Source organism: Cronobacter sakazakii, from assembly GCF_000982825.1.
Lineage (GTDB): Bacteria > Pseudomonadota > Gammaproteobacteria > Enterobacterales > Enterobacteriaceae > Cronobacter > Cronobacter sakazakii.
Map to the genome: position 1 here is coordinate 570,627 of NZ_CP011047.1, position 461,373 is coordinate 1,031,999.

The following is a 461,373-nucleotide window of genomic DNA, read 5'->3' on the forward strand; positions in this document are numbered from 1 at the left end:
GGCGTTGGGTACAGAGCCGTGGATCATCTGGCCATCACGCTACCACGATCCGATCACGCACGAATTCATCGATCGTTCGCAACTGATTCGTCATCGCTGACAGCACCTGCTGCGGAGCTTCACTTCCAGCCCATAAAAAAAGCCTGCCGGGAGCGGCTGAGTATCAGCGTATCCCGACAGGCTTACTACAAGCGCTGTAATCGCGAAAAGGGCTTATTCGCCTTTTATACGCTCAATGTTAGCGCCCAGCGCACGCAGCTTATCTTCAATGCCTTCATAGCCGCGATCGATGTGATAGATGCGATCCACAACCGTTGTGCCTTCCGCAATGCAGCCCGCCAGCACCAGGCTTGCGGATGCGCGCAGGTCAGTCGCCATTACCTGCGCGCCGGAAAGTTTCTCAACGCCGTGGCAAATCACGGTATTGCTTTCGATTTCCGCATGCGCGCCCATACGGATAAGCTCCGGCACGTGCATAAAGCGGTTTTCAAAAATGGTTTCAGTGATAACGCCGGTGCCTTCCGCCACCAGGTTCAGCAGTGTGAACTGCGCCTGCATATCGGTCGGGAAAGCCGGATGCGGCGCGGTACGCACGTTCACCGCTTTGGGGCGTTTGCCGTGCATATCAAGGCTAATCCAGTCTTCGCCGGTTTCGATATCCGCGCCCGCTTCGCGCAGTTTCGCCAGTACGGCATCCAGCGTGTCAGGACGCGTGTTGCGGCACATCACTTTACCGCCGGAGATCGCAGCGGCGACCAGGAATGTCCCGGTCTCGATACGGTCCGGCAGAACGCGGTAAACGCCGCCACCGAGACGCTCGACGCCTTCAATGGTGATTTTATCGGTGCCCTGACCGGTGATTTTCGCACCGAGGGTGTTGAGGAAATTCGCGGTATCGACAATTTCCGGCTCGCGCGCGGCGTTCTCAATAACCGTGGTGCCTTCAGCAAGCGTCGCGGCAGACATGATAGTCACGGTCGCACCAACGCTCACTTTATCCATCACGATATGCGCGCCTTTCAGGCGGCCCTGCACAGAGGCTTTAACGTAGCCCTCTTCCAGTTTAATTTCGGCACCCAGTTGCTCAAGACCGGTAATGTGTAAATCGACCGGACGCGCGCCGATAGCGCAGCCACCCGGCAGCGACACCTGGCCCTGACCGAAACGCGCGACCAGCGGGCCCAGCGCCCAGATGGAGGCGCGCATGGTTTTCACCAGTTCATACGGCGCGCAGAAGATATTGACCTGGCTTGCATCGATCCAGACGGAGCCGTTACGCTCCACTTTGGTCCCGAGCTGGCTCAGCAGCTTCATGGTGGTGTCGATATCTTTAAGCTTCGGTACGTTTTGAATTTCTACAGGCTCTTCAGCCAGCAGGGCGGCGAAAAGGATCGGCAGGGCCGCGTTTTTCGCGCCCGAGATCGTCACTTCGCCAGAAAGGCGGCCTGGCCCCTGCACACGGAATTTATCCATCAGAACTGTTCTCTGTTATTCAATCAATTGCTGTCGGCGCGACGCCCACAGCTCAAAAACCGTTGAGTTTGCGCTCGCGCTCCCATTCCTGGGGCGTAAACGTCTTGATGGAGACCGCATGAATGCGGTTATCGGCGATGAACTCCATCAGCGGGCCATAGACCGCCTGCTGTTTCTTCACGCGGCTCATCTCGCCAAACAGCTCACCCACAGCAATGACCTGAAAGTGGCTGCCATCGCCGGAGGAGACGTGGACTTCCTGGAGAGGCAGTGCGTTCATCAGCACCGTCTGAATTTCATGATTTTCCATGGGCTTTATTCATTATTCAGTGAAAACAGCCCAACATCTTAGAGCAAAGTGGCGCTGTCTTAAACAAGCAAAAAAGCCCCGCCAGAGACATGGACGGGGCTTCATCAGTAACGTGCTGAAAATATTAGCCTGTCGTGATCGGCAGAAGGTTTTCAGGCAGGTTATAAAGTTTTGCAAGCGTGGTCAGATTCTCGCTCATTCCTTCAAGCGTCACGCCGCGTCCACCCGCCTGCGTCAGCGCGACCAGATGCACCAGCAGCGCCAGCCCGGCGGTGTCGACACGCTCAAGACCGCTGAGATCGATTCGCTGCAATCCGTCCGTGATGGACTGCCGTTGTTCCCACAGCGGCGTCAGCGTTTCGCGATCCAGCGTGCCGTTTAAGCGCAACTGCGCTTCCTGGCGCTCCCAGTGCAGTTCCGCGGACATTACTGTTTCTGATCCAGCGTAATCGGCTGACGAGCAATAGATTTCAGCTGTTCGGTCAGGCCGTCGATGCCTTTCTGGCGCAGCAGATCGCTCCACTCGTTCTGTTTGGTCGTAATCATGCTCACGCCTTCCGCGATCATGTCATACGCCTGCCAGTTACCGGTCTGGCTGTTTTTACGCCACTGGAAATCCAGACGTACCGGCGGACGGCCATTCGGGTCGACGATGGTAACGCGAATCGGAATGATATTGGCGTCGCCCAGCGGCTGCTCCGGCGCAATCTGATAAGTCTGGCCGTGATACATCGCCAGCGCCTGACCGTATGCCTGTTTCAGGTATTCGCGAAACGCGGCGAAATAGGCTTCACGCTGCGCAGGCGTCGCTTCTTTGTAATAGCGGCCCAGCACCAGCGCGCCCGCGTATTTCACCTGAACATACGGCAGCAGTTCCTGATCGACGATATCGCGCAGGTGGTTCGGGTTCTGACGGATTTGCGGCTGTTCGTTTTTCAGGCGATCAAACGTTTTCTTTGCCGCCTCGTTCATCAGCTTATACGGGTTGGATTGATCCGCCGCGGTAGCCGTAGCAAGCGGCGCAATCACCAGCATGGCGACCATTAAAAGACGTTTAAACATATCCGTTTCTCCTGATTAGTTCGTCGCGCCGGCAGGCGGCGTCACGTTATCCGGTTGGGCAGCAGAGCCCTGCTCGCCGCCCTCTTTCTGGTTGTCGCCGCTGTTGCTCTTATAGAGGAACTGGCCAATCAGATCTTCAAGCACCATGGCAGATTTCGTGTCCTGAATGGTGCCTCCATCTTTAAGGATAGTGGTTCCCAGCTCAGGATCTTCAAAACCAACGTTCAGCGCCAGATATTGCTCCCCCAGCAGGCCGGAAGTCCGAATCGCCAGCGAGCTGGTATCGGGAATATGATCGTAGCGCTGTTCGATATCCATCGCGACGCGCGGCAGGTAGGTTTTCGGATCCAGCGTAATGTCAGAAACGCGGCCAATCACCACGCCGCCAATGCGCACCGGCGAGTGCGGTTTCAGGCCGCCGATATTATCAAAGGTGGCGTAAAGCCGGTATGTCGGTTCAGCCCGCAGCGAAGTGACATCCGCCACTTTCAGACAAATGAACAGCGCGGCCAACAGCGCCACCAGCATGAAAGCGCCAACCCAAATCTCAAATTTCTTCGTTTGCATGCGTTAGTTCCCAAACATCAATGCGGTAAGCACAAAATCAAGGCCAAGCACGGCCAGTGAAGCGTGCACAACGGTACGTGTAGTTGCCCGGCTGATCCCGGCCGACGTCGGGATCGCGTCGTAACCGTTAAAGAGCGCAATCCAGGTCACCGTGATGGCAAACACCACGCTTTTAATCAAACAGTTAATCAGATCCATACGCCAGTCGACGGCGTCCTGCATGGCGGACCAGAAAAACCCGGCATCAATGCCTTTCCAGTTTACGCCGACGAGAGAACCGCCCCAGACGCCCACCGCCACGAAAATTACCGTCAGCAGCGGCAGCGAGATAACGCCCGCCCAGAAGCGCGGCGAAATCACGCGGCGCAGCGGGTCGACCGCCATCATCTCCATGCTGGAAAGCTGCTCGGTCGCTTTCATCAGCCCAATTTCCGCGGTCAACGCCGAACCGGCGCGGCCTGCGAACAGTAGCGCGGCGACAACCGGTCCCAGCTCGCGCAGCAGTGACAGCGCCACCAGCATGCCGAGACTCGTTTCCGCACTGTAGGTGGTCAGCACCAGATACCCCTGCAGGCCCAGCACCATACCGATAAACAGCCCCGAGACGATGATGATAATCATCGACAGGACGCCCACGTTATAGAGCTGGCGCACCAGCAGCGGGCCGTGTTTGCGAAATTCCGGCTTGCCGACGATGGCATTGAATAGCATCAACCCGGCGCGGCCGAAGGAGGCGCTGAATTTAAGCCCGCGTTGCCCCATCGACGCCAGTAAATTTAACAGCATGAGCAGACTAACTCCCTGTTGGCGAAATCAGATCGTGGTGATAATCCCCGGCGGGATAGCGGAAAGGCACCGGCCCGTCGGCGATACCATCAAGGAACTGGCGCACACGCGGATCGGTATTCTCTTGCAGCGCCTGCGCGCTGCCCTGCGCGACAATCCGTTTGTCGGCGACGATATACGCGTAATCCGCGATGCTTAAGACTTCCGGCACATCATGCGACACCACCACGCAGGTGACGCCGAGCGCGCTGTTTAGCTCGGAAATCAGCTTTACCAGCACGCCCATGGTGATAGGATCCTGACCGACGAACGGCTCGTCGAACATAATAAGATCCGGCTCCAGCGCAATCGCGCGCGCCAGCGCCGCCCGGCGTGCCATACCGCCAGAGAGTTCGGAAGGCATCAGTTTCGCGGCCCCTCTTAACCCCACGGCTTCAAGCTTCATCATGACGGTGCTGCGCAACAGCGGTTCCGGCAGACGAGTATGTTCGCGCAGCGGATAGGCGACGTTTTCAAACACATTCAGATCGGTAAACAGCGCACCGGACTGAAACAGCATGCTCATGCGCTTGCGCACTTCATAAAGCCGCGAGCGGGACATGGCGGGAATATTTTCGCCGTCGAACAGAATTTCCCCGCGATCAGGCGCAATCTGCCCGCCAATCAGGCGCAGCAGCGTGGTTTTACCGATCCCTGACGGCCCCATAATGGCCGTTACCTTACCGCGCGGGACGGTAAGCGAGATATTGTCAAAAATAGATCGGTTGCCGCGCGTAAAGCTCACGCCACGCACGTCAATCAATGTCTCACCGATCTGGCTCATCAACGCATCCTTTATGGTTCGCAGAGTTGTTCATAATGGCGCCAGCCGACACCGCAAAGAGGCTATTTTTACAGAATATCCCCATATGAGGTTAGCGAAAGCTGGCATTTGTTTTACTTTTGGCCCGCATCTGGTCAAAATTAAGAATTTACTTCGTTCATAAACGATCTGTATGCGCGGCCAGCAACTCAGGCACAGTGGACCGGCGATTATACCTGAAGAAAGGACTTTGCATGCTTTTAGCTACGGCGCTGTTGATTATTGGTTTGCTATTGGTGGTCTATAGCGCCGATCGTCTGGTTTTCGCCGCCTCGCTACTCTGCCGCAGTCTGGGCGTGCCGCCGCTCCTGATTGGCATTACCGTCGTCGGTATCGGTACCTCTCTGCCTGAAATCATGGTTTCTGTCGCCGCCGCGCTGCATGGCGAAACCAGCCTCGCCGTCGGTACGGCGATAGGGTCGAATATCACCAATATTCTGCTGATAGCCGGTTTAACGGCGCTGCTGCGTCCGCTGGCGGTGCACTCGTCCATGCTGCGTCGTGAGCTCTCCGCCATGTTGCTGGTGAGCGCCCTGGCGGGTCTGGTGCTGTGGGATGGCATGCTCACCCGTGCTGAAGGTATCTGGCTGTTACTTATCGCCGCCGCCTATTTATGGTTTATCATCCGCCTGGCTCGCCGTGCGGAGCGTCAGGGTAACGACAGCCTGACGCGCGAGCAGCTTGCCGAATTGCCGCGCGAAGGTGGACGCTCGGTCGCGTTTCTCTGGCTTGCCGTGGCGCTTATCATTATGCCGATGGCTACACGTATGGTGGTGGATAACGCGACCGTACTGGCTCAGGGTTTCGCCATCAGCGAGCTGACCGTCGGCCTGACCGCCATCGCTATCGGCACCAGCCTGCCGGAACTGGCGACCGCCATCGCGGGCGCGCGTAAAGGCGAAGACGATATCGCCATCGGCAATATTATCGGATCGAATGTTTACAATCTGGCTATCGTCCCTGGCCTGCCCGCGCTGCTCGCGCCCGGTCATTTCGATCCGCTGGCGTTTACGCGCGATTACGGCGTCATGCTGCTGGTTAGCGTGATTTTCGTGATGCTGTGCTGGCGTCCTGAGCGGTATCTCGGTAAAAAAACCGGCGCCGGATTATTATGTGGGTTTATCGTTTGGATGGTGATGCTGTTCTGGGCGTCGCCGCGTCTCGTTGGATGAATCGGAATCGCATTATGTCGCAACTAGATTTACCGCCAGGGTTTGACTTTGAACAGGCCGGGAAAGAGGTCCTGACTATTGAGCGCGCAGGCCTAGAACAGCTGGATCAATATATTAACGCCGATTTTGCCCGCGCCTGCGAAAGCATGTTCTACTGCCGCGGCAAAGTGGTCGTGATGGGCATGGGCAAGTCAGGACACATCGGTAAAAAAATGGCGGCCACGCTCGCCAGCACCGGCACACCGTCATTCTTTGTGCATCCGGCCGAGGCGAGCCACGGTGATTTAGGCATGGTGAGCGCGCAGGATATCGTGATAGCGATTTCCAATTCCGGTGAGTCCAACGAAATTCTGGCGCTGATCCCGGTGCTCAAACGTCTGCAGGTACAGCTTATCTGTATGACAGGCCGTCCGGAGAGCGCCATGGCGAAAGCCGCGGACATTCACCTGTGCGTGAAAGTCCCGCACGAAGCCTGCCCGCTCGGTCTCGCGCCGACGTCCAGCACCACCGCGACGCTGGTAATGGGCGACGCGCTCGCCGTCGCGCTGCTGAAAGCGCGCGGCTTTACCGCTGAAGATTTCGCGCTTTCGCACCCAGGCGGCGCGCTCGGGCGCAAGCTGCTGCTGCGCGTTAACGATATCATGCACACGGGCGATGAAATTCCGCACGTCAGCAAAGAGGCCTCTTTGCGCGACGCGCTTTTGGAAATCACCCGCAAGAATCTTGGCATGACCGTCGTGTGCGATGACCTGATGAAAATCGAAGGCGTCTTTACTGATGGCGACTTGCGCCGCGTCTTTGATATGGGCGGCGATCTGCACCAGATGAAAATTGTTGATGTGATGACGCCCGGCGGTATTCGGGTGCGTCCGGGCACGCTCGCGGTCGATGCGCTGAACCTCATGCAGTCGCGTCATATTACTTCCGTCATGGTGGCTGATGGCGACCAGTTGCGCGGTGTGATACATATGCATGATTTGCTGCGCGCAGGCGTGGTGTAACAAAGGAAAGGTTTAATGAGTAACCCTGATGGCGCCCTCTCTACCTGCTACGGGCCGGTGAGCGCGCAGGTCATTGAGCGGGCGGCGCAAATCCGCCTGCTGATTCTGGATGTCGACGGCGTAATGTCTGACGGCCTGATTTACATGGGCAACAGCGGCGAAGAGCTGAAAGCCTTCAACGTGCGCGACGGCTACGGCATTCGCTGCGCGCTGACGTCCGGCATTGAGGTCGCGATTATCACCGGTCGTAAAGCGAAGCTGCTGGAAGACCGCTGCGAGACGCTCGGCATTACGCATCTTTACCAGGGGCAGTCCGATAAGCTCATCGCTTACCGTCAACTGCTCGAAAAACTGGCGCTTTCTCCAGAAAATGTCGCCTATGTAGGCGATGATTTAATTGACTGGCCGGTTATGGCACAGGTCGGGCTGAGCGTCTCGGTAGCGGATGCGCATCCGCTGCTCACGCCGAAAGCCGATTACGTCACGCGTATTGCTGGCGGGCGCGGCGCGGTGCGCGAAGTGTGTGACCTTCTGCTGCTGGCGCAGGGCAAACTAGATGAGGCCATAGGGCAATCCATATGAGTAAGACCAGACGCTGGGTCATTATCCTGCTGGCGCTGGCCGCGCTGGTGCTGATTGGCATTAATCTGGCCGATCAGGATGAAAGCGGCCCGACGACGGTAAACAGCAACGAACCAACATACCAGAGCGAACAGTCGAATACGCTGGTCTATAGCCCGGAAGGCGCGCTCAACTACCGCCTGGTCGCACAGCATGTCGAATATTTTTCTGAAGACGGCGTCTCCTGGTTTACGCAGCCGGTGATGACGACCTTCGATACCAATAAAGTGCCGACCTGGTCGGTCAAGGCGGATCGTGCCAAACTGACCAATGACAGGATGCTCTATCTGACCGGTCATGTGGAAGTGAACGCGCTGACGCCCGATTCACAGTTACGCAAAATTACGACCGACAAGGCGGAGATCAACCTGGTCACCCAGGACGTTACCTCTGATACGCTTGTTACTCTTTACGGCACCAGCTTTAATTCCAGCGGCCTGAAAATGCGCGGGAACCTTCGCAGCAAAAATGCCGAGCTGATTGAAAAGGTTAGAACCTCCTATGAAATCCAGAATAAACAAACTCAGCCTTAATCTCGTACTCACCAGTACGCTGCTGGCGGCAGGCTTCCCGGCGTTCGCGCTGACGGGCGATACCGAACAGCCTATTCACATTGAATCTGACCAGCAGTCTCTGGACATGCAGGGTAACGTGGTCACGTTTACCGGCAACGTCGTGGTGACGCAGGGTTCGATCAAAATCAACGCCGATAAAGTTGTCGTGACGCGTCCTGGCGGCGAGAAAGGTAAAGAAGTGATTGACGGCTATGGCAATCCGGCCACGTTCTATCAGATGCAGGACAACGGCAAGCCGGTGAAAGGCCACGCCGCCAAAATGCACTATGAGCTGCAAAACGACTTTGTGGTGCTGACCGGCAACGCCTATCTTGAGCAGCTCGACAGCAATATCAAAGGCGACAAAATCACCTATCTCGTGAAAGAGCAGAAAATGCAGGCGTTCAGCGAGAAAGGCAAACGCGTCACCACCGTACTGGTGCCGTCGCAGCTGCAAAATAAAGACGGCACCTCTCAGGCGCCAGCCCAGAACAAGAGTAACTAAACCCTTATGGCAACACTCATTGCGAAACACCTGGCGAAAGCCTACAAAGGCCGCCGCGTAGTGGAAGATGTCAGCCTGACGGTGAATTCAGGCGAGATTGTCGGCCTGCTTGGCCCGAACGGCGCGGGTAAAACCACGACATTCTATATGGTGGTGGGCATCGTGCCGCGCGACGCGGGCGATATCATCATTGATGATGAAAATATCAGTCTGCTGCCGCTGCACGCCCGCGCGCGTCGCGGTATCGGCTATCTGCCGCAGGAGGCGTCGATCTTCCGCCGCCTGAGCGTCTATGACAACCTGATGGCGGTCCTGCAAATTCGTGACGATCTCAGCACCGAGCAGCGTGAAGATCGCGCCAAAGAGCTGATGGAAGAGTTTCACATCGACCATCTTCGCGATAGCCTCGGCCAGTCGCTCTCCGGCGGTGAACGTCGCCGTGTGGAGATCGCCCGCGCGCTCGCGGCGAACCCGAAGTTTATCCTGCTGGATGAGCCGTTCGCCGGTGTCGACCCGATTTCGGTTATCGACATCAAACGCATTATCGAGCATCTGCGCGACAGCGGCCTCGGCGTGCTGATTACCGACCACAACGTGCGTGAAACGCTGGCCGTCTGCGAACGCGCCTACATCGTAAGCCAGGGCCACCTGATCGCCCACGGCACGCCTGATGAAATCCTGCAGAACGAACAGGTTAAACGCGTATACCTTGGGGAAGAGTTCAGACTCTGATAGGGTAGGGCAACAGGCAGAAACGGCGCGCGACCCGGCGCGCCCTGCTGCACAGGTCTTTTTGACGTTTACACCTGAGGATTTTTGCTCTGAATATGAAGCAAGGTTTGCAACTAAGGCTTAGCCAACAGCTCGCCATGACGCCGCAGTTGCAGCAGGCCATCCGCTTGTTGCAATTGTCCACGCTGGAGCTTCAGCAGGAGCTGCAACAGGCGCTGGAGAGTAATCCCCTGCTTGAACAAACCGACATTCACGACGAAATTGCCACTCAGGAAACGCAGGACAGCGAAGGGCTGGACACCGCCGAAGCGCTGGAGCAAAAAGAGATGCCGGACGAACTGCCGCTTGACGCCAGCTGGGACGAAATCTACACCGCGGGTACGCCTTCAGGCACCGGCACCGACTATATCGACGACGAACTGCCCGTTTATCAGGGCGAAACCACCCAGAGCCTGCAGGATTACCTGATGTGGCAGGTGGAGCTGACGCCGTTTTCCGATACCGATCGCGCCATCGCCACGGCGATCGTCGACGCGGTGGATGATACTGGCTATCTCACCGTGACGGTGCAGGATATTCTCGACGGCATGGGCGACAGCGATGGTGATATCGGCCTCGAAGAGATCGAAGCTGTACTGAAGCGCGTTCAGCGTTTCGATCCGGTCGGCGTCGCCGCCCGGGATCTGCGCGATTGCCTGTTGATCCAGCTTTCGCAGTTTAGCGCCGAAACGCCTTTTCTTGCCCAGGCGCGCCAGATAGTCAGCGATCACCTCGACCTGCTGGCCAACCATGATTTCCGCAGCCTGATGCGCGTTACGCGCCTTAAAGAAGATGTGCTCAAAGAAGCCGTTAATCTGATCCAGTCGCTCGATCCGCGCCCCGGCCAGTCGATCCAGACCGGCGAGCCGGAATATGTTATTCCCGATGTGCTGGTGCGCAAGCATAACGGCCGCTGGACGGTCGAGCTTAACGCCGACAGCATTCCCCGGCTTAAAATCAATCAGCAGTACGCCGCCATGTCCGGCAGCGCGCGCAATGAATCCGACAGCCAGTTCATCCGCAGCAACCTCCAGGAAGCCAAATGGCTTATCAAAAGCCTGGAGAGTCGTAACGACACGCTGCTGCGCGTCAGCCGCTGTATCGTCGAACAGCAACAGGCGTTCTTTGAGCAGGGCGAAGAGTATATGAAGCCGATGGTGCTGGCGGATATCGCGCAGGCGGTCGAGATGCATGAATCCACCATCTCCCGCGTCACCACGCAAAAATATCTGCACAGCCCGCGCGGCATCTTTGAATTAAAGTATTTTTTCTCAAGCCACGTGAACACCGAGGGCGGCGGCGAAGCCTCGTCCACGGCTATCCGCGCGCTGGTGAAAAAGTTGATTGCAGCGGAGAACCCCGCGAAACCCTTAAGCGACAGCAAGTTAACGTCTATGCTGTCAGAACAGGGGATCATGGTGGCCCGCCGTACCGTTGCGAAGTATCGAGAATCTTTATCCATACCGCCGTCAAACCAGCGCAAACAGCTGGTCTGACCCAACCGATAAGGAAGACACTATGCAGCTCAACATCACAGGACAAAACGTCGAAATCACTGAAGCGTTGCGCGAATTCGTTAACACCAAGTTCGCCAAGCTGGAGCAGTATTTCGAAAGGATTAATCAGGTCTATATTGTGCTGAAGGTGGAAAAGGTGACGCAGGTCGCCGACGCCACCCTGCATGTGAACGGCGGGGAGCTGCATGCCAGTTCGGAAGGGCAGGATATGTACGCCGCCATTGACGGTTTGATTGATAAACTGGCGCGGCAGCTCACTAAACACAAAGATAAACTGAAACAACATTAATTGTCCGGGCGTTTCGCTGGGACATCGGCGGCTCGTGGCCCGTGCGGCGAGCCGTCGCACCAGAAAACGCTTAGGTGAAATTATGATGAATAATGATTCGGCTCTGCCATTGAGCAATGTATTAAACCAGGAATGCACTCGCAGCGGCGTACACTGCCAGAGCAAAAAGCGCGCCCTGGAAATTATCAGCGAGCTGGCGGCAAAGCAGCTCAGCCTGCCGCCGCAGGTCGTTTTTGAAGCGATCCTCACGCGTGAGCGGATGGGCAGTACCGGCATCGGCAATGGCATCGCCATCCCGCACGGCAAGCTCGAAGAAGATACGCTGCGTGCCGTTGGCGTTTTCGTCCAGCTCGAAACGCCTATCCCTTTCGACGCCATTGATAACCAGCCCGTCGATTTACTTTTTGCGCTGCTGGTGCCGGCGGATCAAACCAAAACGCATCTGCATACGCTCTCTCTGGTGGCGAAGCGGCTGGCGGACAAAACGATTTGTCGCCGTCTGCGCGCCGCGCAAAGCGATGAAGAGCTCTACCAGATAATCACTGAAACCAGTGAAGAGAATGAATGACCGTGCCGACAGGCACAATCCAGGAGGCGCCGGTTACCCGGTCTGAAGTGTGGAGAAACAGCAGATGGTTCTGATGATCGTCAGTGGACGTTCAGGGTCAGGGAAATCGGTCGCCCTGCGTGCACTGGAAGATATGGGGTTCTACTGCGTCGATAACCTGCCTGTCGTGCTGCTGCCTGAACTGGCGCGCACGCTTTCGGAAAGGCAGATATCCGCCGCGGTGAGCATTGATGTTCGCAATATGCCGGAATCCCCGGAGGTGTTTGAGCAGGCGATGAACAACCTGCCGGACGCGTTCTCTCCGCAACTGCTGTTCCTCGACGCCGATCGCAACACGCTTATCCGCCGCTACAGCGATACGCGTCGTTTGCATCCGCTCTCCAGCAAAAATCTCTCGCTGGAAAGCGCCATCGATGAAGAGAACGATCTGCTGGAGCCGCTGCGCTCGCGTGCGGATCTGATCGTCGATACCTCGGAAATGTCGGTGCATGAGCTGGCGGAGATGTTGCGTACGCGCCTTCTTGGCAAGCGCGAGCGCGAACTCACGATGGTGTTTGAATCGTTCGGCTTTAAACACGGCATTCCTATCGACGCCGATTACGTTTTCGACGTCCGTTTCCTGCCGAACCCGCACTGGGACCCGAAACTGCGTCCAATGACCGGCCTCGATAAGCCCGTCGCGGCGTTTCTCGACCGCCATACCGAAGTGCATAACTTCATCTACCAGACCCGCAGCTACCTGGAACTCTGGCTGCCGATGCTGGAAACCAACAACCGCAGCTATCTCACCGTCGCGATTGGCTGCACCGGCGGTAAACACCGCTCTGTTTATATCGCCGAACAGCTGGCGGATTACTTCCGCTCGCGCGGCAAGAACGTTCAGTCCCGCCATCGCACGCTGGAAAAACGCAAATCATGACCGTAAAACAGACCGTTGAAATCACCAACCGGCTCGGGATGCACGCCCGCCCGGCCATGAAGTTGTTTGAACTGGTGCAGAGCTTTGACGCGGAGGTGTTATTGCGTAATGAAGCGGGCACGGAAGCGGAAGCCAGCAGCGTTATCGCGCTACTGATGCTGGATTCCGCCCAGGGCGGGCATATTGAAATTGAAGCCACCGGCCCGCAGGAAAAAGAAGCGCTGGCGGCCGTCATCGCGCTGTTTAACGCAGGCTTTGACGAAGACTGACCGCCCAGCCCTCAGCGCAGCTTATGCTGCGCCATAAACCCTTCCCCACCGAGCTGGCGCATCTGGCGCAAAATCCACTGCTGACGCGCACGCACGTAGCCTGACGGCGCACTCGCCTTATAGCGCAGCGGGTTAGGCAGCACCGCCGCCAGTAGCGCCGCTTCGGATGCCGACAGGCGGCTGGCGGGCTTATTGAAATAGCGCTGTGACGCCTCTTCCACGCCAAACACGCCGTCGCCGAATTCTGCGATATTCAGATAGACCGTCAGAATGCGGCGCTTGCTCCAGACGGTTTCAATGCCGAGCGTTAAGCCCGCCTCCAGCCCTTTTCGCAGCCAGCTGCGTCCGTCCCATAAAAACAGGTTTTTGGCCGTTTGCTGCGACAGCGTGGACGCCCCGCGGATGCGGCGGCTGTTTTCATTATGCGCGACGGCTTTCTGAATCGCCGCCACGTCAAAGCCCCAGTGCTCCGGGAACGTCTGATCTTCCGCCGCGATCACCGCAAGCCCCATCCAGGGCGAAATCTCATCCATGCTCACCCAGTCGGAGTGCGCCACGTAGCCAAAATCGCCGCTCAACCACGCGGAGAACTGCCGCTCGACCATAACCGCTGAAAACGGCACCGGCATCACGCTGAACAGCAGAATGCCCGCGATCCAGACGCCGAGCACCGCCAGAATGGCGCGCAGCGCCAGCCGACGCAGACGCACAAACAGCGAGCCGCGCGCTTTACTCATTCGCACATCGCCACCAGGCGCGCCACCAGCTTCTCAATGCCCGCCGCCGCCTCGTCGATGCTTTCCGCCAGCATATAGGCGGGCGTGGTCAGCACTTTGTTATCTTCATCAACCACAATATCGTCCACCGGGCACGGCACATGTTCGCCACCCATCTCTTCCACCAGTTCGGCAGTATCGATATCGGTGCCGATGGTCAGTCGCAAAGGCGCGGCGATAATTTTCGGCAGCATCGCGGGCGCGATACAGATAAACCCGAGCGGTTTACCCGCGTCGTGCATCACACGTGCCAGCGCCAGAAGCGCCGGATCAACCGAACATTCGCTGCCACGCGTGGCGAAATCGCACAGGTTTTTGGCGGCACCGAAGCCACCTGGCACCACCAGCGCATCGAGTTCTTCCGCGCGCGCCTGTTCCAGCGGCGTTATCTTGCCGCGGGCGATACGGGCCGCCTCAACGAGCACATTACGCGTCTCGCCGGTCGGTTCGCCCGTGACGTGATTAATCACGTCCGCTTGTGGTTTATCAGGCGCAAAGCAGACAGCCTGCGCGCCATTACGGGCCAGCGCCAGCAGGGTTATCACCGCCTCATGAATTTCTGAACCGTCATAAACGCCGCAACCGCTTAAAACCACTCCGATTTTTTTCATGATTTATCCTTACGTTAAGCCGTTGAAACCTGGAGTAAAATGTTATTTAAACGTTATGCTTCACACATTTTACTGATTCACATAACAAATCATTTAAGATTTGCTATCTTATGTACGAGCGCCTTGATCACTCAGGCCGCGCCACGTAGTTAAAAAGATCAACATCATTAATCAATGGCGAGGCCACGATTTCCCTGGTGTTGGCGCAGTATTCGCGCACCCCGGTTTAGCCGGGGTCATTTTTTTCCGGCGCCGGCAACCCACGCTTTCAGCGCACCGACGTCGTGTTGCCACTCCTGCTTCAGCTCTTCAATCCATTCCCCAACGTTATCCCACCACGCTGGCAGATCGGGCGACTGGATTTTTTGCGCCAGCTGCTGCAAATGACGCAGCCCGACCGCACCGGCAGCGCCTTTGATTTTATGGCCCTCTTCGACAATGCCTTTTTGATCGCGCGCGGTGAGGTTAGATTCCAGCACGCTCAGGTAGCCCGGCATCATTTTTTCAAACATTGCCAGACCGTCGGTGATGAGTTTAGGGCCAACCAGCTCCAGATACTGTTCCAGCATCGGGAGATCGAGCAGCGCCTGCTGCTTGCCGTCATCGCGTGTCGTCACGTCTTGCTCCTCATCATCAGCTTGCGTATCCCAGAATTTTTTGATGGTCGCGGTCAGCGCCGGCACCGCCAGCGGTTTGCTCAGCACGTCGTCCATCCCCGCTTCCAGATACTCTTTTTTATCTTTGAGTACGTTGGCGGTCAGCGCCACCAGCGGCGGCAGCGCGTCGCGGGTATAACGGCGGTTCAGTTCGCGAGAGATATCAAGCCCGGTCATGTCCGGCAACTGGATATCCAGCAGCACCAGATCAAACTCGCCGGGGCTGAACATCTCCAGCGCCGCTTTGCCGGTCATGGCCACCTCGACGCTGCAACCCAGTTTTTCCAGCACCGACGTCGCCACGATAACGTTGAGCTCAATATCTTCCACCAGTAACACATGCAGCGCTGGCAGCGGCATCTCGTCGTCGTTGAGCGTATCTTCCACTTCTTCCGCCACGCGCGGTGCCTGCACCGTCAGAACAAACGTCGAGCCCTGCCCCGGTTTGCTGGATACCGTGATATCGCCGCCCATGCTTTTCGCGAGACGGCGCGACACCGCAAGCCCAATCCCTGTGCCCGTCGCCGGTTTGCCGCCCTGGCTGTCTTTCACCTGGTAATACATGGCGAAAATCTTGTCCTGCTCCTCCTGCGGAATACCGATGCCGGAATCTTCCACTTCAAAGCGTAGCTGCTCGTTTTCGTTATAGCTGACGCGCACCGTCACCTGGCCCTGTTGGGTAAATTTCACCGCGTTGCTGATAAGGTTCCAGAGGATCTGCCGCAGGCGCGTGCCGTCGGTCAGCACTTTATGCGGCACCGGACGCACCGGCTCCATCACGAAGCGCAGCCCTTTCTGCTGCGCCTGCAGGCCGGAGAGGTTTTCCAGGTCTGCCAGGAAGCTGGTGAAATCGACGGGCTGGTTATCAAGCTGCACTTTACGGCGCTCAATTTTATCCATGTCGATAATATCGTTGAAGATATTGCCAAGCGTCACGGCGGAAACGTGAATGGTCTTGAGGTATTTTTCCTGCTCTGCGCTGAGTTCGGTATCCAGCAGAATGCGGCTCAACCCCACAATACCGTTAAGCGGCGTGCGCAGCTCATGGCTGATGGTGGAGATAAAGGTCGTCTTATCGCGGCTGGCGCGCTCCAGCGCGTCCTGATAGCGCTTACGCTCGGTAATATCGCGCCCGAAACCCATCAGCCCGTGGCGTTTACCCACGCGGTCGTAATACGGCACTTTGCGGATTTCAAAGCACGCTTTGCGGCCATCCGGGTAGTCGAGCCACTGCTCGTAAGTCAGCGACACATTATGGCGGAAGACTTTTTCATCGGTCTCCAGCACTTTTTCCGCCGCCTCGGGCGCATAGACCTCATGCGGCTTCAGCCCAATCAGCTGTTTTTCGCTTTTACCGGTGAGTAGTTCCATCGCCCGGTTGCAGCCCGAAAATTCTTTATCTTCATTACGGTAGAACACCAGATCCGGCGAGGCGTCGAGAAACGAGCGCAGAAAAGAGGATTGCTGCTCCAGCTGAATTTGCGTGACCTCACGCTCTTTCATCTCCACTTTTAGCTGCTCCAGCATATTCTGGCGCTCGGCTTCCGCTTTTTCACGGTCGGCGATTTCCTGATTAAGCTGGGCGATGTTGTCTTTAAGCTTCACGTTGAGCTTGAGATCGCGCTCGCGCATCTCTTCGAGCTTATCCACCAGCTTTGAGAGCCGCTGGCGCGACTCCTCAAGCTGCTCGACCACCACCGACAGAAAGTAGACTGCCCAGGGCGTGATCAACAGACCAAAGAAAATCGAGCGAATAACATCAATGCTTTCGACCTGGCCGTGCAGCACCATTGTCACGGCCATTTGCACCGCCATCGCCAGCACGACCAGCGCAAGGGCCAGCAGCAGCGAAAAACGCACCAGGCCAAGCTTTACCAGTAAATCGACGTAGTACTGCGCCAGCATGCGGATCTGTTTCATAAAGGATTCCTGTACTGATATTCCGTTCAATAATACCTAAATCCGCCCCTCTGGCGGAAACTCAGGCAAAAAAGTGCGGGGTGAGCAGGCGAGCGATCGAAAAAACAGCGTTTAAAGGGCGTCAGGCGCGCCGCGCCAGGGGCGACCGAGCGCCGAGCCCTGCGCGCCGTGCTGGTTGAGATAGCGGTCAATCTCGACCATGCCGGTCCAGCGGTTCTCGCACCACAGCGGCGCAAGTAAGGTCGGATGGCGGGCGCTGGCGGAAATGCGATGGTAGATGATGTCCGGCGGCGTATGGCGGATCATCTCACCCGCCGTGACGGTATAGTCATCCAGCGCAATGCCGCTAAGCCGCCCGGCCCGCCAGGCTTTCGCCATAATGCTGCCCTCGACAATATGCAACGGATGGAGCTTGATGCCATCCACGCCGGTCTCTACCACGCGCTCAAGCGACGCCAGCGCGTCGCTACGGGTTTCACCCGGCAGCCCGACGATAAGATGTGTGCACACCCGAAGCCCGCGCGCCCGCGCCCGACGCGCCGTCTCCTGGTAACAGGCGAAATCGTGCCCGCGGTTAATCCGGTGCAGGGTTTTATCCTTCGCGCTTTGCAGCCCCAGCTCCAGCCAGACTTCATAGCCTTGCTCATGGTAGCCGGCGAGCAGATCCAGCACGCTCTCCGGCACGCAGTCCGGGCGCGTGCCGACGCACAGCCCGACAATATCCGCCTGGCTTATCGCCTGCTGGTACATGGCGCGTAAAACGTTAACTTCCGCAAAGGTGCTGGTGTAGGCCTGAAAATAGGCAAGGTAACGGCGGGCGCGGTCGACGCGCGCGACCTGCTGCGCCAGCTGTTGTTGAATGGAGAGATGCTGCTGGGTTTCATCGGCGAACGACGCGACATTGCAGAAAGTGCAGCCGCCGCGCCCCAGCGTGCCGTCGCGGTTCGGGCAACTGAAGCCGCCATGCAATGACAACTTATGAACTTTCTGACCGTAGCGACGCGTCAGGTCGCCGCCAAACATATTGACTAATTTTTGTAACTGCATAATCTGAAAAGCCGCCCGGCGAAAGGGCGACAGCCTGCCATTTTTACTTCTTTACGGCGATGACCTGGATCAAGCGCCCCGCCCCGCCTTTATCTGATGAATAATCATTCAACATAAACGGTGTTTTAGTCACCAATACACTAATTACTTTTCCTTATGATCGTGCCGATTATTTAAGGAATATGACGGAGCGTAAAAAACAGAGCGTTTATGCGGCTTGCAGGCGCTTCACAACAGATCATGCTGCTTTAAAACCCAATAACAGTGCGGTATCCACTTCCAGCCGCTTTCTTATAGTGAGTCAGATCACACATCACCGGGGCTTATTACCCGGAAAACCTAATGTAAAAAAGGTTAAAAGTTTTTATTTATCAATGAAATGGTTGCGCTTTAGCACACTTTTGAATAAATAAGAATGACATTTGACCTGTGTGCGGATTCCCGATAAGTTGGAAATTCGCTGGAAGCTTTCTCGATGGGCGTTCTGCCCATCATATTTATGCAGTAAATGAGATTCCCTCTTAAGTAAGTCCTCAACGACGATGTACCGATGAAAAAGGATATCAGGAGGGCGACACGCAAGGTGTGCGTTTAACGCCATACCCTGTCGCCACACCCTTTTTGCGCCCGCGCGCCATCGGTACAGGAGGGAGTCCCGCAGAGCCTGGGGAGGTTCACTGATATGTTGTACGATAAATCTCTTGAGAGAGATAACTGTGGTTTCGGCCTGATCGCCCACATAGAAGGCGAACCTAGCCACAAGGTTGTGCGTACCGCGATCCACGCGCTGGCCCGTATGCAGCACCGCGGCGCTATCCTCGCGGATGGTAAAACCGGTGACGGCTGCGGCCTGCTGCTGCAAAAGCCGGATCGCTTTTTCCGCATGGTCGCCGAAGAGCACGGCTGGCGCTTAGCCAAAAATTACGCCGTTGGCATGCTGTTCCTGAATCAGGATCCTGAAAAAGCCAGCGCCGCGCGTCGCATCGTTGAAGAAGAGCTGCAGCGGGAAACCCTGTCTATCGTGGGCTGGCGCGTGGTGCCGACCAACGAAGGCGTATTGGGTGAAATCGCGCTCTCCTCGATGCCGCGCATCGAACAGATTTTTGTGAACGCCCCGGCAGGCTGGCGTCCGCGTGATATGGAGCGCCGCCTGTTTATCGCGCGTCGCCGCATTGAAAAACGTCTGGTTGACGATAAAGAGTTCTACGTCTGTAGCCTCTCAAACCTGGTGAACATTTATAAAGGCCTGTGTATGCCGGCAGATCTGCCGCGCTTCTACCTGGACCTGGCGGATCTGCGGCTGGAGTCGGCCATCTGCCTGTTCCACCAGCGTTTCTCCACCAACACCGTACCGCGCTGGCCGCTGGCACAGCCGTTCCGCTATCTGGCGCATAACGGTGAAATCAACACCATTACCGGCAACCGCCAGTGGGCGCGCGCGCGTACCTATAAATTCCAGACGCCGCTGATCCCCGATCTGCACGACGCTGCGCCGTTTGTAAACGAAACCGGCTCTGACTCCAGCTCCATGGATAATATGCTTGAGTTGCTGCTGGCAGGCGGGATGGATATCGTGCGCGCCATGCGTCTGCTGGTGCCGCCGGCCTGGCAGAACAACCCGGATATGGACCCGGAGCTGCGCGCATTCTTTGACTTCAACTCCATGCATATGGAGCCGTGGGACGGCCCGGCGGGCATCGTGATGTCAGACGGTCGTTTCGCCGCCTGTAATCTTGACCGTAACGGCCTGCGCCCGGCGCGCTACGTCATCACGAAAGACAAGCTCATCACCTGCGCCTCCGAAGTGGGTATCTGGGATTACCAGCCGGATGAAGTCGTGGAAAAAGGCCGCGTGGGGCCGGGCGAGCTGATGGTTATCGACACCCGCGGCGGGCGCATCCTGCACTCGGCGGAAACCGACAACGATCTGAAGAGCCGCCATCCGTACAAAGAGTGGATGGAGAAAAACGTTCGCCGTCTGGTGCCGTTTGAAGATCTGCCTGACGATCAGGTCGGTACCCGTGAAATGGACGATGCCCTGCTCGAAAGCTACCAGAAGCAGTTCTTCTACAGCAATGAAGAGCTGGATTCCGTTATCCGCGTGCTGGGTGAAAACGGCCAGGAAGCGGTGGGTTCGATGGGCGACGATACGCCATTCGCCGTGCTCTCCAGCCAGCCGCGCATTATTTACGACTACTTCCGCCAGCAGTTCGCCCAGGTGACTAACCCGCCTATCGATCCGCTGCGCGAAGCGCACGTGATGTCGCTTGCGACAAGCATCGGCCGCGAGATGAACGTCTTCTGCGAAGCTGAAGGCCAGGCGCACCGCCTGAGCTTTAAATCGCCGATTCTGCTCTACTCCGACTTTAAACAGCTCACCACGCTTGAAGAAGAGCACTATCGCGCCGATACGCTCGATATCACCTTCTCGCCTGCACAGGCGACGCTGGAAGAGACCGTTAAAGCGCTGTGCGATAAAGCCGAACAGATGGTGCGCAACGGCACCGTGCTGCTGGTGCTCTCGGATCGCAACATCGCCAAAGATCGTCTGCCGGTACCGGCACCGATGGCCGTCGGCGCTATCCAGACGCGGCTGGTGGAACAGAGCCTGCGCTGCGACGCCAACATTATTGTGGAAACCGCCAGCGCGCGCGATCCGCACCACTTCGCCGTGCTGCTGGGCTTCGGCGCCACCGCTATCTATCCGTATCTCGCCTACGAAACGCTGGCGAAACTGGTGGATACCGGCGCTATCGAAAAAGATTACCGCAGCGTGATGCTGAACTACCGCAACGGCATCAACAAAGGGCTTTACAAGATCATGTCCAAAATGGGCATCTCTACCATCGCCTCTTACCGCTGCTCCAAACTGTTTGAAGCCGTCGGCCTGCACCGCGACGTCTCCGAGCTCTGCTTCCAGGGCGTGGTCAGCCGCATCGGCGGCGCGGGCTTCGCCGATTTCGAACAGGATCTACTGAACCTGTCGAAGCGCGCCTGGCTTGCGCGCAAACCGCTCGTGCAGGGCGGATTGCTGAAATATGTTCACGGCGGCGAATACCACGCCTACAACCCGGATGTGGTGCGCACGCTCCAGCAGGCGGTGCAGAGCGGCGACTACAGCGACTATCAGCAATACGCGAAGCTCGTTAACGAACGTCCGGCGGCGACGCTGCGCGATCTGCTGGCGCTGAACCCGCAGGCGGACGCGGTGCGCGTGGAAGATGTCGAACCGGCAAGTGAGCTGTTCAAACGTTTTGATACCGCGGCGATGTCTATCGGCGCGCTGAGCCCGGAAGCGCATGAGTCGCTGGCGGAGGCGATGAACAGCCTCGGCGGTTTCTCGAACTCCGGCGAAGGCGGCGAAGATCCGGCGCGTTACGGCACCAATAAAGTCTCGCGCATTAAGCAGGTGGCCTCCGGCCGCTTCGGCGTGACGCCCGCGTATCTGGTCAACGCCGATGTGATTCAGATTAAAGTGGCGCAGGGCGCGAAACCGGGCGAAGGCGGCCAGTTGCCTGGCGATAAAGTCACCCCGTACATCGCGCGTCTGCGTTATTCGGTACCGGGCGTGACGCTGATCTCCCCGCCGCCGCACCACGACATCTACTCGATTGAAGATTTGGCGCAGCTGATTTTCGACTTAAAACAGGTCAACCCGAAGGCGATGATCTCCGTGAAGCTGGTGTCTGAGCCGGGCGTGGGCACCATCGCCACCGGCGTGGCGAAAGCCTATGCGGATCTCATCACCATCGCAGGCTACGACGGCGGTACGGGCGCAAGCCCGCTCTCCTCCGTGAAATACGCGGGCTGCCCGTGGGAGCTGGGTCTGGTGGAAACGCAGCAGGCGCTGGTCGCCAACGGTCTGCGCCATAAGATCCGCCTGCAGGTGGACGGCGGCCTGAAAACCGGCCTCGATATTATCAAAGCGGCCATTCTTGGCGCGGAAAGCTTTGGCTTCGGCACCGGCCCGATGGTGGCGCTGGGCTGTAAATACCTGCGTATTTGCCACCTGAACAACTGCGCCACCGGCGTGGCGACCCAGGATGACAAACTGCGTAAAAACCACTACCACGGCCTGCCGTTCAAAGTGACCAACTACTTTGAGTTTATCGCCCGTGAAACGCGTGAAATCATGGCCCAACTGGGCGTGACGCGTCTCGTGGATCTGATTGGTCGCACGGATCTTCTGAAAGAGCTGGAAGGCTTTACGGCGAAGCAGCAGAAACTGGATCTGGCGAAACTGCTGGAAACCGCCGAGCCGCATCCTGGCAAAGCGGTCTACTGTACCGAAAGCAACCCGCCGTTCGATAAAGGCGATCTGAACGCGCAGCTGCTGGCCCAAGCGAAACCGTATGTCGACAGCCGCCAGAGCAAAACGTTCTGGTTTGATATCCGCAACACCGACCGCTCGGTTGGGGCGCTGCTGTCGGGCTATATCGCGCAGTCGCACGGCGATCAGGGGCTGGCTTCCGATCCCATCAAAGCGTACTTCACAGGGACTGCCGGACAGAGCTTCGGCGTCTGGAACGCAGGTGGCGTGGAGCTACACCTGACGGGCGATGCCAACGACTATGTCGGCAAAGGCATGGCGGGCGGCTTGCTGGCGATTCGTCCGCCGGTAGGGTCGTCATTCAAGAGCTATGAAGCGAGCATTATCGGCAACACCTGCCTGTATGGCGCGACGGGCGGCCGTCTCTATGCTGCAGGCCGCGCGGGCGAGCGTTTCGCGGTGCGTAACTCCGGCGCGATTACCGTTGTGGAAGGCATCGGTGATAACGGCTGTGAATATATGACCGGCGGCATCGTCTGTATTCTCGGCAAAACCGGCGTGAACTTCGGCGCGGGCATGACGGGCGGTTTCGCTTACGTGCTCGATGAAGACGGCGAGTTCCGTAAACGCGTGAACCCGGAGCTGGTGGAAGTGCTGAATGTCGACGAGTTAGCGATTCACGAAGAACACCTGCGCGGGCTTATCACCGAGCATGTTCAACAGACCGGTTCACACCGCGGCGAAGAGATCCTGGCGAACTGGCCGGCGTTCTCAGCCAAATTCGCGCTGGTTAAACCGAAGTCCAGTGATGTAAAAGCATTGTTGGGTCACCGTAGTCGTTCCGCAGCCGAGCTGCGGGTGCAGGCGCAGTAAGAGGTCACGATTGATGAGTCAGAACGTTTACCAATTTATCGACTTACAGCGCGTTGATCCGCCAAAAAAGCCGCTTAAGATCCGTAAAATTGAGTTTGTGGAAATCTATGAGCCCTTCTCAGAAGGCCAGGCCAAAGCGCAGGCAGATCGCTGCCTGTCGTGCGGCAACCCTTACTGTGAATGGAAATGTCCGGTCCATAACTACATCCCTAACTGGCTGAAGCTTGCCAATGAAGGGCGCATTTTCGAAGCCGCAGAGCTGTCTCACCAGACCAACACGCTGCCGGAAGTGTGCGGCCGCGTCTGTCCGCAGGATCGCCTGTGCGAAGGTTCCTGCACGCTGAATGACGAATTCGGCGCGGTGACCATCGGCAATATCGAGCGCTATATCAACGATAAAGCATTCGAAATGGGCTGGCGTCCCGATCTTTCCGGCGTGAAGCCGACCGGCAAGCGCGTCGCTATCGTGGGCGCAGGCCCGGCGGGCCTCGCGTGTGCCGACGTGCTGACGCGCAACGGCGTGAAAGCGGTCGTGTTTGACCGTAACCCGGAAATCGGCGGCCTGCTGACTTTCGGTATTCCGGCCTTTAAGCTCGAAAAAGAAGTCATGACGCGCCGTCGTGAAATCTTCGCCGGCATGGGGATTGAATTCCGGCTTAATACCGAGGTGGGCCGCGATATCCAGATGAACGACCTGCTGGGCGACTACGACGCGGTCTTCCTCGGCGTCGGCACCTATCAGTCGATGCGCGGCGGGCTGGAAAACGAAGACGCGCCGGGCGTGTATGAAGCGCTGCCGTTCCTTATCGCCAATACCCGTCAGATTATGGGCTTTGAAGAAGACGCGCAGCAGCCGTACATCAGTATGGAAGGCAAACGCGTGGTGGTGCTGGGCGGCGGTGATACCGCGATGGACTGTGTGCGTACCTCGGTGCGCCAGGGTGCGACTCACGTCATCTGCGCTTACCGTCGTGATGAAGAGAACATGCCGGGCTCCCGCCGCGAAGTGAAAAACGCACGGGAAGAAGGCGTTGAGTTCCAGTTCAACGTGCAGCCGCTTGGCGTTGAAATTAACGCCAACGGCAAAGTGTGCGGCGTGAAAATGGCGCGCACGCAGATGGGCGAGCCGGATGAAAAAGGCCGTCGTCGCGCCGAAATCGTGCCGGGCTCCGAGCATGTGCTGCCGGCTGATGCCGTGGTGATGGCGTTCGGCTTCCGTCCGCACAGCATGGAATGGCTGGCGCAGCACAGCGTGGAGCTGGATTCGCAGGGCCGCGTGATTGCGCCGGAAGGCAATGAAAACGCCTTCCAGACCAGCAACCCGAAAATCTTCGCGGGTGGCGATATTGTGCGTGGCTCCGATCTGGTGGTGACCGCAATTGCTGAAGGCCGTAAAGCAGCAGACGGCATCATGAACTACCTCGAAGTCTGACCGTTTCGTCTGACGTTATAAAGGGAAGCCTCGCGCTTCCCTTTTTTATTTCATTTATCAATAAAGCAACCTTTTTTTCATTCCAGAAAAAGACTTCTGAAAGTAATCAATCATCGGATAACGCCTCCCGGTTGATTCCTTTTCCTGACTTTTCTCACCGACTATATTCCTCCGAGCGCCTCATTATTCACCGATTATTTACAGCATCTATTAATATGGTCACAGTATGAAATAAGACAGTCTCAACCATAAGTTTCTTATATTTATAAATTCCGTATCTTTCGGAAAGCATGTTATTTACGAGGACAATGAAATAAGCTGCCGCGACGCCGACACTTAATTCAACGCATTATTATATTGGACGTAATTATGGATACTTCTAAAACATTCAGGAAAAATAGAATTGCAAAAATTATGGCGGGCGTTTTCCCGGCCATGATCCTTTTTACGCCTGCGATCTCGCACGCGGTAACCAATATTGATGAAGATACAGAAGACACTTACTTTTTTAGCGGTGACAAAGAGTATGTGATTGCCGATGGTGTGACGATGTCGTCTTTAACCACAGATCCTGCAGCGCTGGTGAAAGGCAAAAGCGTAGAGTCCATTATTAATAACGGCACGATTAAAAATGAGAATGGCGGTGCTGTTCTGATCGATATTTCAGGCCAGACATCTGACATGATGACGCTTGAAAACAAAGGTGCCGTTAATAGCACTGGTATCGCCATCGATGTTATTAACGGAAGCAATATCACCCTCGTTAATACCGGCACTATCTCCGGCAACGATTACGCGATTTCGGTGATGCTGCCAACTTACTGATTTAGTGTATGATGGTGTTTTTGAGGTGCTCCAGTGGCTTCTGTTTCTATCAGCTGTCCCTCCTGTTCAGCTACTGACGGGGTGGTGCGTAACGGCAAAAGCACCGCCGGACATCAGCGCTATCTCTGCTCTCACTGCCGTAAAACATGGCAACTGCAGTTCACTTACACCGCTTCTCAACCCGGTACGCACCAGAAAATCATTGATATGGCCATGAATGGCGTTGGATGCCGGGCAACCGCCCGCATTATGGGCGTTGGCCTCAACACGATTTTCCGCCATTTAAAAAACTCAGGCCGCAGTCGGTAACCTCGCGCATACAGCCGGGCAGTGACGTCATCGTCTGCGCGGAAATGGACGAACAGTGGGGATACGTCGGGGCTAAATCGCGCCAGCGCTGGCTGTTTTACGCGTATGACAGGCTCCGGAAGACGGTTGTTGCGCACGTATTCGGTGAACGCACTATGGCGACGCTGGGGCGTCTTATGAGCCTGCTGTCACCCTTTGACGTGGTGATATGGATGACGGATGGCTGGCCGCTGTATGAATCCCGCCTGAAGGGAAAGCTGCACGTAATCAGCAAGCGATATACGCAGCGAATTGAGCGGCATAACCTGAATCTGAGGCAGCACCTGGCACGGCTGGGACGGAAGTCGCTGTCGTTCTCAAAATCGGTGGAGCTGCATGACAAAGTCATCGGGCATTATCTGAACATAAAACACTATCAATAAGTTGGAGTCATTACCCGCGATTTCTTTCGAAAACGACGGTAATAATGCGCTGGTGCTTAAAGCAGGCTCCAGCCTCGGTGGCGATGTTATTACCACAGGCTCTGCCAACACGACGATTACCCTGAACGACAGCGGTAACGAGGACAGCAATTTTACCGGCGCGAACAAAGGCGACGGTTTTAAATCGCTAACGATGGACGGCAGCGACTGGACGCTGACCGGTAATGTCGATCTGACGGGTGAAGGCGACAGCCTTATCGTCAAAACCGGCAACCTGACGCTCGGCGGTGACGTAAAAAACAGCGGCGCAACGTTAATTAACGATGCGGCCTCGCTGCAAATCGGTACTGGCACGGGCGACAACGCGTCGCTGGAAGGTAACGTCACTAACAACGGTACGCTGATTTTCAACCAGGCGGCAGATTACATCTTCGCGGGCGATATTTCCGGCACCGGTAACCTCGTCAAAGAAGACGCCAACACGCTGACGCTCACGGGTAACAACAGCTTTAGCGGCGACGCCACGCTTAAAGGCGGCACGACCCTTGTGGCCGAAAACGCCACGATGGGGCCAGACGGCGGCACCAGCATCATTAATATCGACAGCGGTGCCACGCTCGCGTCGGCGGGCACCGTCAACAGCAGCGTGGCGATTGCCGCAGGCGGCGTACTGGCGTCCTGGAATGCTGTCAGTGGCAATGAAAACGCCTCTACCCCGGCTACGGGTAACACCATCAATGGCGACGTGACCAACCAGGGCACGCTGCAAATCGCGGGCAATAACAGCGTTGGTAATGCCTTTACGATTAACGGCAACTACACCGGCGATGAGAATAGCCGCATCGTCATGAATACCGAGGCGGGTGCAGACTACTCTCCAACCGATCATCTCGTCATTACCGGTAATAGCGCTGGCAGCTCCTCACTTGAAGTGGCCAATATTGGCGGTCAGGGCGCACAAACCATCAACGGTATTGAGCTTATCAGCGTTGGCGGCGCGTCTGATGCATCCTTCACGCTCGGTAAACCCGTCGTGGCGGGCATGTGGGAATACGATTTGTATAAGCACAACGACGGTAACTGGTATCTGGAGTCCAAAGCCAGCGATACGCCAGACCCGACGCCTGATCCAACGCCAGACCCGGATGATAATGGCGGCGATAATGGCGGTAACGATGACGGTGGTGATAACGGCGGTAACGATAATGGCGGCGGCGATACGCCACCGGCTCCGGAGGTTTATCGTCCGGAGGCTGGCGTCTATATGGCGAACTACCTGGCCGCACAGCAGATGTTTATTCACAAGCGTGACGACCGCGATCAGCTGATGCTGCGCGACGCTGACGATCTGAATACCTGGATGTACGTTAAAGGCGAGTATAACGACGGCAACTTCGCGGACAGCAATCTGAAATATAAAATCCGCTCCGCCGTGGTGCAGTTAGGCAGCGACTTCCTGAGCAAAGATCTCTCCACCGGCACGCTGCACAGCGGTTTTATGCTGGGCGCAGGCTACAGCGACACCACTGCAGATGCGCGCCATAATTCGCGCTCGGCAGATGGCCGCGTTAACGGTTATAACGTCGGCGTGTATGCCACCTGGCAGGAAGATCAGAAACTGCGTCTTGGCAGTTATATCGACAGCTGGGCGTCTTACAGCTGGTATAACAGCCAGGTGAATGGCGACGATATGCCGGGCGAGAAGTATGACAGCCAGGGCTATGCCGCGTCTCTGGAAGTCGGCCATGCCTGGCTGGTGCCGTCAGAGAAAGCGCGCACCATGAAGTTTGAACCGCAGGGCCAGGTGGTTTACAGCAATCTGGATCAGGATGACCACGTTGAATATAACGGCACGCGCATCAATACGCCGGATAATGACGCTGTGCTGGGCCGTATTGGCGTCAAGGCAAGTTACGTGGATCAGAAATCTGTAGAAGCCTGGCAGCCTTACGGCGCGGTGAACTGGCTCATCGGCAACGGTATGAGCGATCTGAACTTTAACGACGAGACGCTGGACTCAAACGTGCCGTCTAACCGCTTCCAGCTGGAAACGGGCGTCAGCGGTAAAGTAAATGACGCAACCACCGTTTCCTTCCGGGTCAGCAGTGAATGGGGCGATAACTCCTATAACGCGTATTCTGGCCACATGCTGGTGAACTATCGCTGGTAATTGCAGGCACAGAGACTAGTAATCAGCCCGGTAGAAACGACCGGGCTTTTTTTATGCCTGTAGCGCGCTGCGATGAAGCTTTAAGACGACCTTTTTGATTTCCGCTGGCTGTCTGATACTGCATCCGGGTTTATGCGGCTCACCCGGCATAAAAACGATAAACATGCCAGGCTCCATGATAATGGTCTGCTCTGCCTCAATGCGCGCGCAAAGTTGATAGTCCTCGGCCTCATGCCGCTCGCCGCACTCCCGTGCGCTGCCCGCGAGGCCATAACGCACCTGTTCCTGACCTTCCAGCAGAATCTGAATGTCTATGTAATCCTGATGAAGTTCAGCACGCTTTTCCTGCGCAGCCTGTGTTGTAAAACACATCACGTTCATTAATAACCGCTCGCCCAACACATAACTGCCGGGCGCTTTGTTCGCCGGATGGCTCTCCAGCGCCTGCATGATAGCGTCAATCATTACCGGCGGCAGCCCTGCGGCATCAACGTTCTTAATATGTCCTGTAATCATACGTTTTCTCCCTGAGCGAGTAGCGCGGCCCCGATTAAGCCAGCATCGTGACGATAATGTGCCGCCGCAAGAGGCGTCTGAAACGCTGCAGGCTCACGAGCAAGAGCGTCGCGCACCCGCGGCAAATAACCGTCCGCCAGGCCGATACTGCCGCCTATCACCGCGAGCTGACAGTCGGTAACCGCTTTGAGATCGGCAATCAGCCGCGCCAGCGTCCGGGCAGAGCGCCCCACGAGCGCTATCGCCGCAGGCTCGCCCTCGCTGGCTTTCGCAAAAATCGCTTTCGCGTCGAGCCCGGCAAGCGTGTCTGTCGCCGCCGCCGCAAGCGCACGCCCGGAGGCGATAGCCTCCACACACCCTGTTCGCCCACAGCCGCAGCGCGGTCCGCCAGGATCGGCAAGCGTATGACCAAAATGCCCCGCCAGGCCGCTCTGCCCTGTCTGCAGTTGCCCATGAATAATGACACCGCCGCCAACGCCGGTAGATACCGTGATAAACACCATCTCGCTCACTATGCCTTTACGCGCATGGTATTCTGCCCAGGCAGCCGCCTGCGCATCATTGACGGCAAGACACGGTAAGCCGGTCATCTGCGACACGGTTTCAGTCAAAGGGAAATGCGCAAGACCGCCGAGATTGTCGGGATTCATCGCTGTCAGCACGCCGTGGTGAATGACACCGGTAGCCGCAATCGCCACCCGATCTGCGTACGCTTTCAGTGGGGAGAGTAACGCCTCAAGCGCCGCGCTGAGCGCTTGCGGCGTTTTGCTGGCAGGCGTGGGTATTTCCCGCCGCCCGCTGATACGCAGTGACGCATCAACCGTTGCGGCAGCCAGTTTGGTGCCACCTATGTCTATCGCCAGTACGTTCATGGCCTCTCCTTTTGCATCACATTGCAATACCACAGGCGATGCGTAGGCCCGCGGATAAGCGCCCGTGACACACCGCTGGCGTTATTTATTAGACAGAGTAAAGGCATAGACACTCCTTGTGGGTGAAACGCCCCGGCGCACCGCCGGGCGCCGGTTAACTTTTACTTTTGACCAGACCACGCTTACGCCCGCTAACAGCCTGCGCGCCGCTAAGCGGCTTTCCGTCCGTCGCGTCGTGCGTGCGTAACGCCTCTGGCCGAAGCCAGCGTTGCACCCGCGAAGGCATATCAAGCCCAATCAGCAGGACAACGACAAACGTCAGGCCGAACGAAAGTGAACAGAGCGCAGCGCCGAGATGTAGCCGCTCGGCAATCAGCGCGCCAAGTACGGGCGCCAGCGCGCCGCCTAACGCACCGACGTTATAGGTAAACCCGAGCCCCGCGGCACGCTGGTCTGTATCGAAATAGCCGCCAATAAGCTTCGGTAAAATGCCGGAGATCCCTTGCCCAAGCATTTGCTGAAAGAAAAGCAGCAGGCCCAGCACCCAGACATTTGCGCCGCCAATGGCGAAAACAGGAATGATGAGTACCTGCGAAGCCAGCAGGCTGTACACATAGGCACGGCGCGTACCGAGCCAGTCACCGAGAAAACCGCCCACGCAGCAGCCCACCGCCGCGCCAAAGCCGCTGAAGAATAAAACGCGTGCCACGGTTGCCGGTTCGTACGCCAGTTCGGTTTTAAGATAGGTCGGCAGTAGCGCCTGAATAGGCCATGAATAAAGAAAAGCGAACAGGACGATAACCATCAGCGTAACGCCGGTCGGCCACCGCGGGCCGCTACTTTGCACCATGAAGCTGATAAAAATTGCGGCGCAGACCAGCCCGAGTGCCGCGACAATAACCGCGCTGTTCAGCTCGCCGGTAAAGCAGAGCCAGAGTGAAACCGAGGCGAGCAGGGTTAATACGATGTTGATAATGCGGTGTTCGCCACGATACAGGATATCGACCATCGTGCGCACCGGGGTCTTTTCGCTACGGCGCGCCTCCCAGTCGTGCGCTTCAGGAATATTTTTACGCAGCCAGAGCGCAAAAACGATCGGCAGAATGCCGATGAAAAAGAGCGCACGCCAGCCCCAGACCGGCACCACAAGACTGTAGACAAAGGCGGCGACAACCGCGCCGACAGAGAATCCTGAGATAAGAAAACCGCTGGCTTTGTTACGCAACGCCTTCGGCCAGCTTTCAATGACATAGGTTGCGCTGGCACCATATTCACCGGCCATGCCAATGCCTATCACCAGACGCGCGATAAACAGGGTGGTATAACCCGGCGCTAAACCGCAGGCGAGTGTGCCGACGGAGAAAAGTACGATGCTTGAGATCATCGCAAGGCGTCGTCCATAGCGGTCGCCCATCGCGCCCAGCATTAAACCGCCGAACCAGCGAGAGATAAACGCGGCGGAAATCAGGCTCGCTGCCTGAATCGTAGTGAGGCCAAATTCATCCTGAATTTCGGTTAATACCAGTGCGATTAAGACAAAATCGAAACCATCAAGCAGATAACCCAGCCAGGCGGCGGAAAACGCCCGCCATTGTGCCCGGTTAAGGTGACGATACCACGGGATAAGTTGTGTCGTTTTAGTCATATGACGCTCCCGCGATGGGCTGTGCCCATACGCTGTAAGGTAAGGTACCGGGTGAAGCGGAGTCATGCCTGACACAAACAGGCCTGACAGAGGTCATTAGCTCAGCTGTGCTTTTTCTTGTTGTAGCTGAGCCGCCAGCGCCTTGAGTGCCGGCAGATACTGTTCCGCTACTGGCGCAAAAGGCTTGCGGCATAGCGGCACGGAAACCACATCCATGTAGTGAAGAACGGTTTTCAGGCCACGAAAGACGCCTGTTTTGATAAGCAGATCGATAACCTGATTGCAGTCACGCTGCAGCCGTTGCGCGGTGGCGATATCGCCTTCGTTTAACGCTTTCACGATGTGCATGTAGCGCCAGCCCATGATGTTGTAAGTGCTGCCAATGCCGCCGTCGGCACCTGCCAGCAGCCCGGATGCGAAGATCTCGTCATAGCCGTTGTAAAGCACCAGATCCGGATGCGCGCGACGGATCTGCTCCATCTGGTAAAGATCGCCTGAAGTTTGCTTTAACGCGCCGACGCCAGGAAGCGTGACCAGCGTGCTGATTTGATCAAGCGACAGCCTGACGCCGCTTAGCGCCGGAATGTTATAAACCACCATCGGCAGACCGTCCGCTGAGGCAATAATGGCGCGGTAGTGGTCGCAGTGTTCTTCAAAACTAAACGGGTAGTAGAACGGCGTGACGGCAGACACCGCGTCAAAGCCGTAGCGACTGGCGGCAGCGGCCAGTTGCTGGCTTTCCGCCGTGCTTACGCAGCCAACATGCGCTATCAACGTGACTTTTCCCTTAGCCTCTTCAGCGACAATTTCCAGTACCTCTTCGCGTTCCGCGCAGCTTTGAACAAACGCTTCCCCTGTCGAACCACCGACATACAGGCCGTCAATGCCCTGACTGATGTTAAAGCGCACCAGACGGCGCAGGCTCTCTTTGTCCAGGCGCTGCTGCTGGTCAAAAGGGGTCAGAAGTGCGGGCATCACCCCGCGTAATGGTGCGGTCATAAGAACATCCTCATCTGTAAAGTGAGAATGACTATATACCTTTATACCTGTTATACCAGATCAAATATTCACCAGCCTGCCACATAAGCGCGGTTATGCGATCGGCTTCACTCTTTGATCAAGGAGGATCGAAATTATTTGCGGGATTTTTTCTTCTGGCTGAGCGTCTGCCAGGTCGCAAAAACGCTGTTCAGATGCGTTTGTAGCGCGCGGTCAGCTTCATCAGGATCGCGTTTGCGGATAGCGTCAACAATCGCAATGTGCTGCTGGTAACTGATATTGTTGTGCTCAATCAACTCTGCGTCAGGCACGGCAGGACGCGCAGCGATAAGCCAGTCCAGCAGGGCCACATGAATGGCCATAAAAATGGGATTACCGGGGATTTCAGCCAGAACGCGATGGAACTCTACATCCGAGCGGATAAACTGCGCGTTATCCGCGAGCGACTGGCGATTAATGTCCAGTGCTTTGGTCAACCGTTCGAGTTGTTCGTCGGTGGCTTTTTCAGCCGCGTAGCGCACCAGGCTGGATTCAAAAAACAGTCGTAGCTGTTCGAAATGGGCGATGCCGCCCGGATGAGAAAGGAAATCCTTCGCCATACCGGAGAGCTCGCTAATGATTGTGTCTGCGGAAGGGCGCGATACGCGGGCGCGCTCGCCGTTACTGATTTGCACCAGCCCTTTACGCTTCAGCGCCGCCAGCGCCTCCCTGACAGAAGGACGCCCCACGTTGAAAAAAGCCATTAACTCACGCTCGGAAGGCAGCGGCTCCCCTTCCGCAAATTCACGGCGGCGGATCATCTGCTCCAGTTCTTCCTCTACCATTTCAGAAAGCTTTTTGCGCGCCAGCGGACGGCGGCCCAGGCTGCGCCCGATAGCGTCGGAAGCATCTTCAGATTGTGAGTCGAATGGGTTCATAGACGGCATGCTATTGAAAGGTGACACTTTACTCATCCTATCACAGGATTTTCAGGCTGGCGAAACACCGGGCGGATAACAAAACAGGCCCATCGGGCCTGTCAGGAACTACTTCACCACGCGCAGCGCAGGGCGTCCGCCACGCGGCGGCGGCTCGTCACCCGGATCGTTATCATCCGCATCGTCAGGCTTATCGCCATCAATGACAGACATGACCGTTTCCGGCTCTTCCGCGCTGTTTTCGTCGTTCAGGCTCGCCATCTCTTCATCATAAGCGGCTTCGGGCTCGAACATCGTACCGGCGCCGTTTTCACGGGCGTAGATAGCCAGCACGGCTGCCAGCGGCACGGTGACCTGACGCGGTACGCCGCCGAAACGGGCGTTGAAACGCACTTCGTCATTCGCCAGTTCCAGATTACCGACCGCGCGCGGCGCGATATTGAGAACAATTTGCCCGTCGCGCGCGTACTCCAGCGGCACCAGCACGCCCGGCAGCGTCACATCCACGACCAGGTGCGGCGTCAGCTGGTTATCCAGCAGCCATTCATAGAAGGCACGCAACAGATAAGGACGACGTGGAGAGAGCTGAGAGATATCCATAAGGTTTAGCCCCGGGTTTGCAGACGGATTTCGCGCTCGGCTTCGGTCAGCGAAGCCAGGAACGAATCACGCTCAAACACGCGAGTCATATAACCTTTGAGCTCTTTAGCGCCCGCGCCGCTGAACTCAACACCTAACTGCGGCAGACGCCACAGCAGCGGTGCCAGATAGCAATCCACCAGGCTGAACTCATCGCTCAGGAAATAGGGCTTCTGACCGAATACCGGCGCGATAGCCAGCAGCTCTTCACGCAGCTGTTTACGCGCGTTATCGGCTTCCTGGGCGGAACCGCTGACAATCACGTTCATCAGCGAGTACCAGTCTTTCTCGATACGGTGCATATACAGGCGGCTTTCACCGCGGGCCACCGGGTACACCGGCATTAACGGCGGGTGCGGGAAACGCTCATCAAGATATTCCATAATGATGCGCGACTCCCACAGAGTCAGTTCACGGTCTACCAGCGTCGGCACGCTTTGATTTGGGTTGAGGTCAATCAGATCCTGCGGCAGGTTATCCGTTTCCACATGCTCAATTTCAAAGCTGACACCTTTCTCAGCCAGCACAATGCGGACCTGATGGCTGTAGATATCAGTAGGACCAGAAAACAGCGTCATTACCGAACGTTTGTTGGCAGCGACAGCCATGAAAACCTCCAGGTATATTCAGAAAGTTACTGCTACCAGCCGCAAACACGACTGGCCTTATTAATCACCCTTCCGTGCCGAACTTTCTTCCGTCTCTAAAACGAACAAAACGTGAACAGTTACCAGCATTTGGGCACAAAATTGGATGATAGTTTACCAGATTTTGCGCAGCTTGTGGTGAGAGGTTTTATCCGATTGCCGTAAATGGGCGGGATTTCAGTAGATTAGCGGCCAGATAAAAATTCCGGGCATAAAAAAACCCGGCGTTGTGCCGGGTTTTTCGCCAATTCGATTCTGCCAAAGCAGAAAAGGATTAACGTTTGGAGAACTGCGGACGACGACGTGCTTTACGCAGACCGACTTTCTTACGTTCAACCTGACGAGCGTCACGAGTAACGAAGCCAGCTTTACGCAGTTCAGAGCGCAGAGACTCATCATATTCCATCAGAGCGCGGGTGATACCGTGACGGATCGCACCAGCCTGACCGGAGATACCACCACCTTTAACGGTGATGTACAGATCCAGTTTCTCAACCATGTCGACCAGTTCCAGCGGCTGACGAACTACCATGCGGGCAGTTTCGCGACCGAAGTACTGTTCCAGAGAACGCTGGTTGATAACGATTTTACCGTTGCCCGGTTTGATAAACACACGAGCGGCGGAGCTTTTGCGGCGACCAGTGCCGTAGTATTGATTTTCAGCCATTGCCATAATCCCGATTAGATGTCCAGAACTTGCGGTTGCTGCGCCGCGTGGTTGTGCTCGTTGCCCGCGTAAACTTTCAGTTTACGGTACATAGCACGGCCCAGAGGGCCCTTCGGCAGCATGCCTTTAACCGCGATTTCAATTACGCGCTCAGGACGGCGGGCAATCATCTCTTCAAAGGTCGCTTCTTTGATACCACCGATGTGGCCAGTGTGGTGGTAGTACATTTTGTCAGAACGCTTGTTGCCGGTTACAGCAACTTTTTCTGCGTTCAGAACGATGATGTAATCACCGGTATCAACGTGCGGAGTGTATTCCGCTTTGTGCTTACCGCGCAGGCGACGAGCCAGTTCGGTAGCCAGACGGCCCAGAGTTTTACCGGTCGCGTCAACAACGTACCAGTCGCGTTTTACGGTTTCTGGTTTAGCTGTAAAAGTTTTCATTAAAAGCTTACCCAAATATAGAGTTACACGTTGGCGAACACCCAAACGCTTAAATTGAGTTGAGGTTCACACGACAAAGTCCGCAAACCTACCCCCTCGGATATGTTTTCGGCACACAAAAGTTTCGGGAAAAAAACTTTGTTGTAACGTGGGGTCGCAAGATTATAGAGAAGTCGAGTATAAAGATCGACCCCTTTTATGAGGAAAGTACCTGAATTCGCTCCCCTGCGGGCAGAGGAGCGGTCAGGCGTCAGGCCAGATGCGGGCGTTTGAGGTATTCCTCGCTCTGCATCTCCTGCAAACGCGACAAACAACGCTTAAATTCAAACTGCAGTTGCTCGCCCTGATAGATGTCATCCAGCGGCGCATCCGCCGAGACCACCAGCTTCACCTGGCGTTCATAAAACTCATCCACCAGCGCGATAAAGCGCCGCGCCGCGTTCTCGGTGGAAGTGGTCATCACCGGCACGTCAAACAACAGCACGGTATGGAACTGGCGCGACAGCGCGATGTAGTCATGCTGGCTGCGCGCGTCCACGCATAAGGTGGCGAAGGACGCGGCCAGCGTCTGGTTTTCCACACCAAGCGTCGGCAGCGGGCGATGGTTAATCTCAAGCGACGGTGCCGCCGCGGCGTTACGCGGTGCGCCCGCCAGCGCCTGCCAGAGTTTGTCCATCTGGCGCGCCGTCTCTTCACTGCGCGGCGAGAGCCACAAATGCGCCTGAGTCAGCGTGCGCAGGCGGTAATCGATACCCGCATCGACGTTCATCACATCGCAGTGCGCTTTAATCGCCTCGATAGCCGGCAGAAAACGCGTGCGCTGCAGGCCGTTGCGGTACAGCTCATCGGGCGGAATATTTGACGTCGCGACAAGCGTAATGCCGCGCGCGAACAGCGCCTGCATCAGGCCGCCAAGCAGCATGGCATCCGTAATATCGGAGACAAAAAATTCATCGAAGCAGATAACGTCCGCCTGCGCTTTAAAGCCGTCAGCAACCACTTCCAGCGGATCGGTCTGCCCTTGCAGCGCGGCGAGCTCTTCATGCACGCGCAGCATAAAGCGGTGAAAGTGCAGCCTGAGTTTGCGCTCGCCCGGCAGGCTATGAAAGAACAGATCCATCAGCCAGGTTTTTCCGCGCCCGACGCCGCCCCACATATATAAGCCGCGTACCGGCGCTTCACTGGCCGTCTCTTTGCGTTTTCCAAACAGCTTGCCGACTTTGGTCAGCAGGCCGCCACGAGCAGGCGCTGGCGCGTCGGTTTTCTGCGAAAGCCCCTGCCAGATAAGATTCAGACGATTTACCGCTTCATGCTGGACGTCGTCCGGCTGATGGGTGCCCTCTTTCAGGGCCTGTTGGTAGCGCGATGTCGGAGAGATGCTCTGCATATATTATTCTTACTTCCTGAAAACGTTCGCCGCAGCGTTATTTTGGCCAAAAAAAGGCCGCTCTACACTACGCCATGCCGCTCCAGGATTCCACTTCTCCTGAATTAGCGGTTATAGTGGGTTTACCGGTCGACGGCACGCAGACGAGAAACCAAGCCTCGCCGTTACCACCCTACGGAATCACAAGACAACGGGAGATGTTCATGACCTGGGAATATGCGCTTATTGGGTTAGTCGTCGGCATCATTATCGGCGCCGTCGCTATGCGTTTCGGTAACCGCAAATTACGTCAACAGCAGGCTCTGCAGTACGAGCTTGAGAAAAACAAAGCGGAGCTTGACGACTACCGCGAAGAACTGGTCAGCCACTTCGCCCGCAGCGCCGAACTGCTGGATAACATGGCGCACGACTATCGTCAGCTTTATCAGCACATGGCGAAAAGCTCCAGCAGCCTGCTGCCGGAAATGTCCGCAGAGACCAACCCGTTCCGCAATCGCCTTGCGGAATCGGAAGCGAGCAACGATCAGGCGCCGGTCCAGATGCCGCGCGACTATTCGGACAGCGCGTCTGGTCTGCTGCGTACCGGCGCGAAGCGCAACTGATTCAGCTAACTATCCTTACCGTCGGGCGCATTTGCGCCCGCTTTTCTTTGGGCGCTGACTATGCTTATTCTGAGCGCTGCCGTCCCGATGACAGCATTGTTACGACATTGAGAATTCAATAATATCCGTGTTTTCAGGTGACTTTTATAACCAGGTTGCGAGAGCTGCGTTCATGAAAAAACAAACCCTGCTGTTAAGTGCGTTAGCGTTAAGTCTCGGTTTATCTCTGTCGGCGCCCGCGCCGGTGCTCGCTGCGCTGCCATCGCAGGTACCGGGCCAGCCTGCGATCCCAAGCCTCGCGCCGATGCTGGAAAAAGTGCTGCCTGCGGTTGTCAGCGTGCGGGTGGAAGGCACCGCCGTGCAGGAACAGCGCGTGCCGGAAGAGCTCAAAAAGTTTTTCGGCGAATCGATGCCAGACCAGCAGGCGCAGCCGTTTGAAGGTCTCGGCTCCGGTGTGATTATCGACGCCGCGAAAGGCTATGTGCTCACCAATAATCACGTGATTAATCATGCCCAGAAAATCAGCGTTCAGCTCAATGACGGCCGCGAGTTCGACGCCAAACTGATTGGCGGTGACGACCAGAGCGATATCGCGCTGATCCAGCTGCAAAACGCCAGCAACCTGACGCAAATTCAGATAGCGGATTCCGATAAACTGCGCGTCGGCGATTTCGTGGTGGCGGTTGGCAACCCGTTCGGGCTCGGCCAGACGGCGACGTCCGGCATTGTCTCGGCGTTAGGCCGCAGCGGGCTCAATCTCGAAGGCTTCGAAAACTTTATTCAGACCGATGCGTCCATTAACCGCGGTAACTCCGGCGGCGCACTGCTGAACCTCAACGGCGAGCTTATCGGTATCAACACCGCGATTCTCGCGCCGGGCGGCGGCAGCATCGGTATCGGTTTCGCTATTCCGGCGAATATGGCCCAGACCCTCGCCAAACAGCTGATGCAGTCAGGCGAGGTGAAACGCGGTCTGCTCGGCATTAAAGGCACCGAGATGAGCGCTGATATCGCCAAAGCGTTCAACCTGAACACCCAGCGCGGCGCGTTCGTTAGCGAAGTGCTGCCAAACTCAGGCTCCGCTAAAGCGGGCATTAAAGCGGGCGACGTGATCGTAAGCCTCAATGGCCGCCCGCTGAACAGCTTCGCCGAACTGCGCTCGCGCATCGCCACCACCGAGCCTGGCACGAAAGTGAAGCTGGGGCTGCTGCGCGACGGTAAAGCCCAGGAAGTGGAAGTGACGCTTGATAAAAGCACGTCTTCTTCCGCCAGCGCCGATATCATCGCGCCAGCCTTACAGGGCGCGACGTTAAGCGACGGCCAGCTTAAAGACGGCACCAAAGGCGTTACCATTAATAGCGTCGAAAAAGGCAGCGCCGCGGCCCAGGCGGGCCTGCAGAAAGATGACGTGATCGTTGGCGTAAACCGAGCACGCGTCAGCTCCATCGCTGAAATGCGCAAGCTGCTGGAGAGTAAGCCTGCCATTATCGCGCTGCATATCGTGCGCGGTAACGACAGCCTCTATTTACTGCTGCGTTAATAAACTGAGACAACGGACATCACGCCGCGTGTGATGTCCGTTTAACTCATGATATGCTGCGCCCGTCCCCTGACTACTTATTCCATACACATGTTTCTGAAGCTTTTACGCTCGGTTATTGCGGGGTTGATTGTCGCCGCGTTGCTGCTGACGCTCGTACCTTCCCTGCGCCCTTATAATCCGCTGTTGCAGCAAAAGCTCGACAGCGTCGATGAAACGCCCGTGAGTTATAACCGGGCGGTGCGCCGTGCTGCGCCTGCGGTCGTGAACGTCTATAACCGCAGCCTCGGCGGCAGCAATCGCAGCCAGCTGGAAATTCGCACGCTCGGCTCCGGCGTTATCATGGATCAGCGCGGCTATATTCTGACTAACAAACATGTCATCAACGACGCCGATCAGATTATCGTGGCGCTGCAGGATGGCCGCGTGTTTGAAGCGCTGCTGGTAGGTTCAGACAGCCTGACCGATCTGGCCGTGCTGAAAATTAACGCGACCGCCCTGCCGGTAATTCCCATCAACCCACAGCGAATGCCGCATATTGGCGATGTCGTCATGGCAATAGGTAACCCGTACAACCTCGGGCAGACCATTACGCAGGGGATTATCAGCGCCACCGGGCGAATCGGCCTGAACCCGTCCGGACGCCAGAATTTCCTGCAAACCGACGCCTCCATCAACCACGGCAACTCCGGCGGCGCGCTGGTGAACTCGCTTGGCGAGCTGATGGGTATCAACACGCTCTCTTTTGATAAGAGCAACGACGGCGAAACGCCGGAAGGCATCGGTTTTGCGATCCCAACACAGCTTGCCACGCGCATTATGGAAAAACTTATCCGCGACGGGCGCGTGATCCGCGGCTATATCGGTATCAGCGGACGTGAAATTACGCCTATGCACACGCCAGCGGCGGGTATCGATCAGATACAGGGGATTGTGGTGAACGACGTGGCGCAGGACGGCCCTGCCGCGCGCGCAGGCATTCAGGTGAATGATGTGATTGTGTCGGTTAACAACAAGCCCGCCATCTCCGCGCTGGAAACCATGGATCAGGTGGCGGAAATTCGTCCTGGCTCAGTGATCCCGGTGGAAGTAATGCGAAACGATCGCAAGCTCACCATTCAGGTGACGATTCAGGAATACCCGGCGACGCCGGAATAACGGAATCGCAGACATAAAAAAACCGGAACCTGCGTTCCGGTTTTTTTTGCTCGTTAACGCTTACTTGTTAACGAACTCTTCGCCCAGGGCGATATCTTTTTTCAGCGTATCCAGCATGCCTTCCAGCGCTTGCTGTTCATAAGCGCTCAGCGTGCCGATCGGTTTACGCTCTTCAATGCCGTTTTTACCCAGCAGGAGCGGCTGAGAGAAGAAGCGGGCATATTCGCCGTCGCCTTCCACATAGGCGCATTCCACCACGCCCTGCTCGCCCTGCAGTGCACGCACCAGAGAGAGACCGAAACGCGCAGCCGCCTGGCCCATAGAGAGGGTCGCAGAGCCCCCGCCCGCTTTCGCTTCCACCACTTCGGTACCCGCGTTCTGAATGCGTTTGGTCAGATCGGCCACTTCCTGGTCGGTGAAGTTCACGCCCGGGATCTGGGAGAGCAGCGGCAGAATGGTCACGCCTGAGTGGCCGCCGATTACCGGCACGTCCAGCTCAGCCGGTTTTTTACCTTTCAGTTCCGCCACAAAGGTGTTGGAGCGGATGATGTCCAGCGTGGTCACGCCAAACAGTTTGTTCTTGTCGTATACGCCTGCTTTTTTCAGCACTTCTGCCGCGATGGCGACAGTGGTGTTCACCGGGTTGGTGATGATGCCGATGCACGCTTTCGGGCAGGTGGTCGCCACCTGCTGAATCAGGTTTTTCACAATGCCTGCGTTCACGTTGAACAGGTCAGAGCGATCCATACCCGGTTTACGGGCAACGCCTGCGGAGATCAGCACCACATCAGCGCCTTCCAGCGCCGGTTTGGCGTCTTCACCGGAGAAACCTTTGATTTTCACGTCGGTCGGGATATGACTCAAATCCACCGCAACCCCTGGGGTCACCGGCGCAATGTCATACAGAGAGAGTTCTGAACCTGAAGGCAGTTGGGTCTTGAGTAGAAGGGCAAGCGCCTGGCCGATACCGCCTGCCGCGCCGAGGACTGCAACTTTCATCCTAAACTCCTTATTATGGTTAGCAATTGTGTGCCGTTACTCCATGAGGTGGCGACCATAATCATCCTGGGAGGAAGTTATAGCACTCTTTTCGCCCGCAGTTTGCGATCGTAGCGCGGTTTAACTGAAAGCGATGCGGCCTTCTCGCCCGGGTGCAGATGACGCGAATACCGCCGGGTCACTACCGAAGCAACATCTCAACAGGCGGTTACATTACACCCTCTTTAAGCATCAAAACAACATCATTTTGATAACATTTAGTTTACTTAAAGCCTTATTTGCGAGTCGTGACGCAGGCATGTTCCTCGATAACGTAATTTGATAAAATTCGTCTCTTTCATAACATTATTTCAGCCCGCCGCAAGGCAGACCATTTGCATAAAAATTCATCACAATGCATAATAATGTTGTTTATTGGCCTGTATACGGGTGATATATGCGTAGCTCCGCAAAACAAGAAGAATTAGTCAAAGCCTTCAAGGCGTTACTAAAAGAAGAGAAGTTCAGTTCTCAGGGCGAAATCGTCCAGGCGCTTCAGGATCAGGGTTTCGAGAACATCAACCAGTCCAAAGTCTCCCGCATGTTAACGAAATTTGGCGCCGTGCGTACCCGCAACGCCAAAATGGAGATGGTGTACTGCCTGCCGGTTGAGCTTGGCGTGCCGACGACCTCCAGCCCGCTGAAAAACCTGGTGCTGGATATCGACTATAACGACGCAGTGGTGGTGATTCATACCAGCCCCGGTGCCGCGCAGCTTATCGCGCGTCTGCTGGATTCTCTCGGCAAAGCCGAAGGGATTCTGGGCACCATTGCCGGTGACGACACTATCTTTACCACGCCTGCGCGTGGCTTTACGGTGAAAGATCTCTACGAAGCCATTCTGGTATTGTTCGAGCAGGAACTCTAAGCGCTGTGCCGCCGCCGGATCTTCCGGCGGTTATCCTCTTCCCTTCGTATTTCCACTTTCTTTTAATACCCGAACCGCGTCATCCACCTGTTTTTTGCCGCTACGGCTGCGCGAACGTCTGAAGACCGCACAAATCGTCAAATTCACTCAATCTATTGATTTATCGAAAAAATGATCTGAAAACGGACTTTTTACCCTCATTTTTATAATGATCGGTAATAAAAAGCATGCCCGGACCGAACAAAGTTTCATAGTAAATAATTAGGATCGTATTAATTTTTCGGGTAACTAGTGTATACTTATTTTTGTGATGAGGGTCACACAATAAGACCCCACCGATAACAATTACGACGAGGAAAAGAACATGAAAACTAAATCTACTGTAACAGCCCTGACACTTCTCTCCATGCTGTCCTTCGGCGCTTTCGCGGCGGACTCCATCAACGCAGAACAGGCGCAGAATCGTCAGTCTATCGGTACCGTTTCTGTTGACGCCGTAAACGCGGCTCCGATGGATCTGCGTGCGATGCTGAATGAAAAAGCAGAAGCGAAAGGCGCAACCGCGTATCGCGTGATTGAAGCCCGTACTGGCGACCACTGGCACGCCACTGCTGAGCTTTATAAATAAGCGTTATAACCGTCAGGCGTTTACGCACGACGAAAGTAATACCTCTCAGCGGCCCGATAAAAATCGTACGCTAACCATTAAGGCCGCTGAACACACCTGCATGAGGAATGAATAATGAAAACGACATTTACCATCGCTGCTCTGGGCCTTGCATCCGTACTCTCTTTTGGTGCGAGCGCCGCAGTACAACAAGTCAACGCGCAACAGGCGCAAAATCTCCAGCCGATGGGCTCCGTCTCCGTGACACAGCTGAGCGGCTCGCCGATGGATGTTCGCCAGCAACTGGCCGCTAAAGCAGAAAAAGAAGGCGCAAGCAGCTATCGCATCACTGAGCTGACTCAGGGCGATCACTGGCACGCCACGGCAGAACTGTACAAATAAACCCTCGTCGTCTTCTCCGACGACTTTTGCCCCTGCTTCGCGGGGGCCTTTTTGAGGGTTTGGAGTATGGCTATTGCCGGATATTGAAGAGGAGCTGACCTTCCAGCTCCTCTTCTGCTTCATCAAACAGCAGAATCAGCGCGCCAAAGCGGCGTTTCACTTCCGCCGTCACATGCAGGAAGACAATCTCCAGCGGTAACGGCAGCCCCTCTTCCATCACCACCTTCCACAGACTATCCAGATCCGTTACGCGCGCGGCCCCGATGCCAAACGTGTCGGCAAATGCCCGATAGAAATCCTGCTGACTGGCAATTGTACTGAAATCAAAACTGTAGCTTTTCATTGTCGCCACCACGTTTAGCGGGCGGCTGTGATGCCGCCCCCACGCTTATAACCCGCCAAGATGCAGCGTTTTCACTTCCATAAACTCATCGAGGCCCAGCACAGAGCCTTCGCGCCCAAGCCCTGACTCCTTCACGCCGCCGAACGGCGCCACCTCGGTCGAAACGGCACATTCGTTAACGCCAATCATGCCGCTTTCCAGCTGCTGTGAGACGCGGAACACGCGCTGAAGGTTCTGAGTGTAAAAGTAAGCGGCGAGGCCATAAGGCGTATTGTTGGCCCGCGCGATAACTTCCTCTTCGGTTTTAAAGCTAAAGCAAGCCGCCAGCGGGCCGAACGTCTCTTCCTGCGCCAGCTTCATGTCGTCACTGGCATCAATAAGCACGGTCGGCTGCCAGAAATTACCGCCGAGCGCATGCGGTTTGCCGCCGGTCAGCACTTTCGCGCCCTTCGCGACCGCGTCTTCCACATGCTCACGCACTTTATCGATCGCCGATTGCTCGATAAGCGGCCCGACGATCACGCCGTCTTCCATGCCGTTGCCCACTTTTAGCGCTTTTACCGCTTCCGACAGTTGATTGACGAAACGGTCATAAACGCCTTCCTGGATGTAAAAACGGTTAACGCTGACGCACACCTGGCCTGCGTTACGGAATTTATTGGCGACCGCGCCTTTGACCGCCGCGTCGATGTCGGCATCGTCAAACACGATGTACGGCGCATTGCCGCCAAGCTCCATCGACACTTTCTTCATCGTTTCAGCGGCGTTGCGCATCAGCGTTTTGCCAACAGCGGTCGAGCCAGTGAAGGAGATTTTGCGGACATCCGGGCTTGCCATAATGGCGTCGCTGATTTCCGATGTACTGCCCGCCACCGCGTTCAGCACGCCGTCCGGCACGCCTGCCTGTTGCGCCAGCGCCACCAGCGCGAAGGCGCTGAGCGGCGTATTGTTAGCGGGTTTAATCACGCCGGTGCAGCCCGCGGCGAGCGCCGGGCCAAGCTTGCGGGTCAGCATCGCCATCGGGAAGTTCCAGGGCGTGATCGCCGCCACCACGCCGACCGGCTCGCGGGTCGCCAGGATACGCGAGCCAGGCTTCACGGGTGGAATGATTTCGCCGTTGGCGCGTTTGGCCTGCTCGGCGAACCACTGAATAAAGCTCGCGGCGTATTCCACTTCGCCTTCGGCTTCTTTCAGCGGCTTGCCCTGCTCACTCGTCATCAGCTCGCCAAGCGCGCGCTTGTTTTCAATGATGAGTTGATACCAGCGATAGAGAATTTCAGAACGTTCTTTCGCGGTTTTGGCGCGCCAGGCAGGGAACGCGCGGCTGGCGGCGGCGATAGCGGCCTCGGTCTCTTTTTTTCCCGCTTTCGCAACCTGCGCGATGACGTCGCCCGTCGCCGGGTTCAGCACATCGAAGGTCTCCTGCGCGCTGTGCCATTTCCCGTCGACAAAATAGCCGGTTTTGAAAAACGCATATTCTGCAAATGCTTGTGCGGTCATTGTCCCCTCCTGCACGTGAAATTCCGTGGATGGAGGTAAGTATAGACAGAAAAAAACCGACGCTTTGGGCGTCGGTTTTGGCATTACGTGTTGGTAAAAGCCTGCTGATATTTATGAAGCATATCGGTCAGCCGCTTCACAGAATCAATCACCGACTGCGGCGCTGCCCAGACATGTAACTTCTCCTGGTAGACGGCCAGCTCATCCAGCAACTGGCGGAACGTCGCGCGTCGTTTTTCATCGCTGGAGGCGGAAATGACCCGGTCCGCCGTGCGTCTCAACTGACGGTGAAACGCCGAGAGATCGTCATTGACCGGCACCGGCGCTTCGCGCAGGCGCTGGTGCGCGATGATGAGATTCAACGCCAGGCGAAACTTCGCCACGTCATCCGGGAATTTGCTCAGCAGTAAAAAGAGCTGCTGATACAGCGCAGGCAGATGGTTTTCTTTGCGCCGCGCTTTGTTAGTGGTGAGCGAAGAAACCGCCGCCGAGACAAACTGGTTCAGCAACATGCGGCCGGTCTGCGCCTGCGAATTATCGCGGATCACCAGAATCACCATCATCGCCAGCACACAGCCCACCAGTTGCCCGAGCGCGCTGTCGAGGAACTGGCTGAAATGAAAGGTCATCGGGTTATCCAGCACCAGAATATTGATGGTGCCCGCCAGCGCGCCCATGGAACCGAGCCGCCGCTTTTGCACTTCGATGCCGATAAAAAAGCCGAGCAGCGCCAGGCTGATACACAGCAGCAACATGCTCTGCTGAGTCGAAGGGAGCACGACCAGAAAATAGAACGCCCCGAGCGGCAGCGCGACGAGCATCCCGTAGAGAAAATCGAGCGACACCATGCGCGGGTTCGGCAGGCGCATCGCCAGCGCCGTCACAACCGCAATCATGATCATCGCGCCGCTGCCGGAGGTCCAGCCGGTCCACAGCCAGAAGAGCGTGCCCAGCAGGCACGACACCGTCGTGCGCCAGAAGTTGATCATGGCGTGGTGGCGCTCCGCCGACGGCGCTTTAACCACCACTTCGTCGGTCAATACGTCCTCTTCCACCGCGCTGATTTTCGCGTTGGTGATCACGCCGCGCTTGAGCAGCAGATAACGTGTGGCCGCGCCCACCCAGGTGTAAATCGTCACCGGCGTGTCGTGCTCGCCGGTCCAGGAGAGCACGCGGCGGATGAATTTCAGGCGGCGATGGACGTCCGCGGCAGTTTCCACCGGCTCGACAAACAGCTCGCGGTATTCCGGCGCTATCGACTCCGGGCGGGTGTTCTGGATGAGATACGTCTCGCAGGCCTGGGTAATGAGCGTCAGCGAGAGCGTATTGAGCGCCTTAAGGCGGCGGTTCGCACGCACCCAGCGCGACGACTCCATATTCAGGTTCACCCGCATGCCGTCGAGCGCGGCGGTGCGGCGCACCAGCGCGCCCCAGGCTTTGTCCACCGCTTCGCTGTCGCCGTGGGCCATGCAGAGCTGCATCAGGCGAAACTGCTCCACCAGCAGCGCGTCCAGCTCACGGTCGATCTCTTTTTTAATGGAGCGTGGTGAGAACAGCAGATCGGCGATAATCGCGCAGAAGATCCCGAGCACGATTTCACTGCAGCGCTCCAGCGCGAACTGCGGCGCGAGCAGCGGTTCAGTCTGGATCGTGATGACGATAATCAGCGCCGTATAACCCGCAAGCCCCCAGGCGTACGAGTTTTCGACTTTCACCAGCGACGAGACCCAGGTGCAGAAACCGGCCCAGACGCAGCAAAGCGTCAGCATCACGACCGGCGCGCGAATGGTGCCAATGATCATCACCAGCGCGGCGATACAGCCGATGAATGTCCCGATGATGCGGAGCATCCCGCGATAGCGGATAGCGCCGGACCACGGCTCGCCGCCTGCGGCAAACGCCGGACCCGCGGCTACAATCGCCGCGGTCAGCACCGCCCAACGCGGCGTCTCAAGCTGAAAGTGAAACCCGACGAACAGCGCCAGCACAATGGCGGTGGCGAGCTTTATCGCAAAGCGCAGATGCCGGGGATCGATTGATAAAAAGCCCATCATCATTAGCCGAATTCGCGCAGACGGTGCATCAGCTTGTTAAAAGCCGATTCCTGGCTGCGGTCACGATCCCGCTCCCCCGTCACCACGACGGTCGCCGTCGTGCCAGCCGGGTAGAGGTTGCCGGGCTGTTTATCGAGGCGAATGCGTACCGGTACGCGCTGTGCCAGACGCACCCATTCAAGGTTGGAATCGACGGTCGCCATACCTTTGGCATCACGGGTGCTACTCGCGTTTGTCACGCCTGCCGAGACGCTGTCGACGGTGCCATGCAGCACGTTATTGCTGCCAAGCGGCGTAATCTCTACGCGAAAGCCAGGACGCACGCCTTCAAGCTTGGTCTCTTCCATATAAGCCTGAACGTAGAAGCTGTTCTGCTTAACCAGCGCCACCGCCGTGGAGCCGCGCGTAATAAATTCGCCGGTGTAAACGTTAAGGTTGGTGACCCAGCCATCCGCCGGTGCACGGATCACGGTGCGTTGCAGGTCAAGCTTCGCCAGATCGCGCGTCGCTTCGGCTTTCGCCAGCTGATGCAGCACGGTTTGCAGCACGTTGTTCGCCTGGTCTATCTCTTCACGCGACATCGCCTGAATGCCGAGCTGGTTACGACGGCCCGCCTCGCGGCGTTTTTCATTGGCCAGCGCCTGGTAATACGCGACATCGGCTTCGGCTTCTTCCAGCGCCTTCTGGTAGCGCGGCTGGTCTATAGTGAAAAGCACCTGATCTTTTTTCACCAGCTGGTTGTCATGCACGTCCACCGATGTGATAAGCCCGGCGACGTCAGGCGCGATGGCGACCACATCGGCGCTGAAGCGCGCATCACGCGTCCAGGGCGATTCGGTATAAAAACTCCAGGCGCGAAAAATGGCGATGAAGGCGAGCACGACCAGCACCACGGTGATGGCTGTGCGGGTGATTTTTGTTGTTAGTAGTTTCACATCAACCTCAGACAAACAAGCGCGACAGCAGATAAAACAGACAGCAGTAGAGCGCCGTATTAAATAACGCCGGATGCCAGACGAAATCGTAAATCCCGGTCGGGATCAGCGCGCGGCGCACCAGCCAGAAAATCGCCAGCGACAGCAGAAGCTCAAAAAAGATCGGCGGAAAGGAAAGACCGAATATCACAATGACCGGAAAAAGACTCATGTTGACCTTGATTTGCGTGCAGGCGATTGATTTTTAAACTATATTCCGCAACGAGTGACCAGGAATGGCCGGGCGAGAGTGCGGTGTAGTTATGTTGGAAATAATATATTAGCGTAACTGATAGTAAGTTATCTATGATATGTGATCTAAATCACTTTTAAGCCAGAGTGAATAATGGAACGACTAAAAAGAATGTCGGTGTTCGCCAAAGTGGTGGAGCTGGGCTCGTTTACCAGCGCCGCCAGGCAGCTTGAGATGAGCGTCTCCTCTATCAGTCAGACGGTATCGAAACTGGAAGATGAGTTGCAGGTCAAGCTGTTAAACCGCAGCACCCGCAGCATTGGCTTAACCGAGGCAGGCCGGATCTACTACCAGGGCTGCCGTCGTATGCTGCATGAAGTACAGGAAGTGCATGAACAGTTATACGCTTTTAATAATAGCCCTATCGGCACGCTGCGGATCGGCTGTTCTTCAACCATGGCGCAAAATGTGCTGGCGTCTCTGACCGCCGAAATGCTGCGCGACTATCCGGGGCTGTCGGTCAACCTGGTGACCGGTATTCCGGCACCCGATCTCATCGCCGACGGGCTGGACGTGGTGATCCGCGTCGGTGCGCTGCAGGATTCTAGCCTGTTTTCGAAGCGCCTCGGCTCAATGCCGATGGTTGTCTGCGCGGCCAAAAGCTATCTCGCCCAGGCGGGCACGCCGGAAAAACCCGCCGACCTCGCCAATCATTCATGGCTTGAATATAGCGTACGCCCGGACAATGAATTCGAGCTTATCGCGCCGGAAGGCATTTCCACCCGTCTGCTGCCGCAGGGGCGTTTTGTCACTAACGATCCGATGACCCTCTCCCGCTGGCTGAAGGCGGGCGCCGGCATTGCGTATGTGCCGCTGATGTGGGTGATCGACGAGATCAACAGCGGAGAACTGGAGATCCTGTTTCCGCGCTACCAGTCCGACCCGCGTCCGGTCTACGCGCTCTATACCGAAAAGGACAAACTGCCGCTTAAGGTGCAAGTGTGTATAAACGCGCTCAACGACTATTTCGTGAAAGTGGCGCAGGTATACCAGGAGATGCGGGGAAGAAACGTGAAGGGAAAAGAGAGCCGCGCCTGAGTGTCTCGCCCCTCGCAAACGGAGGGGCTATACCACATGCTTACGCCGTGCCGCCGACCGTGAGGTTATCGACCTTCAGCGTCGGCTGACCGACGCCCACCGGCAGGCTCTGGCCTTCTTTACCGCAGACGCCGACGCCGTTATCAAGCTTCACGTCGTTACCGACCATCGAAATCTGCTGCATCGCCTCGATGCCGGAGCCGATAAGCGTCGCGCCTTTCACCGGCTTCGTCACTTTACCGTTTTCGATGAGATACGCTTCCGACGTCGAGAAGACGAACTTACCGGAGGTGATATCCACCTGGCCGCCGCCGAAATTCGGCGCGAAGATCCCGTAATCCACGGATTCGATAATCTCCTGCGGCGTGGATTTCCCGGCCAGCATGTAAGTATTGGTCATGCGCGGCATCGGCAGGTGCGCGTAAGATTCGCGGCGGCCGTTACCGGTCGGCGCGACGCCCATCAGGCGCGCGTTGAGCTTATCCTGCATATAACCTTTCAGGATGCCGTTTTCGATCAGCACGTTGTACTGGCCCGGCACGCCTTCGTCATCAATCGCGAGAGAACCACGGCGATTGGCAAGCGTACCATCATCCACCACAGTACAGAGTTCAGACGCCACAAGCTCGCCCATTTGACCGCTGAAAACCGACGTGCCGCGACGGTTGAAGTCGCCTTCCAGACCGTGACCGACGGCTTCATGGAGCAGCACGCCCGGCCAGCCCGCGCCCAGCACAACCGGCAGCGTGCCGGCAGGTGCCGCCACCGCGCTCAGGTTTACCAGCGCCATGCGCACCGCTTCTCTCGCCCAGGCTTCAGCACGTATTTCGCCGTCGGTATTCTCCATAAACCACTGGTAGCCGAAACGGCCGCCGCCGCCGCTGGAGCCGCGCTCACGCTTGCCGTCTTCTTCCACCTGTACGCTCACGGAAAGGCGCACCAGCGGGCGCACGTCAGCCGCCAGCGTACCGTCCGTCGCCGCCACCAGAATCAGTTCATAGACGCCGGTCAGGCTCGCGCTTACTTCCTGGACGCGCTTGTCGGCGGCGCGCGCGGCGTTATCGACACGGCGCAAAATATCGAGCTTCTCTTCACGGCTCATGCTTTGCAGCGGATCGAGCGTGGTGTAGAGCGGCGAATAGTCCACGGCGCTCAGGGTTTTAATGCGCCCTTCGCCTTGCTCGCGCACGATGCTGCGCGCGGCCTGCGCGCTCTGCTCCAGCGCCAGCAGGCTAATCTGATCGGCATACGCGAAACCGGTTTTCTCGCCGCTGATGGCGCGTACGCCAACGCCCTGGTCGATATTGTAAGAGCCGTCTTTGATGATACGGTCTTCTAAAACCCAGGATTCGTGATAACTGGACTGAAAGTAAAGATCGCCGTAATCCAGGCGGCGCTCATAAAGCTGGCCCAGGATGGAGAAGAGATCCTGATGGCTCAGGCCATTGGCAGACAGTAGCTGCTCACTTACCAGGTTCAGACTCATTATTTGCTACTCTCTTGGTCCTGCCCGCACGGGCAATGAAAAAGGTTATCAGGCGAGCTTGCGGTAATTCCGCCGCGGCGTCAAATCATTGCGCCGCTTGCGCACGCGGCTGGCGCATCACTTCGTTGATTTGCGGCTTATCGATTGGCCCGGTGATGTGATAGCGCAGTACGGAGATTTTATTCCACAGCGGGCCGAGCACTTTGCTGGCGGCAAACACCGCCGCGCCGACAATCGGGTTCACGGCGAACGCCGCCGCCACGCCGACCGTCGCGGAGATTTCTGGTGCCACAACCGCTTCCATATCCAGCGTCCGGGCGGGCAGGTTAACGGAGCCTTTCATGGCGATATCCGCTTCCAGGCCATCCACCAGCGTATCTTCAGTGTGCATGATACCGTCTTTGATCCAGACCGTGCTGCGAATCGAGTCGTAATAAAAACCTTCGCCGAAGGTATCGCTGAAGTCAAAGCGCAGCTTGCGCAGCAGCGCATCGAAGCTCAGCAGGCGCAGCAGTTGCCCCGCGTGGCCGGTGCCCAGATCGGCGATCTGTCCTTTGCCGAGGCGAGTATGCAGCACGCCATTCAGTGAAGCTTCATCCGGTTTCCACGGCGCGTCGCGCCAGTGGAGATCGTAATCGACATTAAACGATGATCCCTGAAGCGGCGTTTTCACGCCGAAGAAATTGGTCGCCGCATCAAGCTGTTTGCCTTTCAGCACGCCTTTTACCGAGGTGCGCATGGCATCCTGACGGTTAACCCATTCGCCTTCCATCGTCAGGCGCGCGAAGCCGGTATCCAGCAGACCGTTCGCGAGCGACAGCGTATCGCCATTGATGGTGAAATCGCCGTCGATGCGGCCATATTTCTGTCCCCAGAGCCAGCACTCGGCGCAGCGCAGCGCCAGATTTGGCCAGTGGCTGAAATCCACGGCCTGCGTTTTTTGCCCGGAGGACGTGGTCAACACCGTGGTCGCTTCATCCGCGTGGCTCGGGTTGTAATAGAGATAGTCGATATTCGCAAGCCACGGCGCGCCGTCGCGCATCAGCAGGCGACCGTTAATTTCACGGCCCTGAGCGGAAACTTCCGTACCGCCTGTCTGCGGCTTCGTCATGATGCTGAGGTTATTCCAGCGCTGTCCGCCGAAGGTCAGCGCCGGGGTGCGCAGCGTTATCGCTTCCGGGAACAGCGTCGTGCTGCTGACCTTCTCGGCCGCGCCCTGGTTAAAGAGCGCCAGCCACTGCGCACCATCCATCGCAGGCAGATTCAGCTCAACGCCGCGGTTTTCCGGCAGCGGCGGCGTGGTGCGGCTGTCAGAGGCCCAGATAGCCCTGTCCAGCGTCAGTTTGCGCCCGAGCAGCCAGCGGCTGTTGAAATGGTTTTCCGCCCCGGCGTTGCCGGTCACATCAAAGCTTTTGAGATCGCCTTTCGCGCGCACTTTAAACGGCAGCGCTTTACCTGCGGGCTTTTCAACCGGCTCAGGTAAGTGACTGCTTACATTCTTCAGATCGCCGGTGATATCGACCTGATAATTTACGCCCGCATGATAAGGCAGCGAAATCGCCACTTTGCCGTTCCAGGGAATGCTGCCGCTAAGCGCGTCGTTCATCGGCTTCGGCAGAAGGCCGGTGCGCGTGGGCTGCCAGTCGCCGTTCATGTTCACTTCCACCTGATAAGCTTTCGGCTCTTCACGGGTCGAGAAGTCGATATTCAGCGGCTGGTTAAACCAGGTGGCCGTTAACGGTTCGCTCTGCAGATTGCCGTTCACGAAGCTGAATTTGCCGTTCAGGTTATGCAGCGTACTGTTCAGCGGCTTCACAAACAGCGCGTTATTGCGCAGCCAGACGTCGCCCTTCGCGGTCGTCATGGTGCCATCCAGCGGAATGTCGAGATGTAAGCGAGCATTCACATCGCCGTCGAGCTGGAGCTCGTCCAGCGTCGTGCCCAGAGAATCTGCAAGCGGCGTCTCTTTAAAGTAAGGCCCGACTGCTTTACCCGGCCCGGCGATATCGGCATCGATAAAGAGTTTTTCCTGCGAGTAGTCCGGGATAACGGCCGTCAGGTTTTTACCCGTAACGCCGCCAAGCATGACCTGCGGCGCCGCCATCCACAGCCCGTCATTGCGAAAATCGAGATTAATAGCGAAATCTTTCAGCGCGGGCCAGTCCGGCTGGAACGCGTAGGTGGCGTTGTGCAGCGGCACATAGACTTCAAACTGACCGTCGTTTTGTTTATATGGGAAGTGCTGCGGGTTACCGACATAGACCAGCGTGGCGTTCTCCACCTGTCCGCCCTGAATCGCGCCGCTCAGGTAATCGACGAGATCTTTACCCATCAGGTTTTCCGGGAAGTAGCGCCAGGCCTGGGCGGCATCGGAGGTCTTAATGCCTGCCAGTATTTCCAGCCAGGGCTGGCCGTTTTTCGGCTGCTGATAGCGGAAATCACCACGCGCCCACAGGGAATGCGCCTGCACATCAAGATGTTTACCGGCAAGCGTGAAGCCTTGCGCATCGTTGCGCCAGTCCAGCGTCGCCTCACCGCGCGCAATCTCCAGCGGCGCGCGGAACACCGTCTGGTACGGCATCCGGGCGTCAGTCATATTGACCGTCGCCTGGCCATGCTCCAGCGTGCCGGAAACTGAGCCGGAGAAATGCTCCGCGCCAGGCAGAAGTTTCCACTGCTGCCAGGAGAGATCGCTCCAGCGGGCCAGAAAACGCGTTTTGTCGGTCGCCTGAAGTGGGATATCGAGCGCCAGCGCATCAATTTTCCCTTTCGGGCGCGTGCTGCCCCACACTTCGCCAAGCGAGGGCGCAAGCCTTGTTGCAAGCGGTAAAAACCCTTCAAGCCCGCTCAGTTCAAGATGGCTGGCGCGTACGCGCAGTTCGTCGCTGCGCCGGACTTTGTCGCCGTCGACCGGTTGATCGGCAAGCCAGGCCAGATTCAGCGAACCTGCGGGCCAGGGCTTATCGTCCACGGTCACGCGCGTCTGCGGGATGGCGACCTGCCAGGCGTCATCGGCACGGCTGATGTGCGCGGTCAGATTATCCACCGAAAGACGATGATTGCGATCCTCGCCACGCCACGTTGTGCCGCCCTGCTTAAGCCAGATATCGCCGCCCGCCACTTCGCCGTCACGCAGCGTCATCCACGCTTCGAGGCTGAACTGCGCGCTGGTCAGATCGACGTTATCTTTCATCCACTGGCCAAGCCAGGGCTTAACATCCACATCATCCGCCTGCATCCAGACCGTACCGCGATTCAGCAGGCCGTTGTCATCGCGCAGATCCATGCGCACCTGCATCACGCCATGCTGACCGGTAAGACTGGAGAGGCTGACCTGGCCTTCGGCGCGGTGACGATTTTTCCCGTTAAGCCAGGTTAACTGAGGAACAGCGAGTTCGGCGCGCTGGCCGGATATCGTGATAAAGCTGAGTGTACTGTCGCGCAGATCGAAGTGATCGAACTGACGGAAGAAGAGATCGCTGAGTTTGTTGCCTTCCAGCGGGTTGCCGCCTTCGCGCTGTTTGATTGGCGTGTTGGTACGCACCTGGAGCTGGTAAAAGGTGAGATCGCGAAACTGCCAGCGCAGATGCAGCAGGCTTTGCCAGACATCCAGCGCGACCGTGACGCGCCTGACGGAAACGTTGCCGCCGTCGCTGAGCTGCGCGCGGATATCACGCACGTCGAGCGTCGGGCCGAAGGTTTGCCAGGCGGCGTCAACATGGCTCGCCTGTACGGGAACGCCGGTCGCGCTGGAGATTTTCTCCAGCAGCGTGGGCCGCCAGGTGTTGAGATGTGGCAGCGCGAGGCGCAGTCCACTCACCATCAGTGCGACGATAACAATCAGCGTTGCGCCTGTGAGTAGCAAAATGCCCGGCAGTCGCCTCACCCTTCTCTCCTTGTCAGCCGCCGCGGCGGTACCTTCACTCACACAGTCGACCGCTGTGCGCTACATCATGACCACGTCGAACTGCTCCTGGTTATAGAGCGGTTCGATTTGCACCTTAACCTGTTTACCGACAAAAATCTCCACTTCGGCCAGCGCATGGGATTCATCGCTTTTCAGCGCCTCCGCCACCGCAGGCGACGCGTAAACCAGGAAGCGGTCAGAGTCGTAAGCGTGATGCACGCGCACGATTTCGCGCATGATTTCATAGCAGACGGTTTCTACCGTTTTCACGGTGCCGCGACCATGACAGGTTGGACAGTCATTACACAGCACATGTTCAATACTTTCGCGGGTACGTTTGCGGGTCATTTCCACCAGGCCGAGCTGCGAGAAGCCGTTGATGCTGGTTTTCACGCGATCCTTGCTCAGCGCCTGCTCAAGCGAGTGCAGCACGCGGCGGCGGTGATCTTCATTACTCATATCGATGAAATCGATGATGATAATGCCGCCGAGATTGCGCAGACGCAGCTGGCGGGCAATCGCCTGCGTCGCTTCGATATTAGTGTTGAAAATGGTGTCGTCGAGATTGCGATGGCCGACAAAAGCGCCGGTGTTGATATCAATCGTCGTCATCGCTTCGGTCTGATCGATGATCAGATAGCCGCCGGATTTCAGCTCCACTTTACGCTCCAGCGCGCGCTGGATTTCATTCTCAACGTCATAGAGATCGAAAATCGGCTGACGGCCGCTATAGTGTTCAAGCTTGCTGGTCATCTCCGGCATATACTCCGCCGTAAATTCCAGCAGCATTTCATAGGTCAGACGGGAATCGACGCGGATGCGGTCAAGCTGGGCGACCGCGAAATCGCGCAGTACACGCTGGGCCAGCGCCAGTTCACCGTAAAGCTGATAGCGCGTCTGGTGGCGCTTTTTACGCTCCATCACTTTGGTCCAGACGCGTTTCAGATAGGCGGCATCAGACGCCAAATCTTCTTCGCACACACCTTCGGCGGCGGTACGAATAATAAAGCCGCCCTGCTCGTCGCAGTAATCCGCCACGATGCGTTTCAGGCGCTCGCGCTCGGTTTCGCTTTCAATACGCTGAGAGACGCCGACGTGCGATGCGCCCGGCATAAAAACCAGATAGCGCGACGGCAGCGTGATGTCGGTGGTGAGACGCGCGCCTTTGGTGCCGAGCGGATCTTTCACCACCTGCACCATGAGATCCTGCCCCTGGCGCACCAGCTCTGAGATATCGCGAACGGTGAAGTTTTTCTGCTCGTCGCCCGCCACGCATTCGGTGTGCGGCATGATGTCGGAGGCGTGAAGAAACGCGGCTTTATCGAGGCCAATATCTACAAATGCCGCCTGCATTCCCGGAAGAACGCGACTGACCCGACCTTTGTAGATATTGCCTACTATCCCGCGGCGCGCTTCACGCTCAATGTGAATTTCCTGCAAAATACCGCCATCAATGTACGCCACCCGGGTTTCCGACGGGGTAACGTTAACCAACAATTCAGCCGTCATCTTGTTTATCCCTCACGCAGTGAGTTGAATTCGCTCAGCAATTCCCAGGTTTCTACCAGCGGAAGCCCTACCACCGCGTGGTAGCTTCCTTCTATACGTCTGACAAAACAGCCGCCCAGCCCCTGAATCCCGTATGCGCCCGCTTTGTCCATCGGCTCGCCGCTTTCGACATACGCCGCGATGTCCTGCGCCGTCAGCGCCCGGAACGTCACGCGGGTAATGACCAGACGCTCACACACGCGCTGTTTATCAGCAAGCGCGACGGCGGTCATCACTTCATGCGTTTGCCCGGAGAGCCTGCGCAGCATCTCTGCCGCATGGGCGGCGTCGCGCGGTTTTTCCAGCGCGTCGCCATCCAGCACGACGATCGTATCGGCGCCAAGCACAGGGAGATCGCGCGCGGCCAGCACGACGCCAGCACGGGCTTTGTCGCGGGCCAGACGGGTGACATAATCCTGCGGCGCTTCCTGCGCGCCGCGCTGTTCCTCAACTCCCGGCACCAGACGTTCAAACGTAACGCCCAGCATTCCCAGCAGCTCCTGACGACGCGGTGAGCCCGAGGCGAGATAAAGATCTGTCATATCTGTCCTTTATTGTACAGCAAACTGTTGGCGTACTTTGCGCATCAGCAGGAATATCCACGGCCAGAGCACGCCATTCACAACGCTGCTCCAGAAGACTTCAGGCCGGAAAGCCACATCGATAACCAGGAATTCCGCCCAGAAGACGATAATATCCGCCGCCAGCGACAACAGCATCACGACCAGCGCCTGTTGCCAGAGCGCCAGGTTGCGGAAAAGCTGAAATTTCAGCGCGACCAGATAGGCGATGATACTCAGTGAAAGGGCGCGAACCCCCAGCGTAGAGCCGCTGATAAGATCCAGTATGGCACCCATCACAAAACCCGTGCCAACATTTACGCGATGCGGCAGCGCGAGGATCCAGTACAGCAGAATCAGCAGCACCCAGTTAGGCCGGAAAACGATAATCGCATCCGGCCAGGGCATAATCTGCAACAGCAGCGCGATTAAAAAAGAGAGCCAGATAACCCAGCGCCCCTGACTACGGTAGCTCGCCACTACTGTCCTCCCTGTGCGGGAGTCGCGCCGCCAGACGGCGTCGCGGTGGGTGATCCCGCGTTTGGCGCAGCAGGCGCAGGCGGCCCCATCGCATCCGGCGATGGCAGTACCTGCGGCATCATCTGCATCAGGCGTTCGTTCGCCACGCGATGCACTTCCTCCGGCGTCATCGGATTTTTACCTTCGCGATCGGCTCCCCACAGCAGCAGCAGATAACGCAGACGTTGCAGACCGGCGGTCGGACGCGCCTGAATGACGGTATACGCGCGCTGGGTGTCGAGCTTCACGGATGAGACCACGCCAACCGGATACCCTTCCGGGAAACGGCCGCCGAGACCGGAGGTCACCAGCACATCGCCGACGCGAATATCGGTATTGGCAGGAAGATGCTCCAGCTGTAAATCGTCGGTACAACCGCTACCGGCCGCAATGACGCGAATGTCATTACGCAGCACCTGAACAGGCAGCGCGTGGGTGGCGTCGCAGATAAGCAGCACACGGCTGGTAAGTTTCGCCACGGCGACCACCTGACCCACCACGCCTTTATCGCTGATGACCGGCTGGCCTTCATAAACGCCATTGACGCTGCCTTTATCGATCACGACCTGATCGCTGTAAGGATCGTTGACGGTCGAGATCACCTGCGTCACCATTTTCTGTTCATCCTGACGCAGCGGCGAGCCGAGCAGTTCGCGCAGGCGCGCGTTTTCCTGCTTGTACTGGCCAAGCATCAGAATTTCGCTGTTCTTCAGCAGCAACTCCTGACGCAGCGCCCGGTTTTCCAGCTCAAGCTGATCGCGGGACGCCAGCGTTTGCGAGACGCTGTCGAGTAATTCACGTGGACCGTTGGAGATAAAGTAGAAAGGACTGACGGCGGTATCCATGTACGTCCGAATCTGACTGAACGTACCGAGGCGGCTGTCGGCGATGATGACACCAAGCGCCACCAGCACCGCCAGAATAAGGCGAATCTGTAGCGACGGGCCACGGCTAAAAATTGGCTTCATAGGCTATGCGTATTCCCAAACCAACAAGAAGGGCAACCTGAGTTGCCCTTTCCTGCGGCTGTTACTCTTCGCTGAACAGGTCGCCGCCGTGCATGTCGATCATTTCCAGCGCCTTGCCGCCGCCTCGGGCCACGCAAGTGAGCGGATCTTCCGCCACCACGACCGGAATGCCGGTCTCTTCCATCAGCAAACGGTCAAGGTTACGCAGCAGCGCGCCGCCGCCGGTCAGTACCATGCCGCGCTCGGAGATGTCGGAAGCCAGTTCTGGCGGGCACTGTTCCAGCGCGACCATAACGGCGCTGACGATACCAGTCAGCGGTTCCTGCAGCGCTTCGAGAATTTCGTTAGAGTTCAGGGTGAAACCGCGCGGAACGCCTTCTGCCAGGTTACGGCCGCGAACTTCGATTTCGCGGACTTCGTCGCCCGGGTAGGCGGAGCCGATTTCATGTTTGATACGCTCAGCGGTGGCTTCACCGATAAGCGAGCCGTAGTTACGGCGCACATAATTAATGATGGCTTCGTCAAAACGGTCGCCGCCGATACGCACGGAGGAGGAGTACACCACGCCGTTCAGGGAGATAACCGCCACTTCGGTCGTACCACCACCGATATCCACCACCATAGAACCGGTCGCTTCAGACACCGGCAGACCCGCGCCAATCGCGGCCGCCATCGGCTCTTCAATCAGGAACACTTCACGCGCGCCTGCGCCCTGTGCGGATTCGCGGATAGCACGGCGTTCAACCTGAGTCGCGCCGACCGGCACACACACCAGCACGCGCGGGCTCGGGCGCATAAAGCTGTTGCTGTGCACTTGCTTAATGAAGTGCTGAAGCATTTTTTCCGTGACAAAGAAATCGGCGATCACGCCATCTTTCATCGGGCGGATAGCGGCGATATTGCCCGGCGTACGGCCAAGCATCTGCTTCGCTTCATGACCAACGGCCGCAACGCTCTTCGGCGAGCCGGCACGATCCTGGCGAATGGCGACCACGGAAGGCTCATTCAGTACGATGCCTTGCCCTTTTACATAGATAAGGGTATTCGCGGTACCCAGGTCAATGGACAGGTCATTGGAAAACATGCCACGAAATTTTTTAAACATACTAAGGGATAATCCTGAAAGCTGGGGCGGAAAACAAAATCCGCTTACTTTACCAACCACACGAAGCAGCGACAAGGCGCAAAAAATGTTCTGCATCGGTGAAAAATAGTGCGGCTTTTCTTCTGTTAAACCGTCGTCGCCCCGGCCTTTCCGGCTGACGATTTCGTGAGCGTTGCTGGCCCGACGACGTCTTATACGTGAAGAATGAAAGCCTGCGTTAATATGCTGCGACACTCTGGCCGGCAGGCGTACGCCCCCTTAAGATGCAGCGCGCGTTATTCTACGTGAAAACAAGTTAAACGGCAGGTCAAACCGAGTATCTTTGCGAATATTTTTTCACATTAGTATCGAGAGGTTGCGAGGCGGCAAAAAAATCGCCCTGACCTCCCGTCACGCCACGCTCGACCAGCGTCTGCCATTCACTTTTGGTTCTGACGCCGGCGGCAAAAACCCGCGTCTGCGTTCCGTTGCACGCCTCCACCAGACTCTGTACAAAAAGCTGGTTTTCGGTGCGCTTGTTGATATCCCGCACCAGCCCCGGATGCAGCTTGATAATTTCCACATCCAGCGCTTTTATCCAGGCCGTGCCGACCACCGTTAATCCCGCCTGGACCACCGCGATGCGAAGCCCAAGCGCCCTGATTAAACGCACAACCGGTTGTAAACGGCTGAGATGTTGACAAACATCTGCCTCGGCAAGTTCAAAAAGAATGCGTTTTCGATGCGATTTTTCGCACTGCATCAATGTGTCGCGCAGCCAGCGCTGGAACGGCGGACGGATCAACGACTCGACCGTGACCGGCAGCGCCAGCGTTTCGTCCGGCCAGAAGCGCAGGAAAGGCAGAACGCGGGTAATCAGCTGGCGATCATACTGTTCTGCCAGACCAAACTGCTGCACCATCGGCATATACTCTGCCGCCAGCACCTCTTCTTCACCGTCAAAAATACGGCACATTAATTCGCGATGATGCACATAGCCGTCGCGCAATACGGCCGGTTTTTGATAAAAACGCGGGCCGCCGCGCTGCAGTGCGTTTTCAATTAAAGTGCGCCAGCGCACGTTGCCGCGCCCTTTTTCCGGCAGCGTACTGTCATAGACCGCCCAGCCGTTGCCGCCCTGCAATACCGCGTTGCGGGCCGCCACTTCGGCGTGTTCCATGACCTGTTCGGTCGTCTGTCCGCTGCGCCAGGCGCAAATGCCGATATGCAGCATATCGCTGCTGTCCAGCATCCGGGTCGGCGGCAGCGCCCCCACCGCTTTCAGTAACTGGCTGGCGATGCTGTCGGCTTCTTTAAGCGTGCGATGCGGCAACAGTACGGCAAAATCGCTGCGGAAATACCGCGCCAGCAGCGCGCCGGGGTAGCGCATAATAAAAGTAGAAAGCATGTTGATAAGCGTGAAGAGATACTCTTCAACGGCGGTTTTTCCCCAGCTATCACGCAGCATGTCGAAATCTGGCAGGCGGATCATCATCACCACGCCGTGCGTCACGGCGTTATCCTGCTCTTCCAGCAGGGTCGCCAGTTGATTATCAAAGAAGATGCGGTTGCTCAGCCCGGTTTTGGCATCCTGGGCTGCGAAGGCACGGATCAGCGTATCCATGCGGCTGCGCTGTTCTCCGGCACGCTGTAATTCGGTCAGCAAGACATCCAGCGCGCTGCTGGCGTGGGTGGGCCATTCATGAATATTGCCGCGCGCATTCGCGCCACGTTCGCCATTGAGGATGCGCACCGCGCGGCCTTCCAGCAGTTCCTGCCCTGCGAGCTGACGTTTGATCCAGCGTACAGAGATATAAATGATGACGACCATCAGGGCAAAAGCCAGCGTCAGCGGCGCGGTAGTCAACAGAGAACGATAATAGTTGGCCAGCGGATCCTGCCAGGTTAAACGCAGCGTCATGCCGGGGTGTTTAATCAAAGGAACAGAAAGCTGGCGGGCACGGGTCTGAAAGGGCGATTCCCGATAGCTTTCGGGTCTCGTATGGCTGAACACAATTTTATCGCCCAGCGCGAACTCGATTCGCACGATATCCAGTGGCACCATAATTTCATCAAGCCGGGACTGCATCATCTGCGGAGACTGGGAAACCAGTTCGTTATCCACAATGGAAGCCACCGACGCGACGCGCTGCGTCACTTTATGCTGAATGGCGTTAAAAAAGCTGAGTGAGCAGCCAAGCAGCGTCACCAGCATCGCCATACCGACCAGCAGCGTGACAAAGGCGGAGAATTTCGTCGTTAAGCGCATCCTTGTGTTAACTCCGTGGTTGGGTGTCACGCGGGGGAACCGCCTTTCGGTTCTTCACGCTAATGGACAGGTTGAAAGTGAGTGCTAACTTTGAATATCGAACCGCGCATACTACCAGAAATGGTGGCGCGGCTATGCAGTTTTCTTGCGGCAAATCGGCATAAGGTTTCAATATGCGAGTATAGTCCTCAGGAATGATTTTCCCACTTAAGTCGTTTTTAAGGAGCGTTAACATGAAGGCGTTACTTCTCGAACAGCAGGATGGCAAAACGCTGGCCTGCGTGAAACCAGTAGAAGAAGCGATGCTGCCGCAGGCAGAAGTGACGGTCGATATCGACTGGTCAAGCCTTAACTATAAAGACGCCCTGGCGATTACCGGCAAAGGCAAAATCATTCGTGAATTTCCGATGGTACCGGGTATCGATTTCGCAGGCGTCGTGCGCGACAGCGCGGACGCGCGCTTTACGCCAGGCCAGCAGGTGCTGCTGACCGGCTGGGGCGTTGGCGAAAACCACTGGGGTGGCCTTGCCGAAACGGCGCGAGTAAAAGCCGACTGGCTGGTGCCGCTGCCGCAGGGGCTGGATGGCCGTCAGGCGATGATCATCGGCACGGCGGGCTTTACCGCGATGCTGTGCGTGATGGCGCTGGAAGACGCGGGTGTGCGACCGGAAAGCGGCGAGGTGCTTGTCACCGGCGCAAGCGGCGGCGTAGGCAGCACGGCGGTGGCGCTGTTGCATAACCTCGGGTATCAGGTTGTGGCGGTTTCCGGGCGTGAAAGCACACATGATTACCTGCAAAGCCTCGGCGCCAGCCGGATTGTGGGCCGTGACGAATTCACAGAAAGCCGCCCGCTGGAGAAACAGCTGTGGGCAGGCGCGGTAGACACCGTCGGCGATAAAGTTCTGGCGAAAGTGCTGGCGCAGACGAATTACGGCGGCTGCGTGGCGGCCTGCGGCCTTGCGGGCGGTTTTGCGCTGCCCACCACGGTGATGCCTTTTATCCTGCGCAACGTGCGCCTCCAGGGCGTGGATTCCGTGATGACGCCTGCGCCGCGTCGCCTTGAAGCATGGCAGCGCCTGGTGCGCGATCTGCCATCCTCGTTTTATCAGCAGAGCGCGACCGAAATCACGCTCGATCAGGCGGCTGAATTCGCTGAAGCCATTATCAGCAACCGCGCGCAGGGCCGGACGCTGGTAAAAATTCGCTAAGCTAAAATTTATTTACAGATAATTAACCTCTTCACTCGCAGGCTGACTTGAGCCCTGTCATGATTAAGCGGTAGCGTTACGTATCGTTTTTGCGGAGCCGGTCATGAAAAAAGTCAGCCGTTTAACCGAAGCCGATGTCACCGCCGAGTCGGCTTTCTTTATGCAGCGCCGTCAGGTGCTGAAAGCCCTGGGTATCACTACCGCAGCGCTCTCGCTGCCCACCGCCGCACACGCGGATGTGCTCTCCTGGTTTAAAGGAAACGACCGGCCTAAAGCGCCCGCCGGCGCGCCGCTTGATTTCACGCGTCCTGCGCAATACCAGGCGAAGCTTGACCTGACACCGGAAGATAAAGTCACCGGCTATAACAACTTCTATGAATTTGGGCTGGATAAAGCCGACCCGGCCGCGAACGCCGGCAGTCTGAAAACCAACCCGTGGACGCTGAAAATAGGCGGAGAAGTGGCGAAACCGCTGACGCTGGATCACGACGACCTCACTAAAAAGTTTCCGCTTGAAGAGCGCATCTACCGGATGCGCTGCGTCGAAGCCTGGTCGATGGTGGTGCCGTGGATAGGTTTCCCGCTGCATAAACTGCTCGCGCTGGTGGAGCCCACCAGCAATGCGAAATATGTCGCGTTCAAAACGCTCTACGCGCCCGATATTATGCCGGGCCAGAAAGACCGCTTTATCGGCGGCGGGCTGGAGTATCCGTACGTCGAAGCGCTGCGCCTTGATGAGGCGATGCACCCGCTCACGATGCTGACGACCGGCGTCTACGGTAAAGCCCTGCCGCCGCAAAACGGCGCGCCGGTGCGTCTCACCGTACCGTGGAAATATGGCTTTAAAGGCATTAAATCGATCGTCAGCATTACGTTGACCCGCGAGCGCCCGCCAACGACGTGGAATATGGCGGCACCGGATGAATATGGTTTTTACGCCAACGTGAATCCGCATGTCGATCATCCGCGCTGGTCGCAAGCCAGCGAGCGTGTCATCGGCGCAGGCGGCGTACTGGATGTGAAGCGCCAGCCGACGCTACTTTTTAACGGCTACGCCGATGAGGTGGCGTCGCTCTATAAAGGCCTCGATCTGCGGGAGAACTTCTGAGTGCGTTTAACGGCAAAACAGATTACCTGGCTGAAAGTGGCGCTGCATCTCGCCGCATTTTTACCGCTGGTGTGGCTTTTTTATGCCGCAAGCCAGGGCTTGTTCAGCGCCGATCCGGCGAAAGATATTCAGCATTTTACCGGCAGAATGGCGCTAAAACTGCTGCTCGCCACGCTTCTGGTGACGCCGCTTACGCGCCTTCTTAAGCAGCCGCTGCTTATCCGCACCCGGCGTCTGCTGGGCTTATGGTGTTTTGCGTGGGCGACGCTGCACCTGGTGAGCTATTCGCTGCTGGAGCTGGGGCTTAGCAATCTGTCGCTGCTTGGCAGCGAACTGGTTTCGCGCCCTTACCTGACGCTGGGTGTTGTCAGCTGGCTTATTCTGCTGGCGCTGGCGCTCACTTCTTTCCAGGCGGCGCAGCGAAAACTGGGTCGCCGGTGGCAAACATTGCATAACTTCATCTATCTGGTTGCGATCCTCGCCCCGATTCACTACCTGTGGTCAGTGAAGATTCTGTCGCCGCAACCTGTCCTTTACGCACTGGGCGCGATCGTTCTGCTGGCATGGCGCTATAAAAAGCTGCGCCAATGGTGGCGAACGTGACGCGTTTATGTGCGTTTTCCCGCACTTCTGTTATTACCCGATAACGTTTTCCTGAGGGTGGTTGATAATCTTCCCTGATAAGACCAGTATTTAGCTGCCAAATGCTACGAAATCGTTATAATGTGCGACTTTGGTTTTTCACCCACGGCTTTTTACACGCCGACGGGTGACAACCAGACGATGAAGGTATATTTTGACATTTACCGGAAGATGGCAGGAGATAGCGCCAGGATGACCGAGAAATTTCACATTTTGCTTTTAAACGGCCCGAACCTTAACATGCTGGGCACGCGTGAGCCGGAGAAGTACGGTACACAGACGCTTGAACAAATTGTTAACGAGCTCGCCGCTGTTGCAAAGCAGTTGAATGTCTCGTTCGATCACCTGCAATCCAACGCTGAATATGCGCTTATCGACCGAATTCATCAGGCTAAAGACAAGATTGACTATATCCTGATCAATCCGGCCGCGTTTACGCATACCAGCGTGGCGCTGCGCGACGCGCTGCTGTCGGTGAATATCCCGTTTATCGAGATCCACCTGAGCAATGTGCACGCCCGAGAGCCTTTCCGGCATCATTCATACCTTTCGGATATTGCCGCCGGCGTCATCTGCGGATTAGGTGCCGATGGCTATACCTATGCGTTACAGACGGCGGTCAAACGCCTGTCACAATCACACTAAACAAGAGTACGGAACCCACTCATGGATATTCGTAAGATTAAAAAACTGATCGAGCTGGTTGAAGAATCAGGCATCGCTGAACTGGAAATTTCTGAAGGCGAAGAGTCTGTACGTATCAGCCGCTCCCCGGCCAATACAGGCTTCCCGGTGATGCAGCAGGCGTATGCCGCGCCGATGATGCAGCAGCAGCCGCAAGCCCTGTCCAACGCTGTTGCTCCTGCCGCCGCTCCGGCAGCAGAAGCGCCGGCTGCCGCAGAAGTCAGTGGTCACATCGTACGTTCCCCGATGGTTGGTACCTTCTATCGTACCCCGAGCCCGGATGCGAAAGCGTTTGTGGAAGTAGGCCAGAAAGTCAACGTAGGCGACACCCTATGCATCGTTGAAGCGATGAAAATGATGAACCAGATCGAATCCGACAAAGCGGGCGTCGTGAAAGCGATCCTGGTGGAAAGCGGTCAGCCAGTAGAATTTGACGAGCCGCTGGTTGTCATCGAATAACGAGGCGAACATGCTGGATAAAATTGTCATCGCTAACCGCGGCGAAATCGCACTGCGTATTCTTCGTGCCTGTAAAGAACTGGGCATCAAGACCGTCGCTGTGCATTCCACCGCGGATCGCGACCTGAAACACGTACTGCTGGCAGACGAGACCGTGTGTATCGGTCCGGCGCCGTCAGTCAAAAGCTATCTGAACATCCCGGCCATCATCGCTGCCGCTGAAATTACCGGCGCCGTGGCGATTCACCCGGGCTATGGCTTCCTCTCTGAGAACGCCAACTTCGCCGAGCAGGTTGAGCAGTCCGGCTTTATCTTCATTGGCCCGAAAGCCGACACGATTCGCCTGATGGGCGACAAAGTGTCTGCGATTACTGCCATGAAGAAAGCGGGCGTACCGACCGTACCGGGCTCCGACGGCCCGCTGGGCGATGATATGGATAAGAACCGCGCCCATGCGAAACGCATCGGCTACCCGGTCATTATCAAAGCGTCCGGCGGCGGCGGCGGTCGCGGTATGCGCGTTGTGCGCAGCGATGCTGAACTGGCGCAGTCTATCTCCATGACCAAAGCGGAAGCGAAAGCCGCTTTCAACAACGATATGGTCTACATGGAGAAGTACCTGGAAAACCCACGTCACATCGAAATTCAGGTGCTGGCGGACGGTCAGGGCAACGCTATCTATCTGGCGGAACGCGACTGCTCCATGCAGCGTCGTCACCAGAAAGTCGTCGAAGAAGCGCCGGCACCGGGCATTACCCCGGAACTGCGCCGCTACATCGGCGAGCGCTGCGCGAAAGCGTGTGTCGATATCGGCTACCGCGGCGCGGGTACGTTCGAGTTCCTGTTTGAAAACGGCGAGTTCTACTTCATTGAGATGAACACCCGTATTCAGGTAGAGCATCCGGTGACCGAGATGATCACAGGCGTTGACCTGATCAAAGAGCAGCTGCGTATCGCTGCCGGTCAGCCGCTCTCTATCAAACAGGAAGAAGTCGTAGTCAAAGGCCATGCGGTCGAGTGCCGTATCAACGCCGAAGACCCGAACACGTTCCTGCCAAGCCCGGGTAAAATCACGCGCTTCCATGCGCCGGGCGGCTTTGGCGTTCGTTGGGAATCGCATATCTACGCCGGTTATACCGTACCGCCGTATTACGATTCCATGATCGGCAAGCTCATCTGCTATGGCGAAAACCGCGACGTGGCCCTGGCCCGTATGCGTAACGCCCTGCAGGAGCTGATCATCGACGGCATCAAAACCAACGTTGATCTGCAGACCCGCATCATGAACGATGAAAACTTCCAGCACGGTGGCACAAACATCCACTATCTGGAGAAGAAACTGGGCCTGCAAGAGAAATAAGCCCCGTTTCCCTGCACAAGGCCAGCTCTGCTGGCCTTTATTTTTTGTGCCTCCCCGAAAGTGCCAGGGTACAATCGCCGCTTTCTTCACTGACAGGGTATGACAATGGACAAACGTTTTGTTCAGGCCCACAAAGAAGCGCGCTGGGCGCTGTGGCTGACCCTCCTCTATCTCGCCGCCTGGTTAGTGGCCGCTTACTTACCTGATTCGCAACAGGGCTTCACCGGCCTGCCGCACTGGTTTGAGATGGCCTGCCTGCTGGTGCCGCTGCTGTTTATTCTGCTTTGCTGGCTCATGGTGCGCGTGATTTTCCGCGACATTCCTCTGGAGGATAACGATGCAGCATGACGTCATAGTGCCGCTTGTCGCCTATTTGCTGGTGGTATTTGGCCTGTCGCTGTATGCGATGAAGCGCCGCAGCAGCGGCAATTTCCTGAACGAATATTTCCTCGGTAGCCGCTCGATGGGCGGTGTGGTGCTGGCGATGACGCTGACCGCGACCTATATCAGCGCCAGCTCGTTTATCGGCGGGCCGGGTGCGGCTTATAAATATGGGCTCGGCTGGGTGCTGCTGGCCATGATCCAGTTGCCCGCCGTCTGGCTGTCGCTCGGCATTCTCGGTAAAAAATTCGCTATCCTCGCGCGGCGCTATAACGCCGTGACGCTCAACGATATGCTCTACGCGCGGTTTCAGAGCCGCCTGCTGGTGTGGCTGGCGAGCCTGAGTCTGCTGGTCGCTTTCATTGGTGCTATGACGGTGCAGTTCATCGGCGGCGCACGTCTGCTGGAAACGGCGGCGGGGATCCCTTACGAAACCGGCCTGCTGATTTTCGGCATCAGTATTGCGCTCTACACCGCGTTCGGCGGCTTTCGCGCCAGTGTCCTCAATGACACGCTTCAGGGGCTGGTGATGCTTATCGGCACTATCGTCCTGCTGGTGGGCGTAGTCCATGCGGCGGGCGGCCTGCACGACGCGGTCGATAAACTTCAGCATATCGATCCGAAGCTGGTATCGCCGCAGGGCGCGGACGATATTCTGTCGCCAACGTTTATGACTTCATTCTGGGTGCTGGTCTGCTTTGGGGTGATTGGCCTGCCGCACACGGCGGTGCGCTGTATCTCGTATAAAGACAGCAAAGCAGTGCATCGCGGCATTATTCTCGGCACGATTGTCGTGGCGATACTGATGCTGGGGATGCATCTCGCCGGCGCGCTGGGCCGCGCGGTGCTGCCTGACCTGCACGTTCCGGATCTGGTTATCCCAACACTCATGGTGACCGTGCTGCCGCCCTTCGCCGCCGGGATCTTCCTCGCCGCGCCGATGGCCGCGATCATGTCGACGATCAACGCGCAGCTGTTGCAGTCCTCCGCGACGATCGTCAAAGATCTGTGGCTGAACCTGCGTCCGGCGGAGATCCACAACGAGAAACGCCTCAAGCGGATGTCGTCGCTGATTACGATAATCCTGAGCGTCCTGCTGTTGCTGGCCGCCTGGCGTCCGCCTGAAATGATTATCTGGCTCAATCTGCTGGCCTTTGGCGGTCTGGAAGCCGTGTTCCTCTGGCCGCTGGTGCTGGGCCTCTACTGGGAGCGTGCCAATGCGGCAGGCGCGCTTTCGGCCATGATTGTCGGCGGCGTGCTTTACGCACTGCTCGCCACGTTTAAAATACAGCTGTTCGGCTTTCATCCGATTGTGCCGTCCCTGCTGCTAAGTCTGCTGGCTTTTGTGGTGGGCAACCTTTTTGGTCGCCCGGTTCCGCAGGCCACGCCTGTTTCCTCTGTTAATGAATGAGTAATGCCATGCCCTGGATCCAACTGAAAATAAACACCACTGGCGCTAATGCCGAAGAGATTAGCGATGCGCTGATGGAAAGCGGCGCGGTCTCCGTGACCTTCCAGGACACCCACGACACGCCGGTGTTCGAGCCGCTGCCGGGTGAAACGCGCCTGTGGGGCGATACGGACGTGATCGGCCTTTTTGACGCGGAAACGGACATGCAGGACGTGGTCGCCATGCTGGAAAACGCCCCGCTTCTCGGTGCGGGCTTCGCCCATAAAATCGAGCAGCTGGAAGATAAAGACTGGGAGCGCGAGTGGATGGACAATTTCCACCCGATGCGCTTCGGCGAGCGTCTGTGGATCTGCCCGAGCTGGCGCGACGTGCCGGATGAAAACGCTGTAAACGTGATGCTCGATCCGGGTCTGGCGTTTGGCACCGGCACACACCCCACTACTTCCCTCTGCCTGCAATGGCTCGACGGGCTGGATCTCACCGGTAAAACTGTGATTGATTTCGGCTGCGGCTCCGGCATTCTGGCTATCGCCGCGCTGAAGCTTGGCGCGGCGAAAGCGATCGGTGTGGATATCGATCCGCAGGCGATTCAGGCGAGCCGCGATAACGCCGAGCGCAACGGCGTCTCGGAGCGTCTGGAACTGTATCTGCCGGAAAACCAGCCTGCCGATATGCGGGCTGACGTTGTGGTTGCCAATATTCTCGCAGGCCCGCTGCGCGAACTGGCGCCGCTGATTAGCGTGCTGCCGGTACAGGGCGGCTTACTCGGGCTTTCCGGTATCCTGGCAAGCCAGGCACAGAGCGTATGCGAGGCGTATGAGCCGCTGTTTACGCTCGATCCGGTCGTAGAAAAAGAAGAGTGGTGCCGTATTACCGGTGTGAAGCGCTAAGGTTGCCACGCCTTCTGAAAGTGTGATGAGCTGAAAAGCGCGGCCTGTCCGCGCTTTTTTATTTCTCTCACGGTCTGACATGCTGATAGTTTATCGGTACGCAGTGTTGTTCACAGGGAGCCGCGCGCCGTCAAACGGGTAATGATTCACCACATCAATATGCAATGGAGAGCATTACTTCAACCCATACAGGAAGCAGAATAATTCACTACGGGTGAAAACCTTCACATCCCTTTTCCCCAGCGCCGATGCCCTTCACAGAACGATTCACCATGCCAACAACGAGACGCGGATCGCATTTTATCGCCTGATTTGCGCAATTTATCGCCGTTTATCCCGCTTGCGCGCCTGCCGTTTCGTTAAAAAAAGCACGATTTCAGGGATTTTTTTTGCGCACGTTTTTTCGGCGATTCTTCTTAACTTTATGATTGTTAAGTTTAATTTATTAGGGGAATCGGTACAGATGCCGATTCATTGATCTGTCGCATCGGATTGTTCAAAGTTTGGCCTTTCATCTCGTGCAAAAAATGCGTAATATACGCCGCCTTGCAGGCACAGTATGGTCATTTCTTCACTCATGCGTATCGGACACTACCAGCTCAGAAATCGCCTGATCGCAGCCCCGATGGCTGGCATTACAGACAGACCGTTTCGGACGCTGTGCTACGAGATGGGAGCAGGATTAACCGTTTCTGAGATGATGTCCTCTAACCCGGAAGTCTGGGCGAGCGATAAATCCCGGTTGCGGATGGTACATGTGGATGAACCGGGTATTCGCACCGTGCAAATCGCCGGCAGCGTACCCGAAGAGATGGCGGAAGCCGCACGTATTAATGTGGATAACGGCGCCCAGATTATTGATATCAATATGGGTTGCCCGGCTAAGAAAGTGAATCGCAAGCTGGCTGGTTCAGCCCTTCTGCAATACCCCGATCTGGTGAAGTCTATCCTGACCGCGGTAGTCAACGCAGTGGACGTTCCCGTTACGCTGAAAATTCGCACCGGCTGGGATCCGGCTAACCGTAACTGTGTAGAAATTGCCCAATTGGCTGAAGAATGTGGTATTCAGGCGCTGACGATTCATGGCCGCACGCGCGCCTGCTTGTTTCAGGGCAACGCAGAATACGACAGCATTCGGACAGTTAAGCAGAAGGTTTCCATTCCGGTTATTGCGAATGGCGACATTACTTCCCCGCATAAAGCCAGGGCTGTGCTCGACTATACAGGGGCTGATGCTCTGATGATAGGTCGCGCGGCTCAGGGAAGACCCTGGATCTTCCGGGAAATCCAGCACTATCTGGACACTGGGGAGTTGCTGCCCCCTCTGCCTCTGGCAGAGGTTAAGCGTTTGCTTTGCGCGCACGTTCGGGAATTGCATGACTTTTACGGCCAGGCAAAGGGGTACCGAATCGCGCGTAAACATGTGGCCTGGTATCTCCAGGAACATGCTCCAGATGACCAGTTTCGGCGCACATTCAACGCCATAGAGGATGCCAGCGAACAGCTGGAGGCGTTGGAGGCATACTTCGAAAATTTTGCGTAAACAGAAATAAAGAGCTGACAGAACTATGTTCGAACAACGCGTAAATTCTGACGTACTGACCGTTTCTACCGTTAACTCTCAGGATCAGGTGACTCAAAAACCCCTGCGTGACTCGGTAAAACAGGCACTGAAGAACTATTTTGCTCAACTGAATGGTCAGGATGTGAATGACCTGTATGAGCTGGTACTGGCTGAAGTAGAACAGCCCCTGTTGGACATGGTGATGCAATACACCCGCGGCAACCAGACCCGCGCTGCGCTGATGATGGGTATCAACCGCGGTACGCTGCGTAAGAAACTGAAAAAATACGGCATGAACTAAGTTCGCTTAGTTAAGCTGATTAAAAAGGCGCGAACCGGCATGGGGAAGCGCCTTTTTTGTTTTCCACTCTCCCGCCGCCGCTCTCCCGCCTGGCCTGACAAATACCCGCTCCGCGCTACACTAATGACAGTATCGTGCCAGAAATATCGGCGCCGTAGCGACATTGCTGAACACGGTTATACCTGTCAAATCCATTGTCATTAAGGGGTCTTAAATCGCTTTCGCCGGATTTTCGGCAGTGATAATGTTCAGCGCTCCTCTCTACCCCGCAGGCCCGCCAGGCAAGGCCTGAGGATGCACGACCCTATTTTGGATGAGACGCCATGCTGGTTAGTCATTACGACCATATTCTTGTTGTCACCTCGTTTGTTGTCGCCATTCTGGCGTCAAGCACCGCGCTGAATATGGCCGGTCGCGTCACCACCAGCAGCGGCAGCGCCGCACGCATCTGGCTGGTCGGCGGCAGCGTCGCAATGGGCATAGGCATCTGGGCGATGCATTTTATCGGCATGCTGGCGATGAGCCTGCCCGTCACGCTGAGCTATGACCCTCTGATTACCGCGGCATCGTTGCTTATCGCCATCGGCTCTGCGCTGTTTGCGCTGTGGCTCGTGTGCGGTGCTGAACTGAAAGTGTCGCGACTGATACCGGGCTCGCTGGTGCTGGGATGCGGGATTGCGGCGATGCACTATACCGGTATGGCAGCGTTGCTGGTGGAGCCTGGCATTGTCTGGGCCTGGGGATGGGTGGCATTGTCGATAGTCATTGCTCTGCTCGCCTCCGTCGCCGCGCTGTGGCTGACATTTCGGCTGCGTCAGGATGTCGGCAACGTCGCGCTGATGCGCGCAGGCGCCGCCATTATTATGGGAATTGCCATCGCGGGTATGCACTATACCGGCATGATGGCGGCCAATTTCCCCGGCCATACGCACGCCACACATATGGGCGTCAACACCCGCTGGCTGGCGCTGGTCGTGACGCTGGTGACGCTCGCCATCCTCGCGATTTCACTGCTCGTCTCAATGTTCGATGCGCGTTTACAAGCGCGCACCTCGCTGCTCGCTTCTTCACTTGCAGAAGCCAATAAAGAGCTCGCCCAGCTCGCGCTGCACGATACGCTCACGCGACTGCCGAACCGTATTCTGCTGGAAGATCGTCTCGATCAGGCGATTCGCAAAGCCGATCGTGAAGGAAGCCGCTTTGCATTGATGTTTATGGATCTCGACGGTTTTAAGGCCGTCAATGACGCCTACGGCCATAACACAGGCGACCAGTTGCTGATTGCCGTGACCGAACGTCTCAAGGAGCAACTCAAAGGGCAGTTTACGCTTGCGCGCATCGGCGGCGATGAGTTTGTCCTGCTTGCGGAAACCGATCAGCCCAACGACGCGGCGGCGCTCGCCAACGCGCTGGTGCACGCGATTGACGGTCCTTTTGCCGTTGAGCCCTATGAACTGGTAGTAACTATCAGCATCGGCATCGCCTTCTACCCGCACGATGGCAAAAATGGCCGCGAACTGCTGTTTAATGCTGACGCCGCGATGTATCACACCAAACATACCGGCCGTAACGGTTATAGCTTTTTCCAGCCGTCGATGAATACCCAGGCGCAGACCCAGTTGCAGCTGATGAACGATCTTTGGCTTGCGCGCGAGCGTAAAGAGCTGCGCCTTGTTTATCAGCCAAAATTCCAGGCACCGTCCGGACCGGTCGTGGGCTTTGAGGCGCTGCTGCGCTGGCAGCATCCGCAATACGGATTACTGTCACCTGACGCATTTCTCCCGCTCGCCGAAAAAACCGGGATGATTATCAGCATTGGCGAATGGGTGCTGGACGAAGCCTGCCGTCAGTTGAATGAATGGCATCAGGCGGGCCACCACGCCTGGTCGGTCGCGGTTAATCTCTCGACCATGCAGTTTGAACAGCCCGGTCTGGTGGAGATGGTGATGAGCTGTCTTGAGCGTCATCAGATAGCGCCGGAGAAACTGATTCTGGAAGTGACCGAAACCACGGCGATGAGCAATCCAGATGAAAGCGTGCGCCTGCTGACCCGGCTTACCGAGCTTGGCGTTAAAGCGTCGATTGATGATTTCGGCACGGGCTATTCGAGCCTGCTCTATCTGAAGCGGCTGCCCGCCAGCGAGCTGAAAATCGACCGCGCGTTTGTTAATGAGCTGCGTGCCGAGGGCGAAGACGCGACTATTGTTTCCGCCATCGTGGCGCTGGCGAAAACCCTGAATTTGCGGGTGGTCGCGGAAGGCGTGGAAACCGTTGAGCAGCAGCAGTTCCTTACTGAACTTGGCTGCAATACCTTACAGGGCTATCTGCTCGGTAAACCGCTGGCACCGGAAGTGATCACCCGGGAAGGCGACAATCTTGAGCATCCGCAGTCAGCCACGGCCACCGAAGAAAACGGATAACGCTAACCGTCACGCCAGCGGCGACGGCACGGCTGGCGTGACGGTTATTTTTCATTTTCCCGATTGAGAGCCGTTATTTTCCGGCCGCGGCAGCATGCGCAAAATGTTGTCCACCAGCGCGGGAGCTTGTCTGAAAAGATCGCACGCGTCGGGCTGAAATAACCAGTTTTTAAGAATACCACTCAGGCAGCCGTGTAAAATCGTTAACATAATATCGACATCCAGAGAACCGGCTATCTGTTTATCCGCAATGCCCCGCCGTAATAATTCCCCAATATAATGCCGACTGAAACCAATTCGCTCGCGGATTTCACTCTCCGGCATCATCTCTTCATCAAATTCACATTTACGATAAAGAATTTGCAACAACGCGCGCTGTCGCGGACTGCTGGCGATATATTGCAGCACGGCAATAAACGTTTCGCGTAATAATCGTAATGGATCCCGCCATGCCTCTTCCGGAATGTTTGGGCGAATAATCTCCCTGACGGGTAATTGCTGCTGCCAGATTTCATTAAACAGATCCGCTTTGCTGGCGAAATGCCAGTACACCGCGCCACGCGTCACCTGCGCAGCCTGCGCGATGTCCGTAAGCGTGGTATGCGCGACACCGCGCTCAGCGAACGTAAAGATGGCGGCATCGATGAGCTGCTGACGCGTCTTAAGCGCCTCTTGTTTGGTTCTCCGGGCCATAAATCACCTTGCCTTTTCCTGGCGGGGGACGAATCAAATAATTGCCGTCGTTTTTTATCACAGCTTTAATGTTGAAGCGTGTGATTTTTATATATAGATTTTGATGATATTTGAGATAATAAAATAAAAACAATAAATATATTTCAACCCAGAAAGAATTATTCGCAGCTGGTAACAAAAGCTTTTCGGAAATCATAAAAACAAAAATAAATGAAGCGCTTCCTTTGCTTTCTGGTGCTTTTCCCCGTCCGAATAAATAAGGAATACTGACACAGACGCAAAATTATTTGTACGATAGCGCCCTGTTAATTTTATCTCACCCGTATTCCTGCTACCGGCCCGACGGTGGATTTTGTATTTATGCTAATCAAGGAACAGCAATGACCAATTATGCCAGGCTTCTGCTTATGCCCCTTGGCCTGTACCTCTGTGTGTCAGGGATGACAGGTTGTGATAATCAAACGAATGAAGCACCTGCCGCTGCCGCACCGCAGGTGACCGTGCATATCGTAAAACCTTCTCCCGTCGCGGTCGTGACCGAATTGCCGGGACGCACCCGCGCTTTTCGCATAGCCCAGGTTCGCCCACAGGTGAGCGGCATTATCCTCAGCCGTAACTTTACTGAAGGCGCGGATGTGAACGCCGGTGACTCGCTGTACCAGATAGATCCAGCGGTGTACCAGGCCGCGTGGCAAAACGCCAAAGGCAGTCTCGCGAAAGCGCAGGCAGCCGCCGAGATGGCCCGCCTGACCGTAAAACGCTACGCGGCGCTGACGGGCACGCAGTACATCAGCAAACAGGAATATGACGAGGCGGTGGCGAACGCGCATCAGGCCGAGGCGAGCGTGACGGCGGCCAAAGCGGCGCTGGAGAGCGCCAGAATCAATCTTGCCTGGACGAAAGTGACCTCGCCAATCAGTGGTCGCATCGGCAAATCGAACGTCACCGAAGGAGCGCTTGTCACCAGTAGCCAGGCGAGCGAACTGGCGACCGTTCAGCAGCTCGATCCGATTTATGTGGACGTCACTCAGTCCAGCACCGATTTCCTGCGCCTGAAAAACGCGATGGCGCAGGGGAACGTTGAAAAAGAAGCCAATGACGGCAACGTCGAACTGGTGATGGAAAACGGCGACACCTACCCGCTGAAAGGCCAGTTGCAGTTCTCTGATGTGACGGTGGATGAGAGCACCGGCTCGATTACCCTGCGCGCCATTTTCCCGAACCCGCAGCATCTTCTGCTGCCCGGCATGTTTGTACGCGCCCGCATTCACGAAGGCGTTCAGCCTGACGCCATTCTGGTACCGCAGCAGGGCGTGACGCGTACGCCACGCGGCGAGGCGATGGTAATGGTGGTTAATGAGAAAAACCAGGTGGAAAACCGCAGCGTGACCACAAGCCAGGCGATTAACGATACCTGGCTTGTCACAAGTGGCCTCAAAACGGGCGAAAAAGTGATTGTCAGCGGGCTGCAAAAAGCGCATCCAGGCGCTGTTGTCACGCCTGTTTCTGCGCCTGCGAAGTAAGGTGACGTCATGGCTAACTTTTTTATTCAACGCCCCATTTTCGCCTGGGTTCTGGCGATCATCATGATGATGGCGGGCGCGCTGGCGATTCTGCAACTGCCCATCGCCCAGTACCCGACCATCGCTCCACCGGCCATCGCCGTCTCAGCCACCTATCCGGGCGCAGACGCGCAGACGGTACAGGACACCGTGACGCAGGTTATCGAACAGAATATGAACGGCATCGATAACCTGATGTATATGTCCTCCACCAGCGACTCCGCGGGCGGCGTGACGGTTACGCTCACCTTTACCTCCGGGACAGATCCGGATATCGCCCAGGTGCAGGTACAGAACAAGCTGCAGCTCGCCATGCCGCTGCTGCCGCAGGAGGTTCAGCAACAGGGCGTGAGCGTCGAGAAATCCAGTAGCAGCTTTCTGCTGGTCGCCGGTTTTATCAGCGACAACCCGTTGCTGACGCAGGAAGATATCGCCGACTACGTCTCTTCCGATGTGAAAGATACCATCAGCCGTACCAACGGCGTCGGCGACGTGCAGCTGTTCGGCGCGCAGTACGCCATGCGCATCTGGCTCGATACGCATGCGATGAATAATTATCAGCTGACGCCGCTGGATATCATCAACCAGTTGAAAGCGCAGAATAACCAGATAGCCGCAGGCCAGCTTGGCGGCACGCCTGCCGTACCGGGACAACAGCTTAACGCCTCGATCATCGCCCAGACGCGTCTGAAAGATCCGCAGGAGTTTGGCCGGGTAATGCTGAAGGTTAACCCGGACGGCTCGCAGGTGCGTCTGCGCGACGTGGCGCGCATTGAGCTTGGCGGTGAGAACTACAATATGCTGACCAAAATTAATGGTCAGCCTGCCACCGGGCTTGGGATCAAACTCGCTACCGGCGCCAACGCGCTGGATACCGCAAAAGCGATTAAAACCACGCTTGCCGACCTGCAGCGCTATTTCCCGCAGGGCATGAAAGTGGTTTACCCCTACGACACCACGCCGTTTGTGAAAATCTCTATTCACGAAGTGGTGAAAACCCTGTTTGAAGCCATCATTCTGGTTTTCCTGGTGATGTATCTGTTCCTGCAAAACCTGCGGGCGACGCTCATTCCTACCATTGCCGTGCCCGTCGTACTGCTCGGTACGTTCGCCGTGCTGTCGGCGTTCGGCTATTCCATTAATACCCTGACCATGTTCGGCATGGTGCTGGCGATAGGGCTGCTGGTCGATGACGCCATTGTGGTGGTCGAGAACGTCGAGCGCGTGATGGTGGAAGAAAAGCTGCCGCCCAAAGAGGCGACACAGCTGTCGATGTCCCAGATTCAGGGCGCGCTGGTGGGTATCGCGATGGTGCTCTCCGCCGTTTTCGTGCCGATGGCGTTCTTTGGCGGTTCTACCGGCGCTATCTACCGGCAGTTTTCTGTCACCATCGTCTCATCCATGGCGCTTTCCGTGCTGGTGGCGCTGATCCTCACTCCCGCGCTGTGCGCCACGCTGCTCAAACCGGTAAGTGACGATCATCACGCGAAAAAAGCGAAATTTTTCGTCTGGTTCAATGCGCGTTTTGATTTAAGCGTTAATCACTACACGCAGAGTGTGAGCGGCATCCTGCGTAAAACCGGGCGTTATCTCGTGCTTTATCTGCTCATTGTCGCCGGTATGACGGTGCTGTTTGTGCGCCTGCCGACTTCCTTTCTGCCGGAGGAAGATCAGGGCGTCTTCATGACGATGGTGCAGTTGCCGTCAGGCGCGACGCAGGCGCGTACCCAGCAGGTTCTCGACCAGGTAACCCATTACTATCTCAACGATGAGAAAGCGAATGTGGAATCGGTGTTTACCGTCAGCGGCTTTAGCTTCAGCGGCCAGGGTCAGAACGCCGGGATTGCGTTTATCAGCCTGAAACCGTGGGAAGAACGCCCCGACCATGAAAACAGCGTCGAAGCCATTGTCGCCCGCGCGGGGCGGGCATTCGGCAAGATTCAGGACGGGCTGGTTTTCCCGTTTAACCTTCCGGCTATTTTTGAGCTGGGCACCGCGACCGGCTTTGACTTCGAGCTGAAGGATCAGGCTAACCTTGGGCATAACGCGCTCACTCAGGCGCGTAACCAGCTACTCGGTATGGTACGCGAACATCCGGATCTGCTGACGCGCGTGCGCCCGAACGGGCTTGAGGATACGCCGCAGTTCAAACTGGATGTCGATCAGGAGAAAGCGCAGGCGCTGGGCGTGTCGATTCCGGACATCAACCAGACCATTACGACAGCGCTGGGCGGCACCTACGTGAACGACTTTATCGACCGTGGCCGCGTGAAAAAAGTCTACGTACAGGCCGATGCGCCATTCCGCATGCTGCCGTCAGATATCAATACGCTATACGTGCGCGGCAGTAACAGCGACATGGTGCCGCTCTCGGCGTTTACCACCGCGCACTGGATCTACGGTTCGCCGCGCCTGGAGCGTTATAACGGGATGCCGTCGATGGAAATCCTCGGCGAGGCGGCACCTGGCAGAAGTACCGGTGAGGCGATGGCGCTGATGGAAAGCCTCGCCGCTAAGCTGCCCACAGGCATCGGCTATGACTGGACCGGGCTCTCTTATCAGGAGCGGCTCTCCGGCAATCAGGCGCCGGCGCTGTATGCCATTTCACTGATTGTAGTGTTCCTGTGTCTGGCGGCGCTTTATGAAAGCTGGTCGATTCCGTTCTCGGTGATGCTGGTCGTGCCGCTGGGGATTATCGGCGCGCTGCTCGCGGCATCGCTGCGCGGTCTTAATAACGACGTCTATTTCCAGGTCGGCCTGTTGACGACCATTGGACTCTCCGCGAAAAACGCCATTCTGATTGTGGAGTTCGCCAAAGATCTGATGGAAAAAGAGGGCCACAGCCTGATGGAAGCGACGCTTGAGGCGGTGCGCTTACGTCTGCGTCCGATTCTGATGACATCGCTGGCATTTATTCTCGGCGTACTGCCGCTGGTGCTGAATAGCGGCGCGGGCAGCGGCGCGCAAAACGCGGTCGGCACTGGCGTCATGGGCGGCATGCTGAGCGCCACGCTGCTGGCGATTTTCTTCGTGCCGGTCTTTTTTGTGGTGATCCGCCGACGTTTTATAAAACCGAACGGCAATGCCTGAATGCGAATTACAGGGCGCCAACATGGCGCCTTGTTTTATTCCGCTTATCTGATTTTGTATTTTGTTTTATCATTGCCAACACCATAACTCCTTATTGCCATTAGCTTATTATTCCCGGCATCGTAACGGTGCGTGATAACGTAAAGCGCTATTCTTCATATTTTCTTCACATTAACCCCGTTTCACGCCCTGTTCATCCATCATTTTTACATTTCACATGAATTGCAATTATTGTCTGCTCAACGCACAGCAGAACGCGTGATAACCTTCTTTTATTGGCCGATGCTGATGCACGATTTATTAATTCGAATCGTTTCGGGACGGCGATTTATTCTGTAGAGGTGCATGATGAAAAAAGTAATTCCCGCCGCATTGCTGTGTACGTTACTGGCTGGCTGCGCCCATGATTCCCCTTGCGTGCCGGTTTATGACGATCAGGGCCGTCTGGTGCATACCAATACCTGTATGAAAGGCACGACTCAGGATAACTGGGAAACCGCAGGTGCCGTCGCGGGCGGTGCTGCCGCGCTCGCCGGGTTGACGATGGGCATCATCGCGCTGAGTAAATAAACGGATATCGGCGGGCCAGAGCGCCCGCCTCTCTGCTTTAAAACGGTGCAGAGGATTTTTATAAAGTAAAATTTTGGCATTGCTTTGGCGCATAATAAAAATGCCATCATTATCAGACGCGTTTTTAAGACTGAATGTATTGTTAATTTAATTGCCTGCGTGAGTTATCTCACAGGTTTCTTCTGTAATTGCCCCCGCAATATTAACGCAGGAAATCATCTTTATTCCCGCACCGATAAAACGCCGCTTATTTTGCTCCAAAATGTGGCGCGCATTGTCTTTTTGCACTTTTTCAGTGCGCTTATTTTTTTCTTTTCTGTCTACACTTCGCTTATTACATCAGCGCGCGGCTTTTTATGCCTGATGTAAACCTGGCATTCCCTTTGCTTTATCCCCTGCGGCTTATGCCACAGACAGCAAACTGGCGCCTCCCGGTCGCCTTATATCTATAACGATAATTCTCGCCACACAGGATGCATTATGAAGAAGATGATGATCGCCACTCTGGCCGCCGCGGGCGCGCTGTTCGCCGTTGCTAACCAGGCCCATGCGGGCGCCACGCTGGACAGTGTGAAAAAGAAAGGTTTTGTACAGTGCGGCATCAGTGACGGTTTGCCGGGCTTTTCCTATGCGGATGCCGGCGGCAAGTTTACCGGTATTGACGTTGATGTCTGCCGCGGCGTGGCTGCTGCTGTCTTTGGCGACGCCTCAAAAGTGAAATATACCCCGCTGACCGCGAAAGAGCGTTTCACCGCGCTGCAATCCGGCGAAGTGGATGTGCTGTCCCGTAACACGACCTGGACATCATCCCGTGATGCAGGCATGGGGATGTCGTTCACCGGCGTTACCTATTACGACGGCATTGGCTTCCTGACCCACAACAAAGCGGGCCTTAAAAGCGCAAAAGAGCTGGATGGCGCGACCGTCTGTATTCAGGCCGGTACCGACACTGAGCTGAACGTGGCGGATTATTTTAAAGCCAACAATATGAAATATACGCCGGTGACTTTCGATCGCTCCGATGAGTCAGCCAAGGCGCTGGAATCCGGGCGCTGCGATACGCTGGCGTCTGACCAGTCTCAGCTTTACGCGCTGCGCATTAAGCTCAGCAACCCGGCCGAATGGATTGTTCTGCCGGAAGTTATCTCCAAAGAGCCGCTCGGCCCGGTCGTGCGCCGCGGCGATGACGAGTGGTTCTCGATTGTGCGCTGGACGCTGTTTGCCATGCTGAACGCCGAAGAGATGGGCATCGACTCTAAAAACGTCGATGCTAAAGCGGCTAACCCTTCCACGCCGGATATGGCGCACCTGTTAGGCAAAGAAGGCGACTACGGCAAGGATCTGAAGCTCGACAATAAGTGGGCGTATAACATCATCAAGCAGGTCGGTAACTATGGCGAGATCTTCGAGCGTAACGTGGGCCAGGAAAGCCCGCTGAAGATCAAACGTGGCCAGAACAATCTCTGGAATAAAGGCGGGATTCAGTACGCGCCGCCGGTACGTTAAGCAGTATGCCGTTACGGGCGTCGCGGTTGCGGCGCCCAGCCCAGAGTTATGGTTGCCTGAGGTTTACCTATGTTCCATCGACGCCCTGGCGTGAAGGGCCCTCTTTCCCTTTCCAGCCCTGCGGTTCGCGCATGGCTGTACCAGATTGTGGCGATTGCTGTCGTGCTTGGCATCGCCGCGTATTTAATTCATAACACCATTACTAACCTGAATAATCGGGGCATTACCTCAGGATTCGCGTTTCTCGATCGCAGCGCCGGGTTTGGCATTGTTCAGCATCTGATTGATTACCAGGAAGGCGATACGTATGGCCGCGTTTTCCTGGTCGGTCTGATGAATACGCTGCTGGTTTCCGCGCTCTGTATCGTTTTCGCCTCGTTTCTCGGCTTTTTTATCGGCCTTGCGCGGCTCTCTGATAACTGGCTGCTGCGTAAACTCTCTACGATTTATATTGAGACGTTCCGCAATATTCCGCCGCTCTTACAGATCTTCTTCTGGTACTTCGCAGTGCTGCGCAACTTGCCAGGCCCACGGCAGGCAGTCAGCGCGTTCGATCTGGCGTTTTTAAGCAACCGCGGGCTTTACCTGCCCTCGCCCGAGGCGGGGGAAGGCGCGCTGGCTTTTGTGGCGGCCCTGGTCATCGCGCTCGCGTTGTCCGCCGGGCTGTATCGCTTCAATAAGAAACATCAGATGAAAACCGGCCAGTTGCGGCGTACCTGGACTTCGCTTTTACTGCTGATCGTCGTGCTGCCGCTGCTGGCACATCTGATATTTGGCCCCGCGATGCACTGGGATGTGCCTGCGCTGCGTGGGTTTAACTTCCGCGGCGGGCTGGCGCTTATACCGGAGCTGGCAGCGCTGACGCTGGCGCTTTCGGTTTATACCTCTGCCTTTATTGCTGAGATTATCCGCGCCGGGATTTTATCTGTACCGCACGGCCAGCATGAGGCGGCCCGCTCGTTAGGTCTCCCAAACCCGGTCACGCTGCGCCAGGTTATTATCCCGCAGGCGATGCGCGTCATTATTCCACCGTTAACCAGCCAGTACCTGAACATTGTGAAAAACTCGTCGCTGGCGGCCGCTATCGGTTACCCCGATATGGTGTCGCTGTTTGCCGGTACGGTGCTGAACCAGACCGGACAGGCGATTGAAACGATCGCTATCACGATGTCGGTGTATCTCATTATCAGCCTGTCGATTTCGCTGCTGATGAACCTTTATAACCGGCGTATAGCCCTGGTGGAGCGTTAATCATGACGACGAATGCGATATCGCCTGCTCCTGCGCGTCCGGTTAACCGTGGCGCGTTGGTCTGGATGCGCAAAAATCTGTTCTCCAGCTGGAGTAATAGCCTGCTGACCCTGTTCTGTCTCTGGATGATGTGGGAGCTGATTCCGCCGCTGCTGAACTGGGCGTTTTTGCAGGCCAACTGGGTGGGCAGCACCCGCGCCGACTGCACCAAAGAAGGTGCCTGCTGGGTATTTATTCACGCTCGCTTCGGCCAGTTTATGTATGGGCTTTATCCGCATGACGAACGCTGGCGCATTAATCTGGCGCTGATTGTCGGTCTGGTGTCGATTGTGCCGATGTTCTGGAAAGGCCTGCCGCAGCGTGGTCGTTACATCACGTGCTGGGCCATCGCGTATCCCCTTGTGGTGTGGTGGCTGATGTATGGCGGTTTTCTTGGCCTTGAGCGGGTTGAAACCCGTCAGTGGGGCGGGCTTACGCTGACGCTGATTATCGCCTCGGTGGGGATAGCCGGCGCGCTGCCGCTGGGGATCCTGCTGGCGCTGGGGCGTCGCTCCCGAATGCCAGTCGTGCGAGTGCTCTCAGTGATTTTTATTGAGTTCTGGCGTGGCGTACCGCTGATTACGGTGCTGTTTATGTCATCTGTCATGCTGCCGCTCTTTATGGCGGAAGGGACAAGCATCGATAAGCTTATCCGCGCGCTGGTCGGGGTGATTCTGTTCCAGTCCGCCTATGTGGCCGAAGTAGTTCGCGGCGGCCTGCAGGCGCTTCCCAAAGGCCAGTACGAGGCCGCGGAATCACTGGCGCTGGGGTACTGGAAAACGCAGGGGCTGGTGATCCTGCCACAGGCGCTGAAACTCGTGATACCGGGCCTGGTCAATACCATCATCGCCCTTTTTAAAGACACCAGTCTGGTCATTATTATCGGGCTTTTCGATCTGTTCAGCAGCGTCCAGCAAGCAACCGTCGATCCCGCCTGGCTCGGGATGTCGACGGAGGGCTATGTTTTTGCCGCGCTGATCTATTGGATCTTCTGCTTTAGCATGTCGCGCTACAGCCAGCATCTGGAAAAGCGCTTTCACACCGGGCGTACGCCGCACTGAGGATAACCATGAGTCAAATTACACTGCAGCCTGCCGACGCGATGATTACGCTGGAAAACGTGAACAAATGGTACGGTCAGTTTCATGTGCTGAAAGATATTAACCTGAAGGTGAAACAGGGGGAGCGCATCGTACTGTGCGGGCCATCCGGCTCCGGTAAATCGACAACGATCCGCTGTATCAATCATCTGGAAGAACATCAGCAGGGGCGCATTGTGGTCGATGGCATTGAGCTGAACGACGATCTGCGCAACATCGAAAAGGTGCGCACCGAAGTGGGGATGGTGTTCCAACACTTTAATCTGTTCCCGCACCTGACCGTATTGCAGAACTGTACGCTGGCACCGATCTGGGTGCGTAAGCTTCCGAAAAAAGAAGCGGAAGCGCTGGCGATGCATTATCTGCAAAGAGTACGCATCGCAGAACATGCGCATAAATTTCCGGGGCAGATCTCCGGTGGACAGCAGCAGCGCGTGGCGATAGCTCGCTCATTGTGTATGAAGCCGAAAATTATGTTGTTTGATGAGCCGACATCAGCGCTCGATCCCGAAATGGTCAAAGAGGTACTCGACACGATGATTGGTCTCGCAGAGTCAGGTATGACGATGTTATGCGTCACGCATGAAATGGGTTTTGCGCGCACGGTGGCAGACCGGGTGATCTTTATGGATCGCGGCGAGATTGTCGAACAGGCACCGCCACAGGAGTTTTTCTCGAATCCGCAGTCAGAACGTACCCGCGCTTTTCTCTCTCAGGTTATTCATTAATCGGTCTTTCGCCCTGCCGTTCTGGTGGGGCGTACTCTCTTTTTTCTTTTACCGTGACGATGTGGCTGGAGCGCGCCGTTTTTTGCCGTTTCGAATTAGCGTTTGGAGAACGTGTCCTGCTATTCAGGTGTAAGAACAGGGATAAGGCGGGAAGTTGATCGGTCGGCTTTTATAATGGAGCAGTGAAGCGCTCAAAAGTAAAACCCTGCATAATTGGGCTGAGAGATTTTCTGTGAATGTCGAGACGCTGGAGCCAGTGCTCTGTTCGCTATCTTCGGGAGCGTTGCTCGAAACGTTAAAATCCAGGTGTGGTGGATTTATTCTTCTTAAGCTGGCGATTCACCGACAAGCAACGCAAAAGCAAAAGGCCCAGTCTGTCGACTGGGCCTTTTGCTTTATTTGATGTCTGGCAGTTCCCTACTCTCGCATGGGGAGGCCCCACACTACCATCGGCGCTACGGCGTTTCACTTCTGAGTTCGGCATGGGGTCAGGTGGGGCCACCGCGCTACAGCCGCCAGACAAATTCTTTTTAAATGCCGAACATTAACCGAAAAACTGGTGCTGATACCCAGAGTCGAACTGGGGACCTCACCCTTACCAAGGGTGCGCTCTACCAACTGAGCCATATCAGCACACTAAATTTGATGCCTGGCAGTTCCCTACTCTCGCATGGGGAGGCCCCACACTACCATCGGCGCTACGGCGTTTCACTTCTGAGTTCGGCATGGGGTCAGGTGGGACCACCGCGCTACAGCCGCCAGGCAAATTCTGTCCGTTCACCGCTTACGCCATGAACGTTTATCCGTCACAAGCTGAATATTGTCTCTCAACACGCCAGACTTCTTTGGCGTTGTAAGGTTAAGCCTCACGGTTCATTAGTACCGGTTAGCTCAACGCATCGCTGCGCTTACACACCCGGCCTATCAACGTCGTCGTCTTCAACGTTCCTTCAGGAGACTTATAGTCTCAGGGAGAACTCATCTCGGGGCAAGTTTCGTGCTTAGATGCTTTCAGCACTTATCTCTTCCGCATTTAGCTACCGGGCAGTGCCATTGGCATGACAACCCGAACACCAGTGATGCGTCCACTCCGGTCCTCTCGTACTGGGAGCAGCCCCCCTCAATTCTCCAGCGCCCACGGCAGATAGGGACCGAACTGTCTCACGACGTTCTAAACCCAGCTCGCGTACCACTTTAAATGGCGAACAGCCATACCCTTGGGACCTACTTCAGCCCCAGGATGTGATGAGCCGACATCGAGGTGCCAAACACCGCCGTCGATATGAACTCTTGGGCGGTATCAGCCTGTTATCCCCGGAGTACCTTTTATCCGTTGAGCGATGGCCCTTCCATACAGAACCACCGGATCACTATGACCTGCTTTCGCACCTGCTCGAGCCGTCACTCTCGCAGTCAAGCCAGCTTATGCCATTGCACTAACCTCCTGATGTCCGACCAGGATTAGCTGACCTTCGTGCTCCTCCGTTACACTTTGGGAGGAGACCGCCCCAGTCAAACTACCCACCAGACACTGTCCCCACGCCAGATTATGGCGCCAGGTTAGAACATCAAACATTAAAGGGTGGTATTTCAAGGTCGGCTCCACGCAGACTGGCGTCCACGCTTCAAAGCCTCCCACCTATCCTACACATCAAGGCTCAATGTTCAGTGTCAAGCTGTAGTAAAGGTTCACGGGGTCTTTCCGTCTTGCCGCGGGTACACTGCATCTTCACAGCGAGTTCAATTTCACTGAGTCTCGGGTGGAGACAGCCTGGCCATCATTACGCCATTCGTGCAGGTCGGAACTTACCCGACAAGGAATTTCGCTACCTTAGGACCGTTATAGTTACGGCCGCCGTTTACCGGGGCTTCGATCAGGAGCTTCTCTTGCGATAACCCCATCAATTAACCTTCCGGCACCGGGCAGGCGTCACACCGTATACGTCCACTTTCGTGTTTGCACAGTGCTGTGTTTTTAATAAACAGTTGCAGCCAGCTGGTATCTTCGACTGACTTCAGCTCCACCCGCAGGGGCTTCACCTACATGTCAGCGTGCCTTCTCCCGAAGTTACGGCACCATTTTGCCTAGTTCCTTCACCCGAGTTCTCTCAAGCGCCTTGGTATTCTCTACCTGACCACCTGTGTCGGTTTGGGGTACGATTTGATGTTACCTGATGCTTAGAGGCTTTTCCTGGAAGCAGGGCATTTGTCACTTCAGCACCGTGGTGCCTCGTCATCACGCCTCAGCCTTAACTTTCCGGATTTGCCTGGAAAGTCAGCCTACACGCTTAAACCGGGACAACCGTCGCCCGGCCGACATAGCCTTCTCCGTCCCCCCTTCGCAGTAACACCAAGTACAGGAATATTAACCTGTTTCCCATCGACTACGCCTTTCGGCCTCGCCTTAGGGGTCGACTCACCCTGCCCCGATTAACGTTGGACAGGAACCCTTGGTCTTCCGGCGAGCGGGCTTTTCACCCGCTTTATCGTTACTTATGTCAGCATTCGCACTTCTGATACCTCCAGCATGCCTCACAGCACACCTTCGCAGGCTTACAGAACGCTCCCCTACCCAACAACGCATAAGCGTCGCTGCCGCAGCTTCGGTGCATGGTTTAGCCCCGTTACATCTTCCGCGCAGGCCGACTCGACCAGTGAGCTATTACGCTTTCTTTAAATGATGGCTGCTTCTAAGCCAACATCCTGGCTGTCTGGGCCTTCCCACATCGTTTCCCACTTAACCATGACTTTGGGACCTTAGCTGGCGGTCTGGGTTGTTTCCCTCTTCACGACGGACGTTAGCACCCGCCGTGTGTCTCCCGTGATAACATTCTCCGGTATTCGCAGTTTGCATCGGGTTGGTAAGCCGGGATGGCCCCCTAGCCGAAACAGTGCTCTACCCCCGGAGATGAGTTCACGAGGCGCTACCTAAATAGCTTTCGGGGAGAACCAGCTATCTCCCGGTTTGATTGGCCTTTCACCCCCAGCCACAGGTCATCCGCTAATTTTTCAACATTAGTCGGTTCGGTCCTCCAGTTAGTGTTACCCAACCTTCAACCTGCCCATGGCTAGATCACCGGGTTTCGGGTCTATACCCTGCAACTTAACGCCCGGTTAAGACTCGGTTTCCCTTCGGCTCCCCTATACGGTTAACCTTGCTACAGAATATAAGTCGCTGACCCATTATACAAAAGGTACGCAGTCACCCTCTTACGAAGGCTCCCACTGCTTGTACGTACACGGTTTCAGGTTCTGTTTCACTCCCCTCGCCGGGGTTCTTTTCGCCTTTCCCTCACGGTACTGGTTCACTATCGGTCAGTCAGGAGTATTTAGCCTTGGAGGATGGTCCCCCCATCTTCAGACAGGATATCACGTGTCCCGCCCTACTCATCGAGCTCACAGCCTGTGTGCCTTCGTGTACGGGGCTGTCACCCTGTATCGCCGGCCTTTCCAGACCGTTCCACTGACACACAAGCTGATTCAGGCTCTGGGCTGTTCCCCGTTCGCTCGCCGCTACTGGGGGAATCTCGGTTGATTTCTTTTCCTCGGGGTACTTAGATGTTTCAGTTCCCCCGGTTCGCCTCGTTAGCCTATGTATTCAGCTAACGATGATGCACCGAAGTGCACCGGGTTTCCCCATTCGGACATCGCCGGTTATAACGGTTCATATCACCTTACCGGCGCTTTTCGCAGATTAGCACGTCCTTCATCGCCTCTGACTGCCAGGGCATCCACCGTGTACGCTTGTTCGCTTAACCTCACAACCCGAAGAAGTCTTCGTGCTGCGAGTTTGAGAGACTCTGACACACCGCGCATTTCTTATTACGGAGAAATACAGCAGCGTGTCTGTTTCAATTTTCAGCTTGTTCCGGATTGTTAAAGAGCAAATACTTCGCAGTATACTCACTGAGTACACTCTGAAGTGATGGTGGAGCTATGCGGGATCGAACCGCAGACCTCCTGCGTGCAAAGCAGGCGCTCTCCCAGCTGAGCTATAGCCCCATCGTAGTTAAACCTCTTCAACTCCTGCGGAGTTGGTAGGCCTGAGTGGACTTGAACCACCGACCTCACCCTTATCAGGGGTGCGCTCTAACCACCTGAGCTACAAGCCTGTAGAGGTTTTGCTTCTTTACTTTCTATCAGACAATCTGTGTGAGCACGCGAGGTTGTATCTTTCAGGTAAGGAGGTGATCCAACCGCAGGTTCCCCTACGGTTACCTTGTTACGACTTCACCCCAGTCATGAATCACAAAGTGGTAAGCGCCCTCCCGAAGGTTAAGCTACCTACTTCTTTTGCAACCCACTCCCATGGTGTGACGGGCGGTGTGTACAAGGCCCGGGAACGTATTCACCGTGGCATTCTGATCCACGATTACTAGCGATTCCGACTTCATGGAGTCGAGTTGCAGACTCCAATCCGGACTACGACGCACTTTATGAGGTCCGCTTGCTCTCGCGAGGTCGCTTCTCTTTGTATGCGCCATTGTAGCACGTGTGTAGCCCTGGTCGTAAGGGCCATGATGACTTGACGTCATCCCCACCTTCCTCCGGTTTATCACCGGCAGTCTCCTTTGAGTTCCCGGCCGAACCGCTGGCAACAAAGGATAAGGGTTGCGCTCGTTGCGGGACTTAACCCAACATTTCACAACACGAGCTGACGACAGCCATGCAGCACCTGTCTCAGAGTTCCCGAAGGCACTCCCGCATCTCTGCAGGATTCTCTGGATGTCAAGACCAGGTAAGGTTCTTCGCGTTGCATCGAATTAAACCACATGCTCCACCGCTTGTGCGGGCCCCCGTCAATTCATTTGAGTTTTAACCTTGCGGCCGTACTCCCCAGGCGGTCGACTTAACGCGTTAGCTCCGGAAGCCACGCCTCAAGGGCACAACCTCCAAGTCGACATCGTTTACGGCGTGGACTACCAGGGTATCTAATCCTGTTTGCTCCCCACGCTTTCGCACCTGAGCGTCAGTCTTCGTCCAGGGGGCCGCCTTCGCCACCGGTATTCCTCCAGATCTCTACGCATTTCACCGCTACACCTGGAATTCTACCCCCCTCTACGAGACTCAAGCTGACCAGTTTCAAATGCAGTTCCCAGGTTGAGCCCGGGGATTTCACATCTGACTTAATCAACCGCCTGCGTGCGCTTTACGCCCAGTAATTCCGATTAACGCTTGCACCCTCCGTATTACCGCGGCTGCTGGCACGGAGTTAGCCGGTGCTTCTTCTGCGGGTAACGTCAATTGCTGTGGTTATTAACCACAACACCTTCCTCCCCGCTGAAAGTACTTTACAACCCGAAGGCCTTCTTCATACACGCGGCATGGCTGCATCAGGCTTGCGCCCATTGTGCAATATTCCCCACTGCTGCCTCCCGTAGGAGTCTGGACCGTGTCTCAGTTCCAGTGTGGCTGGTCATCCTCTCAGACCAGCTAGGGATCGTCGCCTAGGTGAGCCGTTACCCCACCTACTAGCTAATCCCATCTGGGCACATCTGATGGCATGAGGCCCGAAGGTCCCCCACTTTGGTCCGTAGACGTTATGCGGTATTAGCTACCGTTTCCAGTAGTTATCCCCCTCCATCAGGCAGTTTCCCAGACATTACTCACCCGTCCGCCACTCGTCAGCAGAGCAGCAAGCTGCTCCCTGTTACCGTTCGACTTGCATGTGTTAGGCCTGCCGCCAGCGTTCAATCTGAGCCATGATCAAACTCTTCAATTAAAAGTCTGATGCTCAAAGAATTAAACTGTTAGTTCGTAATGAATTAACTGTTGTTCACTTGAGACTTGATATTCGTTTATCGTCCGTAGACGTTAAGATATCAGTGCCCCGAGTGCCCACACAGATTGTCTGATAAATTGTTAAAGAGCGGTGCGACGCGGCCTTCAGCCTGCTGTCGCGAGGTGGCGTATATTACGCTTTCCTCTTTCAGAGTCAACCCTTAATTTCAGGATTTTTCTCTTTCCGACTCACCGTCGCTGTGGGATGTTTCTCATCAGCGCCGTGTCGATGGAGGCGCATTATAGGGAGTTCTCTTCGCGCCGCAATACCTAAATCGCAGAAAAATGACTGACTGCTGCATTCCCCAGCAAAACCCCGGTTTATACGCATTTGCGCACAGAGTTATCCACAGACAGCCCGCACGCCGAAAATTTGCGAGCGCCACGCAAACGTTTTCGCTACAATGCGGGCCTGTTAGCGCCACACGCTTTTTCAGGAGCGTGAGCTACATTTCAGTAAAAAATGGCTGGAATTTAGCTAACGCTCTTCTGTAATGATCAAATCCAGGGGATTTATACATGCAACAACCTCGTCCTGTACGCCGCGCTCTGCTCAGCGTTTCTGACAAAGCCGGTATCGTCGACTTCGCCCGCGCCCTCTCAACGCGTGGGGTTGAGCTCCTCTCCACGGGCGGCACGGCTCGTCTGCTGGCGGAAGCTGGCCTGCCGGTAACGGAAGTCTCCGATTACACGGGCTTTCCGGAAATGATGGACGGCCGCGTTAAAACCCTGCACCCGAAAGTCCATGGCGGCATTCTGGGACGCCGCGGTCAGGACGACGACATCATGGCGCAGCATGCTATTTCCCCCATTGATATGGTCGTGGTGAACCTTTACCCGTTCGCACAGACGGTCGCACGTGAAGGCTGCACGCTGGAAGACGCGGTTGAGAATATCGATATCGGCGGCCCGACGATGGTCCGCTCCGCCGCCAAGAACCATAAAGATGTCGCCATTGTGGTGAAGAGCAGTGACTACACCGCCATTATTGATGAGCTGGATGCGAATAACGGCTCGCTGACGTTTGATACGCGTTTCGATCTGGCGATCAAAGCTTTCGAACATACGGCCGCATATGACAGCATGATAGCCAACTACTTCGGCAGCCTGGTTCCTGCCTATCATGGAGAAACCACTGCCCCTGCTGGCCGCTTCCCGCGCACTCTCAACCTGAACTTTATCAAGAAGCAGGATATGCGTTACGGCGAGAACAGCCATCAGCAGGCTGCCTTCTATATAGAAGAAGAAATAAAAGAAGCGTCTGTCGCGACCGCCCGCCAGGTTCAGGGTAAAGCGCTCTCTTATAACAACATCGCCGATACCGACGCCGCGCTGGAGTGCGTGAAGGAATTCAGCGAACCGGCCTGCGTGATTGTGAAGCATGCCAACCCGTGCGGCGTTGCTGTCAGTAGCTCAATTCTCGACGCCTATGATCGCGCATATAAAACCGACCCGACGTCCGCCTTTGGCGGCATTATCGCCTTTAACCGCGAGCTGGATGCCGAAACCGCGCAAGCGATCGTTTCCCGCCAGTTCGTTGAAGTCATCATTGCGCCGTCCGCCAGTGACGACGCCCTGAAAATCACCGCCGCGAAGCAAAACGTGCGCGTACTGGTGTGCGGCGAATGGCAGTCTCGCGTACCGGGCCTCGATTTCAAACGCGTTAACGGCGGCCTGCTGGTTCAGGACCGCGATCTGGGCATGGTGACCGAAGCCGATCTGCGCGTGGTGACAAAACGCCAGCCAACCGAACAGGAGCTGCGCGACGCGCTCTTTTGCTGGAAAGTGGCGAAGTTCGTTAAATCCAACGCGATTGTTTACGCGCGCGACAACATGACCATCGGTATTGGCGCAGGGCAGATGAGCCGCGTCTATTCCGCTAAAATCGCCGGTATCAAAGCAGGCGATGAAGGCCTTGAAGTCAAAGGCTCGGCGATGGCCTCCGACGCGTTCTTCCCGTTCCGCGACGGCATCGACGCCGCAGCGGCTGTGGGCATTACCTGTGTTATCCAGCCGGGCGGCTCGATTCGCGATGATGAAGTCATTGCCGCCGCCGACGAACACGGCATCGCCATGATCTTCACCGACATGCGCCATTTCCGCCATTAATTACGGAGCTACGATGAAAGTATTAGTTATTGGCAACGGCGGGCGCGAGCATGCGCTGGCCTGGAAAGCCGTCCAGTCGCCACTCGTTGAAACCGTTTTTGTTGCCCCCGGCAACGCCGGTACGGCGCTCGAGCCTGCGCTGCAGAACGTGGCGATAAGCCCGACCGATATTCCGGCGCTGCTGAGCTTTGCGCAGGCGGAAAATATCGATCTGACAATTGTCGGGCCGGAAGCGCCGCTGGTGATTGGCGTGGTGGACGCGTTTCGCGCCGCGGGCCTGAAAATTTTCGGGCCGACCAAAGGCGCGGCGCAGCTTGAAGGATCGAAAGCCTTCACGAAAGATTTCCTGGCGCGTCATCGCATCCCGACGGCGGAATACCAGAACTTTACCGAGACCGAACCGGCGCTTGCCTATATTCGTGAAAAAGGCGCGCCGATTGTTATCAAGGCCGACGGCCTCGCGGCCGGTAAAGGCGTTATCGTGGCGATGACGCTTGCCGAAGCCGAAGCGGCCGTGCTCGATATGCTGGCAGGCAATGCGTTTGGCGACGCGGGCCACCGCATTGTTGTTGAAGAGTTTCTGGATGGCGAAGAGGCAAGCTTCATCGTCATGGTGGATGGCGAGCATGTTGAGCCGATGGCCACCAGCCAGGATCATAAACGCGTGGGCGATGGCGACACCGGCCTCAATACCGGCGGTATGGGCGCTTACTCACCTGCCCCGGTCGTCACCGATGAGGTTTTCCAGCGCACGATGGAACGCATCATATGGCCGACCGTGCGTGGCATGGCGGCGGAAGGCAACACCTACACCGGCTTTCTGTATGCGGGTCTGATGATCGACAAGCAGGGCAACCCGAAAGTTATCGAGTTTAACTGCCGCTTTGGCGACCCGGAAACGCAGCCGATCATGATGCGTTTGCAGTCCGATCTGGTCGAGCTTTGCCTGGCGGCCTGCGAGGGCAAACTCGATACCGTGAAATCGCAGTGGGATGCGCGCCCGGCACTGGGCGTCGTCATGGCCGCAGGCGGCTATCCGGGCGATTACCGCACCGGCGATGTGATCCACGGTCTGCCGATTGAAGAGATCGCGAACGGTGACGGCAAAGTCTTTCATGCCGGCACGACGCTGCGCGACGACGACCGCGCCGTAACCAGCGGCGGGCGCGTGCTGTGCGTGACCGCGCTGGGCGACAGCGTCGCACAGGCGCAGGCGCGCGCTTACCGATTAGCGGAAGATATTCACTGGGATGACTGCTTCTGCCGTAAGGATATCGGCTATCGCGCTATCGCGCGCGAGCAGGAGAAATAAACGCCTGCACGCTACAAAGGCGTAAACGCAAAAGCGACGGTAAATCCGTCGCTTTTTTATGGGCTCAGAAGCTGTCAGGCTTCGGCTGCCAGGCGCAAAAATCTTCATTTGCCACCAGTAACAGTTGCGTGCCTTCCGGCGCCTCCAGCCAGGCGGCGCTAACGCGCGCTTTCGCATGACGCTGACGTTCTGAGAGACGCTCCTGCGCCCTTCTGTCGAACTCAGGCTGCACAATCTGCCCTTCACAGGTCGTTATCGTGCCATCAGGGTTCCAGCGCCCCTGACGCAACACCACGCGCCCTGCGCGCAGCGCATCGCTGGTATTACGCATCTGCGTGGCGCGATATTGCCACAGCGCGACCTGATCGCTGGAAAGCTGCTGTTTCTGCCCGTTGACTTCACGCTGCATGAAGCTCAGCCCGCCGCGATCGTCAAAACGCACTTTGACCTGTTCAGGCTGTTTACCCTGAAGCTGGTAGTCCACGGAGGTCAGCGCATCGTTCTGCCAACGATAATCGCTCGTCGATGTCTTATCGCCAGACCAGGGGCTGAACGCCGCCAGCAGGTGAACGGAGCCATCGTTATTGTCTTTACGCCACAGGCGTACGACACCGTCATCGGCCAGATAGCCGCTGGCGGTAAAAGGGGGAATTTCCGGGGTGGAACGACAGGCGGAGAGGAACAGCACGCCCGCCAGCGCCAGCATACGCCAGCCAAACAAAAGGGGCGATCTCGCCCCTTCGTTAAAACCTTTCACTGCCACGCGGTTTACTTAACAGCGTCTTTCAGTGCTTTGCCAGAAACGAATGCCGGCACGTTAGCTGCAGCGATTTTGATTTCTTTACCGGTCTGCGGGTTGCGGCCAGTACGCTCAGCGCGGTGGTTCACTTTGAAGGTACCGAAACCAACCAGCTGTACAGCATCGCCTTCTTTCAGAGACTCAGTAATCGCAGCCAGAGTGGATTCCAGAGCAGCTTTCGCTTGCGCTTTAGACAGGTCAGCCTTGTCTGCAATTACATCAATCAGTTGAGTCTTGTTCATAAGTTATCCTTACAATGTGTTTATCGCTTGCTAAGCATCGAGTGCGACGGAAATGCCTTGAAAGCACTCTCCTGCATACACGCACCGATAGCCACTTTTTTTCGCCTCCCAAATGTAGACCAGACGGGGGGCTAATTGGAAGCCTTCAGGTGAGACAAAACAGGCTGTAAATCACGTTTTGTTGTCTCATTGCTGCAAATTTATACCGATATTACTGGTTCCATCCTCACGCAGGTCTGCGCGCAGACCTTTTATCAGCTCAATATCGCGTTCTTCGCAGGCAGCAAGCAATCGGAAAATTTCCCACTGAATATCCCATTCCTGCTCCACAGCCGGGTTTGCTTTCAGCTCATCATCGGTCATTTCACGGCCCGCCTGAGTCATCTCCAGCATCGCTACGGTGGTGATGGATGTCTCGCTGACTTCAATCGCGTGCTCCAGCGTCTCGCCGCTCAGGCGCGAATGCACCAGCTCACTCAACGCGACGCAAGCGTCGATAGCCGGGTAAACGCCATAGAGGTCATAATCTTCCGCCGCCGGAATCGCTTCTTCGAGCTTTTCGAGCTGGCTGTCGAAATTCACTTTGGCGTCTTTGACCGTCAGCGTCTCCCAGATGAGATCGAGAATACGGCGATAGAGCTGCGCATCGCCGAAACCGGTCTGCTGGCAGAACATGGCGTAGTTCGGGTACATGCGCTCGCAGAGCGAGGCCATGAACGTCACATGCTGCCAGGCTTCGAGCTTTTCCAGCCGCAGGTGAATTGGGTTTTGTAACATAGTGGTGTCTCACAAACCGAAAATTAGCGGCAGTGTACCTGAATCACCCCTGAATTTCCTGCCATCGTAGAAAGGCGGGACGACCGGAGGCCACGGCATCCGCCCAGCGCGTCGGCTCCGGCAGCCGGTAGCCTTTCGTGCAACGCTGCACCCAGCCGAGCGCCGTATCGATGCTGACGCGATGCCCCGTCGAAACGAACAGCGGATTGCAGCGCGCTTTGCTGCGCCACACCCACGCCAGCTGCTCGCCTTTGTCCATCAGCGGCGAAACTGCGCCGGGCTCGTCGCTGAGCGGCTCAAACTTACCGCACAGCCGCTTTTTAGCGACGCCTATCGTCGGCACATCCACCAGCATCCCGAAGTGGCTCGCCACGCCGAGACGTCGCGGATGCGAAATACCGTGCCCGTCGACAAACAGCAAATCCGGTTTTCTGGAGAGCATCTCCCAGGCCGTCAGCAGCGCCGGGTATTCACGAAACGACAGAAAGCCGGGGATATACGGCATGGTGGTGGGAATGCGCGCCACCTGGTACTCCAGCAGCTCCAGAGACGGGTACTTCAGCAGCACCATCGCCGCTCGCGTCACTTCGCCGCCCTGCTCGAATCCGACATCCGCCCCACCGATTATCGTCGGCGGATCGACGTTCAACCGGTCCTCGCGGACCACATTAGATGCCAGTTCGATTTGTTGTGCGCGAAGCGTCGCGAGATCCATAGTTTCTCCTTACAGGTGATAAGGCGCCGATAAGCGGTGAACCGCCTCGACGAAGGCCCCCGCATGTTCAGGAGGCACATCCTGATGAATACCATGCCCCAGGTTGAACACATGGCCTTCACCATTGCCGAAACCAGCAAGTATAGACGCCACTTCTTCTTCGATACGGGCAGGCGACGCATAAAGCATGGACGGATCCATGTTGCCCTGCAGCGCGACCTTGTGGCCCACGCGACGGCGCGCGTCGGCGATATCGGTCGTCCAGTCGAGTCCCAGCGCGTCACAGCCGGTCTCCGCTATCGCTTCCAGCCACTGGCCGCCGCCTTTGGTGAACAGCGTTACCGGCACACGGCGGCCTTCGTTTTCGCGCAGCAGCCCGTCGACGATTTTATGCATGTAATACAGTGAGAACTGCTGGTAGTCGCGCCCGGTCAGCACGCCGCCCCAGGTATCGAAAATCATCACCGACTGGGCGCCCGCGCGGATCTGCGCGTTCAGATAGAGCGTGACGCTTTTCGCGAGCTTATCGAGCAGTAAATGCAGCGTCTGCGGCTCGGCATACATCATTTTTTTAATGACGGTAAACGCCTTGCTGCCGCCGCCTTCCACCATGTAAGTGGCGAGCGTCCAGGGGCTGCCAGAGAAACCAATCAGCGGGACTTCGCCTTTCAGCTCGCGGCGGATGGTGCGCACCGCGTTCATCACATAGCCCAGTTCCTGTTCCGGGTCCGGCACCGGCAGTTTTTCTACGTCCGCTTTGCCGGTAATGGGCGATGTGAAGCGTGGGCCTTCGCCCGCTTCAAAATAGAGCCCCAGCCCCATTGCATCCGGAATCGTCAGAATGTCCGAAAAGAGGATCGCCGCATCAAGCGGATAGCGACGCAGCGGCTGTAGCGTCACTTCGCACGCCAGCTCGGCATTTTTACAAAGCGACATAAAATCGCCCGCCTGCGCGCGGGTGGCCTTATATTCCGGCAGATAACGCCCAGCCTGTCTCATCATCCACACCGGCGTGACATCCACAGGCTGGCGTTGCAGGGCGCGCAGGTAACGATCGTTTTTCAGTTCGGTCATTTTTCTTATTCCTCAAGCGACAGGCCGCTATTGTATCACGTCATTCATCGTCTGCCCGGCAGCGCGCCACCGTATCTTCTATCAGGCGGCGTGCCACGGTGCCTGGCGCTGGCAGCAGCGGCAGCTGGTCGTAGCGATACCAGCCCGCATCGATGAGTTCTTTTGTGTCTATCTGAATTTCACCGCTGTCATAATCCGCCGTAAACGCGGTCATCAGCGATTGCGGGAACGGCCAGGGCTGAGACGTCACATAGCGCAGGTTTTTGATGCGTATATTGCTCTCTTCCATAACCTCACGCGCTACCGCCTGCTCCAGCGTTTCGCCCACTTCGACAAACCCGGCCAGCACGGTGTAAACGCCGTTGCGGTGTCGCGTATGCTGCGCCAGCAGGATTTTATCGTCACGGCGGATAGCCACGATGATGCACGGCGCGATTTGCGGGTAGTAGCGTTCGCGGCAGTGCCCGCAGAGCATCGCCCACTCGGTTTTGCTCGGGTGCATCTCATGGCCGCAGTAGCCGCAATATTTGTGCGAGCGGTAAAACTCGGCGAGCTGTACGCCCCGCCCCGCCAGTTGAAACAGCCCGGCGTCCTGGTCGATAAGCTGTCGCACCGAAGCCATGTCTTTTTCGCGCTTTTGCAGAACCAGCCAGACCGGCGCGTCCTCCCAGAGACCAATTTGCAGCGCCTTTTCGCCCGTCAGACCAAAATCCGCGGCCCGGCCGTAAGGTAATTCTGCTTTTGGCAGCCATAATTTCTGTTCATGGCTGACTATCCACCAGCCATGGTCTAAATTTTCTAGTGTACGTTCCATAATTGATTGCACTACCTCTGCTTCACTGGCACGTTATTAACATTGTTCTTACATATTTTGGGTCATTTGCGTTTTTACATCTTATATCTCATGGAGTCGATCATGCTAAACCAGCTAAAAAGTCTGACGGAACGCGTTGGTGGGAGTAATGAGTTAGTTGATCGTTGGCTTGCTGCCCGCAACCATCTGTTAGTCACCTATTACAAGATGGTCGGCATCAAACCCGGCAAGGAGCCGATGACTGCGCTTGATGAACAGGCGCTGGACGATTTCTGTCACTGCCTGGTGGATTACCTCTCCGCCGGACATTTCAATATTTATGAGCGCGTCATCAGCGAAATGGAAGGCACCAGCCCGCTGGTCGCCGCCACGCAAATCTATCCTCAGCTGGAATCCAACACCCAGCAAATCATGGATTTCTACGACACACATCTGGAAAGCGCTATCGACCACGATAACTGCCTGGAGTTTCAGGAAGCGCTTTCCGGCATTGGCGAGGCGCTCGCCGCCCGCTTCGCGCTGGAAGATAAGCTCATTTTGCTGGCTTATGACAACAACCTCGGCGAAAGCGCCAATGATGAAACCGGCCTCGCCAAACCGGCTTGAGTTCGGCTGTATTAACGAGTAGTTTAAATATGCCCCCGCGGTTTTAGCGGGGTTTATCTTGTCGGAGTGCCCAGTGCGACAGCACGGGCTGAGACCGTTAATTCGGGATCCGCGGAACCTGATCAGGTTAATACCTGCGAAGGGAACAAGAGTAATTCCATTTTGCCCCGCTCAGGGTGTCGTTTCGCCCTGATGCCCTGTTAAGGGTGCCCGGGCGCACGCCATTACTCCTCCGTTGTTCTGACAAGCCACTTCCTGACCGTTAACTGGAATGCGCTATGTCTGTATCAAACAAACCTGGCCGCCGCGAGCAGCGCGCCGCCGCACAACACTTTATCGACACGCTGGAAGGCACCGCTTTTCCTAACTCTCACCGCATCTATCTCACCGGTTCGCGTGAAGATATCCGCGTGCCAATGCGCGAAATCCGCCTGAGCCCGACGCTTGCGGGCGGCAGCAAAGAGAACCCGCGCTATGAGCCTAACGAACCGGTGCCGGTGTATGACACCTCCGGCCCTTACGGCGATCCGGCGGTGCGCATCGACGTTCGCGAAGGGCTGGCTAAACTGCGCAGCGCCTGGATAGATGCGCGTAACGATACCGAAACCCTGGATTCCCTCAGCTCCGCGTATACCCGCGAGCGGCTCGCCGACGACGGTCTGGATGAGTTGCGCTTTCGCGGGCTGCTGACGCCAAAGCGCGCAAAGGCGGGCAAGCGCGTCACCCAGTTGCACTACGCGCGCCAGGGTATCGTGACGCCGGAGATGGAATTTATCGCCATTCGTGAAAACATGGGCCGCGAGCGCATTCGCACGGCGGTACTGCGCCAGCAGCATCCGGGCCACGGCTTTGGCGCGCGCCTGCCGGAGAACATCACGCCGGAGTTCGTGCGTGACGAAGTGGCCGCCGGGCGCGCCATTATTCCAGCCAACATCAATCACCCCGAATCGGAGCCGATGATTATCGGTCGTAATTTCCTGGTAAAGGTCAACGCCAATATCGGCAACTCGGCGGTGACGTCGTCTATCGAAGAGGAAGTCGAAAAACTGGTCTGGGCGACCCGCTGGGGCGCGGACACGGTGATGGATCTCTCCACCGGCCGCTACATTCACGAAACCCGCGAATGGATCCTGCGCAACAGCCCGGTGCCGATCGGTACGGTACCGATCTACCAGGCGCTGGAGAAGGCCAACGGGATCGCCGAAGATCTGAGCTGGGAGATGTTCCGCGACACGCTGCTTGAGCAGGCCGAACAGGGCGTCGATTACTTCACCATTCACGCGGGCGTGCTGCTGCGCTATGTGCCGATGACCGCAGGCCGCCTGACGGGCATCGTCTCGCGTGGCGGCTCGATCATGGCGAAATGGTGCCTGTCGCATCATCGTGAAAACTTCCTCTACGAGCATTTCCGCGAGATCTGCGAAATCTGCGCCGCCTATGACGTCTCGCTGTCGCTCGGCGACGGTCTGCGCCCCGGCTCTATTCAGGATGCCAACGACGAGGCGCAATTCGCCGAACTCCACACGCTCGGCGAACTGACGAAAATCGCGTGGGAATATGACGTCCAGGTCATGATCGAAGGCCCAGGCCACGTGCCGATGCAGATGATCCGCCGCAATATGACCGAGGAGCTGGAGCACTGCCACGAAGCGCCCTTCTACACGCTCGGGCCGCTCACGACCGATATCGCGCCCGGCTACGATCACTTCACCTCCGGGATCGGCGCGGCGATGATTGGCTGGTTCGGCTGCGCGATGCTCTGCTACGTGACGCCAAAAGAACACCTCGGCCTGCCGAATAAAGAAGATGTGAAACAGGGGCTCATCACCTACAAAATTGCCGCCCACGCCGCCGATCTCGCCAAAGGGCATCCAGGGGCGCAGATCCGCGACAACGCCATGTCCAAAGCGCGCTTTGAATTCCGCTGGGAAGATCAGTTCAATCTGGCACTCGATCCGTTCACCGCCCGTGCCTACCACGACGAAACGCTGCCCCAGGAGTCCGGCAAAGTCGCGCACTTCTGCTCCATGTGCGGCCCGAAATTCTGTTCAATGAAAATCACCCAGGAGGTGCGCGACTACGCCGCGAAGCAGGCGATCGACGCGGGTATGGCTGAGATGTCGAATCGTTTTCAGGCGCGCGGCGGCGATATTTATCTGCGCCAGGAGGAGGTGGAGTGATGACGCCTCTGTTCGTCCCCGTCCCGCACCGTCTCGGGCTCTATCCGGTTGTGGATAGCGTTGAGTGGGTCACACGTTTGCTTGACGCTGGCGTGCGCACGCTGCAGCTGCGCATTAAAGATAAAACCGAGGCTGAGGCGGAAGCCGATGTCGCCGCCGCCATTGCGCTGGGGCAGCGCTACCACGCCCGGCTGTTTATCAACGACTACTGGCGTCTTGCGATAAAGCATCAGGCCTATGGCGTTCATCTCGGGCAGGAAGATCTGGAAACGGCCGACCCCGACGCCATCCGCCGCGCTGGCCTGCGGCTTGGCGTCTCTACGCATGATGATATGGAAATCGACGTGGCATTGGCGGTGCGCCCTTCTTATATCGCGCTCGGCCACGTCTTTCCCACGCAAACCAAACAGATGCCCTCCGCGCCGCAAGGGCTTGCACAACTGACCGCGCATGTAAAAAGGCTCGGCGACTATCCGACGGTCGCCATCGGCGGCATCAGCCTTGAGCGCGCGCCAGCGGTGCTGGAAACCGGCGTCGGCAGTATCGCGGTGGTGAGCGCTATCACCCGGGCACCCGACTGGCGCGCCGCCACGCAAGAGTTACTCAAACTGGCGGGGGTGGGCGATGAATGACGCCGATTTCATGCGCTACAGCCGCCAGCTGCTGCTGGAGGATATCGCCATCGACGGCCAGCAAAAACTGCTGGCAAGCCGCGTGTTGCTTGTCGGCCTAGGCGGTCTCGGCTCGCCCGCCGCGCTCTATCTGGCGGGCGCTGGCGTGGGCTCGCTGTGGCTTGCCGATGACGACGCGGTGCACCTCAGTAATCTCCAGCGGCAGATCCTGTTTGGCGTGGGTGATATCGAACAGCCGAAATCGCGCGTGGCGGCGCGTCGTTTACAGGCGCTCAACCCGGCCATCAACAGCGTGGCGCTGAATAAACGGCTGGAAGGCGACGCGCTGCGTGAAGCGGTGGCAGGCGTCGATCTGGTGCTGGATTGCAGCGATAACATGACCACACGCCAGGCCATCAACGCCGCCTGCGTGGCGCACAGCACGCCGCTTATCACCGCCAGCGCGGTTGGCATGGGCGGACAAATCGCCACCTTCGCGCCGCCCTTTGATTACGGCTGCTACCGCTGCCTGTGGCCGGATGACAGCGAGCCTGAGCGCAACTGCCGCACCGCTGGCGTGCTCGGCCCGGTAGTGGGGCTGATGGGCACGATGCAAGCGCTGGAGGCTATCAAGCTATTGTGCGGCATCACGCAAGAGCACGACGAGCTGCGCCTCTTCGACGCCCGCGCCAGCCAGTGGCGCACCCTGACGCTACAGCGCGCGGCAGGCTGCCCGGTTTGCGGAGGCAAGCATGCGCATTGAACTCAACGATGAAGCCATGCAGTGCGTCGAGGGAGTAAGCGCGGCGCAACTGCTGGCGCAGTTAAAACTCGACAGGCCCGGTACGGCGCTCGCGGTCAATCAGACCATTCTCCCGCGCAGCCAGTGGCCCGACTACACCCTGCAGGAAGGCGACAGCCTGCTGCTGTTTCAGGTTATCGCAGGAGGCTGAGATGTTACGAATCGCGGATAAAACTTTTCAATCACGCCTGTTTACCGGCACCGGTAAATTCGCGTCGTCATCGCTGATGCTGGAGGCGATACGTGAGAGCGGCAGCGAGATGGCGACACTCGCTATGAAGCGTGTGGATCTGCTGCGTCGTGATGATGCGCTGCTGGCGCCGTTGCAGGCATCCGGCGTGGCGTTGTTGCCAAACACGTCCGGCGCGAAAACCGCCGAAGAGGCGGTTTTCGCCGCGCAGCTCGCCCGCGAGGCGCTGGGCACTCACTGGATCAAGCTTGAGATCCATCCGGACGCCCGCTGGCTGCTGCCGGACCCGATAGAAACGCTGCGGGCGGCGGAAAAACTGGTCGCACAGGGGTTTGTGGTGCTGCCCTATTGCGGCGCGGATCCGGTGCTCTGCAAGCGCCTTGAAGAAGCGGGCTGCGCGGCGGTGATGCCGCTCGGCGCGCCGATTGGCTCCAATCAGGGGCTGCAGACGCGGGCGCTGCTGGAAATCATCATCGCCCAGGCGAGCGTGCCGGTGGTGGTGGATGCGGGCATCGGCGCGCCAAGCCATGCCGCCGAGGCGCTGGAGATGGGGGCCGATGCGGTGCTGGTAAATACGGCGATTGCCGTGGCGCGCGATCCGGTGGCGATGGCGCGGGCGTTCCGCCAGGCCGTTGAGGCAGGTCGTACCGGATTTGAAGCCGGGCTCGGCGCGCGCGCGTTTCAGGCGCAGGCCACCAGCCCGCTCACCGGTTTTCTGGAGGCGCAGTCATGAACACCTTTACCGACCGCTGGCGCACGCTTAACTGGGACGACATCCGGCTGCGCATTCACAGCAAAACCGCGCGCGATGTCGAACGGGCGCTCGCCGCTGCGCATCCTGACCGGGAAGATATGATGGCGCTGCTCTCCCCGGCCGCGCTGGATTATCTCGAACCGCTGGCGCAGCGCGCGCAGCAGCTCACCCGCCAGCGCTTTGGCAACACCGTCAGCTTCTATGTACCGCTCTATCTTTCTAATCTTTGCGCCAACGAATGCACCTATTGCGGTTTCTCAATGAGCAACCGCATCAAGCGTAAGACGCTGGACGAAGAGGAAATTGCACGCGAATGCGCCGCCATTAAAGCGCTCGGGTTTGAACACCTGCTGCTGGTCACGGGTGAGCACCAGAATAAAGTGGGCATGGACTATTTCCGCCGTCACCTTCCGGCGATTCGCCGCCAGTTTGCGTCGCTGCAAATGGAAGTGCAGCCGCTCGCGCAGGCGGAGTATGCCGAACTGAAAGCGCTCGGGCTGGACGGCGTGCTGGTCTATCAGGAGACGTATCATGAAGCGGTCTACGCCCGCCACCATCTGCGCGGCAACAAGCAGGATTTCTTCTGGCGGCTGGAGACGCCGGACCGGCTCGGGCGCGCGGGCATTGACCGCATCGGGCTTGGCGCGCTCACCGGGCTGTCGGACTGCTGGCGCACCGATAACTATATGGTGGCGGAGCATTTACTCTGGCTGCAACAGCGCTACTGGCAGAGCCGCTACTCTGTGGCGTTCCCGCGCCTGCGGCCCTGTGCAGGCGGCATTCAGCCAGCGTCCGTGATGGATGAACGCCAGCTGGTGCAGCTCATCTGCGCCTTTCGCCTGTTTGCGCCGGAGGCGGAGCTGTCGCTCTCGACTCGCGAATCGCCGCATTTTCGCGATAACGTGGTGCCGATTGCGATCAACGCCGTCAGCGCCTTTTCGCGCACCCAACCGGGTGGCTATGCCGACGGACATACCGAACTGGAGCAGTTTGCGCCACATGACGGACGTCGCCCGGAAGCGGTTGCGGCCAGTCTGATACAGCGCGGACTGCAACCGGTGTGGAAAGACTGGGACGGATATCTGGGAAGAGGCACGCAAAACGCCTGAAACCAAACGCAAATCGGGCGATATCTTTCGGGATGTTACGCAAAACGGAAAGTTGCGCGTTGAGGGGAAACGCCTACGGTTTTACTCTGCGCCTGCCGGCCCGGGATGGCTGGCCGGGGCGGTTCCTGATGCTCTCTCATTGCCGCCCCGCCTCTTAATGCTCGGGCGGTAGCAAAGCAAACGGACTTTGGAAACCGGTTTCCCTTTTTGCGGCTTTCTTTGTGATGGGTAACACACAATCACATCAAAGCGGTTGTTGGGACCGGAGGTGGGGGATAAATATCAGGAAAACAACAGTCACAGAGAGCGGATTATGAAAAATATCGTTTTATGCTGTGCCGCAGGTATGTCCACCAGCATGCTGGTTCAACGGATGAAAGATGCTGCTCAGAAAAAAGGCGTCGAGGTGGATATCAAGGCCGTTCCGGTCGCGGAGTTTAAAGATATTATCGGCACCGCCGACATTGTACTGCTTGGCCCGCAGGTCAAATATGAACAGCCCAAGTTTCAGGAAATTGCCGATCCGCTGGGTAAAAAAGTCGCCGTTATCGACATGATGGATTACGGCATGATGAAAGGCGACGTGGTGCTGGATAAAGCCCTTAAGATGCTGGAGCAATAAGGACATGGAAGATTTAGAGTCGATTATCATGGAGCTGCTGGTTAACGCCGGTAGCGCGCGCAGCCAGGCGCTGACTGCGCTGCAACTGGCCCGTAAAGGCGATTTCGAAGGTGCCGAAAAAGCGATGGAAGAGTCGCACGAATTCGTGAAGCATGCGCATAAAATCCAGACGCAGCTTATCGGGCTCGACGAAGGCAGCGGTAAACTGCCGGTCAATCTCATTACTGTTCACTCCCAGGACCATCTGATGAACGCGATGGTCATTCAGGATCTGGCGGGCGATCTGATAGAGCTTTACCGCCGCCTGCCGCTGGTAAAATAACGCTTTGCGACGCGCCTCATATCGCAATCATGCCCGGTGTCGCCGGGCATTTTTATATCCATGACGCAAGTCTGTTTGCAAGCCGCTAAACCGGGCGGTGTCTTTTATACACGCTTTATGGCACAACGATGTTCTCATGTGCCGTCAGGCCCGTTAATGATAAGACAGGTTTTGCCATGCCCTCGGTTCCCGTTCCGGTTTTTACCCTTGCCATTCTTTTAATGCTGCTGGCGAAAGTCTCGTTATCTGGGAGCGGTCATTATCGTCGGGCAACGATGTTTCTCGCCGGATGCGCGCTGCTGGTGATTATCTCCGCGCTGCGCTGGTCGTTCGATTTCCAGGCCTTACGCCAGCTGCAATCGCTGGCGGCCATCGCCCTGCCGCCGCTCGCCTGGCGCTGTTGTAGTGAACGCCCCTCACCTCAGCCGTTACGGCGAAATATCATAATATCTGCGCCCGCCGTGGTGGCGCTTATCGTTAACCTGATGTTTCCTGCAGCAACAGATGTTGCGCTCGCCGCACTTTATCTCGGTTATGGTATTGCCCTGCTGCGCAATGCTCGCAAAGGATCGGATGCCTTCCCGCAAAGCCGCCTGAGCGATGCGCCGATGGCGGCGAGGCTTGCTTTTGGCGCAGGTGCGTTTCTCTGCTTTAGCGGACTGACCGATATCGCCATCGCGGCAGACTTCAGCTTTTTTCATGGAGAGCAGGCACCTGTACTGGTAGCCACGTCGCAGATGATATTGCTGCCGTTTATCTGCCTCGCCATCGTGTTACCCGTCAGAAAACGCGCACAGCCTGCGCCCGCAGACGTCACCGTTCCGGACACGAGCGAGAAAACCAGCGATGCCTTTCAGGATGCACAGCGCTGCGCGCAGCTTGAAGAGACGCTGCGCGCGCGGTCGCTTTATCTGAGCCCTGATCTCACACTGGATCTGCTGGCGCGAAAAACCGGCACCCCTGCCCGTCATATCTCGCGGGCGGTGAATGCCACCCGGGGTTGTAACGTCTCGCAGTGGATTAATAGCTTTCGCATCGCGCACGCGCAGCAGCTGTTGCGCCAGACCGCTTCACCCGTTACGGAGGTGATGCTCGCGTCAGGCTTCAATACCAAATCCAATTTCAATCGCGAGTTTTCGAGGATTGTGGGGATGAGCCCGGTGGAATATCGCCGCGCGGCGGCTGATAACGCAGCGCCTGATTCAGAAACCCGCTTATCTGCGCCGTGAGCTGCTGGTGTATTTTCTCACGGCTGACGCCAGCACCATCACGGCACACAATCCCTTCTCCCGGCTCCTGCGCTTCTATCACCGCTTGCGCGCCTGGTTTACAAAGCTGCATGAAGCTAAAGTGTGTCGCACCTGGCACGCTAATGGTGCGGGCGAGTTGGCCGGGCAGACCGTGAGTCAGATAGCCCGACTCCAGCGCGGCAGGCACATCATCACCGTCACTTCCCGCGCTCATCACCAGTACCGGCACCGCTATGTGCGCCAGGCTTTGTGGCGTAAAGCCACGCGCGAGCCCCAGATCTAACGACACCACGGCCTTGATGCGGTTATCGCGCTGGCTTTCTGCCAGCCGGTTCTGCGCGCCCGGTAAATCGATACCAAGCGTATGGGCAACGATGCAGCCACCCAGTGCGGGATAACTTTTACAATCCGCCAGAAAACGCGGCGCAGAGAACCGCGCGCCTGCCAGTTCCATCACCGTCCATCCGCCCAGTGAATGCCCGGCGGCAGCGATTCGCTGCTCATCAAGTTTTCCGATTTTTTCCGGGCTGGCGATAAGCGCGTCCAGCACACGCGTGACATCTTTTGGGCGTTGCCAGAGCGCCTGCGCCTGAGCAGGCGATTTGTTACGTGTCGTGGTACCCGGATGATCCACCGCGGCAACGATATACCCCTGCTCTGCCATCGCATACGCCAGCCAGTTCAGGTTGCGCCAGTTGCCGCCAAAGCCATGTGAGAGTAACAGCACCGGGTGCACGCCGGGTGCAGGGGTGGCGTCACGCTGCACGTTAACGCCCCTGAATACGATGTTATCGCCCACTGTCTCCGACGGGCGGTTATCAGGAGTGGGGTACCAGACAGCGACATCCAGTGGACGCGTGGCAGGCAAGTCGATGGTGGACTGACGAAAGCCGATACCCGCTGACGCGGCGGCGCTTAACAACAGCAGGGTTATAAAGGTAATGCGTCGATACATAGCAATGCTCTCCGTTTACAGGTGACGGAGTTGTAGCATCGGAGCGGTGTGCGGGCGTCCTGAAACGCGATCGAGGTCTTTTTAGTGGATTTCAGACATAAAAAAACCCGCCGAAGCGGGTTTTTAATCAGGCTAAGAACGATTACTCGTTGTCGTTGCCGCCCAGACCTGCGTTCAGCAGCTCTGCCAGGCTTGCAGAAGCGTCTTCCGCAGTCACCTGCGGTGCTGCCGGGAGTTCACCCGCAGCGCGACGGCGCATACGATCCTGGTGGTACGCGTAACCGGTACCAGCCGGGATCAGACGACCCACGATAACGTTCTCTTTCAGGCCGCGCAGTTCGTCGCGTTTGCCCGCAACGGCTGCTTCGGTGAGCACGCGAGTGGTCTCCTGGAACGATGCCGCGGAGATGAAGGACTCGGTAGCCAGAGACGCTTTGGTGATACCCAGCAGGTCGCGCATGTAAGTCGCGCTGACTTTGCCGTTCGCTTCCAGTTCGCGGTTAGCGATCTTGACGCGAGAGTATTCAACCTGCTCACCTTCCAGGAACTCGGAGCTGCCCGCGTCCATGATGGTGGCTTTACGCAGCATCTGACGAACGATAACTTCGATGTGCTTATCGTTAATCTTAACGCCCTGCAGACGGTAAACGTCCTGCACTTCGTTAACGATGTAACGGGTCACCGCCTGAACGCCACGCAGACGCAGAATGTCATGCGGCGCTTCCGGACCATCGGAGATCACGTCACCACGTTCCACACGTTCGCCTTCGAACACGTTGAGCTGACGCCATTTCGGGATCATCTCTTCGTATGCGTCACCGCCGTCAACCGGGGTGATAACCAGACGACGTTTGCCTTTGGTTTCTTTACCGAAGGAGACGATACCCGCCACTTCAGCAAGGATTGCCGGCTCTTTCGGACGACGCGCTTCGAACAGATCCGCAACGCGCGGCAGACCACCGGTGATGTCCTTGGTACCGCCGGATTCCTGCGGAATACGCGCCAGGGTGTCACCGGAACTGATCTGAACGCCATCTTCCAGCTGAACAATTGCTTTACCCGGCAGGAAGTACTGAGCCGGCATGTCGGTGCCCGGGATCAGAACGTCGTTACCGTTAGCGTCGACAATTTTCAGCGCCGGACGCAGATCTTTACCGCCCGCGGTACGTTCTGAAGAATCCAGAACCACCAGCGAAGACAGACCGGTCAGCTCGTCAGTCTGACGAGTAATGGTCTGGCCGTCGATCATGTCGGTGAAACGAATGTAACCCGCCACTTCGGTGATAACCGGCATGGTATGCGGATCCCAGTTCGCGACGGTTTCGCCGCCTGCGACCTGCTCGCCGTCACCTTTCGCCATAACAGCACCGTAAGGCACTTTATAGCTTTCTTTAGTACGACCGAATTCGTCGATCAGTTTCAGCTCGGTGTTACGGGAAGTAACAACCAGCTTACCGCTGGAGTTAACAACCGACTTCGCGTTGCTCAGACGGATGCTACCTTTGTTTTTCACCTGGATGCTGGATTCAGCAGCCGCACGAGATGCCGCACCACCGATGTGGAACGTACGCATCGTCAGCTGAGTACCCGGCTCACCGATGGACTGTGCTGCGATAACGCCGATGGCCTCACCTTTGTTGATGATGTGGCCACGCGCGAGGTCACGACCATAGCAGTGCGCACAGACGCCGAAGTCGGTGTCACAGGTTACTACGGAGCGAACTTTAACGCTGTCTACGGAGTTAGCTTCCAGGATGTCACACCACTGCTCGTTGAGGAGCGTGTTGCGCGCAACCAGAATGTCCGCAGTGCCAGGCTTCAGCACGTCTTCTGCCGTTACACGACCCAGAACGCGATCGCGCAGCGGCTCTTTAACATCGCCACCCTCGATAACCGGGGTCATGGTGATGCCTTCCAGCGTGCCGCAATCGTCTTCGGTCACAACCAGATCCTGCGCGACGTCAACCAGACGACGAGTCAGGTAACCGGAGTTCGCGGTTTTCAGTGCGGTATCCGCCAGACCTTTACGAGCACCGTGGGTCGAGATGAAGTACTGGAGTACGTTCAGACCTTCACGGAAGTTCGCGGTGATCGGCGTTTCGATGATGGAGCCATCCGGCTTCGCCATCAGACCACGCATACCCGCCAGCTGACGAATCTGTGCCGCAGAACCACGCGCACCGGAGTCGGCCATCATATAGATGCTATTAAAGGAAACCTGCTGCTCTTCTTCGCCGTTACGGTTGATAACGGTTTCGGTCTGCAGGTTGTCCATCATCGCCTTGGATACGCGATCGTTCGCCGCGGCCCAGATATCGATGACTTTGTTATAGCGTTCGCCCGCGGTAACCAGACCAGACTGGAACTGCTCCTGGATTTCGGCCACTTCCGCTTCGGCTTCGGCGATGATCTCGGCTTTTTTCGCCGGGATAACCATATCGTCGATACCAACGGACGCACCAGAACGTGCTGCATACGCAAAACCGGTATACATGGTCTGGTCAGCAAAAATAACGGTCGGCTTCAGGCCCAGAATGCGGTAACAGGTGTTCAGCATTTTGGAGATCGCTTTTTTACCGAGCGGCTGGTTCACGATAGAGAACGGCAGACCTTTCGGTACGATCATCCACAGGATGGCACGGCCAACCGTGGTGTCGATCAGGCTGGTTTTCGCAACGAACTCGCCGTTCGCGTCTTTTTCGTATTCAGTGATACGAACTTTTACGCGAGCGTGCAGTTCAGCCTGGCCTGAGCGGTACAGACGTTCCGCTTCTTTCGGGCCAGTCAGCACCATGCCTTCGCCTTTGGCGTTAATCTTGTCGCGGGTCATGTAGTACAGACCCAGTACAACGTCCTGAGACGGAACGATGATTGGTTCGCCGTTCGCCGGAGACAGGATGTTGTTGGTAGACATCATCAGCGCACGCGCTTCGAGCTGGGCTTCCAGCGTCAGCGGTACGTGAACAGCCATCTGGTCACCATCGAAGTCGGCGTTATAAGCCGCACAAACCAGCGGGTGCAGCTGGATAGCTTTACCTTCGATCAGTACCGGTTCGAACGCCTGAATACCCAGACGGTGCAGGGTCGGCGCACGGTTCAGCAGTACCGGGTGCTCACGGATAACTTCGTCCAGGATATCCCAAACGACCGCTTCTTCACGCTCAACCATTTTCTTGGCGGCTTTGATGGTGGTCGCGAGGCCACGCAGTTCCAGCTTGCCGTAGATGAACGGTTTGAACAGTTCCAGCGCCATTTTCTTCGGCAGGCCGCACTGGTGCAGACGCAGGTACGGACCTACGGTAATTACGGAACGACCAGAGTAGTCCACGCGCTTACCGAGCAGGTTCTGACGGAAACGACCCTGCTTACCTTTGATCATGTCTGCCAGTGATTTCAGCGGACGCTTGTTGGAACCGGTGATCGCACGACCGCGACGGCCGTTATCCAGCAGGGCGTCTACCGCTTCCTGCAGCATACGTTTTTCGTTGCGTACGATGATGTCCGGCGCCGCCAGATCCAGCAGACGTTTCAGACGGTTGTTACGGTTGATCACGCGACGATATAGATCGTTCAGATCCGACGTTGCGAAACGACCGCCATCCAGCGGAACCAGCGGACGCAGATCCGGCGGCAGCACTGGCAGCACGGTCAGGATCATCCACTCCGGCTTGTTGCCAGACTGTACGAACGCTTCCAGCAGCTTGATGCGCTTGGTCAGCTTTTTACGCTTGGTTTCGGAGTTGGTTTCGTTCAGCTCTTCGCGCAGCTGCTCGCACTCGGCTTCCAGGTCCATGCTTTTCAGCAGAGCCTGAATAGCTTCGGCGCCCATTTTCGCGTCGAACTCGTCACCGAACTCTTCCAGCGCGTCCAGGTACTGCTCTTCAGTCAGGATCTGGCTGCGCTCGAGGTTGGTCATGCCACCCTCGATAACCACGTAAGATTCGAAATACAGTACACGTTCGATATCGCGTAGCGGCATATCCAGCAGCAGACCGATACGGGACGGCAGTGATTTCAGGAACCAGATGTGCGCGGTCGGGGAAGCCAGTTCGATATGGCCCATGCGCTCACGACGCACTTTAGTCTGGGTCACTTCAACACCGCACTTCTCACAAATCACACCGCGGTGTTTCAGGCGCTTGTACTTACCGCACAGGCACTCATAGTCTTTTACCGGCCCAAAGATACGGGCGCAGAACAGACCATCGCGCTCCGGTTTGAAGGTACGGTAGTTAATGGTTTCCGGCTTTTTAACTTCACCGAAAGACCAGGAACGGATCATGTCTGGCGACGCCAGAGCAATTTTGATCGCATCAAACTCTTCGGTTTTAGTTTGCGCTTTCAGAAACTTTAATAAGTCTTTCACGGATTGGCTCCCGTCGGAGTTAGCACATTCCGGCGTCGGGTGTTACCCCGACGCCAGTGACCTGTTTGAGCGAGAATTACTCGTCTTCCAGTTCGATGTTGATGCCCAGCGAGCGAATCTCTTTCAACAATACGTTGAACGATTCCGGCATGCCCGGTTCCATCTGATGGTTGCCATCCACGATGTTCTTATACATCTTGGTACGGCCGTTCACGTCATCAGACTTAACGGTAAGCATTTCCTGCAGGGTGTAGGCGGCGCCATAAGCTTCCAACGCCCACACTTCCATCTCACCGAAGCGCTGGCCACCGAACTGCGCCTTACCACCCAGCGGCTGCTGAGTAACCAGGCTGTAAGAACCGGTGGAACGAGCGTGCATCTTGTCGTCAACCAGGTGGTTCAGCTTCAGCATGTACATGTAACCTACGGTTACCGGACGTTCGAACTGTTCACCAGTACGGCCATCGAACAGGGTGATCTGACCGGAAGTCGGCAGGTCGCCCAGCTGCAGCAGCTCTTTAATTTCAGCTTCTTTCGCGCCGTCGAATACCGGCGTGGCAAGCGGCATACCTTTACGCAGGTTTTCAGCCAGACGCAGTACTTCGTCATCGCTGAAGGTGTTCAGGTCAACTTTCTGACGAACATCCTGGCCGAGGTCGTAGGCTTTCTGGATGAATTCACGCAGTTTCGCGACTTCTTCCTGACGCTTCAGCATGGCGTTGATCTTATCGCCGATGCCTTTCGCCGCCATACCCAGGTGAGTTTCCAGGATCTGACCGATGTTCATACGAGACGGTACGCCCAGCGGGTTCAGTACGATGTCTACCGGCGTGCCGTTTTCATCGTAAGGCATATCTTCGATCGGGTTGATCTTGGAGATAACACCTTTGTTACCGTGGCGGCCTGCCATCTTATCGCCCGGCTGGATCTGACGTTTAACGGCCAGATACACCTTAACGATCTTCAGCACGCCCGGCGCCAGATCGTCACCTTGGGTGATTTTGCGGCGTTTCGCTTCGAGTTTCTTCTCAAACTCGTGCTTCAGTTCGTCGTACTGCTCAGCCAGCTGTTCCAGCTGATTCTGTTTCTCTTCGTCGGTCAGGCCGAGTTCCAGCCAGCGGTCGCGCGGAAGTTTGTCGAGCTTCTCAGCTTCAACGCCGCCTGCGATCAGTACAGCGCGAATACGGCTGAACAGACCGGCTTCGAGGATCTGCAGTTCTTCAGACAGGTCTTTTTTGGCCTGCTTGAGCTGCATTTCTTCGATTTCCAGCGCACGTTTGTCTTTTTCCACGCCATCGCGAGTAAAGACCTGAACGTCGATAACCGTACCGGAAACGCCGTTCGGCACACGCAGAGAAGAGTCTTTAACGTCAGACGCTTTCTCACCGAAGATAGCACGCAGCAGTTTCTCTTCCGGGGTCAGCTGGGTTTCACCTTTCGGCGTTACCTTGCCCACCAGAATGTCGCCGCCGGTCACTTCCGCGCCGATGTAGACGATACCGGATTCATCCAGTTTAGAGAGCGCGGCTTCACCCACGTTCGGGATGTCAGCGGTGATCTCTTCCGGCCCCAGCTTAGTATCACGAGATACGCACGCCAGTTCCTGGATGTGAATCGTGGTGAAACGGTCTTCCTGGACAACACGCTCGGAAACGAGGATGGAGTCTTCGAAGTTGTAGCCGTTCCACGGCATGAACGCTACGCGCATGTTCTGACCGAGCGCCAGTTCACCGAGGTCGGTGGACGGACCGTCTGCCAGCACGTCGCCGCGCTCAACCGGTTCATTCAGAGACACGCATGGCATCTGGTTGATGCAGGTGTTCTGGTTAGAACGGGTGTATTTAGTCAGGTTATAGATGTCGATACCTGCTTCGCCCGGGTACATCTCGTCTTCGTTAACTTTGATAACGATACGGGACGCATCCACGTACTGAACGATACCGCCACGTTTGGCCACGGCGGTTACACCGGAGTCAACGGCAACAGCACGTTCCATACCGGTACCTACCAGCGGCTTATCAGCGCGCAGGGTCGGAACCGCCTGACGTTGCATGTTCGCACCCATCAATGCACGGTTGGCGTCATCGTGCTCAAGGAACGGGATCAGGGACGCACCGACAGAAACCACCTGCTGGGTGGAAACGTCCATATAGTCAACCTGGTCTGCGCTGAAGAGGCTGGATTCGCCTTTGCTGCGGCAGGTGACCAAATCATCGGCGAAGCGGCCTTCTTCGGTCAGGTTGGTGTTCGCCTGCGCGATAACGTAGTTACCTTCTTCGATAGCGGAGAGGTAATGAATTTCATCAGTCACCACACCGTCGGTCACTTTACGGTACGGCGTCTCAAGGAAGCCATACTCGTTAGTCTGTGCGTACACGGACAGGGAGTTGATCAGACCGATGTTCGGACCTTCCGGCGTTTCGATAGGACATACGCGACCGTAGTGGGTCGGGTGAACGTCTCGAACTTCGAAGCCTGCGCGCTCACGCGTCAGACCGCCCGGGCCAAGAGCAGAGATACGACGCTTGTGCGTGATCTCAGACAGCGGGTTGTTCTGGTCCATAAACTGAGAAAGCTGGCTTGAACCGAAGAACTCTTTCACCGCCGCGGAGATAGGCTTGGCGTTGATCATATCCTGCGGCATCAGGGTATCCAGATCGCCCAGAGACAGACGCTCTTTCACCGCACGCTCTACACGCACCAGGCCAACGCGGAACTGGTTTTCCGCCATTTCGCCAACGGAACGGATACGACGGTTGCCGAGGTGGTCGATATCGTCCACTTCGCCTTTACCGTTACGGATATCGATGAGCTTCTTCATCACGTCGATGATGTCAGCTTTGCTCAGGATACCGGAACCTTCGATCTCGTCGCGCAGCAGAGAACGGTTGAACTTCATGCGGCCAACCGCAGACAGATCGTAACGGTCTTCAGAGAAGAACAGGTTCTCAAACAGGCTTTCTGCCGCTTCACGCGTCGGCGGCTCGCCAGGACGCATCATGCGGTAGATCTCAACCAGCGCGCTCAGGCGATCGGTGGTCGGGTCGACGCGGACAGTCTCAGAAATATACGGGCCGTGGTCGAGGTCGTTGGTGAACAGCGTCTCGATACGTTTGTGACCAGACTGGCTCAGTTTCGCCAGCAGATCCAGGGACAGTTCCATGTTGGCCGGGCAAATCAGCTCGCCAGTGGAAGCATCCACATAATCTTTCGCAGCGACTTTACCGGCGATGTATTCAACCGGAACTTCGATGTGTTTGATTTCGTCTTTTTCAAGCTGGCGGATATGACGCGCAGTGATACGACGGCCTTTTTCTACGTAGATTTTGCCGTTTGCTTCGATATCAAAGGACGCGGTTTCACCACGCAGACGCTCCGGAATCAACTCCATCTGCAGCTTGTTGTCGCGGATTTCGAAAACCACTTTCTCGAAGAACAGGTCAAGGATCTGCTCAGTGGTGTAATCCAGCGCGCGCAGGATGATAGTTGCCGGCAGCTTACGACGACGGTCGATACGGACAAACAGGTTGTCTTTCGGATCGAATTCGAAGTCCAGCCAGGAGCCACGGTAAGGAATGATGCGTGCGTTATACAGCACCTTACCAGAGGAGTGGGTTTTGCCCTTGTCGCTGTCAAAGAACACGCCCGGGCTACGGTGCAGCTGAGAAACGATAACACGCTCAGTACCGTTAATGACAAAGGTACCGTTATCGGTCATGAGCGGGATTTCGCCCATGTAAACTTCTTGCTCTTTGATGTCTTTAACGGTGCCTTCCGGCGCTTCGCGCTCGTAGATCACCAGACGCAGCTTAACGCGCAGCGGTGCCGAATAGGTCACGCCACGGATTTGGCATTCTTTAACATCAAAAACCGGTTCGCCAAGACGGTAGCTGACGTATTGCAGTTCCGAATTGCCGCTGTAGCTCTGGATCGGGAATACGGAGCGGAAAGCTGCTTCCAGGCCGTACTGACCCTCAGGATCTTGCTCGATAAATTTCTGGAACGAGTCAAGCTGGATAGAAAGGAGATAGGGAACATCCAGAACTTGTGGACGTTTACCAAAATCCTTACGAATACGTTTTTTCTCGGTATAGGAGTAAACCATAGGGTTCCTCAGCTCGCTGACAAGTCGACCCACTCTGTCCATCGAAGGGACAGTTTATGCAACACCATTTTGTTGACCGAAAAGTGGAACACTTTTCGCAATACCTGTTGCTATCACGCTTAAACCATTTCATTGCGATTTACACAGTGCCGAAACCCTGTCGCAGTATATTAAGTCGTCGATAGAAACAAGCATTGACGGGTAACCAGCAGTAAAACAGTGTGAAACGCTACTGGTCCCCTAGCGCAAAAAGGCTGGTGACCAAAAAGTCACCAGCCATCAGCCTGATTTCTCAGGCTGCCACCAGAAGGGTTGGCTTATTTAACTTCAACTTCAGCGCCAGCTTCTTCCAGAGATTTTTTCAGAGCTTCAGCGTCATCTTTGCTCACGCCTTCTTTCAGAGCGGCCGGAGCAGATTCTACCAGGTCTTTAGCTTCTTTCAGACCCAGGCCAGTCGCGCCACGTACTGCTTTGATAACAGCAACTTTGTTAGCGCCAGCGGCTTTCAGAATAACGTCGAATTCAGTTTTCTCTTCAGCAGCTTCAGCCGGGCCAGCAGCAGCAACAGCTACAGCAGCAGCAGCGGAAACACCGAATTTTTCTTCCATTGCAGAGATCAGTTCTACAACGTCCATTACGGACATAGCGGATACTGCTTCAATGATTTGATCTTTAGTGATAGACATTTAATTGTTCCTGAATATCAGAATAAGTTTTATACGTAAGCAAATGCGTTGCGAGAGTAAGCGCTATTAAGCAGCTTCTTTTGCGTCGCGTACAGCAGCCAGAGTACGAACCAGTTTGCCGGCAGCGGCTTCTTTCATGGTCGACATCAGACGTGCAATTGCTTCTTCGTAAGTCGGCAGAGTTGCCAGGCGATCGATCTGGGACGCCGGGATCAGCTCACCTTCAAAGGCAGCGGCTTTAACCTCAAATTTTGCATTCGCTTTCGCGAACTCTTTGAACAGACGAGCAGCAGCGCCCGGGTGTTCCATAGAGTATGCAATCAGGGTCGGACCAACGAACGCGTCTTTCAGGCACTCAAAAGCAGTACCTTCAACAGCACGGCGCAGCAGGGTGTTACGAACAACACGCATGTATACGCCAGCTTCGCGACCTGCTTTACGCAGTTCGGTCATTTTATCTACGGTTACGCCACGGGAATCCGCAACAACCGCAGACAGCGCGCCTTTGGCTACTTCGCTGACTTCAGCAACAATCGCTTGTTTGTCTTGAAGATTTAAAGCCATTAGCTTTTGCTCCTGGATTTTAGCCGGGACACGTCCCGGAACTCACTTCACTCAATCATAAGAAAGAGCGTCGAAATACGGTGAGCAGAAACAAGCCAAAGACTACTTAAAAAATATTCTTCAGGTTCTGTCACCGTCTACGCAGGGAATTAAGCTTCTTACGAAACACCTGCGGTCTTGGACGGAGGCCTGGATAAGGCCAGGCTCCAACCGAAAATCTTTTGTGCTCTGCTTAGCAGAACAATGGGCGTAAGATTGTAGACAAATCCGACGCCCACGTAAAGAGGCGAATTAGTTCGCCGCTGCGCTCAGACCAGACTGGTCTACCGCAACACCTGCGCCCATGGTGGTGGACAGGCTAACTTTCTTGATGTACACGCCTTTAGCAGAAGACGGTTTTGCTTTTTTCAGAGCAACCAGCAGCGCTTCCAGGTTTTCTTTCAGTTTGTCAGCGTCGAAATCCACTTTACCGATGGTGGTGTGAATGATGCCGTTTTTGTCGTTACGGTAACGAACCTGACCCGCTTTAGCGTTTTTAACCGCTTCAGCAACGTTCGGCGTTACAGTACCAACTTTCGGGTTCGGCATCAGGCCACGCGGACCCAGAACCTGGCCCAGCTGGCCAACAACGCGCATTGCATCCGGGGAAGCAATAACAACGTCAAAGTTCATTTCGCCTTTCTTGATCTGCTCAGCCAGATCTTCCATACCTACCAGCTCAGCGCCAGCCGCTTTAGCAGCTTCAGCGTTCGGGCCCTGGGTAAATACGGCAACGCGAACAGAACGGCCAGTACCGTGCGGCAGTACAGTCGCACCACGTACGTTCTGGTCAGATTTACGAGCGTCGATGCCGAGGTTTACAGCAACGTCAACGCTTTCTACGAACTTAGCGGTAGCCAGTTCTTTCAGCAGAGTGATGGCTTCGTTGATGTCGTACTGTTTGGTCGCATCAACTTTGTCACGGATCACACGCATGCGCTTGGTCAGTTTAGCCATTTCTTAGTCCTCCACTACCAGGCCCATGGAACGTGCAGTACCTTCGATGGAGCGAGTCATCGCTTCAATGTCGGCGCCAGTCATGTCAGCAGCTTTGGTCTGTGCGATTTCCTGCAGCTGAGCGCGGGTAATGGTACCCACTTTGTCTTTGTTCGGCTTACCGGAACCAGACTTGATACCAGCCGCTTTTTTCAGCAGTACTGCTGCCGGCGGGGTTTTGGTAACGAAGGTGAAAGAACGGTCAGCGTAAACGGTAATAACTACCGGAATCGGCAGACCTTTTTCCATGGAATCAGTCTTCGCGTTGAACGCTTTACAGAATTCCATGATGTTAACACCCTGCTGACCCAGAGCCGGACCGACCGGCGGGCTCGGGTTAGCCATACCAGCTGCAACCTGCAGCTTAACGTAGGCTTGTACTTTCTTGGCCATGAAAATTTCCTCAGTTGGGTCTAGCGCCTCGACGAGGCTCCCCGTGATTAAAACGTTTTATGGGTTGGCCCCATAAAAACAAAAGGCGCGAAATTGTATTCCAATCTCGCGCCCTGTGCAACGGTTAACCGCTGCTTTTTCGAACTCAGCTTACGCTTTTTCTACCTGGCTGAAATCAAGCTCAACCGGCGTAGCACGACCGAAGATAGAAACCGACACTTTCAGGCGGCTCTTCTCGTAATCGACTTCTTCCACCACGCCGTTGAAGTCAGCAAACGGACCGTCGTTAACACGAACCATCTCACCTGGCTCAAACAGCGTTTTCGGACGCGGTTTGTCGCCAACCTGCTGCAGGCGGTTCATGATAGCGTCAACTTCTTTGTCGCTGATTGGCGCAGGACGATCAGACGTACCGCCGATGAAACCCATCACGCGAGGTACGCTACGCACCAGATGCCAGCTTGCGTCGTTCATGACCATCTGAACTAACACATAACCGGGGAAGAATTTGCGCTCGCTTTTGCGACGCTGGCCGCCACGGATTTCCACTACCTCTTCGGTAGGAACCATGACTTCGCCAAACAACTCTTCCATGTTGTGTAATTTGATATGCTCGCGCAGCGACGTTGCTACGCGGCCTTCAAAACCGGAAAACGCCTGAACGACGTACCAGCGCTTTTTAGGTGCTTCAGACATCTCAGAACCTCAGGCCAGTGATAAAGGATACCAGGCGGACCAGAATACCATCCAGCCCCCACAGGATCAGTGACATAACAGCGGTCACTGCAGCCACGATTAATGTGGTGTGCAACGTTTCCTGGCGAGTCGGCCAAATAACCTTACGGACTTCGGTTCTCGCTTCACGGGCAAAGGCGACAGTAGCTTTACCTTTTGTCGTCAACAGCGCGACACCACCCGCTGCAGCAATCAGAATAACTACCGCAAGAGCACGCAGCGGCAGAGTCACCTCACGGTAAAGAAAGTTGCCTACGATAGCTACGATCAGCAGCGCAGCGACAACCAACCACTTCATCACTTCCAGGCCGCGCCCGCTTCCCTGAGCTTCGGTATTCGCACTCATAAACCAACCTGTCATAGTAAATCAGACAAACATTTTTGCCCCGCAGCACGTGCGAGGCAAGCCAGACCGAATTGCTCTTTTTACATTGCGCTTCGGAGTTACGCTATCTGCAGAGCCTGTCTCAGCAATGATTATGTGGAATAAATCACTGATGAGCCAGGTTCTGGGCCGAGAGCGTGCAAAAAGGGCATCAAATGATGCCCTTTTATTGCGCATTGCGTCAAATGTTATCAGCGATTAGCCGAGAACTTTAGCAACCACGCCCGCGCCAACGGTACGGCCGCCTTCGCGGATTGCGAAACGCAGACCGTCGTCCATCGCGATCGGGTGGATCAGGGTAACAACCATTTTGATGTTGTCGCCCGGCATTACCATCTCCACGCCTTCCGGCAGTTCGATGGTGCCAGTCACGTCAGTTGTACGGAAGTAGAACTGCGGACGGTAGCCTTTGAAGAACGGAGTGTGACGGCCGCCTTCATCTTTGGACAGAATGTACACTTCAGATTCGAACTTGGTGTGCGGCTTGATGGAGCCCGGCTTAGCCAGTACCTGACCACGTTCGATTTCTTCACGTTTGATACCACGCAGCAGAACACCTACGTTCTCGCCCGCACGGCCTTCGTCCAGCAGTTTGCGGAACATTTCAACGCCGGTACAGGTGGATTTCGCGGTGTCTTTGATGCCCACGATTTCAACTTCTTCACCAACCTTGATGATACCGCGCTCTACACGACCGGTAACAACGGTACCACGACCGGAGATGGAGAATACGTCTTCGATCGGCAGCAGGAACGGCTTGTCAATCGCACGCTCCGGTTCCGGGATGTAGGAATCCAGGTGACCTGCCAGCTCGATGATTTTCGCTTCCCACTCAGCGTCGCCTTCCAGCGCTTTCAGAGCAGAACCACGAACGATCGGGGTGTCGTCGCCCGGGAAGTCGTACTGAGACAGCAGCTCACGCACTTCCATCTCAACCAGTTCCAGCAGCTCTTCGTCATCAACCATGTCGCATTTGTTCAGGAACACGATGATGTACGGAACGCCTACCTGACGACCCAGCAGGATGTGCTCACGGGTCTGCGGCATCGGGCCGTCAGTCGCAGCAACAACCAGGATAGCGCCGTCCATCTGAGCAGCACCGGTGATCATGTTTTTCACGTAGTCGGCGTGGCCCGGGCAGTCAACGTGCGCGTAGTGGCGAGTCGGGGTGTCATATTCAACGTGAGAGGTGTTGATGGTGATACCACGAGCTTTTTCTTCCGGCGCGTTATCGATCTGGTCGAATGCACGAGCAGAACCACCGTAGGTTTTCGCCAGAACGGTAGTGATGGCAGCGGTCAGCGTTGTTTTACCATGGTCAACGTGGCCGATAGTACCGACGTTAACGTGCGGTTTTGTACGTTCAAACTTTTCTTTAGACATCGATTGTCCCTCTAAGACACGGATAAATCGGTGGTATCACCACATCAACCAGGCGTTTGCCTGAATTTGTTGAATACATCTACAGAAGAGAAACAGGGAGGAGATTGAGAAGTGGTGCTGATAGGCAGATTCGAACTGCCGACCTCACCCTTACCAAGGGTGCGCTCTACCAACTGAGCTATATCAGCACATCCTGGAGCGGGCAGCGGGAATCGAACCCGCATCATCAGCTTGGAAGGCTGAGGTAATAGCCATTATACGATGCCCGCATCCTGAAACTCGGCTACCCAGTTCTTTCTGTACAAAAAAGAAATTCTTTTTTGCTTGAGCTGGCAGGCTTACCGACCAACTCTGGCATCGCAGCGCGAAGCCGAAAATGGTGGTGGGGGAAGGATTCGAACCTTCGAAGTCTGTGACGGCAGATTTACAGTCTGCTCCCTTTGGCCGCTCGGGAACCCCACCTGAACTTGATGGTGCCGGCTACCGGAATCGAACTGGTGACCTACTGATTACAAGTCAGTTGCTCTACCTACTGAGCTAAGCCGGCATCAAGTAGCGCGCATTCTAGGAATAGCGGCGCGCGCATGCAACAAAAAAATTGCTTAATCCGCTCTCTTGCTCACATTTTGCGCATCAACGCGCATTTCTGATGCCTTTTCAGCCACTCATGGTGAAATAATCCACACCTGGCGGCAGCATTTGGTGGATGGTCAGGCTAAGAAACAAAACGCCAGTTCGCTCTTTAGCGGGTAAAGGCGACGTATTACTCTCTTATGCGTCAAAAGGGCTGCTGATTTAAGCATCACAATTACTGCTTTAATCGTCTCGTTCGCCGTTGAGTGTTATCTCAGTAGAAAGCTAACCCCACACAGGCGGACAAGCTTTATACAATTAAGGTTAAGAAGCGTGATGCTTTTCGGAGAAAGGAAAGTGAGGAAGATTTTTTCTTATTATTCCTTTTGATCTGGTGTTACCCTCCTGCCCATTGTGAAATTCTCGCTTACCCGGCGTGCCATTAAGCGGTCTACGATGAAAGCATCACAGCGCTGAGCAAAGGGTTTTCATTTTGTCCTGAATGACAGGCAGAAGCATGCTTATGAGTAATAAAGATCAAATCTTAACGTCCCCCTATCTCCAGTTTAACCGGAGCCAGTGGGCTGCCTTGCGCGACTCTGTACCGATGACGCTTACTGAAGGCGAAATCGCGCGCCTGAAGGGTATTAACGAAGACCTTTCTCTTGAAGAAGTCGCGGAAATTTATCTGCCGCTATCGCGTTTGCTTAATTTTTATATTAGCTCTAACTTACGCCGGCAGGCTGTACTCGAACAATTTCTTGGCACTAATGGCCAGCGTATTCCTTATATTATCAGCATTGCAGGTAGCGTAGCGGTAGGTAAAAGTACGACTGCGCGCGTATTGCAGGCGCTTTTAAGCCGCTGGCCTGAGCATCGTCGCGTTGAGCTGATTACCACCGACGGCTTTCTACATCCGAACGCGGTTTTAAAAGAACGCAATCTGATGAAGAAGAAAGGCTTTCCTCAGTCATACGATATGCACCGCCTGGTTAAGTTCGTTTCTGATATCAAGTCAGGCGTGCCGAATGTCACCGCGCCGGTTTATTCACACCTCATTTATGATGTCATTCCTGATGGGGATAAGGTCGTTAATCAACCGGATATTCTTATTCTTGAAGGTTTGAACGTGCTGCAAAGCGGTATGGATTATCCTCACGATCCGCATCATGTTTTTGTTTCAGACTTCGTCGATTTCTCTATTTATGTTGATGCGCCAGAAGATTTACTGCAACGCTGGTATATCAACCGTTTTCTGAAATTCCGTGAGGGCGCGTTTACCGATCCTGACTCTTATTTCCATCACTACGCCAAACTGTCAGAAGATGAAGCGGTTAATATCGCAACGCAGTTATGGAAAGAGATTAACTGGTTGAACCTTAAAGAGAATATCCTTCCGACACGTGAAAGGGCCAGCCTCATCATGACCAAGAGCGCGAACCATGCCGTCGACTGTGTCCGCTTAAGGAAATAAAGCAGAAATGAACGAAGGGAGCCTGGCTCCCTTTTTTATTCTGCGCTGCGTAATGAAATCTCGCCGCACATCCAGGGTTTTATCACGCCGTTTTGTTCCAGCAGTAACGCACCCTGATTATCTATACCACGAGAGATACCGTATATTTCGCGATCGCCGATAATGAGTTTGACCTGACGATGAATAAAATTGTCCAGTTTTTCCCAACGCGATAAAAAGGGAGCTAACCCTTCCTGTTCAAACTCCCGCAGAGACGCGCGTAGTTTTTCTATCAACCTGACGGCCAGCTCATTTCTGTCGACTTTAATTCCCGCTTCCTGAAGGTTGATCCAGCCCTGATTCACGATATCGCTTTCGACCTGACGCATCGCGAGGTTGATACCAGCGCCAATAACAATCTGTGCCGCATCTCCGGTTTTCCCCGTAAGCTCAACGAGAATACCCGCCAGTTTTCTGTCATGTAGATAGAGATCGTTAGGCCATTTTACCCGCACCTGTCCGGCACCAAGTTCATGAAGCACTTCAGCCATAACAATGCCGATAACCAGGCTTAAACCAATGGCGGCAGCTGGTCCCTGTTCAAGGCGCCAGTACATGGAAAGATAAAGATTTGCTCCAAACGGCGAGAACCATTTGCGGCCACGACGTCCGCGACCTGCCTGCTGATACTCCGCGATACAGGCATCGCCAGATTCAAGCTCAGACAGCCTGTCCAGTAAATACTGGTTTGTGGAGTCGATAACAGGCAGCACCGTTACCGATCCCGATTTAATATGGGAATGAATAAAAGATTCGTTAAGCAACTGAATCGGGCCCGGCAGGCTGTACCCTTTACCTGGCACCGTGAAGACATCAATGCCCCAGTCACGCAGCGTCTGGATATGCTTATTGATAGCAGCACGGCTCATCCCCAGCTTTTCGCCAAGCTGCTCACCAGAGTGAAATTCGCCGTCAGCAAGAAGCGAAACCAGTGTTAACGGAATAGTATTATCTTTCAAGAAATCGTCTCCACAGCGTTTACCTCACCCACCGCACCAATAAAACGGACTTCAGGCTCCAGCCAGATATTGAATTTTTCGCCGACGCGCTGACGGACTTCGTGCGCGAGTTTTACGACATCCTCACTCGTCGCATTATGCTCATTGATGAGCACCAGTGCCTGCTGACGATGCACCGCCGCGCCACCGACACGATGACCTTTCATTTCACAGCGATCGATAAGCCAGCCTGCAGCCAGTTTTACCTTTCCATCATTTTGTGGGTAACGTGGCGCATCTGGATAATGTATAAACAGCGCACTGGCCTCTTCAGCAGTAATAACCGGGTTTTTGAAGAAGCTGCCTGCGTTACCATATTCCTTAGGATCGGGAAGCTTTGTTTGACGCATGTGGCATACCGCATCAAAGACCTGCCGGGGCGTGACGGTATCAGCGGACAAGCGTGTCAAATCGCCATAAGTCAGTACCGGTGACCATACTTTAGGAAGACGAAGCCCTATACCTGTAATAGCGTATCGATTCTGGTAATCATGCTTAAAGATGCTATCGCGATAACCGAAGTGGCAGTCACTGTTACCCAGACGAACCGACTCACCCGACGCCAAATCAATGCAGTCCACATACAGACATAATTGTTTGAACTCTACGCCATAAGCGCCAATGTTTTGAATCGGTGACGAACCCGCGCATCCTGGAATAAGGGCAAGGTTTTCAAGGCCGGCCATATTATGATCCAGCGTGAATTCTACGAGACGATGCCAGTTTTCCCCCGCGCCAGCATGTATTAGCCAGGCATCATTATGTTCTTCAATCTGGATACCCATAATACGGTTAAGAATGACCGTACCGTTGAAATCATCAAGAAACAGTACGTTGCTCCCCTCGCCCAGAATTAAAACCGGCCGGGACACTGCTTGCGCCTGCTGCCATGCATCAGCCAGCGCCCCGGCAGTATTCGCCGTCACGATCTGCTGCGCGCGTTTTTCAATACCAAATGTATTGTAAGGTTTTAGGGAGTTATTCATGCCATTAGTCCTGATGTCAAAACCCGAACAGTTTAACCGATTAGCAGGTTTATAGCTTCTCTGCGAAAGGATGAGCACACAAAAGGGGAGGCGAACGAGGCTTATTTTTTGATATACAAGGGAAGGTTTATAAAACTCATAAAGCAAAAACCCCTCAGCGGTGCTGAGGGGTTCTTTATTTGATGCCTGGCAGTTCCCTACTCTCGCATGGGGAGGCCCCACACTACCATCGGCGCTACGGCGTTTCACTTCTGAGTTCGGCATGGGGTCAGGTGGGACCACCGCGCTACAGCCGCCAGGCAAATTCTGTTCCGTTCACCGCTTCCGCCATGAACGTTTATCCGTCACAAGCTGAATTGTCTCTCAACACGCCAGACTTCTTTGGCGTTGTAAGGTTAAGCCTCACGGTTCATTAGTACCGGTTAGCTCAACGCATCGCTGCGCTTACACACCCGGCCTATCAACGTCGTCGTCTTCAACGTTCCTTCAGGAGACTTATAGTCTCAGGGAGAACTCATCTCGGGGCAAGTTTCGTGCTTAGATGCTTTCAGCACTTATCTCTTCCGCATTTAGCTACCGGGCAGTGCCATTGGCATGACAACCCGAACACCAGTGATGCGTCCACTCCGGTCCTCTCGTACTGGGAGCAGCCCCCCTCAATTCTCCAGCGCCCACGGCAGATAGGGACCGAACTGTCTCACGACGTTCTAAACCCAGCTCGCGTACCACTTTAAATGGCGAACAGCCATACCCTTGGGACCTACTTCAGCCCCAGGATGTGATGAGCCGACATCGAGGTGCCAAACACCGCCGTCGATATGAACTCTTGGGCGGTATCAGCCTGTTATCCCCGGAGTACCTTTTATCCGTTGAGCGATGGCCCTTCCATACAGAACCACCGGATCACTATGACCTGCTTTCGCACCTGCTCGAGCCGTCACTCTCGCAGTCAAGCCAGCTTATGCCATTGCACTAACCTCCTGATGTCCGACCAGGATTAGCTGACCTTCGTGCTCCTCCGTTACACTTTGGGAGGAGACCGCCCCAGTCAAACTACCCACCAGACACTGTCCCCACGCCAGATTATGGCGCCAGGTTAGAACATCAAACATTAAAGGGTGGTATTTCAAGGTCGGCTCCACGCAGACTGGCGTCCACGCTTCAAAGCCTCCCACCTATCCTACACATCAAGGCTCAATGTTCAGTGTCAAGCTGTAGTAAAGGTTCACGGGGTCTTTCCGTCTTGCCGCGGGTACACTGCATCTTCACAGCGAGTTCAATTTCACTGAGTCTCGGGTGGAGACAGCCTGGCCATCATTACGCCATTCGTGCAGGTCGGAACTTACCCGACAAGGAATTTCGCTACCTTAGGACCGTTATAGTTACGGCCGCCGTTTACCGGGGCTTCGATCAGGAGCTTCTCTTGCGATAACCCCATCAATTAACCTTCCGGCACCGGGCAGGCGTCACACCGTATACGTCCACTTTCGTGTTTGCACAGTGCTGTGTTTTTAATAAACAGTTGCAGCCAGCTGGTATCTTCGACTGACTTCAGCTCCACCCGCAGGGGCTTCACCTACATGTCAGCGTGCCTTCTCCCGAAGTTACGGCACCATTTTGCCTAGTTCCTTCACCCGAGTTCTCTCAAGCGCCTTGGTATTCTCTACCTGACCACCTGTGTCGGTTTGGGGTACGATTTGATGTTACCTGATGCTTAGAGGCTTTTCCTGGAAGCAGGGCATTTGTCACTTCAGCACCGTGGTGCCTCGTCATCACGCCTCAGCCTTAACTTTCCGGATTTGCCTGGAAAGTCAGCCTACACGCTTAAACCGGGACAACCGTCGCCCGGCCGACATAGCCTTCTCCGTCCCCCCTTCGCAGTAACACCAAGTACAGGAATATTAACCTGTTTCCCATCGACTACGCCTTTCGGCCTCGCCTTAGGGGTCGACTCACCCTGCCCCGATTAACGTTGGACAGGAACCCTTGGTCTTCCGGCGAGCGGGCTTTTCACCCGCTTTATCGTTACTTATGTCAGCATTCGCACTTCTGATACCTCCAGCATGCCTCACAGCACACCTTCGCAGGCTTACAGAACGCTCCCCTACCCAACAACGCATAAGCGTCGCTGCCGCAGCTTCGGTGCATGGTTTAGCCCCGTTACATCTTCCGCGCAGGCCGACTCGACCAGTGAGCTATTACGCTTTCTTTAAATGATGGCTGCTTCTAAGCCAACATCCTGGCTGTCTGGGCCTTCCCACATCGTTTCCCACTTAACCATGACTTTGGGACCTTAGCTGGCGGTCTGGGTTGTTTCCCTCTTCACGACGGACGTTAGCACCCGCCGTGTGTCTCCCGTGATAACATTCTCCGGTATTCGCAGTTTGCATCGGGTTGGTAAGCCGGGATGGCCCCCTAGCCGAAACAGTGCTCTACCCCCGGAGATGAGTTCACGAGGCGCTACCTAAATAGCTTTCGGGGAGAACCAGCTATCTCCCGGTTTGATTGGCCTTTCACCCCCAGCCACAGGTCATCCGCTAATTTTTCAACATTAGTCGGTTCGGTCCTCCAGTTAGTGTTACCCAACCTTCAACCTGCCCATGGCTAGATCACCGGGTTTCGGGTCTATACCCTGCAACTTAACGCCCGGTTAAGACTCGGTTTCCCTTCGGCTCCCCTATACGGTTAACCTTGCTACAGAATATAAGTCGCTGACCCATTATACAAAAGGTACGCAGTCACCCTCTTACGAAGGCTCCCACTGCTTGTACGTACACGGTTTCAGGTTCTGTTTCACTCCCCTCGCCGGGGTTCTTTTCGCCTTTCCCTCACGGTACTGGTTCACTATCGGTCAGTCAGGAGTATTTAGCCTTGGAGGATGGTCCCCCCATCTTCAGACAGGATATCACGTGTCCCGCCCTACTCATCGAGCTCACAGCCTGTGTGCCTTCGTGTACGGGGCTGTCACCCTGTATCGCCGGCCTTTCCAGACCGTTCCACTGACACACAAGCTGATTCAGGCTCTGGGCTGTTCCCCGTTCGCTCGCCGCTACTGGGGGAATCTCGGTTGATTTCTTTTCCTCGGGGTACTTAGATGTTTCAGTTCCCCCGGTTCGCCTCGTTAGCCTATGTATTCAGCTAACGATGATGCACCGAAGTGCACCGGGTTTCCCCATTCGGACATCGCCGGTTATAACGGTTCATATCACCTTACCGGCGCTTTTCGCAGATTAGCACGTCCTTCATCGCCTCTGACTGCCAGGGCATCCACCGTGTACGCTTGTTCGCTTAACCTCACAACCCGAAGAAGTCTTCGTGCTGCGAGTTTGAGAGACTCTGACACACCGCGCATTTCTTATTACGGAGAAATGCAGCAGCATGTCTGTTTCAATTTTCAGCTTGTTCCGGATTGTTAAAGAGCAAATATCTCAAACGTGACTTTACAGTCAGTTTTGAGATATCAATCGGTAACGCCTTTCACTCATTACCAGCAGGTGGCGTCCCTTAGGGGATTCGAACCCCTGTTACCGCCGTGAAAGGGCGGTGTCCTGGGCCTCTAGACGAAAGGGACTTCGCTTTCGCAGACAACCCTGCTTCTTTACTTTCTATCAGACAATCTGTGTGAGCACGCGAGGTTGTATCTTTCAGGTAAGGAGGTGATCCAACCGCAGGTTCCCCTACGGTTACCTTGTTACGACTTCACCCCAGTCATGAATCACAAAGTGGTAAGCGCCCTCCCGAAGGTTAAGCTACCTACTTCTTTTGCAACCCACTCCCATGGTGTGACGGGCGGTGTGTACAAGGCCCGGGAACGTATTCACCGTGGCATTCTGATCCACGATTACTAGCGATTCCGACTTCATGGAGTCGAGTTGCAGACTCCAATCCGGACTACGACGCACTTTATGAGGTCCGCTTGCTCTCGCGAGGTCGCTTCTCTTTGTATGCGCCATTGTAGCACGTGTGTAGCCCTGGTCGTAAGGGCCATGATGACTTGACGTCATCCCCACCTTCCTCCGGTTTATCACCGGCAGTCTCCTTTGAGTTCCCGGCCGAACCGCTGGCAACAAAGGATAAGGGTTGCGCTCGTTGCGGGACTTAACCCAACATTTCACAACACGAGCTGACGACAGCCATGCAGCACCTGTCTCAGAGTTCCCGAAGGCACTCCCGCATCTCTGCAGGATTCTCTGGATGTCAAGACCAGGTAAGGTTCTTCGCGTTGCATCGAATTAAACCACATGCTCCACCGCTTGTGCGGGCCCCCGTCAATTCATTTGAGTTTTAACCTTGCGGCCGTACTCCCCAGGCGGTCGACTTAACGCGTTAGCTCCGGAAGCCACGCCTCAAGGGCACAACCTCCAAGTCGACATCGTTTACGGCGTGGACTACCAGGGTATCTAATCCTGTTTGCTCCCCACGCTTTCGCACCTGAGCGTCAGTCTTCGTCCAGGGGGCCGCCTTCGCCACCGGTATTCCTCCAGATCTCTACGCATTTCACCGCTACACCTGGAATTCTACCCCCCTCTACGAGACTCAAGCTGACCAGTTTCAAATGCAGTTCCCAGGTTGAGCCCGGGGATTTCACATCTGACTTAATCAACCGCCTGCGTGCGCTTTACGCCCAGTAATTCCGATTAACGCTTGCACCCTCCGTATTACCGCGGCTGCTGGCACGGAGTTAGCCGGTGCTTCTTCTGCGGGTAACGTCAATTGCTGTGGTTATTAACCACAACACCTTCCTCCCCGCTGAAAGTACTTTACAACCCGAAGGCCTTCTTCATACACGCGGCATGGCTGCATCAGGCTTGCGCCCATTGTGCAATATTCCCCACTGCTGCCTCCCGTAGGAGTCTGGACCGTGTCTCAGTTCCAGTGTGGCTGGCCATCCTCTCAGACCAGCTAGGGATCGTCGCCTAGGTGAGCCGTTACCTCACCTACTAGCTAATCCCATCTGGGCACATCTGATGGCATGAGGCCCGAAGGTCCCCCACTTTGGTCCGTAGACGTTATGCGGTATTAGCTACCGTTTCCAGTAGTTATCCCCCTCCATCAGGCAGTTTCCCAGACATTACTCACCCGTCCGCCACTCGTCAGCAGAGCAGCAAGCTGCTCCCTGTTACCGTTCGACTTGCATGTGTTAGGCCTGCCGCCAGCGTTCAATCTGAGCCATGATCAAACTCTTCAATTAAAAGTCTGATGCTCAAAGAATTAAACTGTTAGTTCGTAATGAATTAACTGTTGTTCACTTGAGACTTGATATTCGTTTATCGTCCGTAGACGTTAAGATATCAGTGCCCCGAGTGCCCACACAGATTGTCTGATAAATTGTTAAAGAGCGGTGCGACGCGGCATTCAGCCTGCTGTCGCGAGGTGGCGTATATTACGCTTTCCTCTTTCAGAGTCAAGCGTTTATTTTCGCTTTCGTCTGCCTGACGGGCCGGCTCGTTTGCCGTTGTGCCGTGTCAGTGGAGGCGCATTATAGGGAGTTCTTTCCGCCTGACAACCCCTAATTTCAAAAAACTTTTCGTTCGCTTACTTTCCAGGCAATGCGCCGGAAAATGATACTAATCGCGGCTCAGACGGGCGATTTCCTGCGCAAAAAGGGCCACCTGAGGCCAGTCCGTGTAGACCACTTCTTTTGAGGTATCCGTTTCCCCGCCCGTCATTTTCATAATCAGGCGAATCATGAAGCGGTCAAACCAGCGATACCGCGGATAACGCAGCGCACCCGCAAAGACAGCGCAGCGATCAGGCTGCCACGGCGAGTTCAACAGAAACTTGCGCGTATAGCTGTTGGTCTGCGGCGTTCGCTTCTCTGGCTTACGCGCCACAAGGTTTACCGAAAAGAACGCGCCCGGCAGCGCATTAAGCGCCTGTTGATGCTGCTTCACAAACGCGTCCAGCGTCGGGTGAAAATGGCCATAGCGAATCGACGCGCCTATCACCACCTTCTTATATTGCGTCCAGTCTGGCGCTTCGGCGCGATGCAGGTTAACCACATCCACCGCCTCGCCCATTTCCTGTAGCTGGGACGCGATATAAAAAGCGATTTCACGCGTTTGTCCGTCGCGGGTGGAAAACAGAATTAAGGTTTTCACATTTATCTCCTTATTCGCGCCAGAAAGTCGGGGTGAACAGCACCAGAAGCGTAAACACCTCCAGACGCCCGAAAAGCATATTGGCAATGAGTATCCACTTAGCGACGGGATTCATACTGGCGAAGTTATCCGCTACGACGCCAAGACCAGGCCCAAGGTTATTGAGCGTCGCCACCACAGAGGCGAATGCCGAGAAGTCGTCCACGCCGGTCGCGATAATCGCCAGCATGCTGACCAGAAACACCAGCGCATACGCCGAGAAGAATCCCCACACCGCTTCAAGGATACGTTCCGGCAACGCGCGGTTGCCAAGCTTAATACTGTAAACCGCGTTCGGGTGCACCAACCTTTTCAGCTCGCGGTTGCCCTGTTTAAAGAGCAGCAGAATACGAATGACTTTGAGACCGCCGCCGGTTGAACCCGCGCAGCCGCCAATAAACGCCGAGCAGAGCAACAACACCGGCAGGAAGAGCGGCCACTTCGCGATGCTGTCCGTCGTAAAGCCTGCGGTCGTCGCCATCGACACCACCTGGAAAAACGCCTGGTTGAGCGTCGTTATCGCCGAATCGTAGGTATCGTGGAACCAGAGCACCAGCGTACAGATAAAGACCAGCGTCAGCTGCACGCCGATAAACATGCGAAATTCCGGGTCGCGGGAGTAGACCTTCAGGCTACGCCCGCTGAGCAGCGAAAAGTGCAGGCCGTAGTTACAGCCGGAGATCAGCAAAAAGATAGCAATGATGGTGTTAATGGCCGGGCTGGCGAAATACCCCACGCTTGCGTCATGCGTGGAGAACCCGCCGATAGCGATAGTGGCAAAGCTGTGGCCAATCGCATCAAACGCGGGCATTCCGGCAAACCACAGCGCCAGCGCGCACGCCACCGTCAGCAAGACATATATCAGCCACAGCGTTTTCGCCGTTTCGGCAATACGCGGGCGCATTTTGTTGTCTTTGAGCGGCCCCGGCATTTCAGCGCGGTATAGCTGCATCCCACCGACGCCGAGAATAGGCAGAATCGCCACCGCCAGCACAATGATCCCCATCCCGCCGAACCATTGCAGCATCTGGCGATAGAAAAGAATGGCATGCGGCAGAGAATCAAGGCCCACCAGCGTCGTCGCGCCCGTGGTGGTCAGCCCAGAAAAGGATTCGAAAAAGGCGTCCGTGATGGTGAGGTTTGGCCGCTCGGAAAAGATAAACGGCAACGCACCGACGCTGCCAAGCACCGTCCAGAAGAGCACGACGATAAGAAACCCTTCGCGCGATTTCAGTTCGCGCTTCTGATGACGGTTCGGCCACCAGAGCGCCGCGCCGATAGCCAGCGCGACAAAAAAGGTTTGGGTGAAAGCGCGTCCCGCGCCGTCGCGGTATAGCAGGGCTACCAGGCCGGGAATGATCATTGTCCCGGAAAACAGGATAACCAGTAGACCAACGATTCGGGTAATGGCGCGAAAATGCATCTGCCGTTTCCTTTGGAATCAAAATGAAGGAGAGGATTATTATTCAACCGACAACAAATGCAATGCACCACGGCTAAAGTCGGCAAGCTTTGCCGAAAAAGCCGCCACCTGCGTATGCGGAAGCGCCACGCGCAATGCCACATTGGCCTGAAACGCGCTTTCAACCACCTTGCCGTTAAACTGACCGAGCAGCCCTTCTACACCCGCGAGCTGCGCGTAATCGCACAGCAAAGTATATTCCGTCAGCGGCACTTTGAGTGTCGTTTCAAGCCGCGTTAACGCCTGTTGAACGCCGCCACCATAGGCTTTGACCAGCCCGCCGGTGCCAAGCTTGATGCCGCCGAAGTAGCGCACCACCACGGCGGTGATTTCGCCAACGCCGCTGCCCATCAGCTGCGCCAGCATCGGTTTTCCGGCCGTGCCCGCTGGTTCGCCGTCGTCCGAGAACCCGAGTTGCTGCGAATCATCGGGCGCGCCCGCCACCCACGCCTGGCAATAATGCCTGGCATCCGGGTAATCGACGCGCGCCTGCGCAACAAACGCTTTGGCCGCTTCCACGCCCTCGGTATGGCCGAGCAACGTAATAAAGCGGCTCTTTTTAATCTCTTCCGTAAAGATCACCGGCGAGGCCGGAACAGGCCAGCTCTCCATCAGGCGAGCTTCAGATCCCGGGTCATGTTTTCCACGCCGTGCTCGTGAATCACCACGTTATCCTCAATACGGATACCGCCGAACGGCTTCAGCGCCTCGATTTTCTGCCAGTTGAAGTGCTTGCTGAACGGGCCTTCTCGCCACGGCACCAGCAGCGACTCAATAAAGTAAATGCCCGGCTCAATCGTCAGCACCATACGCGGCTGCAATACGCGCGTGCAGCGCAGATACGGATATTTCGCCGGTGCAGCCAGATGCGTGCCGGTATCGTCCTGCATAAAGCCCGCGACATCATGCACCTGCAAGCCCAGCGGATGCCCGATACCGTGCGGCATAAACGGCCCGGTAATGTCGGCTTCCACCATCGCTTCTTCGCTAATGTCCGTGACAATCTGATGACGGCGCAGCAGCTTCGCGATGCGCTGATGGAACTGAATGTGGTAATCGATATAACTGACGCCCGCTTTCATGGTGCCAATCAGCGCCAGCTGTTCTTCATTCACGTCTTTAATCAGAGCCGCGAAATCGCTGTCGCCGTCGGCCGCCCAGGTGCGGGTCAAATCGGCTGCATAACCGTTATATTCGGCGCCCGCGTCCAGCAGGAAGCTGCGCATCTCAGACGGCGCGCGATGATCGAGCCGGGTGTAATGCAGCACGGCGGCGTGCTCATTGAGCGCCACGATATTGCTGTAAGGCACATCGGTATCGCGATGGCCGGTCGCGGTCAGGTACGCGAGGTTAATATCGAACTCGCTCATGCCGGACAGAAACGCCTCATGCGCAGCGCGATGGCCGTTAACTGCCGTCTTCTGCGCTTCACGCATGCAGGCCAGTTCGTAATCTGTCTTATACGCGCGGTAAAAGTGCAGATAATCAATCACGCCTTTCGGGTTAATTTTATCCGCCGGGACGTCCAGCTTCAGCGCGCGCTCCGACACCGGGCCGATATAGGCGATGTTGCCACGCGCGGCAGGCAACTGACCGCCGATGTCATCGGCTTTCGGCAGCGCGATAATGTCTATCTCTTCCGTCCAGAACGCGCTCGGCAGCGGCTCGACGTTATGCCAGTAATCCACCGGCAGGTAAAACCACAGCTTCGGCTTGTTCACGCCATCCACCAGCAACCAGCAGTTTGGCACCTGCGTCACCGGCACCCACGCTTTGAACTGCGGATTCACCTTAAACGGATACGGATAATCGTCTAAAAAGACATTAAACAGCTCCCCGGAATGGATAAGCAGCGCGTCCAGATTAAAGCGGGCAAGCACGTTGCGGGTACGCTCCTGGAGCGTATCCAGATGATTTTTATAGAGGGTGGTCAGCGAATCCATACTTTACCTTTAAAGTTTGAGCTCTCAACTCCGGCATCTTAGCACACCGGTTTATTCCCTGAGCGTTTTCCACCATCCGTGATCGCGTTTGCAAATATTTAAACAGTAATTTGCATTTCATTAACATCAACCCCACACTCCGCTTCATCTGGTACGACCAGATCCCCTTGCTGGATTCAGGAGACCGACATGCTCTACAAAGGCGACACCCTGTACCTTAACTGGCTGGAAGACGGCATTGCCGAACTGGTGTTCGATGCCCCCGGCTCGGTGAATAAGCTTGATACCGCGACCGTAGCAAGCCTCGGCCACGCGCTTGATGTGCTGGAAAAACAGCACGATCTCAAAGCCCTGCTGCTGCGCTCGGAAAAAGCCGCGTTTATCGTCGGCGCTGACATTACCGAATTCCTCTCGCTGTTCCAGGTGCCTGCTGAGCAGTTAAGCCAGTGGCTGCATTTTGCCAACAGCGTATTTAACCGTCTTGAAGATCTACCGGTGCCGACCCTTTGCGCCATTAACGGCTACGCGTTAGGCGGCGGCTGTGAATGCGTGCTGGCGACCGATTTCCGTCTCGCCACGCCGGACGCCCGTATCGGCCTGCCGGAAACCAAACTTGGCATCATGCCAGGCTTTGGCGGCTCGGTACGCCTGCCGCGCCTGCTGGGTGCTGACAGCGCGCTGGAAATCATCGCGGCCGGTAAAGACATCACCGCCGACGCGGCGCTAAAAGTGGGCCTGGTTGATGCGGTCGTGAAACCGGAAAAACTGATCGAGGGCGCGCTGCGTATGCTGCGCCAGGCCATCGACGGCGAGCTCGACTGGCAAGCCCGCCGCCAGCCGAAGCTTGAACCGCTGCGCTTAAGTAAAATCGAAGCGACTATGAGCTTTACTATCGCCAAAGGCATGGTGATGCAGACCGCGGGCAAACACTACCCGGCACCGATGACGGCGGTGAAAACCATCGAAGCGGCCGCAGGGCTGGGCCGTGATGAAGCACTGGCGCTGGAGAATAAAAGCTTTGTGCCGCTGGCGCGCTCCAGCGAAGCGCGCGCGCTGGTCGGCATCTTCTTAAACGACCAGTACGTCAAAGGCCTTGCGAAAAAACTGACCAAAGAGACCGAGACGCCGAAACAGGCGGCGGTACTGGGCGCAGGCATCATGGGCGGCGGCATCGCCTACCAGTCAGCCTGGAAAGGCGTGCCGGTCATAATGAAAGACATTAATGAGAAATCACTGACACTCGGCATCAGCGAAGCCAGCAAGCTGCTGAATAAACAGCTGGAGCGCGGCAAAATCGACGGGCTGAAGCTTGCAGGCGTTATCGCCACCATCCATCCGACGCTGGATTACGCCGGCTTTGAGCGCGCTGACGTGGTCGTCGAGGCGGTGGTCGAAAACCCAAAAGTGAAAAAAGCGGTGCTGGCGGAAACCGAAGAAAAAGTCCGCCCGGATACCGTGATTGCCTCCAATACCTCGACGATTCCTATCAGCGAGCTGGCAAGCGTGCTGAAGCGCCCGGAAAATTTCTGCGGCATGCATTTCTTTAACCCGGTGCACCGTATGCCGCTGGTTGAAGTGATCCGCGGCGAGAAAACCTCCGACGCCACGATTGCGAAAGTGGTGGCCTGGGCCAGCAAAATGGGCAAAACGCCGATTGTGGTGAATGACTGCCCTGGCTTCTTCGTCAACCGCGTACTGTTCCCCTACTTTGCCGGTTTCAGCCAGCTGCTGCGCGACGGCGCTGATTTCCGCCAGATAGACAAAGTGATGGAGAAACAGTTCGGCTGGCCGATGGGCCCGGCGTACCTGCTGGATGTCGTCGGCATCGATACCGCGCACCACGCGCAGGCCGTGATGGCGGCGGGCTTCCCGCAGCGCATGCAAAAAGATTACCGCGATGCTATCGACGCGCTGTTTGACGCCGGTCGCTTCGGACAGAAAAACGGTAAGGGTTTCTATGCCTATCAGGAAGACAGCAAAGGCAAACCGCGCAAAGTGCCGGATGACGCGGTAGACAGCCTGCTTGCCGAAGTGAGCCAGCCGAAGCGCGCGTTCAGCGATGAAGAGATCGTGGCGCGCATGATGATTCCGATGGTCAACGAAGTGGTGCGCTGCCTGGAAGAAGGCATTATCGCAAGCCCGGCCGAGGCGGATATGGCGCTGGTCTACGGTCTCGGCTTCCCGCCGTTCCACGGCGGCGCGTTCCGCTGGCTGGATACGCAGGGCAGCGCGAAATACCTTGATATGGCGCAGCACTATCAGCATCTCGGCCCGCTTTATGAAGCGCCAGCGGGGCTTCGCGATAAAGCGAGCCACAATGCGCCTTATTATCCCCAGGTTGAACCCGCCCAACCGGTGGGCGAACTGCAAACGGCTTAAGGAGTGACGAATGGAAAAGGTTGTAATTGTTGATGCTATCCGCACCCCGATGGGCCGTTCCAAAGGCGGCGCGTTCCGTCAGGTGCGGGCAGAAGATCTTTCCGCACACCTGATGCGCAGCCTGCTGTCGCGTAACCCGCAACTGGAAGCCAGCGCTATCGACGACATCTACTGGGGCTGCGTGCAGCAGACGCTGGAGCAGGGTTTTAACATCGCCCGCAACGCCGCGCTGCTGGCGGAAATCCCGCACAGCGTGCCCGCTGTGACGGTCAACCGTCTGTGCGGTTCGTCAATGCAGGCGCTGCACGACGCCGCACGCATGATCATGACCGGCGACGCCAGCGTTTGTCTGGTGGGCGGCGTGGAGCATATGGGCCATGTGCCGATGAACCACGGCGTCGATTTTCATCCGGGTTTAAGCCGTAACGTCGCGAAAGCGGCGGGCATGATGGGGCTGACGGCGGAGATGCTTTCGCGTATGCACGGCATCAGCCGTGAAATGCAGGACGCTTTCGCCGCTCGCTCGCACCAGCGCGCCTGGGCCGCCACACAGGCCGGGCATTTTAAACAGGAAATCATTCCGACCAGCGGCCACGACGCCGACGGCGTGCTTAAGCGCTACGACTTTGACGAAGTGATCCGCCCGGAAACCACCGCCGAAGGGCTGTCGCAGCTGAAACCTGCGTTCGACCCGGCAAACGGTACGGTCACGGCGGGCACCTCGTCAGCGCTCTCCGACGGCGCGGCGGCGATGCTGGTTATGAGCGAATCGCGCGCCCGCGAACTCGGCCTGACGCCGCGCGCGCGCATTCGTTCGATGGCGGTAGTGGGCTGCGATCCGTCGATTATGGGTTACGGCCCGGTGCCCGCCTCCAGGCTGGCGCTGAAAAAAGCCGGTCTGACCGTGAGCGATATCGATCTGTTTGAGATGAACGAAGCCTTTGCCGCGCAGATCCTGCCCTGCATTAAAGATCTGGGCCTGATGGAGCAGATCGACGAGAAGATCAATCTTAACGGCGGCGCGATAGCGCTCGGCCACCCGCTTGGCTGCTCCGGCGCGCGTATCAGCACCACGCTGATTAACCTGATGGAGCGCCGTGACGCCGAGCTTGGCCTTGCCACGATGTGTATCGGCCTGGGCCAGGGCATCGCGACGGTCTTTGAGCGAGTGTGAGTCAGACAACGCGCCTGGTATCAGGCGCGAAGAGAGAAAGTTTAGTTGCCGTTCTTCCCGCCTGTCAGGGGCGGGTTTTTTATTTTCCACATTTGTGCCAGGCTTTTTTAACGACTCTACACTTCAGGGAAAACCATGAAGGGATGCTTTATCTTCGCGCCGCTTGCCGCCGCGCTTTTTTGCACCACTTCTGCACGGGCAGAGCTGTCAGAGGAGACGCTGGCGTAGCGCTGCCTGACCTCGCTTATCAACACATGGCAGGATCACGCGTATATGCAAAAAGTCCTGACTGAATCGCGCGTTGTACCGGAAAGCGTGGTGGTGGAACGGTATGACGAAAACGTCGGCCAACAGCATATCGCGACCCAGCTCACCGCGAAGCTCGATCATCCAGTGCGCAAAAACATTACGCTGCTTTGCCTGCTGGAAAACGATAAACCGTTATATGTCTGGTCAGGAAAGGAGATTGCCGCCAGCCCGTAAACAGGGCTGGCGTTATGCGGACACGACTCAGATAAACGCAAAGGCGTCGCCGAACAGGCGGTCTTCGCGCGCGGCGCGCTCGTTGCAGAACAGATCGCGGGCGATCTTCGCCATCTCGAAACGTCCCGCGATGTAGATATCGTGTCCGGCAAGCGTACCGAAATCCTGCATCACTGCCGTCAGTACCGTGCCGCTGCGACCGCGCCACGTCTCATCCGGCTGCTCGACCACCGGAACAATCTTCAGGTTCGGATGGTCAACCGACAGCGCTTCCAGCTCTGACAGATCGTAAAGGTGTTTCTCTTCGCGCCCGCCCCAGTAAATCGTGATATCGCGATTCGGGTTGCGCGCCAGCGCCGTCAGCAGAATTGAGCGCGCGTAGGAGAAGCCCGTACCGCCAGCAATCAGGATCAGCGGACGCTCTTCGTCATCGCGCAGCCAGGCGTCACCATGTGGAATATCGACCACGATTTCACGCTCTTTGAGAATGCGGTCCATCACCGCCATCGCGTAGAGGTTAAGTTCCGACGCGCCGATATGCAATTCGATAAAGCCCTGCTCATCCGGCGTGGAGGCCATAGAAAAAGGGCGCTTGTCCCGCTCATCCATTACCACCATCAGGTACTGACCTGCGCGAAACGAAAAGGCCGCTTCCGGCACTAAACGAACGCGATAAACGGTATCCGTGATGGCTTCTACCGAGGTCACTTTACAGCTTAAGGTTGTCATGCGTTCCCTCTGTCGGGTCAATAATGCAACTGCAACGGCGGCGCGTCAGGCGCCTTTTCCGTCATGAAAAATCGCGAGCTCATCCCAGATGGCGTCGATACGCGCCGTCACGTTGGGATCTTTCTTAATGGGAATTCCCCACTCGCGCTGCGTTTCGCCCGGCCATTTGTTGGTCGCGTCGAGGCCCATTTTGGAGCCAAGTCCCGATACCGGCGAGGCGAAATCCAAATAATCGATCGGCGTGTTCTCCACCATCACCGTGTCGCGCGCCGGGTCCATGCGTGTGGTGATCGCCCAGATCACATCGTTCCAGTCGCGCGCGTTAATGTCATCATCACAAACGATCACGAACTTGGTATACATGAACTGGCGCAGGAATGACCAGACGCCCATCATCACGCGCTTCGCGTGGCCAGCGTACTGCTTACGCATGGTCACGACGGCAAGCCGGTACGAGCACCCTTCCGGCGGAAGATAAAAATCCACGATTTCCGGGAACTGTTTTTGCAGGATAGGCACCAGCACTTCATTGAGCGCCACGCCCAGCACCGCAGGTTCATCTGGCGGGCGGCCCGTATAGGTCGAGTGATAAATCGCGTTTTCACGCTGCGTCACATGCGTCACGGTAAAGACCGGGAAGTTATCTATCTCATTATAGTAACCGGTGTGATCGCCATACGGGCCTTCCGGTGCCATTTCGCCGGGTTCAATATAGCCTTCCAGCACGATTTCAGCGCTGGCCGGGATCTCAAGGTCGTTAGAAAGACACTTCACCACTTCAGTTTTGGTGCCGCGCAGCAGGCCCGCGAATGCGTATTCGGAGAGCGTATCCGGCACCGGCGTCACCGCGCCCAGAATCGTCGCCGGGTCAGCGCCCAGCGCGACAGCGACCGGGAAGCGTTCGCCCGGATGCGCCTGGCACCACTCCTGGAAATCGAGCGCGCCGCCGCGATGCGACAGCCAGCGCATAATGAGTTTGTTTTTGCCGATTAACTGCTGACGATAGATGCCCAGATTCTGGCGCTCTTTATGCGGGCCGCGAGTGACCGTCAGGCCCCACGTAATAAGCGGCGCGGCGTCATCCGGCCAGCACTGCATGATGGGAATGCGGTTCAGGTCGACCTCATCGCCCTGCCACACTTTCTCCTGACAAGGCGCGTTACGCAGGCGCTTCGTTGGCATGTTCAGCACTTGCTTAAACTGCGGCAGCTTGTCGAAGAGATCGCGGAAGCCGCGCGGCGGCTCCGGCTCTTTCAGGAATGCCAGCAGCTTACCGACTTCACGCAGCGCGGAGATATCGTCCTGCCCCATGCCCATCGCCACGCGTTTCGGCGTGCCAAACAGGTTGCAGAGCACCGGCATGGTATGGCCTTTCGGGTTTTCAAACAGCAGCGCCGGGCCGCCCGCGCGCAATGTGCGGTCGGCTATTTCCGTCATCTCCAGGTAAGGATCGACAGGCAATGTAATGCGCTTGAGTTCGCCTTGCTGCTCCAGCAGCGCCAGAAAATCGCGTAGGTCGTGGTATTTCATGCAGTTATTCGTGGCTTTAAAATAAGCTTTTTATTATACGGTGTTCGCCGCAGGCATGCCGTAATTTTGTTAAATTAACGTGAATCATCACCACAGGCTATAGCACTGCGCGGTATAATGCCCTTAGCGATCCTGAGGTGGTTTTGTTATGCTGGCGCGTCCGGCCATGTAAGAAGAGTCATTATGCAATCCTGGTATTTACTGTACTGTAAACGCGGGCAGCTTCAGCGCGCTAAAGAGCACCTTGAACGACAGTCGGTGAACTGCCTTACGCCAATGATTACGCTTGAAAAAATGGTACGAGGCAGACGCACCTCCGTCAGCGAGCCGCTGTTTCCGAACTACCTTTTCGTTCGCTTTGACCCGGAAGATATTCATACCACGACGATAAGCTCCACCCGCGGTGTCAGCCATTTCGTTCGTTTTGGTTCGCACCCGGCCGTGGTGCCGCAGACGGTCATCGAGCAGTTGCTCGACTGGCACCCGGAAAACGTGACTGATCCGGATACGCCGCATACCGGCGATATGGTGGTGATTACCGAAGGCGCGTTTGAAGGGTTGCAGGCAATTTTTACCGAGCCCGATGGCGAAGCCCGTTCTATGTTGCTGCTGAATTTGCTGAACAAGCAGGTGCTGCAAAGCGTGAAGAATACCGAATTCCGTAAAGTCTGACGCGCAACGCAGACAGCAAAACGGCGGCTCAGTGCCGCCGTTTGTCATTAGTGCGTCGCTTCGCCAATAACGCCGCCCGCGCCTGCGCCAACCGCTGCGCCTTTCAGCACGCTTTTCCCGGTTGCTGCGGCAACGCCCGCGCCCACGACCGCACCCGCAACGCCACCTTTACGCGCCGCTTTGCCTTTATCGCCCTTTTTCAGCATCGCGCCGGTGCCTGCGCCAATGACCGCGCCGCCCACGGCGCTTTTGACATCTTTGCCTGCAATGGCACCCGCTGTCGCGCCAAGCACCGCGCCGGTCGCCGTTTTATCCATCGCCATCACCGGCGCGCTGGTGAGCAGCATCAGTGTCACAATGCCCGTAATTGTCTTTTTCATTATTGTCCCTCAGCTGTGTAATACAGGGGAAATCCCCGGCGGGAAGCATATCACCGGGCTTTGAGAGGGAAAGGCACCAGCAGCGTGCAAAAATCCACACTCTGCCGGTTTCAGCAGGCAGCGTTACGCAGGCGACGCGTTTTTCAGAAACAGACGGGCGGCATTGGCATCCGTCGTGGCCTCAAGCCAGGCGGGATCTTCACCGCGCCACTGCGCGACTTGCTTAAGAATATGCGGCAGCCAGCATGGCTCGTTGCGACGCGATTTTGGCCTGGGGGCGAGATCCCGAGGCAGCAGATAAGGCGCGTCTGTTTCCAGCAGCAGGCGATCGGCGGGAATAACCGGCAGCAGGGCGCGTAGTTCAAGCCCGCGACGCTCGTCGCAAACCCAGCCGGTAATACCGAGGTAAAGACCGCGTGCCAGTGCCTCTCGTGCCTCCTGTTCGGTGCCGGTAAAGCAGTGCAGTACCGCGCCCGGCAGTTTATCGAGCCACGGATCGAGCAACTCAAGAAAGCGCGCATGGGCATCGCGACAGTGCAAAAACACCGGCAGCGCCAGCTCTGCCGCCAGCCGCAACTGTTCTGTAAAGGCATGCTCCTGTTCGGCAGGCGTTGAAAAATTCCGGTTGAAATCGAGCCCGCATTCGCCAATCGCCACGACCTGCGCCTTCCCTGCGAGCGCACGCAGCCGCGCCGCGCTTTCATCATTCCAGCTACTGGCGTCGTGCGGGTGAACGCCCGCGGTCGACCAGCAGCCCTCGTAACGCCTGGCGAACGCGCAAGCCTTTTCGCTTTCCTCAAGCGACGTGCCGGTAAAGAGCATATTGCTGACGCCTGCCGCACGGGCGCGGGCAATCATCTCATCCCTGTCATGGTCAAACTGAGAGCTGGTTATATTCAGGCCAATATCAAACATTGCGCTTTCCATATGAAAACCGCCCTGACGGGCGGTTACGTTATTCTTCTGCTTCTTCTTCGGCATCCTGCTCTCGCGGACGCCGTTTACCGACGTAAAAGCGTGAGAAGAAAATCCCGACTTCAAACAGGCAGTACATCGGTATCGCCAGCAGCGTTTGCGAGAACACATCCGGCGGCGTGAGCAGCATGCCGACGACGAACGCGCCGACGAGCACATACGGGCGTTTGGCACGCAAGTCCTGCGGCGTGGTCACGCCCATCCAGCACAGCAAGACGATAGCGACTGGCACTTCAAACGACACGCCGAAGGCCATAAACAGCGCCATGACGAAATCGAGATAGCTGGTGATATCGGTCGACACCACAACGCCGACAGGCGCGGTTTTCGTTAAGAAGCCGAACGCCAGCGGGAACACCACGAAATAGGCGAAGGCCATACCGATATAAAACAGCAGCGTACTGGAAACCAGCAGCGGGATAATCAGGCGTCGCTCATGCTTGTACAGCGCCGGGGCGACAAACGCCCAGACCTGATACAAAATCACCGGTGCGGAGAGGATCACCGACACCATCATGGTCAGCTTGATAGGCGTGAAAAACGGCGACGCCACGTCGGTAGCAATCATACTGGCACCGTGCGGCATCTGGCTTATCAGCGGGGCAGCGACCAGCTGATAGATATCGTTGGCGAAGTAGACCAGCGCCAGAAAAATCACCAGCACCGCGACGATGCAGTTCAGCAGTCGCTTACGCAGTTCAATCAGATGACTGATTAGGGGTTGGGTATCTTCAACAGCCATGTCAGGATTTATCACTCACGGTGGATGCGGCTTCAGGTTTCCGCGTGCTGGCGGACGCGTCCGGCGACGTATCAACGCCATTTTCAGGCTCGACAGGCGCTGCCCCGGTCTCTTCCGCGTGCGCCGTCTCCGTCACAGGCTTCTGCGCAGGTGACTGCGCCTGATGCTCAGCTTTCGCTGGCGTAACGCCTTCATGCTGCGCTTCGTTGCCTTTCACCAGCGGATTATGAATGGTGTGGGCGTCGTCGCTCGCTTTTTCCGGATCGTTAACGCTGTAAGAGCGCTTCATCGATTCCGCCGCTTCGCGTAGTTCGTCCATCGACGCTTTCAGCTCTGGCGTCAGGTTATCGATGCTCGCTTTTTCCACTTTCTTCAGGCTTTCCTGAAACTCCTGAAGCTTAAGCTCCTGGGTCAGTTCATTCTGCACGGTGGTTGCAAGCGATCGCAGCGCACGAACCCAGCCTGCAACCGTGCGGACAGCCACAGGCAAACGCTGCGGCCCCAGCACGATAAGCCCGATAACAAAAACCAGCAGCAGTTCGCCAAAACCAATATCAAACACGGATTACACCTGCTCTTTATCACGTTTTTTCGCGTCGTCAGCGGTGACGTCGCTTTTGGTTTCGCCGATTTGTTTATCCTGCGCAGAAGGCGCGGTGAAATCCGCATCCTGCTGGTGCTTTTGTTTGTCGTCGTCACCCATCGCTTTTTTAAAGCCTTTGATGGATTCACCAAGGTCAGAGCCCAGCGAGCGTAGTTTTTTGGTGCCAAAAAGCAGAACAACCAGAACCGCGATAATCAATAACTGCCAGATACTGATGCCACCCATACATTTCCTCAGTTACCAGTGATAATGGTATTCATCAGGCCACAGTATACCTGTGGCCGTTTCATAACAATGTCTGCGCTAGTCGGTACGCCGCCAGCCGATAAGCCAGACGAGAATACCGCCTGCCATCAGCCATCCGGGCGACATGCCCCAGTCAGGACGGTTGATAAAGAGCAGCGTGCTGCTCAGCATTAGCGTGGCGCCAATGCCGAACAGATAGCGCGACTGCCCTTGCTTCACACGATGCTCCTGCAGCTCATGGGCAATCTTATCAACACTTTGTTGCAGTTGTTTGCCTTGCCGCAGGCTGTTGTAGACCAGTTCAGGAATTTCCGGGATTTTTTCCGCCCAGAATGGCGCTTTCTCTTTAAAGGAGCGCACCAGCGCCGGGAAGCCCACCTGATCTTTGATCCAGCTTTCCAGAAAAGGTTTCGCCGTTTTCCACAAATCGAGCTGCGGATAGAGCTGACGCCCTACGCCCTCAATATACAGCAGCGTTTTTTGCAGCAGCACCAGCTGCGGCTGCACTTCCATATTAAAGCGGCGCGCGGTGTTAAAGAGATTCAGCAGCACGTGGCCAAACGAGATTTCCGCAAGCGGCTTTTCAAAAATAGGTTCGCAAACGGTACGAATGGCGGATTCGAACTCTTCTACATTGGTATCCGGCGGCACCCAGCCCGAATCCACATGCAACTCCGCCACGCGGCGATAGTCGCGGTTGAAGAAAGCGATAAAGTTTTCCGCCAGATAGCGCTTATCTTCTTTATTGAGCGAGCCCACGATGCCGCAGTCGATGCCAATGTATTGCGGATCGTGCGGGTGATCGTGGCTGACAAAAATATTCCCCGGATGCATATCACCGTGGAAAAAGCTATCGCGGAAAACCTGGGTGAAGAACACCTGAACGCCGCGCTCAGCCAGCAATTTCATGTCGGTGCCGTTGGCTTCCAGCGCCGCGACATCATTGACCGGGATGCCATAGATGCGTTCCATGACCATCATCGTCGGGCTGCAATAGTCCGAATAGACTTCCGGCACGTAGAGCATCGGGCTGTTTTCGAAATTACGGCGCAGCTGAATGGCGTTCGCCGCTTCGCGCAGCAGATCGAGTTCATCCAGCAGCGTTTTTTCATACTCGCGCACCACTTCCATCGGGCGCAGGCGGCGGCCATCCGGCAGCAGGCGCGGCACCCAGCGCGCGAGACGGTAGATAAGCTTCATATCCGCCTTGATGACCGGCAGGATATCGGGGCGGATCACCTTAATGACCACCTCTTTGCCGTTCTCTTTCAGCCGGGCGGTGTGCACCTGCGCGATTGAAGCGGAAGCAAGCGGCGTAATATCGAAATCATCAAACCACTCCTCGACGGGACGATCGCCCATGGCTTTTTCGATCTGCTGTTTAGCGAGCTTACCGTCAAAGGGTGCGACGCGATCCTGCAACAGTGCCAGTTGATCGGCGATTACCGGCGGAAAGAGATCGCGACGCGTCGACAGCATCTGACCGAACTTAATCCACACCGGCCCCAGCTCCTGCAACGCCAGACGAAGTCTCGTACCAAGCTCAAGATCTTTGTGCCGGTTCGGCATCCAGAACAACCCGCGACGCCAGATCCGCAGCGGCAGCGTCAGGCGCATGCGTGGAATCAGCTCATCCAGGCCGTAGCTCAGGAACGTTTTGATAATGAAATAAAGGCGCCGAATTTCACCTGGCGTCATTTGCCCTCCAGTTTATCCAACCGTTTGGTTAACGCTTCCAGTTGGCGCTCGACGGCCGAAATCTCTTCGGCAAACCAGGCGATTTCCAGCGCGCCCGGCGCGACGCGCCACTCTTCGGTAATCGCTTCCGCCAGATAGCGCTGATTACGCGTAAAGCCTTTTTGCAGCAGTTGCCCGCCGCGACGCATAACGCGCCCGATGCCTTCCGCGGCGATATCGCCAACCCACGGGGCCAGCAGCCCGGCGGGATCAAATTCGGCCATGTCCATCAGCGCCACAAAATTTTGCACCACCTGCAGATCGCCCTGCACTTCCAGCTCGCCGCTGCGAATAAGCGCAGTCAGCTGCTGGCGGTCCTGGAGCTTCGGCAAAACGGAAAGGCGTGTGATAACGGTACAGTCCGCCTCGCCTTCCCATTTACTGAGCACATCCAGTTGTTGCTCGCTGAACACCAGCACCAGCGGCGTGGAAAGCTCTTCAAGCGTGATGCGCAACACTTTGCCCTGCAAACGCTGGCGCGGCGCTTTCAGCGCGCTCTCGCGGTACAGAAAAGTGTTCAGCGCGCCTTCAATGCCAGCCATCATTAGCGGTGTGAAAGGCATCCGGCACCTCCTCAGAATTTGTAGCCGCGATGCAGCGCTACGATCCCGCCGGTCATGTTGTAGTAGTTGACGTTCTCGAAGCCCGCGTCGTTCATCATCGCTTTAAGGGTTTCCTGATCCGGGTGCATACGGATGGATTCAGCGAGATAACGGTAGCTGCCAGCGTCTTTCGCCACCAGCTCGCCGACGCGCGGCAGAATGTGGAAAGAGTAAGCGTCGTAGGCTTTGTTCAGCGGCTCGAACACCGGTTTGGAGAACTCCAGCACCAGCAGACGGCCACCCGGCTTCAGCACGCGAAACATGGAACGCAGCGCTTTTTCTTTATCGGTGACGTTACGCAGGCCGAAGGAAATCGTGATGCAGTCAAAGGTGTTATCCGGGAACGGCAGCGCTTCCGCGTTGGCCTGGACATACTCGACGTTGCCGACGATGCCGATATTGCGCAGCTTCTCGCGCCCCATTTTCAGCATCGAATCGTTGATATCCGCCAGCACCACTTTGCCGCTCTCACCCACCAGACGGGAGAATTTAGCGGTTAAATCGCCGGTGCCGCCCGCGAGATCCAGGACTTTCTGGCCGCGACGCACGCCGCTGCAATCGATAGTGAAGCGCTTCCACAGACGATGAATGCCGAACGACATCAGATCGTTCATGACATCATATTTCGCCGCCACGGAGTGGAAGACCTGCGCCACCATATCCGCTTTTTGCTCTTTCGCTACGGTCTGGAAGCCAAAGTGCGTTGTATCTTGTGAATCTTCAACCATCTCAGTGCCTGCTTATCAAGGAAATGTTTGTGAAGTGTAACAGATTGGCCGCAATTGCCCTACGATTCAAGGCGGCATTAGCGCGCCGCTCAGCGCTCGCCCGCAACGCGAAACGCTGCTAAGTGGCTGTTTTCATCAGGGGCGCTGGCAAGCGCTTCGGCATCGGGGAGCGCAAACGCTTCATCATCCTGCACCGCCTGCTCGGCCAAATCCGGATTAATCTCGCGCTTTACCTCAACGCCCATACCGCGAAACGCCTCCGCCTGCGCAAGCAGGTTGCCGCGCCCGCTGGCGAGTTTTTTCATCGCCTGGCGATAGCTGTCGCTCGCTTTGTCGAGGTTCTGGCCGATGGCGCTCATGTCGTCAACGAACAGCCGCATTTTGTCATACAGGCGGCTCGCGCGATCGGCTATTTGCTGGGCGTTGCGGCTTTGATGCTCATAGCGCCAGAGGTTGGAAATGGTGCGCAGCGCCACCAGCAGCGTGGTCGGGCTCACCAGCATAATATTGTTTTTTAACGCCTCGGTGATGAGCTCCGGCTGTTTATCGATAGCCAGTAAAAAGGCGGGCTCGACCGGGATAAACATCAGCACGTAATCCAGCGTGCGCAGCCCCGGCAACTGCTGATAATCCTTGCGCCCCAGCAGACGAATATGATTGCGAAGCGAAGCGATGTGTTCGTTTAACGCCAGCTCGCGGCTGTAGTCATCTTCGGCGTTGAAGTAACGCTCATAGGCCACCAGCGTCATTTTGGCGTCAATCACCACATCTTTGCCCTGCGGCAGACGCACAATGACATCCGGCTGCATCCGGCTGCGGTCGGCAAGCTGAATATTGACTTGTGTTTCATACTCATGCCCTTCGCGCAGGCCCGAGGCTTCCAGTACGCGCGCGAGGACCACTTCGCCCCAGTTGCCCTGAGCCTTGTTGTCGCCTTTTAACGCGCGCGTCAGGTTGATGGCTTCCTGCGCCATTTGCGCATTCAGTTGCTGGAGGTTACGGATTTCATGAGCCAGCGTATGGCGCTCGCGTGCCTCCTGGCCGAAGCTTTCCTGCACCTGTCGGCGAAAGCCGTCGAGCTGCTCGCGTAGCGGAGAAAGCAGGCCGTTCAGGCTCTGGCGATTTTGCTCATCGACCTGACGACGGCTCTGCTCAAAGATACGGTTAGCGAGGTTTTCAAACTGTTCGCTCAGGCGCTGTTCGCTGCTCATCATCTGGCGCAGTTTTTCTTCGGCATGGACCTGGGTGGCCTCCAGGCGCGTGGTGACTTCGCGCAGATCGGACTCCAGCGAGCTGTTGATCTCCCGCAGGTTGCGCAGTTCGTTATTGAGCAGATCGCACTCATCGCGCCAGTGCTGGTTATGCGCCAGCGCCTCGCGGGCCGCGCTGAGCTCGCCATAAATATCGCGCTGCTGCGCCAGCAGATCCGCTTTTTGCTGGGCGGTTCGCAGGCCTGACATCAGCCAGCCCACCACAACGCCTGCCAGCGCAACCACGGCTAACACCAGATATGAGATTTCCACCACGCCTCCTGCCTGAACTGCTCATCACGCCAGAGGGGATTGTGCTGTACATAATTCCAGACGAAAAGCGTTTTTCTGTAAGGATCGTCAATCCTGCGAGACATTACGCAAAAAGGCCGGCGGAGCGCCGGCCTGAAAGGAAGCTATCAGAGAAGGCGGCGCGCCGCCTCCACCACGATTTTCACCGCGTGGCTTTCGGTTTGTTTCATGGTTTCCGCGTTCGGGATCTCTTGCTGGGTGCGGTTGACGATAACGCCCGCCACCATGCCCGCGCGCAGCCCCTGGCTTGAGCACATGGTCAGCAGCGTGGCCGATTCCATTTCATAGTTCATCACGCCCATCGCCTGCCACTCTTTCATGGAGCCGTTAAAGCGGCTGACCACGCGGCCAGAGAAGGTGTCGTAGCGCTCCTGGCCTGGGTAGAAGGTGTCGGAAGAGGCGGTCACGCCGATGTGCGTGGTCGCGCCGACCGCTTTGGCCGCTTCCACCAGTGCGGTGGTACAGGCGAAATCGGCAACGGCCGGGTATTCCATCGGCGCGAAGTGCAGGCTGGCACCGTCAAGGCGTACGGAGGCGGTCGTTACCAGCACGTCGCCGACGTTGATGTGCGGCTGGATAGCGCCAGTGGTGCCTACGCGCAGGAAAGTACGAATGCCAAGCTGCGCCAGCTCTTCTACCGCAATAGACGTTGACGGGCCGCCGATACCGGTTGAGCAGATGATGACCGCTTTGCCATCAAGCTCAGCGCGCCAGGAGGTGAATTCACGGTGGGAGGCCAGTTTGACCGGCTTATCCATCAGCGCGGCGATCTTTTCCACTCGCTCCGGGTCGCCCGGGACAATCGCTAATTCTGCGCCCTGAAGATCGCTTTTTTTAAGGCCGAGGTGAAAAACATCAGACATAGGTGACTCCTCTGTGGGTCGGTTTGTCAGGAGAAGCAAAACGGTACTTTACAGAACCTTTCCGGCGTTTTTCGTGACCGGATTCACTTCAAAAGAAAGGAGTTGCATTAATTTTCCATAATTTCGTGATTATGGTCACATATAGAGCGCATGAATGGAAATCCCGCGCGCCGAATGCCTGCTTTTGCCACCTCCACTCCCGCCACACGCAGGCTATAGTTAGGGATGCGCTAAAACAATAACGGGTACGGAGAATGCCATGACCAACAACACTGACCATCCGGCGGGCTTTGCCGCTGCAGTTTCACCTGTCGCTTCAACGGTAGTGCATACGCCGCAGGATGCCATTATCGCGGGCGAAACCTCGATTCCCACGCAGGGCGAAAATATGCCTGCTTACCACGCCCGCCCGCGCGCTGCTGATGGCCCGCTGCCGGTGGTGATTGTGGTACAGGAGATTTTCGGCGTACATGAACATATTCGCGATATATGCCGTCGCCTGGCGCTGGAAGGGTATCTGGCGGTGGCGCCGGAACTCTATTTCCGTCAGGGCGATCCGAATGAGTATGACGATATTTCGTCGCTGTTGAGCAATCTGGTGTCGAAAGTGCCGGACGCGCAGGTGCTGGCGGATCTGGATCATGTGGCAAGCTGGGCGTCACGCAACGGCGGCGACGCGCATCGTCTGATGCTGACCGGTTTTTGCTGGGGCGGGCGTATCGCGTGGCTGTACGCCGCGCATAATCCGCAACTGAAAGCCGCCGTGGCGTGGTATGGCAAGCTGCTGGGCGACAAAACGTTAAACTCGCCGAAGCACCCGGTGGATGTCGCCACCGATCTGACCGCGCCAGTGCTGGGGCTTTACGGCGCGCAGGATACGGGTATTTCGCTTGAGAGCGTGGAGACCATGCGTCAGGCGCTGCGCGCCGCCAATGCGAAAGCTGAAATCATTGTTTACCCGGATGCGGGCCATGCGTTTAACGCCGATTATCGCCCGAGTTATCACGAGGCGTCGGCAAAGGATGGCTGGGAGCGCATGTTGGGGTGGTTCAAAACCTACGGCAGTAAGAAAGGATAAAAAAACGCCCGGGAAACCGGGCGTTTTTTGGTGGCGCGGTGGGTGCGCTGCGCTTACCCACCCTACAAAATCACAAACCGCATCACACCGTTTTCTGCGGACTGCGGTGGGTGCGCTACGCTTACCCACCCTACAAAACCACAAACCACACCATACCGTTTTTCGGTTTGCGGTGGGTGCGCTGCGCTTACCCACCCTACAAAACCATAAACCACACCATGCCTTTTTTCCGGGTTGCGGTGGGTGCGCTGCGCTTACCCACCCTACGAATGACCCACCCTACGCAACGCATAACTGGCCTTATCGTAGGGCGGGTAAGCGTCGCGCACCCGCCATCACAAAACCGTTACGCCTGACGCAGGTTCTGCGCCGCTTTCACCATGTTGGCGAGCGCCGCGCGGGTCTCCGGCCAGCCGCGGGTTTTCAGGCCGCAATCCGGGTTCACCCACAAACGCTCCTGCGGAATGCGCTGCGCGGCTTTCTTCAGCAGCGCTTCAATCCACGCTACATCCGGCACGTTCGGCGAGTGGATATCATATACGCCCGGCCCGATTTCATTCGGGTATTCAAACTCCTCAAACGACTCCAGCAGCTCCATATCTGAACGTGACGTTTCGATGGTGATCACGTCCGCATCCAGCGCGGCGATAGAATCCATGATGTCGTTGAACTCGCAATAGCACATATGAGTGTGGATCTGCGTGTCATCCTTCGCGACCGCCGCGTTCAGGCGGAACGCCTCCACGCCCCAGGCGAGATACGCGTCCCAGTCGCTGCGCTTGAGCGGCAACCCTTCACGCAGCGCCGGTTCGTCAATCTGAATAATGCCGATGCCCGCGGCTTCGAGATCCGCCACTTCGTCACGCAGCGCCAGCGCAATCTGTTTGGCGATGGTTTCGCGCGAGACATCCTCACGCGGGAACGACCAGCAGAGAATAGTCACCGGGCCGGTCAGCATGCCTTTCACCGGTTTGTCGGTCAGCGACTGCGCGTACTTCGCCCACTCGACGGTGATCGGCGCAGGGCGGCTGATGTCGCCGATAACCACCGGCGGCTTCACGCAGCGGGAGCCGTAGCTCTGCACCCAGCCGTTCTGGGTAAAGACAAAGCCATCAAGGTGCTCGCCGAAATACTCCACCATGTCGTTACGCTCGGCTTCGCCGTGCACCAGCACATCGAGACCCAGGCGCTCCTGTTCGGCAATAGCCTGCTTAATGTGTTCGGCGATACCGGTGCGGTAGTTCGCCGCATCGAGATTGCCCTTTTTGAAATCCAGGCGCAGGCCGCGAATTTCGGTCGTCTGCGGGAACGAGCCGATGGTGGTGGTCGGCCAGGCTGGCAGGTTAAAGCGGGCGCGCTGCGCTTCGGCGCGTACCGGGTACGCATGGGCGCGCTGGCTGTCCTGCGGCGTAATGGCCTTAAGGCGCTGTTCCACCGCCGGGTTATGTACGCGGGCCGAGTGTTTACGGGCCTGAATCGGCGCGCTCCACTGCTCGATTTTTGTTGTGTCGCCGCTGTTCAGCGCATCGCGCAGCAGCGCCAGCTCTTCGCATTTTTGCAGCGCAAAGGCGAACCAGCTTTTCACTTCCGCATCCAGACGCGTTTCGACGCTCAGGTCGATAGGGCTGTGCAGCAGCGAGCAGGACGAGCCCACCCACAGTTCACGCTGGCTGGCGATCGCTTTCAGTTGCGCGTATTTCTCGGTGAGATCGGCGCGCCAGACGTTGCGGCCATTGATAACGCCTGCGGAGAGTAACCACTCCTGCGGCAGGCGGCGATGCAGTTCGTTGACATCGTCATGGCCGTGAACCAGATCGACATGCAGCCCCTGCACCGGCAGCGCGGTGATGGTATCGAGATTATCGGTCACGCCTTCAAAATAGGTGGTGAGCAGCAGTTTGGTCTGGCCTTTCAGCGCCTCGTAGGCCGGTTTAAACGCGTCCAGCCACGCCTGCGGCAGCTCCAGCACCAGCGCCGGTTCATCGATTTGCACCCACTGAATGCCACGTTTCGCAAGCTCGGCGATCACCTGCTGGTAGACCGGCAGAATGTCGTTAAGCAGAGAAAGACGGTCAAATTGTTCACCCTTCACTTTGCCAAGCCACAGGTAAGTGACGGGCCCGAGCAGTACCGGTTTAACATGGTGACCAAGCGCCAGCGCTTCGTCGACTTCATCGAGCAGCTGCGTCCAGGTGAGGCTGAACTGCTGGCCTTTGGTGAATTCCGGCACCATGTAGTGATAGTTGGTGTTAAACCATTTGGTCATTTCAGCGGCGGCGGCAGGTTCGCCGGTCGGCGCGCGGCCACGACCGATGCGGAACAGCGTGTCGATATCCACCGTGCCGTCCGCATTTTGGTGGCGCGCCGGAACGTTGCCGAGCAGCAGACTGGTGGTGAGCACATGATCGTACCAGGCGAAATCGCCGACCGGCAGCAGATCGATGCCCGCCGCTTTTTGTTGTTCCCAGTGGCGGGCGCGCAGTTCGCGGCCCACCGCCAGTAATTCTTCACGGGTGCTTTTGCCCGCCCAGTAGCTCTCTTGCGCTTTTTTCAGCTCGCGACGCAGGCCGACGCGGGGAAAACCGAGGGTGTGGTTATGGATAGTCATGATGTTCTGCCTCTCTTAAGAAGGAATCCCGTGTCAGGAGATGAATCTGTTCGTTTTATCTGCTCGTCTAATTAATTAATCCGTATGTATTTCGGATTCTCCCCGAGGGGGAGAACTCTAAATAATTCGGCTTGCAGAAAGGCGGCGACGCAGCGAGTCCCCAGGAGCTTACTCCAGTAAGTGACTGGGGCGAGCGAGGAAAGCCAACGCATCTGCAAGTCGAATTATGACGAGTTTGGACGTCCAGATGTTTACACATCCATAATTGGCAGTTACTGTATATTCCTCAAGCGCAAATTATTCATGCTGAAGTGAAGGACATTCATGATCGAGATAAAACACCTGCGAACGCTTCAGGCGCTGCGTAATTGCGGCTCACTGGCGGCGGCGGCGGCATCGCTGCATCAGACCCAATCCGCGCTTTCACACCAGTTCAGCGATCTGGAGCAGCGCCTCGGCTTCCGATTATTCGTGCGTAAGAGCCAGCCGCTGCGCTTCACGCCGCAGGGCGAGATCCTGTTGCAGCTGGCAGCCCAGGTGCTACCGCAGATAAGCCGCGCATTGCAGGCGTGCAATGAACCGCAACAGACCCGCCTGCGCATCGCGATTGAGTGTCATAGCTGTATTCAGTGGCTGGCCCCGGCGCTGGAGGCGTTTCGTAAACGCTGGCCGCAGGTGGAGATGGATTTCAAATCGGGCGTGACGTTTGATCCGCAGCCTGCGCTGCAACAGGACGAGCTCGATCTGGTGCTGACGTCAGACATTCTGCCGCGCAGCGGCCTGCACTATTCGCCGATGTTTGATTTTGAAGTGCGTCTGGTGGTGGCGCCCGATCATCCGCTGGCGACCAAAACGCAGGTGACGCCGGAGGATTTCGCCAGCGAAACTTTGCTGATTTACCCGGTGCAGCGCAGTCGTCTCGACGTCTGGCGTCACTTTTTACAGCCGGCGGGCGTCAGCCCGACGCTAAAAAGCGTGGATAATACGCTGCTGCTTATCCAGATGGTGTCGGCGCGCATGGGCATCGCCGCGCTGCCGCACTGGGTGGTGGAGAATTTCGAGCGTCAGGGGCTGGTGGTCACACGTGCGCTGGGCGAAGGATTATGGAGCCGGCTGTACGCTGCGGTGCGCGATGGCGAGCAGCGTCAGCCGGTGACGGAGGCGTTTATTCAGCAGGCGCGTCAGCACGCCTGTGATTCGCTGCCGTTTGTGCGGAGCGCGGCGCGACCCAGCGTCGGTGGACCCACAGAGAAGCCACTATCACCGCTCCCCCAATGATAAAGCTCGGCCAGTGGGGCTGCTGCTGCCAGATGGCGAGGTTAACCAGCAGCCCGGCGGGCACATGCATGTTATTCATGATGCCGAGCGTACCGGCGTCCACCTGCGTGGCACCATAGTTCCACATAAAGTAGCCAAGCCCCGAGGCCGCCACGCCAAGCCACACCAGAATGCCCCATTGCAGGCCGGTGGTCGGCAGTTTCTGTGGGTTGCCGAGCGCGAACCAGGCGATTACCGCCACCACGAACGCGCCGAGATAGAACCACGAAAACGCGCTGTGCTGCGGCATCGGATGCGTCTCCATCAGGCGCTTATAGCCCACCATACCGATAGCGAAGCTGATATTCGCCAGCTGTACCAGCAGCAGCCCGGTCCAGAAGTGATCGCTCACTTTGTCATAGCGAATAATCGCCGCGCCGATGACCGCAAGCCCGGCGCTTAATGCATAGCCCCAGCGCAGCCGACGGCGGCTCAGCAGATCGTAAATCAGCGTGATATAGAGCGGCGTAAGCACCGTAAACAGCAGGAACTCCGAGACGGTCAGATAGAGATACGCCCGGAAACTCAGCAGGTACGTCACGCCCAGCTGCAGTGCGCCCACCACCATATAGAGCGCCAGCGTCTTCAGGCTCTGCCCGCGCGCGCGTAAGAAAGGCAGGAAAACCAGCGCCGCCAGCCCGACGCGCATCAACACTGAGAAGTAGCTGTCTACATGGCCCGCCAGGTATTCGCCAATCAGGCTAAAAGAGAACGCCCACAGGATAGTGGTGATGATAAGTAACGCCACAATGATCATCTCAACAGAAAACAAGACGGGCATTGTAGCGAAGGCGCTGGCGAAAAGTTGCACTATTTGGTTGACAAGTGGTTATCGATAAACCACTTGTCACCCGGATGGTTAATCCAGAAACAGTTTACGCAGGTAGTGTGGAACGGCATCTTCAGCGTTAGTGCCGATGACTTCCAGCTCCGGCAGCAGATCTTTCAGGCGCTGGTGGGCATTGCCCATGATGCAGCCTTTGCCCGCCATGGAGAGCATCTCCGCGTCGTTCATCCCGTCGCCAAACGCGATGCAGGACTCCAGCCCAAAGCCCATCGCTTTGGCAACCGCCTCCAGCGCGTGGCCTTTGGAGACGCCGCCCGCCATCACTTCAAGGCAGGTGAGAGTCGAAAAGCTCACGTTAACACGATCGCCCCAGCGGGCGTTGATGGCCTGCTCCAGCGGCAGCAGCTTTTCGTGAACGTCGCAGGTGAAGAAGACTTTGCTGACGCCCTGCGGCTCCAGCAGCGCCGGTTCAAAGAGCGAATATTTAAAAACCGCTTCTTTAAAATATTTCAACTCGTCCGGGCGCTCGCGGCTCATAAACCATTCGTCGTCGCGATAGACGTTAGTGATGATATCGGGGTTATCGCGCACCACGCCGAACAGATCGGCGGCGATGTCGGTATCAAGGTTATGGGTAAACACCAGATTGCCGTCGGTGTCGTGCACCCGCGCGCCGTTGGAGGTGATCATATAAGCCTTGATCTCAAGGCCGTCACGGATCTGGCCGACGTCGATATGGTGGCGGCCGGTGGCGAAGACAAAGTTCACGCCGCGGGCAGTCAGTAATTTGAGCGTTTGTTTGGCAAACGGCGTCAGTGCATGGTCAGGGGCTAAGAGTGTGCCGTCTAAATCAGACGCAACGACCTGATACATAATAAAAACAACCTCTGGTGGAGCGACCGAACGCTCCGGTCGCGAGTAATCAGTTATGCTCGTCGAAAAAATCGACAATGGCATTCAGCGCTTCGGCGCGCATAGCGTCCTGCTCAAACAGGATCTCATGGTACGCACCTTTGATGACGTAGGGTTTACCCCCCCAACACGGGTGGCCCGCCGCGGCGCGAAGTTCACAGAAGCGGTCGTGCGAGCGGTTATCCACCACACGTTCCAGCTCTGCCTGGAGTAACAATAGCGGCGTGGTGCTGTCGGTGGCCCCCGCCAGCACCTGTTCTCCTGCCTGGATGCCTTCCCGCACCCAGTGATACGTAGGCCCGCCGACGCGCAGCTGCGGTTCATCGGCGTAAAAACGCAAATTGCGCCGGTAGCGCTCGTGGCTGTGCGTCAGCATGTTGAGACTAAAGGGCAGCGGTCGCCAGCGCCCGGTGCCGATAGCGTAACCATCGCGCAGCGACGGATACTCTTCCGCCCAGTCGAGGATCGAGCGCAGCATCCAGTCCGGGAGGCGGATAATAATGCCGAACATCGGCGCGCAGAGCGCCACGGCATCAAACGCTTTTGGGTTACGCAGCAGAAACAGCGTGCCAATCGCGCCCCCCATCGAATGCGCCAGCAGATAGCGTTTCCGCCACGGGCCGGTCGCCACCTCCTGCTGCCAGAAACGTTCGAAATCATCGACATAATCGCTGAAATTCACCACGTGGCCGCGGTGGGTATCTTCCAGCAACCGCCCGGAGCGCCCCTGCCCGCGGTGGTCGATAATCAGCACATCAAACCCGCAGTGGAACAGATCGTATGCCAGTTCCGCATACTTAACGTAGGTTTCGATGCGGCCGGGGCAGACGACGATAACGCGATCGTGGTTTTCCGCACGAAAACGCACAAAGCGCACCGGAATATCATCCACGCCCAAAAACTCATCTTCTTCGCGCTGTTGCCAGAAATCTGTCAGCGCACCCATGGTGAACGCCGCGAATCCGGCTTCCCGTGAAAACCAACTGTTCCTGTGTCTGGTCATGGTCCTTATTGCTCCGCATCCACGCCTGTCCGGGCTTTTTTGTGATTCGTAGCACATACCTCAACAATAGCGTATTGTGGCATAAAAGTGCGCAATCAGGGAGCTTCGCATGACCTTCGAGTGGTGGTGTACCTACCTTCTGACGACCCTTATTCTCAGCCTCTCGCCGGGTTCTGGCGCCATCAACACGATGAGCACCGCCATCAGCCACGGCTATCGCGGCGCAGCGGCGTCCATCGCCGGGCTACAGGCCGGTCTTGCGCTGCATATCGTGCTGGTTGGTATTGGTTTAGGCGCGCTCTTCTCCCGCTCCCTGATGGCTTTTGAAATCCTGAAATGGGCGGGTGCCGCGTACCTTATCTGGCTTGGCATTCAGCAGTGGCGCGCGGCGGGCGCCATCGATCTCAACGCGCTCGCGCAGAGCCAGCCGCGCAGCAGACTGTTTAAACGCGCGGTGTTTGTGAATCTCACCAACCCGAAAAGCATCGTGTTTCTCGCCGCGCTCTTTCCGCAGTTTATCGTGCCGCATCAGCCGCAGGCGATGCAGTATGTGGTGCTCGGGGTAACGACTATCGTGGTGGATATCATCGTGATGATTGGCTACGCGACGCTTGCAACAAGGATTCGCGGCTGGATCAAAGGCCCGCATCAGATGAAGGCCTTAAATAAAATCTTTGGTTCGCTGTTTATGCTGATTGGCGCGCTGCTTGCCACCGCGCGCCGCGCCTGATTAGCGAGAGATAATGAGATGAATGCCGAAGCCGGTGAACAGCGCGCCGGCGGTGCCGTCGATCCACTTCGCCAGACGCTGATAACCCTGGCGCATTTTCGGCAGCGCAAAGACGCTCGCCACCAGCGCAAACCACGCGAAAGTCTCCAGCGCTATCAGCACGAAAATGCCCCAACGCGCGCTGGTGCCGACGCTGTCGCTGACAAACAGTGAAAAAACGCTGCCGAAGTAGATAACCGCTTTCGGGTTCGCCAGGTTGGTCAACATTCCTTTCAGAAAACTGCGCCCGCGCGCCGCCAGCTCAACTTGCGGCGTCTCGCCCGTCGGCGCACTTTTCTTCAGCGCGCCGCGCAGCATCTGATACCCCATCCAGCACAGATAAAGCCCGCCGCCCACCACAATAATGTTATGCAGCCAGGCCATTTTTTCGAGGATCAGGTGCAGGCCGAGCAGCGCCACGCCGGACCACACCATGACGCCTGCGGTAATGCCCAGCACGCCCATCAGCGCCTCTTTGCGCGAGCGGCTGGCCGCCGTTTGCGAGACAAAAAAGAAGTCGGGGCCGGGGCTTGCCAGCGCCACCAGATGTACCATCGCGACGGTAAAGAACAGCGTTAACATAGAGGTTTGCCAGGTCAGAATCAGAGAACATTCATCCTGGCATGTTTGGGCGGGGCTGACTACTCTTCGTCGTCGCCGTCGACGTGCTCGCGGATGAGCGTCATAAACGGCCTGCCGAAGCGCTCCAGTTTACGGGTGCCGACGCCGTTAATGCCAAGCATTTCGCCGGGGCTGAGCGGCATCTGCTCGGCCATTTCAATCAGCGTCGCGTCGTTAAAGACGACATATGGCGGGATGTTTTCTTCATCAGCGATGGCTTTGCGCAGTTTGCGCAGTTTCGCGAACAGCTTGCGGTCGTAATTGCCGCCGTACGATTTTTGCGCCACGCGCGGTTTGAGCGCCGCGACGCGCGGCACCGCCAGCATCAGCGGCGCTTCGCCACGCAGGAACGGGCGCGCCGCTTCGGTCAGCTGCAATGCCGAATGCTGTGCGATGTTCTGCGTCACCACGCCCAGATGAATAAGCTGGCGGATAACGCTGACCCAGTGCTCCTGGCTCTGATCGCGCCCGATGCCGTACACCTTGAGCTTGTCGTGGCCCAGTTCGCGGATGCGCTGGTTGTTCGCGCCGCGCAGCACTTCCACCACATAGCCCATCCCGAAGCGCTGCTCCACGCGCGCGATAGCCGACAGCGCTTTTTGCGCGTCCACCAGGCCATCGTAGCGGCGCGGCGGATCGAGGCAGATATCGCAGTTGCCGCACGGTGCCTGACGCCCTTCGCCGAAATAGTTCAGCAGCACCAGACGGCGGCAGGTTTGCGCCTCGGCGAACGCGCCCATCGCGTTCAGCTTGTGACGTTCGATATCCTGCAGCGGGCCGGGCGCTTTTTCTTCCAGACAGCGGCGCAGCCACGCCATATCCGCCGGATCGTAAAACAGCATCGCTTCGGCAGGCAGGCCGTCGCGCCCGGCGCGACCCGTCTCCTGATAGTAGGATTCAATATTGCGGGGAATATCGAAGTGCACGACAAAGCGCACGTTGGGTTTGTTGATGCCCATACCGAACGCCACGGTCGCCACCACAATCTGTAAATCGTCGCGCTGGAATTTCTCCTGCACCGACGCGCGCACCTCATGCTCAAGGCCCGCGTGATAGGCGGCGGCGCTGATACCGCGGCTTTGCAGACGCGCGGCGGTGTCTTCCACTTTCGCGCGGCTGTTGCAGTAGATAATGCCGGATTTGCCGCGCTGCTCCTGCACATAGCGCATCAGCTGATCGAGCGGTTTGAATTTTTCCATCAGCATGTAGCGGATGTTCGGGCGGTCGAAACTGCTGATTTCAATCAGCGGATCGTCAAGGCCCAGAAGACGCACGATATCGCGCCGCGTCGTGTCATCCGCCGTGGCGGTGAGCGCCATAAACGGCACCGCCGGGAAACGCGCGCGCAGCTGGCCGAGCGCCGCGTATTCCGGGCGGAAATCGTGGCCCCACTGGGAGATACAGTGCGCCTCATCCACCGCCACCATCGCCAGATCCCAGTAACCCAGCGTGTCGATGAAGTTATCCATCATCAGTCTTTCCGGCGCGATGTAGAGCAGGCGCACCTGGCCGGTACGACAGCCCGCCAGCACCGCCTGCTGCTCCTCGCGGCTCTGCGTCGAATTGAGGCACGCCGCGGCCACGCCGTTCGCCAGAAGCTGATCGACCTGGTCTTTCATCAGAGAAATCAGTGGAGAAACCACGATGGTCAGGCCGGTTTTCACCAGCGCCGGGATTTGATAACACAGCGATTTGCCGCCGCCGGTGGGCATCACCACCAGGCAGTCGCGCCCTTCAAGCACCGCGTCGATAATGGTGGCCTGGCCTGGACGGAACTGCTGATAGCCAAAGGTTTCCTGTAAAACCTGCTTAGCCAGCGTTTCCTGACTGTAAACTTCCGCCTGCGCCACACTCACTCCAGATACTGAAAATAAAACAGGCGCTATTTTCAGCGCCTGCGTCGGAAACTGCAATGCCTCAGAAGAGATCGTTAAGCATAACCCCAAAGCCAAAGCGCGTCTGGTTAAAGTTGTAATCAATTAACGATTCGCCGTAGCCGCTGTAGAGCTGGGTGTAGAGGCGCACGTGTTTCGTAATCGGGTAGCTCAGGCCAAGCTCCGCGCCGCCGTAACCGGTGTTCCAGTTATACTGGCCCTTCACGCTCCAGATTGCCTCACCCCACTGATAGCCCACCTTAAGCTGGTAGTAGCCCATATATTTGGTGATGTCCGGATTGTCGTCGGTATTGCCCACCACATACCACGGCTTCACTTCCACCAGCCAGTCGCCATTCTGCGCCATCAGGCGCGTATAGAGACGGTTCCAGCTGCGGGAGGTTGGGTCCGAGCGGCCATTCGACTGGTGGTTATAGCCAAATTCCACATCGCGCAGCGTCCAGCCCGCCAGCTCGTAGTCGGTCGCAAAGCCCAGGAACAGCTGCGGCTCATAGTTGGTCTCGCGAAACGGCGACGACTGGCCGCTGTTAGAGAGCTGCCACCAGGATTTCTGCGTATAGGAGCCGCCCAGTACCGAGTTCGGGCCCATGATCCCACGCCAGAACGGAAACGCGAGGCTCAGCTGGAATTTCACTTCGTCTTTACGCGCGTCATCCGCCCAGTCGTAAGACTTAATGGCTTCTTTATTGAGATCGTCGGTCACGGTGTAGAGCAGGTAGTTGCTCTCGTACGGGTAAAGCGTAAACGGGTTATCGTGATCCTGAAGCAGGTTGGCGATGATGCTGCCGCGAACGGCAGGCGCATCATGCACCTCTTTAATCGTCGCTTCCTGTGCTAATGCTGTGCATGGCAGCAACGTTGCCGCCATAAACCAACCCAGAAACGTGCGCATTTGGCAGTGTTCTCCTGAACGAATATTTCGATGGTGAATTATTATCCGGCAGACATTCTACATATTTATTTCGCGTCTGCTTAGTCCTGCTTTCTTAAACTGGAAAGCAACAAATGGGAAGCATAAAATCAACATTCATTTAACCTTATGTGCCCACTCTTTTTGGACGAGGAAACCATCATGTCCGCAACTCTGCTGACCCCGGAAGCGGCTCTGCAACTGGTCGGCGAAATCTTTGTTTATCACATGCCGTTTAACCGTGCCCTGGGGCTGGAACTGGAACGTTACGAAAAAGAATATGCTCAGCTCGCCTTTAATAATCAGCCGATGCTGGTGGGCAACTGGGCGCAAAGCATTCTGCACGGCGGGGCGATTGCGTCGGCGCTCGACGTGGCGGCGGGCCTGGTGTGTGTCGGCAGCACGCTGACGCGTCATGACAGTATCAGCGAAGAAGAATTGCGCCAGCGGCTCTCCCGGATGGGCACGATTGATATGCGCGTCGACTATCTGCGGCCCGGCCGCGGCCAGCGCTTTACCGCCTCCAGCACGCTGCTGCGCGCGGGCAATAAAGTGGCGGTGGCGCGCGTCGAATTACATAACGAAGAGCAGGTTTATATCGCCAGCGCCACGGCCACCTACATGGTAGGGTAAGTCGCGCAATACTGATAAACTGCTCACACTTTTCTCATACCACGAGTTTCACATGGATGCTAAGCAGACGCGTCAGGGCGTGTTCTTTGCGCTTGCCGCTTATTTTATCTGGGGCATTGCCCCCGCGTATTTCAAACTGATTCAGGCGGTTCCGGCCGATGAAATTCTGACGCACCGCGTTATCTGGTCCTTCTTTTTTATGCTGGCGCTCATCAGCCTGAGCCGCCAGTGGGGATCGGTGAAGCGGCTGTTCGCCACGCCGAAAAAAGTTTTTAGTCTGGCGCTCAGCGCCGTGCTGGTGGGCGGCAACTGGCTGCTGTTTATCTGGGCGGTGAATAATCATCACCTGCTGGAAGCGAGCCTCGGTTATTTCATTAATCCGCTGGTCAACGTGCTTTTGGGAATGATTTTCCTCGGCGAGCGTTTTCGCCGGATGCAGTGGCTGGCGGTGCTGCTGGCAGCCTGCGGCGTACTGGTACAACTCTGGACGTTCGGCTCGCTGCCGGTTATCGCGCTGGGCCTCGCGTTTAGCTTCGCATTCTATGGGCTGGTGCGTAAAAAGATCATGGTCGACGCCCAGACCGGCATGCTGATGGAAACCCTCTGGCTGCTGCCGGTTGCGGCGATTTATCTGTTCGGCATCGCCGACAGCCCGACCAGCCATATGGGCAGCAATCCGTGGTCGCTGAATCTGCTGCTGATGGCAGCGGGTGTGGTGACGACCATTCCGCTGCTCTGCTTTACCGCGGCGGCGACGCGCCTGCGCCTCTCCACGCTTGGATTTTTCCAGTATATCGGCCCGACGCTGATGTTCCTGCTGGCGGTCGTTTTTTACGGCGAAGTGCCGGGGCCGGATAAAATGGTCACCTTCGGGTTTATCTGGCTGGCGCTGGCGATATTTATTATGGACGCGCTTTATACCCAACGGCGTTTACGCCAGCATTAAGAAAGACTTTTATAACAGGGCGTTACTGACGCCCTCTTTTCTTTCCTTACACCAAATAATCCTGTTTCTCACCTACTGATATTAGCCGGGACGCGCGCCTTGCAACCCGATGCCCCTTACCTATAATCCGGCCTTTATGCATTACGCCATCTGCTGTTTCGTGATAACAGAGGCGCAAAAGGTATTTTCATGTCAGCCCTGTTTGCTTTCTTTTTCCCGCCGCGCACGGCCACCCTGCGCCGTCTGCCTTATCTGGGATGGCTGTTCGGTTTGCTGTTCGGTCTGGGCCTGCTACTTGCGATTACGCCTGACGATGTGGCGCTGGCTCTCTTTTTAATGGCTCTCTTGCTCTATTACCGCGCCGGTGCGCTGCGTGCCCGTGACGCCGGTCTGAAAGCGCGGCGTTACCTTCTGCTTTCGCTGGCCATGTTTCTCATTGGGTTTGGGCTGGCCTGGCTGCGTGATTTCGGCGCGGACAGCATGCCGTTCATGAAATTCGGCTGGGGTTTTCAGGTAATAATGACGCTGCTCTTACTGGCCGCCCCGTCGCATCAAACAGTGACAAAGACCGCATAATATCGGGCGGCATCGTCGCCCGAATCAACGACTATTTCAGGCGTAAAGGAGCCTTACTGATGTCCAATATGGAAAACGACAAAAAGAATTACGACTACATGGCCGATCCGAAATTAAGCGACAAGTGGAAATTTCGCTTTAAGTTCATTGAAGATCACGGTTATCCGGCCGTGCTGGTTCCAACGCCCGCGTGGCGTGACGCGCTGAAAAAAATGAGCATTAAGGAACGTCTGACAGTATCCCTTAATTTCATCACCTATTTTTTCAGCTTCATCTATCTGGCCATTCTGGGGCTGTGGAAGAAAAGTATTATTTGCGTGCTGGCCATCTTTGTCGTTGCAATTATCAGCGACCTGCTGAATATGAGGTCGCTGATATATATCGTCCCGTTCTATTTCGCCTGTCGCACCAACGTCTGGTATTACGATCTCAAGGTCAAAGGCAAGCACGACTGGAGCCTGTAAGGTTCTGCGCCTTGCCCTGTAAAAAAAGCCTCTTCATGGAAGAGGCTTTTTTGTTTTTATAACCAGTTCTTACGCTTGAAGTAGAGATAAGGCGCCAGCCCCGCCAGCAGCATCGCGACAATCGCGCCGGGGTAGCCGTAGCTCCAGTGCAGTTCGGGCATAAACTCGAAGTTCATCCCGTAGCTGGAGGCCACCAGCGTCGGCGGCAGGAAGACCACGGACACCACCGAGAAGATTTTGATAATGCGGTTCTGCTCGATGTTGATAAAGCCCATCGCCGCCTGCATCAGGAAGTTCACCTTCTGGAACAGCGATTCGTTATGCGGCAGCAGGGATTCGATATCGCGCAGGATCTCACGCGCCTGCTCCAGCTGACCGCCCGGCAGACGCGCCTTGCGCACCAGGAAGTTCAGCGCGCGCTGGGTATCCATAAGGCACAGGCGCACTTTCCAGCCGGTATCCTCCAGCTCAGCCAGCGTCGAGAGCGCCTCGTCATATTCATCGCCCTGATGCCCTTCCATAATGACGCGGCTCAGGTTTTCGAGATCGCTGTAGATGTTTTCTATCTCGTCCGCCAGCTGTTCGATTTTCGTTTCAAAGAGATCGAGCAGCAGTTCGTAGGCGTTGCCGTCCATCATCGACTGGCTGCGCGCGCGCATGCGGTACAACCGAAACGCCGGCAGCTCGCGTTCGCGCAGCGTAAACAGCCGCCCGTTACGAATGGTGAACGCCACGGTGGAGTTGCCGCCGTGATCTTCCGCGTCTTCATAAAAGAAAAACGAGTGAATATGCAGCCCGTCTTCATCTTCGAAGAAGCGGGCGGAGGCTTCGATATCCTCCAGTTCCGGGCGTGTCGCCAGGCTTTGGCCAAGTTCCGTTTGCACGCGCTGTCGTTCGCTCTCTTCCGGCTCCACCAGGTCAACCCAGATGGAATCTTTCAGCGAAACGGCCTCGTCAACTTCGAGGCGGGACAGTTTGTTGTTTTCCAGTTGAAATGCGCTCAGCATGACCGGGACTCCCAAAAAAACAAATTCTGGACAGTTCGGTTGGGCACACAGAAACAGATTGGGTTTCAGACCATTAAACAGCCTGACTCAGCGCGACGGGAGAGAAAACGGTCGCTGACAACCACTAAGGCCATCAGCGTAAGAGGATAGCCTTAGGAGTTGTTCCTGTTTGACAGGTTTTTGAGCCAGCATCTACTGGGTGTGTCCAAGGCGAATGTCCTCTTAGCGTAATCGTGGGCGCATGTTACGCCACCAAAAATTAGGCGTCAACACGTACACTTAAGATAAAACACCTCAATGATTGACAAGAATTATAGTGCCTGAGAGCGCCTTTTGCCGGACCGTTTTCGCGCTCCGCTTTCTGCCATTCCCGGGCGATTATCGCCGCGCCAGATGACAGAAAATCCAGCGCGCGATGAAGAAATAAAAAAGCCGCCGACGCGACGCGCCAGCGGCCTGAGTGCCCTGCACAGAAAGACGTCAGACGGTTTCGAGGCGCGCGTAAGCGGCCACCAGCCATTTAATGCCCTGACCGTTGAACGCCACCTGCAACCGGCTGTGTTCGCCGCTGCCTTCGAGATTCACGATGGTGCCTTCACCGAATTTCGGGTGGCGCACGCGCTGGCCAAGCTTATAACCGGAGTCGTTCTGCGCTATCGGCGCGCCCAGCTGCTTATGGCTGACCGGACGGCTCACGCTCGCGCGCAGGCGCACCTCTTCCACACAGCCTTCCGGCAACTCAGCGATAAACCGCGACGGACGGTGATACGCCTCTTTGCCGTACAGCCGACGGGTTTCCGCATACGTGAGCGTCAGCTTCTGCATGGCGCGGGTAACGCCCACATAGGCCAGGCGTCGCTCCTCTTCCAGACGCCCGCCTTCATCAAGCGACATCTGGCTTGGGAACATCCCCTCTTCCATCCCGACGATAAACACCTGCGGGAATTCCAGCCCTTTGGCGGAGTGCAGCGTCATCAGTTGCACCGCGTCCTGCCAGGCGTCGGCCTGCCCTTCGCCCGCTTCCAGCGCCGCGTGGGACAAAAACGCCTGCAGCGGCATCAGATCTTCGTCTTCTTCGTTGTAGCTGAACTGGCGCGTCGCCGTGACCAGTTCTTCTAAGTTTTCGATACGCGCCTGGCCCTTTTCGCCTTTTTCCTGCTCATACATCAGCCACAGGCCGGAATCTTTAATTACCCGGTCAGTCTGCACGTGCAGCGGCATATCGATGGTTTCATGCGCCAGCGCTTCGATAAGCTCAAGGAAACGCTGCAAAGCGCTGGCGGCGCGGCCGGCCAGGGCTTTCTCCTGCAACAGCTGGCGGCACGCCTGCCAGAGCGTCAGTTGGCGGTCTCGCGCGGTCTGGCGCACGACATCCAGCGTGCGGTCGCCGATGCCGCGCGTCGGCGTGTTCACCACGCGCTCAAAGGCCGCGTCGTCGTTACGGTTGGCGATAAGACGCAGGTAAGAGAGCGCGTCTTTGATCTCCTGGCGTTCGAAGAATCGCATACCGCCGTAAATGCGATACGGCATGCTCGCCTGTAACAGCGCCTCTTCCAGCACGCGCGACTGGGCGTTACTGCGATAGAGGATGGCGCAATCCTGCAACGCGCCGCCGTTCTCCTGCCATACCTTGATGCGGTTGACCACAAAGCGCGCTTCATCCAGCTCGTTGAACGCGCAGTAGAGAGAGATAGGCTCGCCGTCGCTGCCGTCGGTCCACAGCTCTTTACCAAGACGCCCGGCGTTATTGGCGATCAGGGCGTTCGCGGCGTTAAGAATATTGTTGGTGGAGCGGTAGTTTTGTTCGAGGCGAATAGTCTGCGCGCCCGGAAAGTCATTCAGGAAGCGCTGAATATTCTCCACCTGCGCGCCGCGCCAGCCGTAAATCGACTGGTCATCATCACCCACGATCATCACTTTGCCGGTGTCGCCCGCCAGCAGGCGGATCCAGGCGTACTGAATGCCGTTGGTGTCCTGGAACTCATCCACCAGAATATTGGTGAAGCGCTCGCGGTAGTGATTGAGAATATGCGGTTTATTGAGCCACAGCTCGTGGGCGCGCAGCAGCAGCTCGGCGAAATCCACCAGCCCCGCGCGGTCGCAGGCTTCCTGATACGCCTGATACACCTTCTGCCAGGTCTGCTCTACCGGGTTGCCGTAGCTCTGAATATGGTGCGGGCGCAGGCCGTCATCTTTTTTGCCGTTGATGTACCACATCGCCTGGCGCGGCGGCCACTGCTTCTCGTCGAGGTTCATCGCCTTGATGAGACGCTTGAGCAGGCGCAGCTGATCTTCGCTGTCGAGGATCTGGAAATCCTGCGGCAGGTTGGCGTCCATATGGTGCGCGCGCAGCAGGCGGTGGGCGAGACCGTGGAACGTGCCGACCCACATGCCGCCCTGGCTGGTGCCCATCAGCTGGCCGATGCGGTGGCGCATCTCCGCCGCCGCTTTGTTGGTAAAGGTCACCGCCATGATGGAGTACGGCGAACAGTTTTCTACCATCATCAGCCAGGCGATACGATGCACCAGCACGCGCGTCTTTCCGCTGCCCGCGCCCGCCAGCACCAGCATATTGCTGCGCGGCGCGGCTACGGCTTCGCGCTGTTTATCGTTAAGGCTGTCGAGCAGGTAAGAAACGTCCATTGATTGGCACCGCCGCGTTAAAAACAGAAAAAACACAAAACGCCCGCAGGCGTCTCGCTAACCAGGCTGACGGGATATCAGGCAGCGATACACATGCCGCCTGCCGAAAAACCTGGAATTATATACAGAGTGGTGATGATTATATCAGCGAGGTCAGGGATGCCAACCGCGAAATCTCCAGATGCGGTAACAGGCGGCTGTCATCTATCTGCATCAGGTCGCCGTCAAGCAGGTTTATCCAGCACGCCTGCACGCCGGAGCGGATAGCGCCCGCCACGTCGGTAGTCAGGTCATCGCCCACGTGCAGAATAGCCTCGGGCGCGACGCCAAGCTTCTGCGCGGCGAGATGATACATATCGCTGTACGGCTTGGCGCGGCCGTGCGGCCCGGCGCGCAGCACAAACTGAAACAGACCGCCTAAGCCGAACTGTTCCGGCTCGGCGTTACCGTTGGTGATGGCCACCAGCGGCCACTTTTTCGCGAGCTGCTGCAACGCCTCAAGATTTTCCTCAGGCACCTCGATGCGGCTGCGCCAGCGGGCGAAGTTCAGCATCGCCTCGTTCGCGCCTTCAGACGCCTCATGGGCAGAAAGCCCGGCCTCCAGCATCACGTGTTCAATGGCGCGCCGCCGCCATTCGGTCACATCGTGATAAATCTCCGGCTCCTGCTGGCGCAGCGCCGTTCGGGCGCGGTGCAAATCCGCGGCGGTGAACGCGCTGAGCCGCGGGTGATAGCGCTGCATAAACGCCAGCGTCTCTTGCTCGGTGCGGGCGATAACCGGGCGGTTATCGTAGAGCGTATCGTCAAGATCGAACGTCAGGGCGGCAATCGCGCCCAGCGGACGGTAGAAGTACATTACGGTTTTCCTCGTCTGGCGCGTGGGTGCGCCGCGTCGTAGACCGAAGCCAGATGCTGGAAATCGAGATGCGTATAGATCTGGGTGGTCGAGAGATTGGCATGGCCCAGCAGCTCCTGAACCGCGCGCAGATCGCCGCTGGATTCCAGCATATGTGTCGCGAAAGAGTGGCGCAGCTTATGCGGATGAACATGGCTGTTCAGCCCCTGTTTGATGCCCCACTCCGCAAAACGTTTTTGCACGTTACGCGCCGAGATGCGCTTACCTTGCTTAGATAAAAACAGCGCGTCGTCGTCGGGGCCAAACAGCTCGCGCAGGTTCAGCCAGTGTTCAATCCAGGCGACCGCGCTGCGGCCTATCGGCAGGCGGCGCTCTTTGCTGCCTTTTCCCATCACCCAGACTTCACCGCTGGCGAGATCGAGATGATTACAGTCGATATTGACCAGCTCGGACAGTCGCAGCCCGGCGCCGTACATGATTTCAAGCATGGCGCGATCGCGTACGGCCAGCGGATCGTTAAGATCGATATCCAGCAGCCGGTTGACGTCATCCACGTCGATGTTTTTCGGCAGATGGCGCGGCGTTTTCGGCGTGCTGACGCCTTTCGCCGGGTTCGCTTTGAGCTCGCCCTGGCTTACCTGCCAGTCGAAAAAGCTTCGCAGCGCGGAAAGACGCAGCGCCAGGCTCGACGGCCCCAGCCCGGCGCGACGGCTGCGTACCGCAAGCGATCGAACCATCGCGGCGTCGCACTGCGCCCAGCTTTTAAGCCCCGCCTCGCCCGCCAGAGCGACAATCGCCGCCAGCTGTCGCTCATAATTGAGCAGCGTCACCGGGCTTAACTGGCGCTCCACTTTCAGATAACGCAGAAAGCGCGTAATGGGCGGGTGCAGCGGTGAGTCGGTCATAGGCGTTCTATCCAGCGTGCAAGAAGCTCCGGCAGCATCAGCGACAGCTCATGCAGCAGTTGCGTGCCCTGACCTTGCTGATAGTGCTGCGGGTCGCGGCTGCTGAAAATCAGCACGCCAAGCTCGCCATGTTCGCCAAGCAGCGACATCGCCACCGATCCGACGGCTTTCGCGTCCGGCAATACCACCAGCAGTTCCGGGCCGTTCAGCGGCCCCAGGTAGTGCATCTGCTGGCCAAGGCGCTGAATGCGTACCGGTTCGAACGCCTGACGCGAGAGCGCCAGATGCGTAAAGCCGGAGGGCGCGCCAAGCCGCCAGCGCTCCGGGAACAGGCGAATGCTCGCGCCCGCAAGCCCCATATCGCGCGCCCAGCGGTTAAGGCGCTCCAGCATCTCCTGAAGACTGCCAGCGCAGGCGAGCCGCCCCTGCAATTTCAACAGGCGATAAAACAATCCTTCGTTGGCGCTCGCCTGTTCCATCAGCAACGTCATGTTTTCTTCCAGTTCGTTGATGTGGTTACGCGCGCGCGTCATGTGCCACTCCACCAGCGAAACCGTTCCGCGCACCGGGTGCGGCACGCGGATCTGCTCCACCATCGCGGCGTTGCGGATAAAAAAATCGGGATGGCGCAGCAGATAGTCGAGCACCGCGTCGTCATCAAGCGTTGCCAGCGTCTCCTGCTGTTCTCCAGCCTTACTCATAAGTGAATAAATCCATCATAAACGTGGGTGGCGGGGCCAGTCATAAAGAGCGGATTGCCAGGCCCTTTCCAGGCGATGTCGAGACGACCACCAGGCAAGTCGACGCGCACCTGCGCGGCCAGCAGCCCCTGCTGAATGCCGACCGCGACCGCGCCGCACGCGCCGCTGCCACAGGCCTGCGTTTCGCCCGCGCCGCGCTCAAACACGCGCAGCCGGATGTGTTCCGTATTCATCACCTGCATAAAACCGATGTTGGCGCGCTCCGGAAAGCGTTCATGGCTTTCCATTAGCGGCCCGAGCGTCTCCACCGGCGCGGTGGCGACGTCATCCACCTGAATCACGCAGTGCGGGTTGCCCATCGACACCACGCCGCACAGCACCGTTTGCTCGGCAGCGCGCATGATGTAGGTCTTCTCAGCTTTGTTGGCGCGAAACGGCACCAGCGACGGCTCGAAAACCGGCTCGCCCATGTTCACACGCACCAGCTCGTCTTCATTGACCGTTAACACCATGCGGCCATTCGCGGTGCTGACGCGGATTTCCCGCTTGTTGGTCAGCCCTTTGAGGCGCACGAAACGGGCGAAACAGCGCGCGCCGTTGCCGCACTGCGCCACTTCGCTGCCGTCGGCGTTAAAAATGCGGTAGTGAAAATCGAGATCGGGATCGTAGGGCGGTTCGACCACCAGCAGTTGATCGAACCCCACGCCCTGATGCCTGTCCGCCAGGCGGCGGATCATGTCAGGCGAAAAGAAGACGTTTTGCGTCACCGCGTCCACGACCATAAAGTCGTTACCCAGGCCATGCATTTTAGAGAACTGCATTGTTGTACTCCGTTTGCGCGGTTACGAGTCGGTTACTGCCTGCTGACCTGCGTCGGGCCATCGGTATCGCCACGGTTGTTGGTATCCGGGATGGTCGTCTCGGTTTGCTGTTCCGGCGCTTTCTGCGGCTGGGCTTTGCTGTCTGCTGGCGGGAAGTAAAGCGGGCCTTTCAGACCGCAACCAGTGAGGCTAAACAGGGTCAGCATCACTGCCAGAGAGCGAAAAATCGTTTTCATTTATCGGTGCCTGTTGTTCATTCATCTGTTTTCTATCATCGCAGGTGAAGATGCAAAAGCAAGAGTTTGCGTAACGCCGGATGACACAAAAGCCGTTCCGCCCGCCGGTTTCTATTCCCGGCTATTGCTTTTATACTGCCGCCATCGCGTACAACAGGAAACCAACATGAACGACAGTGAATTTCACCGCCTGGCCGACGGCCTGTGGATGACCATTGAAGAGCGTCTCGACGCGTGGGATGGCGACAGCGATATCGACTGCGAAATCAACGGTGGCGTGCTGACGCTCTCGTTTGAAAACGGCAGCAAAATCATTATCAACCGTCAGGAGCCGCTGCATCAGGTGTGGCTGGCGACCAAACAGGGCGGTTATCACTTCGATTATAAAAACGACGAATGGATTTGCGATCGCAGCGGTGAACGCTTCTGGGATCTGCTGGAAACGGCCGCCACGCAGCAGGCGGGCGAGGCGGTCAGCTTTCGTTAATCAGGACTGATATTGCTGTAACAGCGGCGTGGCGCTGTCGTCATCGTTGAGCGGCGTCACGGCTTTGATGGTCTGTGTGCGGAAGGGAATCACCTGCTGGCGGCCATCGACCTTCACAATCTGGTAGAACTGCGGCAGGTTGAAGTTGACGAAGCTTGAACCGTAGGTAAAGCGGTCATGCGATGACGAGTAGAACCGGCTGACGTCACGCACCAGCTCCTCTTTGCTGCCTTCGCAGTGGTGATACACCTCGGCGCGGTTGCTTTCATCGAGAATATAGATGTTAAAGCCGTCGTCGTTGGTCTCTTCAAAGAAGAACTGAATAATCCCTTCGCTCGCAAAGCCATCGACCACCGACGGCAGTTCAACGTGATCGGTTTCCACCTGAACAGACAGACCGTGCAGTTTGTTATGCGAAATCGCGCCGTAAAACTCAATGGCGTTTTCCAGCTTCTGTACCGAGACATTAAGCCGCTCGAAGAACAGGCCCCAGGTCTGGCCCGCCACGCGCAGCGCTTTGAAGCGGCCCGGCTCCAGACGGGTGCTGGAGAGACGAAACTCAATACACTCGGACACCAGCTGCTGCACGCGTGTGCGGATAAGCCCGCGCAGGTGCTGGCTATAGCAGAACACTTCGACGCTGTCCGGCGGCGCGGCGTCCTGATGCATTTTGCCAAGAATCGTTTTCAGCGCCTCGATCATCGCCTGTTCGCCGTTGAAATGCAGCGTACGCACTTCGTTCCACGAGTTGCGATACAGCAGGTCGATACTGCCGACCAGGCACTGCTGCTGCTCGCCGAAGCTGAACACATCAAGCTTACGGAAATCGAAATGCACCACCTGATTGCGGAACGCCGTCGTCGGGTCATATTCCAGGTTGACGATGATCGCCAGATGGCGGATTTCGCACGGGCTGTAGAGCGCTTTTGGCGTCGGTGCCGGTAACCGCAGCGGGAAATGGTGCGACACATCCGCCACCAGTTCCTGGAGTTTCGGCAGGTCACAAATGCCGTTGCCCTTAATAAACAGGCGGGTGCGCGACGTCAGCAGGCCGTTAAACCACGCCCAGGCCACCAGCTTATTAAGATAACGGTTATATTCCAGCGGCTGATGGCTGATGATGGAATCCATGCTCGGCGCGCGGTTGTAGAGATACCACCCGGTGCGGTTGGCGCGGCCCGGCGGCACATGGATGAAAGTGAGCGTCGGCTCAGAGAGATCCGGCGAAATCTGCGGGTTCACCAGCGTCACTTTCCCCGGCAGCGCTTCAAACGCGGCATAGAGTTTGCGCGTCAGCACGCCGATATCCTGCGGGCTTGCGGAGACGCTCAGGTTATTGCGGCGCGCGAAGCGGATCAGGTTACGGTAGCTCTGCATCATCGCGTCGAGCAGCTCGTTATGCGCCTCGCGCACCTGGTCGATTTTCCAGTTGGCGCGATTATCAAGCATCGTCAGGCGCGCTTCATCCCAGCCCCACTCTTTCACCAGCTGGCTTACCACCTCGCGACGCCAGCCGACACAAGCGCGCTCGCGGGAAAGTTTTTCGCACACTTTCAGGTAGAAGCAGCGGCGCACAAGATCGAGGCGCGCGCTGTCGTCGATAGCCGTCAGATAGTGCGTGACGCGCTCCAGCATCATGCAGTAAGGATCGAGCCCGAACGAGACAATTTCGCCATCGTGTAGCCGCTGTTTGATATCTTTCGCGAGCAGGCGAGTGTTCGGATATTCCCAGGAATAGGCTTCCAGCAGCAGCGTTTTCAGCACGGCTTTATACGGAGAATCGATGCTTTTATAGAGCTGCCAGAGGCTCGCGCCGAAATATTCTTCGGCGGAAAGGGAGCTTAAGCCGCCCAGATCAAGCCATTCGTTTGGCGTCAGCACGCCCTGCGCGTAGAGCGTCATCACGTAGTCGTCGTAATGCTCTTCTTCGTCGCACGGCACCATGTTCCAGAGAATACGTTTGCCGGCCATACGCACGGCGGTGCGGTAGAACTCGTCCAGCAGCAAAATATGCTGCGTCGAGCCGCAGTCTTCGCCGCCGAGGCTACCGCTTTCGTTATGGCGGAAGCGGTTTTCATCAATCAGGAAGAAACTGACCTCAACGCCCAGCGACGCCGCCCAGCTTTCCAGCAGGCTGCATTTACGCTGCAGCAACTGGCGCTCGTCGTTATCAAGCCAGGCCTGATGGCAGACCCAGATGTCGAGATCGGACGAACAGCTCTGCCCCACAGAGGAGGTGCTGCCCATCGAATAGATGCCGGTAATCGGCAGTTCGCCCTGTACCGTTTGCTGCGCAGGCATGCCGCGCTGGGTTTCCAGCTCGTTCAGGTAGTGGCGTTGGGTTTCATCAGGCGTGTAGAGGCAAATGCCGTAGGGAACGTTACCTTCAAGGTAACCCGGCATCAGCGGATGGTGATAATGCAGTAATGTTGGCAGCAGACTGTAGACCTGTTGGAAAGCAGGCCCCATGGCAGCAAGCGCGCGATCCACACGCAATTGATTGATGGCATCCAGTCTCTGCTTCAGTGTCTCAATATAGAGGTACAAGACGTATCGCCTGATGGTTACAGAATGTAAACAGTGTTCACCGTTGTGTCGCCCTTGTGATTATGGTGTGACGGGCAAACAAATGGCTCAAAACGTGATCAATCTAACACCTTGTAGATTGACCGTAAAGAAAGATGCGCTACAGATAATTATAGCACCGTTCCCCTGCCCTTAGCGCCTTTCTGTGTGGCGTCTGCACGCCGCGCCTCGCCGCCGTTTGACCTGACAGCCTTCCGCTAACAGTGGTAGGATGATCGGCAGACGACATTTACGGTATGAAGCATGTTAGACAATGTATTAAGAATTGCCACCCGCCAAAGTCCGCTGGCGCTCTGGCAGGCACAATATGTGAAGCAGCGGCTGGAGGCCTGTCATCCGGGGCTGACCGTCGAGCTGGTGCCGATGGTGACGCGCGGCGATGTGATCCTCGATACGCCGCTGGCGAAAGTGGGCGGCAAGGGGCTGTTCGTAAAAGAACTGGAGCTCGCCATGCTGGATGGCCGCGCCGATATCGCCGTGCACTCTATGAAAGATGTGCCGGTCGAATTCCCGGAAGGGCTTGGGCTGGTCACCATCTGTGAACGCGAAGATCCGCGCGACGCCTTTGTGTCCAGGCAGTATAAAAGCCTTGATGAAATGCCTGCGGGCAGCATCGTCGGGACATCGAGCCTGCGCCGTCAGTGCCAGATCGCCGCGCGCCGCCCGGATCTTATCATCCGTTCGCTGCGCGGGAATGTCGGAACGCGCCTGAGCAAACTCGATAACGGCGACTACGACGCCATTATTCTGGCGGTCGCGGGCCTCAAACGTTTGCAACTCGACGCACGCATCACAAGCCCGCTCGCACCGGAAATTTCGCTGCCCGCCGTAGGCCAGGGCGCGGTCGGCATTGAGTGTCGCCTTGACGATACCCGTACCCGCGAACTGCTCGCCCCGCTCAACCACGAAGAGACCGCCGTGCGCGTGCGTGCGGAACGCGCCATGAACACGCGTCTGGAAGGCGGCTGTCAGGTGCCTATCGGCAGCTATGCGGAGCTGAAAGACGGCGAGCTGTGGCTGCGCGCGCTGGTCGGCGCGCCGGATGGCTCGCGTATCGTGCGTGGTGAACGCCGCGGCGCGCCAGAGGACGCACGCCAGCTTGGCATCTCACTGGCGGAAGAGCTGTTAAACCACGGCGCGCGGGAGATCCTCGCCGACGTTTATCAGGGGGATGGCCCCGCATGACGATTCTGGTCACCCGCCCCTCTCCCGCCGGGGAGGAATTAGTGAGCCGCCTGCGCGCACTGGGGCAGGAGGCCTGGAGTTTTCCGCTGATCGAGTTCTGCCCTGGCCGGGAGTTGCCGCAACTGCCCGCGCTGCTCGACGCGCTCGCGCCGCACGATCTCCTCTTTGCGCTATCGCAACACGCGGTGAGTTTTGCGAACGCGCACTTACAGCGTCTGGGGCTGCGCTGGCCTCGCGCCGTCGAGGCGTTCGCCATCGGGCGCACCACCGCGCTGGCGCTGCATCAGGTCAGCGGTTTGCACGTCCATTACCCGCGCGATCGGGAAATCAGCGAAGTCTTGCTACAATTACCTGAATTACAAAACGTTGCCGGTAAGCGCGCGCTCATCCTGCGCGGCAACGGCGGACGCGAACTGTTAGGGGAAACCTTAACGGAGCGCGGCGCAACCGTGACGTTTTGCGAATGCTATCAACGTAGCGCGAAAATTTACGACGGCACCGAGGAAGCGCACCGCTGGCATACGCGCGGCATTACCACGCTGGTGGTGACGAGCGGCGAAATGCTGCGCCAGCTGCATGACCTGATGCCGCCGTGGTATCGCGAAAACTGGTTGCTGCGCTGTCGGCTGGTGGTCGTCAGCGAGCGTCTGGCGACGATTGCCAGGGAGCTTGGCTGGCAGAACATTCTGGTCGCTGATAACGCCGATAACGACGCGCTGCTGCGCGCGTTGCAATAACTTTTAAACGGGAAGCCACAATGACGGAACAACAACACACCCCTGCTACGGTTGAAGAAACCCCGCAGGTTGTGGAGACTACGCCACAGCCGGAACCGACCGCGAAAAAAGACCGCTCCGGCAAAACCGCGCTGGTGCTGAGCGCTGTGGCCATCGCCATTGCGCTGGCGACAGGCGCGGGCCTGTGGACCTGGAGTAAAAAGCAGGCCGATACGCAAAACGCCAACAGCGATACGCTCGCCACCCAGTTAACCTCGTTGCAAAATCAGCAGCAGGCGCAGAAAGCTGAATTTGAGAAAACCCTCAAGGCGCAGGCTGACGCGCTGGCGGCCGCCACCCGCCAGCAGGAAGCGATGGCGCGTGAACTGGATGAAGTCCAGAAGAAAGTCGCGACCATCTCCGGCAGCGACGCCAAAACCTGGCAGCTCGCCCAGGCGGATTTCCTGGTCAAACTCGCCGGGCGTAAGCTCTGGAGCGATCAGGACGCCACCACCGCCGCCGCGCTGTTAAAAAGTGCCGATGCGAGCCTCGCCGACATGAACGACCCAAGCCTTATTACGGCCCGCCGCGCACTGACGGATGACATCGCCGCGCTGGCGAGCGTCACGCAGGTCGATTACGACGGCATCATTCTTAAGCTCAATCAGCTCTCCAACCAGGTCGATAACCTGCGCCTTGCGGACAACGACAGCGACGACGCCCCGATGGACAGCGACGGCAGCGAGCTTTCCAGCTCGCTGAGTGAATGGCGTCAGAATCTGGTGAAAAGCTGGCACAACTTTATGGACAGCTTTATTACCATCCGCCGCCGCGACGAGACCGCCGTGCCGCTGCTGGCCCCGAATCAGGATATCTACCTGCGCGAGAATATCCGCTCGCGCTTGCTGGTCGCCGCCCAGGCCGTGCCGCGCCATCAGGATGAGATCTACAAGCAGTCGCTTGATAACGTCTCGACGTGGGTACGCGCGTATTACGACACCAGTGACGCGGGCACCAAAGCGTTTCTGGAATCTATCGACAACCTGGCCCAGCAGAACATCAGCATGGATCTCCCGGAAACCCTGCAAAGCCAGGCGATTCTGGAAAAACTCATGCAGACGCGCGTGCGTAACCTGATGGCGCAGCCGTCAGTACCGGGCGATGCTGCCGTCCCGCAGGTTGACGACCCGCGCACCCAGGCTCCGGCAGATGCGGCACCGACGCAGGGAGAACAGTAATGCTGAAAGTCTTATTGCTGTTTCTGCTGTTGATCGCCGGGATCGTGGTCGGTCCGATGGTGGCCGGTCACCAGGGTTATGTGCTGATCCAGACCGATACCTGGAATATTGAAACCAGCGTCACCGGCCTTGCGATCATCCTGATCCTCTCGCTGGTGGTGCTGTTTGCGATCGAGTGGCTGCTGCGCCGCCTGTTCCGCACCGGCGCACGTACCCGCGGCTGGTTCGCGGGCCGCAAACGCAGCCGCGCGCGCAAGCAAACCAAACTGGCGCTGCTGAAGCTTGCCGAGGGCGACTATCAGCAGGTTGAAAAGCTGATGTCGAAAAACGCCGATCACGCGGAACAGCCGGTGGTTAACTATTTGCTGGCCGCGGAAGCCGCCCAGCAGCGCGGTGACGAAGCCCGCGCCAATCAGCATCTTGAGCGCGCGGCGGAGCTGGCGGATAACGATCAGATCCCGGTTGAGATCACCCGCGTACGTCTGCAACTGGCGCGCAATGAAAACCACGCGGCGCGTCACGGCGTTGACCGTCTGCTGGAAATCACCCCGCGCCACCCGGAAGTGCTGCGTCTGGCGGAACAGGCGTATATCCGCACCGGCGCGTGGAGCTCGCTGCTGGATATTATTCCTTCGATGCAGAAGGCGGGCGTGGGCGACGACGAGCACCGCGATGCGCTGACGCGTCAGGCCTGGATCGGGCTGATGGATCAGGCGCGTGCCGATCAGGGCAGCGACGGTCTGAAAGCCTGGTGGCGTAACCAGAGCCGCAAAACGCGCCATCAACCGGCGTTGCAGGTGGCGATGGCGGAGCATCTGATTGAGTGTGACGATCATCAGACCGCGCAGGGAATTATTCTCGATGGCCTGAAGCGCCAGTATGACGATCGTCTGGTGTTACTGATGCCGCGCCTGAAAGCCGGTAACCCGGAGCAGCTTGAAAAAGCGCTGCGCCAGCAGATCAAAACCTACGGCGATCGCCCGCTGCTCTGGAGCACTTTAGGCCAGCTGCTGATGTCCCACGGCGAATGGAAAGAGGCGAGCCTCGCGTTTCGTGCCGCCCTCAAACAGCGCCCGGACGCCTTCGATTACGCCTGGCTTGCAGACGTACTCGACCGACTGCATCAGCCCGAAGAGGCCGCCACGATGCGCCGCGACGGCCTGCTGCTGACGCTGCAGCAAAACGGCCCGCAATAATTCCCACCCCTCTTCGGAGGGGTTTTTTATTCCTGCGGTTTGAGAGCCTCGTCAAGGTAAGTGACCGTGGTGAGCGCGCGCCGCTAACGCAGCCACGGCGCGAAAGATGCCCCACAGCGCAGGCAAAAAAATACCTGCCCGAAGGCAGGTATCAAAACAGGTCTGTTTGACAACAAATGTGGTGCTTCACTCAACGTTATGTCCATGGTGTTTGATGAGGCCGAAGCGACATCTGTCTGTGGACGATAAGCACCGTAAACGGCTCTGCGTCATTCCTGGGTTTATGAAGCCGGAGCAAACATAAGAAGTGGAATGAGCATCTACATTTCTATTGTAGCATTTATCGTGCCAGGTATGCAGCGTTTGTCTGCAACGGCTAACCCCTTGTTTCATCGCTACTGTGACCGGGGCCGTAGGCGCATTTCCCTGGCAGGCGCAGCCTTCAGGTGTCATCAAATAGCGACACGGTTTCCAGCCCGGCATCTTTCCTTATAGATATTAAAAACTTATATGTCTCCTCTGGGCGACACGTATAACGCCGAGTGTCGCTAAAACCCATCACTTCTCTCTTACATCAGTTTTACGTGGATATTTTCCTGAATCAGCAAATCGCCCAGCGTGTTGGTCGACCCCAGCGCGCTGTTGTGATAAACGTCGAACACATGATCGCCGATAGTCTCGACGCCGCTCACCGACCAGATGCCTGCCGGCGTATTAAGCAGCGTCACTTCACCGCCGTTGTCCCCCGTAATACGCAACGGCTCGTGAGAATCGTCTTTCAGATTCAGCGCGTTATCGAGATTCAGGGTCAGGCTGCCCTTGCCGCTGGTACCGAGATCGAGCACATCAATATGCGCCACTTTGAAACCGAGCTGCGCGAGGTTGAGCGTCTGCAGCTTGTCGCCGAGGGTTAAGGTATCGACACCCGCGCCGCCATCAATCCGGCTGAAATCCAGACTGTTGAGAATAAAGTGGTCGTTACCGTCAGTGCCTGTCAGCGCCACGTCGCTGATGAGCAGCGGCTCAGCGAACAGTCCCATCAGCGCGGGTGGCGCCACGCCGTTCTGCAACTGCACTGTATGCTGTGTGGAAACCTGATTACCGGCGTCATCGCGCGACGTAATATCGAGCGTATAGCTCCCTTCGGGCTGGGCCAGGGCATCGGGTGAGATCGCCACGCTCCAGCTACCATCGCCAAGCACCGTTGTTGTCAGCGTGACGCTGCCAAAGAGAACAGTCACCTCCGCGCCGGGTTCGGAATCACCGCTGATAACCAGCCCGCCGCCTGCGATCTCCGTCTGATCGATAATGTCATCGCCAGTCACGGGTAACACATCGACCGTGGGGATAACGGTATCGACGGTAGAGAAGGTCTGCCGGCTGCCCGCGTTACCCGCCACATCGGTTACATCCACGCGAATCGGTACTGCGCCCTGCGGCAGCGCCTGAAGCTGTGTCGGCGTTAGCGTCACGCTCCAGGTGCCGTTGCTGTTAATGGTGGGCGTATAGGCGATGCCGCCAATAGTGACCGTCGCTGACTCCACCAGTGCGCTGGAATTCAGCCCCGTGGTGCCGGTAATCGTCTGATCCGTTTGTGATTCCGCCTGGCTCAGGAAGCCATCACCATACGCAAGCGTAATGGTCGGGGCGGGCAGCGTCCTCAGCACGCTGACTGGCGCGCTGTCGCTGCCGCTGTTGCCTGCGGCATCCGTCTGGGTTGCGCTGAGCGTATAATCGCCATTCGGCACAGAGCCCAGCGCGCTGGCGGGCAACTGCACGCTCCAGGTGCCGTTCGCCAGCACCGTGGTGTTATAGGTAACGCCGTTAAGCGTCAGCATTAATGGCAGGTCGGCTTCACCGGTGCCGGTGATCGTCACGCCGCTTTGCGCCTCCGCCTGATTGATGTAGCCGTCAGCAGCCAGCGGCTCGTTAATCGTGATAACCGGCGCGGTGAAATCAATCGTCAGCGGCACCGTCTCCGTGACGATATTTCCCGCGTCATCTTCAGCGGTGACGACCATGTCATAAACACCATCCGCAAGCGATGCCAGCTGCCCTGCGGGAATATTGATACTCCAGTTGCCGTTACCGGCGGTCGTCACCGGGCCGTAAGTCTCACCGTTTAAGGTAAACGTCACGACGCTGCCCGGATCGGACATGCCGGAGACCGCGATGACGCCAGCCGCCTCGGTCGGGTTAATCAGGTTGTCGCCGGTCACGTCATTGACCGTCAGCGACGGCGGTACGAAATCGGCGCTGAAGCTGTTATTTCCGTTGCCGCTATTGCCTGCGGTGTCGGTCACCGTCACGGTGATGGGAATTTGCGAACCATCGGCGGGCATCGCCTGTAAATCCGCCGCGGGCACGGTGATCTGCCAGGTGCCGCTGGCATCAAACGTGGCGGTATAAGTGATGCCGTTAATCACGACTTCCACGTTTGCCGCGTGGGCGGTGCCTGTTGTGCCCGTCACGATTGCGGTTGCTGGCCGTCAGCGAGCGCCTGAAGGTCTGCCGCAGGCAGATTCACGGTCCAGTTGCCGTCCGGCTGAACGGTGGTGGTGTAATCCTGACCGTTAAGCGTCACAGTCACCGTCCGCCCGGCGTCTTCTACCGATGCCGTACCGCTCACCGGCACATCTCCCGCAATCTCCAGTGAGTTGATGATGTCGTCGCCCGCGACAGGGTTTACGGTAAGCGTCACCTCGGTATCAACCGTGACCGTGCTCCCCGCCACGCCGCGGTTACCCGCCGCGTCACTGGCGCTGACGGAAATGGGCACATCGCCCTGAGGCAGCGCCTGCACATTCGCCGCCGGTATCGTCACGCTCCAGCTACCGTCGGCCCCGGCGGCCGTCACATAGGTCACACCGTTGATGAGCACACTAACGCTCTGGCCGCTCTCCAGCCCGCTACTGGTGCCGCTCACTACCACATCCGCGCCGCTCTCCAGCGCCGTGATGATGTCATCGCCGGTGACCGGCGTAACGGCAAGCGTCGGCGGCGTGGTATCCACATCGAATGATTGCTGCGGCGCAGCACCGAAGTTCCCTGCGCCATCGACAGCAACCACGGTTATCGTTATTTCGCCATCCGCAAACTGCTGAAGCACATCGGGCGGCAACGCCAGCTGCCAGTTGCCGTTCTCATCGACGGTCGCCAGATAGTTATTACCGCCCGCCACGGGATCGACATTCAGCGACCACTTGCCATCGCTGCCCCGCACCGGCGTGGCGTGGCTGAGCACATCCAGCCCACCGATGTTGACGATCACCCCCTGAGAGCCGCCGAACGCGCCGGTTTTCCCGGTGAGCAGTTGCGTGACTTTGGTGTCGTTATTGTTCAGCAGATCGTCGCCAAACGGCGTGTTGAGTGTCGGCGCGGGCGGCGTCAGCGCCATGGTTACGGTTTCGCTGGTGGTGCCTGTATTGCCGGCAGCGTCTTTGGCGGTGACGGTGAGCGGATAGTTGCCGTTTGCCATGCCATCGAGCGCATTAGCAGGGATTTGCACGCTCCATTTGCCGTCAGCCCCCGTCGTGGTGGTGTATTGCTGATTGTTATAGCTCACGGTGATTTGCGCGCCGGGCTCAGAGGTACCGTTGATCGCAATGGGCAGTTTGCTTTCAACGGCATTCACAAGATTGTCCCCTGTGAGCGGTAACACGGTAACCGGCGGCGGAATGGTATCGACCGTGGCGATAATCGTATTACTGCCGGTATTGCCCGCCGCGTCGGTGACGATAACGCTTATCGGCAGTTCACCCTGCGGCAGCGTACTGAGCTGGGCAGGCGTCAGCGTCAGGCTCCAGTTGCCCTGGCCGTCGACCTCGACCGGGTACGAGACGCCGTTTATCACGACTACCGCGCTTTGGCCCGCGCCGGTAATGCCGGTCGTGCCATTGATGGTCTGGTTGCCCTGGCTTTCGGTCAGCACCAGCATATCGTCGCCAAATACCGGGGCGATTTGCGGGTCGGGCAGGAATTGCGCCGCGACATCCAATGACGATTCGGCGCTGATGGTATGGCCGGCGGTATCGGTCGTGGTCACGCGCACCGGCAGCGGACCGTCCGGGAATGCCTGCACGTCGGCTGCCGGAACCGTCAGCGACCAGGTATTATCCGCCGCAACGGTAGTGGTGTAGGTTTTGCCGTTAATCGTCACCGTGACCGTCGTGCCAGGGGCCACATTGACGGTCTGGCCGCTGACCACCAGCGCGCTTTGCGCTTCCTGGGCATTCAGCATGCCGTCGCCGGAAAGCGTATTGAGTTTGATGGTGCCATTGCTGCCGCTGTTCCCGCCATTGTCGCCGCCCCGGTCGCTACCGCCACCGCCACCGCCGGAACCTGCCGCGGCAATCACGCCGCCGAGCGCCACCGCGCCGAGAATTGGCCCCAGAATAGCCATCGTATGACTGTCGCCGATAAGCAGCGGCTCAATGCTGTCTACCGTCTGATATTCCGGCGTCAATCCAGGCGCGCTGGCGGCCATCGTTTCATTCGAGGGAAAGACGGCATGAACCGGCGGATGTTTCCCGTCATCAAATAATAATTCGCTGTGATAGCCGTCCTGCTCGGCAAAATAGTTTTTACAGACGACGGTACTGCCGTTTTGCATATGCAGAATTAGGTCATCGCCCTGCCGTTCGTAATGCAGCACCGCATCTGGCGTTGCCTGAATACGCACTACGGAAGGCTCCGACAGTATTAATGTCCGGGTGCCCTGCGCCTGTACGGTGGTAATTAATTCGCCGCCATGGCGCGCCAGCGTTTGAATGGTTAATGCCTGCGCGGTTGCACTGCCATCGAGAATTGTTGCCATAACCCCTCACTTATTTTTGTCACGTATGTCAAAACAGAACGTTCCGCAAACAACGGGAAGAGAAAAACGGGCTGTGCTCAGAAAAGGCGCACAGAGCAGGGAAGACGGCAACGCGAGGAAAATTCCAGGCATTCAGTCCCGACGGCTTAATTTCAGATATGTAATAGGTGTAATGGGTGTTGGGAAAATTTCAAATGGTCTAATTAAAAATTAGCAGTCAATTAATTCATGAGGATTTGCGCAGGGTTCTTTTAAAATCAATGCATTATATTTTTTCGCTCATCACCGAAAATTATATAAAAGCAATCTGGCTAATATTAATTGGCAACCACCAATCTTAAAGGCGGCTAAAATTAACAATGCATCACCAAAAATAAATCATTAATCATAAAAAACCCTCATTTCAAAATAAAAAGTGGTCAATAAAGCGCAGCGGCAGATTTAATCATTAGCACAGAAACTGATTAATAACGCTAAACGAATTTTGTGAGCGCGATTACAGTACGGCAGGCAGATAACAACACGAGGGTGATGCTGCCAACTTACTGATTTAGTGTATGATGGTGTTTTTGAGGTGCTCCAGTGGCTTCTGTTTCTATCAGCTGTCCCTCCTGTTCAGCTACTGACGGGGTGGTGCGTAACGGCAAAAGCACCGCCGGACATCAGCGCTATCTCTGCTCTCACTGCCGTAAAACATGGCAACTGCAGTTCACTTACACCGCTTCTCAACCCGGTACGCACCAGAAAATCATTGATATGGCCATGAATGGCGTTGGATGCCGGGCAACCGCCCGCATTATGGGCGTTGGCCTCAACACGATTTTCCGCCATTTAAAAAACTCAGGCCGCAGTCGGTAACCTCGCGCATACAGCCGGGCAGTGACGTCATCGTCTGCGCGGAAATGGACGAACAGTGGGGATACGTCGGGGCTAAATCGCGCCAGCGCTGGCTGTTTTACGCGTATGACAGGCTCCGGAAGACGGTTGTTGCGCACGTATTCGGTGAACGCACTATGGCGACGCTGGGGCGTCTTATGAGCCTGCTGTCACCCTTTGACGTGGTGATATGGATGACGGATGGCTGGCCGCTGTATGAATCCCGCCTGAAGGGAAAGCTGCACGTAATCAGCAAGCGATATACGCAGCGAATTGAGCGGCATAACCTGAATCTGAGGCAGCACCTGGCACGGCTGGGACGGAAGTCGCTGTCGTTCTCAAAATCGGTGGAGCTGCATGACAAAGTCATCGGGCATTATCTGAACATAAAACACTATCAATAAGTTGGAGTCATTACCCAACACGAGAAGTGTTTAAGAAACGAGAAAAGTTTCTGGAAAAATAAAGTACGGAAGTAAAGCGGCAGGAGGCGGAAAACAAAAAACCTCGCCGAAGCGAGGTTCAAAAGTGGTCGGCGAGAGAGGATTCGAACCTCCGACCCACTGGTCCCAAACCAGTTGCGCTACCAAGCTGCGCTACTCGCCGTATACTGCTTTTTGACTTTTTTGTTCAATCAAGTAGTGGTGCGAGGGGGGGGACTTGAACCCCCACGTCCGAAGGACACTAACACCTGAAGCTAGCGCGTCTACCAATTCCGCCACCTTCGCATCGCCACAAACTCTTAAATAATGGGGTGGCTAATGGGACTCGAACCCACGACAACTGGAATCACAATCCAGGGCTCTACCAACTGAGCTATAGCCACCACTGTATTCTTTCACGCGGTATTAAAACCACCGCAGCTCAAGCGCCGGTTAAATGGCGCGCCCGACAGGATTCGAACCTGAGACCTCTGCCTCCGGAGGGCAGCGCTCTATCCAGCTGAGCTACGGGCGCGTAGCGCCGTTGCGGGTGGGGATACTACGGACTTCGCGCCCTGCTGTCTAGTGCTTTTTTGAAGAAAATGCGCGTTTGGTTATGCTTTGCGCATTCTGGCGGTTATCCGTCCACTTTGGGGGTCGAACCGTAGCGATCGAACCCGAAAAGCTTATAAATAACGCTCACCAGTACCAGGAAAATCGCGCCGACAATCAGCGACATCCGCGTATCGTCGTTGAATCCCATGCCCACCAGCACGCAAACCAGGAACGCCATCGTCAGGTAATTCGCCCACGGGAACAGCACGGAGCGGAACGGATGCGAGGCAATCGCCGCCTGGTGCGTCTGGCGAAAGCGCAGCTGGCTAATCAGGATAACAAACCACGGCACCATACCCGGCAGCACGCTGGCGCTGTAGACATAAACAAACACGCGCTGCGGATTCGGGATAATGTAGTTCAGGCACGAGCCCACCAGCAGGATAACGATGGAGAGCGCGACCCCCGCCACCGGTACGCCGTTGCGGGAGACTTTGCCCATCGCCGCCGGTAACTGGCGGTTTTTCGCCAGCGCATAGAGCATACGTCCGCAGCTGTACATGCCGCTGTTGCAGCCGGAGAGCGCGGCGGTCAGCACCACGAAGTTGATAATGCCTGCCGCGGCGGTGATGCCGATTTTTGCGAAGGTCAGGACGAACGGGCTGCCGTTGCTGCCAATCTCATCCCACGGGAAGATGGTCACGATAACGAAAATCGCGCCTACATAGAAAATCAGGATGCGCCACAGCACTTTGCCAACCGCGCTGCGCAGCGTCACCTGTGGGTTTTTCGCTTCGCCCGCGGTAATGCCAATCAGCTCAACGCCCTGGTATGACGCCACGACGATACAGAGTGCTGTCAGAAAGCCTTTCCAGCCGCCGGCAAAGAAACCGCCGTGCGAGGTGAGATTGCCGAAGCCAATGGCATGTCCGCCGTTGCCGAAGCCAAAGAAAATCACGCCAAGCCCAACCACGATCATGACGATAATGGTGGTGACTTTAATCATCGCGAACCAGAACTCGATTTCGCCATACAACCGCACCGCTGCAAGGTTCGCCAGCGCGACCAGCCCCACGGCAATCAGCGCGGGTATCCACTGCGCCATCTCCGGGAACCAGAACTGGACGTAAACCCCGATGGCGGTGATTTCCGAAATACCCACTGCCATCCACATAAACCAGTAGGACCACGCGGTGAGATAGCCGAAAAACGGGCTCATATAGCGGTGCGCGTAAACGGCGAACGAACCGGTTACCGGCTCAAGGAACAGCATTTCGCCCATAGAGCGCATAATGAAAAAGACGAACAGCCCGGCGATGATGTAGGCCAGCAGCACAGACGGCCCCGCCCATTTCAGCGTGCTGGCGGCACCCATAAACAGTCCCACCCCGATAGTGCCGCCGAGCGCAATCAGCTCGATATGTCGGGCCTCCAGCCCTCGCTGTAGTTCCGGTTTATTCTCTGCCATAGATCCTCTGTGTTGTGTTTCACGTGCGTCCAGGTGAACCTGGTTATTGTGATGGTGAATAACGACGCGCCTGCGGGCAGCGTAACCCTGCCGCGTCCCGGCAAGGGGCGGGCGAATGGTTCCGCAATTTGAGAGAAATGGCAAATAATGCGTGGTAAAAATGCGCTTACTGCTCAATAAATCATCAGAAGAGAAACGGCGGCGTCGGCAGACGCCGCCTCAGGATTAGAGCCTGCCGGTATAGTGCCAGCCCAGATAGCGCAGCAGGCGCAGCTGGCGTTTGAGACGGCTCGGCTGGGAGAGCAAACGGTAGAGCCATTCCAGCCCCAGGTTTTGCCACGCTTTCGGCGCGCGTTTCACATGGCCCGTGAACACATCGTAGGTGCCGCCGACGCCCATATACAGGGCGTCAGGGTGAACGAGACGGCAGTCGCGCATAAAAATCTCCTGGCGCGGCGAGCCCATCGCCACCGTGACAATCTGTGCGCCGCTGTCGCGGATGCGCGCAAACAGCGCCGCTCGCTCCTCTGGCTTAAAATAGCCATCCTGCGCGTCGACAATATTCACATTCCACTGCCGTTTGAGCTTTTCGATAGTTTGCGCCAGCACCTGCGGCTTGCCGCCCACCAGAAACACCGGCGTACCTTCGCGTCCGGCGCGCGCCATCAGCGCCTCCCAGAGATCGGCCCCCGCCACACGCGACACTTTCGCCTGCGGATACTTTTTACGGACCGAACGCACGACGCTAATGCCGTCGGCATATTTAAACTCCGCCGCTTCAATCAGACTGCGGACTTCGGCATCCGCCTCCAGCGCCAGCATCTTCTCGGCGTTAATCGCCACCAGCGTGCCGTGGCGCAGCGAGCCATCGGCATAGAGATAATCGAGCGCGTGTTGCATATCGCGCCACCCCAGCAGCGGCAGCCCGCGAAGCGTATAGACCGGGGCGGTGACCTGTTCAGACATCATATTCCCTTAACCTTAAAGCGTTTCCGTTGGCGACAGCGGCGCGGCACGACGACGGCGCGGCTGGATAAGCCCTGCGCTATCCAGCAGCCAGTAAATCAGTTTCGCGACGACCAGACAGGCGCCGAAGACCACCATAAAAAAGATCACGCGCGACACGAACGCATCCAGCCCTTCGCGAGCCAGCACAATCATGTTGAAGATAGCGCCAAAGCAGAAGCTGTGCAGAATCGCGGCCTTATAGCGGTTCGGTTCATGGTTGCCGCGCTCATACAGCCAGTCGAACCATTTAATAATCAACCCGACCACCACCGCGCCAGGCGGGATAAACCACACGCCGCCCATCACGACCAGCGAGCCAAGCAGCGTCGGGGAGATAGCCAGCCCCGAGTGGTTATTCAGCACTTCCCAGGTGAAATAGTTAGCGGTGTTGAGCACGATATGCGGCCTGTCAGGCCAGACCCATGACGGAATAAACACATAGAAATCGCGCGCAATCGGTGCCAGCCCCTGAAACTCAATGTCACCGTAGTGTTGCAACAACAGCGCCAGGTTTTCCCACGGCGAGAAGGTGTCACGCGTGAGGTAAAGAAAGGTGTAAAACGCTTCGTCGCCGCTGACGTTAAGCCCATAGCGCTTCAGCGCCAGCCAGAACATCCCGACAATCCCCATCACGCCTGCCGCAGCCAGCATGCCAGGCGAGATCCAGCCGCGAATAATGCCGATAAACAGGAAGATTGCGAACGCAATAATGATATTGGCGCGCGTGCCGCCGACAATCATATACGTCAGCAGGCCGAACCCGACGGTGCTGACGAGGAAAAAGAGCCACGCGCGGCTGCTCTGACGCAGGAAATAGACCACCAGCATCGCCGGTATAAAGAAGTAGAAAAAGCGCTTCAGCGCCACGCCGGAGACTTCGCTGGAGAAAATCTGGCTGTAGGAGTGCAGCCGGAACAGCAGAAAGCCGTTATGCATAAAGAAAATGCCGACGCTCACCAGCGCGACCGCCATCATGACCATCCACGCCAGATGGGTTTCAACGCGGTTCATCGTAAACAGCCCGCCGCCGGAGGACGCTGCCTGCGCCCGCGCCGTCCGCAACCGCGTTTTGTAGGTGACGTAATAGACCGCGTAGAAACAGCCCGCCGAAAGCAGCGCCTGCAACAACACTTCCGCAGGCACCACCGCCACGTTAAAGCGAAACACCAGAATGCTAGTCAGCGGAAAGCCGAAGAAAAACGTCAGCAGGAACAGCAGCGAGAAAAAGACGTTAAAGTTAAACCGCACCCGGCGGAACTCAAACCAGGTCAGCGTGCCGATAAACAGCGTCGCCAGCAGCCAGACGATAAACAGGCCGCTGAATTGCAGTAAGCTCATGCCACTTCTCCTGAAGCGATACGCAGCGCGCGGTGCCAGCCGGCCAGGTAGTTAGGCTTAAAGAACGCGATTTGCGATTTATCGACCATCTGCAACTGACGCTGCGCCTCGCGCACCGTCACCTCGTTAAGCTTATCGCCGGTAAACAACACCGGCAGATTTTGTTCCACCATATCCTGCCAGAAGGGGTTTTCGCGGCTCAGCACGCACGGCACGCCCGCCTGAATGAGCAGGCACAGCGTGCCAATCCCCTGCTGGCGCGCAAAAATGAAATACCCGAGATCGCACTGGCGCAGCAGCGTCAGATACGCGTCGAAATCGAGCTTTTCACGCAGGATGTTAAGGTTTTCCGGGCTGAACAGCGTCTGCCCGGCTCGCGTCACTTCGTCTATCCACGCGTCGTTATTCGAAGGATATCCCATCGGCACAATCACATTGACGTTATCACCAAACTGCTGATGCACCGCCTGCAACGCCGCGATATGGTCATTGCTCCGATCGCCGGAGTTGCCCACCAGAATCGTTAACTTGCCGTCACGCTCAGGCGGCGGCAGCTGGTTTAACCCTTCATCCATACGCGTCGGGAAATAGAGCAGCTCGCCCGGCACGCCGGGATGACGCTTCGCAAAGTGGCTGAGATCGCCACGCGTGGCGAACACATGGCCGACGCGCCCCTGCGCCAGACGGCGCAGCCGGTAAAAGAGCTGAAACTTCAGGCTACGCGAAGCTTCGTAGAGATCCGCGCCCCAGATATGCCAGCTCACCTGCGCGGGCTTCAGCCCGCCGCCAAGCAGCGCCAGCCACAGCGGCGCATTAAACTGGCCATGCAGAAAAAAGCGCTGCTGGCGGTTTTCACGCGCCAGCGCCACCACAGCGCGGGCGAGCGATTTTTTATCGGGATAAATGCTCAGCGAAAGCGCCGGGTACTGCTGACCGAGTTGTTCATCGGCGCTCACCACCATAAAGCGGCGCGCCTGTTCATTGGTTTCGGCCAGTTCATCGTTAAAGAAACGCAGTACCGTCTGGTTATGATGGGGAATATCGGACCCCAGAACGTGAATCAATGCTGTCATGTCTGTCTGCGCCAGAGTAAAAATACGCCACAACAGAGGGCGAAATAGACAATATAGGTCGCCATATAGGCCTGGGCCGCGCCCGCCGCGCCGTGCGCCGGGATCAGCCAGTATGAAAAGCTGGTTAATAAAGCAAACTGGCTGACTTCCGTCAAAATATAAAAGCGCAGCGAGGCTTTCGCGATAATCAGATAGCCAAAGACGTAAGCGCCCACTTTCAGTACATCGCCCACCAGTTGCCAGGCGAAGAGGTCACGCATCGCGGTAAACTGCGGCGAGAACAGCAGCCAGATGGCGAAATCCCGCAGCAGCCAGACCGCGAAGCTCGCCGTCGCCACCGCAGGTAGCACAAACTTCAGCGCGCGTCCGATTTCGCGGGTGATGTCGCGCTTCGCCTCAAGGCGGGAGAGCGTAGGCAGCAGCCAGACGCTGAATGACGCGGTGATAAACTGTAAATAGGCGTCGGAGATACTGCTCACGCCCTGCCAGATGCCGACGGCATCCCACCCGTAACGGGCGGCCAGCAGGTTTCGCATCATCACATACGCGACCGGCAGCGTTACCGCGGTCATCAGGGCCATCAGCGTGAATTTACCGAGATGGCGCGCCAGCGGGCCGTCCCAGGACGGTTTCAGATAGCGCAGCGGCACATGCTCGCGCCGCATCAGCATCCAGACCGCCGGGATGGCGACCAGCGCAGGCACCAGCGCCAGGCCCAGCAGCGCGCCTTCATACCCGCCGAGACGAAAACAGGCGTAATACGCCACCACCCCGATAAGACTGCCGATAATCAGCGCCAGCGCGTTGCCCGCCGCGTCGCGAAAGCCTTTGATAATGGCGAGCGTGAGGTTAGCCCAGGCGATCCCCATCTGGATAAAGGCCACCATGCGCACCACGTTTTCATAGCGAGCATGGCCAAACAGGCCAACGCTAATCGGCCCGGCCGCCAGCAGAAAAATCACCGCCAGTAACGTCGAGAAGCTCAGCACCATCGCCGATGCCGTGCCCGTGACGCGCTGCAGCCCGGCGGCGTCATGCTGATGCTGCGCGACCAGTTTCGTCACGCCGTTGAAAATGCCCGCCCCGGCTAACACGCCGAGCACCGTAATCAGCTGGCGGAAATTCCCCGCCTGCCCGACGCCCGCAGGGCCAAACGCGACCGCCAGCAGTTTGACGACCACGAGCCCCGCGCCGATTTTGATAAGCGTGGACCCGGCGGTCCACACGGAAGCTTTAGCGAGCGACATATCAGCCGAAATAGCTCAGCAGCGTATTGATCACCGTGCGCTGGTTAACCGGCGCGAGGTTAAAGAAAAGCGGCAGGCGCAGCAGGCGTTCGCTCTCGACGGTAGTGAAGCGGTCTTCGCCATGGAACTCGCCGAATTTTTCGCCCGCCGGACAGCCGTGCAGCGGAATGTAGTGGAACACCGCCAGGATTTCGGCCTCTTTGAGGTAGGCAATGAGCTTGCTGCGGTCGTCGATATCGCGAAGCTTAATGTAAAACATATGCGCGTTATGGCGGCAGGTCTCGGGGATCGACGGCAGCGTGATGCGCCCGGCGTGCGCCAGCGGGGCGAGCGCGTCGTAATAGGTTTGCCACAGCGTCAGCCGCTGCTGGTTAATGCGGTCTGCCGCTTCCAGCTGCGCCCAGAGATAGGCGGCCTGTAAATCGGACATCAGGTAGCTGGAGCCAATATCGCGCCAGGTATATTTGTCCACCTGACCGCGGAAGAACTGGCTGCGGTTGGTGCCTTTTTCGCGAATGATCTCCGCGCGCTCTACCAGCGCCGGATCGTTAATCAGCGTCGCGCCGCCTTCGCCACCGGCGGTATAGTTTTTGGTTTCATGGAAGCTAAAGCAGCCGATGTGGCCGATAGTGCCGAGCGCCCGGCCTTTATAGGTCGACATCACGCCCTGCGCGGCGTCTTCCACCACATAGAGTTGGTGCTTTTCGGCAATCGCCATAATGGTGTCCATCTCGCAGGCCACGCCCGCGTAATGCACCGGCACGATGGCGCGGGTTTTATTGGTGATGGCCGCTTCAATCCGCGTTTCATCGATATTCATGGTGTCCGGACGCACATCCACAAAGACGATTTTCGCGCCGCGCAGCACAAAGGCGTTAGCAGTGGAGACAAACGTAAAGCTCGGCATGATCACTTCATCGCCCGGCTGGATGTTCAGCAGCAGCGCCGCCATCTCCAGCGACGCGGTGCAGGACGGCGTCAGCAACACTTTTGGGCTGCCGAAACGCTGCTCCATCCACTGCTGGCAGCGGCGGGTAAAACCGCCGTCGCCGCACAGCTTGCCGCTGCTCATCGCAGACTGCATATAGTCGATTTCCGTGCCAACCACGGGCGGTGCGTTAAATGGGATCATGATAGTTACCTGTATAACCAATAAGCGGTGCTTTCGATGTTGCCGCCGCTGGCAATATAGCGGCGCAGCGCGGCGCGGTTGCCCGCCTGCGTCGCAACCCGCAAGGTATAAAGCCCGCGCGTGACGCACCAGTGGCGCGCCGCCTGCATCAGGGCTTCTCCGGCGCCGCGACCGGCCAGCAGGCCGATACGGGCTTCTTGTTCGTTAAGCGCGCGCAGCGTCACGAAACCGCGCAGCGCTCCCTGCGGCGTGCGCAGGATAAGACATTCGTGATCGAACGCGCCTTTAACCGCGTTTTCGACCCACTGCGCGTAAAACCGTCCGCTGGCGTCAGGCGCATACCAGGGCGCGCGAAACCGACTCATGGCAAACTCCTCCGCCGCCGCGTCGCGCAGCAGCGGAATATCATCGGGCGTGGCGGTGGTTATCTGCGCGTCGCGCGCGGGCGCATCAGGCGTGAGTGTCAGCGCGAAATCCACTTCGCCCTCCACCAGCTGAAAGCCGAGCTGCGCCAGGCCGTCCAGCAGATCGCAGCGGGCTGCGGGCACTTTCGCCTGCACGCGCGACCAGGCGTCTAATTGCGCCACGTCTAGCTGTGGCGCGGTATCAGAGAAACGGACAATCGCGCTGTCGATGCCGAAAAAGTGGCTCTCCCACTCAAGAGGATCAAGGGTGGCGTGGACGTGCACGGAGCAGCTCCAGCAAAGGGTTCACCGCCAGACGCCTTTGGTGTCGACGACCCAAGTGTGATTGAGCGTCGAGCCGTCAATCGCTTTGAACTGCTGATGATCTACCAGCATCACCAGCACGTCGGCCTGCGCCAGCGCGTCATCAAGCGCGCTCAGTTTGCACTTGCCTTCAAGGCGTGTCGGCAGCGTATGGATGTTGGGCTCGACGACCAGCGTTTCACCGCTGTGCCAGTCGGCGATAAGTTCAGCGATTTCCATCGCCGGGCTTTCGCGTAAATCATCGATATTCGGTTTAAACGCCAGGCCAAAGCAGGCGATTTTCACTTCGCTGGCGCGGCGGTTGGTCGCAGCGAGGCAGTCCGCCAGCGTGCTTTTTACCTGCTGAATCACCCAGTGCGGTTTGTGGTCGTTCACTTCACGCGCGGTACGGATGAGACGCGCCTGCTGCGGGTTCTGCGCCACGATAAACCACGGGTCGACGGCGATGCAGTGGCCGCCCACGCCCGGCCCTGGTTGCAGGATATTTACGCGCGGATGGCGGTTCGCGAGGCGAATCAGCTCCCAGACGTTAATGCCCTGATCGGCACAAATCAGCGACAGCTCGTTGGCGAACGCAATATTCACATCGCGGAAGCTGTTCTCGGTGAGCTTGCACATCTCGGCGGTGCGGGAGTTAGTGACTACACACTCACCTTCCAGGAAGATTTTGTAGAGTTCGCTGGCGCGCGCCGAGCAGACCGGCGTCATCCCACCAATCACGCGGTCGTTTTTAATCAGTTCAACCATTACCTGGCCCGGCAGCACGCGCTCCGGACAGTAGGCGATATTGATATCCGCCGCCTCGCCCGCCTGCTGCGGGAAGCTGAGATCCGGACGCAGCGCCGCAAGCCATTGCGCCATCTGTTCGGTCGCGCCGACGGGCGACGTGGATTCCAGAATCACCAGCGCGCCTTTACGCAGCACCGGCGCGACAGATTCCGCCGCCGCCTGCACGTAGGCCATATCCGGCTCGTGATCGCCTTTGAACGGCGTGGGAACGGCGATGAGATACGCGTCCGCTTCAACGGGTGTTGTGCTGGCGCGCAGGAAACCGCCTTCCACGGCGGTTTTGACAACCTTATCGAGCTCTGGCTCGACAATATGAATTTCACCCCGGTTAATGGTATCGACCGCGTGCTGATTAATGTCGATGCCGATGACCTGTTTTTCACGCGACGCGAATGCCGCCGCGGTGGGTAAACCGATATAACCCAGACCAATCACCGAAATGGTATTAAAACTCATAGTGATACCCGATTATTTTTAAGTGCATGTAATATCCGTTCGCATGCCTGCCCGTCGCCATAAGGGTTATGGGCGTGGCTCATGGCCTGGTACGCCGCCTCGTCGTGCAGCAGTCGCGTCACTTCGGCGACGATACGCTGCGTGTCCGTGCCCACCAGACGCACCGTGCCCGCCTCGACCGCTTCCGGGCGCTCGGTGGTTTCTCGCATTACCAGTACTGGTTTGCCAAGCGACGGTGCCTCTTCCTGAATGCCGCCGGAGTCGGTCAGGATCAGCCAGGCGTGGTTCATCAGCCAGACAAACGGCAGGTACTCCTGCGGCTCAATCAGCACTATGTTGTCGATGTGGCCCAGGATACGGTTGACCGGCTCGGTGACGTTGGGGTTGAGATGTACGGGATAGACAATCTGGACATCGCGGTTTTGCGCGGCGATATCCGCCAGCGCGCGGCAAATCTGCTCGAATCCTTCGCCGAAACTTTCGCGGCGATGGCCCGTTACCAGGATCATTTTCTTGTCGCCATCGAGGAACGGGTACTGCGTTTCGAGGCGCAGGCGCAGCGGTTCATCCGCCATCACGCGATCGCGCACAGCGATTAGCGCATCGATAACGGTATTGCCGGTGACAAAAATCCGCGCGTCCGGAATGTTCTCGCGCAGCAGATTCTGGCGCGACAGTTCGGTCGGGGCGAAGTGGTACATCGCCAGATGACCGGTGAGCGTACGGTTGGCCTCCTCCGGCCACGGCGAATAGAGATCGCCCGTACGCAGCCCCGCTTCAACGTGACCGACGGGAATACGCTGATAAAACGCGGCCAGGCTGGTCGCGATGGTGGTTGTCGTATCGCCATGCACCAGAACGACATCCGGACGAAATTCGGTCAGAATCGGTTTCAGCCCTTCCAGAATGCGACAGGTGATCTCGGTAAGCCCCTGTCCAGGCTTCATGATGTTCAGATCGTAATCCGGCACAATGGAAAAAAGATGCAGCACCTGATCCAGCATCTGCCTGTGCTGAGCGGTGACGCAAACCCGGGTGTCGAACGCGGGATCCTGTGCCAGCGCATGAACCAGCGGTGCCATTTTGATGGCTTCTGGTCGCGTGCCAAAAACGGTTAGTACTCTCACAACGATTCTCTTCAGTTGGCGATGAAGGCGACGCGCGCCTTCATTCAGGACGCGTGCTTATGCGGTGCGACGGCGGCGGACCAGAGCCACGCCAGCGCCAGTCAACGCCCCAACAGCTCCCCACATGATCATCAGAAACGCGCGACGTGGGCTGTCGCGTTTAACCGGCTCTTCCGGTGTGCGCAGATAGCGATAGGTCTGAAAGCGCGGATCCAGCGTCGGCCCGACGTTCAGCGTCGCCAGCATCGCCCGGTTCTGGTCGTAGTCGATGTCATAGGTCGGTCCTACCGCCTGGAGGTTTTCCAGACGCGCCTGCAACAGCGGGCGACCCAGCATAAACAGTTCAGAATCCGGCAGCTCATCTGCGGGAACATCCGTTTCGCTGCGAGAAATATTGTGTTGTTCCGCCACCTGTAACGCCTGCTGAACGTTATGCACGCGGCGATCGAAAATCGATTTCGCGACGGCCTCCTGACGTTTCACCTGCGCTTTCATCTGCACCGTACGCGCCGCCCAGGCACCTTTCAGCTCATCATTAAGATGGCTGGCGGCACGCTGGCTGGCGAACGCGATGTACTGACGCAACAGGTTGTTGGCATCCGGCGCGGTTTCGGCAATCAGTCGAATGTTATCGTTTTGATTACGGGTGACGTCGCCTGCGGTGAACTGGATGTTGTCGATAAACTCATCCAGCAGCGCGGCGTCGGCTTTGCTGTTGCCGACCCGGCGCTGCTTGTAATAGTCCGTCTGCGACCAGAAATCGCGGCGGGTATCCCAGGCGGAGAGTTGCATGATGAATTCTTTATAGGCGTCGTCCATCACCGAAGGCTGGTCCACCGGCGTCAGGTTGGCTTTCGCATCCAGATTACGCAGGAACTGCTGCTGCGAATAGTAGCCGCCCAGCATATTGACGGTGGGTCTGTCGGTGATGGCCATCGCGCTCCACTCCTGGCGCGCGAAGAATGTGTAAGTGAGCGCGACCAGCGCAAACAGCACGGCCATGCCGACTATCCAGAATTTCCCTGCCCACAGCGTTCGGAACAGACCACGAATATCCAGTTCATTATCTGCCACTCCTGGCGGAGTGCCCGGCACTTTTTGATTCATCACGTCCCCGTTTTTCTTTAATTAGCGGTGGGCTTGTTGCTTCCGCGCTTGATACGACGCTTAACGCGTTTGATGAAGCGCGCCACTTTCCATGCCCGTTTGATACAGTAGCCGTAGAAGAAAAATGCTAGCAAGAATAATGCCAACATTACCCACTCAGGGATAATATGGGCCGCGTATTCTGACGCCACGCCAATACCGGCCAGCAGCGCGGCGGCGAGCGTAATAAGGACAAACGCCTGGCGAGAAGTAAAACCGGCGCGCATGATCAGATGATGAATGTGCTGGCGGTCCGGTGAGAACGGGCTCATGCCTTTACGCAGACGACGGTACATGATGGCTATCATGTCCATCAGCGGAATCGCGATGATCCAGAGCGCAGTCACCGGGCTAATCGGATGCGTTTTCCCCTGGGTGGTTTCCAGCAGGATCCAGATAACCGTAAACCCGATGAGCGTACTGCCCGCATCGCCCATAAAGACTTTATAACGCCGCCCAAACGCGCCGAGGTTTAGCAGGATGTAAGGGAGAATGGCGGCTATCATGGCAAAGCACCACATCGACAGGCTGGTCTGCCCGTCAAACCACAGGATCATCCCGATGGCCGCGAAAGAGACGCACGACAGGCCGCCCAGCAGGCCATCGATACCGTCGACCATGTTGAAGGCGTTAATCGCCGCCCAGACGGCGAACAGCGTGAGGAAATACCCAAACGGCCCCAGCACCATCTCCCACGAGCCGAAAATGTACCCGAGACTTCGCAGGTAGAGCCCGCCCACTGTCATCATGACCACGCCGATAACGGCCTGGATCACGGCGCGAATTTTTACGCTAATGTCATAACGGTCATCCAGCGCGCCGACAAACACCAGCACCCCGGCGCTGGCGAGATATAACGCTGCATGAGGGATGTAGTAGTCCGCGATGAAAAAGGTAAAGCAGATGCCTGCGTAGACGGAGATGCCGCCCACGAGCGGGATAAGCCCCTGATGGCGCTTACGGAAGTTGGGTTTATCAACCAGACCCACTCTTTTGCCGATCTTTCGTGCGAAAAAAAGAAAAACAAATGTGAATAAAAAAATACTGAGTAGCTCAGTACCAACGGTAACTAAATTCACAGTGTGCGCTCTCTGCAAACGTTAAGTCCGGAGGAAGTATAACTGCGGCAGTCGGGCTTTCTAAGCACTCCTCCGCCCCTCATCCCTGAACAGACTAATTATTATTCAGTAAGATAAACATAGCTCAGGCCAGATAAAAACTGACGCGCCTCTACTGAAAATCGCGTAAAGATCACGCCCGTTGCCTATCGTATAGAGCAACAAAGAAAAACGCCACGTCGTGACGTGGCGTTCCCCGAGTTTCCGCTAACTACGAACGTTTCATCATATCGAAGAATTCGTCGTTAGTTTTGGTCATCGCCAGTTTATTGATGAGGAATTCCATCGCATCAATCTCACCCATTGGGTGAATGATTTTACGCAGGATCCACATTTTCTGCAGTTCTTCCTGCGTCGTCAGCAGCTCTTCTTTACGGGTACCGGAACGGTTGTAATCGATAGCCGGGAAGACGCGTTTTTCCGCGATCTTACGGGAGAGATGCAGTTCCATGTTACCGGTGCCTTTAAACTCTTCATAGATAACTTCATCCATTTTAGAGCCGGTATCAATCAGAGCAGTCGCAATAATGGTCAGGCTGCCGCCCTCTTCCACGTTACGCGCCGCGCCGAAGAAACGTTTCGGACGATGCAGGGCGTTGGCGTCTACACCACCGGTCAGCACTTTACCGGAGGCCGGCACAACGGTGTTGTAAGCGCGCGCCAGACGGGTGATGGAGTCGAGCAGAATGATAACGTCTTTTTTATGCTCAACCAGGCGCTTGGCCTTCTCGATCACCATCTCGGCAACCTGAACGTGGCGGGAAGCCGGTTCGTCGAACGTGGACGCAACCACTTCGCCTTTTACCAGACGCTGCATCTCGGTCACTTCTTCCGGACGTTCGTCGATAAGCAGTACCATCAGCACGCAGTCCGGGTGGTTATAGGCGATGCTCTGCGCGATGTTCTGCAGCAGCATGGTTTTACCGGCTTTCGGCGGTGCCACGATGAGACCACGCTGACCGCGGCCAATAGGCGATGCCAGATCCAGGACACGTGCGGTCAAATCTTCAGTCGACCCGTTGCCGCGCTCCATACGCAGACGCGAGTTGGCGTGCAGCGGCGTTAAGTTTTCGAACAGGATCTTATTACGTGCGTTTTCCGGTTTATCGAAGTTAACTTCGTTCACTTTCAACAGCGCGAAGTAGCGCTCGCCTTCTTTCGGCGGACGAATCTTACCGGAGATGGTATCCCCTGTGCGGAGGTTGAAACGGCGGATTTGGCTGGGAGAAACGTAGATGTCGTCGGGACCGGCGAGGTAGGAGCTGTCTGCAGAACGGAGGAAGCCAAAGCCATCCTGCAATATCTCCAGCACACCGTCGCCAAAGATATCTTCGCCACTCTTCGCGTGCTGCTTCAGGATGGCGAAAATAATATCCTGTTTGCGCATGCGGGCCAGGTTTTCCAGTCCCATATTTTCGCCGAGAGTAATCAGCTCAGAAACCGGCGTATTCTTTAATTCGGTAAGATTCATAGTGGTGGGTTCTTAAACTCGGGGTAAATCTCGAACGTAATGTTGTGAATGGTATGGCAGGGTCATCCATGCCTGTTAACGGGCTTCATCTCATGTCTGTTCGTTGCCTGGTTGCAGGTAAGGAACGCAGAACTGAAACGACAAGACGGAATGAGCGATAAGTCCCGGAATTAATGCTCTTCTCGCCTACCGGTCTCGGTATTGACATTGTCACGGGCGGGAAGCGTCGGGTATTACAAGATTCAAACTAAAAGGTAAGTTTAAATTGAAGTCAAAAATTAAGTTAGCATGACTGAAGCCGGGCGTCCAGCGGTCCTGAATATTTAGGAACCGTGATCGCCCCGGCGGGGAACCATTACGCCAGGTTGGCGTCGAGGAACTCTTTCAGTTGGCCTTTAGACAGCGCACCGACTTTGGTCGCCGCTACTTCACCGTTCTTGAACAGCAGCAGAGTCGGGATACCACGGATGCCGTATTTCGGCGCGGTGCCCGGGTTCTGGTCGATGTTCAGCTTGGCAACCGTCAGTTTGCCCTGATATTCATCAGCGATTTCATCAAGGATAGGGGCGATCATCTTGCACGGACCACACCATTCTGCCCAGAAATCAACCAGCGTCAACCCGTCCGCTTTAAGTACATCCGTGTCGAAACTGTCGTCAGTCAGGTGAATAATTTTATCGCTCATGTTTTACTCCAAAGATTAGGCCTGTCATGTTGGTGTAGCATTAACCAACATAAGGTTGACTTTATTTCACCGGATACGCTTTCGTAAAGCAATAGTTAGCTGATATTCTACCACACTATGAGCAAAACACACTTGACTGAACAGAAGTTTTCCGACTTCGCCCTGCACCCTGTTGTAGTTCAAGCCCTTGAGAAGAAAGGGTTTTATAACTGCACCCCTATCCAGGCTCTGGCACTCCCGTTAACGCTCGCGGGCCGTGACGTTGCAGGGCAGGCGCAAACCGGTACCGGCAAAACGATGGCGTTTTTAACGTCAACGTTTCACTATTTACTCTCTCACCCTGCGGCGGAAAATCGCCAGGTGAATCAACCGCGCGCCCTGATTATGGCGCCGACCCGCGAACTGGCGGTGCAGATTCACTCCGACGCAGAGCCGCTGGCTGAAGCCACCGGCATTAAGCTTGGTCTCGCCTACGGCGGCGACGGCTACGACAAACAACTGAAAGTGCTGGAAAGCGGCGTCGATATTCTGATCGGCACCACCGGCCGTCTTATCGATTACACCAAACAAAACCACGTGAACCTGGGCGCTATTCAGGTCGTGGTGCTCGACGAAGCCGATCGCATGTACGATCTGGGCTTCATCAAAGACATCCGCTGGCTGTTCCGCCGTATGCCGGCTGCCACAGAGCGTCTCAATATGCTCTTCTCCGCCACGCTTTCTTACCGCGTGCGCGAACTGGCGTTTGAGCAGATGAACAACGCAGAATATGTCGAAGTCGAGCCGGAGCAGAAAACGGGCCACCGTATTAAAGAAGAGCTTTTCTATCCGTCTAACGAAGAGAAAATGCGCCTGCTCCAGACGCTTATCGAAGAAGAGTGGCCGGATCGCGCCATTATTTTCGCGAATACCAAACACCGCTGTGAAGACATCTGGGGCCATCTGGCGGCAGACGGTCATCGCGTCGGCCTGTTGACTGGCGATGTGGCGCAGAAAAAACGCCTGCGTATTCTGGATGAATTCACCCGCGGCGATCTCGATATCCTGGTCGCAACGGACGTCGCGGCGCGCGGCCTGCATATTCCTGCCGTCACGCACGTCTTCAACTACGACCTGCCGGACGACTGCGAAGACTATGTGCATCGCATCGGCCGTACCGGTCGTGCGGGTGCCAGCGGCCACTCCATCAGCCTTGCCTGTGAAGAGTACGCGCTGAATCTCCCGGCGATTGAAACCTATATCGGCCACTCCATTCCGGTGAGTAAATACAACCCGGATGCGCTGTTAAGCGAACTGCCGCCGCCGAAGCGCCTGTCGCGTCCGCGTACCGGCAATGGCCCGCGTCGTTCCGGCGCGCCGCGTAACCGTCGTCGTACAGGATAAACGCTATGCCCGGCACCTCCTCACTGTATGCGGCAATCGACCTCGGTTCGAACAGCTTTCATATGCTGGTGGTACGTGAGGTGGCCGGGAGCATTCAGACGCTCACGCGTGTGAAACGCAAGGTCCGCCTCGCGGCGGGCCTCGGTGCCGACAATGCGCTCTCGGCGGACGCCATGGAGCGCGGCTGGCAATGTCTGCGTCTGTTTGCTGAACGGCTTCAGGATATTCCCCCGTCGCAAATCCGCGTGGTCGCCACCGCGACGCTGCGCCTTGCCACTAATGCCGATGTGTTTGTCGCCCGCGCCCAGGAGATCCTCGGCTGCCCGGTCCAGGTGATTGCCGGTGAAGAAGAAGCCCGCCTGATCTATCAGGGTGTGGCGCACACCACCGGCGGCGCTGACAGGCGTCTCGTTGTCGATATCGGCGGTGCCAGTACAGAGCTTGTCACCGGCACCGGCGCGCGCGCGACCTCGCTCTTCAGCCTGCCAATGGGCTGCGTGACCTTTCTTGAGCGCTTCTTTACCGACCGCAGTCTCACGCAGGAGCATTTCGCCAGCGCCGAACAGGCCGCCCGCGACATTCTGCAACCGGTTATCGCGCAGCTGCGCGGTCAGGGCTGGAAGATCTGCGTCGGGGCCTCCGGCACCGTACAGGCGCTGCAGGAAATCATGATGGCGCAGGGAATGGACGAGCGCATTACGCTTGCGAAACTTCAGCAGCTCAAGGCGCGCGCTATCCACTGCGGTCGCCTGGAGGAGCTTGAGATCGAGGGCCTGACGCTTGAGCGCGCACTCGTTTTCCCAAGCGGCCTCGCCATTCTTATCGCGATTTTCAGCGAGCTGGAAATCGAGTGTATGACGCTTGCCGGCGGCGCGCTGCGCGAAGGGCTGGTGTACGGCATGCTGCATCTTGCGGTGGATCAGGATATTCGCAATCGCACGCTGAAAAACATTCAGCGGCGTTTCATGGTGGATATCGCCCAGGCCGGGCGCGTGGCGCAGCTGGCGGAACGTTTTGCCGTCAGCGTTGAACGTGAATGGGCGCTGGACGATCTCAGCCGTGCGCTGCTGCACAGCGCCAGCTTACTGCATGAAGTGGGCCTGGCGGTCGATTTCAAACGCGCGCCCCAGCACGCCGCTTACCTGGTGAATAATCTGGATTTGCCGGGCTTTACGCCCGCGCAGAAAAAGCTGCTGGCGACGCTCTTGCTGAACCAGACCGGTACGGTCGATCTCTCCGCGCTGCAACAGCAAAACGCCGTCCCGCTGCGCGTGGCCGAGCGTCTGTGCCGGTTGCTGCGTCTGGCGATTATCTTCGCCAGCCGTCGGCGCGACGACATGCTGCCTGACGTTACACTCACCGCGCATGACGACACGCTCACCGCATCGCTCCCGCAGGACTGGCTTTCCGTTCACCCGCTGGGCGCGGAGATGTTAGAGCAGGAACAGCTCTGGCAGAGCTACGTACACTGGCAGCTCGACGTTAAGTAACGTTTAGTGCATAAAAAACCGCCTCCAGGGGCGGTTTTTTACTGTCAGCCCGATGGGTAACGCCTTATCCGCCGCGCGCTTTCGCCAGCATCGCTTTAATGTTCGCGACATTTGCTTGGCCTTTTTGCATCCGCTCCTGCGGCGTCACCACTTTGCGCTCGGTCTCCCAGTGTAAGTCGTCCTGTGGGAGTTCGAGCAGAAAGCGGCTCGGCTCGGGACGTACCAGCTCGCCATACTGACGGCGCTCTTTGCACAGCGTAAAGGTCAGCTCTTTCTGGGCGCGCGTAATGCCCACGTAGGCGAGGCGTCGCTCTTCGTCGATATTGTCTTCATCAATGCTGCTCTGATGCGGCAGCAACCCCTCTTCCATACCGACCAGAAACACATACGGGAATTCCAGCCCTTTCGAGGCGTGCAGCGTCATGAGCTGTACCTGGTCGAGCTCTTCATCGCTTTCGCCGCGCTCCATCATGTCGCGCAGCGTAAAGCGCGTGACCACCTGCGTCAGCGTCATCGGTTCGTCGAGATCGGTGCCTTCGAGCATCTCCGTCATCCAGCTAAAGAGCTGGTTGACGTTCTTCATGCGCATCTCTGCCGCTTTCGGGCTGGGCGAAGTTTCAAACAGCCAGGCTTCGTAATCGATACCACGAATGAGATCGCGTACCGCCGCAACCGGTTCACGCTCAGACAGCACGGCCACTTCCTGCAGCCAGCTTGTGAAGCGCGTCAGCGATTCGTAACCACGCCCGGTCAGCGTCTGGGCAAGGCCCATATCAAAACTGGCGGTGAACAAACTTTTATTACGCTGATTCGCCCACTCGCCGAGTTTTTGCAGCGTCGCCGGGCCGATTTCGCGTTTCGGCGTGTTCACGATGCGCAGAAAGGCGCTGTCGTCGTCCGGGTTGGTCAGCACGCGCAGATAGGCCAGCAAATCTTTGATTTCCGGGCGCGAGAAGAACGACGTACCGCCGGAAATACGATACGGGATGCGGTTTTGCATCAGCATCTTTTCAAATACGCGCGACTGATGGTTGCCGCGATACAGGATGGCGTAATCCTTGTACTGGGTCTTATTAATAAAGTGATGCGCGATAAGCTCGCCGGTAACGCGCTCCGCCTCATGATCTTCATGATTGGCCGTAAGGACTTTCAGCTCGGTGCCGTAGCCCAGCTCGGAAAAGAGTTTTTTCTCGAAAACGTGCGGGTTATTGGCGATAAGAATGTTGGCGGCTTTCAGAATGCGCCCGGAAGATCGGTAATTCTGTTCAAGCTTAATCACCTGGAGCGCCGGGAAATCCTGGCTTAACAGCACCAGGTTTTGCGGGCGAGCGCCGCGCCAGGAGTAAATCGACTGGTCATCGTCACCCACCACCGTAAAGCGCGCGCGGCTGCCCACCAGCAGTTTTACCAGCTCATACTGGCTGGTGTTGGTGTCCTGATATTCATCCACCAGCAGGTAACGAATGCGATTCTGCCAGCGTTCACGCACTTCTTCATTACGCTGCAACAGCAATGTCGGCAGCAGGATCAGATCGTCAAAATCGAGCACATTGCAGGCTTTCAGATGGGCGTCGTAAAGGCTGTAGCAATGCGCGAAAATGCGCTCACGTTCGCCGATGGCGCGTGCAGCGGCCTGCGGTGGGCTTAGCAGATCGTTTTTCCAGTTCGAGATCGTGGAGATCAGTTGCTGTAACAGCACCTTATCGTTTTCGACCAGCCCTTCGGTCAGCTCTTTGATAAGCGCCATCTGATCGGTATCGTCAAACAGCGAGAAATTGGATTTCATGCCCAGCGCTGCGTACTCACGCTTGATGATTTCCAGGCCCAGCGTGTGGAATGTAGAAATCATCAGGCCACGTGCTTCTTTGCGCCCCAGCGTCTGGGCCACACGCTCTTTCATTTCACGCGCGGCCTTGTTGGTAAAGGTGACCGCCGCAATATGGCGCGCCTGATAGCCGCAGCCGCGAATCAGGTGCGCGATTTTGTTGGTGATGACGCGGGTTTTACCGGAGCCAGCGCCCGCCAGCACCAGGCAGGGGCCAGTGACGAATTCGACGGCTTGTTGTTGGGCGGGGTTCAGACGCATAAATTACTCAGTGAAAGTCAGAGGAGAAAGCGGCTCCCCACAGCAGGTACGACAGTACGAAGGGAGAAAAACGCGTGGTAGTATAGCCAGCGTTATCAACCCCACTCAAGGCACGATCATGGCAAAAACAGCAGCAGCACTGCATATCCTTGTTAAAGAAGAAAAACTGGCACTGGATCTGCTGGAGCAAATTAAAAATGGCGGCGATTTTGAAAAGCTGGCCAAGAAACACTCCATTTGCCCGTCGGGCAAAAAAGGCGGCCATTTAGGCGAATTCCGCCAGGGCCAGATGGTGCCGGCTTTCGATAAAGTGGTGTTCTCCTGCCCGGTGCTGGAGCCGACCGGCCCGCTGCATACGCAGTTTGGCTACCACATTATCAAGGTGCTGTACCGTAACTGATAAAAAGGCCTTCTCAAAGAGAAGGCCTTTTTTCTGGTGTTGATGGCAGGGAACGTCTCTTTGCGTCACGGCGGGTGCGCGATGCTTACCCGCCCTACAAAACTACGTTAACGCCGCTACATCAAAACGCTGGCGACAGGTGCGCGGGCTTACCCGCCTGACAAAACCACGTTTAACCGTATGTAGGGTGGGTAAGTGAAACGCACCCACCTTTTAATGGCCATGCCTGCGGCGGGTGTGCAGGGCTTACCCGCCCTACAAAACCACGTTTAACCGTATGTAGGGTGGGTAAGTGAAACGCACCCACCTTTTAACAATGCCGATTAACCCGCGACCGCGATACGCTTCATGTCGGTCATATAACCGCGCAGCTTCTGCCCCACTTTTTCAATCTCGTGGCTGCGAATGGCATCGTTAACGTCGCGCAGCTGCGCGTTATCCACCGCGGTGCCTTCTACAGCTTTACCCAGATCGCCCGGCTGCAGTTTGGTCATAAATTCTTTCAGCAGCGGAACGGCTGCGTTAGCAAACAGATAGTTGCCATATTCCGCGGTGTCAGAGATAACCACGTTCATTTCATACAGACGTTTACGGGCGATGGTGTTGGCAATCAGCGGCAGCTCGTGCAGAGACTCATAGTAGGCTGACTCTTCAATAATGCCCGCGGCGACCATGGTTTCAAACGCCAGCTCAACGCCCGCTTTCACCATCGCGATCATCAGCACGCCTTTATCGAAATACTCTTGCTCGCTGATTTTGCCTTCATACTGCGGCGCATTCTCGAACGCGGTTTTGCCGGTCTCTTCGCGCCAGGTCAGCAGCTTCTTATCATCATTCGCCCAGTCCGCCATCATGCCGGAAGAGAATTCACCGGAGATGATGTCGTCCATATGTTTCTGGAACAGCGGCGCCATAATGGTTTTCAGCTGTTCGGAGAGCGCATAAGCGCGCAGTTTCGCCGGGTTGGAGAGACGATCCATCATCAGCGTTATACCGCCCTGTTTCAGCGCTTCGGTGATGGTTTCCCAGCCGAACTGAATCAGTTTTTCCGCATACGCCGGGTCCGTGCCCTCTTCCACCAGCTTGTCGAAGCACAGCAGAGAACCGGCCTGCAACATACCGCACAGAATGGTCTGCTCGCCCATCAGGTCAGATTTCACTTCCGCCACGAACGAAGACTCCAGCACGCCTGCGCGGTGACCGCCGGTGGCCGCGGCCCACGCTTTGGCAATCGCCATGCCCTCGCCCTTCGGATCGTTTTCCGGGTGTACCGCGATAAGCGTCGGCACGCCGAAACCACGTTTGTACTCTTCACGCACTTCGGTGCCCGGACACTTCGGCGCTACCATCACGACGGTGATGTCTTTACGGATCTGCTCGCCTACTTCAACGATGTTAAAGCCGTGGGAGTAACCCAGCGCGGCGCCGTCTTTCATCAGCGGCTGCACGGCGCGTACAACATCAGAGTGCTGTTTGTCCGGCGTCAGGTTAACGACCAGATCGGCCTGCGGGATCAGCTCTTCATAAGTGCCAACCTGAAAACCATTTTCCGTCGCCTTGCGCCAGGAGGCGCGCTTCTCGGCAATGGCTTCTTTACGCAGGGCATAGGAAACATCCAGACCGGAATCACGCATGTTCAGCCCCTGGTTGAGCCCCTGCGCGCCGCAACCCACGATGACTACTTTTTTACCTTTGAGGTAGCCTGCGCCGTCGGCGAACTCATCGCGCGCCATAAAACGGCATTTGCCCAGTTGCGCCAGCTGCTGACGCAAATTCAAAGTATTGAAGTAGTTAGCCATGGTGATACCTCGTGATGTTGTCGTGTCTTATTGTTTGTTTATCGCGTCGTCAAAAGCGACGGTACAGATTTCAGGTTACAGGAAGGCGACGTTTTCGCGAGCCTTGTGCCGCAGGGTTGCGAGCCCGGTCAGAGAAAGCTCTCATCCCTGTGTCCTGAAACAGCGTAAAACCACTATATGACAGGAAATTCGTTGCGGAAATTGATATATTAACAACGTCACATTGCGTTTTATGCAACGTATTTTAAGGAGCCGCTTCTGTGGATTTACGCGATCTGAAAATGTTCCTGCATCTGGCAGAAAGCCGCCATTTTGGCCGTAGTGCGCGGGCTATGCATGTCAGCCCCTCGACCTTGTCGCGCCAGATCCAGCGGCTTGAAGAGGATCTCGGCCAGCCGCTGTTTATCCGCGATAACCGCGCCGTCACGCTGACCGAAGCAGGCGACGCGCTGCGCCAGTTCGCGCAGCAGACGCTGCTGCAATACCAGCAGTTGCGCCACGCTATCGATCAGCAGGGGCCGATGCTCTCAGGCGAACTGCACCTGTTTTGCTCGGTCACGGCGGCATATAGCCATCTGCCACCGATTCTCGATCGCTTTCGCGCAGAGCATCCTTCGGTAGAAATCAAGCTAACAACGGGCGACGCTGCCGACGCCGTGGAAAAGGTCAATTCTGGCGAGGCTGATATCGCTATCGCCGGTAAACCGGAAGCGCTGCCCGCGGCCGTCGCGTTTTCAATGCTGGAGAATCTTAGCGTGGTGCTGATAGCGCCAGCCCTGCCGTGCCCGGTACGTGCTCAGGTTTCCGCACCAGAGCCGGACTGGACGAAAGTGCCGTTTATCATGCCGGATCAGGGCCCGGTGCGGCGGCGCATAGAGCTGTGGTTTCGCCGCCATAAAATCAGCAATCCGTTTATTTACGCCACCGTCGCTGGCCACGAAGCGATGGTATCGATGGTCGCGCTGGGCTGCGGCGTGGCATTGATACCTGAAGTCGTACTGGAAAATAGCCCGGAACCGGTACGCAATCGCGTGCTGATACTTGAGCGCAGCGATGAAAAAACGCCGTTCGAGCTTGGCGTTTGCGCACAAAAAAAGCGGCTGCATGAGCCGCTTGTTGAAGCCTTCTGGAAACTCCTGCCAGGCTACCGTTAACCTGCCAGAAAGAACCGAAACGCCGGGTTGCCGGTTTCATCGTGGCATTCGTAGCCGAGTTCGTTGAGCCGGGTTTCGAAACCCGGCTCATGCTCGCCGAGCTCAAAGGCAGCCAGCACACGACCATAGTCGGTACCATGGCTGCGGTAGTGGAACAGCGAAATGTTCCAGTGCGTACCGAGCGTGTGCAGAAAACGCAGCAGCGCGCCTGGCGCCTCCGGGAATTCAAAGCTATACAGCCGCTCGCGTAGCGGCCGCGAGGGGCGCCCGCCGACCATGTAGCGGACATGCAGCTTCGCCATTTCGTCATCCGAGAGATCCACCACGCCATAACCGTCGCGGGTGAGTTGCTCAATGATCTCATGCCGCTCTTCCATACCGCGGCTGATCCGCACACCGACAAAAATGCAGGCGTCTTTCGCGTCGGCAAAACGGTAGTTAAACTCCGTGACCGCACGTCCGCCCAGTAACTGGCAGAATTTCAGGAAGCTGCCTTTCTCCTCCGGGATCGTCACCGCCAGCAGCGCCTCGCGCTGTTCCCCAAGCTCACAACGTTCAGAGACATAGCGCAGCCCGTGGAAGTTCACGTTGGCACCGGAGAGCACATGCGCCAGACGCTCGCCGCGAATATCATGCTGCGCGACATACTTTTTCATACCCGCCAGCGCCAGCGCGCCGGAAGGCTCCGCTACTGCGCGGACATCTTCAAACAGATCCTTCATTGCCGCGCAGATAGCATCGCTATCGACGGTGATGATGTCGTCAAGATACTCCTGACACACACGGAACGTCTCGTCGCCGATGCGTTTCACCGCCACGCCTTCCGCGAAAAGCCCGACGCGCGGCAAATCAACTGGCTGGCCAGCCTCCAGCGCCGCTTTCAGGCAGGCGGAATCAGCCGCTTCGACGGCGATCACTTTGATCTGCGGCATGAGTTGTTTGATCAACACCGCGACGCCTGCCGCGAGACCGCCACCGCCGACCGGCACAAAGACGCGATCGATATGCGCATCCTGCTGGAGCAGCTCCAGCGCCAGCGTTCCCTGCCCGGCGATCACGGCCGGGTGATCGAACGGCGGCACATAAGTAAAGCCCTGCTGCTGCGAAAGGGAAATCGCATGGGCTTTCGCCTCGTCGAAATTCGCCCCATGCAGTAATACTTCGCCGCCAAAGCCGCGTACCGCATCCACTTTGATATCCGCCGTGGTGACCGGCATGACGATGAGCGATTTAATACCCAGACGCGACGCCGAAAGCGCTACGCCCTGCGCATGGTTGCCCGCAGAAGCGGTAATCACGCCACGCGCTTTCTGCTCGCCGGTGAGATTCGCCATCATGGCGTAAGCGCCGCGCAGCTTAAAGCTGTGCACCGGTTGACGGTCTTCGCGCTTCACCAGCACCACGTTATTTAACCGTGCCGACAGCTTCTCCATCTTTTGCAGCGGCGTGACCTGCGCCACTTCATAGACCGGAGAGCGCAGCACAGCGCGCAGATATTCCGCCCCGCAGGGGGCGGCAGAAAGGGGTTGCGACTCGGCCATCATCAGCCTCCCAGCTTCGATTTATCGCGTACCGCGCCTTTATCGGCACTCGTGGCAAGACTTGCGTAAGCGCGCAGCGCGAAGGAAACCTGACGCTCACGGTTACGCGGCGTCCAGGCATCTGCGCCCCGGGCCTCTTGCGCTTCACGACGCGCGGCAAGCTCTTGATCGCTCACTTCAAGCTGAATGCCACGATTCGGGATATCAATCGCAATCATATCGCCGTCTTCAATCAGCGCGATGTTGCCGCCGCTCGCGGCCTCTGGCGAGACGTGACCGATAGAAAGCCCGGACGTACCGCCAGAGAAGCGGCCATCCGTGATAAGCGCACAGGCTTTACCGAGGCCCATCGATTTCAGGAAGCTGGTCGGGTAGAGCATCTCCTGCATACCCGGCCCGCCTTTCGGCCCTTCGTAGCGGATCACCACGACATCGCCCGCGACAACTTTACCGCCGAGGATGGCTTCTACTGCATCGTCCTGGCTTTCATAGACTTTCGCCGGGCCGCGGAATACCAGGCTGCCTTCATCAACACCCGCCGTTTTTACGATGCAGCCATTTTCCGCGAAGTTGCCATACAGAACGGCAAGGCCGCCATCCTGGCTGTAAGCGTGTTCCAGTGAGCGGATGCAACCGTCCTGACGGTCATCGTCCAGCGAATCCCAGCGGCAGGATTGCGAAAACGCCTGCGTGGTGCGAATGCCTGCCGGGCCTGCACGGTACATCTCTTTTACCGCGCTATCCTGTGTGAGCATGACGTCGTACTGCTCAAGCGTCTGCGAAAGCGTCAGGCCCAGCACGTTATTCACGTCACGGTTCAGAAGACCGGCGCGGTCCAGTTCGCCGAGAATGCCGATAACCCCGCCCGCACGGTGAACATCTTCCATATGGTATTTCTGCGTGCTGGGCGCGACTTTGCACAGCTGAGGTACTTTGCGGGAGAGACGGTCGATATCGCTCATCGTGAAGTCGATTTCCGCCTCTTGTGCCGCCGCCAGCAGATGCAGAACGGTATTGGTGGAACCGCCCATCGCGATATCAAGCGTCATGGCGTTTTCAAACGCCGCTTTGCTCGCGATATTACGCGGCAACACGCTGGCGTCGTCCTGCTCGTAATAGCGTTTGGTGAGCGAAACGATACGTTTACCCGCGTTGATGAAGAGCTCTTTGCGATCAGCATGGGTCGCCAGCAGCGAGCCGTTGCCCGGCTGCGACAGACCCAGCGCTTCGGTCAGGCAGTTCATGGAGTTAGCGGTGAACATACCGGAGCAGGAACCGCAGGTTGGGCAGGCGGAACGTTCTACCTGATCGCTCTGCTCATCGCTGACGTTCGGGTTCGCGCCCTGGATCATCGCATCGACCAGATCGAGTTTGATTATCTGATCGGAAAGTTTGGTTTTACCGGCTTCCATCGGACCGCCGGAGACAAAGATCACCGGAATGTTCAGACGCAGGGAGGCCATCAGCATCCCTGGGGTAATTTTGTCGCAGTTGGAGATACACACCATGGCGTCCGCACAGTGGGCGTTCACCATATATTCAACGGAGTCGGCAATCAGCTCGCGAGACGGCAGTGAATAGAGCATGCCGCCATGTCCCATGGCGATACCGTCATCCACCGCGATGGTATTGAACTCCTTCGCCACACCGCCAGCCGCCTCGATTTGCTCCGCAACCAGTTTGCCCAGATCGCGCAGATGCACATGGCCCGGTACAAACTGAGTAAAGGAGTTCACAACCGCGATAATTGGCTTGCCGAAATCGGCATCGGTCATTCCCGTGGCGCGCCATAAGGCGCGGGCACCCGCCATATTGCGGCCGTGCGTGGTGGTGGCAGAACGGTACTTAGGCATGCTTTTCACTCCAGTCTCTACAAAAGCCGGGCGGCTCAGGCCGCCCGTGCAGGTGTTATTGTGTTTACGGGTTAACCTGGTCCAGCCAGCCCCATTTATCTTCTGTCTCGCCGGTGAACAGGCCAAAGAATGCCTGCTGAACGCGTTTGGTGACCGGACCACAGCGGCCTTCGCCTACCTGAATACCGTCTACGCTGCGCACCGGTGTAATTTCCGCCGCCGTACCGGACATAAACACTTCATCCGCCAGGTATAGGGATTCACGGGAAAGCACCTGCTCACGGACTTCGATGCCCATATCTTTGGCAAGCTTGATGATGGCGTCACGGGTAATGCCTGGCAGCGCGGAAGACGTAAACGGCGGGGTGTAAATGACGCCATCTTTCACTTCAAACAGGTTTTCGCCTGCGCCTTCTGAGATATAGCCGTGAACGTCCAGCGCGATACCTTCCTGATAACCGTGACGACGCGCTTCGCTGCCAACCAACAGAGAGGAAAGGTAGTTACCGCCCGCTTTGGCGGCTGTTGGAATGGTATTAGGTGCCGCGCGGTTCCAGGAAGAGACCATCGCGTCGATGCCCTGATCCAGCGCTTCCGCACCTAAATACGCGCCCCACGGGAACGCAGCGATGATGACGTCTGTCTTGTAGCCCTCAGGCGGGTTAACACCCATACCGACATCGCCAACGAACACCAGCGGGCGGATGTACGCGCTGGTGAGTTTGTTTTCGCGAATGACCTGACGGCAGGCTTCCATTAACTCATCAACAGACTGGCTAACCGGGAAGCGGTAAATCTTGGCGGAATCACGCAGGCGCTGCATATGTTCACGATGGCGGAATACCACCGGCCCTGTGTGCGAGTCGTAGCAGCGGATCCCTTCAAAGACTGATGTACCGTAGTGCAACGCATGAGACATGACGTGAACTTTCGCCTCGCCCCAGGGAACCATCTCGCCGTTGAACCAAATGTAATCAGCTTTTTTCGTCGTCATTTTTCTTCTTCCTTTTGCGCTCAGGCGCGGATTTGTTGTGATGTGGGTTGCTGGATCTCGACGCATGCGACATCGACCAGTTTGCTTAGCTGACTAAACAGTAATTCGACTGGGCGAGGGCTGGCAACGGTCAGCTCAATATTTATATTTTCCGCATTAGCGCCGGTCGCCATATTCATGGCGCAAATTTGAAAACCACGGTGACGCACCACGCGCAACACACGTTCCAGGGTTTCCGGGCGAAAGCGAGCCTGTACGGCGAGTTGATGTTGCATCATGATATTTTCTCCAGCATTTGTGAGTTGCTGGCGCCAGGAGGCACCAGAGGCCAGACGTTTTCAGCTTCATCGATTGAAACGTGCAGCAAGTAGGGACCTTCGCTGTTGAACATGGTCTCCAGCGCGGCTGCCACCTGGTCTTTACGAGTGATGCGCTGACCGGCAATACCAAAGGCGCTGGCCAGCGTCAAAAAATCAGGGTTATCAGACAGATTTGTTTCGCTGTACCGCTCTGAGAAGAAAAGCTGCTGCCACTGGCGCACCATGCCCAGACGCTGGTTATCCAGCAGAACGATTTTGAGCGGCAGTTGCTTGCGTTTCACGGTGCCCAGCTCCTGAATATTCATCATGAAGGAGCCGTCACCGGTTACACAGATAACGGTATCGCCAGGGCGAGCCACCTGCGCGCCGACAGCGGCTGGCAGGCCAAACCCCATGGTGCCGAGACCGCTGGAAGTGATGAAGTTTTCGGGGCGGCTGAAGCGCATGTGCTGCGCCGCCCACATTTGATGCTGGCCTACATCGGTGGTCACCACGCTGTTTACCGGCTTGCGGTCCGAGAGCTGCTTTAACAACAGCGGGGCGAAAATGCTCTCACCCGGATGATCGTAACGCCAGTCATGTTCGCGTCGCAGCGCGGCGACGCGCTCACGCCAAGCGTCGATAGCCATCGGGCGTTGCAGCGCGGGTAATAATGCATTGAGGTCACCTTGCAGCCCTACGTGCGCCTGACGCAGCTTATTCAGTTCCGCCGGATCGATATCCATATGGATAACTTTGGCGTGGGGAGCAAAAGTATTGAGCTTGCCGGTGACGCGATCGTCAAAGCGTGCGCCAACCGCTATCAGCAAATCGCACTCCTGCACCGCCAGGTTCGCGGCTTTAGTACCGTGCATACCCAGCATGCCGACATACCACGGATAGCTCGCTTCTACAGCGCCAAGCCCTTTCAGCGTGACCGCGCAAGGGATTTGCGTTTGCGCCATAAATTCACGCACCGCAGGCACCGCCTGCGCCATGCCGACGCCACCGCCGACATAGAGCATGGGCTTTTCAGCCTGGCTCAGCAATGCACGAGCCTGCTCAAGCTCCGCCTGCGGTACGGCAAACGTGTCTTCAACACTGGAAAGCCACGGCTCAAGCTCACCGCTTGCCAGCTGAATATCTTTAGGAATATCGATCAGTACCGGGCCTGGCCGCCCCGAATTCGCCAGATGAAAAGCCTGGGACATGATTTCTGGCAGCTCGTCCAGAGACGTTACGAGGAAGCTGTGTTTGGTGCAGGCAAGCGACAGACCGAGTACGTCAACTTCCTGAAAGGCATCGGTACCGATAAGCGGCGCTGCGACCTGGCCGGTGATAGCCACAACGGGAACCGAATCCAGCAGCGCATCCGCAAGGCCTGTTATCAGGTTGGTCGCGCCCGGGCCGGAAGTAGCAATACATACGCCGGTTTTACCGGTGGCCCGCGCATAACCGATGGCCGCCATTGCTGCGCCCTGCTCATGCCGACACAGTAGGTGTTCCACGCCGCCGTCGTATAACGCATCATAAACCGGCATTATCGCCCCGCCCGGATAGCCAAATACGGTATCCACTCCCTGAGCTCGCAAAGCATGTACCACCCACTGCGCACCATTCATAGTTAGTTCCCCGCCTTACAATGCGGACAACAGAATTTTATGCTACTACTCATTCTCTGTTCCTCGCTTAAGTTTTAGGTCATAAAAAAACCCCCGGACCTTTCGGTGCGGGGGTTTTCGATGATTCAGGCTTGATTTCTAAGCCTTTCTTCTTCCGAGTGCAGCCCCGCACGGTGGGTTAATAATCACCACCACGCTAATCACGACCAGGCTAATCACTAGTAGAAGGGTTGTCATTTCTGTATGCACTTACGTCATTTTCGAAGGAATACCTAAAGAGTTATCACAGAGAACAAAGCTGTGACAAGAAATATTTATGACGTGACACTACAATACATTCAGCAAATCTATTAAAACCCAGCGTAATCAACCGGTAACGCGCATTGAAAATTTTTCAGGATTTTTCGCCATCGCAATGATAAGCGCAATGCCTTTTCGAAGGGTGATTACGCTTTTGCGAGAAGTCTCGTGTAAATTGAGAATTTGCAATTTTTTACTCTAAAAGGTTGCTATCTGCACCGAAAAAACACGAAATTCAACTCGATATGGCACCTCATTCTGACGATGATTTTGCTCTCAGGAGGAGTTATGTCGTTATCAGTTATTCATACCCGTGCTGCGCTTGGGGTTAAGGCGCCGCTCGTGACAGTTGAAGTACATATCAGCGCCGGGCTGCCCGGCCTGACTATTGTCGGCTTACCGGAAACCACCGTTAAAGAAGCCAGAGATCGCGTACGCAGCGCGCTTATCAATAGCGGTTATGAATTTCCGGCTAAAAAGGTAACCATCAATCTGGCACCGGCGGATCTACCTAAAGAAGGTGGGCGATATGATTTACCTATCGCCATCGCGCTTCTGGCCGCCTCTGAGCAATTGAGCGCATCCCATCTTGGTGAATATGAATTTGTAGGTGAGCTGGCGCTTACAGGCGCGCTGAGAGGCGTTCCCGGCGCAATTTCAGCCGCCATTGAGGCTCTGGGTTGTAAAAGGAAAATTATCGTCGCGCATGATAATGGCCCTGAAGTAGGACTCATCAATAAAGAGGGTTGCCTTGTGGCTCAACATCTACAGGAGGTCTGCGCCTTCCTGGAAGGAAAAACACAGCTGGAATGCGCTGAGCCATCCGGCTTTAAATTCAGAGAGCCGGCGGGAGATCTGGGCGAGGTTATCGGTCAAACACAGGGAAAGCGCGCGCTTGAGTTAACCGCAGCGGGTGGGCATAACCTGCTTTTTATTGGGCCCCCTGGTACAGGTAAAACCATGCTTGCCAGCAGACTCAATGGGTTACTGCCGCCTCTGAGCGACCAGGAGGCGTTGGAGAGCGCTGCGATACTCAGCCTGGTCAACCCTGTCTCTTTACACCATCAATGGCGTCAGCGTCCATTCAGGGCCCCTCACCATAGCGCATCGCTTAACGCCATGGTGGGCGGAGGAGCAATTCCTGCGCCAGGAGAGATCTCACTTGCCCATAACGGCGTGCTTTTTCTGGATGAATTACCTGAGTTTGAACGTCGCGTACTGGATGCTTTACGCGAGCCGATTGAATCAGGGCAAATCCATCTTTCACGAACCAGGGCGAAATTAACCTATCCCGCGCGTTTTCAGCTTATTGCTGCCATGAATCCTAGCCCGACAGGGCACTACAAAGGCAATCACAATCGCTGCTCACCGGAACAAACGCTGCGCTATCTTGGACGGCTTTCCGGGCCATTTCTAGACAGGTTTGATCTCTCCCTTGAAATCCCGCTTCCCCCGCCGGGTATGCTTAGTCAGGCAGGACAGACCGGTGAAAGCAGCGCGCAAGTAAGGGAACGAGTCATTGTTAGCAGAGAGCGTCAGTTTGCACGTCAGGGAAAACTCAACGCCATGTTGGATAACCGGGAAATACGTCAGTTTTGTGTGCTTAGTCCGGAGGACGCGCAGTGGCTGGAGGCAGCATTAATCAAACTGGGGTTGTCGGTTCGCGCCTGGCAGCGTTTACTTAAAGTGGCACGCACAATTGCAGATTGTGAACAGAAACAAAGGATTAGTCGTGAGCATCTTCAGGAGGCACTGAGCTATCGTGCAATAGACAGGATGCTGGCCCATTTACAGAACATGATGGCGTAGCGCTCATGAAAACTTTCAGCACACCCCACGCAGACAGCAAGCGATACATAAAACAATGGGGCTTACGCCCCATGAGTAATTAGTCATCCGTTTCCACGAAATCATCCATCCCTTCCATTTGCGGCTTGCCGCCGGACAGGGTATGAAAACGCTTGGGACGTTTGATGCGGGTCATGTATTTAGACCACACGCGTTCTGCTTCAGTAGCAGGTTCGCGAATACCGCGACAGACTTCAACAAACTGTTTTTCTTCAGCAGTCACAGGCTCACGCTTGCCGAGATCCAGTTCATTAAAGGCATAGCCGTGACGCTCAAGCAGCTGTGCTTCTTTAATGGTGAAATCGCCATGGCGAGAGAACCCGCGCGGATAATATTTGTTGTCGAAAAATCGATTAGTCGTCGTAAAGCTTTCCGCCATCCTACACGCTCCTAATTCTCTTGGCCGAGCTATTTATGGCGCGGAGTATTAGTTACGCTTGACAGAGTGTAAAACAAAACATTTAAATCATTACGACAAATTTTTTTGTGGAGAAGGATGTGGATACCGACTTGCTGAAAACCTTTCTTGAAGTCAGCCGAACGCGCCATTTTGGCAGAGCGGCCGAAGCGCTGTACCTGACGCAGTCAGCGGTGAGCTTTCGCATCCGTCAGCTGGAAAACCAACTGGGTGTTAATCTTTTTACTCGTCATCGCAATAACATACGCCTGACGGCTGCGGGCGAAAGGCTTTTACCGTATGCCGAAAACCTGATGAATATCTGGCAGACTGCACGCAAAGATGTTGCGCAGACATCACGGCATAATCTCTTCTCTATTGGTGCCAGCGCATCGCTCTGGGAATGTATGCTCTCAGGGTGGCTGACAAGGCTTTATCAGGAAAAGAGTGGAATGCAGTTCGAAGCACGTATCGCCCAGCGTCAGTCTCTGGTGAAACAGTTGCATGAGCGTCAGTTAGACCTGCTTATTACTACTGAAGCACCCAAAATGGATGAATTCTCCAGCCAGCTACTGGGACATTTTGCGTTGGGCCTTTACTGCGCGCTGCCAGATCAGAGTAAAAGTAGTCTTCATTATTTACGACTTGAATGGGGGCCTGACTTTCAGCAGCACGAAGCAGGGTTAGTTACGCCAGAAGATATTCCCGTACTGACAACCAGCTCCGCTGATATCGCCAGAAAAATGCTGCCGGAGCTACACGGCTGTACCTGGTTACCGGTGAATTGGGTCAAAGAGAAAAGTGATTTACATCCGGTGGTGGATAGCGCAACGCTATCTCGTCCACTTTATGCTATCTGGCTGCAGAACAGTGATAAAAACAATAGCATAAAAGATCTCTTAAAGATCCCAGTTATTGCTTAGCGTTCTGCGATTAATTGCAAAGGAAAGATCGGGCAGAAGGGGGATATTGTGCGGAAAAAAGATAAAAAAAATCCTTAGCCGAAGCTAAGGATAATTTCTGGCAGGGGCGGAGGGACTCGAACCCCCAACACCCGGTTTTGGAGACCGGTGCTCTACCAATTGAACTACGCCCCTAAATAGGGTGGCGGAACGGACGGGACTCGAACCCGCGACCCCCTGCGTGACAGGCAGGTATTCTAACCGACTGAACTACCGCTCCACCGAATTTCTTCACACCACCGGATTATCGTTCCGGCTTACTGCTTAATTTGATGCCTGGCAGTTCCCTACTCTCGCATGGGGAGGCCCCACACTACCATCGGCGCTACGGCGTTTCACTTCTGAGTTCGGCATGGGGTCAGGTGGGACCACCGCGCTACAGCCGCCAGGCAAATTCTGTTCCGTTCACCGCTTCCGCCATGAACGTTTATCCGTCACAAGCTGAATTGTCTCTCAACACGCCAGACTTCTTTGGCGTTGTAAGGTTAAGCCTCACGGTTCATTAGTACCGGTTAGCTCAACGCATCGCTGCGCTTACACACCCGGCCTATCAACGTCGTCGTCTTCAACGTTCCTTCAGGAGACTTATAGTCTCAGGGAGAACTCATCTCGGGGCAAGTTTCGTGCTTAGATGCTTTCAGCACTTATCTCTTCCGCATTTAGCTACCGGGCAGTGCCATTGGCATGACAACCCGAACACCAGTGATGCGTCCACTCCGGTCCTCTCGTACTGGGAGCAGCCCCCCTCAATTCTCCAGCGCCCACGGCAGATAGGGACCGAACTGTCTCACGACGTTCTAAACCCAGCTCGCGTACCACTTTAAATGGCGAACAGCCATACCCTTGGGACCTACTTCAGCCCCAGGATGTGATGAGCCGACATCGAGGTGCCAAACACCGCCGTCGATATGAACTCTTGGGCGGTATCAGCCTGTTATCCCCGGAGTACCTTTTATCCGTTGAGCGATGGCCCTTCCATACAGAACCACCGGATCACTATGACCTGCTTTCGCACCTGCTCGAGCCGTCACTCTCGCAGTCAAGCCAGCTTATGCCATTGCACTAACCTCCTGATGTCCGACCAGGATTAGCTGACCTTCGTGCTCCTCCGTTACACTTTGGGAGGAGACCGCCCCAGTCAAACTACCCACCAGACACTGTCCCCACGCCAGATTATGGCGCCAGGTTAGAACATCAAACATTAAAGGGTGGTATTTCAAGGTCGGCTCCACGCAGACTGGCGTCCACGCTTCAAAGCCTCCCACCTATCCTACACATCAAGGCTCAATGTTCAGTGTCAAGCTGTAGTAAAGGTTCACGGGGTCTTTCCGTCTTGCCGCGGGTACACTGCATCTTCACAGCGAGTTCAATTTCACTGAGTCTCGGGTGGAGACAGCCTGGCCATCATTACGCCATTCGTGCAGGTCGGAACTTACCCGACAAGGAATTTCGCTACCTTAGGACCGTTATAGTTACGGCCGCCGTTTACCGGGGCTTCGATCAGGAGCTTCTCTTGCGATAACCCCATCAATTAACCTTCCGGCACCGGGCAGGCGTCACACCGTATACGTCCACTTTCGTGTTTGCACAGTGCTGTGTTTTTAATAAACAGTTGCAGCCAGCTGGTATCTTCGACTGACTTCAGCTCCACCCGCAGGGGCTTCACCTACATGTCAGCGTGCCTTCTCCCGAAGTTACGGCACCATTTTGCCTAGTTCCTTCACCCGAGTTCTCTCAAGCGCCTTGGTATTCTCTACCTGACCACCTGTGTCGGTTTGGGGTACGATTTGATGTTACCTGATGCTTAGAGGCTTTTCCTGGAAGCAGGGCATTTGTCACTTCAGCACCGTGGTGCCTCGTCATCACGCCTCAGCCTTAACTTTCCGGATTTGCCTGGAAAGTCAGCCTACACGCTTAAACCGGGACAACCGTCGCCCGGCCGACATAGCCTTCTCCGTCCCCCCTTCGCAGTAACACCAAGTACAGGAATATTAACCTGTTTCCCATCGACTACGCCTTTCGGCCTCGCCTTAGGGGTCGACTCACCCTGCCCCGATTAACGTTGGACAGGAACCCTTGGTCTTCCGGCGAGCGGGCTTTTCACCCGCTTTATCGTTACTTATGTCAGCATTCGCACTTCTGATACCTCCAGCATGCCTCACAGCACACCTTCGCAGGCTTACAGAACGCTCCCCTACCCAACAACGCATAAGCGTCGCTGCCGCAGCTTCGGTGCATGGTTTAGCCCCGTTACATCTTCCGCGCAGGCCGACTCGACCAGTGAGCTATTACGCTTTCTTTAAATGATGGCTGCTTCTAAGCCAACATCCTGGCTGTCTGGGCCTTCCCACATCGTTTCCCACTTAACCATGACTTTGGGACCTTAGCTGGCGGTCTGGGTTGTTTCCCTCTTCACGACGGACGTTAGCACCCGCCGTGTGTCTCCCGTGATAACATTCTCCGGTATTCGCAGTTTGCATCGGGTTGGTAAGCCGGGATGGCCCCCTAGCCGAAACAGTGCTCTACCCCCGGAGATGAGTTCACGAGGCGCTACCTAAATAGCTTTCGGGGAGAACCAGCTATCTCCCGGTTTGATTGGCCTTTCACCCCCAGCCACAGGTCATCCGCTAATTTTTCAACATTAGTCGGTTCGGTCCTCCAGTTAGTGTTACCCAACCTTCAACCTGCCCATGGCTAGATCACCGGGTTTCGGGTCTATACCCTGCAACTTAACGCCCGGTTAAGACTCGGTTTCCCTTCGGCTCCCCTATACGGTTAACCTTGCTACAGAATATAAGTCGCTGACCCATTATACAAAAGGTACGCAGTCACCCTCTTACGAAGGCTCCCACTGCTTGTACGTACACGGTTTCAGGTTCTGTTTCACTCCCCTCGCCGGGGTTCTTTTCGCCTTTCCCTCACGGTACTGGTTCACTATCGGTCAGTCAGGAGTATTTAGCCTTGGAGGATGGTCCCCCCATCTTCAGACAGGATATCACGTGTCCCGCCCTACTCATCGAGCTCACAGCCTGTGTGCCTTCGTGTACGGGGCTGTCACCCTGTATCGCCGGCCTTTCCAGACCGTTCCACTGACACACAAGCTGATTCAGGCTCTGGGCTGTTCCCCGTTCGCTCGCCGCTACTGGGGGAATCTCGGTTGATTTCTTTTCCTCGGGGTACTTAGATGTTTCAGTTCCCCCGGTTCGCCTCGTTAGCCTATGTATTCAGCTAACGATGATGCACCGAAGTGCACCGGGTTTCCCCATTCGGACATCGCCGGTTATAACGGTTCATATCACCTTACCGGCGCTTTTCGCAGATTAGCACGTCCTTCATCGCCTCTGACTGCCAGGGCATCCACCGTGTACGCTTGTTCGCTTAACCTCACAACCCGAAGAAGTCTTCGTGCTGCGAGTTTGAGAGACTCTGACACACCGCGCATTTCTTATTACGGAGAAATGCAGCAGCATGTCTGTTTCAATTTTCAGCTTGTTCCGGATTGTTAAAGAGCAAATATCTCAAACGTGACTTTACAGTCAGTTTTGAGATATCAATCGGTAACGCCTTTCACTCATTACCAGCAGGTGGCGTCCCTTAGGGGATTCGAACCCCTGTTACCGCCGTGAAAGGGCGGTGTCCTGGGCCTCTAGACGAAAGGGACTTCGCTTTCGCAGACAACCCTGCTTCTTTACTTTCTATCAGACAATCTGTGTGAGCACGCGAGGTTGTATCTTTCAGGTAAGGAGGTGATCCAACCGCAGGTTCCCCTACGGTTACCTTGTTACGACTTCACCCCAGTCATGAATCACAAAGTGGTAAGCGCCCTCCCGAAGGTTAAGCTACCTACTTCTTTTGCAACCCACTCCCATGGTGTGACGGGCGGTGTGTACAAGGCCCGGGAACGTATTCACCGTGGCATTCTGATCCACGATTACTAGCGATTCCGACTTCATGGAGTCGAGTTGCAGACTCCAATCCGGACTACGACGCACTTTATGAGGTCCGCTTGCTCTCGCGAGGTCGCTTCTCTTTGTATGCGCCATTGTAGCACGTGTGTAGCCCTGGTCGTAAGGGCCATGATGACTTGACGTCATCCCCACCTTCCTCCGGTTTATCACCGGCAGTCTCCTTTGAGTTCCCGGCCGAACCGCTGGCAACAAAGGATAAGGGTTGCGCTCGTTGCGGGACTTAACCCAACATTTCACAACACGAGCTGACGACAGCCATGCAGCACCTGTCTCAGAGTTCCCGAAGGCACTCCCGCATCTCTGCAGGATTCTCTGGATGTCAAGACCAGGTAAGGTTCTTCGCGTTGCATCGAATTAAACCACATGCTCCACCGCTTGTGCGGGCCCCCGTCAATTCATTTGAGTTTTAACCTTGCGGCCGTACTCCCCAGGCGGTCGACTTAACGCGTTAGCTCCGGAAGCCACGCCTCAAGGGCACAACCTCCAAGTCGACATCGTTTACGGCGTGGACTACCAGGGTATCTAATCCTGTTTGCTCCCCACGCTTTCGCACCTGAGCGTCAGTCTTCGTCCAGGGGGCCGCCTTCGCCACCGGTATTCCTCCAGATCTCTACGCATTTCACCGCTACACCTGGAATTCTACCCCCCTCTACGAGACTCAAGCTGACCAGTTTCAAATGCAGTTCCCAGGTTGAGCCCGGGGATTTCACATCTGACTTAATCAACCGCCTGCGTGCGCTTTACGCCCAGTAATTCCGATTAACGCTTGCACCCTCCGTATTACCGCGGCTGCTGGCACGGAGTTAGCCGGTGCTTCTTCTGCGGGTAACGTCAATTGCTGCGGTTATTAACCACAACACCTTCCTCCCCGCTGAAAGTACTTTACAACCCGAAGGCCTTCTTCATACACGCGGCATGGCTGCATCAGGCTTGCGCCCATTGTGCAATATTCCCCACTGCTGCCTCCCGTAGGAGTCTGGACCGTGTCTCAGTTCCAGTGTGGCTGGTCATCCTCTCAGACCAGCTAGGGATCGTCGCCTAGGTGAGCCGTTACCCCACCTACTAGCTAATCCCATCTGGGCACATCTGATGGCATGAGGCCCGAAGGTCCCCCACTTTGGTCCGTAGACGTTATGCGGTATTAGCTACCGTTTCCAGTAGTTATCCCCCTCCATCAGGCAGTTTCCCAGACATTACTCACCCGTCCGCCACTCGTCAGCAGAGCAGCAAGCTGCTCCCTGTTACCGTTCGACTTGCATGTGTTAGGCCTGCCGCCAGCGTTCAATCTGAGCCATGATCAAACTCTTCAATTAAAAGTCTGATGCTCAAAGAATTAAACTGTTAGTTCGTAATGAATTAACTGTTGTTCACTTGAGACTTGATATTCGTTTATCGTCCGTAGACGTTAAGATATCAGTGCCCCGAGTGCCCACACAGATTGTCTGATAAATTGTTAAAGAGCGGTGCGACGCGGCCTTCAGCCTGCTGTCGCGAGGTGGCGTATATTACGCTTTCCTCTTTCAGAGTCAAGCGTTTATTTTCGCTTTCGTCTGCCTGACGGGCCGGCTCGTTTGCCGTTGTGCCGTGTCAGTGGAGGCGCATTATAGGGAGTTCTTTCCGCCTGACAACCCCTAATTTCAAAAAACTTTTCAACCGTCTCTTTTTTGTGCAAAAAACCTTTAGAGTGGCAGTTTTTCGAGCTTATTGAAGCCGTAACGCTGCAAAACGGACATTAACTGCGCAACTTCCGGCGTTAATGCCATACAGTAAGCAATATTCTCATCAGAAGAAGACGCATCCGGTGCTTCATGCTCCAGCAGCCACGCGGTGCGTCTGGCAATCGCCGCGCCCGAATCCACCAGCCGTGTGCCTTCCGGCAGCACCTGCAACAGCTCGTCGGCCAGCAGCGGGAAGTGCGTACAACCGAGCACAACGGTATCCGGCGGCTCCGGCATACGCAGCCACGGGCGCAGCACGCGGCGCAGCGCCTCCAGAGAGACCGGTTCGCCGTGCAGTTTCGCCTCAGCAATTTCCACCAGCTCCGCCGAGCCCAGCATTTCTATCTGGCATTCATTGGCGAAGCGCGCAATCAGCTCATGCGTATAAGGACGCTTAACGGTGCCACGGGTCGCGAGCAGCCCTACCACACCGTTCGCCGTCAGACGCGCAGCCGGTTTGATAGCAGGCACTACGCCCACCACAGGAAACGCGAATTTTTCACGCAAGGCAGGGAGAGATACCGTACTGGCAGAGTTGCAGGCGATAACGGCGAGCGCCAGGGGGTAGCGCGCCTGAACGGCAGTCACAATTTCGACCACACGCTCAACGATAAACGCTTCGCTTTTCTCGCCATAGGGGAATGCAACGTTATCGAAAGCGTAGATGTAATGCAGATCCGGCAGGAGATGCCGGATCTCATCATAAACAGAAAGCCCACCCACGCCGGAATCAAAAACCAGAATGGTTGGGCGGGCCTCAGAAGGTGTAGCTGCCTGACAACGTGTATTCTCGTCCTGCAGTCGCGTAGCCATAAGCCGTCTCGTAATCTTTATCGAACAGATTAGCTATTTTACCACGAACTGTAAGGTGAGAGGTGACCGGATACGAAACCGCGACATCCCAAAGGCTGACGCCGCCGAGCTTCACTTTTTTTGATGGGATAGCATTAAAATTAGTATCGTCACGCTCGCCGATATACTGGTAAGTGACATCCCACCCAAAGTCTGAGACTTCACCGCTGAGATCGTATTTCACCTGTTGTCTGGCGCGGCGCTGTAAACGCTCATGAGTTTCATCATCACGCGGATCGATATACTGCAACGTAAGCTGATGACTTACAGGCCCGGTGGTCAGATTGCCAGTCCACTCCACTCCTTTAATCGTGGCGGATTTGACGTTGTAATAAGCGTTATTGTTATAGCTTATCAGGTTGTCAATCTTGTATCGCCACGTCGACAAGCGCCAGTCCAGAGGACCGGTTACCCCTTCAATGCCTGCTTCCCACTGTCTGGATTTTTCCGGCTGAAGATCCGGGTTGGACGCAATATGATACTGCGGCGACCCAAACTGCTGGGTCAGGCCCGGCGCCAGAAACCCTGTACCATATGAAAGGGTGGCGCGGTAGCCATCCACAAACTCCCATCCAGCAGCGGTCTGCCAGGTGCCATGCCAGCCAAACTGCTCATCATGATCTTCACGACCTGACGCTTCGAGCGTGACATTATCAAGCACCTGTTGCTGGCCGGTAAGGTAAATCCCCGTGGTATCGCGTTTATAGCGGTCAGTATCAGCCTGCGTGACTGACGTGAGTTTTTCTTGCTTCCAGTCCACTCCGGCACTGACAGAACCGTGACCGACAACAAGGTTGTTACCCCACTGAATATAACGCTGTTCCATGCGATCAAGCGTCGTGCCATCCTGGTAACGGCCATAAAGGCTGCTGTAGTTATAGCTTTTCAGCTTCTGGAAACTGGCGATGAGCTGAGAAGAGTAGATGTCGGCGTTATAGCGTAATCCGGTGTCCCAGGACTGATTGTCATACTGGTTTTCATCCGCGCTGAATGCCGGAGAAAACGGCGGGCTGCCCACATCGAAATCGGCGTTATTGGCATAACCATAGCCGCGAAAGAAACCCTCAACGTTGTCAGAGAAATGATGTTGAAGGCTGCCAAAAAACGTTTTATTACGATAACCGTCGCGGTCGCTGTCATGGCTCCATGTCGATCCCGGCTGAACGTTAAACCCGTGAGTCGTCTGATACGCGCCTATCGCCGTTACCACCGTGTCGCCAAAACGCTGACGCAGCGTGCCCGAATATTCCTGATAGCCCTTAGAACCGACGCCAGCATCAATCCGTAACACTTCATCATCACTCTGCGTGATGATATTAATCACGCCCCCAATCGCTCCGGAGCCATATACCGCCGAACGCGGCCCGCGAATAAACTCAATACGCTGAATTAGCGACACCGGGATTTGATAAAGATTGGAGTCATTGGAAAGGTTTGGGCGAGAAACTGGCACGCCGTCCATCAGGATGAGCGCGTGGCGTGAATCCGTGCCGCGGACATAAACGGAAGCGAGTTGCCCCATTCCCCCGTTTTGTGAAATATCCACGCCAGGCAAACGACGCAGCACATCCAGCACTGTCTTAGACTGCCATTTATCGATTTGCTCACGCGTCACGACATCAGTCGGCGCCAGCACTGTATTGACCGGTTGCTGAAAACGGTTGGCGGTCACCACCAGAGAATCTGAGCCGCTATCCTGCGCCCAGCCAGAAAACGCCGTGACGGAAAGCGCCGTCAGCAGCGAGATTTTTTTTATCATCATTAATATAAGCATCCGCTTAACGTATAGGATGCCGCAGGCGCACTTAATAGAACGCGATAAGCGCGCGAGATGCGACGTGACTCCGGCAGGTCTTCGGGCTTGGAGGTGTGTTACGGATGAGGACTTCCCACCGGCGGGCCGGCAGTGTCTGCGAACGCGTTCATCCCACCTGTCTTTACCGCTGCGCGTCAGCTCCAGATTCGCACTGGATTCCCTTTTCACTCACATGAGACCGGAAACGGCATGCTACATGGAGCGCCAGACAGAAGTCCAGACTTCCATCTGTGATGATGCAAAAACAATCAACGCTGGACATCACGCCCGCATTCCCTACAATCCCGGCGTAAATTTTTATCACCCCAGGACGCATGATGACCCCTGAACATCTCCCTATCGATCAATACGACGCACAGCTGGCCGAAAAAACAGAGCGCCTGCAAAGCATGATGGCGCCTTTCGCCGCGCCAGCGCCGGAGGTGTTCCGCTCGCCGGTAAGCCACTACCGCATGCGCGCCGAGTTCCGCCTCTGGCATGACGGCGACGACCTCTATCACATCATTTTCGATCAGGAGACGCGCAGCCGTATTCGCGTCGACAGTTTCCCGGCGGCGAGCGAGCTGATTAACGCCCTGATGCCGCGCATGATCGCAGGCATTCGCGACAACCGCACGCTGCGCCATAAGCTGTTCCAGATTGACTACCTGACCACCCGCAGCCAGCAGGCGGTCGTCTCGCTGCTCTATCACCGCGCGCTGGATGACGCCTGGCGTGAAGAGGCGACGCGTCTTCGCGACGCGCTGCGCGCCGGCGGCTTCGACGTCCACTTCATTGGCCGCGCGACGAAAACCAAAATCATGCTCGATCAGGATTACATCGACGAGCGCCTGCCGGTCGCGGGCACAGAGATGATTTACCGCCAGGTGGAGAACAGCTTTACCCAGCCAAACGCGGCGATGAACATTCATATGCTGGAGTGGGCGCTGGATGTCACGCAGGGTTCAAAGGGCGATCTTCTGGAGCTTTACTGCGGTAACGGCAACTTCTCGCTGGCGCTGGCGCGCAACTTTAACCGCGTGCTGGCGACAGAAATCGCCAAGCCGTCCGTCGCCGCCGCGCAATACAACATTGCGGCCAACCACATCGACAACGTACAGATTATCCGCATGGCGGCGGAAGAATTTACCCAGGCGATGAACGGCGTGCGTGAATTTAACCGTCTGCAGGGGATCGACCTGAAAAGCTATCAGTGCGAGACGATCTTTGTCGATCCGCCGCGCAGCGGGCTGGATCAGGAGACGGTCAAAATGGTGCAGGCGTATCCGCGTATCCTTTATATCTCCTGCAACCCGCAAACACTTTGCGAGAACCTCGACACGCTAAGCCAGACGCACCGCGTTGAGCGCCTCGCGCTGTTCGATCAGTTCCCTTACACCCACCACATGGAATGCGGCGTGCTGTTAACGCGCCGCTAATAAAAAGGGCGCCGCGGCGCCCTTTCTTTACTCTTCGTAGCGCGCCTTGCGCTGACGCAGGCGAAAACCAATCCAGAACAGCAGCACCACCGATAACACCGACGGCAGGAAGTTAGAACCAATCGCCGGGTATTCGGCGCGCACCACGGCGCTGTACAGCAGCACGCCCAGAATAAAACAGGCGGCGGCGATGCCAGGCAAGCCCACCGGCATCGTGCGGTTAAGGTAACGCTGATGCAGACAGTACACCGTCAGCGCCAGGGAAATAATCGGGAAAATCGAGAAAGGCACGATGGAGCTAAACAGCGCCGCGCAGGTGCCGTTAATTGACAGGCCGGCTAACAGCGCCAGCAGCAGCGTACCCTTTTCTTGTGTCGTGTTTCTCATTGCTCGTCCTTCACTTATCGGAATTTTGCGCCATCTTTTCTTGTTCGCGACGGTACCAGTAGTAAGCGCCTTTGGAAATCATGCGCAGCTGCAAGACCAGTCGCTCTTCTAATTGCCCGCGCTGTTCCGGGCTCACATCCAGCGCCTCAGCGCCAGCGCTAAAGACAATGGTCACCATCGCCTCCGCCTGAGCCTCGGTAAACGCGCGCGGCATATGATTTTCGAGTTCCAGATAATCGGCAAGTTCCGCGATGAAATGCTGGATTTCACGCGCCACGGCGGCGCGAAACGCCGCAGACGTGCCGGAGCGCTCACGCAGCAGCAGCCGGAAGGCGTTCGGGTTATTGCCGATAAACTCCATAAAGGTGGAAACCGACGTGCGGATCACGCTGCCGCCTTTAGCGATACGCTGGCGCGCCTGGCGCATCAGCTGGCGCAGCATCAGCCCGCTTTCATCCACCATCGTCAGACCCAGCTCATCCACATCGCGGAAATGCCGGTAAAACGAAGTCGGCGCGATACCGGCCTCGCGCGCCACTTCGCGCAGGCTCAGGCTGGCAAAACTTCTTTCCGCGCTTAGCTGACTAAACGCGGCTTCCACCAGCGACCGCCGGGTTCGTTCTTTTTGTTGCGCTCTGACGCCCATCACGTTGCCTGATTCCTTCCTGTTGAAACGGCACTATACCAGTTTTAAAACTACCGGGTTTATAACGGATTGTGAATGATTGTTTACGAAGCGGAGGCTACCAGAGATGGCAAAACGCACAGGGAGAATTGGGTTATTCTTTGGGTGATGTTACTATTCTGTTGCTTTTATGTATAAGAACAAGGTAAGCCTTACCATGCCACAAACCTACGATTATGATGTAATAGTGATTGGCTCTGGCCCTGGCGGCGAAGGCGCTGCAATGGGCCTGGTGAAACAGGGCGCCACGGTAGCCGTAATAGAGCGCTACCATAATGTCGGCGGCGGTTGCACCCACTGGGGCACCATCCCGTCGAAAGCGCTACGCCACGCCGTCAGCCGTATCATTGAATTTAACCAGAACCCGTTATACAGCGCCCACTCCCGTCCTCTCCGTTCCTCTTTCGCCGACATCCTCAACCACGCCGACAACGTGATCAATCAGCAGACCAACATGCGCCAGGGCTTTTATGAGCGCAACCGCTGCCAGATCCTGCAAGGCGACGCGCGTTTTATTGACGAGCATACGATTGAGCTGACCTGTCACGACGGCTCGATAGAGACCCTGACCGCAGAAAAATTCGTGATTGCCTGCGGTTCGCGTCCCTATCACCCGGACGATGTGGATTTCACCCACTCGCGCATCTACGACAGCGACTCCATCCTCAGCATGCACCATGAGCCACGCCACGTGATTATTTACGGTGCGGGCGTCATCGGCTGTGAATATGCGTCGATTTTCCGCGGGATGAACGTCAAGGTGGATCTCATCAACACCCGCGACCGTCTGCTGGCGTTTCTCGATCAGGAGATGTCCGATTCACTCTCATACCACTTCTGGAACAGCGGCGTCGTCATTCGCCACAACGAAGAGTATGAGCGTATCGAGGGCGTGGATGACGGCGTGATTGTGCACCTGAAATCAGGCAAGAAAGTGAAAGCTGACTGCCTGCTCTATGCCAACGGACGCACCGGCAACACCGATTCGCTGGCGCTGGAGAATATCGGGCTGGAGGCCGATGGCCGCGGGCTGCTGAAAGTCAACAGTATGTACCAGACCGCGTTGCCACACATCTACGCCGTGGGCGATGTGATCGGTTATCCGAGCCTGGCCTCCGCCGCCTACGATCAGGGCCGCATCGCCGCGCAGGCGCTGGTGCAGGGCGTGGCGTCGGCGCATCTGGTGGAAGATATACCAACCGGCATCTACACCATTCCGGAAATCAGCTCCGTCGGCAAAACCGAACAGCAGCTCACCGCCATGAAAGTGCCTTACGAAGTGGGACGCGCGCAGTTTAAACACCTGGCGCGCGCGCAAATTGTGGGCATGAACGTGGGCACGCTGAAGATTTTGTTCCACCGCGAAACCAAAGAGATTCTGGGGATCCACTGCTTTGGGGAGCGCGCGGCCGAAATTATTCATATCGGCCAGGCGATTATGGAGCAGAAAGGTGGCGGTAACACCATTGAGTACTTCGTTAACACCACCTTTAACTACCCGACGATGGCGGAAGCCTATCGGGTCGCCGCGCTGAACGGCTTAAACCGCCTGTTTTAACGCGCTGTCGAAACGGCCATCCATCTGTTTACGGATGGCCTCTGCGAGCTGCTCATAGCGGCTGCGCAGCGGCGAGCCCGGACGATACACCAGACCAATGGTGCGGCGCGGTTCCGGCTTCACGCAGGGCAGATAAACCACGCCGTCGCGATGACGTTCCGGCGGTACGGCGAGCGCAGGCAAAAGCGTAATGCCGCTGCCTGCCGCCACCATATTGCGCAGCGTTTCAAGACTGGTCGCGCGGAAATGCGTGTCTTCATCCGCGCCCGCTTCGAAGCAAAAGCCCATCGCCTGATCGCGCAGGCAGTGGCCGTCTTCCAGCATCAGCAGTTTTTCGCCCGCCAGTTCGCCCATCGGCACGCGATCGCGTCCGGCCCACGGGTGATCTTCATAGACCGCCAGCAGCATCGGCTCATCAAACAGCGGCACTTCGATAAAGGCTTCGCTCTCTTTCACCAGCGCAAGGATAGCGCAGTCGAGCTTGCCGCTGTCGAGCTGGGCCAGCAGTTGATGCGTCTGCGCTTCATGCAGATACATTTCGAGTTTGGGGAACGTCTGGTGCAGCATCGGGATGATTTGCGGCAGCAGATAAGGGCTGATGGTCGGGATAAGGCCAATATGCAGCGGGCCTGACATGGTTTCGCCCTGCTGGCTCGCCATCTCCTTCAGCACTTTGACTTCACGTAAAACGGTACGCGCCTGGTCTACCAGCAGCAGCCCCGCCTGCGTGAACAGCACTTTGCGGCTGGTGCGTTCCAGCAGCATCACGCCGAGTTCATCTTCAAGCTTACGGATTTGACCGCTCAGGGTTGGCTGACTCACGTGGCAGGCGTCCGCCGCACGCCGGAAATGGCGATGTTCGGCAAGGGCCACCAGGTATTCAAGATCACGAATATTCATTCTTCATCCTCCGCCGCCATGATAGTTCATGGCGATAGATAGCATAGCAACCAACGATTATCCCTATCAAGCACGAAAGTGAATAATAGCCTCAGCCGCGGAGAACATCACTCCTTACCCTCACTGAGTGATAACCCGCACACAGAGTCTCTCTGTTAGCCGTATAACTAAAGCCAACGTGAACTACTTAGCGGACAGTAAGTCCGCTTTTTTTTGCCTGCGTTTCGGGACGCATAAAAAAAGCCCGACATCCGCCGGGCTTTCTTCTGCCATTCGCTATTATGCCAGTCGCGCTTTCGCCGCGCTAATGGCCTGCGCCACCTGCACCGGCGACACGCCGCCCTGCGCCGCGCGCTTATCAAGACACGACTGAAGCGACAGCACCGGGTACACATCGTCACTGATTACCGGGCTGAATTTTTGCAGGTCGCCGAGCGCCAGATCTTCCAGCGGTTTGCCCTGACGAATCGCCTCCACCACCGCCTCGCCCACAATGTGGTGCGCTTCGCGGAACGGCACGCCTTTAGCGACCAGATAATCCGCCAGTTCCGTGGCGTTAGCGTAGCCCTGCTGCGCGGCTTCCTGGCAGCGCGGACGTTTCACCTGAATGCCGTCCAGCACCAGCGCCGCCATATGCAGGCAGTCAAGCCAGGTGTCGAGCGCGTCGAACAGCCCTTCTTTATCTTCCTGCATGTCTTTGTTGTACGCGAGCGGCAGGCCTTTCAGCGTCATCATCATGCCGGTGAGCGCGCCCTGCACGCGGCCGCACTTGCCGCGGATCAGCTCCAGCGCGTCCGGGTTTTTCTTCTGCGGCATTAACGAGGAGCCGGACGTCACGCGATCGGACAGCTCGACAAACCCCGCTTCGCCGGAGTTAAAGAAAATCAGGTCTTCGGCGAAACGCGACAGATGCACCATGCTGATGGCGGCGTCCGACAGCAGCTCCAGCACATGGTCGCGATCGGAAACGCTGTCCAGGCTGTTGCGCGTGGCGCTTGCGAAGCCGAGCCAGCCCGCCAGTTGTTCACGGTCGATCTCATACGCCGTACCGGCGAGCGCGCCGCTGCCAAGCGGGCTGACGTCCAGACGTTTCAGCGTATCCTTCAGGCGGCTTTCATCGCGCGCCAGCATTTCGACATACGCCAGGCACCAGTGCGCAAACGTCACCGGCTGGGCGCGTTGCAGATGGGTGTAACCCGGCATCACCGCGTCCTGGTTTTCCTCGGCGGTGACCACCAGCGCCTGCTGGAGCTGACGCGTGGCGCTCAGCAGCGCATGCACCTGGGTTTTGCACCAGAGCTTCAGGTCAGTGGCGACCTGGTCGTTACGGCTGCGTCCGGTATGCAGTTTTTTGCCGAGCGGGCCGACTTTGTCGATAAGCTTGCCTTCCACCCAGCTGTGAATATCTTCCGCGTCGCTTTCCAGAATCGCGTGCGGGTTTTCCAGCACCTCTTCCAGCAGCGTATTGAGCGCGCCTTCAAGCTGGCTCTGCTCCTGCGCGGTCAGTACGCCGACGGTGACCAGCGCTTTAGACCAGGCCACGGAGCCGATAATGTCCTGCTCGGCGAGTCGGTAATCAAAGCGCAGAGAGTCATTAAATTGTTTAAACCGCCCGTCTGCCGCCTGAGTAAAACGTCCGCCCCAAAGTGCCATAATCCGCTCCGTTATCTGTCTTGCAATGGCGGGGGTGCTTTGCTTCCCCGCACTACGACTGTTCTGGTTATCTCTTAAATGCGGGTGCGCTTCGCTTACCCGCCCTACAAACTACGACGGGGCGCTTCGCTTACCTGTGCTCCCCTTACCGGGCGTAGGGCGGGTAAGCGTCAGCGCACCCGCCATCCACGCAACGGCAGATTACTTCTTCAACTCATTCAGCGCACGGATGCGGGAAGAGAGGGAGAACAGACGGATAAAGCCGCCCGCGTGGCTGTGGTCATACACTTCGTCTTCGCCGAAAGTCGCGAACTCTTCGTTATACAGGCTGTTGGTCGATTTCTTCTGAATCGCGGTGACACGGCCTTTATAGAGCTCCAGCACCACTTCGCCGCTCACCTGCTCAGCCAGCGACTGCGCTGCCGCCTGCAGGGATTGACGCAGCGGGGCGAACCAGCGGCCATCGTACACCACGTAAGACATCTCAAGGCCCACCTGCTCGCGCCATTTAAAGCTGTCGCGATCCAGCACCAGTTGCTCAACGCCGCGCAGCGCCGCCATCATAATGGTGCCCCCCGGGGTTTCGTAGCAGCCGCGGGATTTGATACCCACCAGACGGTTTTCCACGATATCGATACGGCCCACGCCATGCTTCGCGCCGATTTTATTCAGCACTTCCAGGCAGCCAAACGGGGTCAGATGCTCGCCGTTAACCGCAACCACGTTGCCTTTCTCAACGGTCACGGTCACCTGCTCCGCCTCATCGGGCGCGTCTTTAGGATCGACCGTCCAGACCCAGCAATCCTGGTTCGGGGCATTCCACGGGCTTTCCAGCACGCCACCTTCGGTAGAGATATGCCAGGCGTTCTCGTCGCGGCTGTAGATTTTCTCAAGCGACGCGGTGGTCGGGATATCGCGCGCTTTCAGATAATCCAGCAGCGCCTCACGGGAACGCAGGTTCCACTCACGCCACGGGGCGATAACTTTCAGGTGCGGGGCCAGCGCCGCCCAGGCGGATTCAAAACGCACCTGGTCGTTGCCTTTACCCGTCGCGCCGTGGCACAGCGCGTCGGCGCCCACTTTCTTCGCCACGTCCACCAGCGCTTTGGCGATCAGCGGACGCGCCATTGAAGTGCCCAGCAGATAGCTGCCTTCGTACAGCGCGCCGGTTTGCAGCACCGGGTACACGTAATCTTTGATGAACTCTTCACGCGCATCGACCACATAGCACTCGGACGCGCCGGAGCGCAGCGCTTTCTGCTCAACGCCTTTCAGATCGTCACGATCCTGGCCGATATCGACCACGCAGGCGACCACGTCGCAGCCTTCATAGTTTTCTTTCAGCCACGGAATGATGGCAGAGGTGTCGAGGCCGCCGGAGTAAGCGAGAACCACTTTTTTGATGCCGTGATTTTGCATTGTCTTTTTCCTTTAAAAATTTGTAATCAGGCCAAAATGCGCGTGCCGATGGACACGCCATTAAACAGGGCGGGCAACTGCTCCGCGTGGCGCCAGGAGGCGATGTCCACCGGGCGGCCCAGCGTGCGGGCGGCGTCCAGCGCCGCATGCACTTTAACGATCATGCCGTCGGTGATGATGCCCTGGGCGATAAGCTGCTCGGCTTTCGCAGAGGTCATCTCAGCGATGCGCTGGCCTTTGCCGTCCAGAATGCCGCTCACGTCAGAGAGCAGAATCAGATCCGCGCCAAGCGTCGCCGCAAGCGCCGTGGCCGCCTGGTCGGCGTTCACGTTCATCAGGTCGCCGGTATCGGTGACGCCAATCGAGCTAATCACCGGCATAAAGCCGTTTTCCAGCAGCGTGTTAATCAGCTTCGGCGACCCCGGATGTGCCTGGCCCACATGGCCCAGTTCTTCATCCAGCGGCGTCACGCTGACGCTGTCGCCGTCGCCCAGAAACAGGCCGACGGAGGCAATACCGTGTTTTTTCGCCCAGGCGAGGAGCGTCTTGTTGGCGGTGCCCGCCAGCGCGCCGGTAATAATGTCGATTTGATCGGCAGGCGTTACGCGCAGGCCGTCTTTCTTTTTCACCGGCAGGTTGAGCTGCTTCATCAGGTCGTCAACGAGGCAGCCGCCGCCGTGAACGATGACCAGCGGGCGCTGATGCTCCTTGCGGTAGTTAACGAGGGCGGTAAAAAGACGCTCCAGCGCCTCTTCGCTGTCGAGCAACACACCGCCTAACTTAATGATTAACGGGTTCATCATCACACCTGACTCGGTTAAATAAGTGACTGCGTTTCGGCGAAGCCAAAACGAATATTCATACACTGCACCGCCTGCGCGGCGGCGCCTTTCAGCAGGTTATCTTCCGTGGCGACCACGATCAGATGTTCGCCCTGCACGGCGAAGCCGATATCGCAAAACGGCAGACCCACCACGTTTTTCAGCGCGGGCACGCCTTTGTCATACAGCCGCACCAGCGGTTTGTCGCCGTAAGCGTCCTGGAAGGTGGCGGCGACTTGCTGCGCGCTCACCCCCGGCTTCAGGCGACAGGTGATAGTTTCCAGAATGCCGCGCGGGAAGCTGCCGAGGTGCGGCGTGAAAATTACGTCCGCACCCAGGTGGCTCGCGATTTCCGGCTGATGGCGATGCGTAAAAATGCCGTAAGGCTGAAGGCTCACTTCGCAGAAGCTGTTGGAGATAGCCGCTTTCCGCCCCGCGCCGCTCACGCCGCTGGTGGCGTTAATCACCGGCCACTGGTTGAGATCCAGCAAACCCGCGTCAATCAGCGGTTTCAGCGAAAGCTGCGCCGCGGTCGGGTAGCATCCCGGCACCGCCACCAGCGTCGCTTCCTTCAGCGCATCGCGGTTCCACTCCGCCAGGCCATACACCGCCTGCGCCAGCAGCTCCGGGTGCTGGTGCGTGAATCCGTAAAATTTGTCGTAGAACGCGGCGTCGTTAACGCGAAAGGCGCCGGAAAGGTCAAACACCACGCAGCCCGCATCAAGAAACTGCGGCGCGAGATCGTGGCTGACCTCATGGGCGGTGGCGAGAAACACCACATCCACGCCGTCGGTGAACTCGCGAATGTCGCTCATCGGCTGCAGCGGCAGGTCAAGCACGCCTTTCAGCTGCGGATGCAGATCGGAGATTAACTTTCCCGCATCATTGCTTTGCGCTGAGACCGTCAATGCGGTTATGTTCATATGCGGATGGCGATTCACGTAGGTCGCAAGCTCTGCGCCGGCATAACCACTGGCGCCAACAATCAGCGTGTTCAACATCGGGGCTGGATACCTTCTACCGTCATGTATTTCAGGCGCGGGCCTCCGGGCCGTTGCCGCGTCCGCGAGCGTATCGTCTTCACCGGAACCCGGCGGTTCCCTTACGCTCAACGTTAATGTATTTTTATTCATAAATACTGCATGAATATTGATACTATCACGACCTGAGGTCTGTCAACAGTGAAAATGAAATTACCGCCATTTATCGAGATTTACCGCGCGCTTATCGCCACACCTTCCATCAGCGCCACCGACAGCGCGCTCGATCAGAGTAATGCGACTTTAATCAATTTGTTGGCGGGCTGGTTTGGCAGTCTCGGCTTCCAGGTCGAAGTGCAGCCGGTTCCCGGTACGCGCAATAAATTCAATATGCTGGCGAGCACCGGCAGCGGCGCAGGCGGCCTGTTGCTGGCCGGGCATACCGATACCGTGCCTTTCGACGACGGGCGCTGGACGCGCGACCCTTTCACGCTGACCGAGCATGACAATAAACTGTTCGGCCTCGGCACCGCCGATATGAAAGGCTTTTTCGCGTTTATTCTTGATGCGCTGCGTGACGTGGATGTGACGCAGTTGAAAAAACCACTCTATATCCTGGCGACCGCCGATGAAGAGACGAGCATGGCGGGCGCGCGCTATTTCGCCGAAACCACTGCCCTGCGCCCGGACTGCGCCATCATCGGCGAGCCGACGTCGCTCCAGCCCATCCGTGCCCATAAAGGCCATATTTCCAGCGCCATTCGCGTACAGGGGCAATCCGGTCACTCCAGCGACCCGGAACGCGGCGTGAATGCCATTGAACTGATGCATGACGCCATCGGGCGCATTATGCAGCTGCGCGATTCGCTCAAAGAACGCTATCACTATGACGCGTTTACGGTGCCTTACCCGACGCTTAACCTCGGCCATATCCACGGCGGTGATGCGTCGAACCGTATTTGCGCCTGCTGCGAACTGCATATGGATATTCGTCCGCTGCCAGGCATGACGCTCGACGATTTAAGCGGGCTTCTGAACGAGGCGCTGGAGCCGGTAAGCCTGCGCTGGCCGGGCCGTCTGACGGTGTTTGATCTGCATCCGCCAATCCCTGGCTACGAATGTCCGCCAGATCATAAGCTGGTGCAGGTGGTGGAAAATCTGCTCGGCGCGCAAACCGATGTGGTGAACTACTGCACCGAAGCGCCGTTTATTCAGACGATTTGCCCGACGCTGGTGTTAGGCCCCGGCTCGATTAATCAGGCTCACCAGCCGGATGAATATCTGGAAACGCGGTTTATCAAGCCGACCCGTGAGCTGATTTCGCAGGTGGTGCATCACTTCTGCTGGCACTGAATGCCCTGAATATCACGGTGGATGCGCTGCGCTTATCCACCCTACGAAAATCCATATCTCATCCCCTAGGGCGGGTACCCGCCGTTGTAACACCGCCCTTTCACCGTAGGGCGGGTAAGCCATGCGCACCCGCCGTTGTAGCACCGCCCTTTCACCGTAGGGCGGGTAAGCCATGCGCACCCGCTAGTCCGCTCGTCACATGCAGCCCATTTCACTGCTTTTACGCCCTGCCGCAGCGCGTGTGACTGCACATCGCGCCGCTCGCCTGCACGCTATCTTCATAAGCGTTACTTATCTGCAATAACGTGAATTAACTTTCATAAATTGCCGCACTTTATTCACCTGCTGAAGCGATTTCGCAGCAATTGACGAACGGGATTTCACGTGGCTTTATAAAAGACGACAAAGAGCTATGTCCGAAAGATTTCAAGTTGCAGCAAGGCGGCAAACGAGCCCATCCCAGGGAGCTTACATAAGTAAGTGACCTGGGTGGGCGAGTGCAGCCAACACAGCTGCGGCTTGAAAGATACAGGACATTTACAAGTGAGATGGGGTGTCTGGGGTTATATGAACGAACAATATTCCGCTTTGCGAAGCAATGTCAGTATGCTCGGCAAGTTGCTCGGGGATACCATCAAGGATGCGCTGGGAGAAAACATCCTTGACCGCGTAGAAACAATCCGCAAGTTGTCGAAGTCGTCCCGTGCTGGCAATGAAGCAGACCGCCAGGCGCTGTTAACCACGTTGCAAAACCTTTCCAACGATGAACTGCTGCCGGTGGCCCGCGCGTTCAGTCAGTTCCTGAATCTGGCCAACACCGCCGAGCAATACCACAGCATTTCGCCGAAAGGCGAAGCCGCCAGCAATCCGGAAATTATCGCCCGCACCCTGCGCAAGCTTAAAGATCAGCCCGACATCAACGAAACCGCCATCCGTCAGGCCGTGGAATCGCTGTCGCTGGAACTGGTGCTGACCGCGCACCCGACCGAGATCACCCGCCGCACGCTGATCCACAAAATGGTCGAAGTGAACAACTGCTTAAAACAGCTCGACCACAAAGATATCGCCGACTACGAGCGCAACCAGATCATGCGCCGACTGCGCCAGCTTATCGCGCAGTCCTGGCACACCGACGAAATTCGCAAAAATCGCCCAAGCCCGGTAGACGAGGCCAAATGGGGCTTCGCCGTCGTGGAAAACAGCCTCTGGGAAGGCGTGCCGAATTATCTGCGCGAGCTGAACGAACAGCTGGAAGCGCATCTCGATTACAAACTGCCGGTGGATTTTGTGCCGGTGCGTTTCACCTCCTGGATGGGCGGCGACCGCGACGGCAACCCGAACGTCACCGCGGATATCACCCGTCACGTCCTTCTGCTGAGCCGCTGGAAAGCGACCGACCTGTTCCTGAAAGATATTCAGGTGCTGATTTCCGAGCTCTCGATGGTCGAGTGCAGCGACGCGCTGCGCGAATATGTCGGCACCGAGGGCGCACAGGAGCCTTACCGTTACCTGCTGAAAGGGCTGCGCGCGCAGCTGCTCGCAACCCAGGCCTGGCTTGAAGCGCGCCTGAAAGGCCAGAAGCTGCCGAAGCCGCAGGGCCTGCTGACGCAGAACGAACAGCTCTGGGAGCCGCTCTACGCCTGTTATGAATCGCTCGTCGCCTGTGGTCTTGGGATCATCGCCAACGGCGAACTGCTCGACACGCTGCGCCGCGTGAAAGCCTTCGGCGTGCCGCTGGTGCGTATCGATATCCGTCAGGAGAGCACCCGCCACACCGAAGCGCTGGGCGAGCTGACCCGTTATCTCGGCATTGGCGACTACGAAAGCTGGTCGGAAGCCGATAAACAGGCGTTCCTGATCCGCGAACTGAACTCCAAACGTCCGCTGCTGCCGCGCCAGTGGGAGCCGAGCGACAACACCCGCGAAGTGCTGGAAACCTGCAAAGTCATCGCCGAAGCGCCGAAAGGCTCGATCGCCGCTTATGTGATTTCCATGGCGAAAACGCCATCCGACGTGCTGGCCGTTCACCTGCTGCTGAAAGAAGCGGGCATTGGCTTTGCGCTGCCGGTTGCTCCGCTGTTTGAAACGCTCGACGACCTGAACAACGCCAACGACGTGATGACCCAGTTGCTGAATATCGACTGGTATCGCGGTTTTATTCAGGGCAAACAGATGGTGATGATTGGCTATTCCGACTCCGCGAAAGACGCGGGCGTGATGGCCGCCTCCTGGGCGCAGTACCAGGCGCAGGACGCGCTGATCAAAACCTGCGAAAAAGCAGGCATCGCGCTGACGTTGTTCCACGGTCGCGGCGGCTCTATTGGCCGCGGCGGCGCGCCGGCGCACGCTGCCCTGCTCTCCCAGCCGCCGGGCAGCCTGAAAGGCGGCCTGCGCGTGACCGAACAGGGCGAGATGATCCGCTTTAAATATGGTCTGCCGGAAGTCACCATCAGCAGCCTGTCGCTTTATACCAGCGCCATTCTGGAGGCCAACCTGCTGCCGCCGCCGGAGCCGAAAGCCGCCTGGCGTCACATCATGGATGAGCTTTCCGACATCTCCTGCACCATGTACCGCGGCTATGTGCGCGAAAACAACGATTTCGTGCCGTACTTCCGCTCGGCAACGCCAGAACAAGAACTTGGCAAACTGCCGCTCGGTTCACGTCCGGCCAAGCGTCGCCCGACCGGCGGCGTGGAATCGCTGCGCGCCATTCCGTGGATTTTCGCCTGGACGCAAAACCGTCTGATGCTGCCCGCCTGGCTTGGCGCGGGCGCCGCGCTGCAAAAAGTGGTGGAAGATGGCAAACAGGACGAGCTGGAAACCATGTGCCGCGACTGGCCGTTCTTCTCCACGCGCCTCGGCATGCTGGAGATGGTCTTCGCCAAAGCGGATCTGTGGCTGGCGGAATACTACGATCAGCGTCTGGTGAAAAAGGAACTCTGGCCGCTCGGCCGTGAGCTGCGTCAGTTGCTGGAAGCCGACATCAAAGTGGTGCTGGATATCGCCAACGACTCGCATCTGATGGCGGACCTGCCGTGGATTGCCGAGTCCATCCAGCTGCGTAATATCTACACCGACCCGCTGAACGTGCTTCAGGCAGAGCTGCTGCACCGTTCACGTCTGGCGGAAGAAGAAGGCAAACCCGCCGATCCGTGCGTTGAACAGGCGCTGATGGTCACCATTGCAGGCGTCGCGGCAGGGATGCGCAACACGGGCTGATGTCGCGCCTCAGAGGATAAAAAGCCCCGGCATGCCGGGGCTTTTTTATGGGCGCAACGGTCAGCGTCAGTAATAGAGCACCGTAAACGTAATCGCGCCGTTTGCTTTGCCGGGGCGCATACGGTCTTCCGTTTGGACATAACGCGCCACAAACGGAATGCGGTGCGTGTTGACATCATCCGTGCTCAGATTCCAGTAGTTATTGGTATAGGTGTTCAGCGCCATCGGCTCATGCGTCGCATCCGACACGTTGCCTTTGGCTATCTGAATCCCGATCCCGCTGGCGCTGTCGCTGCCAGGCGTCACGGAGAAGATACCGTTGTTCGCATCAATCACCGTCGTGGAAGGCTTCATCGTGATCCACACCGGGTTTGGCGAGGCGTTACCCATCGTCGTGATGCCGCTGTCATTCGCGTCAATATTGGTACGAATACCCCAGGCGCGCGGGCAGTTGGTCAGGGTAATCGACGCATCGCGCCACTCTGTCCCGCTTCCTACGCCGCTGAAATCATTCTCCGCGCTCCAGGTGCCAAGCTTCACATTCACATCCGGCGTGGTACAGGAGAGCGCGGCGATATTGACAGAACCAGTAAAATTGATTTTCAGCGCGTTAAGCGGACTGCCAGCGGCGCCTGACGCGATGAAGTCAATCGCCATCGACGGCAGATCCTGGCCGTTCACATATCCCGGCTGAATAGGGCCGGTTTTGATGAGATAGAGCCAGAACTCACTGTTCACCGTATGGTTCACGTTCTGATTGGGTTCAGGTCGAATGGTATCGATGTAATAGGTTCCCGGAATAGCGATGTTTTTGTCACCCTGCGCCCATACCGCGACCCCCACGCCCGGCAGGTTAGTGTCCCAGACTTTGTTGGGGAACGGCGAGCCGCTCCACGGTGAGAGCGCGTGCGGCGTGCTGGTCCAGTGATAATCATACGAAACGTCGTACGGAATGCTGTCGGTCGAGAGACAGTCAATCTTGACCGGCGCGCTGGGCATGTAATGCAACCGGTAGAGCGTGCGCCCGTCAGAGGCGTCAGAGCCGACGGAAATCGTCCCGTTAATCGGCAGCGTCACGTTCACCGCGTGCGATCCGGTGTGATAAGAACAGGAGGTAGAAGCCAGCGCGTCTCTGCTGAATAGCAGCAGCAGAAGCATCCCGGCTCCGAGAGATAAAACGGTTTTCCTTACAGCCATAATTCCCTCTTTACAGTGCATCATTCCCGTCACAGGAAATAGGTGATTGGCCGGCCCGTCAGGCCGACGTTATCCGGCCGTGAGCGCCGTCTGCCGCCGCCGGTCGGTGGAGAGTTGCAGCGGCGATGAAGACGACGCCACGCCTGAGGGCGGCAGACACGGCGTCTCGAAACGCTGAATCGACTGGCGCTGTCCCTCCGCCTGCGGCATCAGCAAATAGCTGATAAGACACTGCATCCCTACGCTCTCGCCCCACTTAACCGTAAGCTGGCCCTGGTTGTTGCCAACGCGGGCATAAACCAGCCCGCCCTGTCCTGCCGAGCCCACCTGATTGCCTTCGGCATCAAACACCACCGCGCCGAACGGCACCGGTTCGCCCTGATAGTTCGACGCGATAAGTACCGGTGTGCCGGTATTGGTTTTGTAGGTGAGCTTCACCACTGCCCCAAGATACGGCGCTACTTTCTGCGACGTGTTCTCCAGCTCCACATTCACCGGCGCGGTTTTCGGATCGACCGTAATGTCGTTGAACTGGTACGGGTCGAGATACGGCACAGCGGCATAGCCACGTCCATCCACAAACACGCCAGGATAGGACGACACCGCCGCGCCGCGCGCGCCTTTCGCCTCAACCAGCGCGAAAGTGTCCGAGGTATAGGGCGTAAATGTCAGCCCACCGGAATGACCAAGAATGGTGCCGGTCGCGCCAAGCGACACGCTACTGTAGTGATCGCCCACGCTGTAGCCGCCACTCACTGAGGTAACCTGGCTGCGGTAATCGGCGTTAAACGAACCGCTGGTGCCTTGTCCCTGATCGCCGTTCATCGCGGTCACGCTGTAGTTCATCTGGTTATAATCGCCAAGCGAACCGGAAACGCCGACCTGCTGCCCGTCGTGGCCGTTGCTGTCGCGCGTCAAATCGATATGCGCGTGTGGCGTATGCTGTTCGAAGCCCTCGCCCAGCGGGAAGCTCATCGTCAGCAAATAGTTCGTCTGCCCTTCGTTCTCTTTGCTGTAGGTGCGGCTCACCGTCACGCCATACGTCAGGCTTTTATAGTTGTTGTTGTAACCGACCTGGAACTGTTTATCGGAGCCCGCTTTATTCCAGTAATCCTGTAACGAGCCGCTGAGATAAAACTGTCCCCAGCCGTCATCGAGCCCCTGGCTGACCGTTGCCACGAACTGATTTTTCATGCGCAGGATATTGTCTGGCGACTCGCCGCGATCGACCGCATCGCGCGTCAGCATGGCGGTCTGGAAATCCATATACTGACTGGTCGCGAAGCGATACGCCGCCAGTGAAATGTTGCTGCGCGTCTCCGTGATATCTTTGCTGAAGCTGATTTTATAGCTCTGCCCGCTCAGGCTGTCGGCTCGACGCTGGCCCAGGAAAGAGGTGCCGTTATCCAGATGCGTGCGCGCCTGCGTGACGTCCAGCGCCAGCGAGCCGATGGGCGTACCGAAAGCCATCCCGAACAGCAGCGCGTAATAGCCCTGGCTCACCTGCACGCCGCCGTAACTCGTCAGGCGGTTGGAGATCCCGTACTGGTAAGTGGCCTGATACAGCGCCGGTTTGGTGCGCAGCGAATCGTTGCGATATTCGCCTGCGACCACGGAATAACGCAGCGCGCCGGGGCGTAACTGCTGCGCCACCGAGGCATAAGGCACCTGGAAATGCTGTTCGCTGCCGTCGGCTTCATAAACCGTTACGTCCAGATTGCCGCCGTAGCCGGTCGGGTAGAGATCGTTAATCGCGAATTCGCCGGGCGCGACGGTGGTTTCATAAATGGTCTGCCCGCTCTGGCGCACCGTCACGCGGGCGTTAGTACGGGCGACGCCGCGGATATCCGGCGCGTAACCGCGCTGCGATTCCGGCAGCATCCGCTCGTCGCTCGCGACCTGCACGCCTTTGAAAGGCAGCGTGTCAAACACCTGGCCCTGGGTGCTGGTTTCCCCGATCAACGCGCGTCCTTTGATAACCGGAATATCGCGTTGCAAATAGGTGCTGATGCTGCTGTATTGCCGCTCGCCCTCTTCCATATAGCTGTAATAGCCGTTATGACGAAGATACCAGGCACCGACGTTCAGGCCGCCTTCAAGGCTTGAATAAAAGGAGTCGAGCGTTTTGCCATTCGCGTGGCTGGAATAACCATTCATGTTATACCCGAGCATCAGCGCAGGAATACCGCTGTCCCATAGCTCCGGGTTTACGCTTCCGCGCGCGTTATGCAGCAGGTAGATTTGCGGCACGGAAATATCGAGCCGCTGTTCGCTGGTATCAAAGGCGATTTCCGAATGCGGAAGCTTTTTCTCCAGATCAAGGCACTGTTCACCCTGCTGAAACGGCGTCAGGAAATCCTTAGGCAGTTTTTCATAATTAAACGGGATCGTTTTAATGAGGTCAGATGTCAGGCACACCCGGCTGGTTTTATCCGGCTGCGCCACGACATCGATTTCACTGGTGAGCGTCGCCTGGCCGTTGATATAAACCAGCGCACGATAGCGTCCCGGCAGCGCCGCCGCGCCATTAGCGAAACGGCTTAAATCTACCGAATTTTTATTTTCCAGGTTGAGGAAGATATTATCGAATTCGACATGCTCAGCAATATCGACCGGTTCTTGTTCAGACTTTCCCGGCAACTCCTGTGCCTTCCCCGGCGTCGCCAGCAGACAAATAATCACAGCCATTATGCCTGGAGAGAACGTCGCCGCCTCTCCCTGGCGAAACCTGTTTTTCATCGCGCTTCTCTTTTACGGTGATAGTTGAATAAACAGAGCGACGGCTTATTTCAGCGTCGCCTCGAATTCATTCAGCGCGCCATAATCATTCACAAAGACGCCTGCGAGTTTATTTCCCGGACTGCCAGGCAGTTTTATTGTCATGGTCGATTTCGGCGCAATCATGTCGGCATCGAGGGTTTTCCCGTTCACTGTCAGATTGACCAGGGAAATAAAATAGGGCGTGGGGTTTGCCGCTTCGATAGTCTGTCCATTGGCGCGCCAGGTGACATGGTTAACAGCGTCATTGGCATTGCCTTCAAGCCCTGCAGGGCGAAGGAATAATTTAATGCGCGAGCGAAACGCGACCTGTAAATAGTTATCGCTGAGCGTCGCTTTTTTAGCAGGAATTTCCAGCACGTTAAGCCAGTAAACCGATTCGCGATCGGCGGGCAATAATTTACCGGTAAACGTAATACGCAGCGTCTGGCCTTTATCTGGTTCAACCCGGTTAATCGGTGGGGTTAAAATAAACGGCACCTGTATGGTTTCCGGCGCGGCGTCGGCATTGCCGTTATCGATCCAGCTTTGAATCAATACGGGCGAGGTGCCTTTATTATCGAGTTTTACGCTAACCTCTGGCGCATCGCTCGGATAAATCACGCGGGTACCGGTAATAACGATACTGGCGATGGCCGCCGGGCAGGCAAACCCCATCACCAGTATGAAGAATGCGCTTTTCCAGGAAAGGGTATTCGCCATGTGATTCACTCCCTTGAAGAAATACAGGAGGGATGCCCCCTCCTGTCGCATTTTTTACTTATACATCAGTGAATAAACGACGCTGCTGTTAACCTTACCGGCCGTGGTGGCGTCTTCTGCGTAATATTCCACTGCGTAAGGCAGCGTGGCGGTGCCTTCGGTGGCGTCATACGTGACAAAGGTGGTTTTGGTGGACTGGCTGGCGTCGCCCGCTTTAATCACGTCGTAGGAAGTGCTGGAGCCGTCGCGCAGCTGGAGGCTGACTTTGGTGGCATTGTCTGCACCCGTAGCGTTTTTCAGACGCCCCGTGACCGGATCGACAGACGCACCTGCTTCAAAGTAGGCCGCCACAGTTTTCAGCGTGCCCGCACAGTTAGTCAGATCCATCACAAAATTGGTGCGGCCCGCCGTTTTACCGGCCGCATCAAGCTGATTAATCCCCATGGTTGGCAGTGTAATGGTCGCATCAGAACCCTGGCCGTCAACATTTACGTCGCATGAAGTTGCGGTCAGCTCTCCTTCAAAGGTAATTGTGCCGGTGGAAGCAGCCTGCGCGGTCACGGCAAATCCCATTGCCGCAGCTAAAGAAAGGCCAAGTGCTAACTTTTTCATATATCATCCTAATTACATTAAAAGTTAAGCTATTTATCAAAATAGCCGGACTATATTCACAGCCTGTGAATATAATTTTCGCCCCGAATGCGCCCTGCGTATCAGGACAAAGCTGGTGATCATCTGCTATAAAAATTCGCCCTGGACGGTTAATGGATTCGTTATCATTAGAGCGTCAGGGCAATGCTAATAAGCAACGTTATTAACCGCGTTACGATGATGGTGGCATTATAAAAAGCCCACTTCCAACAACAATAGACGAACCTATAACAGGTTCGATGATTAGATACAGTCACGCTAAAAAAGATCTTTAAAAATAACGGCATGAAAAATACCGAGCCAATTTCCTAAATACCAGGAAATCACAACCCTTATTAATCATAAAAAAGTAAAACACAGCAGAATTAACACTGAATGCACGGGCAATAACGCGCAAATTTAAAAATATTAACGCACCAGCAAAAGCATATTATTTTTATTCTGAATAGAATTCAGAACAAGAAATGAGAAAATCCAGGCATAGCGGGTTAATCTTTTCGTTGTTTATCTAACAACAACCCCTAATAACATGCGCACCATAAAAAAGGAGGCCCGTGGCCTCCTTTTTTGCATTACACGCTTAGGGTTACAGCGCCATATCGTGCTGCGGGCTGGATGCCTGCGCCGGTTTGGCTTCCGGTGTGGCGGGCTTCGCATCTTTCATCTGGATAACCGGCGGTTTGGTAAGCTGCAGCGTCGCTGCCGTCTCGTCCCATACCTGCTGGGTCAGCGCCACGTTGCCGTTCAGCTTCTGACCATAGCTCGGCACGATCTCACGCAGTTTGCTCTGCCAGGCTTCAGATTTGAACTGCTCCGGGAAGAGCTGCTTGATAACGTTGATAGAGATAGGTGCCGCGGTGGACGCGCCAGGCGATGCGCCAAGCAGCGCCGCCAGGGTTTTCTGCTGGTCGGTGACGATTTCGGTGCCAAGCTTCAGCACGCCGCCTTTCTCCGGATCTTTTTTGATGATCTGAACGCGCTGACCCGCCTGGATAAGCTTCCAGTCCTCTTTACGCGCCGTCGGGTAGTACTCTTTCAGCGCTTCAAAGCGGTCTTCATCGCTCAGCATGACCTGACCAATCAGGTATTTCACCAGATCGAAATTATCGAGGCCCACATCGGTCATCGGCATAAAGTTGCTGGTGGTGGTGGTGCTCAGCAGATCGAAGAACGAACCGTTTTTCAGGAATTTAGTGGAGAACGTCGCGAATGGCCCGAACAGCACCACGCGTTTGCCGTCCAGGAAACGGGCGTCGAGGTGCGGCACGGACATCGGCGGCGCGCCAACGGATGCCTGACCATAGACTTTTTCGCCATGCTGGCGGGCGATTTCCGGGTTCTCAGACACCAGGAACGAGCCGCCAACCGGGAAGCCTGCGTAGTTATCCGCTTCAGGAATACCGGTTTTTTGCAGCAGCTTCAGCGCGCCGCCGCCTGCGCCGATGAACACATATTTCGCGTCCACGGCGTGCTCTTTCCCGCTGTTTACGTCGGTTATCGTGACATGCCAGGAGTTATCGGCGTTGCGTTTAAAATCGGTAACTTCAGAGGAGGTTTCCAGCTTGAAGTTGCTGGTTTTTTTCAGGCTGCCCACCAGCTGACGGGTGATTTCGCCGTAGTTGACGTCGGTGCCGACCGGCGTCCAGGTCGCAGCGACTTTCTGCTTCGGATCGCGGCCTTCAATAATCAGCGGCGCCCATTTTTTGATTTGCTGCTGATCGGTGGAGAACTGCATTCCCTGGAACAGCGTGGTCTGCTGCAACGCCTGGTAGCGTTTGGTCAGGTACTCCACATTTTTATCGCCCCAGACAAAGCTCATGTGCGGCGTGGAGTTAATAAAGGAGTGCGGATCGTTAAGCACACCGCGCTTCACCTGAGAAGACCAGAACTGACGAGAAATCATAAACGCTTCATTGATTTCCAGCGCTTTGGTCACGTCAATCGAACCGTCTTCACGCTCCGGCGTGTAGTTCAGCTCCATGTTCGCGGAGTGGCCGGTGCCTGCGTTATTCCAGCCGTTGGAGGATTCAAGCGCCACGCCGTCCAGTTTTTCTACCATCAGCTGTTTCCAGTCTGGCTGGATTTCCTGAAGGACCGTACCGAGCGACGCGCTCATGATGCCGCCGCCAATCAGCAGGACATCGGTTTTTTCCGTGGTGTTTTCCGCATAAGCGGCTGAACTGACAAGTAAAGCAATAAGCGAGAAAGCCGGTGCGTGCTTTCTGCTGAGCGTTATTTTAGACATCACAATCAACTATCATTGAAAATTTAGCTGATTATTTTAACGCATCAATTAAACTTTTAAAATTATTAAAACAAAAAATTAACAACCGCAAAAAGCGTGCGGTTATATCAGACGTTTCGCAGAAAAATACACAAATAGCGACGAATCATTTCGTTAAAATAAACAACCGGTTCCGGTGATAAACGGAACCGAGATGTTGACGATTCGCACTGACAAAATAAGTCGTTATGCCACGACAGACATGACGGTTATGCGCGACGACGCGGGCTGGCGTCAGGCGTTAATGACTTTGCCAATCGCGTTAACGGCTTCGAGAATATTTTTAGCGTAGCCTTCAATCTCTTTGGTCAGCATCAGCGCCTCGCGCGAAATAGCCGTCGTGGACGCCACTTCTTTACCGCTGCGGCAGATAGAATCCAGCGCGCTTTTCGTCAGGTTATCGTTTTTCTCGGTGATGCGCGTTATTTTCCCGGTCGCGTCATCGATACGGTCAGCCAGTGATTTCACTTCGGTTGCGACCACAGAAAAACCTTTACCGGAATCGCCCGCGCGCGCCGCCTCCACCGAGGCGTTGAGTGACAGCAATTTGGTCTGCGTCGCTATCTGCGCAATCACCGATGACAGGTCCATAATGCTTTCCGAGTCGTTTTTCAGGTTGGTGACGATGCCGATAACCTGCTCCATATTGCTTTGGATATTCTCCATTGCCGTGACGCAGTCATCTAAGGTCTTTCTGATCTCAACCGTTTTGGTCAGCGTCTCGCGGGAGACCGCTTCCGCTCTTTCCGTCGCCTGACGCTCATCGCGGCTTTTCTGTACTTCCGCCGTCACGTCATAGGCGAATTTCACCACGCGATAAAGGCGGCCTTTATCGTCAAAAACGGGGCTGTAACTGGCGCGCAGCCAGAGTTCATGACGATGTTTAGTGACGCGGCGAAAATCCCCGGAGGCGAATTCCCCGTGGTTCAGTTTGCGCCAGAAATCGGCATACTCTGCGCTCATCGCGTAGTCGCGCTCGCAGAAGATACGGTGATGCTTGCCGATAATTTCGTTCAGCGTGTATCCGGAAGCCTTACAGAAATTCTCGTTCGCCGAGACAATATGTCCGTCCGGCGTAAATTCAATGATTGCCATAGAGCGGTGCGCCGCCTTGAGGATGGCGTCTTTGTTCAGCGCGTCATGGATCCTTCCTGAGATATCACGCGCCAGTTTAAGAACATACTCTACGTTGTTATTTTTACCGAGGACCGGAATATAATTCGCCTCCAGCCACATTTCGCTGCCATCTTTTTTATAGCGCTGGAATTTATCGCTGAAGGTTTCGCCGCGCCCAAGCCGTTGCCAGAACTGCTTATATTCAGGGCTGGCGGCATATTCCGGCGCGCAGAACATACGATGATGCTTACCCACCAGTTCATTAAGCGAATATCCCATAGCCGCCTGGAAAGCCGGATTCGCTTCCACAATCGTGCCGTCGGGGCGGAAAAGAATAACCGCCATATGCGCTTTTATCGCTGAGAACGCCGCGTCGTTTTTTAAAATATTCGTTATCTTGCTAATCATTATTGCTGTCCAGGAAGGTTTCTTACACAGCATATCGGCAATAATGAATAAGGCATAACGTGTATTTTTATATCGCTACGATAGCTACCAGCCCTGGTATTTTTAATAATAAAAAACCAGCAATAATAATATGCAGGCTAAGCGTCATAAATAGCAGTGACGGGTTTAAAACGCCTGCCCGCAAAGGTAAAAAGCACGGTGATTTAGCTTAAGAAAAAATAACCTGTACAAGGCATATTTCGGTTGTACAGGTTTATAAAAACCCTGAAATATATATTTTGTAACACTCTGGTTAGCGCCAGACAAAAAAGGAGGCTCGCGCCTCCTTGTCATCTTCGCAATAGCATTACGCTGTTTTCAGTTCCAGCGCCGGACGCACGCCCAGCGTGTGACAGATGGCGTAGCTCATTTCCGCGCGGTTAAGGGTATAGAAGTGGAAATCTTTCACGCCTTCGCGGCTTAAAATCTTCACCATGTCCATCGCGATGTTAGCGCCAACCAGTTTGCGGGTTTCGGCGTCGTCATCAAGCCCGGCAAACATCTGCGACATCCAGGACGGAATGCGCACGTTGGTCATGTCGGCAAACTTTTTCGCCTGCTTAAAGTTAGAGACCGGCAGAATGCCAGGGATGATTTCCACATCGATACCTGTAGCCGCGCAGCGGTCGCGAAAGCGCAGATAGCTTTCGACATCAAAGAAGAACTGGGTGATGGCGCGGTTAGCGCCCGCGTCGATTTTACGGCGCAGATTCAGCAGATCCGCCTGCGCGCTTTTCGCCTCCGGGTGTACTTCCGGATACGCCGCGACGGAGATATCGAAATCGGCCACTTCTTTTAACAGCGCCACCAGATCGCTGGCGTACATTTCCGGTTTGCCGCTGCCAGCAGGCAGGTCGCCGCGCAGCGCGACGATGTGGCGAATGCCGTTGTTCCAGTAGTCGCGCGCGATGGTACGCAGCTCATCAGGCGTCGCGTCGATGCAGGTGAGGTGCGGCGCGGCTTCAAGGCCGGTGCGGTCTTTAATGCCTTTGATGATGCTGTGGGTGCGGTCGCGCTCGCCAGAGTTAGCACCGTAGGTGACCGACACAAATTTCGGCTTCAGGCTGCTTAAGCGATCGATAGAGGACCAGAGGGTCTGCTCCATTTCACTGGTGCGCGGCGGGAAAAACTCAAACGAGACGTTAATCTGTCCCTGCACTTCTGCGAGGCTCTGATTCAGGGCCTCCCGCTGGTTGGCGTGAAAAAAGCTCATACCTTACCTCATCAATCGCTGTGTCGTAGGCGCGTGTGTTGACTTCTATACGTTTAGACGTCCAGATGTAAAAATGACGGAAAAGCCGGATGGCGTCAACAGGTAAATCATCACTTGATGTGAGTATTTTTCAGCGAAGTTGAAAAAGCTTCATGACGGGGAAATGCGCAAAGGTTGTACAGCGGAAGAAAGGCATGGGGGGTTATCTGGCATGGCGGATGCGCTGCGCTTACCCGTCCTACACAACAAAACGTATGAGTGAGGTAGGGTGGGTAAGCGAAGCGCACCCACCACGGTGAAATCAGAGCAACTGCGCCAGACGGTTAAGATCCGACTGAATCGCCCCGGCGGTCACGTCGCGCCCGGCACCGGGCCCGCGGATAACTAACGGGTTATCGCGATACCAGCGGCTTTCAATGGCGAACACGTTATCGCACGGCAGCAATGACGCCAGCGGATGCTCAGGACGCACCGCCTCAACGCCGACGCGCGCCTTGCCGTTGGCGTCAAAACGCGCCACATAACGCAGCACCAGGCCCAGCTCGCGCGCCGCCTCAAGACGTTGCACCATCTGCTCGTTCAGCGCGTCGCCATATTCAAAGAAGTGATCCACCGAACCCTCTTCGCACCCGGCCGGCACCAGCGACTCCACGCGCACCTGATCGGGCTCGATATCGTAGCCCGCCTCACGCGCCAGGATAACTAACTTGCGCATCACATCCTTACCGGAGAGATCCACGCGCGGATCTGGCTCCGTCAGCCCCTGCTGCCACGCCTGGTCCACCAGCTCGGTAAACGGCACCGTACCGTCGAACTGCAAAAACAGCCACGACAGCGTGCCGGAGAAAATCCCGCTGATAGAGAGAATCGAATCGCCGCTGTCGCGCAGATCGCGCACCGTGTGGTTGACCGGCAGCCCGGCGCCAACGGTCGCGTTATAGAGCCAGTGACGGCCCGTTTTCGCAAACGCGTCGCGGATCTGGCGGTAGTTCTGGCTGTTACTCGCGCCCGCCAGTTTATTGGCGCTGATGACGTGGAAACCGTAGCTGGCGAAATCGAGATACTGGTCCGCCAGATCCTGGCTTGCGGTCACGTCCAGCACCACTAAATCGTCATACGGGTGCGCGCGCATCCACAGGAACAATGACTCTTCATCCTGCTCCACCGCTTCGTCATTGAAGAACGCCAGCGCGCGGCTCGCATCGAGACCGTCGTAATTGAGCAGGCTGCGGCGGCTGTCCACCACGCCCGCCAGCACAAACTCAAGGCCGGTGCGGGCAGAGAGCGTCTCCTGCTCGCGGGCGAACAGCTCAAGCCAGCGCGAGCCGATATTCCCTTTACCGAACAGCATCAGCCCGATACGTTTTTCCGCGCGGAACAGCGACTGGTGCAGCCCCTGGATCAGGCTCTCCGTCGGGCCGGTACGCAGCACCGCCACCAGGCTAATGGCCTCTTCCGACTGCCAGATAAACTCTACCGGCTGATCTTTGAGCTGCTGCCAGAAACGGTGGCTGTGCAGCGGGTTGCGACACACGCCCGCCCCTACCAGCGCCACGAGCGCCAGCCCTTCACGCAGGCGCAGCTCGCCCGGCAGCGCGGCGTCTTCCAGCAGTTTGAGCGCGCTGCCAACCACTTCTGAGGTATAGCAGAGTTGCAGCAGGCGGCGGTCGGGATGCACGCCGACCGACAGCGGACGCAGCTGTGCGCGTCTTAAGAGCGCATCAACGTCTTTATGCGCCAGTTTGAAATCCTGGTGCGACGGCACTTCGAATTCGATAAGACAAACGTCGTCATGGCTGGTGACGATACGTGCGCCAGTGCCGGAAGCCAGCACGCGCTCAATGCGCGTGGAGCCTTGCTCCGGGCTGTAGCTGCAACGCAGCTGTAAATCGATATCGCTGCCGGAAACAGGCTGCAACGTGCGGGCGTGCAGCACAGGCGCGGCCAGACGCGCCAGCTCGCTCGCTTCGTCAAGGCGCAGCAGCGGCAGCAGGCAGGCATCTTTGACTTTGCGCGGGTCGGCGCTGTAAACGCCCGCCACGTCGCTCCAGATGGTGACGCGTGAGACACCCGCCAGCGCGCCGATTTGTGTTGCCGAATAGTCGGAGCCGTTACGGCCGAGCAGCACGGTTTCGCCCGCGTCGTTACGGCAGATAAACCCGGTGACGACTAAACGTTTATTCGGGTGCTGAACCAGCAACTGATGCAACAGCGGGAAAGAAAGGCCTTCGTTTACCTGCGGCTGCGCGGCGCGCTCTGCGCGCAGGAAATCACGCGCGTCGAGCCAGGCGGCGTCAATGCCCTGCTGATTGAGCACGGCGGCCATCAGGCGCGCGGACCAGATTTCGCCGTGGCCGACCACTTCGGCGTAAACCGCGTCGGTGATAGTGCCGTCCAGCAGCGCGGCCAGGCGCTCAAGGTCGTGAATAAATTCGCTGATAAGCCCGTCGGCAACCGCGGCAGGCAGCAGCCCGGCGATAAGCTCGCTCTGATAACGGCGCAGCGCCTGTTGCACCTGATGCGCGGAGAGACGATCGCTCTGGCTTAACTTCAGCCAGCTAATCAGCTGGTTGGTCGTGCTGCCCGCCGCGGACACCACCATCATATCCCCGGCGCGGGAATAGTCGGCCATGATACCCGCCACGCGCAGGTAACATTTCACGTCGGCGAGACTGCTGCCGCCAAATTTGTGCAGCTGACGACCGTTCGTCCCTGCAGGCGCTGTAACACTCATGCTTACCCCTTAGCCCGCCGCCTGGAATGCTTTTTCCAGGTCGGCAATTAAATCTTCGCTATCTTCAATACCGGTCGAAATACGCAGCAGCGTCTCGGAGATGCCCGCCGCGGCGCGCGCTTCCGGCGCCATGCCCGCGTGGGTCATCGTCGCGGCGTGAGAAATCAGGCTCTCCACGCCGCCCAGCGATTCTGCCAGCGTGAACAGCTCCAGCGCGCCGAGGAAACGGCGCAGCGTCTGTTCGTCGCCATCCAGTTCAAAACTCAGCATCGCGCCGAAGCCCTTTTGCTGACGTGCGGCTATTTCATGCCCCGCATTCTCCGGCAGCGACGGATGATACAACTTTTTCACCCGCGGCTGCTGCTTAAGGAAATCGACAATCGCGCTGGCGTTACGCTGCGCCACTTCCATACGCGGGCTCAATGTACGCAGGCCGCGCAGCAGCAGGTAGCTGTCGAACGCGCCGCCGGTCACACCGATGTTATTGGCCCACCAGGCAAGCTCGGTAACGGTGTCAGGATCTTTTGCAATCACCACGCCCGCCACCACATCGGAGTGCCCGTTGAGGTATTTGGTGCAGGAGTGCAGAACCAGATCGGCCCCCAGCGCCAGCGGATTCTGCAACGCCGGACTCAGGAACGTATTATCCACCACACTTATGGCTCCGGCCGCGCGCGAAAGTTCGCAAATTTTCGCAATATCCACCACGCGCAACAAGGGATTGCTCGGGCTTTCCACCAGCACCAGTTTCGGTTGTTCGGCAAGCGCCGCTTTCAGCGCCGCCTCATCCCCCTGATCGACAAATTTGACGCGATAACAGCCGCGTTTCGCGAGGCTGTCAAAAAGGCGATAGCTGCCGCCGTAGCAGTCGTGCGGGGCCACCAGCAGATCGCCAGGCTTCAGGAAAACGGTTGTCACCAGATGGATTGCCGACATGCCGGTGTTAGTCAGCACGGCGCCCGCGCCGCCTTCCAGCTCCGCCAGCGCGCGCTGAACCACATCGCGCGTCGGGTTGCCGCGACGGGAATAGTCATGCGCGCGCGGCTCATTAAAACCGGTGAAGTTGTAGGTGCTGGAGAGGTGAATCGGCGGAACGACGCAGCCGTACTGCTCGTCGTCATTGAGCCCGCTGCGCACTGCGATGGTGGCCTGTTTACGCGTCATGAGGAGTCGTTTCCTGGCATTATCGGAGAAAAGTGAGGAACAGAGTAAACATTGCCAATATAGACGTCAATACATCTGGACATCTAAACTTCTTTGCGTATAGATTGAGCAAAACAGGATTAGCCGTTAAAATTATGTGTTTTATAGGGTAGTGATGCAGCATCGGTACGGAAGTCACGGTATTATTCTACGCTGCTGAACAACAGACTATCGGGTTAAGACCGTGAGACCTATCCGGTTTTAATCTTTTTCTAATGACTGAGAGGATTAAAGGTATCTCATGGCTGAATGGAACGGCGAATATATCAGCCCCTACGCTGAGCACGGCAAGAAGAGTGAACAGGTCAAAAAAATTACGGTTTCCATTCCTCTGAAGGTGTTAAAAATCCTCACCGATGAACGCACCCGTCGTCAGGTGAATAACCTGCGCCATGCCACTAACAGCGAGCTGCTGTGCGAGGCTTTCCTTCACGCCTTTACCGGCCAGCCCTTGCCGGACGACGATGACCTGCGCAAAGAGCGCAGCGATGAGATCCCCGAAGAGGCCAAGGTAATCATGCGTGAAATGGGTATCGACCCGGATACCTGGGAATACTGATTCGCATCAACGACAAAGGCGCCCAAAGGCGCCTTTGTTTTATGCTCGGGAGCAACAAAAAAGGCGCCGTCTGGCGCCTTTTTTCGGGAAACTTATTTGCTGCCCGGGATGCTGAAGCGTTTGTTGAAACGCTCAACACGACCACCGGTATCAACAACACGCTGTTTACCAGTGAAGAACGGGTGGCAGTTGCCGCACACGTCCAGGTTCAGGTCGTGGCCAACGGTGGAGCGAGTTTTGATCACGTTACCGCAAGAGCAGGTAGCGGTGATTTCAACATATTTCGGGTGAATATCTTTTTTCATGGGAAACCTCAGTTAAGGCCGCGTCGCTCTTCCAGCCCTTACGCCAGACACCACGCGATGTTGATAAAGTCGGTTTGATACTTTTAAAGGGCATCAAAGGCGGCGAATCATACAGAAAATAACCGCCTCATGCAAACTGATCCGCAAATTTATGAACACACAGTGTACACTATCACGCTACTTTTATCAGCCCGGATGCCTTCATGCCTGTCGCCCGCGTCGCTCTGCCCGTTCCGCTTGCCCGCACCTTTGACTATCGGCTGCCCGATGCCATGACGGCGGCGGCAGGCTGTCGCGTGCGCGTGCCGTTCGGTCGCCAGCAGCGCGTCGGTGTGGTCGTGGCGGTAGGCAATGAGAGCGAGCTACCGCTTGATGAGCTGAAAAGCGTGGTGGAGGTGCTGGACAGCGAATCGCTCTACCCGCCTGTGCTCTGGCGTATGCTGCTGTGGGCGGCCGATTATTATCATCACCCGATTGGCGAGGTGCTGTTCCACGCGCTGCCGGTACTGTTGCGCCAGGGCAAACCCGCAAGCCACGCGCCGCTCTGGTACTGGTTCGCCACCGAAGAGGGCCAGGCGGTCGATCTCAACAGCCTGAAGCGTTCGCCAAAGCAGCAGCAGGCGCTGGCGGCGCTACGTCAGGGCAGACTCTGGCGGCATGAAGTGGCGCAGATGGCGTTTAATGACGCCGCGCTGCAGGCGCTGCGCGCCAAAGGGCTGTGCGAACTGGGCAGCGAGCTGCCGCCGATCGCCGACTGGCGCGGTCAGTTTTCGGTATCCGGCGACAGGCTGCGGCTTAACACCGAGCAGGCGACGGCGGTGGGTGCCATTCGCGGCGAAGCCGATAACTTCTGCGCCTGGCTGCTGGCGGGCGTGACTGGCTCCGGCAAAACCGAAGTCTATTTAAGCGTGCTCGAAAATACGCTCGCGCAGGGCAAACAGGCGCTGGTGCTGGTGCCGGAAATCGGCCTGACGCCCCAGACCATCGCCCGCTTTCGCGAGCGTTTCAACGCGCCCGTCGAAGTGCTGCACTCGGCGCTGAACGACAGCGAACGGCTGGCGGCCTGGTTGAAAGCCAAAAGCGGCGAGGCGGCGATTGTCATCGGCACGCGCTCGGCGCTGTTTACGCCCTTTAAAAATCTCGGCGTGATTGTTATCGATGAAGAGCACGACAGCTCTTATAAACAGCAGGAAGGCTGGCGCTATCACGCGCGCGATCTGGCGGTCTACCGGGCGCACAGCGAGCAGATCCCGATTATCTTAGGCTCCGCGACGCCCGCCCTCGAAACGCTGCACAACGTGCGCCAGCGTAAATACCGCGTGCTGAAGCTGACGCACCGCGCGGGCAACGCGCGCCCGGCGCAGCAGCACGTGCTGGATCTGAAAGGCCAGCCGCTCCAGGCGGGCCTTGCGCCTGCGCTGGTCGCCCGGATGCGCCAGCATTTGCAGGCGGATAATCAGGTCATTCTGTTTCTTAACCGCCGCGGCTTCGCGCCCGCGCTGCTCTGCCACGACTGTGGCTGGATAGCCGAATGCCCCCGCTGCGATCACTACTACACGCTGCATCAGTCCCAGCATCAGCTACGCTGCCACCACTGTGACAGCCAGCGCCCCGTGCCGCGCCAGTGCCCGCAGTGCGGCTCCACGCATCTGGTGCCGGTAGGGCTTGGCACCGAACAGCTGGAACAGAGCCTGGCGCCGCTGTTCCCCGGCGTGCCGCTGTCGCGTATCGACCGCGACACCACCAGCCGCAAAGGCGCGCTTGAAGAGCAACTGGCGGAAGTTCACCGTGGCGGCGCGCGTATTCTTATCGGCACCCAGATGCTCGCCAAAGGCCATCACTTCCCGGATGTCACGCTGGTGGCGCTGCTGGATGTCGACGGCGCGCTGTTCTGCGCCGATTTCCGCTCGGCGGAGCGTTTCGCCCAGCTCTACACGCAGGTGGCGGGCCGCGCCGGACGCGCAGGGAAACAGGGCGAAGTGGTTCTCCAGACGCACCACCCGGAACATCCTTTATTGCAGACACTGCTGCATCAGGGTTATGACGCCTTTGCCGATCAGGCGCTCGCGGAGCGCGGCAGCGTCTCGCTTCCGCCCTATAGCAGCCATATTTTGATCCGCGCGGAAGATCACCATAACCAGGACGCTCCCGCGTTTCTCCAGCAACTGCGCAATCTGCTCCAGGCAAGCCCGCTTGCGGATCAGAAACTCTGGCTGCTCGGCCCGGTGCCTGCGCTGCAACCGAAGCGCGGCGGACGCTATCGCTGGCAGTTGCTGCTGCAACACCCGTCGCGTTTGCAGCTCCAGCGTATTGTCTCCGGCAGCCTGCCGCTGATAGGTACGCTCCCCGCCGCGCGTAAAGTGAAGTGGACGCTCGACGTCGACCCGACCGAAGGCTGAACCGCGCCCCGCTTCTGCGAAACGGATCGTAAAATTTAATATCCGTCACATCTCCGATGTAATTTTTGTAACCGACACGCCTAATATCTGATAAGAATGTGAGGCGTGTCAGATTACAGGACGAGTCTGCGCCCGCGGACCGCTACGAGGAGATGAAGTGGGTGATGCTGCCAACTTACTGATTTAGTGTATGATGGTGTTTTTGAGGTGCTCCAGTGGCTTCTGTTTCTATCAGCTGTCCCTCCTGTTCAGCTACTGACGGGGTGGTGCGTAACGGCAAAAGCACCGCCGGACATCAGCGCTATCTCTGCTCTCACTGCCGTAAAACATGGCAACTGCAGTTCACTTACACCGCTTCTCAACCCGGTACGCACCAGAAAATCATTGATATGGCCATGAATGGCGTTGGATGCCGGGCAACCGCCCGCATTATGGGCGTTGGCCTCAACACGATTTTCCGCCATTTAAAAAACTCAGGCCGCAGTCGGTAACCTCGCGCATACAGCCGGGCAGTGACGTCATCGTCTGCGCGGAAATGGACGAACAGTGGGGATACGTCGGGGCTAAATCGCGCCAGCGCTGGCTGTTTTACGCGTATGACAGGCTCCGGAAGACGGTTGTTGCGCACGTATTCGGTGAACGCACTATGGCGACGCTGGGGCGTCTTATGAGCCTGCTGTCACCCTTTGACGTGGTGATATGGATGACGGATGGCTGGCCGCTGTATGAATCCCGCCTGAAGGGAAAGCTGCACGTAATCAGCAAGCGATATACGCAGCGAATTGAGCGGCATAACCTGAATCTGAGGCAGCACCTGGCACGGCTGGGACGGAAGTCGCTGTCGTTCTCAAAATCGGTGGAGCTGCATGACAAAGTCATCGGGCATTATCTGAACATAAAACACTATCAATAAGTTGGAGTCATTACCGGGAATCCCTGTGGGCGGTTTTAACCCGATCAAGTATGGGGCGCTTCCCATTGAAACACTCATTAATGACATATTCAGCATTTCGCCTGCTGAGAGCGAATATGGCCCCTGGCATAAAAAGGAGTTTATTCCTTTCGCTTACGATAATGGCGGCAATCCTTTTTTTCTTTCATTAAAAGCAAGCGATTACGGCCATATCTATCTCTACGCCCAAGATGGCGATGCCCTCTTTAAGGTTGCAGAGTCATTTAATGATTTTATAAGAGCATTATACCGGTTTTAAATGTGCTTATTTTCAGGATAAAGGCGAGATAGCGTCCGGCGGTTTTTCCTTTTCCGTTGCCTCACAAGCTTTATCAGCCTGATTTTCCCTGACGCTTTTTATCAATTAATGCTTATCTGTTACCGCATCGGTTATATTGCCTGATCATATGCACAGTAAAATCATAAGAAAATAGAGAATTATCGCTGCTATTGCATAACCACAGGGCATATAACTTATTGTCTGTATTGAATAAATTTCACATAAGGCGGGAAATTGTCCTCAGGGCTTTTAATTGCCCGACGAAACGCGTTATCCTCTGCCGGAAATGCGGTTTATCTTAACGCAAATACACCCAGCATAAATGTGCGATTTTTAATATGGCGGTCGCCCGTGCGGCGTCGTGTTTTCTTTTTTTAACAGGTAGCAGAGCGTGTTACGCCCAAAATAGATAAAGACTGAGTTATGAATTTATTCCCCGTTAGTGACAGTAACGAAAGTGAATTAACCTTTGTCGTTTCCCGAGCCTCTGCCAATGCGGATGATAAGGTCCATGCCGTCGCCGCCCGCATCGTCAGAGAAATGGAAACCTCCCTGCCCGAATTCCGTCTGGAATCCACGGAGATGACCGTGATCGACGGCGAACCCGCGGTCGATATGTTTTATCAGTATATGGAAGACAATACGCCGGTGTTTCAGCGCCAGACGGTGATTCTGATAAACGATGCGCAGGAAGGTAAAAAGATGGTGAGCTATATCGGCACCTGCATCGGTGAATTTCTGGATTCACACCACTGGCAGTATCAGGAAATTATGCAGAGCATCAAGTTTCACCGTCAGCGGAAAAGCGCCTGAAGGCAATGGAGAGCGCAGGGAAGGGATGAAAGAGCGCCGCCCGAATGAGCGGCGCAGAGCATTACGCTTTTTTCGCTTCTTCAGCGGCTTTCACGATAACCGCGAACGCGTCCGCTTTCAGAGAGGCACCGCCCACCAGCGCGCCGTCGATGTCCGGCTGGGTGAACAGCTCTGCCGCGTTAGCCGCGTTCACAGAACCGCCGTACTGAATGATAACCTGCTCGGCGATTTTCGCGTCGGCTTTGGCGATGTGGTCACGGATGAATTTGTGAACCGCCTGTGCCTGCGCCGGAGTGGCGGATTTGCCGGTACCGATAGCCCATACCGGTTCGTAAGCAATCACAACGCCTTCAAACGCCGCGGCGCCCTGGGTTTTCAGCACAGCGTCGATCTGACGTGCGCAGACTTCTTCCGTTTTGCCTGCTTCGTTTTCAGCTTCGGTTTCACCGATGCACAGTACCGGCACCAGACCCTGCGCTTTCAGCACGGCGAATTTTTTCGCGATCAGTTCGTCAGATTCCGCGTGGTAAGTACGACGCTCGGAGTGGCCGATAATGATGTATTTCGCGCCGATATCTTTAAGCATTTCAGCGGAAGTTTCACCGGTGAACGCGCCGGAGAGGTTAACGTCGACGTTCTGGGCACCAAGAATGATGTGGCTGCCAGCAGCGGCCTGCTTTGCCAGATCCAGATACATCGCCGGCGGGGCGATCGCTACGTCGCAGCCAGATACGCCAGCCAGCTCTTTACGCAGGTTAGCTACCAGCTCGTTTACCATGTGGCGGCTGCCGTTCAGTTTCCAGTTACCCATCACTAAAGGATGTCGCATTTTCATTCTCCACGCGCTAAGCGAATTAAGGATTATTGCTGCCCGTCAGGCAGCGTGGTCTGTGAAACAGTATAGAGATTCGTACCCGGAAAGGCTTTGCTTTTTGTCATTTATTGCTCCCTTCCAGCGTTTGCGATAACGCAAGCTTAATCGGTTCAACCGCGAAGGTAAGGCCCTTTTCGCCGCTGTCTGCGACAATATAGCGAATCGCGCCTTCGGCCTGGCTGAAGTAGCGTTTGCCCTTGCCCTCGGTAAGCAAGCGCGTCAGCCGTTGCTGACTTTGCGCTTTGCTGATTTTCGGCGTAAAGCTTCGCAGCAGCGCGGCCATATACTCCAGCGCTTTGGCTTTCGCCGCTTTTTGCTCCGGCCCCTGAATAGGCAGCCAGGTCATCTGAATACTTTTGATTTTCAGCGTGCCGCGCTCCAGCGCCGTGGAGGCATAGAGATTTTCATTAATCTTGCTGGCTGCGCGCACCAGATTGATTTTGTCGCCTTTCACGTCGATGGCGCGAAATTCATTGAGCGGGAGCGTGGGGTTGTCGGCGTTGAAGCGTTCGCGAAACTGGGAAATGGAGAGATCAAAGGTAGGCGAGCCGGGCAGCAGATAGGGCGCGGTCGGCGTCAGCGTATCCGGGGCGGTTTCGGCATCAGCGAAGCGCGCCGCCAGCGGCAGCGTCAGAAAAAGAAGATAAAACAGCGGCTTCATGATTCACCTTTCCCGGTTGCGTATCACAGCGATTAAAACCAGATCGGGCTGGCTTGTCAAAACCCGTCCGCACCAGGGTAAACTGTGCGCCACACATACAGTAAGGTTTAGGCTATGACCCTTCAGCAGTGGTTGTTCTCTTTTAAAGGCCGGATTGGCCGCCGTGATTTCTGGGTATGGATAGCGCTCTGGGTGGCGTCGATGATTATCCTTTTTACCCTCACTGGCAATGATTTGCTCAATACGCAGACCGCCGCGTTTATGCTGGTTTGTCTGCTCTGGCCGACGGCGGCGGTGGTGGTGAAACGCCTGCACGACCGCGGCAAATCCGGCGCGTGGGCGCTGTTAATGATCCTCGCGTGGATGCTGCTCGCCGGTAACTGGGCGGTGCTGGGCGGCGTCTGGCAGTGGGCCGTGGGGCGCTTCATCCCGACGCTCATCATGGTGATGATGGTGCTGGACCTGGGCGCGTTTCTCGGCACCCAGGGCGAAAACAAATACGGCAAAGACACGCTGGATGTGAAGTACCGCTGATTACCAGTAGTGCTCCGCCGTCATATGCCCCGGACGGCGGCGCAGGTGTTTCGCCATCTGGCGCGTATCTTTGAGCAACTGCTGCGTATCGCGCACCATCTGCGGGTTTCCGCACAGCATCACATGGCTGGTCGCGGTGTCCATCGGCAGCCCGACCGCCTCTTCCAGCGCGCCGCTCTCAATCAGCGCCGGCACACGCCCGGTCAGCGAGCCGGAGACCGTTTCCCGGCTTACCACCGTCTGCACCCGTAGCTTGCCGTCGTAGCGCTGTTGCAGCTCCAGCATCAGCGGTAAGTAGCTCAAATCCTGGGCGTAACGCACCGCATGCACTAGCACGATATTTTTAAAGCGCTCGAGATCTTTGCCTTCCTGTAAAATCGACAGATACGGGCCGATAGCCGTGCCGGTCGCCAGCATCCATAACGTCTCGCACTCGGGAATTTCTTCCAGCACGAAAAAGCCCGCCGCGTCGCTCACCACCATCACTTCATCACCCGGCTGCATCGCGTGCAGCCGCGGGCTGAGTTTGCCCTCCGGCACCGTCACCAGATAAAACTCCAGATCCGGGTTGCCCGGCGCGTTGACGTAAGAATAGGCACGCTGCACGCGCTCGCCGTCAATCTCAAGGCCCAGCTTGGTGAATTGTCCGGCGGTGAAAGGCGCGACAGGGGCGTGAACCACGAGACTGAAGAGAGAATCGGTCCAGTGCTGAACCCGAACCACTTTACCTGTAACCCAATCCGCCATGTTTCGCTCCTGTGTTAACTGATGCTTTATCTTCGCCAGCACCGCGCATCATTTCCAGCCCGTGCGGGCCGGAAAGCTCGTTCCGACAAACGATTAAAGAATGTGTGTCTGGATCTCCGGGTCTTTGCGGTCGAGATAGTGAATCGACTGAATGCGGCGAATGGTGCGCGATTTGCCGCGGATCAGCAGCGTCTCGGTGGTGGCGATATTGCCCTTGCGGGTGATGCCATCCAGCAGATCGCCTTTGGTGATGCCGGTCGCTGAGAAAATCACGTTATCGTTGTGCGCCATTTCATCCAGTTTCAGCACATTGCCCGCCGTGATGCCCATCGCCTGACAGCGCGCCAGCTCCTGCTCGCCGATGCGGCGGTTTTCCGGCGTGTCGCCTTTCACAACGTGGCGCGCCAGCAGGCGGCCCTGCATATCGCCATCCAGCGCGCGGATCACCGCCGCCGACACCACGCCTTCCGGCGCGCCGCCGATGCCATAAAGCACGTCCACTTCGCTGTCCGGTATACAGGTGAGAATAGACGCCGCCACGTCGCCGTCGGGAATGGCGAAAACGCGCACGCCGAGCTGCTGCATCTGCGCGATAACCGCATCGTGGCGCGGCTTGGCGAGAATAGTGACGGTGAGTTCACTAAGCGGTTTATCGAGCGCTGCGGCGATGTTCTTCAGGTTCTGCTCAAGCGGCAGGTTGAGATCGATAACGCCTTTCGCGCCAGGGCCGACAATCAGCTTTTCCATATACATATCGGGCGCGTTCAGGAAGCTGCCTTTATCGCCTACCGCCAGCACCGCCAGCGCGTTGGCTTGGCCCATCGCCGTCATGCGCGTGCCTTCGATAGGATCGACTGCGATATCAACCGCGTCGCCGTTGCCGGTGCCGACCTTCTCGCCGATGTAGAGCATCGGCGCTTCATCGATTTCGCCCTCGCCAATCACAATCTGCCCGTCGATATCGACTTTATTGAGCATAATGCGCATGGCGTTAACGGCCGCGCCGTCAGCGAGGTTTTTATCGCCGCGTCCCAGCCACTTGTACCCGGCCAGCGCCGCCGCTTCGGTGACGCGTGAAAATTCGATGGCAAGTTCTCGTTTCATGACTCTTTTCCGCAAGATTAACTGCGTCGGAGTGTAGCACAGAGCGGGTAACGGCTGTTACGGAGGGCTGACCGGTGGGAGAGAGAACAGAAGCGCTACGCGGCCACCGAAGCTACTTCTGGAAGGCTTTTTTTAAGCTGATCCTTGAGAGCAATTCGGTCAGGGAAAGGACCATGGTGGAGCGCACCACCTGCTGGTAGCGCTGTTGTTGCATCTGGATAAGCTGCGGATCGCTGCTTTCAAGCGCGGGCGGCGCCGGGGGCAGCGCGACGACGCAGTGCAGTTCGCCGAAGGGGCCGAGAATTTCGTCGTCGGTAAAGGCGTAGTCATTGCCGTCGTGATTGAGTTCTTCACGCAGCGCCATCAGGAGTTCGCAGTCTTCATATTCGGCGCGGCTTATCACGCCGAGCCCGTAAATCAGCTTCAGGCGCACGGAGAGATCGCCCAGCGGGCCGCTGCCGTCGAGCAACGGCTCAACGGCATATTTGACCGCGTAGTCGTCTTTACGGAACACCTGCAACACCAGAATATTGACCGCCTCGGTGAGCAACTCTACGGCTGCGATCAAAAAACTTCTTACGGTTTTGCCAGCATTCAGACGCTCAAGCACACGGTTTTCAAAGGCCTGGGTTTCTTCCATCATTGCCTGCATATCTGACACATCATCAGCGGGCGCAGACTCAGCCGCGCCCGTTATTCATTACGCTGTTGCGTTATACGCGTTTACTGCCGAAGCCACGACATCGCTGTTGGCGTCCAGACCGGAAATCTGCGCCAGCGCGGCCTGCGGGCCTTTATCGGCGATAAGCTGCGCCAGCTCCTGCGCCTGCGGATCGTCTTCGCTGCGGAAATGCATCGCGGCGGCGATGCCCAGCACCAGATTCTGATGCGGCAGGCCATATTCCAGCGTGCCCAGCAGCGGCTTAATCAGACGGTCGCCCGCGCTCAGTTTGCGCAGCGGCTGACGGCCAACGCGCTCCACGTCGTCTTTCAGGTACGGGTTTTCAAAACGGCTAAGGATTTTCTCGATATACGCGGCATGTTTCGCGTCATCAAAGCCGTAGCGTTTAATCAGCACCGCGCCGCTCTCTTCCATCGCGCCGCGTACCACCAGACGAATTTTCTCATCCAGAATCGCGTCGCGAATGGTCTGATGACCGGCCTGTTTTCCGAGGTAGGCGGTTATAGCATGCCCGGTGTTCAGGGTGAAGAGCTTGCGTTCAACAAATGCCATCAGATTGTCGGTCAGCTCCATGCCTGCGATGGTCGGCAGCTCGCCTTTGAACTGAGTTTTATCGACAATCCACTCGCTGAAGGTTTCCACGGTGACTTCCAGCGGATCGTGCGCGGCGGATGCCGACGGCGGCACGATACGGTCAACGGCCGAGTCAACAAAACCGATGTGGCTTTCCACCCAGGCTTTGTCACCCTCTTCGAGCGCGTTAAAGACGTGCGTTTTCAGCTGGCTGGTGCCGCGCACCATGTTTTCACAGGCGATGATATTGAGCGGGCGCTCGTTGCCCTGCGCTTTACGCAGCACCAGGCCTTTGGCAATCGCCGGAGCGATGCGCTCCAGTACCACCGGGCCAACAGCGGTCGTCACGAGATCGACCGTGGCGATAAGCGTCACGGCATCCTCGCTGGTGCTGTTGACCGCATCCACGCCGGAAACGGTATCAATCTGCTCCTGCTCGCCCACCACGCGCACCTGATAGCTGTGGCGCGCGTTTAACGCGTCCAGCACCGTCTGGTTCACGTCGGCGAACGTCAGGCCAATGCCTGCGTCAGCGAGCAGTTTGCCAATAAAGCCACGACCAATATTACCTGCGCCAAAATGTAATGCTTTCATGGGAATACCTTCTTACTTAAAGCGGAACTGTATCGCCCGAGAGGACGGGGGAAAGGGTGCTGCGTGCGACCTCCCTTTCCCTTGCCCTCTCCCTGAGCGGGAGAGTCAGGGTTGCCCTGGTGGAGCACAATTATCTCAATAGCTTCTCAATGAGAAAGAGAGGGACAGTGTCCCTCTCTGCACGGTCTTACGCCACGGTTTTACCGGAAAGCAGCGCCAGCACTTCATCGACGCTGTTGGTGTGCGCCAGGCGCTCAATCACGCTTTCATCATCCAGCGCGTTGGTCAGGCTGGTGATGACCTGAATATGCTCGTTATTACGCGCCGCGATACCAATCACCAGACGGGCGATATCGTCTTCTTCTTCACCGAAACGCACGCCCTGCGGATACTGGCAGAATACGACGCCGGTTTTCAGCACGCGATCTTTGGCCTCGACGGTGCCGTGCGGAACCGCGATAGACTCGCCGAGATAAGTCGGGGTGAGTTTTTCGCGCTCCAGCATCGCGTCCACATATTCCGGCTGCACGTAACCGCCTTTCACCAGTTGCTCGCCCGCAAAGCGAATCGCTTCTTCTTTAGTCGCGGCCTGACGGCCAAGGAAGATGTTGTCCGCGCTGAGCTTAAACAGGTGGCTGTCGTTGGCATCAAAGCTGTCCTGCAGGCTGGTGCGCACTTTCTCTTCGTTCTGCGAATGACGCTGCGCGGCCACCAGACGTTCGGTCAGGCCGGCGTACAGGCCGCTGTCCAGGAAGTTGGTCAGCGAAATGTGCTGCGCGTGCGGCGCCTGGCGCATGGCGCGCTCGGTTAAGTCGCGGTGGGTGATAACCAGATCCACATCGCCCGGCAGGCTGTTAATCGCGCTGTTGGTAACGGAAATATGGCTCAGGCCCGCGTCCTGCACTTTCTTACGCAGCACACCTGCGCCCATCGCGCTGGAACCCATACCGGCGTCGCAGGCGACGATGATTTTACGCACGTGGCTCAGGTCGTTGCTGAGATCCGCGCTCGCTGCGGTCGCGGCACCTTTAGATTGCGCTTTCATATCCTGCATGCGACGGGTCGCAGCATCGATATCGTCTTCTTCTTTCACTTTGCTGGTTTTCAGCAGGATAGCGGCGACCACGAAGGAGACGGCCATCGCGGCGAAAATCGCGACCAGGTTTGCGAAGTACGCGCCTTTCGGCGTCATCGCCAGTACCGCCAGGATAGAGCCCGGAGACGCCGGAGAAACCAGGCCGCCGTTCAGTACGGTCAGGCAGAAGACGCCAGTCATACCGCCCAGGATAACGGCGATGATCAGACGCGGGTTCATCAGCACATACGGGAAGTAGATTTCGTGGATACCGCCCAGGAAGTGGATGATAGCCGCGCCGCCCGCAGACTGTTTGGCGCTGCCGCGACCAAAGAACATGTACGCCAGCAGGATGCCCATACCCGGACCCGGGTTGGCTTCAATCAGGAAGAAAATAGATTTGCCGAGTTCATGCGACTGCTGAATGCCCAGCGGCGAGAAGATGCCGTGGTTGATGGCGTTGTTGAGGAACAGGATTTTCGCCGGTTCAACAAAAATCGACGCCAGCGGCAGCATGTCGTGAACCACCATAAAGTTCACGCCCGCAGCCAGCACTTTGGAGAGCACTTCGACCGCCGGGCCAATGCCGAGGAACGCCAGAATCGCGAGGATCATACCGATGATGCCCGCGGAGAAGTTGTTCACCAGCATTTCAAAGCCGGATTTGATTTTGCCGTCGACCGAGGCGTCGAATTTCTTGATGCAGAAGCCGCCGAGCGGGCCTGCGATCATCGCGCCCAGGAACATCGGGATGTCCGCGCCGACGATAACGCCCATGGTGGTAATCGCGCCCACCACGCCGCCACGCTCGCCGCCAACCAGCTTACCGCCGGTATAACCGATAAGCAGCGGCAGCAGGTAGCTGATCATCGGGCCGACCAGCTTCGCCAGCGTCTCGTTTGGCCACCATCCTGTGGGAATAAATAACGCGGTGATAATACCCCAGGCGATAAACGCGCCGATGTTAGGCATTACCATATTGCTGAGAAAGCGACCAAAGCTTTGCACTTTGATCTTGATATCGGATGACATAGAACACCCCTTCTTATGTTTACGCGCAGGCTTGCGGCCCGAGGTTTATTGTTAACGTGGCGGCAGAGGTAGCCGGACCCATGCTCTGATGACGCGAAATCTGGCACTGAATCGCGATGGTGTCCAGACAGGCACTTTAAGTGTGATCGCGATCACGCGATGTCGGGGTGATCGGGGTAAAGTTGCGTGATTTGAATCACAAAAAAGACGTGTAAAAAAAAGACAATGCGCAAAATGTCGCCATAAACGCCCCTTAAATGTGAATAAAGTCACACTTTCTTTCGGCATGTTTGTTATTGGTTTGTGATGTTAATCACAAAATATTTCCCAGGAATAATCCGAACAGGCGGCGTACATTTTTTACTCATACTCACAAGGCGAGTCTGTAAGAAAGTTACAGCCGGACAATGACAGAAAAAGGCGGCGGTAAAGCACAGCTCGCTGTACGTTTTAGCGCGCCGTCGCGCCTCCTTTTGGCGTATCCTGACCCATACTTACCCTTACCCTGGCGATAACGTAAAAGGACCCGGCATGAAACTTATCGGTAGTTACACCAGCCCGTTTGTACGCAAAATCTCCGTCATGTTGCTCGAAAAAGGCATCGTGTTTGAGTTCGTGAATGAATCGCCCTATGCCGAACAGAACGGCATGGCGCAGTACAACCCGCTCGGGAAAGTGCCGGCGCTGGTGACCGACGAGGGCGAAACCTGGTTTGATTCGCCCATCATCGCGCAGTATATCGAGCTGCTGGACGCGCAACCGGCGCTGGTGCCGCAAGAACCGCGCGCCGCGCTAAAAGTGCGCCAGCTGGAGGCGCTCGCCGACGGCATTATGGACGCGGCGCTGGTCTCGGTGCGCGAGCAGGCGCGCCCGCCTGAGCAGCAGTCGGAAAATGAGCTGCTGCGCCAGCGGGAGAAAATCAACCGCGGCCTCGATGCGCTGGAAGGGTATGTGGCTGACGGCACGCTAAAGGCTGAGGAACTGACGCTTGCCACCATCGCCACCGCCTGCGCCATCGGCTATCTCAATTTCCGTCGCGTGGCGCCGGGCTGGTGCGCGCAGCGTCCGCATCTGGTGAAACTGGTGGAAGCGCTCTTTGCCCGCGACAGCTTCGCGCGTACCGAGCCGCCCAGCGCCTGAGCGGGCGTGAACCGCCCTTTATTGCGCTGACCGGGCGCGGGGACTGAACTGCCCCGCGTTTCCTGCTAAATTATCGCCACGTTTTATCCAGGTTTATGCACGCCATGACGACCGATTCCCGTCTGCTTTACAGTCAGCTTCCCGCCACCGACCGCCTGCTGCGCGACAGCGCGTTCCAGCCGTTGCTGGACACCTACGGCCATACCCGCGTGGTCAACACCCTTCGCGCGATGCAGGAGGCGGCGCGGCTCGCCATTCGCGAACGCCAGGCGCTGCCCTCATGGTGCGACGACTGGGCCGCGGCGGCGGCCGGGCGGCTGGCGCGCGGTTCGCAAAGCGCGCTGCGCCCGGTCTTTAACCTTACCGGCACGGTGCTGCACACCAATCTTGGCCGCGCGTTGCAGGCGGAAGAAGCGGTTGAGGCGGTCGCCCGCGCCATGCGCTCGCCCGTGACGCTGGAGTATGACGCCGAAGGCGGCGAGCGCGGTCACCGCGACCGCGCGCTGGCGGAGCTACTCTGTGAACTTACCGGCGCGGAAGACGCCTGTATCGTTAATAACAACGCGGCGGCGGTGTTGCTGATGCTGGCGGCGCTGGGCGCAGGCAAAGAGGTGATTGTGTCGCGCGGCGAGCTGGTAGAGATTGGCGGCGCGTTTCGTATCCCGGATGTGATGCGCCAGGCGGGCTGTCAGCTGGTGGAAGTGGGCACGACCAACCGCACACACCTGCGCGATTATCTCGATGCGGTCGGCGAGCAGACCGCGCTGCTAATGAAAGTGCACACCAGCAATTACCAGATTGAAGGCTTTACCAAAGCCGTGGACGCCGCCGAGCTGGCGCAGGCGTCGACGCTGCCGGTGATTGTCGATCTCGGCAGCGGTTCGCTTATCGATCTCAGTCAGTATGGGCTGCCAAAAGAGCCGATGCCGCAGGAGGCGCTCGCCGCCGGGGCGAGTCTCGTGAGCTTTTCCGGCGATAAACTGCCGGGCGGGCCGCAGGCGGGGATTATCGTCGGGAAAAAAGCGCTTATCGCGGCGCTTCAGAAACACCCGCTCAAGCGCGCCCTGCGCGCCGATAAAATGACGCTGGCGGCGCTCGACGCCACATTGCGCCTTTATCTGCACCCGGAAAAACTCGCACAACGGCTGCCGACGCTGCGGCTGCTGACGCGCCAGGCGTCTGACATTAACGAACAGGCGCAGCGCCTGCGTCCGGCGCTGGAGACCCGCTACGGCGATGAATTTCAGATAGACGTGATGCCCTGCCTGTCGCAGATTGGCAGCGGTTCGCTGCCGGTCGACCGGCTTCCGGGTGCGGCGCTCACCTTCACCCCGCGCGACGGGCGCGGCAGCCGCCTGGAGGCGCTCGCCGCCCGCTGGCGTCGCCTGCCGGTGCCGGTTATCGGGCGCGTGGGCGACGGGCGGTTATGGCTCGATTTACGCTGCCTTGAAGATGAGGCAGGACTGATGGAGATGTTGTTGCAATGATTATCGCCACCGCCGGGCACGTGGACCACGGCAAAACCACGCTGCTTGAGGCGCTTACCGGCATTAACGCCGACCGTCTGCCGGAAGAGAAAAAGCGCGGCATGACTATCGATCTCGGTTACGCCTACTGGCCGCAGCCGGACGGGCGCGTCATCGGTTTTATCGACGTGCCGGGCCATGAAAAATTCCTCGCTAATATGCTGGCGGGCGTGGGCGGCATCGATCATGCGCTGCTGATGGTGGCGTGCGATGACGGCGTGATGGCCCAGACGCGTGAGCATCTGGCGATTTTGCAACTGACCGGCCAGCCGACGCTCACCGTGGCGCTCACCAAAGCCGACCGGGTGGATGACGCGCGCCTCGCGCAGGTGAAAGCGCAGGTGATGGCCACATTGAACGACTACGGCTGGCACGACGCCACGCTGTTCGTCACGGCGGCCACCGAAGGCGTGGGCGTTGAGGCGCTGCGCGACCATTTGCGCCAGTTGCCTGAGCGCACGCACCCTGCCGGGCAGCGCTTTCGCCTGGCGGTCGATCGCGCGTTTACCGTCAAGGGCGCGGGCCTGGTGGTTACCGGCACGGCGCTTTCCGGCGAGGTGAATGTTGGCGATACGCTCTACCTGACCGGCGCGAATACGCCGATGCGCGTGCGCGGCCTGCATGCGCAGAATCAGCCGACGGAACGCGCATTCGCCGGTCAGCGCATCGCGCTGAATATTAGCGGCGACGCGCAGAAAGCCGATATCCGGCGCGGCGACTGGCTGCTCAGCGAAGCGCCGCCGCAGGCCGCAGAGCGGGTTATCGTCACGCTCGACCGCCATGCGCCGCTGCAACAGTGGCAGCCGCTGCATATTCACCATGCGGCAAGCCACGTCACCGGGCGCGTTTCGTTACTGGAAGATGATCTGGCGGAGCTGGTATTCGACACGCCGCTGTTCCTGGCCGATAACGATCAGCTGGTGCTGCGCGACATTAGCGCGCGTCAGACGCTGGCAGGCGCGCGCGTCGTCACGCTGGAAACCCCGCGGCGCGGCAAACGCCAGCCGGAGTTCCTCGCGTTTCTCAACGAACTGGCGAGTGCCAGAACCGACGCCGACGCGCTGCGGCTCGATGCCTCGCGCGGCGCGGTCGCGCTGGCGACATTCGGCTGGGCGCGCCAGCTCACTGCGGCATCGCTCGACGCGCTGGCGGGCAGTGGGGACTATCTCCAGGCGAACGGTTATCTGTTAAGCAGCGCGCTCGCGGCGCGCTGGCAGGAGAAACTGCTCGCCACGCTCGCCCGCTACCATGAAACGCACAGCGAAGAGCCCGGCCCCGGCCGCGAAAGGCTGCGTCGCATGGCGCTCCCTTCCGAGCCGGAACCGCTGGTGCTGGCGCTGATCGAGAGGATGCGGCGCGACGGGCAGCTCGAGAGCCGCGAAGGCTGGCTGCATCTGCCGGGCCATAAGGCCGGTTTCAGTGAGGCTCAGCAGGCGCTGTGGGAGAAAATCCAGGGACTGTTTGGCGACGAGCCGTGGTGGGTGCGCGATCTGGCGCGCGAAGCGGGCGAAGAAGAACAGGCGATGCGCCAGCTATTGCGGCTCGCCGCGCAGCAGGGCTTTATCACAGCGATCGTCAAAGATCGCTACTACCGTCACGATCGCATTGTGGCGTTCGCCGATCTGATCCGCACGCTCGATCGCGAAAAAGGCGCGACCGTCGCTGCCGATTTCCGCGACAGCCTGAACGTGGGCCGTAAACTGGCGATTCAGATTCTGGAATATTTCGACCGCATCGGCTTTACCCGCCGTCGCGGTAATGAACATCTGTTGCGTGACAGCGCGCTGTTTAATTCCGCACTGTAAAAAATAACGAAATGGGGGAATGTATATTTATGAAATATATATTCCCCGCTCTTTAATCACTCCATGAATAATTACGAGAAATTCCGCTAACTGTTTTATTTTATGGTGCTTTCTGGCAACCAATTCGTCGTAATTCGCGGCAACTCGCTTTTTTCACTCTGCCATGCGGTGTATTTTCGAAAGCTCATTTCATTCATTAAGGATAATGAGTATGACCGCGTCTGTTTTTTATATTCCCTCCATTAATATGATTGGCATGAATAGTCTCGATGAAGCGCTGAAAATGGCCAGCGAATATGGCTACCGCAACGCGCTGATTGTGACAGACGGTATGTTGTCAGCGCTGGGCATGGCCGGCCAGCTCAAGGAAATGCTGTCGCAGAAAGGCATTAACAGCGTGATTTTCGACGGCACCCACCCGAACCCGACGACGGAAAACGTGGAAGCGGGCTTAAGTATGCTGCGCGCGCACCGCTGCGACTGCGTGGTTTCGCTCGGCGGCGGCTCGCCGCACGACTGCGCCAAAGGCATCGCGCTGGTAGCGGCTAACGGCGGCGATATTCGCGATTACGAAGGCGTTGACCGTTCCCGCAAACCGCAACTGCCGATGATCGCCATCAACACCACGGCGGGCACGGCATCTGAGATGACGCGTTTTTGCATCATCACCGATCAGGAGCGCCATGTGAAAATGGCCATTGTCGATAAACACGTGACGCCGGTGATGTCGGTAAACGATCCGGCGCTGATGATGGGGATGCCGAGATCGCTGACCGCCGCGACAGGCATGGACGCGCTGACCCACGCCATCGAAGCGTATGTCTCCACCGCCGCCACGCCAGTCACTGACGCCTGCGCGCTGAAAGCCATTAGTATGATTGCGCAAACGCTGCCGCAGGCGGTGGAAGAGGGGGATGATGTCGCGGCGCGCGAGGCGATGGCCTGGGCGCAGTTCATGGCGGGAATGGCGTTTAATAACGCCTCGCTCGGGTATGTCCACGCGATGGCGCATCAGCTCGGCGGTTTTTACGATCTGCCGCACGGCGTTTGCAACGCCATCCTGCTGCCGCATGTACAGCGCTTCAACAGCAGCGTGGCGGTGCACCGGCTGCGCGACTGCGCGCAGGCGATGGGCGTTAACGTTCGCGCCATGAGCGACGCTGAAGGCGCGAATGCCTGTATCGAGGCGATTTGCGCGCTGGCTCGCCGGGTGCATATTCCTGCTGGTTTACGCGAGCTGAGAGTGCGTGAAAATGACATTGCTCTGCTGGCGGAAAACGCGCTCAAGGACGCCTGCGGATTAACCAATCCGGTGCAGGCAAGCCACGCGGAGATCATGGCGATTTATCGTGCGGCGATGTAACGCTTAAGCCCCGCTGCGGCGGGGCTACTGTTGTTTCGCGAGCCACACCGCGCCCAGGCGTCCGGCCTGGTTACCGAGCTGGCAGGGCTGAATGGGCACCCGCAACGCATCCCAGAAGTTATATTTTTCAAGCGTGCGTTCAAGCATCGGGTAGAGTTCTTTCTGCTGGCTGATGCCGCCGCCAATCAGCACCACCTGCGGATCGTAGAGCGACACCACGCTGTAAACGCCGCGCGCCAGATAACCGACCCAGCGCTCCACCACTTCACGCAGATGCACATCGCCGCCCATACGCTCGAAAATTTCTTTGCCATGCAGCGGCGCATCTGACGGCAGCGACAGCGCCTGGCGGCTCGCCTCCACCAGCCCGCGCGCGGAGGCGATCTGATGCATATTCTCGCCGTTATCGCCAACCGGGATCACGCCAAATTCGCCCGCGCGGAAGTGCGCGCCGCGCAAAAGTTCGCGGTTCAGTATCAGCCCACCGCCAATGCCGGTGCCGATGGTCATGCAGATAAACGACTCGTAGCGCTGACCGGCACCGCGCCACATCTCGCCAAGCGCCGCGCAGTTCGCATCGTTTTCCACCGTGACCGGCAGCGACGTTAACTCGCCAAACAGCTCCAGCAGATTGCAGCCGTCGAGAAACGTCAGCGCGCCCGCCTTCGGCACATGGCCGGTATGCGGATTGATATAGCCAGGAAAACTGACGCCGATACCGGCTATTTCGTCGCGCTTTTGATAATGCTCAACGGTCTCGCGCCAGGCGTTTTTAAACGCGTCAGGATCGTAGTGCGTGTCATATTCGTCGCTGGAAAGCTCCTCGCCCTCCTCGGTGATCAGGCCGTGTTTGATATGCGTGCCGCCGACGTCAAAACCGATAAACTTACGCATGGTCATTCCTTCTGTGACAAACCGGGTTCCGCTTTTGAGTATGGCGTACCTGCGAAAACGCAACGTAAAGGAAGGTAATCTGCCGCTATTTATGGTGAATACCGCGCATGTCGTGATTGTGGTTAAGTAACGGCGGATGTGAACAGAGGCGGTGGCGTGGATATTTCAGGTTTTGTGCTGGCGATTGCGCCGGTGGCACTCTCTCCCGGTGCCAGCTTTACGCTGGCGATGAACAATGTTATCCACCGGGGGATTATGGGCGTGTTCAGCGTTATCACAGGCACGCTTATCGGCATTTATATTCACGCCTCGCTGGTGGGGCTTGGCGTCACGCAACTGCTGGTGCGCTACCCGGCCGTGATGAAAACTTTACAGCTTACAGGCACGCTCTATTTGCTCTGGCTGGCGCTGCGGCTTGTTGTAAGCGGCATTCAGGCCTGGCGGCGTCCGCAGCACACAACAGGCCGCGGCGCGGGCGTGAAAGAGGCGCTGCTGGCGAATCTTTTTAACATCAAAGCGATTCTGCTCTGGCTGACGGTGGTGCCCGCGTTTGCCGGAACGGCCTTCACGCACTATCTGCTGCTCGCCAGCATTCATGTCGCCATTATGGCGTCCTGGCTGCTGCTGTGCGGCGGCGCGATAGTGCTGACCACGCGCCGCTTTTCGGTGCGCTGGCTGAAGGTCGTCGTCGATACCGGCGGCGGGCTGTTTCTGTTTTTCCTCACGCTCTCCTCTGCGCTGGCGATGCTGAAATAGGCGGGTGAGGCGTTAACGGCATTCGTCTATCCAGACGCGCATTTCGCCTTCGCCGCGGTTGGCCCAGCTAAACCACGGTATAAAGGTCAGCGTTTGCGGCGTGGCCTGCGCCGGAGAGCGGTCATACTGCCAGAGTGGCCGCGATTCGGGCTGTGGGCTCGCCTGACGCCAGCCCTCGGCCTGAATTAAGACCTGACGGGCGAAAATGCCTTTTCCTTCCCGTTCGTGGAACGTCGATGTGGCGGGCAGTTGCAGGTTATGGAGCTCGCTGCCGTTGTCCGCCTCTTCCAGACAGTAAATCAGCGGCCCGCGCTGAATCGCTACTTTGCCTGCGACATGGCGCACCAGCGGGTTGCCGTAGACGCGGCGCACCGGCATGGGCAGCGTCAGCGTCAGCGTATCGCCTTCGTGCCAGGTGCGCGTCAGCCAGAGATACCCTTTACGAATATCGCCTTCACAGGGGCGACCGTTCAGCATTACGCGCGGCGCGTCGCACCAGTCCGGCAGGCGCAGCGCCAGCGTGTGTTCAACCGGCCGAGGCGAATCGATATGAATGCGCACCTCTTCATGCCACGGGAAATCGCCGCTGATACGTAACCGCAGTGTGCTGTCACCGACCGGCAACTGAACGTTGTTGCCGATGTAGAGATTGATAAACAGCGCATCTTCGCGCGCGGTGTAGATGTAATGTCCGAGCGAAGTGAGCAGCCGCGCGATATTCGGTGGACAGCAGGCACAGCCAAACCAGCGCTGGCGGACAGGCTTAACGTGATCGTAGATATGATTAAATTTCAGCGTTTTCGGATGCACTTCCAGTGGATTGACGTAAAAGAAGTGTTTGCCATCCAGCGCCATCCCTCCGAGCACAGTGTTATACAACGCACGCTCCATGACGTCGGCATACTGGCTGTCGCCTTCCATCTCCAGCATCCGGCGGGCGAACATGATCAGGCCTATCGAGGCGCAGCTTTCCGCATAGACCGTGTCGTTGGGCAGATCGTAATCAGTGCTGAACGCTTCTCCACTGCTCTGCGAACCGATACCGCCAGTGATATAAAGCTGGCGGCGCGCCATATTTTCCCATAACCGCAGGCAGGCCCGGCGTTTTTCTTCGTCGCCGCTCAGGCGCGCCAGATGCGCGACGCCTGTCATGAGATAGACGAAGCGCACCGCGTGGCCCACGGCGCGCGTCTGCTCTGCCAGCGGCTGGTGCGCCTGGCTGTAGGCTTTATCCTGCACCATCCAGGCCGGCCCATAAGTGTTCCAGTAAGAGGTGCGGCCGCGTTTTTCGTATTCGATATCGTAAAAGTGCGGCTGCGTCCCGCGCTGCTCGACAAAGTAGCGTGCCAGCGCCTGGTAGCGCGGCTCCTGCGTGGCTTCATACAGGCGCATCAATGCCAGTTCAATTTCCGGGTGACCGGGATAGCCGTGAAGCTGATTCTCACCGGGACCGAAAACCTGACAGAGGTGATCGGCAAGACGGCACACTACGCCAAGCAGGCGGCGTTTGCCGGTGGCCTGCCAGAACGCGACGCCTGCCTCAATCATATGACCGGCACAATAGAGTTCGTGGCATTCAGCGAGGTTGGTCCAGCGCTCGCCAGGCGCTTTTACGGTGAAATAGGTGTTCAGATAGCCGTCGTCGCATTGCGCCGCCGCAACCAGTTCAATCACCTCGTCGGCGGTTTTTTCAAGCGTGGCGTCCGGCTTCTGGCACAGAGACCAGGCTACGGCCTCCAGCCATTTCGCCACATCGCTGTCCTGAAAGACCATGCCATAGAACTCGCCGTGCTCAAGACCCGCGGCTATCCGAAAGTTGGAAATGGCGTGGCTCGGCTCCGCCTCGGGAAGGCGATCGTTAAGCGCGTCCCACTGATACGGGATTACTACGTCCCGCACCAGTTGCTGATATTGGCCGAGAAACGGATCGGTGATTTTCAGATAATGCAGGGAGATTTCATGCACGTCTGGTTGAGTCATGATGATTTCCTTCAGGAGGGTTGCACGTGGCGCTGGCGCAAATCGCCGGAAATGCGCGCCATCAGCGGATTATTGAGTTTGCACCAGCGAATCGTGATCGCCAGCAGCAGATGAAACAACGCAGGCAGCAGGCTCTCCATGGCCGTCATCCCCTGGAGCGACGCGGCCGTCTGGTTTTCGGCACCGGGTTGATAGGCCACTACAATAAATACCAAGCTGATAATGCCGGCGCTGGACGCCCAGGCGAGCTTGATGAAAAAGAGGTTAAATGCGAAATTCATTCCCGACGAACGCACGCCGGTTTTCCACTCGCCGTAATCGTCGGCAAACGCCATCAGGGAAAAGTGCAGCGGCAGCGTGAAGCCGAGAATAATGCCGTTGCCGAGGATAACGGCAAGCCAAAGGTGCTGATGCGCCGGGCTTGCGGGCAGTAGCCACATCGCGACGGCCAACGCCGCCAGGATAAGATTAGTATGGAAATAGAGCTTAACGGTGTCGACACGGCGCGACAGCGGGCTAACTATCATCGCACCGGCAACGGCGGCGAACGTCACCATAGTGAAAAACAGCGAGGTATAAGCAGTGCTGCCCTGAAGCACATAGGTGATGAAGTACATATACCCGCCGCCGCGAATGTTAAACACGTTAATCAGCAGGAATGACATCACCAGCATCAGTAGAAGCTGATCGTTATTACGCAGCCCGGCAAAATGCTCGCGCAGCGTAAATTTCCCCATCAGCGCCAGCGAAACGCGTTCGCGCACCCAAAAGAAGCAGCACAGGAACATCACGACCGCCACGGCGCACAGCACGCCAACGCCGAGTTGCCAGCCGCGGGCGGCGTTGCCCTCGCCCAGTGCTTTGACGAGCCATGGCAGCCCCACCGAGACCAGAAACCCTGCCACGCCGCATAACACAAAGCGCCAGGATTGACAGGCCAGCACTTCGTGATGACGCGTGGTCATGGTATTGATCAACGCGCAATAAGGCACGTTGATGGCGGTATAGCTGACAGACAGCAAAAGATATGTCCCGAATGCCCAGGCAATTTTGACGCCCGTACTGGCTTCCGGCACGGTAAACGTGAGTACGCCAATAACGCCGATGGGCACTGCCACCCACAGCTGCCACGGGCGAAAGCGTCCCCAGCGGCTCTGCGTGCGGTCGGCGATAACGCCCATTACCGGGTCGGAGATGGCGTCGAAAACGCGCAGGGCCATAAACAGCGTGCCCACCAGCGCGGGAGTCAGCCCAAAAACATCGGTGTAAAAGAAGGTCAGAAAATTCATGATCAGGCAGGTAATAATCGTGCCGCCCGCGTCGCCTAATCCGTAGCCTATTTTTTCCCGCAGCGACAGCTTTTCACTCACAGCGGCGACGGAAATATCCGCTGTCGTAACAGAAGTAGCATTCATGATTAACGCCTCGCGTTATCGGATAAGTTATGCCAGAAATAAAACCGCTTATTTGCCGGGGTAAAGTGTCACTGGCCAGTCACGTTATTGATTCTGCATGCGATACGCCGGGCAACAAGGCAACGGGAAAGTATAAAAAAGGGACGATTCCGACCTGCTGGCAAAATTGTGAAGCAGATCCCCTCGCGCTTAAAAAAATCCTCGCCCGCCGCTTCAGCCGCTAAGATCGGATAAAATGATTCGCGTGGTCATGGTGTTATATGTTTGAAATAAATATTAATTTACCGGTGAAAGTGCAAAACGGCGGGCGCTTTATCTCCCGTGGCGTTGGCCAGCACCCTGCGCGCAGGCTCGACTCATGGGAAATCATTTTTGTTGAAAAAGGGACGCTTACGATCCGCGAAGAAGAGACGATTTTTGAGGTTAACGCGGGAGAAAGCTTACTATTATGGCCTGGAAGAGAACATCAGGGCGTTGGCATATTTCCAGCGGATCTGAAATTTTACTGGCTGCATTTTGAGTATTATCCTCCAGCTCAAAATAAAGCGGGCTGCGATTTATCTTTATTGTCCGTTCCTCAACATTGTCGGGCGCGCGAGCCGCAGCATATTATTTCGCTGTTTCGTCAGTTTCTGAATGAGCAGGAAAATGTCACGCGCACGCTGGCGCTGGAAATTATTTTGTTATTAATACTCCAGCAACTGTGCGCCAGCGCAGGCGATGTGCAACCCACAGAGGGCAGTGGCGCGGCGCTCGCCTGGAAGGCTCAACAGCTTATCCGTACGCAATATCATCTGCCGCTCTCTACCTCAACCCTCGCCGCGAGCCTGCACTGCAACGCGGATTACCTGGGGCGCGTCTATCGCCAGACGTTTCGCCTGACCATCACCGAGGCGGTGCAGCATCAGCGGGTCATCGCTGCGGAAAAACAGCTGATTAACGACTCGCTCTCGCTTTGCGAAGTAGCCAAAAACTGTGGTTTTCCAGATGTCGGCTATTTCCGGCGGGTTTTTCGCCGTCATCACGGCCTCACTCCGGCTGCCTGGAAAAAGCGATACTGCAAAGAGCATATCAACTCCGACTAAACATTTATCCCGTTGATGTAATGGAACAAATTATTACGGAAGGAGGATCGCAGAAGGGAAATGTTCATGGTGGCGGGTGTTCGCGTCTGTTGTTGCCGATGGTAACCTTGCCTGGTGCCGTTCTGTCTTAAGTCGTTGTCGGTATATCAGGAGGAAAGAAGCTGTGGTGATTAAGGAGATTGTTGTGAGCAGAATTTCTCGCGAGCCGTCCGGTGAGCCGATTCGTTGCCCCGAGGCGCTTAACATACCTTCTCAACTGTTACGTACACCTCGCGTCTGCAGTAAGGGAGAATATTCTTCTGACCAGCAAAAAAAGGATGTGTTGCATGACGCGCTGGGTCTGTGGGGCGTTAACGCTGAGGATGGCCTGAGTTATGAGCGCAGTTTGCGTAGCGAGTGGTAAGCAATGGGTATGCTCGCCGTTTTTGATACCAATATCTTGATCGATCTTTTTAGTGGTCACGAAAAGGCACGGCAAACGTTAGGGCGATTTCCGGAAAATCGTGCCATTAGCCTGATTACCTGGATCGAAGTGATGGTAGGCGCGCGTAAGCATCATCAGGAACAACAAACACGTGAGGTCCTGGCTACTTTTACTGTCCTGCCGGTGTCATTATCCGTCGCGGAACGCAGCGTAGAAATTCGCCGACAGTGCGGAATGAAATTACCAGATGCCATTATTCTTGCTACTGCGCAGGTGCACTCGCGCATGTTGCTTACGCGCAACAGCAAGGATTTTGAAGGGGTAACAGGAGCAGAAATTCCCTATGTTCTGAACTAGCCCGCCCTGAACGAGCGGGCTACAGACAAGGCTTACTCACCCTCTCCCGGGAACAGGAACGGGTTGATGGAGCTCCTGGCGAAGCCTTCCTGCTCCATGCGGGCGTCAAGCACCAGTGAGGCGAGGTCATCCGCCACCGGCTCCACGTTCGGGTCTTTTTCCTGATACAGGATCTTCAGGTAAGTCCCGCAGTCGCCGCAGCTTTCGGCTTTAATGGCCGCCTGCTCGCTCTCCAGCGACCAGTAGTGCAAATCGCGGGTTTGCTCGCAGTTGCTGCATTTAACGCGCACCACGTGCCATTCCGTTTCGCACAGGTTGCAGTGCAGGTAGCGCAGCCCCTGGCTTGAGCCAATATGCACCATGCTGGAGACCGGAATGCTGCCGCAGACCGGGCAGAACTGGCGCGCTTCGCCATATTCCGCCCGCGCTTTGCCGGGGATAAGGCTCGCCATCTGCGCCCAGTAGAGCGACAGCGCTGCCCAGATAAACGGGGCTTTGTCGCTGCTCACCGCGCTGAAATCGGCGCTGAACAGGGCGCTCGCCATGGTTTCCAGCTCCTGCGCCGAGGCTTTTTCGAGATTTTCGATAACCGCCAGCGCCGGGCCGCTCATCTCCGGCTTCAGCTCGGCAATCAGCGACTGCAACAGCTTCTGCCAGTGGCCGTCGCGCGGCAGCACGTGAATATCGAGCGGAGGCTTGCCCTGTTCCGCGGCTGCTTTGATGCGTGCCGTCAAATCCATCTCCAGCGGGTGGTCATAGAGCACCACCTCCTGGGCATGCGCGATAAGCGCGGCAAAACGCAGGTAATCGCCCAGCGGATTATTTTCAGCCAGCTCGCGCAGGCGTGCGGCGCGGCGGTTATAGAGATTTTTCAGTCTGGGGAACAATAACGGCGGAATCACTTCCGCCGTACGTTTATCGCTCTTCTCCAGCTGGTCTTGCGGGATGATGCGAATACTCATTCAGATGATTTTTCCTGTTTCTCGCGCACTTCGCGATACCAGCGCGGGTGGTGTTTCTTCGCCCAGGTTTTGGTAACCCAGCCTTCCACCATGGCGGTAATGGTGCCTTTGACCCACAGGGCCGCGTAAATATGCACCATGATAACCACAATTAAGGCCACCGCGGCAAATGAATGCGCCAGCAGCGCCAGGCGAATCACCGGGATGGGGAACATCGGCGCGAACCACGGACGCCAGATAACCACGCCGCTTGCCAGTAACAGCAGAAGCAGCAGGATGGCCGCCCAGAAGACGCACTTCTGACCGAAATTATAGCGCCCGGTATCGCCCACTTCCTCGTTCATGGCGATTTTGTGGATGTTTTTTGCCCACAGAATATCGTCACGGTTAATGAGGTTGTGGTGCCAGTAACGGAAAAACATCAGCATAAACGAAACGAACATCACCACCCCAACGAAGGGGTGGAGGATGCGCGCCAGCTGCGGCGTGCCAAGAATGTTCATCAGCCAGTTGAAGGAGGGGAAAAAGAACCCCAGCCCGCTCACCGCCGCCAGCACGAAGGCGAAGGCGGTGATCCAGTGGTTGATTCGCTCTGGCGCGCTGTAGCGCACGATGGTGTCACGTCTTTTCATTTACGCACCTCATCATCGTCATGGTGCAGATTGTCTTCATCTTCCTCGGCGCGGTTTGGACCGATACCGACGTAGTGGAAGACGCTGGCGGCGAAGGTCGCCGCAAAGCCGATGGCGGCGAGCGGTTTCCAGATGCCTTTCCAGAACTTAACGGCTTCGCTGATTTCCGGGTTCTCCGGCAGGCCGTGATACAGGTTCGGCTTGTCGTTGTGGTGCAGCACGTACATCACGTGCGTACCGCCAACGCCTGCCGGATCGTACAGGCCCGCGTTTTCGTAACCACGGGTTTTCAGCTCCGCCACGCGCTCGCCTGCCAGCTGTTTCATATCCTCTTTGGTGCCAAAGTGGATAGCGCCGGTCGGACAGGTCTTCACGCACGCCGGCTCCTGGCCCACGGTTACGCGATCCACGCACAGGGTGCATTTGTAGACGCGGTTATCTTCCGGGTTCAGGCGCGGGACGTCGAACGGACAGCCCGCGATGCAGTAGCCGCAGCCGATGCACTGTTCAGACTGAAAATCGACGATACCGTTGGCATACTGAATGATAGCGCCTTCCGACGGGCACGCCTTCAGGCAGCCCGGATCGGCGCAGTGCATACAGCCATCCTTGCGGATAAGCCATTCCAGTTTGTCGTTCTGCTCCACTTCCGAGAAGCGCATCACGGTCCAGGACTTGGCGGTCAGATCCGCCGGGTTGTCATACACCCCGACGTTATGACCGACTTCGTCACGCAGATCGTTCCACTCGGAACAGGCCACCTGACAGGCTTTACAGCCGATACAGGTGGTTACGTCGATAAGCTTCGCCACTTCCTGCTGGTGGTCCCGCGCCTGCGGCGCGGGCGTGAAACCGTTAGTCGCGGAACGACGGATAATGTCTTGCGATTGATAAGCCATAAGTCGTCTCCGTTACACCTTTTCCACGTTCACCAGGAACGCCTTAAATTCCGGCGTCTGGGTGTTGGCGTCGCCCACGAACGGCGTCAGCGTGTTGGCGATAAAGCCTTTCTTCGCGACCCCTTCGTAACCCCAGTGGATTGGAATACCGATGGTATCCACCTGTTTGCCGTTCACGTTGAGCGTGCGAATACGCTTGGTCACCACCGCCTTGGCTTTGATATAGCCGCGGTTGGAGGAGACTTTCACGGTATCGCCCTGCGCGATGCCAAGCTTACCGGCGAGTTTCTCGCCGATTTCCACAAACTGTTCCGGCTGCGCGATGGCGTTTAACAGCGCGTGCTTGGTCCAGTAGTGGAAATGCTCGGTCAGACGGTACGTGGTGCCGACATACGGGAACTTATCCGCTTTGCCCATCGCTTCCAGATCGCCTTTGAACACGCGCGCCGCCGGGTTAGACACCACGTTCGGGTGCAGCGGGTTGGTGCCAAGCGGCGTCTCGAACGGCTCGTAGTGTTCCGGGAACGGGCCTTCCGCCATTTTGTCGATGGCGAACAGGCGGCCCATGCCTTCCGGCTGCATGATAAACGGACCGACATCGCTGCCCGGAGGCGCGGTGCTGTAGTCCGGGATATCGGCGCCGACCCACTTGCCGTTGGCGTAAGAGAGAAGCTGACGTTTCGGGTCCCACGGTTTGCCCTGCGGATCCGCGGAGGCGCGGTTATACAGAATGCGGCGGTTCAGCGGCCACGCCCATGCCCAGCCCAGCGTATTGCCAAGGCCTGACGGATCGGCGTTGTCGCGGCGCGCCATCTGGTTGCCGTCCGGCGTCCAGCTGCCGGCGAAGATCCAGCAGCCGCTTGAGGTGGTGCCGTCGTCACGCAGATGCGCGAAGGTGCCCAGCTGATCGCCTTTCTTCGCCAGCACGTTGCCGGTCACCGGATCGATGATATCCGCCAGCGCTTTACCGTTGCTCTCCATGGCCACTTCTTCCGGCGACGGGTTTTCCGGCGTCGAATAGTTCCAGCTCATGTTAAGGACTTGTTCCGGGCATGCGCCGCCCTGCTCGGCGTACATCTTACGCAGGCGCAGGAAGATACCAGCCAGGATTTCGCCGTCGTTCAGCGCTTCGCCCGGCGCGTCCTGACCTTTCCAGTGCCACTGCAGCCAGCGGCCGGAGTTCACGATAGATCCGTTCTCTTCGGCAAAGCAGGTGGACGGCAGGCGGAACACTTCGGTCTGAATGCTCGCCGGATCGACATCGTTCTGCTCGCCGTGGTTCTGCCAGAAGGTAGAGGTCTCGGTATTGAGCGGATCGATAGTCACCAGGAACTTCAGTTTTGAGAGTGAAGCGACCACTTTGTTTTTGTTCGGGAACGAGGCGACCGGGTTAAAGCCCTGGCAGATGTAGCCGTTGACTTTGCCCTGGTGCATCATCTCGAAATATTGCAGGACGTCGTAGCCTTTATCCCACTTCGGCAACCAGTCGAAGCCCCAGCTGTTCTCCGCCGTCGCTTTATCGCCATAGAAGGCTTTCATCAGCGAAACGAAGAATTTCGGGTAGTTGCCCCAGTAGTTCACCTGGCCTTCCAGCAGCGGTTTCGGCGTGTTGGCGGTCAGGTAGGTTTGCAGATCGGCCTGTTTTTCGCTTGGCAGCGACATGTAGCCGGTCAGGCTCTGGCTCAGCAGACCGAGGTCGGTCAGACCCTGAATGTTGGAGTGTCCGCGAAGCGCATTCACGCCGCCGCCCGCCATACCCATATTACCCAGCAGCAGCTGGATCATGGCCATCGTACGGATGTTCTGGGCACCCACGGAGTGCTGCGTCCAGCCGAGCGCATACAGGAACGACGCGGTTTTGTCGTGTACGCTGGTTTCGGCGATGTATTCGCACACCTTCAGGAAATCGGCTTTCGGCGTACCACAGATATTCTCAACGACATCCGGCGTGTAGCGGGAGACGTGCGTTTTCAGCAGGTTCCAGACGCAGCGCGGGTGCGAGAGCGTGGTATCGCGTTTTGCGAAGCCTTTTTCGTCCAGCTCATAGTGCCAGCTGGTTTTGTCATATTTGCGTTTTTCCGCGTCGTAGCCGGTAAACAGGCCGTCATCGAAACCGTAATCTTCACGCACGATCAGGCTGGCGTTGGTGTAGGCCTCGACATATTCGCGGTTAAACTTGTTGTTGTTCAGCAGGTACAGCAGTACGCCTGACAGGAAAGCGATGTCAGTACCGGAACGGATAGGCGTATAGAAATCGGCCACCGACGCCGTGCGCGTAAAGCGCGGGTCAATAACGATAAGCTTCGCGCCATTGTGGATCTTGGCTTCCATCGCCCAGCGGAATCCCACCGGATGCGCTTCTGCCGCGTTCCCACCCATCACGACGATGAGGTTGGCGTTCTTCATATCAACCCAGTGGTTGGTCATCGCACCGCGACCAAATGTTGGAGCAAGACTTGCTACCGTTGGTCCGTGTCAGACACGCGCCTGGTTATCCACGGCTAACATGCCGAGGGCGCGGGTAAATTTCTGGGTTAAATAGCCGGTTTCGTTACTGGAAGCGGAGGCGCACAGCATACCGGTGGAGAGCCAGCGGTTAACGGTGGTGCCTTCGGCGTTTTGCGCGATAAAGTTCGCGTCGCGGTCTTCTTTCATCAGCTTCGCGATGCGATTAAACGCCTCGTCCCAGCTGATGCGCTGCCATTTATCGGAGCCAGGCGCGCGGTATTCAGGGTATTTCAGACGCGATTCGGAGTGGATGAAATCCACCAGACCTGCGCCTTTCGGGCAAAGCGCCCCGCGGTTGACCGGATGATCCGGGTCCCCTTCGATGTGGAAAATCGAGGATTTCGCGTTTTTCGCGCCGTCGCCGAGGCTATACATCAACAGCCCACAGCCGACGGAGCAGTACGTACAGGTATTACGGGTTTCGCGGGTGCGCAGCAGTTTATATTGCCGTGTTTCCGCCAGCGCGACGCTGGGAGCAAATCCCAGTGCGGCTGCCGTGGTGCCTGCCATACCGCCAGCGCAGATCTTAAAGAACTGCCTTCTGCTGACCTGCATGGATTGCTCCTTGTTCAGACATTGTCACAAAGTAAGTCGTATGGTTTTTCTTTTGCGGATGCCGCCGCAACGGTTCACAATCGTAATTCCCTTCTTAACGAGGAGGGATTAGGGGCAACAGAATACCACAATGTTGCTGAGGCTGTTTCAGACGGTTAATAAAAAGTGAATAAGAACCATCCAGAACTGTTGCAAAACGTGACCGATGTCACGGCCGCTCGTTCCCTTCCGCTCTGGAAAAGAGAGAACCTCACCACCACCGAGCCGGACTGGCTGGCGGAAGAAGTGCCGGTAGCGCTGGTCTACAACGGTATCTCGCACGTCGTGATGATGGCGTCTCCCAAAGATTTGGAAATCTTCGCCCTTGGATTTTCGTTATCGGAAGGAATTGTCGAATCTTCACACGAAATTTACGGCATGGATATTATCCATGGGTGTAATGGTATCGAAATTCAGGTGGAACTTTCCAGTCGTCGCTTTATGGAGCTGAAAGCGCGCCGCCGTAATCTGGCGGGGCGAACCGGCTGCGGCGTCTGCGGTGTGGAACAGCTTAACGATATTGTGCGTCCTCTGGCTCCGCTGCCGTTCACGCAAACTTTCTCGCTCGATAACCTCGACGGCGCGCTGCGTCAGCTCGCCAGCGTCCAGCCTGTCGGCGAGCTCACCGGCTGTACGCACGCCGCCGCCTGGCTGACCCCGCAGGGCGACATTGCGGGCGGGCATGAAGATGTCGGGCGTCACGTGGCGCTCGATAAACTGCTCGGCCGACGCGCGCGTGAAGCGTGGCAGCAGGGCGCGGTGCTGGTGTCGAGTCGCGCCAGCTATGAAATGGTGCAGAAAGCCGCGACCTGCGGCGTGGAAATTCTCTTTGCGGTCTCCGCCGCCACCACGCTCGCCGTGGAGGTCGCCGAGCGCTGCAACCTGACGCTGGTGGGCTTTTCACGCCCTGGCCGCGCGACGATTTACACGCATCCCCAGCGCCTGATCGCAGGCGATAAAAACGCGTGATTTTTGTTCAGTTTTTCTGAAAAAGAACGGCAAATCCTTCCGCTTTTGGTTTCCGATGTGCAGGTCTACTATTACACACATTGAAGGCAATTCGCCTTCTCACTCACATCAAAACGGAAGGAATTTCACAATGAACACTATCAAATCTTTTGTTGCAGTTATGACGCTTGCTACCGCTTTCGGCGCTTTCGCTGGCCAGTCCATCACCGCGACCGATACCACGCTTTCTGGCGCAAAAGCTAAAATCGCCGCGCAGGCCGAGCAGATGGGCGCGACGTACAAAATCACCGAAGCGTTCACCGGCAATCAGGTCCACATGACTGCTGAACTGAACAAATAAGCCAGAAGTTGTCGAAAGAGCGCCTGCGGGCGCTTTTTTTATGGCATGCCCGCCAGACGCAGCAGCGCGGTAACCACCGCCGCCGCAAAAATCACCACGATTAACGGCGCCTTGCGCCAGGCCAGAAAGATCGCGAACGCCACACCCAGCACCCTCGCCATACCCGCAAAGCTTTCACCTTCGTAAAACGTCGCCGCCAGCGCCACGGCAAACAGTAACGTCGTTGCCGCATCAGAGAGCAGCGCCTGCGCGCGCTCACTCAGCGCAAGCTTGTTACCGAGTTTCGCCCCGCCAAAGCGCATCAGATACGTGCCGACAGAGAGCACACCGATCCCGGCCAGAATCATCATGGTACTCGCCATTATTTCTTCCTCGTGAGTAAGCCTGCCAGCGAGAGCAGCACCGGCAGCCCGACCGGCGCAAACGGCACGGCGGCAAGCGAGAGCGCCGCGCCGCTGCCTGCGCGGATAAGCGTGGTTCTGTTTTTCAGGGCAGGGAGTACCAGCGCAAGTAAAATCGCCGGGAAAACGGCGTCAAGACCGATGGTTTCCGGTGCGGGCAGCAGCGTGCCCATCGCCACGCCGATCACAACGCCAAGCGGCCAGCACAGCGCCACGCCAAGCCCGCACAGCCAGTACGCCGCTTTACGCGTTTCAGGTGTCTGTTGCGATAACCCGAACACCACGCTTTCATCATTCATGATGTGTGAGCCCAGCAATCTTTTTGCGCCCCGGCCCACCAGATCCCGCACCGTGATGCCAAACGGCAGGTGGCGCGCGTTAACCAGCAGCCCTGCCGCCGCCGCGGCCAGCGGGTTACCGCCGCTTGCGACGATGCCGATAAAAATAAACTCCGACGCGCCTGCCAGTACCGAGATGGACAGCAACAGCGGCACCCACATCGCGAAGCCATAAGCCATCGCGAGCGTGCCATAAGAAATCCCGACCACGCCAACGGCCAGACAGACCAGCACAATAGCCTTTATAATGTCGCCTTTAAGGCAGGCGAACCGGTGCAGAATCATACGTTTTTCACCTATAACGAACGAATGAACATTATAATGAACATGCCGCTGTCTATTTTCAACACGAACGTTCGTTCATTTTAACGAACGAGGGAACCCGACATGACACAGCCCATTACCGTGATTGCTCAAAGTCTGGTGCGCGAACGCACGCGCGCCGGGTTGTCGCTGGCCGAAGTGGCTCGCCGCGCGGGGATCGCTAAATCCACGCTGTCGCAGCTGGAAGCCGGTAACGGTAATCCGAGCCTGGAGACGCTCTGGGCGCTATGCGTGGCGCTTGATATTCCTTTTGCCCGCCTGATGGAACCGCAGGCCAACCAAACGCAGGTGATCCGCCGCGGTGAAGGGCCGAAAGTCGTCGCGGAACTCGCCAATTACCAGGCGATTTTACTGGCGACCTGCCCGCCGGGCGCGCGTCGCGATATCTATCTGCTGCTGACGCAGCCGGAAGGCGAGCGTCTGTCACAGCCGCACCCGACGGGCTCGGTGGAACATATCATCGTGACGCAGGGGCGCGCGCTGGTCGGGCTCGCGGAAGCGCCGGAAGAGCTGCACGCCGGGGATTACATCTGTTACCCGGCCGATCGGGCGCACGTTTTTCGCGCGCTGGAGCCGGATACTCAGGCAATTCTGGTGGCGGAACAGAATTAAGCCCTACAGAATCTGTGGACGCCTGCGCCACCCCAGGCGACACTCTTACGCACCCTGCAATCAGGCACTTAACTTATGTCGCTTAAAGCAATCGCCGCACAACTTGGCCTCTCCGTCACCACCGTCAGCCGCGCGCTGAACGGCTACGACGACGTTTCTCAGGAAACCCGCGCGCGGGTGGAGGCTGAAGCGGCGCGACGCGGCTACCGGCCAAACACGTTCGCGCGTCGCCTGAAAATGGGCAAAATCGACGCCGTCGGGCTGGTCTTTCCCGTACATCCCGTGCCGCTCAATAACAGCGTCTTTATGGAGATGGTGGGTGAGATAAGCCGCGAACTGGCGCAACATGAGGTCGATTTGCTGCTGATTGCCGATGACGATCTCGCAGACAGCCACAGCTATATGCGTCTGGTGCAAAGCCGCCGCGTGGACGCGCTGATTGTGGCGCATACGCTCGATAACGACCCACGTTTGCAGCAGCTTCAGACGGTGAATTTTCCTTTCCTGGCGCTCGGACGCAGCCGGTTGCCGCAACCCTACGCCTGGTTTGATTTCGATAACTACGCCGGTACGCATCAGGCCACCGAGCGGTTAATCCGTCTCGGGCACCGGCGCATCGCGATGCTTGGCGAGCACAACAGCCAGGCGTTTATCACCCAGCGCCGCGAGGGCTGGCGAGACGCGCTGAAAGCGCATCAGCTTGATGACAGCGGCCTGCGGATGCTCCCGCCCACCCGCCGCGCGGGCTATAAAGCGGTGCTGGAACTGATGGCGCTGCCCGCCCCGCCGACGGCCATTGTGACCGACTGCAACTCGCTCGGCGACGGGGCCGCGATGGCGCTGCAAACGCTTAATCGCTTGCAGGGCGAAGGGGCGGTTTCGCTGGTGGTCTATGACGGTCTGCCGCCTGACAGCATCGTGGAGATGGATGTGGCGGCGGTCATTCAGTCCACGCGCGAAGGCGTGGGGCGACAAATCGCCGACATGGTGCAGCGTCTTATCGCGGGCGAGCCCGCAGAACAGCTTCAGGTGCTCTGGCAACCCGATTTTCTGGAAGGCAGCACGCTTCATCCCGCTGACTAAACCCTCGGCATTTTCTTAAGCAAAATTCCGTGCAGATCACACATCCGAAACGTTTTGGTTGGCATCCGAAACGTTTCGGATCAACAGTAAAAGCATTCTTTTACCGGAGATGCTTTTATGGAAACCCGCATTCATCGACTCACCAGCCCCACAACCGATGTTGTTATCAAAACGCACCCGTTCGCTGAAATTCTCTACTGGGGGCCGCATCTTGCGCACTTTTCGGAGCACGATTGTGCGAGCCTCGTGCGCCCGGTGGCTAATGGCCGTCTGGATACCGATTCACCCGTCACGTTAATGGCGGAGAACGGCCACGGGCTGTTTGGCGCGCCGGGACTGGAAGGGCACCGCAACGGGCTGGACGCCTCGCCGGTGTTTACCACGCAGGACGTCAACCAGAACGGGCAGACGCTGGTGATTACCAGCGAAGACGCCACCGCCGGGCTGCGGCTCGTGAGCGAGCTTTCGCTCGGCGACAGCGGCGTGCTGAAAGTGCGCCACGGCCTGACCAATCTGCGCGACGGCGCCTGGCAGGTGGATCGTTTCGCGGTCACGCTGCCGGTGGCGGAGCGGGCGTTTGAAGTGATGGCGTTTCATGGCCGCTGGATACGTGAGTTCCAGCCGCACCGCGTGACGTTAAGCCATGACGGCTTTGTGCTGGAGAACCGCCGCGGGCGCACCTCGCACGAGCATTTTCCGGCGCTTATCGCTGGTACGCCGGGTTTTGGCGAGCAGCACGGCGACGTCTGGGGCGTGCATCTTGGGTGGAGCGGCAACCACCGGCTGAAGTGCGAAGCGAAAACCGACGGGCGGCGCTATCTCCAGGCCGAGGCGCTCTATCTGCCGGGCGAAATGGCGCTGGCGACCGGCGAGACGCTGCACACGCCCTGGCTCTACGCGAGCCACTCCACGCGCGGTCTGAACGGCATGAGCCAGCAGTTTCACCGCTTTCTGCGTAAGGAAATCATCCGTTTTCCTGGCAACAAACCGCGCCCGGTGCACCTTAACACCTGGGAGGGGATCTACTTCGACCATCAGCCGGAATACATCATGCAGATGGCGACCAGGGCCGCGGCGCTCGGCGTGGAGCGCTTTATCATTGACGACGGCTGGTTTAAGGGCCGCAACGACGACCACGCGGCGCTCGGCGACTGGTATCTCGATGAGCAGAAATACCCGGACGGCCTGATGCCGGTGATTAATCACGTGAAAAGTCTCGGGATGGAGTTCGGCATCTGGGTGGAGCCGGAGATGATCAACCCCGATTCCGATCTTTACCGTGCGCACCCGGACTGGGTGCTGGCGCTGCCGGGCTACCCGAAAACTACCGGACGCCATCAGTGGGTGCTTAATCTCAACATTCCTGCCGCCTTCGATTACCTGCTGGAACGCATGAGCTGGCTTCTGGGCGAGCATCCGGTTGATTACGTGAAGTGGGACATGAACCGCGAGCTGGTGCAGCCGGGCCACGCGGGCAAAGCGGCGGCAGACGCCCAGACGCGTCAGTTCTATCGCCTGCTGGATGCGCTGCGCGCGCGTTTCCCGCACGTTGAATTTGAGTCCTGCGCATCCGGCGGTGGGCGTATCGATTTCGAAGTGCTGACGCGCACGCACCGCTTCTGGGCCTCCGACAACAACGACGCGCTGGAGCGCAACACCATCCAGCGCGGCATGAGCTACTTCTTCCCGCCGGAAGTGATGGGCGCGCATATCGGCAACCCGCGCTGCCACGCGACGTTCCGCCTGCACAGCATTGAGTTTCGCGGCCTGACGGCGCTGTTCGGTCATATGGGGCTGGAGCTGGACCCAGTCAGCGCTGGCGAGCAGGAGGCGGCGGGCTATCAGCGCTATGCCGCGCTTTATAAGGAATGGCGTGAGCTGATCCACACCGGAGACCTGTGGCGCGTGGAGATGCCGGACGCCGCCACGCAGGTGCAGGGCGTCGTCAGTCAGGATAAGACGCAGGGGCTGTTTCTGGTAAGCCAGCTGGCGATGCCGGATTACACGCTGCCAGGCGCGCTGCGCGTGCCGGGGCTCGATCCGCAGGCCCGTTACCAGGTGCGGCTGGTGGATCATCCGAATATTCAGTTGACCGGCGAAGGCGGCCACACCATGCGCAAACTGCCGGGCTGGATGAGCGAGCCTGTCAGCGCCAGCGGCGAATGGCTGGCGCAGGCGGGGCTGCAACTGCCGGTGCTCGACCCGGAAACCGCGATGCTTATCGCGTTTGAGCGCGTGTAACAGGCGGGTGCCGTGAAAGCGGCACCTCAATGGTCTGGTCTTCTAAGGGCGACAATAATGAAAAATACCGTCTGTACCCCAAAACATAACCCGAACTTCTGGATCTTTGGTCTCTTCTTCTTTTTCTACTTCTTCATCATGGCCACCTGCTTTCCGTTTCTGCCTATCTGGCTGTCGGATGTGATTGGCCTGAACAAAACCGATACCGGCATTGTGTTCTCCTGTATGTCGCTGTTCGCCATTGCGTTTCAGCCGGTGCTGGGCGTGATTTCCGACAAGCTGGGCTTAAAAAAACATCTGCTGTGGATTATCACCACCTTGCTGGTGCTGTTCGCGCCGTTCTTCCTGTGGGTGTTCGGGCCGTTGCTGAAGGTGAATATCTGGCTCGGCGCGCTGATGGGCGGGCTGTATATCGGCTTTTGCTTCTCCTCCGGTGCCGGGGCGATTGAGGCATACATTGAGCGCGTGAGCCGCAGCAGCGGTTTTGAATATGGCAAGGCGCGCATGTTTGGCTGCCTCGGCTGGGGGCTGTGCGCCTCGACGGCGGGGATGCTGTTTAACGTCAACCCGGCCATCGTGTTCTGGATGGGCTCCAGCGCGGCGCTGGTGCTGATGGGGCTGCTGCTATTCGCGCGTCCTCGCGCCAATCAGACGGCGCAGGTGATGAACGCGCTCGGCGCTAACCAGCCGCAGGTGACGGCGAAAATGGCGCTGGGCCTGTTCCGCCTGCCGAAGCTGTGGATGTTTATTCTCTATGTGGTCGGCGTGGCGTGCGTGTATGACGTGTTTGACCAGCAGTTCGCCACGTTTTTTAAATCGTTCTTCCCAACGCCGCAGGCGGGCACGCAGGCGTTTGGTTTCGCCACCACGGCCGGTGAGTTGTGTAACGCCATCATTATGTTCTGCTCACCGTGGATCATTAACCGCATCGGCGCGAAGAACACGCTGCTGATTGCGGGCACGATTATGGCCACGCGTATTATCGGCTCGGCGTTTGCCACGAACGTTTATGAAATCGTGGCGCTAAAAATGCTGCACGCGCTGGAAGTGCCGTTCCTGCTGGTGGGCGCGTTTAAATACATTACCGGCGTGTTCGACACGCGCCTGTCGGCGACCATTTATCTGATTGGTTTTCAGTTTGCCAAGCAGATGGCGGCGATTTTTCTCTCCGCCTTCGCCGGCACGATGTATGACCGGATAGGGTTTCAGGATACCTATCTGATTCTCGGCAGCTTTGTGCTCGCGATAACGGTGGTGTCGGCGTTTACGCTCACAAACACGCGGCAGGCGGTGGTGTCAGAAGAGACGGTGAAGGCGTAAGGTTGGCGTTTATCATTTATAACCGTAATGACGGCGGGTGCGCTTTGCTTACCCGCCCTACATCACACACGGCATTGCATTAACCGTAGGGCGGGTAAGCGGAGCGCGCCCGCCAGTTCCCAAATTAAATCTCTCGTAGGGCGGGTAAGCGAAGCGCACCCGCCATTCATACACACCCACGCTCACTCCAGATAAAACACGTTTTTCAACTCTTGGCTCACCGGGCTGTTATCCGGGTTGGACGGCATAATCTCGCGCATATGCTTCCACCAGCGCTGGCACACCTCGGTTTGCGCCACGGCGTTCCAGCGCGCCTCGCTCTCTATCTCGACCGTCGCGAAGAGCAAATGACGCTGCGCATCAAGCCAGATGGCGTAATGGTGCGCGCCGTGCGCTTTCAACACCGCTTCAAGCTCCGGCCAGATGGGGGAATGGCGGCGCTGATACTCGTCGTGCGCGTCGGGGTTTACCTGCATTACAAACGCTTTGCGGATCATAACGCCTCCAGATAGAGCTCGCGGACCTCGTCGCGTGAAGCGACGCGCGGGTTGCACGGCGCGCAAGGGTCAGCCAGCGCGTTATCAAGCCAGCCTTCGATATCCGCTTTCGTCACACCAAGCTGGCTGAAGCCGGAGGGAATGCCGACACGCGCCGACAGCGCGCGGATCGCGTTGATGGCTTCATGGCTCGCCTGTTCATCGCTCATGTCACGGGTATCGACGCCCATCGCCTGCGCCACGCGCGCAAACCGCTTCACGGCGCGCGGGCGGTTAAAATTTTCAATAACGGGTAGCAAAATCGCGTTGCAGACGCCGTGCGGCAGGTTGTGCGTCGCGCCCGGCTGGTGCGCCAGCGCATGTACCAGGCCTAAGCCCGCGCTGTTAAACGCCATGCCCGCCAGATACTGACCGCACGCCATCTGCTCGCGCGCCTCCAGATTGTGCCCGTCCTCCACCGCCTTTGGCAGCCACTCGTTAATCAGGCGAATCGCCTCCAGCGCGTTGGCGTCGGTCAGCGGGTGCGCACCCACCGAGACAAACGCCTCGACCGCGTGGGTCAGCGCGTCCATGCCGGTCGCGGCGGTGATGGCGGGCGGAATATCCAGCATCACGCTTGCGTCATCCACGGCGATATCGGGGATCAGATTCGGGTCGATAATCACCTCTTTGACCCGCCGCGCCTCGTTGGTGATCACCGCATTGCTGGTCATTTCCGCCGCCGTTCCGGCCGTGGTGTTAATCGCTACCAGCGGTGCGCCAGGGTTTTTGACATGACCTACGCCTGCGTAATCGATGGACGCGCCTGGATTGGCGGTGAGAATTTTGATGGCTTTAGCAGTGTCGATGGGGCTGCCGCCGCCGAAGGCAATCAGGTAGTCGCATTGCGCATTGCGCCAGATTGCGAAGCCGCGCTGCACCAGCGCTTCGGTGGGGTTCGGAAAAACGTCATCAAACAGCTCGTATGAAAGCTGATGCGTATCCAGTGCGGCAAAGAGGCTATCGAGCAGGCCGAGTTTAACCAGTTGTCCGTCGGTGACGATAAGCGCCTTGCCCCAGGCTTTATTCGCCACCAGTTTCACCATGTCTTCGATAGCGCCTGCGCCATGCAGGCTAATTTTGGGCAGTGCCAACATAAAGCTCATGCAGCTTCTCCTTGCTTTTACGGTAATGGCGGGTGCGCTTTGCTTAACCGCCCTACATTGAGGATGGGTAGGGTGGGTAAGCGCAGCGCACCCACCGTCTGCCTCCACACACCCGCCCGGTTACAGCGCGATGGCACCCGCGTGCGGCGTCACGCCAAAACGCTCGCCGAGCGCAATCAACTCCTCGCGCGTGATGGTCTGCTTCATGCCGCCCATCGACAACACCTTGACCAGGATCTCGGCGGATTTCTCGGCGGTATCGATAAGCCCGAACGCCTCATCAAGCGTCGGCCCGGTGCCGAAAATACCGTGATGCGGCCACAGCACCAGCGTGTGGGTTTTCATCTGCGCCGACGTGGCGCTGCCGATGCCATCGGTGCCCGGCACCATCCACGGCACAATGCCGATGCCGTCCGGGAACACCACCAGGCATTCGGTGCTGCCTTCCCACAACAGGCGCGTAAAGCGCGCTTCATCCAGTTCCAGCACAAAGCTCAGCGCAATCAGGTTCGTGGCGTGACAGTGCATAATCACGCGGTCCTTGCCGCCGGAGACCGCTTTGCGTACCGCGTGCGACTGAAAATGCGACGCCAGCTCCGATGTCGGCAGGCCGCCGTTACTGAGCCCCCAGTGAATGTGATACGCCATACCGTCATCGGTGATTTGCAGCAGCACCAGCGTGTCTGCCGGGTCGAGCTGCACGTTACGGAAAAACTTCCCGGAGCCGGTCACGAGAAACCAGCAGCCCGCGAGTTCCGTGCGCGGCTGGCTCAGCTCCACGCAGCGTGGCGCAGGGTAAAACTCGTCGCGGTAAGGCTCCACGTCGGCTGCGTCAAGGCGCAGGCTCACGTTACCGCCGTTACGTTCGTCCCAGCCTTTCAGCCACATATCGCTGGTGGCTTTAACCATCCCCTGAATAAACCAGGAAGAGAGAATGCGTTGCATGAATGCTCCTTAGCGCGTGCTTAACACATGTTGTTCATAGTGGCGGACGGCGGAGAGCCACGCGGCATCGGCTGGCGTGTCGTGGCGCTCGCAGTACATCTCCCAGACGGCCTGCCACGGCAGCGATTTCTGCTCTTCGAGCAGCGCCAGACGCGCGGTGTAATCGCCTTCGAGCTCCAGCTGACGCAGTTGCGCGGTCGGCTCCAGCAGCGCGCGCAGCAGCGCTTTCTTCATATTGCGGGTGCCAATCACCCACGCCGCGATGCGGTTGATGGAGGCGTCGAAGAAATCGAGGCCGATATGCACGCGGTCAAACAGGTCATGGCGAATAATTTCGCCGGCGATGGCCTGGGTTTCGTCATCCAGCAGCACGACATGATCGCTGTCCCAGCGCACCGGGCGGCTCACGTGCAGCAGCAGGCGCGGCACGTAGAGTATTGCGGCGGAGATTTTGTCGGAGATCACTTCAGTCGGGTGGAAATGGCCAGCGTCGAGGCACAGTGCGGTCTGGCGGCTTGCGGCATAGCCCAGGTAAAACTCGTTTGAGCCGACGGTGTAGCTCTCCGCACCAATGCCGAACAGCTTGCTCTCTACCGCGTCGATGTGGTGCGCCGGGTTGAGTTTTTCGCGGATAACCTCATCCAGCGCGGCGAGCAGGCGGCGGCGCGGCGCCAGGCGGTCCACTGGCGTATCTTTCATGCCGTCCGGGATCCAGATGTTCATTACCGACGGTGTGCCGAGCTGTTCGCCAAACGACGCCGACACGCGGCGGCTCGCCTGGCAGTGCTCAATCCAGAACTGGCGAATTTCCGGGTTAGGGTGCGAGAGCGTAAAGCCGTCGGCGCTCAGCGGGTGCGAGAAGCACGACGGGTTGAAATCCAGCCCCAGCTGGCGCTCGCGCGCCCACGCCACCCAGTTTGCGAAATGTGCCGGTTTGATCTCATTGCGGGCGACCGGCGTGTCGGATTCCAGATAGATGGCGTGTAGGTTCAGGCGTTTGGGGCCGGGGATCAGGCGCAGCGCCTGGTCGAGATCGGCGCGCAGCTCTTCGGCGTTACGCGCCTTGCCCGGATAGTTGCCGGTCGCCTGAATGCCGCCGGTGAGCTGCCCCTGCGGGTTTTCAAACCCGGCCACGTCGTCGCCCTGCCAGCAGTGCATGGAAACCGGCAGGCGGTCGAGCTGGCGTAGTGCGGCTTCGGCATCGACGCCAACGGCGGCGAAGCGCTGCTTCGCCATTTCCCAGGCCTGATGAATGTGAGTGGTCATGCGTAAAGCTCCTTCCTGATTTGACGGGACGGCGATACCTGCGCCGCGTGGCGCGCTATTTCGCTGTCCGTCTGAGGGTGAAAAGGGGTCAGCGTCTGGCTGGCGGTCACAACGCGGCGAAACGCGTCGACATCGGCGATATCATCCAGCGCCATCAGCTGGCAGCCGATATTGCCGAGCGTGGAGGCCTCCACCGGGCCTGCCAGCACCGGAATGCCGCAGGCATCGGCGCAAAGCTGATTCAGCAGCGGGTTCTGGCTGCCACCGCCGACGATATGCAGCACCGTGAACGGCCGCCCGCGCAGGGCGGTGAGCTCTTCCAGCACGCGGGCATACAGCAGCGCCAGGCTGTCAAAAACACAGCGCGCCAGCTCTCCCGCGCTTTGCGGCGCAGGCTCGCCGCGCGCCAGGCAGGCGGCCTGAATTTCGCGGCTCATGTTTTCCGGGTTGATAAAGCGGTCGTCATTGGGGTTCACCACAAAGCGGCAGGGCGCAAGCGCGCGCGCCTCGTCGATAAGGGCGGGCAGGTCGGTAATCTGCTGCTCCTGGCAGACGCGCTGCAACAGCCACAGCCCCATGATGTTTTTCAGCACCCGGTAACGCCCTTCGGCACCGCCTTCGTTGGTGATATTGGCCGCGAGCGCGCGGTCATCGGTGTACGGCGTTTTGCTCTCAAAACCCATCAGCGACCAGGTGCCGGAGGAAAGGTACGCCGCGTCCGGCGTCGCCAGCGGCGCGGCGATCACCGCGCTGGCGGTGTCGTGCGTCGCCACAGAAACCACCGGCACTTCGACGCCCTGCGCGCTGCGCCAGTGGCCGATCACGTTGCCCGGATGCGTCGGCGCGCCGAGCCAGTGGTGCGGCACGCCCGCCCAGTCGAGCAGCGTCTCGTCCCAGTTATCGGTATTGATATTGATAAGCTGCGTGGTGGTGGCGTTGGTGTAATCCCAGTTCAGCGCGCCCGTAAGCCGGTAGCAGAGGTAATCCGGGATGAGCAGCGCATGCGCCACGCGGCCAACCAGCTCCGGCTGCTGCTCTACCAGCGCCCGAAACTGATACAGCGTGTTAAACGGCAGGAACTGAATGCCGGTGCGGCGGTAAATCGCCTCACGGCCCATTTGCTGCTCCGCGCGGGCCATGAGGCCGTCGGTGCGGCTGTCGCGATACGACACCGGCAGGCCGACGCGCTCGCCGCGCGCATCCAGCAACACATAATCGACGCCCCAGGTGTCGATGCCGATGCTGTCGATAGCGACGCCGCGCGCGCAGGCTTTCTCCAGCCCCGTGCGCACTTCACGCTCCAGCGCATCCACATCCCAGGTGTCGAAGCCGTCCACGCGGCGCAGGCCGTTGGCGAAACGGTGGATTTCCTCAAGCGTCAGGCGCTGTCCGTGGCTGTCGTAGCGGGCCAGCATCACGCGGCCGCTGGACGCCCCCAGATCGACCGCGACGCTATGGCGAATAGTCATGGTTGGGGTCCTTGTTGGAATCTCTGACGCCAGTCTAGGGAGCGGCGCGGCGGCGCACCTTCACTCCACGGACAGTGCGTTAAACGCGCTGGCAAGGAGGCAAAGATGAACGTGAGGGAGTTCACAAAATGGCGTCTGGCCGCCTGGCTGGCCGGGGTGTGAGCCGCGCCGCATTTCCAGAAATTTCACGGTGTTTCTTAAAAAACCGACAGGCTTTGCGCGTTTTGGCGTCGAAAATTTAAGGTGTCAGTGAGAACCGTTATCTACTATCAGGCAGGTTTCACAGAATGCGGGGGCAATGATGACGGTACTACAGAGCGTTGATTTTTTCCCATCCGGCGCAGCGTCGGTGACCATTGAACCGCGTCTTCCGCAGGCGGCTTTTCCTGAGCATCATCATGATTTTTATGAGATTGTCATCGTTGAGCACGGCACCGGCACGCATGTGTTTAATGGTCAGCCGTATACGCTCAGCGGCGGCTCCGTCTGCTTTGTGCGCGACCACGATCGTCATCTCTACGAGCACACCGAAAACCTCTGCCTGACCAATGTGCTGTATCGCTCGCCGCAGGCGTTCAGTTTCCTGTCGGGGCTTGAAAAGCTTCTGCCGCAGGAGCAGGACGGTCACTATCCGTCGCACTGGCGCGTCAGCCAGCAGACGCTGCATCAGGCCCGCCCGCTGGTCGGACAACTGGAAGCGCTGCGAGAAAGCAGCGACGTCCACGCCATCGCCAGCATGGAGATGCTCTTTATGCAACTGCTGATTTTGCTGCGTAGCGGCGCGCATGCGCAGGGCGACGGCCGCCCTGATGAACGGCTGAACCAGCTTATCGCCTGGCTTGAGGAACATTACGCGGAAGAGATTTGCTGGGAGCAGCTCGCCGACCATCACCGGCTGTCGCTGCGCACGCTGCACCGCCAGCTTAAGCAGCGCACCGGGCTGACGCCGCAGCGCTACCTTAACCGTCTGCGCCTGATGAAAGCGCGCTATCTGTTGCGCCACAGCGAAGAGAGCGTCACGGATATCGCCTATCAGTGCGGCTTTGGCGACAGCAACCACTTCTCCACGCTCTTCCGGCGCGAGTTTTCGTGGTCGCCGCGCGATATTCGCCAGGGGCGCGACGGGCAAACCCAGTAACGCGAAGGAAATCACCGTTTTCCGCGGCGAAAAAACGCATACTTTGCAGCCATTTGCCCCGGAGATACGCTGTGGCCTCTCAGTTAGTGCTCAGGAAAGCGGATTTCTTCGCGACACCCACCCAGCCGGTCGTCGTGGCTGACCGCTACCCGCAAAACGTTTTTGCCGAGCATACCCACGAGTTCTGCGAACTGGTGCTGGTGTGGCGCGGCAACGGGCTGCATGTGCTGAATGACAGGCCTTACCGCATCACCTGCGGCGATCTCTTTTATATCCGCGCCGAAGACCGCCACAGCTACCAGTCGGTTAACGATCTGGTGCTACATAACATCATCTACTGCCCCGAACGCCTGCAACTGAACGTCAACTGGCGCGATCTGCTGGAAAACCCGCGCGGCGTGAACGGCGACCCGCGCTGGCGGCTCAGCAGTCAGGGCATGGTGCAGGCGCGCCAGGTGATTGACCAGCTTGAGCATGAAAGCCCGAAGCAAGACGCGCTCTCGCACTGCCTTGCCGAAAGCCTCTTTTTACAGCTGGCGATTACGCTTCGCCGTCATCGTTACCAGCCATCGGGCGGTACGGGGCCGGGCGAGGGAGAAACGCTGGATCTGCTGATGGCCGCGCTCGGCAACAGCCTCGACGTGCCGTTCGATTTACAGCACTTTTGCAGTCATTATCAGATTGCCGAACGTCCGCTGCGCCAGCTGTTCCGCCAGCAGACGGGCATGACCATCAGCCAGTACCTGCGCCAGTTACGCATTTGCCAGGCGCAGTATCTGCTGCGCCACTCCTCGTTGCTGATAAGCGAAATCGCCGCGCGCTGCGGCTTTGAAGACAGTAACTATTTCTCGGTGGTGTTTACCCGTGAAACGGGCGTGACGCCACGGGTGTGGCGTCAGCAGTGGGGTGCGATGGCCGGTTAGTTGGTCGCCATGCCCAGCCCGACGATATTCGCCGCCACGATAATCACCACGCAGCCCAGGCTCAGCACGCTGACCGGGCGACGCCCGGCGGCTTTCCACTCGCGCAGCAGCAGCCCGACGATGCCGCCGCACAGCACGTAAAAACTCATGTGCAGCATCCAGCTGATGTAGTCGTACTGCGCCGGGATGCGCGCATGGCCCCAGGCGTAGAAAAAGAACTGCAAATACCACATCAGCCCGCCGAGCGCCGAGAGCAGCACGTTGCTGATAAGCAGCGGTTTCGCCAGCGAGAAATCGGCTTTAATCGACAGGTTTTTCACCTTCGCGAGGCGGATAAAGCAGAAGCCGAGGTTAATCAGCGCGCCGCCGCCCATGATAACGACATAGCTTGGCAGCGCGACGTAGAGCGGATCGACGCCCAGCGCGGCGGCGGCTTCATGCATCGGCTTCGCGGCGTCCATCGCAAACGACATGCCGGCGGAGAACACGCCGCACAGCACCGCCAGCACCAGCCCTTTCTTCAGGTTAAACTCTTCGGCTTTGATGCCCATCTGGCGCTCTTTCAGCTGGCCTGCGCGTGTGACAATGGCGACGCCAACGAGCGCGACGAACACGCCAAGCAGCGTCATCCGCCCGCCCGCGGTGCCGACAAGCACATCGAATTTGCCGTTCAGCAGCGGCGTCATCAGCGTACCGACAATCAGCGTAATACCAATCGCGATACCGATGCCCATCGACATACCGAGATAGCGCATGGTCAGGCCGTAGTTAATGTTGCCGATGCCCCACATCGCGCCGAACAGAAACACCGGCAGCAGTGTGGCGGCGCTGAACGAGCGGTAGTAGGCCCAGAAATCGGGCAGCAGCAGCGCGCTGACCACCCAGGGTAAAATCAGCCAGGACACCACGCCGCCCACTGACCACATGGTCTCCCAGGACCAGTGCCGTACCTTCTTAAACGGCGCATAAAAGCAGGCGGCGCTCGCCGCGCCAATCAAGTGCCACAGTATGCCCATGGTTATTGCGTTACTCATGCTGTCGTCCTCGTTTCCGTCATAGCACCAGACAGGAGCGAAAGCCGCCCCCTAACCGAATCGAGTCTATTGAGGCGCTCACGCTTTCACCTTCGGGGCGCTGCCGCGAAGCGTTAACGGGTGGCAAAAAACAGCGAGTAAGCCGAACGGGGATCACACTTTATGGTGAATTCAGACGATGCCTAAGCGTTGGAAATATGTGCGAAAAACGGCGCAGGGTGTCCATTTTTGGCTAATATTGCGTTAAGTTATAACCATATAAAAACTGCGGCATTGATAAACATTTTCAATATCATTTAATTAACTATAATGAACCCACTGCTTACGCGGCGTTAACACCTATGCCGCCCGACAATAATGGAGATGATGAATATGAGTTACACACTGCCATCCCTGCCGTACGCATACGACGCCCTGGAACCGCATTTCGACAAGCAGACGATGGAAATCCATCACACCAAACACCACCAGACCTACGTCAACAACGCTAACGCGGCGCTGGAAAGCCTGCCGGAGCTGGCGAATCTGCCGGTTGAAGAGCTGATCACCAAACTGGATCAGGTTCCGGCTGACAAGAAAACCGTTCTGCGTAACAACGCGGGCGGCCACGCGAACCACAGCCTGTTCTGGAAAGGCCTGAAAAAAGGCACCACCCTGCAGGGCGACCTGAAAGCGGCTATCGAGCGCGATTTCGGCTCCGTTGAGAAATTCAAAGAAGAGTTCGAGAAAGCAGCAGCGACCCGTTTCGGCTCTGGCTGGGCGTGGCTGGTGCTGAAAGGCGACAAACTGGCTGTTGTTTCCACCGCAAACCAGGATTCCCCGCTGATGGGCGAAGCTATCTCCGGCGCTTCCGGCTACCCGATCCTGGGCCTGGACGTGTGGGAGCACGCGTACTACCTGAAATTCCAGAACCGCCGTCCGGACTACATCAAAGAGTTCTGGAACGTGGTTAACTGGGACGAAGCCGCAGCGCGTTTCGCTTCTCAGAAATAAGGTTGCAACCTGACCTGTAAAAAGCGAGCCTGATGGCTCGCTTTTTTTATATCCGCAAAAGGAGGCGCGTATGTATTTCCCGGTGCAGGTGTATCTCGGCAAAATCCGCGACTATGAAGGCAGCAGGCCCAGCGCCATCGGCAAAGTGCAGGTGGAGGGCGAGTTGTCACTTACCCGCCGCGGGCTGGTTGGCGATCAGCAGGCGGAGAAGAAAATTCACGGCGGGGCGGACCGCGCGCTGTGCCACTACCCGCGCGAGCATTATGCCGTCTGGGCGCGTGAATACCCGGAACAGGCGGAGTGGTTCGCGCCGCCCGCATTTGGCGAGAATCTCTCAACGCTGGGGCTTACGGAAGAGAACGCGTTTATCGGCGATATCTTTCGCTGGGGCGAGGCGCTGATACAGATCACCCAGCCGCGTTCGCCGTGCTTTAAGGTTAATTTTCACTCGGGGATTAGCGAGCTTTCCGGCCGGATGCAGGATACCGCGCGCTGCGGCTGGCTCTACCGGGTGATCGGCGAGGGAAAGGTGTTTAGCGACGCGCCGCTGGAGCTGGTGTCGCGGGTGAGCGCCATTTCCGTGCGCGAGGCCGCCGCGATTGCGTGGCATACGCCATTCGATGACGAGCAGTATCATCGGCTCCTGAGCGCAGGCGGGCTTTCCGCCAGTTGGGCGAAAACGCTGCAAAACCGGCGTCTTAACGGGAAGATCGAGAGTTTTTCGCGCAGGTTGTGGGGTAGAGGGTAGTAGGCGGGTTATCCGAAAATCGTTGGTGGGTGCGCTTCGCTTACCCACCCTACGGGAAAATGGGGCGGCGTTTGTTGGTGGGTGTGCTTTGCTTACCCACCCTGCGGGAAATGGGGCGGCGTTTGTTGGTGGGTGCGCTTTGCTTACCCACCCTACGGGCAGTGGGGCGGCGTTTGTTGGTGGGTGCGCTTCGCTTACCTATCCTGGGGAAACACGTCTCTATGCGTTATAGGGCGCGTGGTAAGGCGGGTAAGCGCAGCGCACCCGCCGTCGTCATTTACCCGTCACGACTTACCCCGCCACCCTCACATCATCAACATTTACGCCGCGTCATCCTGCTCAGGTTTCGCGCTGGCGGCGGGCAGATCCGCTAAAACGGACGTAAATTCCGGCGACGGCACCAGCGATTCGCGCGTGATCTCCTTAATCGACTTCGCACCGGTCAGCGTCATCGCCACCCGCATCTCCTTCTCAATCAGATTCAGCAGATTCGCCACGCCTTTCTCGCCGTGGGTCGCGAGCGCGTAAAGGTACGCGCGGCCCAGCAGCACGCTGTCGGCCCCGAGCGCAATCATACGTACCACATCCAGCCCGTTGCGGATGCCGCTGTCGGCGAGAATGGTGATATCGCCCTTCACCGCATCGGCGATGGCGGGCAGCGCGCGGGCGGACGAGAGCACGCCATCAAGCTGGCGGCCGCCGTGGTTGGAGACCACAATCCCGTCGGCACCGAAGCGCACCGCGTCGCGGGCATCTTCCGGGTCGAGGATCCCTTTGATAACCATCGGTCCGTCCCAGAATTCGCGGATCCACTCCAGGTCTTTCCACGAGATAGACGGGTCGAAATTGTTCGCCAGCCAGCCGATGTAATCTTCAAGCCCGGTCGGCTTGCCAAGATACGCGGAAATATTGCCGAGATCGTGCGGGCGGCCATTCAGGCCCACGTCCCACGCCCACTGCGGGTGCGTCACCGCCTGCCAGTAGCGGCGCATGGCGGCATTGGTGCCGCTCATACCGGAATGGGCGTCGCGGTAACGCGCGCCGGGTGTGGGCATATCAACGGTAAACACCAGCGTTGAGCAGCCCGCCGCTTTGGCGCGCTCCAGCGCGTTACGCATAAAACCGCGGTCGCGCAGCACGTAGAGCTGAAACCACATCGGGCGGTTCATCACTGGCGCGACTTCTTCAATGGGGCAGACGGACACCGTCGAGAGCGTAAACGGAATGCCTTTCGCCGAGGCCGCGCGCGCCGCCTGAACTTCGCCGCGACGCGCGTACATGCCGCACAACCCGACCGGCCCCAGCGCGACGGGCATCGAGAGCGTTTCGTTAAACAGCGTCGTCTCAAGGCTCAAATCCGACATATTTTTCAGCACGCGCTGGCGCAGCGCTACCTGCGAGAGATCTTCCACGTTGCGCTTAAGGGTATATTCCGCGTAGGCCCCGCCGTCGATATAGTGAAACAGAAACGGCGGCAGGATACGCTGCGCCGCTGCGCGATAGTCGCTGGCTGCGGAAATAATCATTCTTTATTCTCCCTGGAAGGTTGCATTACGTCGTCGGGCAGGCGGGTGACACGCGCCTGGCGGGCGACATCTTCATCAAGCTGTTTAATCGTGGAGTGGACAAAGCCGAGGTGGCGCAGCGTCGCGTTGCGCGCCCGTTCGGCATCGCCGGTTTCGATCGCCTCCAGCATCTCGCGGTGCTGGCCGGTGAGCTGCGCGAAAATCGGCTGTTGCAGATACATCCGCTGACGGCTCTCCATCACCGACGATTGCAGCAGATCGAAAAAGCCGCGCATGGTCTGGAGCAGCACCACGTTGTGCGACGCCTCGGCAATCGCCAGGTGAAAGCGCACGTCGGCCTGCGAGGCGAGATCCGGGTCGTCGCGCTCGGTAAACTGCAACATCGCGTCGAAGCAGTAGCGCAGCTTTTCTTTATCCTGCGCGGTGGCGCGTAGCGCCGCATACCACGCGGTGCTGGCTTCAATGGCGTGGCGGGCCTCTAAAATGTCGTAGCGATACCCCGGATCGTCCGCCATCAGGTGACGGATGGGCTGGACGATGCGCTGTTCCGACCACGGCTCCAGCTGATAGCGCACAAAGGTGCCGCCGCCGCGACGGCTTATCAGCAGCCCGTCGCGAATCAAAATCTGTAACGCTTCGCGCAGTGAATTACGCGAGACGCCAAGCTCCTGCGCGAGCTGTCGCTCAGAGGGCAGGCGCATTCCGGCTTCCAGCCCGCGCTCGGTGATGAGCGCACGAATGCGCTCCACCAGATGGTCGGCCAGTCGCCGGGTCATCAATGTCATGGGATCATCCAGGTAAAGTAATAAGCCTGAAGCAGCGTGATAAGCCCCACCATGCAGGTGAACGCCAGACTGTGCTTCACGGTAAAGCGGAAAAGATCGGACTCTTTGCCCACCAGCCCCACCGCCGCGCAGGCGATAGCGATAGACTGCGGCGAAATCATCTTGCCGGTTACGCCGCCGGTGGTGTTCGCCGCCACCATCAGAATATCCGAGACGCCGGTCTGCTGGGCGGCCGTGGCCTGGAGTGCTGCAAAGAGCGCGTTCGACGAGGTATCCGAACCGGTCAGGAACACGCCAAGCCAGCCGAGGAACGGCGAGAAGAACGGAAACGCGCTGCCGGTGTGCGCCAGTGCGAGCGCCAGCGTCGAGGAGAGCCCGGAGTAGTTAGAGATAAACGCGAACGCCAGCACCATGCCGATGGAGTAAATCGGCAGCGCCAGTTCTTTCATGGTCTGGCCGAAGGTTTCTACAGCGGCTTTCGGCTTCATGCGCAGCCAGATAATCGAAATGATGGCCGCCACGAAAATCGCGGTGCCGGTGGCGGAGAGCCAGTCGAATTTATAGACCGCCGCATAAGAGGTGGCCTTTGCGACGACCGGCGGCATGCGGGCCACGAGGCCATTGAGGTACGGCACGGAGACGTTAAACACCAGGTCTGAGAGCGGGCCGCCTTTGGCGAACAGCGCTTTAAACGGCGGAATGCTCCAGAGCGTCACCGTGGCGGTCAGGAACAGGAACGGTGTCCAGGCGCGCACCACCTGGCCTGCGGTGTAATGCTTGCGCGCCAGCGTTTGATCGACCACCGAGGCGCCCATATCGCCGAAGCGGAAAATACGCACCGGCTGCCAGCGTTTAAGAAACAGCGTCAGGCAGACCAGCGACACCAGCGAGGAGATAATGTCCGGCAGCTCCGGCCCGATAAAGTTCGAGCTTAAATACTGGGCGATAGCGAACGAGCCGCCCGCTACCAGCACCGCGGGCCAGGTCTCTTTAATGCCGCGCCAGCCGTCCATAATCGCCATGATCCAGAACAGCACGATAATGGTCAGGAACGGTAACTGACGGCCGACCATCTGGCCAATCTGGAAGCTGTCGAGGCCGGTCACCTGGCCTGCCACCAGAATCGGAATGCCCATCGCGCCAAACGCCACCGGCGCGGTGTTAACAATCAGGCACAGCCCGGCGGCGTACAGTGGGTTAAAGCCAAGCCCCACCAGCAACGCGGCGGTGATCGCCACCGGCGCGCCGAAGCCTGCGGCCCCTTCCAGAAACGCGCCGAAGGAGAAACCGACAATCAGCATTTGCAGACGCTGGTCCGGCGTGATGGAGAGAATCGACGAACGGATAATATCGAACTGCCCGGTTTTCACCGAAATTTTATAAACGAACACCGCGGCGATGATAATCCACGCGATAGGCCACAGGCCGTAGAAGAAGCCGTAAATCACCGACGCGAACGCGCGCTCCGCCGGCATTTTGTAGAAAAAGAGCGCCACCAGCAGCGCGATGGCGACGGTAATGGTCGCCGCCATGTAGCCCTTCAGCTTGAGCTTAATCAGCGCGAAAAAGAAAAACAGGATCGGCAAAGCGGCAATCAGGCTCGAAAGCCAGAGATTACCTGCCGGGTCATAATTCTGCTGCCAGAGGTGCATAGCGAATCTCCTGCGGGCCTTCATTCGTGCCGGAAGTCTGTGCTTCTGTTAGCGCGGATTTGTAAAAGTGGCCCAACCAATGTGTTGTTGTAGGGTGAATGACAACAAAATGTTAACTATTTGTTAGGTGTCGGCAACACGTTGGTTGCGCTTTTTTGGGGTTTTGTGAGTGGGCGGTAAGTTTGCGAGGGAATTGGTTGGGCCAATGTGTGTTATGACTGACGGTTTAGTACATCTCGTTTTTCGTCTAGAGAAAGCGTGGAATGTCTCTCGCAATACTCGCACATAAAACAGTTTGCTTTCGTTTACCGCAGTAAAATCATCTTCGATTCCAGCGGCGGGAAGCCCGGAAGGTATGACAGAGAATGATGCCGGAGTGTGACTATGTGCAGGGAAGCGCGTCATGTTTGAATTAATTTTTCATCCGGGCGCGGCGGAAGAGCTCTACGCGCTTGATCCCGTCATGCAGGCGAAAGTATTGAGAGGGCTGGAAAAGCTTGAACGAGAAGGCTTCCGGATGCGTTATCCTGATTCGCGTGCGCTGAGCGGGGGCTTGTACGAACTGCGGGTTGGCGGTAAAGATATTGCTCGTACGTTTTTTGCTTATGCAGCCGGCCAGCGTATTTTTATTTTGCGTACTTTTATAAAAAAGACGCAAAAAACGCCGCTACGTGAATTCGAAATTGCACTCAAACGATTGGAGGAGCTCAGCCATGACGGTTAAAGGTATCACCTTTGCACAGGTGAAAGCGCGCGCCTTTGAAAACGCAGCGGTTCAGGCAGCTTACGAGCAACAAATACGTCAAGAAGAGCTAAGCGCCCTGCTTATTGCGATGCGTACACAGGCAGGCCTCACAAAAAACGATGTGGCTGAAAAAATGGGTGTTTCACTGCCGGAGGTCAGCCAGCTTGAAGATAATGCGCATGGGGCAAGCGTCGACACGCTTCGGAATTATGCGCAGGCTTGTGGCGTTACGTTAAAACTTTCTCCTGGTTAAACACGGCCGCCAGGTGGCGGCCCGCCGATCAAAACTCGCTTTTCGCAAAGCCGGTCATCTCTTTCAGGCCCATTTCACGGCCCAGCGCGGTCATCGGGTGAACGACCACCAGCCCGCGCACGCTTTTCTTCAGCTTGCCCATATCGGCCTGCTCTTTTTTGGTGATAGCGCGTTTAAACGGCATCGCCATCAGCTTCTGCGCTTCTTTGCTGAGCTTGTCGGTACGCACGTCTTTCAGGCGCGCGATTTCCGCTTCCAGCGTGGCGATCTCCTGCTCCAGCTCCGCGTATTTATCGGCGGCTTCCGTCAGGGAAACGGCGGCCTGCTGGTGACGCAGGGCATCAAGGCGGTCGCTCAGGCGTTTAATTTCAGCTTTTTCGATCTCTTTCATTCACACAAACCATCAGAAAAGGGGGATTGCTGCAAAGGATACACTAATTGCGGGGGACGAATGAAAAAAGCGGGAAAAGTCTCCCGCCCGAAGGCGGGAGAAAAGGGAGATACCAATGAGGTTAACGCTTACTCTTTGTCGTGCTCTTCCCAGGCCATGGCGCGTTTAACCGCCTTGCGCCAGCCTTCGTAGCGGTAGTTACGCTCGGTGGTTTCAATACCGGGGCGGAATTCACGCTCAATCACCGCTTTTTCCTGCAGTTCGTCCAGATTCTGCCAGTAGCCGACCGCAAGACCCGCCAGATAGGCTGCGCCCAGCGCGGTGACTTCACGGACTTCCGGGCGCTCCACGCGGGTGCCGAGAATGTCAGACTGGAACTGCATCAGGAAGTTGTTCGCCACCGCGCCGCCATCCACGCGCAGGGCGTGCAGACGAATGCCGGAGTCGGCCTGCATCGCTTCCAGCACGTCGCGGGTCTGGTAGGCGATGGATTCCAGCGTCGCGCGAATGATGTGATTCGAGTTCACGCCGCGGGTGAGACCGAAAATCGCGCCGCGGGCATACGGGTCCCAGTAGGGCGCGCCGAGGCCGGTAAACGCCGGTACCACATAGACGCCGTTGGTGTCTTTCACTTTGGTGGCGAAATATTCGGAGTCAAACGCGTCGCTGATGAGCTTCATCTCGTCGCGCAGCCACTGAATTGACGCGCCCGCCATAAACACCGCGCCTTCCAGTGCATAGTTCACTTCACCGCGCGGGCCGCAGGCGATGGTGGTCAGCAGACCGTGGGTGGAGGCCACCGCTTTTTCGCCGGTGTTCATCAGCATAAAGCAGCCGGTGCCGTAGGTGTTTTTCGCCATCCCTTCTTTCACGCAGAGCTGGCCAAACAGCGCCGCCTGCTGGTCGCCCGCGATACCGGCGATAGGAATACGGGTGCCGCCTTTACCGCCGATGTTGGTCTGGCCGTACACTTCAGACGACTTACGCACCTGCGGCAGCATGGCGCGCGGAATATCCAGCGCCTCCAGCATTCTGTCATCCCAGTCAAGCTCGTGGATGTTGAACAGCATGGTGCGCGAGGCGTTGGTGTAGTCGGTCACATGCACGCGGCCCTGGGTCATTTTCCAGATAAGCCAGGTGTCGACGGTGCCGAACAGCAGTTCACCGCGTTTAGCGCGTTCGCGGGCGCCGTCGACGTGGTCAAGGATCCACTTCACTTTGGTGCCGGAGAAGTACGGGTCAATGACGAGGCCGGTCGCCTGGCGCACGTAATCTTCCATGCCGTCGCGTTTCAGTTTTTCGCAAATCTCTGAGGTACGGCGGCACTGCCAGACAATGGCGTTATGAATCGGTTTGCCGGTTTCACGCTCCCAGACCACCGCCGTTTCGCGCTGGTTGGTAATGCCGATAGCGGCAATCTGATCGGAACTGATATCCGCTTTCGCGAGGGCTTCTACCAGCGTGGAGCTCTGGGAGGCCCAGATTTCCATCGGGTCGTGTTCTACCCAGCCTGGACGCGGGTAGATTTGTTCAAATTCACGCTGGGAGACGCTGACGATGTTGGCGTCATGATCCAGCACGACGGCGCGGGAGCTGGTCGTGCCCTGGTCGAGCGCAACGATATATTTTTTTTCTGTAGTCATCATTTTTATCCCGTAAATCGGTTACAGCGAAGCTTTCTGTTGTGCGCTGCTGACAGAAGGTTTATCCGCTTCTGGCTCGCAGGTGTCGCACGGTAAATGGCGGCCAATCAGTTTGCGATAGCCAAACGCGCCAAGTGCCGCGCCGACGACCGGGCCGAGGGCCGGCACCAGGAAGTAAGGAATGTCACGCCCGCCGGTAAAGGCCACGTTACCCCAGCCTGCGAGCCATGCGAACGCCTTCGGTCCTAAATCGCGCGCCGGGTTCATGGCGAAGCCGGTGAGCGGGCCCATTGACGCGCCAATAACCGCAATCAGCAGGCCAATCAGCAGCGGCGCCAGCGGGCCGCGCGGAATGCCGTTGCCGTCGTCGGTCAGCGCCAGGATAACGCCCATCAGAATGGCGGTAATGATCATTTCAACCGCAAACGCCTGCACCAGGTTGATGTGCGGGTTTGGATAAGTCGAGAAAATACCGGCCAGATCGAGACTTTCGACGCTGCCGCGAACCATGTGGTGAGTCTGTTCGTAATCGAGGAAGAGATTGTAGTAAAGCCCGTAAACTAACGCCGCTGCGCAAAAGGCGCCGGCAAACTGAGAAATAATAAAAGGAACCACTTTGCGCCCGTCGAAACAGGCAAACAGCCACAACGCGATGGTTACCGCCGGGTTAAGATGCGCGCCGGAAACGCCTGCGGTCAGGTAGATGGCCATCGCCACGCCCAGACCCCAGATGATGCTGATTTCCCACTGACCGAAACTGGCTCCTGCCACTTTCAGCGCCGCCACGCAGCCCACACCGAAGAAAATCAACAACCCGGTACCGAGGAATTCGGCGATGCACTCGCCTTTTAAGGTTGATGTTTGACTCATAATCGGGTCCTGAAGGCTAATTGATGATTATTGTATGCATGGTGTCGAAGACGACCACGATGTCATGTAGACATGGTGTTAACTTATCGTTAACGAACAAAAACGAGAAATATCGAAATTAAAATGTGTGTGTCACGTCAAGAAAATGAGCGTTTTCGCGCTCGATAGCGTGTTTTTCGGACAGGATGAAGTGAGAGCTGAATCATTTCATTAACGCATATGTTAACAATTTACCGTAGCGTGTCGCGAATACACTCGGTTTAGACTGAAAAAGCGCGCAAACCGCAATCCGTGCGGGTTGTCGCTGGACAGGGGCACAAGGGCTTCATACAATCGGGACTAGTGTTGTGCACACAGATTAATTTAAGGCGTCGCCGGGCACCGGGACGAGGATAGTTATCCATCAACGCCTTGCAATTCAGGAGAGGTAGGACGATGTCATTTGAAGTGTTTGAGAAACTGGAAGCCAAAGTTCAGCAGGCTGTTGATACTATCACCCTGCTGCAGATGGAAATCGAAGAGCTGAAAGACAAGAACAACCAACTTGCTCAGGAAGTTCAGAACGCCCAGGGTAGCCGCGAAGCGCTGGAGCAGGAAAACCACCAGCTGCGTGAACAGCAGCATGTCTGGCAGGAACGCCTGCAGGCGCTGCTGGGAAAAATGGAAGAAGTGTGATTACCGCACTTTGAACCAAAAAGAACGGGCGCTCAGGGCGCCCGTTTTTGTTACTCGATATCCAGCGGATCTTCAGAAAGGATAATACCGGTATTGTCGGCGTAAAGATGATCGCCGGAGAAGAAGGTCACGCCGCCGAAATTGACGCGCACGTCGCTTTCGCCGATGCCTTCGCCCGCAGCGCCCACCGGGATCGCCGCCAGCGCCTGGATGCCGACATCCAGCTCCGCCAGATCGTCCACCTGACGCACCGCGCCGTAGACGACAAGCCCTTCCCATTCATTCTGCACCGCAAGGCGCGCCAGTTCCGCATCAATCAGGGCGCGGCGTACCGAACCGCCGCCATCTACCAGTAAAACGCGTCCGCGGCCATTTTCTTCGAGCAGCTCATACAGCAACCCGTTGTCCTCGAAACATTTCACCGTGATGATTTGCCCGCCAAAAGAAGAGCGACCGCCGAAGTTGGAGAACAGAGGCTCCACAACGTTGACCTCTTCCTGGTAGATGTCACAAAGCTCAGAAGTATCGTATTTCATAGGTTTAACGTTCAGTTGCTGCAAGAACTGTCAGTATATCGCTTAACGCGCGCTGTTGGCAAAATCATCAATTGTTAATTGATGCGGGTCAGTTAACGCAGCTGCTGGCTGACGATAAGCCCGATGATAAACAGCAGATTCACCAGCAGCGCCGCTTTCACCGTGCGCTCAAGCATTGGGCGCATCGCCGCAGGCTCGGTTTCGCGCAGCACAAAACGCGCCTGACGTGCCAGCAACGGGCTAGCGAGCAGGAACAGCCAGCCCCAGAGACTGTGCAGCCACAGCAGATTAAACACGGCGAGACAGACCAGCGCGCCGACTAACAGCGCCACGTGGTAACGGCGGGCGACGACGGGGCCGAGGCGCACCGCCAGCGTGTTTTTGCCGTTGCGGCGATCGCTGTCGATATCGCGCAGGTTGTTGATATTAAGCACCGCCGCGGCCAGCAGTCCGCAGGCGGTCGCAGGCAGCCAGACCGGCGCAATCAGCGTGTGAGCCTGGAGATACCAGCTGCCGAGCACGCTCAGCCAGCCGAAGAAAATCAGCACAGAGACATCGCCAAGCCCCATATAACCGTAAGGACGCGTGCCGACGGTATAGGTAATGGCGGCGAGGATAGAGAGCGCGCCAAGCGCCAGGAACCCGAGCACGTCGGCCATGCTGTGACAGGCGACATAGACCAGCGCCAGCCCGGACACGCAAATCAGCGCCACGGTGAGCTGAATGGCGCGTTTCATCTGCGGTGTGGTAATCGCGCCTTTCTGCATGCCGCGCAGCGGGCCGAGGCGGTCCGGCTGGTCGCTGCCTTTGACGGCGTCGCCATAATCGTTGGCCAGGTTGGAGAGAATTTGCAGCAGCCCGGCGGTCAGCAGCGCCAGCAGCGTAATCACGGGGTCGAAATAGCCCTGCCAGCCGGCAAGCGCGCTGCCGACGAGAATGGCGGAAAACGCCAGCGGCAGCGTGCGTGGCCGCAGGCTTTCAAGCCAGGCCTGAGTGCGATTTACTGCGTGTGTCGATGTATTCATAAGCGGATCTGAGCCAATAAAAATGAGGGCTTGCCTGCCTGACGAAGCTGCGGATGGCTGGCGTCGCCTGAATAACCCGGCGCGCGAACGCCGGGAACAGACTGACCGCCTTACCGCACCTCACATCGGCGGGCAAAAGCCCTCACCAAAAGTGATGAAAATGCGTTGAGCGCGATTATAAGATAAAACGGCTCAGATCTTCATCTGCGACCAGCGCATCCAGGTGTTTGCTCACATAATCCGCGTCGATAGTAATCGTCTGGCCGCCCAGATCGCTCGCGTCATAGGAGATATCTTCCATCAGACGCTCAAGCACCGTATGCAGACGGCGCGCGCCGATGTTTTCCGTGGTTTCGTTCACCTGCCACGCCGCCTGCGCGATGCGCTTAATGCCGTCGTCGGTGAATTCAATATGCACGCCTTCGGTTTCCATCAGCGCTTTGTACTGCACGGTGACAGAAGCGTTCGGCTCGGTCAGGATGCGCTCGAAATCTTCCGCGGTTAGCGCCTGCAGCTCAACGCGGATCGGCAGACGGCCCTGCAGTTCAGGGATCAGATCGGACGGGCTCGCCACCTGGAACGCGCCGGAGGCGATAAACAGGATGTGGTCGGTTTTCACCATGCCGTGTTTGGTGGAGACGGTGCAGCCTTCCACCAGCGGCAGCAGGTCGCGCTGCACGCCTTCGCGGGAAACGTCCGGGCCGGAGACATTGCCGCGCTTACAGATTTTATCGATCTCATCGATAAACACGATGCCGTGCTGCTCAACGGCTTCGATAGCCTGCTCTTTCAGCTCTTCCGGGTTCACCAGTTTGGCGGCTTCTTCTTCCACCAGCAGTTTCATCGCGTCTTTGATTTTCAGCTTGCGCGGTTTTTGCTTCTGGCCGCCCAGGTTCTGGAACATAGACTGCAGCTGGCTGGTCATCTCTTCCATGCCCGGAGGCGCCATAATTTCGACGCCCATCGGCGCCGCGGCCAGATTGATTTCAATCTCTTTGTCGTCGAGCTCGCCTTCACGCAGTTTTTTGCGAAACGCCTGACGCGCCGCGGACGGCTCTTGCTGCTGCTCCGGCTGGCCCCAGTTGTTTTTAGCCGGCGGGATCAGCACGTCGAGAATGCGCTCTTCGGCCATCTCTTCGGCGCGGTAGCGGTTTTTCTCAATCGACTGCATGCGCACCATTTTAATGGCGGAATCGGTCAGATCGCGGATGATGGAATCCACTTCTTTACCGACATAACCGACTTCGGTGAATTTCGTCGCTTCCACTTTGATGAACGGCGCGTTGGCGAGTTTCGCCAGACGACGGGCGATTTCGGTTTTACCGACGCCGGTCGGGCCAATCATCAGGATGTTTTTCGGGGTCACTTCATGACGCAGCTCTTCGTTAAGCTGCATACGGCGCCAGCGGTTACGCAGCGCGATAGCAACAGAACGCTTCGCCGCGTCCTGGCCGATAATGTGTTTGTCGAGTTCGCTGACAATCTCGCGTGGGGTCATTTCAGACATGTGAGGTCCTTACGCTTTGGAGTTCAATTCTTCGATGGTGAGGAAGTGGTTGGTGTAGATGCAGATATCGCCTGCAATCCCCAGCGACTTCTCGACGATGTCACGAGCGCCAAGCTCGGTGTTTTCCAGCAGCGCGCGTGCCGCAGCCTGCGCGTAAGGCCCGCCGGAGCCAATGGCGATCAGATCGTTTTCCGGCTGCACGACGTCACCGTTGCCGGTAATAATCAGCGAGGCGTTTTCGTCGGCCACCGCCAGCAGCGCTTCGAGGCGGCGCAGCATACGGTCGGTACGCCAGTCTTTCGCCAGTTCCACGGCGGCTTTCACCAGATGGCCCTGGTGCATTTCGAGTTTACGTTCGAAGAGTTCGAAGAGGGTAAAGGCGTCGGCGGTGCCGCCCGCGAAGCCCGCGATAACTTTATCGTTATACAGACGGCGGACTTTTTTCACGTTGCCTTTCATTACGGTGTTGCCCAGGGTGGCCTGGCCGTCGCCACCGATCACTACCTGGCCGTTGCGGCGCACACTTACTATTGTTGTCACGAGCAAACCCCTTATTGCATAAGCTGAAGACAGCGCCCTGCGAGTGATGCAGGGCAGAATGCAATTATAGATGGGGGATGTTTCGGGGGTTTCAACCCCCGGAGGCGAGACGAATGCAGTTTGAGTGACCCGCCATCTTCAGGCGGTTGAGCGTGCCGTCGGCGTTGTCTTTGCCTTTGATAGGGCCAATGACCACGCGGTTCCAGCCATTGTTGGACGTAATGCGCGAGTCGAATCCTTCAAACGCCAGCTGCGCGCGCACGGTTTCGGCCTGCTCGGTGCCTTTAAACGAACCGCACTGCACCATCCAGCGGCGCTCGTCTTTCTTCTCGGCGGGCTTCGCGGCTTCCGTCTCGCGCGTTACCGGCGCGGTTTGCGCGGGCTTGCTCTGGGCGGTTTCACGCTGCGTGGTATGCGGCGGCGTCTGGAGCAGATCCTGATACGGCGCGTTGGTTGTCTGCTGCTGGCGCGGCGGTTGAGCAGGCTGCGTGGTGGTACGCGCGGGCTGCTGCGTCTGCACGGTGCGGGTCTGCGGCTGCTGATAACGCGTTTCTGTGCGCTGGGCTTCCGTGCGCGGCGTTTCCACACGCGGCGCGGTGCGTACCGGCTGCTGCGCGGTGTTATTCCACTGCTGCATCTGCTGCTGTTGCTGAAGCTGCTTCTGGCGTTGCAGCGTCTGCTGACGCTGCGCCGGGGTCTGTTCGTTCCACGGCACTTCGCTAAGCTGCGTCGGCTGACGGCGCATATCCGCCTGCATCTGGTCGAGCAACTGACGCTGTTCGTCGGTCAGTTGATCCTGATTCATGATTTCGCCACCCGCGGATGGCTCGGTCGGCTTCAGCACGCCTGGCTGGCGGCTTTCCAGCTCTTTGATATAGCGCCAGCGCTCTTCAGGCTTGGGCGGCAGGCCGTTGCCGGTGACTTTATGGCCCGGCAGAGTTTCCGACTCTTCTTTTTTATGATGCGTAATAAAGTACAGACCGCCAATAAAGGCGACCAGCGCCGCCGCTGCGATAGCGACCATCGCCGGTGAAACAGCAGGCAGGTTACGTTGCTTTTTGCGGGTGTTGGTTTTCTTGCGCCGCGCGGGCGTCGGCTGTCCGCGGCGTACATAATCTCGTTGTGCCACTATCGTTTCGCTGTATCCATTCGTTAACAGCCCGCCATGTTACTTAAGGGACGGGCCTTTGACCAGATAAGGAGTCTTAAAGGCGGTTAATTTCGCGGCTTCGGCGCGCGCGTGGTGCCGCGCAGCACCAGTTCGCAGTCCAGCAGACGCGAGCCGCTGCTGACGGTGTGTCCGTTGAGCTGGCTGAGCAACAGCAGCATCGCTTCCCGACCAATATCAAAACGCGGCTGCGCCACGGTGGTGAGCGGCGGATCGCAAAACTCGGCTAACGCAATGTTATCAAAGCCAATAATAGAGAGATCGTCAGGCACGCGAAAGCCGCGGCGTTTCGCCATCGACAACGCGCCGAGCGCCATCACGTCGCTGTGGCAGAAAATCGCCGTCGGCGGTTGCGGCAGGCTTAGCAGCTGTTCCAGCGCGTTCGCGCCCGCTTCATAGGTAAAATCGCCGCGGGCGATATAGTGCGGATCGACCGTCATACCGCTGCGGCGCAGCGCCTGAACGTAGCCCTGCAGACGATAATGGCACAGCGGCATCTCTTCCGGCCCGGCGATACAGGCGATCCGCTGATGCCCCAGCTCATGCAGATAATTGACGGCGTTGAACGCGGCGGTGAGGTTGTCGATATGCACCGTCGGCAGTTCCAGTTCCGGCGCGAATTCGTTCGCCATGACCATGGGCGGCAGATTGCGCTGCTCTTCTTTGCTGGCGTCAAACGGCAGGCGCGAGCCCAACAGCAGCATGCCGTCTATCTGCTTGGTGATGATGAGGTCGATGAAGGTTTTTTCCTGCTGATTCTGGTGCGCGCAGTCGCCAATCAGCACCAGATAGCCCTGGTCCGCCGCGGTGACTTCTATGCCGCGAATGATTTCGCTGAAAAAAGGATCGCAGATGTCCGGGACAATCACCAGAATGGTGCGCGATTCGTTGCGCTTCAGGTTGCGGTTGAGCGAACCGGGCAGATAACCCACGTCAATGGCGGCCTGCTCCACACGGTTGCGGGTGGCCTGTGAGACTTTCTCGGGATTCATTAACGCACGGGATACCGTCGCCGTTGAAACCCTGGCACGAACGGCGACATCTTTCATGGTTGCAGCAGCAACCTGCTTTCTGGACTTCACTTCATCGGTAATGACTCCAACTTATTGATAGTGTTTTATGTTCAGATAATGCCCGATGACTTTGTCATGCAGCTCCACCGATTTTGAGAACGACAGCGACTTCCGTCCCAGCCGTGCCAGGTGCTGCCTCAGATTCAGGTTATGCCGCTCAATTCGCTGCGTATATCGCTTGCTGATTACGTGCAGCTTTCCCTTCAGGCGGGATTCATACAGCGGCCAGCCATCCGTCATCCATATCACCACGTCAAAGGGTGACAGCAGGCTCATAAGACGCCCCAGCGTCGCCATAGTGCGTTCACCGAATACGTGCGCAACAACCGTCTTCCGGAGCCTGTCATACGCGTAAAACAGCCAGCGCTGGCGCGATTTAGCCCCGACGTATCCCCACTGTTCGTCCATTTCCGCGCAGACGATGACGTCACTGCCCGGCTGTATGCGCGAGGTTACCGACTGCGGCCTGAGTTTTTTAAATGGCGGAAAATCGTGTTGAGGCCAACGCCCATAATGCGGGCGGTTGCCCGGCATCCAACGCCATTCATGGCCATATCAATGATTTTCTGGTGCGTACCGGGTTGAGAAGCGGTGTAAGTGAACTGCAGTTGCCATGTTTTACGGCAGTGAGAGCAGAGATAGCGCTGATGTCCGGCGGTGCTTTTGCCGTTACGCACCACCCCGTCAGTAGCTGAACAGGAGGGACAGCTGATAGAAACAGAAGCCACTGGAGCACCTCAAAAACACCATCATACACTAAATCAGTAAGTTGGCAGCATCACCTTAATCCCGCCCGCTAACCCAATCGGGTCCATCTGGGCGTAACGCCCCGCCACCGGGTCGTAATAGCGGAACAGGTTGTAATGCAGGCCGCTTTCACGGTCTAGGTACTGGCCCTGGAAGCGCAGGTTCTGCGGCACCTGCCACTGCGGTACGCTGAGTTCGCGCTCCGTTTCGCCCCAGGTGCTGAACTGCCCGCGCCAGACGGTCTGGCCGTCCGCGTCCGTCACCCGCTCCGGCAGGCCGTTGAGTTCGGTGTGGTACCAGTAAATTTCGCAGTCGTCGAAAACACTGTCGATGCGCGCCAGCGGTTCGTAGCTGCCTTCGGTGTAGACGTACTGAACGTAGTGGTCCGGCTCCCGGTCGCTCTGTTCACCGGCGAGCTGTAAACCCTGCCAGTCGAAGCGGATGGTCTCCGGCTGCGGGTCGTTATAGCGCCATAATACTTTATGCGTCCTGCGGCCCAGCGGGTCATAGCGGTACTCTACTCTTTTAAATTCTGCATGACCGGTGAAGGTGATTTCTTTTACCCGCTGCTCATCGTCATAGGCAAAGTGCTGGATAACGTCAGACTTGTCCCGCCGCTGAATCAGCCGCCCGAACCCGTCGTAATCGAGCTTCAGCCCGTCGAGGCGCAGCAGCAGGTTATGCCACACCGGGTTGCGGTGCTCCTCAGTGCGGTTGCCTGCCGGGTCCCAGAAGAAGCGTTCTTCTTTCTGTGGTTCAACGGCTTTTGTCACTTGTCCTGCGGCATCGTAGCCCCACAGGTACTGACTGTATTTTTCACCGGGCGTCGCCGGAGTCGCATCGGTATGTATCTGCTGGACTATCTGGTCGGTGCGGTCCCACCGGTAGCGACACTCGAAAACAAGTTACGGCAGCATTCCCGCAGGTGCCGTAACGGATTTGCCACGAAGCATGTCGTGACGTTGCTTCACTCTTTTTAAAGGGCGTTACGTCACCTGTATGGTAAATATTACGGCTGTTAAACTAAAATCTCAGCCCCGACACCATCTATCAAAAGACTACGCAAAGAGGGAGCGATGAACTCTGCATCGTTTATATCCAAATTGCCGAAGCCAACTTTGTAGAGACCATATCCCTTATTTCCTTCAGCATAAAATATAATCTGACCACCTTCATCATCTCCTATTGCGAAGGATTTAGGAATATATTTTTGAACATGATGCTCTTTGTTAATTTCCAAACATCCTTTAGCGCCCCAAATACGTAAATAAACCTCATCTAAGACAAGAATCTCAGCCTCAGACATTTGATTAATGAAGTTCAGGTAATCCTCAGGAATATTAACGCCTTTAAAGTATGCTTTAAGAGCGTCAATATCTTTTTTTTCTGATGCTTCAGTATATGCATCTAATCTGAAAATTTTATTAAGCTTGAAAAAATCGGTATTCATAAAACATCCACCTTATTATAAGGAACATTAAGTTTATCAAGCATTTTATATTGCTGATCAAGGATTTTTTTTATGACATCATCTTTGAAACCTGCATCACGGAAATCGGTAACTATATTATTTAACTCATCTTGTAGAGAAGATGACCATTTTCCTTGACCTTGTGCAACTCGCAGGTCACGTCTGGCATTTTGTGCGTTAGATATTATTGTATGAGGCAATCCTTTACCTGTTTCGATCGTTACAGTAGGTGCTAGTTTAGGATTATAACCATACTGCGAAAGGTTATTAATCGCCCACTCTTGTTGTAACCCATGATGCGACTGTAATCGACCGCCATTAGGCCCCATTCCTTTTGGTTTCGGTAATGAATCTTTATGTGTTTTGTTAAAATGAATACAAGGTTCCAACCCCCACGGATCCACCCACGTCAGCGGATCACCCACGTAGGAATACGTGTTCAGCCCGCCCGCTAACCCAATCGGGTCCATCTGGGTGTAACGCCCGGCCACCGGGTCGTAATAGCGGAACAGGTTGTAGTGCAGGCCGCTTTCGCGGTCGAGGTACTGACCCTGGAAGCGCAGGTTCTGCGGCACCTGCCACTGCGGCACACTGAGTTCGCGTTCCGTTTCACCCCAGGTGCTGAACTGTCCGCGCCAGACGGTCTGCCCGTCCGCGTCCGTCACCCGTTCCGGCAGGCCGTTGAGTTCGGTGTGGTACCAGTAAATTTCGCAGTCGTCGAAAACACTGTCGATGCGCGCCAGCGGTTCGTAGCTGCCTTCGGTGTAGACGTACTGAACGTAGTGGTCCGGCTCCCGGTCGCTCTGTTCACCGGCGAGCTGTAAACCCTGCCAGTCGAAGCGGATGGTTTCCGGGTCTTTCTCACCGTAGCGCCACAGGATTTTATGCGTGCGTCGGCCCAGCGGGTCGTAGCGGTATTCCACTTTTTTGAATTCCGCATGACCGGTGAAGGTGATTTCTTTTATCCGTTGCTCATCGTCATACGAGAACTGCTGCACCACACCGCGTTTATCCTGACGGCGCGTGAGCCTGCCGAACCCGTCATAGTCCAGCTTCAGCCCGTCGAGGCGCAGCAGCAGGTTGTGCCACACCGGGTTGCGGTGCTCCTCAGTGCGGTTGCCTGCCGGGTCCCAGAAGAAGCGTTCTTCTTTCTGCGGTTCAACGGCTTTTGTGACCTGACCGGCGGCATCGTAGCCCCACAGGTACTGGCTGTATTTCTCGCCCGGCGTTGCGGGCGTGGTGTCGGTGTGTATCTGCTGGACTATCTGGTCGGTGCGGTCCCAGCGGTAGCGGCGCTCAAACACCAGCTCCCGGCGGGCATCCAGCACCGTGCGCTGCGTGACGCGCCCTGCGGCGTCATAACGGGTTTCCTGCGAGAGCACGCCCTGGCTGCGGGAGATTTCCCGGTGCAGCCGGTCACGGCCGTACGCCGCCAGCGTGTGCATTGCCCCGCCGTGGCGCAGCTGCATCTCCAGCAGATGACCGGTGCCGTAGCGCAGCGTGGCGAGTTCGCGGCCATCCGGGAATGTTGTGCTGCTGAGGTTGCCGAGCGCATCGTACCCGTATTCAAACTTCCCGCCGTGGTTCTCCTCGCTCACCAGCTCGCCGGCCGCGTTTCGGGTGAAGACCAGCACGGCGTCCCACTCAGGCTCGCGCTCTTCCAGCAGCGCCTGCCTCCATTCGGCGCGCGTGGCGCGGCGGATTTCCAGCGACAGCGTGCTGTGGCGGTACTCGGTGCGGTGCTCCGCGGTTTCCCGGGCGGTGAGGCGGCCCAGCACGTCATATTCAAAGGCAGTCACCAGCGGCGCGTCCGCGCTGCCCGGCAGCGGATGGCGAATCACCTCCGTCACCCGGCCCAGCGCGTCGTGGCGGTATTCCGTCAGGCGGCCCGCGTAATCCCGCTGGCCCGTCAGGCGGCCTGCGGCATCATACTCAAACCGCCAGCTCTCGCGGTTCGGGTTCACCAGCGTCGTCAGGCGGCCGAAGCGGTCGTAGCGCAGGCGCGTCAGATGGCCCGCCGGGTCGGCGGCGCTCACCACCTGGCCGCGCGCGTTGCGCGTCACCTTACGCTCGCGCAGCCCGTCGTCGTCCTGCCCGCAGAGCAGCCCGGCGTTGTCATATTCGTAGTGCGTCTCGCGGCCGTCCGCCCGCCGCCAGGTGCGCAGACGCCCTGCCGCAGTCAGCGTCCAGCGGTCGGTGTTGCCTTCGGCGTCGCTGGCGCTCAGCGGTCGCCCCGCGTCGTCGTAAAGCCGCTGGCTCTGGTTGCCGGAGCAGTCCTCGTCGCGTACCAGCTGCCCGCGCTCGTTCCACCAGAACCGGTGCGTGTTGTTCAGCGCGTCGGTCTGCTGAACCAGGTCGCCCTGCTCGTTCCACTCAAAGCGCGTCACGCCGCCTTTCGGGTCGGTGAGCGAGACCACATCGCCGCGCGGGTTGTATTCATACTGCCAGGTGGCGCCGTCCGGCAGCACCTCCTTCACCGGGAACGCGAACACCGGGTGCCACGTGGTGAACGTGCTGTTGCCGAGCGGGTCGCGCACTTCCGTCAGGTTGCCGTGCTCGTCGTGGCCGTATACCCAGCGGCTGCCGTCCGGCGTGGTGGCCGCGGTCAGCAGCTCGGCATAATCCGCCCACTCGTAGCGCCACACGCCGCCGTGGCGGTCGGTGTATTCCGTGATGCGGTAGAGGAAATCCCAGCAGTGGCGCGTCGAGAAACCCGCGTCGCAGCTGACCGTGGCGCAACGTTTCGCCTCGTCGGCATCGATGCGCCAGCGCTCCAGCACGTTGTCCTGGTCATCCAGCACCTGATAACTGCACACGCGCCAGTTCGGCGCATCGGCGGCGGGCTGCCACTGATAATGCACGCTGAGGTTGGTGGCGTAGCTGTGCCAGCCCATCATGTCGCTGGCGCGATCCCAGCCGAAGCGGCGCGTGACGATGCCGTCCGCGTCGGTCACGTCAGTCAACTGGCCGTGTTCGTTATAACCGTAAGTCACCAGCAGGCGGCGCTCGCCGTTGCATACCTGATGCACGCTGGCGAGTCGGCCATGCGTTTTCTCATACGCGAGTTCGACATCCAGCGCTTCGTTGTCGCCGGAAATCCGCACCAGCCTGCCGTGTTCATCCCAGCTGTAGTACTGGCAGTTCTCGTGACGATCGTAGATGCGGAACAGCCGCCACTCGCCCGGACGCGTCGGGTCCGGTTCGTAGACGTGGTATTCGCCGCTCGTCATCTGGAGCATCAGCGTGCCGCTGACGGTGTAATAGAGCGTGACGCCGTCTTCGAGATAATCCACCACGTCGCCGGGGGTCAGCTCGCCGAAGCCCAGCTCGCGGCCCGACATATCGCGCCAGATAAACTGATTGTTCTCAAGGCGGAAAAAGCGGGTCTCAAACGGCAGGAGCCAGCCGGTGCCGAGCATACCGGTCGCCAGATTGCGGCTGTTGTAGACACGCTGCCAGATGAGCGGAATGCGATCTTCCAGCGTGAAATCGCGGTCTTCGCCGCCCGCGAGAATTTTCGCGCCGCTGGCGATATCCACCGGGTGCTGCGTCTGGCGCGCCTCGCTGCCCACTTTGCCTGCCTGAATCAGCCCGAATGTCGTCAGGCCCATGCCGAGATCGGCGGCAAACTGGCAGCAAAAGGTTTTCATGATCTGGCGGCTGAAGAGTGTCTTCAGCATCCCTTTGCTGAGGTTGCGGATAATCGCCGGGCCAAGGCTGCCGATGGTGTTGCCAATAAGCCGCGCCCAGAAATTCTTACCGCTGCGGATATCGCGCACCACGATGCTTTCGCCGCCGATGCGCACGCGCGTGTTTTCTTTAACTTTGACTTTGGCTTCGCAGGTGCTGCGATCGCCGTTGCGGCTCGCGGGCTGGCCATTGATCAGCACTTTTTTCGAGCCTTCCGCCAGGTAGTTGGTGCCGGTCACCGTATGGCCTTTGGTGCACACCACGATATCGCCCGGCGCCGCCTTAGCGTACGGGCTGGCACCCGCCACGACGGGTTGCGTGAAGTTATCCCAAACGCTGCCCGCGAATTTTTTTACTCCATCCCAGCCGCTGCTGGCGATGGCGCTTGCTCCTGCCGCCAGGTTATCCAGCGGGTGCAGGGTAAACTGCGCCACTTCGAGAATGGCAACCGCGGTGCCTATCGCAAATGCCTTCGCCTGATCGCCAAAGCTCTCTTGCGGGATGGGCGTATTGAGATAGTTGTGATCAACCGTGCCCGCCGCGCGCGCGGCGGCTTTTTCCATAATGCGTACGTTGTGAGAGCCTGTCTTGATAATCGCATCCGGCGGGCCGAGCCAGCCGAAGAAATCCAGCACAGCATCGACGCCTTGCCCCACCAGATCGCCGGCGTCCTCTGCAACACCCGTGGTGAATACGGCCGCAATCAGTACAACGCCCGCAACCGTACCCAGCCCCGTGCCCATCATCGCCGAACCCGCCGTTATGGCGGCAAGACAGATAGCCCCCTCCACCGCGCCACTGACGACATCGGCGAGCAGAGAGCTGTGGATGAGCGGATCATCTATACGGGCAGCTAACAGTTCGGACACGCTTACGCTCCCTCTCCAGGCGTAAATTCCAGACCCGCTTTAATGGATTCCCATACCGCCAGCGCGTCGTCATCAAACGGCGCGGTGCGGCTCATCGCCATTACCAGCAGGTGATCGTCAAGCATGGTGGTGGCGAGCTGTTCATAAACCGTCACGCCGTGGTTTTCAAAACGCATGGCGACTTCCCGCGCGGGCCTGCCGCCCACCTGCGTATCAGTGACTTCATCACCCGTGAACTTTTTCATGTCACGTTTGATTTTGGCGACCTGGCTTTTCAGGTAAGTCTCTTCTTCGCCAGGCTTGACGTCCCAGGCGCGCGTCAGCACCAGGGAGGCACCCGCTTTCGGCAGTGACAATATCGTCATGCTGCGATCCTGCACGGCTTCCGGCAGCGTCAGCGTCCCTTCTGATAACGTATATTTCACCTGGCTCATGCCTGTCCCTCTCCGTCGGAATTAAATGTTTTTGCCACTTCGTTCTGGATATCCCCGGGCGTCGGCGCGACATTTGACGCTTTGTCCGGTTCATTCTTAAGGTTCAGATCGAGCGTGCCGCCGGTATTGATTTGCCCTGTGCCGCTGGCGTTGATCGCGAATTTTGTACAGTAGAGATTGACCTCGCCGTTCGCGCTCATTTCCAGCACCGAATCGCCCGTGACGAGGCGAATGCCAGTCGCGGAAGAAACGGTCACCGTGCCCTGGCCCTTGATGTCGTACTGCCCCCCGACCAGCTCATTGCGGCTCATCTGAATGGCGTGTTCCTGCTTGCCTTCAACCTTGCCGGTGTAGTCCTGCTTTACAGAAAGTATCCGCGAGCCGCCGACGCTGTGGGTTTCATCTTTTTTCACTTTGGTATCAAGGTTGCGCTCGGCCTGCAGCCACACCTGCTCCTCGCCCGCCTTGTCCTCAAAGCGCAGCGCGTTGGCATTATCCGGCGAGCCGTCCTTCGAGCGGCTTAAAAAGCCCATCTGCGTGGCCGCGGCAGGCAGCGCCCACGGCGGCATGCTGGCTTCGTTGTAGACGCGGCCGGTAATCAGCGGGCGGTCCGGGTCGCCGTTGATGAAGTCCACCACCACTTCGTCGCCCACGCGCGGTATCTGTACACCACCGAAGCCCTGGCCTGCCCACGCGCTGGAGACACGCACCCAGCTTGAACTGGTGTCGTCACCCTTGCCGAGACGGTCCCAGTGGAATTTCACCTTCACCCGGCCATATTTATCCGTCCAGATGCTCTCGCCCTGCGGGCCGACCACCTTCGCCGTCTGCGGGCCGTAGGTGCGCGGCCACGGCGTTTTCTGCGCCGGGCGGTACGGTACATCCGCCGGTATCACCTCGAAGCGGATTTCATGCAGGGTGTTGCTGTCCGGGCCGCTGGCGTAGCGGTTCTCCTCGAAGCGGTAGTGGGCGATGGTGGTGAGGTACTCGCCGTTATCGCCGAAGAACGGCGCGTTGCGCAGCACAAAGGTGTGGCCGGGTGCGATGCCGAGCGCGGTCGCGGTGCCCTGCGTCTGGCGGTGCTCCACCTGCCAGCGCTCCTGGCGGATGCGGGCGTAGAACTCCCCGTGGCCGTGCTCCACAAAACGGCCCGGCCAGTCGTAAACGTCAATGCTCCCCGGCTGCGGCGACAGCGGGTTCTGCCGCGCCTGGAACAGCCAGGCGTTCGGCTTGCGGAAGTCATAGTCGTCGAGGCTGTAGATGCCCGGCGTCACGCTGTCCTCCAGCGCCCACTGGCTGATGCCCTCTTCGTCAGTGCTGCCACCGGACGGCGTGACGTGATACGGAATGGTCTCGTAGCCGGGGAATGGCTCGTACTGGCCCGGTGCATCCGTCAGCACCAGCGTGTGGCGGTCCTGCTCGTGGCGGAAGTGGTAGGCGATGCCCTCCAGCTCCAGCAGGCGGCTGATGAAATCGAGGCTGCTCTCCTGGTACTGCACGCAGTATTCCCAGACGCGGTAGCTGCCCGACAGCCGCTCTTCCATGTTCACCCGGCTTTCGCCCAGCAGCGTTTTCACTATCTGCGGCACCGTCTGCCCCTGGAAGATGCGCAGGTTGCGGTCGCGCTGCATCGGCCACAGGTCCGGCTCCACCGTCAGCTCATAGGCCGCGTAGCGGGTGCCGGAAAGCTCCACCGCGCTCACCGCCACGCGGGTCACCTTGCCGTTAAGATAGCGCGGCGTCATCAGCGCCTGGGTCGGGATGGTCACCGTCACCGGCTGGCCCAGCAGCGCGCTGCGGTCAGCGCGCGCGTCGGTGCCGAGCAGCGTCAGGGTGAACATGAACGGCTCCGACAGCGCCTCGCGCCCGGAGAGTTTCCAGAAAAGCAGCCCCTCGACCGGGAGCTGAACGGTGATTCGGTTGAGCATAACTTCCATCCCTATGTGTATATGCGGTGCATACCAGAGCCGGAGACATCCACCTGGCTATGCCCGTAAATCACAGCACAGCAGCAAATGACGCATACCTTTCAGGCTTCTGGCCGCGCAGCAGACACTCTGCCAGAAACACTTTGCAGTTTTAGTTAATTTCATATTGCAGGCGACATGAAATTTCATAATACGGCTACCGCTGCCATAGCCTCGATCGAGGTTAAGCCATATCAGGAAATGTCAGGTAACGAAGCGGTAAAAAAGACGCTATACAAACGCCACGCGCTTGCTGTGCAAATATACCAATAAGTGACTCATCGAAAAACCGCCATTATTCTGAATATACAGACTAATCTGATTCCACTGGCTGTAAGGATTGATGGTTGGGATAAATTCTGGCGACTCGCGCACTATTTTTATGGAGAGCGTCACTAATAACGCGCTGAAATATTCATGAAAGAAAGAGAATTTTCTTTTACTTACCGCGCTGAGAAAGGCTTTTTATATGAAAGGATAATATTTAGCTTAGGGGAACCACTAATTATGGTGGGTAGGGTAAATAACGGATTATTTACCCCGGCGTGCAAGAGGTTTTCTGCGAGATTCTGGATGATAGAGGCTGTTGCGGGTGTGGTGGTGGGCTCAGCGGCGAGCGCGGTGCGTCGTGCCGGCATCATCACTCAGGCCGCGCCGGGCATTACTTATCCCGGCTAATAATGACGTTACTCAGGCAATCCGGCGTTTTCTCACTAAAGCTGAACGTGACTGCCTCGCCAGACGCACCGGAAGGCGTGGTGTAGCTGGTCACTTCGTTTTGCGAATGACCGCGCGGGGTGTCGGTTATCGTCAATACGGGGTAATGCTGTTTGATGTCGTTAAGCGTCAGGCACCGCCCCTGCCAGTGAGAGATAAACAGCAGCGTTTTCTCCTGCAGATCTCTGCTCAGCCGTAATTCAATGTCGGTCAGTTTCCCTGACGCAGTAAACGCGACATCTCCCGCCCGGTAAAAATTGATGTACTCGTTCTGAGAATCCAGTTGGAATGTTAAAGGCGCATGGTTAAGCGTGGCGACGTTGATATCCGCTAAGGATGACCGCATCGTACTAATAAACTGCCAGAGGCTGGCAGAGGATGTACTGGCTGAAGCGCCGCAAATTATTAACATCGTTATTAACGCAGCGGTAATGACCTTTCCGGTATGGCGAATGAAAATCATATTATCCTTAATGTCTGACGTTGGGGTTTCATTTATTCACTATGAATCATCTTATTAATGTCGGACAGGCAACAGATAGCGGTTTATCAGTGTAATACTGTTACCTGGATTGTATACCATCATGGTTACGAGTCAGGGTAAATGTTTGCGGCGCATAATAGCCACCTTTTACAGGAACCTTGATGAGCCGCCACGTCATCCTGTCGCCTTCAACCTCAAGAAACGCCCGCCCGTTAACGCCGCCAAAAGTAGAATCAAACGCCACATCGGCCCGGTTGCCCGTACTGGTACCGCGCAAATTCGTCTCCCCAGGCGCGGCGCAGTCGATACGGTTGCCGCGCTGCGTGATGTAACAGTAAGTGCCGTTTATCATCTGCGCGCTTTGCTTCAGGTCCAGCGTTAGCACAGATCCTGCCGCATTCTCGCCTTCCCACTGGCCGGAAAACCTTTCATCGGCGAAAGCACTCAGGCTACAAAGAGCCAGAAAAAGTAAGAGCTTCTTGGGATGAAGCAGCATGAGCGTTAAAGGCATCATATCAGTCCTTGAATGCACGGTATGGCAGGGATGTGGTTTTTATTTGATAATAATACGCACTTATTTATAATCATTTTTTTATTTGAAGATATGGAACCATTTAGCATTTACAGTAAAATTACTTTATTCATTTCTAATAGGAAACTTAGTAATAACATCAATATAGTAAACACCATTCATTTCATAATAATCCAGACTTATTGATTGTCTTAAATCCATTGAAATAAATAGTACATCATTTAATATTTCATTATCAAAATGGAAATCTTCATTCAATTCTTGTAGCGAAGGGACAGTAAACGCGCCACAATAAATCCAGTCTTCATCCAGAAAAACATAATGTGGGCCGAGAATTTTCTTTAGCTCCAATATATAAGGCTTCAAATCTTTTATATCTAATTTCTTTTTAGTTTTTCTCGTATCAAATGCATTAGATTTAGAAAGTATATTATCTGTTGTCTCCAAATCTAAAAAAGTCAAACAATCCGGTTCCATTTTAAAAAGGGAGGCTATTTTAATTTTATACGATTCGTAAATTATTTTACCCCTTGCTTTCCTGTACAATAACTCTTTTTTATACTGAGTGGCATTCATGCCTTTCACCTTGTTAAAGAATTGCCCTGGCGCAAGAAATGTAATTCGTTGTCGCAATATATTATTGCAAAATAAATTACATATTACGATAATTCATACTATTAATGATTAAAATATTTTATATTTATAAGTGCTTTACACTGTTTTATTCTTTCGGTATCTATGCCCGCATGCTGAAGACAAACGTCTTCATAATCAAGTATTCCCTCCTTCATCTTTTCTTTTAAAAAGCGATCAATAGCTGCGAAAGATACCTCTGAAGGAATATCCAGACTGAATAATGGTGAAGTGATAGCTGAATTGGTAAACCCACCTAAAAGTTGTAATGCATAAATGACATCATTTTTCTGATGTTTAACATTCATATAGATACTCATAGTAGAGTGCCCGTTATTTTTTAAAATACTACTTACGACAAACTCATCTTTTTTTTGAAAGGCTAAAACATCCCCTTTACTTACACCATATACATAAAATGGAATATTATTTAACTCGTAATCACCTTCGTTATTTATTTTTAACCATACAGATTCATAATCTGACTGGTGGATAATCATCCTCGTCTTGGTACAGATGGAGTGTAGCTTTTATATATTCAACATTAATCATTAAAATAATTCTGTCAGATCTTTGCGTAATGCACGATTTCGCCCCTACGGAGACAGCTTTGCGCCAGCGGCGCGAACCTGTCGTCTTCGTAAATCCACAGGTGGCTGCGCCCGCCGCCTGACTCGCTCAGCAGGCGGTTGCCGTCCCACACAAAGGTCGTCACGCCAAACGCGTCATAATCAGATTTTGTGTGCTGTTCTGTGCCGTTGTCGCTCAAAAGGTCATTATTATATTATTAATTTACTTCGAATAATAATACGCTACTACATCCATATTACTTTCTGAGTTTTTAACCGCATCCTCAAAAACATCATAAAACCAACGAAAATGAGTGTCTATTATAGTAATATTCTGTAAATCACTTTCACCCCAGCCTTTAAAATATTCAATCACGGCTTCTATTGGGGCATAGTAAACTAACGATTTCCTTTTATGAAATTGCATATCCTCAGGAAAGTATTGAGGCATAAAATAAACAATCTTATTTTTCACTCCCTGATGTAAATTTATAAAGTCTTTTACTGCAAGCTGGTTATCTAGTATATGAAAACGAGTCCATATTGGTCTTAGAGTATGAAACCAAAAAAATCTCTTCTCAGTTTTTCTTTTCAAATTAACGTCATACCGTTGCTTTCTTTCTATTTTTTCCTTGGCGAATTTATAAATATAGCATTTAATCACTCTAATTCCACACTCGTCATCCATAAGAGTACCAGGGTAAGCGATCATGTCATCCATATAAAACCTTACCAATACTTTTTGACTAGCTTATACGTTATAAGCTCAGAAAGAACAAATGCATGATTAGTGCACTAATAAGTTAGAGCACCTCTTTTAAAGCTCTATGATTATAATGTTATCCTATACATTTCTTTCACTTTTTCATCAAATAAACAGGTTATGTCTTTAATATCATCCCAGACAATTAGCTCCTCATCCATGATTGCCTTAATAAAAATAGCATTCTTAAATAAAAGATTGACGATCGCGCGCTTCTGCTCTAATTCAGAAAATGAATTTAAGAATTGATAGATCTCTCCGAAATCCTTACTGAGTATATAAATCACAAAGTTCTGTAAGATGAAATTCAGACAATATTCACTATGGAAATTTCCCTGATTAAGAAGATTGACAACATCGCGTATGATGATCTGCTTATTATCCAGGTAAGCCTTAATGAAATAGCTTGAATCGTTGACCAGATTCATATCGATAGAGACATCTGGAGAGGGAATTTTCAGCGCGAAGCCACCATTCTCAATCATATCGATAAGAGACAGATGTAAACACTTGGCAGCTTCTATTTCATCTTTATTAATAGCAATTTCTGCTGATAGCTTCTCATAATTTTCTATATAGAAGTCATAATAGTCAGAGGCATAATCTTTTAATGCAATATTTGAAGCAGTGTGAATAATTTTTCCCGAATCACTTATAGAAAATGCATTTAAAGTTTCTTCATTAACGGGATGGGAAATCAAAAAATATCGAAATAGAAATTTTCTATACTTTATAAGTTCAGATGTATCATCCTCATTTTTGCTCATATTTGACAACTGGAAGAAACAATACATCTTCATAAATGCATTTATACGATTATATTGGTTTATCTCAGGAACTGTTGTTACAGAGTTAACCGTAAAAATGATATGATGAAAAACCTGTTCATCATAGACGTTCAGCAATGGATATTTATCTATAAGGAGAATCGTTGTGTCAGGATTATATTTATAATGAGGATCTTCAGGTTGTAAGTCTAAATCCCACTCACAAAAGCTTTCATCTTCACTTTTTTTGAAAAATAATTGTGTCGTATTATCATCACAAGAAGAATATTCAAACTTATCAAAATAAATATTATCTTCAATTTCCTTTTGCATTAAACAAAAAAAGTAATTTTTGAATATCTTATCGACACAAAAAATTATCTCTTTCTTTTCTTTTTGCATTTTTGTATTTCCTCTACACTAACGCTTTTTATATGCTTATTGAAATCATCTATCATGTCAGATCCGATGCCTCTCGCTCCTGGCTCGTTCGGTTTGGAAAGAATATTTTTTGTTTGGGCTGATTCTCTTCCAGCATCAGTAACTTTCCCACCATTAAGCATATCGTATCCTTCTTGAGTAATTTCAAAACGGGCTTGATGGGTAGGCTTAGGATTAGTAGTTGCATCATAATTGGCACCATCAATATTAATCCACTTTGCCCGTCGGTCAGGACGACCATTAGTCATTCCTGGAACTAATCCCCCAGCACTTTTGGTCAGGTCAGCTTCAGCTGCGCTCATGTTACGAGTAACAATATATGTCTTGCCACGAGCCAACCCCAGCGGATCCACCCACACCAGCGGGTTCGGCGCATACTGGTAAAGATTTATCCCGCCCGCGAGCCCAATCGGGTCCTGGCTGATAAAGCGCCCCGCGTCAGGATCATAGTAGCGGAAGCGGTTATAGTGCAAACCCGTCTCGGCATCAAAATACTGCCCCTGGTAGCGTAACGGCTGATACACCGGCTCGCCGGCGCGTGTCTCAATGTGTTCCACGCGAAGCGTGTTGCCCCAGGCGCGGTATTCGGCCCGCCAGGCGATTTCGCCGCCCGTGCCCGTCAGCTCGCGCGGCATCCCCGACACATCGTTGTGATACCAGTACACCTCTGCGTCGTGTTCGGTGTCGCCCTTACAGAGGCTGATTTGCGCCAGCGGCGCGAAGCTGTCGTCTTCGTAAATCCACAGGAAGCTGCGCCCGCCGCGTGATTCACTCAGCAGGCGGTTGCCGTCCCACACAAAGGTCGTCACGCCAAACGCGTCCTGCTTCCAGCTGCGTCTGCCGAAGGCGTCATAACCGTAGGTGGTGCGCTGCTCTGCGCTGTTACGCACCGTGACGGATTCCGCGAGCTGATGCTCCGCGTTCCACCGGAACCGCTGCGTGGTATGCCGGGCGATATGTTTGGTGATGACGTTGCCGAAATTATCGTAATCCCAGCGTTTGTCCTCATACACGCGCAGGCGGTTATCGTGCAGCGGTGCCGCGCCGTTGTCACTCAGGAGGTTATGGGCCGGGTCGAAGGCGAAATGCTCTTCGCGGGCGCGGGTCAGGCGGCCCAGCGCATCGTAGTCATAACGATGCTCGCCCGTGTATTTATCCACCATCTGCAACAGCTGGCCGTCGCGCCGCCAGGCGTAATCGCGCGCGACCGCGATTTTCCCGTTACGTCCCGCGCGCTGGCTGACCAGCCGCCCCATTTCATCATGGACATACTCGCTGCTGATGGTGCCCTGCGTGCGGCGAATTTCCCGGTGCAGCACATCACGCTCGCTTTCGCTGATAACCCGGTTGCCGAGATTCACCTGAATACGGTGGCCGCTGCCGTAGTAGAAGTTTTTCAGCTCGCGGCCATCCGGCAGGGTGGTGACGGTGCGGTTGCCGAGCTCGTCATACTGATGACGTAATTCGTGGCGGACGCCGCGAATAAGGTTACGTTCGAGCGTCAGCTGGCCGGCGGCGTCCCACTCCAGCTCCACGCGGCCGCCGTGGTTGATGCCCGCAATCAACCGCCCAAGGGAATCATACCGGTAACGGGTGCGCTGCCATTGCGCCTCGCCGCCGCGCGCGACCAGTTTTTCCAGCAGCCTCCCGGCCTCGTCACGCTGGTAATGCGTGCGGATGAGGGTGCCGTCTCCGTTGCCTTCTTCCTCGCGCACCGTCGGGAAACCGCCCGCGTCATAGCGGTAACGGGTGGTGCAGCCGTCAAACCCGGTCTCGCGGATGAGAGAGTCGCGCAGGTCATATTCCATCTCATAACGCGCGCTGTTTTCATTGATCAGCGTGATCAGGCGGCGCGCCAGGTCATATTCATATTTCACCTGATGCCCGAGCGCATCAATACGCGCCAGCGGCAGGCCATCCGGCGCCAGTTTCCATTGTGTAAGCTGCCCCTGCGCGTCGCGCCAGGCGGTAAGGCGCTGCCAGCGGTCAAACTCAAAGGTCTCCGTCGCGCCATCCGGGTGAACAATGCTCAGCGGCAGGCCATCCTGCCGGTTGTTTATCAGCGTGCGGTTGCCCGCCGCGTCAATCTGCTCTTTCAGCCAGCCATATTTGTCATAGCCGAAAGTGGTGGTACGCCCGGAACAATCCGTGTGGCTGATAAGAAAGTTGGCGCTGTTCCAGGAGAGGCGCTGAATACCCGCCGCCGCATCGCGAATGCGCACAAGGTTGCCGCGATCGTCGTGGTTATATTCCGTGATACGGCCCAGCTCATCCATAAAACGAATCAGGTTACCGGCCACGTCATAGGCGTATTCGCGTGTGCCGCCCTGCATATCGGTGACGCGCACCGGCAGGTTCCAGCGTTCGTGGTAGTCGATGCGCGTCATCTGTCCGTCCGGCTCAGTCACGGCGGTACAGTTGCCGCGCTCATCGTAACGGTAGCGCGTGACGCGGCCTGCCGGGTCGGTCAGCTGCGTCATTTGCCCGCGAACGTTGCGACGGAACCGGGTATAGCCGCCAGCGGCGTCCTGATAGGCGAGAAGCTCATGGTTGTCGTCATACTCGTACCGCGTCACGCGCCCTAATGCATCGGTCACCGTGGTGCTGGCCGCGCCATACTCAAACCGCCATTCGCCGCCGAGACTGTCGCGATGCGCCAGCACTTTCCCGGAAGGATCATGTTTATCGTAGTGATAGAAACACTCCATTTCGCCCGCGCGGCGGTGCGCCACCATGATGTGGTTGCGGTAACGAAATTCGCGCAGCACCTCGCCCTGGCCATTCCTGACGGCGATGAGATCGCCCTGCGGCGAGTAGTCGTAGCGGCACAGGCTTTCGGCGTTGAGCGGGTCGGAGGGGTGACAGACGCTGACGCCGACAATACGTTCAACCGTGTCGTTATCCGCAAGCGTAAGCCTGCCGAAATGGACGATAAAACGCCGTCCGGCGCTGTCGGTTATCTGCTCAGGCTGATGATGCGCGTTGTAGTGCAGCGTCAGGCGGTTGTCATGCCGGTCGCTTATCGCTGTGAGCAGCCAGCGGCCCGGCTGTGCCTGGTGCGTAAAATGCCAGCAGCGCGCTTCATCGGCGGTAAAAATACGGAACTCGCCCGGCTGTGGCTGCGAAAGCGAAAGCTGTTCATAGCGGTGCAACCTCGGCGGGTGGCCCGGCTCTGGCCACGGGAACTCGATTTCGCGCCCCTGTTCATCGATAAACAGCAGGATGTCATCCTGCGCGCGAACCTCCAGCGACAGCGGTAAAAACCACCCCTGCCCGAGCCAGCCATTGCTTATCTCATCGGAAAAATAGTAGCGCTGCCAGTTAAGCGGCACGGATGCCGGAAAGGCAAAGTCGTTATCTTCATTACCGAACAGGACTTTGATACCCAGAATAGCGTTGACCGGGCTGCCGACCAGCGGCTCGACCGCGGCGGTATTCGGGATTTTGCACGGCTCGGTCTCTTTTTTCGCCTTGCCTTTATCGCTGCCGCCCTTTTCACTGCCTGCTTTTTTGGCTTTGACCGCGTCTTCCGCACCTTCTTTGGCGGCTTTGCCTTCGGCTTTGGCTGCCGCTTTTTCGGCTTTAAACGCGGATTTTTCGGCGAGTTTCGCGGTTTCTTTTACCAGCCCTTTCGTCGCGCTGGCCGCTTCTATCGCTTTGCCGGCTTTCACCGCCATTTTACCGGCTTTAAATGCCGCGCCGCCGCCCGGAACGAAGTTCGCCGCCGCGGAGGCCGCGGATAATGCCGCGTTGCCGTAGTCGCCTTCAGCGGCATAAATCGCCGCGTTCGCGCCGTCGGCGACGACGCCCAGCACCGGCACCGCCCCTAAAACATCCAGCCCGGTATGGACAATATCGCCCCAGTCGCCCCACCAGCTTTTCTTTTTAGGCGGGTTAGCGCTGCCAGCCGCGACCTTGCCTTTTGGTGCCGGCGCATATTGTAATTTACCGATAGTATTTCCTGTCGCCATGTAAATTCCCTGCGATGGATTGCGTGTTCTTAATAAAAGCGTTTTGGTTTATTGCATTGCGCAATAAACGCAATAATATCTTTTTAAAATGCTCCGGTAATAACGTTACCTTGCATAATAGTAAGCAGTGGTATTTAGCATTAAATACCCATCAGAACCGGACGCATCTCAAAAGTAAATATCGCCCCGGACAGGAGCGATAGAATAAGAAAATAAATTAATCAGCAGCGGGTGGCCAGTGTAAACCCTTGCGAATAGCGAGTTGACGCACCTCTTCTAACTTATCCGTCGTTCTTTTATTGCTGTCTTTTTCACGCTCGATGGCGTCAGCCAGTAGCTTCCCAAAATTCAGGCCGTTCTGGTTTTCAATATTCGGGTTGGCACCATAATTGAGTAAATATTCAACCTGATCCAGTTCCATGCCTGCTAATGCCACCATTAATACCGTTTTCCCGGCACTGTCGGTTTTATTAACATCAGCCCCTGCCGATAGTAGATATTTCATGACGGAAAATGAATTATCTGAAGCTGAATTAAAAAGTAAAGGCTGGTAGTTGGTCATGGCGTTGGGGCTAAGGCCGCCTTCAATCAGCGCTTTGATATAAGCAGGATTGTTGGAGCTTGCCATCACCGCAGCCGGGCTGCCGAAATCCGGGATATCCTGAAGCGGATCCGCGCCCGCTTTCACAAGCGCCTTCACAATCTCCAGCGATGTCGCATCGCCATTGGTCGCCTCTAATAGTGCGTACATCAGCAATGTCATTTCCTGACTGCCAGGTTTATTTAAGTTTGTGCTTTTGGCTAATGCTTTTACTTCGGAAAGATTATGCTCAGCAATAGCCTGAGCAAGCTGTAATTGTGTACCGCTAAAATAAACTTCCGGCGCTGCTTGTTTCATATTTGTACTTCCATGACCAGGTATTACGACAGAAAAGAGTGCCAGTCCTGCGAGGAGACTGCAAATTAGCCTTCGGAACGTCTTCATTCTGATCTCCTTATAAAGCCATCAGTATAGCCTCATCCTCTGCTTTTTCTGCTTCGATACAGGGAATGACCTGGCTCATAAAATGGCGGTTTATTGGGTTGCCCTGGCCGCCCGACATATCGTGTTTGATGCCCACTGCTGCGGGTAGCGCGGCAATAACTAACCCTACGCCCGCGCCAATAATGCCGCCAAACACCCCGCCGAGCTTTGCGCCCAGCGCGCCAAGCGCCCCGACCACGCCTATCGTGCCCAGCACGCCGGGCTCCTGCAGGCCGGTTAACACTTCACCTTTAACGCGGTAAGCGTTGATGTTCTCTGAGGTGACACTCTTCTCAAGCACTTTGCCGCCGTATTTCTCAACCGTTCCGCTGTTAAGGCCCGCCGCGTTGAACGTCCAGCCCGGCTTATTGCTGGCGCGCGAACAGGCGGAGGCGAGCCCGCCGCCCAGGGAATGGCCGACACAGTCAACGGGCGCGGGAGATCTTTTCAGAGAGGCGCCAATTTCAACCGCTTTTTTATAATACGGGTTGCTGACACCAAACGCCTGTTTGGCATTGACGCCCCAGTCCGGCCCCGATTGCGTGCCGCGAAAGACCACCGAAGGTTTCATATCCTTGCCGAAAACCGCTTCGTCTGGCTCATACATCCGCGCACGAAACTGCGGCGCGCCATTAGCACGCAAGTCGTTCGGCGAAAGGTTATATTTGGCGAGCGCCTGCGGGTCGTTAGAGATATCTTTCCAGCCTGCCGGGATCTCAGGAGTCGGTTTCGACGGATCGCGGGGCTCATACACGTAATCCGCCAGACGCGCTTTTTCCACCGCCACGTTATTCTGCTCAAGCCGCTGTGCCGCCGCCTGCGCTTTTGGGTCGCTGCTCTGTTTACCTTTCGCGATAAGCGCCTTACGCCGCTCCCAGGTCTCTTTCTTGGTGAAGTTTCCGCCACGGCCGCCGTTGGCTTTGCCGTTCATGGCGAACGTATCCTGCACGCGGTTAAGCGGACGCCCGCCGACGTTGGTATCCGGGCTGTGTTCGAGAGACCAGCAGTCGCCCTCCACCGTACCGCTCACCACGCCTTTATTGCGTCCCGCCGCATCGCCAATGGTGGTTGGCACAAAGCTCTGGTTATAAACAAAAGCGGGGTTACGGCCAAAATTCACCGAATCAACGGTGCTTTTTGAGGGCTCCAGCGTGGCGGTCACCGGGTAAGGCACCGGCGGCTGGATGCCCGGAGTAAAGCACATATCGGGGGCCAGGCAGACCAGCTTATATTTCCCGTTTTTACGGGCGGCAAAGTTCTCAGCCATGCGCGCCTCTTTTTTCCTTCAGGTTTAACAGCGACGGGGGCAGCGGCAAAAAGTCTGCCGACTCGCGATCGCTCAGCAGGTGCCGCGCGCGCGCGACCTGCGCGTGACGTTCTTCACGCGCGACAAAGCGCAGCTCGGTCATCACCGGCTCCATCAGCTCTGAGATTACCGTGCGATAGCTGCAATGCACTTTACGCGCGGGTACATCCACCACCAGCGTGTCGAGCGTCATGTCCTGCGCGACCCCGGCCCCTTTCTGCGTCATGATAAAAACAAACAGGCTTTCCACCGGCACCTGAAAGCGAATCTCCTGATCGGCTTTGTCACGCGCAGAGATGAGATATTTCAGTGTCACCGGTATCGCGCTTAAAGGCGCGGGCAGCGGAAACTGCAACAGCGGATGCGCGCCGCACCAGTAGTCAAAGCGAAAATCCTTCGGCAAAAAAGGATGACGGTTCTGCTTCCAGTTTTCGTCATAGGTACCGGCGTGCTCAACGCGTCCCTTCCAGCCGCGGCCATAGAAACCAAACCCGGCGGCCAGGCCCGCTTCATCAATCTTTTTCACCGGCTGGGTGACCCACTCAATCTGCGGGGCGGGCAGCCGGTCTTTTTTGAGGTGCTTTCTGACCTCGCGCGGGTACCAGCCCATCCCGACCGTGTTTTCCTGGGCTGCGACCACCTGATCATCCGGCAACGTATACATCCCACCCGCCGCATATTCGTAGCGCAGCTCCAGCGTCTGGAGGGGTTCAGGATCGGTCAGCCGCCAGCCTGCCATCACGTTCCACCACTCGCGTGGCCCGTGAATACGTAACAGGCGGGTCGTGTCGCCAATCTGCGCGCCCACCGTAAAACTGCCCGCGGGTTTATCCTGCGGCGCCCAGGCGCTGGCGTTAATGACGACATCCATCCAGGGTTTATAGGGTGCCAGATCGCTTTCAAACCGGACGCTACTGTAGCCCGGCTCGCCGTAATGGAGATCCTGTTCAACAAGTTCGCCCTGATCGTCGCACAGCGTCAGCGCGCCCGTGGCGATATCGAGATCGTAACTGACTCTGGCAACAACGGTGCTGAAGCCGTGATCGTTCTGGTCGAACGAATCAAACAGCATGGCCGGAAAGGCGCTGAGATTAGAGAAGTTTTCCATATCAGTTGATATTGATTTCCGTACCGTCGATGTCGATGACCTTTTCGCCGACCATCTTGATCTTGTTGGCGCTAAGCGTAATGGTGCCGTTCTGTTCCAGCACAATCATCGATTCCCCGCAGACCAGCGTGATTTTGTCTTCCGCGCTGAAATCCGCCGTGGTGCCCGCTGACAGGCTGAGATCTTTACCGGAGTTCACCGAATATTTGAGCGCCACGTTATGCATCTGCATCGCGCCGACGTTAGTCATCCAGCCTGCGCCGACGTTCAGCACATATGCCGCGCCAATATTGGTGTTTTGCGCGAGACCGACGTTCAGCATGGAGGCGAGCGCGATGGTTTCGGTTTTGGTCTTATCGACGCGCAGCGTCTGGGCACCGTTAACGGTCACGCTCTGGTTTTGCCCGATACGCACGTCTTCGTTCTGATCGACCGTCTCGGTACGGTTGGAATGAATAGTGATGGTTTCGTTGCCATCCACCGTCTCTGTGCGGTTCTGATGCACCGTGATCGTTTCATTTTCCACGACCGTTTCCGTGCGGTTTTTCTTCACCGTCGTGGTTTCATTCGCGCCAATGGTTTTGGTGCGGTTGCTGCCTACCGAATGCGTTTCATCGTTCTCGATTTCGGTATCCATATTCTTTTCAGCATGCAGCCACACCTGCTCCTCACCGGCCTTGTCCTCAAAGCGCAGCGCGTTGGCATTATCCGGCGAGCCGTCCTTCGAGCGGCTTAAAAAGCCCATCTGCGTGGCCGCGGCAGGCAGCGCCCACGGCGGCATGCTGGCTTCGTTGTAGACGCGGCCGGTAATCAGCGGGCGGTCCGGGTCGCCGTTGATGAAGTCCACCACCACTTCGTCGCCCACGCGCGGTATCTGTACACCACCGAAGCCCTGGCCTGCCCACGCGCTGGAGACACGCACCCAGCTTGAACTGGTGTCGTCACCCTTGCCGAGACGGTCCCAGTGGAATTTCACCTTCACCCGGCCATATTTATCCGTCCAGATGCTCTCGCCCTGCGGGCCGACCACCTTCGCCGTCTGCGGGCCGTAGGTGCGCGGCCACGGCGTTTTCTGCGCCGGGCGGTACGGTACATCCGCCGGTATCACCTCGAAGCGGATTTCATGCAGGGTGTTGCTGTCCGGGCCGCTGGCGTAGCGGTTCTCCTCGAAGCGGTAGTGGGCGATGGTGGTGAGGTACTCGCCGTTATCGCCGAAGAACGGCGCGTTGCGCAGCACAAAGGTGTGGCCGGGTGCGATGCCGAGCGCGGTCGCGGTGCCCTGCGTCTGGCGGTGCTCCACCTGCCAGCGCTCCTGGCGGATGCGGGCGTAGAACTCCCCGTGGCCGTGCTCCACAAAACGGCCCGGCCAGTCGTAAACGTCAATGCTCCCCGGCTGCGGCGACAGCGGGTTCTGCCGCGCCTGGAACAGCCAGGCGTTCGGCTTGCGGAAGTCATAGTCGTCGAGGCTGTAGATGCCCGGCGTCACGCTGTCCTCCAGCGCCCACTGGCTGATGCCCTCTTCGTCAGTGCTGCCACCGGACGGCGTGACGTGATACGGAATGGTCTCGTAGCCGGGGAATGGCTCGTACTGGCCCGGTGCATCCGTCAGCACCAGCGTGTGGCGGTCCTGCTCGTGGCGGAAGTGGTAGGCGATGCCCTCCAGCTCCAGCAGGCGGCTGATGAAATCGAGGCTGCTCTCCTGGTACTGCACGCAGTATTCCCAGACGCGGTAGCTGCCCGACAGCCGCTCTTCCATGTTCACCCGGCTTTCGCCCAGCAGCGTTTTCACTATCTGCGGCACCGTCTGCCCCTGGAAGATGCGCAGGTTGCGGTCGCGCTGCATCGGCCACAGGTCCGGCTCCACCGTCAGCTCATAGGCCGCGTAGCGGGTGCCGGAAAGCTCCACCGCGCTCACCGCCACGCGGGTCACCTTGCCGTTAAGATAGCGCGGCGTCATCAGCGCCTGGGTCGGGATGGTCACCGTCACCGGCTGGCCCAGCAGCGCGCTGCGGTCAGCGCGCGCGTCGGTGCCGAGCAGCGTCAGGGTGAACATGAACGGCTCCGACAGCGCCTCGCGCCCGGAGAGTTTCCAGAAAAGCAGCCCCTCGACCGGGAGCTGAACGGTGATTCGGTTGAGCATAGTCTTCATTCCATAATGTCTTATGCGATCGCGTGCGTAGCGGCAAAGCAGAAAGGGAGAAAACCCGCGGCATCAGAAATGATATCGCCTGCATAATCAGAAATTATGCAGGCGCGTCAGCGGGTAAGGTCGTGCAGGAATTATTTAACCGGGGCGGGCGGCCATTTTCCGCCGTGCTCAATGAGCTTCTCTTTTATTTCGTTCAGCGATTGATAATGTTCGCTGCCTTCCTTAGCACCATTCAACAATCGTTGCAGTTGGTTACCCATCGTCCAGCCATTGTCGGCTTTGATTTCCGGGTCGGCGCCGCGATCAAGCAACAGCAGAACATGGTCGTGTTTCCCGTAATCCAGCGCGTCGATCAACAGTGTATTGCCGAGCGAATCAGTGATGTTGATATTCGCGCCCGCATCCAGCATGGTTTTGAGCGTGTCAGTATTTTTGGCTTTGATCGCCTGAAATATGATGGGCTCATGGAATGTTTTATCTTTCGCGTCCGGAGATAAGCCGCCGTCGAGCATCGCCTTGATCCAGTCGCCGCTGTCGGCTTTCAAAACATATTCGGCGGGGCTGCTTTTACCCTCCGGGCGCGGCTGGAGCGGATCGGCTCCTGCCTTCACGAGAACGGTAATAACCTTCAAATGTTCTGGCGTTTTTTTATCGTTGATGGCGTTCATGATAGACCAGAACAACAGTGTCATATCGTGCTGGCCGGGTTTATTCAGGTCGGTTTCCGACGCGAGTTTTTCGACGTCTTCAACCTTGCCGTCTTCGATAGCTTTAGCAAGCGTCAGTTGCTGGCCGCTAAAGTAGTCCTGCGGATTTAAATCCATATTTTGCTTACACCCCTGAATCATGAAGGTAAAACACAGCGCGAGGCATCCCCAAAAGAGTTTGTTCACAGGCGGCTCCCGATGATGGCAATATCCTCATCTTTTTGCTGCTCGATACAGTTAATCGCCTGCCCGATGCCGTGGCGATCAAGCGCGCCTCCTGTGCCACCGGGCAAATCGTGTGGAATGCCTGCGGCATTTGGAGCGAACGCCGACACGCCCTCTTTTAAAAGCGTCGGCACAGGGAGGCCTTCCATCGACTTAAGATCTTCCCAGACATTCACTTCCTGCACTTTCGTCAGCAATTCGCCCTCAACGCGGTAGGCCTGGATATCATCGGTTTTACCCAGAATGCTGCCTCCATATTTTTCCACGGTGCTGCTATGCAGCCCGGCGGCGTTGAAGGTCCAGCCCGGTTTACCGCTCGCCATGGAGGTCGCAGAGGCGAGGCCTCCCCCTAGTGAGTGTCCGGCGACATCAATATTCTGCCCGGATTTTGCCAGTATGTTCCCCAGATTGACTGCCTTCCTGTAATAGGCAGATTCCATTCCCAGTCCCTGCGCGCCGTTATTAGACCAGTCAGCGATATTTTTTATCGGTTCGGACATTGATACGAATTCAGGTGCTCTCGACCCCCTGAAAACTAACGTCGGGTTCATGTCATTACCAAATACGGCAGTATCCGGTTGATAGACACGTGCCAGAAAATCAGGTGCCTCTTCGTTGTCGTAAAGCATATTTTTCTTCAGACCAAATTTATTCAGAGCATCGACATCATTACTGATGTCCTTCCACCCCTCCGGCACGTCCGGCGTCGCCTGTAACGGATTCGTGGTTTTATAGATATTCTCCGCAAGCTTGGCTTTTTCGACGGCGATGTTGTTATCGGCAAGACGCTTCGCGGCAATCTGCGCATCAGGGTAAATGCTGTTGTTGCCCTTGCTGATGAGATCTTTTCGCGCCTGCCAGCGTTCCGCCTTGGTCATCGCTTTTAGCTGCGCGGCGGTCTGCTTCATATCTTTGCCCGGCGTCGCCAGCTCAGGGCCCGCTGCGGCTTTCGATTTCACCACCTGGGTTGGTCTGACAGTCGGCGGCGGAAGCGTCCGATAGACACGCACCATCGAGCCGTAGCGAACGATGATGTAACCCAACGGAAACATCAGCGACCGGGGCGCGTGGGTCGGCTCCAGCTCGCCTTTTTCATTGATGTAATAAAGCTCGGTGGTGGGCGACCAGGGCCGCGAGCTTTCATCAATCGCCACCAGGTTGCCATGCCAGAATTCATCGGCAATCAGCTTGCGTAAGTCACGCCCGGACTGATACGGATTCGCGCGGGTAGAAGGTTGAAACAGCTCGTAACGCGTAAACAGCGAGCGCACGGCGTTATCCGGCACAGACATTATCCACTGCGCGGCGATGTCAGGACGCATGATCCTCTCAAACTGCGCAGGGGGGATGAATTCCTTGAAAATAGAGACAATTTTGATGTGGTACATACGTGTTGTCCTGTAGCGGGTATTCACCTGCCGGCATTTTATGAAGGTATAAGCCGGAGACAGGACGGGAGGCGTCGTGGGGTGGCGGCGGGTAATACACCGCCGCTAACGCCTCCCGGTATCCTTACGGGTTTACAAGCCAGGTACCCGGACGGGAGACATTGATGGTCTGACTGCGGGTCTGGCCGCGACCTTTGATGGTCAGCTCATAATCGCCGGTCGGCAGTTGCAGCGAGGCGAAGCCGTTCTCAGCCGGCGTCACGGTCTGCGTTTTGCCGTTAAGCGCCAGCTGCTCGCCCTCGCCCATGCGCACGTAGATCTGCGCCACCAGCGCGCCCTGTACCGGCGCGTTTTGCGCAGGCGCGGCGTCCTGCGTGGTCGTGGTCGCCGGCGCGGTCGTGGTGTTCTGCACCGGCGGCTGCGCAGGCGCTTGTTCACGCGGCGCGCTGTCGTTGCTGGCGGTTTCCGGCGCAGGGTTATCCCCGCTGCCGCCAAACAGCAGCCCACCGGCAACCAGGCCCACCAGCACGCCTGCGGCAATCAGCCCCGGCATTTTGTAGCGGCGCCAGCCGGTCTCGGCGGCAGGCGTGGTCTCTTCTTCTTCCACCGGCACCAGCATGGTGCCCGGCTTTTTGACGCTCATGACGTCATCCAGCCCGGCGACCGGCATTTCAATCAGCGCGGCGAATTCATCAATCGACTGCGGACGGTCTTCCATTTTCAGCGCCAGCGCACGGTCGATGGCCTGTAACAGCGGCAGCGAATAGCCTTCCGGGCGCAGCTCGGCGAGCGGACGGTAGCTGTCAGCGATGCTGCGCACCACGCTCACCGGCGGCGGCGAGCCCATAATCAGCGTATGCAGCACCGCGCCGAGCGCGTAGATATCGGTCCACGGGCCCTGCTCGCTTTCGTTGTCGTCGGTGTATTGTTCAATCGGCGCAAAGCCCGGACGCAGCATGGTTTCCGTCTCATCGGAGACGTTGCCGATACTGCGGCGCGCGGAGCCGAAATCCAGCAGCACCGGCAGGCCGTTATCCTGGATCTGAATGTTATCCAGCGAGATATCGCGGTGCAGGTAGCCTTCGTCATGAATCGTTTTGATGGCCCCGAACAGCATCGGCAGCGTGCGGCGGATCCACGCCTCGTTGATCATCTCCGGGTGCTGTTTGCTCAGGCGCGACAGCGTGGTGCCGCTGTAGAACACGGTGCCCATGTAGGCGGTGTCGTTTTGCACCCAGAAGCGCAGCACGTGCAGCAGGTTCGGGTGGTTGAAGCGCGCCAGCAGACGCGCCTCCTGGATAAAGCTGTTCAGGCCCGCGGTAAACGCTTTGCTGAAGCGGTCGCTGCGCAGCACCAGGCGCATGTCGTCATTACGCACCGCCAGCGAGGACGGCATAAACTCTTTAATCGCAATGGTACGCTCAAGCTGATGATCCCAGGCGCGATAGACAATGCCGAAACCGCCACCACCAATCACTTCCTTAATTTCAAACTCATTGAAACGGTAACCAATCGGCAGGGCGTTGGGTACAGTCCGGTTGTTTTCGTAATCCGTCATGTTTGGAAAACTCTCTGCTTGATGATGGCGTTACGCCGCAAACTGACACTGAAACTCACCCTGCTCGAACGTCACGCGCAGACGGCGATATTTCTCGTCCTGCGCGCTGGCGGTGAGCAGTATCTGGCTCATCTGCGGCAGCAGGGTGTTGGTAAGGATCGCATCGACCATACGGCCGCCGGATTCCACCTCGGTGCAACGCGCCACAATCTGGGTAATTACGCTGTCGTCGAATTCGGAAATAATACCGTGATTTTCCTCAAGACGACGCTGGATCCGCTTAAGCTGCAATTTCACAATTTCGGCCAGCATCGCGTCGCTTAACGGATAATACGGCACAACCAGCAATCGGCCCAGCAGTGCAGGCGGAAAAACCTGCAAAAGCGGCTGACGCAGCGCCGCACTGAGCGCATCCGGCTCCGGCATCAGGTCCGGGTCGGCGCACATGGCGCTGATAAGATCGGTGCCGACATTAGACGTCAGGATGATAATCGTGTTGCGGAAATCGATATGACGCCCTTCGCCATCTTCCATCCAGCCTTTATCGAACACCTGGAAGAAAATCTCATGCACGTCCGGGTGCGCTTTTTCAATCTCATCGAGCAGCACGACGCTGTAAGGACGACGACGCACCGCTTCGGTCAGCACACCGCCTTCGCCGTAGCCCACGTAGCCCGGAGGCGCACCTTTGAGCGTGGAAACCGTATGCGCTTCCTGGAACTCGCTCATGTTGATGGTGATAACGTTTTGCTCGCCGCCGTACAGCGACTCGGCGAGCGCCAGCGCGGTTTCGGTTTTACCGACGCCGGACGGGCCGCAGAGCATAAAGACACCCACCGGCTTGTTCGGGTCGTCAAGGCGCGCGCGGGAGGTGCGCACGCGTTTGGCGATAAGCTCAAGCCCGTGACGCTGGCCGATAACGCGCTGGTTCAGCGTGTCGGCAAGCTTCAGCACCGCGTCTATCTCATTTTTCACCATGCGGCCCAGCGGGATGCCGGTCCAGTCGGAGACCACCGCCGCGACGACGTTCGCGTCCACGGCGGCGAACAGCAGCGGCGCGTCGCCCTGTACGGCGGCCAGCGCCTTCTGGCGCTCCGCCAGCGTCTCGCGCAGCGCAGGCTGGGCTTCTTCGTCGGCCATATGCAGCTCGGCGCGCAGGGCGATAATCGCATCCACCAGCGCGCGCTCTTCTTCCCAGCGGGCGGTCAGGGCGTCGCGTTCGGCTTCCAGCGCTTCACGCTCAGCGTTCAGACGCGCCACGCGCTCGCCGTCGCCCACCGCCACGCGCGCTTCGCGCTCGGCGATTTCCGCTTCCACTTCCAGCGCCGCGATGCGGTGCAGGCAATCTTCTAACTGCGGCGGCGGCGCGCTCTGGCTGACGGCGACGCGCGCGCAGGCGGTATCCAGCAGCGCGACGGCTTTATCCGGCAGCTGGCGCGCCGGAATGTAGCGGTGCGACAGTTTCACCGCCGCGCTGACCGCTTCATCCAGCAGCAGCACGCGGTGATGTTTCTCCAGCGGCGAGACGGTGCTGCGCAGCATCAGCACGGCTTTTTCTTCATCCGGCTCATGCACCTGCACGGTCTGGAAGCGGCGCGTCAGGGCCGGATCTTTCTCGATGTATTTTTTATATTCCGCCCAAGTGGTCGCGCCGATGGTGCGCAGCTGGCCGCGCGCCAGCGCCGGTTTCAGCAGGTTAGCGGCATCGCCGGTGCCCTGCTGGCCGCCCGCGCCGATAAGCGTGTGGATCTCATCGATAAACAGCACAATCGGCGTGGCGCTGGACTGCACTTCATTGATAAGCCCCTGCAGACGCGCTTCAAATTCGCCTTTCATGCCCGCGCCCGCCTGCAACATGCCGATATCGAGCAGCCACAGCTGCACGTTTTGCAGCGGCTCCGGGACATCGCCTGCGGCGATACGGTGCGCCAGGCCTTCCACGACCGCGGTTTTCCCCACGCCCGCTTCACCGGTCAGCAGCGGGTTGTTCTGACGGCGACGCATCAGAATATCCACCATCTGGCGGATCTCTTCATCACGCCCGACCACCGGGTCGATTTTGCCTTCACGCGCACGCGCGGTGAGATCCTGGCCGTACTGCGCGAGCGTGCCCTGCTGCACCGGCGCGTTGCCGGCGGCGTCCGGCGCGGCGGCGACCGCCTGCTGGGCCTCTTTGCTGCCCGCGAAGATGGCATCGAACTGTTCGACCAGCAGGTCGGCGCTGATGCGGTTGAACTGGCTGGAGATGCCTTTCAGCACGTTCGCCAGGTTAAAGGTTTTCAGAATGCCGATCAGCAGATGCCCGCCGCGAATGCGCGTCACGCCGAATTTCAGCGAGCCGTACACCCACGCGCGCTCCACCGCGCTGTCGATATGCTCCGAGAGATCGGAAACGGAACTTGCGCCGCGCGGCAGGCGATCCAGCGCCGCCACGATATCCCGGCTCAGCGCCTCTTCATCCAGTGAAAAATGGCGGATCAGATGTTGTAAATCCCCGTCCTGCTGCTGCATCAGCTGATGCAGCCAGTGCGCCAGCTCCACATACGGGTTGCCGCGCAGCTTGCAGAAGGAGGTGGCGCTTTCCAGCGAGGTAAACAACAGCGTATCCAGTTTGCCGAACAGTACGGCACGGCTGATTTCTGACATGATCGGTTCCGTTCAGGTTGGCGCGTATCTTACGCAACAAGCGATATTATTGGCGGGTATAACGTAAAGGCAGGCAGAACGCGTAAGCGCAACAGAGCGCCAGCGCGGCTAAACGCACCCAGAGCGCGTTTTGCGGGTAATAGCCAGCCAGTTCGTAAACCCCGGTTAGTCCATAACGAAAAATAAAAAACTGAAGAAGTGAGCAAACAAGAATAAAGAAAAAGGCCGTCACTTTTATGACTGCGCGACCCGACGGTCGTCGGGTTTTGATGACGATAAAACCTGCAAGTAACAGCAGCGAAACGAAAACATAAACCCCGTTAATCCAGCCGCCGGGCTGTGTCAGTATCACGTCGCTGTGCATTATTTTTCCTTCCTGAGATAGTAGGTATGTTCCGTATACCCTCTCTCACACCGCGCCTACCGGCGCGGGCCATGTTAACTTTCCGCGCGAAAAACCAGATCGCCGCGCGGTTGCGGGGTGGGCTGCTTGCCAAGCCAGGCGCTGTAGCCGAGGCGGCCCGTGCCGCCAGGCGTGACGCCTTTTACCGCGTCGGCGCGCAGGATAACGCGCACCTCCCACTCATACTCGATGCCCATATACTGACGCACCCAGTCGCGCAGCTCCTCGACCCACGGCTCGCCGGGCAGAAAACGCTGGTAGGTCTCTTCATCCAGCGGGCCAAGCTCAATGCGAAATTTATGCTGCACGTCGCGCACCGCCACGCCGAGAAACGCCGCCTCGCCGAGACGCGGCATCCGGCGGCCCGCGCCGAGACGCGCTTGCTCACGCTCGGTTAACGGCATCCACTGCGGGATGTTCTGCACAATCGTCACCGGCACGTGGAAATAGTGGCGCAGAATTTTTTCAAGCCCTTCGGCGTCGCGCCCGTTGCGCGTCAGATGGCCGACCAGCGAATAGCGCGCGTGGTGGCTGAGGCTGCCCTTTTCCATCTGCCCCGGCTGGCCCATGCCGATAAGCGAGGCGAGATATTTTTCAATGCGCGGCCCGTCAGTGCGGTCGAGCGACGCGGTCGGCTGGGCGTCGGCCCAGGCGCGGTAGAACAGCAGCGTCAGGCGGTGATGAAACAGATCCGCGAACGCGCTCAGGCTGTCGTCCTGATGATGATACAGACGCTCGCGCGCATATTCGGTCAGGTGCATCGGCAGCGGGCCGTTCGGGCCAAACAGGCCGAAGCTTAAAATCGACACATCGTACAGCGGCGTGTTGTCGCGCGGTTTCACCGCGGCGAGCGTTGACGGCGCGAAGGCCATTGACGGCTGCTGGCCGATGCGCAGCGGCTCAAAGCGCGGCAGCGGCGCGCGGCCTAAACGGTAGCGTTCGCCGCCCTGCGCGTCGAGACGGCGCAGCATCTGGAACAGATCGTAGCGCCACGGCGCGGCCATCATCTGTTGCCAGTAATTCTCCGGCAGCCGGGAGGCGCTTTTTACCGGCGCAGGTTGTGGCTGCGTCTCACTCATATCAGCGCCCTTTTACCCATTCGCGGCCCCCAGTAGCCCACTTCGCCACGCTGCTGGCTCTTGAGCGTGAACTCGGTGAAGCTGTTCATAGAGACCAGGCGTGCAAAGACGCGCTCCAGCACGCTGCCAAGCAGCCACGGGCTGGAGCCGGAAAACGCCTGCTCATCAACGGTCATCGAAATTCCGACGCCGCGGGCGAACACAATCGGGCCCGGCTCCGGCACGCGGCGGTGCACCGGCTCCAGCACGCAGTGACGAATGCCGTCAATCTGGCGCGCTACCGGCGCTTCCGCCAGGCGCGCATAGAGGCCGAGTAGCTGGCGCAGCGCCGCCGCGCCCTCGCCATCTTCGGCGTCCATCAGGCTTAAGTAGTTCATTTGCAGCTGGCTGATAAGCCGCCAGGTGCTGAAGCCTTCGGCCAGCGCCGGGCGCGGCGGCGTCGGCCCTTTACGCATGGTGAGCGCGCGCACCGGCATGGAATCCGGCAGCACAAACTGGCCCATATCCTGCGCCAGCATCAGCGGCAGATCGCGGCTGGTGCACATCACTTCAGCGGTGATATAGCGCAGTTCGTCGCGCCACGGCGCGTGGCTTGCGTCCACCAGCGATACAAACGCCTCGGAGCCGACATAGCCGGTACGCGTGCCGTAGCGCAACGCGTGTTCCGAGAGCGCGCGCTGTTCGCGGCGCAGCGAGAAATACGCGCCGTAGTTGCCGCCGTCGCGGCTCCAGGTGCTCCAGAACGGGCGGAAGATCTGGTCGTCGCGCTGGCCATCTTCGCTGGCGTAAATTTTACTGACCGAGAAAATCTCGTAATCGAGCGGGCGGATGTTATCCACTACCAGGTGATATTCGCTTAAGCCCTCGGTGAGCTTCTGGCGCTCGGCGATTTTCGGGAACAAATTGATGACCGGCGTGCAGTGCATCGCGAGATGGCTTTTATCCACCACGCGCTCCAGCGGCGTGTCGGTTTTATCCAGCAGAATGATGATATCGAACGCGTTCGCCTGCCCGCTCTGCGCCAGCAGCTTGCCGATGCCGCGCAGGCTCAAGAACTGAAAGCGCGCCGGGAACGCGAAATATTCCTGTAACAGGCGGTAGCCGTCAAAATTGCGCAGATCGTCCGGCAGCAGCGCCTGGTCAGCCTCAAAGCCTTCCTGACGCAGCGCGTCCTCGGCGAGCACCACGCGAGAGGGTTTCGGGCCGACAGTCTGGCAGAAGATGCCGACGCGGTGCTCCATCAGTAATTCCAGCAGTTGCAGCGCCTGGATATCCGGCCCGCTCAGGAAGAAATCGAGGCGGTCGAAATCGAGATGGTTGAGCAGCACCGGGCCGTCGCACGCGATCCGCACGCGCAGGGCGCTGACCGCGCCGCGCTGGCTTAAACCGAGCTGGCTTAACGGCGCATCGGCCGGCACGCCGCCTAACTCCACCTGGCTGATATGCAGCGGCAGCAGGCGCACGTCATGGGCGGTGGCGTAGCTACAGGTGACGCCGTTCTTTTTCAGAAGCTGGCTGTCCATCATCGTGCCGCGCGGCACCACAAACCCGTTGCTCAGATCCCCTTTGGCGCTGTCCGGGTGCAGTTCGGCTATCGCCATTGACGGCGTGGGCGCCAGATAATTCGGCGCGAGCATCTCCAGCAGGCGCTGGGAGAAGCGCGGAAACTCGGCGTCCATTTTGAGCTGTACGCGGGAGGTGAGAAAGGCGAAGCCTTCCATCAGGCGCTCGATGTACGGGTCAGCGACTTCAATCCCGCGCATACCGAGCCTGCCCGCCACTTTCGGGTAGCGTTCGGCGAACTCCGCGCCCATTTCGCGCAGATACGCCAGCTCTCGGTTGTAATATTCGAGCAGTTTACTGTCCATGTTTACCCCGCGTCTTTAAGCTCAAAATGGCCGTTTTCCAGATCCACATCGGTGCGGAACAGAAACTCAAGCGGCCAGGGCACACACCACAGGCGGCCTTTAATCTCAATCGATAATACGTTGTGCAGGTCGAGCGATTTGGTGTCGCAGACGCAGCGCACCTGCAACCCCTGCGGCAGAATGCGCGGCTCGAAGTGCAAAATCGCCTCGGTGAGCCGCTGCTGGATGTCGCCCCACTCAATCTCCGACATCCGCTTGCCTGCGAGCGGTGCCACGCCGAAGTTAAAGACCGAGCGGCGCACGTGGTCCACCCGGCTCAGATCCTGCTGCGCTTCGTTGTTAATGGTGTTGAACAGCCACTGCAAGTCGCGCAGCACCTGGCGGCGCAGCGCGCTGTGCGAGACGAGATTGCTGTTCGCCGGCTCCTGACGTTTGTCCGGCGCGTTATCGGTCAGACGGTCCAGCAGCGACGGCTGCATTTTGTCGCGCGCGCTGACCGTCGTGGCGTTGCGGCGCGAACGATAGCCGTGGCGCAGCAGATCGCCGCTGTCGTCATCCTGATACGGTTTATTCATGCGATGCGTCGTCCGGCAGCCCGAAAGCGAGCATATCCAGCGTCAGCAGCGCGAACTCCTGTTCGCCGCTCAGCCAGACTTTCTGACCCGCGCCGAGATAGTGAATGCCTTCCGCGTCCAGCGGCTGCCACTCGGTGGTGCGCGCCAGCAGGAAGCGGTCGTCCGCGCCGGTTTCCAGCGGGTAACGCGCCGGAATCTGGCAGACCTGTTCGGTGCCGTCCACCAGCTGCACCATCGCGTGACGCCATACCAGATCGGTGACGCTCGCCGGAGCCTGGAAACGAATCGACGCGATAGCGTTGAACGGCACCCAGAAGTAGTTGCCGTTAACGATAAGCTCGCACACCGGCCCCAGACGCGCGTCGCCGTCCATCAGCCAGTCAAAACGCACCGGCTCGCCGGGCGCGTCGCCCACCGCCAGCGTCAGCTCGCCCGGATTGGCCTCGGCCTGCTCCAGCGCCTCGCTGCGAAGCTCGCTGGCGCGCGCCGGGTCGGTTTCCGCCAGCGCTTTCAGCAGCAGATCCAGCCACGGCCACTGTTCGCCCGGCATACGCGGACGCGCGCGGCCTGCCAGCACTTCGGCGCGCTGCTGCTCGCCTTCGATGGCCTGTTGCAGCAGCGTCACGGTCGGCTGCGCCTGCGGTGCCAGCGCGGCCCAGCTTTTCAGCTGGGTGAGCGCGCGGGTCCAGTTGGCGTTCAGGCAGAGAAACTGCACAAACGCGGCGCGGCGATCGGCGTTGCCCGGCTGGGCTTTGATATCGGCCTCAAGACGGCTCAGCGCGTCGCTGACGCTCGCGCCAGCCAGTTGTTGATACAGCGTGTTCATAACGGCTCCTGGCGTTTAACGGTCATTACAGCGCGCGGTAAGCGCCCGCCGCGGGGTCGCGCAGCTGTGGATGCAGCGCTTCGACCAACAGAATATTGAGCGTCGTGCCCGGCGCGACATAGCTGGACCAGACTTTGCGGACTTCCTCTAAGCGCGTGCGCAGACGCGCTTCGTCGCTGGCCTGCTCGCGGGAGATTTCAACCGCTACCGTACCCTGCGCCTGCCAGACGTTCTGCTCGCGGTTATACGGCAGGATCATCCAGCTCTGGGCGGAGCGGCCATCGCTGACCACCATGCGCTCGTTGTTGACGCTGGTGATAAGCAGACGATCGGCGTCAACGCCCGCGTTAATGCCGACAATCGGGAAGCCGTGGACAAAGGTCACCGCGATTTTCTGCTCGCCGGTCGCGCCCTTCTGAATCACTTCGCTGCGGCCATTGAGCCAGCCGCCTTTTTCACAGATACCGTCGTCTTTCGCCGGAATAAACAGCGCTTTAGCGTCTGCGCCGCCTTTCCAGAAGGTACGCAGATGGCAACCATCCTGAAGGTTAAATTCGAGCCACGGCGTGCGGTCGGCAGGCGGCGAGAGATCTTCCGGGCGGCCTTGCGGCAGCGTATCGACGGTGGTCTGCGTCGCGGCGGCGGTCGTGTCGGCCGGGGCCTGCTCCGGCGCGGCGGCAGGCGTCACCACCGGGTTCCAGTCGCCGCTTTTGGTGGCGGTGCCGTTCGCCAGCGCTTTGCCCTGGGCGTCGTTCAACTGCCAGCGCACGGTTTTCAGCTTGCTACACTGGCTTTCCAGCAGCGAGCCGAGACGCGGCATAAAGTTATCCAGCACCTTCGGCGTTTTGTCGCCGCTGGAGACGATGCGCAGCGGCAGCTCAGGGCCGCACCAGCTTTGCGGCGTGTTGTCTTTAATGTTGTCTACCCAGACATCCAGTTTCAGGGTATTTGACTGAACGATACGGTAATTATCTGCCCAGACGCTGGATGACGCCGCAAGCAGAGCCAGACCCGGAAGCCAAAGTTTCATAAAAGTCCTTGTTAGCCTTTAATCTCGAAGGGGGAAAAACTGCGCCGCGTCAGAGAGCGTATGCAGCAGCGTCGTATCCTGGGGCGATCCCACCCAGACCGCTACGGCGCTGTAATTATCCTGCTTATCATGCCCCTGCTCACCATTTTTCAACAGTATTTGATTCATCAGAGTGAGCCATTCATCTGGGGTATTCACCATATGAAGGGATTTTTTCATCTGCTCTTCGCTTACGCCGTGCCAGAAGCCGTCGGTGCAGAGCAAAAACGCGTCGCCGTCTTCAATCGGTACGACATCACTGTAGCTCGCCTCGCGCCCTTCATCGCCCATGCCGAGCGCGAAATAGAGCAGGTTGCTGTTCACGCCGTCGGTCTGATGCCCGGCGTCTTTCATCTGCTGCACCAGGCTGTGATCGGTCGTCACGTGATAGAGCCAGCCGCGGCGAAAGAGATACAGGCGGCTGTCGCCCGCGTGCGCCCAGTACGCCAGGTGATAATCGCGGTCGATAAACAGGCTCACCAGCGTCGTGCCCATGCGGTGATAATCCTGCACCGCTTTTTGCTCGGCGCGGATAGCGTGGTTCGCCTGATTCACATACTCGCGGATGTATTGCGCGTTGAGATGCTTTTCCCCGTCAAAGCGCGAAAGAATGGCATTGCGCGCGAGCGCCGCGGCGACGTCGCCACCCGGCAGGCCGGCGATCCCGTCGCACACCACGAAGCAGGCGGAGCGTTCGCCGATGGTCTCTCCGGTCTGATCCTGGTTGCTGGCGCGCTCGCCCTGTCTGGAGAGTGAGGCCGTGCTGATATTCATTCTTCTTCCGATCCGCTTTGTGAGTCTTTGTACTGATTCACTTCCATGTCATAAGCGTGCAGGAAGGCTTCGCCGAACAGAGTATGGAAATCGTCCTCGATCTCGCCCGCGGTATCGCTGTAATGACGCACAAAGTAATCCCACAGCGCGGCTTTGCGGCTCGCCGGCAGCGCCAGACGCGAGATAGCGCCGTCGCGCTTCGCCTCTTCTTCAAGCTGCTCCGGGTTAAAGGATTGCAGCATGGCGGCAATGATGGCGCGGATACCGGCGATCATCCCAAGCTGGTGGGCCTGGAGATCGATAAGCGCGTCGCGGACCGATTTTTTCGGCGGCATAAAGCCCGGCATACGGGTGCCGAACATTTGCATCAGTACCGTTTTGCCCGACGGCAGCAGCTTGAACGGGTTGTTGGCGTCGTCCAGCACCATCGTCATGTCGGCTTTCACGCCGCGCTTGAGAATCGAGCGCGAGGAGAGCAGCGCCACGGTGCCCTGCGAGAACATGCTGAGCATCTGGCCGAGCTGGCGCATATTGTCGCGGTCAAACTGCGGCGTCGGTTGCAGCTCGCCAAGACCCATACCTTCCAGCAATGCTTCCAGCAGCTCGCCGTTCAGCACGTCGCCGTTAGACGCCGTAGGTGTGCCGCCCTGGCTGGTTGGCGACTGCACCGGGTCGATGCGCAGGCGGCCTTTTGGCGTCTGCGCGGTGCTGCGCGCCACCGCCTGCGGCGTCGGCAGCGTGATACCCGCGTAATCCTGCACTTCCGGCGGCGTCGGCTGGACTTCCACGCGCGTCACCGGCTCTTCCGGCACTTCTTCCGGGAACAGCGGCGAACCGGCGAGCGACGCCAGATCGATTGAGTCGTCCGCGTTTGGCGCGAGCGGCGAGGTCGTCATCTCCGGCTGCGGTTTTTCGGGCTGCGGTTTTTCGGGTGAAATTGCTGGTTTAACCGGCTCGGCGTCCTGCTTCGCGGCGGGCGGCGGCGTTAATGGCGCAGCGCCTGTGTTAAGCTCATCCGGCGGCGTCAGCGGTACAGCGCCCCCCATCATCAGGCCAAGCGGATCGTCGCTGCGGCTCTGTACCGGCGTGGAGCCCACGCCGCCAAACAGCGCCAGCGGATCGAGCTCTTCTTCATTCTCTTTATGCGGTGCCTGCGGTTTTGCGGCCTGACGGTTATCAGACGGCGGCACCAGCGTGGTCGGCGTCACATCGTTGAAAATGCTGTCTTTATCGAACGGCGTGTCATCTTTGAACAGGCTGTCCGGGTTGACCCTTTCATTGCCGAACAGCGGCTCGTTGCCGCCGCTCTGGAAGTGCGCCAGCGGATCTTCCGGGTTGCGATCCGCCTCTTTCGGGGCGTTGAACGGGTTAAACGGCTGCGCTTCCGGTGTTTTCGGGCGCGCGCTCTGGCTCTGACCCTGGCTGATGCTGTCGGAGATAGAGAACTCCTGCATCAGGCTGTCCCAGATTTCGGTCGGCACCGCCGTTGGCGCGTTGTCCTGCGCGTCGGCTTTCGGCGGCTGCTGCGGTTTCGCAGCCTGCGGTGCCTGAGGCTGCTGCGGCGCAACGTTCGGTTTCGGCGCGGCCATCGCGATAACCGGCTGCGCGTTCAGCGCCAGATCGCTGACCTGGATGCGGTAATCGTCAATGCCGAGCACGTCGCCGTCCTGTAACTCCACCTGGCGGCCGCGCTCGAGCGGAATATCGTTCAGCACCACGCGGGTGACGTTGCCGCGGTTAGTGATGCGGCACTCGCCGTCCGCGGAGATATGGACAATCGCCTGCAGGCGGGAAATCGTTCTTTCGTTATCCGGCAGTACCAGATTGTTATCCGTACCACGGCCAATCGTGCCGCCCGGCGGGTAGAAGTCACAGCTGCTCTGAGGAGGCTGGTGGCCGGGCTTGTTGGTAGTAATCGTGAATCGCATAGCGTATTCCTGCCTGGGGTTATTAGCGCTCAAACGTCGCGGGTCTCATCAGACGCCCGACGTTTGCGTGCTAAGGAACAGAGCCGCGCCTGCGCGCTGCCCGTGACTGCCTGTCGTTAAGCCTCGCGCCTCACAACCGGACGGGGTTATTCTATTGATAATAGGTATATCAGCGCCATTAACATCATCGCTGCGCATAAACATAGTCGCTGTCGCGCCTGGCTGTGGAACATGTATTATCTTTTGCCGCAAAGGCTGAAACGTAGGGCGGGTAAGCAAAGCGCACCCGCCTTAACTCACCGCGCTCTCTGTGCTGCGGATTTCTGATACAGCGCCATAATTTCCGGGCTATGTGCAATCAGCGAACATTTCAGCACCCGGTAATCGCTTTTCGCTGTGCCGCCAACAGGCGTTTTCAGCGCCTGCGTAATGATCGTATCCGCTTCATTAAATGCCTCGACCGGCAATTCGCTCGCCTCAAGCCAGGCGGCGGCGCTGGCGTTGGCGTCCTCTTTCAGCGCGACGCTGTCGGCAATGTGCCCCATGCAACGGTTCTGTACCCACTCGGTAAAAATTTGCGGCTGCGTAAATTCGCTTACCGGTGCCAGCGGCTGCGCCAGTGCAGCGTGGAAAGAAACCGTCAAAACTGTAAAAGCGGCGATACGTGTTTTTAATTTCATGAATTTTTCTCACCGCCCGCTTAGCGGTCTGGCTGATTTTTATAACGCTGGATAAGCGCTGCAAGCGCCGGGCTGTGTACAAAATCGATGCATTTCGCGAGCGTCATCGGCTCACCCGACTGGCTGCCATACGTTTTCGCAAGAAAGGTTTTGCCAAGCTCAATGACCGCCGTATGCGCCTCAAGCGAATAATCGCCAAACTCCAGATAGCCTCTCGCTGCGGCCGCCGCGTCGTTTTTCACTTCTTTAGACTGATAACCCTGCGCAATACAAGTGCTCAGGGCGTAATTTCTTAGATACTCTTCCGGGCTGTATGTGGTGGTGCGGGCTAACGCCTGCGACGCAAACAGACCCGTAAAGACAAATGCCAGACTGAATAGCTTCACCATCCCTGATCCCTGAAAAGGTAAAGTGAGCCCTTGCGGGCTCACTACGATTACGCTTCTTTGTTTTCTTTGATGTTCCAGCCAGCGCTGGTTTCTGCGCCTTTACCACCGGTCGCAGTCTGCTCCCAGTACTGCTGTTTCACTTTCGCAGCCTGGAATGCATAAGTAACGCCAACGGTGTCGCCGTTGTCAGCACCGGTGTACTGAACGGAAGTCACCAGCACATCTTCCAGAGTGATGCGGGTGTATTCCACCTGCTGGCCGCCCGCTTTGCAGACAGACAGCTCAACTTTGGTCAGGTGCTTACCGCTGGAGCAGTGCTTCAGGATAGCGGTGGTGGATTTGTCGATCAGCGCGTTAACGTGCAGATCGTTGAAATTCACTTTACCGGCACCGCCGCCGCCGCCCACGCTCATATTACCCGGCTGGGATGCGCCCCAGGAAAAAGAGGTGATGTCGGTCCAGCCGGTGTGGTTGGAATCTTTAGATTCGCCGGTTACACCGTCTACTTTCAGGAACATATCAATAGCCATAATATTTACTCTTCGTTAATGACGATTATTGCTTTCGAAAAAGCGCTTAATATGGCAAACAGGAAAGCATGGGGCTGAATAAAACCATCCATATTTTACCTCTGCCTCTCAGCCTGACAGCATGTTTATTCCGTCAGGCGATCTCAGCAGCCCGCCCAACGCGAGCCGCTAAAATAGGTTATTTATTACTGCTGATATAACGGTCTCACTTGTCAGCTTTATTGTGACAAGGGAAATAATGTTTAAGGGCTTCAAGCATCAGGACGCTGTCTTTCTCTTTAAGCCGTTCGGGCGGTAATTTTTCAAAATACCCGTAAGTCCATTCGCGAAGGGTGGAGGGCATAATGGATTTACTTCTGCACCAGCCCATTCCTTCCGTCGAATCAAACAGGCCCAGCAAATAGATCTGCGCCTGTAGCGAGGCCTCTTTATCTGCTCTGTCGTTCCAGGCGTTTAAGAGTTGCTCGCCTGTCACATTGCCTCTGTCTGGATCGAAACGGTTTTTCTGGCTCTCATCGGGATCGATAACCCATATTCCTGCCAGCACAGGGGCACTCAGCAGTAGCGCACTAAGCACTGATGCCAGAAAAAAAGAACGTTTCATGAATTTCCTTATTCGTTATTTCCTGATAGATCCGGAGCGGGTTAATCGCTCAACCATCAGGGTTGTCTTGCATCCATGTATGGCCAGAGTCACCAACCAGAGCTTCTTTACTTAACTGTTCCAGCGCCTGGCTGTGATAGAGGCGTAAACAGTTAAGCGTAACGCCCTTAATGGGACGTCCTGCTAATGCCTCCGGAGAAAAACCATTTTGCCGATCGCGATATTTCAGGATGAGCGCATTGACCTTTTCATTTCCCGTGTCGATGTCTAAAGGTATCCATTGCATTAAGGCATAAGCGCTGAAGCCTGCATCGGTACTAAAAGCGCTGTCGTCAGTGGAAACCTGCGCCAGACAGCGCGCCAGCACCATGTCTTTAAAGACCTGCTTATAAGGTAAGACTTTAAAAAATGAGGCCGGATCCTGAATAGCATTCGCTGGCCCGCTTGTGCTGATAAACAGCAAAAACAAAAAGCGGTTTTTCATAAGCGTTTACTTACAGACATAAATTTCTTTTAACGCTTCAATAATCAGCGTTTTGGCTTGCGCGTTCTTAAGCTGCTCGGGCGATGAGTTTGAAAAATAGTCGTAGGCAATACTGCGTAACGAGCCGGGTTTTAACGGTCTGTCAGGACACCACACTATTCCTTCGGTCGCATCCATCACGCCCACGAAATACATATCGGCTTTAATACGCTCGCGCTCGTTCTGCCTGTTGCTCCAGGCGTTAAAAAAACGCGCGGCGTTGATACGGCTATCCAGCGACGTTAATAGCGCCGGATCGCGAGGAAATACCGCCCTGCTGTCTTCAGGCAAATCCTCTGCCCGCGGATATTCATAAACCGTGGTGCTGGCGGCAGACATTGCCGAGAGCGCCAGCAGAGCGCTTGCCAGGGCAAGATGTATTTTCATCACGTATCCCTGTGAGTCTGAAAAAGTGGCAGGCCGTAAGGAGTGCCCTTACGGCCTGAGGCAGCGTTACGCCTCGTTGCTCTTCAGCGACGGCAGTTTGGAGACCAGACGCAGAGAAACGGTCAGGCCTTCCAGCTGGTAGTGCGGACGCAGGAAGAACTTGGCGGCGTAGTAACCTGGGTTGTCCTCGATCTCCTGAACCTGCACCTCGGCCGCGGCCAGCGGCTTGCGGGATTTGGTTTCCTGAGAGGAGTTCGCCGGGTCGCCGTCCACGTAGTTCATCACCCAGTCGTTCAGCCAGCGTTCCATTTCATCGCGCTCGCGGAAAGAACCGATCTTGTCGCGAACGATGCACTTGAGGTAGTGCGCGAAACGGCAGCAGGCGAACAGGTATGGCAGGCGGGCTGCCAGACGGGCGTTCGCGGTGGCGTCCGGATCGTGGTATTCCGCCGGTTTTTGCAGCGACTGCGCGCCGATAAAGGCGGCGAAGTCGGAGTTTTTGCGGTGGATCAGCGGCATAAAGCCGTTTTTCGCCAGTTCCGCTTCGCGACGGTCGCTGATGGCGATTTCGGTCGGGCATTTCATATCCACGCCGCCGTCGTCGCTCGGGAAGGTGTGACACGGCAGGTTTTCTACCGCGCCGCCCGATTCCACGCCGCGAATGGAGGTACACCAGCCGTACTCTTTAAAGGAACGGTTGATGTTGGCCGCCATCGCGTAGGCCGCGTTGGCCCAGTTGTAGTTGCTGTGGTTCGCGCCGTCGGTCTCTTCTTCGAAGTCGAAGCTGTCCACCGGGTTGGTGCGGATGCCGTAAGGCAGACGCGACAGGAAGCGCGGCATGACGAGGCCCAGATAGCGCGCATCTTCCGATTCGCGCAGGCTGCGCCAGGCGGCGTACTCGGTGTTCTGGAAGATTTTGGTCAGGTCGCGCGGGTTCGCCAGCTCCTGCCAGGATTCCATCTGCATCACGCTCGGCGCGGTGCCGGTGATGAACGGGCAGTGCGCCGCCGCGCCGATGCGCGCCATTTCGCTCAGCAGCTCAACATCCTGCGGGCTGTGGTCGAAGTAGTAGTCGCCCACCAGGCAGCCAAACGGCTCGCCACCGAACTGGCCATACTCTTCTTCGTAGATTTTTTTGAAGATAGGGCTCTGGTCCCAGCCCACGCCCTTAAAGCGTTTCAGGGTGCGGCCCAGTTCCTGCTTGGAGATGCTCATAAAGCGGATTTTCAGCATCTCGTCGGTTTCCGTGTTGTTGACCAGATAGTTCAGGCCACGCCAGGCGCTTTCCAGCTTCTGGAACTCCTCGTGGTGAATAATCTGGTTAACCTGCTGAGACAGTTTCTCGTCGATACCGGCAATCAGGTTCTGAATGGTGCGGTAGGTGTCGTTCGAGAAGGTCACGGTATTTTCCAGCGCCTGCTGGGCCAGGGTTTTTACCGCGTTTTCGACGGCCGAACGCGCCTGGTCGGTTTTCGGGCGAAACTCTTTGCTGAGCAGCGCGCTGAATTCATCCTGGCTGAACGCCTGCTGCGATTGCAGCTCTTGCTGTTGAGAAGGATTGCTCATCGATTACTCCTCGTTACCTTTGGTGCCATCGTCATCTTTCGGCATCTGGCTCAGCGATTTGAGCAGCGTCGGGTCCTGAAGCACTTTCGCGATAAGCTCTTCGGCGCCGTTTTTACCGTCCATGTAGGTCAGCAGGTTAGAGAGCTGAGTACGGGCTTCCAGCAGCTTGTTCAGCGGCTCGACCTTACGCGCGACGGCGTCCGGCAGGAAGTCGTCCATGCTGTCGAAAGTGAGATCGATGTTCAGTTTGCCTTCGCCGGTCAGGGTGTTGTCCACCTGGAACGCCACGCGCGGCTTGAGCGCTTTCATACGCTCGTCGAAGTTGTCGATATCAATTTCAAGGAATTTACGTTCGTCCACCGCAGGCTGCGGATCGACCGGCTTCCCGACCAGGTCGGCAAACACGCCCATTACAAACGGAAGCTGAATTTTGCGTTCCGCACCGTAGATTTCCACGTCGTACTCGATCTGCACGCGCGGCGCGCGGTTACGGGCGATAAATTTCTGCCCACTGTTACTCATTGGCATGATGTTCTCCATCGAAGATGCGCGGTGAAATTCGGGCAGCGGGCCTCATGCCTGCCGCCGTAAAGGGGAACGCCGTTACTCGCGGCGTCCGAAAATGTTTTCCACCTGATGCACACTGTCGGGCGCCAGGTCGCGAATAAGATCCATGAAATTCATTTCAATCAGTCGCTGCACGCGCTCAATCATCAGCGGCGCGGGGTGGCTCGGCTCGTGCCGGGCAAAATATTGCTTCACTTTCTCAAGCATTAACTGGGCGTCATCGCGCGTTTGCAGTTGCACGTTGCGCCAGTCGGTTTCAACCACCCGCGCCGGGGCGCTGGTCGTCGTGGCGGCAGGCGCATTCTCCGCCTGCACGTCCGGGTCTTGTAACTCCTGCGGCGCCTGGGTTTCGCCGCTCTGGCAGGCCAGCGCCACAATGCTCGTCAGCTTCTGGAGCTGCTCCATCTCCGGCACGCCGCTCTCACCGAGATGGCTGACCAGAATGGTGCGAATCGCTTCCAGTCGCGCGTGGATCTGGACTATCGCCTCGATGCCCGGCTGGCCGCCGCGCGCGAGTTCATCCACCAGCCGCGGGCGGCCGCCCGGATAACCCGGACATTCGCTTTTGCTGTTGTCGAGCAACGACTGCGCGTCGCGCAGCGTAATTTCGTCGCCGTTGCTGCGCAGCAGCGTCGCGGTGCGCAGCGTGCTGGTCAGGGAGGATTTATCACCAAGCCCCGCCAGCGCGTTAATTCGGTAGAACGGATCTTTTTCGCCGTACTCTTCCAGCAGCGGATAGAGCGGCTCCCAGTAGCGCGTCAGCGCTTCCTGAATCAGCAGCAGCCCGTCGGCATAGCCCGGCAGGCCGCGGCGTTTGGTCCATGCGTGGGTCAGCGCCAGCATGACGCGCAGATCTTTGGTGCGCTCAAGCAGCGACAGGGCCAGCTTTTCAACTTTAGTCCAGTCCGCCGGCTCTGCCGGAATAATGGTGTCGCCGAACTGCTGTTCCGCCTTGCCCTGGCTTGCCTGTTCCATCGCCTGGTAATCGGCGTCGTACTCCAGGTTGTCGCCGCACGGCTGCTCCGGGCTCACCGGAGTAAGAAGGGTTTCAATATCCATCGAACTGCCTTATTCGAACATGGGCGGGTAGAGCCCGTGGCGACCCGGACGCGCACCGCCCGCCGGATCAAACAACAGCGAAAAGAGCTGTCCGGTAAAATTGCCGCTGTGTACATGGGTGTAGAGCGGATAACCGTCGCTGCGGTTGGTCCACCAGAAGCTGGTCTGGCGCTGCGGGTCGAAGCACTCCGCCGCCTGACGCCAGCTCAGCGTTACCGGCGTCTCCTGATAACCAATCACATCCAGAATTTCCGAGCGATTCTCCGGTGCCGGCAGCGCAGGCGACGGAATGGCCAGCACCGCCTGGTCGAGTTGCTCGGCGGAAAACGCGTTGCGCACCGCGTGATGCAGGACGCGACCAAGCTGCTGATACCACTCTTCGGCCATCGCCAGATGCTGCGGCGTCCACTCGGCGGGGCTGAACGCCACCGTCGCGACGAGCGGATATTGACGCCCTACGCTGTCGCGGCCCGGCATCAGGCAGCCCATCTGCACCTGCTGACTGCCGAGCATCGGCGGCACCACGAAGTTCCAGACCGGCGCGCTGGCAAACTGCCGGTTGCCCGTCTCGCGCTGTTCATCCTCTTTCTGCCAGTTCAACAGCCCTACCTGAAACCAGTGCGACCACTGGCGTTGCAGGGCATCGGGAAAACGGCGCTGGAGAAAGTCGCCGGCACTGGGCAGTTTCCCGTACCAGCTAATCGCAGGGTAATGACTCATTATCCGTTCCTTGCGGTTAAGGGCATGCGAAGCCAGGGAGCTGGAATGGGTTGCGGATACTGTTCGGCGTGAATTCCAGCGTCACGCTGTGTCCGTCAACCGAAAACGTCGCCTGGCGGCTCAGGCTTCCTGCACCCGGCGCAATGCGGGCGCGATCGAAAAAACGGTTCAGCGCCCACGCGCCGTTGGTCACGAGCGTCGAGGTGGTGCCGTTGGCAAGCCCGAGCTGCATACGCACCTGATTGGTGCCGCCGCTGCCCGGCCAGCTCATCAGCTGCACCGCCTGCGGGCCGTGGCTGTAACGCAGAAGCTGGCCGTCAACATCGAGCGACAGCGTGAGGATGTCGTTATCCATCCGCACGGTGCGCACCGTCACGCGATAAGACGGCGTGGTCGCGCCGTTGGCGAAGAACGCGTCGCGAATGTATTGCGCCTGCTGGAACGGACGCAGCACCCCTTCGCTGCCCGGCAGCGTTTTGCCGTCGATGCCTGGCGTAAAGCGCCAGCGCTGCTGGGTGGTATCGACTTTATTCGTCAAGTTATCGCGAAAGAAACTGTCCATCAGGCCGGTGCCCGGCGCGAACATGCGCGCCAGATCGTCCGGCGTCACTTCGCTGCTGGCGGAGCGCACCAGCGGGTAACGGCCCGCGATCGCCTGGCGGCAGAAGCTGCCGACTTCCACGCTGATACGCTTGCGGACGTTTTCCAGTTCGCGCTGCTGGGTGTCGCTGCTTGCACCTACCGCCATGCGGCTGAACATATTTTGCAGCCCGCCCGGCAGACGCCCGGCGCTCGCCTGTAAACGGCTGATCGCTTCGCCGCCCGGCGGTGGCATACCGCTGTTGGCGGCGTCCTGTACGGCGGTCAGGTAGCGGTAGAGCTCATCGATCTGCTTGATAAAGTCATCAAACACGATGGTTTTGCCGCCTTTCTCCAGCGGCTGCGCCAGTTCGATGATCGGCGCGTAGTGATCGGTCACCACTTGTTCCGGCGTTTGCGGCGCGGCGGCGGCGGTGGTCGCCCCGCTTTCGCGGTCGCTGAAGAGTGCCTCCAGCGTGCGGGTCGCGCGGTTGCCCTGCTCTTTCGCTTCCCCTTCGCCCGCCTGCGGCTCGGCGCGGGAGAGCGTCAGCACCTGGCTTAAGTTCATCACCAGACGGCGCAGCGGCGAGTTGCTGCTGGAAAGCACGCGGGCCGTGTTGATGCGCTGGTTCAGATCGGCGCTGTTGTTAAGCTGAATATCCGCCAGGTAGCTGTCCCACTGGCTGATAAAGTCGCGCATATAGAGCTGGCGCACCGCGTTGTCCGTCTGCGTTTTATCTTCCTGCGCGGTGGTCAGGCCCAGCACCCAGGTGTCGTCGTCATGCAGCGAGGCGGTGACGTTATCAATCTGGCCGTTGAAACTTTCCCAGTAGCCTTTCGGGGTGTAGAGCCCCGGCACGCCGTCGCTCACCGGTTTGCCGCTTTTACGCGAAAACACCAGTTCGCTCTGCGGGCCGCCCAGCGTGGCGAGCGACACCGGCTTTAAGTTTTCATCGCGCTCCAGCAACCGCTTGAGGCGGCCATAGACGCGCAGCGACAGCGGTTTCTGGTTGATCATCGCCTGCTGGCGGCTGATCAGCGATTCGTCTTTGGCGTACGGCGAGGTCTGGATCTGCGGCTCCAGCAGTTGCGTCAGGTGCCATTCGAGTTGGTTAAGCTGCGCCTGGGTGACGTTCTGCGGCAGGTTGCGCTCAAGGTTGAGCATCACCCAGGAGTGCAGGAATTTGCCGTCGTAGTGCTTCGGCTGGTAGAGCATCTGGTACGCCTTCAGCGCTTCGTAGCTGTATTCCACGTCGCTGCCGTTGTCGCTGCGCACCCAGCCGGTGATGAGCTGCGCCACGGCAGGCATCAGCATCTCCTGCAGCGCTTTCTGGTAGAGCGCCTGCGAAGCGTCGTTGACGTCATCGCCGCGATAAAGCCCCATGCGGTACGTCACCGGCGGCGAGTTCAGATCAAATTCTTTACTCTTTGGCAGATCCACCAGGCTGTTAAAGAACGGCAGCATGCTGAAGAGATCGCGCCCGGCGGTGGTTTGCAGCGCTTTACTCTGGCGCTCGACGCCCGGCACTTTATCGTTCACTTCCGCCAGATAGTCTTTGTTGTTGCCATAGCTGGTGAGCCACAGACCGCCCAGCACCACTAAGAGCGCTATCAACGCCGCATAGCCAGACCACAGCACCGCGCGGTTGCGCAGCTCCCACCAGCGGTTCTGCCCGGCGATGCCCGCCTCCTGGAAAATCACGTTTTGCAGCAGGTTTTTAATAAAGAAGCTTTGCCCTTTACCGCCGGGGATCGGCGCTTCTTTGCTCACCGAATCCCAGTTGTCGCCCTCTTTGCCGCCGGACGGCAGCGACAGCGCGCGGTTGAGTTCGCCCATCACGCGGTCAAACGGCAGCCCTTCCTGCGTCCCGCTCGCAAGATAAATCCCGCGCGGTGAGAATTCGGTTTCAAAGTTAGAACGGGCAAAAACGGTGCTGAGGTAATCCGCGAGCAGCGGACGCAGCGCCGCGAACTCTTGCGGGAACAGATAACACTCGGCACGCGCTTTCGGGTCGCTTTCGGCAAGCAGCGTATCCGGCAGGCCCGCGTCGAGACGCTGCTGGAGCAGCGCGAACTCCTGGGTGAACGCGCCCAGGAGGTCAAAATCGGCCTGTTTTGAGCGATCCCACGGGAAGGTGAAGCCCCAGATCTGGTCGCGCTGCGCTTTATCAAAGCGACCAAAGTAAGAACGAAAGCCTTTCAGCAGGTCCGCTTTGGTCACCAGCACATAGACCGGGAAGCGGATACCGAGTTGCTCATGCAGCTCCGCCAGACGCTGGCGTAGGTTGACGGCCTGCTGTTGCGTCGCTTCCGGCGACTGGGTCAGCAGATCAGAAACGCTGATGGTGATAATGACGCCGTTAATCGGCTGGCGGCGGCGGTATTTACGCAGCAGATCGACAAAGCTTAGCCATTCACCGGCGTCCTGCGCCTGTTCGCTCTCCTGCGTGGTGTAACGGCCTGCGGTATCGAGCAGCACCGCTTCGTTGGTGAACCACCAGTCGCAGTTGCGGGTGCCGCCAATGCCGCGCAGCGCCGTTTTGCCAAAGCGATCGGCGAGCGGGAATTGCAGGCCGGAGTTGACCAGCGCTGTCGTTTTACCGGAGCCCGGCGCGCCGATAATCACATACCACGGAAGCTGATAGAGATATTGCGTACTAAAACGCTGCGTCCACTGGCCGCGCTGGCCCGGCGCGTTGAAGTGCGCTTTTTTAAGGATCTGCGCCGCTTCGTCGAAGCGGTCCGCCAGCACTTTATCGTCATTGCCGAGGCGCTTAACGTCGCTGCCGCCCTCTTCCGCAGGCTTGCCTTCGTTGAGTTTGTCCATCAGCTTGCGGTTCAGCCAGGCGTTGTAGAGCCGCGGCACGATGTGGCTATGAACCCAAATCAGGTAGATAAGCGCAATGCTGATGATACGGTTGGTTTCCGACTCCAGCGGGCGGCTGTCGACGATGGACAGCAATGGCCCGATCATCCAGACGACCGCCGACAGCGCGGTAACGCCCATGAACCCCCACAAGATGCGGTTGGTCACTATTGAAAGGAGAATATTCAGCATCCTAGTTTCCTTGCGGCAATCCGTTCAGCTCGGCCAGTGTGTTATCCGGCGACACCAGCAGCGTTATCTCGACACGGCGGTTGCGGGCGCGGTTTTCCGGCGTATTGTTCGGAGCGATAGGGTCCATCTCGCCGCGGCCCTGCGCTTTAACGCGGTTCGGGTCGGCGAGGTGCGCCTGGAGCATTTTCTGTACCGATTCGGCGCGCGCGAGCGACAGCTCGTAGTTCGAGGCGAAACGCGCGCTGCGGATAGGCACGTTGTCGCTGTAGCCCACCACGAGGATTTTGCCGCTGACGTTGTTCATCGCCTGCGCCACGCGGTCGATAACCGGTTCATAACGGCCTCGCACCACGGTTGAGGCGGAGGCGAACAGGCCGTCGCCTTTCAGAATTACCACGCTGCGGTCGGCTTCGTCGCGCACCGCCACCAGGCCCGCTTCAATTTCCGGGCGCAGGAAACCGCGCAGGTTAAGCACCGGCGCCACTTCACGCGCGGGCTGCTGAACGGTGACTTCCGGCAGCGGCGTCTGGTAAATCTTCGCCAGCACCGGGCTGGTGTTATCGCCAAGCCGCCAGTTGAGAATGATAAAGAACAGGCACGCCAGGAAACCGGCCAGCGCCACGCAGGCCCACAGCGGCACCACCGGACGCCAGAGCTTGCGCAGCACCGGTTGATCTTCCGGGTGCGGCGAGAGCGGCGGCGGGTAGCTGCCGCGCACGCTGCGGATCATCTGCCACAGACGCTGTTTGATGGTTTCAAGCTGCGTGCGCCCGTTATCCATGACGCGATAGCGCCCTTCAAAGCCGAGCAGCAGGCAGTAGTTGATCATCTCCAGCAGAAAGATGTGCTCGCGCGGGTTTTGCGACAGCCGCGCCAGAAGCTGAAAGAATTTCTCGCCGCCCCAGGTTTCGTTGTGGAACGTCACGAGCAGGCCGCTGCCGGACCAGACGCCACGGCTGCCCCACGGCGTGAGCGCAGCCGCTTCATCCAGCGCCGTACACAGGCAGTAGCGCGCGCCGACGATCACTTCGTAAGGCAGCGCCGCCTGCTGGCAGCGCACTTCAAAGCGGCGGATCTCGTCGATCAGGCGCTGGCGCAGCCCGGCCTGATCTTCATGCGATACAGAATGACGAATCTGCGGGATCGCGTTAAGCAGCGGGTTGGCCGCCGCGACCAGCGGATTATTACTGCTGGCGCCGGAAAGAATGGCATCGCTGCCGGTGGCTTGTGGTTCCATAGTGAGCGCTCGTCGTGTTATTCATTCGTACTGCGAATGGCCCAAAACTCCATATCAAGGCCCGGGAATTCACCAGCGAGATGCAGCGCAAACGCGCCGGATTTCTCCATCTCTTTCCAGAGTTCGCCGCCCTTTTCCAGTTCGAAATAGCTGTAGCCGGCATGCCACGGGATCTGCGGCGGCGCAACCGGCATGGCGCGCAGCACCATACCCGGCAACTGCAACTGCACCAGATCGCGAATTTTGGTGACCGGCGCGACTTTCATCTGCGCCGGGAAGTGCGTTTGCAGCGCCTCGCCCGGCACGTTGGCTTTGACCGCCAGCACGAAACCGAACTCGCGCACCATGTTGCTTTCCGGCACGGTGGCGACGTTGAGCCCGTGCGAACGCTCGGTGAGCGGCAGCTGAATGGCGCTCTCTTCCATTACCAGCGACAGCCCCTGGCGCAGCATCAGCGTCAGTTTGCCAAAGCAGCCCGCCAGGTTGTCGTGGTCATAGACCGGCAGCGTCGTCTCCGGCGCGCGCTGCGCCGTCCAGGTGGTGAGCTCGCAGGCGAACGCCAGCCAGTCGCGCCACAGGGTTTCCGGGTGGAGCAGCGGCAGCGTTTTTAAATGCGTGACGTGGCCGAGATGATGGTTAATCAGCGACAGCAGCATGAACTCCACCATCTCCGAGGTGTTAAACCGCCCCGGCTGGCGCAGACGCTGGCTGATTTGCTGGCTGCGCTGACCGAGCAGACCATGCAGATCGTTGAGCATGCTGTAGAGTTGCCCGCTGTTGATGGCGTTAAGCATCGGCGGAATGTAGCTGGTATCGAGGCGCACCTGGTTGTCGTTGCGCTTTTCAATCACCTGCGCGACGCCAATGGCCGTCCACTCGGCGGTCAGTTCGCTCTCCAGCATCAGCTTGAGACGCAGGCGGCCAAACTGTACCGTCGCCGCGCCGACCGACAGCGCGTTGTCGTCTTCCACTTCTTCTTCAAAGGTGGCGTAGCGGGCGAGCGAATCGGCCGCCTCGCTGAAAATCACCTCTTCGCGTCCGGCGCGGCGGGCGGGCAGCGCCAGCACCACGCGCTCGTGCGTGAGGTTGTCGGGAATGGCGAGCGGCGCCGGGCCGTGGCGGGCGTCGCGGAAAGAGAACGGCGTGCCGTCCGGCAGCAGGCCGCTGGCGTAGCTCAGCGCCACGCGTCCCTGACGCAGCATCGCCTCGTCAAATTCCAGATCGAGAAATCCCCAGAGATACGGACGCTGCAACGAACCCCATTCGCGGATGTGGTGTTGCAGAAAACTTTCCGCGCGCTGGAAGTGGTGCGGACGCAGGAACATCCCTTCGGTCCAGACCACTTTTTCTGCTTTGTTCATACTGGTGTCCTGTAAGGGCGCTGATTATTCGTTGATGACGCGGATCCCATTGACGTCAAGAAACACTTTTGCCTCAAGTTCGTCGGATGACCATTTCCAGAATTTATAAATGCTGGAGTCACTGGGGGCGGGCAGCGGGAGCGAGATTCGCCATTTTTTGCCGTCGAGCGCCTGATATTCCGCCATCACGCCGATGTAGCGCGCGTCAAGCGAGCTCTGGCCGCTGAGGGTTTTGTTCAGCTGGCCCGGCATCAGGAAGAACTCGTCGCTGTTGAGCAGGTTGGCTCCCAGCACGGTCTGAGCATTGTTTTGCAGCGAAAAGAAATCCGCAGACATAAAGTCGGCGTCTGATTTCAAAAGCAGCACCCGGACTTTTAGCGGGGCGGAATTATTAATTTGCGGGTGAGCCTGAAAATGCAGGCTGTACTGGGAAGGAACGCTGCGTGAAGACGATAAACAGCCGCTCAGTAAGGTAAGAGCGGCAATCAAAAACGCCAGGAAGCCCTGGCGTAAAACGGTACGGTTTTTCATGAGGTGTGGCTCATTGAAGCAGGATTAATCGATAACCCAGGTTCCGCTTTTGGTGTTTTTACAGGCTTTGCTGTTGCCATCCACCGTCACGCAGTTGGCTTTGGCTGTTTTACGGCGCAGTTTCGGGATCTCTTTACTGACGGTCGCGTCATAAAGACTGCTTTTCACTGCCGCGCGCAGCGGAACATAACCAATCAGTTGCTCTTCACCCTGATCGGCGATGGCCAGCCAATGGCCTTCAACCTGGCCCAGTACGTTATAGGTTTTGCCGGTTTCGAGCTGACGAACCACTTTGCCGCCGAAATCCGGGCGGGTCATGACCGACGCCGGGTACATCGCGCGGTACTCTTCGTTAACAGGCTCGAACTCTTTTGGCGGAGTCACCGCGTGGCGGTGGGTGAGCGTGACGCCATTAACCACACTGGTCACGATAGTGTCATCCGTAACGGCAGGAGGCGGCGCTTTACAACCAGCTACGCCTAACACAAACAGCAGGGCTAATACGATTCGCATATTCATCGATGGTTTCCGTTGCAAATATATTCTGTATACAAAGAAATAACGGCTTCTGGATTCAGGCTATGACTAAAAGTTTGTCATTGCCAGGGAAGATTATGCCATTTCGGTGAAGGAATTTCATTTTCTTCAGAGATAGCTACCGCACGGGCTTTACTGAAGTAAACCCGGACGTTTTACGCATATTTCTGAGGCAGAGCGGGAAAATTCTACATAACCCTCATGACAATTCAACACCAGGTCTGGCGGGCATTTCGGTGAAAACGACTGCCTGATTAACTCAATAGCGCATTTTTAGGAATTTTCCGCCCTTTGGTGCAAGAAATAATCCGGAAAAGAGTAAATACCATCAGCAGTAGCTATTTGCTTTTATAATGTTAAGCGTTTGATTTAAAAGAACTACTAACGAGAAAACGTAACGCGTTAACGGAGTAAAGGGCAGGATAATGCGGAGCGGGCATCCATTAAGATTAATCTGAAAAGACATTATTAAGAAGGCGTGAATATAGTGAGCTACCATATTTAGTGGGTGCGTAATTTCATGCTAAAAAAGACACTGCAAGATCTTAAGTAAAATTTTTTTAAATAATGATGACAGCAAATAGTGCTAACGCATTTAGGGTTCATAAAAAGCCTATTTGCCAAGAAAGCATAAACGCAGTTGATTGCACTTTTTTGTCATAAGATTTTCCTTACAAACAGTGCAAAATATATCGTGCATGTCGCTTTTTTACTCTGCCTGCTGGCTACGGATGTGAATATTATTCACCGGTAATGACTCCAACTTATTGATAGTGTTTTATGTTCAGATAATGCCCGATGACTTTGTCATGCAGCTCCACCGATTTTGAGAACGACAGCGACTTCCGTCCCAGCCGTGCCAGGTGCTGCCTCAGATTCAGGTTATGCCGCTCAATTCGCTGCGTATATCGCTTGCTGATTACGTGCAGCTTTCCCTTCAGGCGGGATTCATACAGCGGCCAGCCATCCGTCATCCATATCACCACGTCAAAGGGTGACAGCAGGCTCATAAGACGCCCCAGCGTCGCCATAGTGCGTTCACCGAATACGTGCGCAACAACCGTCTTCCGGAGCCTGTCATACGCGTAAAACAGCCAGCGCTGGCGCGATTTAGCCCCGACGTATCCCCACTGTTCGTCCATTTCCGCGCAGACGATGACGTCACTGCCCGGCTGTATGCGCGAGGTTACCGACTGCGGCCTGAGTTTTTTAAATGGCGGAAAATCGTGTTGAGGCCAACGCCCATAATGCGGGCGGTTGCCCGGCATCCAACGCCATTCATGGCCATATCAATGATTTTCTGGTGCGTACCGGGTTGAGAAGCGGTGTAAGTGAACTGCAGTTGCCATGTTTTACGGCAGTGAGAGCAGAGATAGCGCTGATGTCCGGCGGTGCTTTTGCCGTTACGCACCACCCCGTCAGTAGCTGAACAGGAGGGACAGCTGATAGAAACAGAAGCCACTGGAGCACCTCAAAAACACCATCATACACTAAATCAGTAAGTTGGCAGCATCACCTTATTCACCGTGATTATTACGGCAGGGTCAGGAAAAGATTTGGCTTATCACACGCAGGGCGGGTACGAAAACAAAAAACCCCGCCGGAGGCGAGGTTTTTTCAGCTACTGTTGCGGGTGGTAGCCGCAAAGCACACTGTGTTACGTCAACCCTGTAACTATACGATCAAATACGCGCACCCGCAATTGGCGCGCGGCGCAGCAGTGGCTTTTCATCAGTATGGTCCAGCTCTCCCTTTCTTGTCCAGAAAATACTGTTCATTTATACAGTGTTTATCTATAATGATGTTGCTGTCACAGCGTGCGATACGGGGCCGCATTTAAACGGGCGCAATAAAGAGTCCTGGCTGAAACGGGTGGTGCCGTCAGTGCCTTAACCCCGAGAGAGCACACTGTGTTACGCCAACAAAACAACTGGCAACAGGCAGCGGAGAGGTACGCCAGTTGGTGCTCCTTTACCAGAGGAGACGCGTATGAGCGGAGTGGATTTGTTTATCCTTATCCTGAAACTCATTGTTGCAGTCCTGCAACTGCTTGATGCTGTCCTGAAGTTCCTTCGGTAACTCAGGTTCAGGCCGCACCAAAGAGGGGCGGGCAACCGCCCCTCTTTAACACGGTACATCCCCAGGAGGGAACGATGTCAGGAATCATCACCATCAGGCCACTTACCCCGGTCGGCATCGATTTTGACCGGCTGCGTGAAGAGAGTCAGGCGCTCGGCTTTGCGATGCTGGACCGGCTCGCCGTCCACTGGATGGACGGCAGCAATGCGTTCTCCGCCCCCGGCGAACGACTGCTCGGCGCGTTTCTTGGCGACGCGCTGGTCGGTGTCGGCGGGCTGAATCGCTGCCCGTTCGATAATCATCCGCGTGCCGGACGGGTGCGCCATCTTTACGTCAGCCATGCGGTACGCCGCGTGGGCGTCGGCAATCAACTGCTGGCGACGCTTGCTCATCACGCCCATAACACGTTTGATTACCTCAATATCCGCGCGCCGGAATCCGCCTTCAGCTTTTATTTACAGGCAGGATTTCTGCCACTGGACCACCCGCACATTACCCACCGGTTGACGCTGCCCTCTGTGGCCTGAGGCAAGCCGCGGCCATGCGCCGTGGCATCATTCACCGTGGCAATAAATCTTTCCGTTGAGTGTCCGTAAAAGCTGCCTGCCCTGTTTCATGGGGACATGACAGTTGACTGGATAATCCCCACGTATGCGGTATATTTCTCTCGCATTTAATATCCATACAGAGATATATCCTGTTTCGTTCACCTGTGCATATCGAATAATCATGATGAGAATGTTGGCTAACCGTCATTTGTTAATGATGTTGATTCTGCTTGTCGCCGTCGGGCAGATGGCGCAGACGATTTATATCCCGGCTATCGCCGATATCGCGCTTGAGATGAACGTGCGTGAAGGCGCAGTACAGAGCGTGATGGCGGCGTATCTGCTCACCTACGGCGTGTCACAACTGATTTACGGGCCGATTTCCGACCGCGTTGGGCGTCGCCCGGTTATCCTCGTGGGCCTGGCCATTTTTATCCTGGCAACACTCGTCGCGCTGGAGGCGCAAAGCCTGCCGGTGCTGATCGCCGCGGGCTGTTTACAGGGGATGGGCACCGGTGTTGGCGGCGTCATGGCGCGAACCCTGCCGCGCGATCTCTATGAAGGCCCGGCGCTGCGTCACGCCAATAGCCTGCTGAACATGGGGATTCTGGTCAGCCCGCTGGTGGCCCCGCTGCTCGGCGGCCTGCTGGACACGCTGTGGGGCTGGCGCGCCTGCTTCGCGTTTCTGCTCACGCTTGCCCTCGTGGTGACATTCTGTATGTTCCGCTGGATGCCGGAGACCCGCCCGGTGCAGGCGCAGCGCCCTCGCCTGCTCGCGAGCTATAAACTGCTGTTCGGCACCGCCAGCTTTAACTGTTATCTGATTATGCTGGTTGCCGCCCTCGCGGGCGTCGCGGTGTTTGAAGCCTGCTCCGGCGTGCTGATGGGCGCGGGGCTCGGGCTGAGTAGTCTCGCGGTGAGCGTGCTGTTTATTCTGCCGATTCCGGCGGCGTTCTTCGGTGCCTGGTTTGCGGGACGCACGCATAAGCGCTTCACCACGCTGATGTGGCAGGCGGTGCTGAGCTGCCTCGCGGCAGGCGTGCTGATGTGGCTGCCGGGGTGGCTTGGCATCATGAATGTCTGGACGCTGCTTATCCCCGCCGCGCTCTTTTTCTTCGGTGCCGGGATGCTGTTTCCGCTTGCCACCAGCGGCGCGATGGAGCCGTTTCCGTTCCTGGCGGGCACCGCCGGCGCGCTGGTGGGTGGGCTGCAGAACTGCGGTTCCGGGCTGCTCGCGTGGTCATCCGCGCTGCTGCCGCAGAACGGGCAGTTTAGCCTCGGGATGCTGATGACGGCGATGGGTGTGCTGATGCTGGCGTGCTGGCTGCCGCTGGCACACCGTGCGCGGATGCCGGAACAGACGATTTAACGTGCTCGTGCCCCGGCGCGCGCTCCGCGGTGCAGGCCGGGTTCATCATTGCGTCAAGCAGGGCGGCCTGCGCAGGCCGCCACGCGCCCTCTTCCCCATCGTAAAACTCATTCGCGGCATTGAGCGCATACGGAATGCCCGCCTTTTTCAGCTCGCAGGCCATAAAACTGGCGAAGGCGAGCGTCGCCGCCGACGGCGTGGTTTTCACCGTCTGCGCCGCCGACCAGCCGCCAACCCAACTGACATGACCGGTTTTCTGCTGCCAGCGGCGGGCGCTGTTAATGCGCTCGCGGATCGCCGCTTTTTCCGCCGCCGTGCCGGAGGTCCACGGGTATTTGCCGTTCGCGCGCAGCGGTCCCCACGGGAAAATGTGCCACTGCGCCAGCACATAGTGGCTGCTCTGGGGCGGCAGTTTCAGTATGGAGAGATCTTCCGGCACGGCACGAAAACGCGGCGCAATGAAAATCATCCGTTGCGCATCAATATGGTGAATGGTTTTGATCACGTCGCCATACAGCCGGTTGAGCTGCTGCGGGTTGTGATTGAGCTTGTCGGCAGGCTCGTAAATCAGATCAAACCCGAGTAGCGGATGCTCGCTGCCGAAATAGTTCGCCACCGTGCTCCACCAGGCCGCGACTTTCGCCGCGTTCTGCGTGCTAGGGTCCGCCTTAAACGCATCGGCCTGGTAGGAAATAATCGGGATGATGTCGTAGCGCTCGCAGGCTTCGACGATTTTGCGCAAATGGATGAGCCGCTCCTCGGTGGCGTCGCCCGCCACCCGCACCCGCACATGACGAATGCCGCGCTGTTGAAAATCGCGTACCGCCAGCGGATCGAACTCACGGATGCCGCGCTCGGTGCGCGCCCAGTCAACGTCCATGCCGACGCCAAGCTGCGCGCTGTAGCGCTGGGCCGAGAGCGGCTCGCTGGCGCTTGCGGGCGGCGCGGCATGCGCGGAGGTAAAGAGCAGCAGAAAAGCGAGAGGAAGCAGCGTTTTCATAGCGACCGTATCGGGAACAGGAATCTGGAATATGTAGCACGGATCCGCGCAGGCCGGGTAGTCTGCGGATGTGTTATTCGGCAAGCAACGCTATCAGCGCATGGAGATGCGTCACCACAAAGAGCAGTGCCAGCGCGCAGACGGCCAGCGCAATCGCCAGTTTCGCCCGCACCTGGCCGGGTGCGGAAAAATCCTCGTGTACCAGCGTAATCAGACGACGCTGACGGGCATAGACGTAAATCAGCCCGGCCACGGCCGCAACGCCCCCCAGCGCCAGCCAGATAAACAGGCCGGCGTGAGTCCACGCGTGGCGCAACGCAAGCGCCAGCAGCGCGCCGTAGCCGAGCAGCGTGCGCACCCACGCAAGCGATGTGCGCTCCGGTTGCAGCCCCGGATCGCGCGGGTTACCCGGCATAAAACACCACCAGCATCACCGCCAGCGCCACCACGACCAGCACGCCGCTGATAAACGCCAGCATGCGGGTATAGGGCAGCGCCGCTTTCAGGCGCATCGCCTTTTCGTTGCGCAGCCAGCGCAGGTAACCGTAAATGGCGAGCGCCCCCGCAAAAAAGCAGAGCAGCAGCGACACCGCCTCGCGCACTACCGGCGTGGCAAAATCCGGCGCGAGCTGATCCAGCCCGACGCCTGCCGCAAGGAACCCCAGCGCGGTGCGCACCCACGCCAGAAACGTACGCTCATTGGCAAGCGAAAAGCGATAGTCCGGCGCCTCGCCGAGACGGGAAATTTTCATGACGGCTCCCTGTTTTAGCTGTGCTCGCCTCAGCATAACGTAAAACGGGCGTCACAGAGGAGCGCAGGCGGTGCGACCGGCACCATGATGATGCCGGTCGAAAAGGCGGGGCGTAACGTTAGTGCAGCTTCGGCCAGTAATCTTTATTGGCTTCAATGAGATCGTCGAGAATCGCTTTCGCGACCGACGCGCTCGGAACGGTTTTCGACAGCGTAATCGCCTGCCACAGTTTCTGGTATGAGCGCTGCTCCCAGGCGTCCACCACCAGTTTTTCCACCGCCACCTGCTGGCTCATCAGCCCTTTCTGGAAGTGCGGAATATCGCCGACCGTCAGCGGCTCCGGCCCGTTTTTACCCACCAGACACGGGATCTCGACCATCGCATCGGCATCAAAGTTATGGATAGCGCCGTTGTTCGGCACAATCAGCAGCATCCGCGCCTGGGTGTTGAAAGCGATAGCGGTCGCCAGATCGACGATATAGGAGGCGTGTTCGTCGATTTCCAGCTCGCCCGCCGAGGAGTGGCCTGCGGTGATAATGGCGCGGCAGGCGTCAAAGACCTGTTTTTCGCGGTGCTCCATCACTTCGTTGGCGCGGGTGTGCGCCGGGTTGGAATGCGCCACGACGTAATCCGGGAAGAGATAGTATTTCAGGTAGGTGTTCGGCATGGTGTCGGGGTCCAGCGCCTGCACGTCTTTCGCTTTCGCGAAGGTGTCGTTCCAGCTCGCTTCGGTATGCGCGTCTTCTGAGGGCGGCACATAGCCATGCTTCGCCACGTATTCTCGCAGACGCGGCATCAAATCGTTGCCCTCCAGATCTTCAATCGATGTCCACCAGCCAAAATGGTTAAGGCCGTAGTAGCGCACGCGCATCTCTTTGCGACTGTTCAGGCCGACGATTTTCGCCATCCGCCCTTCGATGCCAATCGGCATATCACAGATGTTGAGAATTCTGGCGTTCGGGCGCAGGCGGCGGGTGGCCTCCGCCACAATCGCCGCCGGGTTGGAGTAGTTCAGCATCCACGCGTTCGGCGAGTATTGCTCCATATAATCCACCAGTTCCAGCACGCCGCCGATAGAGCGCATCCCGTAGGCTATTCCGCCCGGGCCGCAGGTCTCCTGGCCGAGCACGCCGTGGCGCAGCGGGATTTTTTCATCTTTTTCGCGCATCGGATATTTGCCAACGCGAATATGCGCCATCACAAAATCCACGTCGGTAAAAGCCGTTTGCGGGTCCGTGGTGTAGGTAAACTCAATCTCCGGTGCCTGCTCTTTCAGCAGGATTTTGCACGCTTCGGCGATGATCTCCTGACGCGCACCGTCGTTGTCATAGAACTTCAGCGCGCGCAACGGAAAGCGGTCGCGGTTAGCCAGCAGCATCAGAACAATGCCAGGTGTAAAGGTGCTGCCGCCGCCTGCGATGACAACTGAGAATTTTTTCATGATACAGCCTCCGTCATGGGGGATAGTGGGTTCGTGGAAGGGGTTTTCATCAGCGATTCAAGCTGGTCGCGCACCTGTGGAACGTGCAGACCAACAATCACCTGAATGCCGTTGCCGCGACGCACCACGCCGTGGGCGCCAAGGGCTTTAAAGACGTCATCGCTCTGGGTTTTCGCCATGTCGATGAGCGTGATGCGCAACCGGGTGGCGCAGTTATTGATGCTTTCGATATTCTCCGTGCCGCCAAGCGCCTGAAGGAAACCCGCGGCCTGACCGGCAGCGGAGTGCGCGGCCGCCGTGGTCTGCCCGCGCGCGGCGCGGTAATCGGCTTTGCTGTAGAGCTTGATTTCGCTCTCGGCGCGGCCTGGCGTTTTGAGGTCAAAGCGCAGGATAAGCGTCCTGAAGACGATGAAGTAGAGCACGGTAAACCCGCAGCCGATGCCAATCTGGGTAAAAATCATGCCGGAATGGTTGTGGAACATGGGTATCCAGTTCTGCGGCAGGAACTGGTCAAGCAGGCCACCGCCCATGTTGCCCACCACGCCGAAGATATACATCAGCGTCGCCATGGTGGCCGCCAGCACCGCATGCACCGCGAACAGCAGCGGAGAGATAAACAGGAAGGTGAACTCCAGCGGCTCGGTGATCCCCACCAGCACCGCCGTTAACGTCGCCGGAATCAACAGCCCCGCCACTTTGACGCGGTTTTCCGGCGCGGCCGTGTACCAGATAGCCAGCGCGATCCCCACCGAGCCAAACACTTTCGAGTTGCCATGCAGCGCAAAGCCACCTTCCGGGAACAGCGATTTGAGCGGTGCCGTGCTCTGGCTGAATTCCTGCAAATGCTGCGCCCAGTAGACCTGAATGCCGCCTTCCACCGCCGCTGGGCCGAAGATAAACGGGCCGTAGACAAAATGGTGCAGCCCGGTCGGGATCAAAATGCGCTCAAGGAAGGTATAAACCCAGACGCCGAGCGCGCCGGCGGAGCGTAGAAACGCCTGCAAGGACTCAATGCCCATCTGCACTTTCGGCCAGCCCAGCAGCGTGAGCCAGGCGCAGGGGATCATCACCAGGAACGCGATAATCACTACAAACGAGGTGCCCTGAAAAATACCAAGGAAGACCGGTAACGATTTTTCGTAGTAGCGGTTATGGATGGCCGTGACGATCCCGGAGATAACAATCGCGCCGATAATGCTGGTATCGAGCGTTTTAATCCCGGCAATCAGCGTTAAGCCGCTGCCTGCGACCGGGTCGGCGGCGAAATTAACGCCAAAGAAGTGACCCCAGGTCATTCCCATCGCGTTAATGAAATAGTTCCAGGTCAGAAAGCTAATCAGTACAGCCAGGCAGGCGCGGCCCTGCGCCTCACGGGCGAGGCCAATCGGTAAGCCGACGGCGAAAATCAGCGGCATATTGCGAAACACCGCCCAGCCGCCCTCTTCAATAATGTGAACGATCTGCGCGAAGAGATTATCGGGCGCGGTGAATGCTTCGCCCACAAACAGCGGATTTTGCAGCATGATGGCAATGCCGACGACCATCCCGGCGAAAGGAAATAACAACACCGGGGTAAACATGGCACCGCCAAATCGTTGTATTTGACTGAGCATTTTTAAATCCTCATGTAACAACCTGTAGGGTTTGAGGCCTTAATTATTTTCTGGTGGCCTGAAGCGAGCATAAAAAGTAACCGCGGCGTGAACATGGCGCGCCGCTGCGTTCCGTGATCGCATTCATGGTTTTAATTTGCACACTCAGGTCTACTTTCCTTGTTAAATCTGGACATCTCCGGGGCCCATCTCCCGGTTAACAGGCGTAAAGAGGTCTACGGGTGATCTACAAATCCATTGCCGAAAGGCTGCGTCTGCGCCTGAATTCCTCGGACTACCACATCGGCAGCCCACTGCCTGGCGAGAAAGCGCTGGCGCAGGAGTTTGGCGTGGCGCGGATGACGATTCGCAAAGCGGTCGATTTACTGGTGGGCTGGGGGCTGGTGGTGCGCCGCCACGGCAGCGGCACCTATGTGGCGCGCAAAGACGTGCATCACGAAACCACGAATCTGACCGGGCTGGTGGAAGTGCTGCGTCAGCAAGGGAAAGAAGTACACAGCAAGGTGCTGCAGTTTGAAGTGATGCCCGCGCCGCCCGCCATCGCCAGCCAGTTGCGCATTCAGATAAACGAACGTATCTACTTCTCGCGCCGGGTGCGTTATGTCGAGGGGAAACCGCTGATGCTGGAAGACAGCTATATGCCGGTGAAGCTCTTTCGCACCCTGTCGCTGGCGCATCTGGAAGGCTCGAAGTTTGATTACATCGAGAAGGAGTGCGGGATTACCATCAGCGGCAACTATGAAAGCCTGACGCCGGTGCTGGCGGATAAACAGCTGGCGGCAGTGATGAACGTGCAGGAGCAGACGCCGCTGCTGCGCATTACGTCGCTCTCTTACAGCGATAGCGGCGAATTCCTTAATTATTCAGTGATGTTTCGCAATACCAGCGACTATCAGGTGGATTACCACCTGCATCGCGTTCGCCCGCCGGCATTATGATGACCGGGCGGTTACGCATAAAAAAAGGCCCCGCTGCGGGGGCCTTTTCATACGATGCCGTTACTGGTTTTCGGTTTCGCTGTGGCTCAGCGCCGGGCGTTCGCCCTCAATGACGCGCTCGTCATCCTGGGCGCGCGGCTGACCGATGGCGATACGCTGCGGGGCCAGCGCTTCAGGGATGTTGCGCACCAGATCGATGTGCAGCAGCCCGTTGGTGAAGGTTGCGCCGGAGACTTCCATATGTTCAGCCAGCGTGAAGCTCAGGCTGAAGGGCTGAATAACCAGCCCCTGATGGAGCCATTTCGGTTCGTTTTCCGGTTTCACCGGCGTGCCTTTCACGCGCAGCACGGTATTTTCCAGCTCAATCTCCAGATCTTCCTGACGGAAACCGGCTAACGCAAGGGTAATGCGATAGTGGTTATCGTCGCTTTTTTCGATGTTATAGGGCGGGAAGCTCTGGCTTTCAGCGGTGTTCATCAGCGCGTTGGCCAGTTTGTCAAAACCGATCCACTGACGGAAAAACGGGGATAAATCATAGTTACGCATAGTATCTCTCCTTCTTTGAAGCGAGTGAAAACGCCAGTGCGTTAACTGGCTGTGCTCCCGTCTGGCGAGCACGGAACGACAAAGGTGGGCCGCCGCGGCGACCCGGCGAAATTAGTTACCGATTTCGATACGGCGCGGTTTTTTGGCTTCCGGGATCACGCGCTCAAGCTCAATGTAGAGCAGGCCGTTCACCAGATTTGCGCCACGCACGAAGATATTCTCGGCCAGCTGGAATTTGCGCTCGAAGTTGCGCTCGGCGATACCCTGATACAGGTAGGTACGCTCTTTCTGATCCGGCGCGTGAGAGCCTTTCACCACCAGCAGGTTGTCCTGAGCGGTGATCTCCAGCTCGCTTTCTGCAAAGCCTGCCACGGCAATGGCGATACGGTAGTGGTTTTCGTCTACCAGCTCGACGTTGTATGGAGGGTAGCCGCCGTTGCTCTGGCTCTGGTTGTTCTCAAGCAGATTGAAAAGACGGTCAAAACCGATGGCGGAACGATACAGCGGGGATAAATCAAAGTTACGCATACATACTCCTGAAATCAGCGAGAGTTAACATCGCCTTCCTCAAAGGACAGGCGGCTGTGGCGGAAGGCCCGTTCGGCATCCTCCCTGCGACCACGATCCAAAAATGGGTGCGGCCCGACGCTTTTCAAGGGCCGAAATCGGCCTTTTTTTGTCGATTTACATTTCTTTGCGTAGACTGGGGATAACAGCATCTAATGCTAAACTGCGAGCGCTGCCACAGGACGGCAAAGGCGCGCTATTCATTCTGATTCAGGGGCGTTATATCTCATGACTGACGCCTGCGATGCGACGACATAACAGAAGAATGAAAATGAACAATACTCTCGGGAAAGTGATTTTTTGTAGTAGCGCGTTGCTACTCGGCGGCTGTTCCAGCGTCATGTCGCACACTGGCGGCGGCGAGCAAGGGTATTATCCCGGCACGCGGGCCAGCGCGACGATGCTCGCCGATGACGACACCAGCTGGGGGCTGAAGCCGCTGGTGGCGCTCGATCTCCCCTTTACGGCGATAGCGGATACGCTGCTTATCCCGTGGGACGCCTTCCGTACCGATAAATCGGTGAAATCGCGGGTGGAAGAGAGCGAAAAGAAGTCCTTCGCCATTAACGCCGTGATCCCTCCCGCGCCCTGATTATCTTCCGGTTTCCGTCATCCAGATTTGACGGAAACCGTCGGTCTCCTGCATCCAGGCGATGCGTTTTCCATCCGGCGAGATCACTACGGCATCGGCGGAAATTGCCGCCGTCTGCAGCGGCGTGAGCGGCGTTATCTCGCCCGTGTTGATATCGCAAAGCACAATCCGATTGCCCTGCATAAACCCGATAGCCTCGCCCGACGGATGCCAGCTAAACGCTGACGATACGCCCTGTGCGCCCTGCGTCACCTGACGCGTCTCGCCGCCCGCAGGCGCAATGAGCCACAACTGCGCCACGCCGTTATCATCGTTTATCAAAAACGCGATTTCCGTGCCCTGCGGATTGCTGCGTACCCAGTGGCGCGGCGTGCTGGCAAGCCCAGGGAAGCGGCGATCGTGCGTGAACGTCAGACGGCGCTGCATAACGCCTGCAGGCGGCGCAGGCATGGCGTCTGGCGTGCCTTCGAGCGGCTCGTCGCCAGGCGTCTTCCACGCGGCCTCGTCTTCCGGTAAATCGACGATAAACAGCTCCGGCGCTTTCACGCCTGCCTGCGTCAGCGTATCGCCGATAAACGCCAGCGCGCGCCGCTGCCGCGTGCCGTCCGCTTTCTGATAACCGTCAAGCCCGACCCAGCCCTCTTCATACGCGCGGTTGATCTCATCGCTGCCGGGGCGCGGCGCGGGCGTGGTGCGGCTCACCAGCGCGCACCAGCGGCTGCCTGCGTATTCGCGCGGGTGCGTGCAGGGCGGCGTGACCGGCCCGAACGGCAGCGCCACGCCGACGTTACGCAAATCAAGCGCGGGATCGCGCTCATGCAGGACGTGGTCGTTATAGGTAAAGCTCAGCCACGCGCCGTCCGGGCTGAACACATGCACATGGCTGCCGCCGCGCAGCGCGCCGGGCGTGAACGGCGGCGTGATATCCATCGCGTCGAGATTCTCTGCCGCGCCGTTTTCCACCACCACGCCGCGGCGGTGATGAAAATCGTAGCGCCAGGTGTCGTCCGGGTTCTCCGGGCCGTGAATAAAAACATACTGCTCCGCCACCGGGCTCACCGTCACCACGCCGACGTGCGCGCCTTCCGGGGCGCGATAGATAACCTCCACCTCGCCCGTCCCGACATTGACGCGCTCAATGGTTTTGCCGGTAAACGACGCGCCGGGCGGGCGCACGTCAAACGCCAGCCACTGGCTGTCGGGCGTCCAGACGTTAATATTGGTGAGCTGATGGTGACGCGGGGCGAAGGTGAGCTGTTTCATCAAGAGAAAACCCTGAAGCCAAAGAGGGCCTCAGGGTAAAAGATTCCGTGGAAAAAGCCTATCAGGGAACCGGCGTAATCAGCGGCTCGCCCGCACACCAGGCGTTGATATTCTCCAGCACCAGCCGCGACATTTCGCGCCGCGTCTCCCACGTGGCGCTCGCCATATGCGGCGTGATGACGACGTTGTCGCGCTGCTGGAGCGGCGCGGGCACGTTCGGCTCATCCGTGAAAACATCCAGCCCGGCGCCGGCAATCGCGCCGCTCTCCAGCGCCGCAATCAGCGCCGTTTCGTCCACCACGCTGCCGCGCGCGACGTTAATCAGAATCCCCTGCGGGCCGAGCGCCTCCAGCACGGCCGCATTGACCACGCCGCGCGTCGCATCGCCGCCCGGCGCGCAGAGCATCAGAAAATCGCTCTCCCGCGCGAGCTGCGCTAAACCCGGCACAAAGCGGTACGGCAGCGCGCTGTGCGGCTGGCGGCTGGTGTAACGTATCTCCATATCAAACGCCTGCGCGCGACGGGCGATGGCCTGCCCGATGCGCCCCATGCCGAAAATACCAAGCCGCGCGCCGGAGACTTTTCGCGTCCACGTAAAGCCGCCCTGTTGCCAGCCGCCCTGCTCGATAAACTTCTGCGCGGCGACGATACGGCGCGACGTGGCGAGCATCAGGCCGATGGCGAGATCGGCCACGTCATCCGTCAGCACACCCGGCGTATGGGTGATGGCGATGCCGCGCTCGCGCGCCGCCGCCACGTCCACGCCGTCATAACCGACGCCGAAAACCGCAATCAACGAAAGCGCCGGTAGCCGGGCGATAAATTCACGAGTGACCACCGCTTCACCGTTGGTGACCAGCGCCGTGATATCGCCTGCAATCGCCACGAAATCGGCGTCAGACATCTGCGAAAATTCACGCAGATCGTAGCGCTCGCGCAGTCCAGTCGTGAGCGCATCCGGCAGATACGCGTGTTTCAGCACTATCGGTTTCATCGGGACTCCTGTTTAAGTGAAGCGGACGGTTCAGCCGCGCCAGGGCGCGCCGGACGCGAGACCAGCACGCCAATAATGCCGCCCAGGATCAGCGCCACGGCCACAATCAGCAGCCCGTAGTGGTAGCTGTCCGTCGCGTCTTTGATTTTGCCGAGCACCGGCGGCAGGCCAAGCCCGACGAAATTCGCCACGGTATTAATAAAGGCGATAGAGGCGGCAGCGGCCACACCCGCCAGTTTTTCGGTCGTGACCGCCCAGAAAATCGGCGTGAGGGCGAAGTTAAAACCGACCGTCAGCACCAGTAGCCCGTAGGCCACCAGCAGGTTGCTGGACCAGACAGCGATAGCCAGCGATACGCCGGAGAGGATGAGCGGCAGGCCGAGATGCCAGGAGCGCTCATGTGTGGTGTCGGAGTGGCGGCCATTGAGATACATAAACAGGCAGGCAGCGATAAACGGCACGGCGGAGAGCAGGCTCACCACGATGTTGCTCTGGTCGCTCGCCATGCTTTTGATGATGAGCGGCAGAAACAGCGTAATGCCGATAGAGCCAAATGCCTGGAGGAACCAGACCAGGCTCAGCAGCAGCACGGTTTTGTTTTTCAGTGCGCTCAGCCAGCTGTGGTTTTTACCCATTTCCACGCCCGCGTTGTCGCGCGCCAGCTGCGCCTTCAGCCAGCCTTTTTGTTCTGCCGACAGCCACGGGGCGTGATCCGGCGTCTGCGGCAGCCGCCAGAGCACCATAATGCCGAGCACCACCGCCGGAACGCCCTCGATGGCGAACAGCCAGCGCCAGCCTGCGATATCCGCGAGGCCGTGCATATTGAGAATAGAGCCGGAGATCGGCAGGCCGATAATCGACGCCATCACCGAGCCCATGTAAAAGAACGACATCGCCCGCGCGCGGTTACTCTTCGGGAACCAGCAGGAGATGTAATAGATGATGCCCGGCGTAAAGCCCGCCTCCGCCATGCCGAGCAAAAAGCGCATGACGTAGAGCTGCGTTGGCGTCTGTACCAGCGACATCCCGGCGCTGACGATGCCCCAGGTGATCATGATGCGCGCTATCCAGACGCGGGCACCCACCTTCGTCATGATGACGTTGCTCGGGATTTCAAAAATGATGTAGGAGATGTAGAACATCCCGACGCCGAGGCCATACATGCTGGCGCTCAGACCGAGATCGGCGTTCATTTGCAGCGCCGCGATGGAAATGTTGGTTTTATCGAGGTTAGCGACAAAGTAGCAGATGATGATAAACGGAATTATCTTCGCGTTGAGCTGCCGCAGGGTGGTCGAGTACAGATCGGTATGCATAGCAGAACCCTCTTTCCTGCCGTGGCTAACCCGGCAGGTTTATGGTTGTTATACGTTGATACGTAACGCGCGCCGGTGACCGGCGGCGCGTTATCTGCGCATTCCGTCGCAGGCATCCCTGCCTTCCATCACGGCCTTAGCCGACGCGTTTCACCTCCCCGACCAGCAGGATGTAAGAGAGCGCGCTGATAAGCGCCACCACCGAGATGTACACCAGCGCCGGGCCGAAGCCGTAATCCTGCGCCAGATAACCAATCACCAGCGGCACCGTGATGCCGCCCAGCCCGCCGACAAAGTTAAACATGCCGCCGGTAAGCCCAATCAGGCGCATCGGGGCCAGCGACGAGACCAGCGACCAGGTGATCGACGCAAAGCCGTTACCGAAGAACGCGAGCGCCATCAGCACCACAATCCATGTCGGATCGTTGGTGTAGTTCGCGCCCATAATGCAGGTGGAAATCAGCAAGCCGCAGATAATCGGCGTTTTACGCGCCGCGCCCAGTGAAAACCCTTTTTTCACCAGCTTGTCCGCCAGCCAGCCGGAAAGCAGCACACCGAAGAACGCGGCGAGGAACGGCACGGTCGTCATAAAGCCCGCCTTCAGCGCCGTGATGCCTTTCTCCTGGGTGAGATAGTTCGGGAACCAGGTGAGGAAGAACCAGAGCGTGGAGGTGACCGCAAACTGGCCGAGATAAACCCCAATCAGTTTGCGATGAAACACCAGCTTCCAGTCGGCGCGGGAGAGCGGCTGGCGCTCGGCCTTTGCAACGGGCGCGTCGCCGTCCACCAGGCCGCCGTCGCGGATGTAATCCAGCTCCGCCTGGCTGATGCCTTTGGTGAGCCGCGGCGGCTGGTAAACCTTAAACCAGACGAGCGACCAGATAATCCCGATGCCGCCGGTGACGATAAACACCCAGTGCCAGCTTAAAAGCTCCTGGATCCAGATGAGCAGCGGCGTGAGAAACGCGAGCCCGACGAACTGGCCGGAGGTATAAAACCCGACCGCCGAGGCGCGCTCGTGCTCCGGAAACCAGCTGGTCACCATGCGGTTGTTGGTCGGGAACGCAGGGGCCTCAAACACGCCGGTGATGGCGCGCAGGCCGATGAGCGAGAGCAGCCCGGTGGCGAAGCCCTGAAACAGCGTCGCGACCGACCAGCCGAAAATGGCGATGAAGTAGGTCAGGCGCGAGCCCATGCGGTCGAGAAACCAGCCGCCGGGGATCTGGCAGAGCGTATAGAGCCAGGCGAAGGCGGAAAAGACGTAGCCCATTTCCGCTTTGCTGATGCCAAACTCCTCCTGAATATGCGCCGACGCCACAGCTAAATTGGCGCGGTCGACATAGCAAATCACCACGGTAATAAAGATCATCGCCAGCGTCAGATAACGACGACGCCCCGGTTTTGCAGCAGTTACAGAAATATCCATAACGTTCTGTCTCCAGAATTAAGGCATAGCGAGGCCGCTCACCATGCCCTGTAAAATACAGAGGGTGTGTTTTTTATATTCGGGTGTACTGCCCGGCGAGCCGGGCTTATTTTCATTTAATCAATACGCGAAATAATTTTCTTAAAAGCCGGAATTACCTTGTCCTGAATAATTCGCGTTGCATGAAAAACCGCTGTGCGCAACGCGCTAAATAATTCGCGTTGTGGGAAGGCGGCAAATTAACAAATCTCCGCGCTTACTGAAGTAAATGACCGCGGTGAGTAAACGCAGCCAACGCCGTTACAGCGCGAAACAGGACGGACATTACCATTCGGCGACGGAGCCGTCAGGGTGCCGCCACAACGGATTGCGCCAGTCCGCGCAACTCTGACTGCGCGCCACCACCTGCTCTTCGTCGATCTCCACGCCAAGCCCCGGCTTCATCAACGGCTGGAAGTAACCGCCTTCCATTTTGAAATCGTCTTTATTTTTAACAAAATCAAGCAGCTCAGCGCCCTGGTTATAATGGATGCCCATACTCTGCTCCTGGAACACCGCATTGCGCGAGATGAAATCGACATGCAGACAGGCCGCCAGCGCGATGGGCCCGAGCGGGCAATGCGGCGCAAGGCCGACGTCATACGCCTCCGCCATCGCGGCGATTTTCGCGCACTCGGTAATACCGCCCGCATGCGATAAATCGGGTTGCAGAATTGCCAGGCCGCCTGCTTCCAGCACGCGCTTAAATTCAAAGCGCGAGAACATCCGCTCGCCCGCCGCAATCGGAATATGCGTCTGCGCGGCGAGGCGCGGATAATATTCCGCCTGCTCGGCTAATACCGGCTCTTCAATAAATAACGGGCGATACGGCTCCAGCTCTTTAATTAATATTTTCGCCATCGGCGCGCTGACGCGACCATGGAAATCGAGACCAAATTCGATATCGCTGCCAAATTCTTCACGGATCTGCGCCACGGTATTGACCGCCGCGTCGACTTTACGCGAATCATCAATAATGCCTAACTCTTCGCAGCCGTTTAATTTAAAGGTATCAAAGCCTATCTGGCGCAGCGTTTTAATACCGGCGATAACTTCTGCCGGACGGTCGCCACCCACCCAGCTGTACGCTTTAATTTTATCGCGCACCAGGCCGCCCATTAACTGCCAGACCGGCGCGTTCAGCACTTTGCCTTTAATATCCCACAGCGCCTGGTCGATACCGGCGATGGCGCTCATCAGGATTGGGCCGCCGCGGTAAAACCCGCCGCGATACATCACCTGCCACAGGTCGTTGATGCGCGCCGGATCCTGACCAATCAAATATTCGCCCAGCTCATGGACCGCCGCCTCGACCGTCCGCGCCCGGCCCTCAATCACCGGTTCGCCCCAGCCCACCACGCCTTCGTCAGTTTCAATCTTCAGAAACATCCAGCGGGGCGGTAAACGGTATGTCGTTAGTTTGGTTATTTTCATTGCACTGCCTCCCGATACGCCTTAACAAATGCTTTTGCCTGCGCGGCCGTGCGCTCAACCGGCTGCCCGGCGCGATATAAATCGCTGCCAAGCCCGGCGCCGACGCAGCCCGCTTTCAGCCACACCGCCAGGTTTTCCGGCGTAACGCCGCCCACGGCGAACACCGGAATTTCCGGCGGCAGCACGGCTTTTAATGCTTTGATGTAATCGGGGCCGAAGGCAGCAGACGGGAAGATTTTCAGCGCCTGCGCGCCAGCCTCTATAGCGTTGAACGCCTCAGTCGCGGTAGCGCAGCCCGGGCAGACAGTCATGCCGTAGCTCACCGCGCGCCGGATCACCTCCGGCTGAATGTTGGGCGTGACGACAAGTTTGCTGCCCATCTCTGCCAGCTCATCCACCTGCTCCGGCTTTAATACCGTGCCTGCGCCAATCAGCGCGCGATCGCCAAACGCGTTGACCATCGCGGCGATACTGGTGCGCCAGTCCGGCGAATTGAGCGGGATTTCCACCGCCTCGAACCCGGCGTCGATAACCGCCGCGACGTGATCGTGCGCCTCGTCGGGCGTGATGCCGCGCAGGATGGCGATGAGCGGAAGTTTATTGTGCCACTGCATGAGCGAGACTCCTTATGCCTGTCTGAAATGCGCGGTCGCCTTCAAGCGCCTGCGCCGTATATCCCAGCAGCGACAGCGCGCGCTGGTAACGGCTGGCGAGCGACGGGCTGGCGACCAGCGTGAGAGGGGAATGACGGTCTGGCTGCCAGTGGCGAAGCTGGCTTGCCACTTCGTTGCCAATCAGCAACCCAGAAAGAAATTCAGCGACGTGTTCGCGCGCAAGGCTTCCCAGCACATGGGCGGCGCGAACTTCAAACAGGCGGGTCAGCGGCGCGTCGGTTTCCGCGCCCTGTTCAAGCCCGGCGTTAAAGGCATCGGCGCTCGGCTGCTGTTCCGGCAGGCCTGCGCCAATCAACGAATGGGTTAATAAAAGATGGTGCAGCTCGCCGGTCATCACCGTGCGGAAATCATCAACCTGCTGCGCGTCCGCCTGTACCCATTTGCAGTGCGTGCCGGGCATGATGTAGAGCGGCGCGGGGGCCAGCTCACAGGCACCGAGCAGCTGGGTTTCTTCGCCGCGCATGACGTTGCGGTTGTCGTCACGGCTTACGCACAGGCCAGGGATAATAAAAACGCGTTCCGCCACCGTCGTGAGCTGGCTGCCGATATCAGCAAAACGGGCCGGGCACGGCAGATACGGGGCGATTTTCCAGCCCGCGTTGCTGCCGACCATGCCCGCCATGACGACCGGCGTGGCGTCATCGCGCCAGCCTTCGGTTACCTGCGCTAACACCGCTTCGGGGGTTCTGCCGTTGAGGCGGGTGACGCCCGCCTCCGATTGCCTGCTTTCCAGGCACTGCTCGCCCTGGTAAAGCCAGGCGCGCAGATTGGTGGAACCCCAGTCGATAGCGATGTAGCGAGATGTCATGTGATTTCCTTAAGCCTTTTTGTCGAGCTGGCAATCATGGTTAATGCCGCCTGCTCCGCCGCCTCGCCGTCCTGATGCCGGATAGCATCAAACAGCGCTTTATGCTCCTGGAGCGTTTTCGGCATGTTGGCCTCATCACCCATCCAGGTACGCTCAAACACAGCCCGTTGCAGGGAACTTATCGCCACGCTGAGCTGTTGCAGCACCGGGTTATGCACCGCCTCCAGTACCGCTTCGTGATAACGAATGTCCGCCTCGTTAAAGGCGTCGCGATCCTGGTTGTTGGCAATCATGTCGTTCAGCGCCGCTTCAATACGCGCCAGATCGCTTGAGGTCGCGCGCTCTGCCGCCCAACGGGCGATAGCGGGCTCCACAAGGTTGCGCACTTCGCTCATCGAGGCAATCAGGCGCGGGTCATCGTCATGTTCCAGCACCCACTGGAGCACCTCGGTGTCGAGGTAGTTCCACTGGTTGCGGGGCGCGACAAACGCACCGCGATAGCGCTTCATCTCAATGAGCCGCTTCGCCATCAGCGAGCGATACACTTCGCGAATGATGTTGCGCGAGGTTTCAAACTCCTCGCACAGCTCCGCTTCTGCCGGCAGTGACGCGTTCGGTACATATTTCCCGCCAACGATCTGGCGGCCCAGCGTCACGATGATGCGGTCGGTTTTGGTCATGTTATGGGTTCCTTTCACGCGAGGTTTCTTCGCTTACTTTACCCTGACCGCCGATTTTCGCCGCATTTTTGAAGTACAACCGTGACGCGGGTGGCCGTGCCGATGGGTTCAATGTAGTACAATCCATTATGGTTGTACTACAATTTAGATCACAAAAACGACAAAAGAATATATCGGGCAAGATAACAGAAGGGGATTTATCAGATTGTTCGATGGGAATGTAAAAGACGTGATTTACGGGAAAGCGTTACGAAAAAGGTGTTAAAATTCAGCAAAATGCCCGTAGGTTTTTGATGGTTTCGCTCAGGATGGACAATTTATAATGGCGGCGGCGCTTGAGGCTTTTTGCCTCATGCTGTCGGCAGAAATGCCGTGATGGTGAGGCAGAAAGAAGAAAGCCCCGAAGGTCATTTATTCAATTAACCAACGAGGCCCCCTGATGCATCAACACCATCAGCGTAGCCTCTTACCCGCCGAAAGGCAAGGAGAAGAAGGCCATGAAACTGCTGCGAAGCACCCTGTTCTGGTGTGTATTAATGATATGTATAACGTTGTTAATGTTCACATTTCTGACGCGTCATTCGCTGTGCGAACTGAGGCTGAAGGACGGGCAAAGGGAATTTGCTGCGTTTCTGGCTTACGAATCCGGTAAGTAGCAACCTGTCGGGCGGGGGCAACCCCGCTCTTTCAGGTGAGGCGAGGCTGAAGGTGGTTTTGCAGCCGAAAGCGCCTTTCTGACGCGCCGCCAGTAACTGGCGGCGCGTCAACATTCCTTCTTAGCGCAGGGCGAATTTCTCAATCGCGTACGCGACGCCATCTTCCAGGTTCGAGCGGGTCACAAAATTGGCGGCCTCTTTCGCCGCATCAATGGCGTTCTCCATCGCCACGCCGACGCCCGCATATTCCAGCATCGCGATATCATTTTCCTGATCGCCAATCGCCATCACTTCTTCCGGCTGGATGTTTAAAACTTCCGCCAGCGATTTCACGCCGGTGCCTTTGGTAACGCGTTTATCGAGGATTTCCAGGAAGTAAGGCGCGCTTTTCAGCACGGTGTATTTCTCTTTCACGTCCTGCGGGATGCGCGTAATGGCTTTATCGAGGATTTCCGGCTCGTCGATCATCATGACCTTCAGAAAAGTCATGTTCGGGTCCATTTTTTCCGCCTCGCAGAATACCAACGGAATGGTGGCGACAAACGATTCATGCACGGTATAGCGGCTGATGTCGCGGTTTGCGGTATAGAGCGTGGTGCGATCGAGCGCGTGGAAGTGCGAGCCCACTTCACGCGAAAGCTGCTCCAGGTAGCGGTAGTCGTCATAACTGAGCGGGGTTTGCGCCACGGTGCTGCCGTCACTCGCCTTTTGCACCAGCGCGCCGTTATAGGTAATGCAGTAATCGCCGGGTTTATCCATGTGCAGCTCGCGCAGATAACTCTCCACGCCCGCAAAAGGTCGGCCGGTCGTCAGCACCACGTTGATGCCCTGTTCGCGGGCGGCGGCGATGGCGTTTTTCACGCCGGGTGAAATGGTGTGATCGGGCAGCAGTAATGTGCCATCCATGTCGATTGCGATAAGTTTAATAGCCATGAGTTCCCCTGCATAAAAGAGTCTTTTCGCATGCTAACGCGATTGTGCTCAAAACACAGTAGCAGCCGGGGCGAGAAAAGGGGATGGATCCGCAGGGAAAATGCCGGTTAATGCGCCCGTGGCGAAGGGAAGAACAGGGTGGCTGGTGTATGAAGGGCGAGTGGCGGGTGCGCTTCGCTTACCCGCCCTGCATTGGGTGGCGCTATAAATGATAAAGGCGGGTGAAGCTGCGCTTACCCGCCTTGTGTGCTGTTGTAGGGCGGGTAAGCGAAGCGCCACCCGCCATAACGACCATCAGATATCGATATTCGCCGCTTTCAGGGCGTTTTCTTCGATAAAGGCGCGACGCGGTTCAACGGCGTCGCCCATCAGCGTGGTAAAGAGCTGATCGGCCGCAATCGCGTCTTTTACCGTCACGCGCAGCATACGGCGGCTTTCCGGATCCATGGTGGTTTCCCACAACTGCTCCGGGTTCATCTCGCCAAGACCTTTATAACGCTGAATCGACAGGCCGCGACGGGACTCTTTCACCAGCCAGTCCAGCGCCTGCTCGAAGCTTGCCACCGGCTGACGGCGTTCACCGCGCTCGATAAACGCGTCTTCTTCAATCAGGCCGCGCAGCTTCTCGCCAAGCGTACACAGACGACGGTATTCACCACCGGTCACAAACTCGTGGTCGAGCACGTAATCGGTATCAACGCCGTGGGTACGCACGCGCACCACTGGCTCGAAACGACGCGTTTCCGCATTCTCACGGATATCGTATTTCCAGACGCTGCCGTGCTGCTCGTTGTCATTGAGTGTGGTGATAAGCGCAGAGACCCAACGGGTCACGTTCGCTTCATCGGCCAGCGTCTCTTCGGACAGCGTCGGCTGATAGATAAGCTCTTTCAGCAGCGCGCGCGGGTAACGACGCTCCATACGGTTGATCATCTTCTGCGCGCCGTTGTACTCAGAGACGAGTTTTTCCAGTGCTTCACCGGCAATGGCAGGCGCGCTGGCATTCGCATGCAGCGTCGCGCCGTCCAGCGCGATGGCGATCTGGTACTGATCCATCGCCTCGTCGTCTTTAATGTACTGTTCCTGCTTGCCTTTTTTCACTTTATAGAGCGGCGGCTGGGCGATATAGACATGGCCGCGCTCAATAATTTCCGGCATCTGACGGTAGAAGAAGGTCAACAGCAGCGTACGGATGTGCGAGCCATCGACGTCAGCATCGGTCATGATGATGATGCTGTGGTAGCGCAGTTTATCCGGGTTGTATTCGTCACGGCCGATACCGCAGCCAAGCGCGGTAATCAGCGTCGCGACTTCCTGGGAAGAGAGCATCTTGTCAAAGCGCGCCTTCTCCACGTTCAGGATTTTCCCTTTCAGCGGCAGGATCGCCTGGTTCTTACGGTTACGGCCCTGTTTTGCAGAACCGCCCGCGGAGTCCCCTTCCACCAGGTAGAGTTCGGAGTGCGCCGGGTCGCGCTCCTGGCAATCCGCCAGTTTGCCCGGCAGCCCTGCGAGATCGAGCGCGCCTTTACGACGGGTCATTTCACGCGCTTTACGTGCCGCTTCACGGGCGCGCGCGGCGTCGATAATTTTGCCGACCACGATTTTCGCGTCGTTCGGGTTCTCCAGCAGATATTCCGCCAGCAGCTCGTTCATCTGCTGCTCAACCGCCGATTTCACCTCGGAGGAGACCAGCTTGTCTTTGGTCTGGGAGGAGAATTTCGGGTCCGGCACTTTAACGGACACAACGGCAATCAGGCCTTCACGCGCGTCATCGCCGGTAGCGCTGACTTTCGCTTTCTTGCTGTAGCCTTCTTTATCCATATAGGCGTTCAGCGTACGGGTCATCGCCGCACGGAAGCCCGCCAGGTGCGTACCGCCGTCGCGCTGCGGAATATTGTTGGTGAAGCAGTAGATATTTTCCTGGAAGCCATCGTTCCACTGCAGCGCCACTTCCACGCCGATACCGTCTTTTTCGGTGGAGAAATAGAAGATATTCGGGTGAATCGGCGTTTTGTTCTTGTTCAGGTATTCAACGAACGCCTTGATGCCGCCTTCGTAATGGAAGTGGTCCTGCTTACCGTCGCGCTTATCCACGAGACGGATCGACACGCCGGAGTTCAGGAACGAGAGTTCGCGCAGGCGCTTCGCCAGAATATCGTATTCAAACTCAGTGACGTTGGTGAAGGTTTCGAGGCTTGGCCAGAAACGGACCTGAGTACCGGTCTGATCGGTGTCGCCGGTTACGGCCAGCGGCGCTTGCGGCACGCCGTGCACGTAAGTTTGCTGGTGGATTTTACCTTCACGGCGAATCACCAGCTCCAGTTTCTGGGACAGGGCGTTAACCACGGATACGCCTACGCCGTGCAGACCACCGGAGACTTTATAGGAGTTATCATCAAATTTACCGCCCGCGTGCAGCACGGTCATGATAACTTCCGCCGCCGAAACGCCTTCTTCCGGGTGGATACCGGTCGGAATGCCGCGCCCGTCATCCGATACCGAGACGGAGTTGTCGGCATGGATAGTCACGACGATATCTTTACAGTGACCCGCGAGCGCTTCGTCGATAGCGTTATCTACCACCTCGAATACCATGTGGTGCAGACCGGTGCCGTCATCCGTATCGCCGATATACATACCCGGGCGCTTACGCACCGCATCCAGTCCTTTCAGGACTTTGATACTGGAGGAGTCATAAGAATTCGACATCAACGTTTCTCGCTCATTTTAACTTGGGTTAATCCGTTATTTTACCCTGATCGACAGCGAACATCTTCGAATTTTTGTCCGTCATGTCGAGAATATGTTCAGCGCTGATCGCGCTGACAAAGACTTGCGACTGCGTAGCCTTCAGGCGCTGCGCCAGAAGCCCACGTCGGGCATCGTCGAGTTCAGAGGCAAAATCATCTATCAGATACAGGCAGCGCCGCCCGCTTTCGCGAGTCAGAAACTCGCCCTGGGCCAGACGCAGCGCGCACATCAGGAGCTTGAGCTGTCCGCGCGACAGCGTATCTTCCACCGGCGCGCCGTCGGCGCGAATGCGGAAATCGGCCTTGTGCGGGCCGTGCGCGGTGTAGGTCAGCATCCGGTCGCGCTCGAAGCCGCGCTCCAGCACATCGGCATAGTCGCTCTCTTTCTCCCAGCCGCGCTGGAAAGAAAACGTGAGCGAAAATTCCGGCAAAAATTGCGCGCAGGTATCGGCCATGTCGTTGGCGATCGCTTCGCTATAGCTGGCGCGCCACTGGCTTATCTGTTCGGCCAACGGAACCAGTTCACGGTCCCACGGGCGCAGTTGTTCATAGCGGGTCACCTGTCGCAGCGCGGCGTTGCGCTGTTTGAGCAGGCGCTTTAAGTTGCTCCAGGCCACAAAGAAGCCCGGTTCGTTATGGAAGCATCCCCAGTCGAGGAACGCTCTTCTGTATTTGGGGCCGCCGCCGAGTAAAGTAAACCCCTCGGGGGTAATTAATTGCATCGGCATCAGCTGCGCCAGTTCGGCGACCTTGTGACCGTCGCTGCCGTCGATGCGCACCGTACTGTCGCCGTTGCGATCTTTCGTCAGGCCGACCGAGACTTCGCGCTCGTCGCCCTGCAACCGCCCGTGGAGAATAAAAGCATCCTGTTCGTGGCGGATCACGCGACCGATTTGCAGACTGCGAAACGCGCGTCCGTGGCCCAGCGTGTAAATCGCTTCCAGCACGCTGGTTTTCCCGCTGCCGTTCGCGCCAACCAGAAAGTTAAAACCGGGAGAGAGCGCGAGATCCGCGTTTTCAATATTGCGGAAATCTTTGATAAGGAGACGCGTCAGAGACATAGAGTGACTTTTCCGCCTTTACAGCAAACCCAGGGCGTTATCGGCGCAGCCAGTTTCAACGCGGACAGCGCGCAGGCCCTGGAGCGTACACGGCGTACGTGACAGGGGCGAGCACTGCCCAGGTTGAAAATGGCAAGTAAGATAGCCCGATATTTTCTATAGACGCATGGGCATAACAACATAGGCCGCGGAACTGCTCGCCGCATCTTCTATCTGCACGCTCGATACTGAATCTGTCAGCAAAATACGAACATTCTCGCATTTGAGCGCGTTCAGTACGTCCAGCACATAACTGACGTTGAAGCCGATCTCCATCTCCGCGCCCGCGTAGGTGACGTCGAGGATCTCTTCCGCCTCTTCCTGCTCCGGGTTGTTGGCGGTGATTTTGAGCTGGTTTTCACTCACATACAGACGCACGCCGCGGAATTTCTCGTTGGAGAGAATGGCCGCGCGGGCAAACGCCTGCTTGAGAATATCGCAGCCCGCTTCCAGCGTTTTGTCCGGGTTCTTCGGCAGTACGCGACGGTAATCCGGGAAGCGGCCATCGACCAGCTTCGAGGTAAAGATAAAATCGCCGACGTGCGCGCGAATATTGTTGCTGCCGATCTGGATGCGCAGCGGGGCGTCGCCGCCATCAAGCATACGCATCAGCTCCAGCACCCCTTTACGCGGCACGATCACCGAATGGTTCGGCAACGGCTGGCCGACCGGCATCGCGCAGACCGCCAGACGGTGGCCGTCGGTCGCGACGGTTCGCAGGTCTTCGCCTTCGGTTTCAAACAGCATGCCGTTGAGATAATAACGGACATCCTGATGCGCCATGGAAAACTGCGTAGCTTCGATAAGACGCTTCATGGTCGCCTGAGGCAGCGTGAATTCCACTTCGCTCTGCCAGTCGTCCAGATTCGGGAAATCCGCTGCCGGCAGCGTGGAGAGCGAAAAACGGCTACGCCCGGAGCTCACGCGCATACGGTCGCCATCCAGCTGAACCGCGATTTCCGCGCCTTCCGGCAGGCCGCGGCAGATATCAAAGAATTTACGGGCAGGCACGGTGGTCGCGCCCGGCTCGTGCGGCTGCACCAACGCGACGCGCGCCACCATTTCCATTTCCAGATCGGTGCCGGTCAGCGACAGCGCGCCATCCGCGACCTGAAGCAACAGGTTGCCGAGGATAGGCAGCGTCGGACGACCGCCCAGCGGGCCGCTGACCTGCTGAAGCGGCTTTAATAAGTGTTCACGTTCAACGGTAAATTTCATAGCGTCACGAAGATAATGTTCTGATTAAATTGGAGAAATCTTCTTTGATATCGTGGCTTTCCTCACGCAGCTGCTCAATCTTGCGGCAGGCGTGCAGCACCGTAGTGTGGTCGCGGCCGCCAAACGCATCGCCGATCTCCGGCAGGCTGTGGTTGGTCAGCTCTTTGGCGAGCGCCATCGCCATCTGGCGCGGGCGTGCCACCGAGCGGGAACGCCGCTTGGAGAGCAAATCCGCCACCTTGATCTTGTAGTACTCGGCCACCGTCTTCTGAATATTGTCGATGGTGACGAGTTTTTCCTGGAGCGCCAGCAGATCGCGCAGCGCCTCGCGCACAAAATCGATAGTAATCGCGCGGCCGGTAAAGTTGGCGTTGGCGATCACGCGGTTCAGCGCGCCCTCAAGCTCACGCACGTTGGATCGCAGACGCTTGGCAATAAAGAAGGCCACTTCGCCCGGCAGACGGATATCGTTCTCATCCGCCTTTTTCATCAGGATCGCTACGCGAGTTTCCAGCTCCGGCGGCTCAATGGCTACCGTAAGACCCCAGCCGAAGCGCGATTTCAGACGATCCTCAACCCCGTTGATCTCTTTTGGATAGCGATCCGAGGTCAGAATGATCTGCTGATTGCCTTCCAGCAGCGCGTTAAAGGTGTGGAAAAACTCTTCCTGGGATCGCTCTTTATTGGCGAAGAACTGAATATCATCAATAAGCAGCGCATCCACCGAACGGTAGTAGCGTTTAAACTCTTCGATAGCGTTGTTTTGCAGCGCCTTTACCATGTCCTGGACGAAACGCTCAGAGTGCATGTAGACCACTTTGGCGTTGGGCTTGCGGGCCATAATGCCATTGCCCACCGCGTGCAACAGGTGCGTTTTACCCAGACCCGTGCCGCCATAAAGGAAAAGCGGGTTATACGCGCCGCCGGGGTTATCCGCCACCTGACGCGCCGCCGCGCGGGCCAGTTGGTTAGATTTACCCTCAACGAAGTTATCAAAGGTGTGTTTGACGTTGACGTTCGAACGGTATGACGGCTCCGCGGGAGCGGGCACGTTGTCCCACGCCGGACGCACGGGTGCCGCCGCAGGCGCGGCCTGCGCAGGTTTTACCGCCTGGCTTGCCGGTGCGGTTGTCGCAGTCGCCAGGGGTTTCGTGCCGACTTCAAAGCGCAGCAGCGGCGCGTCAGAGCCGCAGAAATCATTCAGTAATCCGTTAATATTATTGAGGTATTTGTCCCTTACCCAATCGAGCACAAACCGGTTTGGCGCATACAAAGCCAGCGTGTTATCGCTCAGTTCCGCCTGTAGGGGGCGTATCCACATACTGAATTCAGTGGCTGGTAACTCATCCTGCAATCGGGCAAGACACTGCTGCCAAAGCGAAAGTGACACGGCGGACTCCACTCGAACAAAAGTCGATAAAAGACGAAGACTGAAACATTCATGATTGTTGACACACGCCGATAAGCCCCGAGTCGGGAGGCGTGCGAACCGCTATTTGCGGTTTTTACCCGAGGCTGAGATCAGGGATCCCGATCGGGACCGCGGATCATAGCCTAAAGCGAGCCAGAGATCTCCTGTTTCTCACAGATTCTTCCCGATTTATCCACAGGCCTGCGTCAGGACGCTTAAGTGTAATCGATCCTTTGGCGGCTGCGGTGCGTTTTACCCGGCATATCGGAAAAATTAATGACGATCCGGAAAACCGCGCGTTATCGATCTAAGGAAGATCCCTGACGATCCTTGCGCTTTGGCGGCGAGCCCGTATAATTCCCCACCCGGTGCGTAAAGCGCGGTTTATCGCCTGAATTTTGCGTGTTTTTTATCCTCAAACCGAGGGGAAAAGCGCGGGAAATAAGGAAAGTGAATTGACTCCGGAGTGTACAATTATTACAATCCGGCCTCTTTAATCGTCGATTACTTTGGCGTAAGTCGTCCGGCAGGCCGTTCGCGCATACGCAAAGTCAGTGAATTTATTCAAGTTTAGGTAGAAATCGCCATGAAACGCACTTTTCAACCGTCTGTACTGAAGCGCAACCGTTCTCACGGCTTCCGTGCTCGTATGGCTACTAAAAATGGTCGTCAGGTTCTGGCACGTCGTCGTGCTAAAGGCCGCGCTCGTCTGACCGTTTCCAAGTAATAGCTAACCCTTTAGTGGTTAAGCTCGCATTTCCCAGGGAGTTACGTTTGTTAACTCCCGCTCATTTCACCTTCGTCTTCCAGCAGCCACAACGGGCTGGCACGCCGCAAATCACCATCCTCGGCCGCCTTAATTCGCTGGGGCATCCCCGCATCGGTCTTACCGTCGCCAAGAAAAACGTTAAACGCGCGCATGAACGCAATCGGATTAAACGTCTGACGCGTGAAAGCTTTCGTTTACGTCAGCATGAACTCCCTCCGATGGATTTCGTGGTGGTGGCGAAGCGCGGGATTGCCGACCTCGATAACCGGGAGCTTTCGGAAGCTTTGGAAAAATTATGGCGTCGTCATTGTCGCCTGGTTCGCGGCTCCTGATAGCCCTAATCCGGGTCTATCAACGCTTCATTAGTCCGCTTCTCGGGCCGCATTGCCGTTTTCACCCCACCTGTTCGCAGTACGGAATTGAGGCATTGCGCAGGTTTGGGGTGTTAAAAGGCAGTTGGTTGACAGTGAAACGCGTATTAAAATGCCACCCTTTGAACCCGGGTGGCGACGACCCCGTCCCGCCAGGACCTTTTGATACCAGAGAACACTAACGATGGATTCGCAACGCAATCTTCTTGTCATCGCTTTGTTGTTCGTGTCTTTCATGATCTGGCAAACCTGGGAGCAAGATAAAGCTCCAAAACCTCAGGTTCAGCAGACCACGCAGACTACGACCACCGCAGCGGGTAGCGCCGCAAGCCAGGGCGTACCGGCCAGTGGCCAGGGGAAACTCATTACCGTTAAGACCGATGTCCTCTCTCTTACCATCAATACCCGTGGTGGCGACATCGAGCAGGCGCTTCTGCTGGCATACCCGAAAGAGCTGGGCTCCAGCGAACCTTTCCAGCTGCTGGAAACGACGCCAAACTTCGTTTATCAGGCTCAGAGCGGCCTGACCGGTCGTAACGGCCCGGACAACCCGAATAACAACAAGGGTCGCCCGCTGTATAACACCGAGCGTGACACCTATGTTCTGGCTGACGGCCAGGATGAGCTGGTGATCCCGATGACCTTCACTGACGAGGCAGGTAACGCCTTCACCAAAACGTTCGCCCTGAAACGCGGCCAGTACGCGGTCTATGTGGGTTACGACGTGAAGAACGCCGGTACGCAGCCGCTTGAAATCTCTTCATTCGGTCAGCTGAAGCAAACTATCGACCTGCCGAGCCACCGCGACACCGGCAGCAGCAACTTTGCTCTGCATACTTTCCGCGGCGCGGCTTACTCCACGCCGGACGAGAAGTACGAGAAATATAAGTTCGATACCATCGCTGACGACGAGAACCTGAACGTAAACGCCAAAGGCGGCTGGGTAGCGATGCTCCAGCAGTACTTCGCGACCGCGTGGGTTCCGGCAAGCAATGTGACCAGCAACTTCTATACCGCCGATCTGGGGCATGGCGTTGCGGCTATCGGTTACAAATCTGAGCCGGTTCAGGTTCAGCCAGGCCAGACCGCCAAACTTGCCAGCACCCTGTGGGTGGGTCCGGAAATTCAGGACAAAATGGCGCAGGTCGCGCCGCATCTTGACCTGACCGTTGACTACGGCTGGTTGTGGTTCATCTCTCAGCCGCTGTTCAAGCTGCTGAAATGGATCCACAGCTTCCTTGGCAACTGGGGCTTCTCGATTATCGCCATCACCTTTATCGTTCGTGGCGTGATGTACCCGCTGACCAAAGCGCAGTACACCTCCATGGCGAAAATGCGCCTGCTGCAGCCGAAGATTCAGGCGATGCGCGAGCGTCTGGGCGACGATAAGCAACGCATGAGCCAGGAGATGATGGCGCTGTACAAAGCGGAGAAAGTAAACCCGCTGGGCGGCTGCTTCCCGCTGCTCATCCAGATGCCAATCTTCCTTGCGCTGTACTACATGCTGATGGGCTCGGTGGAACTGCGTCACGCGCCGTTCGCGCTGTGGATCCACGACCTTTCCGCGCAGGACCCGTACTACATTCTGCCGATCCTGATGGGCGCGACCATGTTCTTCATCCAGAAGATGTCGCCGACCACCGTGACCGACCCGATGCAGCAGAAGATCATGACCTTTATGCCGGTCATCTTTACGGTCTTCTTCCTGTGGTTCCCGTCCGGTCTGGTGCTGTACTATATCGTCAGCAACCTGGTGACCATCCTTCAGCAGCAGCTGATCTACCGCGGTCTGGAAAAACGCGGTCTGCACAGCCGCGAGAAGAAGAAGAAAGCCTGATTCGTCAGGGCAACGCTAAAATGGAAGGCGGTCTGATGACCGCCTTTTTCTTTACGTGGGGCAGAGAAAACGCCCCGCCAGACAGAGTGACAGAAAGACCATGAGCCATAACGACACTATTGTCGCCCAGGCGACGCCTCCCGGACGCGGCGGCGTGGGCATTCTTCGCGTCTCCGGCCAACAGGCGCGGGACGTGGCGCAGGCCGTGCTCGGCAAGCTGCCGAAAGCGCGCTATGCCGATTATCTGCCATTTAAAGACGCGGACGGTACCGCGCTCGATCAGGGCATCGCGCTGTGGTTCCCTGGCCCGAACTCCTTTACCGGTGAAGATGTGCTGGAGCTGCAGGGTCACGGCGGCCCGGTGATTCTGGATCTGCTGTTAAAGCGCATCCTCACCCTGTCCGGCGTGCGTATCGCACGGCCCGGCGAATTCTCCGAGCGGGCGTTTCTCAACGACAAGCTCGATCTCGCCCAGGCGGAAGCCATCGCCGATCTGATTGACGCCAGCTCTGAACAGGCGGCGCGCTCGGCGCTGAACTCGCTACAGGGCGCATTCTCCGCGCGCGTGAACCATCTGGTCGAAGCGCTGACGCACCTGCGCATTTTTGTCGAAGCGGCTATCGATTTCCCCGATGAAGAGATCGACTTTCTCTCCGACGGCAAAATCGAGGCGCAGCTTAACGAGGTCATCGGCGATCTCGACGCGGTACGCGCCGAAGCGCGTCAGGGCAGCCTGCTGCGCGAAGGGATGAAAGTGGTGATTGCAGGTCGTCCGAACGCGGGCAAATCGAGCCTGCTGAACGCGCTGGCGGGCCGCGAGGCGGCGATTGTGACGGATATTGCGGGCACCACCCGCGACGTGCTGCGCGAACATATTCATATCGACGGTATGCCGCTGCACATCATCGATACCGCCGGTCTGCGCGAGGCGAGCGACGAAGTGGAGCGCATCGGCATTGAGCGCGCCTGGCAGGAAATCGAACAGGCCGACCGCGTACTGTTTATGGTTGACGGTACGACGACCGACGCCACCGACCCGGCGCAAATCTGGCCCGATTTTATCGCCCGTCTGCCCGCGAAACTGCCGATCACCGTGGTGCGTAATAAAGCGGACGTCACCGGCGAACAGCCCGGCATAAGCGAAGTGAATGGTCACTCACTTATCCGCCTTTCGGCGCGCACGAATGAGGGCGTGGACGTGCTGCGCAATCATCTGAAGCAAAGCATGGGGTTTGATACCAGCATGGAAGGCGGCTTCCTGGCCCGCCGTCGTCATCTCCAGGCACTGGAAGACGCGGCGAATCACTTGCAGCAGGGCAAAGCGCAGTTGCTTGGCGCATGGGCTGGCGAACTGCTGGCCGAAGAGCTGCGTCTGGCGCAGCAGGCGCTAAGCGAGATAACCGGCGAATTTACCTCCGACGACCTGCTCGGCCGTATTTTCTCCAGCTTCTGTATTGGTAAGTAACGCCCGCTTCGCCTGAGCAAGTAAGCATCCACTAACCCACCTTAATACTTGATAAGGTGGGTTTTTATTTATAAAGAGCAGTAATACAGCATGGCATCCTAAAAGGTGAATCAACCTTCGTTTATCACTTTAGAAGCCGCCACCGCTATCTTTTCGCACAGCGCGGTATGTCCTGATGGGCATTGCGTTTTAGCGGTATCGCTCACCTTTTGCAGATCGTCTGAGCCGAGCGTGGAGTCGATATGACTCAGCACCCAACGTTCAAAAGGTGCGCTACGTTTTCCCAGTGCATCTAAAGCCGGTAATTCGCTCCAGCGATCAACCAAAAGACGAATTATCGCTTCAGAATAGCCTTCACCAATACTTCCCTCATCACATGGCAAGTAATTCCTGTAACTCTCATAAACCTCTGCCCATGTTTTAAGGTTATCTACTGCGTTTTCTGCCGCTTCTGCTTTCTCTTTAGAACATTCACGGCTCTGCGCTAAGGGGCAAACAAAGATTGCCAGCAGGAAAAACAGGGCTGCTTTTTTCATATGATGTGCACCCTCACTGCACGGTAAAACTCCTTTCCTGAATAACGAAACTTACAACCAACCGGCTTTGCAAAATGTAACTTATTTTCCCGCCAGTAACGTTAATTATTGGCAGGAATATCAACCTGATTGCGCTTCATAAAATGAATATCCGGACGCCGCGATAACCGGGTTTTCAACCACCGATGTTATTAACCAGCAGCATGGTTCAGGCAAAAAAAGAACGGCATTGTCAGCCGTTCTCCGTGAATTTTTCCGTGGCGCTTCTTCTCACCGCAGCACCACGCTTTTTATATCAGCAGCCGCAGCTGATCGGCGTACCGTCGCGGCCCTGATGGCCTTCGGTGGCGTAACCATCGCGTTTCCACCAGTCCAGCCCGCCGATAAGCTCTTTTACCTGAAAACCCAGCGTCAGCAGTTTCATCGCGGTTTTGGTCGAGCCGTTACAGCCGATGCCATCGCAATAGCAGATATAGACTTTAGATTTATCCAGCTCCGCGGTGTTGTTAAAACACAGCGCTTTATGCGGCAGGTTAATCGCGCCTGGAATATGCTCGCGCTGGTACGCCTCTTCACTACGGCCATCCACGACGACAATATTTTCCCCGGCATTAAGCGCGAGATAGAGATCCCATGAATCGGCTTCAAAGGAGAGTTTTTTTTGGTAATACGCCAGTTGCTCAAGGTTTGACATAAATTCCTCGTGTCGTCAGATGGGTAATGGTGAAGCGCCAGTCAGCGCACTGGGCGATGTCATATCGTCTCCGGTACGGGCTGATAAGCGATAAAGCCCTGGCGCGTCACCTGCCAGAGTCGAAAATGGCCTGGGCGGCTCTCGCGCCGCGCATCGAAACGCAGCGGCCCCAGTACCGTTCGGGCGGGGATATGCGGAAACGCCGCCGCCGTCTGGATAGCCGCCAGCGTTTCCCACAGGTACGCGCCTGGCTCACCGCCCCAGCGTCGCTGCCAGGTCTGGCGTACCAAATGGGCTATCTCACCAACAGGGTGCGGACTAATGCCCGCAATCAGGATCTCGTGCTGATTAGGATCGATACCGTGCGCCAGCAAATCCGGCACCAGCGCGGGTGAGCCCGCGTCGCCTGTCAGAATCAACCGCCCGGGCAGTTCAATATGCGCCCAGCGAATGGCATAGCGAACCGACGCGGCGTAGCGGCCTGTAAATATCCGTGTCGGACCATAGGGCGTAATCGGCAGCGCTGCCGCCAGTTGTTCTGATACGCTGATGCCATGCAGCGAGCCGTCATGTTCAGGTGTAGCGACCTGCCACTGCGCCTGACTGACCTGTTCTTTCAGCCATGCGACATAGTCGGCGTCGTTATCGCAGAGCCGCCATGTCGTTTCGTTGCGCGTCAGATGGCTGGCAGTCGCGGCGGGCAGAAACAGCGGCACGCCGTGTCTGGCGTATTCGGGCGCGGCGGCCGCCGCCGCGGAAGAGACATAATGCCCGACGACAGCGTCCGCCCCCCAGGCCGCTATCTCCCGCGCAGCGCGCAGCGCGCCCTCCCGACTGCCGCCGTCGTCAAACAGTCTGATCTGCGCCTCTTTTACCAGCTGTCCATGTCTGGCGAGCACTACGGCACGTAAAAAAGTATGCGCATGCACAGAAAATTTCGGATCAAGGCAGGCCACGCAGGCAATACGTTTCATTAATAGCGTCGATCCTTTGTCCGTGCGCCGAAGCGGTGAATTACCCAAAAAGAAAATGGCTGGCGAGCACCTGACAGATAACACCCACCACCACACTGACAATTAAATTCTTCGTAAACCAGGCAGTGAATACGACGGGCAACGCCGCCAGGACGCTGGCGTTATATAAACTGAACCCCGCGTTTTGCGGAAAACACAGCGCCGGGATCGTAATGCTGGAAATCACCGCGGCCGGAATGTACTCAATCACCGCGTTAATAAAGCGCGGCGTGCGCTCCGGGCTTAAATGCAGCGGGATTAGACGAATCGCAAACGTCACCGCCATCATTGAGAAGATGACAATCAGGAGGAAGATTTCTTGAGACATACGCCGACTCCGCAACCGACCGCCGTCGCCACAAAGACGTTCAACGGTGAAATATGGATAAAGTTCATACCGATCGTGGTCGCAACAGAGACCAGCGCGACGATGCGCTTACCGGTGGTATTACAGAGCGCGACCAGCACGAACAGCATCATGGCCGTGAGCGCGTAGTCGAGTTTGAAGCTGATGAATTTCGCCAGATACTCAGACGCCACCGCCCCCGCAAAGCCGCCCACCACCCACGACACATGGCAAAAGGCATTGAAGCTCAGCAGATAACTCGCCGTCGTCGCGATACGGCTCTCCAGGCGCTGGCTGTGCATTGCGAAGGATTCATCGGTAAGCCCGAAGGCGTAGAGCGATTTTTTCAGCCCGGCCATGCCAATAGGGCCGAGTTTCTTCGACATATACATCGACATCAAAATATGTCGGGAATTGATAAGCAGTGTCGAGAGCACAATGGGCAGCAGTGACGCGCCCGAAGTGAGCAGCGTCAGCGCGGCGAATTGCGCCGTTCCCGCATAGACAAACAGGCACATCGCCGCCGGGAACCAGACCGGCAGACCGGCGTTGATGCACATGACGCCGAAGACAAACGCGACGACGAAATACCCCGCCATAATCGGCGAGGCATTCAACAGGCTTTCTTTAAGATCGCTACGCTCGGCGTAATTCAGGTTTTTTAAAGATCCAGTTCGCACGTCGTTTCTCCTGTGGTCGGTTGAAAACCCTGGGAACGCCAGAATTTGAACGCGACCTGGTTTTTATCTTCAATAAACAAAAAGACACGTTTAATACCGCTCAGATAAAAATCATTCAGAATGGTTTTTGTCAGTACCGTACCTATTTTGTTATTCCTGAAAATAGGCGAAATCGCGATGTGATTTAGCGTGGCGCGTGTGCCGAGCATACCGCCAATAATAGCGCCCACCAGGACGCCATTCTGGTCTTTCGCTAAATAACAGCGGGCATTTTCTGCCGCGACAATTTTGCGAATATGTTCTTCATCCTGCCATTCACAAAAAGCCACCTCTTTAAAGAATTTTAAAAAGCTGACAATATCGCAGGCATCGTTAATAGTCGCTTTAGAAATGACTAACCCATCCGGTGCCGTGTTTTTTTCAACGTCCGAAGAAACAAGCTGGAGTTTATTTGATGATATCATATTCCGTCCCCGGTCTTGAAAACGAAACGGCGATTATCTGACGAAAGCCCATCGCGTCTTCTGTCGGGTTAAACGCGCTGGTCACGTAATGCAGCATTTCGCGATCGAGGAAAAAGGTGGTGTCGAGAATATTGCGATAGGTACCGGAATCCACCAGCGTGCCGTCTTTCTTAAAGACCTGGCTCATGGCGCCTTCAACGTTATGACGGCCCCAGAAGTGAACGCCGCTGAACGGATAGCCGTCGCAGTGGATGCCTTCTGGCGTGATTTCCAGTTCACAGCCAGGTTTAATTTCAATGCGGATTTGATGAATCTGGCACTGCCAGACTTCATTATGCAATTCCGGCGGCAGCACTTCTTTATAGACGTTGAAATCCAGCTCCACCAGCGCACGTAATACCGGTGAATGTAATACCTCAGTGGTAATATCATCAAAGTGACGTTCAATACCACCAACATATTTATTATTCTCGACCGATTGTTCATACGCGCGATGGCCGAGCGGCGTTAGCGTTTTAGTAACCGGGTTGTAATCAAAATCGCTGTAACGGCGATAACGCGTTCCGCGATCGGCCTGACCATAGAATTTATCAATGCCCATCGTTTCCCAGCTTTGCGTGAATTTAACGAAGTCGCTAAATCCACCCGTCAGTGAGAAATCTAAACCCAGAACATTTACCGCTTTATTTTTTCTCAGGTCATCGCCGATGTTTTTATTGAGCTGTAACATATATTCTATATTCATCCAGGGTTGGTAGGGAGGTTTTGTGTTAAACTACCAGTTAATTAAGTTATTTATATTCAATTCTTTTTCAGTCACCTTAATAATCATTTTAAGCAAGCCGTTTTGAGGTCTTTCTGACCGAAAAAACCGGCTTTGTTGAATAAATCGAACTTTTGCTGAGTTGAAGGATCAGATCACGCATCTTCCCGACAACGCAGACCGTTCCGTGGCAAAGCAAAAGTTCAAAATCACCAACTGGCCCACCTACAATAAAGCCCTCATCAACCGTGGCTCCATAACTTTCTGGCTGGATGATGAAGCTATTCAGGCCTGGTATGAGTCGGCAACGCCTTCATCACGGGGAAGACCTCAGCGCTATTCTGATCTCGCCATCACCACCGTTCTGGTCATTAAACGCGTGTTCAGGTTGACCCTGCGGGCTGCACAGGGTTTTATTGATTCCATTTTTACACTGATGAATGTTCCGTTGCGCTGCCCGGATTACACCAGTGTCAGCAAGCGCGCAAAGTCGGTTAATGTCAGTTTCAAAACGCCCACCCGGGGTGAAATCGCGCATCTGGTGATTGATTCCACCGGGCTGAAGGTCTTTGGTGAAGGCGAATGGAAAGTCAAAAAACATGGCCAGGAACGCCGCCGTATCTGGCGAAAGTTGCATCTGGCAGTTGACAGCAACACACATGAAATCATCTGTGCAGACCTGTCGCTGAACAATGTGACGGACTCAGAAGCCTTCCCGGGTCTTATCCGGCAGACTCACAGAAAAATCAGGGCAGCATCGGCAGACGGCGCTTACGACACCCGGCTCTGTCACGATGAACTGCGGCGTAAGAAAATCAGCGCGCTTATCCCGCCCCGAAAAGGCGCGGGTTACTGGCCCGGTGAATATGCAGACCGTAACCGTGCTGTTGCGAATCAGCGGCTGACCGGGAGTAATGCGCGGTGGAAATGGACAACAGATTATAACCGTCGCTCGATAGCGGAAACGGCGATGTACCGGGTAAAACAGCTGTTCGGAGGTTCACTGACACTGCGTGACTACGATGGTCAGGTTGCAGAGGCTATGGCCCTGGTACGAGCGCTGAACAAAATGACGAAAGCAGGTATGCCTGAAAGCGTGCGTATTGCCTGAAAACACAACCCGCTACGGGGGAGACTTACCCGAAATCTGATTTATTCAACAAAGCCGAAAAAACCAGCAAAACCGGAGTTTTCGGTCAGCGTAATGTCCGCGTATCAATTGATAATTCTTATGGCGGTTGATATAAAGGAAAGACCGGCACGTCATGGGGTGACATATGGATATTAAGGTTTTGAGGAATCTGCTAAAAACCGCGCAGATGGGTTCGCTAACCTGTGCCGCGGAAGAGGCGAATATCACTATTCAGGCGCTGGCGGCGCAACTTAACAAAGCGGAAGAATATTTTGGTTTTAAAATATTTAATCGCAATAATAAAGGCGTGGTACTAACGTCTGAGGGTAAGGATTTACTGCCCTATATTATGAATGTCGTCAAAACTTCCGAGCACCTGCGCCTCAAAGCCGAACAGCTTAAGAAAAGCACGACAACGCCCATTCGCATCGCACTCAACAGTACCTTCTCTGTCGATACTAATAAGAAAATCATCAACTTCATGATCGACAAACTGAGCGACTACAGCGTAATTTTCAGCACGTCGGAATCACCGGAAAATCTGGTGAAAATCGCCAAAGACGAAACGGACATCGCAGTGGTATTGGGTGGGAACGTGCCGCCCGGCTTCTACAGCATCAAATTAACCGGGCTGAATATTAAAGTGATTGCCGCCTGCTCGGCAGAAAGCGCCGCCGCCGCCACCACGCTGGTGCAACCGCTGGCGGAATGCCCGTACTCCGCGAGCTTTGATAAATTTACCGCCCGGCATAAGCCGCTCCTGCAGGAGGCCAGCGTGATTTTCTCCGGCAGTGAGCTGATTACCGTTTCCCTGATGAAGAGTTTCAGCAGCATCGGGATTATTTCTCAGGATCTGGCGCAGGCGAACGGCCTGAATATCTTGCCGGGCTTTGAAGATGTGCTTGATGTGCATCTGATAATGAAAGAACCGATTCTGACCGAGCATGATCTGGAATCGTTCTATAACAATGTGGTGCATCTGCCAGAGATCCCGCTGACCGCATAAACGGTTCTGCCACAGCCCTGAGAGCGCAGGATCGCGCTTTTATAACGGTGTGTTGCCCCTGGCCATGTGATAATTTTGTAAAAGTCCGTACAGAGTACTTTTCAGCGTCCGCATTAGGCATTAAAACCTAAACACTATCGGGCTGATGAGTTGCAGATTATGCATTTATCATTTCGATAATTACCCGTTAGTGACCATTATCACGGAGCGAAAAATGGCAACGCATTTTGCAAGAAGGACGCTTGGCCCCGAACTCAGCATCTCCCCCAGGCTCTCAGCCGACGCGCTGAAAGCCTCGCAACACCTGCCGGAGCACCGCCGCAGCCGTTTTCTGGCGTCGCGCTCGCTGCTGGCCGAGCTGGTATTTATGCTCTATGGCATTCCTGTGCTGCCGGAAATCGTGGTCAACGAGCAGGGCCGCCCGCGCTTTACCGACCCAGGCCTTGCGGACTTCTCTCTCGCCCATACCGGCAATATGCTGGGTGTGGCGATTACCACCGAAGGCTGTTGTGGGCTGGATATGGAACTACAGCCCGCCACTCGCACGTTTACGCACCCTCTCGCACCGCAAACCGGCCATACGCTTAGCAAAAATGAAACCATCTGGGTGGATAATCAAAATGACCCGCTGGAAGCGCGTACCCAGCTGGTGACGCTGCGCCGCAGCCTGCTGAAGCTGACAGGCCAGCAGAATGATGACGGTCAGCATTTCCAGCTGTTGCCAGGTGCCGGCAAACTGCGCGTGGCGCAATTTCCGCATGTGGAAGCGGCGTGCGATGCTGAAGACGTATTAATCTGGACAGTGGCGGTATCGCCCGCTATTGAAAAGCTGTATCTGTGGGAATATGACAGCATACAGGGCTGGCGCAGCCTGCCGGATATGCGTAAACGCAGCACCAGCCCGGATACGCGTCTGATGCGCTTTACCAGTCTGCCCTCGGAAAAAGCGATGAGTATTAACTAAGCTTTGACACGCCCGGAGGTTTCAATGTCTGACACGCTTAAGGTAGTAACGCTGATTGGCAGCCTGCGCAAAGGCTCCTTTAACGCGATGGTCGCACGCACGTTGCCAAAACTGGCCCCCGCCGGTATGACGGTGGACGAGCTGCCCTCGATTCGCGACATCCCGATTTATGACGCCGATATCCAGCAGGAAGAAGGCTTTCCGCAGACAGTGGAAGCGATAGCCGCGCAGATCCGCGAAGCAGACGGCGTGGTGATTGTGACGCCGGAGTATAACTATTCGGTGCCGGGCGGGCTGAAGAACGCCATTGACTGGCTGTCGCGCCTGCCCGACCAGCCGCTCGCGGGCAAGCCGGTGCTTATTCAGACCAGCTCAATGGGCGCGATTGGCGGCGCGCGCTGCCAGTATCATCTGCGACAGATTCTGGTGTTCCTCGATGCGATGGTGATGAACAAACCGGAGTTTATGGGCGGGGCGATTCAGAACAAAGTCGATACACAGACCGGCGAAGTGGTGGACCAAAGCACGCTGGATCACCTGACCGGCCAGTTGACCGCGTTTGCGGAGTACATCAAGCGGGTGCGCCGCGAATAATAAAAAGGCCAGCGATTCGCTGGCCTTTTTGATTAATGCGCGTCGATAAAGACGATTTTCAGCAGGAACAGCAGCGCCACAACCAGCACACAGGCGTTCAGATCGCGCAGGCGACCGGTGAAAATCTTCATCACGCAGTAAGAGATAAAGCCCAGCGCGATACCTTCAGTAATCGAGAAGCTAAACGGCATCATGACGGCGGTGATAAACGCCGGCACCGCTTCGGTCAGGTCATCCCACTTCACGCGCGACAGGCTGGACGTCATCAGCACGCCCACGTAAATCAGCGCGCCCGCAGCGGCGTAAGGCGGCACCATGCCCGCCAGCGGCGAGAGGAAAATCACCAGCAGGAACAGCAGGCCGACCACGACCGCGGTAAGGCCGGTGCGCCCGCCAATGGAGACGCCAGATGAGGATTCGATATAAGCGGTTACGGACGACGTTCCGATAAACGAGCCCGCCACCGACGAAATGCTGTCCACATACAGCGCCTGCTTCATGCGCGGGAATTTGCCGCTTTCATCGGCAAGGCCGGCCTTGTCGGTCACGCCAATCAGCGTGCCGGAGGAGTCGAACAGGTTGACCAGCATAAACGAGAAAATTACGCCCGCGAGGCCGATATCCAGCGAGCCCGCGAGGTCAACATGGCCCAGCACCGTCATTACGCTCGGTGGCTCTGACACCACGCCTTTGAAATGCACATCGCCAAACGCGAGGCCCAGCAGTGTGGTCACAATGATAGAGACCAGCACCGCCGCGTGAATGTTGCGGGAGGCGAGAATAGCGATGATAAAGAAGCCCAGCACGCCAAGCAGCGTGGTGTGGGAGGTGAGATTACCGATAGCCACCAGCGTTTCCGGGTTCGCGACGATAACGCCCGCGTTTTTAAGCCCCATCATGCCGATAAACAGGCCGATACCGCTGGTGATCCCGATACGCAGGCTCACCGGAATATTGGCAATCATCCAGTAGCGCACGCGGAAAATGGTCAGCAGCAGCAGGCCGACAGCGCCCCAGAAAATCGCGCCCATCCCTACCTGCCAGGAAAGCCCCATCGCGCCAACCACCACAAACGCGAAGAAGGCGTTCAGGCCCATCGCCGGTGCCAGCGCAACGGGCAGATTCGCCAGCAGGCCCATCAGAATGCTGCCAAACGCGGCGATAAGACAGGTCGTTACGAAGACTGCACTGGTGTCCATGCCAGCCGCGCCAAGGATCTGCGGGTTTACAAAAACGATATACACCATCGTCAGGAAGGTCGTTACGCCTGCGATCACCTCGGTGCGGGCCGTGGTGCCGTGCGCGCGTAATTTAAATACGCGCTCAAGCAATCCCTGCTCTTCGGCCTGGGACGTCTGTTGTTGGCTCATTCTTTAATTCCGTACAAGGAGGGGAAAAATTCGTCGCTATCCTATACCAAAAAGGCCCGATATTGACGGTCGTCACACACTTTTTTTCATTGAATTTGCTTATACGGCATCGATTGCGTGACGCAAAGCGCTTAGAGTAATCGTTCAACTTGCAACAACAGGAAACGGCATGTCCCGAATTGAAGCGGTATTTTTCGACTGCGACGGTACGCTGGTGGATAGCGAAGTGATCTGCTCCCGCGCCTATGTACATATGTTCGCAAGGGCAGGCATTACGCTTGAACTGGAAGAGGTGTTTAAGCGCTTTAAGGGCGTAAAGCTCTACGAAATCATTGATACTATCAATGCTGAATATGGCGTGCAGCTGGAGAAAGCCGAGCTTGAGCCGGTCTACCGCGCGGAAGTGGCGCGCCTTTTTGACGCGGAGCTCAAAGAGATCGTGGGTGCCGCGGCGCTGCTTGAGAAAATGGCGGTGCCGATGTGTATCGTCTCGAACGGCCCGGTGAGCAAAATGCAGCAGTCGCTCGGCAAAACCGGGATGCTGCGCTATTTCACCGATAAACTCTTCAGCGGCTACGATATTCAGCGCTGGAAACCCGACCCGGCGTTAATGCATTTTGCCGCCGATGCGATGCAGGTGAATGTGGAGCGCTGCATTCTGGTGGATGATTCCGCCGCCGGCGCAAAGGCAGGCATCGTCGCCGGGATGCAGGTGTATTATTTCTGTGCCGATCCGCATAACCCGCCGCTGGAGCATCCGAATGTGACGGTGTTTACCGATTTAGCGCAACTGCCGGATTTATGGCGGGCTCGCGGCTGGGATGTGACGCGCTGATCTGCAGGTGGTGACGGCGGGTGCGCTTCGCTTACCCGCCCTACGGTGTGGATACAGAATTTTGTAGGGTGGGTAAGCGCAGCGCACCCACCTGTGCAGGGATGCAGAATTTTTGTAGGGTGGGTAAGCGCCAGCGCGCCCACCTTTGACAACTCGCCCCTACCACCCCACATCAACCACCATTAAAAAATCTTCTGCACCCACTCGGCATAGGCCGGGCGCCATACGGCCATTTCATGGCCGAGCCCCGGATAAACGTGGTAATCAAATTTCACGCCGTCGCGCTCAAGCTCGGTTTTCAACCCGGCGATATCCCGGCCCGTCACGCTGTCTTTATCGCCCACCACCAGCGTAAAGTTACGCAACTGGCTGTTCACCTCGTCCGCGCGGGAGAGCTGTTTCGTCACGTCGTCATTCGGCACCGTGGCGGTGGTCACGCCGCTCAACGACGCCAGCCAGCCGAAGCTTTGCAGGTGCGTCATGCCTGACACCAGCGCCTGGTAGCCGCCCTGCGACAGCCCCGCCAGCGCGCGCCCCTGCGCATCCTGACGCACGTTAAATCGCTGCCCGATCAGCGGAATGATATCGTTCATCAGCTCTTTATCCGCCGCGCGGGCGTTAATCGGGTAGAAATCTTTGCGACGTTCGGCGGGCGGAAAATTCTCCGGCACCGCGTCGGCGATATCCGTTTCGGTATCCGGGATAACCACCAGCATTGGTTTAATTTTTCCCTCCGCCAGCAGGTTATCCATCATCTGCGGGATACGGCCCTGGGTAACGGCGGAAAGCCCGGTATCGCCAAAGCCGTGATAGAAGTAGAGCACCGGCAGCGGCTCACTTTCACGGCTGTAGCCCGGCGGCGTCCAGACGTACACCCGCCGCTCCGATTTCAGCGCGCCGGAGTGGTACGTCAGCGTGCGCAGATCGCCGTGCGGCACCGCCCGGTCATCAATAATGCTGCCCGGTACCAGAATCAGCGAGATATTCGGCTGGCGCTGCGGTTTCACATACGGATTGCCGGTATCGATGGAGCGAAACCCGTCAACGTCAAAAAAATACTCGTGCAGATCCGGCGTCATCGGCGCGCTCTTCCAGCTCCAGACGCCGTTCGCCTCTTTGCGCATCTCATGGGACACCTGGCTGTCCGCCGTCGCGCCGAGCACGACCGCCACGCGCTTCGACTGGGGCGCGAACAGGCGGAAGGTAATGGATTTATCGGGATTCACCTGCGTGATGTAATGGCTGACCGGAATAGACGGATCGGGTGCCGGCAGCGGCGCGCTGAAGGCGGATAAACTGGCGCAACCAATCACGGCTGCCATCGCGAGAGCGGTACGGGAAGGTAATTTCACGGATTTATCCTTTTATAACGTGCTCGGTAACCCCTTATAGTATTGAGTAAAATCCGCAAAAGGGGCGACGCGCGCCCCAAAATTGCCCTCGCGCGTGGCGAGGGCGACAGACTTATTCTTTCGGATCTTTACCGGCGAGCAGTTTATCCAGCTCGTCGCCGCCCACGTGGCGGAAATCCTGGCCCTTCACGAAATAGAAAATGTATTCGCAGATATTCTGGCAGCGGTCGCCGATACGCTCGATAGATCGGGCGCAGAAGAGCGCGGTCAGAACGCTCGGAATGGTGCGGGAATCTTCCATCATATAGGTCATCAGCTGACGCACGATGCCTTCATATTCCTGGTCGACTTTTTTATCTTCGCGATAGATACGTACCGCTTCATCGAGATCCATACGCGCGAAGGCGTCCAGCACGTCATGCAGCATCTGTACGGTATGGCGGCCAAGCGACTCCAGGCTCACCAGCAGCGGCTGGTGCTGGTGCGAGAATTTCTCAAGCGCGGTGCGGCAGATTTTATCCGCCACGTCGCCGATACGCTCCAGCTCCGCGATGGTTTTAATGATGGCCATCACCAGACGCAGATCGCTCGCGGTCGGCTGGCGCTTGGCGATGATGCGCACGCAGGCTTCATCGATCGCCACTTCCATCATGTTGACCTTTTTATCGCCGTCGATAACGCGTTTGGCCAGTTCGCTGTCCTGGTTGTGCATGGCGGTGATCGCATCGGAGAGCTGCTGCTCCACCAGCCCGCCCATGGTCATCACCTGGGTGCGAATGTATTCCAGCTCAGCGTTGAACTGACCGGAAATATGTTTATTCAGATTCAGATTATCCATTTAGCACTCCACATGCCCGATAAATTCAAAAGCGGCCCACATGAGAAATCCGGGCATATCAACCGTAGCGACCGGTAATATAGTCTTCGGTCTGTTTCATTTTCGGCTTGGTGAAGAGATCGTCGGTGTTGCTGTACTCGATCAGCTCGCCAAGGTACATAAACGCCGTGTGATCGGAACAGCGCGCCGCCTGCTGCATGTTGTGCGTCACGATAACCACGGTGTAATCCTGCTTAAGCTCGGTAATGAGCTCTTCGATACGGCCCGTGGAGATCGGATCCAGCGCCGAACACGGTTCGTCCAGCAGCAGCACTTCCGGACGGATAGCGATGCCGCGGGCGATACACAGACGCTGCTGCTGACCACCGGAGAGAGAGTACCCGCTCTGGTGCAGTTTATCCTTGGTTTCGTTCCATAATGCGGCTTTGGTCAACGCCCACTGCACGCGTTCGTCCATATCGGCGCGGGAGAGTTTCTCAAACAGACGCACGCCAAACGCGATGTTGTCGTAAATTGACATCGGGAAAGGCGTCGGCTTCTGGAACACCATGCCCACTTTCGCGCGCAGCAGCGCGATATCCTGGGAGTGGTTCAGAATGTTTTCGCCATCCAGCAGGATTTCGCCTTCCGCGCGCTGCTCCGGGTAGAGCTCAAACATTTTGTTGAAGGTACGCAGCAGCGTGGATTTACCGCAACCAGACGGGCCGATAAACGCGGTCACTTCGTTTTTGGCGATATCCAGGCTGATGTTTTTCAGGGCATGGAATTTCCCGTAGTAAAAGTTCAAATCGCGAACCTGAATCTTGCCCGGGGCCTTATTAACCATACTCATCTCAATCGTTTTCCTTATCCGGCGTCGCAAAATGCCACGCCGTCAAAAAATTAACCGTGTTTACGTTTGGCGAACAGCACGCGCGCCAGGATGTTCAGCAGCAGTACGCAAAGGGTGATAATCAGCACGCCTGCCCAGGCCAGCTGTTGCCATTCGGCAAACGGGCTCATGGCGAATTTGAAAATCGTCACCGGCAGGTTGGCGATAGGCTGCATCATGTCCGTGCTCCAGAACTGGTTGGAGAGCGCGGTAAAGAGCAGCGGCGCGGTTTCGCCCGCGATACGCGCGACCGCCAGCAGCACGCCGGTCAGGATGCCCGACACAGAAGCTTTAAGCGTAATGGCGGAGATCATCTTCCATTTCGGCGTGCCGAGCGCGTAGGCCGCTTCACGCAGGCTGTCCGGCACCAGCTTGAGCATGTTCTCGGTGGTGCGGATAACAATCGGCACCTGCAACAGCGCCAGCGCAATCACGCCCGCCCAGCCGGAGAAGTGTTCCATCTGCGCCACCACGATGGTGTAGACGAACAGCCCGACGACGATAGACGGCGCAGAAAGCAGAATGTCGTTAATAAAGCGGATGATTTCCGCGAGAAACGACTTGCGGCCATATTCCGCGAGGTAGATACCCGCCATGATGCCAAGCGGCGTACCAATAACCGTCGCCCACAGGATCAGCAGCCCGCTGCCTGCCAGCGCATTCGCAAGGCCGCCACCGGCGGTGTTCGGCGGCGGCGTCATCTCGGTAAAGAGCGCCAGCGACATGCCGTCAAACCCGCGCGATACCGTGGAGATTAAGATCCAGATAAGCCAGAACAGGCCGAACGCCATCGTCGCCATAGAGAGCGTGAGGGCGATGCGGTTTTTCATGCGGCGCTTCGCCTGCATTTTGCGGCGGGATTCCGCAAGCTCCGTGGTGTTTTGCAGTTCCATCGTCGCCATTAGCGCGCCCCCTCGTTTTTCGCCAGACGCATAATCATCAGCCTGGAGATAGCCAGCACGATAAAGGTGATCACAAAGAGGATCAGGCCCAGCTCCATCAGCGCCGCCACGTGCAGCCCAGATTCGGCTTCGGCGAACTCATTAGCCAGCGCCGAGGTGATGCTGTTGCCTGGCATGTAGAGCGACGGGCTGTCGAGCTGGTAGGTGTTGCCGATGATAAATGTGACCGCCATAGTTTCGCCGAGCGCGCGGCCAAGGCCGAGCATAACGCCGCCAATCACCCCGTTTTTGGTGAACGGCAGGACGATGCGCCAGATAACTTCCCAGGTGGTGCAGCCGATGCCGTAAGCCGACTCTTTCATCATCACCGGGGTCTGTTCGAATACATCACGCATAACCGCGGCGATGTATGGAATGATCATGATGGCGAGAATGACGCCCGCCGCCAGGATGCCGATACCGAACGCCGGGCCTGAAAAGAGCGCGCCGATAAACGGGATCGCAGAAAGGACGTTGCCGACCGGCTCCTGGAAATAGGTCGCGAACAGCGGGGCGAAGATAAACAGCCCCCACATGCCGTACACGATACTCGGGATAGCCGCCAGCAGTTCAATGGCGATACCCAGCGGGCGTTTCAGCCAGCCAGGCGCCAGCTCCGTCAGGAACAGCGCAATGCCGAAGCTCACGGGAACCGCTATCAGCAGCGCGATAAACGAGGTCACCAGCGTGCCGTAAATCGGCACCAGCCCGCCGTAGATATCGTTAGGGGCGTCCCACTCTTTGGTCCAGAGGAAAGAAAAACCAAATTTCTGGATGCTTGGCCAGGAGGAGAAAATAAGGGAGACGATAATGCCGCCCAGCAGCAATAGCACAATCAGCGCAGCCAGACGAACCAGCGCGCTGAAGATCATATCGCCCTTTTTACCGGGGGGGTTAAATACAGGCTTGGTGGCAGCCATATTTCACTCTTCAGTTAAACTCTGTTTTGAATGATGCCCGGCAGCGTGATGCGTACCGGGCCTACAAAAAACAGCATGTTACCGGATTTTTGTAGGGCGGATAAGCGAAGCGCCATCCGCCATCATCGGTAAATCTCGATCAATACAGCGCTTTGCCGCTGCTGTCTTTAACGTTGGTCTTCCATGCAGCGCGAACCTGCTCGACCACGCTGTCCGGCAGAGAGGCGTAATCCAGGTCGTTAGCCTGTTTCGCGCCTGACTTGTAGGCCCAGTCGAAGAACTTCAGCACTTCGGCGCCCTGCTCAGGTTTCTTCTGCTCTTTGTGAACCAGAATGAAGGTGGTGGAGGTGATTGGCCACGCGTCGTCGCCTTTCTGGTTGGTCAGGTCCTGCGCGAAGGATTTGCTCCAGTCAGCGCCTTTGGCGGCGTTGGCGAAGCTCTCTTCGGTCGGTGCGACCGGTTTGCCGTCAGCAGAAACCAGTTTGGTGTAGGTCAGGTTATTCTGCTTGGCGTAGGCGTATTCCACATAGCCGATAGAGCCCGGCAGACGCTGTACGAACGCGGCGATACCGTCGTTACCTTTACCGCCAAGACCGGTCGGCCAGTTAACGGTAGAGCCAGAGCCGATTTTGGATTTCCACTCGTCGTTCACTTTCGCAAGATAGCTGGTGAAGACGAAAGACGTACCGGAACCGTCAGCGCGGCGCACCACGGCGATGTTCTGAGAAGGCAGTTTTTTGCCCGGGTTCAGTTTGGCGATAGCCTCGTCATCCCACTTCTTGATTTTGCCAAGGTAGATGTCGCCCAGGGTTTTGCCATCCAGCACCAGCTCGCCAGACTTGAAGCCCGGCAGGTTAACCGCCAGCACCACGCCGCCGATCACGGTCGGGAACTGGAAAAGCCCTTCTTGCTGTAATTTTTCGTCAGAAAGCGGCGCGTCAGAAGCACCAAAATCAACCGTGTTAGCAATGATTTGTTTAACGCCACCGGAGGAGCCGATACCCTGGTAGTTTACCTTGTTACCCGTTTCTTTCTGGTAGGTATCCGCCCATTTGGCATACACCGGCGCCGGGAATGTTGCGCCCGCGCCAGTCAGACTTGCTGCCGCGAAAGCGGAAAAAGCGCTCAGAGATAAGGTCGCGGCGACAACAGTTGCGACGGTGGTACGCATAACTTTCATAATGTCTCCTGCTGGTGTTCGTAATTTATTGTTTCGTGGCTACGGTGAGCAAAGTAGGACAGTTTGGTGACAGATAAATGTACGAATTATGACAGTTTTATGACAATGAAAAAGATGCAGAAATGTCTTACTTAACTTTTTGAATATTAATGCTTTTATAATTCCGCAACCCGCCCGTCATTTATAAGGATAGCCGTAATGATAAAAAAAATGTCACTTTTCTCCGCAGCGTCATTACTTACTTTTTCATCAATAAGTTATGCAGCTCCGGTTCAACTGGATGACCACAGCACCCGTATTCACGGCGCGCCGGTGACGATATTTACCAGCGATGGCGTCGTGGCACCGTCTAACGTCGATATCTCGGATGTGGAAAAGGCCGTCGAGGCGTATAAGCGCAAAGAGCAAAACCGCTATTCGGACGACAGAAAAGATAGCGATCTGGAAAATCGCCTGCGGGCGCTGGAGCAGGAAAATGACAAGCTGTCCCGTGAACTGGACGATTTAAAAAGCAAGATTAAATAAGCGATGGGCTCCCTGTATGGCTTCAGGCAGGGAGCTTACTCCTTTTATCGGTCAGGCTCATTACGGTGTTTTGCCCGTTTTAAGGCGCGCTTTTCCGAAGGGCGCTGAAGGGCTTTGGTATGAGCGCGTCGCATTTTGTTCGCAAGACACCAGCGGCCCAGCCTGAACATCTCCTCACTGTTCATCATTCGCCATGCTGCCCACACCAGCAGCGCGCCCGCGCTCCAGCAGAGCCAGAACACACCGGAAAACGGCCACAGTATCAGGCCGGCAATCAGCGTCGCCAGGCTTAACGCCGCATGAAAAAACGCGCTGAAGAGAAACAGCTGCAAACCGCGATGTCGCCCTTTTTCTACCATCAACATCACGAGTATCAGCAACACCAGCCAGATAGCCCCTGAGAGTATCCACAGCACAGAAAAAGCGGGCCGCAGCGCGGCGAGATTGAGGACGGCACTCAATGCCATGGCATAGACGCACCCCACCGGCACTCGCCAGAAACGGCGCGAGCCGATGATGCGGACATCGGGCAGATCGTGGCGCTCGGCCATTTTAAGTTTGAGCTTATGCAGCCTGCGGTGGGCGATATCGTCATCCACCTCTGCGCTGTAGGTAATGAGCCGATAAAACCGCGTACCGGCGAGAAAGCGCTTTAGCGACATAACATCCCTTTGCGTGACGTTAAAAAAAAGAGGCTGCCTTCCGGCAACCTCTTCAGAGCATAACACGCGCGAGAACGCGTTATTCCACCGTAACGGATTTCGCCAGGTTACGCGGCTGGTCAACGTCGGTGCCTTTAATCAGCGCGACGTGATAGGCCAGCAGTTGCAGCGGAACCGTGTAGAAGATCGGCGCGATAACCTCTTCAACATGCGGCATCGGGATGATGTTCATGTTATCGCTGCTGGTGAAGCCGGCATCCTGATCGGCGAAGACATACAGCACGCCGCCACGGGCGCGAACTTCTTCGATGTTGGACTTCAGTTTTTCCAGCAGTTCGTTATTCGGCGCCACCACGATAACCGGCATATCGGCGTCAATCAGGGCCAGCGGGCCGTGCTTGAGCTCGCCTGCCGCATAGGCTTCGGCGTGAATGTAGGAGATCTCTTTGAGCTTCAGCGCGCCTTCCAGGGCGATCGGGTACTGATCGCCACGGCCCAGGAACAGCGCGTGGTGCTTGTCGGAGAAATCTTCCGCCAGCGCCTCGATGCGTTTGTCCTGAGAGAGCATCTGCTCGATACGGCTCGGCAGCGCCTGCAGGCCGTGAACGATATCGTGCTCAACGGCGGCATCCACGCCTTTCAGACGGCCCAGTTTCGCCACCAGCATCAGCAGAACGGTTAACTGGGTAGTGAACGCTTTGGTGGACGCCACGCCAATTTCCGTGCCGGCTTTGGTCATCAGCGCCAGCGACGATTCACGCACCAGCGATGAGCCCGGAACGTTACAGATGGCCAGCGAACCGAGATAACCGAGCTCTTTAGACAGACGCAGCGCCGCGAGGGTGTCTGCGGTTTCACCGGACTGCGACAGCGTGATCATCAGGCTGTTGCGGCGCACGGCGGATTTGCGATAGCGGAATTCCGAGGCGATTTCGACATCGCACGGCACGCCTGCCAGCGCTTCAAACCAGTAGCGAGAAACCATACCGGAGTTGTACGAGGTGCCACACGCGACAATCTGAATATGCTCAACTTTAGAGAGCAGTTCGTCGGCGTTCGGACCCAGCTCGCTTAAATCCACCTCGCCGTGGCTGATGCGCCCGGCCAGCGTGTTTTTAATCGCGTTCGGCTGCTCGTAGATCTCTTTTTGCATGTAGTGGCGGTAGATGCCTTTATCACCGGCGTCATACTGCACGTTAGATTCGATTTCCGGGCGGGAGACGCTTTCGCCCTGGGTGTTGAAAATCGCGACGGAGCGGCGGGTCACTTCGGCGATGTCGCCCTCTTCGAGGAAGATAAAGCGGCGGGTTACCGGCAGCAGCGCCAGTTGGTCGGAGGCGATGAAGTTTTCGCCCACGCCGAGGCCAATCACCAGCGGGCTGCCGGAACGGGCCGCCAGCAGAACGCTCGGATCGCGGTTATCCATAATGACGGTGCCGTAAGCGCCGCGCAGCTGAGGAATGGCGCGCAGCACCGCCTCACGCAGCGTACCGCCCTGCTCCAGCTCCCAGTGCACCAGGTGCGCGATCACTTCGGTGTCGGTTTCGGTGACGAATTCGTAGCCACGCGTTTTCAGCAGTTCGCGCAGCGGTTCGTGGTTTTCGATAATGCCGTTATGCACCACCACAATATGCCCGGAGACATGCGGGTGCGCGTTGCCTTCTGACGGTTCGCCGTGGGTCGCCCAGCGGGTGTGCGCGATACCCGTGCCGCCATGCAGCGGATGTTCTTCTGCCGCCTGAACCAGCATCTGTACTTTGCCCAGACGACGCAGACGGGTCATATGCCCCGCGCTGTCCACCACCGCGAGACCGGCGGAGTCATAGCCGCGGTACTCCAGACGACGCAAACCTTCGAGAAGGATTTCAGCAATATCACGTTGCGCTACAGCGCCAACAATTCCACACATAATTAATTTCCTGACAATGGCATTTCGCCATGCGTTGTCGCCGACCTGTATTTGCCCGTTTGCCGGGCTCCCCGAGCCTTGTAGAGAGTGGGGTTATTGTTTTGGTACTGCCTGTGGGCGGAAGATTATGTTATCCCCTCATCCCGAGTCTGCCGCAGGGCATGACTGCTCTGCGACCGACAAAACCGTATGGCGGGCAGATACAGCGCGCCCGCCATGAACATAACTTATTTTTTCTTCACCGGGCGACGCCAGCCCTGTTTGTGTACCTGCGGCACGCGGGTGAGCACCAGCTCGTTTTCCGCGATATTGCGCGTCACGGTGGTGCCTGCGGCGATGGTCGCGCCTTTCGCCACCGTCACCGGTGCCACCAGCTGGGTATCGGAGCCGACAAACACATCATCGCCAATGATGGTTTTGTGCTTGTTCGCGCCATCATAGTTACAGGTGATGGTGCCCGCGCCGATGTTAACGTTATCGCCGATTTCCGCGTCGCCGAGGTAGGTCAGGTGACCCGCTTTCGAGCCTTTACCCAGACGCGCTTTTTTCATCTCGACGAAGTTGCCGACATGCGCGCCTTCGAGAAGCTCCGCGCCCGGACGCAGACGCGCGAACGGCCCGATGGTACAGGCGGTATCCAGACGGGCGTCTTCCACCACGCTGTAAGGACTGATTTCGCAGTCGTCGCCGATGACGCTGTTTTTAATCACGCAGCCCGCGCCGATTTTCACGCGATTGCCCAGCACTACGTCGCCTTCAATAATGACGTTAGCGTCAATTTCGACATCGCGCCCGTGTTGCAGCGTGCCGCGCAGATCAAAACGCGCCGGGTCACGTAGCATCACGCCCGCCAGCAGCAGTTTTTCTGCCTGCTCGGCCTGATAAACGCGCTCAAGACGCGCCAGTTGCAGGCGGTTGTTCACGCCTTCCACTTCGCTTAAACGCTGCGGATGCACGGCGGCAATCTCGCGGCCTTCGTTCCAGGCCATCGCGATGATGTCGGTAATGTAGTATTCACCCTGCGCATTGTTGTTATCGAGCTTCGCCAGCCAGCGTTTCAGATCCGCGCCGTTGGCGACGAGGATGCCGGTGTTGATTTCGTTAATCTGGCGCTGCTCATCGCTGGCATCTTTATGCTCAACGATCCCGGAGACTTTTCCGTTCTCACGGGTAATGCGGCCATAGCCGGTCGGGTCGTCGAGCTTCACGGTTAACAGCCCAATGCCGCCCTGCGGCTTCGCCGCGCAGAGCTGTTGCAGGGTGTCAACGGAGATCAGCGGTACGTCGCCGTAGAGCATCAGCACATCTTCATCGTCGCTAAAGAACGGCGCTGCCTGCTGCATCGCATGGCCGGTGCCGAGCTGCTCGGCCTGCAATACCCAGTTGAGCGAGGCGTCTTTAAGGGTGCTTTGCAGCAGATCGCCGCCGTGACCGTAAACCAGATGAATGTGCTGCGCGCCGACATGCTTCGCGGCGTCAATCACGTGTTGCACCATCGGCTTCCCGGCCAGAGTGTGCAGCACTTTTGGAAGATCGGAGTACATGCGCGTGCCTTTGCCAGCGGCAAGGATCACAACGCTCATAGCATGGCTAGACATAGTCGTCCTGTCTTATGAAAGTGAATGAAGTAAAGCGATTTAGCGCCCGAAATTCTACATATTTTTCAGCATAAAACGGGCTGCTGGAAAATCGCCGCTTTAAGCCTGTTTTACCACGTTATACAGCCGCGTAATGCATGTCGGAAGGCGTAAAAAGAGAGCGTAAACGCTTTCTGGCGTCTTATCATTCATAAAAACAATGAGATGCCGTTTTTTTGCGTCTGGAATAAAGCGCGGTAAATGCCGACTAAAATCCAGCAAACATACGTCCTTGCGTATAACGCAGACATAAAAAAAGCCAGCCGGGTCGCCCTGGCTGGCTTTTTAACTTTCAAGCCGGTGTTACATCGCTTTTTTGGTCAACTCGATAACGCGCAGTTTGGCGATCGCCTTGGCCAGCTCAGTAGAAGCCTGAGCGTAGTCCACGTCACCGTGGGAGCTACGGATATGGTCTTCCGCTTTACGCTTCGCTTCCAGGGCTCGCGCTTCGTCGAGATCCTGGCCGCGAATCGCGGTGTCAGCCAGCACGGTTACGTTGCCCGGCTGCACTTCCAGCACGCCGCCGGAGAGATAGATATACTCTTCGTGGCCGTGCTGTTTCACGATGCGGATCATACCAGGCTTAATGGCGGTGAGCAGCGGCGCGTGGCCCGGGTAAATACCCAGTTCACCTTCGCTACCCGTAACCTGGATTTTCTCGACCAGACCAGAGAACATCTGTTTCTCTGCGCTGACGACATCCAGGTGGTAAGTCATTGCCATGTCACCCTCCGATTAAGGCGTTAAAGTTTTTTGGCTTTTTCCACGGCTTCATCAATGGAGCCAACCATGTAGAACGCCTGCTCCGGCAGATGATCGTATTCACCTTCCATGATGCCTTTAAAGCCACGGATGGTGTCTTTCAGCGATACGTATTTGCCCGGCGCGCCGGTAAACACTTCTGCCACGAAGAACGGCTGTGACAGGAAACGCTGAATTTTACGAGCACGAGCAACAACCAGTTTGTCTTCTTCAGACAGCTCGTCCATACCGAGGATGGCGATGATGTCTTTCAGCTCCTGGTAACGCTGCAGGATGGACTGTACGCCGCGAGCGGTGTCGTAGTGCTCCTGGCCTACTACCAGCGGGTCCAGCTGACGGCTGGTGGAATCCAGCGGGTCAACGGCCGGGTAGATACCCAGGGAAGCAATCTGACGGCTCAGTACCACAGTTGCGTCAAGGTGCGCAAAGGTGGTGGCTGGTGACGGGTCAGTCAAGTCATCCGCCGGTACGTATACCGCCTGTACGGAGGTGATAGAACCGGTTTTGGTGGAGGTGATACGCTCCTGCAGAACACCCATCTCTTCCGCCAGGGTCGGCTGATAACCTACCGCTGAAGGCATACGGCCCAGCAGTGCGGATACTTCAGTACCGGCCAGGGTGTAACGGTAGATGTTGTCGACGAACAGCAGAACGTCACGACCTTCGTCACGGAATTTCTCAGCCATGGTCAGGCCGGTCAGCGCAACGCGCAGACGGTTTCCCGGCGGCTCGTTCATCTGGCCGTACACCAGGGATACTTTATCCAGTACGTTGGAGTCGGTCATTTCGTGGTAGAAGTCGTTACCTTCACGGGTACGTTCGCCCACGCCCGCAAACACGGAGTAACCGGAGTGCTCAATCGCGATGTTACGAATAAGCTCCATCATGTTTACGGTTTTACCTACACCTGCACCACCGAACAGACCGACTTTACCGCCCTTCGCGAACGGACACATCAGGTCGATAACTTTGATGCCGGTTTCCAGCAGTTCCTGAGAGCTGGACAGCTCTTCATAGGACGGCGCCGCGCGATGAATCGCCCAACGCTCTTCTTCGCCGATGTCGCCTTTCATGTCGATAGGCTGACCCAGGACGTTCATGATACGACCCAGCGTCGCTTTACCTACCGGCACTTCGATCGGGTGCTCAAGGTCTGCAACAGGCAGACCGCGACGCAGACCGTCGGAAGAGCCCATCGCGATGGTACGTACGATACCGCCGCCGAGCTGCTGCTGGACTTCCAGCACCAGACGCTCATTACCATTCGTTACCTCAAGGGCGTCGTACACTTTCGGTACAGCATCCTGAGGGAACTCGACGTCCACCACGGCGCCGATTACCTGGACAATCTTTCCAGTAGCCATCTTGAATCCTCTACGAAATAACCTGGTTAAACCGCGGCGGCCCCCGAGACGATCTCGGTGAGTTCCTGAGTAATGCTGGCCTGACGAGCTTTGTTGTACACCAACTGCAGCTCTTTAATCAGGCTGCCGCCATTATCGGTTGCGGCTTTCATCGCCACCATTCGTGCGGCCTGCTCGCTGGCCAGGTTTTCAACCACACCCTGATAAACCTGCGATTCGACATAACGACGCAGCAGGGTATCCAGCAGCGCCTTCGGATCGGGTTCGTACAGGTAATCCCAGGATTTGTGCTTCAACTCATCGTCTTCTGATGCCGGCAGCGGCAGCAGCTGAGTGATGGTCGGAGCCTGAGACATGGTGTTAATAAATTTGTTGCTGACAACGTAAAGCTTGTCCAGACGGCCTTCATCATAAGCCTGCAACATCACTTTAACCGGGCCAATCAGATCGGACAGGGAAGGGTTATCCCCCATGCCGGTGACCTGCGCCACAATGTTGCCGCCCACTGAATTGAAGAAAGAAACGCCTTTAGAGCCGATCATTGCGATATCGCACTGAACGCCTTTATCGGACCATGCTTTCATATCCGCCAGCAGTTTCTTGAACAGGTTGATGTTCAAGCCGCCGCACAGACCACGGTCAGTCGACACCACCAGGTAGCCCACGCGCTTAACGTCGCGTTCTTCCAGGTAAGGGTGTTTGTATTCCAGATTACCGGTAGCAAGGTGACCAATCACTTTGCGCATGGTATCTGCATAAGGACGGCTGGCCGCCATGCGATCCTGCGATTTACGCATTTTGGAAGCGGCGACCATCTCCATCGCTTTAGTGATCTTTTGCGTGTTCTGGACGCTTGCGATCTTACTACGTATCTCTTTTGCGCCGGCCATGAGCTTCTCCTCAATGCCTTGCGGCTTGCCTTACAGCAAGCCGCCAGACGTTACCAGGACTGGGTTGCTTTGAAGGAGTCGAGGAGGCTTTTCAGCTTGCCTTCGATCTCATCGTTATAGCCACCGGTCTGGTTGATCTCTTGCATCAGCGGAGCGTGATCACGGTCAGCGTAAGCCAGCAGAGCGGCTTCGAAGCTACCGATTTTCGCCAGTTCCACATCTTCGAGGTAACCGCGCTCCGCCGCGAACAGGACCAGGCCCTGCTGTGCAACGGACATCGGCGCGTACTGTTTCTGCTTAAGCAGTTCAGTTACTTTCTGGCCGTGGCTCAGTTGCTTACGGGTAGCTTCGTCCAGATCAGAGGCGAACTGAGAGAACGCCGCCAGTTCACGATACTGTGCCAGCGCGGTACGGATACCACCGGACAGTTTCTTGATGATCTTGGTCTGAGCAGCACCACCCACACGCGATACGGAGATACCCGGGTTAACCGCCGGACGAATACCGGAGTTAAACAGGTTGGTTTCCAGGAAGATCTGACCGTCGGTAATAGAAATTACGTTGGTCGGAACGAACGCAGAAACGTCACCCGCCTGGGTTTCGATAATCGGCAGTGCGGTCAGAGAGCCGGTTTTACCTTTCACTGCACCTTTGGTGAAGTTCTCAACGTATTCCGCGTTAACACGGGATGCGCGCTCCAGCAGACGGGAGTGGAGGTAGAACACGTCGCCCGGGAATGCTTCACGTCCCGGCGGACGACGGAGCAGCAGGGAAACCTGACGGTAAGCGACAGCCTGTTTAGACAGGTCATCGTAAACGATCAGCGCGTCTTCGCCGCGGTCACGGAAGTATTCGCCCATCGCGCAACCGGCATACGGAGCCAGGTACTGCAGCGCAGCGGATTCAGAAGCGGTCGCGACCACAACGATGGTGTTGGACAGCGCACCGTGCTCTTCCAGTTTACGAACCACGTTAGCAATGGTGGACGCTTTCTGGCCGATAGCCACGTACACGCATTTGATGCCGGAATCGCGCTGGTTGATGATGGCGTCGATAGCCATCGCGGTTTTACCGGTCTGACGGTCGCCGATGATCAGTTCACGCTGACCACGACCGATTGGGATCATGGCGTCAACGGACTTATAACCGGTCTGTACAGGCTGGTCTACGGACTGACGATCGATAACGCCCGGTGCGATAACTTCGATTGGCGAGAAGCCATCGTGTTCAACCGGACCTTTACCATCGATCGGCGCGCCGAGGGTGTTAACCACACGGCCCAGCAGGCCACGGCCAACCGGCACTTCAAGAATACGGCCAGTACATTTCACCTTCATGCCTTCGGCGAGGTCAGCGTACGGACCCATAACCACTGCACCAACGGAGTCGCGCTCCAGGTTCAGTGCGATAGCGTAACGGTTACCCGGCAGGGAAATCATCTCACCCTGCATACAATCGGCCAGGCCGTGAATGCGGATAACACCGTCGCTTACAGAAACAATAGTACCTTCGTTATGAGCTTCGCTCACAACATTGAACTGAGCAATGCGCTGCTTGATCAGTTCGCTGATTTCGGTGGAATTCAGTTGCATGCTCCAGTCCCCTTAAGACTGCAAGACGTCTGCGAGGCGCTCAAGACGGCCGCGCACGCTGCCGTCAATGACCGTATCACCCGAACGGATGATGACACCCGCCATTACAGACTTATCAATTTTGCAATTCAGCTTCACTTTGCGTGACAGACGTTTTTCCATCGCGGCGCTGATTTTCGCAAGCTGTTCATCGCTCAGTGCGCTGGCGGAAGTCACTTCGACTTCAACGGTAGCCTCAAGGGCTGCGCGTAACTGAATGAACTGCTCAAGAACATCAGGAAGTACCTTCAGACGGCCGTTTTCTGCCATCACCCGAATCAGGTTCTGGCCGTTGGCGTCTAACTGGTCACCACAGATTGCGATAAACGACTCAGCGAGCGTTTCTGGCGCCAGGGCGCCAGAGAGAAGCTCAGCCATCTGTTCGTTTTTGGCCACTTCAGCGGCAAACGCCAGCATATCCTGCCAGCGGTCGAGGCTTTGGTGTTCGACGGCAAAGTCAAAAGCTGCTTTGGCGTAGGGGCGAGCTACCGTTACAAATTCAGACATCAGCCCCTCCCTCCTTACAGTTCAGCGACCAGTTTATTCACGATGTCGCTGTTAGCAGCTTCATCCACGGAACGTTCAATGATCTTCTCGGCGCCAGCAACAGCCAGGATAGCAACCTGCTTGCGCAGCTCTTCACGGGCACGTTTACGCTCGGCTTCGATTTCGGCCTGGGCCTGCGCCACGATTTTGTTACGTTCCTGCTCTGCTTCAGCTTTCGCTTCGTCCAGGATCTGAGCACGGCGTTTGTTCGCCTGCTCAATAATCACCTGGGCTTCCGCTTTCGCTTTTTTCAGCTGGTCGGTCGCGTTGGACTGTGCAAGCTCCAGATCCTTTTTAGCGCGTTCTGCAGAAGACAGACCGTCAGCAATTTCTTTCTGACGTTTTTCGATGGCAGCCATAATTGGCGGCCATACATACTTCATACAGAACAGAACGAACAGGACAAACGCGATGGCCTGGCCGAGGATTGTTGCGTTAAGATTCACAGCACAATGCCTCTTATCTGGTTAATGTTCTGATATTGCCTGGAAATTCAGACAACTTCGTTTACTACGCGACGGCGAACATCACGTACAGACCCAGACCCACAGCGATCATCGGGATAGCATCCACCAGACCCATTACGATAAAGAACTGAGTACGCAGCAGAGGAATCAGATCAGGCTGGCGCGCAGCGCCTTCCAGGAATTTGCCCCCGAGGATGCCGATACCGATCGCAGCACCGATTGCCGCCAGACCCATCATCACAGCGGCAGCCATGTACAGCAGATCCATATTCAGGTTTTCCATGACAGTCTCCAGTTTGTTTCAGTTAAAACGCAGTAGTGTTGAGTAAAAAATCAATGCTCTTCAGATGCCATCGACAGATAGACAATCGTCAGAACCATGAAAATGAAGGCCTGCAACGTAATGATCAGGATGTGGAAAATGGCCCAGGGCACATTTAACAACCATTGTGACCACCACGGCAGAAGACCCGCAATCAGAATGAAAATCAGCTCACCGGCATACATGTTGCCGAACAGTCGCAGACCGAGAGAAACCGGTTTGGACAGCAGGCTCACACCTTCCAGAATCAGGTTGATCGGAATAAATACCGGGTGATTGAACGGCTGCAGCGTCAGCTCTTTAGTAAAGCCGCCAACGCCTTTCATTTTGATGCTGTAGAAAAGAATGAGGATAAATACACCAAGCGCCATGGAAAGGGTGATGTTCACGTCCGCAGACGGCACCACGCGCAGGGCTGGCAAGCCAAATACGTGCTCGCCGATGTACGGCAGCAGGTCGATAGGCAGCAAATCCATCAGGTTCATCAGGAATACCCAGACGAAAATCGTCAGGGCCAGCGGCGCAATGAGCTTGCTTTTGCCGTGGTACATGTCTTGTACGCTACCATGCACAAAGCCGATAACCAGCTCTACCGCGGTCTGGAATTTACCCGGTACGCCGCTGGTCGCGTGTTTGGCGACTTTACGGAACAGAACCAGGAATAACAGGCCCAGCACCACCGAGAAAAACATCGAGTCGATGTTGAGCGTCCAGAAGGTGGCCGGGGGGTTATGCGGATCCACCAGCGAGAAGGTACGCAGGTCAATCTGAAGGTTATTCAGATGGTGGCCTATGTACTCCTGCGGCGTCGAGATTTCTCCTGCAGACATGATGCCTCTTACCCTTTGTTGTTAATTACAGCTGGCGCCAGTATCTGCACAACCAGCACCGAAACCCACGTCACAATCAGCGGCAAGAAAACCGCCTTCAAACACGCCAGCGCCACCACCAGCAGGGTAAAGGTCGCAATCACCTTAAACGCTTCGCCGAAGGCGAAAGACCAGGCCACGCGGCCTTTAGCGGGTGTATGCGCCTGATGACGCCAGGCAAAATTCATAAACAGCACATTCGGCAGCCACACTGCCAGCCCTCCGCATAACGCAGAGAAGCCCCAGAAAGGGTCTTTGAAGCAAAACAACAATCCTGCCGCCAGAACCGCGATGAACTGGATGAGCAGGAGCTTGCGGGCCACTTTTTTACTCATAAGCGACGCAGACATTTTGCCACTGCTCCCTTCGAGGTATGACGCGTGTCGTATAAAACGTTCTTTGACGCTCTGAGTCAAGCCTCAAAAAGCGCTCAAATTATACGGGGCGAGCACGTGATTTCAAACTATAAGTAGCCAAAAGGTGAATAAATGTTTAAATAATTTTCAGGAGGCATTTTTTTCAAGTTTCTCTTAAATCTGAAAGCAAATGTAAAAACTGCAAATCGCGCGAAAACCTTGCGAATAAAGCGTGCACGAGATCACATTCTAAACAATTTCTGCTCAAGCTTTAGCAGATCCTTTATGAATGCGTGTTTTATAACCTTTTGAATTTAAGACGCTTTAAACCCAAAATTTTTTAAAACACCCCGAAACACGATTAAAACCTTTCATTGACATCTATGAGAAACAATTTACGCCTTATTAGCATACAGACACCTGTACATAGCGCCCTTATATTTTCATCAGTGACTATTTACCATTTGGCGCAAATGGTGCTTAGTTATCCTTAAGCTGCAAACAAGTTAATAAAAAGTGAAATAAGATGTTGTAATTACGCCCCATACCTCTTTTTCTGCTGACGCAATCCCGACACCTTATTTCTACTTTTTTTGATAAATATTAAGTTCTGTTTGCTTTAAGGATAACCAGATGGCGTTCGCCATCGAGACGCGGAACAGACAGTCTGACGATTTCTTCAACAGCAAAACCTGACGGCAGCGCGCTGATTTCATCATCCGGACGCTGGCCTTTAAGAGCATAAAAACGCCCTTCTTCTCCCGGCAGATGATGGCACCAGTTCACCATATCCGAGAGCGACGCAAATGCGCGGCTGATAACGCCATCAAACGGCGGCTCGGCAGGAAAGGCTTCTACGCGGCTTTGAACCGGCGTGATGTTGTCGAGTTTCAGCTCGTGTTGCACCTGACGCAAAAAACGCACGCGCTTGCCGAGACTGTCCAGCAGCGTGAAATGCCTGTCCGGACGCACAATCGCCAGCGGAATACCCGGCAGGCCAGGGCCTGTGCCAACATCAATAAAACGGGTGCCTTTTAAGTGCGGCTCCACCACGATGCTGTCCATGATATGGCGCACCAGCATCTCGTTCGGGTCGCGTACGGAGGTGAGGTTATAAGCCTTGTTCCACTTGTTCAGCATATCGACATAGGCCACCAGCTGCGCTTTCTGGTGTTCGGGCAGCGTAATCCCTGCGTCATCAAGCAGGCGGGTCAGTGTATTCAGCACGACGGTTTTTCCATATAAAAAGGGCCAGACAAGGCTGGCCCGAAGAGCGTTTCAACTCAGGCACTGCGGCGCAGTAGCCCCTGTTTTTTCAGCCAGACCAGCAGAATCGAGATAGCGGCTGGCGTGATCCCGGAGATACGGGACGCCTGGCCAATCGATGCCGGTTTATGATCGTTAAGCTTGGCGATCACTTCATTGGAGAGGCCATTCACCTGGCGATAATCCAGCGTCGCCGGCAGCAGCGTGTTTTCGTTGCGCTGCTGTTTTTCAATCTCATCCTGCTGACGAGCGATATAGCCTTCGTATTTCACCTGGATCTCAACCTGCTCCGCCGCCTGCGCGTCATCCAGTGCCGGCGCGAAAGCCGATAGCGTCGTCAACTGAGCATAGGTCATTTCCGGGCGACGCAGCAGATCTTCACCGCTGGCTTCACGGGAGAGCGGCGCAGTGAGCATCGTGTTGATCTCCTCCACCGAGGCGGTAGACGGCGTCACCCAGGTGCTTCTCAGGCGCTGGCGCTCGCGTTCGATATTCTCAAGCTTCTCGTTGAAGCGCGCCCAGCGCGCATCGTCGACCAGTCCCATTTCGCGACCAACTTCGGTCAGGCGTAAATCGGCGTTATCTTCGCGCAGCATCAGGCGATATTCGGCACGCGAGGTGAACATGCGGTACGGCTCTTTGGTGCCGAGCGTGCAGAGGTCATCCACCAGCACGCCAAGGTAAGCCTGAGAGCGCCCCGGCGCCCAGCCCTCTTTCTCCGCCGAGTAACGGCCCGCGTTCAGACCGGCCAGCAGCCCCTGAGCCGCGGCTTCTTCGTAACCGGTCGTGCCGTTGATCTGGCCTGCGAAGAACAGCCCGTGGATATATTTGCTTTCGAGCGTCGGCTTCAGGTCGCGCGGATCGAAGAAATCGTACTCAATCGCGTAACCCGGGCGAACAATTTTCGCGTTCTCCATCCCTTTCATGGAACGGACGATTTGCATCTGCACGTCGAACGGCAGGCTGGTGGAGATGCCGTTCGGGTAAATTTCGTTGCTGGTCAGCCCTTCCGGCTCCAGGAAAATCTGGTGCGCGTTGCGATCGGCGAAGCGCATCACTTTATCTTCGATGGAAGGGCAATAGCGCGGGCCGATCCCTTCGATAACCCCCGCGTACATCGGGCTGCGATCGAGGTTACTGCGGATCACGTCATGGGTCTTCTCATTGGTGTGCGTGACGTAGCACGGCACCTGACGCGGATGCTGATCCGCCGAGCCCATAAACGAGAAGACCGGCATTGGATTGTCGCCATGCTGCTGGTCGAGCACGCTAAAATCGATAGTGCGCGCGTCAATACGCGGCGGCGTTCCGGTTTTCAGACGGCTGACGCGCAGCGGCAGTTCCCGCAGGCGACGCGCCAGCGGTACGGAAGGCGGATCGCCCGCACGGCCGCCGCTGTAGTTATCAAGTCCGATGTGAATTTTGCCGTCGAGGAACGTGCCGACCGTCAGGACAACCGCTTTCGCGCGGAATTTCAGGCCCATCTGCGTGACGGCACCGACAACGCGATCGTTTTCCACGATCAGATCGTCAACGGCTTGCTGGAAGATCATCAGATTCGGCTGATTCTCCAGCGCGGTACGCACAGCCTGCTTGTACAGCACGCGATCTGCCTGAGCGCGGGTGGCGCGTACGGCCGGACCTTTGCTGGCGTTTAGTATCCTAAACTGGATACCCGCCTGGTCGATCGCTTTCGCCATAAGCCCGCCGAGGGCATCCACTTCCTTAACCAGATGTCCTTTACCAATACCGCCGATCGCCGGGTTGCAGGACATCTGTCCGAGCGTGTCGATATTGTGTGTCAAAAGCAGGGTCTGCTGACCCATGCGTGCAGCGGCCATTGCGGCCTCGGTACCTGCATGACCCCCGCCAATGATAATGACGTCAAAAGGATCCGGATAAAACATGTTGGTATGACCTCGCGGTTGTGCGAAAGAGGGTTAGCTAGCCCGGGGCGTGGATTCTACTCAACTTTAGCCTGGTGAGAAAGCGCCGGGATCGTTGGTATTAAAAAGAAGATCTTTTATCTAAAGGATCTGTTTTATTATGATCTCTTATTAGGATCGACATCCCTTGTGGATAACCCGGATCGCCCATTTGGGATCAAAAGGTTATCCGGGATCGCTTGCTGTGAATGATCGGTGATCCCAGACCGTATAAGCTGGGATCAGAAATGAGGGTTATACACAACTCAAAAAGCGAACAACACTTATACCTTGGATAACTACGGGTTGATCCAAGCTTTTAAGCTCTTTTATCCACAGCTGAATGGCGATCATTTCGCCGATCAGAGTAAATTTTTCCACGATCCGAGCCACACCTCAGCCGGATCTTCGGGTATATCATGATCGAGAATGTTGATCTTAAGCGGTTCGCCGACGCGTTTCGCGCCGCATTCGATTAACAGCGCGTCCAGTTTTTCAATCGCCCCGCAAAACGTGTCGTATTCGCGGCTCCCGATACCGATAGCGCCGTAGCGAACCTGGCTGAGATCCGGACGCTGTTCTGCAAGCTCATCATATAAAGGTTGCAAATTGTCCGGCAGATCGCCCGCGCCATGCGTGGACGTCACGATAAGCCAGGTGCCTTCAGGCTTAAGATCTTCAAGAAGCGGGCCATGCAGCGTTTCGGTGCTAAAACCGGCGTCTTCCAGCTTTTCAGCCAGGTGCTCCGCCACATATTCCGCGCCGCCAAGAGTGCTGCCACTGATCAGGGTAATGTCTGTCATGGATGTCCGCCTTGAGTAAACGACGCGTATTGTACGCTGTGCGGGGGCTGGGATCTACCTGTGGATAATATGGGTATTAAAAAATCCCTTTATGGGCGGATGGTACGCATGATCGGGTTTTGCAGCGAGATCAACGTCTCGGTGGACTGAATTTCATCAATTGTTTGGATCTTGTTGATAAGCACCTGCTGTAACGCGTCTATCGAACGACACATCACTTTAATAAAGATGCTGTAGTGGCCGGTGGTGTAATAGGCCTCGGTCACTTCATCCAGGCTTTCCAGCTTTTCGAGCGCGGCCGGGTAATCTTTTGCACTCTTGAGAATAATGCCGATAAAGCAGCACACATCGTAACCAAGCTGTTTCGGGCTGATATCGATACGCGCGCCAGTGATGATCCCCGCCTGCTTCATTTTTTCCACGCGTACATGAATCGTGCCGGGACTGACGCCGAACTGTTTAGCGAGTTCGGCATAGGCGGTACGCGCATTCGCCATTAATGCCTCCAGAATGCCGCGGTCCAGATTATCGATCTGATAATTTTCCATACGTTTTCCTTATGATTATTCAGTAATCGTCAGTTTCATGCCGTCTATATTATCGGATTAAAAGATGCGTGGCCTTTTTTATTGATGATTATTGAGCTGGCGGGCTTTTTTATTGCTTAATCAAAAGCAACAGAGGTACAGGAGCCCTAAAAAATGAAAACCGCCTACATCACACGCCAGCGTCAGATTAGCTTTGTGAAAGCCCATTTTTCCCGCCAGCTTGAGGAGAAACTCGGTCTGCTTGAAGTGCAGGCACCGATCTTAAGCCGCGTCGGCGACGGGACGCAGGATAACCTTTCCGGCTGTGAAAAAGCGGTGCAGGTCAATGTCAAAACGCTGCCGCAGGCGCAGTTTGAAGTGGTGCACTCGCTCGCGAAATGGAAGCGCAAAACACTGGGCCAGCATGATTTCAGCGCGGGCGAAGGGCTTTATACCCATATGAAAGCGCTGCGCCCCGATGAAGACCGACTCTCTCCGGTTCACTCGGTGTATGTGGATCAGTGGGACTGGGAGCGCGTGATGGGCGACGGCGAACGCCATCTCGGTACGCTGAAGCAGACGGTGGAGAGCATCTGGTCAGCGATTAAGGAAACGGAGCTGGCGGCGGCGGAGCGCTTCGGGCTGACGCCGTTCCTGCCGGACGCCATTCATTTTGTGCACAGCGAAACGCTGCAGCGCCGCTTCCCGGAGCTGGACGCCAAAGGGCGCGAGCGCGCGATTGCGAAAGAGCTGGGCGCGGTCTTCCTGATTGGCATTGGCGGGAAACTTGCCGACGGCAAACGCCACGACGTGCGCGCGCCGGATTATGATGACTGGACCACGCCGACGGAAAGCGGTTTTGCCGGGCTTAACGGCGATATCCTCGTCTGGAACCCGCTACTGGAAGACGCGTTTGAAATTTCCTCAATGGGGATCCGTGTCGATGCCGACACGCTTAAACGCCAGCTGGCGCTCACCGGCGATCAGGATCGTCTGGCGCTGGAATGGCATCAGGCGCTGCTGAACGGCGAAATGCCGCAAACGATCGGCGGCGGGATCGGCCAGTCGCGTCTCACTATGCTGCTGCTGCAACTGCCGCATATCGGTCAGGTCCAGTGCGGCGTCTGGCCGGAGCAGGTGCAGTCTACCGTCGCTGAGCTGCTGTAATTCAGCGGCGTAAACGACGCACCAGACGGCTGCGCATCCCGGTATCAAAGCGCCAGATGTGATCGAAAATGCGCATGATGCCGGGTTTGCCATGCGCGGACATCGCCACCGCGTGAAAGCGGTGCTGATGAACGCGTTGCAGCTCCTTTACTTTGTTGACCACCTCATCCGGCAGCCGCTGGGCGATAAAATCGGACACCACCACCGCGTCGGCGTCGAACCACTCGCCGCCCTGTAGCTTTTCCGCAATGGCGCGAAAACAGCTCGCCAGATCGGTGCCGCCGCGAAAGCGCTGGCTCAGAAAGCGGATCGCCTGTTCGATACCGTCGCGCCCGCACAGCTCATAACGCACCACTTCGCTCGAAAACAGCATGATAAAACAGCGGCGGTTATCGGCCAGCGCAATGCGCATCAGCGCCAGACAAAACGCCTTGGCGCACTGCTCGTTAAAGCCGCCCATCGAGCCGGACGTATCCACACAGACGATAAACGGCCCGCGCGGCTGTTCGTCATAATCCTGGCGCGTCACTGGCCGCTGCATCACTTTTTCACGCCACGCGTCGCCCTGAAGCCGGTAAGTCAGCAACTGTTTTTCCACCAGCCGCCGGTAAAACTCATATTCCAGCTCAGTGATGCCAAGCGTCGCCAGCTCCGGCGGCAGCAGGCGCAGAATATCGTCGCTGCGCTGTAAGCCGTCGACCTGTTCCGGCACGGACGCGGGTTCACGCACCAGCGTGCGGAACGTTTCCAGCGGCGCCTCTTTTTTCGGCACCGATTTCGCCTCACGCGAGCGACCGAGCTGTTCGGCAAGCTGCATCAGCTCCGGCTGGTCGGCCAGGAAATCGCCATATTTCACGATAAGCTGATAATCGCCGCGCCGCAGTTTGCCGTCGCTCATATCCCACAGACGACCGGCGGAATCTTCGTTCTCCACCAGCACCTGCTCAAGCTGGCCGCTCAGCGTCATGCGCTCCTGCACTTCGCTCAGCAGTTGCTCGCGTTCTTCCTCCAGCAACTGCTGGTTAAACGACGTCGCCTGCACGACGAGGCTCAGCCGCCAGCGCTGTAAAAAAAGCGTATGCAGGGCGGGCGTAAAATGCGGGTTATCGGCGATAAGCCGCTGCGCCTGGTCAGCAAACGGCGAGCCGACGCGCCGCAGCAATTCGCTGATTTGCGGCAGCTGAACGATAAACTGGCTGGTGGAGAGCAACTGGCTTTTCTGATAGCCGATCACCTCTTCTTCCAGCTCTGGCGGCACATGCGCCTCTTTAAGCCGTGTTTTAAGCTGTTCGCGCCAGCGCGGAATATCCTGGGTCAGCGCGTGCTTAAGGCGCGGAAACTTTTCGAAAAAGACCGCCAGCTGCGGCGACGCCAGCAGCGCAATGACGATCTCTTCTACCAGCTCGCCTTCGCTGATAGCCAGAATCAGGTTCAGCGAATCCGCTGTCAGCATTGGCGCGCCTGTTTAATCTGCTCGCCGACGTCCTGAAGGCTGGCCTCGATGCGTCCTAACCAGTCGCTTTCGACGAACAGACATTTTTGCTGCTCGCTAAAGCGCGTATGTTGCTGGTGCCACTCGTTATCCAGATCGTCAAGCTGCTGTTTGATTTCATCCGGCATGCCGTTGGCAGACGCCGCGCCCGGCAGCGAAAGGCGCGTACCCTGCAGGCTGACGTCGCGCAGCACCAGATGCTGGCTCGCGTCCACTTCCAGATCCAGCGCCTGGGCAAAGCCGATGCCGTTCAGCTTGCCGCGGATCTCGCCGTCTTTTTGCAGCCACGCCTCCAGCGCCTCGCGCGCGAACGTCACATGGATAACGTCGATATCGTGCAGCTTCAGCGGTTTTTGCAGCAGCAGCGTCAGCGTTGGCTCCGTGAGGCTTGCGGGCAGCTGATATTGCGGACGACGGCTGAACATGCCGCTCTGCTTCTCAAGGCGCAGCGCCGTTTTATCACTGTGCTGCTGTTCTAACTGCATGCGGCGCTGGGTAATCGCACCGAGACGGCTCAGCATCGCGTACTGGCCCCACGCGTGAGAGGTCATCAGCTGCGCGATTTGCTGCTGCATTAACGTCATGGCGCTGGCGTCATGCCACAGACAATCCTTCAGCAGGATCAGATCGATAGGCGCCACGGCATCGCGCCCGCTGAAAAAGGCGCTGGCCTGCAGCAGGCGAATGGCTTTCTTCCAGCGGCGGTCTGAGACATAGGGCGCGTTCGGCAGCGCATCAAGCTGCTGGCGCAGGGTGAAAATCAGCTCGAAGACGGTATCCGGCAGTTTGACGTTGCCGATGCCGGTCTGCCACTGCTGATATTCTTCATCGCTCACCTGAAGGCCCGGCGGCACCGGGTTTTCGTTTTCATCCTGCTGGCTCACCAGCATGGCGCGAAAGCTGTTTTTCTCCTGCACCCGGTCGAGCCACAGGCGAATCAGCATGCGGTCATAGAGCGCCTCAAGGCTACTGTCTGCTTCGGGCAGTTCGTTGGATGCCGTCACCAGCAGGCGCATCGGAATTTTTTCTTCATGCGCGCCGTTACGAAAGCGGCGTTCATTAATGGCGGTGAGCAGCGTGTTCAGAATCGCCGGGCCCGCTTTCCAAATCTCATCCAGAAAGACGATTTCCGCCTCCGGCAGATACCCTGCGGTCAGACGCTCATAACGCCCTTCATCTTTTAGCGCCTGAATGGAGAGTGGCCCGAAGACCTCTTCCGGCGTCGAGAAGCGCGTCATCAGGTATTCAAACGCGCGCGCGTGCTGAAACGCGAATTTAAGCCGCCGGGCGATAAGGCTTTTCGCAATACCGGGCGGGCCAAGCAGAAATACGCTTTCACCGCTCAGCGCCGCCAGCAGACACATTCGGATGGCGTGGCTGCGTTCAAACAGCCCTTTCTCCAGCGCTGCGCTGAGACGTGAAATTCTTTCCGCCAATAAATTGGGTTGAGCCATAATAGTTACTCTGCATTCTGACTACGCCGCCTGGTTTCTGGTGCGAGTATAGACGTTTCATATTCATGCTGATAATGGATTGATGCCATTATCTATTTGGCTTGATTTGGGTAAAGACTCGGTGATTGAGGGGTACGATTTTTTAACGAATCGTGCATACTGTGCGCTTTTTGTGGGCCAAGGGACGAAGCGCACACGGGATTTCAACGAAGACTAGTCTATGAGCACTGAGAATAAGCAATCGTTGCCTGCGATTACGCTGGCGGCTATCGGGGTGGTGTACGGTGATATCGGCACCAGCCCGCTTTATACATTACGAGAGTGTCTTTCCGGCCAGTTTGGGTTTGGCGTGGAGCGGGACGCCGTTTTTGGCTTTCTTTCTTTAATTTTCTGGCTGTTGGTTTTTGTTGTTTCTTTTAAATACCTCACCTTTGTGATGCGCGCCGACAACGCCGGTGAAGGCGGCATCCTGACGCTGATGTCGCTGGCCGGGCGCAACACCTCGGCGCGCATGACGTCGGTGCTGGTGATCCTGGGTCTTATCGGCGGCAGCTTCTTTTATGGCGAGGTGGTGATTACGCCCGCGATTTCGGTGATGTCGGCCATTGAAGGTCTGGAGATCGCAGCGCCGTCGCTTGATCCGTATATCGTTCCGCTCTCTATCGTGGTGCTGACGCTGCTGTTTATGATCCAGAAGCACGGCACCGGCATGGTGGGGAAACTCTTTGCGCCGATTATGCTTGCCTGGTTTTTGGTGCTGGCGGTGCTCGGCGCGCGCAGCATTCTGAACAATCCGGAAGTGTTGCAGGCGCTGAACCCGGTTTGGGCGGTGCATTTCTTCCTGGAATATAAAGCGGTCTCCTTTGCGGCACTGGGCGCGGTGGTGCTGTCTATCACCGGCGTTGAAGCGCTGTACGCCGACATGGGGCATTTTGGCAAGCTGCCAATCCGTGTGGCGTGGTTCTCGGTGGTGTTGCCGTCGCTGGTGCTGAACTACTTTGGCCAGGGCGCATTATTGCTGAAAACGCCGGAAGCCATCAAAAACCCCTTCTTCCTGTTAGCCCCCGACTGGGCGCTGATCCCGATGCTGATTCTGGCGACGCTCGCTACGGTTATCGCGTCGCAGGCGGTCATTTCCGGGGTCTTCTCGCTGACCCGCCAGGCGGTGCGTCTGGGCTATCTGTCGCCGATGCGCATTATTCACACTTCGGAGATGGAATCGGGCCAGATCTATATTCCGGTAGTGAACTGGCTGCTTTATTTTGCGGTGGTGATTGTCATCGTCAGCTTTGAGCACTCCAGTAATCTCGCGGCGGCTTACGGCATCGCGGTGACCGGTACGATGGTTCTCACCTCAATTCTGTTTGCGACCGCCGCACGCAAAAACTGGCACTGGAGCCGCATCCTGGTGGGCCTGATGGTGGTGGCGTTTCTGTGTGTCGACGTGCCGCTCTTTTCAGCGAACCTGGAGAAACTCTTCTCCGGCGGCTGGCTGCCGTTAAGCCTGGGTCTGGTGATGTTCATCATTATGACGACCTGGAAAAGCGAGCGCTTCCGCCTGCTGCGCCGCATGCACGAGCATGGCAACTCGCTGGACGCGATGATCACCTCGCTTGAGAAATCGCCGCCGGTTCGCGTGCCGGGCACCGCGGTCTATATGTCGCGCGCGCTGAACGTCATTCCGTTCGCCCTGCTGCATAACCTCAAGCACAACAAAGTGCTGCATGAGCGCGTGATCCTGCTGACGCTGCGCACCGAAGACGCGCCTTACGTCCATAATGTGAAACGCGTGACGCTTGAACAGCTGTCGCCGACGTTCTGGCGCGTGGTGGCGAGTTACGGCTGGCGCGAAACGCCGAACGTGGAAGAAATTTTCCACCGCTGTGGGCTTGAGGGCTTAAGCTGCCGGATGATGGAAACCTCTTTCTTTATGTCGCACGAGTCGCTCATCATCGGCGATAATCGCCCCTGGTATTTACGCCTGCGCGGCAAGCTGTTCCTCCTCTTACAGCGCAACGCCTTACGCGCGCCAGACCAGTTCGAGATCCCGCCGAACCGTGTTATCGAGCTGGGAACACAGGTCGAGATTTAATCCTTAAGCGAAACGCCTTCCGAACTCCGGGAGGCGTTTTTTGTTGATGGGCGCGCTCTCTTTTTTTCCTCAGTTTTTCCTTAAGCGAAACGTTTCGATGGCGATCACAGTTTCGCAACGTGGTGTTTGTTTATTGTTCTTTTCGCCGGATACACTCCCTGTTAGCGAAACGTTTCGCTGATGGAGCAAAAAATGAAAAAAGGCACCGTTCTTCATTCCGGCATTTCATCCGTCATCTCGCGTCTTGGCCATACGGATACCGTTGTGGTGTGTGACGCCGGGCTGCCGATTCCGTCCACGACTGAACGTATCGATCTCGCGCTGACCCAGGGCGTGCCGGGATTCTTACAGGTGGTTGATGTCGTCACGCAAGAAATGCAGGTTGAAGCGGCGATCCTCGCAGAAGAGATTAAACAGCATAATCCGCAGCTCCACGAAACGTTGCTCGGGCAGATCGAGCGGCTGCAGCAGCACCAGGGGAATACCATCACTGTTCGCTATGTTTCACATGAACAGTTCAAACTAAAAACCGCAGACAGTCAGGCGGTCATTCGCAGCGGGGAGTGTTCCCCGTATGCGAATATCATTCTCTGTGCCGGCGTCACATTCTGAGGCCGCCATGGAACCTTTACTCCAGCTCAAAGGCATTGATAAATCCTTCCCCGGCGTTAAGGCGCTTTCCGGAGCGACGCTGAATGTCTACGCCGGACGCGTGATGGCGCTGGTGGGGGAAAACGGCGCCGGTAAATCCACGCTGATGAAAGTGCTGACCGGCATCTATACCCGTGACGCCGGTTCGCTGCTCTGGCTTGGCCAGGAGACCACGTTCAGCGGGCCGAAAGCTTCCCAGGAAGCCGGTATCGGTATCATTCACCAGGAGCTGAACCTGATCCCGCAGCTCTCGATTGCGGAAAACATCTTTTTAGGGCGCGAGTTTGTCAGCCATTTCGGCAAAATCGACTGGAAAAAGATGTACGCCGAAGCCGATAAACTGCTGGCGAAGCTCAACCTGCGCTTTAACAGCCGTCGGCTGGTGGGCGAGCTGTCGATAGGCGATCAGCAGATGGTAGAAATCGCCAAAGTGCTGAGCTTTGAATCGCGCGTCATCATTATGGATGAACCCACCGACGCCCTGACCGATACCGAAACCGAATCCCTGTTCCGCGCCATTCGCGAGCTGAAAGCGCAGGGCTGCGGGATTGTCTATATCTCCCACCGCATGAAAGAGATTTTTGAGATCTGCGATGACGTGACGGTGATGCGCGACGGCCAGTTTATCGCCGAGCGTGAGGTCAGCTCGCTGACTGAAGAGACGCTGATCGAAATGATGGTGGGCCGCAAGCTTGAAGATCAATACCCGCATCTCGACAAAGCGCCGGGCGAGATCCGCCTGAAAGTCGACAACCTGAGCGGCCCTGGCGTCAACGGCGTGAGCTTTACGCTGCGTCAGGGAGAGATTCTCGGCGTGTCGGGGCTGATGGGCGCAGGCCGCACTGAACTGATGAAAGTGTTGTACGGCGCGCTGCCGCGCACGGGCGGTCGCGTTACGCTGGATAACCGCGAGGTAGTGACGCGCTCCCCGCAGGACGGGCTTGCCAACGGCATCGTTTATATCTCCGAAGACCGCAAACGCGACGGGCTGGTGCTCGGCATGTCGGTGAAAGAGAACATGTCGCTGACCGCGCTGCGCTATTTCAGCCGCGACGTCGGCAGCCTGAAGCATAAAGATGAGCAGCAGGCGGTGGGCGATTTTATTCGTCTCTTTAATGTTAAAACACCGTCAATGGATCAGGCCATTGGCCTGCTTTCCGGCGGCAACCAGCAGAAAGTGGCGATCGCTCGCGGGCTCATGACGCGCCCGAAAGTGCTAATCCTCGACGAGCCGACCCGCGGCGTGGACGTCGGCGCCAAAAAAGAGATTTATCAGCTCATTAACCAGTTCAAAGCCGACGGGCTGAGCATCATTCTGGTCTCTTCTGAGATGCCGGAAGTACTGGGAATGAGCGATCGCATCATGGTGATGCATGAAGGGCATCTCGGCGGTGAATTCACACGCGAGCAGGCCACCCAGGAACTGCTGATGGCGGCGGCTGTCGGCAAGCTCAATCGCGTGACCCAGGAGTAAAAGACGTATGACTACCCAGACCGTTGCGACTCGTCGCTTTTTTACAAAAGCGTGGCTGATGGAGCAAAAGTCGCTGATAGCCCTGCTGGTGCTGATTGCGATTGTCTCCACCCTGAGCCCGAATTTCTTTACCGTTAACAATATGCTGAACATTCTCCAGCAGACGTCGGTGAACGCCATCATGGCGGTCGGGATGACGCTGGTGATCCTTACCTCGGGTATCGATCTGTCCGTCGGTTCCCTGCTGGCGCTAACCGGGGCGGTCGCCGCCTCGCTCGTCGGCATTGAGGTCAACGCGCTGGTGGCGGTGGCTGCCGCCCTCGCGCTTGGCGCGGCTATCGGCGCGGTGACCGGCGTGATTGTGGCGAAGGGCCGCGTACAGGCGTTTATCGCTACGCTGGTGATGATGCTGCTGCTGCGCGGGGTGACGCTTCAGTACACCAACGGCAGCCCGGTCAGTACGGGGTTTAATGACAACGCCGATCTGTTTGGCTGGTTCGGTATTGGCCGCCCGCTGGGCGTGCCGACGCCGGTGTGGATCATGGCGCTGGTGTTCCTGGTGACCTGGTATGTGCTGCATCACACCCGTCTGGGCCGCTATATCTATGCGCTCGGCGGTAACGAGGCGGCGACGCGTCTGTCTGGTATCAGCGTTAATAAAATCAAAATTATTGTTTATTCGCTGTCGGGCCTGCTGGCGTCGCTGGCGGGCGTGATAGAAGTGGCGCGTCTCTCCTCGGCGCAGCCGCTGGCGGGCGCGGGTTATGAGCTGGACGCCATCGCGGCGGTCGTGCTCGGCGGCACCAGCCTCGCCGGTGGTAAAGGTCGCATTGTTGGGACGCTGATCGGCGCGCTGATCCTCGGTTTCCTGAATAATAGTCTGAACCTCTTAGGTGTTTCTCCCTATTACCAGATGATCGTCAAAGCAGTGGTTATTTTGCTGGCGGTGCTGGTGGATAACAAAAAGCAGTAACTCATTACTCAACAGGACATCTGATTATGAATATGAAAAAGCTGGCTACACTGGTTTCCGCCGTGGCGTTAAGCGCGACCGTCAGCGCCAACGCGATGGCGAAAGACACGATTGCTCTGGTGGTTTCAACGCTGAACAACCCGTTCTTTGTGTCGCTGAAAGATGGCGCGCAGAAAGAAGCGGAAAAACTGGGTTACGAGCTGGTGGTGCTGGATTCCCAGAACAACCCGGCGAAAGAGCTGGCGAACGTGCAGGATCTGACCGTGCGCGGTACCAAACTGGTGCTGATTAACCCGACCGATTCCGACGCGGTAGGTAACGCCGTAAAGATGGCTAACCAGGCGAAAATCCCGGTCATCACCCTCGACCGTATGGCGTCGAAAGGCGACGTGGTGAGCCATATCGCGTCTGATAACATCGCGGGCGGTAAAATCGCCGGTAACTATATTGCCAAGCAGGCCGGTGACGGCGCGAAAGTGATTGAACTGCAGGGTATCGCAGGCACCTCTGCCGCGCGCGAGCGCGGCGAAGGCTTTAAACAGGCGGTAGAAGCGCACAAGCTGAACGTGCTGGCCAGCCAGCCGGCGGATTTCGACCGTACCAAAGGTCTGAACGTGATGCAGAACCTGCTGACCGCGCACCCTGATGTGAAAGCGGTCTTCGCGCAGAACGACGAAATGGCGCTGGGCGCGCTGCGTGCGCTGCAAACCGCCGGGAAAACCGATGTCATGGTCGTTGGCTTTGACGGCACTGCCGACGGCGTGAAAGCCGTTCAGGATGGTAAGATGAGCGCGACCGTAGCGCAGCAGCCGGAGCAGATCGGCGTTATCGGCGTTCAGACCGCGGATAAAGTGCTGAAAGGCGAGAAAGTACGCGCCCGCATCCCGGTCGACCTGAAGCTGGTTATCAAATAAAACCGACATTAAGAAAAGCAGGGCAACGCGCCACAGGATGTGGCGCTTTTACAGGGATACACATTATGAAAAGCGCGGGCCAACTCGTCGTTCTCGGCAGTATCAATGCCGATCATATCCTTAACCTTGAAGCCTTCCCCGCGCCGGGCGAGACTGTCACCGGCAGCCAGTATCAGGTGGCGTTCGGCGGTAAAGGGGCCAACCAGGCCGTCGCGGCCGGGCGCAGCGGCGCGGATATCGCGTTTATCGCCTGTGTGGGTGAGGATGATATCGGCGAGCGTATCCGCCAGCAGCTTTCACGCGACAATATTGATGTCGCGCCTGTCAGCGCCGTTGCGGGCGAATCGACCGGCGTGGCGCTCATTTTCGTTAATGGCGAAGGTGAAAACGTGATCGGCATTCACGCTGGCGCGAACGCGGCGTTGACGCCCGAGCGCGTTAACGAACAGCGGGAGAAAATCGCCAACGCCCGCGCGCTGCTGATGCAGCTGGAGTCGCCGGTAGAAAGCGTTATCGCGGCCGCGCGCATTGCGCATGAAAATCAGACCACCGTGATTCTTAACCCGGCCCCTGCCCGCGCGCTTTCTGACGAGCTGCTGGCGCTGGTGGATATCATTACCCCCAATGAAACCGAAGCGGAAAAACTGACCGGCGTAAAAGTCGTTGATGACGACAGCGCGGCGCAGGCCGCCAGGGTACTGCACCAGAAAGGCATTGAAACGGTCATTATTACGCTCGGCAGCCGCGGCGTATGGTTGAGCGTTAACGGCGAAGGGCAACGCGTGCCCGGCTTTCGCGTCAAAGCCGTCGATACCATCGCCGCTGGCGATACTTTTAACGGCGCGCTGATGACGGCGCTGCTGGAAGGCACGCCGATGCTTGAAGCCATTCGTTTTGCTCATGCGGCCGCGGCTATAGCCGTGACGCGCCCTGGCGCGCAGCCTTCTGTGCCGTGGCGCGATGAGATTGACGCCTTCTTACAGGCGCAGGGGTAAGCCATCGTGGCGACAATGAAAGATGTCGCCCGCCTTGCGGGTGTCTCCACCTCCACCGTCTCTCACGTCATTAATAAAGATCGCTTTGTGAGTGAGGCTATCCGTTTGCGGGTGGAGGATGCCATCAGAACGCTGAATTACGCGCCGTCAGCGCTGGCGCGCAGTCTGAAGCTCAACCAGACCCGCACCATCGGGATGCTGATCACCGCAAGTTCTAACCCCTTTTTCTCTGAGCTGGTGCGCGGCGTGGAGCGTAGCTGCTTCGAGCGCGGCTATAGCCTGGTGTTGTGTAATACCGATGGCGATGAACAGCGCATGAACCGCAATCTGGAGACGCTGCTGCAAAAACGCGTCGACGGACTGCTGCTGCTCTGTACCGAAACGCATCAGCCTTCGCCCGCCATTATGAAACGCTACCCGGCCATTCCGACCGTGATGATGGACTGGTCGCCTTTTGATGGCGGCAGCGACGTGATTCAGGACAATTCGCTTTTAGGCGGCGATATCGCCACGCGGTATTTAATCGACAAAGGCTATACGCGCATCGCCTGTGTGACTGGCCCGCTCGATAAAACACCGGCGCGTCTGCGCCTGGAAGGGTATCGCACCGCGATGCAGCGCGCGGGCCTGCCGGTGGCAGAAGGTTATGAAGTGATCGGCGATTTCGAATTCGCGGGCGGCCTGCGGGCGATGCAGTCGCTGCTGGCGCTGCCCGAGCCGCCGCAGGCGGTATTTATGGGGAATGACGCGATGGCGGTCGGCGCTTACCAGGCGCTCTATCAGGCTGGCCTTCGCATTCCGCAGGATATCGCGCTGGTGGGTTACGACGATATCGAGCTTGCAAGCTATATGACGCCGCCGCTGACCACCATTCATCAGCCCAAAGATGAGCTGGGCGAGCTGGCCATCGATGTACTCATTCATCGCATGGCGCAGCCGGAGCTTCAGCAGCAGCGTTTGCAGTTAACGCCAGAGCTGATGGTACGCGGCTCCGCTTAGGCTTTGTGGCGATCTTTTATGAGGTTACGGCCATCTTTCGGGCGTAACAGCATAAAGACCAGCGACGATACCACCGTAATCACGCCCATCGTAATAAAGGTGTAGTGGAACTGCTCAACGGTGTTGGCGTTATCGAACCCTTCATAGAAGCGCAGCACCGCGGCGCTGACCGCCACCCCAAGGCTTATCGACAGCTGTTGTGTGACCGCCAGCATACTGTTGCCGCCGCTGGCGCTTTCATCCGTGAGATCCGCAAGCGTAATGGTATTCATCGCGGTGAACTGCGTGGACATCGCAAGCCCCAGCACAAACAGCGGCAGGATCAGCAGCCAGACCTGATTATCCGGTGACTGCAGTGAGAACTGTGCAATCATCAGCCCGATAAACAGCGTGATGCCGACCAGCGTTTTTCGGTAGCCAAACCAGCGCAGCACCTGCGTCACGCCAGACTTCGCGATAATCGATCCAACCGCCGTGGGGGCCATCATGCAACCGGCGATAAAGGCCGGATAACCAAAGCCCACCTGTAGCATCAGCGGCATGAGGAACGGCACGCAGCCGGTGCCCAGACGGGAAGCGATATTCCCGGCGATGCCAACGGAAAAGGTGCGTGTTCTGAACAGAGACAGCGAAATCAGCGGCGCGCTGTGTCGGCGGGCGTGCCAGATATAAGCCATCATCAGCAATAACCCACCGACAATAACCGCGAGCGCCATCCACGTCGAGACAATACGCTCGCCAAACAATTCCATGCCGCTTGAGAACAGCACCAGGCTCAGGCCAAACAGAAAGAAGCCTGGCATATCAAAGCGGCGGCGCGGCGTGGTGAAGTTCGGCATATATTTGCGCGCGTAGAACAGACCCGCGACGCCTATTGGAATATTAATCAGGAAGATCCAGTGCCAGCTCGCCCAGGTGACCAGCACACCGCCGAGCAGCGGCCCAAGAATGGGGCCGACCAGGCCTGGCATCGTCACGAAATTCAGCACCGGCAGAAGTTCACTGCGCGGATAGGCGCGCAGAAGCGCGAGGCGCGCCACTGGCATCATCATGGCCCCGCCGATACCCTGCACAATACGGAAGATGACCAGCTCACTCAGCGAGCCGGACATGGCGCAGGCGAGCGAGCCCAGCGTAAACAGGGAGACGGCGGTCATAAAGACGCGGCGGGTGCCGAAGCGGTCGGCCAGCCAGCCGCTGACGGGAATTAACATCGCGACCGTCAGGGTGTAGCTGATAATCGCGGACTGCATCGCCAGCGGCGAGCGGTTAAGACTTTGAGCGATAGCCGGCAGGGCGGTGTTGAGGATAGTGGCATCCAGTGCCTGCATAAAGAAGGCCATTGCCGCTATCCACGGCAGGCCCGCCATACTGCGCGCTTTTTTAGTCATGCGGATCCTGTTGTTATTTTTCTTGCGATGCGGTCGCCTGCAAAAGTGTCTGACAGGCGCGATAGGCCTCTTCGCTTTGGGAAGAAAGAATGGCGTCCGCAATCGCCTGATGAATGTCAGGCTTGATAACCTGGTTGTGCGTTATCGACGTGAAATAATTGTAATAGATGGAGCGGAACAGACTCGCGAAAGCGGTCATAAAGGGATTGCCACTCATTTCATAGATCTGTTCATGATAGGCCATGTCGGTTTCTATCCAGCGCTCGCGGTTAAACGAGATCTGTAGCGCGGCCATTTCATCAAGCGTTTTCCTGAAGCGCTGCTTTTGTTCTTCAGTACCGTTTAGCGCAGCCAGCGCGCAGGCCTGAGGCTCAAGGCTTGAGCGCATCACCAGAAAGTGATTAACCACCGTGGTGAAGGTTTCGATGCCCATCCACCAGGTCAGCAGTTCTTTATCAAGGAAATTCCACTGGCTTTGAGGCAGCACGCGCGTGCCGATACGCGGGCGCGGTAAAACCAACCCTTTGGCGGTTAGCGTTTTCACGGCTTCTCTTACCGCCGTGCGGCTCACGCCGAACTGTTCACCCAGCTCCATCTCGCCAGGTAAAATATCGCCTGGCTTGAACTCTCCTTTAAGGATGCGTTGCGCCAGCTTCTCGGCCAGGACATAAGAAAGGTTCTTTTGAGCGGCCTGTTGATGCGCCAGTAACGACATAATGGCAATTCCTTCAGCTTTACTTCGCGCAGTAGTATGCCACTGCAGGGCATGATCTGATGTAAAAAACGGCAAATAACAGGCTATATGGCGGTTTTACGTGATAAATGGTGAAAAAAAGCGCGCTTGAAAACTTTTTTTAAATTTCCTCTTGTCAGCTGAGAAGAACTCCCTATAATGCGCCTCCACTGACACGGCACAACGGCAAACGAGCCGGCCCGTCAGGCAGACGAAAGCGAAAATAAACGCTTGACTCTGAAAGAGGGAAGCGTAATATACGCCACCTCGCGACAGCAGGCTGAAGGCCGCGTCGCACCGCTCTTTAACAATTTATCAGACAATCTGTGTGGGCACTCGGGGCACTGATATCTTAACGTCTACGGACGATAAACGAATATCAAGTCTCAAGTGAACAACAGTTAATTCATTACGAACTAACAGTTTAATTCTTTGAGCATCAGACTTTTAATTGAAGAGTTTGATCATGGCTCAGATTGAACGCTGGCGGCAGGCCTAACACATGCAAGTCGAACGGTAACAGGGAGCAGCTTGCTGCTCTGCTGACGAGTGGCGGACGGGTGAGTAATGTCTGGGAAACTGCCTGATGGAGGGGGATAACTACTGGAAACGGTAGCTAATACCGCATAACGTCTACGGACCAAAGTGGGGGACCTTCGGGCCTCATGCCATCAGATGTGCCCAGATGGGATTAGCTAGTAGGTGGGGTAACGGCTCACCTAGGCGACGATCCCTAGCTGGTCTGAGAGGATGACCAGCCACACTGGAACTGAGACACGGTCCAGACTCCTACGGGAGGCAGCAGTGGGGAATATTGCACAATGGGCGCAAGCCTGATGCAGCCATGCCGCGTGTATGAAGAAGGCCTTCGGGTTGTAAAGTACTTTCAGCGGGGAGGAAGGTGTTGTGGTTAATAACCGCAGCAATTGACGTTACCCGCAGAAGAAGCACCGGCTAACTCCGTGCCAGCAGCCGCGGTAATACGGAGGGTGCAAGCGTTAATCGGAATTACTGGGCGTAAAGCGCACGCAGGCGGTTGATTAAGTCAGATGTGAAATCCCCGGGCTCAACCTGGGAACTGCATTTGAAACTGGTCAGCTTGAGTCTCGTAGAGGGGGGTAGAATTCCAGGTGTAGCGGTGAAATGCGTAGAGATCTGGAGGAATACCGGTGGCGAAGGCGGCCCCCTGGACGAAGACTGACGCTCAGGTGCGAAAGCGTGGGGAGCAAACAGGATTAGATACCCTGGTAGTCCACGCCGTAAACGATGTCGACTTGGAGGTTGTGCCCTTGAGGCGTGGCTTCCGGAGCTAACGCGTTAAGTCGACCGCCTGGGGAGTACGGCCGCAAGGTTAAAACTCAAATGAATTGACGGGGGCCCGCACAAGCGGTGGAGCATGTGGTTTAATTCGATGCAACGCGAAGAACCTTACCTGGTCTTGACATCCAGAGAATCCTGCAGAGATGCGGGAGTGCCTTCGGGAACTCTGAGACAGGTGCTGCATGGCTGTCGTCAGCTCGTGTTGTGAAATGTTGGGTTAAGTCCCGCAACGAGCGCAACCCTTATCCTTTGTTGCCAGCGGTTCGGCCGGGAACTCAAAGGAGACTGCCGGTGATAAACCGGAGGAAGGTGGGGATGACGTCAAGTCATCATGGCCCTTACGACCAGGGCTACACACGTGCTACAATGGCGCATACAAAGAGAAGCGACCTCGCGAGAGCAAGCGGACCTCATAAAGTGCGTCGTAGTCCGGATTGGAGTCTGCAACTCGACTCCATGAAGTCGGAATCGCTAGTAATCGTGGATCAGAATGCCACGGTGAATACGTTCCCGGGCCTTGTACACACCGCCCGTCACACCATGGGAGTGGGTTGCAAAAGAAGTAGGTAGCTTAACCTTCGGGAGGGCGCTTACCACTTTGTGATTCATGACTGGGGTGAAGTCGTAACAAGGTAACCGTAGGGGAACCTGCGGTTGGATCACCTCCTTACCTGAAAGATACAACCTCGCGTGCTCACACAGATTGTCTGATAGAAAGTAAAGAAGCAAAACCTCTACAGGCTTGTAGCTCAGGTGGTTAGAGCGCACCCCTGATAAGGGTGAGGTCGGTGGTTCAAGTCCACTCAGGCCTACCAACTCCGCAGGAGTTGAAGAGGTTTAACTACGATGGGGCTATAGCTCAGCTGGGAGAGCGCCTGCTTTGCACGCAGGAGGTCTGCGGTTCGATCCCGCATAGCTCCACCATCACTTCAGAGTGTACTCAGTGAGTATACTGCGAAGTATTTGCTCTTTAACAATCCGGAACAAGCTGAAAATTGAAACAGACACGCTGCTGTATTTCTCCGTAATAAGAAATGCGCGGTGTGTCAGAGTCTCTCAAACTCGCAGCACGAAGACTTCTTCGGGTTGTGAGGTTAAGCGAACAAGCGTACACGGTGGATGCCCTGGCAGTCAGAGGCGATGAAGGACGTGCTAATCTGCGAAAAGCGCCGGTAAGGTGATATGAACCGTTATAACCGGCGATGTCCGAATGGGGAAACCCGGTGCACTTCGGTGCATCATCGTTAGCTGAATACATAGGCTAACGAGGCGAACCGGGGGAACTGAAACATCTAAGTACCCCGAGGAAAAGAAATCAACCGAGATTCCCCCAGTAGCGGCGAGCGAACGGGGAACAGCCCAGAGCCTGAATCAGCTTGTGTGTCAGTGGAACGGTCTGGAAAGGCCGGCGATACAGGGTGACAGCCCCGTACACGAAGGCACACAGGCTGTGAGCTCGATGAGTAGGGCGGGACACGTGATATCCTGTCTGAAGATGGGGGGACCATCCTCCAAGGCTAAATACTCCTGACTGACCGATAGTGAACCAGTACCGTGAGGGAAAGGCGAAAAGAACCCCGGCGAGGGGAGTGAAACAGAACCTGAAACCGTGTACGTACAAGCAGTGGGAGCCTTCGTAAGAGGGTGACTGCGTACCTTTTGTATAATGGGTCAGCGACTTATATTCTGTAGCAAGGTTAACCGTATAGGGGAGCCGAAGGGAAACCGAGTCTTAACCGGGCGTTAAGTTGCAGGGTATAGACCCGAAACCCGGTGATCTAGCCATGGGCAGGTTGAAGGTTGGGTAACACTAACTGGAGGACCGAACCGACTAATGTTGAAAAATTAGCGGATGACCTGTGGCTGGGGGTGAAAGGCCAATCAAACCGGGAGATAGCTGGTTCTCCCCGAAAGCTATTTAGGTAGCGCCTCGTGAACTCATCTCCGGGGGTAGAGCACTGTTTCGGCTAGGGGGCCATCCCGGCTTACCAACCCGATGCAAACTGCGAATACCGGAGAATGTTATCACGGGAGACACACGGCGGGTGCTAACGTCCGTCGTGAAGAGGGAAACAACCCAGACCGCCAGCTAAGGTCCCAAAGTCATGGTTAAGTGGGAAACGATGTGGGAAGGCCCAGACAGCCAGGATGTTGGCTTAGAAGCAGCCATCATTTAAAGAAAGCGTAATAGCTCACTGGTCGAGTCGGCCTGCGCGGAAGATGTAACGGGGCTAAACCATGCACCGAAGCTGCGGCAGCGACGCTTATGCGTTGTTGGGTAGGGGAGCGTTCTGTAAGCCTGCGAAGGTGTGCTGTGAGGCATGCTGGAGGTATCAGAAGTGCGAATGCTGACATAAGTAACGATAAAGCGGGTGAAAAGCCCGCTCGCCGGAAGACCAAGGGTTCCTGTCCAACGTTAATCGGGGCAGGGTGAGTCGACCCCTAAGGCGAGGCCGAAAGGCGTAGTCGATGGGAAACAGGTTAATATTCCTGTACTTGGTGTTACTGCGAAGGGGGGACGGAGAAGGCTATGTCGGCCGGGCGACGGTTGTCCCGGTTTAAGCGTGTAGGCTGACTTTCCAGGCAAATCCGGAAAGTTAAGGCTGAGGCGTGATGACGAGGCACCACGGTGCTGAAGTGACAAATGCCCTGCTTCCAGGAAAAGCCTCTAAGCATCAGGTAACATCAAATCGTACCCCAAACCGACACAGGTGGTCAGGTAGAGAATACCAAGGCGCTTGAGAGAACTCGGGTGAAGGAACTAGGCAAAATGGTGCCGTAACTTCGGGAGAAGGCACGCTGACATGTAGGTGAAGCCCCTGCGGGTGGAGCTGAAGTCAGTCGAAGATACCAGCTGGCTGCAACTGTTTATTAAAAACACAGCACTGTGCAAACACGAAAGTGGACGTATACGGTGTGACGCCTGCCCGGTGCCGGAAGGTTAATTGATGGGGTTATCGCAAGAGAAGCTCCTGATCGAAGCCCCGGTAAACGGCGGCCGTAACTATAACGGTCCTAAGGTAGCGAAATTCCTTGTCGGGTAAGTTCCGACCTGCACGAATGGCGTAATGATGGCCAGGCTGTCTCCACCCGAGACTCAGTGAAATTGAACTCGCTGTGAAGATGCAGTGTACCCGCGGCAAGACGGAAAGACCCCGTGAACCTTTACTACAGCTTGACACTGAACATTGAGCCTTGATGTGTAGGATAGGTGGGAGGCTTTGAAGCGTGGACGCCAGTCTGCGTGGAGCCGACCTTGAAATACCACCCTTTAATGTTTGATGTTCTAACCTGGCGCCATAATCTGGCGTGGGGACAGTGTCTGGTGGGTAGTTTGACTGGGGCGGTCTCCTCCCAAAGTGTAACGGAGGAGCACGAAGGTCAGCTAATCCTGGTCGGACATCAGGAGGTTAGTGCAATGGCATAAGCTGGCTTGACTGCGAGAGTGACGGCTCGAGCAGGTGCGAAAGCAGGTCATAGTGATCCGGTGGTTCTGTATGGAAGGGCCATCGCTCAACGGATAAAAGGTACTCCGGGGATAACAGGCTGATACCGCCCAAGAGTTCATATCGACGGCGGTGTTTGGCACCTCGATGTCGGCTCATCACATCCTGGGGCTGAAGTAGGTCCCAAGGGTATGGCTGTTCGCCATTTAAAGTGGTACGCGAGCTGGGTTTAGAACGTCGTGAGACAGTTCGGTCCCTATCTGCCGTGGGCGCTGGAGAATTGAGGGGGGCTGCTCCCAGTACGAGAGGACCGGAGTGGACGCATCACTGGTGTTCGGGTTGTCATGCCAATGGCACTGCCCGGTAGCTAAATGCGGAAGAGATAAGTGCTGAAAGCATCTAAGCACGAAACTTGCCCCGAGATGAGTTCTCCCTGAGACTATAAGTCTCCTGAAGGAACGTTGAAGACGACGACGTTGATAGGCCGGGTGTGTAAGCGCAGCGATGCGTTGAGCTAACCGGTACTAATGAACCGTGAGGCTTAACCTTACAACGCCAAAGAAGTCTGGCGTGTTGAGAGACAATTCAGCTTGTGACGGATAAACGTTCATGGCGGAAGCGGTGAACGGAACAGAATTTGCCTGGCGGCTGTAGCGCGGTGGTCCCACCTGACCCCATGCCGAACTCAGAAGTGAAACGCCGTAGCGCCGATGGTAGTGTGGGGCCTCCCCATGCGAGAGTAGGGAACTGCCAGGCATCAAATAAAGAACCCCTCAGCACCGCTGAGGGGTTTTTGCTTTATGAAATGGATACAAAACCGCAGGGTTTCGGGTATTACCGTATCCGGCTTTTTACGCGCGACAGCACTTAATGCCACCATCTGGTTATCCTCCGCCTTTCTTTCCCTGAACCCCGCCCCTTTGCGCTTATCGCCGGAATGACACCTGTGCTCGCTGCGCTGTCAGCCAGTCAGCGATAAACGCCGCCACCTGCGCGGGCTCGTTGATATCCAGTACCGTCTGTGCCACGCCGGGCAGGGGGATATCGCTGGCCACGGCAATCACGTGGCTGTCCGGCATTAACTCTGCGACGTCCCGCCCGGCACCCTCCCGGAACAGCATGATTTTCGCGATCGCCTCGTGTTTAAACCCTTCAACCAGAATAAGATCCAGCTGCGAGCTGTCCATCCGGCTCGCCAGATAATGCAGGTCCGGCTCAAGCGCTTCCGGTGTTTCTGTCATTAGCGCCCAGCGTTTCGCGCTGGCGACCAGCGTCTGCGCCGCACCTGCCTTGCGAAGTTCATAGCTGTCTTTACCCGGCGTATCCACATCCATATTGTGGTGAGTGTGTTTAATCAGGCCGGTACGGATGCCTCGCTCACGCAATAGCGGAATCAGCGCCTTAAGCAGCGTCGTTTTTCCCGTACCGCTCCAGGCGGCAATGCCCAGTAACGGAACCATTATTCCTCCTGCCAACGTTCAAGCTCGGCCAGCGTATTCACATTGGCAAAATTATCTTTATTCGCAAACGCTACGCTACAGCCATTAATTTCATGCAAGAAAACCATCACGCGACGTTCTCCGCGTGCGAGGTAATCAGCCAGAGGTGCTTTAAGGGAGTGATGCATCAATGCAATCGCAGGGTGATCGCGCTCGCCATCATTGGCCCACACAGCGGGTCTTGCGCCTTTTGCATTCCACAGACGTTGTGCCAGATCGACAGGGATATGAGGCGTGTCACAAGGGCAAAAGAGATACCACTCGCTATTAAGTTGCTGCATGACAGAAAGCATCCCCGCGAGCGGCCCCGGAAAATCCGGGAGAGTATCCGTGATGACCGGATAACCGCTGGCGCGATAAGCTTCCAGATCCCGGTTAGCGCTTACCGCAACGTGCGCGACCTGGGCCGCCAGGCGCTCCGCCACATACTTCCACAGCGCTTTGCCATTGAGCATTACCAGTCCTTTATTTTTCCCGCCCATTCGCGTCGCCCGACCGCCCGCCAGCACCACGCCGGTAATCGCGCTAAGCTTATCCAAGAATATCACCTCTTTTCATACGGATTTGTCCCTGCTAACGTGTCGCCCAGATAAAAAGGAGACCATGATGAAATGCAAACGTCTTAATGAAGTTATCGAACTGCTGCAACCAGCCTGGGAAAAAGAGCCCGATCTCAACCTGCTGGAGTTCCTGCAAAAGCTGGCTGCTGAATCCGGTTTTACCGGTGAACTGGCCGATCTTACCGATGATATCCTCATTTATCAGTTAAAAATGCGTGATGCCGATAAAGACGCCGTGATCCCTGGCATTCAGAAAGATTATGAAGAAGACTTCAAAACGGCCCTGCTGCGCGCCCGCGGCGTGATAAAAGAGTAAAAGCTTGTAAGAGACGCTCTCGCTGCGGCTTTGAGATGATATCCTGAAGCATTGCTTGTGTTTTCCGGGTATCGGGATGACAGATAACGCTTTTAATTTCCAGACGCTACAGCCAGACACCATCATGGACGCCCTGTTTGAACACGGCATTCGTGTGGATTCTGGCTTAACTGCGCTTAATAGCTTTGAAAACCGCGTTTATCTTTTTCAGGATGAAGATCGTAAGCGTTTTGTTGTGAAGTTCTACCGCCCTCACCGCTGGAGCGCCGAGCAGATCCGTGAAGAACATCACTTCGCGCTGGAGCTTGAAACCGACGAAGTGCCAGTTGCCGCGCCGTTGCGTCTGGATGGCGACACGCTGTTAACGCACGATGGCTTTATGTTCGCCGTCTTTCCGGGTCTCGGTGGCCGCCAGTATGAAACGGATAACCTTGACCAGATGGAATGGGTTGGCCGTTATCTTGGCCGTATTCATCAGACCGGTAAACAACGTCTTTTCTCCCATCGCCCCACTATCGGCATCAATGAATATCTGCTCGAGCCGCGCGCGGTCTACGAGACCAGCTCGCTTATTCCTGCTTCGCTCAAGGCCGCGTTTTTGCAGGCGACCGATGCGCTGACGAGTGCCGTCATCGCCCGCTGGCAGCCGGGTTATGACGCGCTGCGTCTGCATGGCGACTGCCATCCTGGCAATATCCTCTGGCGCGACGGCCCGCTATTTGTCGATCTCGATGACGCTCGCAACGGCCCGGCCATCCAGGATCTCTGGATGCTGCTGAATGGCGATGTCGCAGAACAGCGTATGCAGATGGAAACCATTCTGGAAGCCTATGAAGAGTTCACTACATTCAATATCAAAGAGCTTGAGCTGATAGAACCGCTGCGCGCGATGCGACAGGTCTATTATCTGGCCTGGCTTATTCGCCGTTGGGAAGATCCGGCGTTTCCACGCAACTTCCCCTGGCTTGCTGAAGAAGATTTCTGGCGCCGTCAGACGGCGACTTTTAACGAGCAAATTCGGGCGCTCAATGAGCCTCCTTTACAACTAACGCCAATGTATTGATCTGTAATATTCAGGAGAGAGTAAATGATGAAAAAGATTTGGCTGGCGCTGGCCGGTATGGTGATGGCATTCAGCGTATCCGCCGCCGATTATTCTGACGGGAAACAGTACAACACGCTGGAGAAGCCGGTTGCCGGCGCGCCGCAGG

At 57.0% G+C, this 461,373-nt stretch carries 404 protein-coding genes, 17 tRNA genes, 13 rRNA genes, 4 pseudogenes and 2 riboswitches (2 of these 440 running past the window's edge); of the genes and pseudogenes, 148 read left to right on the top strand and 290 right to left on the bottom strand.

The annotated features are described in order from the left end of the window. Nucleotides 1–100: the 3' portion of a DNA-binding transcriptional regulator SfsB gene (gene sfsB / locus CSK29544_RS02660; RefSeq protein ID WP_004385079.1), read on the top strand. 164 nt of this gene lie to the left of the window's left edge; the window shows 100 of its 264 coding nt (coding positions 165–264); its start codon lies off the left edge, out of view; it ends in the stop codon at nt 98–100. 113 nt (nt 101–213) lie between these two features. Here sfsB and murA read toward each other — a convergent pair whose 3' ends face one another. The 7 genes from murA to mlaF all read right to left on the bottom strand — a co-directional run bounded on the left by murA (nt 214) and on the right by mlaF (nt 5,021). After that, the gene (murA, locus tag CSK29544_RS02665) at nt 214–1,473 is read right to left on the bottom strand and encodes a UDP-N-acetylglucosamine 1-carboxyvinyltransferase (protein ID WP_004385080.1); all 1,260 of its coding nucleotides are present in this window, start codon (nt 1,471–1,473) and stop codon (nt 214–216) included. A gap of 52 nt (nt 1,474–1,525) precedes the next feature. Further along, nucleotides 1,526–1,783 carry a BolA family iron metabolism protein IbaG gene (ibaG, locus tag CSK29544_RS02670; RefSeq protein ID WP_004385081.1) on the bottom strand — a complete coding sequence of 86 codons (258 nt, stop codon included), beginning with the start codon at nt 1,781–1,783 and terminating at the stop codon, nt 1,526–1,528. Nucleotides 1,784–1,907: 124 nt separating this feature from the next. Beyond that, nucleotides 1,908–2,210: a lipid asymmetry maintenance protein MlaB gene (gene mlaB / locus CSK29544_RS02675; RefSeq protein ID WP_007872839.1), complete on the bottom strand. Its 303-nt coding sequence runs from the start codon at nt 2,208–2,210 to the stop codon at nt 1,908–1,910. Then, nucleotides 2,210–2,845 carry a phospholipid-binding protein MlaC gene (gene mlaC / locus CSK29544_RS02680; protein WP_004385083.1) on the bottom strand — a complete coding sequence of 212 codons (636 nt, stop codon included), beginning with the start codon at nt 2,843–2,845 and terminating at the stop codon, nt 2,210–2,212. The genes mlaB and mlaC overlap by 1 nt, the downstream gene beginning before the upstream one ends. Nucleotides 2,846–2,860: 15 nt before the next feature. Then, nucleotides 2,861–3,412, bottom strand: coding sequence for an outer membrane lipid asymmetry maintenance protein MlaD (mlaD, locus tag CSK29544_RS02685; RefSeq protein ID WP_004385084.1), 552 nt, complete (start codon nt 3,410–3,412; stop codon nt 2,861–2,863). A gap of 3 nt (nt 3,413–3,415) precedes the next feature. Beyond that, nucleotides 3,416–4,198, bottom strand: a complete 783-nt coding sequence (gene mlaE, locus CSK29544_RS02690; protein ID WP_012125965.1) for a lipid asymmetry maintenance ABC transporter permease subunit MlaE — start codon at nt 4,196–4,198, stop codon at nt 3,416–3,418. Nucleotides 4,199–4,205: 7 nt separating this feature from the next. Then, nucleotides 4,206–5,021, bottom strand: coding sequence for a phospholipid ABC transporter ATP-binding protein MlaF (gene mlaF / locus CSK29544_RS02695; protein WP_007872833.1), 816 nt, complete (start codon nt 5,019–5,021; stop codon nt 4,206–4,208). A gap of 233 nt (nt 5,022–5,254) precedes the next feature. Here mlaF and CSK29544_RS02700 point away from each other — a divergent pair, with 233 nt between their 5' ends. The 11 genes from CSK29544_RS02700 to npr all read left to right on the top strand — a co-directional run bounded on the left by CSK29544_RS02700 (nt 5,255) and on the right by npr (nt 13,246). Further along, nucleotides 5,255–6,232, top strand: coding sequence for a calcium/sodium antiporter (locus tag CSK29544_RS02700; RefSeq protein ID WP_007888668.1), 978 nt, complete (start codon nt 5,255–5,257; stop codon nt 6,230–6,232). Between the two features lie 14 nt (nt 6,233–6,246). Further along, entirely contained in the window at nt 6,247–7,233 is a 987-nt protein-coding gene (gene kdsD, locus CSK29544_RS02705) for an arabinose-5-phosphate isomerase KdsD (protein WP_007888671.1), read from the top strand. A gap of 15 nt (nt 7,234–7,248) precedes the next feature. Beyond that, nucleotides 7,249–7,815 (top strand): 3-deoxy-manno-octulosonate-8-phosphatase KdsC, encoded by a 567-nt coding sequence (kdsC, locus tag CSK29544_RS02710; protein ID WP_007888672.1) that lies wholly within the window; start codon nt 7,249–7,251, stop codon nt 7,813–7,815. After that, complete coding sequence (lptC, locus tag CSK29544_RS02715) at nt 7,812–8,387, top strand: LPS export ABC transporter periplasmic protein LptC (RefSeq protein WP_007888674.1); 576 nt, start codon at nt 7,812–7,814, stop codon at nt 8,385–8,387. Before kdsC ends, lptC begins: the two co-directional genes overlap by 4 nt. Then, a complete protein-coding gene (gene lptA / locus CSK29544_RS02720) occupies nt 8,356–8,913 on the top strand; it encodes a lipopolysaccharide ABC transporter substrate-binding protein LptA (protein ID WP_004385091.1) in 558 nt (185 codons plus the stop codon). Before lptC ends, lptA begins: the two co-directional genes overlap by 32 nt. A gap of 6 nt (nt 8,914–8,919) precedes the next feature. Further along, nucleotides 8,920–9,645, top strand: a complete 726-nt coding sequence (lptB, locus tag CSK29544_RS02725) for an LPS export ABC transporter ATP-binding protein (protein WP_007888677.1) — start codon at nt 8,920–8,922, stop codon at nt 9,643–9,645. 95 nt (nt 9,646–9,740) lie between these two features. Beyond that, nucleotides 9,741–11,180, top strand: a complete 1,440-nt coding sequence (rpoN, locus tag CSK29544_RS02730) for an RNA polymerase factor sigma-54 (protein WP_004385093.1) — start codon at nt 9,741–9,743, stop codon at nt 11,178–11,180. Between the two features lie 22 nt (nt 11,181–11,202). Further along, nucleotides 11,203–11,490, top strand: a complete 288-nt coding sequence (gene hpf, locus CSK29544_RS02735; RefSeq protein ID WP_004385094.1) for a ribosome hibernation promoting factor — start codon at nt 11,203–11,205, stop codon at nt 11,488–11,490. A gap of 82 nt (nt 11,491–11,572) precedes the next feature. Beyond that, a complete protein-coding gene (gene ptsN, locus CSK29544_RS02740; protein WP_004385095.1) occupies nt 11,573–12,058 on the top strand; it encodes a PTS IIA-like nitrogen regulatory protein PtsN in 486 nt (161 codons plus the stop codon). A 64-nt stretch (nt 12,059–12,122) separates the two neighbouring features. Continuing rightward, nucleotides 12,123–12,977 (top strand): RNase adapter RapZ, encoded by an 855-nt coding sequence (rapZ, locus tag CSK29544_RS02745; RefSeq protein ID WP_004385096.1) that lies wholly within the window; start codon nt 12,123–12,125, stop codon nt 12,975–12,977. Then, nucleotides 12,974–13,246, top strand: a complete 273-nt coding sequence (npr, locus tag CSK29544_RS02750; RefSeq protein WP_004385097.1) for a PTS phosphocarrier protein NPr — start codon at nt 12,974–12,976, stop codon at nt 13,244–13,246. The genes rapZ and npr overlap by 4 nt, the downstream gene beginning before the upstream one ends. 11 nt (nt 13,247–13,257) lie before the next feature. Here npr and mtgA read toward each other — a convergent pair whose 3' ends face one another. The 4 genes from mtgA to mnmL all read right to left on the bottom strand — a co-directional run bounded on the left by mtgA (nt 13,258) and on the right by mnmL (nt 18,256). After that, nucleotides 13,258–13,983 carry a monofunctional biosynthetic peptidoglycan transglycosylase gene (gene mtgA, locus CSK29544_RS02755; RefSeq protein WP_007888682.1) on the bottom strand — a complete coding sequence of 242 codons (726 nt, stop codon included), beginning with the start codon at nt 13,981–13,983 and terminating at the stop codon, nt 13,258–13,260. After that, nucleotides 13,980–14,633, bottom strand: a complete 654-nt coding sequence (gene elbB, locus CSK29544_RS02760; protein ID WP_004385099.1) for an isoprenoid biosynthesis glyoxalase ElbB — start codon at nt 14,631–14,633, stop codon at nt 13,980–13,982. Before elbB ends, mtgA begins: the two co-directional genes overlap by 4 nt. 236 nt (nt 14,634–14,869) lie before the next feature. Next, on the bottom strand, nt 14,870–17,209 hold the full coding sequence (gene arcB / locus CSK29544_RS02765; protein WP_007902689.1) for an aerobic respiration two-component sensor histidine kinase ArcB: 2,340 nt from the start codon (nt 17,207–17,209) through the stop codon (nt 14,870–14,872). 111 nt (nt 17,210–17,320) lie between these two features. Then, entirely contained in the window at nt 17,321–18,256 is a 936-nt protein-coding gene (mnmL, locus tag CSK29544_RS02770) for a tRNA modification radical SAM protein MnmL/YtqA (protein WP_007902691.1), read from the bottom strand. Nucleotides 18,257–18,938: 682 nt separating this feature from the next. Here mnmL and gltB point away from each other — a divergent pair. The 5 genes from gltB (at nt 18,939) to CSK29544_RS02800 (ending at nt 28,557) form a co-directional block, all read left to right on the top strand. Further along, a complete protein-coding gene (gene gltB, locus CSK29544_RS02780; RefSeq protein ID WP_004385102.1) occupies nt 18,939–23,399 on the top strand; it encodes a glutamate synthase large subunit in 4,461 nt (1,486 codons plus the stop codon). 13 nt (nt 23,400–23,412) lie between these two features. Next, nucleotides 23,413–24,831 carry a glutamate synthase small subunit gene (locus CSK29544_RS02785; RefSeq protein WP_007902694.1) on the top strand — a complete coding sequence of 473 codons (1,419 nt, stop codon included), beginning with the start codon at nt 23,413–23,415 and terminating at the stop codon, nt 24,829–24,831. Between the two features lie 369 nt (nt 24,832–25,200). Continuing rightward, a complete protein-coding gene (locus tag CSK29544_RS02790) occupies nt 25,201–25,656 on the top strand; it encodes a hypothetical protein (RefSeq protein ID WP_241720382.1) in 456 nt (151 codons plus the stop codon). Nucleotides 25,657–25,689: 33 nt separating this feature from the next. Continuing rightward, a protein-coding gene (locus tag CSK29544_RS02795; RefSeq protein WP_095033700.1) for an IS1-like element IS1B family transposase occupies nt 25,690–26,387 on the top strand; the annotation gives its coding sequence in 2 pieces (ribosomal slippage) (nt 25,690–25,939 and nt 25,939–26,387; 699 coding nt in all). A 1-nt stretch (nt 26,388) separates the two neighbouring features. Further along, complete coding sequence (locus CSK29544_RS02800) at nt 26,389–28,557, top strand: autotransporter family protein (protein WP_007888182.1); 2,169 nt, start codon at nt 26,389–26,391, stop codon at nt 28,555–28,557. A 51-nt stretch (nt 28,558–28,608) separates the two neighbouring features. On the opposite strand, the gene nanQ is transcribed toward CSK29544_RS02800, so the two are convergent. The 10 genes from nanQ to zapE form a co-directional block, all read right to left on the bottom strand. After that, the gene (nanQ, locus tag CSK29544_RS02805) at nt 28,609–29,073 is read right to left on the bottom strand and encodes an N-acetylneuraminate anomerase (protein ID WP_007888184.1); all 465 of its coding nucleotides are present in this window, start codon (nt 29,071–29,073) and stop codon (nt 28,609–28,611) included. Then, complete coding sequence (gene nanK, locus CSK29544_RS02810) at nt 29,070–29,945, bottom strand: N-acetylmannosamine kinase (protein WP_007888185.1); 876 nt, start codon at nt 29,943–29,945, stop codon at nt 29,070–29,072. Before nanK ends, nanQ begins: the two co-directional genes overlap by 4 nt. A gap of 154 nt (nt 29,946–30,099) precedes the next feature. Then, a complete protein-coding gene (locus CSK29544_RS02815; RefSeq protein ID WP_004385107.1) occupies nt 30,100–31,590 on the bottom strand; it encodes an MFS transporter in 1,491 nt (496 codons plus the stop codon). Between the two features lie 96 nt (nt 31,591–31,686). Further along, a complete protein-coding gene (nanA, locus tag CSK29544_RS02820; protein WP_007888187.1) occupies nt 31,687–32,589 on the bottom strand; it encodes an N-acetylneuraminate lyase in 903 nt (300 codons plus the stop codon). 134 nt (nt 32,590–32,723) lie between these two features. After that, nucleotides 32,724–33,515, bottom strand: a complete 792-nt coding sequence (nanR, locus tag CSK29544_RS02825; RefSeq protein ID WP_029039433.1) for a transcriptional regulator NanR — start codon at nt 33,513–33,515, stop codon at nt 32,724–32,726. Between the two features lie 99 nt (nt 33,516–33,614). After that, nucleotides 33,615–34,106: a ClpXP protease specificity-enhancing factor gene (sspB, locus tag CSK29544_RS02830; RefSeq protein ID WP_004385110.1), complete on the bottom strand. Its 492-nt coding sequence runs from the start codon at nt 34,104–34,106 to the stop codon at nt 33,615–33,617. Between the two features lie 5 nt (nt 34,107–34,111). Continuing rightward, complete coding sequence (gene sspA / locus CSK29544_RS02835) at nt 34,112–34,753, bottom strand: stringent starvation protein SspA (RefSeq protein WP_004385111.1); 642 nt, start codon at nt 34,751–34,753, stop codon at nt 34,112–34,114. A 313-nt stretch (nt 34,754–35,066) separates the two neighbouring features. Then, nucleotides 35,067–35,459, bottom strand: a complete 393-nt coding sequence (gene rpsI, locus CSK29544_RS02840) for a 30S ribosomal protein S9 (RefSeq protein ID WP_000829818.1) — start codon at nt 35,457–35,459, stop codon at nt 35,067–35,069. Between the two features lie 14 nt (nt 35,460–35,473). Then, nucleotides 35,474–35,902, bottom strand: a complete 429-nt coding sequence (gene rplM, locus CSK29544_RS02845; protein WP_002437467.1) for a 50S ribosomal protein L13 — start codon at nt 35,900–35,902, stop codon at nt 35,474–35,476. Between the two features lie 250 nt (nt 35,903–36,152). Further along, the gene (zapE, locus tag CSK29544_RS02850; RefSeq protein ID WP_007888191.1) at nt 36,153–37,289 is read right to left on the bottom strand and encodes a cell division protein ZapE; all 1,137 of its coding nucleotides are present in this window, start codon (nt 37,287–37,289) and stop codon (nt 36,153–36,155) included. A gap of 203 nt (nt 37,290–37,492) precedes the next feature. On the opposite strand from zapE, the gene zapG reads away from it, so the two are divergent. The 3 genes from zapG (at nt 37,493) to degS (ending at nt 40,589) form a co-directional block, all read left to right on the top strand. After that, nucleotides 37,493–37,891, top strand: a complete 399-nt coding sequence (gene zapG, locus CSK29544_RS02855; protein WP_004385113.1) for a Z-ring associated protein ZapG — start codon at nt 37,493–37,495, stop codon at nt 37,889–37,891. A gap of 172 nt (nt 37,892–38,063) precedes the next feature. Further along, on the top strand, nt 38,064–39,431 hold the full coding sequence (gene degQ / locus CSK29544_RS02860; protein WP_007888192.1) for a serine endoprotease DegQ: 1,368 nt from the start codon (nt 38,064–38,066) through the stop codon (nt 39,429–39,431). A 90-nt stretch (nt 39,432–39,521) separates the two neighbouring features. After that, on the top strand, nt 39,522–40,589 hold the full coding sequence (degS, locus tag CSK29544_RS02865; RefSeq protein ID WP_004385116.1) for an outer membrane-stress sensor serine endopeptidase DegS: 1,068 nt from the start codon (nt 39,522–39,524) through the stop codon (nt 40,587–40,589). Nucleotides 40,590–40,649: 60 nt separating this feature from the next. On the opposite strand, the gene mdh is transcribed toward degS, so the two are convergent. Further along, nucleotides 40,650–41,588: a malate dehydrogenase gene (gene mdh / locus CSK29544_RS02870; RefSeq protein ID WP_004385118.1), complete on the bottom strand. Its 939-nt coding sequence runs from the start codon at nt 41,586–41,588 to the stop codon at nt 40,650–40,652. Nucleotides 41,589–42,024: 436 nt separating this feature from the next. Here mdh and argR point away from each other — a divergent pair, with 436 nt between their 5' ends. From argR to yhcN (CSK29544_RS02885), 3 genes are all read left to right on the top strand, one after another. Then, entirely contained in the window at nt 42,025–42,495 is a 471-nt protein-coding gene (gene argR / locus CSK29544_RS02875; protein ID WP_004385120.1) for a transcriptional regulator ArgR, read from the top strand. 364 nt (nt 42,496–42,859) lie between these two features. Continuing rightward, nucleotides 42,860–43,123: a peroxide/acid stress response protein YhcN gene (gene yhcN / locus CSK29544_RS02880; RefSeq protein WP_004385122.1), complete on the top strand. Its 264-nt coding sequence runs from the start codon at nt 42,860–42,862 to the stop codon at nt 43,121–43,123. 114 nt (nt 43,124–43,237) lie between these two features. Beyond that, nucleotides 43,238–43,504, top strand: coding sequence for a peroxide/acid stress response protein YhcN (gene yhcN / locus CSK29544_RS02885; protein WP_004385123.1), 267 nt, complete (start codon nt 43,238–43,240; stop codon nt 43,502–43,504). A gap of 70 nt (nt 43,505–43,574) precedes the next feature. Here the strand turns inward: yhcN (CSK29544_RS02885) and CSK29544_RS02890 are convergent, their stop codons facing one another. The 5 genes from CSK29544_RS02890 to aaeX form a co-directional block, all read right to left on the bottom strand. After that, on the bottom strand, nt 43,575–43,847 hold the full coding sequence (locus CSK29544_RS02890; protein WP_004385124.1) for a barstar family protein: 273 nt from the start codon (nt 43,845–43,847) through the stop codon (nt 43,575–43,577). Nucleotides 43,848–43,892: 45 nt separating this feature from the next. Continuing rightward, a complete protein-coding gene (locus tag CSK29544_RS02895) occupies nt 43,893–45,347 on the bottom strand; it encodes an NAD-dependent succinate-semialdehyde dehydrogenase (protein WP_007888202.1) in 1,455 nt (484 codons plus the stop codon). Nucleotides 45,348–45,430: 83 nt separating this feature from the next. Further along, a complete protein-coding gene (gene aaeB / locus CSK29544_RS02900) occupies nt 45,431–47,398 on the bottom strand; it encodes a p-hydroxybenzoic acid efflux pump subunit AaeB (RefSeq protein ID WP_029039432.1) in 1,968 nt (655 codons plus the stop codon). A gap of 5 nt (nt 47,399–47,403) precedes the next feature. Beyond that, nucleotides 47,404–48,336: a p-hydroxybenzoic acid efflux pump subunit AaeA gene (gene aaeA, locus CSK29544_RS02905; RefSeq protein ID WP_004385127.1), complete on the bottom strand. Its 933-nt coding sequence runs from the start codon at nt 48,334–48,336 to the stop codon at nt 47,404–47,406. A 7-nt stretch (nt 48,337–48,343) separates the two neighbouring features. After that, on the bottom strand, nt 48,344–48,547 hold the full coding sequence (gene aaeX, locus CSK29544_RS02910; RefSeq protein WP_004385128.1) for a p-hydroxybenzoic acid efflux pump operon protein AaeX: 204 nt from the start codon (nt 48,545–48,547) through the stop codon (nt 48,344–48,346). A gap of 174 nt (nt 48,548–48,721) precedes the next feature. Between aaeX and aaeR the strand changes: the two genes are divergently transcribed. Next, the gene (gene aaeR / locus CSK29544_RS02915) at nt 48,722–49,666 is read left to right on the top strand and encodes an HTH-type transcriptional activator AaeR (RefSeq protein WP_004385129.1); all 945 of its coding nucleotides are present in this window, start codon (nt 48,722–48,724) and stop codon (nt 49,664–49,666) included. A 40-nt stretch (nt 49,667–49,706) separates the two neighbouring features. Here the strand turns inward: aaeR and tldD are convergent, their stop codons facing one another. The 8 genes from tldD to csrD all read right to left on the bottom strand — a co-directional run bounded on the left by tldD (nt 49,707) and on the right by csrD (nt 62,007). Further along, nucleotides 49,707–51,152: a metalloprotease TldD gene (gene tldD / locus CSK29544_RS02920; RefSeq protein ID WP_007888214.1), complete on the bottom strand. Its 1,446-nt coding sequence runs from the start codon at nt 51,150–51,152 to the stop codon at nt 49,707–49,709. 85 nt (nt 51,153–51,237) lie between these two features. Further along, entirely contained in the window at nt 51,238–55,038 is a 3,801-nt protein-coding gene (gene yhdP / locus CSK29544_RS02925) for an AsmA2 domain-containing protein YhdP (protein ID WP_007888216.1), read from the bottom strand. Between the two features lie 60 nt (nt 55,039–55,098). Beyond that, on the bottom strand, nt 55,099–56,568 hold the full coding sequence (gene rng, locus CSK29544_RS02930) for a ribonuclease G (RefSeq protein ID WP_004385132.1): 1,470 nt from the start codon (nt 56,566–56,568) through the stop codon (nt 55,099–55,101). Nucleotides 56,569–56,573: 5 nt separating this feature from the next. Beyond that, complete coding sequence (locus tag CSK29544_RS02935) at nt 56,574–57,149, bottom strand: Maf family protein (protein WP_007888217.1); 576 nt, start codon at nt 57,147–57,149, stop codon at nt 56,574–56,576. A 9-nt stretch (nt 57,150–57,158) separates the two neighbouring features. Further along, nucleotides 57,159–57,647 (bottom strand): rod shape-determining protein MreD, encoded by a 489-nt coding sequence (gene mreD / locus CSK29544_RS02940; RefSeq protein WP_004385134.1) that lies wholly within the window; start codon nt 57,645–57,647, stop codon nt 57,159–57,161. Beyond that, nucleotides 57,647–58,654, bottom strand: coding sequence for a rod shape-determining protein MreC (gene mreC / locus CSK29544_RS02945; protein ID WP_007872749.1), 1,008 nt, complete (start codon nt 58,652–58,654; stop codon nt 57,647–57,649). The genes mreD and mreC overlap by 1 nt, the downstream gene beginning before the upstream one ends. Before the next feature lie 61 nt (nt 58,655–58,715). After that, entirely contained in the window at nt 58,716–59,759 is a 1,044-nt protein-coding gene (mreB, locus tag CSK29544_RS02950; protein ID WP_004385136.1) for a rod shape-determining protein MreB, read from the bottom strand. A 307-nt stretch (nt 59,760–60,066) separates the two neighbouring features. Continuing rightward, nucleotides 60,067–62,007 (bottom strand): RNase E specificity factor CsrD, encoded by a 1,941-nt coding sequence (gene csrD, locus CSK29544_RS02955; protein ID WP_029039431.1) that lies wholly within the window; start codon nt 62,005–62,007, stop codon nt 60,067–60,069. Nucleotides 62,008–62,240: 233 nt separating this feature from the next. On the opposite strand from csrD, the gene acuI reads away from it, so the two are divergent. From acuI to CSK29544_RS03020, 13 genes are all read left to right on the top strand, one after another. Beyond that, nucleotides 62,241–63,215, top strand: coding sequence for an acrylyl-CoA reductase (NADPH) (gene acuI / locus CSK29544_RS02960; RefSeq protein WP_007888222.1), 975 nt, complete (start codon nt 62,241–62,243; stop codon nt 63,213–63,215). Nucleotides 63,216–63,318: 103 nt separating this feature from the next. Then, nucleotides 63,319–64,323 carry a protein-methionine-sulfoxide reductase catalytic subunit MsrP gene (msrP, locus tag CSK29544_RS02965; RefSeq protein ID WP_007795362.1) on the top strand — a complete coding sequence of 335 codons (1,005 nt, stop codon included), beginning with the start codon at nt 63,319–63,321 and terminating at the stop codon, nt 64,321–64,323. Next, a complete protein-coding gene (gene msrQ, locus CSK29544_RS02970) occupies nt 64,324–64,926 on the top strand; it encodes a protein-methionine-sulfoxide reductase heme-binding subunit MsrQ (protein WP_004387839.1) in 603 nt (200 codons plus the stop codon). It begins immediately after the preceding gene. A 231-nt stretch (nt 64,927–65,157) separates the two neighbouring features. Then, nucleotides 65,158–65,610: a type II 3-dehydroquinate dehydratase gene (gene aroQ / locus CSK29544_RS02975; protein ID WP_004387840.1), complete on the top strand. Its 453-nt coding sequence runs from the start codon at nt 65,158–65,160 to the stop codon at nt 65,608–65,610. 21 nt (nt 65,611–65,631) lie between these two features. Next, complete coding sequence (accB, locus tag CSK29544_RS02980; protein ID WP_004387841.1) at nt 65,632–66,108, top strand: acetyl-CoA carboxylase biotin carboxyl carrier protein; 477 nt, start codon at nt 65,632–65,634, stop codon at nt 66,106–66,108. 10 nt (nt 66,109–66,118) lie between these two features. After that, nucleotides 66,119–67,468 (top strand): acetyl-CoA carboxylase biotin carboxylase subunit, encoded by a 1,350-nt coding sequence (gene accC, locus CSK29544_RS02985; RefSeq protein ID WP_007704799.1) that lies wholly within the window; start codon nt 66,119–66,121, stop codon nt 67,466–67,468. Between the two features lie 105 nt (nt 67,469–67,573). Then, the gene (locus CSK29544_RS02990; RefSeq protein WP_004387843.1) at nt 67,574–67,816 is read left to right on the top strand and encodes a YhdT family protein; all 243 of its coding nucleotides are present in this window, start codon (nt 67,574–67,576) and stop codon (nt 67,814–67,816) included. Continuing rightward, on the top strand, nt 67,806–69,260 hold the full coding sequence (gene panF / locus CSK29544_RS02995; protein WP_007888227.1) for a sodium/pantothenate symporter: 1,455 nt from the start codon (nt 67,806–67,808) through the stop codon (nt 69,258–69,260). The genes CSK29544_RS02990 and panF overlap by 11 nt, the downstream gene beginning before the upstream one ends. A gap of 8 nt (nt 69,261–69,268) precedes the next feature. After that, complete coding sequence (gene prmA, locus CSK29544_RS03000) at nt 69,269–70,150, top strand: 50S ribosomal protein L11 methyltransferase (RefSeq protein ID WP_007888228.1); 882 nt, start codon at nt 69,269–69,271, stop codon at nt 70,148–70,150. A gap of 214 nt (nt 70,151–70,364) precedes the next feature. Then, nucleotides 70,365–70,628, top strand: coding sequence for a hypothetical protein (locus tag CSK29544_RS03005; RefSeq protein WP_014729781.1), 264 nt, complete (start codon nt 70,365–70,367; stop codon nt 70,626–70,628). A 99-nt stretch (nt 70,629–70,727) separates the two neighbouring features. Further along, entirely contained in the window at nt 70,728–71,693 is a 966-nt protein-coding gene (gene dusB, locus CSK29544_RS03010) for a tRNA dihydrouridine synthase DusB (protein WP_004387847.1), read from the top strand. A 25-nt stretch (nt 71,694–71,718) separates the two neighbouring features. Further along, nucleotides 71,719–72,015, top strand: a complete 297-nt coding sequence (gene fis / locus CSK29544_RS03015) for a DNA-binding transcriptional regulator Fis (protein ID WP_000462905.1) — start codon at nt 71,719–71,721, stop codon at nt 72,013–72,015. A 323-nt stretch (nt 72,016–72,338) separates the two neighbouring features. Next, a complete protein-coding gene (locus CSK29544_RS03020) occupies nt 72,339–74,435 on the top strand; it encodes a putative bifunctional diguanylate cyclase/phosphodiesterase (RefSeq protein ID WP_007894299.1) in 2,097 nt (698 codons plus the stop codon). A 51-nt stretch (nt 74,436–74,486) separates the two neighbouring features. On the opposite strand, the gene envR is transcribed toward CSK29544_RS03020, so the two are convergent. Continuing rightward, nucleotides 74,487–75,080 carry an acrEF/envCD operon transcriptional regulator gene (gene envR / locus CSK29544_RS03025; protein ID WP_256999339.1) on the bottom strand — a complete coding sequence of 198 codons (594 nt, stop codon included), beginning with the start codon at nt 75,078–75,080 and terminating at the stop codon, nt 74,487–74,489. Here envR and CSK29544_RS24795 point away from each other — a divergent pair. From CSK29544_RS24795 to CSK29544_RS03065, 8 genes are all read left to right on the top strand, one after another. Further along, complete coding sequence (locus CSK29544_RS24795; protein ID WP_236907405.1) at nt 75,036–75,197, top strand: hypothetical protein; 162 nt, start codon at nt 75,036–75,038, stop codon at nt 75,195–75,197. The two genes, envR and CSK29544_RS24795, sit on opposite strands and share 45 nt — an antisense overlap. A gap of 311 nt (nt 75,198–75,508) precedes the next feature. After that, nucleotides 75,509–76,651 (top strand): efflux RND transporter periplasmic adaptor subunit, encoded by a 1,143-nt coding sequence (locus CSK29544_RS03030; protein WP_007894296.1) that lies wholly within the window; start codon nt 75,509–75,511, stop codon nt 76,649–76,651. 9 nt (nt 76,652–76,660) lie between these two features. Next, nucleotides 76,661–79,780: an efflux RND transporter permease subunit gene (locus CSK29544_RS03035; protein WP_029039430.1), complete on the top strand. Its 3,120-nt coding sequence runs from the start codon at nt 76,661–76,663 to the stop codon at nt 79,778–79,780. A gap of 348 nt (nt 79,781–80,128) precedes the next feature. After that, nucleotides 80,129–80,350 carry a putative periplasmic lipoprotein gene (locus tag CSK29544_RS03040; RefSeq protein WP_007766599.1) on the top strand — a complete coding sequence of 74 codons (222 nt, stop codon included), beginning with the start codon at nt 80,129–80,131 and terminating at the stop codon, nt 80,348–80,350. Nucleotides 80,351–80,830: 480 nt separating this feature from the next. Continuing rightward, a complete protein-coding gene (locus CSK29544_RS03050) occupies nt 80,831–81,856 on the top strand; it encodes an amino acid ABC transporter substrate-binding protein (protein ID WP_004385331.1) in 1,026 nt (341 codons plus the stop codon). A gap of 69 nt (nt 81,857–81,925) precedes the next feature. Continuing rightward, complete coding sequence (locus CSK29544_RS03055) at nt 81,926–83,107, top strand: amino acid ABC transporter permease (protein WP_007894289.1); 1,182 nt, start codon at nt 81,926–81,928, stop codon at nt 83,105–83,107. A gap of 2 nt (nt 83,108–83,109) precedes the next feature. Continuing rightward, entirely contained in the window at nt 83,110–84,207 is a 1,098-nt protein-coding gene (locus CSK29544_RS03060) for an amino acid ABC transporter permease (RefSeq protein ID WP_004385333.1), read from the top strand. 8 nt (nt 84,208–84,215) lie between these two features. Next, the gene (locus tag CSK29544_RS03065; RefSeq protein WP_007894287.1) at nt 84,216–84,974 is read left to right on the top strand and encodes an amino acid ABC transporter ATP-binding protein; all 759 of its coding nucleotides are present in this window, start codon (nt 84,216–84,218) and stop codon (nt 84,972–84,974) included. A 404-nt stretch (nt 84,975–85,378) separates the two neighbouring features. Here CSK29544_RS03065 and rrf (CSK29544_RS03070) read toward each other — a convergent pair. The 7 genes from rrf (CSK29544_RS03070) to CSK29544_RS03100 all read right to left on the bottom strand — a co-directional run bounded on the left by rrf (CSK29544_RS03070) (nt 85,379) and on the right by CSK29544_RS03100 (nt 90,696). Continuing rightward, nucleotides 85,379–85,494, bottom strand: a 5S ribosomal RNA gene (rrf, locus tag CSK29544_RS03070). 37 nt (nt 85,495–85,531) lie between these two features. Next, nucleotides 85,532–85,607: transfer RNA gene (locus tag CSK29544_RS03075), tRNA-Thr, on the bottom strand. Nucleotides 85,608–85,621: 14 nt separating this feature from the next. Next, nucleotides 85,622–85,737 (bottom strand): 5S ribosomal RNA (rrf, locus tag CSK29544_RS03080). A gap of 92 nt (nt 85,738–85,829) precedes the next feature. Further along, nucleotides 85,830–88,732: ribosomal RNA gene (locus CSK29544_RS03085) — 23S ribosomal RNA — on the bottom strand. Nucleotides 88,733–88,900: 168 nt separating this feature from the next. Then, nucleotides 88,901–88,976: transfer RNA gene (locus CSK29544_RS03090), tRNA-Ala, on the bottom strand. Between the two features lie 33 nt (nt 88,977–89,009). Next, a tRNA-Ile gene (locus CSK29544_RS03095) sits at nt 89,010–89,086 on the bottom strand. A 68-nt stretch (nt 89,087–89,154) separates the two neighbouring features. After that, nucleotides 89,155–90,696 (bottom strand): 16S ribosomal RNA (locus CSK29544_RS03100). 578 nt (nt 90,697–91,274) lie between these two features. Between CSK29544_RS03100 and purH the strand changes: the two genes are divergently transcribed. Both purH and purD read left to right on the top strand, forming a co-directional pair. Further along, nucleotides 91,275–92,864, top strand: a complete 1,590-nt coding sequence (purH, locus tag CSK29544_RS03110) for a bifunctional phosphoribosylaminoimidazolecarboxamide formyltransferase/IMP cyclohydrolase (RefSeq protein ID WP_012126003.1) — start codon at nt 91,275–91,277, stop codon at nt 92,862–92,864. 13 nt (nt 92,865–92,877) lie between these two features. Then, nucleotides 92,878–94,176: a phosphoribosylamine--glycine ligase gene (gene purD, locus CSK29544_RS03115; protein WP_007896377.1), complete on the top strand. Its 1,299-nt coding sequence runs from the start codon at nt 92,878–92,880 to the stop codon at nt 94,174–94,176. Nucleotides 94,177–94,240: 64 nt separating this feature from the next. Here the strand turns inward: purD and CSK29544_RS03120 are convergent, their stop codons facing one another. The 6 genes from CSK29544_RS03120 to nudC all read right to left on the bottom strand — a co-directional run bounded on the left by CSK29544_RS03120 (nt 94,241) and on the right by nudC (nt 98,597). Continuing rightward, nucleotides 94,241–94,933 (bottom strand): DUF1481 domain-containing protein, encoded by a 693-nt coding sequence (locus CSK29544_RS03120; RefSeq protein ID WP_171964893.1) that lies wholly within the window; start codon nt 94,931–94,933, stop codon nt 94,241–94,243. Nucleotides 94,934–94,944: 11 nt separating this feature from the next. Continuing rightward, nucleotides 94,945–95,217: a nucleoid-associated protein HU-alpha gene (hupA, locus tag CSK29544_RS03125; RefSeq protein ID WP_002884342.1), complete on the bottom strand. Its 273-nt coding sequence runs from the start codon at nt 95,215–95,217 to the stop codon at nt 94,945–94,947. A gap of 186 nt (nt 95,218–95,403) precedes the next feature. After that, a complete protein-coding gene (locus CSK29544_RS03130; protein WP_004388099.1) occupies nt 95,404–95,994 on the bottom strand; it encodes a YjaG family protein in 591 nt (196 codons plus the stop codon). Nucleotides 95,995–96,037: 43 nt separating this feature from the next. Continuing rightward, entirely contained in the window at nt 96,038–96,709 is a 672-nt protein-coding gene (nfi, locus tag CSK29544_RS03135; protein WP_004388100.1) for a deoxyribonuclease V, read from the bottom strand. Nucleotides 96,710–96,718: 9 nt separating this feature from the next. After that, nucleotides 96,719–97,783 (bottom strand): uroporphyrinogen decarboxylase, encoded by a 1,065-nt coding sequence (gene hemE, locus CSK29544_RS03140; RefSeq protein WP_007896374.1) that lies wholly within the window; start codon nt 97,781–97,783, stop codon nt 96,719–96,721. 40 nt (nt 97,784–97,823) lie between these two features. After that, the gene (gene nudC, locus CSK29544_RS03145) at nt 97,824–98,597 is read right to left on the bottom strand and encodes an NAD(+) diphosphatase (RefSeq protein WP_004388101.1); all 774 of its coding nucleotides are present in this window, start codon (nt 98,595–98,597) and stop codon (nt 97,824–97,826) included. 102 nt (nt 98,598–98,699) lie between these two features. Here nudC and CSK29544_RS03150 point away from each other — a divergent pair, with 102 nt between their 5' ends. The 10 genes from CSK29544_RS03150 (at nt 98,700) to CSK29544_RS03195 (ending at nt 107,022) form a co-directional block, all read left to right on the top strand. Then, nucleotides 98,700–99,203, top strand: a complete 504-nt coding sequence (locus tag CSK29544_RS03150; RefSeq protein ID WP_004388102.1) for an Rsd/AlgQ family anti-sigma factor — start codon at nt 98,700–98,702, stop codon at nt 99,201–99,203. 52 nt (nt 99,204–99,255) lie between these two features. Continuing rightward, a riboswitch (TPP riboswitch) is annotated at nt 99,256–99,365 on the top strand. 116 nt (nt 99,366–99,481) lie between these two features. Continuing rightward, on the top strand, nt 99,482–101,383 hold the full coding sequence (thiC, locus tag CSK29544_RS03155; RefSeq protein ID WP_007896373.1) for a phosphomethylpyrimidine synthase ThiC: 1,902 nt from the start codon (nt 99,482–99,484) through the stop codon (nt 101,381–101,383). Further along, nucleotides 101,383–102,015, top strand: a complete 633-nt coding sequence (gene thiE, locus CSK29544_RS03160) for a thiamine phosphate synthase (protein ID WP_029039595.1) — start codon at nt 101,383–101,385, stop codon at nt 102,013–102,015. The genes thiC and thiE overlap by 1 nt, the downstream gene beginning before the upstream one ends. Further along, entirely contained in the window at nt 102,008–102,757 is a 750-nt protein-coding gene (locus CSK29544_RS03165; protein ID WP_029039596.1) for a HesA/MoeB/ThiF family protein, read from the top strand. The genes thiE and CSK29544_RS03165 overlap by 8 nt, the downstream gene beginning before the upstream one ends. Continuing rightward, a complete protein-coding gene (gene thiS, locus CSK29544_RS03170; RefSeq protein WP_004388106.1) occupies nt 102,747–102,947 on the top strand; it encodes a sulfur carrier protein ThiS in 201 nt (66 codons plus the stop codon). The genes CSK29544_RS03165 and thiS overlap by 11 nt, the downstream gene beginning before the upstream one ends. A gap of 1 nt (nt 102,948) precedes the next feature. Next, entirely contained in the window at nt 102,949–103,719 is a 771-nt protein-coding gene (gene thiG / locus CSK29544_RS03175; RefSeq protein WP_029039597.1) for a thiazole synthase, read from the top strand. Further along, nucleotides 103,716–104,849, top strand: coding sequence for a 2-iminoacetate synthase ThiH (thiH, locus tag CSK29544_RS03180; protein WP_007896369.1), 1,134 nt, complete (start codon nt 103,716–103,718; stop codon nt 104,847–104,849). Before thiG ends, thiH begins: the two co-directional genes overlap by 4 nt. A 313-nt stretch (nt 104,850–105,162) precedes the next feature. After that, nucleotides 105,163–105,471, top strand: coding sequence for a PTS sugar transporter subunit IIB (locus CSK29544_RS03185; RefSeq protein ID WP_004388109.1), 309 nt, complete (start codon nt 105,163–105,165; stop codon nt 105,469–105,471). Between the two features lie 4 nt (nt 105,472–105,475). Beyond that, on the top strand, nt 105,476–105,793 hold the full coding sequence (locus CSK29544_RS03190) for a PTS lactose/cellobiose transporter subunit IIA (protein WP_004388110.1): 318 nt from the start codon (nt 105,476–105,478) through the stop codon (nt 105,791–105,793). A 176-nt stretch (nt 105,794–105,969) separates the two neighbouring features. Next, nucleotides 105,970–107,022, top strand: a complete 1,053-nt coding sequence (locus tag CSK29544_RS03195) for a helix-turn-helix domain-containing protein (protein ID WP_029039598.1) — start codon at nt 105,970–105,972, stop codon at nt 107,020–107,022. On the opposite strand, the gene CSK29544_RS03200 is transcribed toward CSK29544_RS03195, so the two are convergent. The 14 genes from CSK29544_RS03200 to CSK29544_RS03265 all read right to left on the bottom strand — a co-directional run bounded on the left by CSK29544_RS03200 (nt 106,916) and on the right by CSK29544_RS03265 (nt 122,197). Continuing rightward, a complete protein-coding gene (locus CSK29544_RS03200) occupies nt 106,916–107,998 on the bottom strand; it encodes an alpha/beta hydrolase family protein (RefSeq protein ID WP_007896367.1) in 1,083 nt (360 codons plus the stop codon). The genes CSK29544_RS03195 and CSK29544_RS03200 overlap by 107 nt on opposite strands. A 142-nt stretch (nt 107,999–108,140) precedes the next feature. Continuing rightward, nucleotides 108,141–112,364: a DNA-directed RNA polymerase subunit beta' gene (rpoC, locus tag CSK29544_RS03205; RefSeq protein WP_007896364.1), complete on the bottom strand. Its 4,224-nt coding sequence runs from the start codon at nt 112,362–112,364 to the stop codon at nt 108,141–108,143. A gap of 76 nt (nt 112,365–112,440) precedes the next feature. Then, nucleotides 112,441–116,469, bottom strand: a complete 4,029-nt coding sequence (gene rpoB / locus CSK29544_RS03210) for a DNA-directed RNA polymerase subunit beta (protein WP_004387078.1) — start codon at nt 116,467–116,469, stop codon at nt 112,441–112,443. Nucleotides 116,470–116,786: 317 nt separating this feature from the next. Next, nucleotides 116,787–117,155 carry a 50S ribosomal protein L7/L12 gene (rplL, locus tag CSK29544_RS03215; RefSeq protein ID WP_004387079.1) on the bottom strand — a complete coding sequence of 123 codons (369 nt, stop codon included), beginning with the start codon at nt 117,153–117,155 and terminating at the stop codon, nt 116,787–116,789. A 66-nt stretch (nt 117,156–117,221) separates the two neighbouring features. Next, on the bottom strand, nt 117,222–117,719 hold the full coding sequence (gene rplJ / locus CSK29544_RS03220) for a 50S ribosomal protein L10 (protein ID WP_004387080.1): 498 nt from the start codon (nt 117,717–117,719) through the stop codon (nt 117,222–117,224). 291 nt (nt 117,720–118,010) lie between these two features. Further along, a complete protein-coding gene (gene rplA, locus CSK29544_RS03225; protein WP_004387081.1) occupies nt 118,011–118,715 on the bottom strand; it encodes a 50S ribosomal protein L1 in 705 nt (234 codons plus the stop codon). 3 nt (nt 118,716–118,718) lie between these two features. Next, a complete protein-coding gene (gene rplK, locus CSK29544_RS03230) occupies nt 118,719–119,147 on the bottom strand; it encodes a 50S ribosomal protein L11 (RefSeq protein ID WP_004387082.1) in 429 nt (142 codons plus the stop codon). Nucleotides 119,148–119,297: 150 nt separating this feature from the next. Continuing rightward, nucleotides 119,298–119,843, bottom strand: a complete 546-nt coding sequence (gene nusG / locus CSK29544_RS03235) for a transcription termination/antitermination protein NusG (protein ID WP_001287521.1) — start codon at nt 119,841–119,843, stop codon at nt 119,298–119,300. A gap of 1 nt (nt 119,844) precedes the next feature. Next, on the bottom strand, nt 119,845–120,228 hold the full coding sequence (gene secE, locus CSK29544_RS03240; protein WP_004387083.1) for a preprotein translocase subunit SecE: 384 nt from the start codon (nt 120,226–120,228) through the stop codon (nt 119,845–119,847). Nucleotides 120,229–120,465: 237 nt separating this feature from the next. Further along, a complete protein-coding gene (tuf, locus tag CSK29544_RS03245; RefSeq protein ID WP_007872666.1) occupies nt 120,466–121,650 on the bottom strand; it encodes an elongation factor Tu in 1,185 nt (394 codons plus the stop codon). Nucleotides 121,651–121,762: 112 nt separating this feature from the next. Beyond that, a tRNA-Thr gene (locus CSK29544_RS03250) sits at nt 121,763–121,838 on the bottom strand. A gap of 6 nt (nt 121,839–121,844) precedes the next feature. Further along, nucleotides 121,845–121,919: transfer RNA gene (locus tag CSK29544_RS03255), tRNA-Gly, on the bottom strand. Nucleotides 121,920–122,027: 108 nt separating this feature from the next. Further along, nucleotides 122,028–122,112 (bottom strand) — tRNA-Tyr (locus CSK29544_RS03260). 9 nt (nt 122,113–122,121) lie between these two features. Next, nucleotides 122,122–122,197 (bottom strand) — tRNA-Thr (locus CSK29544_RS03265). Nucleotides 122,198–122,746: 549 nt separating this feature from the next. Between CSK29544_RS03265 and coaA the strand changes: the two genes are divergently transcribed. Continuing rightward, nucleotides 122,747–123,697 carry a type I pantothenate kinase gene (gene coaA, locus CSK29544_RS03270; RefSeq protein ID WP_004386160.1) on the top strand — a complete coding sequence of 317 codons (951 nt, stop codon included), beginning with the start codon at nt 122,747–122,749 and terminating at the stop codon, nt 123,695–123,697. A gap of 35 nt (nt 123,698–123,732) precedes the next feature. Here the strand turns inward: coaA and birA are convergent, their stop codons facing one another. The 10 genes from birA to pepQ form a co-directional block, all read right to left on the bottom strand. After that, nucleotides 123,733–124,695, bottom strand: a complete 963-nt coding sequence (gene birA / locus CSK29544_RS03275) for a bifunctional biotin--[acetyl-CoA-carboxylase] ligase/biotin operon repressor BirA (RefSeq protein WP_007894192.1) — start codon at nt 124,693–124,695, stop codon at nt 123,733–123,735. Beyond that, on the bottom strand, nt 124,692–125,720 hold the full coding sequence (gene murB / locus CSK29544_RS03280) for a UDP-N-acetylmuramate dehydrogenase (protein WP_029039599.1): 1,029 nt from the start codon (nt 125,718–125,720) through the stop codon (nt 124,692–124,694). Before murB ends, birA begins: the two co-directional genes overlap by 4 nt. A gap of 184 nt (nt 125,721–125,904) precedes the next feature. Next, nucleotides 125,905–126,020: ribosomal RNA gene (rrf, locus tag CSK29544_RS03285) — 5S ribosomal RNA — on the bottom strand. A gap of 91 nt (nt 126,021–126,111) precedes the next feature. Then, nucleotides 126,112–129,014, bottom strand: a 23S ribosomal RNA gene (locus CSK29544_RS03290). Between the two features lie 201 nt (nt 129,015–129,215). Continuing rightward, a tRNA-Glu gene (locus tag CSK29544_RS03295) sits at nt 129,216–129,291 on the bottom strand. Nucleotides 129,292–129,369: 78 nt separating this feature from the next. After that, a 16S ribosomal RNA gene (locus CSK29544_RS03300) occupies nt 129,370–130,911 on the bottom strand. Between the two features lie 376 nt (nt 130,912–131,287). Continuing rightward, the gene (hemG, locus tag CSK29544_RS03305; protein ID WP_004385501.1) at nt 131,288–131,821 is read right to left on the bottom strand and encodes a menaquinone-dependent protoporphyrinogen IX dehydrogenase; all 534 of its coding nucleotides are present in this window, start codon (nt 131,819–131,821) and stop codon (nt 131,288–131,290) included. Nucleotides 131,822–131,831: 10 nt separating this feature from the next. Then, complete coding sequence (gene trkH, locus CSK29544_RS03310; protein ID WP_007891433.1) at nt 131,832–133,283, bottom strand: Trk system potassium transporter TrkH; 1,452 nt, start codon at nt 133,281–133,283, stop codon at nt 131,832–131,834. Between the two features lie 39 nt (nt 133,284–133,322). Continuing rightward, nucleotides 133,323–133,934: an IMPACT family protein gene (locus CSK29544_RS03315; RefSeq protein WP_007891432.1), complete on the bottom strand. Its 612-nt coding sequence runs from the start codon at nt 133,932–133,934 to the stop codon at nt 133,323–133,325. After that, nucleotides 133,934–135,265: a Xaa-Pro dipeptidase gene (pepQ, locus tag CSK29544_RS03320; RefSeq protein WP_007891431.1), complete on the bottom strand. Its 1,332-nt coding sequence runs from the start codon at nt 135,263–135,265 to the stop codon at nt 133,934–133,936. Before pepQ ends, CSK29544_RS03315 begins: the two co-directional genes overlap by 1 nt. A gap of 189 nt (nt 135,266–135,454) precedes the next feature. Here pepQ and fadB point away from each other — a divergent pair, with 189 nt between their 5' ends. The 3 genes and pseudogenes from fadB to CSK29544_RS25080 all read left to right on the top strand — a co-directional run bounded on the left by fadB (nt 135,455) and on the right by CSK29544_RS25080 (nt 139,301). Further along, the gene (gene fadB, locus CSK29544_RS03325; RefSeq protein ID WP_007853893.1) at nt 135,455–137,644 is read left to right on the top strand and encodes a fatty acid oxidation complex subunit alpha FadB; all 2,190 of its coding nucleotides are present in this window, start codon (nt 135,455–135,457) and stop codon (nt 137,642–137,644) included. Between the two features lie 10 nt (nt 137,645–137,654). Next, nucleotides 137,655–138,818, top strand: coding sequence for an acetyl-CoA C-acyltransferase FadA (gene fadA, locus CSK29544_RS03330; protein ID WP_007891420.1), 1,164 nt, complete (start codon nt 137,655–137,657; stop codon nt 138,816–138,818). Between the two features lie 135 nt (nt 138,819–138,953). Then, a pseudogene (locus CSK29544_RS25080) lies at nt 138,954–139,301 on the top strand (hypothetical protein). Between the two features lie 27 nt (nt 139,302–139,328). Here the strand turns inward: CSK29544_RS25080 and fre are convergent. Next, on the bottom strand, nt 139,329–140,030 hold the full coding sequence (gene fre / locus CSK29544_RS03340; RefSeq protein WP_007891415.1) for an NAD(P)H-flavin reductase: 702 nt from the start codon (nt 140,028–140,030) through the stop codon (nt 139,329–139,331). 45 nt (nt 140,031–140,075) lie between these two features. Further along, entirely contained in the window at nt 140,076–141,560 is a 1,485-nt protein-coding gene (ubiD, locus tag CSK29544_RS03345) for a 4-hydroxy-3-polyprenylbenzoate decarboxylase (RefSeq protein WP_007891413.1), read from the bottom strand. A gap of 183 nt (nt 141,561–141,743) precedes the next feature. On the opposite strand from ubiD, the gene rfaH reads away from it, so the two are divergent. Next, complete coding sequence (gene rfaH, locus CSK29544_RS03350; RefSeq protein ID WP_007766492.1) at nt 141,744–142,232, top strand: transcription/translation regulatory transformer protein RfaH; 489 nt, start codon at nt 141,744–141,746, stop codon at nt 142,230–142,232. Between the two features lie 47 nt (nt 142,233–142,279). Here the strand turns inward: rfaH and CSK29544_RS03355 are convergent, their stop codons facing one another. The 10 genes from CSK29544_RS03355 to udp all read right to left on the bottom strand — a co-directional run bounded on the left by CSK29544_RS03355 (nt 142,280) and on the right by udp (nt 150,671). Beyond that, the gene (locus tag CSK29544_RS03355; RefSeq protein WP_004385511.1) at nt 142,280–142,612 is read right to left on the bottom strand and encodes a glycine zipper family protein; all 333 of its coding nucleotides are present in this window, start codon (nt 142,610–142,612) and stop codon (nt 142,280–142,282) included. A gap of 123 nt (nt 142,613–142,735) precedes the next feature. Next, entirely contained in the window at nt 142,736–143,539 is an 804-nt protein-coding gene (gene tatD, locus CSK29544_RS03360) for a 3'-5' ssDNA/RNA exonuclease TatD (RefSeq protein ID WP_171965161.1), read from the bottom strand. Nucleotides 143,540–143,567: 28 nt separating this feature from the next. After that, nucleotides 143,568–144,329, bottom strand: a complete 762-nt coding sequence (gene tatC, locus CSK29544_RS03365; protein WP_004385513.1) for a Sec-independent protein translocase subunit TatC — start codon at nt 144,327–144,329, stop codon at nt 143,568–143,570. Between the two features lies 1 nt (nt 144,330). Continuing rightward, nucleotides 144,331–144,891: a Sec-independent protein translocase protein TatB gene (gene tatB, locus CSK29544_RS03370; RefSeq protein WP_004385514.1), complete on the bottom strand. Its 561-nt coding sequence runs from the start codon at nt 144,889–144,891 to the stop codon at nt 144,331–144,333. Between the two features lie 3 nt (nt 144,892–144,894). Further along, the gene (gene tatA, locus CSK29544_RS03375; protein WP_007704573.1) at nt 144,895–145,158 is read right to left on the bottom strand and encodes a Sec-independent protein translocase subunit TatA; all 264 of its coding nucleotides are present in this window, start codon (nt 145,156–145,158) and stop codon (nt 144,895–144,897) included. 78 nt (nt 145,159–145,236) lie between these two features. Then, nucleotides 145,237–146,877: a ubiquinone biosynthesis regulatory protein kinase UbiB gene (gene ubiB, locus CSK29544_RS03380; protein WP_007891403.1), complete on the bottom strand. Its 1,641-nt coding sequence runs from the start codon at nt 146,875–146,877 to the stop codon at nt 145,237–145,239. Beyond that, the gene (gene ubiJ / locus CSK29544_RS03385; protein ID WP_004385517.1) at nt 146,874–147,479 is read right to left on the bottom strand and encodes a ubiquinone biosynthesis protein UbiJ; all 606 of its coding nucleotides are present in this window, start codon (nt 147,477–147,479) and stop codon (nt 146,874–146,876) included. Before ubiJ ends, ubiB begins: the two co-directional genes overlap by 4 nt. A gap of 11 nt (nt 147,480–147,490) precedes the next feature. Further along, entirely contained in the window at nt 147,491–148,246 is a 756-nt protein-coding gene (gene ubiE, locus CSK29544_RS03390; protein ID WP_004385518.1) for a bifunctional demethylmenaquinone methyltransferase/2-methoxy-6-polyprenyl-1,4-benzoquinol methylase UbiE, read from the bottom strand. An 89-nt stretch (nt 148,247–148,335) separates the two neighbouring features. Further along, complete coding sequence (gene rmuC / locus CSK29544_RS03395; RefSeq protein WP_007891401.1) at nt 148,336–149,769, bottom strand: DNA recombination protein RmuC; 1,434 nt, start codon at nt 149,767–149,769, stop codon at nt 148,336–148,338. Nucleotides 149,770–149,915: 146 nt separating this feature from the next. Then, the gene (gene udp / locus CSK29544_RS03400) at nt 149,916–150,671 is read right to left on the bottom strand and encodes a uridine phosphorylase (RefSeq protein ID WP_004385520.1); all 756 of its coding nucleotides are present in this window, start codon (nt 150,669–150,671) and stop codon (nt 149,916–149,918) included. Between the two features lie 259 nt (nt 150,672–150,930). Between udp and CSK29544_RS03405 the strand changes: the two genes are divergently transcribed. After that, nucleotides 150,931–151,749 carry a dienelactone hydrolase family protein gene (locus CSK29544_RS03405; protein WP_007891399.1) on the top strand — a complete coding sequence of 273 codons (819 nt, stop codon included), beginning with the start codon at nt 150,931–150,933 and terminating at the stop codon, nt 151,747–151,749. A 346-nt stretch (nt 151,750–152,095) separates the two neighbouring features. Here CSK29544_RS03405 and metE read toward each other — a convergent pair whose 3' ends face one another. Continuing rightward, complete coding sequence (gene metE / locus CSK29544_RS03410; protein WP_004388402.1) at nt 152,096–154,357, bottom strand: 5-methyltetrahydropteroyltriglutamate--homocysteine S-methyltransferase; 2,262 nt, start codon at nt 154,355–154,357, stop codon at nt 152,096–152,098. Nucleotides 154,358–154,681: 324 nt separating this feature from the next. Here metE and metR point away from each other — a divergent pair, with 324 nt between their 5' ends. Then, nucleotides 154,682–155,635 carry an HTH-type transcriptional regulator MetR gene (gene metR, locus CSK29544_RS03415; RefSeq protein ID WP_012126034.1) on the top strand — a complete coding sequence of 318 codons (954 nt, stop codon included), beginning with the start codon at nt 154,682–154,684 and terminating at the stop codon, nt 155,633–155,635. On the opposite strand, the gene CSK29544_RS22405 is transcribed toward metR, so the two are convergent. The 3 genes from CSK29544_RS22405 to pldB all read right to left on the bottom strand — a co-directional run bounded on the left by CSK29544_RS22405 (nt 155,523) and on the right by pldB (nt 158,376). Then, nucleotides 155,523–156,422, bottom strand: coding sequence for a carboxylate/amino acid/amine transporter (locus tag CSK29544_RS22405; protein ID WP_032975485.1), 900 nt, complete (start codon nt 156,420–156,422; stop codon nt 155,523–155,525). The two genes, metR and CSK29544_RS22405, sit on opposite strands and share 113 nt — an antisense overlap. A 111-nt stretch (nt 156,423–156,533) precedes the next feature. Next, nucleotides 156,534–157,334, bottom strand: a complete 801-nt coding sequence (gene yigL, locus CSK29544_RS03425; protein ID WP_004388405.1) for a sugar/pyridoxal phosphate phosphatase YigL — start codon at nt 157,332–157,334, stop codon at nt 156,534–156,536. A gap of 49 nt (nt 157,335–157,383) precedes the next feature. Then, nucleotides 157,384–158,376 (bottom strand): lysophospholipase L2, encoded by a 993-nt coding sequence (pldB, locus tag CSK29544_RS03430; protein ID WP_004388406.1) that lies wholly within the window; start codon nt 158,374–158,376, stop codon nt 157,384–157,386. Between the two features lie 109 nt (nt 158,377–158,485). Between pldB and rhtB the strand changes: the two genes are divergently transcribed. Beyond that, complete coding sequence (gene rhtB / locus CSK29544_RS03435) at nt 158,486–159,106, top strand: homoserine/homoserine lactone efflux protein (protein ID WP_007891395.1); 621 nt, start codon at nt 158,486–158,488, stop codon at nt 159,104–159,106. Here the strand turns inward: rhtB and rhtC are convergent, their stop codons facing one another. The 3 genes from rhtC to pldA all read right to left on the bottom strand — a co-directional run bounded on the left by rhtC (nt 159,107) and on the right by pldA (nt 162,553). Then, complete coding sequence (gene rhtC / locus CSK29544_RS03440; protein ID WP_012126036.1) at nt 159,107–159,727, bottom strand: threonine export protein RhtC; 621 nt, start codon at nt 159,725–159,727, stop codon at nt 159,107–159,109. Nucleotides 159,728–159,786: 59 nt separating this feature from the next. Then, a complete protein-coding gene (gene recQ / locus CSK29544_RS03445) occupies nt 159,787–161,616 on the bottom strand; it encodes an ATP-dependent DNA helicase RecQ (RefSeq protein WP_007872621.1) in 1,830 nt (609 codons plus the stop codon). Between the two features lie 67 nt (nt 161,617–161,683). Continuing rightward, nucleotides 161,684–162,553 (bottom strand): phospholipase A, encoded by an 870-nt coding sequence (gene pldA / locus CSK29544_RS03450; protein WP_004388410.1) that lies wholly within the window; start codon nt 162,551–162,553, stop codon nt 161,684–161,686. 180 nt (nt 162,554–162,733) lie between these two features. Between pldA and yigI the strand changes: the two genes are divergently transcribed. The 4 genes from yigI (at nt 162,734) to CSK29544_RS03470 (ending at nt 165,190) form a co-directional block, all read left to right on the top strand. Further along, nucleotides 162,734–163,204, top strand: a complete 471-nt coding sequence (gene yigI / locus CSK29544_RS03455; RefSeq protein ID WP_004388411.1) for an acyl-CoA thioesterase YigI — start codon at nt 162,734–162,736, stop codon at nt 163,202–163,204. Between the two features lie 52 nt (nt 163,205–163,256). Then, nucleotides 163,257–164,150, top strand: a complete 894-nt coding sequence (gene rarD, locus CSK29544_RS03460) for an EamA family transporter RarD (protein WP_007853847.1) — start codon at nt 163,257–163,259, stop codon at nt 164,148–164,150. Nucleotides 164,151–164,339: 189 nt separating this feature from the next. Continuing rightward, complete coding sequence (locus CSK29544_RS03465; protein ID WP_007891388.1) at nt 164,340–164,726, top strand: hypothetical protein; 387 nt, start codon at nt 164,340–164,342, stop codon at nt 164,724–164,726. A gap of 59 nt (nt 164,727–164,785) precedes the next feature. Then, nucleotides 164,786–165,190, top strand: coding sequence for a DUF2628 domain-containing protein (locus CSK29544_RS03470; RefSeq protein WP_004388413.1), 405 nt, complete (start codon nt 164,786–164,788; stop codon nt 165,188–165,190). Between the two features lie 56 nt (nt 165,191–165,246). On the opposite strand, the gene corA is transcribed toward CSK29544_RS03470, so the two are convergent. The 8 genes from corA to lptM all read right to left on the bottom strand — a co-directional run bounded on the left by corA (nt 165,247) and on the right by lptM (nt 172,359). Beyond that, entirely contained in the window at nt 165,247–166,197 is a 951-nt protein-coding gene (gene corA / locus CSK29544_RS03475) for a magnesium/cobalt transporter CorA (protein ID WP_004388415.1), read from the bottom strand. A 152-nt stretch (nt 166,198–166,349) separates the two neighbouring features. Further along, nucleotides 166,350–166,406 (bottom strand): YsgD/CorL family protein, encoded by a 57-nt coding sequence (ysgD, locus tag CSK29544_RS25145; protein WP_350338730.1) that lies wholly within the window; start codon nt 166,404–166,406, stop codon nt 166,350–166,352. Nucleotides 166,407–166,677: 271 nt separating this feature from the next. Next, nucleotides 166,678–168,840, bottom strand: coding sequence for a DNA helicase II (uvrD, locus tag CSK29544_RS03480; RefSeq protein WP_004388416.1), 2,163 nt, complete (start codon nt 168,838–168,840; stop codon nt 166,678–166,680). 139 nt (nt 168,841–168,979) lie between these two features. Next, entirely contained in the window at nt 168,980–169,696 is a 717-nt protein-coding gene (gene yigB, locus CSK29544_RS03485; RefSeq protein ID WP_004388418.1) for a 5-amino-6-(5-phospho-D-ribitylamino)uracil phosphatase YigB, read from the bottom strand. Continuing rightward, nucleotides 169,696–170,601 carry a tyrosine recombinase XerC gene (xerC, locus tag CSK29544_RS03490; protein WP_007891378.1) on the bottom strand — a complete coding sequence of 302 codons (906 nt, stop codon included), beginning with the start codon at nt 170,599–170,601 and terminating at the stop codon, nt 169,696–169,698. The genes yigB and xerC overlap by 1 nt, the downstream gene beginning before the upstream one ends. Beyond that, nucleotides 170,598–171,302 carry a DUF484 domain-containing protein gene (locus CSK29544_RS03495; protein ID WP_007891376.1) on the bottom strand — a complete coding sequence of 235 codons (705 nt, stop codon included), beginning with the start codon at nt 171,300–171,302 and terminating at the stop codon, nt 170,598–170,600. The genes xerC and CSK29544_RS03495 overlap by 4 nt, the downstream gene beginning before the upstream one ends. Then, nucleotides 171,299–172,123 carry a diaminopimelate epimerase gene (gene dapF, locus CSK29544_RS03500; protein WP_007891375.1) on the bottom strand — a complete coding sequence of 275 codons (825 nt, stop codon included), beginning with the start codon at nt 172,121–172,123 and terminating at the stop codon, nt 171,299–171,301. The genes CSK29544_RS03495 and dapF overlap by 4 nt, the downstream gene beginning before the upstream one ends. Before the next feature lie 32 nt (nt 172,124–172,155). Further along, the gene (gene lptM / locus CSK29544_RS03505) at nt 172,156–172,359 is read right to left on the bottom strand and encodes an LPS translocon maturation chaperone LptM (RefSeq protein WP_004388423.1); all 204 of its coding nucleotides are present in this window, start codon (nt 172,357–172,359) and stop codon (nt 172,156–172,158) included. Nucleotides 172,360–172,525: 166 nt separating this feature from the next. On the opposite strand from lptM, the gene cyaY reads away from it, so the two are divergent. Beyond that, a complete protein-coding gene (cyaY, locus tag CSK29544_RS03510) occupies nt 172,526–172,846 on the top strand; it encodes an iron donor protein CyaY (RefSeq protein WP_007704482.1) in 321 nt (106 codons plus the stop codon). On the opposite strand, the gene cyaA is transcribed toward cyaY, so the two are convergent. Then, a complete protein-coding gene (gene cyaA, locus CSK29544_RS03515) occupies nt 172,847–175,393 on the bottom strand; it encodes a class I adenylate cyclase (RefSeq protein ID WP_004388425.1) in 2,547 nt (848 codons plus the stop codon). A 282-nt stretch (nt 175,394–175,675) separates the two neighbouring features. On the opposite strand from cyaA, the gene hemC reads away from it, so the two are divergent. The 4 genes from hemC to hemY are packed head-to-tail and all read left to right on the top strand — an operon-like array spanning nt 175,676 to nt 179,767. Next, nucleotides 175,676–176,617 carry a hydroxymethylbilane synthase gene (hemC, locus tag CSK29544_RS03520; RefSeq protein WP_007872586.1) on the top strand — a complete coding sequence of 314 codons (942 nt, stop codon included), beginning with the start codon at nt 175,676–175,678 and terminating at the stop codon, nt 176,615–176,617. After that, complete coding sequence (hemD, locus tag CSK29544_RS03525; RefSeq protein ID WP_007872582.1) at nt 176,614–177,354, top strand: uroporphyrinogen-III synthase; 741 nt, start codon at nt 176,614–176,616, stop codon at nt 177,352–177,354. Before hemC ends, hemD begins: the two co-directional genes overlap by 4 nt. A 20-nt stretch (nt 177,355–177,374) precedes the next feature. Beyond that, a complete protein-coding gene (gene hemX, locus CSK29544_RS03530; protein WP_014729815.1) occupies nt 177,375–178,571 on the top strand; it encodes a uroporphyrinogen-III C-methyltransferase in 1,197 nt (398 codons plus the stop codon). Further along, nucleotides 178,571–179,767, top strand: a complete 1,197-nt coding sequence (gene hemY, locus CSK29544_RS03535; protein WP_007891369.1) for a protoheme IX biogenesis protein HemY — start codon at nt 178,571–178,573, stop codon at nt 179,765–179,767. The genes hemX and hemY overlap by 1 nt, the downstream gene beginning before the upstream one ends. A 569-nt stretch (nt 179,768–180,336) precedes the next feature. Here hemY and CSK29544_RS24805 read toward each other — a convergent pair. Further along, a complete protein-coding gene (locus CSK29544_RS24805) occupies nt 180,337–182,238 on the bottom strand; it encodes an Ig-like domain-containing protein (RefSeq protein ID WP_239921447.1) in 1,902 nt (633 codons plus the stop codon). After that, entirely contained in the window at nt 182,235–184,583 is a 2,349-nt protein-coding gene (locus tag CSK29544_RS24810) for an Ig-like domain-containing protein (RefSeq protein ID WP_239921450.1), read from the bottom strand. The genes CSK29544_RS24805 and CSK29544_RS24810 overlap by 4 nt, the downstream gene beginning before the upstream one ends. 582 nt (nt 184,584–185,165) lie before the next feature. Here CSK29544_RS24810 and CSK29544_RS03545 point away from each other — a divergent pair. Beyond that, nucleotides 185,166–185,863, top strand: a protein-coding gene (locus tag CSK29544_RS03545; protein ID WP_095033700.1) for an IS1-like element IS1B family transposase whose coding sequence is annotated in 2 segments (ribosomal slippage) — nt 185,166–185,415 and nt 185,415–185,863 — 699 coding nt in all. Because the reading frame shifts where the segments join, the coding sequence is not laid out codon by codon here. Between the two features lie 125 nt (nt 185,864–185,988). Here CSK29544_RS03545 and CSK29544_RS03550 read toward each other — a convergent pair. The 17 genes from CSK29544_RS03550 to trxA form a co-directional block, all read right to left on the bottom strand. Next, nucleotides 185,989–186,065 (bottom strand) — tRNA-Pro (locus tag CSK29544_RS03550). A gap of 36 nt (nt 186,066–186,101) precedes the next feature. Next, nucleotides 186,102–186,187 (bottom strand) — tRNA-Leu (locus CSK29544_RS03555). A gap of 22 nt (nt 186,188–186,209) precedes the next feature. After that, a tRNA-His gene (locus CSK29544_RS03560) sits at nt 186,210–186,285 on the bottom strand. Between the two features lie 54 nt (nt 186,286–186,339). After that, nucleotides 186,340–186,416, bottom strand: a tRNA-Arg gene (locus tag CSK29544_RS03565). A gap of 102 nt (nt 186,417–186,518) precedes the next feature. Then, entirely contained in the window at nt 186,519–187,904 is a 1,386-nt protein-coding gene (gene thrP, locus CSK29544_RS03570) for a bifunctional threonine/serine APC transporter ThrP (RefSeq protein ID WP_004387260.1), read from the bottom strand. 225 nt (nt 187,905–188,129) lie between these two features. Continuing rightward, nucleotides 188,130–188,870, bottom strand: a complete 741-nt coding sequence (gene wecG, locus CSK29544_RS03575; RefSeq protein WP_029039575.1) for a lipopolysaccharide N-acetylmannosaminouronosyltransferase — start codon at nt 188,868–188,870, stop codon at nt 188,130–188,132. A 15-nt stretch (nt 188,871–188,885) separates the two neighbouring features. After that, nucleotides 188,886–190,250: an ECA oligosaccharide polymerase gene (gene wzyE / locus CSK29544_RS03580; protein ID WP_004386371.1), complete on the bottom strand. Its 1,365-nt coding sequence runs from the start codon at nt 190,248–190,250 to the stop codon at nt 188,886–188,888. Then, the gene (locus CSK29544_RS03585; RefSeq protein ID WP_007892197.1) at nt 190,247–191,323 is read right to left on the bottom strand and encodes a TDP-N-acetylfucosamine:lipid II N-acetylfucosaminyltransferase; all 1,077 of its coding nucleotides are present in this window, start codon (nt 191,321–191,323) and stop codon (nt 190,247–190,249) included. The genes wzyE and CSK29544_RS03585 overlap by 4 nt, the downstream gene beginning before the upstream one ends. After that, nucleotides 191,320–192,570 (bottom strand): lipid III flippase WzxE, encoded by a 1,251-nt coding sequence (wzxE, locus tag CSK29544_RS03590; RefSeq protein WP_007892198.1) that lies wholly within the window; start codon nt 192,568–192,570, stop codon nt 191,320–191,322. The genes CSK29544_RS03585 and wzxE overlap by 4 nt, the downstream gene beginning before the upstream one ends. Nucleotide 192,571: 1 nt before the next feature. After that, a complete protein-coding gene (gene rffA / locus CSK29544_RS03595) occupies nt 192,572–193,702 on the bottom strand; it encodes a dTDP-4-amino-4,6-dideoxygalactose transaminase (RefSeq protein WP_007892199.1) in 1,131 nt (376 codons plus the stop codon). 5 nt (nt 193,703–193,707) lie between these two features. Further along, a complete protein-coding gene (rffC, locus tag CSK29544_RS03600) occupies nt 193,708–194,391 on the bottom strand; it encodes a dTDP-4-amino-4,6-dideoxy-D-galactose acyltransferase (RefSeq protein ID WP_029039576.1) in 684 nt (227 codons plus the stop codon). Between the two features lie 21 nt (nt 194,392–194,412). After that, nucleotides 194,413–195,675: a UDP-N-acetyl-D-mannosamine dehydrogenase gene (gene wecC, locus CSK29544_RS03605; RefSeq protein ID WP_004386379.1), complete on the bottom strand. Its 1,263-nt coding sequence runs from the start codon at nt 195,673–195,675 to the stop codon at nt 194,413–194,415. Then, nucleotides 195,672–196,802, bottom strand: coding sequence for a non-hydrolyzing UDP-N-acetylglucosamine 2-epimerase (gene wecB, locus CSK29544_RS03610; protein ID WP_004386380.1), 1,131 nt, complete (start codon nt 196,800–196,802; stop codon nt 195,672–195,674). The genes wecC and wecB overlap by 4 nt, the downstream gene beginning before the upstream one ends. 57 nt (nt 196,803–196,859) lie before the next feature. Further along, nucleotides 196,860–197,909, bottom strand: coding sequence for an ECA polysaccharide chain length modulation protein (gene wzzE, locus CSK29544_RS03615; protein WP_004386381.1), 1,050 nt, complete (start codon nt 197,907–197,909; stop codon nt 196,860–196,862). 17 nt (nt 197,910–197,926) lie between these two features. Continuing rightward, complete coding sequence (gene wecA / locus CSK29544_RS03620) at nt 197,927–199,027, bottom strand: UDP-N-acetylglucosamine--undecaprenyl-phosphate N-acetylglucosaminephosphotransferase (RefSeq protein ID WP_012126056.1); 1,101 nt, start codon at nt 199,025–199,027, stop codon at nt 197,927–197,929. Between the two features lie 250 nt (nt 199,028–199,277). Next, nucleotides 199,278–200,537 (bottom strand): transcription termination factor Rho, encoded by a 1,260-nt coding sequence (gene rho / locus CSK29544_RS03625; protein WP_004386383.1) that lies wholly within the window; start codon nt 200,535–200,537, stop codon nt 199,278–199,280. 355 nt (nt 200,538–200,892) lie between these two features. Then, nucleotides 200,893–201,222, bottom strand: coding sequence for a thioredoxin TrxA (gene trxA, locus CSK29544_RS03630; RefSeq protein WP_004386384.1), 330 nt, complete (start codon nt 201,220–201,222; stop codon nt 200,893–200,895). Between the two features lie 117 nt (nt 201,223–201,339). Here trxA and rhlB point away from each other — a divergent pair, with 117 nt between their 5' ends. Then, complete coding sequence (rhlB, locus tag CSK29544_RS03635; RefSeq protein WP_007872554.1) at nt 201,340–202,605, top strand: ATP-dependent RNA helicase RhlB; 1,266 nt, start codon at nt 201,340–201,342, stop codon at nt 202,603–202,605. Nucleotides 202,606–202,610: 5 nt separating this feature from the next. Further along, nucleotides 202,611–204,095, top strand: a complete 1,485-nt coding sequence (gppA, locus tag CSK29544_RS03640; RefSeq protein WP_007892208.1) for a guanosine-5'-triphosphate,3'-diphosphate diphosphatase — start codon at nt 202,611–202,613, stop codon at nt 204,093–204,095. Nucleotides 204,096–204,159: 64 nt separating this feature from the next. Here gppA and rep read toward each other — a convergent pair whose 3' ends face one another. After that, nucleotides 204,160–206,181: a DNA helicase Rep gene (gene rep / locus CSK29544_RS03645; protein WP_007892210.1), complete on the bottom strand. Its 2,022-nt coding sequence runs from the start codon at nt 206,179–206,181 to the stop codon at nt 204,160–204,162. A 118-nt stretch (nt 206,182–206,299) separates the two neighbouring features. On the opposite strand from rep, the gene ppiC reads away from it, so the two are divergent. Then, on the top strand, nt 206,300–206,581 hold the full coding sequence (gene ppiC / locus CSK29544_RS03650) for a peptidylprolyl isomerase PpiC (protein ID WP_001140255.1): 282 nt from the start codon (nt 206,300–206,302) through the stop codon (nt 206,579–206,581). 323 nt (nt 206,582–206,904) lie between these two features. Here ppiC and ilvC read toward each other — a convergent pair whose 3' ends face one another. Next, nucleotides 206,905–208,380, bottom strand: a complete 1,476-nt coding sequence (gene ilvC / locus CSK29544_RS03655) for a ketol-acid reductoisomerase (RefSeq protein ID WP_004387272.1) — start codon at nt 208,378–208,380, stop codon at nt 206,905–206,907. Between the two features lie 260 nt (nt 208,381–208,640). Here ilvC and ilvY point away from each other — a divergent pair, with 260 nt between their 5' ends. Continuing rightward, nucleotides 208,641–209,534: an HTH-type transcriptional activator IlvY gene (gene ilvY, locus CSK29544_RS03660; RefSeq protein ID WP_029039578.1), complete on the top strand. Its 894-nt coding sequence runs from the start codon at nt 208,641–208,643 to the stop codon at nt 209,532–209,534. On the opposite strand, the gene ilvA is transcribed toward ilvY, so the two are convergent. The 6 genes from ilvA to ilvL all read right to left on the bottom strand — a co-directional run bounded on the left by ilvA (nt 209,531) and on the right by ilvL (nt 216,080). After that, on the bottom strand, nt 209,531–211,075 hold the full coding sequence (gene ilvA, locus CSK29544_RS03665; protein ID WP_029039579.1) for a threonine ammonia-lyase, biosynthetic: 1,545 nt from the start codon (nt 211,073–211,075) through the stop codon (nt 209,531–209,533). The genes ilvY and ilvA overlap by 4 nt on opposite strands. Nucleotides 211,076–211,077: 2 nt before the next feature. Beyond that, nucleotides 211,078–212,928: a dihydroxy-acid dehydratase gene (ilvD, locus tag CSK29544_RS03670; RefSeq protein ID WP_007892212.1), complete on the bottom strand. Its 1,851-nt coding sequence runs from the start codon at nt 212,926–212,928 to the stop codon at nt 211,078–211,080. A gap of 64 nt (nt 212,929–212,992) precedes the next feature. Further along, nucleotides 212,993–213,922, bottom strand: a complete 930-nt coding sequence (locus CSK29544_RS03675) for a branched-chain amino acid transaminase (RefSeq protein ID WP_007892214.1) — start codon at nt 213,920–213,922, stop codon at nt 212,993–212,995. A 20-nt stretch (nt 213,923–213,942) separates the two neighbouring features. Further along, nucleotides 213,943–214,200 (bottom strand): acetolactate synthase 2 small subunit, encoded by a 258-nt coding sequence (ilvM, locus tag CSK29544_RS03680; protein ID WP_004387277.1) that lies wholly within the window; start codon nt 214,198–214,200, stop codon nt 213,943–213,945. Next, nucleotides 214,197–215,843 carry an acetolactate synthase 2 catalytic subunit gene (gene ilvG / locus CSK29544_RS03685; RefSeq protein ID WP_007892218.1) on the bottom strand — a complete coding sequence of 549 codons (1,647 nt, stop codon included), beginning with the start codon at nt 215,841–215,843 and terminating at the stop codon, nt 214,197–214,199. The genes ilvM and ilvG overlap by 4 nt, the downstream gene beginning before the upstream one ends. A gap of 138 nt (nt 215,844–215,981) precedes the next feature. Beyond that, nucleotides 215,982–216,080, bottom strand: coding sequence for an ilv operon leader peptide (gene ilvL / locus CSK29544_RS22415; protein ID WP_071601137.1), 99 nt, complete (start codon nt 216,078–216,080; stop codon nt 215,982–215,984). Between the two features lie 351 nt (nt 216,081–216,431). Between ilvL and CSK29544_RS03690 the strand changes: the two genes are divergently transcribed. Continuing rightward, complete coding sequence (locus tag CSK29544_RS03690) at nt 216,432–217,952, top strand: YifB family Mg chelatase-like AAA ATPase (RefSeq protein WP_007892222.1); 1,521 nt, start codon at nt 216,432–216,434, stop codon at nt 217,950–217,952. A gap of 79 nt (nt 217,953–218,031) precedes the next feature. On the opposite strand, the gene CSK29544_RS03695 is transcribed toward CSK29544_RS03690, so the two are convergent. Then, on the bottom strand, nt 218,032–218,370 hold the full coding sequence (locus CSK29544_RS03695; protein WP_004387280.1) for a MaoP family protein: 339 nt from the start codon (nt 218,368–218,370) through the stop codon (nt 218,032–218,034). 107 nt (nt 218,371–218,477) lie between these two features. Here CSK29544_RS03695 and hdfR point away from each other — a divergent pair, with 107 nt between their 5' ends. Then, a complete protein-coding gene (hdfR, locus tag CSK29544_RS03700; RefSeq protein ID WP_104669286.1) occupies nt 218,478–219,311 on the top strand; it encodes an HTH-type transcriptional regulator HdfR in 834 nt (277 codons plus the stop codon). Nucleotides 219,312–219,409: 98 nt separating this feature from the next. On the opposite strand, the gene CSK29544_RS03705 is transcribed toward hdfR, so the two are convergent. The 8 genes from CSK29544_RS03705 to btuB form a co-directional block, all read right to left on the bottom strand. Continuing rightward, a tRNA-Trp gene (locus CSK29544_RS03705) sits at nt 219,410–219,485 on the bottom strand. An 8-nt stretch (nt 219,486–219,493) separates the two neighbouring features. Then, nucleotides 219,494–219,570: transfer RNA gene (locus CSK29544_RS03710), tRNA-Asp, on the bottom strand. A 54-nt stretch (nt 219,571–219,624) separates the two neighbouring features. Further along, nucleotides 219,625–219,740 (bottom strand): 5S ribosomal RNA (gene rrf / locus CSK29544_RS03715). A 91-nt stretch (nt 219,741–219,831) separates the two neighbouring features. Beyond that, nucleotides 219,832–222,734: ribosomal RNA gene (locus tag CSK29544_RS03720) — 23S ribosomal RNA — on the bottom strand. Between the two features lie 201 nt (nt 222,735–222,935). Further along, nucleotides 222,936–223,011, bottom strand: a tRNA-Glu gene (locus CSK29544_RS03725). A gap of 78 nt (nt 223,012–223,089) precedes the next feature. After that, a 16S ribosomal RNA gene (locus tag CSK29544_RS03730) occupies nt 223,090–224,631 on the bottom strand. Between the two features lie 366 nt (nt 224,632–224,997). Then, complete coding sequence (gene murI / locus CSK29544_RS03735) at nt 224,998–225,849, bottom strand: glutamate racemase (RefSeq protein WP_029039320.1); 852 nt, start codon at nt 225,847–225,849, stop codon at nt 224,998–225,000. Beyond that, the gene (gene btuB / locus CSK29544_RS03740) at nt 225,794–227,647 is read right to left on the bottom strand and encodes a TonB-dependent vitamin B12 receptor BtuB (RefSeq protein WP_007892506.1); all 1,854 of its coding nucleotides are present in this window, start codon (nt 227,645–227,647) and stop codon (nt 225,794–225,796) included. Before btuB ends, murI begins: the two co-directional genes overlap by 56 nt. A gap of 70 nt (nt 227,648–227,717) precedes the next feature. Next, a riboswitch (cobalamin riboswitch) is annotated at nt 227,718–227,902 on the bottom strand. 119 nt (nt 227,903–228,021) lie between these two features. Here btuB and trmA point away from each other — a divergent pair. Continuing rightward, nucleotides 228,022–229,122 (top strand): tRNA (uridine(54)-C5)-methyltransferase TrmA, encoded by a 1,101-nt coding sequence (gene trmA, locus CSK29544_RS03750; protein ID WP_007892505.1) that lies wholly within the window; start codon nt 228,022–228,024, stop codon nt 229,120–229,122. Nucleotides 229,123–229,149: 27 nt separating this feature from the next. Here trmA and CSK29544_RS03755 read toward each other — a convergent pair whose 3' ends face one another. Further along, nucleotides 229,150–229,509 carry a YijD family membrane protein gene (locus CSK29544_RS03755; protein WP_004386934.1) on the bottom strand — a complete coding sequence of 120 codons (360 nt, stop codon included), beginning with the start codon at nt 229,507–229,509 and terminating at the stop codon, nt 229,150–229,152. A 10-nt stretch (nt 229,510–229,519) separates the two neighbouring features. Next, a complete protein-coding gene (fabR, locus tag CSK29544_RS03760; protein ID WP_007779290.1) occupies nt 229,520–230,158 on the bottom strand; it encodes an HTH-type transcriptional repressor FabR in 639 nt (212 codons plus the stop codon). Nucleotides 230,159–230,351: 193 nt separating this feature from the next. Between fabR and sthA the strand changes: the two genes are divergently transcribed. After that, complete coding sequence (gene sthA, locus CSK29544_RS03765) at nt 230,352–231,752, top strand: Si-specific NAD(P)(+) transhydrogenase (RefSeq protein ID WP_007779293.1); 1,401 nt, start codon at nt 230,352–230,354, stop codon at nt 231,750–231,752. Here sthA and oxyR read toward each other — a convergent pair. The 5 genes from oxyR to argC all read right to left on the bottom strand — a co-directional run bounded on the left by oxyR (nt 231,735) and on the right by argC (nt 237,546). Beyond that, nucleotides 231,735–232,652, bottom strand: a complete 918-nt coding sequence (gene oxyR / locus CSK29544_RS03770; RefSeq protein ID WP_004386937.1) for a DNA-binding transcriptional regulator OxyR — start codon at nt 232,650–232,652, stop codon at nt 231,735–231,737. The genes sthA and oxyR overlap by 18 nt on opposite strands. A 279-nt stretch (nt 232,653–232,931) precedes the next feature. Next, nucleotides 232,932–234,305 carry an argininosuccinate lyase gene (argH, locus tag CSK29544_RS03775; protein ID WP_007892504.1) on the bottom strand — a complete coding sequence of 458 codons (1,374 nt, stop codon included), beginning with the start codon at nt 234,303–234,305 and terminating at the stop codon, nt 232,932–232,934. A 201-nt stretch (nt 234,306–234,506) separates the two neighbouring features. Continuing rightward, complete coding sequence (locus CSK29544_RS03780) at nt 234,507–235,724, bottom strand: argininosuccinate synthase (protein ID WP_004386940.1); 1,218 nt, start codon at nt 235,722–235,724, stop codon at nt 234,507–234,509. A gap of 26 nt (nt 235,725–235,750) precedes the next feature. After that, on the bottom strand, nt 235,751–236,527 hold the full coding sequence (gene argB / locus CSK29544_RS03785) for an acetylglutamate kinase (protein ID WP_085958993.1): 777 nt from the start codon (nt 236,525–236,527) through the stop codon (nt 235,751–235,753). 14 nt (nt 236,528–236,541) lie between these two features. After that, on the bottom strand, nt 236,542–237,546 hold the full coding sequence (gene argC, locus CSK29544_RS03790) for an N-acetyl-gamma-glutamyl-phosphate reductase (RefSeq protein ID WP_007892502.1): 1,005 nt from the start codon (nt 237,544–237,546) through the stop codon (nt 236,542–236,544). Nucleotides 237,547–237,726: 180 nt separating this feature from the next. Between argC and argE the strand changes: the two genes are divergently transcribed. Next, nucleotides 237,727–238,878, top strand: coding sequence for an acetylornithine deacetylase (gene argE, locus CSK29544_RS03795; RefSeq protein ID WP_007892500.1), 1,152 nt, complete (start codon nt 237,727–237,729; stop codon nt 238,876–238,878). Nucleotides 238,879–239,445: 567 nt separating this feature from the next. Continuing rightward, nucleotides 239,446–242,097, top strand: a complete 2,652-nt coding sequence (gene ppc / locus CSK29544_RS03800) for a phosphoenolpyruvate carboxylase (protein ID WP_029039319.1) — start codon at nt 239,446–239,448, stop codon at nt 242,095–242,097. Between the two features lie 66 nt (nt 242,098–242,163). Here the strand turns inward: ppc and CSK29544_RS03805 are convergent, their stop codons facing one another. The 9 genes from CSK29544_RS03805 to metB form a co-directional block, all read right to left on the bottom strand. Further along, nucleotides 242,164–243,255 (bottom strand): fimbrial protein, encoded by a 1,092-nt coding sequence (locus CSK29544_RS03805; protein WP_007892490.1) that lies wholly within the window; start codon nt 243,253–243,255, stop codon nt 242,164–242,166. A 108-nt stretch (nt 243,256–243,363) separates the two neighbouring features. After that, the gene (locus CSK29544_RS03810; RefSeq protein ID WP_007892488.1) at nt 243,364–246,033 is read right to left on the bottom strand and encodes a fimbria/pilus outer membrane usher protein; all 2,670 of its coding nucleotides are present in this window, start codon (nt 246,031–246,033) and stop codon (nt 243,364–243,366) included. A 45-nt stretch (nt 246,034–246,078) separates the two neighbouring features. Continuing rightward, a complete protein-coding gene (locus CSK29544_RS03815; protein WP_007892486.1) occupies nt 246,079–246,774 on the bottom strand; it encodes a fimbrial biogenesis chaperone in 696 nt (231 codons plus the stop codon). Nucleotides 246,775–246,828: 54 nt separating this feature from the next. Further along, the gene (locus CSK29544_RS03820; protein WP_007853740.1) at nt 246,829–247,386 is read right to left on the bottom strand and encodes a fimbrial protein; all 558 of its coding nucleotides are present in this window, start codon (nt 247,384–247,386) and stop codon (nt 246,829–246,831) included. 625 nt (nt 247,387–248,011) lie between these two features. After that, nucleotides 248,012–249,670: a malate dehydrogenase (quinone) gene (gene mqo / locus CSK29544_RS03825; RefSeq protein ID WP_007892484.1), complete on the bottom strand. Its 1,659-nt coding sequence runs from the start codon at nt 249,668–249,670 to the stop codon at nt 248,012–248,014. A gap of 273 nt (nt 249,671–249,943) precedes the next feature. Continuing rightward, nucleotides 249,944–251,233 (bottom strand): methyl-accepting chemotaxis protein, encoded by a 1,290-nt coding sequence (locus tag CSK29544_RS03830; protein WP_029039318.1) that lies wholly within the window; start codon nt 251,231–251,233, stop codon nt 249,944–249,946. A gap of 346 nt (nt 251,234–251,579) precedes the next feature. Further along, nucleotides 251,580–252,485, bottom strand: a complete 906-nt coding sequence (metF, locus tag CSK29544_RS03835; RefSeq protein WP_029039317.1) for a methylenetetrahydrofolate reductase — start codon at nt 252,483–252,485, stop codon at nt 251,580–251,582. 301 nt (nt 252,486–252,786) lie between these two features. After that, the gene (locus CSK29544_RS03840; protein ID WP_007892473.1) at nt 252,787–255,219 is read right to left on the bottom strand and encodes a bifunctional aspartate kinase/homoserine dehydrogenase II; all 2,433 of its coding nucleotides are present in this window, start codon (nt 255,217–255,219) and stop codon (nt 252,787–252,789) included. Nucleotides 255,220–255,228: 9 nt separating this feature from the next. Then, a complete protein-coding gene (gene metB, locus CSK29544_RS03845; protein WP_007892472.1) occupies nt 255,229–256,383 on the bottom strand; it encodes a cystathionine gamma-synthase in 1,155 nt (384 codons plus the stop codon). A 280-nt stretch (nt 256,384–256,663) separates the two neighbouring features. On the opposite strand from metB, the gene metJ reads away from it, so the two are divergent. Continuing rightward, entirely contained in the window at nt 256,664–256,981 is a 318-nt protein-coding gene (metJ, locus tag CSK29544_RS03850; RefSeq protein ID WP_004385727.1) for a met regulon transcriptional regulator MetJ, read from the top strand. Between the two features lie 92 nt (nt 256,982–257,073). Here metJ and rpmE read toward each other — a convergent pair whose 3' ends face one another. Then, complete coding sequence (gene rpmE / locus CSK29544_RS03855; RefSeq protein ID WP_004385728.1) at nt 257,074–257,286, bottom strand: 50S ribosomal protein L31; 213 nt, start codon at nt 257,284–257,286, stop codon at nt 257,074–257,076. Nucleotides 257,287–257,489: 203 nt separating this feature from the next. Here rpmE and priA point away from each other — a divergent pair, with 203 nt between their 5' ends. The 4 genes and pseudogenes from priA to CSK29544_RS03875 all read left to right on the top strand — a co-directional run bounded on the left by priA (nt 257,490) and on the right by CSK29544_RS03875 (nt 261,730). Further along, nucleotides 257,490–259,685: a primosomal protein N' gene (priA, locus tag CSK29544_RS03860; protein ID WP_029039316.1), complete on the top strand. Its 2,196-nt coding sequence runs from the start codon at nt 257,490–257,492 to the stop codon at nt 259,683–259,685. Between the two features lie 215 nt (nt 259,686–259,900). Continuing rightward, nucleotides 259,901–260,598 (top strand): IS1-like element IS1B family transposase gene (locus CSK29544_RS03865; RefSeq protein ID WP_095033700.1). Its coding sequence is split into 2 segments (ribosomal slippage): nt 259,901–260,150 and nt 260,150–260,598, totalling 699 coding nucleotides; the frame shifts between segments, so codons are not numbered across the junction. Nucleotides 260,599–260,614: 16 nt separating this feature from the next. Continuing rightward, nucleotides 260,615–260,896 (top strand): annotated as a pseudogene (locus CSK29544_RS03870) (SMI1/KNR4 family protein); the annotation flags it as partial. Nucleotides 260,897–261,340: 444 nt separating this feature from the next. Continuing rightward, nucleotides 261,341–261,730 (top strand): DcrB-related protein, encoded by a 390-nt coding sequence (locus tag CSK29544_RS03875; protein ID WP_007779863.1) that lies wholly within the window; start codon nt 261,341–261,343, stop codon nt 261,728–261,730. 61 nt (nt 261,731–261,791) lie between these two features. Here the strand turns inward: CSK29544_RS03875 and tpiA are convergent, their stop codons facing one another. Then, a complete protein-coding gene (gene tpiA, locus CSK29544_RS03880; protein WP_007872501.1) occupies nt 261,792–262,559 on the bottom strand; it encodes a triose-phosphate isomerase in 768 nt (255 codons plus the stop codon). 106 nt (nt 262,560–262,665) lie between these two features. Continuing rightward, nucleotides 262,666–263,265, bottom strand: a complete 600-nt coding sequence (locus CSK29544_RS03885) for a YiiQ family protein (RefSeq protein WP_007899162.1) — start codon at nt 263,263–263,265, stop codon at nt 262,666–262,668. Between the two features lie 114 nt (nt 263,266–263,379). On the opposite strand from CSK29544_RS03885, the gene CSK29544_RS03890 reads away from it, so the two are divergent. Further along, the gene (locus CSK29544_RS03890) at nt 263,380–263,799 is read left to right on the top strand and encodes a DUF805 domain-containing protein (protein WP_007899163.1); all 420 of its coding nucleotides are present in this window, start codon (nt 263,380–263,382) and stop codon (nt 263,797–263,799) included. Here CSK29544_RS03890 and fpr read toward each other — a convergent pair whose 3' ends face one another. From fpr to CSK29544_RS03915, 5 genes are all read right to left on the bottom strand, one after another. Then, nucleotides 263,800–264,546, bottom strand: a complete 747-nt coding sequence (gene fpr, locus CSK29544_RS03895; RefSeq protein WP_012126116.1) for a ferredoxin--NADP(+) reductase — start codon at nt 264,544–264,546, stop codon at nt 263,800–263,802. It abuts the gene before it with no gap. A 93-nt stretch (nt 264,547–264,639) separates the two neighbouring features. Continuing rightward, a complete protein-coding gene (gene glpX / locus CSK29544_RS03900; protein WP_007899165.1) occupies nt 264,640–265,650 on the bottom strand; it encodes a class II fructose-bisphosphatase in 1,011 nt (336 codons plus the stop codon). A 112-nt stretch (nt 265,651–265,762) separates the two neighbouring features. Continuing rightward, entirely contained in the window at nt 265,763–266,302 is a 540-nt protein-coding gene (gene mtlR, locus CSK29544_RS03905; RefSeq protein WP_007779881.1) for a mannitol operon repressor MtlR, read from the bottom strand. A gap of 48 nt (nt 266,303–266,350) precedes the next feature. Next, a complete protein-coding gene (gene mtlD / locus CSK29544_RS03910) occupies nt 266,351–267,499 on the bottom strand; it encodes a mannitol-1-phosphate 5-dehydrogenase (protein WP_007899166.1) in 1,149 nt (382 codons plus the stop codon). A 187-nt stretch (nt 267,500–267,686) separates the two neighbouring features. Next, entirely contained in the window at nt 267,687–269,606 is a 1,920-nt protein-coding gene (locus CSK29544_RS03915) for a PTS mannitol transporter subunit IICBA (protein ID WP_029039310.1), read from the bottom strand. A gap of 531 nt (nt 269,607–270,137) precedes the next feature. Here CSK29544_RS03915 and CSK29544_RS03920 point away from each other — a divergent pair. From CSK29544_RS03920 to yiaY, 4 genes are all read left to right on the top strand, one after another. Continuing rightward, nucleotides 270,138–270,746 (top strand): glutathione S-transferase, encoded by a 609-nt coding sequence (locus CSK29544_RS03920; RefSeq protein WP_004386327.1) that lies wholly within the window; start codon nt 270,138–270,140, stop codon nt 270,744–270,746. 104 nt (nt 270,747–270,850) lie between these two features. Further along, nucleotides 270,851–272,233: an L-seryl-tRNA(Sec) selenium transferase gene (selA, locus tag CSK29544_RS03925; RefSeq protein ID WP_007899168.1), complete on the top strand. Its 1,383-nt coding sequence runs from the start codon at nt 270,851–270,853 to the stop codon at nt 272,231–272,233. After that, a complete protein-coding gene (selB, locus tag CSK29544_RS03930; RefSeq protein WP_007899169.1) occupies nt 272,230–274,077 on the top strand; it encodes a selenocysteine-specific translation elongation factor in 1,848 nt (615 codons plus the stop codon). Before selA ends, selB begins: the two co-directional genes overlap by 4 nt. Before the next feature lie 211 nt (nt 274,078–274,288). Beyond that, nucleotides 274,289–275,440, top strand: coding sequence for an L-threonine dehydrogenase (yiaY, locus tag CSK29544_RS03935; RefSeq protein ID WP_007899170.1), 1,152 nt, complete (start codon nt 274,289–274,291; stop codon nt 275,438–275,440). Between the two features lie 24 nt (nt 275,441–275,464). Here the strand turns inward: yiaY and CSK29544_RS03940 are convergent, their stop codons facing one another. Next, on the bottom strand, nt 275,465–276,334 hold the full coding sequence (locus CSK29544_RS03940; protein WP_007872521.1) for an ROK family protein: 870 nt from the start codon (nt 276,332–276,334) through the stop codon (nt 275,465–275,467). Nucleotides 276,335–276,490: 156 nt separating this feature from the next. Here CSK29544_RS03940 and CSK29544_RS03945 point away from each other — a divergent pair, with 156 nt between their 5' ends. After that, nucleotides 276,491–277,090 carry a LysE family translocator gene (locus CSK29544_RS03945; protein ID WP_007899179.1) on the top strand — a complete coding sequence of 200 codons (600 nt, stop codon included), beginning with the start codon at nt 276,491–276,493 and terminating at the stop codon, nt 277,088–277,090. Nucleotides 277,091–277,102: 12 nt separating this feature from the next. On the opposite strand, the gene CSK29544_RS03950 is transcribed toward CSK29544_RS03945, so the two are convergent. Next, entirely contained in the window at nt 277,103–279,070 is a 1,968-nt protein-coding gene (locus tag CSK29544_RS03950) for a glycoside hydrolase family 127 protein (RefSeq protein WP_007899181.1), read from the bottom strand. Nucleotides 279,071–279,081: 11 nt separating this feature from the next. Then, a complete protein-coding gene (locus tag CSK29544_RS03955) occupies nt 279,082–280,485 on the bottom strand; it encodes an MFS transporter (RefSeq protein WP_007899184.1) in 1,404 nt (467 codons plus the stop codon). A 29-nt stretch (nt 280,486–280,514) separates the two neighbouring features. Between CSK29544_RS03955 and CSK29544_RS24165 the strand changes: the two genes are divergently transcribed. The 4 genes from CSK29544_RS24165 (at nt 280,515) to CSK29544_RS03965 (ending at nt 282,351) form a co-directional block, all read left to right on the top strand. After that, on the top strand, nt 280,515–280,709 hold the full coding sequence (locus tag CSK29544_RS24165) for a hypothetical protein (protein WP_131824814.1): 195 nt from the start codon (nt 280,515–280,517) through the stop codon (nt 280,707–280,709). A gap of 36 nt (nt 280,710–280,745) precedes the next feature. Further along, on the top strand, nt 280,746–281,570 hold the full coding sequence (locus CSK29544_RS03960; RefSeq protein ID WP_007899185.1) for an AraC family transcriptional regulator: 825 nt from the start codon (nt 280,746–280,748) through the stop codon (nt 281,568–281,570). 184 nt (nt 281,571–281,754) lie between these two features. Then, entirely contained in the window at nt 281,755–281,973 is a 219-nt protein-coding gene (locus CSK29544_RS22425) for a hypothetical protein (protein ID WP_237718973.1), read from the top strand. Nucleotides 281,974–281,976: 3 nt separating this feature from the next. Beyond that, complete coding sequence (locus CSK29544_RS03965) at nt 281,977–282,351, top strand: type II toxin-antitoxin system VapC family toxin (protein ID WP_007853639.1); 375 nt, start codon at nt 281,977–281,979, stop codon at nt 282,349–282,351. 32 nt (nt 282,352–282,383) lie between these two features. Here CSK29544_RS03965 and fdhE read toward each other — a convergent pair whose 3' ends face one another. From fdhE to fdnG, 4 genes are read right to left on the bottom strand one after another with little or no spacing between them, the layout of a single operon-like run. After that, entirely contained in the window at nt 282,384–283,313 is a 930-nt protein-coding gene (gene fdhE / locus CSK29544_RS03970) for a formate dehydrogenase accessory protein FdhE (RefSeq protein ID WP_007871963.1), read from the bottom strand. Beyond that, complete coding sequence (gene fdoI, locus CSK29544_RS03975) at nt 283,310–283,945, bottom strand: formate dehydrogenase cytochrome b556 subunit (RefSeq protein WP_004385165.1); 636 nt, start codon at nt 283,943–283,945, stop codon at nt 283,310–283,312. The genes fdhE and fdoI overlap by 4 nt, the downstream gene beginning before the upstream one ends. Then, complete coding sequence (fdxH, locus tag CSK29544_RS03980) at nt 283,942–284,844, bottom strand: formate dehydrogenase subunit beta (RefSeq protein WP_004385164.1); 903 nt, start codon at nt 284,842–284,844, stop codon at nt 283,942–283,944. Before fdxH ends, fdoI begins: the two co-directional genes overlap by 4 nt. A gap of 12 nt (nt 284,845–284,856) precedes the next feature. After that, nucleotides 284,857–287,907, bottom strand: coding sequence for a formate dehydrogenase-N subunit alpha (gene fdnG, locus CSK29544_RS03985; RefSeq protein WP_087601230.1), 3,051 nt, complete (start codon nt 287,905–287,907; stop codon nt 284,857–284,859). A 165-nt stretch (nt 287,908–288,072) separates the two neighbouring features. On the opposite strand from fdnG, the gene fdhD reads away from it, so the two are divergent. Both fdhD and CSK29544_RS04000 read left to right on the top strand, forming a co-directional pair. Continuing rightward, complete coding sequence (gene fdhD, locus CSK29544_RS03995) at nt 288,073–288,915, top strand: formate dehydrogenase accessory sulfurtransferase FdhD (RefSeq protein WP_004385161.1); 843 nt, start codon at nt 288,073–288,075, stop codon at nt 288,913–288,915. A 130-nt stretch (nt 288,916–289,045) separates the two neighbouring features. Beyond that, the gene (locus CSK29544_RS04000; RefSeq protein WP_007899193.1) at nt 289,046–289,255 is read left to right on the top strand and encodes a YdgH/BhsA/McbA-like domain containing protein; all 210 of its coding nucleotides are present in this window, start codon (nt 289,046–289,048) and stop codon (nt 289,253–289,255) included. Between the two features lie 38 nt (nt 289,256–289,293). On the opposite strand, the gene CSK29544_RS04005 is transcribed toward CSK29544_RS04000, so the two are convergent. Together CSK29544_RS04005 and CSK29544_RS04010 are read right to left on the bottom strand one after the other, a co-directional pair. Continuing rightward, nucleotides 289,294–289,617 (bottom strand): AzlD domain-containing protein, encoded by a 324-nt coding sequence (locus CSK29544_RS04005; protein ID WP_007899196.1) that lies wholly within the window; start codon nt 289,615–289,617, stop codon nt 289,294–289,296. Next, a complete protein-coding gene (locus CSK29544_RS04010; protein WP_085959009.1) occupies nt 289,617–290,276 on the bottom strand; it encodes an AzlC family ABC transporter permease in 660 nt (219 codons plus the stop codon). The genes CSK29544_RS04005 and CSK29544_RS04010 overlap by 1 nt, the downstream gene beginning before the upstream one ends. A 105-nt stretch (nt 290,277–290,381) precedes the next feature. Here CSK29544_RS04010 and CSK29544_RS04015 point away from each other — a divergent pair, with 105 nt between their 5' ends. The 4 genes from CSK29544_RS04015 (at nt 290,382) to CSK29544_RS04030 (ending at nt 295,574) form a co-directional block, all read left to right on the top strand. Then, nucleotides 290,382–290,930, top strand: coding sequence for a helix-turn-helix domain-containing protein (locus CSK29544_RS04015; protein WP_007899201.1), 549 nt, complete (start codon nt 290,382–290,384; stop codon nt 290,928–290,930). A 75-nt stretch (nt 290,931–291,005) separates the two neighbouring features. Further along, the gene (locus CSK29544_RS04020) at nt 291,006–292,013 is read left to right on the top strand and encodes a LacI family DNA-binding transcriptional regulator (protein WP_007899204.1); all 1,008 of its coding nucleotides are present in this window, start codon (nt 291,006–291,008) and stop codon (nt 292,011–292,013) included. 117 nt (nt 292,014–292,130) lie between these two features. Then, nucleotides 292,131–294,254 (top strand): alpha-galactosidase, encoded by a 2,124-nt coding sequence (locus CSK29544_RS04025; protein WP_029039312.1) that lies wholly within the window; start codon nt 292,131–292,133, stop codon nt 294,252–294,254. A gap of 57 nt (nt 294,255–294,311) precedes the next feature. Beyond that, complete coding sequence (locus CSK29544_RS04030) at nt 294,312–295,574, top strand: MFS transporter (protein ID WP_007899216.1); 1,263 nt, start codon at nt 294,312–294,314, stop codon at nt 295,572–295,574. Nucleotides 295,575–295,756: 182 nt separating this feature from the next. Here the strand turns inward: CSK29544_RS04030 and rhaM are convergent, their stop codons facing one another. The 5 genes from rhaM to rhaB all read right to left on the bottom strand — a co-directional run bounded on the left by rhaM (nt 295,757) and on the right by rhaB (nt 300,896). Further along, entirely contained in the window at nt 295,757–296,071 is a 315-nt protein-coding gene (gene rhaM, locus CSK29544_RS04035) for an L-rhamnose mutarotase (RefSeq protein WP_014729852.1), read from the bottom strand. Continuing rightward, nucleotides 296,068–297,216 carry a lactaldehyde reductase gene (gene fucO, locus CSK29544_RS04040; RefSeq protein ID WP_004385152.1) on the bottom strand — a complete coding sequence of 383 codons (1,149 nt, stop codon included), beginning with the start codon at nt 297,214–297,216 and terminating at the stop codon, nt 296,068–296,070. The genes rhaM and fucO overlap by 4 nt, the downstream gene beginning before the upstream one ends. A 120-nt stretch (nt 297,217–297,336) precedes the next feature. Further along, nucleotides 297,337–298,161, bottom strand: coding sequence for a rhamnulose-1-phosphate aldolase (gene rhaD / locus CSK29544_RS04045; RefSeq protein WP_007899222.1), 825 nt, complete (start codon nt 298,159–298,161; stop codon nt 297,337–297,339). 9 nt (nt 298,162–298,170) lie between these two features. Then, entirely contained in the window at nt 298,171–299,427 is a 1,257-nt protein-coding gene (locus CSK29544_RS04050) for an L-rhamnose isomerase (protein WP_007899226.1), read from the bottom strand. After that, the gene (rhaB, locus tag CSK29544_RS04055; protein ID WP_007899229.1) at nt 299,424–300,896 is read right to left on the bottom strand and encodes a rhamnulokinase; all 1,473 of its coding nucleotides are present in this window, start codon (nt 300,894–300,896) and stop codon (nt 299,424–299,426) included. Before rhaB ends, CSK29544_RS04050 begins: the two co-directional genes overlap by 4 nt. Before the next feature lie 301 nt (nt 300,897–301,197). Between rhaB and rhaS the strand changes: the two genes are divergently transcribed. Then, entirely contained in the window at nt 301,198–302,034 is an 837-nt protein-coding gene (gene rhaS / locus CSK29544_RS04060) for an HTH-type transcriptional activator RhaS (RefSeq protein ID WP_029039313.1), read from the top strand. Nucleotides 302,035–302,105: 71 nt separating this feature from the next. After that, entirely contained in the window at nt 302,106–302,957 is an 852-nt protein-coding gene (gene rhaR / locus CSK29544_RS04065; protein WP_007899235.1) for an HTH-type transcriptional activator RhaR, read from the top strand. Here the strand turns inward: rhaR and rhaT are convergent. Beyond that, entirely contained in the window at nt 302,954–303,991 is a 1,038-nt protein-coding gene (gene rhaT, locus CSK29544_RS04070) for an L-rhamnose/proton symporter RhaT (RefSeq protein ID WP_029039314.1), read from the bottom strand. The two genes, rhaR and rhaT, sit on opposite strands and share 4 nt — an antisense overlap. A 372-nt stretch (nt 303,992–304,363) precedes the next feature. Here rhaT and sodA point away from each other — a divergent pair, with 372 nt between their 5' ends. Next, complete coding sequence (gene sodA, locus CSK29544_RS04075) at nt 304,364–304,984, top strand: superoxide dismutase [Mn] (RefSeq protein ID WP_015387089.1); 621 nt, start codon at nt 304,364–304,366, stop codon at nt 304,982–304,984. Nucleotides 304,985–305,054: 70 nt separating this feature from the next. After that, complete coding sequence (gene yiiM, locus CSK29544_RS04080) at nt 305,055–305,732, top strand: 6-hydroxyaminopurine reductase (RefSeq protein ID WP_007899241.1); 678 nt, start codon at nt 305,055–305,057, stop codon at nt 305,730–305,732. A gap of 320 nt (nt 305,733–306,052) precedes the next feature. Here yiiM and lldD read toward each other — a convergent pair whose 3' ends face one another. From lldD to lldP, 3 genes are read right to left on the bottom strand one after another with little or no spacing between them, the layout of a single operon-like run. After that, entirely contained in the window at nt 306,053–307,258 is a 1,206-nt protein-coding gene (lldD, locus tag CSK29544_RS04085) for an FMN-dependent L-lactate dehydrogenase LldD (protein ID WP_004385743.1), read from the bottom strand. Then, nucleotides 307,255–308,043, bottom strand: a complete 789-nt coding sequence (gene lldR / locus CSK29544_RS04090; RefSeq protein WP_004385742.1) for a transcriptional regulator LldR — start codon at nt 308,041–308,043, stop codon at nt 307,255–307,257. The genes lldD and lldR overlap by 4 nt, the downstream gene beginning before the upstream one ends. Further along, a complete protein-coding gene (gene lldP, locus CSK29544_RS04095; RefSeq protein WP_007892459.1) occupies nt 308,040–309,695 on the bottom strand; it encodes an L-lactate permease in 1,656 nt (551 codons plus the stop codon). The genes lldR and lldP overlap by 4 nt, the downstream gene beginning before the upstream one ends. Nucleotides 309,696–310,098: 403 nt before the next feature. On the opposite strand from lldP, the gene CSK29544_RS04100 reads away from it, so the two are divergent. Next, a complete protein-coding gene (locus CSK29544_RS04100) occupies nt 310,099–310,419 on the top strand; it encodes a type II toxin-antitoxin system RelE/ParE family toxin (RefSeq protein ID WP_007892461.1) in 321 nt (106 codons plus the stop codon). Next, nucleotides 310,409–310,693: a helix-turn-helix domain-containing protein gene (locus CSK29544_RS04105; RefSeq protein ID WP_007892462.1), complete on the top strand. Its 285-nt coding sequence runs from the start codon at nt 310,409–310,411 to the stop codon at nt 310,691–310,693. Before CSK29544_RS04100 ends, CSK29544_RS04105 begins: the two co-directional genes overlap by 11 nt. Before the next feature lie 28 nt (nt 310,694–310,721). Here the strand turns inward: CSK29544_RS04105 and CSK29544_RS04110 are convergent, their stop codons facing one another. The 3 genes from CSK29544_RS04110 to CSK29544_RS04120 form a co-directional block, all read right to left on the bottom strand. Next, on the bottom strand, nt 310,722–311,084 hold the full coding sequence (locus CSK29544_RS04110) for a YibL family ribosome-associated protein (RefSeq protein WP_004385739.1): 363 nt from the start codon (nt 311,082–311,084) through the stop codon (nt 310,722–310,724). A gap of 128 nt (nt 311,085–311,212) precedes the next feature. Continuing rightward, the gene (gene glpK, locus CSK29544_RS04115) at nt 311,213–312,730 is read right to left on the bottom strand and encodes a glycerol kinase GlpK (RefSeq protein WP_007798050.1); all 1,518 of its coding nucleotides are present in this window, start codon (nt 312,728–312,730) and stop codon (nt 311,213–311,215) included. Nucleotides 312,731–312,748: 18 nt separating this feature from the next. After that, entirely contained in the window at nt 312,749–313,597 is an 849-nt protein-coding gene (locus CSK29544_RS04120) for an MIP/aquaporin family protein (RefSeq protein WP_007892463.1), read from the bottom strand. A gap of 435 nt (nt 313,598–314,032) precedes the next feature. Between CSK29544_RS04120 and zapB the strand changes: the two genes are divergently transcribed. Further along, on the top strand, nt 314,033–314,272 hold the full coding sequence (gene zapB / locus CSK29544_RS04125) for a septal ring assembly protein ZapB (RefSeq protein WP_004385736.1): 240 nt from the start codon (nt 314,033–314,035) through the stop codon (nt 314,270–314,272). 50 nt (nt 314,273–314,322) lie between these two features. Here zapB and rraA read toward each other — a convergent pair whose 3' ends face one another. The 12 genes and pseudogenes from rraA to CSK29544_RS04185 all read right to left on the bottom strand — a co-directional run bounded on the left by rraA (nt 314,323) and on the right by CSK29544_RS04185 (nt 329,260). Continuing rightward, the gene (rraA, locus tag CSK29544_RS04130) at nt 314,323–314,808 is read right to left on the bottom strand and encodes a ribonuclease E activity regulator RraA (RefSeq protein ID WP_004385735.1); all 486 of its coding nucleotides are present in this window, start codon (nt 314,806–314,808) and stop codon (nt 314,323–314,325) included. A 92-nt stretch (nt 314,809–314,900) separates the two neighbouring features. Next, nucleotides 314,901–315,833, bottom strand: a complete 933-nt coding sequence (menA, locus tag CSK29544_RS04135; protein ID WP_007892464.1) for a 1,4-dihydroxy-2-naphthoate polyprenyltransferase — start codon at nt 315,831–315,833, stop codon at nt 314,901–314,903. 175 nt (nt 315,834–316,008) lie between these two features. After that, nucleotides 316,009–317,340: an ATP-dependent protease ATPase subunit HslU gene (hslU, locus tag CSK29544_RS04140; RefSeq protein WP_004385733.1), complete on the bottom strand. Its 1,332-nt coding sequence runs from the start codon at nt 317,338–317,340 to the stop codon at nt 316,009–316,011. Between the two features lie 9 nt (nt 317,341–317,349). Further along, nucleotides 317,350–317,880 carry an ATP-dependent protease subunit HslV gene (gene hslV / locus CSK29544_RS04145; protein ID WP_004385732.1) on the bottom strand — a complete coding sequence of 177 codons (531 nt, stop codon included), beginning with the start codon at nt 317,878–317,880 and terminating at the stop codon, nt 317,350–317,352. A gap of 91 nt (nt 317,881–317,971) precedes the next feature. After that, entirely contained in the window at nt 317,972–319,009 is a 1,038-nt protein-coding gene (ftsN, locus tag CSK29544_RS04150; RefSeq protein ID WP_029039315.1) for a cell division protein FtsN, read from the bottom strand. Between the two features lie 86 nt (nt 319,010–319,095). Beyond that, nucleotides 319,096–320,130, bottom strand: a complete 1,035-nt coding sequence (gene cytR, locus CSK29544_RS04155; RefSeq protein ID WP_007872118.1) for a DNA-binding transcriptional regulator CytR — start codon at nt 320,128–320,130, stop codon at nt 319,096–319,098. A 21-nt stretch (nt 320,131–320,151) separates the two neighbouring features. Further along, a protein-coding gene (locus CSK29544_RS04160; RefSeq protein WP_095033700.1) for an IS1-like element IS1B family transposase occupies nt 320,152–320,849 on the bottom strand; the annotation gives its coding sequence in 2 pieces (ribosomal slippage) (nt 320,152–320,600 and nt 320,600–320,849; 699 coding nt in all). Between the two features lie 57 nt (nt 320,850–320,906). Next, nucleotides 320,907–321,773: pseudogene (locus CSK29544_RS04165) on the bottom strand (RHS repeat-associated core domain-containing protein); the annotation flags it as partial. A gap of 113 nt (nt 321,774–321,886) precedes the next feature. Next, the gene (locus CSK29544_RS04170; RefSeq protein ID WP_029039722.1) at nt 321,887–322,318 is read right to left on the bottom strand and encodes an SMI1 / KNR4; all 432 of its coding nucleotides are present in this window, start codon (nt 322,316–322,318) and stop codon (nt 321,887–321,889) included. Then, on the bottom strand, nt 322,315–326,898 hold the full coding sequence (locus CSK29544_RS04175; RefSeq protein ID WP_007899519.1) for an RHS repeat-associated core domain-containing protein: 4,584 nt from the start codon (nt 326,896–326,898) through the stop codon (nt 322,315–322,317). The genes CSK29544_RS04170 and CSK29544_RS04175 overlap by 4 nt, the downstream gene beginning before the upstream one ends. 2 nt (nt 326,899–326,900) lie before the next feature. Next, complete coding sequence (locus CSK29544_RS04180; protein WP_012126135.1) at nt 326,901–327,332, bottom strand: DcrB-related protein; 432 nt, start codon at nt 327,330–327,332, stop codon at nt 326,901–326,903. Further along, nucleotides 327,329–329,260, bottom strand: a complete 1,932-nt coding sequence (locus CSK29544_RS04185; protein WP_014729882.1) for a type VI secretion system Vgr family protein — start codon at nt 329,258–329,260, stop codon at nt 327,329–327,331. Before CSK29544_RS04185 ends, CSK29544_RS04180 begins: the two co-directional genes overlap by 4 nt. A gap of 456 nt (nt 329,261–329,716) precedes the next feature. Between CSK29544_RS04185 and CSK29544_RS04190 the strand changes: the two genes are divergently transcribed. Next, on the top strand, nt 329,717–329,977 hold the full coding sequence (locus CSK29544_RS04190; RefSeq protein ID WP_032975225.1) for a hypothetical protein: 261 nt from the start codon (nt 329,717–329,719) through the stop codon (nt 329,975–329,977). On the opposite strand, the gene CSK29544_RS04195 is transcribed toward CSK29544_RS04190, so the two are convergent. From CSK29544_RS04195 to CSK29544_RS04390, 40 genes are all read right to left on the bottom strand, one after another. Next, nucleotides 329,961–330,479, bottom strand: a complete 519-nt coding sequence (locus CSK29544_RS04195) for a hypothetical protein (RefSeq protein WP_007888262.1) — start codon at nt 330,477–330,479, stop codon at nt 329,961–329,963. The two genes, CSK29544_RS04190 and CSK29544_RS04195, sit on opposite strands and share 17 nt — an antisense overlap. Before the next feature lie 100 nt (nt 330,480–330,579). Then, complete coding sequence (locus tag CSK29544_RS04200) at nt 330,580–331,014, bottom strand: hypothetical protein (RefSeq protein WP_007888263.1); 435 nt, start codon at nt 331,012–331,014, stop codon at nt 330,580–330,582. A gap of 123 nt (nt 331,015–331,137) precedes the next feature. Next, nucleotides 331,138–331,608: a hypothetical protein gene (locus CSK29544_RS04205; protein ID WP_029039685.1), complete on the bottom strand. Its 471-nt coding sequence runs from the start codon at nt 331,606–331,608 to the stop codon at nt 331,138–331,140. Nucleotides 331,609–331,709: 101 nt separating this feature from the next. After that, the gene (locus tag CSK29544_RS04210) at nt 331,710–332,165 is read right to left on the bottom strand and encodes a DUF4265 domain-containing protein (protein ID WP_225805793.1); all 456 of its coding nucleotides are present in this window, start codon (nt 332,163–332,165) and stop codon (nt 331,710–331,712) included. 65 nt (nt 332,166–332,230) lie between these two features. Continuing rightward, complete coding sequence (locus CSK29544_RS04215; RefSeq protein WP_007897342.1) at nt 332,231–332,434, bottom strand: hypothetical protein; 204 nt, start codon at nt 332,432–332,434, stop codon at nt 332,231–332,233. A 23-nt stretch (nt 332,435–332,457) separates the two neighbouring features. After that, complete coding sequence (locus tag CSK29544_RS04220; protein WP_029039686.1) at nt 332,458–332,955, bottom strand: hypothetical protein; 498 nt, start codon at nt 332,953–332,955, stop codon at nt 332,458–332,460. 110 nt (nt 332,956–333,065) lie between these two features. Further along, nucleotides 333,066–334,166: a hypothetical protein gene (locus tag CSK29544_RS04225; protein ID WP_007897341.1), complete on the bottom strand. Its 1,101-nt coding sequence runs from the start codon at nt 334,164–334,166 to the stop codon at nt 333,066–333,068. Beyond that, nucleotides 334,142–338,176: an RHS repeat-associated core domain-containing protein gene (locus CSK29544_RS04230; RefSeq protein ID WP_007897339.1), complete on the bottom strand. Its 4,035-nt coding sequence runs from the start codon at nt 338,174–338,176 to the stop codon at nt 334,142–334,144. The genes CSK29544_RS04225 and CSK29544_RS04230 overlap by 25 nt, the downstream gene beginning before the upstream one ends. Nucleotides 338,177–338,393: 217 nt before the next feature. Next, nucleotides 338,394–339,074 carry an ankyrin repeat domain-containing protein gene (locus CSK29544_RS04235; RefSeq protein WP_007897337.1) on the bottom strand — a complete coding sequence of 227 codons (681 nt, stop codon included), beginning with the start codon at nt 339,072–339,074 and terminating at the stop codon, nt 338,394–338,396. Between the two features lie 97 nt (nt 339,075–339,171). Continuing rightward, entirely contained in the window at nt 339,172–340,467 is a 1,296-nt protein-coding gene (locus tag CSK29544_RS04240; RefSeq protein ID WP_007703926.1) for a DUF4150 domain-containing protein, read from the bottom strand. Further along, nucleotides 340,460–341,614, bottom strand: coding sequence for a DUF2169 family type VI secretion system accessory protein (locus CSK29544_RS04245; RefSeq protein WP_007897335.1), 1,155 nt, complete (start codon nt 341,612–341,614; stop codon nt 340,460–340,462). Before CSK29544_RS04245 ends, CSK29544_RS04240 begins: the two co-directional genes overlap by 8 nt. Nucleotide 341,615: 1 nt before the next feature. Beyond that, on the bottom strand, nt 341,616–343,754 hold the full coding sequence (locus CSK29544_RS04250) for a type VI secretion system Vgr family protein (RefSeq protein ID WP_015387111.1): 2,139 nt from the start codon (nt 343,752–343,754) through the stop codon (nt 341,616–341,618). A 140-nt stretch (nt 343,755–343,894) separates the two neighbouring features. Continuing rightward, nucleotides 343,895–344,656, bottom strand: coding sequence for an ankyrin repeat domain-containing protein (locus tag CSK29544_RS04255; RefSeq protein ID WP_007889010.1), 762 nt, complete (start codon nt 344,654–344,656; stop codon nt 343,895–343,897). Next, entirely contained in the window at nt 344,653–346,083 is a 1,431-nt protein-coding gene (locus tag CSK29544_RS04260; protein WP_007853550.1) for a Tle-like phospholipase domain-containing protein, read from the bottom strand. The genes CSK29544_RS04255 and CSK29544_RS04260 overlap by 4 nt, the downstream gene beginning before the upstream one ends. Nucleotides 346,084–346,207: 124 nt before the next feature. After that, entirely contained in the window at nt 346,208–347,641 is a 1,434-nt protein-coding gene (locus CSK29544_RS04265) for a serine/threonine protein kinase (RefSeq protein ID WP_007797886.1), read from the bottom strand. Nucleotides 347,642–347,671: 30 nt separating this feature from the next. Continuing rightward, complete coding sequence (gene tssH / locus CSK29544_RS04270) at nt 347,672–350,287, bottom strand: type VI secretion system ATPase TssH (RefSeq protein ID WP_007889015.1); 2,616 nt, start codon at nt 350,285–350,287, stop codon at nt 347,672–347,674. Nucleotides 350,288–350,333: 46 nt separating this feature from the next. Beyond that, on the bottom strand, nt 350,334–350,651 hold the full coding sequence (locus CSK29544_RS04275; RefSeq protein ID WP_007889017.1) for a hypothetical protein: 318 nt from the start codon (nt 350,649–350,651) through the stop codon (nt 350,334–350,336). Between the two features lie 74 nt (nt 350,652–350,725). Continuing rightward, nucleotides 350,726–351,769: a type VI secretion system baseplate subunit TssG gene (gene tssG / locus CSK29544_RS04280; protein ID WP_007889019.1), complete on the bottom strand. Its 1,044-nt coding sequence runs from the start codon at nt 351,767–351,769 to the stop codon at nt 350,726–350,728. Then, a complete protein-coding gene (gene tssF / locus CSK29544_RS04285) occupies nt 351,766–353,637 on the bottom strand; it encodes a type VI secretion system baseplate subunit TssF (protein ID WP_007889021.1) in 1,872 nt (623 codons plus the stop codon). The genes tssG and tssF overlap by 4 nt, the downstream gene beginning before the upstream one ends. A gap of 2 nt (nt 353,638–353,639) precedes the next feature. Then, complete coding sequence (gene tssE, locus CSK29544_RS04290; protein WP_004386961.1) at nt 353,640–354,212, bottom strand: type VI secretion system baseplate subunit TssE; 573 nt, start codon at nt 354,210–354,212, stop codon at nt 353,640–353,642. Then, nucleotides 354,205–355,038 carry a type VI secretion system accessory protein TagJ gene (locus tag CSK29544_RS04295; RefSeq protein ID WP_007889024.1) on the bottom strand — a complete coding sequence of 278 codons (834 nt, stop codon included), beginning with the start codon at nt 355,036–355,038 and terminating at the stop codon, nt 354,205–354,207. The genes tssE and CSK29544_RS04295 overlap by 8 nt, the downstream gene beginning before the upstream one ends. A gap of 25 nt (nt 355,039–355,063) precedes the next feature. Beyond that, nucleotides 355,064–356,068 carry a hypothetical protein gene (locus CSK29544_RS04300; RefSeq protein WP_007889026.1) on the bottom strand — a complete coding sequence of 335 codons (1,005 nt, stop codon included), beginning with the start codon at nt 356,066–356,068 and terminating at the stop codon, nt 355,064–355,066. An 18-nt stretch (nt 356,069–356,086) separates the two neighbouring features. Beyond that, complete coding sequence (locus CSK29544_RS04305) at nt 356,087–356,881, bottom strand: PP2C family protein-serine/threonine phosphatase (protein ID WP_004386964.1); 795 nt, start codon at nt 356,879–356,881, stop codon at nt 356,087–356,089. Continuing rightward, the gene (gene tagH / locus CSK29544_RS04310; RefSeq protein ID WP_007889033.1) at nt 356,878–358,809 is read right to left on the bottom strand and encodes a type VI secretion system-associated FHA domain protein TagH; all 1,932 of its coding nucleotides are present in this window, start codon (nt 358,807–358,809) and stop codon (nt 356,878–356,880) included. Before tagH ends, CSK29544_RS04305 begins: the two co-directional genes overlap by 4 nt. A 296-nt stretch (nt 358,810–359,105) precedes the next feature. Then, nucleotides 359,106–359,489 (bottom strand): T6SS amidase immunity protein Tai4 family protein, encoded by a 384-nt coding sequence (locus CSK29544_RS04315; RefSeq protein WP_007889040.1) that lies wholly within the window; start codon nt 359,487–359,489, stop codon nt 359,106–359,108. A 20-nt stretch (nt 359,490–359,509) separates the two neighbouring features. Further along, on the bottom strand, nt 359,510–359,878 hold the full coding sequence (locus CSK29544_RS04320) for a T6SS amidase immunity protein Tai4 family protein (protein WP_007889042.1): 369 nt from the start codon (nt 359,876–359,878) through the stop codon (nt 359,510–359,512). Nucleotides 359,879–359,925: 47 nt separating this feature from the next. Next, entirely contained in the window at nt 359,926–360,408 is a 483-nt protein-coding gene (locus tag CSK29544_RS04325; protein ID WP_004386969.1) for an Hcp family type VI secretion system effector, read from the bottom strand. A 205-nt stretch (nt 360,409–360,613) separates the two neighbouring features. Next, the gene (locus CSK29544_RS04330) at nt 360,614–361,012 is read right to left on the bottom strand and encodes a Rap1a/Tai family immunity protein (RefSeq protein ID WP_007889045.1); all 399 of its coding nucleotides are present in this window, start codon (nt 361,010–361,012) and stop codon (nt 360,614–360,616) included. Nucleotides 361,013–361,061: 49 nt separating this feature from the next. Further along, nucleotides 361,062–361,496, bottom strand: a complete 435-nt coding sequence (locus tag CSK29544_RS04335) for a T6SS amidase immunity protein Tai4 family protein (protein ID WP_007889048.1) — start codon at nt 361,494–361,496, stop codon at nt 361,062–361,064. A 6-nt stretch (nt 361,497–361,502) separates the two neighbouring features. Further along, nucleotides 361,503–361,922, bottom strand: coding sequence for a Rap1a/Tai family immunity protein (locus CSK29544_RS04340; protein ID WP_029039593.1), 420 nt, complete (start codon nt 361,920–361,922; stop codon nt 361,503–361,505). Between the two features lie 66 nt (nt 361,923–361,988). Continuing rightward, complete coding sequence (gene tssC / locus CSK29544_RS04345; RefSeq protein ID WP_004385964.1) at nt 361,989–363,488, bottom strand: type VI secretion system contractile sheath large subunit; 1,500 nt, start codon at nt 363,486–363,488, stop codon at nt 361,989–361,991. 3 nt (nt 363,489–363,491) lie between these two features. Then, on the bottom strand, nt 363,492–364,016 hold the full coding sequence (tssB, locus tag CSK29544_RS04350) for a type VI secretion system contractile sheath small subunit (protein ID WP_007853510.1): 525 nt from the start codon (nt 364,014–364,016) through the stop codon (nt 363,492–363,494). 75 nt (nt 364,017–364,091) lie between these two features. Next, nucleotides 364,092–365,114 carry a type VI secretion system protein TssA gene (gene tssA, locus CSK29544_RS04355; protein ID WP_007889057.1) on the bottom strand — a complete coding sequence of 341 codons (1,023 nt, stop codon included), beginning with the start codon at nt 365,112–365,114 and terminating at the stop codon, nt 364,092–364,094. Nucleotides 365,115–365,123: 9 nt separating this feature from the next. Beyond that, on the bottom strand, nt 365,124–365,834 hold the full coding sequence (gene tagF / locus CSK29544_RS04360) for a type VI secretion system-associated protein TagF (protein ID WP_004385967.1): 711 nt from the start codon (nt 365,832–365,834) through the stop codon (nt 365,124–365,126). A gap of 16 nt (nt 365,835–365,850) precedes the next feature. Then, complete coding sequence (tssM, locus tag CSK29544_RS04365; RefSeq protein WP_029039594.1) at nt 365,851–369,471, bottom strand: type VI secretion system membrane subunit TssM; 3,621 nt, start codon at nt 369,469–369,471, stop codon at nt 365,851–365,853. Nucleotide 369,472: 1 nt separating this feature from the next. Beyond that, the gene (locus CSK29544_RS04370; protein ID WP_004385971.1) at nt 369,473–370,708 is read right to left on the bottom strand and encodes a DotU family type VI secretion system protein; all 1,236 of its coding nucleotides are present in this window, start codon (nt 370,706–370,708) and stop codon (nt 369,473–369,475) included. A 17-nt stretch (nt 370,709–370,725) separates the two neighbouring features. Continuing rightward, the gene (gene tssK, locus CSK29544_RS04375) at nt 370,726–372,069 is read right to left on the bottom strand and encodes a type VI secretion system baseplate subunit TssK (protein WP_004385972.1); all 1,344 of its coding nucleotides are present in this window, start codon (nt 372,067–372,069) and stop codon (nt 370,726–370,728) included. Nucleotides 372,070–372,093: 24 nt separating this feature from the next. Next, a complete protein-coding gene (gene tssJ / locus CSK29544_RS04380) occupies nt 372,094–372,600 on the bottom strand; it encodes a type VI secretion system lipoprotein TssJ (protein ID WP_004385973.1) in 507 nt (168 codons plus the stop codon). A 24-nt stretch (nt 372,601–372,624) separates the two neighbouring features. After that, nucleotides 372,625–373,119, bottom strand: coding sequence for a YdgH/BhsA/McbA family protein (locus CSK29544_RS04385; protein ID WP_007872337.1), 495 nt, complete (start codon nt 373,117–373,119; stop codon nt 372,625–372,627). A 782-nt stretch (nt 373,120–373,901) separates the two neighbouring features. Next, nucleotides 373,902–374,599, bottom strand: a protein-coding gene (locus CSK29544_RS04390; RefSeq protein ID WP_095033700.1) for an IS1-like element IS1B family transposase whose coding sequence is annotated in 2 segments (ribosomal slippage) — nt 373,902–374,350 and nt 374,350–374,599 — 699 coding nt in all. Because the reading frame shifts where the segments join, the coding sequence is not laid out codon by codon here. Nucleotides 374,600–375,126: 527 nt separating this feature from the next. Between CSK29544_RS04390 and tisB the strand changes: the two genes are divergently transcribed. The 3 genes from tisB to emrD all read left to right on the top strand — a co-directional run bounded on the left by tisB (nt 375,127) and on the right by emrD (nt 377,133). Next, nucleotides 375,127–375,216: a type I toxin-antitoxin system toxin TisB gene (gene tisB, locus CSK29544_RS04395; RefSeq protein WP_032803729.1), complete on the top strand. Its 90-nt coding sequence runs from the start codon at nt 375,127–375,129 to the stop codon at nt 375,214–375,216. 74 nt (nt 375,217–375,290) lie between these two features. Further along, nucleotides 375,291–375,743 (top strand): GNAT family N-acetyltransferase, encoded by a 453-nt coding sequence (locus CSK29544_RS04400; protein ID WP_007897632.1) that lies wholly within the window; start codon nt 375,291–375,293, stop codon nt 375,741–375,743. A 211-nt stretch (nt 375,744–375,954) separates the two neighbouring features. Beyond that, nucleotides 375,955–377,133 carry a multidrug efflux MFS transporter EmrD gene (emrD, locus tag CSK29544_RS04405; RefSeq protein WP_032988550.1) on the top strand — a complete coding sequence of 393 codons (1,179 nt, stop codon included), beginning with the start codon at nt 375,955–375,957 and terminating at the stop codon, nt 377,131–377,133. On the opposite strand, the gene CSK29544_RS04410 is transcribed toward emrD, so the two are convergent. The 5 genes from CSK29544_RS04410 to CSK29544_RS04430 form a co-directional block, all read right to left on the bottom strand. Further along, entirely contained in the window at nt 377,036–378,133 is a 1,098-nt protein-coding gene (locus CSK29544_RS04410) for a cellulase family glycosylhydrolase (RefSeq protein WP_029039573.1), read from the bottom strand. The two genes, emrD and CSK29544_RS04410, sit on opposite strands and share 98 nt — an antisense overlap. A gap of 73 nt (nt 378,134–378,206) precedes the next feature. Then, a complete protein-coding gene (locus CSK29544_RS04415; protein WP_007891124.1) occupies nt 378,207–378,548 on the bottom strand; it encodes a DUF202 domain-containing protein in 342 nt (113 codons plus the stop codon). Beyond that, entirely contained in the window at nt 378,538–378,885 is a 348-nt protein-coding gene (locus tag CSK29544_RS04420; protein ID WP_007703818.1) for a YidH family protein, read from the bottom strand. The genes CSK29544_RS04415 and CSK29544_RS04420 overlap by 11 nt, the downstream gene beginning before the upstream one ends. Before the next feature lie 118 nt (nt 378,886–379,003). Continuing rightward, nucleotides 379,004–380,326 (bottom strand): 6-phospho-alpha-glucosidase, encoded by a 1,323-nt coding sequence (locus CSK29544_RS04425; RefSeq protein ID WP_007779762.1) that lies wholly within the window; start codon nt 380,324–380,326, stop codon nt 379,004–379,006. Then, a complete protein-coding gene (locus tag CSK29544_RS04430; protein ID WP_029039572.1) occupies nt 380,323–381,939 on the bottom strand; it encodes an alpha-glucoside-specific PTS transporter subunit IIBC in 1,617 nt (538 codons plus the stop codon). Before CSK29544_RS04430 ends, CSK29544_RS04425 begins: the two co-directional genes overlap by 4 nt. A gap of 221 nt (nt 381,940–382,160) precedes the next feature. On the opposite strand from CSK29544_RS04430, the gene CSK29544_RS04435 reads away from it, so the two are divergent. Beyond that, nucleotides 382,161–382,877, top strand: a complete 717-nt coding sequence (locus tag CSK29544_RS04435) for a GntR family transcriptional regulator (protein WP_004385983.1) — start codon at nt 382,161–382,163, stop codon at nt 382,875–382,877. Between the two features lie 60 nt (nt 382,878–382,937). Here CSK29544_RS04435 and ibpB read toward each other — a convergent pair whose 3' ends face one another. Both ibpB and ibpA read right to left on the bottom strand, forming a co-directional pair. Then, nucleotides 382,938–383,423 (bottom strand): small heat shock chaperone IbpB, encoded by a 486-nt coding sequence (gene ibpB / locus CSK29544_RS04440; protein ID WP_007765888.1) that lies wholly within the window; start codon nt 383,421–383,423, stop codon nt 382,938–382,940. 111 nt (nt 383,424–383,534) lie between these two features. Next, on the bottom strand, nt 383,535–383,951 hold the full coding sequence (gene ibpA / locus CSK29544_RS04445) for a small heat shock chaperone IbpA (RefSeq protein WP_004385985.1): 417 nt from the start codon (nt 383,949–383,951) through the stop codon (nt 383,535–383,537). Nucleotides 383,952–384,255: 304 nt separating this feature from the next. On the opposite strand from ibpA, the gene CSK29544_RS04450 reads away from it, so the two are divergent. Further along, nucleotides 384,256–384,582, top strand: coding sequence for a YceK/YidQ family lipoprotein (locus CSK29544_RS04450; RefSeq protein ID WP_007872325.1), 327 nt, complete (start codon nt 384,256–384,258; stop codon nt 384,580–384,582). Here CSK29544_RS04450 and CSK29544_RS04455 read toward each other — a convergent pair whose 3' ends face one another. From CSK29544_RS04455 to dgoR, 8 genes are all read right to left on the bottom strand, one after another. After that, nucleotides 384,583–385,845, bottom strand: coding sequence for a YidR family protein (locus CSK29544_RS04455; RefSeq protein ID WP_007891117.1), 1,263 nt, complete (start codon nt 385,843–385,845; stop codon nt 384,583–384,585). It lies immediately after the preceding gene. A gap of 61 nt (nt 385,846–385,906) precedes the next feature. Then, the gene (locus CSK29544_RS04460; RefSeq protein WP_007891113.1) at nt 385,907–386,839 is read right to left on the bottom strand and encodes a 2-hydroxyacid dehydrogenase; all 933 of its coding nucleotides are present in this window, start codon (nt 386,837–386,839) and stop codon (nt 385,907–385,909) included. Further along, the gene (locus CSK29544_RS04465; protein ID WP_004385989.1) at nt 386,836–388,155 is read right to left on the bottom strand and encodes an MFS transporter; all 1,320 of its coding nucleotides are present in this window, start codon (nt 388,153–388,155) and stop codon (nt 386,836–386,838) included. The genes CSK29544_RS04460 and CSK29544_RS04465 overlap by 4 nt, the downstream gene beginning before the upstream one ends. 136 nt (nt 388,156–388,291) lie before the next feature. Then, the gene (locus tag CSK29544_RS04470; protein WP_029039571.1) at nt 388,292–389,581 is read right to left on the bottom strand and encodes an MFS transporter; all 1,290 of its coding nucleotides are present in this window, start codon (nt 389,579–389,581) and stop codon (nt 388,292–388,294) included. A 324-nt stretch (nt 389,582–389,905) separates the two neighbouring features. Beyond that, nucleotides 389,906–391,054, bottom strand: a complete 1,149-nt coding sequence (gene dgoD, locus CSK29544_RS04475) for a galactonate dehydratase (protein ID WP_007891107.1) — start codon at nt 391,052–391,054, stop codon at nt 389,906–389,908. Beyond that, entirely contained in the window at nt 391,051–391,668 is a 618-nt protein-coding gene (locus CSK29544_RS04480) for a 2-dehydro-3-deoxy-6-phosphogalactonate aldolase (RefSeq protein WP_007891104.1), read from the bottom strand. The genes dgoD and CSK29544_RS04480 overlap by 4 nt, the downstream gene beginning before the upstream one ends. After that, on the bottom strand, nt 391,652–392,536 hold the full coding sequence (locus CSK29544_RS04485; RefSeq protein WP_007891101.1) for a 2-dehydro-3-deoxygalactonokinase: 885 nt from the start codon (nt 392,534–392,536) through the stop codon (nt 391,652–391,654). Before CSK29544_RS04485 ends, CSK29544_RS04480 begins: the two co-directional genes overlap by 17 nt. Continuing rightward, nucleotides 392,533–393,216 carry a D-galactonate utilization transcriptional regulator DgoR gene (dgoR, locus tag CSK29544_RS04490; RefSeq protein WP_007891099.1) on the bottom strand — a complete coding sequence of 228 codons (684 nt, stop codon included), beginning with the start codon at nt 393,214–393,216 and terminating at the stop codon, nt 392,533–392,535. Before dgoR ends, CSK29544_RS04485 begins: the two co-directional genes overlap by 4 nt. 439 nt (nt 393,217–393,655) lie before the next feature. On the opposite strand from dgoR, the pseudogene CSK29544_RS24815 reads away from it, so the two are divergent. Next, nucleotides 393,656–393,805, top strand: a pseudogene (locus CSK29544_RS24815) (DUF5431 family protein); the annotation flags it as partial. Beyond that, complete coding sequence (locus tag CSK29544_RS04495; RefSeq protein ID WP_108695446.1) at nt 393,753–393,872, top strand: type I toxin-antitoxin system Hok family toxin; 120 nt, start codon at nt 393,753–393,755, stop codon at nt 393,870–393,872. The pseudogene CSK29544_RS24815 and the gene CSK29544_RS04495, both read left to right, overlap by 53 nt. Nucleotides 393,873–393,992: 120 nt before the next feature. On the opposite strand, the gene yidA is transcribed toward CSK29544_RS04495, so the two are convergent. From yidA to dnaA, 5 genes are all read right to left on the bottom strand, one after another. Continuing rightward, the gene (gene yidA, locus CSK29544_RS04500) at nt 393,993–394,805 is read right to left on the bottom strand and encodes a sugar-phosphatase (protein ID WP_004385997.1); all 813 of its coding nucleotides are present in this window, start codon (nt 394,803–394,805) and stop codon (nt 393,993–393,995) included. 294 nt (nt 394,806–395,099) lie between these two features. Beyond that, on the bottom strand, nt 395,100–397,514 hold the full coding sequence (gene gyrB, locus CSK29544_RS04505; RefSeq protein ID WP_004385998.1) for a DNA topoisomerase (ATP-hydrolyzing) subunit B: 2,415 nt from the start codon (nt 397,512–397,514) through the stop codon (nt 395,100–395,102). 28 nt (nt 397,515–397,542) lie between these two features. Further along, nucleotides 397,543–398,616 (bottom strand): DNA replication/repair protein RecF, encoded by a 1,074-nt coding sequence (gene recF / locus CSK29544_RS04510; protein WP_004385999.1) that lies wholly within the window; start codon nt 398,614–398,616, stop codon nt 397,543–397,545. A gap of 156 nt (nt 398,617–398,772) precedes the next feature. After that, nucleotides 398,773–399,873: a DNA polymerase III subunit beta gene (dnaN, locus tag CSK29544_RS04515; protein ID WP_004386000.1), complete on the bottom strand. Its 1,101-nt coding sequence runs from the start codon at nt 399,871–399,873 to the stop codon at nt 398,773–398,775. Between the two features lie 4 nt (nt 399,874–399,877). Then, the gene (gene dnaA, locus CSK29544_RS04520) at nt 399,878–401,263 is read right to left on the bottom strand and encodes a chromosomal replication initiator protein DnaA (protein WP_029039570.1); all 1,386 of its coding nucleotides are present in this window, start codon (nt 401,261–401,263) and stop codon (nt 399,878–399,880) included. Nucleotides 401,264–401,870: 607 nt separating this feature from the next. Here dnaA and rpmH point away from each other — a divergent pair. From rpmH to mnmE, 5 genes are all read left to right on the top strand, one after another. Then, the gene (rpmH, locus tag CSK29544_RS22450; RefSeq protein WP_000831330.1) at nt 401,871–402,011 is read left to right on the top strand and encodes a 50S ribosomal protein L34; all 141 of its coding nucleotides are present in this window, start codon (nt 401,871–401,873) and stop codon (nt 402,009–402,011) included. A 14-nt stretch (nt 402,012–402,025) separates the two neighbouring features. Further along, entirely contained in the window at nt 402,026–402,385 is a 360-nt protein-coding gene (rnpA, locus tag CSK29544_RS04525; protein WP_004386002.1) for a ribonuclease P protein component, read from the top strand. Then, nucleotides 402,349–402,606, top strand: coding sequence for a membrane protein insertion efficiency factor YidD (gene yidD, locus CSK29544_RS22455; RefSeq protein ID WP_004386003.1), 258 nt, complete (start codon nt 402,349–402,351; stop codon nt 402,604–402,606). The genes rnpA and yidD overlap by 37 nt, the downstream gene beginning before the upstream one ends. A 2-nt stretch (nt 402,607–402,608) precedes the next feature. Continuing rightward, nucleotides 402,609–404,261 (top strand): membrane protein insertase YidC, encoded by a 1,653-nt coding sequence (gene yidC / locus CSK29544_RS04530; RefSeq protein ID WP_012126180.1) that lies wholly within the window; start codon nt 402,609–402,611, stop codon nt 404,259–404,261. Between the two features lie 100 nt (nt 404,262–404,361). Continuing rightward, nucleotides 404,362–405,726 carry a tRNA uridine-5-carboxymethylaminomethyl(34) synthesis GTPase MnmE gene (mnmE, locus tag CSK29544_RS04535; RefSeq protein WP_007891084.1) on the top strand — a complete coding sequence of 455 codons (1,365 nt, stop codon included), beginning with the start codon at nt 404,362–404,364 and terminating at the stop codon, nt 405,724–405,726. Between the two features lie 110 nt (nt 405,727–405,836). On the opposite strand, the gene CSK29544_RS04540 is transcribed toward mnmE, so the two are convergent. The 7 genes from CSK29544_RS04540 to CSK29544_RS04570 all read right to left on the bottom strand — a co-directional run bounded on the left by CSK29544_RS04540 (nt 405,837) and on the right by CSK29544_RS04570 (nt 410,189). Further along, complete coding sequence (locus CSK29544_RS04540; RefSeq protein WP_007891080.1) at nt 405,837–406,262, bottom strand: hypothetical protein; 426 nt, start codon at nt 406,260–406,262, stop codon at nt 405,837–405,839. 295 nt (nt 406,263–406,557) lie between these two features. Continuing rightward, nucleotides 406,558–406,956, bottom strand: a complete 399-nt coding sequence (locus tag CSK29544_RS04545; RefSeq protein ID WP_007872265.1) for a rhodanese-like domain-containing protein — start codon at nt 406,954–406,956, stop codon at nt 406,558–406,560. Nucleotides 406,957–407,015: 59 nt separating this feature from the next. Next, nucleotides 407,016–407,930 carry a type 1 periplasmic-binding domain-containing protein gene (locus CSK29544_RS04550; protein ID WP_029039569.1) on the bottom strand — a complete coding sequence of 305 codons (915 nt, stop codon included), beginning with the start codon at nt 407,928–407,930 and terminating at the stop codon, nt 407,016–407,018. A 40-nt stretch (nt 407,931–407,970) separates the two neighbouring features. Beyond that, on the bottom strand, nt 407,971–408,297 hold the full coding sequence (locus CSK29544_RS04555) for an AzlD domain-containing protein (RefSeq protein ID WP_007891076.1): 327 nt from the start codon (nt 408,295–408,297) through the stop codon (nt 407,971–407,973). Next, nucleotides 408,273–408,995, bottom strand: a complete 723-nt coding sequence (locus CSK29544_RS04560; protein ID WP_007891074.1) for an AzlC family ABC transporter permease — start codon at nt 408,993–408,995, stop codon at nt 408,273–408,275. Before CSK29544_RS04560 ends, CSK29544_RS04555 begins: the two co-directional genes overlap by 25 nt. Then, the gene (locus tag CSK29544_RS04565) at nt 408,977–409,459 is read right to left on the bottom strand and encodes a GNAT family N-acetyltransferase (protein WP_004388034.1); all 483 of its coding nucleotides are present in this window, start codon (nt 409,457–409,459) and stop codon (nt 408,977–408,979) included. The genes CSK29544_RS04560 and CSK29544_RS04565 overlap by 19 nt, the downstream gene beginning before the upstream one ends. After that, entirely contained in the window at nt 409,443–410,189 is a 747-nt protein-coding gene (locus CSK29544_RS04570; RefSeq protein ID WP_007891071.1) for a 2OG-Fe dioxygenase family protein, read from the bottom strand. The genes CSK29544_RS04565 and CSK29544_RS04570 overlap by 17 nt, the downstream gene beginning before the upstream one ends. Before the next feature lie 175 nt (nt 410,190–410,364). On the opposite strand from CSK29544_RS04570, the gene CSK29544_RS04575 reads away from it, so the two are divergent. The 4 genes from CSK29544_RS04575 to CSK29544_RS04590 all read left to right on the top strand — a co-directional run bounded on the left by CSK29544_RS04575 (nt 410,365) and on the right by CSK29544_RS04590 (nt 413,918). After that, nucleotides 410,365–411,333: an IS5-like element IS903B family transposase gene (locus CSK29544_RS04575; RefSeq protein WP_022649395.1), complete on the top strand. Its 969-nt coding sequence runs from the start codon at nt 410,365–410,367 to the stop codon at nt 411,331–411,333. A gap of 166 nt (nt 411,334–411,499) precedes the next feature. After that, nucleotides 411,500–412,360: a LysR family transcriptional regulator gene (locus tag CSK29544_RS04580; RefSeq protein ID WP_029039514.1), complete on the top strand. Its 861-nt coding sequence runs from the start codon at nt 411,500–411,502 to the stop codon at nt 412,358–412,360. Nucleotides 412,361–412,574: 214 nt separating this feature from the next. Further along, nucleotides 412,575–413,324: a 4'-phosphopantetheinyl transferase family protein gene (locus tag CSK29544_RS04585; RefSeq protein ID WP_007891055.1), complete on the top strand. Its 750-nt coding sequence runs from the start codon at nt 412,575–412,577 to the stop codon at nt 413,322–413,324. Between the two features lie 24 nt (nt 413,325–413,348). Continuing rightward, the gene (locus CSK29544_RS04590) at nt 413,349–413,918 is read left to right on the top strand and encodes an NADPH-dependent FMN reductase (RefSeq protein WP_004388038.1); all 570 of its coding nucleotides are present in this window, start codon (nt 413,349–413,351) and stop codon (nt 413,916–413,918) included. Between the two features lie 32 nt (nt 413,919–413,950). Here CSK29544_RS04590 and CSK29544_RS04595 read toward each other — a convergent pair whose 3' ends face one another. Continuing rightward, nucleotides 413,951–415,288: an NCS2 family permease gene (locus CSK29544_RS04595; protein ID WP_004388039.1), complete on the bottom strand. Its 1,338-nt coding sequence runs from the start codon at nt 415,286–415,288 to the stop codon at nt 413,951–413,953. Nucleotides 415,289–415,457: 169 nt separating this feature from the next. Here CSK29544_RS04595 and yieH point away from each other — a divergent pair, with 169 nt between their 5' ends. Further along, nucleotides 415,458–416,123 (top strand): 6-phosphogluconate phosphatase, encoded by a 666-nt coding sequence (gene yieH / locus CSK29544_RS04600; RefSeq protein ID WP_007891054.1) that lies wholly within the window; start codon nt 415,458–415,460, stop codon nt 416,121–416,123. A gap of 182 nt (nt 416,124–416,305) precedes the next feature. Here yieH and CSK29544_RS04605 read toward each other — a convergent pair whose 3' ends face one another. From CSK29544_RS04605 to pstS, 6 genes are all read right to left on the bottom strand, one after another. Further along, nucleotides 416,306–417,445, bottom strand: coding sequence for an alpha/beta hydrolase-fold protein (locus tag CSK29544_RS04605; protein WP_032975443.1), 1,140 nt, complete (start codon nt 417,443–417,445; stop codon nt 416,306–416,308). 142 nt (nt 417,446–417,587) lie between these two features. Then, nucleotides 417,588–418,313, bottom strand: a complete 726-nt coding sequence (gene phoU, locus CSK29544_RS04610; protein WP_004387543.1) for a phosphate signaling complex protein PhoU — start codon at nt 418,311–418,313, stop codon at nt 417,588–417,590. Nucleotides 418,314–418,371: 58 nt separating this feature from the next. Continuing rightward, nucleotides 418,372–419,145, bottom strand: a complete 774-nt coding sequence (pstB, locus tag CSK29544_RS04615; RefSeq protein WP_004387544.1) for a phosphate ABC transporter ATP-binding protein PstB — start codon at nt 419,143–419,145, stop codon at nt 418,372–418,374. 50 nt (nt 419,146–419,195) lie between these two features. Next, nucleotides 419,196–420,086 carry a phosphate ABC transporter permease PstA gene (pstA, locus tag CSK29544_RS04620; protein WP_007891048.1) on the bottom strand — a complete coding sequence of 297 codons (891 nt, stop codon included), beginning with the start codon at nt 420,084–420,086 and terminating at the stop codon, nt 419,196–419,198. Next, entirely contained in the window at nt 420,086–421,045 is a 960-nt protein-coding gene (gene pstC, locus CSK29544_RS04625) for a phosphate ABC transporter permease PstC (protein ID WP_004387546.1), read from the bottom strand. The genes pstA and pstC overlap by 1 nt, the downstream gene beginning before the upstream one ends. Nucleotides 421,046–421,184: 139 nt before the next feature. After that, the gene (pstS, locus tag CSK29544_RS04630) at nt 421,185–422,225 is read right to left on the bottom strand and encodes a phosphate ABC transporter substrate-binding protein PstS (RefSeq protein ID WP_004387547.1); all 1,041 of its coding nucleotides are present in this window, start codon (nt 422,223–422,225) and stop codon (nt 421,185–421,187) included. Nucleotides 422,226–422,423: 198 nt separating this feature from the next. Here pstS and CSK29544_RS04635 point away from each other — a divergent pair, with 198 nt between their 5' ends. After that, nucleotides 422,424–422,750 carry a hypothetical protein gene (locus tag CSK29544_RS04635; protein ID WP_029039515.1) on the top strand — a complete coding sequence of 109 codons (327 nt, stop codon included), beginning with the start codon at nt 422,424–422,426 and terminating at the stop codon, nt 422,748–422,750. 44 nt (nt 422,751–422,794) lie between these two features. Here the strand turns inward: CSK29544_RS04635 and CSK29544_RS04640 are convergent, their stop codons facing one another. The 16 genes from CSK29544_RS04640 to asnC all read right to left on the bottom strand — a co-directional run bounded on the left by CSK29544_RS04640 (nt 422,795) and on the right by asnC (nt 438,707). Continuing rightward, the gene (locus CSK29544_RS04640; RefSeq protein WP_007891042.1) at nt 422,795–423,412 is read right to left on the bottom strand and encodes a hypothetical protein; all 618 of its coding nucleotides are present in this window, start codon (nt 423,410–423,412) and stop codon (nt 422,795–422,797) included. Between the two features lie 79 nt (nt 423,413–423,491). Then, on the bottom strand, nt 423,492–425,321 hold the full coding sequence (gene glmS, locus CSK29544_RS04645) for a glutamine--fructose-6-phosphate transaminase (isomerizing) (protein WP_007891039.1): 1,830 nt from the start codon (nt 425,319–425,321) through the stop codon (nt 423,492–423,494). A gap of 227 nt (nt 425,322–425,548) precedes the next feature. Beyond that, nucleotides 425,549–426,919, bottom strand: coding sequence for a bifunctional UDP-N-acetylglucosamine diphosphorylase/glucosamine-1-phosphate N-acetyltransferase GlmU (glmU, locus tag CSK29544_RS04650; protein WP_029039516.1), 1,371 nt, complete (start codon nt 426,917–426,919; stop codon nt 425,549–425,551). A 342-nt stretch (nt 426,920–427,261) separates the two neighbouring features. Further along, a complete protein-coding gene (locus CSK29544_RS04655; RefSeq protein ID WP_007891027.1) occupies nt 427,262–427,681 on the bottom strand; it encodes a F0F1 ATP synthase subunit epsilon in 420 nt (139 codons plus the stop codon). Nucleotides 427,682–427,701: 20 nt separating this feature from the next. Then, the gene (gene atpD, locus CSK29544_RS04660; protein WP_004386167.1) at nt 427,702–429,084 is read right to left on the bottom strand and encodes a F0F1 ATP synthase subunit beta; all 1,383 of its coding nucleotides are present in this window, start codon (nt 429,082–429,084) and stop codon (nt 427,702–427,704) included. A 26-nt stretch (nt 429,085–429,110) separates the two neighbouring features. Continuing rightward, a complete protein-coding gene (atpG, locus tag CSK29544_RS04665) occupies nt 429,111–429,974 on the bottom strand; it encodes a F0F1 ATP synthase subunit gamma (protein WP_004386168.1) in 864 nt (287 codons plus the stop codon). Between the two features lie 50 nt (nt 429,975–430,024). Beyond that, nucleotides 430,025–431,566 (bottom strand): F0F1 ATP synthase subunit alpha, encoded by a 1,542-nt coding sequence (gene atpA, locus CSK29544_RS04670; RefSeq protein WP_004386169.1) that lies wholly within the window; start codon nt 431,564–431,566, stop codon nt 430,025–430,027. 12 nt (nt 431,567–431,578) lie between these two features. Next, a complete protein-coding gene (gene atpH / locus CSK29544_RS04675) occupies nt 431,579–432,112 on the bottom strand; it encodes a F0F1 ATP synthase subunit delta (protein WP_004386170.1) in 534 nt (177 codons plus the stop codon). A 14-nt stretch (nt 432,113–432,126) separates the two neighbouring features. Next, complete coding sequence (atpF, locus tag CSK29544_RS04680) at nt 432,127–432,597, bottom strand: F0F1 ATP synthase subunit B (protein WP_004386171.1); 471 nt, start codon at nt 432,595–432,597, stop codon at nt 432,127–432,129. A 64-nt stretch (nt 432,598–432,661) separates the two neighbouring features. After that, a complete protein-coding gene (gene atpE, locus CSK29544_RS04685; protein WP_000429386.1) occupies nt 432,662–432,901 on the bottom strand; it encodes a F0F1 ATP synthase subunit C in 240 nt (79 codons plus the stop codon). A gap of 50 nt (nt 432,902–432,951) precedes the next feature. Next, on the bottom strand, nt 432,952–433,770 hold the full coding sequence (gene atpB / locus CSK29544_RS04690; RefSeq protein WP_004386172.1) for a F0F1 ATP synthase subunit A: 819 nt from the start codon (nt 433,768–433,770) through the stop codon (nt 432,952–432,954). An 8-nt stretch (nt 433,771–433,778) separates the two neighbouring features. Next, nucleotides 433,779–434,159: a F0F1 ATP synthase subunit I gene (atpI, locus tag CSK29544_RS04695; protein WP_007872206.1), complete on the bottom strand. Its 381-nt coding sequence runs from the start codon at nt 434,157–434,159 to the stop codon at nt 433,779–433,781. Between the two features lie 609 nt (nt 434,160–434,768). Beyond that, nucleotides 434,769–435,392, bottom strand: coding sequence for a 16S rRNA (guanine(527)-N(7))-methyltransferase RsmG (gene rsmG, locus CSK29544_RS04700; protein WP_007891021.1), 624 nt, complete (start codon nt 435,390–435,392; stop codon nt 434,769–434,771). A gap of 56 nt (nt 435,393–435,448) precedes the next feature. Further along, nucleotides 435,449–437,338, bottom strand: coding sequence for a tRNA uridine-5-carboxymethylaminomethyl(34) synthesis enzyme MnmG (gene mnmG / locus CSK29544_RS04705; protein ID WP_029039518.1), 1,890 nt, complete (start codon nt 437,336–437,338; stop codon nt 435,449–435,451). A gap of 380 nt (nt 437,339–437,718) precedes the next feature. Next, entirely contained in the window at nt 437,719–438,159 is a 441-nt protein-coding gene (gene mioC, locus CSK29544_RS04710) for an FMN-binding protein MioC (RefSeq protein WP_004386176.1), read from the bottom strand. Between the two features lie 89 nt (nt 438,160–438,248). Then, a complete protein-coding gene (asnC, locus tag CSK29544_RS04715) occupies nt 438,249–438,707 on the bottom strand; it encodes a transcriptional regulator AsnC (protein ID WP_004386178.1) in 459 nt (152 codons plus the stop codon). Nucleotides 438,708–438,860: 153 nt separating this feature from the next. Here asnC and asnA point away from each other — a divergent pair, with 153 nt between their 5' ends. Continuing rightward, nucleotides 438,861–439,853: an aspartate--ammonia ligase gene (gene asnA / locus CSK29544_RS04720; protein ID WP_007703614.1), complete on the top strand. Its 993-nt coding sequence runs from the start codon at nt 438,861–438,863 to the stop codon at nt 439,851–439,853. 1 nt (nt 439,854) lies between these two features. Here asnA and viaA read toward each other — a convergent pair whose 3' ends face one another. Beyond that, on the bottom strand, nt 439,855–441,306 hold the full coding sequence (viaA, locus tag CSK29544_RS04725; RefSeq protein WP_004386180.1) for an ATPase RavA stimulator ViaA: 1,452 nt from the start codon (nt 441,304–441,306) through the stop codon (nt 439,855–439,857). Continuing rightward, nucleotides 441,300–442,799, bottom strand: coding sequence for an ATPase RavA (gene ravA / locus CSK29544_RS04730; RefSeq protein WP_029039519.1), 1,500 nt, complete (start codon nt 442,797–442,799; stop codon nt 441,300–441,302). The genes viaA and ravA overlap by 7 nt, the downstream gene beginning before the upstream one ends. Before the next feature lie 220 nt (nt 442,800–443,019). On the opposite strand from ravA, the gene kup reads away from it, so the two are divergent. The 7 genes from kup to rbsR all read left to right on the top strand — a co-directional run bounded on the left by kup (nt 443,020) and on the right by rbsR (nt 450,897). Further along, nucleotides 443,020–444,891 carry a low affinity potassium transporter Kup gene (kup, locus tag CSK29544_RS04735; protein ID WP_007902452.1) on the top strand — a complete coding sequence of 624 codons (1,872 nt, stop codon included), beginning with the start codon at nt 443,020–443,022 and terminating at the stop codon, nt 444,889–444,891. Between the two features lie 192 nt (nt 444,892–445,083). Next, a complete protein-coding gene (gene rbsD / locus CSK29544_RS04740) occupies nt 445,084–445,503 on the top strand; it encodes a D-ribose pyranase (protein ID WP_029039520.1) in 420 nt (139 codons plus the stop codon). Nucleotides 445,504–445,510: 7 nt separating this feature from the next. Next, on the top strand, nt 445,511–447,016 hold the full coding sequence (gene rbsA, locus CSK29544_RS04745) for a ribose ABC transporter ATP-binding protein RbsA (RefSeq protein ID WP_004386186.1): 1,506 nt from the start codon (nt 445,511–445,513) through the stop codon (nt 447,014–447,016). Between the two features lie 7 nt (nt 447,017–447,023). Then, nucleotides 447,024–447,989 (top strand): ribose ABC transporter permease, encoded by a 966-nt coding sequence (rbsC, locus tag CSK29544_RS04750; protein ID WP_004386188.1) that lies wholly within the window; start codon nt 447,024–447,026, stop codon nt 447,987–447,989. Nucleotides 447,990–448,015: 26 nt separating this feature from the next. Then, the gene (gene rbsB, locus CSK29544_RS04755; protein ID WP_004386189.1) at nt 448,016–448,903 is read left to right on the top strand and encodes a ribose ABC transporter substrate-binding protein RbsB; all 888 of its coding nucleotides are present in this window, start codon (nt 448,016–448,018) and stop codon (nt 448,901–448,903) included. Between the two features lie 65 nt (nt 448,904–448,968). Further along, on the top strand, nt 448,969–449,898 hold the full coding sequence (rbsK, locus tag CSK29544_RS04760) for a ribokinase (protein ID WP_007902457.1): 930 nt from the start codon (nt 448,969–448,971) through the stop codon (nt 449,896–449,898). A gap of 15 nt (nt 449,899–449,913) precedes the next feature. Continuing rightward, complete coding sequence (gene rbsR / locus CSK29544_RS04765) at nt 449,914–450,897, top strand: ribose operon transcriptional repressor RbsR (protein WP_032973614.1); 984 nt, start codon at nt 449,914–449,916, stop codon at nt 450,895–450,897. Here rbsR and mdtD read toward each other — a convergent pair. Continuing rightward, complete coding sequence (gene mdtD, locus CSK29544_RS04770; RefSeq protein ID WP_007902465.1) at nt 450,894–452,288, bottom strand: multidrug transporter subunit MdtD; 1,395 nt, start codon at nt 452,286–452,288, stop codon at nt 450,894–450,896. The genes rbsR and mdtD overlap by 4 nt on opposite strands. 13 nt (nt 452,289–452,301) lie before the next feature. Continuing rightward, entirely contained in the window at nt 452,302–453,003 is a 702-nt protein-coding gene (locus CSK29544_RS04775; RefSeq protein WP_007902472.1) for a FadR/GntR family transcriptional regulator, read from the bottom strand. A gap of 466 nt (nt 453,004–453,469) precedes the next feature. Between CSK29544_RS04775 and CSK29544_RS04780 the strand changes: the two genes are divergently transcribed. The 5 genes from CSK29544_RS04780 (at nt 453,470) to rrf (CSK29544_RS04800) (ending at nt 458,543) form a co-directional block, all read left to right on the top strand. Next, nucleotides 453,470–455,011, top strand: a 16S ribosomal RNA gene (locus CSK29544_RS04780). Between the two features lie 68 nt (nt 455,012–455,079). Then, a tRNA-Ile gene (locus tag CSK29544_RS04785) sits at nt 455,080–455,156 on the top strand. A 33-nt stretch (nt 455,157–455,189) separates the two neighbouring features. Beyond that, nucleotides 455,190–455,265: transfer RNA gene (locus CSK29544_RS04790), tRNA-Ala, on the top strand. 168 nt (nt 455,266–455,433) lie between these two features. Beyond that, nucleotides 455,434–458,336, top strand: a 23S ribosomal RNA gene (locus tag CSK29544_RS04795). Nucleotides 458,337–458,427: 91 nt separating this feature from the next. After that, nucleotides 458,428–458,543 (top strand): 5S ribosomal RNA (gene rrf / locus CSK29544_RS04800). Nucleotides 458,544–458,713: 170 nt separating this feature from the next. On the opposite strand, the gene mobB is transcribed toward rrf (CSK29544_RS04800), so the two are convergent. Both mobB and mobA read right to left on the bottom strand, forming a co-directional pair. Then, the gene (gene mobB, locus CSK29544_RS04805) at nt 458,714–459,247 is read right to left on the bottom strand and encodes a molybdopterin-guanine dinucleotide biosynthesis protein MobB (protein ID WP_046622980.1); all 534 of its coding nucleotides are present in this window, start codon (nt 459,245–459,247) and stop codon (nt 458,714–458,716) included. Further along, nucleotides 459,247–459,825: a molybdenum cofactor guanylyltransferase MobA gene (mobA, locus tag CSK29544_RS04810; RefSeq protein WP_007887593.1), complete on the bottom strand. Its 579-nt coding sequence runs from the start codon at nt 459,823–459,825 to the stop codon at nt 459,247–459,249. Before mobA ends, mobB begins: the two co-directional genes overlap by 1 nt. Nucleotides 459,826–459,892: 67 nt before the next feature. On the opposite strand from mobA, the gene CSK29544_RS04815 reads away from it, so the two are divergent. From CSK29544_RS04815 to dsbA, 3 genes are all read left to right on the top strand, one after another. Further along, nucleotides 459,893–460,162: a YihD family protein gene (locus CSK29544_RS04815; protein WP_004387679.1), complete on the top strand. Its 270-nt coding sequence runs from the start codon at nt 459,893–459,895 to the stop codon at nt 460,160–460,162. 76 nt (nt 460,163–460,238) lie between these two features. Continuing rightward, the gene (locus CSK29544_RS04820; protein WP_029039545.1) at nt 460,239–461,225 is read left to right on the top strand and encodes a serine/threonine protein kinase; all 987 of its coding nucleotides are present in this window, start codon (nt 460,239–460,241) and stop codon (nt 461,223–461,225) included. A gap of 27 nt (nt 461,226–461,252) precedes the next feature. After that, nucleotides 461,253–461,373: the 5' end (the start) of a thiol:disulfide interchange protein DsbA gene (gene dsbA / locus CSK29544_RS04825; RefSeq protein ID WP_004387681.1), read on the top strand. It continues 503 nt past the right edge of the window; only the first 121 of its 624 coding nucleotides appear in the window; its start codon is at nt 461,253–461,255; its stop codon lies beyond the right edge, outside the window.

Coding starts and splice junctions, on each gene's coding strand:
- udp (WP_004385520.1), bottom strand. CDS start 150,671: ATGTCTGATGTTTTTCACCTCGGCCTTAAAAAAAGCGATCTTCAGGGC.
- hpf (WP_004385094.1), top strand. CDS start 11,203: ATGCAGCTCAACATCACAGGACAAAACGTCGAAATCACTGAAGCGTTG.
- recF (WP_004385999.1), bottom strand. CDS start 398,616: ATGTCTCTGACGCGTCTCCTTATCAAAGATTTCCGCAATATTGAAAAC.
- CSK29544_RS04540 (WP_007891080.1), bottom strand. CDS start 406,262: ATGAAAAAAGCAGCCCTGTTTTTCCTGCTGGCAATCTTTGTTTGCCCC.
- atpA (WP_004386169.1), bottom strand. CDS start 431,566: ATGCAACTGAATTCCACCGAAATCAGCGAACTGATCAAGCAGCGCATT.
- tssC (WP_004385964.1), bottom strand. CDS start 363,488: ATGAGCAATCCTTCTCAACAGCAAGAGCTGCAATCGCAGCAGGCGTTC.
- CSK29544_RS04220 (WP_029039686.1), bottom strand. CDS start 332,955: ATGGATGACATGATCGCTTACCCTGGTACTCTTATGGATGACGAGTGT.
- coaA (WP_004386160.1), top strand. CDS start 122,747: ATGAGTAATAAAGATCAAATCTTAACGTCCCCCTATCTCCAGTTTAAC.
- corA (WP_004388415.1), bottom strand. CDS start 166,197: ATGCTGAGCGCATTTCAACTGGAAAACAACAAACTGTCCCGCCTCGAA.
- tssK (WP_004385972.1), bottom strand. CDS start 372,069: ATGAACAAAGCAGAAAAAGTGGTCTGGACCGAAGGGATGTTCCTGCGT.
- metJ (WP_004385727.1), top strand. CDS start 256,664: ATGGCTGAATGGAACGGCGAATATATCAGCCCCTACGCTGAGCACGGC.
- kdsC (WP_007888672.1), top strand. CDS start 7,249: ATGAGTAACCCTGATGGCGCCCTCTCTACCTGCTACGGGCCGGTGAGC.
- glpK (WP_007798050.1), bottom strand. CDS start 312,730: ATGATGACTACAGAAAAAAAATATATCGTTGCGCTCGACCAGGGCACG.
- thiS (WP_004388106.1), top strand. CDS start 102,747: ATGCGCATTGAACTCAACGATGAAGCCATGCAGTGCGTCGAGGGAGTA.
- yidA (WP_004385997.1), bottom strand. CDS start 394,805: ATGGCTATTAAACTTATCGCAATCGACATGGATGGCACATTACTGCTG.
- prmA (WP_007888228.1), top strand. CDS start 69,269: ATGCCCTGGATCCAACTGAAAATAAACACCACTGGCGCTAATGCCGAA.
- metF (WP_029039317.1), bottom strand. CDS start 252,485: ATGAGCTTTTTTCACGCCAACCAGCGGGAGGCCCTGAATCAGAGCCTC.
- CSK29544_RS04580 (WP_029039514.1), top strand. CDS start 411,500: ATGGATATTAAGGTTTTGAGGAATCTGCTAAAAACCGCGCAGATGGGT.
- CSK29544_RS03840 (WP_007892473.1), bottom strand. CDS start 255,219: ATGAGTGTTACAGCGCCTGCAGGGACGAACGGTCGTCAGCTGCACAAA.
- mnmG (WP_029039518.1), bottom strand. CDS start 437,338: ATGTTTTATCCGGATCCTTTTGACGTCATTATCATTGGCGGGGGTCAT.
- CSK29544_RS04590 (WP_004388038.1), top strand. CDS start 413,349: ATGTCTGACACGCTTAAGGTAGTAACGCTGATTGGCAGCCTGCGCAAA.
- zapE (WP_007888191.1), bottom strand. CDS start 37,289: ATGCAGAGCATCTCTCCGACATCGCGCTACCAACAGGCCCTGAAAGAG.
- pstC (WP_004387546.1), bottom strand. CDS start 421,045: ATGGCTGCCACCAAGCCTGTATTTAACCCCCCCGGTAAAAAGGGCGAT.
- mlaF (WP_007872833.1), bottom strand. CDS start 5,021: ATGAGCCAGATCGGTGAGACATTGATTGACGTGCGTGGCGTGAGCTTT.
- rbsC (WP_004386188.1), top strand. CDS start 447,024: ATGACTACCCAGACCGTTGCGACTCGTCGCTTTTTTACAAAAGCGTGG.
- CSK29544_RS03185 (WP_004388109.1), top strand. CDS start 105,163: ATGAAAAATATCGTTTTATGCTGTGCCGCAGGTATGTCCACCAGCATG.
- CSK29544_RS02815 (WP_004385107.1), bottom strand. CDS start 31,590: ATGACTAAAACGACACAACTTATCCCGTGGTATCGTCACCTTAACCGG.
- CSK29544_RS03960 (WP_007899185.1), top strand. CDS start 280,746: ATGTTTGAAATAAATATTAATTTACCGGTGAAAGTGCAAAACGGCGGG.
- CSK29544_RS04005 (WP_007899196.1), bottom strand. CDS start 289,617: ATGGCGAGTACCATGATGATTCTGGCCGGGATCGGTGTGCTCTCTGTC.
- tatA (WP_007704573.1), bottom strand. CDS start 145,158: ATGGGTGGCATCAGTATCTGGCAGTTATTGATTATCGCGGTTCTGGTT.
- dusB (WP_004387847.1), top strand. CDS start 70,728: ATGCGTATCGGACACTACCAGCTCAGAAATCGCCTGATCGCAGCCCCG.
- yieH (WP_007891054.1), top strand. CDS start 415,458: ATGTCCCGAATTGAAGCGGTATTTTTCGACTGCGACGGTACGCTGGTG.
- CSK29544_RS03885 (WP_007899162.1), bottom strand. CDS start 263,265: ATGAAGCCGCTGTTTTATCTTCTTTTTCTGACGCTGCCGCTGGCGGCG.
- kdsD (WP_007888671.1), top strand. CDS start 6,247: ATGTCGCAACTAGATTTACCGCCAGGGTTTGACTTTGAACAGGCCGGG.
- CSK29544_RS02935 (WP_007888217.1), bottom strand. CDS start 57,149: ATGACAGATCTTTATCTCGCCTCGGGCTCACCGCGTCGTCAGGAGCTG.
- CSK29544_RS24795 (WP_236907405.1), top strand. CDS start 75,036: ATGCGCGACACCGCGCTCAGCGAACGTAAAGATGGCGGCATCGATGAG.
- atpI (WP_007872206.1), bottom strand. CDS start 434,159: ATGTCTGCGTCGCTTATGAGTAAAAAAGTGGCCCGCAAGCTCCTGCTC.
- CSK29544_RS04230 (WP_007897339.1), bottom strand. CDS start 338,176: ATGGCGACAGGAAATACTATCGGTAAATTACAATATGCGCCGGCACCA.
- ilvD (WP_007892212.1), bottom strand. CDS start 212,928: ATGCCTAAGTACCGTTCTGCCACCACCACGCACGGCCGCAATATGGCG.
- CSK29544_RS04185 (WP_014729882.1), bottom strand. CDS start 329,260: ATGCTCAACCGAATCACCGTTCAGCTCCCGGTCGAGGGGCTGCTTTTC.
- CSK29544_RS03950 (WP_007899181.1), bottom strand. CDS start 279,070: ATGACTCAACCAGACGTGCATGAAATCTCCCTGCATTATCTGAAAATC.
- CSK29544_RS04400 (WP_007897632.1), top strand. CDS start 375,291: ATGTCAGGAATCATCACCATCAGGCCACTTACCCCGGTCGGCATCGAT.
- CSK29544_RS03675 (WP_007892214.1), bottom strand. CDS start 213,922: ATGACGACGAAAAAAGCTGATTACATTTGGTTCAACGGCGAGATGGTT.
- gyrB (WP_004385998.1), bottom strand. CDS start 397,514: ATGTCGAATTCTTATGACTCCTCCAGTATCAAAGTCCTGAAAGGACTG.
- CSK29544_RS03355 (WP_004385511.1), bottom strand. CDS start 142,612: ATGAAAAAGACAATTACGGGCATTGTGACACTGATGCTGCTCACCAGC.
- CSK29544_RS03190 (WP_004388110.1), top strand. CDS start 105,476: ATGGAAGATTTAGAGTCGATTATCATGGAGCTGCTGGTTAACGCCGGT.
- rplL (WP_004387079.1), bottom strand. CDS start 117,155: ATGTCTATCACTAAAGATCAAATCATTGAAGCAGTATCCGCTATGTCC.
- CSK29544_RS04020 (WP_007899204.1), top strand. CDS start 291,006: ATGTCGCTTAAAGCAATCGCCGCACAACTTGGCCTCTCCGTCACCACC.
- CSK29544_RS04050 (WP_007899226.1), bottom strand. CDS start 299,427: ATGACCACTCACATTCATCAGGCCTGGGAAATGGCGAAGCAGCGCTTC.
- ubiE (WP_004385518.1), bottom strand. CDS start 148,246: ATGGTTGAAGATTCACAAGATACAACGCACTTTGGCTTCCAGACCGTA.
- trmA (WP_007892505.1), top strand. CDS start 228,022: ATGACCCCTGAACATCTCCCTATCGATCAATACGACGCACAGCTGGCC.
- CSK29544_RS04455 (WP_007891117.1), bottom strand. CDS start 385,845: ATGAAACAGCTCACCTTCGCCCCGCGTCACCATCAGCTCACCAATATT.
- mtlR (WP_007779881.1), bottom strand. CDS start 266,302: ATGCAGGCAATGATGGAAGAAACCCAGGCCTTTGAAAACCGTGTGCTT.
- ptsN (WP_004385095.1), top strand. CDS start 11,573: ATGATGAATAATGATTCGGCTCTGCCATTGAGCAATGTATTAAACCAG.
- rhtB (WP_007891395.1), top strand. CDS start 158,486: ATGACCTTCGAGTGGTGGTGTACCTACCTTCTGACGACCCTTATTCTC.
- fucO (WP_004385152.1), bottom strand. CDS start 297,216: ATGAGCTTTATGTTGGCACTGCCCAAAATTAGCCTGCATGGCGCAGGC.
- CSK29544_RS04300 (WP_007889026.1), bottom strand. CDS start 356,068: ATGAAACTTTGGCTTCCGGGTCTGGCTCTGCTTGCGGCGTCATCCAGC.
- wecG (WP_029039575.1), bottom strand. CDS start 188,870: ATGTCTGAACAGGTCACCGCCCCGGTCTATACGCTTCGCGGGCTGCCG.
- CSK29544_RS02890 (WP_004385124.1), bottom strand. CDS start 43,847: ATGAAAAGCTACAGTTTTGATTTCAGTACAATTGCCAGTCAGCAGGAT.
- CSK29544_RS04240 (WP_007703926.1), bottom strand. CDS start 340,467: ATGGCTGAGAACTTTGCCGCCCGTAAAAACGGGAAATATAAGCTGGTC.
- CSK29544_RS03890 (WP_007899163.1), top strand. CDS start 263,380: ATGACCCTTCAGCAGTGGTTGTTCTCTTTTAAAGGCCGGATTGGCCGC.
- CSK29544_RS04225 (WP_007897341.1), bottom strand. CDS start 334,166: ATGCAAAAAGAAAAGAAAGAGATAATTTTTTGTGTCGATAAGATATTC.
- hemE (WP_007896374.1), bottom strand. CDS start 97,783: ATGACCGAACTGAAAAACGATCGTTACCTGCGCGCCCTGCAACGCCAG.
- ibaG (WP_004385081.1), bottom strand. CDS start 1,783: ATGGAAAATCATGAAATTCAGACGGTGCTGATGAACGCACTGCCTCTC.
- rbsB (WP_004386189.1), top strand. CDS start 448,016: ATGAATATGAAAAAGCTGGCTACACTGGTTTCCGCCGTGGCGTTAAGC.
- CSK29544_RS04485 (WP_007891101.1), bottom strand. CDS start 392,536: ATGACATCTCGCTACATCGCTATCGACTGGGGTTCCACCAATCTGCGC.
- CSK29544_RS03805 (WP_007892490.1), bottom strand. CDS start 243,255: ATGCTTCTGCTGCTGCTATTCAGCAGAGACGCGCTGGCTTCTACCTCC.
- CSK29544_RS04775 (WP_007902472.1), bottom strand. CDS start 453,003: ATGTCGTTACTGGCGCATCAACAGGCCGCTCAAAAGAACCTTTCTTAT.
- wzyE (WP_004386371.1), bottom strand. CDS start 190,250: ATGAGCTTACTGCAATTCAGCGGCCTGTTTATCGTCTGGCTGCTGGCG.
- argR (WP_004385120.1), top strand. CDS start 42,025: ATGCGTAGCTCCGCAAAACAAGAAGAATTAGTCAAAGCCTTCAAGGCG.
- priA (WP_029039316.1), top strand. CDS start 257,490: ATGCCTGTCGCCCGCGTCGCTCTGCCCGTTCCGCTTGCCCGCACCTTT.
- CSK29544_RS04550 (WP_029039569.1), bottom strand. CDS start 407,930: ATGAAACGTATTGCCTGCGTGGCCTGCCTTGATCCGAAATTTTCTGTG.
- rplJ (WP_004387080.1), bottom strand. CDS start 117,719: ATGGCTTTAAATCTTCAAGACAAACAAGCGATTGTTGCTGAAGTCAGC.
- thiG (WP_029039597.1), top strand. CDS start 102,949: ATGTTACGAATCGCGGATAAAACTTTTCAATCACGCCTGTTTACCGGC.
- aroQ (WP_004387840.1), top strand. CDS start 65,158: ATGACCGAGAAATTTCACATTTTGCTTTTAAACGGCCCGAACCTTAAC.
- tssB (WP_007853510.1), bottom strand. CDS start 364,016: ATGCCAATGAGTAACAGTGGGCAGAAATTTATCGCCCGTAACCGCGCG.
- accC (WP_007704799.1), top strand. CDS start 66,119: ATGCTGGATAAAATTGTCATCGCTAACCGCGGCGAAATCGCACTGCGT.
- thiE (WP_029039595.1), top strand. CDS start 101,383: ATGACGCCTCTGTTCGTCCCCGTCCCGCACCGTCTCGGGCTCTATCCG.
- asnC (WP_004386178.1), bottom strand. CDS start 438,707: ATGGAAAATTATCAGATCGATAATCTGGACCGCGGCATTCTGGAGGCA.
- sthA (WP_007779293.1), top strand. CDS start 230,352: ATGCCACAAACCTACGATTATGATGTAATAGTGATTGGCTCTGGCCCT.
- xerC (WP_007891378.1), bottom strand. CDS start 170,601: ATGACCGACTCACCGCTGCACCCGCCCATTACGCGCTTTCTGCGTTAT.
- uvrD (WP_004388416.1), bottom strand. CDS start 168,840: ATGGACGTTTCTTACCTGCTCGACAGCCTTAACGATAAACAGCGCGAA.
- pstS (WP_004387547.1), bottom strand. CDS start 422,225: ATGAAAGTTATGCGTACCACCGTCGCAACTGTTGTCGCCGCGACCTTA.
- CSK29544_RS04555 (WP_007891076.1), bottom strand. CDS start 408,297: ATGTCTCAAGAAATCTTCCTCCTGATTGTCATCTTCTCAATGATGGCG.
- atpE (WP_000429386.1), bottom strand. CDS start 432,901: ATGGAAAACCTGAATATGGATCTGCTGTACATGGCTGCCGCTGTGATG.
- CSK29544_RS04420 (WP_007703818.1), bottom strand. CDS start 378,885: ATGAAAATTTCCCGTCTCGGCGAGGCGCCGGACTATCGCTTTTCGCTT.
- CSK29544_RS03920 (WP_004386327.1), top strand. CDS start 270,138: ATGAAACTTATCGGTAGTTACACCAGCCCGTTTGTACGCAAAATCTCC.
- ilvG (WP_007892218.1), bottom strand. CDS start 215,843: ATGAATGGTGCGCAGTGGGTGGTACATGCTTTGCGAGCTCAGGGAGTG.
- CSK29544_RS02700 (WP_007888668.1), top strand. CDS start 5,255: ATGCTTTTAGCTACGGCGCTGTTGATTATTGGTTTGCTATTGGTGGTC.
- rng (WP_004385132.1), bottom strand. CDS start 56,568: ATGACGGCTGAATTGTTGGTTAACGTTACCCCGTCGGAAACCCGGGTG.
- ppc (WP_029039319.1), top strand. CDS start 239,446: ATGAACGAACAATATTCCGCTTTGCGAAGCAATGTCAGTATGCTCGGC.
- zapG (WP_004385113.1), top strand. CDS start 37,493: ATGACCTGGGAATATGCGCTTATTGGGTTAGTCGTCGGCATCATTATC.
- msrP (WP_007795362.1), top strand. CDS start 63,319: ATGAAAAAAGTCAGCCGTTTAACCGAAGCCGATGTCACCGCCGAGTCG.
- CSK29544_RS02790 (WP_241720382.1), top strand. CDS start 25,201: ATGGATACTTCTAAAACATTCAGGAAAAATAGAATTGCAAAAATTATG.
- glmU (WP_029039516.1), bottom strand. CDS start 426,919: ATGTCTAGCCATGCTATGAGCGTTGTGATCCTTGCCGCTGGCAAAGGC.
- viaA (WP_004386180.1), bottom strand. CDS start 441,306: ATGCTGACAGCGGATTCGCTGAACCTGATTCTGGCTATCAGCGAAGGC.
- pepQ (WP_007891431.1), bottom strand. CDS start 135,265: ATGGATTCGCTGACCACCCTCTATAAAAATCATCTGGATACGCTCCAG.
- csrD (WP_029039431.1), bottom strand. CDS start 62,007: ATGCGCTTAACGACGAAATTCTCCGCCTTTGTCACGCTGCTGGTCGGT.
- CSK29544_RS03150 (WP_004388102.1), top strand. CDS start 98,700: ATGCTAAACCAGCTAAAAAGTCTGACGGAACGCGTTGGTGGGAGTAAT.
- tisB (WP_032803729.1), top strand. CDS start 375,127: ATGAGCGGAGTGGATTTGTTTATCCTTATCCTGAAACTCATTGTTGCA.
- murB (WP_029039599.1), bottom strand. CDS start 125,720: ATGAATAACTCCCTAAAACCTTACAATACATTTGGTATTGAAAAACGC.
- btuB (WP_007892506.1), bottom strand. CDS start 227,647: ATGATAAAAAAAATCTCGCTGCTGACGGCGCTTTCCGTCACGGCGTTT.
- CSK29544_RS03815 (WP_007892486.1), bottom strand. CDS start 246,774: ATGGCGAATACCCTTTCCTGGAAAAGCGCATTCTTCATACTGGTGATG.
- dgoR (WP_007891099.1), bottom strand. CDS start 393,216: ATGACCAAAACCGACCGCATCATCGTGACGCTGGGCCGCCAGATCGTT.
- menA (WP_007892464.1), bottom strand. CDS start 315,833: ATGAATACATCGACACACGCAGTAAATCGCACTCAGGCCTGGCTTGAA.
- fadA (WP_007891420.1), top strand. CDS start 137,655: ATGGAAAAGGTTGTAATTGTTGATGCTATCCGCACCCCGATGGGCCGT.
- CSK29544_RS04180 (WP_012126135.1), bottom strand. CDS start 327,332: ATGAGCCAGGTGAAATATACGTTATCAGAAGGGACGCTGACGCTGCCG.
- ubiD (WP_007891413.1), bottom strand. CDS start 141,560: ATGAAATACCACGACCTACGCGATTTTCTGGCGCTGCTGGAGCAGCAA.
- CSK29544_RS03470 (WP_004388413.1), top strand. CDS start 164,786: ATGTCCAATATGGAAAACGACAAAAAGAATTACGACTACATGGCCGAT.
- pldA (WP_004388410.1), bottom strand. CDS start 162,553: ATGCGCACGTTTCTGGGTTGGTTTATGGCGGCAACGTTGCTGCCATGC.
- mdh (WP_004385118.1), bottom strand. CDS start 41,588: ATGAAAGTTGCAGTCCTCGGCGCGGCAGGCGGTATCGGCCAGGCGCTT.
- CSK29544_RS04330 (WP_007889045.1), bottom strand. CDS start 361,012: ATGAAACGTTCTTTTTTTCTGGCATCAGTGCTTAGTGCGCTACTGCTG.
- mobB (WP_046622980.1), bottom strand. CDS start 459,247: ATGGTTCCGTTACTGGGCATTGCCGCCTGGAGCGGTACGGGAAAAACG.
- npr (WP_004385097.1), top strand. CDS start 12,974: ATGACCGTAAAACAGACCGTTGAAATCACCAACCGGCTCGGGATGCAC.
- CSK29544_RS04265 (WP_007797886.1), bottom strand. CDS start 347,641: ATGACGGATTACGAAAACAACCGGACTGTACCCAACGCCCTGCCGATT.
- argC (WP_007892502.1), bottom strand. CDS start 237,546: ATGTTGAACACGCTGATTGTTGGCGCCAGTGGTTATGCCGGCGCAGAG.
- CSK29544_RS04120 (WP_007892463.1), bottom strand. CDS start 313,597: ATGAGTCAAACATCAACCTTAAAAGGCGAGTGCATCGCCGAATTCCTC.
- wecC (WP_004386379.1), bottom strand. CDS start 195,675: ATGAGTTTTAATACCATTTCGGTGATTGGTCTGGGTTATATCGGTTTA.
- thiH (WP_007896369.1), top strand. CDS start 103,716: ATGAACACCTTTACCGACCGCTGGCGCACGCTTAACTGGGACGACATC.
- tpiA (WP_007872501.1), bottom strand. CDS start 262,559: ATGCGACATCCTTTAGTGATGGGTAACTGGAAACTGAACGGCAGCCGC.
- CSK29544_RS04030 (WP_007899216.1), top strand. CDS start 294,312: ATGAAAAATACCGTCTGTACCCCAAAACATAACCCGAACTTCTGGATC.
- atpG (WP_004386168.1), bottom strand. CDS start 429,974: ATGGCCGGCGCAAAAGAGATACGTAGTAAGATCGCAAGCGTCCAGAAC.
- rpoB (WP_004387078.1), bottom strand. CDS start 116,469: ATGGTTTACTCCTATACCGAGAAAAAACGTATTCGTAAGGATTTTGGT.
- rfaH (WP_007766492.1), top strand. CDS start 141,744: ATGCAATCCTGGTATTTACTGTACTGTAAACGCGGGCAGCTTCAGCGC.
- CSK29544_RS03955 (WP_007899184.1), bottom strand. CDS start 280,485: ATGAATGCTACTTCTGTTACGACAGCGGATATTTCCGTCGCCGCTGTG.
- fadB (WP_007853893.1), top strand. CDS start 135,455: ATGCTCTACAAAGGCGACACCCTGTACCTTAACTGGCTGGAAGACGGC.
- rplA (WP_004387081.1), bottom strand. CDS start 118,715: ATGGCTAAACTGACCAAGCGCATGCGTGTGATCCGTGACAAAGTTGAT.
- CSK29544_RS04815 (WP_004387679.1), top strand. CDS start 459,893: ATGAAATGCAAACGTCTTAATGAAGTTATCGAACTGCTGCAACCAGCC.
- CSK29544_RS24165 (WP_131824814.1), top strand. CDS start 280,515: ATGCCAGAAATAAAACCGCTTATTTGCCGGGGTAAAGTGTCACTGGCC.
- CSK29544_RS03465 (WP_007891388.1), top strand. CDS start 164,340: ATGTCAGCCCTGTTTGCTTTCTTTTTCCCGCCGCGCACGGCCACCCTG.
- tssA (WP_007889057.1), bottom strand. CDS start 365,114: ATGGATATTGAAACCCTTCTTACTCCGGTGAGCCCGGAGCAGCCGTGC.
- hslU (WP_004385733.1), bottom strand. CDS start 317,340: ATGTCTGAAATGACCCCACGCGAGATTGTCAGCGAACTCGACAAACAC.
- fpr (WP_012126116.1), bottom strand. CDS start 264,546: ATGGCGGATTGGGTTACAGGTAAAGTGGTTCGGGTTCAGCACTGGACC.
- phoU (WP_004387543.1), bottom strand. CDS start 418,313: ATGGATAATCTGAATCTGAATAAACATATTTCCGGTCAGTTCAACGCT.
- oxyR (WP_004386937.1), bottom strand. CDS start 232,652: ATGAATATTCGTGATCTTGAATACCTGGTGGCCCTTGCCGAACATCGC.
- CSK29544_RS04245 (WP_007897335.1), bottom strand. CDS start 341,614: ATGGAAAACTTCTCTAATCTCAGCGCCTTTCCGGCCATGCTGTTTGAT.
- nanQ (WP_007888184.1), bottom strand. CDS start 29,073: ATGATTACAGGACATATTAAGAACGTTGATGCCGCAGGGCTGCCGCCG.
- CSK29544_RS04250 (WP_015387111.1), bottom strand. CDS start 343,754: ATGCTCAACCGAATCACCGTTCAGCTCCCGGTCGAGGGGCTGCTTTTC.
- CSK29544_RS04210 (WP_225805793.1), bottom strand. CDS start 332,165: ATGATTATCCACCAGTCAGATTATGAATCTGTATGGTTAAAAATAAAT.
- tatC (WP_004385513.1), bottom strand. CDS start 144,329: ATGGCTGTTGAAGATACCCAACCCCTAATCAGTCATCTGATTGAACTG.
- CSK29544_RS24810 (WP_239921450.1), bottom strand. CDS start 184,583: ATGGCAACAATTCTCGATGGCAGTGCAACCGCGCAGGCATTAACCATT.
- CSK29544_RS04325 (WP_004386969.1), bottom strand. CDS start 360,408: ATGGCTATTGATATGTTCCTGAAAGTAGACGGTGTAACCGGCGAATCT.
- elbB (WP_004385099.1), bottom strand. CDS start 14,633: ATGAAAAAAATCGGAGTGGTTTTAAGCGGTTGCGGCGTTTATGACGGT.
- yhcN (WP_004385123.1), top strand. CDS start 43,238: ATGAAAACGACATTTACCATCGCTGCTCTGGGCCTTGCATCCGTACTC.
- nanK (WP_007888185.1), bottom strand. CDS start 29,945: ATGAACGTACTGGCGATAGACATAGGTGGCACCAAACTGGCTGCCGCA.
- CSK29544_RS04480 (WP_007891104.1), bottom strand. CDS start 391,668: ATGCAGTGGCACAATAAACTTCCGCTCATCGCCATCCTGCGCGGCATC.
- CSK29544_RS04545 (WP_007872265.1), bottom strand. CDS start 406,956: ATGTCAAACCTTGAGCAACTGGCGTATTACCAAAAAAAACTCTCCTTT.
- yiiM (WP_007899241.1), top strand. CDS start 305,055: ATGTATTTCCCGGTGCAGGTGTATCTCGGCAAAATCCGCGACTATGAA.
- CSK29544_RS03165 (WP_029039596.1), top strand. CDS start 102,008: ATGAATGACGCCGATTTCATGCGCTACAGCCGCCAGCTGCTGCTGGAG.
- rffA (WP_007892199.1), bottom strand. CDS start 193,702: ATGATCCCATTTAACGCACCGCCCGTGGTTGGCACGGAAATCGACTAT.
- rbsD (WP_029039520.1), top strand. CDS start 445,084: ATGAAAAAAGGCACCGTTCTTCATTCCGGCATTTCATCCGTCATCTCG.
- selB (WP_007899169.1), top strand. CDS start 272,230: ATGATTATCGCCACCGCCGGGCACGTGGACCACGGCAAAACCACGCTG.
- rhaS (WP_029039313.1), top strand. CDS start 301,198: ATGACGGTACTACAGAGCGTTGATTTTTTCCCATCCGGCGCAGCGTCG.
- mlaD (WP_004385084.1), bottom strand. CDS start 3,412: ATGCAAACGAAGAAATTTGAGATTTGGGTTGGCGCTTTCATGCTGGTG.
- metR (WP_012126034.1), top strand. CDS start 154,682: ATGATCGAGATAAAACACCTGCGAACGCTTCAGGCGCTGCGTAATTGC.
- secE (WP_004387083.1), bottom strand. CDS start 120,228: ATGAGTGCGAATACCGAAGCTCAGGGAAGCGGGCGCGGCCTGGAAGTG.
- tldD (WP_007888214.1), bottom strand. CDS start 51,152: ATGAGTCTGAACCTGGTAAGTGAGCAGCTACTGTCTGCCAATGGCCTG.
- yiaY (WP_007899170.1), top strand. CDS start 274,289: ATGACCGCGTCTGTTTTTTATATTCCCTCCATTAATATGATTGGCATG.
- CSK29544_RS03020 (WP_007894299.1), top strand. CDS start 72,339: ATGCTGGTTAGTCATTACGACCATATTCTTGTTGTCACCTCGTTTGTT.
- CSK29544_RS04205 (WP_029039685.1), bottom strand. CDS start 331,608: ATGAATGCCACTCAGTATAAAAAAGAGTTATTGTACAGGAAAGCAAGG.
- cyaY (WP_007704482.1), top strand. CDS start 172,526: ATGAACGACAGTGAATTTCACCGCCTGGCCGACGGCCTGTGGATGACC.
- rbsK (WP_007902457.1), top strand. CDS start 448,969: ATGAAAAGCGCGGGCCAACTCGTCGTTCTCGGCAGTATCAATGCCGAT.
- dnaN (WP_004386000.1), bottom strand. CDS start 399,873: ATGAAATTTACCGTTGAACGTGAACACTTATTAAAGCCGCTTCAGCAG.
- CSK29544_RS04200 (WP_007888263.1), bottom strand. CDS start 331,014: ATGATGCCTTTAACGCTCATGCTGCTTCATCCCAAGAAGCTCTTACTT.
- rpsI (WP_000829818.1), bottom strand. CDS start 35,459: ATGGCTGAAAATCAATACTACGGCACTGGTCGCCGCAAAAGCTCCGCC.
- degS (WP_004385116.1), top strand. CDS start 39,522: ATGTTTCTGAAGCTTTTACGCTCGGTTATTGCGGGGTTGATTGTCGCC.
- panF (WP_007888227.1), top strand. CDS start 67,806: ATGCAGCATGACGTCATAGTGCCGCTTGTCGCCTATTTGCTGGTGGTA.
- ppiC (WP_001140255.1), top strand. CDS start 206,300: ATGGCAAAAACAGCAGCAGCACTGCATATCCTTGTTAAAGAAGAAAAA.
- metE (WP_004388402.1), bottom strand. CDS start 154,357: ATGACTATCCATAACCACACCCTCGGTTTTCCCCGCGTCGGCCTGCGT.
- CSK29544_RS03830 (WP_029039318.1), bottom strand. CDS start 251,233: ATGATTAGCAAGATAACGAATATTTTAAAAAACGACGCGGCGTTCTCA.
- rplK (WP_004387082.1), bottom strand. CDS start 119,147: ATGGCCAAGAAAGTACAAGCCTACGTTAAGCTGCAGGTTGCAGCTGGT.
- mlaE (WP_012125965.1), bottom strand. CDS start 4,198: ATGCTGTTAAATTTACTGGCGTCGATGGGGCAACGCGGGCTTAAATTC.
- lptC (WP_007888674.1), top strand. CDS start 7,812: ATGAGTAAGACCAGACGCTGGGTCATTATCCTGCTGGCGCTGGCCGCG.
- sspB (WP_004385110.1), bottom strand. CDS start 34,106: ATGGATATCTCTCAGCTCTCTCCACGTCGTCCTTATCTGTTGCGTGCC.
- rbsR (WP_032973614.1), top strand. CDS start 449,914: ATGAAAGATGTCGCCCGCCTTGCGGGTGTCTCCACCTCCACCGTCTCT.
- nusG (WP_001287521.1), bottom strand. CDS start 119,843: ATGTCTGAAGCACCTAAAAAGCGCTGGTACGTCGTTCAGGCGTTTTCC.
- selA (WP_007899168.1), top strand. CDS start 270,851: ATGACGACCGATTCCCGTCTGCTTTACAGTCAGCTTCCCGCCACCGAC.
- rhaD (WP_007899222.1), bottom strand. CDS start 298,161: ATGCAACGCATTCTCTCTTCCTGGTTTATTCAGGGGATGGTTAAAGCC.
- CSK29544_RS03060 (WP_004385333.1), top strand. CDS start 83,110: ATGACGACGAATGCGATATCGCCTGCTCCTGCGCGTCCGGTTAACCGT.
- yidD (WP_004386003.1), top strand. CDS start 402,349: ATGGCGTCGTCATTGTCGCCTGGTTCGCGGCTCCTGATAGCCCTAATC.
- mlaC (WP_004385083.1), bottom strand. CDS start 2,845: ATGTTTAAACGTCTTTTAATGGTCGCCATGCTGGTGATTGCGCCGCTT.
- CSK29544_RS04295 (WP_007889024.1), bottom strand. CDS start 355,038: ATGAACACGCTGTATCAACAACTGGCTGGCGCGAGCGTCAGCGACGCG.
- fdoI (WP_004385165.1), bottom strand. CDS start 283,945: ATGAAAAGACGTGACACCATCGTGCGCTACAGCGCGCCAGAGCGAATC.
- CSK29544_RS04605 (WP_032975443.1), bottom strand. CDS start 417,445: ATGGCAGCCGTGATTGGTTGCGCCAGTTTATCCGCCTTCAGCGCGCCG.
- lldP (WP_007892459.1), bottom strand. CDS start 309,695: ATGCACCTCTGGCAGCAGAATTATGACCCGGCAGGTAATCTCTGGCTT.
- atpB (WP_004386172.1), bottom strand. CDS start 433,770: ATGTCTGCAGGAGAAATCTCGACGCCGCAGGAGTACATAGGCCACCAT.
- CSK29544_RS04655 (WP_007891027.1), bottom strand. CDS start 427,681: ATGGCAATGACTTACCACCTGGATGTCGTCAGCGCAGAGAAACAGATG.
- tssG (WP_007889019.1), bottom strand. CDS start 351,769: ATGAGTGAGACGCAGCCACAACCTGCGCCGGTAAAAAGCGCCTCCCGG.
- murI (WP_029039320.1), bottom strand. CDS start 225,849: ATGGCTACGCGACTGCAGGACGAGAATACACGTTGTCAGGCAGCTACA.
- rplM (WP_002437467.1), bottom strand. CDS start 35,902: ATGAAAACTTTTACAGCTAAACCAGAAACCGTAAAACGCGACTGGTAC.
- mnmL (WP_007902691.1), bottom strand. CDS start 18,256: ATGCAGTTACAAAAATTAGTCAATATGTTTGGCGGCGACCTGACGCGT.
- CSK29544_RS04320 (WP_007889042.1), bottom strand. CDS start 359,878: ATGGTGAAGCTATTCAGTCTGGCATTTGTCTTTACGGGTCTGTTTGCG.
- CSK29544_RS03810 (WP_007892488.1), bottom strand. CDS start 246,033: ATGAAAAACAGGTTTCGCCAGGGAGAGGCGGCGACGTTCTCTCCAGGC.
- gltB (WP_004385102.1), top strand. CDS start 18,939: ATGTTGTACGATAAATCTCTTGAGAGAGATAACTGTGGTTTCGGCCTG.
- CSK29544_RS03050 (WP_004385331.1), top strand. CDS start 80,831: ATGAAGAAGATGATGATCGCCACTCTGGCCGCCGCGGGCGCGCTGTTC.
- CSK29544_RS04195 (WP_007888262.1), bottom strand. CDS start 330,479: ATGATTTTCATTCGCCATACCGGAAAGGTCATTACCGCTGCGTTAATA.
- CSK29544_RS04340 (WP_029039593.1), bottom strand. CDS start 361,922: ATGAAAATACATCTTGCCCTGGCAAGCGCTCTGCTGGCGCTCTCGGCA.
- nanR (WP_029039433.1), bottom strand. CDS start 33,515: ATGCCGTCTATGAACCCATTCGACTCACAATCTGAAGATGCTTCCGAC.
- CSK29544_RS04450 (WP_007872325.1), top strand. CDS start 384,256: ATGAAAATGAACAATACTCTCGGGAAAGTGATTTTTTGTAGTAGCGCG.
- trkH (WP_007891433.1), bottom strand. CDS start 133,283: ATGCATTTTCGCGCCATTACCCGAATCGTTGGTCTACTGGTTATCCTG.
- CSK29544_RS04110 (WP_004385739.1), bottom strand. CDS start 311,084: ATGAAAGAGATCGAAAAAGCTGAAATTAAACGCCTGAGCGACCGCCTT.
- thrP (WP_004387260.1), bottom strand. CDS start 187,904: ATGGCAGAGAATAAACCGGAACTACAGCGAGGGCTGGAGGCCCGACAT.
- ubiJ (WP_004385517.1), bottom strand. CDS start 147,479: ATGCCTTTCACACCGCTAATGATGGCTGGCATTGAAGGCGCGCTGAAC.
- CSK29544_RS03915 (WP_029039310.1), bottom strand. CDS start 269,606: ATGTCATCCGATATCAAGATCAAAGTGCAAAGCTTTGGTCGCTTTCTC.
- CSK29544_RS04410 (WP_029039573.1), bottom strand. CDS start 378,133: ATGAAAACGCTGCTTCCTCTCGCTTTTCTGCTGCTCTTTACCTCCGCG.
- mreB (WP_004385136.1), bottom strand. CDS start 59,759: ATGTTTAAAAAATTTCGTGGCATGTTTTCCAATGACCTGTCCATTGAC.
- yidC (WP_012126180.1), top strand. CDS start 402,609: ATGGATTCGCAACGCAATCTTCTTGTCATCGCTTTGTTGTTCGTGTCT.
- rpmH (WP_000831330.1), top strand. CDS start 401,871: ATGAAACGCACTTTTCAACCGTCTGTACTGAAGCGCAACCGTTCTCAC.
- CSK29544_RS03495 (WP_007891376.1), bottom strand. CDS start 171,302: ATGAGTAAGGCTGGAGAACAGCAGGAGACGCTGGCAACGCTTGATGAC.
- zapB (WP_004385736.1), top strand. CDS start 314,033: ATGTCATTTGAAGTGTTTGAGAAACTGGAAGCCAAAGTTCAGCAGGCT.
- mtgA (WP_007888682.1), bottom strand. CDS start 13,983: ATGAGTAAAGCGCGCGGCTCGCTGTTTGTGCGTCTGCGTCGGCTGGCG.
- tagF (WP_004385967.1), bottom strand. CDS start 365,834: ATGAGTCATTACCCTGCGATTAGCTGGTACGGGAAACTGCCCAGTGCC.
- pstA (WP_007891048.1), bottom strand. CDS start 420,086: ATGGCGACGATGGAACTGCAAAACACCACGGAGCTTGCGGAATCCCGC.
- rhaT (WP_029039314.1), bottom strand. CDS start 303,991: ATGAGTAACGCAATAACCATGGGCATACTGTGGCACTTGATTGGCGCG.
- CSK29544_RS04635 (WP_029039515.1), top strand. CDS start 422,424: ATGATAAAAAAAATGTCACTTTTCTCCGCAGCGTCATTACTTACTTTT.
- aaeR (WP_004385129.1), top strand. CDS start 48,722: ATGGAACGACTAAAAAGAATGTCGGTGTTCGCCAAAGTGGTGGAGCTG.
- acuI (WP_007888222.1), top strand. CDS start 62,241: ATGAAGGCGTTACTTCTCGAACAGCAGGATGGCAAAACGCTGGCCTGC.
- hemC (WP_007872586.1), top strand. CDS start 175,676: ATGTTAGACAATGTATTAAGAATTGCCACCCGCCAAAGTCCGCTGGCG.
- CSK29544_RS04425 (WP_007779762.1), bottom strand. CDS start 380,326: ATGAAAAAATTCTCAGTTGTCATCGCAGGCGGCGGCAGCACCTTTACA.
- lptM (WP_004388423.1), bottom strand. CDS start 172,359: ATGAAAACGATTTTTCGCTCTCTGGCAGTGATGCTGACCCTGTTTAGC.
- hemY (WP_007891369.1), top strand. CDS start 178,571: ATGCTGAAAGTCTTATTGCTGTTTCTGCTGTTGATCGCCGGGATCGTG.
- nanA (WP_007888187.1), bottom strand. CDS start 32,589: ATGACCGCACCATTACGCGGGGTGATGCCCGCACTTCTGACCCCTTTT.
- atpD (WP_004386167.1), bottom strand. CDS start 429,084: ATGGCTACTGGAAAGATTGTCCAGGTAATCGGCGCCGTGGTGGACGTC.
- kup (WP_007902452.1), top strand. CDS start 443,020: ATGAGCACTGAGAATAAGCAATCGTTGCCTGCGATTACGCTGGCGGCT.
- tssH (WP_007889015.1), bottom strand. CDS start 350,287: ATGTCAGAAATCAGCCGTGCCGTACTGTTCGGCAAACTGGATACGCTG.
- CSK29544_RS04640 (WP_007891042.1), bottom strand. CDS start 423,412: ATGTCGCTAAAGCGCTTTCTCGCCGGTACGCGGTTTTATCGGCTCATT.
- emrD (WP_032988550.1), top strand. CDS start 375,955: ATGTTGGCTAACCGTCATTTGTTAATGATGTTGATTCTGCTTGTCGCC.
- mnmE (WP_007891084.1), top strand. CDS start 404,362: ATGAGCCATAACGACACTATTGTCGCCCAGGCGACGCCTCCCGGACGC.
- CSK29544_RS03200 (WP_007896367.1), bottom strand. CDS start 107,998: ATGTATCGACGCATTACCTTTATAACCCTGCTGTTGTTAAGCGCCGCC.
- trxA (WP_004386384.1), bottom strand. CDS start 201,222: ATGAGCGATAAAATTATTCACCTGACTGACGACAGTTTCGACACGGAT.
- CSK29544_RS03040 (WP_007766599.1), top strand. CDS start 80,129: ATGAAAAAAGTAATTCCCGCCGCATTGCTGTGTACGTTACTGGCTGGC.
- degQ (WP_007888192.1), top strand. CDS start 38,064: ATGAAAAAACAAACCCTGCTGTTAAGTGCGTTAGCGTTAAGTCTCGGT.
- CSK29544_RS04275 (WP_007889017.1), bottom strand. CDS start 350,651: ATGCACAGCGACGTGATACTGACACAGCCCGGCGGCTGGATTAACGGG.
- CSK29544_RS04415 (WP_007891124.1), bottom strand. CDS start 378,548: ATGCCGGGTAACCCGCGCGATCCGGGGCTGCAACCGGAGCGCACATCG.
- CSK29544_RS03035 (WP_029039430.1), top strand. CDS start 76,661: ATGGCTAACTTTTTTATTCAACGCCCCATTTTCGCCTGGGTTCTGGCG.
- CSK29544_RS03065 (WP_007894287.1), top strand. CDS start 84,216: ATGAGTCAAATTACACTGCAGCCTGCCGACGCGATGATTACGCTGGAA.
- arcB (WP_007902689.1), bottom strand. CDS start 17,209: ATGAAACAGATCCGCATGCTGGCGCAGTACTACGTCGATTTACTGGTA.
- thiC (WP_007896373.1), top strand. CDS start 99,482: ATGTCTGTATCAAACAAACCTGGCCGCCGCGAGCAGCGCGCCGCCGCA.
- CSK29544_RS02895 (WP_007888202.1), bottom strand. CDS start 45,347: ATGACCGCACAAGCATTTGCAGAATATGCGTTTTTCAAAACCGGCTAT.
- tuf (WP_007872666.1), bottom strand. CDS start 121,650: ATGTCTAAAGAAAAGTTTGAACGTACAAAACCGCACGTTAACGTCGGT.
- CSK29544_RS04430 (WP_029039572.1), bottom strand. CDS start 381,939: ATGCTCAGTCAAATACAACGATTTGGCGGTGCCATGTTTACCCCGGTG.
- CSK29544_RS04460 (WP_007891113.1), bottom strand. CDS start 386,839: ATGAAACCGATAGTGCTGAAACACGCGTATCTGCCGGATGCGCTCACG.
- purH (WP_012126003.1), top strand. CDS start 91,275: ATGCAACAACCTCGTCCTGTACGCCGCGCTCTGCTCAGCGTTTCTGAC.
- rep (WP_007892210.1), bottom strand. CDS start 206,181: ATGCGTCTGAACCCCGCCCAACAACAAGCCGTCGAATTCGTCACTGGC.
- CSK29544_RS04465 (WP_004385989.1), bottom strand. CDS start 388,155: ATGCATACCGATCTGTACTCGACCACCCTGCGGCAGCTCAACGCGAAG.
- CSK29544_RS04570 (WP_007891071.1), bottom strand. CDS start 410,189: ATGTTACAGCTCAATAAAAACATCGGCGATGACCTGAGAAAAAATAAA.
- CSK29544_RS02990 (WP_004387843.1), top strand. CDS start 67,574: ATGGACAAACGTTTTGTTCAGGCCCACAAAGAAGCGCGCTGGGCGCTG.
- metB (WP_007892472.1), bottom strand. CDS start 256,383: ATGACGCGTAAACAGGCCACCATCGCAGTGCGCAGCGGGCTCAATGAC.
- tssM (WP_029039594.1), bottom strand. CDS start 369,471: ATGCTGAATATTCTCCTTTCAATAGTGACCAACCGCATCTTGTGGGGG.
- mlaB (WP_007872839.1), bottom strand. CDS start 2,210: ATGTCCGCGGAACTGCACTGGGAGCGCCAGGAAGCGCAGTTGCGCTTA.
- CSK29544_RS03030 (WP_007894296.1), top strand. CDS start 75,509: ATGACCAATTATGCCAGGCTTCTGCTTATGCCCCTTGGCCTGTACCTC.
- CSK29544_RS03780 (WP_004386940.1), bottom strand. CDS start 235,724: ATGCAAAATCACGGCATCAAAAAAGTGGTTCTCGCTTACTCCGGCGGC.
- CSK29544_RS03755 (WP_004386934.1), bottom strand. CDS start 229,509: ATGAGAAACACGACACAAGAAAAGGGTACGCTGCTGCTGGCGCTGTTA.
- rbsA (WP_004386186.1), top strand. CDS start 445,511: ATGGAACCTTTACTCCAGCTCAAAGGCATTGATAAATCCTTCCCCGGC.
- CSK29544_RS04305 (WP_004386964.1), bottom strand. CDS start 356,881: ATGAATATCAGCACGGCCTCACTCTCCAGACAGGGCGAGCGCGCCAGC.
- CSK29544_RS04000 (WP_007899193.1), top strand. CDS start 289,046: ATGAACACTATCAAATCTTTTGTTGCAGTTATGACGCTTGCTACCGCT.
- lptB (WP_007888677.1), top strand. CDS start 8,920: ATGGCAACACTCATTGCGAAACACCTGGCGAAAGCCTACAAAGGCCGC.
- CSK29544_RS04595 (WP_004388039.1), bottom strand. CDS start 415,288: ATGAGCCAACAACAGACGTCCCAGGCCGAAGAGCAGGGATTGCTTGAG.
- rhaM (WP_014729852.1), bottom strand. CDS start 296,071: ATGATCCGCAAAGCGTTTGTAATGCAGGTAAACCCCGACGCGCACGAC.
- CSK29544_RS03690 (WP_007892222.1), top strand. CDS start 216,432: ATGTCGTTATCAGTTATTCATACCCGTGCTGCGCTTGGGGTTAAGGCG.
- CSK29544_RS03405 (WP_007891399.1), top strand. CDS start 150,931: ATGACCAACAACACTGACCATCCGGCGGGCTTTGCCGCTGCAGTTTCA.
- CSK29544_RS04470 (WP_029039571.1), bottom strand. CDS start 389,581: ATGGATATTTCTGTAACTGCTGCAAAACCGGGGCGTCGTCGTTATCTG.
- rhlB (WP_007872554.1), top strand. CDS start 201,340: ATGAGCAAAACACACTTGACTGAACAGAAGTTTTCCGACTTCGCCCTG.
- rapZ (WP_004385096.1), top strand. CDS start 12,123: ATGGTTCTGATGATCGTCAGTGGACGTTCAGGGTCAGGGAAATCGGTC.
- accB (WP_004387841.1), top strand. CDS start 65,632: ATGGATATTCGTAAGATTAAAAAACTGATCGAGCTGGTTGAAGAATCA.
- CSK29544_RS04335 (WP_007889048.1), bottom strand. CDS start 361,496: ATGAAAAACCGCTTTTTGTTTTTGCTGTTTATCAGCACAAGCGGGCCA.
- glpX (WP_007899165.1), bottom strand. CDS start 265,650: ATGAAACGAGAACTTGCCATCGAATTTTCACGCGTCACCGAAGCGGCG.
- CSK29544_RS04565 (WP_004388034.1), bottom strand. CDS start 409,459: ATGATATCATCAAATAAACTCCAGCTTGTTTCTTCGGACGTTGAAAAA.
- aaeB (WP_029039432.1), bottom strand. CDS start 47,398: ATGGGCTTTTTATCAATCGATCCCCGGCATCTGCGCTTTGCGATAAAG.
- atpH (WP_004386170.1), bottom strand. CDS start 432,112: ATGTCTGAATTTGTAACGGTAGCTCGCCCCTACGCCAAAGCAGCTTTT.
- mdtD (WP_007902465.1), bottom strand. CDS start 452,288: ATGACTAAAAAAGCGCGCAGTATGGCGGGCCTGCCGTGGATAGCGGCA.
- CSK29544_RS04585 (WP_007891055.1), top strand. CDS start 412,575: ATGGCAACGCATTTTGCAAGAAGGACGCTTGGCCCCGAACTCAGCATC.
- CSK29544_RS03315 (WP_007891432.1), bottom strand. CDS start 133,934: ATGGAGAGCTGGCCTGTTCCGGCCTCGCCGGTGATCTTTACGGAAGAG.
- purD (WP_007896377.1), top strand. CDS start 92,878: ATGAAAGTATTAGTTATTGGCAACGGCGGGCGCGAGCATGCGCTGGCC.
- CSK29544_RS02785 (WP_007902694.1), top strand. CDS start 23,413: ATGAGTCAGAACGTTTACCAATTTATCGACTTACAGCGCGTTGATCCG.
- wzzE (WP_004386381.1), bottom strand. CDS start 197,909: ATGAATCAAAAAGTGCCGGGCACTCCGCCAGGAGTGGCAGATAATGAA.
- lldR (WP_004385742.1), bottom strand. CDS start 308,043: ATGACATTGATGACCCGGCGACTGGCCGACCATCTGGTGGAGCGCATT.
- tatD (WP_171965161.1), bottom strand. CDS start 143,539: ATGGAAAGCGCAATGTTTGATATTGGCCTGAATATAACCAGCTCTCAG.
- fis (WP_000462905.1), top strand. CDS start 71,719: ATGTTCGAACAACGCGTAAATTCTGACGTACTGACCGTTTCTACCGTT.
- argB (WP_085958993.1), bottom strand. CDS start 236,527: ATGATGAACCCGTTAATCATTAAGTTAGGCGGTGTGTTGCTCGACAGC.
- mqo (WP_007892484.1), bottom strand. CDS start 249,670: ATGTCTAAAATAACGCTCAGCAGAAAGCACGCACCGGCTTTCTCGCTT.
- hemX (WP_014729815.1), top strand. CDS start 177,375: ATGACGGAACAACAACACACCCCTGCTACGGTTGAAGAAACCCCGCAG.
- CSK29544_RS03130 (WP_004388099.1), bottom strand. CDS start 95,994: ATGTTACAAAACCCAATTCACCTGCGGCTGGAAAAGCTCGAAGCCTGG.
- CSK29544_RS04170 (WP_029039722.1), bottom strand. CDS start 322,318: ATGAATACCGATTTTTTCAAGCTTAATAAAATTTTCAGATTAGATGCA.
- CSK29544_RS04820 (WP_029039545.1), top strand. CDS start 460,239: ATGACAGATAACGCTTTTAATTTCCAGACGCTACAGCCAGACACCATC.
- murA (WP_004385080.1), bottom strand. CDS start 1,473: ATGGATAAATTCCGTGTGCAGGGGCCAGGCCGCCTTTCTGGCGAAGTG.
- hupA (WP_002884342.1), bottom strand. CDS start 95,217: ATGAACAAGACTCAACTGATTGATGTAATTGCAGACAAGGCTGACCTG.
- sspA (WP_004385111.1), bottom strand. CDS start 34,753: ATGGCTGTCGCTGCCAACAAACGTTCGGTAATGACGCTGTTTTCTGGT.
- CSK29544_RS03585 (WP_007892197.1), bottom strand. CDS start 191,323: ATGACAGCATTGATTCACGTTCTGGGGTCCGATATTCCCCATCATAAC.
- glmS (WP_007891039.1), bottom strand. CDS start 425,321: ATGTGTGGAATTGTTGGCGCTGTAGCGCAACGTGATATTGCTGAAATC.
- CSK29544_RS03055 (WP_007894289.1), top strand. CDS start 81,926: ATGTTCCATCGACGCCCTGGCGTGAAGGGCCCTCTTTCCCTTTCCAGC.
- fre (WP_007891415.1), bottom strand. CDS start 140,030: ATGACAACCTTAAGCTGTAAAGTGACCTCGGTAGAAGCCATCACGGAT.
- ilvL (WP_071601137.1), bottom strand. CDS start 216,080: ATGACAACCCTTCTACTAGTGATTAGCCTGGTCGTGATTAGCGTGGTG.
- CSK29544_RS03875 (WP_007779863.1), top strand. CDS start 261,341: ATGAATTTATTCCCCGTTAGTGACAGTAACGAAAGTGAATTAACCTTT.
- CSK29544_RS04235 (WP_007897337.1), bottom strand. CDS start 339,074: ATGAAACAAGCAGCGCCGGAAGTTTATTTTAGCGGTACACAATTACAG.
- tssE (WP_004386961.1), bottom strand. CDS start 354,212: ATGAATAAACCGTATCAGGATGACGACAGCGGCGATCTGCTGCGCCAC.
- rhtC (WP_012126036.1), bottom strand. CDS start 159,727: ATGTTAACGCTGTTCTTTACCGTCGCGATGGTACATCTGGTGGCGCTG.
- hemD (WP_007872582.1), top strand. CDS start 176,614: ATGACGATTCTGGTCACCCGCCCCTCTCCCGCCGGGGAGGAATTAGTG.
- ravA (WP_029039519.1), bottom strand. CDS start 442,799: ATGGCTCAACCCAATTTATTGGCGGAAAGAATTTCACGTCTCAGCGCA.
- sodA (WP_015387089.1), top strand. CDS start 304,364: ATGAGTTACACACTGCCATCCCTGCCGTACGCATACGACGCCCTGGAA.
- yigI (WP_004388411.1), top strand. CDS start 162,734: ATGTCCGCAACTCTGCTGACCCCGGAAGCGGCTCTGCAACTGGTCGGC.
- tagH (WP_007889033.1), bottom strand. CDS start 358,809: ATGCGATTCACGATTACTACCAACAAGCCCGGCCACCAGCCTCCTCAG.
- CSK29544_RS04015 (WP_007899201.1), top strand. CDS start 290,382: ATGACACAGCCCATTACCGTGATTGCTCAAAGTCTGGTGCGCGAACGC.
- rraA (WP_004385735.1), bottom strand. CDS start 314,808: ATGAAATACGATACTTCTGAGCTTTGTGACATCTACCAGGAAGAGGTC.
- rhaB (WP_007899229.1), bottom strand. CDS start 300,896: ATGACTATTCGCCATAGCGTCGCGGTCGATCTGGGGGCGTCCAGCGGC.
- dapF (WP_007891375.1), bottom strand. CDS start 172,123: ATGCAGTTCTCTAAAATGCATGGCCTGGGTAACGACTTTATGGTCGTG.
- lptA (WP_004385091.1), top strand. CDS start 8,356: ATGAAATCCAGAATAAACAAACTCAGCCTTAATCTCGTACTCACCAGT.
- lldD (WP_004385743.1), bottom strand. CDS start 307,258: ATGATTATTTCCGCAGCCAGCGACTATCGCGCAGCGGCGCAGCGTATC.
- mreC (WP_007872749.1), bottom strand. CDS start 58,654: ATGAAGCCAATTTTTAGCCGTGGCCCGTCGCTACAGATTCGCCTTATT.
- rpoN (WP_004385093.1), top strand. CDS start 9,741: ATGAAGCAAGGTTTGCAACTAAGGCTTAGCCAACAGCTCGCCATGACG.
- nudC (WP_004388101.1), bottom strand. CDS start 98,597: ATGGAACGTACACTAGAAAATTTAGACCATGGCTGGTGGATAGTCAGC.
- CSK29544_RS04190 (WP_032975225.1), top strand. CDS start 329,717: ATGAAAGAAAGAGAATTTTCTTTTACTTACCGCGCTGAGAAAGGCTTT.
- yigB (WP_004388418.1), bottom strand. CDS start 169,696: ATGTACTTCTACCGTCCGCTGGGCGCGATTGCCGCCCTGACGTTCGAT.
- ubiB (WP_007891403.1), bottom strand. CDS start 146,877: ATGACGCCAGGTGAAATTCGGCGCCTTTATTTCATTATCAAAACGTTC.
- rarD (WP_007853847.1), top strand. CDS start 163,257: ATGGATGCTAAGCAGACGCGTCAGGGCGTGTTCTTTGCGCTTGCCGCT.
- CSK29544_RS04105 (WP_007892462.1), top strand. CDS start 310,409: ATGACGGTTAAAGGTATCACCTTTGCACAGGTGAAAGCGCGCGCCTTT.
- ilvC (WP_004387272.1), bottom strand. CDS start 208,380: ATGGCTAACTACTTCAATACTTTGAATTTGCGTCAGCAGCTGGCGCAA.
- mioC (WP_004386176.1), bottom strand. CDS start 438,159: ATGACAGACATTACCCTGATCAGTGGCAGCACTCTTGGCGGCGCGGAA.
- pldB (WP_004388406.1), bottom strand. CDS start 158,376: ATGACCAGACACAGGAACAGTTGGTTTTCACGGGAAGCCGGATTCGCG.
- wzxE (WP_007892198.1), bottom strand. CDS start 192,570: ATGTCGCTCGCTAAAGCTTCCGTGTGGACCGCCGGGTCCACGCTTATC.
- CSK29544_RS03695 (WP_004387280.1), bottom strand. CDS start 218,370: ATGGCGGAAAGCTTTACGACGACTAATCGATTTTTCGACAACAAATAT.
- ilvA (WP_029039579.1), bottom strand. CDS start 211,075: ATGGCCGAGTCGCAACCCCTTTCTGCCGCCCCCTGCGGGGCGGAATAT.
- CSK29544_RS03940 (WP_007872521.1), bottom strand. CDS start 276,334: ATGCGTAAGTTTATCGGTTTTGACGTCGGCGGCACGCATATCAAACAC.
- ibpA (WP_004385985.1), bottom strand. CDS start 383,951: ATGCGTAACTTTGATTTATCCCCGCTGTATCGTTCCGCCATCGGTTTT.
- tssF (WP_007889021.1), bottom strand. CDS start 353,637: ATGGACAGTAAACTGCTCGAATATTACAACCGAGAGCTGGCGTATCTG.
- nfi (WP_004388100.1), bottom strand. CDS start 96,709: ATGGATCTCGCGACGCTTCGCGCACAACAAATCGAACTGGCATCTAAT.
- CSK29544_RS03820 (WP_007853740.1), bottom strand. CDS start 247,386: ATGAAAAAGTTAGCACTTGGCCTTTCTTTAGCTGCGGCAATGGGATTT.
- rho (WP_004386383.1), bottom strand. CDS start 200,537: ATGAATCTTACCGAATTAAAGAATACGCCGGTTTCTGAGCTGATTACT.
- aaeX (WP_004385128.1), bottom strand. CDS start 48,547: ATGAGTCTTTTTCCGGTCATTGTGATATTCGGTCTTTCCTTTCCGCCG.
- CSK29544_RS04385 (WP_007872337.1), bottom strand. CDS start 373,119: ATGAATATGCGAATCGTATTAGCCCTGCTGTTTGTGTTAGGCGTAGCT.
- rpmE (WP_004385728.1), bottom strand. CDS start 257,286: ATGAAAAAAGATATTCACCCGAAATATGTTGAAATCACCGCTACCTGC.
- mtlD (WP_007899166.1), bottom strand. CDS start 267,499: ATGAAAGCATTACATTTTGGCGCAGGTAATATTGGTCGTGGCTTTATT.
- gppA (WP_007892208.1), top strand. CDS start 202,611: ATGCCCGGCACCTCCTCACTGTATGCGGCAATCGACCTCGGTTCGAAC.
- CSK29544_RS04100 (WP_007892461.1), top strand. CDS start 310,099: ATGTTTGAATTAATTTTTCATCCGGGCGCGGCGGAAGAGCTCTACGCG.
- CSK29544_RS03965 (WP_007853639.1), top strand. CDS start 281,977: ATGGGTATGCTCGCCGTTTTTGATACCAATATCTTGATCGATCTTTTT.
- fdxH (WP_004385164.1), bottom strand. CDS start 284,844: ATGGCTTATCAATCGCAAGACATTATCCGTCGTTCCGCGACTAACGGT.
- CSK29544_RS04495 (WP_108695446.1), top strand. CDS start 393,753: ATGATATGTATAACGTTGTTAATGTTCACATTTCTGACGCGTCATTCG.
- asnA (WP_007703614.1), top strand. CDS start 438,861: ATGAAAACCGCCTACATCACACGCCAGCGTCAGATTAGCTTTGTGAAA.
- yhcN (WP_004385122.1), top strand. CDS start 42,860: ATGAAAACTAAATCTACTGTAACAGCCCTGACACTTCTCTCCATGCTG.
- ilvM (WP_004387277.1), bottom strand. CDS start 214,200: ATGATGCAACATCAACTCGCCGTACAGGCTCGCTTTCGCCCGGAAACC.
- pstB (WP_004387544.1), bottom strand. CDS start 419,145: ATGAGTATGGTTAATAAGGCCCCGGGCAAGATTCAGGTTCGCGATTTG.
- CSK29544_RS04370 (WP_004385971.1), bottom strand. CDS start 370,708: ATGGAACCACAAGCCACCGGCAGCGATGCCATTCTTTCCGGCGCCAGC.
- yigL (WP_004388405.1), bottom strand. CDS start 157,334: ATGTATCAGGTCGTTGCGTCTGATTTAGACGGCACACTCTTAGCCCCT.
- CSK29544_RS04260 (WP_007853550.1), bottom strand. CDS start 346,083: ATGTACCACATCAAAATTGTCTCTATTTTCAAGGAATTCATCCCCCCT.
- CSK29544_RS04025 (WP_029039312.1), top strand. CDS start 292,131: ATGGAAACCCGCATTCATCGACTCACCAGCCCCACAACCGATGTTGTT.
- tssJ (WP_004385973.1), bottom strand. CDS start 372,600: ATGAAAAACCGTACCGTTTTACGCCAGGGCTTCCTGGCGTTTTTGATT.
- dgoD (WP_007891107.1), bottom strand. CDS start 391,054: ATGAAAATAACCAAACTAACGACATACCGTTTACCGCCCCGCTGGATG.
- CSK29544_RS03195 (WP_029039598.1), top strand. CDS start 105,970: ATGCCCTCGGTTCCCGTTCCGGTTTTTACCCTTGCCATTCTTTTAATG.
- ibpB (WP_007765888.1), bottom strand. CDS start 383,423: ATGCGTAACTATGATTTATCCCCGTTTTTCCGTCAGTGGATCGGTTTT.
- argH (WP_007892504.1), bottom strand. CDS start 234,305: ATGGCACTTTGGGGCGGACGTTTTACTCAGGCGGCAGACGGGCGGTTT.
- CSK29544_RS04315 (WP_007889040.1), bottom strand. CDS start 359,489: ATGAAATTAAAAACACGTATCGCCGCTTTTACAGTTTTGACGGTTTCT.
- fdhE (WP_007871963.1), bottom strand. CDS start 283,313: ATGAGTATTCGCATCATCCCGCAAGACCAGCTGGAGAAGAGCGATAAA.